Source organism: Oribacterium sp. oral taxon 108 str. F0425 (genome assembly GCF_000214455.1).
Lineage (GTDB): Bacteria > Bacillota > Clostridia > Lachnospirales > Lachnospiraceae > Oribacterium > Oribacterium asaccharolyticum.
In genome coordinates, this window is sequence record NZ_AFIH01000001.1 from 1486666 (window position 1) to 1847500 (window position 360835).

Genomic DNA, 360835 nt, shown 5'->3' on the forward strand with positions numbered 1-360835 from the left:
CGACCGTCTTACTTTGAAATCTCTGCTTCTCGTAGACGGAGATTTGAATGTGACGGACGGAACGATTCTGGAGAACAACATTGTCCTTGATTTGGATCACTGGCATGTCTATGGAGGGGCAATTTACACAGATCGTGATAAAGAGCATAAACGAACCATCAATATGACGGGCGGCATTATCCGAAACAACAGCGCACACCAGGGAGGGGGTATCTATCTTGGTCGTAATACCGTTCTGAACCTGTCCGGCGGTGCAATTGAAGATAACAAGGCTTATATGGATCGCAGTAAAAAAGCCCTTACCAGTGCTGAGGCCGGTGGCGGAATATGCACCTATATGTCTTCTACTATTAACCTAAGCGGAGATGCCGTTATAAGCGGAAACAGTGCAACGGAATGCGGTGGGGGAATCTCTCTGGGTTCCTATGAGCCATATGGCGGATTAAAATGCATTCTGAATATGACCGGCGGAGTTATTAAGGAAAATAAGGCCGGATCCGCCGGTGGAGGCATTTTCGTTCAAACCGATAACCAAAAACGGGATACAGACGGATCCAATGTTGCAAACATCAGTGCAGGGGAAATTCTGGACAATGAAATGACAGGTCGTGGTGCAACAGATAAGATGTTTGGTGGCGGCGGTATCTACGTCAACGGCTTAAGCCAGAGTCTGCAGGCTGTCTTAAATTTAAAAAATGCCTTAATTACGGATAATGAAGCAGCTATTGCCGGCGGCGGTTATGCATCCTGTCCTGTTTCTACAACGAATATCTTTGAAAAAGACGGTATTGCCATTTATGGAAACCGAGCAAAGCTAGGACAGGATATCGATATTGAATCGGGTATCTTCGATTACGGCTTACACGGTGGATTCCCGCCGTATACAATTTCTCCTGTAATGCTCGGAGGAACTCCGTATCGTTGGAAAGATAACAACAACAACGAAGTCCCTCTTACAAGCTTGACCGGGGTTTTGGATGGTTACATATCACAGAAGATGCAATTGCACACCGATGTAACAGAGGACGCACAGGCAGAAAGTCTTGCCACGGTCATCATTAAAGGAAACAAATCTTCTACTCGCGGCGGCGGAATTGGTTCCAATGGCGGACTCGTTGCCGGAAAGAAGGAAGTAACGAATATTAAAGTCACTAAGCTCTGGAAGTATGATGATGCGGCAAATCGTCCGAGAAGCATTACGGTTGAACTCTACCGAAAGGCGGAAGAAGATCCGGATAACCCCACTTTAATCGGTACAGGCATCATGTGGGAGAAGGATGGCGTTTGGGAGCTGAACTTTGAGAATCTCCCCAAGAGGGATGAAAACGCAAAGCTTTACCGCTATACAATTAAAGAGCAAAGCATAGAAGGGTATGCCGTACAGCTTAGCGGAAATCAGAACAGCGGTTATACTCTGACGAATATTCCGGAGACAACGGTACAGGTAGAAAAGAAATGGAATGGAGAGAAAGCCAATCAGGTAGAAATTAAACTCCTTGCAGACGGTGTAGAAAAGGACAAAGCTATTCTTACCGAAGATGAGCAGTGGACTCATACCTTCTCAAACCTTCCGAGATTTGCAGAGAACGACGGACATGAAATTGTATATACGGTTTCCGAGGTCGCTTTAAGCGGTTACACCTCTTCTATCAGCGGAGATGCCGCAAGCGGATTCATTGTTACAAATACGAAGACAACCACACCGCCGGGGCCGAATCCTCCCGATCCGAATCCGTATACACCTCCCTCTCCCGTTACACCGGGTAGACCGGTAAATCCTGTACCGTCTACTCCATCTACACCGACTTCACCGAATCCGAATACGCCGACCGTTGCCGGAGAATCCAGAGAGACACCGGATCCGACTGAAGTCATAGAGAATGACAAGATTCCGACAGTTCTTGGAGAATCCAGAACGCCTGCCGAAGAGAATAAGAGAAATACTCCCACCGGAGACACTTCCCATCTTCTTCTCTGGGCAAGCTTACTGGGACTTTCCATCCTTGCATCCGTTTTTTACGGTGTAGCAAGAACACAGAAAAAGCGTAAATAAATCAAACGGGTTGACGCATGTTTTGCAATGGACACTCGTTAAAAATAGAAAAAAACCGTATCTTCGAGGATACGGTTTTTTCTATTCTTCAAGTTATAGGACCCTATTCTTCTTAACAGGCATTGCTCACAGAGTGCGCAGAGTTCCGTTCTTTCCCGGAAAAATAGGAGAACTCTGGACATCCGGTTCTATCATAATGACGCCCATTGCATAACCAAGCCTCTTTTTATTTTGTATAGCGAGTACTTGTAAACTCGTCCATTTTTCCTTCGGCAGACTTTTCGAGCCGTAGGAAAAGATTCTTTCCATTGCCTGCTTGCGATCGGGACAAGCGGCTATAATCGTAAAGCGCAAAGCAAACTGTCTGATTTTTGACTCTTCTCCTAAAAGCGCCAGCATAGACGGATACAACAGCCAGCTGCTACAAACAAAGGCCCTGAAGTTCGTATGAGGATAATGCTCTTTAAAAAAGTCTGCAGCTTTCCGGAATGAAGCCTCTACGGCAATGCTACTCAGTTCCACTCCATGCCGGATATGGCAACTTAACACATCGCATCCTTCCGGTAAAAGCGCTTTCCCTTTCGCTGAGACTTCCATATAAGGTTCACCCTTCTCTTTACCCGGATACTGCAGCTTCGTGATTTCATATTGCAATACCCCGATTTTAAATATGGAAGTAGAGATGATATGACTGAACCAAAGAACTTCTTCCTTCGAGATTCCCATCTTTCCTGTAGCTTGATATGTCAAGTTACATCGGACGGAGACATCTTGGAACGTGTCCCAGATGATCTCCTTTGACGCGCCAAGCTTTTTGATAGTCAAAAAACTTAGTCTTAAGCAAATAACAAAGCACCAGAAGCCTTGTAAAAGGTCTTCTCTTCAATAAAGGAAAGGCATAGTCTGTCCCGCTATACGCAGTTTCAGCTATCTCTTGAATCCACTTTTCTTTTCGGGAAAATGACTTCAAAATCTCTTGTTCTATATAAGGTATAAAGTGCAGATTTCGTACAACTTCTTCAAAAGAGAGTGTAAGCTCCTCCATAATGCATCAGCCCTGTAATTGTGCCTGCATCAGTTCCTTTGCCTTCTCTAAGGCATGCGGTATAGCGGAAACATCCTTTCCGCCCGCCTGTGCCATCTGGGGCTTTCCACCGCCACCGCCTCCAAGTACTGCAGCAACCTCTTTTATCAGATTTCCGGAATGAGCGCCTTTCTTTACAGCACCGTCACTGGCTGTCGCCATAAGGACAGGCTTTCCGTCCTCCACGGAAATGAGAAGTACAAAAGCGTTCTCATACTTATCCTTCAAACTGTCTCCCAAGGTTCTAAGACCGTTTCTGTCCACTCCCTGGAGTTCTTTAATGATGACAGAGCATCCGTTCACTGTTTCCGCACTCAGCTCACCCATCTCCTCCTTCGCCATCTTAGCCTTTAGCTTATCAAGGTCGGACTTGCTGGATTTCAACTCCTGTTCCAAGCTCTCTACTCTTTGCAGTAAATGCTCGGGGTCAGACTTTAACTTGGCACTCAGCTCTTTTAGCAACTCCTCTTCCTTTTGGAAGTAGTCAAAAAGATTCTGAGAAGTCAGCGCTTCAATTCTTCTGATACCGGCTGCAATTCCCTGTTCGGAAATAATCTTAAAGCCCTGAATGCTGCCGGACTGAGAAACATGGGTTCCACCGCAAAGCTCTACAGAATAGTCGCCAACGGAAACAACTCGTACCTTGTCTCCGTACTTTTCTCCGAAAAGCGCAATTGCACCGGACTTCTTTGCGTCTTCCAGACTCATTTCTTCCGTCTTTACCAAATCTCCCTTTGCAATTTCCTGATTGACCATCTCTTCGACTTTCTTCAGCTCTTCTTTTGTGAGCGCTGCAAAGTGTGTAAAGTCAAAACGAAGACGCTTATCGTCATAGTAAGCACCGGCCTGCTCCACATGCGGTCCTAAAACGGTTTTTAAGGCCTTTTGCAAAAGGTGGGTAGCCGTATGATTTCTGGCTGTTAAATTTCTGGCCTCTTCATCAACGGAAAGATGAACCCTTTCCTTTACACTGATTTCTCCCTGCTCCATTACACCAAGGTGCGCAATCTTTCCTCCTTGTAAATGAATGGTTTCATCTACCACAAATAAAGAATTCTCTCCGGTGATTTCTCCCTGATCGCCCTGCTGTCCGCCCATAGTGGCATAAAATGGGGTTTTATCCGTAATAATCGCAGCCTTCTGTCCCTCTGTGATTTTTTCACAGATCTTGCCCTGTCCTTCTTCGTCGGATAAGAACACCAAAGCTTGTACCGTGGCATCCTCTTCCAGCCTGTCATAGCCTGTGAACTCCGAACTGATACTCGGATCCAGATTCTGGTAAATATCATCACGGCCCATGTAGTTTGTTGTCTTTCTTGCGGCACGGGCAGTATCCTTTTGTACCTTCATAGCCTTGTGGAAGGCTTCTTCATCGAGATCCATTCCGGCATCTTCCAGGATTTCCTTTGTTAAATCCAGGGGGAATCCGTAGGTATCATAGAGGCGGAAGGCTTCCTCGCCGGAAAGCGTCTTCTCTTTCTTTTTCTGTAAATCCTGAATCAGGGACTGCAGAATCGCAAGACCGTTGTCAATAGTCTTATTAAAGCGCTCTTCTTCCTCGGAAATCACACGAAGAATCATATCCTTCTTCTCCTCCAGTTCCGGATAGCCGTCCTTAGAAAGCGCAATGGCCTTCTCGGAAAGCCTGGCCAGAAAAGCACCTTCGATGCCTAAAATTCTTCCGTGCCTTGCCGCTCTTCTTAGCAGTCTTCTGAAAACATAACCCCTTCCTTCATTGGAAGGCATAATCCCGTCTGACGCCATAAAGGTACAGCTCTTCACATGGTCGGCAATAATACGGAAAGAAACATCATCCTCCTTATTTTCCAGATAACGCTTGTGGGAAAGTTCTGCAATCTCTTCCATCATAGCCTTATTGGTATCCACATCAAAAAGAGAAGGAACATCCTGGCAGACTACCGCAAGTCTTTCCAGTCCCATACCGGTATCAATATTTTTCTGAATCAAATCCGTATAATGCCCATGGCCATCGTTGTTAAACTGTGAGAACACAACATTCCAAACCTCAATAAAACGGTCTCCTTCTCCGCCCATAACATCTTCCGGCCCCGTTCCGTATTTCTCTCCTCTGTCGTAGTAAATCTCCGAGCAAGGACCGCAGGGACCGGCACCGTGCTCCCAGAAATTGTCTTCCTTTCCAAAACGGTATACACGGTCTGCAGGAACTCCGAGTTCCTCTGTCCACACACGGAAAGCCTCTTCATCATCCAGGTAAATACTCGGATAGAGACGGTCCTTCGGAATCCCGACCCGCTCCGTTAGAAACTGCCAAGCAAAATGCAGTGCCTCGGACTTAAAATAATCACCAAAAGAGAAGTTCCCGAGCATCTCAAAAAAAGTACCGTGACGCGCTGTCTTTCCGATATTTTCAATATCACCGGTACGAATACACTTCTGGCAGGTAGAAACTCTTCTCTTAGGTGGAATCTCCTGTCCTGTAAAATAGGGCTTTAAGGGAGCCATACCCGAATTGATTAAAAGCAAGCTGTTATCATTGTGGGGAACCAATGAAAAGCTCTTCAAAATAAGATGATCCTGTTCCTTAAAATAGTCCAGAAACATCTTTCTTAATTCATTTACACCGTATTTTTCCATAAATTCTCCTCTAAAATGTATATTCAACAAGATATGGCAAAGCTATATCCGTTTACGAAATGGCGTGTAAGCCATCCCTTTCTTTCTCAATTCAAACTTCAAAATTATACCCTACTTAGAGGGCAAGTTCAAGCTTAGGCGATACGCAAAAACAGCAAGCCGATACGCAAAAACAGCGAGAAAAAGCTTTTTTAATGCTTCTCTCGCCAACACTATGGAATCCTCCATTTTTTCGCCTATTTTCCAAATTAAAATAGTTTCCAACTCAAAACTTCAGTCGTCACTTTCGGCGGATATCTTCTCCAGTATGGTACTACAGCGCATTTTTGTTAAAGCAATATATTTTTTTAAGTAATCTATATTTTCCTCTACACCCGTCTTATCCTGACTCAGCTCTTTCTTACTTTCCCTGGATCTTTCCGCTAAAAAGATACTTTGCTCCGCAAAAAAATTATCTCTTTCCGCTCCTTTAATTTGCTTACCGTAATAGGAAACCAATCTTTGCAATTCTCCATCATACAGAGACGCTATTTTTTCGTATCGTCTCCTTAATGGCAAGTCTCTTTGCCAATTCTTATCTTTCTCCAGTTCCTCCAGCTTCGAAAACTCATTTTGAAAAAAAGATCCGCTATCTTCTTCCGAAAGTTCTATATCCTCTTCCTCTACGGGAAGAATTTCCTGTGCTTCTACCTGTTGCGGATTTCCCTTTGTTTCATACTGCATAAGCCTTCTCTTCCACTGTCTGTGAAGAAGAAGGCTTATACCCAGTCCGAAAATGATGAGCAGGACTACAAGGATTAAAAATTGCAATAGGCTCTTTTTACTCATTTTTACTCCGAAAGGTAGGCAGCCTTGACCTTTGGATCTTCTAAAAGTTGTTTTGCATCACCTTCCAAGGCAATGGAACCTGTTTCCAGTACATAGGCACGATCCGCAATCATGAGCGCTTTATTCGCATTTTGCTCTACTAAAAGTACCGTAACACCGCTATCGTGAATCATTTGAATGAGGGAAAAGATTTCATTAACATAAATGGGAGAAAGCCCCATAGAAGGTTCATCCAGAAGAATCATTTCCGGCTTGGACATAAGAGCTCTTCCCATCGCAAGCATCTGCTGTTCTCCTCCGGAAAGCGTTCCCGCTACCTGATTACGTCTCTCTTTCAGCCTGGGAAAATGATGATAAATCATTTCCAGACTGTCTTCAATTTCTTTCTTATCTTTTCTGGTATAGGCTCCCAGCATGAGGTTCTGATAAACGGAGAGACTGGCAAAGACTCTTCTTCCCTCCGGAACATGGGCTAATCCTCGCTCTACAAGCTTATGTCCCGGAACCTTTTCAATATGTTTTTCATTATAGATAATTTCTCCGGAGGAAGACGGAATCAGCCCGGTAACCGTCTGTAAGGTACTGGTTTTTCCCGCGCCGTTTGCTCCAATCAAGGTGACGATTTCTCCCTTATTCACATGGAAGGAAATGCCCTTGATTGCATGAATCATGCCGTAATGCACATGTAAATTTTTAACTTCCAGTATCTTTCCCATACTACTCTCCTAAATAGGCTTTAATGACTTTTTCATCGTGCAGAACTTCAGCAGTTTCTCCCTCGGCCAGGACTTGTCCGAAATTGAGTACTGTAAGTCTGTCACAAATTCCCGAGACAAGCTTCATATCATGCTCAATGAGTAAAACGGTCATATCAAAGCGGTCTCGTACAAGACGAATCGTTTCCATGAGTTCTTCCGTCTCACTCGGATTCATTCCCGCAGCCGGCTCATCGAGAAGAAGGAGGCACGGATTTGTAGAAAGAGCTCTCGCAATCTCCAGCTTCCGCTGTTTTCCATAGGGAAGATTTCCTGCAGATTCCCCGGCCAGGTCTTCCAAGTGAAAAACGGAAAGTAAGTCCATAGCCAGATCATCCATGGTCTTTTCTTTCTTAAAATAATTGGGAAGACGGAATATTCCATCTAAAAAACTGTACTTTTGAGACGCAAAATAGCCTGCTTTCACATTGTCCAAAACAGAGAGCTTGTTAAATAAACGAATATTCTGAAAGGTTCTTGCCACTCCCTGATGGTTAATCTTAATACAGCTCATTCCCACCAGATTTTTTCCGTTCAAAAGGATTTCTCCCGCATTCGGCTTATATACCCCCGTAAGAAGGTTGAAAATCGTGGTTTTTCCGGCACCGTTCGGTCCGATTAAGCCGTAAAGTTCATTTTTCTTCACGGAAATATGAAAATTATCCACCGCCTTCAGGCCGCCAAAGGAAATCCCGAGGGCATTTACTTCTAATAAATTCATGCTGTAACCTCCTTTTTACGGAACTTCTGCAAAATGTTCTTCCGAAAGGCAATGAAGCTCGGAGCGGAGGTAAAGAGCATCATTAGAATTAAGACTACTGCATAAATCAGCATTCTATAGTCATTTAAAGAACGAAGCATCTCTGGAAGGAGGGTTAAAACTACGGCAGCAAGAATAGAGCCGCGCATATTACCGATTCCGCCCAATACCACGAAAACCAGAATCATAATGGACTGATTATAGCCGAAGTTTTTCGGAAGTGCCTGCAGAGAACTCAAATTATGGGCATAGAGCACACCCGCTATACCGGCAAAGGCTGCAGAAATAGAAAAGCAAAGTAACTTTAATTTGGTTACCGGAAGGCCGATACTCTCCGCCGCAATGCGGTTGTCACGAATCGCCATCACAGCACGTCCTGTTCTGGAGTGAATAAAATGCTGAATAAAAATCATGGAAAGAATAAGTAAAATCATCCCGATTGTAAAATTGCTGTATTTCGGTGTTCCGGTTATTCCCTGAGCACCCTTGATAATCCATGAGCCGCCTTCGCCCAAAGAAATCGCGTTACTGTCCTTTAAAGAAAAATGCCAGCCTGCCTTATCCACGCCAAAATAAAGCGCATTGATGAGGTTTTTGATAATCTCACCGAAGGCCAGGGTCACAATAGCCAGATAGTCCCCCTTCAAACGAAGTACGGGAATCCCGATTAAAATCCCAAGAACACCCGCGGAAAGTGCTCCGACAAAAAGAGCGATACAAAAAAGTAAAATAGGAGGAAGTCCGCTTCCCTTTAAAAGCATGGAACAGGTTGCGGAGGAAAAGGCTCCCACACACATAAAGCCGGCATGTCCAAGGGAAAGTTCCCCGGATATGCCGACAACCAGGTTTAAGCTGATTGCCAGGATAGAATAAATACAGAGAGGAACCAAAAGGCCCTTCATGAGAGAAGAAACGGATCCGGTCTGTAAAAAGAACTGTACCACAAGATAAACGAGAATCAGTATCCCGTAGTTTAGAAAAATCTCTTTCGATTGCTTTAGTCTTGTTTTATTCATTTTACACCTTCTCCATAATCTTCTTTCCTAAAATGCCGGTCGGCTTAATCAGGAGAACTACAATTAAAACGGAAAACACGATAGCGTCAGACAGCTTTGAAGAAATATAAGCCTTGGACAGGTTTTCTAAAATTCCAAGTAAAATGCCGCCGATAAAGGCTCCCGGAATCGATCCGATTCCTCCAAGTACTGCAGCGACAAAGGCTTTAATACCGGGCATTGCCCCCGTAGTCGGCGTTAAACTCGGATAAGCCGAGCACAGCAGAATTCCCGCCACGCTGGCCAGAGCGGAACCGATAGCAAAAGTCATGGCAATAGTCGCATTGACATTGACCCCCATAAGGCTAGCCGCGCCCTTATCCTCGGAAACGGCAAGCATTGCCTGTCCCGCCTTCGTCTTATGGATAAAGAGAAGGAGAAAAACCGCAACCAAAGCCCCCACAATAATAGTTACTACCGTCTCCCCGGAAATCACAAGATTTCCGCCGGAAAGTTTAATCGGAGAAATTTTCACAAAAGAAGTAAAGCTCTTCGGATTTGCACTAAATAATAATAAAGCCAGATTCTGGAGCAAATAAGAAACGCCGATGGCAGTAATCAATACTGCAAGAGCGTTTGCATTTCGAAGCGGCTTATAGGCAATCCTTTCAATTAATACACCAAGTGCCGTGCAGACCGCCATGCTGAGAAGCACGGCAAGCGGAATAGGAAGGCCCATTTGATTAAAGGCAATAAAAGCCGTATAGCTGCCGACCATGAGTACGTCTCCATGTGCAAAATTCAGCATCTTCGCAATTCCATATACCATGGTATAGCCCAGCGCAATAATGGCATAGACAGAGCCTAAGCTTATACCACTTAAAAGATATGAAATAAAACTCATCATAGAAAAATTTCTCCTTCATAGTAAGAAAAAGGCAAAGCGAAAGCATTGCCTTTTTCCTTATAGCTAAAAACGTAAATCTTGGAGCTTTTATCCATTTACATAAAAACACACAAGCCGAAAATCAAATCCCTGACTGAAATTTTTTATATAAAGAACTGCTCTACAAAGGGTTACTCTGCGGAAACATATGCTCCGTCTTTGATAATAACAGCCTTCGGCTCTTTATCTACATCTCCGGAAGCATCCCACTTCATACCGGAACCGGTAAGACCGTCTAAAGAAATCTCCGTCATGGCCTTCTCCATAGCATCTCCCAACTCGGAAACGCTCTGGTCCGGTGTCAGATTTGCTTTCTCAACGGCAGCTTTGATAGCATAAACCGCATCATAAGCATCCGCAGCAAACTGAATCGGTGTATCCTTGTATTTCTCTTTATAGTTCTTTACAAAGTTTACGGTCAAATCATCTTTAGCATCTGCAGCAAACGGGGTAAGAAGCATCAGACCTTCTGCAAGCTTTGTATCAAAATTCTCCACGTTCAGGATTCCGTCCATACCGTCACATCCGAAGAAGGTCGGCTTATATCCCATAGTATTGGCCTGGGTAAGAACCAAAGCCGCCTCTGTATAGTAGAAAGGAAGGAAAACCAAATCTGCGCCGGAATCCTTCATCTTTTGCAACTGTGTGGAGAAATCCTTGTTGGAATCCGCAGTAAACTGCTCATCCGCTACGATTTCTAATCCCTGCTTCGGAGCTTCTTCCTTGAAAGAATCATGTACACCGGTAGAATATACGTCAGAAGAATCATAAATGATACCGATCTTGGTTCCCAGCTTATGAGAACCGATATACTGTGCAGACTTTGCACCCTGTGCAGGATCGGAGAAGCATACACGGAAGACATTCTTCGGTGCAGTTACTTCCAAAGCGGAACCCGACGGAGAAAGAATAAACATATTATCCGGCTCGGACTCTGTTCCTACAGCGATAGCGGGAGCAGAGGTTGTCGGTCCTACAAGGAACTGCATTCCCCAGTCCTTCAAGCTGTTATACGCATTGATGGCCTTTTCCTGATCATGCTCATCATCGGCTTTCTTATATTCAATCTGATAGCCGTTGATTCCGCCGTTTGCATTGATTTCATTCACCGCAATTTCAGCACCGTTCACTACAGCGTTACCATAGACTGCCGCACCCCCTGTTAAAGGTCCCTGTGCACCGATTTTCCATACTTTTCCGCTTGCATCCGCTTTCTCGGAAGCAGTACCGCTTGTTTCATTACTACTCTTTGTATTCCCGCCGCAAGCGACTAAGGACAAAGCCATAAGTGTCGCCAAGGCAAAACTAATTTGTTTTTTCATTGCAATCCTCCCTTAATTCTTAAAATCTTTCCGTATTATAGGGAAGACTGCCCGGCTTGTCAATTCTTTTTATAACAATATTTACGGAATTTTTATCTTGTTATAACCCAAGGGAATACCTATTATGATTGCAATGCTTTGAAGCTTATTCTTTCCAGCCTCCATTTGCTATATATTGATTAAAAGCCGACGGCCGGGCTTTCACTTCGACTATCCCTGAGCATTAAATCGGATACTGCGTCTTTGGCAGGTTTGCCCTCAAAAAGAACCGCATTCACTTCTTTTACAATCGGAAGATCGACATGGTATTTTTCACCAAGCTTTTTGGCTGCTTTTGCGGCATACACGCCTTCTACGACCTGTCCGACTTCCTTCATTGCTTCTTCGTAAGTCTCACCCTTTCCGATTAGGATTCCCGCTCTTCTGTTTCGGGAATGCTTCGATGCACAGGTAACAATCAGGTCTCCGATTCCGGAAAGTCCGGCAAAAGTTTCCAGATGACATCCCATAGCCTGTCCGAGCCTTGCAATTTCCGCAATTCCCCGCGTAATTAAAGCCGCCATAGTATTGTCTCCGTAACCCAGCCCGTCTGCAATGCCTGCGGCAAGCGCAATGACATTCTTTAAAGCCGCACCGATTTCCACTCCAAGCACATCTTTATTGGTATAAACCCGGAAGGTGTCGCTGATAAATACAGACTGAATCTTTCTTGCCGTCTCTTCCTCCTTAGACGCACAAACTATGGTAGTCGGAATAAAGCGGGATACCTCCTCCGCATGGGAAGGCCCGGAAAGCACGGCAATTTTATTTTCCGGAAAGAACTCTTCCAAAATATCCGTCATGGTAAAGAGCGTACTCTCTTCTATTCCCTTGGAAACTGTCACGAGGATTTGCTCCTTCCTGACAAAGGGAAGCGTTCTTTCAGCCATAGATCTTGTGAAGATGGAAGGCACCGCATAAACCAACACTTCCCCCTCTTTTACAGCCTCTTCCAAAGAAGTAAGAATTGCAATTTCTTTCGGAATCACCACATCTGGAAGATTCATGCATTTTCTGTTCTCCTCCAAATACTTTGCTTCCTTCTCGTCATGAGTCCACAAGTAAACGGAATGCCCATTTTTCCATAGTGTCATCGACAAGGCCGTTCCCCAGCTTCCGGCACCAAGCACTGTGATTTTCATAAAAGCTCCTTTTCAAAATTACCGTTCTTTTTCCCTCGGCTCTTTCTTCTTTTTTCCGAAACGATTTTCCGTACCGTTTAAAAGTCTCTTGATATTTCCTCTATGCTGGAAAATGAGCATAGCCATAAGAAGAAAACTTAAAGCACACATGGGAAGATAAACCGCTTTTGAAAAAGGAAAAAGCAGTGATGTCTTCCCAAACAATACGACAGAGAAGAAAAATACCGTAACAGCCAACATGGATCCGAGACTTACATAGCCGGTAATCAGAACAACCAGAATAAAAAAGAGCAAGAGACAGAGCGTGTAGATTGGGGATAAGGCAATCAAAAGAGCACCTGTACAGGCTACTCCTTTTCCTCCCTTAACCTTGGGAATACAGGGAAAATTATGTCCAAGAATTGCTCCGATACCCGTCACCATCAAAATAAGACTCTTTAAATCCTCATTTTCCGGTTTGAAAAACAGCACCATAAAAAAGATGGGGAGCATACACTTTGCAATATCCATAAGAAGCACGGTAATCCCCGCTTTTTTCCCCAGAGTGCGAAGAATATTCGTGCTGCCCGGATTCCCGGATCCTTCCTTATAGATATCAATTCCCTGGGTTTTTGCATACAAATAGCCGTTAGGGATATTCCCGAAAGTATAACCCACAACTAGGCAGAGCAAAATTTCCTGTACCGACATCTACTTCTCTTCTCCTCTTTCTCTAATGATAAAGCGTATAGGGGTTCCTCTAAAACCGAAGTTCTCCCGAATCTGATTCTCAATATAACGAGTATAGGAGAAATGCATTAACTCCCTGTCATTGACAAAAATCACAAAGGTGGGAGGCGAGACGGAGGCTTGTGTAATATAGAACAGCTTGAGTCTTTTTCCCTTATCGGAAGGCGGTTGCTTCATGGCAGTCGCTTTTGCCATAATTTCATTTAAGACCCCGGTCTTTATGCGCAGAACCTGATTTTCATGAATTCTGTCCACCATCTCAAAAATCTTCTGTGTGCGCTGTCCGGTTTCCGCGGAAATAAAGAGAATCTCCGCATAGTCCATATAAGAAAACTTTTCACGAAGCTTCTTCGTAAACTCCTGCATGGTCTTGTCGTCCTTTTCCACAAGATCCCATTTATTGACTGCCAGGATTACTCCCTTTCCGGATTCATGAGCAATGCCGGCAATACGCGTATCTCCGTCCGTAATACCCTCGGTAGCATCCAGTAAAACAATGCAAATATCGGCCCTATCCACCGCTGAAACGGTTCGAATCACGGAATAACGCTCAATCTCCTCCGTAACTCTCCCCTTTCGACGCAGCCCCGCCGTATCGATAAAAACATATGGAACGCCGTTATGAATGATTTCCGTATCAATGGCGTCTCGAGTCGTTCCGGCAATATCCGAGACAATAACACGGTTCTCTCCCAGAAGTTTATTGGTTAGAGAGCTCTTTCCCACATTCGGTTTTCCGATTAGCGCAATCTTCAAGCGATTATCCTCTTCCGAAGCTTCCCCTTCCTTCGGAAAATGCTTCACCACTTCCTCCAGCAAATCTCCGATTCCCATATGATTTGCAGACGAGACGGCAAAGGGTTCTCCCAAAGCCAAAGAATAAAATTCGTAAATATCATTTCCGAACTTCTTCACACTGTCAACCTTATTCACACAGAGTACAACCGGCTTTTTGGATTTTCTGAGCATATTTGCCACTTCATAGTCTGCATCCACCACTCCGCTTCTCACATCGGTAACAAAAATAATCACATCTGCAGTCTCAATCGCAAGCTCAGCCTGAGAGCGCATTTGCTTCAGTAAAATATCATCGGAAACAGGCTCAATTCCGCCGGTATCGACCAAGGTAAAATGATAATTCAACCAGGACGCTTCGGCATAGATACGATCTCTTGTTACCCCCGGCGTGTCCTGTACGATGGAAATCTGTTTTCCGGCTATTGTATTAAATAGAGTGGATTTTCCCACATTAGGACGCCCCACTACGGCGACAATGGCTTTTCTCACGCTATTCCTCCCTTTCAATACTCGAAATCGATTCATTTTACCATTAATTCAGGATAATGTCACATGCTTAAAAAAATAGCTGAAGAAAAAAAGAAGGGAACAAAGTCCCTTCCTTTTTCTTGAATTCATAACGAGTATCGTGAGCAAAGCGTGCGATATCTCGTTTAATGAGTATCCCTAAAAAACTACGTTGGTCTCATAGAAAGCTGTTGATGAATATAAATCCATCTGCATGAAAAAGTAATTCAATTAGTTGTTGTATAAATCAACCAATCTCTTTAACTTCTCGTATCTCTCTCTAGCTTCCTTCTCGTTCATCTCGTCTAAAGCCTTTGCCCTATCCGGATTCTTCAGAGCCAGAGAAAGGTAACGAACCTCACCCTGTAAGAATTCCTGATAAGATTCAAACTTCGGTTCCTTGGAGTCTAAGCTGAACTTCTTGTCTCCGCCAAGCGGATTGAAACGGAAGTTGTTCCAGTAACCGGCCTCAACGGCAAGCTTCTCTTCGGTCTGTGCCTTAGCCATACCCTTCTTGATACCGTGATTGATACAGGGAGAGTAAGCGATGATAAGAGACGGTCCCGGATATGCCTCCGCCTCGGAAATAGCCTTAACGGTCTGTGCCATATCTGCACCCATTGCGATGTGTGCTACATAAACATAGCCGTAGGACATTGCAATTCCGGCAAGATCCTTCTTCTTGGTCTCCTTACCGCCGGCAGCAAACTGTGCCACAGCACCGGTCGGAGTAGACTTGGAAGACTGTCCGCCTGTGTTGGAGTATACCTCGGTATCAAATACCATAACATTGATATCTTTTCCGGAAGCAAGAACATGATCCAATCCGCCGAATCCGATATCATATGCCCAACCGTCACCACCGAAAATCCACTGGCTCTTCTTTCCTAAGAAGTCCTTATGCTTAAGAAGATCCTTAGATACTTCATCAGTCTTGCCAGCTAACGCTGCAACAAGCTTCTCTGTGGCTGTACCGTTTGTAGCACCAACGGCAAAGGTATCCAAATATTCCTTAGCCGCTTCCACAACAGCGCTGTCCTTATTGTCTTCCACAAGCTTTTCAACCTGTTTCTTTAATCTGTCGCGGATAGCATTCTGTGCAAGAAGCATACCGTAACCAAACTCGGCATTATCCTCAAAGAGGGAATTATCCCAAGCCGGACCCTGTCCCTTTGCGTTTACCGTATACGGTGTAGAGGGAGAAGAGTTACCCCAGATAGAAGAACATCCTGTAGCATTACTGATGTACATTCTCTCTCCGAAAAGCTGTGTGATGAGCTTGGCATACGGTGTCTCTCCACATCCCGGACATGCACCGGAGAACTCGAAGAGCGGTTTCTTAAACTGAGATCCCTTAACGGTAGTCTCCTTAAACTTTGCAATAACCTCTTCCTTCTCGGGAAGCTTAACAGCATAGTCGAAGTACTTCTGACGGTCCAGATTGTCCTCAATTGGGGACATAACAAGAGCCTTCTCGCCCTTCATACCCGGACATACATTTGCACAAGATCCACAGCCTACGCAATCCATTACGGAAACCTTGATACCGAACTTGTAGTTGGGCATTCCGTTCATAGCCTTCTGCTGATCCGCTTCCGGAGCCTTTGCAGCCTCATCCTCCGTATAAGCAAAAGCACGAATTGCGGCATGAGGACAAACATAGGAACAGAAATTACACTGAATACAGTTATCCGGATTCCATGCAGGAACGTTAACAGCAATACCACGCTTTTCGTAAGCAGCTGTTCCAATCGGTGTGGAACCATCTACATAGCTTGTGAAGGCGGAAACCGGAAGATTGTTGCCTTCCTGAGCGGATACATAATTCTGCACATTGTTTACAAAGTCAAGAATATCCTTTCTGCCCTCGGTCTTTGTCTTAAACTCAAGACCTTCATCTGCACAGTTAGCCCATTCCTTCTTTACTTCTACTTCTTCGAAAGCATTGGCACCGGCATCAATTGCAGCCCAGTTCTTCTTAACGACATCTTCACCCTTACGACCGTAGGTCTTCTCAGCGGCATCCTTCATGAGCTTGTTAGCCTGCTCCTTCGGAATGATACCGGTTAAGGTAAAGAATGCGGACTGCAGAATCGTGTTGATACGCGTTGGTCCCATGCCGGTTTCGATACCGATTTTAACACCGTTGATTACGTAGAACTTGATGTTATGCTCAGCCATGTACTTCTTTACCTGGCCCGGAATATGCTTTTCCACCTCATCCTTGGACCATGTACAGTTAAGAAGAAAGGTACCGCCGTCAACCAGCTCCTGTACCATATTAAACTTAGTCATATAGGAAGGATTGTGGCAGGCAACGAAGTTAGCTCTCTTAATAAGGTAAGTAGACTTAATCGGCTTATCACCAAATCTTAAGTGAGACATGGTAACACCGCCGGACTTCTTGGAGTCATAATCGAAGTAAGCCTGTGCATACTTATCCGTATTGTCACCGATAATCTTGATGGAGTTCTTGTTTGCTCCAACGGTTCCGTCAGCTCCCAGTCCCCAGAACTTACAGTTTACGGTTCCTGCAGGAGTCGTAACGATAGACGGCCCAACCTCCAGAGAAAGATGGGTTACATCATCATTGATTCCGATAGTGAATCTCTTCTTATCCTTGTTGTTGTATACAGCTACAATCTGTGCGGGAGTAGTGTCCTTGGAACCTAAGCCGTAACGGCCGGAAAGAACAGTCACGTCCTTAAACTCGCTGTCGGAAAGTGCAGCAACAACATCTAAGTATAAAGGCTCACCGATAGATCCCGGCTCCTTGGTACGATCCAATACGGAGATAGTCTTGACCGTCTTCGGAATAGCCTTCAAGAAAGCATCGGTTGCAAACGGTCTATACAGTCTTACCTTGATTAAACCAAGCTTTGCGCCGGTCTTTTCCGCTAAATAATCGATGGTCTCTTCAATGGTCTCATTTACAGAACCCATAGCCACAATAACGTGCTCTGCATCCTGTGCTCCATAGTAGTTGAACAAGGCATAATTTGTTCCGATCTTCTTGTTTACCTTATCCATGTACTCCTGCACAATAGCCGGAAGTGCATCATAATAAGGATTGCAAGCTTCTCTTGCCTGGAAGAAAATGTCCGGATTCTGTGCGGAACCTCTCTCAACCGGGTGATTCGGGTTTAATGCATTCTTACGGAAAGCATCAATATACTCCCAATCTACCATATCCTTCAAATCTTCATAATCCCACTCTTCAATCTTCTGGATCTCGTGAGAAGTACGGAAACCGTCGAAGAAGTTAATGAAAGGAAGTCTTCCCTTTAAGGCAGCAAGGTGCGCAACCGGAGTTAAGTCCATAACTTCCTGTACGGAAGATTCGCAAAGCAGTGCGGCACCGGTCTGACGACAAGCCATAACATCGGAATGATCTCCGAAGATGGAAAGCGCATGTGTTGCAACAGCTCTTGCAGATACATCAAAAACACCGGGAAGCTGCTCTCCGGCAATCTTATAAATATCCGGAATCATAAGGAGTAAACCTTGGGATGCCGTAAAAGTAGTTGTTAAAGCACCGGCAGCGAGTGCTCCGTGTACTGCTCCTGCAGCACCGGCCTCGGACTGCATCTCCGTTACCTGAACGGTTTCCCCGAGAATGTTCTGTCTTCCCTCTGTTGCCCACTCATCCACATGCTCAGGCATAACAGAAGAAGGTGTAATCGGGAAAATTGCAGCCACTTCCGAGAACGCATAGGATGCATGAGCCGCAGCCTGGTTACCGTCCATGGTCTTCATTTTTCTTGCCATAAAATACCCTCCTGAAAAAAATGAAACATTATCCTTAAAGTCCCTTTTAGGACCTTACATACCGAAAATTAGTATAACATTCCCCCTTTGAAAAGCAATGGAATTTGCCTCCGTTCCTTATTTAGTACAATTATCAAAACTTTCACAAAAAAGAGTATTAAACGCAATGCGCTCAATACTCTTTTTAAATACTCTTCTATTAATCGGAACCGGGCCCCGGAGAAATGTAGTCTTCTGCTGTAGTCGTTACCGTATTGCTTCCACTCGGTCCATTGGAAATCACCGGATTTTCAGCGGTTTTAGACTCACTTTGCTTCGTTTCCGAACTCTTTGTTTCCTGTGCAGAGCTTGCCTGCGTACTTCCGGTCTGACTCTCTGCCGCAGAGGAACTTTCCGTACTGCCCTCCGCATATTTTTTCGGAGTATGCCCTTTATAGCTGGCATAATGGTCTTTCACCTTCTCGGTCTTTCCGTCTTTCGTAATGACCTTGAACGCCTGCCATTCGGATCCGGCGGAACCGCTACTCTCCTTGCCCTGTTCAGGGGTAATGATCTGAGGCTGCGGAACAGGTAAATCTTTAACTTTCTCCGATACCAGTTCCCACTTCACTCCCTCCGGAAGAACCGGCAAACCGTATATTTGTACCGTAGCCGTTTGATCCTTGTACCAAGCCAAAATACCGACAGCGTGCTTGGAATTGTTTACAAATTTATAATCCGGTCCCGGCCAGGAAACGGTCGCATCGGTTCCCGGTGTAACATAAGTCGGGGCAAAGGTATGCGCTCTTCTATAGGTAGTCGTAAGTCCTGCACGAAATACCGCGTTATAAAGTGTAGAGGAAATCTGGCAAACGCCTCCTCCAACTTCTTCCACAACTTCTCCCTGGTTGTAAGCAGCTGCAGGTTTATAGCCCTTCTCCGCCGTTCTTTGTCCGACAATAGTATTAAAGGAAAACTCCTCGCCGGGCTCTAACACCGTACCGTTTACCGCCTCTGCGGCAAGCTTGACATTCGTATTCCGCAACTGATTAGAGGTTGTTTTTGTGGTTACGCTGGCAATAATTTTATATTTATCCTTAATAGAGTCGGTTGAAGCCGGAATGGCGGAACCAACAGTCTCTACTTCCCCGGAAAACTCTTTTGCATCGAGCAAATCCATAACCTTCTTGGCTGTATCGCTTACATTAACGGCATAGCCGTCCTTGGTTCCTCCAAATTCAAATTCTCCGGTTGATTTGTTGTATTTTGTAATATCTCCGTTTTGCGGAGCCATCTTCCAAACAATCGCAAGCTGATTCACATAGTCCGTTATCTTATCGCTGAAATTCGGCAGTTGTAACACATAGTCCGCTGTAGGAGCCTGCGTTTCCGTTTCCGTTGTACTTTCTTCTTTTTTCTTCTTTTTCTTTTTTTCTTTCTCGGTAGAGCTTTCCTCCGTACTGCTCACAGCGGTTTCACTTTCCTTGTATGCCGTAAAAATTTGCTCTACAAAATCGTGAATACTGTCTTCCAGCAAATCCGGAACGTTGTATTCCGTTTTTTCCGGTCGTATGCTCACATCGGAAAGAGAATTGGCAATTTTAACAATTTCCTCCGTACCCTGGTCATCTACTCCGTCATCAGAGCTGCTATTCTCTTTATGCTCCGGAAACTCCGGCATGGAAAAATACTGAATATTGGGATTCGCATTTTTAATCACAATATTCCACTGGTAGGATTTGTGCAGAAAATCCTCCACTTCCTCCTTGGTCATGCCCTTCATATTTAAAAGTTCGGCACCCTTCTTGAAAGCAGAGTAATCTAAATATAAATCTTTTTGAATTGCATCGGGATTGATTGCCTGTGTTTCTACCGCACTTTCCGTCTCTTCCGCATGAGAAGAAGGACGGGACAGCGCATAAACTCCCGTACCCAGTACGGCAATAGCCAAAACACCGATTAACACAAAAGGAAATGGAGATTTTTTATTGGGTCTTCTTCCACTTCCGCCGTTTCCGCTACTTCTCCCGGACCTTACTCCTCTATCGTTATAGCTGTAGGATGCGCTACGACTTCTGGAACTTCCCTGCGCTCTACTGACTCCTCTTGATAATCTTCTTTGACTGGCTAGCATATTTCATCCTCTGTCTTCTATACAAACAAGATCACAGTATCCTCCTGTGACTCCACAATAAATTGGATAAGCACTTTCCGTAAAGTTTGAAAACAAAATAAATATTGCACAATTCTCTCATAACAACATGGCAATAAGGATAGCATCTGCCTGTTCTGCTATTCGATATTGATTACGAAAAGGCATCGTTTCCTAATACAGAAAACGACGCCCTTTATCATACCACAGTATTTTTTTTGTGTAGAAAAACTTCCTAAAATCTTTCTGTAGTCAGTCACAAAATTGTAAGAAAAAGAATCAAGCTTTTACTACAAAATTCACAATCTTACCCGGAACATAAACTTCCTTGATAAGATTACCCGAAAGCTTGTCTCCGAGAGCTTTCTTCGCCTCTGTTAAAATACTCTCCTTATCGATATCCTTAGGCACCTCGAGTACAGTCTTTACTTTCCCGTTAATCTGCACCGGCACCTTGATTTCATCCGATTCTCTTTCCTTATCGCTGTACTCCGGCCAGTTTGCGGAAAAGACGGAAGTCTCTCCGCCGCATAAATGATAGCATTCCTCCGCAATATGCGGTGCAAAAGGAGCCAGTAAGATGGAGAAGGTCTTTAAAGTCTCTAAATCCATTCCACCTTCTCTTTTAGCGATATCGAGCATAGCGTTGTTATACTCCATAAAACCGGAAACCACGGTGTTTAAGTTAAAGCTTTCGAAACGCTCCTCAATATCATGAATTAAGTTATGGCGAAGGCGAACCATCTCCTTTGTCTCTGCTACATTTTTCTCTTTGGAATCGAGTACCAGAGAATAGAAACGGTTTAAGAAACGGTAAACGCCGTCTATTCCTCTTGCGTCCCAGGCTGCATCCAGCTCGGGAGGACCGACAAAAAGTTCATAAAGACGCAGGGCATCACAGCCGTAATCTGCCACCAGATCATCCGGAGAAACTACATTTCCCATGGACTTGGACATCTTCTGCCCGTCCGGTCCTAAAATCATGCCTTGATTAAAGAGCTTTTTAAAAGGCTCCTTAAACCCTACCACACCGATGTCATAGAGGAACTTCGTCCAGAACCGGGAATAGAGCAGGTGAAGCACCGCATGCTCCACTCCTCCGATATACATATCCACCGGAAGATACTTATCCGCCTTTTCCCTGCTGATCAGTTCTTTGTCATTGTATTTATCCACATAACGGATAAAGTACCAAGAGGAGCCTGCCCACTGGGGCATCGTGTTCGTCTCTCTCTTTGCCTTTCCGCCGCATTTCGGACAAGTACAGTTTACCCATTCGGGAATGCCGGCAAGAGGGGATTCTCCCGTTCCGCTCGGCTCATAATGCTCTACCTCGGGAAGCTTTAAGGGCAATTCCTCAACCGGAACCGCAACATTTCCACATTTCGGGCAGTGCACGATGGGAATCGGTTCTCCCCAGTAACGCTGTCTGGAGAATACCCAGTCTCTTAATTTATAGCTGACGGTCTTCTTACCGAGACCCTTCTTCTCTATATCTTCCGGAGCGCTTTCTTTCAATACGGAGGATTCCTGTCCGTTCCAAGCGCCGGAATTAATCATTACTCCGCTTGCTTCCGTATAAGCCTCTGTCAGTTCCTCTTCCTTTCCGTCCTTGGAAATAACCTGCACGATCGGAAGATCGAATTTCTTCGCAAAGGCAAAGTCACGGGAATCATGCGCAGGCACGCACATGATAGCGCCGGTTCCGTGATCGGCAAGTACATAGTCGGATATCCAAACCGGGGTCTTCTTGCCGTTCATCGGATTGATAACATAAGCCCCGGTAAAGACACCGGTCTTATCCTTATCCGTAACGGCCATTCTGTCCACATTGGACTTGTTTGCCGCTTTTTGAATATATTCCTCTACCTCGGGAAGCTTCTCCGCTGTTGTAATCTTTTTTACCAAAGGATGTTCCGGAGCAAGAACCAGGAAAGTCGCGCCGTAAAGCGTATCGGGTCTTGTGGTAAAGACTGTAATCTTCTCTTCGGAGTTCTCCAGCTTGAAATCCACCTCTGCACCGTAAGAGCGACCAATCCACTCCGCCTGCATCTTCTTTACCTTTTCCGGCCAGTCCAGCGTGTCCAGGTCATCGAGTAAACGGTCCGCATAAGCGGTAATCTTCAGCATCCACTGGCGAAGATTTTTCTTCGTCACTGCAGTTCCGCATCGCTCGCACTTTCCGTCTACCACCTCTTCGTTCGCAAGTCCGGTCTTACAGCTTGGACACCAGTTGATAGGGAACTCCTTCTCATAGGCAAGACCCTTCTCAAACATTTTCACAAAAATCCACTGTGTCCACTTAAAATAATCCGGATCCGTGGTGTTCAGCTCCATATCCCAGTCATAAATGGCGTTAATCTGCTGCAGCTGCCTCTTTATATTTTCCACATTCTTTTTGGTCGTAATAGACGGATGAATGCCCATCTTGATAGCATAGTTTTCCGCAGGAAGACCGAAGGCATCCCAGCCCATGGGGTGAATCACATATTTCCCCTTAATCAACTGGTAACGAGACCAGGCATCGGAAATCACATATCCTCTCCAGTGTCCCACATGTAAGCCGGAGCCGGAAGGGTATGGAAACATATCCAAACAATAATACTTTTCCTTCTTATCATCTTTCGGATTAATGGGATTCTTCTCCCAGAATTCCTGCCACTTCTTTTCCACTTGTGCATGATTATATCTTGCCATGTTTCACCTCTATCTTCCTACAACAATGCTGTTTATTGTATATCCAAACTTCGAGTCTCGTCAAGGCGTAGACCGCGTGCCAGCTGATTTCTTAAAACTGAGTCAGCTTAAAGCTATCCCTTATTGCTTTATGGCACAGACCGCGCACTTTCAAAGCCTCTATCCTTCGTTATCCCCATTCTGTCCGTCGCCTTAAAGAAGAGCTTCGCATTTTTCCGGGAGATTCCGAACTCTTCCCGAAGCGCATCGATGGTGATTTCTCCCTCTTTTTCCATTTTATCCAGAGAAAAATTCTTTAAGTTTTCGAAGAGTTTTCGGAGCGTATAGTATTCTCCGTCCAGCTTGACGAGTGTTCCCTTATTTTCCAAGCTTGCCACAACATCGCTAAGGCGATTTTTTTCCTCCGAAAGCCAGAAATGATCGGAAAGTTTCATAAAGCTGTACTTTCCTTTTTGCATATCGTTTACAAGAGCATTGGCAATCTTCGTGTACAGGGCATCCTTGACCGGCTTGTAATCCGATAAGGCAATAAATCCCTCGCCGAAGCGAAAATCCCCCTTCTCTTCCCAAGCTTTTAAGAGAGCCTTATACGTATTTTTGTTGTAGGAAGAGAAGAGCTTACTATGAAGCACCACGGACTTTTCCCCCAATTTATACGGATTCTTCTTGTGAAAATCCCGAAGGTAATCCTCTAGTTCTTTTCGCATAAGCATTTCCTCTTCGGAAAGAATAGCAAAAAGTTCCCCATTCAGCTCTATTGTAAAAAGAAAAGTGTTCCCATTCTCTTCCGTAAAGAAGACACTGTTCGTATTGTTGTCCACATCGGAGGAAACTAAGTGGCTTATCTTTTCCTTCTCTACAATTTCCTGAATTTTCGGAAAACCGCTGAAGCGTTTTTTCAATTCCGTAAAAGAGCTGAAGTTTCTCTTCCGCTTTTTTAAGAAAGATGCGAGTAAAGCCTCTTCACCCTCATTTTCCAAAGCTTCCAAAAATGTAAGCGGAAATCTTCCCCTTCTATGACGCCCACTTGGACAAGGATCCAAAACAAACCCTCCTCCGAGCGTCTCGCCCTCCGCATCATTTCTAAGAATAAAACGTTCCCGAAAAACGGACACCGTCTTTTCCTGAAGTTGTAGCTGGACGAAAGAGGACTCTCCTTTTTTTATCCTTTCTCCCTCCAAAAAAATGACCTTACACGGGATGTGCGCAGTCCCTATCATTAATTCCAAGTGCTGATTATGCTTTATTTCGAAAAACGGAGAAATACATTCTATACGGCAGTCTAAGAGGAAGCTTGGCTGTAAGCTTCCCTTTTCCGCTATGATATCTCCTTTTTTACAGGCTGCTTTCTCCATTCCTTGCAGATTCAGCGCGATTCTTTCCCCTGCAAAGGCTGAGTTCACATCTTCCCCATGTACCTGTATATTTCGTACTTTTACTTCTCTTTCTTCGGGATAAAGTAAGTAAACTCCGGCGGCACCCCCGCTTTCTCCGCTATCACCGGCTTCTCGAATTTCCTCGCTTACTCCGCTTTTTCCGCTGTGCTTATCCTTTTGAATCTTACCGGAAAGAGCCGTCCCGGTAACGATGGTTCCGGCACCTGCCACGGAAAACACTCTATCCACCGGCATGCGAAAGACTCCCTTGGAAGACTTTCCCACTATTTTCTCCGCTTCCTCGCTTAAATACGTTTTTAAAGCGGAAATCCCCTCTCCCGTATACGAGGAAATCGAAAATATCTTCGGCTCCGGCTCATGCCGGAAAAATGTTTTATAAAGTTCGCGAACTTCCTCTTCTCTTTTTAATAAAAGAGAAGAATCCACAAGATCCACCATAGTAAGCACTAAAACGACTTTCTTTATCTGAAGCAGACGAAGAATCGCAAGGTGCTCCTCCGTCTGCGGCATGACACCTTCCTTTGCCGAAACAACAAGGAGAACCAAATCCATTCCCATAGCACCGGAGACCATACTGCGAATGAATTTTTCATGTCCCGGCGTATCAATTATGGAAATCTTCTTTCCGGACGGAAGTAAAAGAGAGGCAAAGCCCAATGCAATGCTCATTCCTCTTTCTTTTTCTTCTTTCAGTCTGTCCGTATCACAACCGCACAAGGCTTTCACGAGGGCCGTCTTTCCATGATCGATATGTCCGGCAGTGCCGATTACGTAATGTCTTTCCTCCATACTGTTTCCTTATTTTTTGCTTGAGCTCTTAGTCCTTTTCGTTTCCATAGCAATACTATTTTGTATTTCTAGCGATTTAATTTCCGCATCTTTAATTTCAGAAGAGCCTTTGCTTTTTTCGCATCGGTACGCACAAGATTATTTTCCCCTACCACATTCGTCTCGATGCCTTCCACGCTCTTATTGATATCCACAATACTGTCCATATAACGATTTGTCACCACAAAAGCCCCCTGCACACCCACAAAAGAGACTCCAACCACGGCAATCTCTCGCTTTCCGATCTCCTCTATTGCATGAGCAAAATCCACATTGCTGTTCCCCCAGCTGTCTTCACTGACGATTGCCCCCTTAACGCGCATCGCCTCCGCTAACGCACCGATACGGTCTCCCGTAAAATATTTACTGGCATTGTCCTGCGGAATCCCGGCAAGAATCACTCCGACAAAATCGATATCCGTATCGTCGCAGAGTTCATCCACAAGAGGATCCCGAAAATGATGCAAAGTCGTTTCTTTGGTAGAAGGACCGATTCCCATAAGCTTCTTTCTTCCTTTCTCTTCCGATTCTATCTCTTTTCAAAAAGTAAGGTCAAATTGATGCATCTAATACAGTGCCCGTATCGCACCGTCCCGGTACTCATTCGGAGAAAGAATCACGGGAGAGCCTGTGCTTTCTATAATGGAGCGACTTCCATTATAGCCGGAAGGCTCGGGAGAGAGAAAATGTGTATCGTACATCGCGCCCTGTCCGCTCACCATTTTCACTAAAACCACTTTTTCTTTCCCGGGTCTCTCTATATCCTGATAATCATGTCTTTCCGTGCAATGCCTTCCGTCCAGCTTTTTCAGAACATGCCGTATTTCCTGACAAAAAGAGTCACAAATCCTGTGGCAGGCATCCGGTCCCGAACGGGAATATCCGGCTCTTGCCTCAAGACAAATATCCATAAGGAGAATCAAGTCCTCCTTTCCCGGTGTACCTGCACGGTCAAAGACAATCTGTTCATCCAGAAAACCGTCTGAGTTTCCGAAGGCGGAAATGTAGTTTCCTTCCGTATCCGTTCCGCAAAGAACCAGATAAATTCCGGTCAGCGTATGCGTAATCCCCTCTCCGATTTTCCCGAGTACCTTGGTGGAAATGGGAATAATGTCCATAATGGAATGAATAGGAACGTGTCGTTCTTCTTTGGAAATAAGCTTAAGAGAGGCCGAGTGGATTAAAGGTTCTTTTTCTGCCAGTTTTTCCGGAACGGAAGAATCAAAACAGAGGGTATATTGATTGTTCGCCTCTTTTTCCAAAGCAAAACGATTTTCCTCTCTTGCCGCTTGAACATGAAAAGCTTTGATGCTTAAAGTTCTAAGAATTCTTTCTTCCATGATTTCCCTCTCTATTTCTCGATTTCCCCTGCTGAATAAGCTTAATCGAGAAGCTCTATATTTCGCAAGGGCTACTCCTAAAGAATACAAAAAAAAGACCGTTAAAAATCAAAAATACGCTATGCCGGCAAGTTTCTTTCCGGCGTGCTTTCACTAAGCTCGTCGGAAACCCGCATGGCAAAAAACTACAGTTTTGATTTTTCACAGTCCTTTTCACTGAGTAGGAGATATCGTGTAAAGTACACGGTACCTCCTTCTGAACAAGTATCACTCGCGGTTCACGCGGTATTTCGTTTATACCTTCGCAATATATTCATAGGGAAGGGATACAATCTTTCCTGCAGACTCGATTTTCTCAAGCTGCTCCAAGGTATCCTTTACAATATGATATTGCATTTCTTTATTGTTCGGCTCTCCTGCATTTGCACCCATCGGAACGAGAGGAGCAACTGCTCTTGGACTACCGGTCTGTCTTACGACAGGAGGAAGGGCGGCTATAATGATTGTGGGAATGCCAACCTCCTCTATAGCTCTCTGCACAAGCACGGCAGAACGATGACAGGTCCCTCAGCCTGCGGTAAGGATAACGGCATCTACGCCTTCATCCTTTAAAATCTTCGCAATAGCCGGACCGGTTTCATTTTTAAACTTTTCCTGGTTTCCGCCACCGCCCATGAAGCCGATGTGAACAGGCGCTACCGCCTTAATGACTCCATCCTTTGCAAGTTCATGCAAACGGTCAATGGGGAACATACAGTTTATATCTTTGTTAACATCACTATTGTCATATCCGCCATGAGAAACCATCAGCTCCGAAGAAGGCATCGTATCCTTAATGATTCTGAAACTGAAGTCACCGGCAAGATTAAATCTCTTATCATCCTTATGATGCACCCCTGCCGCCGTGGCAATCGCTACAACCATATCCTTTAGAGGTTTGGTAACCGGTGCCCATACGGGAGGAGGCGTTATCGGAACAAAGATTTCAGACTGCATCCCTTTTACTACTGTAAAATCCATCTTTTTCTCCTTTCTTTCGTATTTTATGTAAATATTCTAAAGCCCTTTATGCTTTTGAATATTACTAACATATTTCTCATTTACTGCAGGACCGAGCTGTTCGATAAAACTCATGTTAAAGCCCACCTCCTGTCCGACCTTGATTTCGTAGTCGGAAATCAGCATGCGCATAGGGATTTTCAAGAACCCGAGTCGTCCCTTTAAATCAATTCCTACCGCTCCATCGTGAACTTCCACGATAATGCCTTCCATGTAAATGAGCCTGTCCGTATATTTCGGCATCAGGACTGCAGGTACTTTTCCTTAAATTTATCACTCATGGGAAGAGAAGTTTCATTCTCCACGAGTTGAACGGGTTTTCCGCTCAGATTGGAAATCAGTTCAACATTCTGCAACTTTACATTCGGATTCCATTTTCTTTCCGCCTTCGTAATTTCCTCTCCGAACATCTCGGCCTTTAACATATAAATAGCACGGATAGCATCCTCATGACAGAGCGTATTGTTTGCCAGAATTTCGTTTTCAATACCGGCCTCGGACTTATTGTTGTCTACCATGGCATTCATATACTTATTTCCGACAACAAGGGCACCTTGATTTGCACAGAAGGACATCCCCACAACCTTAATGCCTCGTTTTCCAATCTGCTCAATATGGCTTGCGAAGTCGATATGGTTATTTCCAAATCCCTCCGTGGTAACAAAAGCGCCGTCCGCGCCTATAGCTTCCAGGGTCATCCCTACACGACGGGAAACATAGAACTTTTCCGAATTAATCTGCGGAGATCCTACAAGAACCACTCCGCAAAGATCCAGTTCCTTATCATGTAAAACCTCCAGAACCAAAGGCTCTCTCCAGTAGTGACGGGACATTTCCTTCGATGCCGGCCCTATACAGGTTAAAGCATGAATGCAACCGTCCAGGACTTCCAAAGGGGAAACCACGACAGGAACATTTCCAAGGTCTACATTCGGCTTTGCTCCGAGCACGCCTACCGGCTCTACCGGAAGAAGCAGGTTATCATGCATAGCACCCTGCCCCATGATTTCCTTTACAATAACCACTTTCTTCTTACCCGGTCTTCTCAGCTGATTAAAGGTCTCCGTATCGACAGCAAGACTTTCCTCCGCCTTCTTTAAGGCCTTACGGATTTCTTCGGTAATGACATCCGTTGCCGCATGCGCTGCCAAGGGTCCCGGACGTTCCATATTGGTCTTTTCTTTAATCGTCACATTAGTCTTGATGAAGATTTCTCCCTTATCCGGGCATCCGGGACGTCCCCACATAATATTCTCATCAAGATAACCTTCAGAGGACCCGAACTCTCCGATTTGTACCCCGTTGGAATCCGTTCCGGAAACCATCATGACCACGCCGTCCAAGACTCTGGTTGTTCCGCATCCAAGCTCTTCATCGCCCTCTTTTGTCGCAATAGGTTGTACATCCATGATGGTGTTGGAAAAGCTGTGGTACTGCTCCGGGGTGATAATATCCAGCTCCAGCTTCTCCACAAGTTCCTGAGAAGCTGCAGCCTCTTCTTCAATTCCCTCTCGTATGAAAAGGATTGTTCCTTCCAGTTTTGTTTCGGAGCCGCGCCTAACCTCCGTAACCTTAAAGTGCTTTCTTACAAGAGAACGAACAAGAATTTCTTCTTCTTTTTTCTCTTTCTCTGTGTTTTTCCCGTTATCGGAAGCGAGCGGATATGCTATTGGAGAGGCAAATGCTCCCTGCACTGCAGAAGTAGCAGAAGAAATTCCGAGCGCGCCTACAGGAATCTGGATATCGATTCCCTTTCCCTCTCCAATATGAATCTTTAAGCAGCCCCCGAAAAAACTGTTCTGCCCTACGGGTAGGAAAGTCTGTCCATTTTTTTCTTCGCTTACAGCATTTCCCGTGTTATCCCCTGCCTCTCTTCTTTCTTCTTTTTCTTCTATTTTTTCTTCTCTTTCTTTCTCGGAAAGCTGCACTAAATCTTTCGTAAGAGGGGTCAGTGAATCACAGGTCTTTACCAGTTTTGCCCCCAAAGCCTCCTCTATCGTAATACATCCATCCAGCTTCAAAAGCCCCTGGTCAACCAAATCATCAAATATCTCCGGATCCTCGAGATTGTGATGGGAAAGGACGATTCCTTCCTCCGCCCTGCAGCACAAGACTGCCGGACTCTTTTTATGTTCTTCTGCATATTCCGCCGAAATTGACATTGCACACTTCCTTTCTTTTATGAAAACTCGATATGAATATCCTGCCCTTCCTCTATACGGATATGGAACAGTCCTTCTTCTATAAACGCCTCGGTACCCAACTTTTGTTCTTCTTTCTTATCGAGAGTACCGGAATCTCTCCTTTCTTCGCCTCCTCCTGAAGAACCTTGCTTTTTTTCTTCCTTCGGAAAGGGAATCTGTCTTCCCTCTTCATTTACGGGAAGCTGTTCTACCGTTTTGGATTTTGTAAGGTAGCGCATAGGCTCCATCCCGACAGTTTTAAGAACATGATCGGTTTGATGATGTACTGTTAAATTCATCTTGGGAGCGGATCCCATAACGGTGTTCGTACAATCACTGCAATTCCCGATAAGAATATCCGTGCACCCCTTATTCTTAAAGTGCAAAATCTTCGCTGCCTGACCGGGGCAGTTTCCCGGATTTTCACATTTCAGTGTTCCCCGTACATCCACCGCCTGTTTACACGCCTGGACTGCAGTAAGTGTAGCATTATACTTTTTACATAGATCTTCCATTCTGTCCATGTTTCCGCCGCAAGCACAGATCAGAACCCCCGTTTGGGCTCCCTTAAGATCCGGAAATGGCTCTGTAACAAGAATCCCGCCGCTTGTCTTTGTAATGGGAGTGGAAAGGGAAACCGCAGTCCCTGTGAACGGTCCTCCGAAAAGAATTTCTCCGTACTCTCCGTCTATCCCTCCTGCCATTGTAATGAGCTCTCCTACCGTAGTGCCCACCGGGACATCCATAAAAACCTGTGCTTCCTTCCCCTTCTTGAGCTTCCCCGCTACGGTAATATTTTTCAGGAAAGAAGGCTTCTTCTCTTCCACGGCTTCCGCAATACGAAGGCAGGTTTCCACATTGATTACCACGGCTCCCGCTTCGGAGGGAAGTGCCGTAGGCGGAAGCAAGATGCCGAGGACTTCCCGAACTACCGCTCTTTCCTCCCCCATCGGATAAAGATCCGGAAGAAGATGCAGGGTAATATTCGGAAAATCGGGAAGCGTACGAAGAAGCAAATTGATTTCTTCCTCATGCTTCTTCTTTATCGCAATAACCGCCTTAGCCGCCTTGCAACTTTGCATAGCATAGTTTATGCCCCTAAGGGTCTTTTCCGGCTGCTCCAAAATCTGCCTCATATTATGCTTAAGGAGCGGTTCGCACTCCGCTGCATTGACCAGAAGATAGCCGCCTTTTAAATCTATATTTAATTTTTTCGCAGTAGGAAAACCTGCTCCTCCCATGCCGACAATGCCGGCCTCTCGGATAAGTGAAAGGATGTCTCCCCCCGATATCGGCTCAAAACCATCGCTCTGCTCTACAGATTCTTCCACAAAGATTCGGTCTTCCTTAATTTCTTTGACCAGTCCGTCCACAGAAGAATGAACATTTGCCCCAAGCCCCTCCGGAACGGCAAGAAGACTTCCTCTCCTCACTCTATCCCCCGGCTTTACGACAGCTTTCGCAGGCGACCCGATATGCTGTTTCAGTAAAATCTCCTTCATTACTAGATTGCTCCTCTATCCATATAACTACTCTTCTTTTCGGCATTATACCATAACTTATATTTATATAGGATAATACCGAAAATCACCAGTAATTTATCTGAAAACAAAATCTTTCTTTCTGCTAAAAGATTCTGTTTAGCTGCAAAAGTCTCTCTACGTTTCTTTCACAAATTCTTCTTTTTCTTCATCCTTTCTCTCCTGAAAGAATCGAAGAACTTCTCTGCTGGACTGTTCATCCATTTCCGGAATTGAACGGATTTCTTCATAGCTTGCCTTACTGATTCCGACTACATCATGAAATTTACGGAGTAGAGCCTTCTTCCTTCTGGGTCCGATTCCTTTAATGTCGTCCAAAAGGGAATGCACCTGCTCTTTCATTCGAAGTGACCTATGATAGCTAATGGCAAAGCGGTGTACCTCATCCTGCACTCTGGTTAAGAATTTAAAGCATTCTCCATGTGTAGAGATGGGAACTTCTTTAAAATCCACCAAAAGTGCTCTGGTTCTATGATGCTCATCCTTCACCATTCCGCATACCGGTATGGATATCCCGAGTTCCTGCAAAACGGATAGACAAATACTGACCTGACCTTTTCCGCCATCCATTAAGATTAAATCCGGAAACTGTGAAAAAGAACCCATTTCATCCTTTTTATCCTGCTTTCGATTTTCCTTTTTTTCTTCCAAACCATGAGAAAAACGACGATAAAGCATTTCGCGCATGGAGGCATAATCATCCTGCCCTATTACCGATTGAATTCGAAACTTTCGATAATCATTTGTTTTTTCTTTCCCATCCTGGTATACCACCATGGACCCGACCGTAAGAGCCCCGGAGGTATTGGAAATATCATAAGACTCAATACGGGAGGGGAGTTTTTCCAAATTGGCCAATTCTTTCAGTTCTTCCAAAGCAATGGCCTGTTTCTTCTTCTCATTTCTATACTTTTCCACATAGCGAAGCATCAAAATTCCCGCATTTTTCCCTGCAAGTTCCACTAATTTTTCCCGATCCCCCTGCTTAGGATTCACAAGATGCACTTTTTTCCCCTTCAGTGCACTTAACCACTCCTCTATCATTTCTTGATCCTGCAGTTGACAAGGCAGATGGATTTCTCTGGGAAGAAAAGGGGTTCCGCTATAAAACTGTCTTAAAAAGAGAGATAAAATCTCCTCATCGCTCTCTTCTTCATCAATTTTTAAGAAGCTATGATCTCTTCCCACTATTTTGCCGTCTCGTACAAAAAATATCTGAATCACACAGTCGCTATGATCTCTTCTGATTCCCAGAATGTCTCTGTCCTCTCCATCCAAAGCCGTAATTTTCTGGCGTTTCTCCAAAGTATGAATTCCGGAAATCAAGTCTCTGTATTCCATTGCTTTTTCAAAATCCAAGCATTCTGATGCTTCCATCATTTTCTCTTGAAGAGAATGAATCAGCTCCTCTGTTTTCCCGGATAAAAAAGCAGAAACTTTCGGAATCAGTGCTCTGTATTCTTCTTTCGATTGCTTTAAGGTGCAAGGTGCATCACATTGGCCCATATCATAATATATACAGGGTCTTGGCAAAGGTTTTTTCTCGGAAAATACCTTGTTACAGTTTCGGATATGTATGGTTTTTCGAAGAAGCTCAATGACCTCTCGCACCTGTTCCACGGAAGTATACGGTCCGTAATATTTAGACAATTTATTTCGTTTTGACCTTGTAAAAAAAAGACGAGGATAGTCCTCTTCTACACTAAAGCGAATGTACGGATAGGATTTATCATCCTTAAGAACCGTATTGTAGCGCGGTTTATTTTCTTTAATCAGATTCGATTCCAAAACAAGAGCTTCCAACTCTGAATCCACAATAATATATTCAAACCTTTGAATCTGCGAAACCATCTGTTGAATTTTAACGGATTTTTTATAGGATTTTTGAAAATATTGCTTTACACGATTCCGAAGATTCTTAGCCTTCCCAACATAAATAATTTCATCCATCGCACCGTGCATTAAATAAACTCCCGGTGCTTTCGGGAGTTTTTTTAATTCTTCTGGAATATTAAATTCTTTTTCCTCTGTAAATTCGGAGCTACTCTCCATTCCTTCTTTCCTCCGATGATTCTTCCGTTTGCGTCATTTGCACGGATTTTCCGACTTCCTTTCTGCTCTTCTCCTCGACTTCCGCCTCTTCTTTAGAAAGGAACGCGGAAAAATCATAATTGTTCGCTGCATTCCAAATTAACCATTCTTCATATCCGCTGTCATAAACAGCCTGAATCTGAGCACGAATTTCCTCTTTTCCATAGGAAATATAATGTTGCAGATAAGAGGCCGTAAATCCCTGCAACCAAGGACGTACCGTTGCCTGATAACTCTGATTCCCGGCCTCCAAGAAGAGAGCCTTATGTGATGCAGCCAAAGCACCTTGAATCGTTTTATAAGGCTCCGTATCCGGATAAGCAATTCCGAAATTACCGTTTCCGTAGTGAGACGGATAAATCATCGGGCACATATAATCTACACATTCCGCCATAACGGCATAGTCCTGTCCGACAGACATACTGTCTACATAAGAGCCAATTATCGTTCCGAAAACATCCGTAGAAAAGAAAACTTTTTTTTGCGCCATTCTGTCCGCCATAAAGCGAACAAATTCGGTGATGATTTTTGTTTTATCCGTTTTCGCCTCTTCCGGATAGACCACTTCCTGCATCCCTTTTTCAGTACAGAAACGAACATAATCAAGCTGTATTTCATCAAAACCGTCGTCAGCACAGCTTTCCGCTATGGAAGCAAGATAGTCCCAGTATTCTTTTTTGTATGGATTTACCCAATTTAATCCATTATTATCTTCAAAAAGACTTCCGTCAGCCTTTTGATTCATCCATTCGGGATGCTTCGAGCCGATATAAGGATCTCTAAAGCAAACCAAACGGGCAATCACATAGATCCCCTCATCATGACAACGCTTTAAAAGTGCCGGTAAATCGGGAATAATCTTTAAATCCGCTCCCAATTCCTTCACCATCGGGTTATTCATTCTGTAGCTGATCCTTCCCTGATCATTTTTGATGTCAATAACCAAGGCATTCAATTCCGTACCCTTCATTCCGGACAGAATTTCCTCCATGCGCCCGGAACCGGCTGTATTATCGGTAATATAAATTCCTTTTACTTTCTTTCTTTCCTTACTAATAGCAGGTTTTTTCCAAATCAAAGCTGCTTTAGCCTTTTCCTCTTCTTCTGCCCTTTCTTTGGCTTCTATACTTTCCTGTGCCAGAGATTCTTGGAACTCCGCCTTCTCTGCAAGTTCGGATTCGTACTGCTTCAGTTCAGGAGTCTTGTTCACTTTATACTTCAGAGGTGCTTTTGTGCCGCAAGCCGAAAGAAAGCAAAAAAGAATGATTAAAATCCAAAGATATGATTTAACTCTCATAATCCTCCTATTTTATGCTTAAATATAGTCTGATTATACCACTTTGACATTCTAATACAAGAAATTTTGGGATAGCGTGAACGCACACGAGATACCGCATGCTCCGCGAGAGATAAGACACCGCATGCTTCGCAAGAGATAAGACGCCGCACGCTCAGTGAGCGGTATTCACTAAGAATAAAACAGCCATAATGCTTAAGCTTCATTCACGCTTAACATTATGGCTGTTTTTATCTCTTTCATTCAATATGAAAAATCGTTCTTCGTTAGATAGTTTTTCAAAAGCTGATTTTATTCATAATCGGCATCGTACAATTTTCGTACAATAACTCATTTAGGATAAAACGTCCTTTGCTATCATATCGGCAAGTCCCTCTAAAGCTTCCCGATTCACTGTGGAGGACTTTACGGTAAGAGGAGATGCAAGATAAGTAATCCCCTTCATACCGTCTAAAATTTCCTTCAACAACTTAGCGCTTTGCGGTACCCAAGTTCCATTCTCAATGATGGATACCGTTCGATTCTGCACACTCAGATTTTTCATATCCGTTAGCAAATTTTCCATTTTCGGGAAAAGGCCGTTGTTATAAGTCGTTGCTCCGAATACCAGGTGGCTTGCGCGAAAAGCTTCTCCGATTAGATAAGACACTTCCGTCTTGGAAACATCATAAATTCGAATGTTCCGTACGCCTCTTGTCCCGAGTTCCAAAGCAAAATGATTGATTATCGATTCAGTATTGCCATAAACTGAATTATAATAAATCACTACAGCCTTATCTTCCGGCTGATATTTTGACCAAAGATCATATTTCTCCAAAATAAAGGAAAGGTCTTCATCCCATATCGGACCGTGCAAGGGGCAAATCATCTTAATAGAACAAGCACCTGTCTTTTTCAAAGCAGCCTGTGTCTGCGGGCCATACTTTCCAACAATATTGGCATAGTAGCGTCTTGCATCATCCACGAAATCTTTGTCTTTGTAATTCTGTTCACTGGCAAAAATATTACCGTTGTTACAACCAAAAACGCCAAATGCGTCGGCTGAGAAAAGAATAGAATCGGTAATATCATAGGAGAACATAACCTCCGGCCAATGCACCATTGGTGCAAATAGAAATTTAAAGCTATGTTTTCCGAAAGAAAATTCTTCTCCGTCCTTCACTACAATTCTGTTTTTTTCCGGAATGGCAAAGCTGAAAAACTGCTCCAGCATCTGAAATGTCTTCATATTGGAAATGATACACAAATCCGGATATCTCCTGTAAATATCCTCAAAAGAGCCGCAATGATCCGGTTCCATATGATGAATAACAAGATAATCCAAAGTTCTACCGCCTAAAGCATGTTCAACATTTTCCAAAAATTGATGCGCTACTGTATGATCGCAGGTATCCAACAAAGCTGTCTTCTCATCTAAAAGCAGATAAGAATTATAGCTTACTCCTCTCTCCAAAGGAAAAAGATTCTCAAAGAGAGGAAGTCTTCTGTCATCTACCCCCACATATACTAAATCATCGGTAATTTTTCTGTATGAATACATCTTTACTACTCCTCTGATTACTCGTCACGATCGATTCTCAGCTTTTCAGATGTTGGGAACTCACCCTTAATCCTCAGAAACTTCGAACTGATCCTTACCTACTCCACAAAGCGGGCAAAGGAAATCTTCGGGAACATCTTCCCAAGCTGTTCCGGGAGCTACACCTGCACCCTCTTCGCCTACTTCCGGATCATAAATATAACCACAAACTGTACATACATATTTCTTCATGATAATTCTCCTTTTCTAATACTAAACTTAAGTGTTTGAGTTATTACTCGCTGGTATATTATCATTAGATTGTGCACAAGTCCAGTAATTTTAGGAATAATTTCTGTTTTTAAATTGAGTACAATTTAAAAACGGAAATGCCGTATAGCCAAGCGCACAACACCCGTTATAAGCGTGATTGCTCCCCCCTACGGCAATACTTGGAAAGAATAAAGGAGTTCCCTTACGGAAACTCCTCTTCTCATTAGTCCTCTACTTTGATAATCTCACGCTTGTTATAAGATCCGCAAGCCTTGCAAACTCTATGAGGCATAACCAAAGCACCACACTTGGAGCACTTAACAAGGTTTGTTGCACCCATCTTCCAATTTGCTCTTCTGCTGTCTCTGCGGGCCTTGGATGATTTATTTTTTGGACAAATAGACATATTTACACCTCCCGTCTTAACCGAACTGGAATCGGTAGATTTGGTCATGCTTTTTAATCGTAGTGTGAGCCCTTCCCCACACTCTAAACGGGAAATTCCATAGTAAGAACATCTCCGTCGAAAACACACTCATGATAAAATACACTATCTTTGTATAAAAAGCAAGCAAAAAATACGAAATTAACAAATATTCCCTATCGGATTACTTTGTTAAACGCTGTGTATCCCTTGCAATTGCCAACTCCTCATTGGTCGGAATCAGGAAGAGCTTTACTTTGGAATCATCTGCAGAAATCAAAGTCTCCTTTCCTCTTACATCGTTTCTTTCCGGATCAATCTTTGCACCGAGGTATCCGAGATACTGCTCTACTACCAGTCTTCTCGTCACTTTATCGTTTTCTCCGACTCCTGCGGTGAAAGCAATGGCATCCACACCGTTCATAGCGGCCGCGTAAGCACCAATATACTTTGCAACTCTGTAACGGAAAGCGTCCAGTGCTACTTCAGCCATGTGGTTGCCCTTTTCGGCTGCCTGTTCAATATCTCTGAAATCGGAAGAGATGCCGGTCATTCCGAGTACGCCGGATTTCTTATTTAAAATATTGAGAACTTCATCTACACTCTTATTCTCGTGATTGGCAATAAACTGAATTACCGCACCGTCAATATCTCCGGAACGAGTTCCCATAATGAGACCCTCAAGCGGGGTAAGTCCCATGGAAGTATCCACTGCCTTTCCACCGATGGAGGCGGAAATGGAAGCACCGTTTCCTAAATGGCAAACAATAACCTTTGCCTTCTCCGGATCCAATCCGCCAAAACGAATCGTTTCTGCTGAAACATAAGCATGGCTGGTTCCATGGAAGCCGTAACGACGAATCGCATACTTGTCATAGTACTCTTTCGGAATCGCATAGAAGTACGCCTTCTCCGGAAGGGTCATGCCGAATGTGGTGTCAAAAACAGCCACATTCTGCTTTCCGGGAACAACTTTCTCACAAGCTTCAATTCCCATCAGGTTTGCAGGATTGTGTAAAGGTCCTAAATCAAAGCACTCACGGATAACCTTCTTTACCTCTTCATTTACAACGATACTCTGGGTAAATTTATTTCCTCCATGGAGAACGCGATGTCCGATTGCATTAATCTCATCAACAGACTTTACGACGCCATGCTCTCCTGTTAAGGCATCAAAAACCAACTTTACCGCTACAGAATGATCCGGCATATCGGTTTCTACAATATAGTCCTCTTGCCCTGGCACTTCATGCTTCATACGAGATCCTTGAATCCCGATTCTTTCGCAAAGTCCCTTAGCCAATACCTTCTCTCCTTCCATATCAATGAGCTGATACTTCAGAGAAGAAGAACCACAGTTAATTACTAAGATTTTCATAGAACCTCCAAAAATGATGTATTTTTCTTCGAATATCGTTTCGATATTCGTTTAAGAACACGACTATGTTTAATCGTAAAGCTGACACTGCACGGCGGTAATGGCAACAACTCCCACAATATCCTCTGCACTGCAGCCTCTGGATAAGTCATTTACGGGTCTTGCTATACCCTGTGTCATGGGTCCGTACGCTTCCGCCTTTGCCAGTCTCTGCACAAGCTTATAACCGATATTTCCCGCATCCAGATTCGGGAAAATAAGAGTATTGGCATGCCCTGCAACCTTGGAATTCGGTGCTTTTAAAGAAGCAACCGATTCTACAAGTGCCGCATCCAGCTGCAACTCGCCATCCAAAAGTAAATCCGGATTGTTTTCCTTTGCAATTCTCGTTGCTTCCTGAACCTTTGTCACATCATCATGCTTAGCTGATCCCATGGTAGAGTAGGAAAGCATGGCCACCTTCGGCTCTTTTCCGACAAGGAAACGGAAAGATTCTGCAGAAGACTCTGCAATGGCGGCAAGCTCTTCCGCTGTCGGATTCTGATTTAGACCGCAGTCGGAAAAAACAAAAGTGCCGTTTTCCCCATAAGGACAATCCGGAACAACCATAACAAAGAATGCGGATACCAGCTTGGTTCCGGGCTTGGTTTTTAAAATTTGTAAAGAGGGGCGAAGGGTATCCGCAGTAGAATGACATGCACCGGAAACGAGACCGTCCGCATCCCCCTTTTTCACCATCATTACGGCAAAGTAGGTATTGCTTTCCGTAAGGAGCTTTCTTGCCTCCTCTTCCGTCATCCCCTTGGATTTTCTCAGTTCCACCAAAGTGGCAACATAATCATCCAGCGAAGGAGAAGTCTTTGGGTCTACAACCTCTATACCGGATACGTCAAAGCCATAATTACGGGCATCCTTTTCCACCGTTTCCTTGTTCCCAAGAAGAATCAAATTCGCAAAGCCTTCTTTTTTAATCTGCTGCGCCGCCTCCAGCGTTCTCTTGTCCTCCGCTTCCGGGAGTACAATGGTCTTCATCCTGGCCTTGGCTTTTGCTTTTACATCTTCAATAAATGACATATTCTTCCTTCTTTCTTTTCTTCCAGAATCCATCTTTTTTCATAAAAAATGGCACAGGTCACCCTGTGAAATCCATAAAACTGACTGTTATTATAGCAAAGCTATTCCTTTGAAAAAAGAGAAATATACAGAATCCTATAAATAACACCATTTTGTACATTCTAGTATTTTTCAAAGCGTTCCAAAGGCACAACCATGATGGTTGCTCCTCCGATTTCCACATTCATCGGCATTGTTGTGTAGTTCATGATGGAACTGCCGGACAAATACGGCATATTTACCGTGATTTCCTGTCTTCTTCCGCACTGTGCCTTGATGACATCGATGCATCGATCTACATCGCTGTCTTCCACGGCAATCATCAGCGTCGTATTTCCCTTTTTCAAAAAACCTCCTGTTGTAGACAGCCTGGTTACCACAAAATGTTCCTGCATCAAAGCCTGAATCACATCATCTTCATTGTCATTTCTGATAATCGCATAAATCAGTTTCATAAGGCAATTCCTCTCTGCTTAATCCTACTCTTCCAAGTCCTAAAGACCTGTTTTCCCTTTAGCCTATAATTGGGGCATTTTTTACTCCATTTATCCTATCATATTTTTAGAAAAAACTCACGATATTCCTCTTCCGTTCCAAGTAAAATTGCCTGATAGATTTTTCTTCCGAACAGGTCTATTTTCATCATATAATTGTCCTTTAAGCCGAGATTTTCCCGAAGACTGTGTCCAAGACGAAAAATAGAATTCTCCGGCAAATAATGAAGCAGTACTTCCGCCCTTTTACTGCAACCGAGAATTCTAAAGTAGGGGCTTTTTTCCGCTTTAGCCTGTTTCATATCCTCTTCTCGAATATGGAGAAGGACATGCAGGAGAGCCCTGCTCACTCGGGAATAAGTGTAGTTTTTTCCTTTCAGACTCTGTATAAAACTTTCCACTGTACCTTCTTTTCCCCGCAAAGCCCCGCCTTCTCTTATCCTCTTAAAAATGCGCTGTTCAAGGTCCGCACTAATATCCAAAAAAGAAGACAGACTCTGCTCTTCCCTCTCCAACTCGAGAATCCGGTATAAGAGGAACTCCTTTAAAGACTCCATGTCTCCATAGGATTCTCTTCCGGCCACAGATTCCTCCTTCTCCAAAATAAGGAAGTTATCACGTTTTTTCCCACTTTGTAATGCAGAAATTTCATTCATCGCTTTTTCCCTTTTTTCGATTCGTATTGCATGGGCGGAGGAAAAGGCAGGGTTTCTTTGTATCACGCCGAATTCTATCTGACTTTTCAAAATATCTGCTGCCATTAAATAAGAAATACCAAGATTATCATTGGGTAGGATTTCTCCGGGATAATATAGACTTAATGCCTTTTCCCTGGCTTTCGGATAGCTGTCTCCGTTTGCGAGATATTTCCGAAGTTTAGCTTGATATTCCGGATGTTCCTCTTCTTTCCGTAAAAATATAGCTGTCTCCCTAAGCCTTTCCAAGTCCCCGCACTCCGATCCGAAAACAATTTGATCCACAAAACCGAGTTCGGAAAGAAGCTTGACACTTCCATAGGCAAAGTCAAGACTCCCCGAAAGCGAAAAAAGAACGGGAAGCTGCACAATAAGGTCCACGCCCCTCTTAAGGGCAAGCTTTACCCTTTCCCATTTCGAGAGGAAAGCCGGTTCTCCTCTTTGCACAAAGTCTCCGGACATCACGGCAACAATATAATCCGCAGCATATTTTTTTCTGATTTCGTGTAAAAAATAGGCGTGTCCGTCATGAAAAGGATTGAACTCGGTGACTACGCCTACTACCTTTTTCCCGTTTATCATTTTTCGAAAAACCCTTTCCTTGATATCGTGCAATATTTTTACTTTATCTACCATTCTACAATTTCAGAAATCTCTCCGTGCTTTGCTACGGTAATCGGTAAGTCTTTTTCCGAAAGCTTCTCCCGAATCGCTTGTAAAGCGAGCTTTGGAGTATTATTTTCTTTACTCAAATGCCCCAAAAAGACCTGTCTCAGGGTACTCCCGGCTACCTTTTCCAGAAGGGTTGCACTGCTTTCATTGGAAAGGTGTCCGAAGTCCGAAAGAATTCTGCGTTTCAGTTCCAGGGGATAGGGTCCCTTTTCCAGCATTTCAATATCGTGGTTCGCCTCCAAAAGGAGGACATCCGTATCTTTCAAATGTTTGATTGTGTACTCATCATAGCTTCCGAGGTCTGTAGCAATGGCGCAATGCTTCTCTCCCGACTCGGCGCGATAAGCAAGCGGTTCTCTGGTGTCATGATGAATACTGAAAGGGAATAAATCGAGGTCTTTTATGCTCAATTTCCGGTCGGTTAAAATCGGGTTCAAAAGTTCCTTCGGAAAATCCTTTAAACTCTTACAAAGCAAGGTTCCCTGTAATGTTCCGAGACTTGCATAAACCGGGATTTCCTGCTTCCTGAGAATACTCCCCAGCGCCTTAATATGATCAAAGTGCTCATGGGTAAGGAAAATGGCATCGATGTCTTGTAAGGATAAATCCAAGGCCTTAAGTCCTGCCTCTATGGTTCGAATCCCCACTCCGCAATCGATTAAAATGTGTGCCTCTTCCGTCCCGATATAGCTTGCGTTTCCATCAGAACCGCTGGATAAACTGGCGAATCGCATCCTCTGTCCTTTCTCTGTTTCCATCATTGAAAAGCACAAAATCCGCTCTTTCCTTATACTTTTCGATGTCTTGTGCCTTAATCATTCTTTCCGCCTCCTCCCTTCTATATCCCCGATTCTTTGTAAGACGGGAAAGCCGTGTTTCAAATGGACAATCCACGTAAAGCACGGCGTCACAAAGAGATAAAAAGGCTTCATTCGGAAGGGCCGTCTCTACGGCAAGCTTCATTCCTTCTTTTCTTGCCTTGAAAATAGCCTGCGCAGCCATGTGAAAGACAAGCGGATGAACTCTTTCCTCCACCGCCTTTCTATAGGATTCTTCCTTTAGAAGAAGAGCACGAAATAGGGGAAAGTTTAATTCCCCCTTCTCGGTAAAAACATCTTTTGGCAGCACAGAAGACAGCTCCTTTAAGAAAACGCTGTCCAGATAGCAGTTCTTTGCCAGCCGGTCCATCTCCAGTCTTTCATACTGCCCTTCCCGCTCTAAAACGGAAAGCACCGTGCTTTTCCCGCTGCCCATTCCACCTATTACAGCCAAAATATTCTTTTCCGATTTCCTGTTCTTCTCCGTAATAACAGTCTTTTCAGCCAAATAAGGAATTTCTACTGAACTATTCTTTTCTGCTAAATCCTTCTTTTGCAATCTGCTATATCACCTTTCCGCCGGCTGTTCCGGCGCAAACTTTTTCAGTCCGACTAATCTTTTAGTACAGCAAAACAAAAAGTATTCCTACTCATTCCCTAAACGGCTCAGATACAGGCGAATCTCCTCCAAGCCTTCTTCGGAAAAAGGAAAGCTTTTCTTTTCCTTTGCTTCCTCCGGCGTATGCGAAAAGGCATAGGGCTCAGGCCAAGTATAGACAAGAAGCGATTTGCTTTCTCCTTCCTCTTGTTTTTCAATGCGATAGCATATCCCTTGAAAGGATCCCGTATAGGGAGATTTTTTTAAAAAGCTTAGAGGAAGAAGATCCTTCTTATCGATTTCCATTAGTGCGCTTCCTCCCAATTTTTCCCGGTCTTCGCTTCCACAAGGAAGGGAACCGGAAGAGTCAAGGCATTTTCCATGGAGGAAACCAGAATTTCTCTTACCCCATCAAGCTCTTCCTCCGGCACCTCCAAAAGAAGCTCATCGTGAACCTGTAAGACAATTCTACTCTGAAGCTCTTTTCTTTTAAGTTCCTCATAAACCGCATTCATGGCTACCTTCATCATATCCGCAGCCGTACCCTGAATCGGAGAGTTCATGGCTACACGTTCGCTGAAGCTTCTTCGCATAAAGTTGGAAGCATGAATCTCAGGTATTGGACGGCGTCTTCCGAAAACCGTCTTCACATATCCGTTTTCTCTTGCAAAGGCTATTTCCGAATCCAAATACTCCTTTACCTTCGGATAGGTCGTAAAATAGCGCTCAATATATTCCTTTGCGTCGGCCCGTCCTATACTTAGGCCCTCGGAAAGTCCGAAAGCGGAAATGCCGTAGACAATGCCGAAGTTAACCGCCTTTGCGTTTCTTCTTAATTCATCCGTTACTTCATCGAGTGGCACATGGAAAACCTGGGACGCGGTAACTTTATGAATATCTCTATCCATACGATAAGCTTCAATCAGTTTTTCGTCCTTGGAAAGCGCAGCCAAGATACGAAGTTCAATCTGGGAGTAATCCGCATCCAAAAATACGCAGCCCTCCTTGGGAATAAATACGGAGCGGAAATGTCTTCCCATTTCGGTTCGGATCGGAATATTCTGTAAGTTTGGGTCCGTAGAAGAAAGTCTTCCTGTTGCCGTAACCGTCTGTTGGAATACACCGTGTATACGGGAGTCTTCCCCGATATAGTTCAGTAAGCCTTCCGCATAGGTGGAATTCAGCTTCGCATAGGTACGGTATTCCATCACCTTCGCCACAATCGGATAGTCCTCCGAAAGCTTTTCCAGTACGTCCACTGCCGTGGAATAGCCCGTCTTCGTCTTCTTTCCGCCTGCTATTCCCATTTTTTCAAACAAAATTACACCGAGCTGCTGGGGAGAGTTGATGTTAAACTCTTCTCCCGCCATGGCATAAATTTCCTTCTGCAACTCGTCAATTTTCTCTTTCAGAACCTTTCCATAGGAGAGAAGTTCTTCCTTATCGACCAAAATGCCGGTCTTTTCCATAGAATAGAGCGTTCTTGCAAGCGGCAGTTCAATCTTCTCATAGAGCTCCCACTGTCCCTCTTCCTTTAATTTAGAGAAAATACTGTCCTTTGCCTTTAGGGCGATGAGTGCCTGATAAATTCCCTCTTCCCGGCTGTCTTTCAGTTCTTTTTTCCCGGGTAAAATGAGAGAAAGATAGTCTCTTGCCAAATCATCATAGAAATAGGACTCTTTCAGAGGGTTCAAAAGATAGGCCGCAATGGCCAAATCATAGACCTCTCCTTCCGTGAATATCTCATGGAGGTGCATCTCTTTCTTACTTTCCAAAGTATAAATCTTACAGGTCTCAAAAAGCTCCGGAAGTTTCTCCTCGGACATACGGAGCGGAACACGGTATAAACGTTCCTCGGAAAGTGCGAGATAGAGCATCTTCTCTTCTTCCTCCGCTAAAATAAGTCCCAGTTCTCCCTGCTTTACAGCGTCCTTTACGACAATCTGAAAAAGATAAGGATCCGTGACATCCTTCCATGGCTTTAATTGAAAAGCAGGACTTTCCTCTGTATTTTCCGAAGAAAAACGGGGAATCAGAGAGCGGAACTCCCATTTCTTCACAAGGGCAAGGCTCTTCGCATTCGCGTAGTTTTCCAGTTTGGCATCTTCAAATCGGAAGGCAATGGGGGCATCAATACAGATGGTCGCAAGTTCCTTCGATAACTTCGCAAGCTCAAAATGTGTCTTTAAATCCTCTGCCGCTTTCGGCTTTCTGGGTACCTTGAATTCCGGATCATCTGTATGAGCAAGGGCATTTTCAATACTGTGATACTTTGCAATAATCCACGTTGCCGTTTTTTCTCCCATACCGGGAACCCCCGGAATATTATCGGAGCTGTCCCCCATAAGAGCTTTTAAGTCAATAAACTCCTTTGGACTGACTCCCCACTCCGCTTCCACATCCTTCGGGTAGTAATTGTAAATATTGGTTTCCCCCTTTGCCGTCTTCGGAAGGGAAATTTTGATATGCTTATCAGAAAGTTGTAAAAGGTCTCTGTCACCGGAAACAATGGTGACTTCCTTTCCCTCTTCCTGCATTCTTTTGGCAACCGTTCCCAGGATATCGTCTGCTTCATAGCCTTCCATGGTTAAAATGGGAACATTCATGGCAGTAAGAAGCTCCTGCAAAATCGGAACCTGCTGCTTCAATTCCTCCGGCATGGATTTCCTCGTCCCCTTGTAGTCGGAGAACATCTTATGTCTAAAGGTCGGCACAGGCATATCAAAGGCGACAGCAACATGCTCCGCCTCTTCCAATTCCAATTCTTTAAAGAAAATGTTTAAAAATCCAAAAACACCGTTTGTGGGTATTCCCTCATGATTACTCAAAATCGGTACGCCGTAAAAGGCCCTGGATAAGATGCTGTGGCCGTCGATTAACAACAATTTATTCTGCTTCAAAGAATCCTCCTACTCTGTACGAAAATGAACTGTCAGAAGTTCTGTTTTATCGAAAAATCAAGGGCAAATAGCCTAGAATAAAATAGAATAAAGAAAAAAACAGTGCCCAAAAAGACAGCAACATGCTCCGTCTCTTCCAATTCCAATTCTTTAAAGAAAATATTTAAAAATCCAAAAACACCGTTTGTGGGAATCCCCTCATGATTACTCAAAATCGGTACGCCATAAAAGGCCCTGGATAAGATACTGTGGCCGTCGATTAACAACAATTTATTCTGCTTCAAAGAATCCTCCTACTCTGTACGAAAATGAAATGTCAGAAATTCTGTTTTATCGAAAAATCAAGGGCAAATAGCCTAGAATAAAATAGAATAAGGAAAAAAACAGTGCCCAAAAAACAAGCGTTTCCGAGCTAATCCTCACTGCAGAAAAGAAATGTCCCAAGCGTAGAAAATGTTCCGCTTCTTCTTCCATTTTTCGGTAGGATCGGTCCACCGGCATATTTTCCTTCCCATCCAGACTTCTTAAGCCATGATAAATCATGTGTGTCACACGCAATTCTTCCTTGCAATCCGGGCAAGTTTTAATATGTTGCAAAAAGTCCTCCAGCCTATCCTCTTCCCAGTTTCCCTGCACGAAATCATAGATATATTTTCTAGCCTCTAAACAGTTCACTATACACTCCTATGGTAAAATAATGGCAAGTCTCTTTCCACAAAATACTTCTCCAAAAACAATACTTGCAAAAAAAAATAAATGTGCTAATCTTTATAGCGCTTGCCGCTGTGGCGGAATGGCAGACGCACTTGACTCAAAATCAAGCGGGAAACCGTGCCGGTTCAAGTCCGGCCAGCGGCATTTTGAAAGAGGAAAGAAGATTCTTTCCTCTTTTTTATTTCGTTCCGAAAATTCTATCTCCCGCATCTCCAAGTCCCGGACAGATGTAGGCATTTTTATTCAATTCTCTGTCTAAATTTCCAACATAAATCTGCACATCGGGATGCTCTTCATGAAGCTTCTTTACCCCTTCCGGTGCCGCAATGATGCATACGAACTTAATCTTCTTTCCGCCATGCTTTTTAATGAGATTAATGGCATCCACACCGGAACCGCCTGTTGCGAGCATCGGATCGCAAACCACGATTATTCTCTCTTCAATCGGGTTCGGAAGCTTACAGAAATATTCTACCGGCTTATGTGTGGTTTCATCTCTGTAAAGACCGATATGTCCAATCTTTGCGGAAGGCACCAAGGCAGTCAGTCCGGAAACCATGCCGAGACCTGCACGAAGGATAGGTACAATAGCAAGCTTTCTTCCTGCAATCACATAGGTATCCGCCGTTTCAATCGGCGTCTCCACCGGAACCTTGGTCATCGGAAGATCCGACAGTGCTACAAAACCCATAAGCATGGCAATTTCTTCCACCAGTTGACGGAATTCATTGGTCCCGGTGTTTTTATCTCTTAATATGGAGATTTTATGGGTAATCAGCGGGTGGTCCAAAATAAATACATTTTCACCAAATTGATTCATTGCTATTCCTCTCCTCTCTTCTTTACAAGCGTATTCTTGTCTTTATAGATTGAGCCACCGGGTATTATACCCCTTACAGCGGACAATGGATAGATATTCGTATGGGAAAAAATAATTGTTCCCGGATTTAAAACACTTTGACACCCCACTTCCACATGATCGGAAAGAATAGCCCCGAACTTTTTAAGACCGGTTTCTATCTCCCCGTCTTCAAAATGCAGTATGAGCAGTGTCTTATCCGATTTCACATTGGAGGTCAGTGCCCCGGCTCCCAGATGAGAATATTCCCCCAGAATGGAGTCTCCGACATAGTTATAATGCGGAGTCTGCACGTGCGGGAAAAGTACCGCGTTTTTAAATTCACAGCTGTTTCCGAGCACGGATCCGGCTCCCGCAAAGACATTTTCCCGTAAAAAAGCCCCCGGCCTAAGCTCACAGTCTTCCATAAGGATAATATTCTCTCCCAGATAGACGTTCGGGTAAAGCTTTACCGTCTTATGGATAAATACCCCCGGTTTTACCTCGTTAAAGTCCTCCGGAAGACTTTTCTGCACTTCTTTAATCCAGGCTTTAATCTTCGGAAGTGCCTCCCAGGGATAGAGCGTATCCTTTAACAAGCTGTCATAGGGTGCTTTCAGCTCGGGAAAAACTTTCTTTGTTGTACAAGCTTCCTTTTTCATATTTTCCTTTCTATCGTATCCTTTCAATCAGAATTAAAAAAAACCTTTTTCAACTTCTTATTACGTTTCGTTTCCTATAGCTTTTCGTTTCCTATAGCTTTTCGTTTCCTATAGCTTTTCGTCAGGCAAACTTTACCTTTTCCGTATTTTTCCGTACAAAATCTTCGAGCTTATCCATATACTCTTTCTCTTCTATCTTTCCCTCTTCCACATAGGAAAGTCCCTTTTCCCAAGAAGCGGTGAGGGTCGGATTTAAAAGAGAGGGAATGGAGTTCCAGAGAATATGCACAATTTTCTCCCCTAAAAGGCTCGGAGAAAGCTGCTGGTTCTTCTTATCCAAATGAATATATTCATTCTTTTCCAGCTTGGTAAGAATCCCTGCACGCGTTGCGGAGGTTCCGATTCCGGAACCCTTGATTTGTTCCCTTAGGGACTCATCCTCTATCAGCTTTCCCGCGTTCTCCATGGCAAGAATCATTGTTCCCGAAGTATAGCGTTTCGGGGGAGAAGTTTCTCCCTCTTTTAAAGCTGTACTCATAAGATAAACCTTAGAACCTTTTTTTAGACCGGAAAGTCCTGAAAGACCGCTTACATGATTCTCCTCATTTTCCGAATCTCCTTCCTTTTCTTCCTTCTCTATGCTTTTTTCATAGAGCTGAAGGTAACCCGGTTTTTCAAGCCGCTTTTCACTCGCTAAAAACTCCTCCTCTAAAACCGTAATAGAGAGATTGTACTTTTTGTACTCTGCGGAAGGATAAAAAATAGAGAAGAATCGACGGACAATAAAATCAAAGACCTTCTTTTGAAGCGTTCCCAGACTATTGTACTGGGCTCTTCCCTGCCCGGTCGGAATAATGGCATAATGGTCGGTGATTTTCTTATCGTCACAGTACTTCGTCTTAGCGATACCGCTATAACTTTTTCGCTCCAAGATATCCTTTGCAAAGGGGAGGTACTGCGGAAAGGCGGAAAGACCGCGGATATTTTTCTCAATTTCCTTGGAAACAGCTGTGGAAAGTACCCTGGCATCCGTTCTCGGATAGGTGCAAAGCTTCTTTTCATAAAGCTCCTGCACAAGCTTTAAGGTATCATCCGGACTGATTTTCAAAATCTTGGCACATTCATTCTGAAGTTCCGCCAGGTTAAAAAGAAGAGGCGGATTTTTAACTTCTTTTTTCTTTTCCAGACTTGTAATGCTTCCTTCCTGTGGATACGGCCTAAAGATTTCCTGAAAGGCCTTCGCTTTTTCTGCCTGTAGAAAGCCCATATTTTTATATAAGTCGGTTTCTCTATAGTACTTACTCTCTTCCTTTCCTCGAAATTCACAGGAAAGGGCTGCACTTTCCCCGTCCAAACTGAAATCTCCGATGACTTTCCAGAAGCTCGTCTTTTGAAAGGCGCGAATCTCCATTTCCCTCTGCACAATCATGGCAAGAACGCAGCTCATCACTCTTCCCACCGCGATAACGGTGGATTTTTCCTTTCCAAGTGCTCTTGCAAGCTCTCTTCCGTAGCGAAGGGTCAGCACACGGGAGAAATTGATTCCCATAAGATAGTCTTCCTTAGCCCTAAGATAAGCGGCCGTTCCCAGCCTGTCATAGGCGGTCTTTGCCTTCGCATCTCGTATGCCTCGAAGAATTTCTTCCTTCGTTTGCGAGTCAATCCATACCCGTTTTTCTTCCGCCGTAATTTCCGGACATTGGGAAGCAACAAGGCGATAAATATATTCTCCTTCTCTTCCCGAGTCGGTGCAGATATAGATGGTTTCCAGGTCCTTCCTCTGTAAAAGGGCGGAAACCACGGAAAATTGCTCCTTCACGGAGGGGATTACCTCGTAGAGATACTCCTTCGGAATAAAGGGAAGTGATTCCATCTTCCACTTCTTAAGCTCCTCATCGTATTTTTCCGGATAACTCATACTGATGAGGTGTCCCACACACCAGGTAAAGATATAGTCCTGATTTTCCAAATAGCCGCGGTTTCCTCCTCCTGTTGCCACTCCCAGTGCTTCCGCAAACTGCTTGGCAACGGAAGGCTTCTCCGCAATGAATAATTTTTTCATTTTAAATTAATCTTCTAAAGAAACGGTAAATTGTTTCAGACTTATACACTACTCCCGCTTTCACAACCGGAGACGGAAAATTCGGCTTATTTATCGCATCAGGATAGAACTGCGTTTCCAGGCAAAAGCCGCTATGCTTTCCATAGTCACAGCCACCCTTTCCAAGATCTTCCGCAGCCATAAAATTTCCGGTGTAAAACTGAATTCCCGGGCAGTCCGTCTCCACTTCCATGGCAATACCGGACTTCTTGCAGAATACTTCGGCAGCACAGCGGAGTGTTCCGTCATAGTCTCTTATACAGAAATTGTGGTCGTATCCCCCAACTGCTTTCAGCTCATTCTTAAGACGTTTCGTATCGAGCATCGCTTTCTCTGTCCTAAAGTCAAAGGCAGTTCCTTCTACTGCGCAAATTTCGCCTGTAGGAATCAGATGAGAATCGGAAGGCGTGTAGCTGTCCGCATGGATGCAAATTTCATGCTCGGAAAGAGAACCGAAATCATGTCCCATCAGGTTAAAATAGGCATGATTGGTAAAGTTCATGATGGTATCTTTATTGGAAAGTCCCTTATAACGGATTTTCACTTCATTATCATCTGTCAAAGTATAGCGTACGGAAAAATCCAAGTCTCCCGGGAAGCCTTGATCCATATCCTGTGAAAATAAAGCCAGCGTCAGAGTATTTTCCCCTTTCTCCTTTACTGTAAAGAGGCGCCTTCCATAATAATCGGGACCGGAATGGCAGTTACTGTACTGTCCGTCGTTCAAGAAAAGACGATACAACTTGTTGTTCAAGTTGAACATTCCCCCGGCAATACGATTGCAGTTTCTTCCCACTACTTCTCCCATATGACCGGGATTTTCCATAATATCTTCCCAGTTTTCAACAGAAAGCAGAAGGTCAAGTTCTTTCCCACTCCGGTTCGGAAAAAGGAGAGAAAGCCAAACTCCGCCAAGGTCGGTAAAACTTGCCTTGACTCCGTTTTTATTTTCCATCGTAAAAAGATGAACCTCTCTTCCGTCCACAAAATGTCCCAATTTTTGAACCTTCATGCGCTCCTCCTTCTGTTTTCCTGAACCGTTTAACGAAATCCTAAAATCGCAGTACGAAAATTCCGAAATGAATGATAAAAAAAGGATGCAAGAAAAGAAAAATTCCATGATTTAGTCTCTTTCTTTCCCTGCATCCTCCTGTCTTTATTTTGTAATATAACCGAGTTCTACCAGCATTTCTGCAGAAAGCACACCACCTCCCGCAGCGCCTCTTAAGGTATTGTGGCTAAGACCGACAAACTTATAGTCAAAAAGCTGGTCTTCTCTTAATCGGCCGATAGACACACCCATTCCTTTTTCATAATTTACATCTTCCAAAACGGAAGGACGATTATCCTCCTCTAAATATTGAATAAAATGCTTCGGTGCAGAGGGTAAATTTCTCTCCTGCGGAAGTCCCTTATAGTTTCTAAGCGCGGAAATCAACTCTTCCTTAGTCGGTTTCTTTCTAAAAGAAACCGAAACGGTAGCCGTGTGGCCGTTTAACACGGGAACACGAATACACTGTGCACTGATAACGAGATCCTCTTTCAAGGCAATCCCCTTCTCAGTAAGGGTACCAAGAACACGCAGGGGCTCTCTCTCGGACTTTTCTTCCTCTCCGCCGATATAAGGAATAATATTTCCTACCATTTCCGGCCAGGTCTCAAAATTCTTTCCCGCTCCGGAAATCGCCTGATAGGTTGAAATCACAGCCTGATACGGCTCAAATTCCTTCCATGCCGCAAAGGCCGGGGTATAAGACTGAATGGAACAGTTCGGCTTTACAGCAATAAATCCCTTCTTGGTTCCTAAACGCTTTCTCTGTCTTTCTATAATTTTGTAATGCTCCGGATTAATCTCCGGCACAACCATCGGAACGTCCTCCGTCCAACGGTGTGCGGAGTTGTTGGAAACCACCGGAAGTTCCGCCTTCGCATAGGCTTCCTCAATGGCCAAGATTTCCTCCTTATTCATATCCACTGCGGAAAATACGAAATCAAGACCTTCCTTAACAGACTCAATATCGGAAACATCCTTCACAACCATCTTCTTGACGGACTCGGGCATCGGAATGTCCAACTTCCACTTATCTCCCACAGCCTCCTCATAGGTCTTTCCCTTGGAACGGGGAGAAGCCGCAAGGCAAGCTAATTCAAACCAGGGGTGATTCTCTAAAAGTGTGGCAAATCTCTGCCCCACCATTCCGGTTGCTCCTAATATTCCTACTTTAAATTTTTCCATCTTATCCCTCTTTCTATACTTCTTACATTTTTACTTTACACGGCTATACTTTGCAAAAGATTGCCCTGCAAGCTTTAAACAATACTGCTTTTACGCTTGAACCTTTTATCATTTTTCGTTAACTTCAGTATGCCAACTTTTTTATTGTATCATGCTCCCTCTAAAGAGAAAATCCCTTTAACTGTGTTTTGCCCCTTTTCCTCCGCGCTTTGCGAGCTTCAGTCTCGACAAGGACAGATTTTTTCCGGAAAGCTTCAACTCAGTCTGCTCGGAAAGAAGGTAAACCGACTTTACGCTGTCTCCCTTCCTAAGGCTCATGGCACAGACGCCCCTTGCGGTCTTTTTCTGCACAGGAAGCTCCTCTACCGGGAAACGCAGGAAGAAGGAATCCTCGGACTCCAAAACGAGCTGTTCCTCCGCCTTTACGGGAAGGACAGCTACTAAACTGTCATCCACCAGCTTCGTTGCCTGCACCAGACGATTTTGCGTATCGAATTCCGCGCCCTCTACCCTTTTTCCATAACCGTTTCTGCTTAAGAAAAGTAAGGTTTCCTGTAAAAGCGCAGTTTTTGCAAATACGGAAAGCACAATCTCCTTATCCGAGGAGAATTTACTGAGGTTATCCAGGGGGATACCCTTATCCTTAAATTTTGCCAAGGGATAGTCCAAAACCTTAACCTGATGGAGATTCCCCTCACTCGTAAAGAAGAGTAGACGATCCGTATTCTTACAGGAAAGAATAAAGGGATAATCCGCCTCTATGCTTTCCTTATTTCTCTGGTAAACCTGCGGCTCCAGAAGCTTTCCATAGCCGAAACGATCCTGCACAAAGAAAAGATCCATTTCTTCAATGGCATTTTCATCATAAACGGCTTCTTCCGCGTTCCGAATCTCCGTCCTTCTCTTTCTTCCGAACTCCTCTCGAATAGAAAGAAGCTCTTCCTCAAGATGCTTATATAGCACTTCCTTGGAGGACACAATCGCCTTATAGTTCTTAATGTTTTTCAAGGTCTCTCTATAGGACTTTTGCAGAGACAAAATCTCCAGCCCGATGAGCTTGGAAAGCCGCATGTCGAGAATGGCCTGCGCCTGTACCTCGCTAAAGGAAAAGCTCTCAATATCCTTTAGGAAAATCAGATCTCTGTCCTTTAATTGCAGAACCGAACTATCCCCCTGCATCAGGGCAATCTTCGCTTCCTTTTGGCTCTTTGCACCGCGAAGAAGAGCAATAATGGCGTCAATCACATCCACCGCCTTAATGAGTCCTTCTTCTATCTCCTTTTTCTTCTCTTCCTTTTCCAGAAGCTTTCCGAACTTGGAATGAATCCGTTCTTCCTGGAAGGAAAGGTACTCTTCCAAGACACGCTTTAAGGAAAGAGTTTCCGGCCTGCCCTTTGCAATAGCCAGCATATTGACCGGGAAGCTGTCCTCTAGTTTGGTTTTCTTGTAGAGAATATTTTCAATCTTCTCTATGTCCGCATTGCTCTTTAATTCAAGAACGATACGAATTCCCTGCTCTCCGGACTGGTTCGATATATCCGTAATATCCGTAATCTTCTTCTCATCGCAAAGACCGGCGACGTCCTGCATAAACTTACTGATTCCGGCACCGACCATAGTATACGGAATTTCCGTAATGACGAGCTTGTCTCTATCGTTTTTTCCCTGTTTTTTCTCAAAAACGAGCTTCCCGCGAAGACGAAGCTTTCCCTGTCCCGTAGCGTAGATTTCCGCTAAATCATCTTTATTGGCAACCATTCCTCCCGTAGGAAAGTCCGGTCCCGGCATGATGCGAAGCATTTCTTCCAAGCTCATCTCCGGATTTTTCATGTAGGCGAGAATCAGGTTAATCAGCTCTGCCAGATTATGAGAGGGAGTAGAGGTGGTCATGCCTACCGCGATTCCTTCGGAACCGTTTAAAAGAAAATACGGAATCTTTGCGGGAAGCACCTCCGGCTCCATAAGCTTACCGTCATAGTTTGGCTGAAAAGGCACGGAAAGGCTTAGATCCTCAAGCATGGCTTTTTCCGTAAAGGCTTCCAGTCTTGCCTCCGTATACCTTGGAGCTGCGGCAGAATCACCTTCAATGGAGCCGAAATTTCCCTGCCCTTCGATAAGCGCCTGCATACGCTTAAAATCCTGCGCCATAACAACTAAGGTTTCATAAATCGAGCTATCCCCGTGCGGGTGATACTTACCCATGGTATCACCGCAGATTCTTGCGGACTTTAAGGTCGGGCGATCATGGAAGACGCGAAGTTCCCCCATATCGAAAAGTACCCTTCTTTGCACCGGCTTTAAGCCGTCCCGAATATCCGGAACGGCTCTACTCGTTATAACACTCATGGAATAGTCTAAGTAAGACTTCTGCATCTCCTCGGAATATTCCGTGCTTAAGATTTGTTCTGCCATATTTTATCCTTTATTCTATGTATCGATTTCCGCTTCTCTTGCGTGCGTAAATATAAATTCTCTTCTTGGTGCAACCTCAGCCCCCATAAGCATGGTAGTAACCCGGGAAGCAAGCTTTGCATCCTCTATTTCCACCCGCTTTAAAACACGATTTTCCGGATTTAAGGTAGTGTCCCAAAGCTCCTTCGGATTCATTTCTCCCAGTCCCTTAAAGCGCTTCAGATCATAGCCTTCCGTGCCATGTTTTTTCTGATACTCCGTTAAAGCTCTTTCGTCATAGAGATACTGCGGCTTCTCCGTCTTTTTTTGCGGAGTCACAAGGTAGAGTGGCGGCATGGAAACATAGATATGCCCTTCCTGAATAAGCTCCGGCATAAAGCGGTAGAAGAAGGTCAGGAGCAGGGTATCAATATGACTGCCGTCGACATCGGCATCCGTCATCAGAATGATTTTATGATATCGAAGCTTTGTAATATCAAAGTCATTACCATACCCTTCAGAAAAACCGCAGCCAAAGGCATTGATCATCGTCTTAATTTCCGCATTGGCAAGAACCTTATCCATGGAAGCCTTCTCCACATTTAAGATCTTGCCACGTAAGGGAAGAATAGCCTGCGTATGGCGGTTTCGGGAAGTCTTTGCCGAACCACCCGCACTGTCTCCCTCCACGATAAAAATCTCACACTCTTCCGCGTTTTTGGAAATGCAGTTCGCAAGCTTTCCGTTCGAGTCAAAGCTGTACTTTGACTTGGAAAGAAGGTTGACCTTGGCTCTTTCCTCCTGCTTTCTGATTTTTGCGGACTTCTCCGCGCAAGTGAGGATTGCCTTTACAATTTCCACATTGCGGTCAAAGAAACGCTCGAGCTCCTCTCCCGTAATCTGGGAAACCTCTTTGGCTGCCTCCAAAGAAGCAAGCTTCGTCTTCGTCTGTCCTTCAAAAACAGGCTCCGGGTATTTCACGGAAAGCACGGCCACCATACCGTTTCTGCTGTCCGCCCCGGTAAAATTCTGGTCCTTCTCCTTTAAAACACCAAGCTGTCTTGCATAGCCGTTGATAAGCTGCAAGAACTTCGTTTTAAAGCCCACAATATGGGTACCGCCCTCTACAGTGTAAATCCCGTTACAAAATCCCAGAATATTTTCCTCAAAGCTGTCCGTAAACTGAAAAGCACATTCAAGCTCGGTTTTCTCACTCTTTCCTTTAAAATAAATTACGGGAGTCACCGCCTTCTCGGAATCCTTTACCAGCTCTTCCACAAAGGAAACAATCCCATTTGGCTCGTAATACTCAATTTCTACCGGCTCATCTCCTCTTTCGTCTCTAAAGAAGAGATGCAGATTCGGGTTTAAGTAAGCCGTCTCATGCAGGCGGGATTTCAGCCAATCCTCCTTAAAGCGCGTCTTCTCAAAAATCATATCGTCCGGGATGAAACAGGTTTCCGTTCCCGTCTCTCTGGTCTTTCCGACTACCGGAAGAAGGCCGTCTACAAGCTCTTTCGTAGGTATGCCCCTGCTGTATTCATCCTCATAGATTTTTCCGTCCTGAAAAACCCGAACACGCATATATTTTGATAAAGCATTGACAACGGAAGAGCCTACACCGTGCAGACCACCGGAAGTTTTATAACTTGAGTTGTCAAACTTTCCGCCGGCATGTAGGGTAGTCATCACAATTCTTTCCGCGGAAATTCCCTTTTGATGGCGGTCTACCGGGATTCCTCTACCCTTATCACGAATCGTACAGGAGCCGTCTTTTCCGAGTGTTACATCGATTTCCGTTCCGTAACCGGCCAGGTGCTCATCCACGGAATTGTCTAAAATTTCGTAAATTAAATGATTTAAGCCCCGACTCCCGATGGAACCGATATACATTCCCGGTCTTCTTCGTACAGCCTCTAAGCCCTCCAAAACCGTAATACTGTCTGCATTGTAATTCTTTGCCATCTTGCTCCTTTAACTATCCAAACCGCTTCTATCGTGATTTAACAAAAATGGTATTGCTCCTTAGGAAAATGTAATGAGAAATGGGATGTAAAAAAATGACGTTTTTAGTGCTATAGAGGTCCGTTGCGAGGTTAGCGAGAGCGTGCCCCGCAACGGACCTCCATAGCATAAAGAAGTTTTTTTACAGATCCATTTATAATTGCATATTTACGAAAGACTTGCAATAAATCTTCTGAATCCTTCCTTTCCCGCCTCATCTTCTTTAAAGATTCCGGCATCACGAAGCACCTCTAAGAATACCTTTCCTACCTCCGCTCTTAGTATTTCCTCTACCGTATCCTTCGTAATATTCTTGTATTTCTTCTTGATTTCCAAAGAAAACGCATGATGCTTTCCAAGAATGGGGTCGGAAGAGATATCTCTATTTTCCAAAATAGCTTCTCCAAGATCGGAAAGCTCTGTCCGAAGTCTTGCCGGTAAAACGGCAAGACCCATAACCTCTATTAAACCGATATTTTCCTTTTTGATATGATGCCACTCCTCATGGGGATGGAAAAGCCCCAAAGGATGCTCCTCCGTAGTCCTGTTGTTTCTGAGCACCAGATCCAGCTCAAAAAGCTCTCCGCGCTTTCTCGCTATCGGGGTAATCGTGTTGTGCGGCGTGTCTCCCGTATGGGAAAGAATGGAAAGGCTTTCATCGCTATAGCTTCGGAATCGATCTAAAATAAAGCTTGCTGCCTCAGCACAGCGTTCCTTGTCTTTTCCGTTTAAACGGATAACGGACATCGGCCAGTTGACAATGCCGAAGTGAATCTCCGGGAATTTGTCCAAAGTAAACTCCTCCCGTAGACCGGCCTTCTCCATAGGGAAAGAATAGTTTCCGCCCTGAAAATGCTCATGGGAAAGAATGGAACCGCCCACAATCGGAAGGTCTGCATTAGAGCCCAGGAAATAGTGCGGAAATTGCTCCACAAAGGAGAAGATCTTTCCAAAAACCGCAGAATCTATCTTCATCGGCTTATGCTCTTCGTGGAAAACAATACAATGCTCGTTATAGTACACATAGGGAGAATACTGAAAATAAAAATTTTCTCCTGAAAGCTTTACAGGGATAATTCTGTGATTTTCTCTTGCCGGAAAATCAAGGCGTCCAAAATATCCCTCACTTTCCTTGCAAAGCATACAGGCCGGGTAAGAATGAGAAACCGTCTTTCCAAGAAGAGCGATCTTCTTCGGATCCTTTTCAGGCTTACTCAAGTTAATCGTGATATCCAGTTCCCCGTAAGAACTCTCTACCTTATAGCGGATATCCTTTTTGATACGATAACGGCGGATATAGTCATTATCCTGACTGAACTGATAAAAATATTCGGTAGCCTCCTTCGGAGAAGATGCATATTTGTCCCAAAAACGCTTTCGAATATTGGAAGGTCTGTCAGTAAGAACCCCCATAACCCGTGTATCAAAAAGATCTTTCGTTATCGTACTGTCATCTTCGATGATGCCCTTTACTAAGGCATAGTCCAGAATCTCTTTTAGAACTTTCTCCAGATATTCTCCGGATTCCAACTCTTCCTTTTTGATTTTTTTAATTTCTTCTTTGATATGTTCTTCGTTACAAGCCTTAGGTTCAAAGGCAAGAAGACCTGCCAAACTGTTGTAGCAGTAGATTGTATCTTCCTTCTCTATTAAACCGGTATATTCTCCGTACGCCAATAAGCGTTCCAAAACCTCTTCCATTCCTGCTCCTTGCTGCTAAACGTATATCGTGCTTTTGCAATTATGCATGAAATACCGCCATGTAAAAAGCGGCACCTCGTATGCCTCACATGCTGTTCTTTTCCTTCTAAGCAAAATTCTTCTGCATAAAAAGATGAGCCTTCACTAAAAACATCCTTGAAGGCCGTCTTTCTTTTTATCCTCTATCAAGAATTATAGCCGTTTGGATTCCTCGACTGCCAGCGCCACGCGTCTTCACACATTTCTTCGATTCCTTTTTCCGCGCGCCAGTTCAGTTCCTTCTCCGCTTTTTCCGGGCTGGAATAACAGGTCGCAATATCTCCTGCTCTTCTTCCGTCAATTACGTAAGGAATTTCTTTTCCTGAGGCTTTTTCAAAGGCATGGATGATCTCTAAAACGGAGTATCCCTTTCCGGTTCCGAGGTTGCAAACAAAGACACCGTCATTCTTTGCCAATCTCTCGATTGCCTTCACATGGCCTTTTGCAAGGTCCACTACATGGATATAATCGCGGACTCCGGTGCCGTCCTTTGTATCGTAGTCGTTTCCGTAAACATGCACCTTTTCCAGAGCGCCGGATGCGACCTTTGCCACATAGGGAAGGAGGTTATTCGGAATTCCCTTGGGGTCTTCCCCTATTTTTCCGGAAATATGGGCGCCAATCGGATTAAAATAGCGAAGCAGGATAACATTCCACTCCGGCTTTGCCTTCTGTAAATCGGTTAAAATCTGTTCCTGTACCCACTTGGTCCAGCCATAAGGATTGGTACAGGTTCCTTTCGGGCAATTTTCCGTAATGGGAATCTCTGCAGGGTCTCCGTAAACGGTTGCGGAGGAAGAGAAAATAATATTCTTGCATCCCGCCTCGTCCATCACTTCTACAAGATTCAAGGTTCCGAGGAAATTGTCATGGTAGTAAAGAATCGGCTTAGCCACAGACTCTCCCACCGCCTTCAATCCGGCAAAATGAATTGTTGCGGAAATATCCGGATGCTCCTTAAAAATCTTTCTCAAGGCTTCCTTATCCAGCATGTCCGCTTCGTAAAAAGCAAAATCCTTCCCTGTAATTTCCTTAACTCTCTCAATCGCCTTAGGGCTGGAATTATAGAAATTGTCAAAGGCCACTACCTCATAGCCGCTTTCCAAAAGTTCAATCAGTGTGTGAGACCCGATATAACCCGCTCCTCCGGATACTAAAATCTTCATTCTCTTCTCCTTTTAAATCCGTTAAAATTCTATTTCTACCCTTTTATCGTCAAACGCAGCACATTTTAAAAGTTTAGTTCTCTCGGTCCGTCTGCTATCTCCGCCTCATAGAAGCTGCAGGGATAGCCGATTTTCGGCTCGTATACCTTCTGAAGCGCTTCTTCAAAGTCCTTAATTTTATCGCGCTTTACCAAGGATACGGTGCAGCCTCCGAATCCTCCACCGGTCATACGGGAGCCCAGAACATAAGGGAGACTCCACGCTGTCTCACAAAGGAGATCCGATTCTTCACAGGAAACCTCATAGTCATCCCGGAGAGAAACATGGGACAGATTCATCAGTCTTCCAAACTCGTTATAATTTCCTTCTTCCAAGGCCTTCTTTGCTGCGATGGTACGATTGTTCTCCAGCACGGCATGCTTGGCTCTTTTCCGTATAATCGGATCCTTGATTTCTTCCTCTAAACGGAAAAATTCCTCATCCGATAAATCCCCTAAAGTTTTAATCTCCGCAAACTTTTGTAAAATTTTCAAAGCCTCCTCGGATTCTCTTCTTCTGTCATTATAAGCAGAACCGATCAGTTTATGCTTCTTATTTGTATTGGTAATGATAAGTGCATAATCGCTTAAAACAAGCGGAGCATAACTAAATTCCAGGCTGGCCGTATCGAGGAAAATGGCATGATCCTTCTTTCCCATTGCAGAGGCAAATTGGTCCATAATACCGCAGTTCATACCGTTGTAATTGTTTTCACTGTATTGTCCGATTAAGGCAATCTCCGGAAAACTTACGCTGAGTCCGTAAAATTCTTTTAAAATCGTCCCCATTAAAACTTCCAGCGACGCGGAGGAAGATAATCCTGAGCCATTTGGGATATTGCCATATAAAACCACGTCAAGTCCTTCCGGAAGGCTGTATCCTCTCTTCCGAAATGCCCAAATCACGCCCTTTAAATAACTCGCCCACTGCTTATCCTCCAGGGGTTGAAAACTATTTTCATCAGCGGTAATCACGCCTGCACTTTCAACATTTAAGGAATAAAACCGAAAGAGTCCGTCCTGTCTTTTCTTTACACATGCATACGTTCCCATAGAAAGGGCACAGGGAAAAACATGTCCTCCATTATAATCCGTATGCTCCCCTATTAAATTCACTCTTCCGGGAGCAAAAAAGAAACGGGCATTTTCACTATTTCCGAAAAGCTCTTGAAACTTCACCTTTAAGCTTTGCATTATTTCCAACTCATCCATTTGCTATTCCCTCTCTTTTTGCCAAAAAATCACTTTCCTAACTATACAAAAAAGAAGGGCAGAGTGCAATCCTTACCCTTCCGCTTTATCTTTTCTGTTTTTTCGTTTTAAAACGTGGCTAACCAGTACATTGGGTTTGCGCTTTCTTCTCCTTCTCTTTTTTTGTGTCCACAGAGCATCTCCCTCCGGATATGTCCGTTCCAAAAGCTGAAAAGACATCTCCCTGTCCAGTTCATCCTCGGATAGTCTCTCTTTTAAATAAGAAAACTGAACTTTTTTGGACTTTTGTCTGTATAGGGGAAAGCCATACTTTTCCAGAATGGAAACAAGTTCTTCTTTCCAAAGCAGACTCCCCTTCTTTGTATAGTCACGATAAGGATTTCGTTCTTCTTTTCTTAATTGATAGAAATCCGCTTTTCCCTCCACCTCCTCTACCGTGATAATTCCCCAAAACGGGGGAACATGATCCTTGGCACTGTGTGCATGCTTTGTTCCTACAACGAGAATATTGTAGTCAAAAAAAGAATTATACTGTTTTACCTGCTCGGAAAGCCTTTGGTAAGTATCATGGTCGGATTTTATTTCCACTCCGATAAAAGCATTTTCCGTAATCAGTACACAGTCTGCCCGTGCCTTTCCAATGACCTTTTCCTCAATAACCCGGCTCTTTCCGTATTGCTCTTCCAGAAAGAAGAACAGCTCCTCTCGAATCTCTTCATCATACATCTTTTATCTCCGATAAATAAACTGTCGTATGCTTCACGGATTGCCTTCATAAGGGTGTAAATCCACAGACTTTTCGAAAGATAATCCTTATGAATGGGCATCCCCTTCATAAATGCCGATCAGTTCTTCCGTACTTCCTTCCATTGTATTTGTTTTCTCTTCCACTTTATTCTCTGCATCGGAATTTCTTTCCTGAGTTTGTCTTTCAGTACTGCTTTCTTCCGGAACGGCTGTCTCGGAAGGTATCTCTTGACTGCTTTCCGCTGTAATTTCAGGTAACGGTAATACTGTCCCGTTTTTTAATCCTTTTTCCAGCGGTATCGGGGACAGGAAGAAAAGACTTCGAAAATTATTTTTTTCTTCTTCCGTCTCAAAGTTCAAGATACATTGCTGTCGCATACTGACATCTCTTGAAAGAATGCCCAAGTAGGATTCTCCCGTTAAAGAATAATTCCCCTCCAAAATACCGTCCACATAGAGATTTCCTTTATTTTCTCCTGCGTGTAATGCGGTTGATAAGGCTAATATCCCATGTCTCCCCTTTAAGGATAGTTTTTCCAATTCATCTTCGGAAAGAAGCAGGGCTGTCGCCCCATAATCCTTCCATAAAGACCTGGGAATCGCTATACACTCCCTACCCTCTTCTAAAATAGGATTAATCGGTGATGCCTCTTCACCCTTCTTTACCATTTCCATAGCGGAAATCATGGCCGATACAAAGTATTTTTCCTGAAAGCGTTGAAATTCTTCCTGATTTTCCATAACGGAATCGGGATGCTCTTCCTGCTCTGCCAAAACCGCTGCAAAATTCAGGGTCTCCAGGCCATAATGGCTACTGATATTCTGCAGAACCATGGCATTATCCTTGCTATAGCCCTCTGGGTTCAGCGCTTTATAGGAAATAATCGGAAGGATGGATGACTCGGAATAGTTCTCCATCACTGTCCTAAGAAGTAATTCATAGTAATAAGGAAAGGTATAGGGCTCATCATAATTGCCAAAAGAAAGAACAATCAAATCCGGATTGGAAGAAAGATTCGCTCCACTCCCCTCACCTTTCAAAATAAGATAGCCTGAAAGAGAAGTTGCATTATCCGGAAGCTCAGCTTCTTCAAAAACGATTTTTCCGCCAAAGTCCTTTTCCAGTTTGGTTTTGAGTGCCGTAAGGCTTGCGGAGTCAGAATGAAGATCTCCATCTCCTAAAAGAAGGATTCGAAGTTCTTCTCCATTTTTCAGTTTTTCAAATAATGCCCCGCTATAGTCTGCATCGGAAGGCGCCTGTGTCGCCTCATGGATCAAAGCCTCGTTATGCGTATCCCGTTCTCTAATTACTTGCTGTCCGTAGCGGTAAAGTAAAAATACGACAAGGGCGCCTAAAATGAGAGGAAGAACCGTTAAAAAAATCCCTAAAAGGCTTTTTCTTTTCTTCCCGTAGGATTTCTTCTCTTCCTCTCTCTGCATTTGCTGTATTTCTTCCACAATCCCCCTCTGCTCTTTCTTTAAAAATGACAAACTACAGGAATCCCTTGATAAACCTTTTGGTACAAATTCTCTGCACTGGAAAAAGGCAGATTAATGCAACCGTGCGAACCGGCATTTTGATAAATCTTTCCACCAAAACGATTTCTCCATAAAGCGTCATGGAATCCGATTCCCCGGTTAAAAGGCATCCAGTAATTTACTTTCGTCTCATAATCCGGTCCCTTTAAGGTCGCATTTTTAGCCTTATAACTTAAAGCATAGATTCCGTCCGGAGTACCGTTTCGTCTTGCCAGGTTTCCGGTAACACAATCGGAACTGAGCTGTAAAACACCGTCCTCATAGTAGAATATCTTTTGTCTTCCGATATCCACTTCAACATAAGTATTCCCGATATCTTCAGCACCGCGGGCAAGCGCAACCATATCATATTCCGCATCCCGAATAATGTTCTCTCTCATAAGAAGACTATCCGTCAGTTTTTTTATTTCCTTCTTTTCCGATAAAGAAAAGCCGTATTTTCCGCCCAATGATAAGATTCTGCCATCCTCCGTCAGAAAGCTTCTCTCTGTTCCGCTGGTGTCAGTATAATTTTTCAAATTTTTCACATACTGTTTCACCCGGCTGATATCCAGTTCCGTTCCGCCGTCTTTAAACCAACTCAGCGTAGTATCGCTATTCAGTTCTATCACTTCACCCGAAAAATTATATCGAATGATTCCGGGAAGGGCGTTGTTCTTCTCCTCTTTAAGATTCTCCAGGTTTTCCGCGTTTTCCGCCTTCGGGTAAACTCCGGCATCTGCCAATTTAATTTGATTTTTTCCTTCTGCAATGGCGGACTTTATAGCATTTTGAAGCGCTTCTTCAGAGATTTTCCCGCCCGACCTCTCTGCACCGAGCAAATATCCCGCTCCCGGTACATATCCGCTTAAAAACATCGCTCTCGGAGCTTCTTCCGTACTATGTGAAGCCGCATAATTCTTCACATACTCCTCTAATGCACTCTCGTCATATTGCAGCTTTCCTTTTAAAGGATAGTCTTTCTTTTTCCCGAGAGAAAACAGAATATAAAACGAATCTAATTTCGGAATCTCTGAAAAATCAGGCTCATAGCTTAAATGAATATCCTTCCCTTCCAATGCTTCCGTATTCCCGTCCTTATCCATGATATAAAGCTTGAACTCGTCCTGCTTCCACTTGGAAAAGTAAGCAGCCGCCTCCTCCCGTTTCATAAGAGAAAGATCGACCTGATTTACCATAGTTCCCGGAAAAAAACGGCCTTCCATAAAGGTCAGAACCAATAAAACCAGAGAGATCATACTAAGTAATGAAACTCCAAGGGATAGTAAAATTTGTTTTTTCAAAAAAATCTCCTTTTATGTCTGTTTCCCTGCTGCAAACAAGATGTCTCAGGCTTCGCCTTAGCCACTTGTTAAGAATTAAAATGTACCAGATAGTCAAACCTGAGGCCGTGCCGTCTTTACAGTCTAATCATATTCCACTTTCATAAGACACAAGCCCTTGGCCGGAGCGGTATACCCCGCTCTTGTTCTGTCTTTTGCCAAAAGAATTTCTTCCACCTCTTCCGCTCTTCTTTTATGGAATCCCACTTCCAAAAGGGTTCCCACCATGATTCTGATTTGATATTGCAGAAATCCACTTCCATGAAAATAAAAGCGTAAAACAGAGCCGTTCTTTTTGATTTCAATATTGAAAATCTTCCTTACCGTAGACTTCTTCATCTTCGGATTTCCGCAAAAAGACTTAAAATCCTTCTCTCCGATAAGAAACTCCGCCGCCTTTTGCATTGCTGCGATATCCGGTTCTTCCTCCAGATGGTAAAGGTACTTTCTTTCGAAAACCTCTTTGTTTTTGCCGGTATGGCAGGAATAACGATAAATTTTTCCTGTTGCTAGATACCTGGCGTGAAAACGTTCACTTGCTTTTTTAAGGGAATTAACCGCAATATCCTCCGGAAGATAATGATTACAATAGTTTTGTATTTCTTCTTCAGAGAAGTTCGTGTCCAAAAAAACATGGCAACACATCCCTCTGGCATGTACACCGGCATCGGTCCGCCCCGCGGAAAAAGTCTCCACCCAATCTGTATCGTTTCTGGGCATTGCCGTGAGCACCGCCTCCAATTTTCCCTGTATGGTCAATTCCTGATCCTTCTGTCTTTCAAAGCCAAAGTATCGTGAACCGTCATAGCTAAGCAGAAGCTTGTAGTTTTGTTTCATTTTTCCTCCGAGTAAGCACAATGCCTTGACAAGCAATTACGAACTACAATATTTTTCTTTTATCCACATGATTTTGAATCATTTGCATAAAAAGCTTTGCTCTTTTACTTAAGGGATAATTGGAATTGCTGACCATGTATATTTTTCTGAAGTAACCGCCTTCCTGCAAAGGAAAGTCCAGTACTTCCTGATTTTTAATCTCCGAACGTGCGGCAAGCTTGGAAACAATAGCAACCCCTACACCCTCTTTCACGGAAAGAAGTACCGCACCGGTATTCGCAAAGCGGGCTACCACCTTCATATTGTCCAAATTCAGGCCGTTTTGCTGTAAAATCTTTAACGCTTCCTGTTTGGTACCGGACCCTTGTTCTCGCATCACAAAATCCGCCTGTGCAAGAAAACTGAGATCCTTACTTTCCTTCTTCTTCTGATAGTACGAAGTATTCGGTGTAATCAAAATGAGTTCATCCTCATAAAAAGGAAGGAACGTACAAGCCATCTTCGGTACAATCGTCCCGCAGAAGCCGATGTCTGCACGATGCTCCGCAACATCACTGACTGCCCCTTTGCTATCTGTCTCATGTACCCGAAATTCCGTACTGGGATAACGCTTACTGAAATTGGCCAGCATTCCCGGAAGTAAATACTGCCCCGGAATGCTGGAGGAAGAAATCACAATTTCATTAATATCATCCTTTTGTTCTTCTTTAAACGCATTTCGAATTTTATTCGAAAGATTCACAATATCTTTGGCGTAGAGATAAATCTGTTCTCCTTCACTTGTGGTATGCACTTCTTTCGTGGTTCTGGTAAAAAGTTGTACCCCAAGGTCTTCCTCTAAGCTGCTGATATAAGAGCTGACCGTCGGTTGTGTCAGATACAATTCTTTTGCAGTTTGAGAAAAGCTCTTGTTCTTCACAATCCGAACAAATGCCTCTAATTGTTTGATGTTCATTCTGCCTCTCCTTCTGTTGCGGGTTATGATTATTTAATAACGGTACAAACATGCCCCATTTTAAATACGCTAAAGTCTTAATCCACAAAAATATTCTTTTCTGAAAACTCCACCACTTCACCTATGCAGGAAAAACGAGTCGGAAGGCCCGCCTTCTCTATCGCCTCCAGTACCGCATCCTTTTCTTCCTTCGGGATACTGTACAGTAAGCCTCCGGAGGATTGCGGATCAAAGAGAATATCCTGAAACGCAGTATCTATCCCCTTAAACTCAACCTTCTCCTCTTGGAATTTTCTGTTTTCATGTGCCCCTGCGGGAACCAGTCCCATTTCCGCATAGTCTAAGCTTTCCTTAATAAACGGAATATCCTTTTTGTGCAAAAGAAAACTGACCTTACTTGCCTCCGCCATTTCAAGGCTGTGCCCCAACAAGCCAAATCCGGTAATATCCGTACAGGCATGTACCGTAAATCGATCCATTACTTCCTTCGGTTTTCTGTTCAGGCTCGCCATAACGGTAGTTGCCTCTTGTATCGCGCGACTGTCCGCCAGTGATACCTTGGCGGCAGTATTAATGATGCCTGTTCCAATTTGCTTTGTTAAAATAAGGACATCTCCCGGCTTTGCACCATAGTTTTTCAAAACTTTGGACGGGTGAATCAGACCTGAAACACAAAGACCGTAGAACGGCTCATCATTTTGGATCGAATGCCCTCCAATCAGGATGGCTCCGGCCTCCATAACCTTGTCGGCTCCTCCCTTCATGATTTCAGATAACACATCCGGAGAAAGGCAGTTCGGAAATCCCACAATATTGAGTGCCAACTTGGGAATCCCTCCCATGGCATAGACATCCGACAAGGCATTTGCAGCGGCAATCTGCCCGAACATATACGGGTCATCCACTATCGGTGTGAAAAAATCCACCGTCTGTATCATAGCAAGATCGTCAGTCAATTCATAAACAGCCGCATCATCCGATGTGTCCAATCCGACTAAAACCTTGGGATCAAAATCAAATTTCGGTAACTTACTCACAACCTGAGCAAGGGTCTTGGGACCTATTTTAGCCGCTCAACCGGATAGCTTCGTCATCGATGTCAGTTTAATCTCGCTCATCTTTCCCCCTTACTAACACTTATGGGAAGGTACGGAAAATACCCTCCCATTTATTTCTTTTCCGAATAATTATTTTACTGCAGTAATAGAGAAAGTCAATAAAAAGGATTATTTCATAACAAATTCTTAAACTAAATAAGTTTGACTTAATCTTTCACGATAATTTTTTTGCAAATCGAAAGCCAGGACAGATGGGAAAAAGATGCCATTTTACTATAGTCATACAAGATTGCCGTCTGTATAACTTCCTTTAATCGCTTTTCAAATAGAGTTTGGTCCTCCTCACGCATCTCGTCCTGATTGAGCATTTCCGGAAGTTCCGCAAAGAAAACCGGAGCATCCGGACAATTTTCCCGGAAAAATTCTTCCAAACCGTCCAGGCCGCTTAATACCGCCTTATTTCCGCAAGCCAAAGCTTCTAAAGCGGTCAGGGGTACAGCATCAAAGAAAGACGGTAAGGTGAAGACATCTGAAAACTGATAATACTTTACCAGCTCTTCCTGTTCTAAGCGCCCCAGAAAATATAGCGGATAACTGCATTTCTTTCCCAAAGCATGGACCGCCTCTTTTTCTTCTGTATTCCCGTTGTCTCCGGCCAGAAATAAGCGAATGTTTCGGTTCTCCTTGTAAAGCATTTCTACCGCTCGAAGTAAGGAAAATACTCCTTTCTTTTCTCCCAGCTTTCCTGCAAAAAGAAGGTCGGTACTATGCTCTTTTTGCAGCTTTTCACCGGATGGCAGAATAAGTTCTTTTCTCCTCTCAATACCGCCTCGAAATACGGTATTCTCACGCGGAAGACAAAATCTCTCCGCATTATAGCCGACAGCAATATTCTGAATTCGTGCGGGCTCTACTTTGTAAATCCGCATCACCTCTTTTTTTGTGCATCCTTCGGAGTATAGATTCGATCCAATCTTTGTATATTTTCCTTGATAAAATCTCGCATCAAATCATGTTTTTCCATCTGCCGAAGATCCGTATTATGACAAAAGCCGTAAACCGGAATGCTCGGAAAGGCTTCTCTTATGATTGCCGTTAAGAGATAAAGATGATGGCACAAAATGATATCCGGTTGAAAATGCTCTACGGCTTCTTTTGCTTTCTTGAGAAAGGCTTCCTTAAACTGCATCAGCATCTCCGGTGTCATATCACGATAGCGTGTACTTTTATAAGGCATTTCATCACTCATCCCAAGAACCGCAAACGGCAAGTCTTCGGATTCATAGTATACAGGATAACTTTCCACATCGGTAAACTCAGGCAATTTATCCTCTTTCGCGATGCCGTAAAGCACGGCCTGCTTTTCTCCCATCTTTTGAAAATTCTTTAGGAGTTCCGTTAAAAAAATGCCGGACCCGGTACTGCTCGGTTTTTGGGCTAAAATACTAAGTATTTTCATGGATTCCTCATTCTTATACTTTTTTCACAATGTAACATTAACAAAGGCAAAATACCGCTTTTCTTGCAATATTGATATGAAACGAAATACCGTATGGATAGCACACGTTATCTCTTAGATAAAGAAAAAGCCGCCCGAAAACGGACAGCTTCTATAACGGTAAACTTACCGGGATATTTGGCGAAGGTGTGTGAGAATCGAACTCACCTAGGACGCTCTACGCGCCCAACACTGGTTTTGAAGACCAGGAGGCTCACCAGGTACCTATCCACCTCCAAAGCGAACGGGTAAAATAGTATCATAGGAAAGTGAAACTGTCAAACCCCGTAGCGACTAAAACATGATTTCATGCATGGAAGCCGGCTCCAACCCCTCTTCTTTTATGACGGAAAGGGTTATTTCTCTATTCTCAGGCTCCGTAGTCCACGCCAGTCCGCATCCGGCGGAAATCACGGACGGAAGAGGAATCAGGCGCCCCGGAAGATTTCTTTTCTGTCCGATCTGTTCCATTTCCAAGGCATCCACGGTATTTTTGAAACTCAGTAAAAATTGTAACTTTTTTTCTCTCATTACGGCTTAATAATCTTTTGGGACTGCATCTGTGTTTCCACAATTTCATACATATTGGAAATGATACCGACTCCCAGCTTCTCCTTTATTTTATAGTAATCCGCACAAAGTCCACAGGTCATAATCTTCACTCCCGCCTTCTCAAGATTCTTTAAATCGGCAAGAACCGGAGAATCCTCGGAAGTAAGGAACGCGCCTCTATTATAGAAAACCATAGCGGTCGGAAGCGGATCCACATTGCTTAATGCAAAAACAAAAGACTTGATTAATGTTTTTCCGAGTTCTTCCTCTCCCTCACCCATCTTATCGGAAGAAAATACTACGGTGCAGGTTCCCTCGTCCTTCCCCTTTAAGGCATGCTCTTTCTTGACTTCCATTTTCACAAGAAAATGATTGTCGGAAAGGCTTTCACTGGCTACCGTAAAATCATATTTTCCGGCCAGACGACGAAGATTTTCCACACAGGTCTGATTATCTACCTCAACTTCCAGGATTCCGTCTTCTTCCATAGCATCAATCGCCTTTTTAGCCTCTACTACTGGCAAAGGACAAGCCATCCCCATGCAATTCAGTTTTTTATTCATGTACCGCTCCTTTCCATCAACAGATGCGTAATATCAAGTCCAAACTCCTTAAACTATAATGAGTTTTAATTCATTTGTCTAATGTGAAAATGCAATAAAACCGGAGATTTATTGGTATTTTCTTTCATCTTTATCCTTCTTCGGAGAGGATTCTTAACGCCTCAATGGTCTGATCCACTTCTTCCTTCGTATTAAAGTGAGAAAAGCTGAAACGCACAGAGCCTTGGTTCACATTCTTTAGTGCTTCATGCATCAACGGAGCGCAGTGTCCGCCTGAACGCGTCGCTATGGAAAATCTTGTAAAAAGCTCATCGCTAACTACTGCAGAATCATAGTCATATAAATTTAAATTGAGAATGGGACAGCGCTTCCCGGTTTTAAAATTGCCATAGATTCGAATCCCGGGAAGATGTACTATTCCGGTGTACATCCTTTCCATAAGATCCAGTTCTATACTACGAATCTTATCTATGCCTGTCTCCAGAATATATTCCACTCCGGCATGAAGCCCGGCAATCCCGTGCCCATTCAAGGTTCCGGCTTCCAAATGATTGGGATTTTCCAAGGGCATATCCGGATTATAGGTTTCCACTCCGGTACCGCCAAAGGAAAGAGGAGCAATGTCCACGCCGGATGCAATAATCATTCCTCCTGTACCCTGCGGCCCCAAAAGAGACTTATGTCCGGTAAAACAAAGAACGGAAATTCCCCACTTTGTACAGTCTATTTCATAAACTCCCGCCGTCTGCGATGCATCTACAATGAAGAGAAGTCCGTGTTTCTTTGCAAACTCTCCCATCCTCTCCAGGTCCACCATATCTCCGGTAAGGTTGGAAGCATGGGTACAGACAAGTGCTTTGGTATTTTTCTGTAGGAGGGAATCCAAACTGTCATAGTCCAAGCCTTGCTCTTCCGTATACTGTAAAAAGGATAATTCCACGCCTCTTTTTTCCATGGCATAAAGCGGACGCAATACCGAATTATGTTCCATGACCGTTGTAATCACATGGTCTCCGGCTTTCAAACTCCCTTGAATGGCAATATTCAAACTTTCCGTAGAATTTTTTGTAAAGATACAGTTGGAAATCTTGTCTCCGTGAAAAAACTTTGTAAGAAGTGCTCTTGTATCAAAAACGGTTTTGGAACTGCCGTGAGAAGCCGCATGCGTGGCACGCCCCGCATTCCCCATATGTCCCATAGCATAAAGCACGGCGTCATAAACCGCCTGCGGTTTTTTCTGACTCGTTGCCGCATTATCCAAGTAAATCATGATTCCTCCAATCTGTGAAAAAACAACTTAACGCGCTCTCCTTCTTCAAAAGGAGCACGAGAAGAAATTTTCACCTTGATTCTTTGTCCTTCCCACTCTACATAATATTGCTTCAGTATTGCAAGGTATTGCACGGTAAGAACGGTAGCTTCCAAGATGATTTTATTTTCTTCCTTCCCCAATTCACCGGAAAGGGAGGGTATGGAAGCCTTTTCATTTTCCATCCCGATTTCCTCCGGACGAAGTACATAGTCTCTCCCTCGATAGGATATACGATTGCTTTCTCCGAAGAAATCTCGCACATACTCGCTGACCGGTCTTCGATAAAGTTCTTCCCCGCTTCCAATCTGCAGTATTTTCCCTTCCTGCATAATACCGATACGATTTGCAAGTCCCATAGCCTCTTCTTGATCATGGGTTACAAAAAGCATGGAAATTCCCAATTTCTTTTGCAATATTTTTAATTCTTCACGAATTTTCTGACGAAGCCCCGCATCCAAGTTACTTAAAGGTTCATCCAGAAGAAGCAATTTCGGCTCAATCGCCAAAGATCTGGCAAGAGCAACCCTTTGCTGCTGTCCTCCGCTTAATTCTGTCACATTTCGACTTTCATAACCCGAAAGGCCAACAAGAGAAAGATATTGCTCTCCTAAATCTTCTCTAGTCTTTTTTCTCATCCCCTTCTGCTTCAATCCGTATACCACATTTTCCATTACGGAAAAATGCGGGAATAGCGCATAAGACTGAAAAACGGTAGCTACAGGACGTTTTTCCGGCGGAATCCTGCTATAATCCACCCCCGCTATAGTCACTTTCCCACGTTCCGGAAAGATAAAACCGCCCAAAATTTGTAAGCAAGTTGTTTTTCCACAGCCTGACTCTCCCAAAAGGCAAAATATCTCCCCTTCTTCAATGGATAAAGAAAAGTTCTCCAATACATAAGGCTCTTTTTTTCCATAGCGGAAGGAAATTCCATCCATGTTTGCCACTATATTTCCGATTGCTTTCGTATATTGAGAAGCCGGTATTTCATTTCTGCTCATAAGACCCCCATTCTTTCTTAATATCTGTTCTTTGCTAAAAATCTACATCCCTCCAAAAGCAAATAAAAAGCCAGAGACAGTAGAATCATTATACCGGATATCAACGACGCCACATTATAACTGCCTCGATTAATGGCGTCAAAAAGCGTATAAACCAGCACCTTATATTTTGCTGAAATCAGAAAGATAACCGCTCCCATTGTAGTCAGGCTTTGTGTAAACTGATTATAGACTGAGGATAGAAAGCTTGGAAGAAGAATCGGAAACAGAATGTCCAAAAACACTCTTATCGGGTTTGCTCCCAAGTCTCTCCCCGCTCTTTCCATATTTTTCGGCAAGGAACTGATTGCTGCTGATGCCATACGACTCCCGAGCGGCATCTGACGAAAAATCAGAGAAAAAAGAATAATCCATACTGTTCCCGTAAGTCGAAAAGGGGCTTTATTAAAGGCGAGAATATAAGCAAGGCCAAAGCAGGTTCCGGGCAAAAGATAAGGCAGGGACAGAACAAAATCAATTGTTTTCTTACCGAACGGAAGCTTTCTCTCCACAATATAGGCCAAAACAAAGGAAAAGAAACTACCGAAAAATCCGGTTATTACGGATAAGGCCAGTGTTAAATACATCGTGGAAAGGTTATATTGAAACAGTTCCCCCATATTTTCCAAAGTAAAATGCACCTCGCCTTGATCGAATCGAAGGAAGCCGTAAAGAAAAATAGAGAGATATTGCAAACATTCAAACAAAAAGAATAAGCATAACAAAATAGAAAGCACTGTTCTGATCAGAAAATTTGCAGGAAAGTCCGGACGGATTCTTCCCTTTTGTTCTCCGTTCCACTTATTGCTCTGCTCCATGGCTCTTCTGTAGAAATAAAAAGAAAAGAGAGCAGGGAAAAGTAAAAGAATGTTCATCATCGCTGTCTTTTGAAAATCGGAATATCCGATTAACTGCAGATAAATCTCCGAAGCCAGGGTACTATATCTTCCACCGATAATAACGGGAGTACCGAAGTCTGCCAAGGCTCTCAGAAAACTAATAAAAAAGCTCGCTAAAAAGGCAGGTTTGAGAAGTGGCAAAACAATATCCTTTACTATAGATAAAGGACCGGCTCCCAAATCTCTTGCACTATAAAATAATTTCCCGTCCATAGCGCGCAAGGCATGGATAAAAAACAAAATATTTAAACAGGTAAAATGCAGGCTTTGCATCCCTATCACACCATATTTATTGTAGGGATCCAGAGATAATTTAAGAAGCCTGTAACTGATAAGTCCTCGTCTTCCGTATAAGCTGATAAAAGACAGAGAGGAAATGAAAGGGGGAGACACCAGGCTGATGGACAGGATGATTAAGCAGATTCTTTGTATATTGGATTTAAGCTGTAAAATCCCGTACGCCAAGAAAAAAGCGAATATCGTGGAGAGAAACGCAGAAAAAAAAGAACTTTCTATACTGTTCCAAAATGCAAGACGATATCTTTGTAAAACATCCGAAAAAACCGCAAAACTGTTTTCTCCTTGAAACGCTTGAATAAACAGGAGCAGGGTCGGATAAACAATAAATAATGCCAAGGGAAAACACAATAAAAAAACAAAAATCCAAAAGAATGGATTTCCGTATTCCTTAGTATGAAAGTCTGAATGCTTATCTTTTGAAAAAAGGGTGGATAAATCCACCCTTTTTCTATGCAAAAATGCCATCTCTTAAGCCTCGTTCTTGGATCCGGCAAGAGTCTCCCACTTCTGTAAGATGCTGTCTCTCTGAGAACCGAAGAGAGATAAATCTTCTTTCATAAGCTTAGCGGTATCAAAGGAAAGCTCAACGTTTGAAAGCTTGGGAAGTACTACTTTGATGGTATTCTTTCCATCAATTTCAGCCAGCTCCTTCAGGTTATCCTCACTGTTATACAACCAGTTTAAGAATTCCTTGGCCTGTTCAACATTACTTGCGCCCTTAAATACGGCTACTCCTTCCGGAACATAGGGAATTCCGTCTTCCGGATAGACTAAAGAACAGTTTTTCTCTGTCGCAAGCTTCTCTGTCTTCTTATCCATCGGGGTGATACCGATGGCTACTTCACCCTGGGCGGTCTTCTCTCTGGGATCACCGCCTCTCTTGGAATAGTACTTTACATTCTCATTTAAAGCAGTGAAATACTTCCAACCTTCCTCTTCGCCCTTCTTCTGTAACATGGCATTTACCACACCATAGTTTGTTCCGGATACAGCAGGGTTGGACATCAAAACCTCATCCTTGTAGGAAGCATTGGTAAGATCGTCCCAAGTCTTCGGGGCTTCTGCATTTTTGGACTTTAAAAGCTCATCATTTACGATAAAGCCGACAACGGTAACGCCCTTTGTATACCAGTAGTGATCCGGATCTACATAACCTGTAGCAAAATCATTTGCACTGTCCAAATCAATTTTCTCTAAAAGGCCGTTGTCCTTTGCGCTCATAAAAGCATCGATTCCGCCGCCAAACCAAACATCCGCAGACGGTGTTCCGCCTTCCGCCTTCAGCTGACTAAGCACGTCTCCGGAAGACTTGGAAAGCAAGTTGGTCTTAATTCCGGTCTCCTCCGTGAACTTATCAAAAAGCTTCTTATAGTCCTCGGAAGTTGCTACAATATTCAGCTCTCCGCCTAAATCGGACTTTGCCTTTTCAGCCTCTGTTGCAGCTGCAGTGGTCTCTCCGGCTTTTTCCGTTGCCGCTGCAGTTGTTTCAGCCTTAGCCGTTGTCTCCTCGGCCTTTTTTCCGCCGCAGGATGCCAGCAATCCCAAAGAAAGAATCGCTGCTGTTGTCAAAACAAGTCTTTTTTTCATAATTCCACTCCTTTTTTATTTGGGAACTTACTACTCCCTAAAAAAGAGGGGGAAATCCCCCCTTTTTTACGAATTCACTAAGACAAAGAGCAAATTCGGCTCGATATCGCCTAGCCCTAAGCCTTACTTCATCTGTGCAGCAACCTCTGCAGCGAAGTCTTCGTTCTTCTTCTCGAGTCCTTCACCGGTCTCAAAACGAACAAAACGAACTAAGGAAAGCTCCGCTCCGGCCTGCTTGGCAATGCTCTCTACATACTGCCCTACAGTCTGTTTTCCGTCCTCTGCACGAACGTAAACCTGATCTACAAGGCAAACTTCCTTTAACTCCTTATTCAGTCTTCCCTCAACCATACCGAGTAAAACCTTCTCCGGAGCATTCGGCTTTTCATTCTTTGCAGCAACAAGAAGGATTTCCTTCTCGTTCTTCAGATAATCCTGATCCACTTCAGCACGAGTGATATACTTCGGATTCAATGCCGCAATCTGCATAGCTACATTCTTAGCCATTTCCTTAATCGCATCATTGACTACAGAAGACTTCACCTGAAGAAGTACACCGATTCTTCCGCCGGAGTGAACATAATCCTGTACAAGACCTTTCTGCTCTTCCAGCTTCTCGAAACGACGAATGTTCATATTCTCTCCGATTACGGAAATGGTAGCGGAAAGCTGCTCGGAAACGGTTTTGGATGGGTCAAGAGCCCACTTCTCAGCAAGGAAAGACTCGATATCCTTTGCATTGCTGGTGAGTGCCTGTGCAGCAACTTCATCCACGAAAGTACGGAATTTCTCATTCTTCGCAACGAAATCCGTCTCGGAATTTACTTCTACAACCACGCCGCTCTTTCCGTCCGCGGAAAGCTTCGTAAAGGAAACGCCCTCAGCAGCAATTCTTCCCGCCTTCTTCTCCGCTCCGGCAAGTCCCTGCTCTCTCAAATAATCTACAGCCTTGTCCATATCTCCATCCGTAGCGGTAAGAGCCTTCTTACAAGCCATCATCCCTGCTCCGGTTATATCTCTTAACTCTTTTACCAATGCAGCTGTAATTTCTGCCATGTTACTTTCCTCCTTTTTTAATGAAACGAGACTTATACATTCTTTATGAATAAACAAACCCTTCTGCATTAAGCCAAAGGCAAAGTGCAGAAGGGAGATTCATTGTCCTTATGCTTCCTCTTCGGAGAAGTTCTCTTCACTGCTTGCTAAAGCAGCCTCTTCTTCCGTCATATCGCCCTGCTTTGCTTCGATAACGGCATCCGCCATCTTGGCAACAATCAGCTTAATAGCACGAATAGCATCATCATTTCCCGGAATGATATAATCCAGCTCTTCAGGATCCGCATTGGTATCCGCAATACCGAAAAGAGTGATTCCTAAAGAATGCGCCTCCTGAATGCAAATCTTCTCTTTCTTCGGATCGATAACAAAAATCGCATCCGGAGTTCTCTTCATGTCCTTAATTCCGCCCAAGTTCGCCTCAAGCTTAGCCCACTCCTTCTTTAAAAGGGTAACTTCCTTCTTCGGAAGAACATCGAATGTTCCGTCCTCAGCCATCTTCTCAATATCCTTTAATCTCTGGATTCTGGAACGGATGGTCTTAAAGTTTGTAAGCATTCCGCCGAGCCAACGCTCATTTACATAGAACTCTCCGCAACGAAGAGCCTCTGCCTTTACAGCATCCTGAGCCTGCTTCTTGGTTCCTACGAAAAGAACGGTTCCGCCGTTTGCAACGATCTGAGAAAGAGCGTTGTAAGCGTCATCCACCAACTTTACAGTCTTCTGTAAATCAATAATGTGGATTCCGTTTCTCTCTGTGTAGATGTAAGGAGCCATCTTGGGGTTCCATCTTCTTGTCTGATGTCCAAAATGTACACCGGCCTCCAGTAACTGCTTCATTCCAATTGCACTCATTTGATACCTCCTTGGTTTCTCTTCCCCTATACACTGTGTGCACACCGAAATCATCTTAAAAGACACCGTCGGTTTTTTATATAGGGTGTTCATTCCTTACAAGTAGAAGCCGATTTGCTTCTATCTTGCCTGCCCAAAATAGGCAGTAAAAAACTCGCCTTAAAAAGACGCAGAGATTACTATAACAAAATAGTCTCGGCTTTGCAAGGGATTTTACGCCATGATTTCTCCTTCTTTTTTCTCACCGCTTACGGCATCCTTCGGTTTTTGCCAGGTCATATACTCACATTCCGGATATCGAGAGCAGGAATAGAAAATCCTTCCCTTTTTGCTTCTCTTCTTTACGCACTCCGCCCCGCAAGTAGGACATAGGAATCCGGCATACTCCACATAGGGTTTTGTATTCTTACATTCCGGAAAACCGGGACAAGCAAGGAATTTTCCGTGGGGACCGTATTTTAAGACCATCTTTCGTCCGCACTTATCACAAATAACATCTGTTTCTTCTTCTTTTATGTCCACCTTACTGACTTCTTCTCTGGCTTTCTCGACAGCAGTGGAAAGATCCGGATAAAAATTCTCTATAATCGTCTTCCACTGTGTATCTCCCACACTCACAGAATCCAGTAAAGACTCCAGATTCGCCGTAAAAGCCTTGTCCACAATCGTCGGGAAATTCTGAGACATCATCTCATTCACTGCATTGCCAAGCTCCGTAACAAAAATATTTTTCTTTTCCTTGGTTACATACCTTCTCAAAAGCAAAGTGGCAATCGTCGGCGCATAGGTAGATGGTCTGCCTATACCTCCCTCTTCCAATGCTTTAACAAGAGATGCCTCCGTAAAGTGTGCAGGCGGTTGTGTAAAATGCTGTTCCTTTATCCATTCCTTTACCGAGAAGGAATCTCCTACTTCCATGGCCGGAAGCATTACATTTTTTTCCGCCTTATCCTCCTCGGACATATATACTGCAAGAAAACCGTCAAAAAGCAGCTTACTTCCGCTCAATGTAAAAATATAGTCTTTTGCGGAAAGCATGATGGTTTCCGTCTGATAAACCGCGCTTTCCATTCTGGATGCTACAAAGCGCTTATAAATCAATTGATATAATTTGTATTCATCCTTTTCCAGACTGTCTTTTGCCTCAAAAGGCGTAATTTCCAGGTAGCTCGGACGAATTGCTTCGTGCGCATCCTGAATCTTTACATCCGTCTTTTCTTCTCTGTTCTTCTTCTGACAATAGTCCTCGCCATACTCTGTACGAATTTTTTCCAGAACTGCTTGCTGCGCCTCATCCGAAATACGGGTGGAATCGGTCCTTAAGTACGTAATAAGACCTACAACACCTCTCCCCTTCACATTTACGCCTTCGTATAGCTTCTGTGCAATACGCATGGTCTTCTGGGTCGGAAAAGACAGGAGCTTAGCCGCTTCCTGCTGCAAAGTGGATGTCGTGAAAGGAAGAGGCGCTTTTTTCCGTCTCTCTCCCTGTTTCTTTTCGACTACAGTAAGCTTACTCTTACCAATTTCCTTTATAATAGCACTTACCGTTTCTTCCTTGTCTAAAGGAATTCGCTTTTCTTTTCCGTAAAAGCTTGCTTCAAGAGTCTTCTTTCCCACGCTGAAGGCTGCTTCCAGTGTCCAATATTCCTCGGGCACGAAGGCTGCAATCTCTGCTTCTCTGTCACAAATCATTTTCAATGCAACGGACTGAACCCTTCCTGCAGAAAGCCCCTTTCGAATCTTTTGCCAAAGCAAAGGACTGATGGTATATCCCACCAAACGATCCATTACTCTTCTGGCCTGCTGTGCGTTAACCAGATTCATATCAATTTCTCTCGGATTTTTTAAGGCGTTTTTCACTGCATTTTTTGTAATTTCATTGAAACTGATACGAGAAATCTTCTTTTTATTCTTCTCATCTTTCAGGAGCTCATTTTGCAAATGCCAACTAATCGCTTCACCCTCACGGTCCGGGTCGGTTGCCAAGTAAATCTTATCGGCTTTCTTTGCTTCTTTTTTTAACTTACTTAAGAGATCCCCTTTTCCTCGAATGGTAATGTACTTTGGTTCATAGTGATTCTCCACATCCACTCCGAGGGAACTCTTGGGCATATCAATCAAGTGCCCCATTGTTGCGTCAATCGTGTATGATTTTCCCAAAAACTTGCTTATTGTTTTAACTTTTGCCGGAGACTCTACAATAATTAAGTTATCTGCCATGAAAAGCCTCTCCTCCTATTCCGTTCCTTTTTCTTATAAAAACGTGGACAATATAAACGATGAAGAAAAAAATTGCAAGGCTAAGATGCTTTTCCTTACAAACTTCTACGGGAATAGGTGTTTCCTTTAGACTCACAATAGCCCGAAAGTTCAAGTCCAATCAATATGGGATACAGTTTTTCTACGGACATCTTTAATTCCTTTGCCAAACAATCAATATGTTTTCCGTCCAAGCGTAAGGCCTGATAAACCCTATTTTCTTCTTCATTCAAATGGATTTCCGCTTGCTTCTTCTCTCCTGCTTCTATAGAAAAACAGTGCAGGATATCCTCTTGGGACAGACAGATTCCCGCTCCCTCCATAAGCAATTTATTACACCCCTTGGAGAGCGCATCGCTAATCCTACCGGGTACCGCAAAAACCTGTTTTCCCTGTTCCAATGCACGATCCACGGTAATAAATGTGCCGGAACGTTCCCTTGCCTCAACCACAATCAGAACGTCGGATAGACCGGCAATCAAACGATTTCTTTCAACAAAATGGTGTGGTAGAGGAGGAGCCCCGGGTGCATACTCACTAATAATCCCTCCCGTCTTTGCAATTTCCTCATAGAGCTTTTGATTGACCGCGGGATAACATACATCCGCACCGGAACCCAAAACCGCGTAGGTTTTCCCGCCTCCCTCCAATGCCCCTCTATGTGCTGCACTGTCAATTCCGTAAGCCATCCCGCTGACTATTCCTATACCGTAAGCAACAAGCTCCCGAGCAAGACTCAAAGCAACTTTTTTCCCGTATTCCGTCCCGTTTCTTGCGCCGATAATACCAACCGTCGGTTCTTTCTTTTCAGGCAGAGAACCTATCAGATAAATGCATTTCGGGCTGTCCGGTATCTCTCTGAGTCTTTCCGGAAAGCCATCTTCCATCGCTAAGATTTCCCGCATATTTTCCCCCTTAATACAAATTTTCCTCTACGATTCGATAACTTACCGCCTCCGCCAAATGCTCTATGGTAATATTCTCTTTTCCCTCGACATCCGCTATGGTTCTTGCCACCTTTAAAACCTTATGATAGGTTCTCATTGACAAGTTTTTTAATGCAAAAACCTTTTTCATAAAGTCTTCTTCCTTCTTGCCGAGAAAGCAATATTTTTCCAGTTCCGTTGGGCCCATCTGACTGTTCCAATCTATATAGTCCTCTGCCTTAAAGCGCTCCTTTTGTCTTCTTCTTGCTTCGATTACCTGTTTACTTAATTCTTCCGAAGAAAATTTCTTCTCCTTTCCCAAGGCATTTTCCAAAGGTACCGGAGGCAATTCCAAAGAAATATCAATTCTCTCCAAAATCGGCTTGGAAATTCCTCTTTGATAGGCACGAATCTGTCCGGGTGTACAGTGACAGCGATTTCTGTCCGGAAAAAAACCGCAGGGGCAGGGATTCATCGCGGCAACCAAAATACAATCCACTTTATAGGAAAATACTTGATGCAAGCGATGCAGTACAACTTCCTTTTCCTCTAAAGGACTACGTAGAGCCTCTATGGTTTCCTTACGAAAGAGGGGCAACTCATCCAAAAACAGAACCCCCTTCGTGGCAAGTGCAAGTTCACCGGGGACCAAGTTTCCCCCTATCATTCCTCCCAAAAGTGTATTTTGGCTGATAGCTGTATGAGGCGCCCGAAACGGTCTTTCTTGAAGGAGTCCCTCTTCTCCGGATAAGTCACCGGCAATGGAATAGATTTTACTTACCTCCAGCTTTTCTTCTTCGGAAAGCTTCGGCAAAATCCCGGGAATCCGTCTTGCCAACATACTTTTTCCACTGCCGGCAGGTCCCGAAAAAAGCATGGCATGCATACCGGAAGCAGCAATGACGCAGGCGCGAATTCCCGCTTCTTGCCCGGCAATGTCACTAAAGTCGGCAATCTCCTTTTGTACTTTATTATCTTTAGCGGAAGGCGGAAAACCCATACAAATCTTCTTCGTTTGATTTTGTGAAATACAGGGCTTCTTGACCTCAATTTTTCGCCTTCCTTTCAGCTTCATTTCCAAGCTGTTTAGAGATGGTTTTTTAATCAAAAAGGGATATAGAATTTTTATCCATTCCCGAACAGACGATAGGGCAATGATTTTCAATTTCTTACAATGCAAAGCCTCTTTTTCATCTTCCTTTCCCACAAATACCCCTTCTATCCCCGCTTCTTCCATGGCAAGAGTCATGGGAAGCACTCCCGGAATATGCTTAATTTCTCCATCCAATCCGAGTTCTCCCAGAAAAGCATAATTATGATACGGATACTCTTTTACGTTCGTTGCAATGAACATGCCTGCAAGAATCGCAAAATCAAAAGAAGTTCCGTTTTTTCTTACATCTGCCGGTTGAATATTGATGGTGATTTTCTTTGGAGGTAATTCAAAGCCATTGTTTTTCAAAGCAATAATGGCCCTTTCCAGTCCCTCTCGAACAGACGGCGATACATTTCCCACAATAATAGAGCGGGGTAAGCCATTGCATTCATCCACTTGAACTGAAAAAAGACAGGCATTCAGTCCAATGAGACCCGCCGAGTATACATTTGCCAACATAGCAGCCTCCTTATTTATGAATTGGAAATTACTGAAATTGAAAATAGAATTGAAAAAACTTTTTAAATCCTTGGAATTGGAAAGCTTTAAAACGAAAAAGAAACAAGTCTATAATAGTTTATGTGCCAAAATACTTTATTCGGAATTTTTTCTAAATGGTCTAATACAAAAAAGTAGATTTTTCTGAATGCTTTGCATAGAAAAAAGCAGATTTTTCTGAATACTTGGATAGAAAGAAATCAATATGGAATATTTCGAAATATGAAACTATTTTGAAACTGTTTTACTTTAGAGATTGTTGAAACACTTCTATCACAAGACTATGCAGCAGATAAAAAGAAGTCAAATAAAAATATTCTATCTATCACAATTAAGAATTTAATACTTTCTTTGTATCTCTCGATTGCGTATCTTTTTTCAAAAAAGTTCTTGCATATAGAGCAACATTATGTTAGTATCACTCTGTTGCGCGGGAGTGCTGGAATGGCAGACAGGCAAGACTAAGGATCTTGTGTCCGGTTGGGCGTGTGGGTTCAAGTCCCATCTCCCGCAGAAGAGAAACCTAAAAATACTTTGTATTTTAGGTTTTTTTGCTATATAAGTGATTGTATCTTAGTTCATGCATGTTTTTTACAAGATTTCCCCGCTTCCTATGCGAAGGCTGTTTCCGTTTTGCTTACATAAATCGGGGATACTTTAGAGGTATACTATGAATGTTGCAGTGATTAACGGCGCGAGTTCCGGTATCGGAAGAGAACTTTGTCTTTTATTACAGGACCGGATTCCGGCAATTCAGGAATTTTGGTTCTTTTCACGGAATAAGTCCGCCTTAGACGAGCTATCTCATCTATTCTTTCGAAAAGTGAAGATTTTTCCTTATGATTTAACAAAAAAGGAAAGCCTTTCTCAATATAAAGAAACTTTGAGAAAAGAAAATCCCAAAATTCTTTTTTTGGTGAATGCCGCCGGTTTCGGAAAACTGGGGGAGGCTTGCAGTCTTTCTTCTGAAGAGCAATTAAATATGATTGACTTAAACATAAAAGCACTGACAGCATTCACCCTCTATTCCCTTCCTTATATGAGAAGAAAATCCAGAATCATTCAATTTGCTTCCGCTGCCGCTTTTTTACCCCAAAGAGAATTTTCCGTTTATGCCGCAACAAAAGCCTATGTCTACTCCTTTTCTCTTTCTTTAAGAGAGGAGCTGAAGCATAAAGAAATCGGCGTTACCACTGTTTGTCCCGGTCCGGTTGATACCGCCTTTTTCTCTGTAGCCGGAAATGAGAGTAAGTTAAAAGCAATCAAATCCTTCTTTATGGCTAATCCCAAGAAAGTAGCCAAGACCGCCCTGGTGGACAGCGTTCTGGATCGACCGCTTTCCATCTACGGTTTTCCTATGAAGGTTTTTTATGTTCTTTCTCAAATAATTCCTGACGAGTTTCTCTTACTGCTTCTTAGAAAGCTATATAGGTGACACATGCGCGAAATTTTGGTTTCGGAAAATGAAAAAGAGCAAAAGCTCTTAAAGCTTCTACAAAAATTTTTTAAAGGGCAGAACGATGCATTTCTCTATAAAATGCTGCGGAAAAAGAATATTCTTTTAAACGGGAAAAAAGCAAACGGAAAGGAACTTTTATCTTCCGGAGATAAAGTTCAACTCTACTTTAGTGAAGAAAGCCTGCAAAAGCTATGTTCGTTGCCGAAAGTGGAAGAAGGCATTTGGAGCGACTTCTACAAGAAGTTTATCGTTTACGAAGATCCAAACCTCATTATTTTCAATAAGCCGGCAGGTCTTTTATCCGAAAATGACGCGAAGTCCACTTTATCTGTAAATTCCCTACTTTCCTCCTATCTTTTGGAAAAAGGAGAGCAAAGCAGCGAAACAAGGGAAACCTTTCGTCCGGGTATAGCCAACAGATTGGATCGTAATACCTCCGGACTGATTCTATTTGGAAAAACTTTAGCAGCCTCACAGAATTTAGGCAAATTGATTCAGGAGCACAAAATCCAAAAACGATATCAGGCGCTTGTCGTCGGTGACTTTCAGGAAGACGGCTTACAAGAAAGCTTTATTCGAAAGAACGCTAAAATCAATAAGGTGATACAGGTACAAGAAGGGGAAGGAGAACATATTCGTGCTATCTTTTCCACCATTCAAAAATACCGGGATCGGGAACAGCTGTTTTCACTTCTCTCCGTTCAGTTGATAACCGGAAAAACACATCAAATTCGTAGTCAGCTTGCCTTTCTTGAGCATCCCATTCTGGGTGATGAGAAATATGGTGAGCAAGAAATAAACAGGGAATATCGAAAAAAAGGCGTCCATCGACAACTCTTACACGCCTATTCCCTCAGTTTTCCAGAAATCCAGGAAAACAATGCTTTATATCCACTATCCGGAAAAAATTTTGAAATTCCTCTGCCCGATGATTTTCAAAACTTAATTCGAAATTTAAAGTTCCAAACGAGATAACACACGCTTTGCGAGCGATACTCGTCATAAGTAGAAAAAGGAAAAGCGAGTATTGCAGGTTTTACACCCGATACTCGCTTCTTCTTTTTCTACTCCTTGCTCTTATCTACAGGTTCAGCACTTGTACTCTCTTGAACGTTCAAACCCTCTTCCTTCTTTTTACTCTTTTGTGTATTGTTTCTTCTCCTGCTTCTTTTTACAGTATTCTCTTGATTTCCTTCCGCCTTCTCCTCTTGTTTTGCCCTGTTTTCAGTCGTTGTCGATGTTTGCTTCTCTTCCGACTCTTGTTTCAAGGATACAGTTTTTGTTACTTTCTTTCTTCCCCTCTTGGTCGATGCAGGCTTCTTTTCTTTCTCCATATCTTTCTTGCTTGTCTGAGACCGCTTTTCTTTTACAGCGTCCTTTTTGCCTTCCGACACCTGCTCTTCTTTTTCTATATTCTTCTTAGCCGCTACAGACTCTTTTACCTCATCCTTTGGGGCGGTCTTAACTTGCTTATCCTTCTTTTCCTCTTCCTTTTCCCCGCTTATAGACAGCTTTTTTTCTGTTTCCTTCTTCCGTCCGCCTCTTCTTCGATTATTTCTCTTCTTATGTTCTTCATGGACATCCTCAGGGTGAGTCCGAGCCGATTCAACATGTTCACCAGAAAGTTCCAAATTGCTTACAGGGGAATGATTCTCTTCTCTTTCTTCCGAAGAAGCCAGGGGTTCCGTCTCTTCCACTTTCATCATAGCCTTCTTCACAGGATCATAAACAAAACGAACTTGATTGTCGTTCTTTTTCATCTCCCTGCGCATAAGCTGAGGATTGTCATTTCGGAAACTTTCATGCTTTATTTCCGGAATGCTTTCCGTTTTATCCTCAATATGCCCCTCTTCCTTCATTTCTTCTTTTATAGCTTCGGAACCATCCGAAACCGCATCCGGAGTGGATTCCAAAATAAGAGAATCCTCCTCTTCTCTATTCCTCTTTAAGGCCAGCTCTTCTTTGATTTCCTCCACCAGATCAACAAGTTCCGTTTCCTCCACGGAATATCCGTTTTCCTGTTCCGGCTTTGCCAAAGGATTCGGCAAAATTTCGACCGGTGCCAAATGTTTACTTAAATCATAGTTAATCTGTTTTTTTCTTCTCCAATAATTGCTTCTGCTTAAAGTTGGCCTGGTAGGAATATTATTCATCGTTTCAAAGGATTCCGTCAGCAGTGCTTTTTGACTCCGGTCCTTTGCTCTTCGGATTCTTTCATCATCATTTGCTACGGAATTCAAGAAACATTCCTCTATGGTTTCTCCCAAAAGAATTTCCGCACCTCTTAAGCTGTGCCAAAAATCTCTCACTGCGGCATAACCTCTGTCCTTTGATACAATACAGATTTTTTCTCCCGTATCCAGAAACATCCCCGTGGTAGAGGCAATATACATATCCAAGGCATTACTGTGTTGTTTTAAAAGCTTAACCATTCTGACATGCACATTTTTTTGTCTTAAATCCTCAACCAGACCCTTGCTTACCGCTGAATTTTCGTCACTGTAATACACAACCAACGTATCTTTCTCATCCAAGTATTCTACACCTTGAAAGCCGCTGGCATGCGTATTTTCAAAATCAATTAAAATAATCACTTGCTCTCCTTCTAAGAAGCTTTTCTATGCTTCTTCATCCGGATTATTCTGTGATAAGAAATTATAGAACCCGCCGTCGTCTATCTTTCGCACGATAAACTTCGTCTTCTCCAAAGGATACGGTACATCCTCTTTTTTACAATACATAATCTCTGAAATCATGACTACCGTTTCCGCATTTTCCTGCTTAGTACTGGGAACCAGAACAAAATCTCCAATGGACAAATTATCCTCTTTACTCCTGTAATAATAAGTCTTCCCATTGGGTTCAAAGATACAGGAAAGATAAATGTATTCCTCTTCCTTCACCCCGTGATGATACAATCCGGAATCAAATAGGATCCCGAAAACGCCATGATATGCCAGCGTTTTCCGAAAATCATCCAAAAAATCATCCCAATCATCCGGTAACCCGTATCGGTCATAAGTTCTTCTCAGGACTCGCTTTGTACCATTCTGAAAATACAGGCTGATTATCACCTTTGACGATGCCTCTCCGGCATCTTCCTGCTCCTTTTCAGAAAAAGTAGAAAAATAACGTTCTATATTTCCCAACAGATAATCCACTATGTTGGGTATATTGTACTCGTGCTTTACCGTGAAAATATTGTTAATGTACTGCTGGTATATCAATTTCTTGTTTGTTCTGGAAATCTGCAAAAACTCTTGATATTCTACCTCTACAGAATTTTCTTCCTTACTGAGCGGATTCCATAAAATCTGTTCGCGACAGTCCCTTACATCCAGACTGAATGCAGAAAGTTCATTAAAACGGAGGCAATCCATGTCTACCGTAAGATCTGCAATTAAGCTCATCAGGCTTTCCCACTCTTTAGGGAAATCGTTTAAGCCCTGAAACTCTCTTGCCTCCTTATCAACCTCCTTATACAGAAGATACCAGCGGGAAGAAAGCGCGGAAATCTCCCTTCGCTTCTCTTTCTTCTCTCCAAAATATTGTTCTTTCCAACGATAAAGATTCAAGTTCTCCAGGTTTTTTAAAAAGTAAGACGCACGCTCTCTGGAAACGTTCAAAATCATTGCAGGACCGTCTTCTTGCTCTACATCATAGGAGTATCTTAATCGACCGTTCTTCATCCAAATGTTCAAAGAACTTTCTCCTACGCCCAGTCCATCCAACTTTAAGTTCAAATATTCCAGCATATGCATCCTCCTTTCCCCCGGTTATTCTTATTATATCGTATTTCGGTATATTGAAAAGAAATATCGAATAGAATCGGAAAAATTGCATAAAAAAAGCTCCAAATCCTTAAAAACATAAGAACCTAGAGCCTTTAGCGACGAGGATGGGACTTGAACCCACAACCCACGTACGTGAGCACCAACTTTCCAGGCTGGCCGACTACCATTATCACACCTCGTCAAAAACAGCTTGCTTAGCTTAACACAAGATTCTCTAAAAAGCAAGCAGTTTATTATAAAATCAAACAATCCTAAATTGAAAAATCAAACAGGTCTGTGTCACAGGCTTCATCTTGAGGTAAAAACAAGTTAATCACTTATAAATGAATCAAACCATGGTTTTAATCAAACTTTCCGCTATACTTGTCAATCTTTCCTTCTGTAGCGTCCTGAAAAATTTCATCCATGGTTCGCCATGCCAAAACCGCACACTTCACACGGGCCGGCATGTGGGAAATATCCTCGAGAATCCCCGCCTCTTCCAGCTCTTCCTTCTCTTCTTCCGTGATCTTTCCTCGAATCATCCGAAGGAAAATCTCGGAAAGACGAAGAGCCTCATCCTTCTTCTTTCCGATAATCAGGTCACACATGATGTCACTGCTCGCTTGGGAAATGGCACAACCGTCTCCGTCAAAACTGGCTTCCACAATTTTTTCATCCTGATCAAGTTTCAAGTAAAGAACAATATCGTCACCACAGCTCGGATTCACTCCTTCCAGCGAAAAATCCGCACCCTCCATCTTATATTTATGGAGGGGCCGAATATTGTGCTCCGTTAAGATCTCGTTGTAATAAGTATTATTCGCCATATCCCATAGCTCCTCTGATTGTCTTTAAAGCGGCTAAAAAGGCATCCACATCCTCTTTGGTATTGTATAAGCCAAGGCTCACCCGACTGGTACTGGGCGTCCCCAAGAACTTCATAAGAGGCTGGGCACAGTGGTGCCCTGCTCGAATGCATACTTTATGGGAATCCATAATCTCCGCGATATCATGAGGATGCACCCCATCAACCGTAAAGGTCATGATTCCGTGGTGATTTTCGCCCTTCTCGGATCCCAAAATGTGCACATGCGGAATTTCCCGCATCCCTTCCATAAGATAGACCGAGAGTTCTTTTTCTCTTTCTTCAATAAAGGAAAATCCCAGCTTTTCCACATAGTGAATCGCCGCGGCGAGGCCTACCGCTCCGCCAACATTTACAGTGCCGGCTTCAAATTTATGGGGAAGTTCCGCCCAAGTGGCGTCTTCCTTCGTAACATATTCAATCATCTCTCCGCCAAAGAGGAAAGGTGGCATCTTTTCCAGCAATTCTTTCTTTCCGTAAACTGCACCGATGCCCATCGGTCCGTAAACCTTATGACCGGAAAAGGCCAAAAAGTCCACATCCATCTCTTGCACATCCACTTTTCTGTGCGGCACGGACTGAGCGCCGTCACAAACAAAAATAGCATTTTTCTCATGCGTAAGCTTTACAAAAGTCTCGATATCCTGACGGTTCCCAAGAACATTGGAAACCTCCGCCATCGCTACAATCTTCACCTTATCGTTCAGTGCCTGTTTAAAGCTTTCCAGTGTAATGAGCCCCTCTTCATTCGGCTCCAGGAAGGTGAGCTTAGCCCTTTTTCTTTTGCAACCTGCTGCCAGGGAATCAGGTTACTGTGGTGCTCCATGATGGTAATCAGGACCTCGTCCCCCTCTTTCAGAAATGCGCGTCCATAACTTTGTGCCACTAAATTCAAGCCTTCTGAAGCATTTCGTACAAAAATAATTTCCTCCGGACTTTTGGCATTTAGAAATTTCTGCACGCTTACTCTTGCCCTCTCATAGGCTTCAGTAGCCTTAAGGGAAAGCTCGTAGAGTCCTCGTAAAGGATTGGCATTTTCCGTCTCGTAATACTGCTTCATTGCCTCCATCACACAGTGCGGTTTCTGCGTAGTGGCAGCATTGTCCAGATAAAAGAATCTTCCACTCTGAAAAATAGGAAAATCCCTCTTTATCTCTTCAATCTTTTTTCTCTATCTTCCATCATTCCTCCTCACTCCTCATTCCCCGAAGTTCTTCTTCTATATACTCTTCTACTCTTTTATCCATAATACTGTGAATCGCATTTTCCATACGGGCTTCCGCAACCAGCTCATAAGCCGCTTCCAAAGAAAGACCGCGGCTTTGCATATAGAAAAGACTCTCTTCATCAAGTCTTCCGATACTTGCCCCGTGATTTCCTTCCACATCATCCTCATCGCAAAGAATAACGGGAATCGTCTGATTCACTACAGAGTCATCCATAAGAAGCACATTTTCCTGCTCTGTACCGGAAGCCCCTTTTGCTCCGTGCTTTAAGTCAATGGTACCCCGGAAGATTTTTACTGCGTCTTCCCGCAATACACCGTCAGCCACGATATTGGAAATCGTCTTTTTCCCCCTGTGATTCACAACGAGATTGAAATCCGCCTTTTCCTTTTGAGAGAGCACATAATCCAGATGCAGTTCCGCCTCGGACTTATCTCCGTTTAAATCAATCTGATAGGAGATATGATGGCTCTTTCCTGAAAGAAGAAGGGAAGTCAGTTTCAGCTTCGCTTTTTCCTCCAAAACAAAGGAGAAGTCCTGTAAATGTGCAAAATCCTTCGCATTCTTTACAGCAACAACAAGGTCCAACTTGGCATTTTTCTTAAGCAAGAACTTTTCCTGTAAAAAAGCCATATTCTTGGACTCTTCCATGGATTCAATCGCCAAAAAGAGTTTCAGTCTTGCCCCTTCTTCTACCGTAAAACAGTAAGCGGAGTGCTCCACCGCATTTTCTCCGTTTTGAAAATGCATGCGAATATAGTCCGAACTTTCCTCTCCTTCTCTCAACACAAAGGACTGTACGGGAAGTCTTTCCTCTCGAAAATAATCATCCAGTGCCGTACTCATGCTGCCGGAAAAGTCACTTTCTTCCTTAAGCTTTTCCGGAAGCTTTCCTTCTACAGACGGCTGATAGGCAGTAAGTTCTCCCGGTATTTCTAGCTTTGCCTCGTTCATTTTCAACCAACGGAAGGTAGGCACAGGCATTTTATTGATTATAAATTGGTTCTCCTTCATCCTATCCTCCTTCCTAGCCGATGGCTCCAACCATTTCCAAACGAATCAAATTGTTCATTTCCACCGCATACTCTAAAGGAAGCTCCTTGGAAACCGAGTCCGCAAAGCCGCTTACAATAAGGGACTTCGCCTCTTCTTCCGAGATGCCTCTGCTCATCAGATAGAAAACGGCATCGTCGGAAATTCTTCCGATCTTCGCCTCGTGTCCTACATCGGCCTTGTTTGTCCGTACATCGATAGCCGGTACGGTATCGGAACGGGACTCGTCATCGAGCATCAAGGACTGACAGGAAACGGCAGACTTCGCATTCTTTGCCTGATTCTGAATCACTACAGCAGAGCGATAAGTGGAAATGCCGCCGCCTTTCGAAATGGAACGAGTATTAATAAAGGAACTGGTGTCCTTTCCGATATGCACCATCTTTGCTCCGGTATCCAGGTTCTGTCCCTTTCCGGCGAAAGTTACTCCCGTAAACTGGGAACGCGCATTGTCCCCCTTTAAAATGGTCATCGGGTACAGATAGGAAACATGGGAACCGAAGGAGCCGGAAACCCATTCCATAATCCCGTTCTCCTCTACCTTTGCTCTCTTTGTATTCAGGTTATACATATTCTTGGACCAGTTCTCGATGGTGGAGTAGCGAAGCTTCGCATTTTTCCCGACAAAGAGCTCCACGCAACCTGCATGAAGATTGGCCACATTATATTTCGGTGCGGAGCAGCCCTCAATAAAATGAAGCTGTGCACCCTCGTCCACGATAATCAGGGTATGTTCAAACTGACCTGCTCCCTTCGCATTTAAGCGGAAGTAGGACTGCAGGGGAATTTCCACATTGACCCCCTTCGGAACATAGACAAAGGATCCGCCCGACCAAACCGCCCCGTGAAGCGCGGCAAACTTATGGTCTGTAGGAGGCACCAGTTTCATGAAGTGCTCTTCAATCATTGTTCCATAGGGACCATGCAATGCAGACTCAATATCGGTATAAATAACGCCCTGTCTTGCCACCTCTTCCTGGAGATTATGATAAACGAGCTCCGAGTCATACTGCGCTCCAACGCCGGCAAGGCTCTTTCTTTCCGCCTCAGGAATCCCGAGCTTCTCGAAGGTATTCTTGATATCTTCCGGCACCTCTTCCCAAGTCTGAGACATTTCCGTATTCGGTTTTACATAGGTTACAATATTGTCTACGTTCAGTCCCGAAATATCCGGTCCCCAGTTCGGCATTTCCGATTTATGATAAATCTCTAAGGACTTCAATCGAAAATCCCGCATCCACTTCGGATCGTTTTTCTTCTCGGAAATCTCAAGAACGATATCCTCGGTCAGTCCCTCTTTTATCTTATAGAACTCTCCTTCTTTTTCCTCATAGCGAAAATCATAGAGGGAGCGATCGATATCTTCTACTATTGCTCTGTCTTTTGCCATACTTTAACCCTCTAAGAAGGACTCAAAGCCCTCATCATTAATCTTATTGACCAGACTGCCGTCCCCGGTAGCCTTCATTTTTCCGTTTATAATAACATGCGTCTTGTCTACGTTAAGCGCCTCCAGGATTCTGGTGGAATGCGTAATGATAAGAAGTGCACCGTCCATATTCTTCTGATAAGCCTTTACTCCTTCGGAAACCGTACGAACCGCATCCACATCAAGACCGGAATCGGTTTCATCAAGAATGGCGAGCTCCGGCTTCAGCATAAGAAGCTGTAAAATCTCAGCTTTCTTCTTCTCTCCGCCCGAAAATCCGACATTTAAGTCTCTTTCCGCATAACTATGGTCCATTCCCAAGATATCCATGGAGGCTTTCAGCTCCTTACGGAAGTCCCAAAGACGGATTCTCTTTCCGAATCTTTGCTCCATAGCGGAACGGATAAAGTTCCCAAGGCTCACACCCGGTACCTCCAAGGGGTTTTGGAAGGAAAGGAAAATCCCTCTCTTCGCCCTCTTATCTACCGGCTCAGCCGTAATATTCTCTCCGTTAAAAAAAAGATTGCCCCCTGTAATGGTATAGCGGGGGTTTCCCATAATGGCATTTCCAAGTGTAGATTTTCCTGCCCCGTTCGGTCCCATTAAAACATGGGTTTCTCCTTTATTTATAGTTAAATTAATCGCATCGAGTATTGCCTTTTCCTCTACGGAAACAGATAAATTTTTGACGTCCAGCAAATCTGCCATAATTCCTCCATCTACTATACCGCCCTCTCTTAAGCGATATGAATATTCCATAATCCACTAAGCAGTAAGTTGAGTATTATTTATTATAATTTCTCTCCCTCTCTTACATTTCACGCATTATAAAGCAGGACTACCGGTGTGACAATAGTATTCCTAGTAATTTTATAGGATTATAAGAAAAAAACATGGAGCCGAAAAAAATACACTTTTCCACACTGTATGGCTCAGAATCGGGGCACGCTCTCGCTAACCTCGCCACGTAGGGGATACTAAACGAAAAACTGCATTTCATTTGTTTTTCGCAAGTACCCACCGGCGGAGAACTACCCCTGTCTTTCAGTCCCTATAAAATTGCCAAGCATAATTCCGCCCTTTTGAAAAGGCACTCCTTTTTTCCTAAGATACCGTTTTAAGTGCAATTAAGTGCACTCCGGTATTTAAAAAGTTTTCTACAAGGATATCTCCTATTCGGATGGGCTTTGGGATGCGGAAGTTTTTACAGAATTCTTCCGCTTCAGCGAATTTTTCCTTAGGAATCATTCCTTCCGTACGGACGGGAAGAAGTTCTTTTTCGCCGATAATCCTGATTTCTCCTAAAAATTTCTTTTCCTTTGCGAGGGCCTCTTCTATGGCTGCTTCCTTTCCTCTGTGACAGGAATTCCCATAAACGGCAAAAACCTCATGGTCGTCATGTTCTACACTGATGAAACAATTTCTCCTGCAAACGGTGCAGGTGGTATTCGTTACTTGCATTTTATCTCGTCTCTCCCTTATCCTAATCTATTTCCATTTATACCGGTTAAGCTGGCCTTTAAAGCATTTTTCCACTCCAAAAGTTTCTTTTCCCTCTCCTCACGAAGGATTTTCGGGAAGAACTCCATCTCCACATGATGCCTTTCCTCAAGACTCTTCATCGATGGATAAAAACCGCAATAAAGACCTGCAAGATACGCCGCCCCCAAGGCTGTGGTTTCAACACAGGACGGACGAATAACCGAGGCCTGCATGATATCCGCCTGGAATTGCATAAGGAAGTTATTTCCGGAAGCACCTCCATCCACCCTAAGGCTTCTCAGTCTTTGTCCGGTATCCTGCTCCATGGCATTTAAGAGGTCTCTGCTCTGAAAGGCAATGGATTCCAAGGCTGCTCGAATAATATGGTTTTTATTCACTCCACGGGTAAGACCGGTAATGGAGCCTCTTGCCTCCGGGTCCCAATACGGTGCTCCCAATCCTGTAAAAGCAGGTACGATATAGCACCCATGTGTATCTTCCACCTTCGTGGCAAAATATTCCGAATCTCGGGAATCATCCAGAAGATGCAATTCATCCCTTAACCACTGAATCACGGCTCCTGCAACGTAGACAGAGCCCTCTAATGCATAGTAAACCTTATCGTTAATGCCCCAGGCAATGGTACTGAGCAGGCCATGATGAGAAGGAACGCAGTCTTCTCCTGTATTCATAAGCATAAAGCAACCTGTGCCATAGGTATTTTTCACATCCCCTTTTTGGAAGCAGCATTGTCCGAAAAGAGCAGCCTGTTGGTCTCCTGCCACTCCGCAAATCGGAATTTTTCTTCCGAAATATTCTTCGTCCGTCTCTCCGAAAAAGGAAGAAGAAGGGCGAACCTCCGGAAGCATGCACTTGGGAATCCGGAAAAGCTTGCAAAGCTCCGCATCCCATTCAAGGCTATGGATATTAAATAAAAGCGTTCTGCTCGCATTACTATAATCGGTAGCAAAACATTTTCCCTTGCTTAAATTAAATATCAGCCAAGTATCCACCGTTCCAAAGCAGAGCTCTCCCTTTTCCGCCCTTTCCCGGGCCCCTTTTACATGATTCAGAATCCAGGAAAGCTTGGTTGCGGAAAAATAAGGGTCAAAAACCAAACCTGTTTTTTCCTTAATAAGTTGTATGACGGAGGGATTTTCCTTTGTCATTTTCTCTATCATTTCCGTTGTTCGTCTACACTGCCAAACAATGGCCGGATAAATAGGCAGACCTGTTTCCCGATCCCAAACCAGAGTCGTTTCTCTCTGATTTGTAATGCCGATAGCCTTGATTTCGGAAGAATCAACCCCGGACTTCTCCACCGCTTCTCTGGCAGCCGCAAGCTGTGCCTGCCAAATTTCATTTCCATGATGCTCTACATAGCCCGCCTTCGGATAGTATTGCGGAAATTCCTTTTGTGCGGCAGCAACGGACTGTCCCTCCTCATTAAAAAGGATTGCTCTTGTACTCGTTGTTCCCGCATCCAATGCCAGTATCATCTTATTTTCCTTTCCACTACAATAGTCCGCGCAACTTTAAATCTTGGAAAGCCTTCACCAAAGTGCTGTTATCCTCATGACTCAATGCTCCGATATGCCCTACACGGAAAAGATAGTCTCTTAACTCTCCTCCATTCGGGCAAACCCAAATTCCATACTCTTCTTTCAAGCGAAGAAAAATTTCATAGGCATTGGCGGAAAGCGGATGCAAAGGAGTTACCGCATTGGCAGGACTTTCTGAGATAAGCATAAAAGGCAGTCCCTTTATTTTCTCCCGAAAATCCTTTGCCTGGAGGGCTACTCTTTCCACTTCTTTATCTACACCGCCCAGTCTCTCAATCTCCTTAAGTCTTGCATTAATCTGCAGTAGAATTCCGACCGCCGGAGTAAAGGATGTCTGCCCTCTCTCCTGATCTTTCAGCATGGACTTTAAATTAAAGTACATACTTTTTGTTTTCAGACAATTCACTCTCTCTACCGCTTTTTCAGAAAAAACGATGATAGAAATCCCCGGAGGACAGGCCAGAACCTTTTGCGAACCGGTAATCATGATATCCGCCTTGACCTTATCCATATCAAAAGAATCCGCTAAAAAAGAGGAAACGCAATCGCAGACAAAAAATAAATGATTCTTCTCGCAAAATTCTCCAAGCATTTCGACATCATATAAAACCCCCGTAGAGGTTTCATCTACATTAACAAGAAGTCCCGTGAAATCCTGTCCGTCATATTCATAAAGCTTTTCTTTTCGCAGCTTTTTTCCATACTCAAGTGCAATCGAAACATAGGGAATTTCATGGATTTCACATAGATCGACAAAACGCTGTCCAAAGCTTCCCCCATTAATAACTAAAAGCTTATCCCTCTTGGTAAAACAGTTCATTATGACGGCTTCCATGGAGCCCGTACTGGAGCAAGTCATAAAGACAGCCCGAGCATTTCTCCCGGCCTTACTGTACTTCAGGATATACTTTTCATTTTCCAGCATGATTTCGGAGAAGTCTGTCGTTCTGAAATAAGGCAGCTGTTCCGCTCCGATAGAGAGAATCTCCTCTGATGTCATCACCGGGCCTACCGTAAAATTAATCATTTAGTTTTGTTCTCCTTAAAAGCTAAATTCTGCACACAAAAATCCGGTATAAAGCTTTCCTTTGCACTTTCTCCCTCTTGAATGAAAGCCTTTTCTATTCCCAAAGAAAGGGCATAATCCACGAGCCTTTGATATTCTTTTCCGAAGACTTTCCTGTTTATTTCCGGGAAACAGTCTAATGCTCCAAAAGGAGTATACTGTGAAAGAAGACTATATAGTATATGATTTCCATATCGGCAAAAACTATATTTTAATATCCGTTTTCCCTGATAAACCTGTCCCGGAAGAAGTAAATGTCGTAATATCACTCCTTTTTTTAATAATCCGTCCCGATAATAGAGCTCCGGACATTGTCGAACGACTTCTTCCAAAGCTTCCTTTGCGATTTCCGGATAATTCTTTGCTTTCGAATAGCGCTCAGCCAGACTCCCCTCCCAGTATTTAAAATCCATGAGGTAAATATCAACCAGTCCTTCCAATGCTTTTAGAGTCCGAGCGCTTTGATAGCCCGAAGAGTTCCAAACAAAGGGTAGTGAGAAGTCTTTCTTACGAGCAAGAAGCATGGCTTCTCGAACCCCCGGACTGTAATGCTCCGGTGTCACAAAATTGATATTATGACATCCTTCTGCTTCCAGTTGATAAAATACTTCCACCAGTTCTTCTACACTGAGTTCTTGCCCCGACTCTTTTCGGGAAAGCCTTTGGTTTTGACAATATACACAGGAGAGCCCGCAGGAGGAAAAAAAATGGTTCCGCTCCCCTTTGTTCCGCTAAGGCAAGGTTCCTCCCAAAAATGTGCTGCAGCTCGCCCGATGTGCATACTTGTTCCGGCCTTACAAAATCCCCTTTGTCCCTCTTCTCTATTTACTTTGCATGCTCTTCCACAGAGTTCGCAAGAGCGGTAAGAAAAGCCACTAGCTTCATCCATTAATTCTCTCTACTCCCCTTATCCATCTAAATCCAAGCTTTCCCATGAGTCTTTCTTGTGTATTAGCTTGAAAGCTGTTACAATCCCCTTGTTATCATTATCGTGTAAATAAAAGGAGAACTAAAATGGCTAATCCTATTGTACGAATTACCATGGATAGTGGCAAGACTATTCGCTTAGAATTATACCCTGAAATTGCTCCCGTTACGGTGGAAAATTTTCTGGATTTGGTAAAAAAGGCTTTTATAACGGCCTGACCTTTCACCGCATTATCCCGGGCTTTATGATTCAGGGCGGTGACCCTTCCGGAAACGGCACAGGCGGTCCCGGATATAAAATCAAAGGAGAATTTCGCTCTAACGGCGTAAAAAATGACCTTAAACATGAACGTGGAGTAATTTCCATGGCAAGAGCCTTTGATCCGAACTCTGCAGGCTCCCAATTCTTCATTATGCATGAGGATGCTCCTCACTTGGATGGGGAATATGCCGCCTTTGGGAAGGTGATTGAAGGGCTCGATACGGTTGACGAAATCGCTTCCGTAGAAACAGGTTTTCAAGATGCTCCGGTCAATAAAGTAATCATGGAAAAAGTCGAGATTGAAGAATAAAAATAAGCCATTCTGCACTTTGCCTATGGCCGTAATAGCTAAGAAAAAAAGCCCCCTCGAAAGAGGGGGCTAAAGTATTGCTATAAGCCGGGTTATGTTTAAAATGGTCATCTATCTAGGACTTATGTCACCATAAGCCTCAAGCGGTCTACCCGAGAGCAGACGAGCAGCCTTATGCCCTCTGTTGACCTTGCTTCGGATGGGGTTTACATAGCATCCTCCGTTACCGGAGAACCGGTGATCTCTTACATCGCCTTTTCACCCTTACCGTTTAAACGGCGGTTCTTTTCTGTTGCACTTTCCTGTGAGTCGCCTCAACCTGACGTTATCAGGCATCCTGCTCTGTGAAGCCCGGACTTTCCTCTCCCGGTTTCCCGGCAGCGACCATTCACAATACTTTAAGGCTCTAGTTTACTCTAGGATGCCCCCTCCGTCAATCCGGAATTCTCGCCATATCCTCCTACAGAATTCTCACCATATCCTCCCGGGGCAAAATCTCCACTTCCTCCCCAAGATAAAAGGAATAGAGCACTCTTCTCTTTACCTTTTTTCCGAGAATGGCTTCCAGGGCATCGCTGTAAAGCATAATTTGCTTTTGGTACCTTTCTCTCAGCTCTTCTCCCTCTCTTACACGATCCGTCTTATAGTCCACGAGGATAATTCCGTCATCCTCCACAATAAAAGCATCGATAATTCCCTGTAAAAGCACCTCATCCTCTTCCACCCTTTCCGGAAATAAAGAATGATAAGGCAGCGCCCTCATAAAATGCTTCTCCCGGAAAAGTCGTTTTTCCTGATACGCTTTTTTAAAACATTCTCCAAGGCTTGAGGAAAGAAAAGTCTGAAACTGCTCTTTGTTTAAAAGACTCAGTTCTTCCTCACCTAAGATAGAGGGAAGTTGTTCCGGGCCCTTAGTGTAGTCAAAAAGAGCCAGTGCATGGTGAAAGCTGTCTCCGATTTTCGCTCCAAGACCCTTCTCTCTTTTTTCCGTATTTCTTTCATACACTTGCCGATTTTTTCCACTTTTTTCCGCCTCGCTAAGCCCTTCGCTTTCTCCTCCCGTTTCACCCTCTTTATCCCCTTGTTCCTTTACTGCCTCAATCGCCTGCTTCTTTAAGAGGGAGACGGCATACTTCGGATAGAGATGCGTACTTTCCTCATGCGGATATCGGTAAGAAAAATCCTTATCCCACTCCTCTTCTTCCACAGTTTTTTCATGATTTTCCGCTAAATAAGAATATAGCGCGTCTTTAAAGGAAAACTTTTCTCCTTCCTCTTCCTCTTTCTTTTCAGAAAGGGCTTCTCTTGTAAATGTACGCAGTTTCACAAGCGGGTTTTCCAAACTCTCCGTAAAGCTTCTTGAAAAGGCCAGCATAATAAAATCCAAATAAGAATTCGCCCCTCTTATCTCTTCCGTCTTAATGTCTTCGTTCAGCGGGTGCTTTTCCAGATAAGAAGCAAGATTTTTTATCACTCCCGTCATGACGAGCTTTTCTTCCGCTCTTGTCATCGCAACGTAGAGCAATCTAAGCTCCTCCGCCTGATTTTCTTCCTCCATTTTTTCCTTTATGGCAGAGAGCTGTAAAGAAGGATATTGGATTCTTGTTTCCTGATCCAGATAGTTAGAGGCCATGCCAAGCTCTTCATCGAGCAGGATGGACTCTCGTAAATCCTGCTTGTTGAAATTTTTTTGTATGGAAGAAAGGAATACAACCTTGAATTGCAGGCCCTTCGACTGATGAATGGACATAATACGAAGAAGGTCATCCTTTTCCGAATAAATATTCGCCTCTCCCTCGTCATACTCCTTCTGCTTTGCCTTTTCGATATAACGAATGAAATAGAACAGCCCGCTGAAGCTCCCCTTTTCAAACTGCAGAGCATCCTCAATCAGTTGGTCAAGGTTTGCCCTTCTCTTCTCTCCCATGGGAAGCGCAGAAACGTAAAGATAGTAAGAAGTTTCCTCATAAAGAAGGGTTAAAAGCTCATGAACGCGAAGATTTCGGGAAAGCCTTCTATAGCGCTCCAGTTTCGTGCAAAAATCCTTCCATTTCTCATAGAGCGCTTGGTCAAGTGGCGCTTGCACCTGCAATGGATTCTCTTTTTCACTGCATATATTTTCACCGGAAATAGTTTCATTGTGTTTATTTCCACTACATACATTTTCACTACCGATATTTCCATCGGCAATAGCCTCCAAAGAAATGCAGAGTGCCTCGGAAAGGCTTCCGTACGCGATTTTTAAGCTGCAAAGCTCCTCATCCGTAAAGTGAAACATAGCTGAATGAAGAACGGCGGCAAGCGGAATATCCTGCTTCGGGTTATCGATAATGGAAAGCATGGCAAGAACCGTCTCCACCTCAACCTGCGAGTAGTAACCGTCCGAACTCACCGCAAAGCTCGGGATTCCCTCCTCGGAAAAGATGTCCACCATCTCCTTTGCCACTTTCTTCGGAGAGCGAAGCAGAATAACCATGTCCTTATACTGTATATTCTTTTTATGCAATTCCTTCACACGGGAAGCAATCATACGGCACTCTAACTGCAGGTCGGTCTCCTTCTCTAAGCCGGCCTCTCCGCCCTTTTCTCCTTGCTTTTCCTCCTTCTTGCCCTTCGCCTTTTCTTCCTCTGTTTGTTCCCCTTTCTTTTTTTCGGGCTTGTTCTCTTCCTTTTCCAAAAGGAGAAACTCTGTCTGAGAGTCCGTATCTTCCTTTTCTTCTCTCCCCTGAAAAAGACTGCTGTCCCTATCATACTCGATTCCGCCGAGTTCCTTTTTCATGATACGGAAAAAACAGGCATTTACCGCATCGATAACGCCTTTTAAGGAACGGAAATTCTTCTGCAAAAAGATTTTGGGATAGCTTTCATCATAATATTTCCGAAGGAAGAGCTCCGGTCTTGCCATACGAAAGCGGTAAATACTCTGTTTTACATCTCCGACCTGAAAGACATTCCCCTCCGAAAAGCGTTCTTTGGATAAGGCAGACACAAGATATTCCTGCACCATATTGGAATCCTGATACTCATCTACGAGAATCTCCGTATACTCCTGTGCCAATTCGTCCGCAAGGGTGCTGAAGTGAAGCACACCGTCTTTTTCCGTATAGAGAAGTTTTAGCGCAAAATGTTCAAGATCCGAAAAATCCAGAATATTTCGTTCCAGCTTTTCTTTTTGATAACGCGCATGGAACAGAAGGGTAAGACGGATTGCCTCCTGCAATAAAGTTTTTCCCTCTGTTTCCGCCTTTTCTTCTATCTCCTCAGGAATCAGAATATAGTTTTTCTGCCATTTCTGTACGAGCGCCTTTACCGCGTTTCTTCTACCTTTAACCTCCTCTTTTCTCTCCGCCCTGGAATTCTTTATGCGGCTAAAGGAAATCGTCTGTATTTCTTCAATTGTACGGCGAAGAATAGCCCCTGCCTCCTCTGATTTCTCTAAAATCTCCTCTGCTTTCTCTAAAAGCTTCGCTGCTTCTCCGCCACTTTCGCTCTCTTTCCTTTCCAAAATCTCTTCCGTATTTTCTTTTTGAGAAGACCGGATTGCCTTTACTCTTAAAAGGCTTTGATAATCTTCCTCCACCGTCACAAGATACTCGGAAGGCCCCCCCTCTTCTGAACAAATCCGGATAGCCTCCCTAAGCGTTTCTATCGCTTCCTCCACTCGCTTCCTGATGCTCGCGAGGAGATAGTTTTTCCAAGCACTGCTGCTGTTCTCGGAAAGCGTCTTCAGATACTTTTCCGGAAAGGGACTGGCAATAGCAAGGTAATACAGCTTTAAAATAATCTCCTGTATTCCCTTATCCTGTTTTCCCGTGGAATAGCGGTCTACAAAAGAAAGAAAGCTTTCCTCCTTCTTCCCGTATTCCTCTTCTAAAAGCTCTTCTACAATATCTTCTTTAAGGAGGGCGAGCTCATTTTTCTCTCCGATACGAAAATTCGGTTCAATACCGAGGCTCGTGTAGTTTTCCTCTATCAGCCTCTTACAAAAGGCATCAATGGTACTGATATTCGCATTCGGCAGTTCCGCTATTTCTCGTTCAATATGCGGATCTCTATTCTCTAAAAAGGCTTCCTTTAAGCGTGCCTTGATCCTTTCCTTCATTTCCGATGCGGCAGCTTCCGTAAAGGTCATAAGCACCACGGAAGAGAGGCTGATTGGATGCTCTTTATCAAGGAGGCGATCAATGACATGCTCTACCAGTACTGCGGTTTTTCCGGATCCTGCTGCCGCGGAAACCAGTAAATTCCCTTTTCTGTGGGAAATGACTTCGCTTTGTTCCTTTGTCCATTTACTCATCGCCATCCTCCTTTCTCGTCTCTATATCTTCCTCTGTTTCCCCTTTTGTCTTCTTTAGAATCTCTTCCCAGAGTTCTTCGTCTGTTCGGGAATCGGGACTTCGGTATCGGAAATTCGGGAGATCCTCATCAAAACCGCAGATACTGTGATAAGGACAGTAGCTGCAAGAAGTAATATCCCCCTCTTTTCTTATCGGGGAAATCCCTTTCTCCCCCTCTTTAATGCGTTTAGCGCCTTCAAGCATTTCCTTCCTGGCAAATGCCAAAAGAGCTTCCAACTTTTCGGAAGAAACAGCCGCTCCTTTTTCCTCAACCTCGCCGTTTTTACACTGCACGGGAAGTAGAAGGCTTTCCCCTTCCCTCTTTTCCAGATGTGAAAGACTCTCCTCGGAGAAATTCACAAGCCCGGACGGTTTAAACGCCTTTAAACGCTCCTTATCGGGATCACTGTCCTTATCATAAGGAATGACGGGGTTCTCCATGGTAAAATAGAAAAGTGCCGAAGGAAGCACTTCCCGATTCGAATTTTTCTCTTTTTCCCTTTGCAGAACATAATCCATATAAAGCGGAAGCTGTAAATCCAGTCCTGCGAAAAGATTTTTCAAAGAAAACGCTTTCTTTCCGCTCTTATAATCGATGACCTTCAAAAAAAGCGTTTTCCGATCCTCCGACAGATATTCGTCCACCCGGTCTATTCTTCCTCGAAGCTGCAGTCCCTCCTCTTCCATCTTGAACTCTTCTTCCACGGCTTTCGGTCTGAAATCTCCGCCCAAAAGCTGCTTTCCGAGCGCCCAAAGGATTCTTCTTCCATTTTTCTGAAGCTTCATTCGTAAATATTCGTTTCTTCCGCCGGAAAGGAAGAGACTGAATTCCGGATCCTGCCAAAGTTCCTCTAAAACCTCGTTTAAAATTTCTTCCAGCTTTTCTCCGAAAGCCTCCTCCATATCCTTCCTTCTCATCAGCTTCCTAAAGAAAAGCTCCAGCATTCTGTGATAGAGATTTCCGATAGTAAAAGCCTGTACTTCACTTGTTTTTCTATCCTTAAGATTCAGGCCACATTGCAGAAAATGGGCATAAGGACAGGAATAAAAGATTTCCATACGACTTACGGAACCTTTTAGGATTTCTCCATAGAGTGCCAGGCTCATCTCCTTCGTAATACGCTCTTCCGTATTTTCAAAGAAAATCCCCTTCAGTATCTTCTTCACTTCCTCGCGATATTCTTCCCTGTTCCATAAATAATGTAAAAGCCGGAAACTCTCCGTTTTAAAACGATGAACAATTTCTTCTTTCTGTAAGTAAAGACTCTTTCCTGTACATTTTTTAGGAAGTTCTTCTACCAACTCTTCCAAAGCTCTCTTTCCATTATAAATCGGGAGTTTTTGCCTTTCGGAATAGATGATTTTCAAGTCCGAAAAAAGTGGAAAGAGCTCTTTCAGATAGGGCGATGCCTTTCCGCTTTTTCCATTTCGAACTGCTCTCGGGTACGACAAATAGAGCCTTTCTTTCGGCGTAAGAAAAGCCTTATACACATAATATTTCTCAATATAACTTTCCTCCCAGGAAAGCGGAGAAAGCCGGTATCCGCTCTCCCGTAAAAATTCTCTTTCTTTTTCCGTGAAAATAATCTTCTTCCCCATTCCTTTCGGAAGAAATTCCGAGCTTAATCCCAAGAATAAAAAGGCCTTCGGATTGTGAAAACGGGAGCGCCGTAAATCTCCGACCACAACTTGATCCAGTGTTGCCGGTATCTGTCTTAATTTTTCCAGAGAAAATGCAAGATCAAAGAGCTTTCCGAAAGATTTTTTCGAAATGGAAATTTCGCCGAGACTTTCCCTCATTTTTTCCATCATTTCCAAAATGATTCCTATGCTCTTTTCAAAGCTCTCCTCCCTATTTTCCATGCCTTCTTCCGAGAGGAAGGAAAGTGATTCTAAAAGCCTGTTTTCCAAATCCGTCTTTTCCAGAAGTTCGGATAGACTGTCTATCCTGTCCTTAAGAACTAAACCTTTCTCCTTGTTCTCCTCTTTTTGCTGTGTCTCCCCCTCCTGCTTCTCCTCGCTTTGCTCCTTTTCCCCCTTCTTCTCCGCACTTTTTCTGTTTCTCTCATAAAAGGCAATAAGGCATGCCAAGTCCCTATGGGCTAGATAGTCTTCTGCGTTCTTTTTAGGCTTTTCGAGAATGTTTCCCTCTTTATTCCGTGCGCCCGGCTGAAGATCACTATTCTTTTCTCCATTCTTTTCTTCCTCTGTCTCATCTTCCTCCGGTTTTAGTAAGGAAGAAAAGGCCGGAAGCCCTTTCAATCCTCTTTCTCTTGCAATATTTTCCCATCGGTCCACCAGCTCTTCTTCCCCGGCTCCCCGATAAGGAAAGGCACGAAGATAGCGAAATACCGTATCAAAAAGGAAGCCCTTTTCGAGGACCAAAAGAGCACTCCGAAGCACCTTCCCGTAAGGAGAATCCATAAGCTTGATATCCTCCTCCAGAAAAAAGGGAATTTCCAAATCCTTCCATTTTCTAAATAAAATGTCCCGATAGCTTTCCGGATCCGGAACAATCACGGCAATATCCCGATAGCGATAGCCCTCATCCTTTACGAGAGCGCGAATCTCTACTGCCGCTTCCTCCACCTCTCTTAGAATATTCGGGCATTCGCGAAGCGTAATCCCGAAAGGTCGAATCTGCTTCTCTTTTTGCTTCTCTTCTTGCTCCGTCTTTTCGAAGGATTTAACGTCCCTTTTCTCCTGCCCTCTGCAGGCTCTCTCTACTTCCGCCTTTCCATACGCATAGTCATCGCAGATTTTCTGAAGCGCCGGTATTTTTTCAAAGCGAGGATAGACCTCACCCTCTTTCCGTCTCTCTCCGCTAATGCTGTCATAAAGATTTACATTAATCGCAGGGAGGACTTTTACGTTCAGTTTTAAGGCAAGCTCCTCTACTTCCTTTACTGCATCCTTTGTCAGGTAAAAAAGAGAAGACATATCTCCCTTCTCATAGAGATTTCCCTCTTCCCGACTGCGAATTTCCAGAGAAATCAGGATGTTATTCTCTCCTTCCATAAGGATTTCAAGACATCTGAGCTCGGAAACGGTAAAACCGGTAAAGCCGTCCAAAAGAAAAGTCGCATTTTTGTAATTCGGATCCTGTAAAACCTGCTCTAAAGCAAGGTCTTGAATCCCTTCCTCGGTATATTTCCCGTGTTCCAAAAGCCAGTTTAAAAAGCCCGCATAAAGAAGCGCCATATCATGGAGCTTTGCTCCTGTCAGCTTTTTAACGGACTTAAGCGCGCAGTTGCTTAGATTCTCCGGGCTTATCCCATATTGCATACATTCCGAAATAAGAGACTTCGCTTCCTCGAGAAACCCCGGTTTATCGATTTCTCCCTGAAAATAAAGCAGATTGCGATTGTATTTTTCCGCCACAAGAGAAAGAACCATGACTTTTCCCATTTCATCGAGAGCCTTCGGCACTGTTTTGTTCCTATGAGAAAAACTGGCATAATAGAGCCTTTGGAAGCTTAAAACATCAAGATTGATGATTCCTTTTCCCTTATTGTTTTCATGCATTACAATCCTTTTTTGCATAGCAAGGGTATCCTGCTCCGGAACCAGGTAGTAGACATTGTGGTTTAAGTCCTTTTCCGCCTCTTCCAGGGCCTTCCTAACACAAAACTCCGTCTTACCCGATCCGCTTGCTCCGAAAACGAATTGTAATGTAGACATACTGTGCTCCTTCTATTTTTACTGATTTTTGCTTTCTTATCATTTCAAATTTCTAATATCAAGTAAAACAGGATTTTCAAAAATATCGAAGTATTAAGCAAAGGCCTCCAGCATCTTCCGCTTTACTTCCTCTTTTTCCTTGATTTCTCCAAAGTAAAGTTCTCTTCCTAAGTCTTTTTCTTCCGGACAGCCTGTTTTCAGACTCTCTTCCAAGTATCCTCTTTTCAGATTTTCTTCCGTAATATATATGTTTTTCTTACTCTTCCGAAAAAGCTCCGGATAAAAATAATAGAGGACGGTCGTCATATCCCAGTTGTAAAATCCTTTGATGCCGTACTCCCTGTCATTATAAGCGAACCAATCACTCTCCTTCTTTAAAATATATTGGCCGAGACTTGAATTTTCAAGTCTCTCTTTGAAATCGGAATAAGAGGTCATAACGGCAAGGCAGGCATTTCCCGTAATGATATGAAGATTCTCTCCGTTTTGGAGAACGAGGGTAGATGCCTTATAGTCTACGGAGAAATTGAGCTCCTTCATTTCCTTTTTTTCGAAAATGAGCGGTGCGGTGATTCCTCCCATAAAGTACATTCCCTTAATGAGACTAAAAAATTCGGGATCCAAAACAAAGGCTCCCGCAATATTTGTTAGAGAGCCAGTCACAATCAAATCAATTTCATGCGGATAGGCTCTGGCAAGCTTTACAAGATTTCGAGAGCTTTCCGAGTCCCAGTCTTCCGGTTTTAATCCTCCAAGCCATAAGGGAATATCCTCTCTATTCCTTTCCCTAAGCATCGTCCTCGTATTTTCATAAACGACCTTGGTTCGGTTGTTTCCAAAGCTTGCACTGACGGCCAAAAGCTCGATGTCCTCTCTTCCAAGAAGATAGAGGAGGCACAGTCCGTCATCCATATCACAGCCCGGAATTCCCATGGTATTGTCACAGTCAAAAATGATTTTTCTCTTATTTTCGTTTTGCCTTGCACTATTTTGCATTTCCGTTTTTTCTGTTTCTATCTTTTCTGTTTCCACCTTTACTCCTCCAAAAGTTCTTCTTTAGAAAATAGAATAACTCCCTTTTCCGCTTGAAGCACCATCCTATACGGCACTTGCTCTATTTCCAGGGGTCTGTCCAGCAAATTATGAAGGACAAGACCACTTTCATTTTTCCAAAAAACTCTCCAGCTGTCTCCGATACACTGGGAGCTTATCGGATAAAAAAGAGAAGCGTTGTCATGAGCCGGAGCTTCCGATGCCCTCTGAAACTTGAGCTGTCTCTCTCTTAGGAAAAGAGAATACTCTCCGTCCGGCTTGTCCTTTGCAACAAGAGACTGCGCTGTGCACGAATGATCGTTGTTAAGAATAGGAAAAAAGGCATCTTAAATTCTCCCCTTTCCACCCTTCCGGGAAGGAAGTTGGCTTCCCCCATAAATTTTGCCGCATAGACGGTTTTCGGGGCATAGAAAAGCTCTTCCCCTCTTCCGCATTGCAGAATTTCTCCCTCTTTCATTAAAGCAATTCGGTCGGAAAGGCGCAGGGCTTCCTCATGGTCATGTGTGACAAGCAAAACGGAAAGGCCTCTCTTCTCCCGCAAATGAAGGAGAAGCTCTCCCATTTCCTTTCGAAGATTCGGGTCCAAAGATGAAAACGGCTCATCGAGGAGGAGCAGTTCCGCATTCTGGGCAAGTGCTCTCGCAATGGCCACCCTCTGCTTCTGCCCTCCGGAAAGACTTTCTATCGTTCTCTTTGAAAAACCTTCCAGGCTCACGAGAGAAAGAAGCTCTTCTACTATTTTCCGTTCTTCCGTCTTGTTCTTTTTTTGAAAATGCAGGGGAAAGGCAATATTTTCCCCGACCGTTAGGTGCGGAAATAAACGGAGGTCCTGAAAGACCACCGTACAATCTCTTTTTTCGGGAGGAAGCTTAGTCAGATCTCTTCCGTTCAGAAAAACGCTCCCCGAAGAACTCGGAATGAGCCCCAGTACAGCTTTAATCAAGGTACTCTTCCCACAGCCGCTGACACCGAGAAGGCTAAAGATTTCTCCTTTTTTTATTTCCAAGGAGCAGTCCTTTACAATAGGACTCCCTTCCAAGTACACATTCAGATTTTCAATTTTTAACATGCTTTTTCTCTCCTTTTTAAGCCTCGCAAAAGCATTTCCATAAGAAGAAAGAGCAGGAAACTGCTCAGTAAAAAGAGCAGTCCGTAAACGCTTGCGAGATTTCTTTCTCCGCTCTGAATAAAGGGCACCATAATAAGACTTAAAGTCTTCAGCTTCCCTCCGCCAAGAAGCACCGTTAAGATGTACTGGCTCATGGAAAGAATAAAGGACATCATAAATGCGGGAATGAGGTAAGGAAAGAGCAAGGGAATTGTCACCTTAAACAGCAAATAGAAGCCGCTCGCTCCGAATACTCTTCCCTGCTCTTCTAAACGCTTGATTTGACTCTGCATTCCCTCCGTAAGATAAGTTGTAGCATATGGCAGGCTGTACAACACATGGGAGAGAAAGACCGAAAAGTAGGCATTTTTAAAGGGAAGGCGCAGGAAAAGAATCTGTGCTCCCATGGCAAAAACCGAAGACGGAATCATAAAAGGAAGGAATATACAAAAAGAAAGCAAGCTACTCTCTTTGTGTTCACTTTGCCATTTTGCGGTGCAATAGGCAGCCATTATAGTGCATAAAGACACCATGACGGAAAAAAAGATACTGAATAGGCAATTAATAAAAAGAGCCTTTCTTTGAAAGAGAATACTCCGAATCGCTCTCAAAGAGTAGTTTCCGGGGAGTATCCCCGGCCATGTGTAGCGCTCGGAAAAGCTCAGTAAAATAAGGACCAGAAAAGGAAAAACAATCGAAAACAGAAACAATATGCGTATCAGCTGATACGCCGGATTTTTCTTAGCAAGCATAGTTATCCTTTCTTCTTCGGTAAAAAGCGGAAATAAAAGAAGGAAAGCAGGAGCGAGAAAAGGAGCATGATTCCGTTATAGCTTAGTGCAGTCGGTCGATTCATAAATCCTCTTTGCAGTTCCTGATAGGCCAGGACGCTAAGGGCCCTCTCCGTTGTATTTCCAAGAAGATAGGGAAGATCAAAGCTTCCGAAGGAAAAGGAGAAAATAATAAAAAAAGCCGCAAGATACTGCCGAATCGATAAAGGCAGCGTAATAAAAAAGAAGCTGTATAAGGGACTCGCTCCCATGGTTCTCGCGGCTTCTCCCAACTTTCCGTCTACCGAATAGGCAAGCGGTAAAGCGAAAAAAAGCATAAAGGGTAATTCCTTCCAGATGTAACCAAGGATCACCCCTACTCCAAAACGGTCATAGACGAACTCCGGAAAAGCACTTTGGTCGGAAATCAGTTTTAACGCATAAAAAATCCTTGCCATAAATCCGTTTTGCGAAAGGAAAAAGAGCAGAAAAAGCGCCACCAAGCTATGCGGCATAATAATCGCAAGCTGTAATATCGACTTTAAGCTGTCCCATTTTTCCGAAAAATGTAAAATCAAAAAAGAACAAAGAAGCGCAAGAAGGAGCGTAAAAAGGGAGGATAAAAAGGAAATCCGCAATGTATAGAAAATAGAGGGGAGCGTATCCCCTCTAGTAAAAATCTCCTTATAATGCGCTATACTAACATGTCCCTCAACAGTAAAGCTGTCCCAAAGCCCCAAAAACAAAGCCAGTAAAAAAAGCCCTGTAAAGAAAAGCTGCGGCAAGAGATAAAGAAAGGAGAAATTCTTTTTCATTTTACTTTCCTGCAACTTCTTCCTGCCAGATTTCCTCAATAATCGGAACCAGCCCTGCCGGCATTTCCGGAAGGCGCTTACTTAAAAGCTCACTCTGCGGAAGAACTCCCTGTCCGAGATCCACCTTGGAAAACTCATCCTGCACCTCTTTAGAAAGCTTGGCATTGTCGAGTACCGGAATAGTCTTCAAAGTCTTATAGCGGTTTAACTGTACTTCCGGAGCCATCATCGCATTGATTGCCACTTCTGCGGCAGCTCTGTGCTTTGCATTCTTGGAAATGGCAATGTAGTTCGTGTTTCCGATTGTTCCCTTGTCGAACAGGAAGGTCTTCGTATCGGGGGAGAAACTGCCGTCCTGAATGCCGTTTGCCACGATATATGCGGAATAGCTCATGCCCATGATAAGTTCTCCGTCGGAATACATATTCATCATCGTCGGTGCGGACTCCGGATAGGTCTTTCCTTCCTTCCAAAGGTAAGGAGCAAGCTCCTTCAAGTACTCCATTGCCGGCTTAACAAGTTCTCTTACTGCTTCCTTGTCTTCCTTAACAGTCTGGAACTGATCAACCCCCACAATATCATAGATTACATTACGGACAAAGGCGGAACCGGTAAAGTCGGGAAGTGCCGGATAGGTAATCTTTCCGGGATGTGCTTTCGCGAATTCCAAAAGCTCCGCGGTATTCTTCGGGAACTCTCCAACCTTGCTGTCTCCGTATAAAACAAGCTGTGCTTTGCCATAGGGCGCTTCATAGCCGTTAATCGGATAAGAGAAGTCTGCCTTGGTTTCCGGATCATCCTGATTGATATACTCCTTAAAGTTCGGCAACTCCGCTGTAAACGGACCATAAAGATAATCGTTTTCCTTAGCTGTCTTAAAATTCTCTCCGTTAATCCAGATCATGTCAATATCGGATTCCGTGCTTCCCGCCTTCTTCTCTGCAGAAAGCTGCGTCAAAATATCTTCAATCCCCATGGGAACACGATTCAGGGTGATGTCATAATTTTTCTTCAAATACTCTGCATAAAAGCCGTCCAACCACTGGTTTAAACGGTCATCTCCGCCCCAACCGTAGAAATTTACAGTCTGCCCCTTGGCTTCCTCTACAAGCTTATCAAAGGCTTCCGAACCGCTTTCTTCCGCCTTCTCCTTTGCCTTCTCTTCCGCCTTCTCTTCCGCCTTACTCTCTCCTACTGCTTTTGTTTCCTCCGCCTTCGCCGTAGTAGTGGAAGTTTCCGCTTTCTTTCCGCCGCAAGCGGATAAAGCGAGCACTCCTGCCATAGCCATTGCTGTAAGGCGAGAAATCATTCGTACATTCTTTTTCATACTCTTTCTACTCCTTATTCTTTATTTATCCTATATTTTGATTCTGTTTTTCCTTACTCTTCTGTCTTTCCGTATAAAGCTGTTTACCAAGGCCGATAAGAAATGCCAAGGCAAAGAGAATCAAAAGTCCTGTTACAAGAAGCTTTGCTCCTCCGGTTAAAAATCCTCCAACATAAGAATAAACCAGGGTTGCCGGAAGCTGTCCAAGACCTGTGGCTACCCAGAATCCCAAGAAGGATACGGAGCTTAAGCCTGCGGCATAGCTTACAATATCAAAGGAAATAAAGGGAAGCAGTCTTGCAATCAGGATACTTTGCTTTCCATGCCTCTTAAAGAAATCATCAATATTTTTCAATGCTCCCTTAGAGGTCAGCTTCTCGACCGCCTCTCTACCCAGACTTCTTGCAATGAAGAAACAAAGCGCAGCACCGACCATGGCGCTACTCCAGGACAGCAAAGCCCCCTTCCAAAATCCGAACAGTGCGGCGTTCGCAAAGGTAATCAAAAAGGCGGGAAGCGGTGCCACAACGGACTGTAAAACCATGAGCAAAAAGGAAATGGCTGCAGCATACGGCCCGTAAGACGCTACAAAATCTTTAAGCTTTTGAAAGTCTCCCGTGGCAAAAACACGGAAGACTTCCTTTAAGAAAGCTCTAAACGGGGCATATAAAAAGTATAGAGCTACGACTGCAATCACTCCAAGGAACAGAAGAATTCTGTCTCTTAGGAAAGATTTTTTACTCATTACTTATCTCCCTTGGAAAAATCATACTCCACTTCCTTCGTACCGTCTAAGCAGTTCCATACATTGGTATAGCCCTTGCTTGCAATATACTCGGCAGCTTTAGCGGAACGGTTTCCGGAATAACAATGGGTAATGATTAAGGTATTTTTGTCATCCGGAAGAATAGCATCGATGGTTGCCGGATCCTCGGAATTGACATTGACAGCAGTAGCAAAATGACCTGCTTCAAAGTCCTTTGCCTCTCTTGCATCCACTACAAGGGCGTCCTTCGCCTTCTCCATAAGCTCCTTTGCACGGATATTGCCGAAGGTCTTTAAATCATAGGAATACTTCTTTACCCCTTCGCCATTAAATACCTTGGTAAAACCGTTGGAAGCCAAAATATCGGCAGCCTCTCCGGACATCTTTCCCGAATTGCAATACAAAATGACATTCTTATCTTTCCAATCTTCAATTTCGGAAAGATGGTCTTTTAAAGTATCCAGTGGCATATTGATTGCAAAATTGATATGTCCCTTAGCGTACTCCTCTGGGCTGCGAACATCGATAATCAGGTAGTTCTCTTTTTCCTTCTTATCTTCCACAATCTTCTTAATGGCATCGCCCTTCATTTCTTTCACTTCCGCTTTGGCGCTGTCCGTCTTCTCCTCTTTTGTCTCTTCCGACTTCTCACTTCCCTCGGAAGCTGCTGAAGTCTCCTGCTTAGTCTCCGTCTTTGTGCTGCCGCCGTTTCCGCAGGCAGTTAGAGAAAGTCCCATAGCAAGGAATGCTACTAATACCAAACTTTTCTTTTTCATAATGTCCTCCTTATTGTGTCTAAATTGCATACAACAGTTCCGTATTTTATCATATATTTTAAAAAATAAGAACAATTATTCCTTTTATTACAGATTATGATTTAAAATAATCGTCTCTATTCATCGAAAAGATTGATAAATAGGAATCCCGATCAATTTTATGTCCGAGACTCCCGAAACAATTCTTCCACAGAAGATAAAAACGGATCCGTAAGATACTCTTTGATTTTACGGAAGGTATCTTCATTTTGAATATCTCGTCCTTTTTGATAGTCGGCGTAGGCATAGGCACACCAGGAAAGCCCTCTTATGCAATTAAAGAGGATAAAGAGCTCGGTCTTCTCTTCTATACCGGAAAAGTTCCTTCTTCCTGCCAAAGCTTCCTTATAAGCATGAAAGAACAGATCTCTATCCTTTTCATAAAGAATACAATCCGTCTTCCAAAAGCTGGTAGTCGGGGCGAGGAAATGTCCGAGATCCTGTGCAAAATGCGCATAGAGCGGTTTTTCCCAGTCGATAAGGTGACTGGGAAAAGCCTTTCCTTCATTCTGAATCAAAAAGTTAGCGGAATTTAATTCGGTATTGATAATGCAAAAATCTTTGGAAGAAAGGGTTTTGGCATATTTTTCTTCGAGATTCACGCCTTTTTCCCAAAGTGCATGACAACGCTCATAAACGGAATCCTCCTTAAATGGGCTTAGCGCATAAGTTCTTAATAAGGAGGCCGATTCCGAAAGCATCGCATACAGTGGATTTTCCGGAGAAAGAAGGCGGAGCTCTCCCCGATCCTTTTCTCTCTCATACGCTGTACAGTGGATATCTGCAAGGATTTGTCCGGCAAGGGTAAGATCCGTTTCATAGCGAAGTGCTCTACCCTCCAAAAAATCCATAAGAAGAATGCCCTTATCTCCCTTTTCCTCTACATAATAGACCTTCGGAACTCTTCCACTTTTTTCGAGGAGAGAAAGAGCATGCGCTTCATAAGAAATCTGTTTTTTGAGATGCATTTGCGAGCCGTGATTGACTCGTAAAACATATCTTTTTCCGCTTTCCGGATGGGTGAAGACAAAGTTTTCGTTGTACTCGCCCCTTGCCAAAAACGCGTACTCCTCTATAACCTCCATAGGAAGATGCAAAGCCTCTCTATAGGCTCTCTCCGAAATTCTCTCCAGTAAATCCGGCTCTTTAGCGAATGTCTCTATATTCTTTTGCAAGTGCATCGATATCCTCTCCCTTTCTGTATCTTGCCCGAAGGCGATTCATTTTCCACATGATGCTCAGCTTATGAAAAAAGCTTCCGCTAAATCGTCTTTCGCTGGTAATCAGTCTCTTCTTGCAAAGCCCCATGGGAATTCCCCGGCTTTTTAAGTTTAGTGAAAACTGATAATCCTCCATTAAGGGAATATCCGGAAAGCCGCCCATTTCAAAAAAAAGCTCTCTTCCTAGGAATATCCCTTGATCTCCAAACATCACCTTCCTGTCATAAACTCTGTGGTTACTGATGAAGCTGCAAATGGTCATAAGGGGAGAAAACGGTTTAAAACGAATACCGAAGCAGGCCACCGGTGTTTTTCGTAGAGCTTCTCGGATTTCTTCCAAAAAGCCCTTCGGTAAAATGGAATCGCAGTGCAGGAAGAATAAAATATCCCCGCTTGCCTCCTTTGCCGCGCTATTCATCTGCTTGGCTCTCCCTTTCGGGCAAGGCACGACCTTGTACTCTCCGGAAAAATGATTTTCCCCGCCGTCAGCAAAGAGAATCTCTGCCTGCTTCTTATATGGACGAAGTTGCTCTTCCATGTTAGAAAGCGTATCTCCCTCCTTATAGCAGGGAATGATAATGGAAATCTTAGACTGCCTCAGGATTTCCTTTCCTATATAAGAGCTTTGTAGAGCTTTGTTATAGGGAATCAGCTGTCTATACGCAATAATATCCTCTTTCTCATCAATGTCTCTTCTTTTCTTTAAGAGGAGAAGCGGAATGCCGGTAGCATAGAGAGCCGTTTTTGTGTATTCAAAAATATCGACTTCCTGCTTTTCCGTTTCCGCAGATTTCGGCTTCCTTGTACTATTCTGCTCCGTATTTTCTTTTCTTCCATTTCTTTTCTTACCGGGGGAAAAGATCTTATCCAGGTCGGATTTCTCTACCTTACTTTGCAAACCGATTCCGTAATATCCTCCGTCAAGGCTCTCTCCCAGCGCATTTTTCCCCTTTCTTCCTTCGGAAAAGACCTTATAAAAGCTATCCGTAGTCAGAAACGGAATATCCGCCCCGACAAGATAGGAAAAGCTGTAGCCCTCTTGAAAAGTATAGAGAAAAGCATTTTCCATTTTCCTAAAAATGTCCTCTCCTTCCTGTGGAACGAACTCGGCATCGGGAAAGAGCTTTCTGAGTATCTTCATTTCTGCAATACCTTCGTTTCTTCCCTCTTGTTCTTTATTACTTTCTTTTTTCCCCGAGTCAAATGCGCCCTCTACTATTTCATTAGCAGTAGCGGAGGAGAAAAAGAGAAAGAGCTTAACCTCTTTCTCCTTTCGATGCAATTTCCAATAGAGCTTCGCAAAATCTTGGAGCAAAGCAAGGTGTATATCCCTTGCTCCTTTCTCCTGAAGATACGGAATCAATCTGGTCTTCGTCTTCCCGGCTTCAGGAAGCCTCGTAAAGAGTATGAGAGCCTGCTTCGATGTTTGGGGCTTAGCAAAAAGCGCTTTTGGAGCGTGCAATATCTTATTCTCAACAGGTGACGCAGTCGGAGCCTTAGACATCTTGTTTACTTTCGTTAGCATTTTCTTTGCTCCTTTCGACTTCTCATCTCCATCTATGTCTCCACTCTTTTTTCTCTTGTCTTTATCCCCTTAATAAAACTTGTGCTTAAGCCGGTTCCAAAAGGAGTGACTGTAATCGGCTTTTTCTCCTGTTTCCAGAATAAGGGGCAGAAAATGCTCGCTCTCTCCGAATCTTGCAAACTGCCCAATACAGGTTGCACAGTAGCTGATGAGCTTCTTCTCCTTCGGCCGACTTTCCGCCATTTCCCTGGAAAGCGCAGGTTCCTGAATGAAGGCACAACCTCCCATACCGCAGCACTGCAAATTTTTCTTTTCGGAAAGCTCTCCTGAAAGAAAGGGGGAAAGCTTCGGAAGCCAACGTTTATCCTCTCTGTCGGGGCAGGGGAAGAAGCACTCGTACTCTTCCGTAGAAAGCTTTTTTCCAATGTTTAATGCAGAAAGCTTCTCATAAATAGTGGTAATTTTAACATTCAGCTTATCCCCAAAGTGATAAAAACAGTTTGGGCAAACAAGGATAATTTCTTCAATTCCGCGTCTTTTAAAATCCTGATTTAGCCGTGTGAAGATTGCTTCCGCTTCCTTCGTAAGACCCAGCTCTTCAATCGGCTTCCCGCAGCAATCATAGTAGGGTTCAATCCCCTCCTTCTGTAGCAGTGCAACCAGCTTATCTAAGGTTTTCGGATAATAGGCCGGAAAATTACAGCCGGGAAAAAGAACGGTTTTACAGCCCTTCGCCTTTCTGTGATTTTGAAAAAGATAGTTCTTTTTTTCCAAAAGGATGCCGCTGTAGCCCCTTTTTTTTAAGCCGTACTTGCCCTCTCTCACCTCTTCCTTTCGGTAGTCGAGAATAACGCCTCTTCCGTCAATCCCCTTCGGGCAAATCCGGGTACATTCTCCGCAAAGATAGCAGTGATAGGCTAGTGCTTTCAGCTTCTCGCTGTCTCCTATACAAATATCGTATTTTGTTAAAAACTTGCACTTCCTCTTACAGGCATTGCAATGGATGCATTCTTCAACTCTTTTATGAATTTCCTTCTTCATTTTTCTTTTACCATGATCCTCATTTTTCCTCTTACCCTCTTTCCACTTTGGTAAGCGGATAGCTTATCTTTTACTTTATTTGCACTATATTTTATGATTAGTACTATTTATTATATCCTATATACTATTTTCTTTTATCTCCTATACACTGCTTTCCTTTTCGATATCTTTTTCTACTGCATTTTTCTTTTTGAAGAGAAAAGAGGCCAGAAGAAGCAATACTAAAATCCCGAGCGAAATCCCAAAGTAAAGCATGGGATTCTTTTTCTCCGTAAGACCGGCAAAGGCTACGGTATACATCGCCGTCCCCGGAATCATAAAAAGGAAGCTCGATATAAAATAAAGAGAAAAGGGGATATCCGTGATACCGTAAGCATAGTTCTGCAGATTAAAGGGAAAAACCGGTATGGTTCTCGTCAAAAAGAGGAGAAGTAAGAGATTCCGCTTCTCTCCCGAAAAGAAATATTTCTTTATGTAAGGATTCTTCTCCAGTTTAGGCTTAATGGCATCATGGAGAAAGTATCTCCCCATAAGAAAAGAGATTCCTGCGGAAATGCTGGCGGAAAGCGCACAGAGTATCGTTCCCCAAAAAGCATGAAAGACTGTCCCCGCGATAAGTGCATAAGTAATTCCGGGCAGAGCTAAAAAAGCTCCCGCAAGAGCACAAAGCACAAGATAAAGAAAAGCGGACAAAATGAAATTTTCCTCCGCTTTGTCCTGCAAGAAACGAAGGACATTTCCCTGAAAAATCTCTTTTACCGGAAGAAAAAATAAGGCGAGTACAAAGAGAAGAAGGAAAAAAGAAAAACCAAAGCTTTTTATTTTTCATGCCGAGTCCCCTTCCTTAAATATGTCGAGAGGAATAGCACGGAAAAGATCTGCATAAGGACATGCACAATAAGGCTTGCCGTATATTCTCTTCCGGGAGATCCCACAAGAGAAAAAAAGTAAAGAAAAGAATACAGGATAAGCACTGCACTGTAAGAAACGGGGAAAAGCGGAAAAGCCTCTTTTTCTCCCCTCTCTCTTAAAATTTTTCCTCTGAAACAGAAGAAAAGTCTCTTTATAATAAGAAAAAGGGCTAAAGTAAGAAGCAGTAAAATCACTAAAGCACTCCACTGTAAGAGGGAAAAGTATCCCAGCTCTTTTCCGCTCCATTTCTCTCGAAAGTAGACCATATAGCGCGCCATGCCCATTTTTCGCATTGTAAAATAGCGAAGAATGTAAAGCGCAAGAAGCATGAGTATTGTTCCCAATAGGAAAATCTTTTGTATGATTAACAGTACTATTTTTCTCATTTTCATCCTTATAAAATAGCACAGAAAGTCTTAAACTGCCTCTACTTTCTGTGCTATCTCGTCTGTTTATTTCTTTGCCGCCTTATCCGTAGGAAGATCCTTAACCTGCACTTCCTTATAATCGGAAGAGCCCGGCTCACCAAGCTGAACCTTGTTCTCCGGATCCATCTGCCACTGGAACCAACCGCCATCATAGAGGTAGGCATTCTTAAAGCCGTTCTCGTGGGCAATCAGGAAGGGAACGGAAGCTCTCCAACCTGTACCGCAGTAGAAAGCGATATCGTTTTTCTCAAGAGAAAGTCCGCTTTCCCCAAGATATTCTTCGAGCTTTGCAAGGTCAACTACCGTACCGTCCGCATTGTTATAGGATCCGTCATCGGTATCGTGTCCCCATACAGCACCTAAAGGCTCACCGGCTCTATCAATATAGGAATAACCGGAAGTCTTTCCTAAAAACTCATCCTTGGAACGAATGCTGACAAGTTTAAACTTTGCATCGTCCTTCATCTTCTCTTTTACTTCATCAATGCTGAGAACATACTCGGGATGTGCCGGAATCTTTACGCCGAAATCTTCATTCGTTGCAACGGGCTCATTGACCTGTTTCTCTGTCTCAAACCCTGCCTTAACCCATGCGTCGATACCGCCGCTTAAATTCTTCACATCTTCTACACCGGCCCAGAGAAGAACAGCTGCCAGTCTGTCATCAGCCGTATTTTCCGGCGTATTTCCATAGGTCACAACAATGGTATCTTTCGTGATGCCATAGCTCTTTAAGAGTTTCTCAATCTCTTCCGGACTACGGAAGTTCCATGTCTTTTCTTCCTCGATATCGTCCGTATTGACGTGAAAAGCTCCGGGAATATGCGCCTTATTGTAATCTTTATCCGCTTCCACAGGACCCCAAGCAGCTTCTAAGACCTTCACATCTTTTCCGGAATCCAGTAAAGCTTTAACATAATCGGCAGAAACATAGACTGTCTCCTCCTTTACGGAAGAAAGATCCGTAGCTTCTTTCTCTCCGGCCTTTTCCGTTTCCTTTGCCTTCTTCGTTTCCGAAGCTTTCTCACTTGTCGCTTCTGTAGTCTTCTCACTACTTACAGCACTTGTCTCCGCTTTTTTTGCATTACTGCAGGCAGAAAGTGCAGTTGCTAACATTGTGGCAGAAAGAAGTATCTTTCCATAGTTCTTCTTCATCTTAAAATCCCTCTCTTCTCCTAACTTCTCTTGTTTTCCTATAACTTATCTTGTCTTCTAAAAAAGAAAACAATACAGTTCAAAACAACCCTGCCATTATAAAAACTTTTAAACAAGAACGCAAGAAATAGAATTATTGTGTTTTTTCATAAAATGTTGCATTTATTTGAATACACTATCTATTCCGGAACTAATCCACTTTATCTAAAGCTATTCTAAGATATCGGATTCTCGGTATGGTATGCCTGTCTTGCAAAATCAAAATAATGCATACTCTCTCTCAATTTTACTAAAAAAAGATACCGAGAACCATGTCCCGGCATCTTATTCTTACTTACAATAAATCTCCTGTTAAGCGAAGAAGAACTCGTTCTTCACTGTCACAGATAGACAGTCATTTTTCTTATAATTTAGCCTTTGCGCTGTCGCACAATGCCTTAAATCCTTCCGGATCGGCAATAGCAACTTCGGAAAGCATCTTTCTGTTCATCTCGATGCCTGAGCTCTTTAATCCAAACATGAGCTTCGAGTAGGAAAGACCGTTTAATCTTGCTGCAGCATTGATTCTGGCAATCCAGAGCTGTCTGAACTGTCTCTTTCTTTCCTTACGTCCCTTGTAAGCCTCTGTAAGAGCACGCATAACACTCTGCTTAGCAATTCTATACTGCTTGGATCTTGCGCCTCTATAGCCCTTAGCTAATTTTAATACACGATTATGCTTTTTCTTTGCGTTTAAGCCACCTTTAATTCTCATTTCATCCTCCTATTCTTACTCACACTTTACAGATAAGGAAGAATCTTCTTCATTACCTTTTCGTTGGTATGGTCAACTACGATGTCTTTTCTCAAGTTTCTCTTTCTCTTCGTAGACTTCTTGGTAAGGATATGAGACTTAAATGCCTTATTTCTTACTAACTTGCCTGTACCGGTTAACTTAAAGCGCTTCTTTGCAGCTCTCTTTGTTTTCAGCTTTAACTTTGCCATATTTGCCTCCTGTGAATTTACTTTTTAGGGCTTAAAACCACTGCCATATTTCTTCCTTCGACCTTAGCAGACTTATCTACAATCGCGATGTCGGAAAGCTTCTCTCCAAAATCATCCAGGATATACTTGGACTGATTCATTCTGGACATCTCTCTTCCACGGAAACGCAGAGCAATCTTTACCTTGTTTCCCTTTTCCAAGAACTTCCGAGCTGCAGCAAGCTTCGTATTCAAATCATTGGTATCAATGTTCGGTGTCATACGAATCTCTTTCAACTCTGTAGTATGCTGGTTCTTTCTGGCCTCTTTTTCCTTGCGCAAAAGTTCATAACGATACTTTCCGTAGTCCGCAATACGCACTACAGGAGGGGTTGCCGTCGCCGCAATCTTAATGAGGTCTAAATCCGCATCGTGTGCCAACTGCTGTGCTTCTCGAACAGGCATAACACCAAGCTGTTCTCCTTCAGCCCCGATAACTCTGACTTCTTTGTCCCTTATCTGCTCGTTAATTTCCAGTTCCGCATTCTTTTTAGCTGCCATAAGCTCCTCTCTGTACTAAAATCTCCGGTTTCCGGTGAACGAAATATCGAACTCCCGTACGATAATCCTGTGAAATCTTTCACTCACCTTAGTGCTCTGCTATAAATAGCATTTCCACAAAAAATATGGTGGATTGAAAGCCAATCCACCATTGAAAATATACAGAGTAAATAATCAATTTAAACCCGGGTCAGCTTTCTGCCGAGGTGAGGTGGATACCTACTTTCCTGTCATAAGACTGTGTAATTCTAGCAAGAAAAGCATCTCTTGTCAATTCTTTTCTTGCTCTTTTTCTACACTTTCTTTCTCACTCTCTTCTGTTTCCAATATCTTTTCTACCAGGTCGAGAAATTCTATTTTTCCCTCTTTTGTTTCCGAAGAAAACGGAATCATCATGCATTCTTTACTTGCTCCAAGCTTTTCCCGAATCTCTTTTAAAGCCTTTGCCCGCTCGGAACGCTTCAGTTTATCCATCTTGGTGATTACTACTATTGGTTCATAACCGGTAGTGGAAAGAATCCAGGAAAACATCTGTAAATCTTTTTCATTCGGAATCCGCCTTGCATCCAGAAGGAGAACGACTTCTTCAATATCTTCTCCGCTTTCCAAGTAACGACGAATCATTCTGTCCCACTTTTCCTGTTCAACAGGACCGGTCTTCGCATATCCATAGCCGGGAAGATCAACCAGATAAAAGCTGTCGTTCACATTATAAAAATTAATGGTTCTGGTTTTTCCGGGAGTAGAAGAGGTTCTGGCAAAGGACTTTCTTTCCACCAGGGCATTGATAAAGGATGACTTTCCCACATTAGAACGCCCTGCAAGAACAAATTCCGGTCTCTCTGTCTTCGGTAAAGTCGACTTCACTCCGCAGACAAAGGGAAGCTCAACAGAACGGATTACCATATTATCCTCTTTTCTTAGACGCCTTTTTCTCTTTTAAGCTTTCCTTATTGCTTGCCTGAAAGAGTTCATAGCGTTCTCTGCGCTTTGTTTCATCCTTTGTAATCAGCGGTTTTGCTCCATCTTCCACAACGTCTTTCGTGATTTCCACATCACAAATTGCTTCATCAGAAGGAATGTCATACATGATTTCCGTCATCATACCTTCCATGATGGAACGAAGTCCTCTTGCTCCGGTTTTCCGCTGTACCGCCTTTTCCGCAATGGCGGAAATAGCATCATCGCTAAAATGAAGATCTACTCCATCCATCTCAAAGAGCTTTTGATACTGCTTCACTAAAGCATTCTTCGGAGTAGTCAGGATACGCTTCAAGCTGTCCACATCATGACTGGAAAGCTCCACGTCCACGGGAACTCGACCGATAAATTCCGGTATCAGACCAAATTTGGTAAGATCTTCCGGCTGAACCTGCTTTAAAATATCGTCATAATTATTTCTATTTTTCTCTACAATCTCCGCGCCAAAGCCAATCGATCCGGACGCAATTCTCTTCTCAATGATGTGCTCCAATCCATCAAAAGCACCGCCGCAAATAAAGAGAATATTCGTAGTATCAATCTGAATAAGCTCCTGCTGAGGATGCTTTCTCCCTCCCTGAGGAGGAACAGAAGCAACGGTTCCTTCCAAAATCTTAAGAAGAGCCTGTTGCACACCCTCACCGGAAACATCTCGGGTAATGGAAACATTTTCCGACTTCTTCGTAATCTTATCAATTTCATCGATGTAAATGATTCCGATTTCCGCACGGGCAACATCATAGTCCGCAGCCTGAATCAGCTTTAAAAGGATATTTTCAACATCCTCTCCCACATAGCCGGCTTCGGTCAAAGCTGTTGCATCGGCAATGGCAAAGGGAACGCCCAAAATCTTGGCCAAAGTCTGTGCAAGATAGGTTTTTCCCGTTCCGGTCGGTCCAATCATCAGAATATTGGACTTTTGTACATCAATATCCCTAACCTTAGACATGATTCGCTTATAGTGATTGTAAACGGCAACGGAAAGAACCTTCTTGGCCTCCTCCTGTCCAATCACATATTCATCCAAAAATTCTTTGATTTCTCTGGGCTTCAGAAGGTGTAAATCCGAAATTTCTCCTCCCGATGCTTCTCCCCCCATTTCTTCATCAAAGATTTCCTGGCAAAGCTCGACACACTCATCGCAAATATAGGTATTATTCAAGCCGGCAATCATTTTCCTGACTTGTTTGGACGATTTCCCGCAAAAGGAACATCTTACTTTATCATCCGGTTTCATAGCCATATCTTATTTTTTCTCCTTGGAATCTTCATTCTTACTGCGCTTCTCAAAAATATGATCCACGAGGCCGTAATCCAAAGCCTGCTCCGCAGTCATCCAGTAATCTCTTTCCGTATCCGCCAGCACCTTTTCAAAAGGCTGCTTACAGTTTTCTGCGAGAATTTTCGCTAAGTTCTTCTTGGTTCTTAAAATCCATTCCGCAGTAATTTGAATCTCAGTAGCCTGTCCTTGGGCGCCTCCGGAGGGCTGATGAATCATAACCTCCGCATTGGGAAGAATCATTCTCTTTCCCTTTGTCCCGCCCGCAAGAAGGAACGCACCCATAGATGCGGCCATACCGACACAGATGGTCGAAACATCACACTTGATGTACTGCATAGTGTCATAGATTCCCATTCCTGCCGTAACGGAACCTCCCGGAGAATTAATATAGAGGGAAATATCCTTATCCGGATCCTCTGACTCCAAGAAAAGAAGCTGAGCAATCACAAGAGATGCAGTATCACTGTTCACCTCATCCCCCAGAAAAACAATACGCTCGTTCAGCAGTCTGGAGAAAATATCATAAGAACGCTCTCCTCTGCTGGTAGACTGAATGACATAGGGTATCGTAGTTATATTTTGTGGAAATGTATACTCTTTCATTTTTACCTCCTTATAGTGTACCTGTCCTATCTTAGCACAGAAAAAATAATCCCCCTATAAACCCATAGTTTAAGAAAAAGACAGTCGAAAAATTCCCGACTGTCTTTTCTCGCCCACCACAAAGTGAATGGACGTATGTTCATAATAAGCATCGTGTACAAAACACACATTACTTCTTTTTTAACGAACTTCAAAAGAAAAGCAAAAATTACGCCTCTTCTTTCTCAGCCTTTTCTTCTTTCTTGGACTTCTTTTCCGGTTTTACAAGCTTTGCCTTGGAAACCAAAGCGTCGATTGTCGCTTGAATATTCAATTCTCTTTTGATGGATTCCTTCTGCGAATCAGTGATTGTCTTAACAAAATCCTCTTTTTTCATACGATACTGATCACTGATTCTCTGCAGTTCTTCCTCAAGCTTCTCCTCCGAAACCTCAATGCCTTCCTTCTTCTGGATTGCATCGAGAACCAAAGAATTCTTGATGTTTGCAATAGCGGATTCTCTCATCTGTTCCTTTAACGCAGCCGGAGTCAATCCTGTAATCTGCATATACTGCTCCATAGGAATTCCCTGCTGTTCCATACGTCTTCCGTAATCATAGAACATCTGATCCAACTGCGTAGCCACCATAGGCTCGGGAAGCTCAACTGTAGCATTCTCCACCACCTTGGCAATCACGTTGTTTTCCACCTCGGATGTAGCTCTCTTTTCTTTTTCTTCTTTAATCTGCTTCTTTAAATCCTTCTTGAACTCGTCTAAGGTTTCAAACTCGGAAACCTCAGCCGCAAACTCGTCATCCGCCTTCGGAACCTGCTTTTCCTTTACCAGCTTAACCGTTACCTTGAAGACAGCTTCTTTTCCTGCAAGCTCCTTTGCACCGTAGTTTTCCGGGAAGGTAACCTTTACATCCACACTCTCTCCGGCCTTCACCCCGATGAGCTGGTCTTCAAATCCGGGAATAAAAGTACCGGAACCGATGGTAAGAGGATAATCCTCGCCTCTTCCTCCTGCAAATTCCTTACCGTTAACGGAACCCACAAAATCGATGGTGGCAATGTCGTTCTTCTTGATCGCACGATCGACATCAATCATTCTTGCGTTCTTTTCCAACTCTTTGTTTAATCTCTCCGTTACTTCCTTTGCGGAAACGGAAACATCAGCCTTCTCCGCCTCTACACCGAAATATTCACCGAGCTTTACCTCCGGGCGGACGGCAACGGTTGCCGTAAATACCAAATCCTTCCCTTCTGCAATTTCGGAAATTTCAATTTCAGGACGGGATACAATGTCTAAGCCGGACTCTTTTGCCGCCTCGGGATAGCGACGGTCTAAAACCTCATTTAAAGCTGTATCATAGAAAACCTGCGCACCATAGGTCTTTTCAATCATCTTCCTTGTAGCTTTTCCCTTACGAAATCCCGGAACATTATAACGAGACTTTGTTCTCTGATAAGCCTTCTCTACTGCCTCTTCAAATTCCTGTGCCGCTACCGTAACGGTAAGCTTAGCCATACTCTTCTCAAGATTTTCTACTTTTACGCTCATTGCGCATACCTCCAAACAAATTTTCTTTTATAACGAGCAGTTCGCTTAATCCGCGTCCAAATTCTCGTTCTGCCGGACTCCGCCACCGGCAGAGCTTTCGAGGGACAAGTATAGCATTTTCACTGCATTCTTGCAAGAAAAAGAGGAAAAATCCTGCATCTCGTCAGGAATTTAATCAAAACTTTTTCCGCTTCTATTGAAAAGCCAAATCCGCATTGCTGTATCCGGCTTCTCCTGTCAGTTCTCGGGAAAACCAAGAGGGAGGATGAAAAGCAAGTGCTTCCTCTCCGGACGGAAATTCTACTTCAGCATACATTAATCCTTTTAAATCAGCTTTGAAAATATCCCATTCTATACAATACTTTCCGTATGGAAGCCGATATCTACGCTTTTCGATGAGTCTTCCTTCTATTTTCTCTCGCAGAACAAGATAGGCTTCTTCGGTAAGCGGAAGATTATACTCTTCTCTTTCCAATAACCCCTTTCCCTTATAGCAAAGGATAAACTCTGTTCGCCCATCCTTGTACTTTGCTTTTCGGATGCGAACAACGGGATTTCTGCACAAGTACCCCTGTTCCATATCCGAATAATCCAATTCATCTTTCCGGATAGTCTGCTCCTTACTTAAGCTTTCTTCTGTAACAAGCCACTTCCTCTCAATTTCCACTCCCATATTTTCCCTCTTTAATAAATCAGCTGAAAGCCACACTATATAAAAAAGGCTGAGCTAAGCCCAGCCTTTCATTCATGATATTGCAAGATAAACGCATCGCTTGTTTAAGAAATCCCGGTGGATTACTCTTCTTCACTGACAGCGGATACATCTACATCAGCTGTATCTTCCTCTTCTTCCGGAAGAAGTGCCTTGATGGAAAGAGAAATCTTGTGGTTATCTACATCGAGATCAACCACTCTTGCCTCAATTTCCTGACCCGGCTCAAGCACATCGGACGGCTTGTTTACATGATCCTTGGAAATCTGGGAAACGTGCAAAAGTGCATCGATGCCCTTGTCCAACTCGATGAATGCACCGAAGTCGGTCATTCTGGCAACCTTTCCTTTTACGATTTCTCCTACAGCATACTTACTTTCCGCATCCTTCCACGGATTCTCGTTCGGGAACTTTCTGGTCAGCGCAATTCTCTCTCCGCTAATCTCCTTAACCAAAACTTCTACTTCCTGTCCCGGCTTAAAGAGCTTCTTCGGATTCTCGATTCTTCCCCAGCTCATCTCGGAGATGTGAAGAAGTCCGTCTGCTCCGCCAAGGTCGATAAAGGCACCGAAGTCGGTAAGATTCTTTACTACACCGGTACGAGTATCTCCTTCTTTTAACTCGGAGAAAAGCTTATCATGCTGTTCCTTCTTCTGCGCGGACATAATCTGCTTTCTATCACCGATAATTCTTCTCTTTGCAGGATTAAACTCCGTGATAACAAATTGAATATCCTGTCCCTGGTATTTATTTAAATCCCTCTCGAAGCTGTCGGATACCAAAGATGCGGGAACGAAAATTCTTGCTCCGTCCACTTCCACATTCAATCCGCCCTTTACTACCTGAACAACCTTTCCTGTAAGGATTGCATTCTCTTCGAAAGCCTTTCTTAACTCCTCGGAAGCTTTGGACTGTAAAGCGTCTCTGTGAGAAAGGATAACCTGTCCTTCTCCGTCATTGACCTTCTTTACCTTACATTCAATCTCATCTCCCACCTTTACAACGGTAGTAAGATCCAACTGATTGTCGGCACTGTAATCACTTCTGGTCATGATTCCATCGGACTTATACCCGATGTTCAGTGCAATCTCATCCGGCTTTACGCTGATGACTGTTCCTGTAACGATTTCTCCTGCATGAACCGATTTTAATGATTCTTCAAGCAATTGTTCAAAACTCATTTCTGACATAAGTTAGAACCTCCTCTATAATTTCTTTTGGGGTGCTTGCCCCTGCTGTGATACCTACGTTGCGAATCGCTTCATCCGAGTTGAATTTGAGATCTTTCACCGTTTGTATCAGCTGGGTATTAGGACAAATCGCCTTGCATATCTCATATAACTTCTTCGTGTTAGATGAACTGCTTCCACCGATAACCACCATGGCATCGGACTTACCAGCTAATTCCTTTGCTTCTGACTGCCGTTCGAAAGTTGCGTTGCAAATCGTATTGATAACAGATGTATGATACCCCTTTTTTTAAAAGTTTCAAGAACTGTTTTGAATTTATCAATATGGAAAGTGGTCTGTGCCACAACAAAAATTTTTTTCCGTTTCCGTCGGGTAAGCGCAAAACCTCTTCTATCCCTTTTAACGCCGTAACATCACCATCTCCCCATCCGAGAATGCCCTGAATTTCCGGATGCTCGGGATCTCCCATAACGATTACCGATTCTCCGGCTTTGCTGTGCTCGAAAACCAATTTCTGAATCTTTCGTACAAAGGGGCAGGAACTGTCCACTATTTTCAGTCCTCTTTTTTCCAAAAGTTCATAAATCTCTTTCCCGACGCCATGCGCCCGAATCACAACAATTCCTTGCTCAAGCGCTTTTAATTCTTCTTTGCTCTTCAGCACATGCACTCCGCGGCTTTCCAGATTCTCCACTATTTTTTCATTATGTACAATAGCCCCGTAAGTATAAATGGGAAGACGTTCCTTCGGATTTTTTTCTCCTCTTCCTCCAAAACACGGTATACCGCATCCACCGCTCTTTCCACACCAAAACAGAATCCTGCACTTTTTGCAAGGACAACCGCCATCTTATGCCTCACTTCCCACGCAATAAGCGAGCATTTTATCCACTACTTCCTCAATGTTCAAGTCGGAGCTGTCAATTAAAACCGCATCCTCCACCTGCTTTAAAGGCGCTACAGCGCGACTCATATCTCTCTCATCCCTTTTCTTTACTTCTTCCAGAACGGATTCGTAGTTTGCAGACTCCCCTTTTTGCTGAAATTCCAGCGTTCTTCGTCTTGCACGCACTTCCGGAGAAGCAGTCAGGAAGAACTTTTTATTGGCATCGGGCAGGACCACGGAGCCGATATCTCTTCCATCCATCACGCAGGAATGCTGCCTGGCCACATTGCGCTGTAAATCCAGGAGTTTTTCTCGAACGGAGGCATATTGTGAAATCACGGAAGCCCCCTCCCCTATTTCCGAAGTACGAATAAAAGCACTACAGTCCACTCCGTTGCACAGCACCTTTTGCACTCCGTTTTCATAAAGAAGCTCTACATGGATTCCCTTGATTTCCTCTTCCACAGCCTTTTCATTCTGAAAGGGAACTCCTTTCTGCAACAGGCCGAAGGCAAGGCCCCTGTATAGGGCCCCCGTGTCCACATAATAGTAGCCCAAGCTTTTCGCAAGCGCTTTGGCAATGGTCGACTTTCCTGCACCTGCAGGTCCGTCAATAGCAATTGAATAGGGCATTTTTTCTCCTTTCACTTCTACTGCAATATAGTAAGAGCCTCTGCCGCAGACTTTCCGGCAAGGTATCCCGTGGAAAAGGCAATCTGCATATTGTAACCGCCTGTATAGGCGTCTGCATCAATAAGCTCTCCGGCAAAATACAATCCCGCTACGCTCTTTGCCTCCATGGTTTTCTTGGAAAGGGCCTTCACATCAATTCCCCCTATGGTAACTATGGCCTCCTTGAAACTACCTGTTGCGGCAATCGTAAAACGAAAATGATGAAAGAGTTTTAAAACCTTTTTCCGTTCATCTTTTTTACTTTCGGAAGCCTTTTTCCCCAATGCAACTCCCTCTTTTTCCAAGCGTTTACAGAAGCTTGAAAATAGCTGTTTCGGAAGCTTTTCTTGAATCAAATCTTTCAAACTCTCCTTTCCTCTTTTTTCGCATTCTGAAAGGAAAGTTTTGTCAAAGTCTTCCATTTCTCCCTTTAAGTCAATGACAAGGACAAAAGTACCCATTGGAGATTCGTGAATCATCGGAGATAGTTCCGCGGAAAGAGAGAGCACGGTCGGTCCGAGTACGGAGTCCTTTTGAAAATAAAGTTCTCCCGTCTTTTTTCCGTAAACCTTTCCTTTTTCATCCTCTATTGTTACCACAATATGCTTTAGCTTGAGTCCGGAAAGAGGGAAAATATCCTCTTCCAAAACCTCCATTTTGACCAGAGAGGGATAGAGCTTGGTGACGGGAATAGAGAACTCTTTCGCAAAACGATAGCCGTCTCCGGTAGAACCGGTAGAGGGATAGGAAAGGCCTCCCGTAGCAAGAATCAGCTTCTTGGTAAAAACTTCCTCTCCTCCAATATTACAAAGAAAGCCACCCTCTTTTCTCTTCACTGTCTTCAAAGTCCGGTTGCATTCCACCTTGACACCATACTTTTTTAAGGCAAATTTCAGGGCATCGGTTAAGGAGTAGGCCTTATCGCTGACGGGGAAAATTCTGCCGCCCCTTTCTTCCTTTAAGGGACAGCCGTTTTTCTCCATAAAATCCATCAAGTCCCGATTGGAAAGGGCACGAAAGGCTGGGTAGATAAAGCGCGGATTTCTGAGAAAATGAGAAAAAAACTGCTCTTCTTCACAGCTGTTGGTCAGATTTCCTCTCCCTTTTCCGGTGATGAAAAGCTTTTTCCCGAGCTTTTCATTTTTCTCAATTAAAAGAACTTCAGCATTCTTCTTATGTTGCTTTGCGGAAATGGCCGCCATCATGCCTGCCGGCCCTCCGCCAACTACGATAATATCCACTTTTCTCCCTTTGCATTCCTTCCTTTTTCGGACTTTTCCTTGACTCCCTTTAAGTTTGTTAACCGCATCTTCATCCCTTACCGGTTTACTTTCTGTCATTCCATATCACTATCTATTTCTTAGTCGGCAGGGCGGAAAGCACAAACATATTATAAATAGCCCGAATCGCCGCTTCGAAATTTTCGTTCTTCACACCGATGATGATATTGTACTCGGATGAACCCTGGTCAATCATCTTAATGTTGATGTATTCATGCGCAAGAGCCGAGAAAATCCTTCCGGCAACACCGCGGGAGGACTTCATTCCTCTTCCCACAACCGCAATCAGAGCAAGATCCGATTCCAATTCAATTAGATCCGGATTCACAGCCCTCTGAATCCCTTGCAATACCTTTTGCTCGTGAGACTCCAGCTCCTCCTGATGAATAAAAAGCGTTAAGGTGTCAATTCCGGATGGCGTATGTTCTACGGAAATGCCATTTTCTTCAATTACGGAAAGCACCTTCCGGATAAAGCCGATTTCCGCATTCATCATGGCTTTCTCAATATTGATAGAACAAAAATTCTTCTTTCCCGCAATTCCGGTAATGATGAAACGGGGCTTTTTCAAGGTATTCGCCACAATCATCGTACCATGATCCTCCGGCGCATTGGTATTCTTGATCTGGATGGGAATCCCCTCTTTTCTTACCGGGAAAATAGCGTCTTCATGCAATACACCGGCACCCATATAGCTTAACTCGCGCAGTTCTCTGTAAGTGATGTAATCAATCACCTCCGGTTTCTCCACAATATGCGGATCGGAGACAAGGAATCCCGAAACATCTGTCCAGTTTTCATATAAATCCGCATAAACCGCCGCGGCAATGAGAGAGCCGGTCACATCGGAACCGCCTCTACTAAAGGTTACCACTTCTCCGTTTTCATTTACCCCATAGAAACCGGGAATAACCGCATATTCCACAGAAGAAAGGACAGACTTTGCCACCTCCTCCGTCTTTTTAAAGTCACAGGAATCTCCGGAAAAGAAGATCAGCCGTTCCGCATCGATAAAAGGAAATCCGAGGTATTCCGCCATGACACGGGCATTTAAATATTCTCCACGAGAAGCGGCATAATCCAAGCTGTCCCCCGCCATAAGTCTTCTCACAATTTCCGAAAAATCGTCCTCCAAAGAAATAGACAAAGATAAGCCTTCTATAATTTCCTGATATCGTCTTTTAATCTTTTCTACAATTTCCTCGATTCCCTTCTTTTTCTGCACGGCTTCATATAAGGAAATAAACAAATCGGTAACCTTGGTATCCTTACCGTCTCTTTTTCCCGGTGCGGAAACCACAATATACTTCCTATCCCGGTCTGCCATCACAATATTCTTTACTTTTTCAAACTGTTCGCTGCTGGCGCAGGAACTGCCTCCGAATTTCGCAATTTTAAGCATAAATTTTCCCTTTCTCCATATACAAAAAGAATGGGAAAATTGTATCATTTTCCCATTCATGAAACAAGACTCGATTTTCTGCAGAACAAGTATCACTCATAAGTGTATACTTTCTTTCTACTACACAATAGAATCCTTCCGGATTAACGGTTTATTCATTTCGAATTGCCGCAAGCGGACTCAGCTTCATGGCACGGACTGAGGGGAAGTAACCGGACAGCATTCCGACAAGCATGGCAAAAATAATGGCAAAACCGGCAAGCCAAAGAGGTATAGTAGAGATATTTCCGCCACCTCCTCCGGTATAGCTGTCCACCATTTCTCCTCCGCCTGAGGAAAGAAAATTAATGATGAAAGACACGCCATAGCTTAACACTATTCCGACTATGCCTCCAAGGATTCCGATTAAGGCCGATTCCGTAAGAAACATATTACGAATATCCCCCATATCACAGCCCAGAACCTTCATAACACCGATTTCCTTGGTTCGTTCGAAAATAGACATCATCATCGTATTCATGATGCCGATTGCCGCAACAAGGAGGGAAACCGCACCGATTCCGCCCAAAACAAGCTGTGTCGTCTTGATTTGTTCCTGCGCCTGCTTTAACCACTCCACCTGAGAATAGCAGGAATAGCCCATATCCGTGATTTGCTTTTGCACAGCGGCAACATTATTCATATCATCCACAAAGACATAGGCCTGGTCATAAGAATAATAACGAAGAGGCTTTCCATTCTTTCCGGTTTTCGGATCAGGCACCAGATTTTTCTTATAAATCTTCTTTAGGAAAGCCTTTAGGCTGTCCAGGTCTGCATAAACATAGCTGGAATCTTCACTATAATCTTCTGCACTGCCTTCCATCACTCCGGAAGTCTTAATGATGTACTTTTTTTGCGGTTTATTCTGTTCGCCTTCCGTTTGGGCCGTGCCGGGTTTACTGTTATTCTGCGCTTCCGGAAAAATATAGAAAAGGGTGTCCTTCATCGGATCTATGGAATATTCTTTGTCCCAGTTGTTTCCCTTATGAAAGGAACCTGCCACCGTATTTCCGTAAATGAGACTCAGCTCGGCGTCACCCTTCTTCGGATAAGTCCCTTCCTTCAGCTTCATTTGCTGAAAATAGGCCTGTGAAACTCCTCTCAAACTGAAATCTCCCTGCAGCGCCCCCACCTTTGCCGTGACATACACTTCCAAGGAAGGTGAGGTCCCAATAACATGAGGGATGGATTCAAAGGACTGAATGCTTTCATCCGTGAGCTCCACCTTATTTTTGGCATTCGTTCCAATACCGCCGTAGTTTGTGATATTAATCTTGGTAAGAGATCCGGAACTTTGAAACGAACGCAAAAGGCTCTCGCTCATACCCAGACCCAGACTCACCATGACCACGATAGATGCCGTTCCAATCACTACACCGAGCACAGTGAGTAAGGTCCTGATTTTTCTTCTTCGCAGATTGGAAAAAGCCAGAAGAAATAAGTCCTGCATCTTCATTATTTATTCTTTCCTTTTTTCTTTATCTTTACAACGATTCCGCAAAGGATAAGGGCAGCTACAACAGCGCCTACCGCTAAGGGAACGGACGAAGTATGATTTTCGGGTATCCGTGAATTGGGTACATTATCCATGGAATCTCCCGGAAGAGTCTCGGCCTGTTCCGTAATCGTCAAGTTGATTTCCGTTTTCTCGGTAAATTTATTACCGTTTACATCTTCGTACTGAATTTCTACCGGAATCGTATCGTCACCACCCGTTGCCTTCACGGCAGAAAGCATCACATCCACATTTCCGGTTTCACCGGGCTTAATGTTTCCTACATACGCTGTTGCCTTTTTAATGTAATCACTCTGGAATATAGCCTGTACATTATAGAGGATAACCTTACCGGTATTATTGATGCCGAACATCGCATTGGATTCGCTTCCTACACTCACGGACTCCGGTGTTACACTAAAGTTGGAGAATCCCATGCGCGCCGTCTGGTTTACAGGAATATCAATATCCACCTTTTCTTCCGCATTCTTAAAGTCCGGAGAATCATATTTCTCATTGATACTCATCACATAGGACTTCGGATCCACACCGGCGTTCGCCTTCACGGTTAAAGTCAGTTCCGTTTCCGCTCCGGCCGCGAGAGAATTGACCACAAAGGAATTGGCTCCGTCAGCGATAGCAAATACAGCGGCATCCTGACTTTTCTCGGAAGTTAAAGTAAAAAGAATATTGCTCGCCGCGATGGAAGTCGAAGCATTTTTCATCGTCAAATAAAGCTTAAAATCCTGTCCGGCATAAACCTTCTCCGGTTCCGTACGATAGGCACTGACTATGAGTCTTGCCTTTGTTCTGTCATTGGCGTTGAAATCACCCAATTTTTCCTTATCCACCTGAATCATCGTGGAATTACGCACGTTAACATAGAAGGAATACGTATCGCTGACAGAAACATTTGCTCCCGGCGCCACCTTGTAGCTTACCGTATAGGAAAGAGGATAATAGCCGCTTGCCGTATTGGATTTGATTGCCATGGAATAGCTGGGACTTACAGTTTCCCCGGGCTTTACCACAGAAAAATCGCGGTCATAATTTGCCTCATTAATGGCAAAGGGAAAATCCTTTTGCGCTTCCGACTTCGGATTTTCCGTAAGCTGTACGGTTTCTTTCTCAGCGAGTGCCGTGTTAAACTTCACTTTAACATCATAGAGAGTATTCTTACTCTGGTTTCTGAAATTTACAGAAAAATTCATCGGGGTCGGATAATTTCCCGTCGGGGTCAACTGATTCTCTCCCACAACAAAAGTTTTCTCCAATATTTTCGTACCGGAATTCTTGACTTCTCCGCTTTCGGTAATAAACACATTGACAAACTCGGTTCTGTTTTGCTCCTGTCCGTTTCCATCGGTATACCAAATGGTAAAAGGAACACCGAAATAGCCGTCGCTGGTATTTCCCGCACCGTCTTTCATCTTCAGGGCATCCGCACGAACATTAACCTTAAAGGTCAGCTCCTGATACTCTCCTTTTTTCAGAGAGGCTAACGTTTTTTCCTGTGTGAAAAGAGAAGCATTCACTTCAAAGGGATAGACGCCGCCGTCCACGGGATAAACATAATTTAATCCGTTTTTATAGGCATTGTTCTTTCCCGCCTTATAGCCCTCATCCCAAGCATCCTTCTGTGCCTCTCCCTGCTCATCGTCATCGCCGGCATTTTTATAAGGATTGTCTTTATTCGTTCTGGTAGGACTGTTCTTTGTTGTCAGGTAGCTTTGGTCATTGGACAGACGAACACGAACATTCTTGATTTCATCGGTATTCGGGTTGGCCAAACCGTTAACTCCGTTATAACCTACTCTTACCTTAATCTCCATCTCCTGTCCGGGGTATCCTGTAGGAATGTCCTGCGGATCATGAAAAAAGGTATTTAAGTTTGTATTGACATAGGATGCATAGGCATGCCTTTCAAAGCAGAAGAGAAAAAGCATAGTAAAAGACAAGAAGAAAACCGCACTGCTTCGTATCGTAGTTCTCAGGAATGCTCTTACTCCTTCCCCTGCTTTTCTTCTTTTTCTATTCTCTTTCATCATTCTTCACCTCATTTTTTAAAGGATGCACCACTGTATAGGGGCGTTTTCCGTTATTCGCTAAAATTTCTTCTTCTATGGCGCTTCCTTCCCGGAGCACCGTTTCTACAATTCTGCCGTCTACGATTCGAAGCTGCCTGTCGGACCAGGATGCAATATGGGGATCATGCGTAACCATAATCAAGGTTTTTTTCTGTTCCTCCACAATCTTTCTCATCAGGCTCAGCACCTCTTCCGTGGTATGGGAATCCAGGTTTCCGGTCGGCTCATCCGCAAAGATGATTTCCGGATTAATAACCAAGGCTCTAGCTATCCCCACTCTTTGTTGCTGTCCTCCGGACATCTGATTCGGCGTATGTTCCGCTTCTTTCGCAATATTCATAAGTTCCAGATAATGCAGGGCCTCTTTATTTCTCTCTTCCTTATCCACACCGCGAAACATAAGCGGCAGAGCGACATTTTCCACAGCATTTAAAAAAGGAATCAGGTTGTAGCTTTGAAAAATAAATCCCACATGATTTCTGCGGAAACTGACAAGTTCCGACTCACTCATCTTCTCTATGGCTTCCCCGACGATGTGAATCTCTCCTTCACTGGGTTTCTCCAATCCTGCCAACATATTTAAACAAGTGGATTTACCCGATCCGGAGGTTCCCACTATGGCAATGAATTCACCCTGATAGATATCAAAGTCCAGACCGTTTAGTGCCGGGACATCATTGTCTCCAATTTTGAAAACTTTCTTCAAATTCCTCACGGAAATGATTGGTTCCATATTTTTCCTTTCTAAGCTAGGCAAGTATGGCACTATTTCTAAAAGTATAGAGGATAGGCGAAAAATTATCAATAAATCTCTTTCTTACTTCCTTATATCTTTTTTAAAAACTGCATTTTATAAGAAAAAAGCCGTTCTCTCTTTATGACAGAAAGAACGGCTTCTCCGTTACAGATTATTTACTTTTCCGCTTTCATTTTATGGAAAATGAGCGAGCAGGTACAAAACTAAGCTTTTCTCTCTTTTTCAACGGAATTATACTTCGGAACTAAAACTTCCTTTCCTCCCATATAAGCTTGCAATGCCTTTGGAATCGTTACCGTTCCATCCTCTTGCAAATGGTTTTCAAGAAAGGCAATCAGCATTCTGGGTGGAGCTACGCAGGTATTGTTTAAGGTAAAGGCCAAATGATTCTTTCCATCCTCTCCCTTCACACGAATCTTCAAGCGTCTCGCCTGTGCATCCCCTAAGTTTGAGCAGGATCCTACCTCAAAATACTTCTTTTGTCTTGGAGACCAAGCCTCCACGTCACAGGACTTTACCTTCAAGTCAGCAAGGTCTCCCGAACAACATTCCAGAGTTCTGACCGGGATATCCAGGCTTCTAAAGAAATCCACCGTGTTCTGCCATAGCTTCTGATACCAGTTCATAGCATCTTCCGGTTCACAAACCACAATCATTTCCTGCTTTTCAAACTGATGAATGCGGTAAACCCCTCTTTCTTCAATTCCATGAGACCCCTTCTCCTTTCGGAAGCAGGGAGAATAGGATGTCAAGGTTAAGGGAAGGGAGGCTGCGGGTAAAATCTGATCGATAAATCTTCCGATCATGGAGTGCTCCGAAGTACCGATTAAATAGAGATCTTCTCCTTCAATCTTATACATCATGGCATCCATTTCGGCAAAGGACATTACACCGTCCACCACCTTGGAACGAATCATATAGGGTGGAATAACATAGGTAAAGCCTCTGTCAATCATGAAATCTCTCGCATAGGAGAGGACTGCAGAATGCAATCTTGCCATATCCCCCACCAAATAATAGAAACCGTTTCCTGCAACACGTCCTGCAGCATCCATATCCAAACCGCCAAAACTCTCCATAATGTCTGCATGGTAGGGAATGGGAAAATCCGGAACAAGCGGCTCTCCAAAGCGTTCATTTTCCACATTACAGCTATCATCCTTTCCAATGGGTACAGACGGATCAATCATATTCGGAATCACCATCATGCGTTTCAGAATCTCTTCCTGCAACATGGGCTCCTTCTCTTCCAATTCGGAAAGTCTTTTGGAGAAAGCGGCAACTTCTTCCTTTACCTTCTCCGCTTCTTCCTTTTCTCCTTTAGCCATAAGGGCGCCAATCTGCTTGGAAACCTGGTTTTTCTTACTTCTTAATTCATCGGCTTCCATCTGTACTTTTCTGGCTTCTACATCCAAATTAATTACTTCATCCACAAGATTCAATTTCTCATCCTGAAATTTCTTCTTGATATTTTCCTTAACCAGATCAGGATTTTCTCTAATAAATTTAATATCCAGCATACTGCCCCCTTCTTTTCCTATCGAGTATTGCATTTTCCCGTATGGAATACGCTTATTCCGGTTTGTCGTTCTTTTAAATATAAACTGATACGATAGCTTTTTCAAGCCACTGCCTTGTATTGCAGAAAAATCAATTTTTCCGAATAAAACGATTGAACTGTCTCACACTCTCTCCGACTTCCTCTTTTTTGGAGAATACGGAAGAGCCGGCAATAATAAAGTTCGCCCCGTTGTCCAGAATATCCCGAATATTTTGCAATCCCACGCCGCCATCTATGCCGATTTCCAAATCAAGTCCTCGTGCCTCCGCCAACTTTCTAAGCCGTTTTACCTTATCCAGGCTATAGGGAATAAACTTTTGTCCCCCAAATCCCGGATTCACACTCATAAGAAGCACATAAGTTGAAATAGGTAAAATTTCATCCAAAGAGGAAAGAGGAGTTGCCGGATTCAGAGCCACCCCCGCCTCCATCCCCAGTTCTCTTATCGCATGCAGGGAGCGGTCAATATGTGGAGTCGCTTCCACATGAAAACTGACTCTGTCCGCTCCGGCTTCCTTACACAGCGGAAAATAAAAGTCCGGATTGTCCACCATAAGATGCACGTCAAAAAATGCCTTGGAATTCTTTCTCAAAGCGGAAACAAGACTTAAGCCGTAGGAAAGATTGGGCACGAAATGCCCATCCATAATATCAAAATGAAAACTCTCGGCTCCCGCCTCTTCCGCTAAATAAAGATCTTCTCTTAACGCTCCGAAATCCGCCGCAAGGACAGATGGAGACAGTCTGTTTTTCATCTTTTGCACCTTCTTTCTGCTTACTGCCTGCCTTCTTCTATTAACTCCTGGTAAAGTTTTTTATAACTCTCATAGCGAACAGCCGAAATCTTTCCTTCCAAAACTGCCCGTTTTACTGCACAATCCGTTTTTCTCTCTCCGATATGAACACAGCTGTTATAATGGCAGTCTTTTCTGTAGGCTTCAAACTCCGGATAAAAATAGCGAAGATTCTCCGGGCTGATTTCCGGAGGAAAAAGGGAAGTAAATCCCGGTGTATCCAAAACATAACTGTCCTCATCCAAAGCGAAAAACTCAGCATGTCTTGTCGTATTTTTTCCTCTTGCTATCTTCTCGGAAAGCCCGCCCGTTTCCATCTTTTCCTCTCCGAGAAGGGAGTTAATCATGGTCGATTTTCCTACACCGGACGGGCCGGAAAACACTGTCGTCTTCCCTTTTAAAAGAGAAAGAATTCTATTCTTATCCTCCGCACTGTTTCCTTGCAGAAAATAAACGGGGAGCTCCGCTTTTTTGTAAATTTCCTTTATTTCTTCTATAAAATCACCATCTTCCCTAGTCAAGAGGTCTTTCTTATTAAAGAACAAGAGACAAGGAATCTCTTTCACCAGAAGATGTAAAAGAAACCGGTCTATGAGGGGAAAAGACGGAGCTGGATTTTTTACGGCAAAGAGAAGCACTGCCTGATCAATATTACTGACCAAAGGTCGAATGAGTTCATTTTTTCTTTCCAGTATACGTAAAATATGGCCCGTGTGTTCCTTTTCACTGTCCGGAACTTCCGAAAACTCGACCCTGTCGCCAACCAAAGGTCTCTCCTTTTTATTGCGAAAAGCACCTTTGGCATGACATTCGTATACCCCGTCCTTCGTGTGCACATAGTAAAATCCGCCTACGCCTTTGATGATTTTTCCTATCATACTAACCCTCCGGGTGGAATTCCAAGTCGAAGGAAGCCAGTACGCGGTCATTTTCCGCATCGACTACCTCTATGGTTCCCTTGGAAAGCCCGGTAGCCCCTACAATCCGGTTGATGCTCAGCTGCATCTCACTGCCCAGGGCATAAGATCTGGCAGACTGTATGGTAGTATAACGACTTTCTCCATCAATTTCCTGAATCAGATAAACAACAACCAAAACGGTCCCTTGAACACCGGGTCCTCCGCTTCCTATGCTCACACTTTGATTAATGCTGGAAACCCATGCCTTTTCCGTAGAGGTGGAAGGCTTGGAACTCTGCCCTCTGATTACGGTAAGGGAAACAGCCTGTCCCTGCTCCACCATAGTACCGCTCAGAATACTCTGGCTAAGCACATAATCCGCATCCACTGACGTACCGGAAACATAAGTGATTGTTCCTACTACCAGCCCCTCAGACTGTATCGCTAAAACCGCCTCATCTTCCGTCATACCGACAAGGTCGGGAACTGCCACCAAATTGCTGGCAGCTCCGGTACTGACCGTGATTTCCAAGGCTCCGGCATCTTTTGTACCAGCTTTGTTGGTTCGAATCACATAGCCTGCAGGAACTGTATCGGAGGCTTCTTCCTTGATGCTGTACTGAATGTTTCTATCCTGTAATTTCCGCTCCAGCTCTGCAATAGACATCTTTTGCAAAGAGGACAAATCTTCCGGATTTTTGGGGTCATAAAATTCCAAATCTTTACTTCCTTTGGAAAGCGTTACATAGATACGACTATGGCTGTTGTATTGTCCGCCGGGGTAGGAGATAATTTGCCCTTCCTCATATTCATCGGAAAACTCCGCCTTATCTTCATAAAGGCGAATATCATAATTCTTCAAAATATCTTCCGCTTCGGGGATTGTCTTTCCGATAATTCCCGGCAGCAAGCTGTCCAATGCGGAAATCGTAATAGCAACCTGCGTACTGTCTTCCGTAGTCTTCTCCGTAAGCTTTGTTTCGTCAGAGGAAATGCTTTGCACGGAACGGAGAAGTCCCACCACCTTATATCCCAAAAAGAGAAATACTCCTACAATCAAAATAACCGATGCAATAGCCAGGCCTTTGTAGAGATTACTGATTCCCTGGTCCAATCCGTTTCTTCCGAAGACTCCTTTTCCTCCATTGTCCTCTCTCTCGGAAAGAAAGCTTCCATCCGGATCCTCCAGTGCAAGACGTAAATCTTCTCCCATATCCGCTATACTTTGATAACGAAGGGAGGCCTTTTTCTGCATTCCTCTCCAAACGATATAATCCAGAGCCTTGGATATTTCTTTTACACTGTCTCGAACTCTGGGAATCGGGTCTTCCAGGTGCGAAAATACAACTGCCATGGAGTTTTCTCCCGCATAGGGCACCTTTCCGGTTAACATCTCATAGAGCGTACAGGAGAAGGAGTAAATATCCGACCTCGCATCGCTTATCCCTAAACGAGCCTGTTCCGGAGAAATGTAGTGCACGGACCCCATTACAGCCGTGTTAACCGTTTCCTGGCTGGCTGCTCTTGCAATACCGAAGTCGGCAATTTTAACAACGCCTTCCGTACTTACAATGATGTTTTGGGGTTTAATGTCGCGATGGACAATCCCCATCTTGTGAGCAAGGTCTATGCCGTCAATCAGCTGCAATGCAATCCCGATTGCTTCTCTCTCCGCAATTTTCCCCTTTCTTTGGATAAAGTTCTTTAAAGTTATCCCCTCGACAAGTTCCATAACGATAAAGTGCAAATCCCCTTCATCAACCGTGTCAAAGGTGGAAACAATATTCAAGTGATTCAATTTGGCTGCCGCTTTTGCTTCATTTTGAAATTTGTTTACAAATTCTGCATCTCCCGCAAACTCATCCTTCAAAACCTTCAGCGCTACAATTCTTCCGAGTTTAATATCCTGTGCCTTATAAACGTAGCTCATCCCGCCTTCGCCGATCAGACCTTCTATCCTGTATCGTTCCTGAAGCAGGGTATCTTTTTCAATCTTCATATTTCCCTACTCCTTTCCAAAGGGATCAACAAGAATCAAGGCTATATTGTCTTTTCCGCCATTGATATTTGCCAAATCAATCAAGGCCTGTCCCTTTTCCTCCAAATCCGCATCATCTTTCAGCACCTGTACCATGCTTTCATGATCCACCATATTGCTTAATCCGTCCGAACAAAGAAAAAACAGGTCTCCTTCTTCCAATTCCTCTTCAAAATAATCCACCGCCAGCTGTTCTTCTACACCTACAGCCCGGGTAATATAATTTTTATAACTCAGATATTCTCTCGAACCGCGAATCATCTTTCCTCTTTCAATCATTTCTTCCACATAACTATGGTCTCTTGTGAGCTGTTTCAAACGGCTTTTTCGAAAAAGATAGGCCCTACTGTCTCCCACATTGGAAACAAACAACACACGGTCTTCTACATAGGCGGTAACAAGAGTACTCCCCATTCCTCGAAGATTTCCATTATTTTGGGAAAGGCAAAAAAGCTCCCGATTCATTCGATTGATTCCCAAATCCAAGCACCGTATGGGGGATTCCTCTTTCATCTCTCCAATATAGGAAACTAAGCTTTCCACCAGATAACGGGAAGCATAATCTCCCGCCTTATGTCCTCCCATGCCGTCGGCCAACAAAAAAAGGTTGGGAAATATTCCCAGTCCCTCCTTCGTTGCAAAAAGGAAGTCCTGATTCATTTTTCTCATTTTCCCTTGATCCGTTTTCGCAAAAAACTGCATCAATCCTCCTTCTCTACCATTTCCGCATCTCTTCTAAGCTGCCCGCATGCACCGGAAATATCCGCGCCCATCTCCCTTCTAATGGTACAAGTTATTCCCTGCTTTTCAAGTCCTTCTTTAAAACGATTGATTTTTTTTCGATCCGGCGCGGTAAAATCTCTTTCCTTAATGGGATTCACGGGAATTAAATTTACATGTGCGGGAAAATGCTCCCCCTTCTTCCTTAAAAGTCCACTCAGCTCCCGTATATCCTCTTCCCCGTCATTTACACCGAAGACCAGAGCATATTCAAAGCTGATTCTTCTTCCCGTCTTTTTGAAATAAAAGCGAACCGCTTCCATCACATCGGACAAAGCATAACGATTGGCAATCGGCATAATTTTCTTTCGTTTTTCATCCGTTGCCGCATGCAGACTGAGCGCCAGCGTGATTCCCAGTTTTTCTTCTGCAAGCTCCAAAATTCTCGGTACAATTCCACAGGTAGAAAGAGTTATATTTCTCTGCGATATATTTCTGCCGATTTTCCCGCTAAGAAGGCGTATAAAGCGAAGTACTTCCGTATAGTTATCCAGGGGTTCTCCCGATCCCATCAGCACAACATTGGAAATCTTTTTTCCTGTAAGATGCTCTATCGCAACAATTTGCCCGAGCATTTCTCCGGAGCTGCAATTTCTTGCGAGGCCCGATAGCGTCGAAGCACAAAACGCGCATCCCATCCTGCAGCCCACCTGCGTGGAAATACACGCGGTGTTCCCGTGGTGATAGGCCATAAATACCGCTTCAATTCGATGTCCGTCTGCGAGTGTAAAAAGAAATTTTTCCGTTTCATCCAGTTTGGAAGTATAACGACGGTAAAGCTCCGGAAGGGCAAGGCTGAATTCTTCACGCAAGGCTTGCCTGAGATCTTTGCGAAGATTTTCCATTTCCGAAAAATCCGTTACATCTTTCTCCTGTACCCAACGAAAAATCTGCTCTGCTCTATACCTTGGAAAATGATGTTCCAACACCCAAGCCTCTACTTCCCTTTCTTCCAAATCTCTTAAACTTTGCATGGCTGTCCCGTTTCCTCCGTTCGAATAAAGCTGGCATAGTAGAAGCCGTCTCCCGGCTCTCCCGGGAGAAATTTCTTTTCCGTTTCCAGGCGGAAAGGAAAGGATTTTAAAATAAAGTCTCGATTTTCTTCATTTTCCTCCCTGCTTAATGTGCAGGTAGAGTAAATCAGTTGTCCTCCCCTCTTCACATAGCTCTGTACCGTACTTAGAATTTCCCTTTGCAAGCTTTGTAAAGATTTTACTCCTTCTTTAGAAAAATGCAGCCTAAGATCCGCCTTTTTCCCGATGACGCCGAGTCCCGAGCAGGGTGCATCACAAAGAACCACATCCAGTTTATCCTCTTCCTTTGCAAATCGGGAATCCGGTTTTCTCGCATCCCAGGCTTCTATCTCCATATTTTCAAGATGCAATCTTTCTCGATTTTCCTCAATATAATGTAGCTTATCCGATTTTTCATCCCTGGCATAGACCATTCCGCTTCCTTTTAAGCGACTCGCCATATGGCAAGCCTTTCCGCCGGGAGCGCTGCAACAATCTAAGACTCTGCTCCCCTCTCGTAAATGAGCAATCCTTCCCACCTCCTGCGATGAAAAATCCTGAATGCTTACCTCTCCGGAGAGAAAACGTTCTTCCTCCATGATATTCCCCAGTACTTTTTCTCCCTCTCCGGTTTCATTTCGAATATAAAAACCGGCATCGGAGGACAAGAAGCTTTTTGCTATTCGAAGAGTTTCCTCCACTCCGTAATCTCTCTTTAAAAATGCAAAAATCTCCTCCGGAAGAGCTGCTCCAATCGCATCTTCCCTATGCTCCTGCTCTAATTTCTGAAGAAGCTGCTCTTTATCCTGCGCTATTTTCCGTAAAATAGCATTGGCAAAGGGTACGAGGCCCTGCAATTTTCTTTTCTTCAGGTAATTCAACCCTTCATTAATGGCGGCATGCGGCGGAATTTTATCCAGAAAAAGAAGCTGGTATGCAGAAAGCCGCAGAACCTGCAAGAGGACAGGTTTCATTTTCCGTAAAGGTGTATTGGAATAAAGTGAAAGGAAGTAGTCAATCTGGATATAACGTTCCAGTGTCCCCCTACTCAAGCGGGTGATGAAGGCTCTCGAACGTGTATCAAAATAAGATTCTTCCGAAAAAAGCTTTCTTAAGGCAAGGTGCAAGAATTCTCCCCCCGTAAAAACAGAACAAAGCAGTTCCAAAACTGCTTCTCTCTCCGTTTTTTTATGGATACAGGGAGTTGCCGTTTTGGACTCTGCCAGCCTCTTTTTCCAGTCTCCCTGCGTTTTTTTACCGCTTAGCCTTTCTCTCTTTTTTCTTTCCACCATAACTCCTTTTGACTTTGTTCCAAAAAACGAGAACTTGTCTCCGATAGGATGCTCATCCCATCAAATTTCGCGAGCTATTCCCCTCTGCAATATATAAAGCTTCAAACCTATTCCGCTTTTCCGCTATAGCCTCTGAGAAAATCCGGAGCCGCCATCCGTTTTTTTCCTTCTACCTGCAGCTCCGTGATTTCCAGAAAAGACTTTCCTGTAGAAAAAAACAGATTTTGCTTATTCTTGGAACAAAAGAGTCCTCCCGCTCCTTCCTTCGGAATATACTCTTCCTTAAAGTTTTCTCCCAGAAAATGCTCTATATCTTCTCTCTGTATGTTCCCCAAACTCAGCATTTCCTCATCCGGCTTATTCACTGCATCCGCCTGCCAGATTTTAAAAGTTTTCCCGTTCGGAAGGATACTCACGGCATTCGGCCAAGGTGTATAAGCTCTTACCATTCTTTCGATATAGGACGCCTCTCTGTTCCAGTTAATAAAGCCGTCCCTCTTTTTTATGATCCCTGTAAGGCTTGCCTTTTCATTCTCCTGCGCTACAGGATGAATTTCTCCTTTGGAAAATCCCTCCAAAGTCTTTACAATGCAGGTTCTCGAAAGTTCGGCAAGCTTTTGGAAGAGACTGTCCGCCGTCTCCTTCCTGTCTAAAGGCAACTTTTCCTGTAAGAGAATGTCTCCCGTATCCAGGCCTTCCGCCATAAGCATCGTTGTGATACCGCTCTCCTCTTCTCCGTCTAAAACAGCCTGCTGAATCGGAGACGCCCCTCTGTACTTCGGAAGGAGAGACGCATGAATATTGATTGCCCCAAATCTTGGAATATCCAATACTTCCTTCGGAAGAATCTGGCCAAAAGCGGCTACCACAATAAAATCAGGTGCAATTTCTCTGATTCTCCGGATGCAGTCTTCATCCGTTCTTAAACGGTGAACCGATTGAACCGGAAGGCCGAGCCTCTCTGCAGCCTGCTTTACCGGAGTTTTCTCAACAATGGCTTTTCTTCCCTTGGCCTTATCTTCCTGACTGATGACCAGGGCAATTTCATGACCTGCTGCATCTAAAGCTTCCAGACTCTCTACTGCAAAATCAGGCGTTCCCATAAAGACTATTTTCAAATCTGCTCCTCCTCGTCGAGCTCTTCATACACAACATCTTCAAGCTCACCCTCTACTTTTTCGGTATAGAGTATTCCTTGTAAGTGATCATTCTCATGCATAAAGGCTCTGGCTAAGAAGCCGCTTGCTTCCAGTTCATACTCCTCCATATTCTGATTGAGCGCCTTCATGAGAATACGCATGGGGCGAGTTACCAGTCCTTCTTTTCCCGGAACGGAAAGACATCCTTCCTCCCCTGTTTGCATTTCTTCTCCCAGGGTCGTAATCTCCGGATTAATCGCCACATACTGCTTTCCGTCTCCGATGTCCACAACAAAAAGCTGTTTTAAAATTCCTACCTGCGGAGCGGCCAGCCCCACTCCGTTTGCCTCATACATCGTTTCAAACATATCGGAAATCAAGTCCTTTATGCGGTCGGTCATTTCCTTTACCGGCTTGGTTTTCTTTTCTAAAATCGGATCTCCTATGGTTCTTATGGAACGAATAGCCATTTTATCCCCTTTCAATGTGTTTATTTACAGATAATACGGACCCTGCTATAGAAGATCAAACTGTAGCAGAATCAAATTTCTCTTATCTTCTTGCTTTAATTCTTGTATAAAGTAGTCCCTTAGCTGCAAAATTATATCATGATTACTATGCTTAATATAGATAATTTTCCTAAACTTATCTTTTATTTTATAGACGGTAGCCGGGAAAGGACCATAGGTTTCTCCCCCTCCGTCTCTTATTCTTTCCTGTACTCTGGGCATAAGCTTTCCGAGAATATAGTCCAGGTAAGCTTCTTCCGTATAAATGCATTGCATAGCCAGCATAACGGAAAAAGGAGGATAAGAGAGTCGTTTTCTATAGTTCTTTTCCTCCTTGTAAAAAGACAGGTAGTCCTGCTTAAGGGCAAGTTCCAGTAGCGGATGATCCGGCTGATAGCTTTGGATAAGCACTTCTCCGGCTCTCTCTCCGCGTCCGGCCCTCCCTGAAACCTGGGTAATCAGCTGATAAGCCCACTCTCCGGCCTGAAAGTCGGAGTCCAAAAGAATCTGATCCACTGCAATGATTCCGACCAAAGTCACCTTCGGAAAATCATGTCCTTTTACAATCATTTGTGTCCCCAGAAGAATATCCGCCTTTTCTTCCGAAAATGCTTGCAGAATCTCTTCATACTTTCCTTTTTTACCGGTACTGTCCCGATCCATCCTGAGAATTCCGGCCTTTGGAAATACACTATGACAGATGCTTTCCAATTTTTCCGTTCCGCTTCCAAAGGCTGCGAGATATTTACTTTTACAATTCGGACAAATCTTCGGAAGATTTGTTTGATAACCACAGTAATGACACTGCAGAATTCCGTTTTTATGCAGATTCAAGCTCACATCACAGTGTGGGCAACGAAGTGCTTCTCCGCATTTTCTGCAACTCACAAAGGGCGCATACCCTCTTCGATTCATAAAGAGCATCACCTGCTCTCCTCTGTCCAGCCTTTCCTGAATTTTCCCTTCCAACACCCGAGAAAAAATAGAGCGATTTCCCTCTTCCAGCTCCTTTCTCATATCCACCACTTGCATCTTCGGTAAAGTACTTCCTTCTACCGCTCGATTATGCAAACAAAAACAGGGCAGGGCTCCCTTCTCCACCTCGGAAAAAAGCTGCACGGAAGGGGTAGCGGAACCAAAGAGAACCGGGCAGGAAGACAATTCTCCTCTCTTTCGTATAACGTCTCGTGTCTCATAACGCGGTGCCTGTTCCGATTTGTATGACCTATCCTGCTCCTCATCCATAATAATCAGTCCTAAATTTGAAAACGGAGCAAAAAGGGCGGAACGCGGTCCCATAAGAATCTTCACTTCACCGGAGCGACACTTTTCCATGCTTTCCGCCCGTTCTCCCTGACTCATTTTAGAATGAAGTACTGAAACGAGTCCCGGAAAGCGTTTTTCTATACGAGAGCGGGTTTGAAAGCTCAGAGAAATCTCCGGAATCAGAAAAATCACTTCTTTTCCTTTCCGGATGATTTCTTCCATCAGTTTGAGATAAACTTCTGTTTTTCCCGAACCGGTCACCCCAAACAATAGGGCAGCCTTCTCGCCCTTGGAGAAGGCAAGTTTGATTCCTTCCAGGACATTTGCCTGCTCTTTTGTAAGAGAAAGAGGAGCCTCCTCCGCTTTCCACAAAAGTTCGGTAGCTTTTCCCCTCTTTTTTACTTTTTCTTTACCGGAATAACCGTCTTTAAGCATTGGTTTAAGCCGGTTCCATATTCCCTGCTCATCCAAACAGCCAAAGAAAGAAGCTCTTCCTCAACGGAAAATTCCTTATCTAAAACGGAATCAATATCCTTGATTTTTTCTTCCGGAAAACAAACCCTTTCATGAATGGACAAGACATAAGCTTTTTTCTTTCCTCTTCCAAAAGGAACTAAAACAGGATCCCCGACATGGAGAACCATGTCCTCGGGAATCCTATAACTAAAACTCTTATCAATTGCCTCATGGCTTATGTCTACAATGACCTCTGCGTACAAATCAACTCCTTATTCCTCTTCCAAAAGCTTGTTAATAACCGTTGATAAGGAAAGAGAATGGGAGGCTTTAAATAAAACAATGTCCCCTTCCCTTACTTCATCCTTTACTGCCTCCGTCAAAGCGGAAAGAGAAGTACAGGCTTCTCCCGGAATTTTCTTTTCGCCCAAACCCTTCCATATTTCTTTCGATTTTTCTCCCAGCGTAAAAAGTGCATCAATAGAAAGCTTTCGAAGTTCTTCTCCTATTTCTCTATGTAAAAGCAATTCATCTCTTCCCAATTCATTCATATCTCCGAGAACCGCTATTTTTCTTCCTCCTTTTTCTGCAGAAAGAACATGGAGACTGGCCTTCATGGAATCGGGAGAAGCATTATAGCTGTCATCCAGAATCGTAATTCCCTTCTTCGTCCGAATTTTCTCTCCCCTCCCGGGTAGTCCCGTAAAAGTGAAAAGCGCTTTTTTTGCCGCTTCTTCCGAAACACCGAGCTCTTTCGAAAGCAGTAAGGCAATTCCCGCATTTTCCTGCATATGTTCTCCCGGAACGGAAAGCGGAATATTGGCCTTTTCATAGAAAGATAATTTGAGATGAATTCTCTCTTCTTCCTCTGAACTTCCTTTTACAGAGCCTTCCCTTTCCTCCCGCTTTCCACCTAAAAATCCCATTTCATAGATTTTTTTCTCATCCAGAACAGAGAGAATCAGATCTTTCTTCGGAAGGTAGAGATGAACCGTTCTATTTTCTCCCATAAGAATATGCATCTTCTCAAAACAGGTGTTCTCTTTTGTCTGCATATTTTCAAGATGGGCAGTGCCAATATTGGTAAAGACGGCCATGTCCACACTGGCCATTCGTGCCAACTTCTCCATCTCTCCGGGAATCGATACGCCCATCTCAATAACGCTGATTTCCCTTTCTTCTTTGGCCATATGAAAAAGTGTAATCGGGACACCAATCTGGGAATTGGCGTTTCCTTTAGTTTGGAATACCGTTTTTTCGGAAGAAAGAGCCGTGGCAATCATTTCTCTTGTGGTCGTTTTTCCGACGGATCCCGTAACGCCGATGAGTTTTCCCCTATACCTCCTTCGGCAATATGCACCGAAATCCTGGAGCGCTGCCAGGGTATTCTCCACCCTGTGAAAATGTACATCCGGATACTGCTTTCCCAAATCGGAAAAGTCCTCCTCCGTGAAGATTTCTTTTGCTCCATGGCTGATTGCCATCGGAATAAAACGATGTCCGTCTACTTTTTCTCCCCGAATGGGCACAAAAAGTGCAGAAGAGCAATCCTCCCGGGAATCCACTACGATTTTTTCTATTGCTAAGAAGAGTTTTTCAAAATCCATTCTATTTTTTCTCCGCCAATTTATCCGCTTCTTCCAGAATCACTTCCCGATCCACAAAGTGTGTCAACTGCCCGTTAACCTCATTGTATTCCTCATGTCCCTTTCCGATTACAGCAATAAGATCTCCACGCTTTGCATGCGCTAAAGCATAGGCAATGGCCTCTCTTCTGTCCGGAATGGCAATGTAAGCAGAACTTTTTTTCGACAAGGTACTTTCAATATCGGCAATAATGTCTTCCGTCTTTTCATAACGGGAATTGTCTGCGGTCAAAATACTGAAATCCGCCATTTCGCCCGCAACTTCTCCCATCCCGTATCTTCTATCTTTAGAACGATTTCCGCCACAGCCAAAAACCACGATTAAGCGGCCCGGATTATAGGAGCGAAGCGTTTGCAAAAGGTTCTTCATTCCCATCGCATTATGTGCATAGTCCACAATCACCGTATGTCCGTCTCTCTGCAGAACAACCTCCATACGTCCATTCACTTTAATCTTGGAAAGAGCATGCTTTATCTTCTCCATCGGAATCTTCAAAAGACACGCTAAAGAAACCGCTGCCAGAGCGTTATATACATTATAGGCTCCGGGAAGATGGTTGAAAATGCGTTCCTTTACTTCTCCATGCAGGAAGGTAAAGCAGGTTCCGATGAAGTCGTCCTGCCTTAAATTCTCAATTTCTTTCGCTTGAAAATCCGCCATGTTCTCCAGGGCAAAGGTGTAACAGGGACAGGGGGCATTTTCCAAAAATTCTTCCGCAAAATTGGCGTCGCGATTGACAAGCCCTATCTTCGACTGCTTGAAAATGCAGGACTTATAATATTTATACTCTGCAAAATCCTTGTGTTCATTTTCACCGATATGGTCTTCTTCAATATTGGTGAAAATGCCGTAGTCAAACAGAATTTCATCTGTTCTATGCATTTTGAAACCCTGGGAAGAGGCTTCCATCACTACTGCAGTGCAACCCTTTTCTCTCATCTTACGAAAAGTTTCCTGAAGCGTATAAGATTCAGGTGTAGTGTTTCTGCTTTCTTCATGAATTCCCGCATAATCAATTCCGGTTGTTCCAATAAGCCCGGTACGATATCCGCCTTCTTCCAAAATGCTCCGCACCATGCTTGCAGTGGTGGTTTTTCCCTTCGTCCCGGTGATCCCGATCATCAGCATCTCTCTTGACGGATAGTGAAAATAAAAAGCTGATAGTTCGGCAAGCGCCTTCCTCCCGTTTTCCACTTTTACCATACAGAGCTTATCCCGCTCTACATCCGACAAGTCCAATTCTTCCAGTTCTTTTTCCACTACAAAAATTCGAACACCGGAAGCAATCAGCTCCGGAATCTTATCATGGGAATCCAGCTTCGTTCCTTTCAGGCAGAGAAATAAATCTCCCACCTTCGCTTTTCTGGAGTCATAAGAAATACTTTGTAATTCTTCCTTTGTCGGGTCTCCCAAAAGAACCCGGCAGGCCGTTAAGGCATCTATCCACTGAGACATTTTATTTCCTTCTTTCCACTATCTTGAAAAGGCATCCTTTTAGGAAAGCCCGATGATTTTTCCGTCAATAAGGTCTATACGTTCTGCGGCAGGTACCTTCGGTAAGCCCGGCATCGTCATAATATCTCCGGTAAGCACAACAACAAAGCCTGCCCCGGCGGAAACATAGAGGTCTTTTACCTGCAGAGTGAATCCCTCCGGTCTTCCCAGTAAAGCCGGGTTATCCGAAAGGCTGTACTGGGTTTTTGCCATACAAACCGGACATTCCGAAAAGCCCAGTAAAGAAAGCTTTTCCAGCTCCTTTTTGGCCTTAGGACTGTAGTTTACATCCTTAGCACCGTAAATTTCCTTTGCCACCTTTCCTATCTTCTCTTCCAAGGAAAGACTCAGTGTCTGCACGGGCCGGAAAGCGGCGGCTTTATCCAGTTGCTTCAGAACTTCCTTACCCAGCGCCTCTCCGCCCGCTCCACCTTTTCCGTGAACCTCCGTAATGGCAAAACCGACCTGCTTTTTCTCACAGAATTGTGCAATAAAATTCAGTTCATTCTCCGAATCCGAAGCAAAGCGGTTTATGGACACAACTACCGGAAGACCATACTTCTGCACATTTTCAATATGTTTTTCCAAATTGACAATTCCCTTTTCCAGGGCTTCGAGATTCTCTTCCAAAAGAGCATTCTTTTCCATTCCGCCATTATACTTTAGAGCACGAACCGTTGCGACAATCACGGCACAATCCGGTTTTAAGTCTCCAAGCTGGCAGGTAATGTCAAAAAACTTTTCAGCACCGAGGTCTGCCCCGAATCCGGCTTCCGTCACCACGATGTCGGAAAGCTTCAAAGCATATTTTGTTGCCATAATAGAATTACAGCCGTGAGCGATATTGGCAAAGGGACCGCCATGCACAAGTGCCATATTCCCTTCCAAAGTCTGCACGATATTCGGTTTCATGGCATCCTTTAGAAGAACCGCCATCGAACCGACAGCATGGAGCTCTTTTGCCCGTACCGGTTCTCCCTTCCTGTTGTAAGCTACAATGATACGGGATAGTCTTTCCTTTAAATCCTCTATATCCTTACTTAAGCAAAGAATAGCCATAATTTCAGATGCCACTGTGATAATGAAATGGTCTTCTCTGACAACACCGTCTCCGGGACCACCTAAGCCAACAGTGACGTTGCGGAGCACCCTGTCATTCATATCCACACATCGTTTCCATTGAATGCGCTTCAAATCGATATCCAAGGCATTTCCCTGTTGGATATGGTTGTCCAGCATGGCGGCAAGAAGGTTATTCGCCGCCGTAATGGCATGAAAATCCCCGGTAAAATGAAGATTCAAATCTTCCATAGGAACGACCTGGGCATAGCCGCCTCCGGCTGCTCCTCCTTTCACTCCAAAGCAGGGACCCAGGCTCGGTTCACGAAGGGCAACAGTTGTTTTCTTTCCCAGACGATTTAAGGCATCGGTAAGACCGACGGAAACCGTTGTTTTTCCCTCCCCTAAGGGCGTGGGATTAATGGCCGTCACCAAAATCAATTTTCCGTCCTTCTCTTTCTTCCTTTTTTCATAAACCGAAGGAGAAAGCTTGGCCTTATATTTTCCATAAAGTTCAATCTCTTCCTCCGGGATGCCGTATTTTGCCGCAACATCCGTAATGTTCAACAACTCTCTCTCCTGCGCAATTTCCAAATCAGATTTCATTTTTATTCCCCCTTATTTACAAAGTTCGCCTCGAACTCTTCCTCGCTCATCAAAATCTGTCTTGCCTTTGTTCCTTCCTCTTCTCCTACAATATGGGCCTCTGCCAGCTGGTCCATAATGCGGGCCGCACGATTAAAGCCGATTCTGAACCTTCTCTGTAAAAATCCGATGCTGGCCTTCTCCGTATCGATTACCGTTCTGGCGGCATCGATAAAGAGTTCATCCCGGTCGGATGAAGACGCCTCCGCCGTATTGCCGCTCTCACCCTGTTCAATGCTGTCTATAATGCGTTCGTTGTATTCTACCGTTCCTTGATTTTTCAGGAAATCCGTTACCTTTCCGACTTCCTCATCGGATACGAAGGCACCCTGCACACGAATAGGCTTCGGCAGATTCTGCGGGAAGAAAAGCATATCTCCCTTGCCCAAGAGTTTCTCGGCACCATTCATATCAATAATGGTTCTGGAATCTACACCGCTGCTCACGGAAAAAGCAATTCGGGAAGGAACATTTGCCTTAATAAGACCGGTAATGACGTTTACCGACGGTCTTTGTGTCGCAATAATCAAATGCATTCCGCAGGCTCTGGCAAGCTGAGTTAAGCGCACAATGGCATCCTCAACCTCCTGTGCGGAAACCATCATCAAATCCGCAAGCTCATCGATAATGATGATAATCTGCGGTAAAACGTCCACTCCCTCCTTTTCTCTCTCCTCTTTAGACATTTTCCGAATTTTTTCATTGTACCCCGCCAAGTCGCGCACCGCAAAATTGGCAAATTTTTTGTAGCGGTTAGTCATTTCCGCAACAGCCCAGTTCAATGCCTGTGCCGCCTTCTTCGGATCGGTTACGACCGGAATCAGGAGATGCGGAATGCCGTTATAGACCTGTAATTCCACAACCTTCGGGTCAACCATAATCATTCTGACCTCTTCCGGACTGTATTTGTATAGGATGGACATAATCAAAGTATTAATGGAAACGGATTTTCCCGCGCCGGTGGCTCCCGCTACCAAAAGATGCGGCATTTTTGCAATGTCTGTCACAACCACCTTCCCCGCGATATCTTTTCCTACGCCGAAGGCAAGACGCATTGTATTCTTTTGAAATTCCTCAGAAGAGAGAATATCTCCTAAGTACACAACCTGACTGTTCTTATTCGGCACTTCTATCCCTACTGCGGATTTTCCCGGTATTGGCGCTTCAATTCGAATATCCGCTGCTGCAAGACGCATCTTGATATCATTGCTTAAGGATACAATTTTTGCCAGCTTCACGCCCTGTTCCGGCTGTAATTCATAACGGGTCACGGAAGGGCCTACGGAAACATTGGTGATACTGACACTGATTCCAAAACTTTTCAAGGTTTCCTGCAAAGTTCTGGCATTCTTTTCTATTTCATTTTTCTCGCCGGCATGCTTGTCTTTAGAGCACTTCAAAAGAGAGAGTGGCGGAAAATGATAGGGAGGCGTTTCCTGCACAGGGTTTATTTCCTGTTCCTCTTTCTTTTCCGCAATTCTCTCCTGCAATTTTTCCATATCGGATGCAATTCTTCCGCCGGATGCCGTCTCCACCACCCTTGTGGAAGAATCCTGTTCCAGAAGTCTTTTTTTCAGATCCGAATCCTCTTCCGTTTTCCGCTTTCGCGACCTTCCTCTTTCCTCTATAGTCATTGGGGATTCGAGTATATCTTCCTTTAGTGTAAAACTGCCATTTTCCACTATGCTATTCTCTTCCGGTCTGCTGCCTTCCCGCTCGCTGAACTCTTCATCCTTCCGATTGTCTGAAGATTCCCCCAAGCCTCTTGTTAAATCCAGCTCTTCAAAGGAGAATCCTCCCTCTTCCCGCATCTCTTTAAACGGGATTCCGGCGTTGTCCTTACTTTCCTCTGCAAAATCTTCCAGATGAAAATCCGTCGCGGAAAAATCCACTCCTCTCGCCTCTCTTTGTTCCCTTTTTTCTCGGCGCTCCCGCAGTGCCTCTTTCGCATTCTCCGAAATCCGTCGGATGTCCTCCTTTGCTTTGCGCCCCGCCTTTTCCGCAGTACGGACAGAATACGCCGTAAACAAACTGACTATCGGTTGTTCCGTAATAAAAACAAGAGAGAGAAGAAGCAAAAAGAAAAGAACAAAAAGCGCTCCCAACTTCCCTAAAATCCGGGACAAAAGAAAGAGGATTCCATTCCCCAGTACTCCACCCCCATCCAATAAAGAGTTGAAGTCAAAGGGAATTTCTTTCCCCAAAAATATCGTTCCGATAAAGCTTTCCAGAAAAAGATAAAAAATGACAATAGATAAGATTCTGCGATAAACCGTTGGATTTTCCCTCTGTGCCATAAAAAAAGCAGTAAAAAAAGAAGAAGAAAAGGAAACAAAAAAGCAAACGTTCCAAAAAAGAAAAACTGTATTTTAACTAAAATTTCTCCCAAAAAGCCGCAAAATCCCAAATTGCTGAAAAAAAGCAGGAAGGAAAACAGGCAGGTGATAATCAGCACTATCTCCTCCCTGATTTTCGAATCCGTCACAATGTTTCGTTCTGCCTGCTTCTTTCTACTCGTTGTTCTCTTTGTCTTTTGTTTTCTTGCCATAAACTCCTACTCGTTCCACTTTCTCACAAAAAGCTTGCCTCAAAATTTTCCTTCACAAAGTGAAAGTGCAAAGCCGGCCTGCCATGGCGCATCTTTTTCTCTATTCCGGAATTTTTTTTCTCTTCGATTACCCCTTCCCGGATAAGACGCAGTTGTAAAAGCTTTGCCAAAATCCGGCTGGCCGAGCGGGAAGTAATCCCTAAAAGCTCAGCTAAACTTTGTGCATTGAAGGCTTTTTCCGGAGCCTGTTCATAAAGTCCAATCAGCTTTAAAATATTACTTTCATGGATTCCCTGGGCTTTTGCAAACTGAAGTGCCTTCTCATTCTTATAGTTATACACCAAACGGAGTTCCTGAGAAAGTGGTCCCGTAATCTTTCCTTCTTCCTCCATAAAGAAAGCATCATTTCTGCTATAGTGATTGCTTTCCATCAATGCCCTCTCGGCATAGTAACGACTTCTTTCCATGGAAGTGCTCAGCCCCATTCCCAAACGGAACGGAAAATTCAGATTTTTTCTGCATTGGTTTAAAATTTCTTCCAAAATGGGAAGAATCTCCGCATCCATCGAAATCTCCGCACTCACGGCGAACTGATTAAAACCTTTTTCAATAGAAAAATGAAGATGTTTCGCCTTTCTGTATGCCGTTAAAAACTGATAGACCTGTGCCTCTCTAAATTCCTTCTCATCTTTATCAACTTCCTCCGAGAAAGGCAGACGCAATAAAACGGACAGAGTTTTCTCTTCCACAATGGTACTTAGACGCAAATCATCCAAGGCATGTTGTATGGAGTTCCGAATCATTTCTTCATTGGGAAATACCGCTACATAGGGTATTTTTAATTCATCCAGACGTTTAAGATTATTGATGCTGCGGGATAAAATCATGTCTATTTTGCCCTTATCCCAGAGCTTCTTGGCATACTCCGTAATATGCTTATAATCATATTGACTGTCTTTGTAAAAATAGGGGCGCTCTTCCTCCTGAATATACTTGCTTACACCCATGTAATGGTTGGTTTCGGTCAAAAAATCACAAAATACACGATTCAGGGGAATATCCTTGTGTTCAATCTGAAATTGCAAAAAAATCGATAAAACATCGATTGGTTCATACGCCGTAAATGCACAGGGAATCCGGATATCCGGAAACTTTTTCAGAATGTAATGATAGCCAAGTTCCCCTGAAAAGAAAATCACATCACACTTCTTCCGACAGTCCTCATAGATCTTGTCAATGTCACTGAGGTGGGTATAAATATAGGGATAAAAATGGCATTCAAAACTCTTGTCCTGAATCACCTTTTCTATTGGTTCCAGAGACTTCTCCGGACTTACAATGGCAACCGAATACATAGACTCTTCTCCTTTAATTCTATGTTAAAACTATAGTAGCATTGTTAACATAAATTAAAGACAAAGTCAATCGAGTCTTTTTTCTCCTGTCTCTATTCTTTCCGCTAAGTCCGAAAGATATTCCCATCTTTCCCATTTTTCACTGAGCAGACGTTCCGCTTCTTCCTTTTCCTTCTGTAATTCCTGCAAACGAACAAAATCTCTTGCATTCTCCACACTCTGTCTATCCAATTCCTCTATTTTTTCCTCGAGCTTTCCGATTTCTTCTTCTATCGTCTCATAGTCCTTCTGTTCACGGTAGCTCATCTTCAGCGCCCGTTCTTTTCTCCGGGATTTCCCGCCGGACTCCGTCTCCGCCTGTTTATCCGCCTCTTCTTCGTTCTTTCCGTTCTTGATTCCGTTCTTTCCGTTCTTATCCTCGTTCTTTCCGTTCTTGTTCCCTTTCGTACTTTCCGAACTTTCCTTTCCTCCTCTTCCTCCTTCCGGAAGACTCTCGGAAAGCAGCGCTACCTGGTAGTCCGTATATCCTCCCTCAAACTGACGAATCCTTCCGTTTTCCTGAAAAGCAAAAAGACGATTTACCGTCCTGTCCAGAAAATAACGGTCATGGCTGATTATAAGGACAATTCCGGAAAAATGATCTAAAAAATCCTCTAAAACCATAAGACTTGCAATATCGAGGTCATTGGTCGGCTCGTCCAAAAAGAGCACATTCGGTGCGGACATCAGAATCCGAAGAAGGTAGAGCCTCCTTTTTTCTCCGCCGGAAAGCTTTCCAATCGGGGCAAACTGCATTTCCGGTGTAAAAAGGAAACGTTCCGCCATCTGTGCCGCGGAAATCAAGCCTTCCGTTGTCGGGAGATAATCGGCAATATCCTTAATGCTGTCGATTACGCGCTCCTCGTTGTTCAACTCTTCATTTTCCTGTCGAAAATAAGCAATCCGTACGGTCTGCCCGATTTCCACCGTACCGGAATCCGGACTGATTTCCCCCAGTATCACCTTCATAAGCGTGGACTTTCCCACTCCGTTTTTCCCGATAATCCCGATTCGATCATTCCGAAGAAAGTTATAGGAAAAATGAGAAAACAGGCACTTCTTCTCATAGCTTTTACTGATATCCTTTAGAAAAATAGTGGATTTCCCAAGTCTGGTATAGATGGAAGATAAATTTAACTCTTCCTCCTCCGTAGGTCCGTGCATCTCGGAAAGCTTCTCGTAGCGATCCAACCTGGCTTTCTGCTTCGTACTTCTCGCCTTGGCCCCTCTTCTAACCCAGGCAAGCTCCTTTCTTAGAAGGTTCTGTCTTGCCCGCTCCTTTGCGACCTCTGCGGAAAGCCGATTTGCCTTTTCTTCGAGGTACGCATCGTATTTACAGTCATAGGAAATAAAAGCTTCTCTCTCCAGCTCCACAATGCGGTTACAAACCGTATCCAAAAAATAGCGGTCGTGGCTGACCAAAAGAATACTTCCCTTAAACTGAGAAAGTTTTCCCTCAAGCCACTCGCTCACCTCTTCATCAATATGGTTGGTCGGCTCGTCCAGAAGCAATAAGTCCGGCTCCACATTTAAAACGGCAAGAAGAGCAAGCTGCTTTTTCTGTCCGCCGGAAAGCGTCTTACAGGGGGCATCATACTCCAAAAGCCCCAATTCCTGCATGACCTTTCTCCCGAAGGCTTCCTTCTCTTCTACCGTGTTCTGTATCGAAAAATGCTTGATAAGAGCTTGTAAAACCGACTCTTCTTCCGGAAATTTTGTTTCTTGAGGAAGGTAGGCAATTTTTAAATTCCGTTTCTTTACAACCGTTCCCCGGTCGAGTTCCTCTTCTCCCGCAATTACACGAAGAAGAGTGGACTTTCCGCCCCCGTTCTTCCCGATCAGGGCTACCTTTTCTCCTTCCTGCATATAGAAGTTTGCGTCCTGAAATAAAACTTTATTTTGAAAGCTTTTTGAAGCATTTTCCACATTTAGAATACTTGCTGCCATATTTTCTCCCGGTCTAAATCACACTCGTTTTACTCTTCAGTTTCTTTAGGCAGCTATAAAACGCCGGCACCAAAAAAATGTCCGCGAAAAGCCATGCCAGCGGAGAAGCATAGCAAGCTGCAATATAGCCGAATATTGGAATAAAAATAAAGGCCACCAGAGAACGCGCTATCATTTCACTCACTCCCGCAAGCATCGCAAAGCCGGAAAAGCCCATTCCCTGAATGGTAAAACGCCAACAGTTTACAAAAACCAGCGGAATAAAAAAGAGGGAATTGGCTATCAGAAATTGTTTTGTCATAGCCAGTACTTCTCGTTCCTTGCCGTCAATAAAGATTTTCGGAATTTCTCCTCCGAACAGGACGAGAAGAATGCAAATCAAAACAGCATAAATACTGCCTATCTTTGTTGCGGCCCAAAGTCCTCTGTCAATCCGCTTATATTCTCTTGCTCCCGAGTTTTGTCCGGCATAAGTTGCCATAGTTGCCCCCAAGGCATCAAAAACACAGCAACAAAATCCGCTGATTCTCTGCCCTGCGGTAATTGCCGCCATCGGAGCCGCACCTAAACCGTTTACCGCCGTCTGCAGAACTACGGAGCCAATCGCCGTAATACTGTATTGCAAGCCCATCGGCACACCGATAAACAAGAGTCTTTTGTAATAATGCTTTTCCAGTCTGAGTTCCCCTTTTTGAAAATGTAAAATAGGAAACTTCTTTCTCATATAGAAGAGACACAAAAGGCCGGAAAGAAGCTGAGAAATCACGGTAGCATAGGCCGGGCCGTCTACCCCAAATCCCCAAAAACGAATGCTGAGATAGTCCAGAATAATATTTAAAATGGCGGCAAAAATCAAGAAATAGAGCGGGGTCTTCGAATCTCCGAGAGCACGGATTGTAGAACTCGTCATATTATATAAAAAGGTGGTCGGTATGCCCAGGAAGATAATAAAAATATAGTCAAAAGCATAAGAGAAGGTTTCTTCCGGCGTATTCATAAAGCGGAGTATCCCATCGGTCGCCAAGGCAATCAAAGCCGTCATGACAATGGAAAATATAATGCTGAGCCAGAGCAGGTTTCCCACATACTTCCGAAGTTTACTTTCCTGTTTGGCGCCGAACTTCTGCGCTACCGGAATAGCAAAACCGGAACAAAGTCCTATAACAAAACCGTTAATCATAAAGCTGATTGCCCCTGTGGAACCGACACCCGCCAAAGCATTTAAGCCGAGAAGCTTTCCTACGATAATCGTATCCACCATACTGTAAAACTGTTGAAACAATGTTCCCAAAAACATAGGCAAAGCAAATCCGATGATGAGGCTCATCGGATTTCCCTTGGTCAAATCCACCATCACTGTCTTTTTTCCCATACTTCCTCTTTTCCACCTTTTATACTTCTCGCAGGCATTCCTTTAAATCTCCGTTTCCGTAAGCCTCCAGTAAATCCCATAAATCTTCCATCTGCCGGCGGAGTTCTGTTCCCTTATCCGTCTCTGCAATGCGTATTCTGCTCTTCATTCTTTCCACAACCCGGATGTCAGGCGTATTTTCTTCTCCCTTTTGAAAATCTTTATGTTCCGCAAGGGAAAGATGTTTTGAATCATAAATCAAGGTGTATCCTGCAATCCCGGTTTTAGAATGATACGCCTTAGAAATTCCTCCGTCAATCATAAAAAGCTTTCCGGAAGCCTTAATCGGACTTTCTCCTTGTTTGCTTTTTACCGGGACATGCCCGTTTATAATATGAGAAAGTTCCGGATTTTCACGAAATTCCTCAATGATTTTATCTACATAGCTTTCCTTTTCAATCCACTTATAGTAGGCATTGTAGTTTTCCTGATAACTTTCCGGAACGGCAATGAAATAATGTTCAAAGGTACACATTTTATCTTTTCCGAAAAGAGGTGACTTCGGTCCACACCAAAGATACCAGAAAAAATCCGTGGCATAAAGCTTTCCGTTCGGATCCAAGTCACGATTCATAAAGTAAGCTTCTATGCACTTTTGTTCACAATAGTCCATGAGACGCCTTCCGAAAACCTCTCCGTCTCTCGTCGAGATAGAGAGAAAATCTCCCTCTTCCGTCATCGGAATGCAGCCGTGATAAAGAATATTGTGATTTATAATTTTATACATGGAACCATGGGTAAAGAAAAAATCCATATGCTTTTTCAGCATCTTGGAATGTGTAAAGCTATAGATGAGCGTGTCCATGAGCTCCTTTTCTTTTTTCGAGAGTGCATAGGGATCTTCCCAATCTATCGTCGGGAAAAAGCAGTCCCTTAAAGGATAGATTTTTCCCTCGACCTCCACCACCTTCTTTTCCAGGTCCATTTTATGAAGAAGCATCCTATGTTCCAAACAATACTCCGGATGTCTCCGAATAAGCTGCCCCTCCTCCTTCCACATTATCACACTGATGGTTTTGCACATTTTTGCAGCGAGCTCCGGCTCCACCGAATCGGCAATATTTTTATCCCAAAGATGCGGATAAAAGCATGTGCAGGGATCCTCTCCGTAGATTTCCTGCGCGAACATCGATAGAGGGCGGAGATTGATTCCATAACCGTCCTCTAAAACATCGAAGCTGTTATAGGAAGTGGCAATGCGAAGCACATTGGCAATGCAGGCGGGATTTCCTGCAAAGGCTCCCATCCAATCCACATCATGGTTTCCCCACTGGATATCCACATCATGGAAGCACATCAGTTCTTCCATAATGCGATCCGGATGTGGTCCTCTGTCAAAAATGTCTCCAATAATATGCAGACTGTCTATACTTAGATTCTGAATCAATTCGCAAAGGGCAATAATAAATTCCCTGCCTCGATTGACATCCAAAATTCCCTGTAAAATCTCCTTATGATAAAGCTTCGTATCTTCCTCTTCATCATGTAAAAGTTCATCAATCGCATAGGCAAATTCCTTCGGAAGTTTCTTCCTTACCTTAGAGCGGGTATACTTGGATGCAATTTTCAGGCAAAGGGCCGTCAAGCGATGAATGGTAATCTTCTGCCATTCCTTGTCTTCAATAAAAGCATTTTTCCGATTCGAAAAAGTTTCTCTCGGATAGTAAATCAAATTAGCCAGACGAAGCTGTTCTTCCTCCGGAAGAAAATGGGAAAATATTTCCGAAATCTTATCGCGAATTACACCGGAAGCTGACCGCATAAGAAAAATAAAGGCTTCACTTTCTCCGTGAAGGTCGGAAAAAAAATACTCCGTTCCCTTGGGAAGGGCGCAAATTGCCTTCAAGTTGATTATCTCCGCCGCTGCCTGATTCGCAGTGGGAAAGGATTTTGCCAGTAAACGAAGATAATCCAAGTCTTTTTTCATAATTTCTCCCCGCTCTTCTATGAAATCTTCTCGAACTATTTTTCTGTATACAAACCATCTTTATTCAATTTGTTCTATTCTTACGCTTCTATAGTATATTTTCACTTTAACATATTTTCGAAAAGATAAAAGGGATTTTTTCTTCTACACAAAATGCCTATAAAGCAAAAAGGACTACAAGGTCAAGCCTGTCTCTTTTTAAATCCTGAAACAGGTACATACCCTTGTAATCCTTTTATTTACGGGAAACGCCGTAACAAAGAATACGGCATTTCTTTTATATCACTACAATGTAGCACTCTTCCGCCGGAAAATCCTGTCTAGTCTTCAACCCTTGCCACCACGGAAGGATCCACCTCCTTGCGGTTCAGAATCTCCATAAATTCTTCTCCGGAAATGGTTTCTCTCTCATAGAGGAACTTTGTAATCTCGTGCAACTTTGTGATATTTTCCTCCAAGAGTTTATAAGCCTTATCGTGTTGCTTCTTGACCAGCTCCACAACCATTTCATCTATCTTGGTCTGCGTTTCGGGAGAAACCGTAAGCGTCGCATCGCCGCCAATATACTGGTTATGCAACTGTTCCATGGCAACCATACCGATACTGTCTGCCATTCCGTAACGGGTAATCATCGCTCTTGCCGACTTTGTCGCACGCTCAATATCATTTGCCGCACCGGTGGTACAGGTATGGAAAATAAGTTCCTCCGCACAACGCCCTCCGGTAAGTGTTGCAATTTCATTTTCCAACTCTTCCCTGGAGTAAAGATAATGATTGCCTTCTTCCTCTACCTGCATGGTATAGCCCAGGGCTCCCGAGGTTCTCGGAATAATGGTAATCTTGTGCACCGGAGCGGAATCCTTCTGCAGAGCCGCTACCAGAGCATGGCCGACTTCATGATAAGAAACAATCAACTTCTCCTTATCCGTCATAACCTTATTTTTCTTCTGATATCCCGCAATAACCACTTCAATGGACTCTTCAAGATCAGACTGAATTACTCTCTCTCGGCCGGCACGAACCGCACGAAGCGCCGCCTCATTGATGATGTTGGCAAGCTCTGCACCGGAGGCACCGGGAGCAGCCTTCGCTATGGCTTCCAGATTCACATTGTCGGACATCTTAATCTTCTTCGCATGTACCTTTAAGATATCCACTCTTCCCTGGAAATCCGGTAACTCCACCGGAACTCTTCTGTCAAAACGGCCGGGGCGCAGCAGTGCCGGATCCAACTGGTCCGGCTGGTTGGTTGCCGCCAAAAGGATGATTGCCTTTGAACTGTCAAACCCGTCCATTTCCGTAAGAAGCTGGTTTAAGGTCTGTTCTCTCTCGTCATTGCCCCCTAAACCGCCTGCACCTCTCTTCTTACCGATGGCATCAATCTCATCGATAAAAATGATACAGGGGGACTTCTTTTTTGCCTGATCGAAGAGATCTCGCACCTTTGCTGCACCCATACCGACAAACATTTCCACAAATTCCGAACCGGAAATGGAGAAGAACGGAACCCCCGCCTCTCCGGCTACCGCTTTCGCAAGCATCGTCTTACCGGTTCCGGGAGGGCCTACCAAGAGGGCTCCTTTTGGAATCTTCGCACCAATCTTCGAATATTTGTCCGGATTGTTGAGATAATCCACCATTTCCGTAAGAAGTTCTTTCGCCTCATCTTCTCCGGCTACATCCCTAAAACGAATGCTGTCGTCTTTCTTCTCATACTCTCTTGCATTGGATTTCCCGAAACCGCCCAGTCCGAAGCCGCCGCCTCCCATGTTGCCCATTGCGGAAGTCATTCGCTTTGACAACCAACTTCCGACAGCCATAAAGAGAAGCAAGGGAATCACCCAGGAAAAAATGAAATTCAGGAGAAAATTATTCTCTACAGGAAGGGTTTCATTATATTTTACGCCCTGCTTGGTAAGTTCACTTAAAATCTGCGCTTCGGTAAATTCGTTCTTTATTCTGGTCGTACTGTAAATGGTCGTTTTTCCATCCTTCTCCACTTCGTACTTAATGCTGTTCTCCCCCAGTTCAACCGCCTTAACTTCCTTGTTTTCTACCGCCTGTTGGAAGTCGGAATAGGTACTGCTTTCAATTCTGGCCTGCTTGATAGCGGGAATCACAAAACTGTTTAAAAGCAAAGTGATGATTAACGCCACAAAAACATAGAATAGAAAAGGCGTCTGTCTATTCCCGTTATTTCCCTGTTTGTTGTGATTTTGCCTATTCGAAAAAAATCGTCAAAGTTCGGAAATGAGTTTTTATTATCCATCTGTATTTCTCCTTACTTTATTGCTTCTGTATATCTGTTTAAAAAAAGAACTCTATACGCGGCAGTATAAAGTCCTTTTGTGTTTAAAGTATGAAAATCTTCAAGAATAATTCTCTTTTTCTTTTCTTTTGGAATCACACCGATTCCTTTAAAAATCAGTTCCTCTTCCGGCGCTTTCTTTCTGCTACATAATCTTTTTGATCAGTTCGCAAAGTTCCTCTACCGCATCTTCCTTTCCGTCCTGAATCTCTTCCACTACACAGCTCGAAATGTGCCTCTGTAAAAGTTCTTTACTGAAGGCCTTTAGGGCTGAGGAAACCGAACTGACCTGCGTGATAATATCCACACAATATCGATCTTCCAGCAGCATGTTCCGAATCCCCTTAATTTGCCCCTCCATTCGATTTAATCGGGATATTAATGCCTTTTTCTCCGCCTCATCCCGAGGCTTCAGCTTTTTTCTCTCGGCGCAGTGACATTTTTCCATGCATTCCCTACCTTATTCAATATTTGTAACACCGTAATCCTGTGCCTCTACTGCCGCTTTCAGAGTAGCATTGTCCACTTCTTCCTTCAGAAAAACGGTGGCCGTTCCGTTTTCATGGCTTACTTCCGCATGATCCACCCCGCTGACTGCTTCTAAAGCCTTCTTTACTCTGGCCTCACAATGCCCGCACATCATTCCCGTAATTTCCATTTTCTTTTCCATTCTTTTTTCCTCCTGATTTTCCGTATTTTCACTTTTATCTTTTATTGCCGTTCCCTTTTGGGAAAATTCCGCCAAAATTGCCTGTCTCTTTTCTTCCCCGATTCCCTTTTTCCTGTCTTTCTTCGTATCTTTTATGGAAAATAAATTCAAACGAAGGGCATTCAGGCAAACCGTCACACTGGATAAACTCATGGCTAAAGCTCCAACCATCGGGTTCATTTCAAAATTCCAGTGAAATACGGCTGAATAAAATCCTGCCGCAAGGGGAATACAGATTACATTGTAAAAAAATGCCCAGAATAAATTCTCATGGATGTTGTGAATCGTGGCGCGGGAGAGTCGAATACTCCTCGGAATATCCGAAACATTTGACTTCATCAGTACAATATCCGCCGCATCGATCGCTACATCCGTTCCCGCTCCGATGGCGATTCCCAAATCCGCTCTGGTTAAGGCAATCGCATCATTAATGCCGTCCCCCACCATCGCTACCTTTCCGAATTCCTGTAGCTTCCTGATGACTTCTTCCTTGCCGTCCGGAAGGACTTCGGCAATCACTAAATCCACCCCTGCTTCCTTTGCAATCGCCTCCGCCGTATTCTTCCGATCTCCCGTCAACATAACCGTAAAGACACCCTGTTTCTTAAGCTCTTCAATCCCTTCCTTTGCGTCCGTCTTCAAACTGTCCGCTACGGAGATGGCCCCCAAAAGTTCTTCTCCTCTTAGGAAGAACAGATTGGTCTTACCCTCTGCGGAAAGGGCATTCAAGTTTTCTAAAAAATCCTCTTTCACCGGGAAATGCTCCCGTAAATACCCTTCCGAGCAGGCAATGATTTTCTCTCCCCCATAACTTGCCGTGATACCGTGCCCGGCCATGGCTTGAAAATCTTCTACCGGATAAGGAGAAATTCCGTTTTGCTCCCCATAGCTCTGTATTGCCTTGGCAAGCGGATGTTCGGAATTCTTTTCTATCGAAACGGCAAGCTTTAAAAGTTCCTCTTTCTTCTCTTCCCGAACCGGAACAATATCGGTGACTACCGGAGTTCCGTTTGTCACGGTTCCGGTCTTGTCCAAGGCAATGATTTCCACTCTTCCCGCTTCTTCCAAAGAAGATGCCGTTTTAAAAAGAATACCGTTTTTTGCCCCAACACCGTTTCCTACCATAATCGCAACGGGCGTCGCAAGCCCCAGTGCACAGGGACAGCTGATGACAAGAACCGCCACTCCTCGGGAAAGTGCCGTGGAAAATTCCGCTCCGCTTCCCAGCACAACGAGAAAAGTAAGGAGTGCAATTCCCATGACAAAAGGAACAAAAACAGCGGAAATTTTGTCCGCAATGCGGGCAATGGGGGCCTTCGTTGCGGCGGCATCGGACACCATTTCGATAATCTGTGAAAGACTTGTATCCTTTCCGATGCGAACTGCTTTCGCCGTGATATATCCCGATCGATTCAGGGTTCCCGCAGAAATCTTGTCTCCCTCTTCTTTATCCGCCGGAATCGATTCTCCCGTAAGTGCCGACTCATCTATCGCCGTACGTCCGGAGAGAATCAGCCCGTCCACGGGAATCTGTTCCCCGGGCTTCACCGCAAAAACATCTCCAACCGCTACATCATCAACAGACACCGTCTCCTCTACGCCGTCTTTTAAAAGCACAGCGGTCTTGGGACTTAGATCCATCAGCCCTTTTAGAGCACTCGTGGTTCTTCCCTTTGAAATCGATTCCAACATCTTTCCCAGAGTAATCAGGGTAGGAATCATCGCTGCCGTCTCAAAGTAAAGATGATGCCCTATTTGATGTGCCATTTCCGCATTTCCCAGTTCCAAATAATAGTTTATCCCATAGAGAACGCCCAAAGAATAAAGGAAGGAAGCCGAGGAGCCTAAGGCTACCAGACTGTCCATATTGGGAGCGAGCCGAAATAAGGCAGAGAAGCCCGAAGTGAAAAATTTCTTGTTAATCAGCATTACGATAATGGCAAGCAACATTTCTGTAAGAGCAAGAATTCCGGGATAGCGTAAAACTGCCGGTAAGGAAAAATGAAAAAGCATCGGCCCCATAGACAGCGTCATAAGAACAAGTAAAAAAACAAGAGACTGCAAAAAACGCTTTTTTAGCTTTGGAGTTTCTCGGTCTTCCAAAGCATCTTCCTTCTGTGCTTCCGACTTCGTATCGGATATAAAGCCATATCCGGCTTTCTCCACCGCTTCCTGCACGGCTGTTTCCGAAACCTCTCCTTCCACTGCCAAACTGTTGGTAAGCAGAGAAACCGAACAAGATTTTACCCCCGGCACTTTCTGCACGGCCTTTTCCACCCTTGTCTGACAGGCTGCACAAGACATCCCGGTCACTGTATATTTTTTCATTTACCCTCCTATCTATAGTATAAAGCAATTTATGAAAGCTGCTTGTTCTTTCGAGAAAGGAACTTCTCGAGCTATCCTTTCAGAAGGTATAATATACCCCCATAGGGTATATGTCAAGAATGAAAATAAATTTACTTTCCTGGAGAAAATGAATTTATTCCTCTATCATCTCCTCATAGCCCTTTAATGCCGCAAAAGAAAAAAATTGTACCGCTCTATGGGATAAATCGGTCCTCTGCCGACAGAGGGGGAAAGGATATGGATGACTTAGAATCGTACTGTATTTTCCGCATTGCTTCATGGGCTCCGTATTTTTTCGCTCTATCATCTTATTTCTTTTCGTTTTCCCGGTAAGCTCCGTTCTCCCTACGGATTCCATTTGCCGGGCAAGCTCCATCCTCCCTATGGTTTCCGTTTCGGCAACTTCTCTTTTCCTATATTCCACTGCTGTGTCCTCCTATCTGTTTATTTCGCTCTCTGCCCCTCGCCCCGTCCAGATATTGATAGGCTTTTAATACCGCATTCTTTCCATACTTCTGCATAAGCTGTAAGGAAGCCTCCCTCACACGCTCTTCCCTATCCGGAAAACTCTCTTGCAAGATTCCTTTACCGCATCCCTCTTCTTTTTTCTCATTCTCTTCTTTCTCCCTGCAATAGGTAAAGAGATCCACTTGACCGAGCTTCTCTTTCTTAACGGGAGAAATATCTTCAAAAGACAAAGAAAGCTTTCGGATAGACAATCGTCTGTCCATGATTTCATCATAGATAGATAAAATCGCCTCCGTAATCTCTTTCTCCCGATTGCTTCGTTCCGTCAGGTGATGCAGTCCATGCACTCCTCTGGGAACAAACTTCCCATAATGATTTTTCCGTTTTTCTCCGGCATAAGACTCTCCTACATTTTCCCCGTCGAAGGAAATCGAAAGCTGTACCAATTCTGTACAAAGCCCTTTCTCTTTCAGCTCATAGGCCAAGGCCTCCGCCATCTCCTCCGCAACAATTCTTCCTTTTTGAAAATCGTAGGGATAGGGCAAGACCTGCCCTGAGCTAAGACTCTTTCGTTTTGCCTGCAAAGCATGAATATCGGCAATTCTGCAAGGTTCATACCCCCAGGCATGATCGATAAGATATTCCGCCTGTATGCCGAAAAGCTTATAAAGCAGTGTCTGATTCTGCTTTTTTTCTTCCCCGGAAAGAGAGGCTAATGCGATATCGCCCATGGTATAGATTCCATAACTTTCCAGCTTTTCTGCCGTTCCTCTTCCGATTCGCCAAAAATCTCGAATCGGACGATACCCCCAAAGTTCTCTTCGGTAGCTGCGTTCTGTGAGCTTTGCCAGACGAAGTCCATCTTCCGTTGTCTTTAAATGCTTCGCCATAATATCCATCGCAACCTTTGCCAAATACAAATTTTCTCCCAATCCCACCGTGGCGACAATTCCCATTTCCCCATATACCGTCCTCGCAATTTCTGCCGCAAGCTCTTCCGCACTCTTCCGATAAACTTTCTCATAGGGACGTAAATCAATAAACACCTCGTCTACGGAATAAACATGAATATCTTCTCTGGACACAAAACGCAGATAAATTTCATAAATTCTTCTGCTGTACTCCATGTACAGAGCCATTCTGGGAGGTGCCGTAATATAAGAAAGAGCCAAAAAAGAATAAGCCTTCAAGTCGGAATCCAGGCAGGAGCTTCCCACCAGCCTTCTCTCTTCCGTCTTACGCTTCCTTTGATAGTTAATTTCCTTAACTCTCTCAATCACCTCAAAAAGTCTCGGTCTTCCGGGAATCCCGAAGTTCTTTAAAGCAGGGCTCACCGCAAGACAGATGGTCTTTTCCGTTCTTCCGCCGTCTGCTACCACAAGATAGGCATCCATCGAATCCAAGCCCCTTTCCACACACTCACAGGAAGCATAAAAAGACTTTAAATCGATAGCCATAATTCCACAGGACTCTTTCTCTTCCATTGCTTCTCTCCTTTGTCCTGTATAATATAACAAAACATTTGTTTTGTAAATGAAGTATTCCATACTTTAACAGAGATTGAGAAAGAAGCCTCTCAAGGCATTTTTTATAAGCAAGGATTCTCCTACTTCTTCTATACTGCTTTCTTCAGGAAGAACAAGATGTCTCAAGCTTTGCCTGCGCCACTTGTTATGAATAAAAAAAACGAAGTGACACAGTATTCCTACTGCATGACTTCGTTTCTATAATTGTATAACTTCCGTTTCTGCAAATCGTTTTAGTTCTATGCCTTCTCTTTTCCGAAGAAAAAGCCGGATACCGTTCCGGGACCGGTATGACAGGCAATCGTTCCGCCGATATCAAAGATTTCAATACTTCCCTCGGGATGAAAGCGTTCTCGGATACTTTCCGCAAGTTTCTCCGCATCCTGAGGACAAGCCGAGTGACTGATAAAACATTTTTCAGTAGAAAGATACCCTTCCTTCTCCATCTTGGAAAGAATATTTTCTATGGCCTGCTTCTTCCCGCGGGCTTTCTCGATGGGCTTCAGCTTTCCCTCTTCCGTAATCTTTAAAACCGGACAAATTTTAAGCAGTCCGCCAATAAAGCCTGCCGCCTTACTGACTCTTCCGCCCTGGATAAAAAAACGAAGATCGGAGGTAAAGAAATAGCCGTGAAGACGATTTCTCCATTTTTCCACCTCCGCTCGAAGCCTCTCCATATCCAAGCCCTGTCTTTTCAGCTCACAGGCCTTATCCACCAACAGACCATAACCAGAAGAAGCCATCAGAGAATCTACGATTTCGATTTTTCGCTCCGGGAATTCTTCCAGTAAAATATCCTTTGCAATGTGACAGGAATTAAAGGTTCCGGATACTCCGCTGGAGAGACAGATATGGAAAATGTCCTGCCCCTGCTCTAAATATTTTCGGAAACTGCCGATATATTCCTCGGTATTCACCTGTGTGGTCTGACTTTTTTCACCGGAAAGCATCCGTTCAAAGAGCTTATCCTGCGAGATGGACTCATAAAAATCATCTCGGAACTCCTCTCCCTCCAAGAAAAACTTCGCATAAATCAGGTTGACGCCCCGTTCCTCCGCCCAGCCCTTTCTTAAATCCATGGTAGAACAACAAGAGAGTATATAATTCTCCATCTTTTATCCTTTCTATCATTTAACGCCTTGTATCAATGGAAGTTTCTATTCTCCGAGTACATTTGGAAGTCTCTATTCTCCGAGTACATTTCGAATCGCTACCGGTGTTCTGTAATTCCAACGATAAATCCGAATACCGGAACGACGGGATGCGGCATTTACGACCTGGCCGTTTCCGATATAGATGCCTACATGGTTTATCACTCCTCTGCGGTTCGCATAGAAAATCAAATCACCGGGTTTAATGTTTTCACTGCTTACTTTTATTCCGGTTTTAGCCTGTTCCCTGGACACTCTCGGAAGAGATACACCGTATTTACTCATAATCGTCTGTGTAAATCCGGAACAATCACAACCGCGCGTAAGAGAGGTTCCTCCCCATACATAGGGATTTCCTACAAACTGGCAGGCAAAATTCACTAAATCACTTCTTCTCTTGGCCGCCTGGTTTGCCCTGTCCTGTGCCGGGCGATAGCTGATTGCCTCATAGAGAGCATAGCTCACGGAAACATTATTGTCTCTTGTTGAGACAAAGGCCCCCTGTTCTCCATCCTCATCATCACCGGAGTCCAAATCAAGCTGCACCCAACCGTCCAACTGATTCACCACGGAATATCTTTGGTCTCTCGTAATTTTTGTCCAGGCTGATGAGTTTAAGTCCGGATTGGAGCGAACATTCAAGGCATCGGTATTCACAATCGCCATTACCGTAGCATGTTCCAATGCGAGGTTTTCCGCTTCCTTCCCTCTTGCTACAAGTTCCGCCTTCACATAGCCCGTAATCCCCCCGGACTCTATTTTTAACCACCCGTTTTCTTCGGAAAGAATATTTGCTCCCGCAAAGCTCGGAAACTTACCGATGATATTCTCTATTCCTTTATCCTCGGGACTCGAACGAATATTAATATAGTCCTGTGCCTTGGAAACGCCCAAATTGTCATACATATTCAGGACTTTCTGGCGGAGATTTAAACTTCTTGCCTCATCTAGCCCATATTCCAGACGGACATTCTCCGACTTGGAGGAAATATAAGCTTCTTCCACTCCTTCAATGGTATCCATAAAAATCTTCAGATAATCTTTTCCGCTTCGACTCAGTACAATGTAACGCTCCCCTTTAGCACAGGAGGAAAGCGTATTTCCCTCTATTTTTTCCGGTGTGGAACGAATACGAAGTTTGTCAGCTAAAATGGTCACCCTCGGTGCCATAAAATCACAGGCTTTTTTCTTCGCCTCTTCCCCTTCCAGAAGATATTGTTTTGCAATATATCCCTCCAGGCCGCCGGAACGCACCTTCGCCCAACCGTCTTTTCCTTCCGGATTGGCATCCAGTACTTCCACACCGGCGCCGTTTCGCAAAAGACCGATGATATTTCGAATGTCATTTTCATTGGTATCCGAACGAAAATTAATGTAAGAATCGCATTGTACCAAACCTAAATTTTGGTATTTGCTAAGTGCTTCTTCCTGCTCTGTCTTAATTTTCTCATCCAGTTTAAGCTTAAGCTCCGAATCACTCGCCTTGTCCGAATCTCCTCCCATTTCGCTCGGAGATAAGACGGACGCACTGGCTTTTTCCTTTTCGGAGGAATGCCTGCAAGAACACAAAAAAAGGCTCGCAAACAAGAGCAGTAAGCCTATTCTTCGAATTCTATTTTTACTCTTTCTCTTCTTCATAGTAAGCTACCTGTTTTTACAAGCCATGAACCGTTTTACACCTCACTTAGTCCGATAAACGCTCCCTGTACCCCTCTTTTTCCCTGACTGTATCGGTGAGAAAAAACAAATCAGGCCTTTCCATTGTGCAGTAACCGCTGACGGAAATATTTTCTGCAGGAATCGAATTTTCGAGCGCAATCCAACGATTTAATTCCCATAAATCAATGTGAAACTTTTCTTCGGAAACCCGTTCAATGGGGGAAGCATTTTTTGTCTCTTCCCTTAGTGCAGGAAAAGCGTCCAAAAATGCTTCTCCCACATCCTCTGACACCTCATAGCAATTCTTACAGATACTCGGCCCGATTGCAATATAGATTTCCTCAGGTTTGGAAGAAAATTCTCTTTGCATGGCCTCTATCACGCGTGCCAAAATCCTTCCGTGCGTTCCTCTCCAGCCGCTATGACAGGAGGCGATGGCTCTATGTCCCTTATCGTAGAAAAGTATCGGCACACAATCCGCAGAAAAAGCGCTCAAAATCACGCCCTCTTCATCGGTCATTAGGGCATCCACATCCGTGTAATCCCTTTCTCTGAAAATGCCCTTTCCTCGGTCTTCCCTTCCTACATGGCGGACATTTACACTGTGTGTTTGCTGTGTAAGCACAAAATCTTCCGGCTTCGCTTCAAAAAGACTTCCTAAAATACGAAAATTTTCTAAAACTTTCTCCCTTTCATCTCCCAAATTGAAGCCTAAATTCAGAGAAGAAAGATGTTCTTTCGAAACACCGCCTTTCCTCGTGGAAAAGCCGTGTCGAAGTCCTCTAACTTCCTGTAAAAGAGGAGATTCAATGAGGGGAACCGTATGATTCCCGCTTTTGTAGTCTTTTATCGGAAAAATTGTCTTCAAACTATACTCCTATATTCAAACCTAAAATCTCCGCTGTTTCTTTTGCCGTTCTGCTTTTCATCACGGCTCCGGAAATACCGACCGCCTTCGCCGCAGAAATATTTTCCTCCAAATCATCAATAAAGAAGCAATCCGAAGGTTTTAAGCTGTATTCCTTTAAAAAGCGCTCATAGATGATGTCCTGCGGCTTTACACACTTATGTGCTGCAGAGTAGAAAATCCCGGAAAAGCATTCCACTGCAGGAATCACTTCCTTATAAATGGAAAGGAGACGCATGGAGGCATTGGAAAGCAAATAGATTTCTTTTCCGTTTTCCTTTAAAGCACGAATCATTTCCGCTGTTCCCGGAATGACCTTCATATTATATAGGTGCCAATTCTGAAAAGAAAGATGGGCGAGTTCTCTTGCCTTATCGGAACTAAGCCTTTCCATCCAGTTTCTCTCAGCCTTTTCTTCCTCTATGAGTCCGGCATCCAGCAGTAACCACTCCTGTGAGTTAAAGACAATGTTCTTTACCTCTCGAATCAATTCCTCATCTTCCGTATAGCGCCGGATAACCCATTCCGGGTTATAGGTTACCAAGACATTTCCCATATCAAACAGAATATTTTTATAAGAAATCATTACAATCCTCCGATTTTTATATAAAAAAAATCCCGAGCACCGCTCGGGATATGACGAATCCGGGAATCGAACCCGGGATTCAGCCGTGAGAGGGCTGCGTCTTAACCTCTTGACCAATTCGCCTTAGTCGATTTGAAACCGACTAGCGAATTCTAGCATACCGCAGGATTTCCGTCAAGCAAATTTTCTAAATCTTTAAAAAATGACGGATAGGAAATGGAAATACACTCCGCATCTTCTATCTCCATAGGACTTTCCTTCGGACAAAGAAGTCCGAGCACGGCAAAGCTCATGGCAATACGATGGTCTTTAAAGCTTGGAATTCGCTTTCCCTTTAAGGGAAAATTACCACCCTGTCCGGAAATCCGCATGCCGTCTTCCGTTTCCACGCAAGGAATTCCGAGACGGTTAAGATTCTCTACCACCGCTCTTATGCGGTTACTTTCCTTCACCTTCAGTTCCTCCGCATTCTTGATTACGGTTTCTCCTTCCGCAATTGTAGCGAGTACGGCAAGAACCGGCAGCTCATCTATGAGTCTTGGGATAAGAGCACCTGCAATTTCCGTACCACGAAGTTTTCCGTAAGTAAAGAGAATATCTCCTCTCTCTTCTCCCCCTATCGTCTTTTTATTTAGAATTTGAAACTTTGCCCCCATATTGGAAAGAACGTCCAAGATTCCGCTCCGGCTTTCATTTAAACCCACATTCTCTAAAAGTATTTCGGAGCCGGGCAGGAAGAAGCAGGCCGCCATAAAGTAGGCTGCGGAGGAAATGTCTCCCGGGACGGAAAAAATACCCGGAATGGGATGCAAGACCTTTCCCGGTCTTAAATGTATCTCGGCTTTTCCGTCTTCCAGGATTTTTGTCTCAATATCCGCACCCATTGCAGAAAGTAGCCTTTCCGTATGGTCTCGCGAAAGAGAAGGCTCCGTATAGACCGTCTCCCCTTTTGCATAGAGTGACGCCAAAAGTACGGCAGACTTTACCTGTGCGGAAGCAATGGGACTTTCATAGCAAATTCCCTTAAGTGCACTGCCCTCTATCTTTAAGGGCGCAGTGGATTTTTCTCCTTCCGCGGAAATCTTGGCTCCCATCTTTGATAAAGGGATCAGCACTCTCCCCATGGGACGCTTTTCCAGACTCTCATCTCCGAAAAGTACGGAAGAAAAGGTCTGTCCGGAAAGGATTCCCGCCATAAGGCGCATCGTTGTTCCGGAATTTCCGCAATAAAGAGGGGAGGCCGGCGCCCCTAAAGCCTCCATACCCTTTCCCTCTATGGTGAGTTTCGTACCTTCTCTTTCTATGGAAACACCGAGTTTCTGAAAGATATCCATGGTAGAGAGACAGTCTTCGGAAGGAAGAAAGCCCTCTACCACCGTTTTTCCCTTCACAAGAGACGAAAACATAATCGCTCTATGAGAAATACTCTTATCTCCCGGAACACAAAGTTTCCCCTTTAATACTCTTCCTACTCCATAGAGCTCCGCAATCACTTAAGATACCCCTTCATTTCCAAATAATTCCGCATGAGTACTTCCATTTCCCGGTAATCAATTCGGGAAGCGTTAATCATCAAGTCATAATTATCCACCTTCATCCAGTCTTCTCCGGTGTAATACTTATGATACTCTCTTCTTTCCCGGTCAATCTTCTTGATGCGCTTCTTTGCCTCTTCTTCGTCGACCTTACAGTAGTCCATGGTTCTTTCGATACGCTTCTCCATATCCGCATAAACAAAGAAATCCACATGTTCTTTCTTTGCTTCTCGTAAAATCACATTGGCACAACGTCCTGCAATGATACAGCTCTCCTGCTCCGCAAGTTCCACCACAACCTGACTTTGGAAACGAAAGAGGTTCTCGGGACTCACGATGTCCTCTTCAAGACTCGGCTTTCCAAGTCTCGGTTTTAAAGAATCCACAATCTTGTACAAGATATTACTTCCCGCCTTCTCGTCTGCCAAACGGAAGTACTGCTCTCCGATTGCCGTCTTTTCGGAAGTAATGCGCAAAATTTCCTCATCATAAAAGGGGATTCCCAAAGATTCTGCCAAATGCTTTCCTACAGTACGACCTCCGGATCCATACTGTCTTCCAATGGTAATGACCAGTTTTTTTGTAAGCATATTCGCCTCCTACATCGCTAGCGGTATTGTTTTTCTTATTATAATACAGAAAAGGCAGTAGCACAGCTAAAAAATTGTCTCTACGTGCTAAACTGCCTCCTTAACTTTTAAACCTGATATTACCGTACTTACTTTGCCTGATTTTTCTCCATTCTCTCCTTTAGGACAGTAAAATGCGGTCGTTATCCAAAGCCTTCCCCGCCTTCTCAGAAAACTTCTTAAGAAGCATATCCACCGTAAGATGCTCCCTTTCTTCTCCGGAAAGGTCCAGGACTATTTTTCCGCTATCCATCATTAAGGTTCTGTTTCCAAGCTCCAGAGCCTGATGCATATTGTGGGTAATCATAAGGCAGGTAATCTCCCGTTCCGCTACAATACTCTTTGTGAGGTTCAACACCTTTTCCGCCGTTCCCGGGTCCAGTGCCGCCGTATGCTCATCCAGAAGCAAAATCTTCGGCGTGACCATGGTAGCCATTAAGAGCGTGAGTGCCTGTCTCTGTCCTCCGGAAAGAAGTCCCACAGGGTGATTCATTCGATCTTCCAAGCCCATATCAAGAAGACTTAGTTGCTCTCTAAAGTAGGCCTTCTCCTTCTTCCCCGCACGGGAAAATAAGGACAGACCGCTCGCCCGAATGTAAGAGACAGAAAGATTTTCCTCAATACTCATGTGAGGAGCCGTACCCATCAAGGGATCCTGAAAAAGCCTTCCGATAAAGGCACTTCTCTTATGCTCCTGTAGGAAAGTAATATCCCTTCCCTCCAAAACAACCGTTCCCTTATCTAAAAGGAAGGAGCCGGAAATGGCATTAAAGAGGGTGGACTTCCCTGCCCCGTTACTGCCGACAATAGTTGCAAAATCTCCCTTATCAAGGTGCAGGGAAAGGTTTTCCAGTGCCCTTTTCTCGTGAATGGTATTCGGGTTGAAGGTTTTGGAAATATTCTTTAAATCAAGCATTTTCTCCCCTTTCCCGCATCGCGTTTCTTCTGAGCTTCGCGTAATGGAAAAGCTCTTTGATTCTTGTGGAGGAAATCGCAAGAGCAACAATCAAAGCACTGACAAGCTTAAAAGCTTCTGTCGGCACACGTAAGCGAAGCGCAAGAGCAATCACCAATCGATAAAGAATTGCCCCTCCGATAACCCCGAGTATTCTTCCGAGAAGCTTTCTCTTTCCGAAAAGCGTCTCTCCAATCACTAGGGAAGCAAGTGCCACCGTAACCATTCCATTCCCCAAGTTGATATCGGAGGCCTTGTTATACTGAGCAATCAAAGATCCGGAAAGACCGGTTAAGGCATTGGAAAGGCAGAGCCCTACTGTAATCGTAAATGCCGGGTTAATGGAAGATGCCCGTACCATGGCCGGACTGTCTCCGGTTGCACGAATGGAAAGTCCGAGTCCCGTTCCGAAGAACCAACGTAAAGCAAAAGCCACCACCAATAAAATAAGAAGAAGGAGAATCAGCGTTCCCCACTCGGAAAGGAAGGGATTTTCCCCTGCAAATAAAGTAAACACTGTATCCGTCCCGAATATGGAAAGATTTGAAGAAAAGCCCATTACCGCAAGGTTTATGGTGTAAAGTCCGGTATTCACAATGATTCCGGCAAGAATACTCTCAATTCCGAGCGTTGTTTGCAAAAAAGCAGTGCAAAAGCCCGAAAGAGAGCCGGAAAGCATTGCCATAAAAATCCCCAGTATGGGATGCCCGGAAATCGTAAACACTGCCGATACCGCAGTACCGAGCGTAAAGGATCCGTCCGTGGAAAGATCCGCGATATTTAAGATACTGTAGGAAATAAAAAGGGCCATAGCAACCAGCGCATAAATAAGCCCGATTTCCAAAGCAGTCTTAATAATTCCTATCGTAAAAAATTCAGCCATACTCATCCTACTTATTCTACTTGAATTTACTTGATGTTACTCGAATTTATTTAATGTTACTCGAATGCCGAAGCCTCGTTATCCACTCCGCTTCGGCATAAAAATTGTTCTCAAATTCATCCTGTACTACTTATCAAGATAGCAGTGCTATCTTCTCCGTACAGAATTTCGTGTAAAAATTTATTTTGCAAATTCCTGATTGGTCTTGATTTCTTCTACCTTTGTGCAGTAGGGCTTAAAGACTTCCTTTAACTCATCCATGGAAAAGCCGAGTTTTTCCGCTGTATCGGTATTCACAGTCGCAATACCGTTGTCAAAGGTCTGTACAGGAAGCGTTGCCGTTTCTTTTCCGCCGTGTAAAACCTCATCCACCATATCCGCTGTTGCCTTTCCGAGCTGTACATAGTCTACCCCGTAGCCGGCAAAAGCACCGTTTAAAGCAAAGGAATCGGCTCCACCGTAGTGAGGAATCTTCGCCTTTTGCAATTTCTCATAGAAGCTGAGCTCCGCTTTCTGGATGGTGTTATCCGTCGGAGTGAAAATCGCATCCACCTTTTCTGCAATGAGAGCATCCACTGCCTGATTTACTTCATCGGTAGTCGTTCCGGTCTTTTCTACCACTTCCACACCCTTATCCGCTAAGAATTTCTTTGCGTCTTCAATAGGAGCCTTGGAAGAGTCCTCACTCTTTGAGTAGAGCAGTCCAATTTTCTTTGCATCCTTATTTGCCGCAAAAATCAAATTCATAATGGCATCCGTATTCAAATAGTCGGAAGTTCCGGTAATCATACCGCCCGGCTCTTCCATGGACTTGACAAGCTTTGCGGAAACCGGATCCGATACTGCGGAGAAAACGACGGGAACATTCTTCCCTTCCGTAGCGGACTGTACTACCTGTACTGCAGGAGTGGCAATCGGAACAATAACATCCACCTTATCTGCAAGAAGCTGTGCCGTCATCTGGTTTAGTACAGAGGCATCGCCCTGCCCGTTTAATTTGTACTCCTTATACTCGTACTTTACGCCGTCCTTGGAAAGACTGTCCAGCTCTGTGCAAAGGCTGTCCTCAATCTGATTGAGTGAAGGATGGTCCATAAACTTTAAAATTCCTACTTTATAGGTTTTTTCCTCCCCGGTTTCTCCCTTTTCCTCCGTCTTTTCTTCTGCCTTGGCTTCCGTTCCTTTTTCTTCCGCGGAAATACTTTCATCTCCCTTACTTTCCGCCTTCTCCGCAGGCTTGGAACAAGCCGCTAAAGCAAGCACGGATGCCAAACCAAGAGTTACCAGTAATTTTTTCTTCATAAATACCCTCCTTTTCCTCTTGCAAGGCTTTACTCTAACACAGAAGAGGAGATGTGTAAACGAAGACAGAGGGAGTTTCTCCTCCCTCTGCCATAGATTGTCGGTATAGCTTGTATAACTTATAGCTTTAAAAAAATTAAACTTACTTTGCGAATAAGTCACTGTGCGACCCTGTTCTGGTCAAAGTAAGCACCAAGATGTCTTTCTCTATTTTATAGATTAAAAGCCAATCAGGCTGAATATGACATTCACGGTAGCCTTTCCAATTTCCATGTAAATCATGATCTCGATTTTCATTTGGAAGGTTTTCTCCCAAGGCAAGAGTCGTAATCACCTTATCTAATAGTTCCAACTTACGTCCTCGCTTCATTGCCAACTTATAATCTTTTTTAAATATTGTCGTCAACTTAACGGTCAGTTTGCTTTCTTTCATCTTTTTAAATCAGCGAATAATTCATCCAAATCCGTATAGCCTTTAACAGCAGAATCTTTTGCAATCCTTTCCGCTTCCGTCATAGCAGTAATTGTCTCTTTATTCAGTACACGAAGATTCACATCAAACGGAATCCCCCCCTCTCGAAGAGATTGTCGAACAAATATATTGAAAGCCGTTGTAAGATTCATTCCCAATTCATTAAAGAGCGATTCCGCCTCTGCCTTTAACTCACTATCCATGCGAATGCTGATATTAGTCGTTGATTTTGCCATATCTTCCTCTTCTTTCCTTATGCATTTATGTAAATAATAAATACATTGCACGAAATATGCAATACATTGCATGATGATTTTAAGATATTTTTCCCAACACATGATAAATTGCAATCTATTACCATTAAATCATAACCACCCGTCAAACGGGGTGGTTATGATTTTCCGTTTTAGTCCCACAGTCCATGTAGTAATTATAGTTATATCTGATATTGATTTCCAAGCCGAATTTTCTTGCAATATAGAATGGAATATCCGATGAATCCGAGACACTATTTGAATACTCTATAAATAATAGAAAAATGATAAATAATCCTTATTTCCTGTACCTCTTTAAACTATCATAAAAATTTTCACGAGTTCCCGCCATAATAACAACAATAATCTGGTCTTCTTCTTGATAAACCGCATAAGCTATCTCATAATTTGTCTTATTATAAAATATATCCAGGCAGAATATCCCCTCCAGGTCCCCTTTCTTTGCTTCTCCTACGAAGGGGTTCTCTAAAATTGTTTGGATAGCCTCGTGAAACTTTTCTTTTAAGCCTTTATCTTTTAACTTTTTAAGATATTTACCCGCTGCGGGAAGAAATCGAAGCTCCGGCATTCCTATTTTTCTCCCCTCTCTCCAAACACCTCTTGCATGGTATAGTAAGGTACTTTATCTTCAGCAACTCTCTTCGCTTCCTTCAGCATTTCTTCCACCGCCGGACGAATTTGCTTCTGCCTACTTCGAAAAGCTCGCAAGAGTTCCTCACCGGAAAATCCCTCTTTAATCAAATCCGAAAGGATTTCTTCCGCAAACTCCCCTCCATTCTCCTGAAGCGGACGTATAATCAACTCTTTTCCACGTATCTCGCACTCTGCGCCACGCGAAAACCCCAGTTGCGTATAAAATTTTTGGGGAATGGTAATTTGCCTTTTAGGGGAAATACTGAGTTTTTTCACTTCGCTTGCTTTCCTCTCCATCATCGTTTTCATATTCTTCCCTCTTAATTCAAATATAATCTTTGTTTCTTTGTTTCTTTGTTTCTTTGTTTCTTTGTTTCTTTGTTTCTTTGTTTCTTTTTTTCTTTGTTTCTTTGTTTCTTTGTTTCTTTGTTTCTACTTTAATCTTTCGTACCAAAATGTCAAGATTAAGAAATGTTTTGTCCATATTGGGAACTAGTATATTTTTATAAAAATGCGCTATACTCTTTACACTGCATTCAGCTTCCTATAATCTTTGATTAAGCAGAAGATATTTTTGCACTCTCGCAATATAATCATTCATAAACGGAGATAGAACCATGCAAAAAGATATTAATGAGATAGCGCAGGCGTCGCAAGCGACCCTCGTTCAGAATAAAAATGTGCCCATCCTGCTCTTAAGCGATTTTCCCTCCTACGGTACGGTGGCACTTAGAATGGCCTCTGCCGTACTGGGTAAGCTCCATTATGATGTCTTTTCCCTTCCGACTGCCCTGGTATCGAATACCTTAAATTACGGAAAGGCGGAAATACTGGATACAACAGAGTACCTCTTTCATAGCCTCTCCGTTTGGAAAGAACTCGGCTTTTCTTTTTCCGCACTTTTTATCGGCTTTGTCCTTGGAGAAACGCAGGCAGAGTATATTTACCAATTTGCAAAAGAGGAAAAAGAAAAAGGAAGCTATATCTTCTTCGATCCCATTATGGCGGATCACGGAAAACTTTATAACGGCCTTCAAAAAAAGGACATTGAAAGCAGAAAACAGCTCATGCAGGTCGCCGATTGTATTTTCCCAAATAAAACAGAGGCCTGCCTCCTGGCAGACCTCAAAACCGTTCCGGATAATTTTAACTTGGATGAAGCAAAAGAGTTGATTTATTATTTAGCTCAAAAAGGTGCAAAAAATATCTGTATCACCAGCATGAAAATCGATGAAATGCCCTGTATTTTCCTTTATGAAGAAAGTACAAAGGAATTTCATACCCTCCCCTATACAGAAAGAAAATTGAATCTTGGGGGTACCGGAGACCTTTTCTCTTCTCTTTTTATCGGAAAATACCTTCAGAAGAAAAATTTTCTTTCCGCCGGGGAATGGGCCCTTCAGAAAACAAACTCTATTTTGGATGCCTTTCAGGAAAGAAATCATGGCGAGAAAACCATTCCCATTGAAGAATATTTGCCGATTTTAGACTAGCACTGTCCTTCTTCAAATACCGTCTTTTTTCGCTTATCCGTTTAAGTCGAATACTTGAAATCACCGGTTCTCGCCATGTTTTAGTCCGTCACCGTATCCACCCCCACCTCCGGAAGCTCTTCCACATCCAGGGCTTCAATATAGTAGATAAGTTGAGAAAGATCGTTTGAAATGGAATACTTCCCTTTTCGAAGAATCCCTTTTACACGAATCCAGGATTCTTCGGATTTCAACTTAGACAAATCCAAGTCCGTTTTAAATTCAAAATTCACATACCCGCCGGTACAATAGGGACAAGACGGTCCCATTCTTCCAACCAGGGTATACCCCCCGAAGTTCATGTAATAGCCGTCAATACTGACCGTCTTCCCCTCATAATCTTGAAAGTTCATATACCAGTCATTGATCTGCGTTGCATAGTGCTTATCTCCCACTACAATATCCGGCTTATCCAAGTTTACCTTTCCCCTGTCTTCCTTCGGATCATAGGGATAGTCCTCATAGGGATAAGATTCTTCTTCCCCTTCCGTCTTCGCTTCGGGAGACTTCTCTCCGGATTTGGCATCGGATGCATTTCCATTTGCTTCCGTCTCGGTCGATGATTCATCCGCGGAACCATACTCCTTATCCAGGGATTCCTGCTCTTTTTGCTCCAGACTTTCCAAATCCTTAGCCATGGACAGAGCCTCTTCTTCCGAAACGGATGATCCGCTTGCCTCCGTGCTCTTATCTTGTAATTTCCTCACATTATTTTCCTTTTTGCAGGATGTCAAAACAAAAGAAAAACACAAAAGAGAAAAGAGAATATACGCCGTTTTCCTTAAGTAAAGCCGAGTCAAACAGAAAAATTCCGTTGCTATCGGATGTCTTTTCCGATTCTTCTGCTCCTTATTCCTCATTTTTCCTCCTAACTCTTTCTGTTCCGCAGCATCTCAAGGCCTAAGAATAGGAAGAACAAAATCATATCTACAATAACAATGGACGCTCCTGTAGGAATACTGTGCAAAAAGGACAGACTGATTCCGACAATAAAACCGAAGATCGAAAGAAGCGCCGCTACAAGAATCGTCGAAAGGAAGTTCTTGCAAACCCGCATCGCCGTAATGGAGGGGAATACGATTAAGCTGGAAATCAGCAAGGTTCCCATCATTCGCATACCGAGCACAATGGTAATGGAGGTAAGAAGCGCCAGAACCATATTGTAAAAGCGTGTATTGGTACCACTGGCCTTCGCAAAACTTTCATCAAAGGTTACCGCAAAAATACGCGGGTAAAATACAATGTATAAGAATAAAACCACTACGGAAAGAACGACGGAAAGCCGAAGATCCGAAGGACTGATGGCCAGGATGGAGCCGAACATGTAGTTGCATACATCCGTATTCATTCCGGAGGTTAAGGATATCGTCATAACACCGACAGCCAAAGCCCCGCTGCAGAGCAGTGCCGTAGCCGCGTCCCCCTTTATTTTGGAGCTCTCTTCCAGCTGCAGGAGGAAAAATGCCGCCACTACACAGACCGGAATGGATACCGACATCGGTGCGAAATTAAGGGCATAAGCTATGGCCAATGACGCAAAGCCCACATGGGAAAGACCGTCTCCAATCATGGAATACCGTTTTAAAACAAGGCTTGTTCCAAGAAGGGCGGAACACAAAGAAACCAGACCTCCAACCACAAGAGCACGAATCATAAAGTCGTACTGGAACATTTTCAGTAAAGAATTAAGCATTTTCTTCCTCCTTTACCAAAAGTTTCCCCCACTTCGAGGAAAGATAGTCCTCTGCACTTCCGAAAAAGCGCTGTGTACGGTCAAGGTGCAGAATGGTTTTTGCACGCTGCACCACTTCCTTCACATCATGAGAGACCATGATAATGGTCATCCCCTTTTCTTTATTTAACTTATCGAGCATTTCATAGAGCTCTTTCTGTGCGAGAGGATCCAGTCCGGCAACCGGCTCATCCACCACGAGGAGTTTTTCGCTGGCACAGAGGGCTCTTGCCAAAAGAACCCTCTGCCGTTGTCCGCCGGACAGGTCTCTGAAGCAAGACTTCTTAAGACCTGTCACCTTTAAGTACTCCATAGCGTCTTCCACGCTCTTCTTATCTTCCTTTCGATAAAAAGGAAAAACGAAAGTTTATTTAATCTACCCGACTCTACTACCTCATAACAGCTGGCGGGAAAATCCTTTTGGCTATCGGTTTGCTGGGGAAGGTAGCCGATTTCATTTGCCTTCAAACCGTCTCCGAAGACAATGCTCCCTTCACTCGCTTTCTTTAAGCCCAAAAGTCCCTTCAAAAGGGTACTTTTTCCTGCGCCGTTTTCCCCAACAATACAAAGGTAGTCGCCTTTTTCTACGGAGAAATGAATATCGGACAATACCGTCTTTCCCTCGTAGGAAAATCCAACATTGTTAAGGGATATATAGGACATCTAGTTTAACGCCTCCTTTAAAGCTTCCACATTCGGCTTCATCAGATCCACATAGGTCTTTCCTGCCTTAAAATCGCTGTCTGTCACATTGTGCACGGAATTAAGCAGCAGCTTCTTTGCCCCGGTATCTTTACTGATGGCATTGACCATATCCTCATTTCCCATTTCGATATGGAAAACAACCGGAATCTTATCTTCCTTGACCTTATCCGTTAAGAAGGCAATGGTTGCTGCAGACGGCTGTGTATCGGTTGAACATCCCGGGAATGCGGCAAAGTAGCTTAATCCGTACTCCTTACAGAAATAAGCAAAGGGGAAACGATCCGCCACAATGATTTCTTTTCTCTTTCCGCTGTCCACTACTTCCTTAAAACTCTTATCCAGCTCCTCAAGTTCCTTAACATAGGAGTCACTGTTTGCCTTGAAGCTGTCTTTATGGCTCTCATCAAGTCCGGAAAGAGTCTCTTCCAGCTTTTCTACAATGGTAATGGCATTTTTCGGGGAAGTCCAAACATGCTCATCCATTTCCGGACCTTCCTCTTCATGCTCTTCAGCCTGATCTGCTTTTTCATGGTCATGGTCTGCTTCCTCGTTCCCATGATCCGCATCCGCATGATCATGCTCATGCTCTTCTTCCTGCATGCCTTCTACCGTCTCTTCTTCAATGAGATTTACGGCATCCATCATCTTAAATACATGGAAATTTTTATTCTGCACGGATTCCAGAATTCCGTCTACCCATTCGTCGCTGTCTCCCCCGGTATAGATAAAGAGATCCGCATTCTGAATGGTGATAATGTCCTGCGGACTCGGTTCAAAACTGTGCGTTTCCGCACCCGGCTTAACCAGCATGGTAACATCCGCATCTTCTTTGGTAATGGCACGGGCAAAATCATAGGAGGGGAAATTTGTGGTCACAATCTGTAACTTTTTTCCTTCTGTGGGCTTATCCGTACTTTTTTCGGTTTCCATACTCTTTTCCGTATCGGTTGTTACAGCAGCGGTCGTCTCCGCTTCTTTACCGCTCTTGTTTCCACAGGCAAACAGTACGGCAGTGGAAAGCAAGATTCCTCCCGCCAAAATGCATTTTTTCAGTCTCATCTTGAGGCTCCTTTCTTGAAAATACTATAGTTTGTTCTGCTCCTCTTTCTTGGCACAGTCTGCGCATAAGCCGTAGAAGACCGTTTTCTTGGAATCCCAGTGAAAACCGTGATGCGTAAGAAGGTGTTGCATCATCCCTTCAAGGTCATGGCAGTGTAAGTGAATGAGCTTCCCGCAGACATTGCACTTACAGTGAAAACAGGAATGGGATTCCTCCGCCTTTTCCCCCTCCCCGACATACTCAAAGCAGGCCGGGCTGTTCTGGTCAATGATGTATTTGTTTACCACTCCCTTTTCGCAAAGTCGTTCCAACTGACGATAAACCGTGGTTGTGCCGATTGGTTTTCCCTCCTCCCGAAAATGAGAAACCAGATCCGATACGGTAAAATGCATACCGGGACACGTGGATAAATAGGATAAAAGTTCCTCTTTATGTTGGGTTTTATAAATGGTTTTTTCAGCCATACTTTCTCCACCTCCGTCCTTCCTTTCCCAATCCTGTACTATAGCAGATATAGGAATTTCTTCTCGATTTCTTATTTATAAAATGAAAACTGTTTTCATATTTTAACACTCTGAGACTCTTTGTCAATAAGCATAGTTCTTATAAAAATCTAAGAAATTCATAAAATGGATTTGAAAAAAAGAGAATCGGCTTTTGCGATTCTCTTTTGCTATGGCGGGCGTTCTCTGACAGGAAAAATCAAACTAGAACGAAAATCCGCCCTTTCCGCTGTTCTTATTCATGCTTGCAAGAGGTAACGCCGAAGCCAGACTACTCAAGTTTCTGGTCTGAATATAGACCTTTCCCTCTCCTACAAAACGGTTCACCAGACCTTCTCCGGTTGTAAAGCCGAAGGTTCCGGAAGCCACGGAAATATGATAGTCCAGATTTCTATCCCAAGCTACCACATGGTCATTATCAATCGTCATCGGGCAGTCCGGATGCACTTCCAGCTCCAAAAGATCTCCAAAGGCATTGACAAAAACATCTCCCTGTCCTTCCGTTTCCATCACGAAAAGTCCGCCTGTTCCGCCGAAGAAGGCTTTTCCGATGTCCTGCATCTTCATGGAATATCCTACGGAATAATCTCCTGCCAAAAATGCCCCGGTATTTAAGCGATACTGCCTCTCTCCAATGGGTAAACGCACAATTTTACCGGGAATAGCGGGAGCAACACCGATTCTTCCACCGTTCATCACACCTCTTGCCTCTGTAATAAACATACTTTCGCCGCTGGCAATACTTCTTCCCACGGCACTAAGTAAACCGCCGAGACCGCCTCCGTTTGAGCCGGAATTCATTTTCCCCTGTAATTCCACACCGCACATGTAGGCCATGGAACCGCGTTCGATTTTTACTGCCTCCCCTGCATTTAAGTAGATTTCCAAAATAGGACAATCGTTGTCTCCTAAAATTTGATGCTGCATAATTCCTCCAATCTATACTCTCTTTGCATTTTCAAAAATGGATAGCCGAAAAGGACTCCCGCAAGAAAGAGTGAAGCCCCAATCCCCATATAAAATACTGCAATACGCCAGACTCAGCAAGCCAAGAGTAGAAATGTTTTTCGTTTTACCAAAGTAAAAGACTCCTTTACTGTGAGTTAGAAATTATCTTTAATATTCTCCCCTCCTTCCAGATTCCCAATCGCTCACAGGGCTTTTCGGCATCTGAAGGCTTCGAAGAAAAAAACAAAAAGGCATAGCCTTCTTTCTTCCATTTTTCTATGTAGGCATAAAGCTCTTCCTCATCTTTTTTTGCTAAATGCACTTCCCATAAGGCAAAGACTCTGGCTCCGGCAATCATTCCTTTCATGATTTCCACTAAAATTCTCTGTTTTTCTTCCAAATTTTCCACCTGCTCTTGATAGGGAATTTCTCTGGAAAGTTCCGGAAACAAGTCTTTATATCCTGTAATCAATTCTTTATTTCGAAGGAGAAAATGAGGATATTCCGGCTGATAGACAAAAAGGTTAGAAAGCACAGTCTGCCCCTCTATTAAAGAGCTACCATCCCCTACCATCCAGACCTTCGGAACAGTTTTTATCATGCTCTCATAGGACTTTACAGAGCCGTAATACAGCTCTTTTTCGTCATTAAAAGCCAAGACCAAGTCTTTGGGAATAGCTTCGTCCAAAGCTAAAAATAGTAGGCTTTCTCCGGAAAAAAGCTGAAAAGATAGATTTTCTACAGAAAATCTGGTTCCCTCGGACAGATACAGCTCTAAAGCAAAGAGAAGTTCTTCTTTTTCCGGCTCTTTAGTACTGATTGTGTTAATAATCAAAGCATTTTCTTCCTCGGACAAAAGATCCAGACTTTCACTGATAAAACTTTCCTCTTCTTGCTTTACGGAAAGCTCCCGGGGAAGTACCATGCACACATCCGTTCCGGCATTTTCTAAGGACTGCAAATATAAACCGTATTCCCGTCCGTAGAGCAAATGGATTCTTTCCTGAATATTCAGAAGAGAAACTCCCATTCCGGCCTTACCCATATCCCTTTTTCCCACTACACCTCCTTGAAATCCTCTACGGATATTCCGAAGATCTTCATTTATCTGTCTTAGCTTCTCCTCCTCTATGCCGATGCCATCATCAGAGACTTGAATATAAACATGCTGATTACTGCGGCTAATGGAAATCCCTACCTTTCCTCCGGTTTCTCTTCCCTCTAAACCATGCACAATACTATTTTCCACGATAGGTTGCAATAAGATTCTTGGTACTTTTAGCGGTAACAAATCCTCTTGCACCTTCACTTCCAGTTCCAGTTTTTTTGAAAAACGAAATCTTTGAATTTGAAAATATACTTCCGTATTGTCCAGCTCTTCTTTTAAAGAAACAAAGTTCTCCTCCTGGGAAATGGTATAGCGATAGAAATCACCCAAAAGCTCTGCCATGTTTGCTACTGACTCCAATCCGTTTAAAAGACTTTCCGAGCGAATATTTTCCAGAATATTATAGAGAAAATGAGGATTCATCTGGTTTTGCAGGTTTTGTATATAGGCCAGTTTTTCCCCTTCTTCTATAATTTTATTGGCACTGAGGATTTCTGAAATATAATGGTATTCTTCATGACTTTCCTCTGTCAGATAAACCGGAAGCTCCTGCAATTCCTGCACTTCGCTATAACCCTCCAGGACTCTTCGCAGTGTGGACTGATAAGTTTTATAAGGTCTGAGAACGTCATAATAAAAATAAGCAAGTGTCAATATACAAAGACATAGAAGCCCCAGAAGAAGCAGTTTCATTCCCGTCTGAAAGAAGCTGCCTCCTGTTGCGAGCAGTAGGTAAATAATAAAAATAGATAACAAAAATAAAGCCAGCGTTAGAGCATACAGTCGAAGAAGGCGAGAGGATAAGGAACTCAGACCATTCTTCTCTGCTCTTACTAAGCCTTGTCCCGATTTCGATTTATGTTCTGTCTTACTCACTCCGATTTTCATGTAAGGAATTCCTATAGTCCTTGGGATTCATTCCCATTTTCTCAAAAAAACATTTGGAAAAATATTTTGTATCATAATAAAACAGTTGGGAGGCAATTTCCGTAATACTCAAATTGGTCTCTGCCAAAAGCAGCTTGGCTCTTTCCATTCGAAGCCCTGAAATATACTTATTGACACCAAGCGACAATTCCTTCTTAAACTGTGTGCTTAAATAAGAGGCGCTGACCTTACAATACTCTGCCACTTCCTCCAAACCGATATTCTCCTCAAAATGTCGGTCAATATACTTTTTAGACAAAGAAACCAAATGAGAGCAAGGCATATCTTTCATCATGGTTTCCAGACTTGGCCCAGTCAATTCTTCCTTAATCTTCCGAACGCTTTCCTGCAGTTCCTTTTTCTTAATCGGTTTTAACAGATAGTCCGACACCCCTGCCTGTATTCCCTCCTTGGCATAGGAAAAGTCTGAATAGGCGGAAATAATAATAACCTTGGTAGGAAGTTTCTTTCTGGCAATTTCTTTGGCTATATCCAGTCCTGAAAAAACGGGCATCTTAATATCCGTAATCAAAAGCTCCGGAAGTTCTTTCTCCACCATTTCCAAAGCCTCTTTTCCCGTCTTTGCAAAGGGGAGACATTCCATGCCTTCCTCCTGAAAATCACCCAAAAACTGAATCAACTCGCAAATTCGTTCTTCATCATCCGCTATCAAGACTCTCATTCCTGTTTCCTTAACTTTCATCTTCTACGTCAAGCCTTTTCATACTATAAGTTTGCTCTTCTATATTACATTTATAGCCTTTTAATGCCTTATTGATGGTTTCTTGAATAAAAGGACTACAGCATTTTCCCAAAGGATTGTTAATTTCGCACTTTCCATTTTTCATTGCCCCTGTAAGTCTAATAATATCTTTAATATTCTTTGCACCATCATCTAAAACAGCGTTTATAATTTGTTGCTCTGTAACTTGGTTGCAATAGCATATATATTTGGGATTTGCATCCTTTTTAAACCATATAGGAACTTTTACATCTTCCTTATAAAAAACTCTTTCATTGTTTAAGTTATAATACACGACATCACAATCTTCATTCATACATAAATAGTAAGTTTCTTCATCTACAACCTTTCCCATAAGGTTTTCTGATACCATATGCTTTACAGTTATATTCTTAACCTTTTCTCCTATTTTGTGACATTTGGGGCAATTTGCTTTTTCTTCCACTGTACCAGTGGTTTTTTGTATTGAACCTCAGCAAGATTGATTTATCTTATTTTCTTGACTCACTTTATTTCCTCCTTTCTAAAAAATATTTTCTTCATTTTATTCCACCTCATTTCTATGAATTTCTATAACATCTTCAATTCTGCAATCCAATGCCAGGCAAATCTTTTCTAATGATTCTAAGTTCACATAAGAGTTTTTGCTCATTCTAGAAACTATGTTACTTGTTATGTTTGCAGCTCTTTTTAAGTCTTCTTTGTTCATTTCTCTTTCTACCAATAAGTGCCATAATGGTTTATAAGAAATTGCCATATTATTACCCCTTATCCGTTTTATTGTTAAGATATATTATATCATAAATAGGCTGATAAGTCACTTTAGCCTATTTTATACTTGTGCTTGCGTTAGTATTTATTGAGATAGTCCTTGTTTTTTCCTTGTCCCACTTGGAACTGCTCCAAATCCTTGGACTTCCATAGCAACAGAAAGAGCCGCATAATCTCCGATATTATCACTAAGTTTTGATTTTTCTATTTTACATAAGTTTACACTTTCTGTAAAACATTCTTCCCGAATTACTGCCTCTACTTTTTCTTTAAATAAAGCTTCGCATCTCTCATAAATACTGCCTATCACGATACATTCCGGATTTAGGATGTCGATTAACAGGGCAAGGCCTCTTCCAAAATAGTAGGCAGAACGATCAAAGACCGACTTGGCAAAAGGAGAACCGTCTTTTACTAAAGAAGCCAGGTTTTTTACGGTGAAATCTATAATGCCTTTGTCCTGTTCTTCCAAGCTTCCCTCATCTTCTCTTTCCTTATACATCCTCCTTGCCATTTCTTTAATGCCATTTCCGGAACAAAAGCCCTCAAAAGATCCCTCTTTCCCGTAACCGAAGGAACCACCCTTGGAAAGACGGATATGCCCTACTTCTCCTGCCATTCCGGAACTTCCCCGATATAAACTTCCATTCAAAATCAGTCCAGCTCCCATCCCTGTTCCAAAGGTCAAAAAAATCATATTTTTTGTCCCCTGACCTGCTCCAAATCTCCACTCACAAAGGGCGCAGGCATTGGCATCATTTTCCAAAAAAGAAGGAACTTGAAATCTATCCTCTAAAATACGCTTTATAGGAATCTCATCATAGCCGGGAAGATTTGGTGGCGATAGAATCAGTCCTTTTTCTTCATCCAATGGCCCACCGCAGCTGACTCCGGTGGATTGAAGTTGGATATTTTTTTCTAAAAGGGAGGATTCTCCTATCTTGCAGAGGCATTCTATCGTTTCCAAAGGACTTCTGTTTCCCTGAAAAGTAGGAATTGCCTCCCTTTTCAAAATTTCTATGGGACCTCCCGCATCTCTTCCCAAAATGACTGCAGATTTTGTTCCTCCTAAATCAAATCCTAAATAATATCTCTCCATACGTCCCTCTTTTTTTCTTCAATTCATGCAAGAAAAGCGGCTTCAGATTATTCTAAAAGCCGCCTTCCTATTTCTTTTGTTAAAGCTTACTTAAGGTTATCCTTATTTAAAACAGATACACCGGTATCCACAGTCTCGCCCTTTAAGTCTTTTCCATTCAAAGATTCTACTAATGCATCCACACCCATCTTACCCATGACATCCGGATTCTGTGCCATTGTGCAAAGAAGATATCCATCCTGAATTAAGCTCTTAATATTATCGGACTTATCAAAACCTACACCGATAATCTTGCTATCGCCGGAAGCCTTAATTGCATTTCCTGTTCCTACAGTAGAGCCTTCGTTTGCACCAAAGATTCCTACTACGCCCTTGGTAATATAGTTTTCTGCAATGGTCTGTGCCTTCGCAGCATCTCCGTCACAGTATTGTGTTTCTTCGATAGTGAACTTGGAGCCTTCAAAAGCCTCTCTGAAGCCACTGTCACGGTCTACTGTGGACTGGGTAGAAGCATTGGTACTGATAATACCGATAGTTCCTTCTGTAACCCCCTGTGCTTCCAAAGCTTTTCTCATTTCTTCTCCTGCAGTTTTTCCACCCTGCTTGTTGTTGGTGGCAAAGCTTGCTTCCGCATCTACATTGGCAGGAGAATCCACATAAACAATCTTGATTCCCTGTGCTTGTGCTTCCTTTAAAGAAGCAGAAATGGCATCCGGTCCGTTTGCTGCAATCATAATTCCGTCCACGCCGCCTGCAACGGCATTGTTTACACACTCAATCTGCTTGGAGTCATCCTTGGTATCCGGAGACATAAACTTTACTTCCACGCCAACGAGCTTTGCTTCCGCCTGAGCCCCTTCATTTAAGGTAACCCAGTGCTGGTCAAGAGAATCCATAGTAATAAGAGCCAGTTTATAAGGCTTATCAGCCTTTACTGTTGTCTCTCCACTGTTCTCCGCCTTTTCCTCCGTAGCCTTTTCCTCTCCTGCCGCTGTAGTTCCTTCCGTCACTGCCGCAGTAGTGTCTTTAGCATCCTGCTTATCCGAAGTACAGCCAAAGAGCATTGCAGCGGATAAAAGTGCAGCAAGCAAAATAAGTTTCTTTTTCATAATGTTTTCCTCTCTTTCTATATTATAGCAATCCTCACTTACTGCTTATTCTTCTTGGAAAACAAATTTCCGTTTCGAACTAAGACATCCATGAGTACTGCCAGTACCACAATTACACCGATTACAATTCGCTGAATACCTACCTGCGCTCCCACCATGTTTAAACCATTTTCCAAAGTCTGCCAAAGCAATGCTCCCTGAAAGGTTCCCAGTAAGAGGCCGGAGCCTCCGAGAGGAGATACTCCTCCGATTACACCGGCGGCAACACCGTACATTTCGTACATATTTCCGGCTTCCATATTTCCCATTCCGGCCTGTGCGCAGAGGATATATCCTACAATCACAGAGCAAAATGCAGAAATCAGGTAAGTTTTCTTGATTACGGAAACAATATCCACACCGGATAATCTGGAAGCTTCTTTATTGGAGCCAACAGCATAGATATGCCTTCCCAGCTTGGTTTTTCCTAAGATAAAACTGAAAATCAGGAAAATCAAAAAGGCAATCCAGAAGGTCGTATAAATTCCCAGAATCTTTCCGTAGTAAAAGGCATCCTGAAAAAATTTACCTTGATCCTTTCCTAAGATGCTGGCAATGTTATCCGTGTTTCGGTTTCCGTTGACCAGATAAGCAATGCCTCTTGCCACAAACATGGTTCCCAGGGTAGCAATAAAAGGAGGCATCTGGAACTTTCCTACCAATTCTCCGTTCACATATCCGATAATAAGACCAATCAGGAGGCTGACCAACAGGGCTACCACAATAGGCACTCCTCTTGTCATCAGGCTTGCGGTCACCATGGCACTCATGCCTACCACGGAACCGATGGATAAGTCAATATTTCCGGTAATCATGACAAAGCTTTGTCCGATTCCGATGAGTAAATACTTTGCCATGGAACGAAGAAGATTTAAGTTGTTTTGTAAAGAAAAGACCTTGTCATTGATACATCCGAAAACAACGTAAATGATTACTAGCCCCACAAAGGCAGTAATTGCTCCTCTCATTCCTCTGATTCTCAGTATTTCTTTTACTTTGTTTTTCATTTTCACTCCCCGCAAAACCGATATTTTTCAAGCCTGATACTCCCGCTTTTCTTAGCTAAGCCCTTTTCTCCGTAACGGATTACCTTGCTTATACCTTTTCTTCATACCTTGTTGCCAACTTCAAAATATTTTCCTGATTTGCCTCTTCCCGACTTAATTCCCCTGTGATTCTCCCATCACAGAATATCAAGATTCGATCGGACATTCCCAGCACTTCTTCCATTTCCGAAGAAATAAAGAGAACACCTACCCCCTTCTTCTTCAGTTCATTCATAATTTGATAAATTTCCACTTTGGCTCCGATATCGATTCCTCTAGTGGGTTCATCAAAAAGGATTACCTTAGGATTTCTTACCAACCATTTGCCTAAAACCACCTTCTGTTGATTTCCTCCGGAAAGATTCTTGGAAATCATTTCCCGGTCCTTAGCTTTAACATTCAAGCTTTTTATGGTATCCTCACTAATTTTCAACTCTAAGTCCTTAGATAGAACTCCTAAAGATTTTTTCATGCTGTCCAGATTAGGGAGGGATATATTCTCTCGTATGCTTAAATCCGTACAAAGTCCGTCTTTTCTTCTGTCTTCCGGAATTAAAGCCATACCGAGCTCTATGCTATCCTTAGGTGTATTTGTCTTGACTTCCTCTCCAAAAAGGTAGATTTTCCCGGAAGTCTTTTCATCCACCCCGAAAAGCGCTCTGGTCATCTCCGTTCTTCCCGCTCCCATCAGCCCCGCAATTCCAAGGATTTCTCCTTCATACAGGCTAAAAGAAATATCTCTTACCTTTGGGCCGGCATTTAAACTCTCTACTCTAAGGATTTCTTTTCCCTTTTCGCAAAGAATTCGAGGAAATTTGTCCTGAATTTCTCTTCCCACCATGTGTCGGATAATGTCATCAATGGAAAAATCCTTTAAGTCTCCGGAGATAACATTTTCTCCGTCTCGTAATATACTGACCTTGTCCGCAATCGCCCGAAGCTCATCCAACCTATGAGAAATATAGATAATTCCTCTACCCTCATCTCTTAGCTTTCGAATTACCCGGAAAAGGTCCTCAATTTCCTTTCTGCTTAAGGCGGATGTCGGCTCATCCATGATGAGAACCTTGGCATCTTGAGAAAGAGCCTTGGCTATCTCCACCATCTGTTGTTCCGATACCTTCAGGTCCCCCGCTAACTCCGTAGACTTCATGCTGATGCCCAAATCATCCAAAATCTTCTGGGCCTCCTCATCCATCTTTTTATGATTCAGTCTTAACCCATCCATCACTTCTCTACCCAAGAAGATATTTTCACTCACGCTTAAATCGTTACACAGGTTCATTTCCTGGTGGATGATGGCAACGCCCTTATTCTGTGCTTCTTTCGGATTTTGAAAATGGCAAAGCTCTCCGTCTAAATAGATTTCTCCGCTGTCTTTACTGTAGATTCCACTGAGAATCTTCATTAAAGTGGATTTTCCTGCACCGTTCTCTCCTAAGAGCGCCAAAATCTCTCCATGGCCTAATTCCAGATTCACGCCCTTCAAAACCTTGGTGCCGGAAAAAGACTTGGCAATATTTTTCATTTGAACCAAACTGTTCCCCATATTCGCCTCTTTTTCACATTCTAAAATATCCCTCTTCTTTCATTCTAAAAGATTTAAAAAGAAAGAAAAGGGAGAATATTTTTCGATTCCGGGGGAAAATTTTTATTTCGTATGAATCTCCGAAGTAAATACATTTATAGAAAGTATTCGCCTTATGTAAGGCGTGATTTCATATTTTTTACAATATCCCATAAGTCCTTATCCAAAACAAAAGGCTCTGAAAATGCATTGATTACAATTCCTGATAAATTTTGTTCATGATTTGCTGCCAGCGTAATCACATCTAAAAAATGCTGCTGTATCTTGGACATCTGATTTCCATACTCTCCCATAGCTTCCGGATTTGAAAAAACAGGAAAAAATAGATCTTCATCGTATTTTAAAATATCCGGTTTGAACTTACACTGATCCTGTGTTTTAAATGTATTTCCAACTATACTTTGAGGCTCTGTCTCAGATTGTTCTATCAAGTCTTTCATACGAGATTCATCTGTATCACTCATAATAAAAACACCCGGAACCCAGACATAGCTATCTCTTAATATCTCTAATATATCCAAAAAATGATCTTGATTCTTTTCACGATTAAAGTTGTAAATCGAAGATTCTAACATCGTTCCATCTTTCAAATCCTCCGCAGTAATCTTTTGACTGGGATTCATGTTTGAACAAAGTGCAATACCTCCATTTTCATCTTTGTGAATAAAGAAAGCTATTTTTTCTCCTACGTGATAAGAAAAATTTTGTTCAGGTTCATTAAGTAATGTACCTATGATTTGATTATTCATAAGCCCCTCTATCCGAACCCAACAAGCTTCCGGCTTATTTCCTTCTTTAAGTAGATAAACCAGCACATCATCAGGATATTCAGGACTTCTATAAATATCTAATACTTCCATTCTTCGCGATTCTTGAATATCCTCTTCTACAGCATAATCATCCAAGATACCTATTTGAGAAGCAAATCTTTTTCTAAGTTCGCCATCCCTATCCTCAAAAAAGTATAAATGACCCGTTTTAACTGCGCCAATACGAATTTTAGAAGATATATCCGTTCTTGGCTCAAAAACATGAACTTCCTCAGCATTTTTAGATGATAGAGCAAGAACTTCTAAGCTTAGACCGGCATCATGATCTATGTATCCATAGCAAAGAACACGATTGGCTAAATCTACTCCCGGATACCCTTCAACTAGTTTTCTCAATTTGTTATTTAGGGACACAAGCCAAAAGTTACCTGTAATTTTTCGAAAACCTATATTCTTGGTACGCATACAGCCCCTCCTCTACACTGATTCCCTATTCTCCAATCCACAACTGGTAACTTTACAAAGGACGCCATTTTATTGTCCGGTTCCTTTTCCAGCTTTAGCTTCATGCCCTCCTTCAAAAACTCCGTACCAAAATTAGGAAAGAGTCCATTAAAATTCTTTACTGAGAAGAAAATCTTTTATATTCAAATGGTTTATACCATTACGGCTCATATCAAATTCATCCAAAGAAAGAACATACTTAGGGTAATGATCCCGGATCGAGTCATAGATGCCAAATTCTCGTTCAATGGTCTCGGCTCCCGCAAGAAGATACGTCACTTGAATATACAGTTTATCTTTATTTTTTGAGGCTATAAAATCAATTTCCTTCTCCCCATTTTTTCCAATTGTGACTGTATAGCCTCGTCTAAGCAATTCCATACAGACAATGTTTTCAAGAACTTGGTCGATATTTCTCGTATTTGATCCTAATATAGATTCCCTTAGTCCATGATCCACCGAATAATACTTCTCATTTATACTAAGGATTTTCTTCCCCTGAAGGTCTTCCCGTCTAAGTTTAATAAAAAGATAGGCATCGCAACATGCCTTTATATAATTCAGAATAGTTTCAGAAGAAACTTTCCGATTTTCCTGCTTTAAATATTTGGATATGCTTCTTGCACTAAAGCTATGTCCCACATTGTCTAAAAGATATAGAATCATCCTCTCCAATAATTCTACATCTCGAATATTGTTACGCTGAACCACATCCTTTAAAAGCACTGAATTATAGACGTCTCTAAGATATTGCATAGAAGCATCTTTATCATAACGAAGATTTACCAGAAAAGGCATCCCTCCCATTTCCAGATAATTCTTGAATTCTTCTGTAACGGAAAACTCTTCCTTTTTCTGTTTTATAGATTCCAGATATTCTTCGAAGGAAAATGGGAAAACCACAAACTCTACATAACGCCCGCCAAGATATGTTGCCAGCTCTCCGGAAAGAAGCTTTGCATTGGAGCCGGTGATATAGATATCGCAATCAAAATCCACACGGACAGAATTAATGCATTTTTCCCATTGTTCCACTTCTTGAATTTCATCAAAAAATAAATATGCCTTTCCTTCGTTTGATGAAATCCTTCTTTTCAATTCTTGGTATAAGGAACTCGCCGTACAGAAATCAGCATTTTCCATGGACTCAAAATTAAAGCTGATAAACTGTGCCTCTGTAACGCCTTGTCTTAGAATTTCCTCTTGAATAAGTCGGAGCATAATAGACTTTCCCGACCGGCGAATTCCGGTAAGAACTTTAATGACATCCTTTCCAATAAATAGTTTAATCTGATTTATATATCTCTCACGTTGAATCATTTTGGAGGCCTCCTCTTGGCTTTATGGGAAACGTGAGACTATTATACTTGATATTTAAAGTAAAAAGAAGATTTTCATTCGATATAACCAACAAAAATCTCCTGGCCTCCCTCTCCATGTCCTAATTCCAGATTAACTTACTTTCAAAACTATAATTTTTTTCATCTTTTGAAAGTGTTTTATCGCTTTTCCATCCTCTCATACACCTCCGCCACGGAATGCTCCTTCAGTTCTTCTTCAAACTTTTTCTGCACTTCCAAAAGGCTCTCATCCAAAACCCTATGAATATTTTTCCCCACAGGGCAGTTTGGGTTTGGCTTTTCATGGAAGTTGAAAAGTTCTCCCTGACCCCCGGTTTCTACCGCCTTATAAATATCCAAAAAAGAAATGTCCTTCAAATCTTTAGTAATCTCTATTCCCCCGGGTCCTCGCTTAATGGTAATGATTCCGGCTTCCCGTAGCTGTGACATAATATTTCGTATAATTACCGGATTACTGCCAATACTGGTAGAGAGAAAATCACTGGTGAGCTTATATTCTTCTTCAAAGTATTTCACGGCAATTAAAATGTGTAAGGCAATGGTAAATTTGGTTGAAACCTGCATATATTCTCCTTCAAAATTATGTTTAATAATGTCCAAGAGTAAAGTCTAGGCTTTGCTATAACAGCGCTTTAAAATGAACTACCGCTATCTCGCCGACAGGACTCGTCTAAACGAGATATCCCACGCTTTGCGCACGATGCTCGTTATGAACAAGATGTCTCATGCTTCGCCTTAGTTACTTATTATGAATAGAAAAAGTCATGATGTAATTTTACATTTTACATCATGACTTTGCAAGCTTATCTATTCTTCCTATCTTTTTACGATTTTTATAATTTTTACACAATGCTTTTTACCAAATGTGTCCTCTTACTTCCTGCTTGACTATATATATATATATATATAATGCTAATGTTAAAAAGTAAGAGCGTTCGTCTCAACTCATCTTGTTCTGTAGCCACATACAGACTAAATAAATAACAAAAAGGAAGGTTTAAGGTATTATGAATTATGAACGCAATTTAAAATATTTCCAAAAAGTGGATTTAAAAGGCGCATTAATAGCAATGACTATAGGAGCGATTTTAACCCTTATCGGTTTCTCCGGGTCAGGAGAGTCATTAATTATTGGACTATTACTTTTAGTTGGAGGTTTCTTTTATTTAAAATCAACGTTAAAAGGTATCGTCTCCGACAAAGAGTATGACCAGTCTGTTCTTTCTGCACTAAAGGATATCAATCAAAAAGCACTTAATAAATTAGGACTTGATGAAAGTGAAGCCAATGAAATCTCTCCTATTTCTTTTGACGGATATGTAATTAAAGGATATGACTATGCTAAAAAAGGCGAGGACGGCAAATGGAGAACAAATAAATATCAATCAACAACTTTATTTTTCTCCGCAAACGAAGTCCACTGTTACACATATTCTTATAGTACAACTGAAGAAAAAAAGACAGAAAGTACAGATGTTTACTTTTATAAAGATATTGTCTCAGTTTCCACCGCATCGGATACTATTAAATATCCTGAAGAAACTAAGGAAACAGAATACGAATACTTTAAGCTGACAACTACCGGAGGAACCGCTTTGTCAGTTACATTAAGAGATAAAGATGGTGCTCAAGAGTCGATTAATAACATGAGAAAGCTATTAAAGCAGAAAAAAACAATATAAGTTTATATGTATTTTAAATGAACTTTGTGGCAGAACAAGATAATTTATTTTTATCACCAAAAGATAAATATACACTGATACTTGAATCACTTCTCTTTCTATGGAAGAAAGGGGTTGTAATAAAATCAGATTTTGGTGCAAGTTTTGGTAGTATAGGTCTAAAAAAAAGGGGGGTAATCTGAACCTCTCAGTACTTACTGAAAGCGAGCAAGGCAATGCTTGAACTTAGTACTCTACCCATTGGACAAGCTTAATGAGAGCGTACCCCTATTTTAAACCTATACTGCCAAAATTTTTTTATCCTTTTCCATTTTATAACAGCACCTTTCTTCCTTTTCCATTCCTCCCCTTAGAGTAAAATTTAGGATATTTTTTCGCAAAGTCGAAAAAATACTTCAATAGAAAAAATATTAAAAATTGTTTTATTCCGGCCTGTTCGCGATAGGCTTTGATTTTAGTAATCAGCGCCATCTCATACCCCCCCTTACTGCCCATGATGTAAAATAATACCGCCCTTAGTATGGTTACCGCGTATATATATTGCCCCTTAGTAGCGTAGCCCTTATATGCGGTTCAATAATTTTTGCTGATCCCAAGCTGAGAAATGATCTCAATCCCGTCAACGGAAAAATGATATTCTACAATTCCGGTACGAACAGACTCGTCTAAGAGTCGCTCCGCTTTTTTAATATCAATTTTTGAACATGATTTACATTAACCGCGAGGAGAAAGACGATAATCCCGAACACCAGATAAATATACCATAGCAATGTTAATTAAAGCTTCCTTCTTTTCATCTCTGAAATCCATATGATATATAAACACAAAGCTATCTCATTATTTGCTTGTTATAGTTCTATAAATCTAGTATTTATACCTAATCTAAATATCCAAAAACTCATAAGGCTTTTCCGAAAGAGAAGATTCGCAGCACTCGGCAAGATACGCATCCTTCTCCTTTAGGCTCTCTATGTCCGGATATACGTTTAACACTCTGTCCCCCAGATTCCAAAAATCATGTGAGAGAGAGAAAAACTCACTTCCGTTTTTATACCTATAAAGCTCTTTTACATCCTCTGGCAGGCTTATCTCCAACTTCTCCTCAAAGGCTGATATCTCTTCCTCTGTTGCTCCAAGGATTTCTTCGTAATCATCGAGATATCCCTCTTCAACAGGGTCATCCATATCCAAATCCTCAAAATTCTCACAAACATACTCTAATATCTGCTTTAGGTTATCGACCATCTGCATACACTTCACCCTTTGTTGTATTTTTCGTACTCACCTTCATTTATTTTTTGCATATATAATGGCATATCATTTATAAATTCAGAGAAATCGCACATATCTCGCATTTCCTCGTGTTCCTCATCATAAAAAGCTACCTTCTTTGTCTTTGGGTTCCACACTATGTAAACATGGTCATAATCTCCCGTAGCCTTTGACAGACGAAGGAACTTCTGCCTTCCTTTTTTCATAGCTACAGTATCAACCAAAGAGAAAAACTCAATCCACTTAAAATCGCAGTCTTTAAGTTCAAAATGCAGTTCTTCACCTTGAAGAAAATCCATTACTGTCTTAGGAAGCTTAAATGGCTTAAGCTCATCTAATTTATTATGTAGGCCATGAAACTCTTCAGGCTCTAACTGCTTAAAATACTCTGCCATTTCCTCATCGCCTTTTTCAACTGCTATGCTGTAAGGACGCATTCCGTCTTTTTCAGTAATTGTCACATCCGCACCATTTTCCACAAGATATTTGCACATTTTAAGATCCACGTATCTGGCTGCTACACAAAGCGGGGTAGGCTTAAAAGGATAGACTGAGTCAGGTGCATTGTAGTTAATATCGACTCCATTTTTAATGAAAAAATCAAGCACCTTATAATTGCTGTCTGAGACTGCACTACGAAATGCCTGTCCGCCGTATTTTTCTACTCTATGGCCTAATTCGTGGATTAGAGCAAGATTATCGTATTTTCCACCATATAATGCCTGACTAAAGGCCTCTGACTTTACATTATTGACCCCGTCTACCTTTGCTCCAAAATCCACAAGATACCTGATAACCTCTTCATCGCAGTACCTCACTGCAAGTAAGAATGAAGGATTACCTTTTACATTCAGATTTGCTCCCTTTTCCACCAGCCACTTAACAGAATCAAAGCTTTCCATAATAAGGGCAAGGTCTAAGGGGGAGATTCTTGTATATTTACCGAGTTTTATATCCTCTTCTATATCGAAGCCCTCAGATAAATGCTTATCTAAAGCCAATGTATCTCCGTTTATAATATCACTTACAATCCCGGGAACAGATTCAAAATCTCCTATGTCTTTTATTGTAATCATCTGCAATCTCCTGTGATTATTATCTGTTATAATTTATTTCGCCTAGCGGAATTGGGTTAGAGTTTAAGATTACCCAACTAACTGCAAGCTCGCATAATCTTGTAATTACACCATCCTCAGCCAAACCTTTTCCATCTATCTTTGAAATAAGCTCCTTACTCTCTTCTATCTCCTTCTCTGACAGCGCATTTCCTTCTGCAAAATGAACCGGCAGCGAATTTAGCATATTTCTATAACTCCTATCCCAGTTTATTCCACCGTTTCTGTTAATTTCATCGTCCACCCTGCCTGTTATGCGGATAACCTCTCCCTGCACCGTTTTTGCGGCTCCTGTTGAAGGAATGAGTAAGTCCCAAAGTTCGTTATACTGCTCCTTCCATGTGCCTTCCTTTACAAGAATAGGAGAAACTCCGTCATGTATTATTCTTTTTGTCACAGGCTTTGCACCAAAGATATTGTAGAGCTTTGACAAGGCTACATCAGCCTCTTCAAGCGACTCTTTACTAAAATTTTCCCTGTGGAATTCAAAATCCTTACCAATTATTTCTACTTTTTCTGCCATCTCAGGCGTAATTTCTACACCTGCCTTTATTAACATTTCTGCTATTTGGGCCAAAGGCACTACCCTGAGTCCTCCACACACTGTAAGAGCGGCTAGTAGAGGAGTTTCTTCCCTATCATTTTTAGCATTGACATCTGCCCCCTTTTCAATCAAAAAGCGTACTGTATTAGGGCGGAAATACTCTGCTGCCACATGAAGCGGCGTATTTCCATATCTATCTGGCTTTTGTACATCTCCTCCCAGCTCATAAAGCAGTTTTACTGTATCCATGCCAAAGGTTGCCTGACTATACAAAGGTGTGCAGCCATAATAGTCAGGTATATTTACATCAAGGCCCTGCTTAACGAGCCAGATAACAAGCTCGTCAGGTACACCCTTGTAATGAAGTGCAGTGTGCAGACCGAATTTTCCATCATAGGCAGTAAGCTCACATTTATCATAGACAGCTTTAAGTGCTTCAATATCTCCCACTTTAAGCAATTCATCAAAGTCTTTTGGCAGGGTAACTCTTTTCTTTGCCATTACTCTTCTCCTTCGTTTTATTTAAATCATTTGTAATACATCCTTTATATCCTTTATCAGGTATAATTTATACTATACATTTCGTTAGCATAAAACATCGATTTCTACTTACAAAATTATTGTTATTTTAGTATTTTAACTCCATTTCAGTTCTTTAACATTTTTCAATATCATTGATTTCCCACTATAATCATTTTTTAATTCAACTTCATTTTCTTTAACTTTCACATTATTATACCAATCGCCAAGGCTTGCGTATTCTCCCGTATGTATGTTGATGAGCCTGCTCGTTATAGGATTCCAAGTACCCTTCTCTGCTACTATAAATTCCATTGCGTCCTCCTTATACTTGGATTAAATAATTTCAATTCCCTCTCCAACTTTATTTTGCCCTTCCATTATATAAAACTCAGTTCCACAGACTAATCCGGAATAATCAACCTCTTCATAAATTTATTATTTCTTTTTAGCCACAAAATAATATCTATGAATTTTCCCCTTAATTACACCTTCTTTATCAAGAATTTCCTGTGCTTTAAAAAGGTTATCCTGATATTTCTCCACTTCAAAACCCGGAAATTCCCAATCAATAATTCTGGCAAACCAAACCAGTGCACCTACATCATAAAACTCTATCGGTCTGTAGACTTCATCTGCTTCCACAATGTCAAAGCCGTTATCAGTAAATTTCTGTCTTGCAATACTTAAATATGCTTCCGGAAAAGGAATTTCAACATCACCTATCAAAAGTTCTACAAGTTCTCTGTCATTTTCTGCACCGACTTGTTGCGTAAGAAATACTCCTCCGCTTTTAAGAGTTCTTTTAATTTCGTTTATGTTATATTGACCATGCCTGTTAGTAATAATGTCAAAGTAGTTATCTTCAAAAGGAAGAATATCTCCTCCGTCACATGCTTTAAAATCTATTCCTAAAGGAAGAAGTCTGTCCTCACATATTTTGATGTTTGGTTCATACCCTTCAATCGCAGCAGTATATTTAGCGTTTGCCATAAAAGACAAAAGAAATTCGCCACCTCCTGTTTCCATGTCCAATAAATAATCTGTACCATTCAAATAGGATTTTATAATGTTTTCAAAATCCCAAGGGAGATCATCCTCTTCTTTATATCTTCCTCTAATATGTGAGAAATCCCAACCTTTAATATGCGCTATTTCCTGCTCAAGTAACCATTGATTTATAAGTGCTTGTTTTTCCATTTTTCTCCTTTCACTACCAAAAATATCAGTATATGTTTTATCCCTCAATATCAGCCAACAATATCCCCTTCTTAGGGCTTCCATTAACTGCTATGCTGTATCCAAAGAAAAGGTCATCATCATCAAGATAAGCTGTAAATGAACCTCCCGATGTCACCCATATTAAGCTTAAGCTAATTCTCTTTGCAAAGCTTTCTTCTATAATTAAAGCAGCTTCTTCATCAGATTCTGCCCATTCACAGGCAAGTTTTGTAAGCTTTTAGGCTGCAAAACTACGCAGGTCTGCATCCCATTTTTCCTGTTCCAAAACCATTGTTTTTATAGCCTTTTTAGCCTTTGTTATACCGCTCTTATTATCCTTGTCTACATATAAAGATATATGTATCCTGCCACCAAGCCAAGACAGGTTTCCCTCAAAGCTTTTAAGCTGCTTATCATAAGTTAGCTCACCCAATACATCATCTTGCAAAATTATCGGCTTTCTATACTCTGTAAGTATTTCTTCAAGTTCCGGACAAGCTACGTTTTTTCAAGAACTTCCACAATCAAAAAATGGTTTTTTATAGGCAAGGCACCGTTTGGAACTTCCTCCGGTACCTTTTCACGTACCTTTAATCTGTAAATGGTTTCATCTTCAAATTGATATGGCAGATTTTCTGTGTCTGTGACAGGAAATGCTATCCGTCCTTCCTCCTTATGCAGTTCACCTGTTTTACAGTCCACATAGGCTAAGAAATACTCCTCCCATTCCCAAAAACCGTTTCTAAGGCTTCCACCACCACCTTCATGTCTTAGAATAATAATCTCTCTTTCTTCTTTCTCAAAAGAGTTTTCCCATTCACTCTGTGTCATTTTATTTCTTAGTCTTATATATTCTATTAATTCCATTATTCTCTCCAATCAATCCCAAACGATTTCCAAACATTTATAATTTTCAGTACATATAATTATTCCTAAATCGAGTAGGAGGCGTGACTAACCGCCGTCCTCGCCAGGTCTTTGGGAACTCCCATGCCCATCAGGTTTCGGTATCTGGTTCGCACACGTTTCCATTGTTTCCATATACACATACGTATTCTGTGATAGAGCCATCCGTTAATGTCGTTCATGTTGCTCTTCATACTTGCTATTCCATAGTAGTTAAGCCACCCTCTTGCATATACCTTGATTCTTTCTAGGCTCGGATTGATTGACTGACAGCGCTTACGGGAAGAAAGCTCTTTCAGCTTCGACTTAAACTTCTCCCAAGACTTTGCATGAACTCGGACATATATGCCACTTCTGTTCCTTCCCAGTGCAAAGCCAAGGAATTTAAAATTTCGGATTGCAAATACACTGACAGTACGGCTTTTCTCTCGATTCACTGTAAGTTTCAGTTCCTCCTCAAGATACCTCGTACTGCTCTCTGCGTCTCTGTTTGGACGGTAACCGTAACTGCCGTCTGTAAAAAGTGGCTCATAGATTGGAACTAACTGCTGTGTTATCGCCTGTTGAAGTGTACGGTCTATCACTGTTGGTATGCCAAGCTTTCGCACACCACCATCTGGTTTGGGAATCTCAACTCGTCTTACTGGAGACGGAGTATACTTTCCATGATAGATACGGTTAGTTAACTCCTGTTGATGTTCCTGAAGATAAGGAAGTGCCTCTTTGATGGTCATTCCATCAACTCCAGGTGCTCCCTTGTTTGCCTTCACTCTCTTATACGCTCTGTTAAAATTATCCTTATACAGTATCGCTTCCAAGAGCTTCGGCTGTACACTATCTCTTTCTTTCCAAATCAGATTGAATGACCTGCGCGCTTTTGCATACCCTTCATGTTCCGCACTATCTCTCTGCAAACAGCCATTGTTTTCAATGTTTTCTGCCATAACCAGTCATTCCTCCTTTCTCAGTCATACTTGAGACTCCTACTGATTCGGTCCTTTGTCTCTCGACTACTATGACTTCTGCTGACTTCTGTGTGTTCAGCATTGCTTTTTGCAATGGTTACCTCTTTCGAGGCATATCACACAGGCCTCCCTAGGTACCACACGTTTCTTCCTCTCCATATATCTGCCTCATCTATCATGCATGATTCCGTGTAGTTATTGGACTTTGGCTTGTATTGCAGTCTTATCCTCATGCATAGCCTCATATGAGATTTCTGTTCGTCAGACCAGAGATTTGCCCATGAGTTAGTATCTTCCTCATATCCAGCTTCCTTCAGATTCGAGGTCACCCTCGACACCCTTGCCTTCGGCTATATCCTTCCCACTACCGGGTGGATTCGGGACTTTAACCCGTTAGAAACGTGCGCCGCTAGGCGCACGATAAGAAAAACCTGCCAGCTGGCAGATTTTTTTGGGGCAGACAGATTATTTACCATTTACTTTAATCCTAAGCTTGCAGAAAAACACATATACGAGATTAATAAACTGGTTGAAAAAAGCCCACAATCTAAAAACCTCACAGGCTAAAAGGTCTGAGTTTGGTGACTGTTCAAAGTATGTAACTTTTATACCTACAGATAAAAAAGGAAATAAAGAAGACGGGAAAATTAAAGTTAAAATAAATGAAGAGGCGGTAGAAAAAGCAAAAAATCTTGCAGGATATAATCTAATTGCAACGTCAGAGCTGTCAATGACTTCAAAAGAAATATATGATACATACCATAATCTTTGGCGAATCGAGGAGTCATTCAGGGCAATGAAATCACAGCTTGACGCCAGACCTGTATACCTCCAAAAATAAGACTCAATTATCGGTCATTTCCTGATATGTTACCTTGCTGTTCTTCTTTCCCGAATGCTGCAAATTTACATCTTAGAAGATAAATATGGAATTGAAGAAGTATTTAACTTTATAAGGGGTTTTAAGGTAGCAAAGATCTCAGATTATAAATACATAAACCTTACATGTAGTTCAGACTTTATAAAGAAACTAGCTATAAATACAAAACTTCCATTGACATTGTATTTTCTTAATAATGAAGATATAAACGAGATATCGCACGCTTTGCGCACGATACTCGTTATGAATAAAATGCTAAGCCATAGGTTCTAATCTTTGGCTTAGCACTATTTTTTAATCTCAACTCCAAAAGACAGGTAATATACATGTCAAATAGAAAAAACAGGAGTAGAATGTAATGGTTTGAGATCAATATTTAGTGATATTATTATTTTAATATAATCAGAGTGGAGGAATTGTATGGATACGGTACTTAGACTGACTAATGTGAATAAAAGCTTTGGAGCGCATCATGTTCTCCATGATGTGAGCTTTGAGGCAGGCAGGGGAGAGCTTATCGGCTACATAGGGCCAAACGGAAGTGGCAAGTCCACAACTGTTAAGCTGATGCTTGGAATCCTTGGTGGATACACAGGTACAATTGAGGTCTTTGGTAAGAATATCGAAGAAGACCTGGTAAGCTACAAGAGGAAGATAGGCTATGTACCTGAGATACTCTCACTCTATGAGAGCCTTACAGGGGAAGAATATATCTCTTTCTTATCCTCTGTCTACGAGCTTAGCAACTGGAGAGGTAGGATGGAGGAGCTTGCGGAGATATTTCAGATAAATGATGCGCTCACCACTCGTATCTCTGGTTATTCAAAGGGTATGAAGCAAAAAATAGCCATCATAGGAAGCCTTATACATAACCCTGACATCCTCTTCCTTGATGAACCGCTTAACGGTATGGATACTAATAGCGTGGCTGTGTTTAAGGAGGTGCTTAAGACACTTACCAAACAGGGGAAGACCATATTTTATTCCTCTCATATTATGGAAGTGGTGGAACAGATGAGCAGTAGGGTTATCCTTCTTAAGGACGGGGCAGTCATAGCAGATTCTACGGTTGAAGAGCTGAAAAACAACAGCAGGGGCAGTAGTATGGAGGAGATTTTCAATGACCTTACAGGCTTTACAAAGGGACACGACCTTGCAGCTAAGTTTGTAGACACACTGACCGGAGGTGAGACTATTGAAGATGAAAAATAGCGAACCCTTTGTGCTTAAGGTAGTTGATAAATGTGTAAAGCCATTTTTAAGTAAAGACTTAAACTATGGTCAGATTAGGGAGATGCTTAGGCTAAAGCTAATTATGGATAGCAGAAGGGTTTCCCCTGCTCTGCAAAATAATGGGAAGAAGATAGGGAAAGAGCCGAAAAGATCTATGATTTTAACCTGTCTGGTTTATATGGGTTTAGGAATTTTTATCGCTTTTATGCAGATTATGCCAAATATGTTTGGAGCTAATACAATCAGCTTTGCAATGCTCATATTCATGTTATTTTCCGTCTATATCAGTGAGTATTCATCTGTACTCTTAGATACTACAGAAAAGTCATTTTACGGAGCACTGCCGATTGGGAAAAACGAGATAAGTACTGCAAAAAATATACATATAGCTTATTATATAGGAACTATAGCAGCCTCTATGATGCTGCCATCTATAGTTGTCGGCTTTATTTCTAAGGGAATCCTATACGGCTTTGCGTTCACTCTGGTATCGATTGTGATTGTTGTCGTTTGCCTCCACCTTGCAGGAGTCATTTACTACCTCCTTCTCAAGGTATTTTCCGGAGAGAAGCTAAAGGACATATTAAGCGGCTTTCAGATATTTATGACAATAGCGATAATACTCTCGTATCAGATTGTGCCAAGAGTCGTAAGCATAGCAGGCTTCTCAAAGGGGGAACTTACATTTTCGCCATTTTATTTTTTTCTGCCATCAGCTTGGTTCTCAGCTATACTGGAGAGCCTATTTGGTGCGGGTGGAGCATGGTATATATATGTACTGGCAGGAATCACAGTGCCTGCTGTCATCTTGCTTGAAGTAATATACAGGAAAAAGGCTATGCCGGAGTTTGAAGGAGAACTTGACAAGCTTACGGAAACAGCCAAGGAAAATAAAACACTTTCAGCATTTTCAAATCTTATGTGTAAGCTCCTCTCAAAGGATGAGCAGGAAAATGCCTTTATGAAGCTTGTGCTGATACAGGTGTCAAGAAACAGGGATATGAAGCTTAAGCTCTATCCACAGCTTGCCAATGTATTTATTCTCCCTATAATAATGGTTCTGCCACAGATTACAGGTGAAAAAGGACTTACAGGCTTTATAGAAAATCTCAGAGAAGGAAGATGGGGGCTGGCTCTGCTTTATTTTACAGGGCTTACTTCCGCAGCCATCTATGGGATAATAACTCAGACTGAGAATAAAGAGAGCATAATGTTCTATCAGATTCTTCCAATTGAGAATCTAAGTAAATGTATAAGGGCAGGAGTTAAGGTAGTATTGTTTCGCTATCTGACGCCTATCTTTGTGGCTCTGTCAGATCTGCTTTTTGCGGTTTATGGAATTGCTATCCTACCCGACATAGTCATTGCCTACTTGTCGTTTATATTTGTAACAAGTCTTATGATAAGAGTAGGTACTTGGGAGCTTCCATTTTCTTCGGAATTCAATCCTGCAAATGTAGGACGGGGATTACTGTTGTTATTTATGAGTTTATTCATACTTGCCTTATTTGGATGGACGCATATATTTTGGCTTAAAACCCTAGAGTTACAGCTAATAGGTATAGTGGTGATGATACTGGCTAACCTTGTATTATGGAAGTTCTTTATGAATAAGAAATACATTATAGCCAGAGGATAAGAAATATTTTTCTTAAAGGTTAAGAAAAATGAAGAGCTAAGTGACTTATGACGTATAAAAGCTTGTAGGAAGAGTATTGATAGAGCATATAAAAGTATATAAAAAGTGGCTGCCACTCTAAGAAGTGTTTATTCTTAGGGTGACAGCCTTTTCTAGTCTCTAAGTTGCGGGAGCTTAATCATATCTGTAATCTGCTAATTTTATACAATTAACAGTAGATTCGTAAATGGTCAATAACCCGTCATCTTTTTTCTTTCCACAAAAATTGAGATAATCGTGAGAAGTGTGAAAAGTTGAACGCACTTTTTCCACTTTACAAACTTTTCCCACTTTGCACACTATCTCAGGGAGGAATTCAAGATGAACACAAAACTCGCTACAAGCAGGATGCGAACAGGGCAATGGGCTGACATTATTAAAGATTGTAGGAGAGCGGTCTAAAAGTAGATGACTATTGTGCACAACATGGTCTCTCCAGAAATGCCTACTTCTACCGGCTTCGAAAGGTAAAGGAAGCCGCCCTTACGCAGAGTGGATTTGTGGAAGTACGGCAACAAGTGGAGGTTTCCTCCTGCTATCCATCTCCAAAGTTAACAGCGTCCGTAAATGAAATCGTCCTAGGGATTGACGAAAACACGCCGATGGATTTACTGACAAATGTTATAAAGGTCTTGAAAAATGCTTAACGATGCTTCCGGATTCAAACACATTTATCTCTGTACCGGATATACAGACCTTAGAAGAGGTATTGATGGCCTAATTGCAGTAGTTAATGCCGGTTTTAAACTTGATCCCAGGGAATCAGGCTCCATCTTTTTGTTTTGTGGTCGCATCGGTGATCGCATAAAAGCTCTCCTGTACTTACTCGGTTTTTTTCAGGTTTTTTGCAAGAAAGAACGTCAAAAAGAATAAAAAATTTCTTTGCAATCTATGTGTATCTCCGAGTGTATTTACGGGATGCTTTAATCCCTCTGGATAATAATGACACAGAAAGAAGTATCAGAAGCTTCTGCGTTGGAAAGCATTCTTGGCACATCATCGATTCCGTGAGAGGAGCCTCTGCCAGTGCCCTTCTATACAGTATTGCGGAAAGTGCAAAGGCAAACCAACTAAAGCCCTACGAATACTTTGCATACCTACTAAAGGAACTCCTAAAATATCCAAGAGAAAATGTTCCTGAGGAAGAACTGAAAAAACTGATGCCTTGGTCGGAGGTATTACCGGATAGCTGTAGAAAGAATAAAACCAATCGAGTAGGAGGCGGTGACTAACCGCCGTCCTCTCACAGCACTGTACGTACGGTTCTCGTATACAGCGCTTTCAATAGTTGACGTGCACAGACTGATAGGCTGTGGCTAAATCATAAAAGCCACTGTTTATCAGTCTTTCTTTTGTCATTGCCATGTTCATGACAACTGTCTGTGTTGTAAACCAATAGCCTCGTCTGCTGTTTGCCACTTTCCATGCCAGGTCTTTGGGAACTCCCATGCTCATCAGGTTTCGGTATCTGGTTCGCACACGTTTCTTCCCCTCCATATATCTGCCTCATCTATCATGCATGATTCCGTGTAGTTATTGGACTTTGGCTTGTCTTGCAGTCTTATCCTCATGCATAACCTCATATGAGATTTCTGTCCGTCAGACCAGAGATTTGCCCATGAGTTAGTATCTTCCTCATATCCAGCTTCCTTCAGATTCGAGGTCACCCTCGACACCCTTGCCTTCGGCTATATCCTTCCCACTACCGGGCGGATTCGGGACTTTAACCCGTTAGAAACGTGCGCCGATAGGCGCACCTTTGAAGAGCCCTCCGATAATTCGGAGGGCTTTATCTATCTCTCAATTAAATCCTCTACCTCACAGCCGAGGGCTTTTATTCCTCAATCTCCACAAACTTCTCTCTGCCTCTCTCGGTCAAATCATAAATATTCTTATCTATATCTATCCTTATAAACCCTTTTTTATAAGTCTTCCTGCTATTTTATCAACCTCGGCCTGCTTCCATTTGAGATGGTTCTTGATTGAGCCTAATCCCAGTTCCTCACTTTCCTCCTTTTTGCCTGAATGATTACCTATATGGTTGAGGAAAAGTCCTAGTTTTAACTCACTTTTTCTCTGTAATCTTATAAATATAGCAGTAATCAGCCCTTCTCTATTAAACAAAAAGGTAAGTAAAAATGTAACTCCTGCGGCTGCAGCTGTCATTCCAGACATAGATACATTCATAAGAAGCGAAAACACATAGCCTATAATAGAATTGATAACTGCATAGCCAACCGAAATGGCTATCATCACCTTAAGATCTTTACTTATAAGATAGGCCGCTGCCCCCGGAGTAATCAAAAACGAAACCACCAAAATAGCCCCCACAGCATCAAAAGCTGTAACTGCTGTAAATGATGAAAGTGTCATCAATACATAAAACAGGGCTACCGAGGAAAATCCTGCAAGCTTTGCGAATCCCCTATCAAAAGTAGTTATCTTAAGTTCCTTAAAAAAGATAATAACAAAGAGCAGGTTTATCAACAATAATATCTCCATTTGAACCAGAGCCTTAGGCAGGCTCATTCCAATAAACTCTACCCTATTTAATGGTGCAATTATGACCTCTCCCATTAGCACTACGTCAGTATCCAGATGTACATTTCTTGCAAATTTAGTGATTAAAACAACTGCAAGAGCAAAAAACATCGGAAAAACTATTCCCACTGCATCATCATTTTTAACAAGTCCTGTCCCTGAAAGAAACTCCACGACAAAGACAGTAATTACCCCAAACAATGCCGCTCCTGCTATTAGAAATGGCGAACCCACATCTTTTACTATGAAAAATGCGATAACTATTCCCAGTAAAACTGAATGTGAAATGGCATCTGAAACCATTGAAAGCTTCCTTAATACCAAAAACGGGCTCAAAATAGCACAAGCCATGGCAGTCGCTACTAGCACAAAAAGAGATTCGTAGGATATGGCAAAATATGACATTAGTGAATCTATCATTTCACCCCTGCCTCCTCATCCTAAGATTCTTTATCATCCCATGTGGTCCTATCACAAGAGAAATGATTGCAAGACTTCCCATTATGAGGATAATAGTTGCTCCTGTGCTCATCCCCTCATAAGCGGTTGATATATAAGTGCCGATAAGTGCAGAAACTCCACCAACCACGCCTGCTATTATAAGTACCCAACCAAATTTATCACTCCATTGAAGAGCAGTAATTGCGGGTATTATAAGTAAAGATGAAATAAGGATAGCTCCTACCAGTTTCAATCCTGTCGCTATTATTCCCATAGTCATTACAAGAATTATTCCATAGAGTAAAACCGTCTTTATGCCAATTGTGCTTGCATATATTTCATCAAATAAGAATACTTTTATTTCTTTGTAAAACAAAATCAGTAAAACTAACATAGGTATGCCAACATATACTATAAGCTTTACATCATCCTTCATAATGTAAGCAGCCTGTCCGAAGATATAGCTTGAAAGCCCTGACTGAGCAGCGTCTTTATAAGTACTGTTGCCCTGAATATGGCTTTTTAGTACCATGCCAACCCCAAAAAATGAAGATAAAACTACTGCAAGTATCGCGTCCAGCTTAAGCTTTGAATTCTCTTTTATAAATTGAATAAGAATGAAGGCAGTAGTACCTGATACTACCGCCCCCAGAGTTAAAAGCACCGGTTCTCTTTGCATAAATAACATAAATGATAGGACTATCCCCGGAAATGCGGCATGACCAATGGCATCCCCTATCAGCGACTGTCCCTTAAGCACTGTAATACAGCCCACAGCCCCTGCTATAGCCGCAAGCAAAAATGTACCGCTTCCAACTATGATAAACGTATAGCTTGTAAGTATATCGATGTTAAACATTTTTCATCATCGCCTTTTCTAAATTTTCGTTTGTGAATGCCTCACTTACCCTGCCTTCAGCCACTACCTTTTTGTTGATTATAACCACATGATCAAAATATTCCCTTATTGTGGCAAGGTCGTGATGGACTATCACAGCAGTTTTCCCCTTTTTTTGCTCTTCTTTTATAAAATCAATTATTACCTTCTCCGTAACCTTATCTATGCCAGCAAGAGGCTCATCCATAAAATAAATCTCTGCCTCCTGTGCTATCAGTCTTGCTATAAATACCCTCTGCCTCTGCCCTCCTGAAAGCTTGGATATCTGCCTATTCTTAAACTCATACATGCCTATCCTTTTAAGAGCAGCCTCTGCTTTTTCCCTATCCTCCCACCCGGGATGCCTAAACCAGCCAAGGTGTACATATCTGCCCATTAGCACAACATCCATAACGGTGGTTGGAAAGTCCCAGTTTACCTCAGAAGTCTGTGGAATATAGGCTATTTTCTTCTGAACCTTTTTAATAGGCTCACCCATAATCAAAATCTCTCCTGCAAGTTTTTTTTGAAGCCCTAATATCCCTTTTATTAAGGTCGATTTCCCTGCTCCATTAGGCCCTATTATGGCTGTAACCGAACCTGCCATTATATCTATGTCGCAATCCCTAAGTACAGGCTTGTCGTGGTAGGCTATGGTCAAATCCTCTACCTTTACAATCACCTCTTCCATGCCTACCCCTCCTTCTTACTTTAAGTTTTCAGTGATTAACTTTATATTGTGTTTATACATATCTATGTAAGTATCACCACTTTGCCCCTCGGGTGCAAGCGAGTCGGAAAACAGCTCATTTCCCTCACCACTTACAACCTTTACATCAAAGCCCTTAGCCCTGCAAGCCTCTTTAAGCTTCTCCATCCTTGCCGGGTCTGTGGTAGATTCTGCAAAAATAGCTTTCACCTTATGCTTCACAATAAAGTCAACAGTCTTATCTATATCTTTATTTGCGACCTCTGAATCTGTGCTAACCCCTTGTGGTGCTACAACTTCAATACCGTATCTTCTTGAAAAATAGTTAAAGGCATCGTGTGGAGTAATCAAATACTTTCCGCCCTCAGGTAGAGTATCAAGCGCTTTTTTGTTTTCTTCATCAAGAGCCGTAAGCTTTTCTACATAAGCTTTGGTATTTTTTCTATTTCATCTTTTTTATCTGGCAAAAGCTCTGAAAGCTTTGCTCCTGCATTTTCAGTAGCTTCCTTGTAAAGATCTATATCAAACCAAAAATGCGGATCTATAATTGCAGCCCCATCTTCCTCCATCTTGCCAATCTTGTCCTCTGAAAATGTGGATGCTACTGCATATCCCTTCTTTTCAAGTACCTCCTGCATCTTCCCCTCAAAGTGAAGTCCGTGAAAAAGCACCAAATCAGCCTCGGCAATCTTCCTTAAATCCTCCGGCTTTGCCACATAAAGATGTGGATCTTCTCCTGCTGGTATAATAAGCTCTTTATCTACCATATCGCCTGCAAGCTGATTTACCATATCATATAAAAATGAAGTAGTAACTGTTACTTTTTCTTTGTCATTTGGGAGTCAGTCTTTCCTGAACCTCCCATCGCACCGGAAATCATGGTACTTTTAGAGCCTTCATCTTTCTTAGAAGTCATTGTTTCTCCCTGACTTCCTGTTTTCCCACAACTTGTTAATAGTATAATTCCGAGTAGTAAAAATATTAATGTCTTTTTCAATTTCTTCTCTTCTCCTTTTTCAGTATAAATTTCAAGCTTGACATTAGTTAGTCTAAACTAACTAATAGATAGTATATAATTAAGAAGAAGATATGTCAAGGAGGTTCTTTAGTAATGAAATTGATAGTCTGTGCGAAAGCCACTTATTTCGTGTAAGTCATCAGTTATCTTTTCTCTTTTGTATAGCGGCATAAAGCCCTGCCCTGCATCGCTGCAATATATGGTTTTAATCGAGTAGGAGGCGGTGACTAACCGCCGTCCTCTCACAGCACTGTACATACGGTTCTCGTATACAGCGCTTTCAATAGTTGACGTGCACAGACTGATATGCTGTGGCTAAATCATAAAAGCCACTGTTTATCAGTCTTTCTTTTGTCATTGCCATGTTCATGACAACTGTATGTGTTGTAAACCAATAGCCTCGTCTGCTGTTTGCCGTTTTCCACCCTAGGTCTTGAGGAACTCCCATGCTCATCAGGTTTCGGTATCTGGTTCGCACACGTTTCCATTGTTTCCATATACACATACGTATTCTGTGATAGAGCCATCCGTTGACATCATTCATGTTGCTCTTCATACTTGCTATTCCATAGTAGTTAAGCCACCCTCTTGCATCCTCATGCATAACCTCATATGAGATTTCTGTTCGTCAGACCGGAGATTTGCCCATGAGTTAGTATCTTCCTCATATCCAGCTTCCTTCAGATTCGAGGTCACCCTCGACACCCTTGCCTTCGGCTATATCCTTCCCACTACCGGGCGGATTCGGGACTTTAACCCGTTAGAAACGTGCGCCGATAGGCACACAAGAAAAAGCCATGATGTAATTTTGCATTTTACATCATGGCTTTGCAAGCTTATCTAGGACAACTGACAAAATCTTTACTCTATTAGGGCAAAATGGGTCTTCTAAAATGGGTCTGTAGAATGCTAAGGCTATTTTTCGCAGCTGTAGCTCTGAAATCCGGCAGGCTCTCTCTATCCTTTTAACAACTCTTCATAAATCTCTCTGTCCTCGTCGGTAAAGACATTGAAAATCACTCTTTCTACAGTGCTTTCAGGATGGGCATCCAGCCATTCTCTTACGGTACTTACCGCAATCTCTGCCGCCTTATCCTTTGGAAACATAAATACGCCGGTGGAAATGCAACAAAAGGCAATGGACTTACATTTTGCTTCCGTAGCCTTCGTAAGGCACGCTCGATAGCAGGACTTCAAGTCTTCCACTTCTTTTTCTGTGAGTTCCCCTTGCACGATTGGTCCAACAGTATGGAGTACATATTATGCCGGAAGATTATAGCCCGGCGTAATCTTACATTGGCCGGTGGCTTCTTCATGGCCCTGCTCCTGCATTTGCCGAAAACAGGCATAGCGCATCTGCACTCCTGCCATGCTGTGCTCCACATTATCAATGCAGTTATGGTTTGGAATAAAACAGCCCAGCAATGCACTGTTACAGGCATTGACAATGGCATCCACCTTTAAGGTGCTGATGTCCCCTTGCCATAATACCAATCGTTTATCCAAGGCTGTGGCTTCCAAACTGTCCCCATCCACTACGCCCTTTTCACGGGTCATTTCCTGCAAAAAGCTGTCCTGCATTTTCAGGAAGTCCTCTGAAGCTTCCTTTGGCTTTCTCACATTAAAGAGTCCACGGAGGAGTCTCCACTGTTCTTCCGAAGTTTTCGGAATCGGATAATGGGCGTACTCCGGCATTTCCTTTTGTAATTCCTGAATTAACCAGACTCTTCTTTCCCCTTGTGTCATCTTTGCCTCCTCGTACTTAAAAAGATCAAAGGTCTTTCCTACCATTGCATCAAGCATTCGGCAAGATATAAGATTAAGTATAAACTAAGCATGAAATTAAGCATAAAACTAAGTATAAAACGAAAGCTTAGTGAAAAGCTTTACACTCGCTTTCATGCACTAGGCTATTTTAGATCCTTTTTCAGTAAATCTCTAAGCACCTTAGCGATATCCGCATTCAAGCAAATGCTTCTCTCTACAATGTTTTCACTGCATCCCGCCTCTCCCAGATTCAGACAAGCGTAGTAAGCATTGGGATTCTCCTCGGTATATCGCCAAAAGGGGAACTTAATAATCACAGGGGTATTCATGCCTACCCCAAGTTCCCAGTACAAAACATGTTTCCGACTATGGCTATGCAGGAAATCCTGATAGCGTTTTGCCGCCATTTTCCAGCCCGCATCCTCCACAAAGGTCTCATCAATCCTAAGATTCATGGTCATGGGAAGTCCGTCATCCGGGCAAATGGGGATAAGCTCTGTGGGAATAGACATTTTCAGCTTCTTATCCTCCGGCAGCTGAAAAATCCCCGCATCATCCCGGACAAAGCCCTGGGCTTCCAACATTTTCTCCACAATTTCCCGATTGTCATAGGTTTTTGCCACTGTGGGGCGGGTGCTTTGGAAAAGACCAAAATCTCCCTGTGTATAAAAGAGTCTTTCCTTTTCGAAGCCTGCTTTTTGAAACTGATGATCCACATTGGTGGTTAAGACAAAATAGTCCTTTCCCTCCACTATTTTTTTCAGGTTTCCATAGACATCCGAATGGATATCAATATAGCGATTAAAGTAAATGTTTCTACTCCACCATGCCCAAAATTCCTCGGGGCTTTCAAAGGGAAAGAAGCCTCCTGAATACATATCTTGTATAGGATATTTTTTCGCAAAGTCGAAAAAATACTTCTGAAAACGCTCTCCACTGTATGTAAAGCCCGCTGCCGTAGATAGTCCGGAGCCGGCACCCAGCACAATAGCCTCCGCATTTTGAATTTTTTCCTTTAAGTTAAGAACCTGCTCTTCGTAGGGGACATTTTCTCCCGGATGTTGTATGGTATTTCTATTAAAGAAAAACATGGACACCGCTCCTTTCTATACAATATAGACTTACATACTTATAGTCTAATAAACTTCTTTCAGAAACAAGGTCTTCCTTGCTTATCCATAGGGATTATGCCTGATTTAGCTGTTAATCCTCTCTATACTCATACGCTATTACGCTCTTACTACGGAAATTCTTTCCTGAATATGCTTTCCGGATTCGATTTCATCCACCATGGCAATGGCATAGTCTGCATAAGAAATCACAGACTCTCCTGCAGGGTTTAAGGTGAACTCTTCTCCGGCAAGGATATACTTTCCACTTCTCTCTCCCTCTGCCTGGAAGTCAGCTGCAGGACTGATGTAGGTCCACTGCACATCCTTTCTCTCTCTAAGCTCGGAAAGTGCTGCTGCCATAGCCTGTGCCAAAGGCTTAAAGGCTTCCGGGAAGTTCTCTCCGTCTGCCACTTGAATCGTATGCTCCGGATTTACATAAAGAGATCCGGCTCCTCCTACCACCAAAAGTCTTACATTGGTGCCGGAGAGAATGTTTGCTAAGTGCTCTGTTGTCTTGCTATGAAGAGGAAGGGTTTCTGCTGTCCATGCGCCAAAGGCATCTACCACTGCATCATATCCCTTTAAGTCCTCTCTCGTAAGATCCAAAATATCTTTTTGGATATAGTTCTTGGCATCCGTATCATTTTCCGCCCTTCTTCCAAATGCTGTTACTTCAAAACCTCTATTTACTGCCTCTGTAATGATTTTCTTTGCTGCTTTTCCGTTTGCTGCTACAACTGCGATCTTTGCCATGATTCTTTCCTTTCCGAGGAAACTTTCCTCTCTACACTAAAGCTTGTTTTTCCTTGATTTCTTAGACTGTGAGTTCCTAAACTTCATTTTTTCAGTCTTGTCAAAGCTTTGTAATAGTTTTGGATAAATCTTAGTTGTAATTTTATTTATTACATATTTGACGCGTTCAATATAATATCTTTAGATTTTATTGTCAACTATTTTATTACATCTTTTTTTGAAATAAATTTATCGCTTTTTCCAAAGGCTATTTTCAAAAAACGAAAATGTCTTTAAACAGTAAAAAAGTGCCGTTGTTCACAAGTTTTTTTGGTATAATTTGAATACGAAAATTGTGCAACAAATCGGGCTTTGACGGGGAGGTCTCATGAGGACAGAATATAAACACAATCCGCCCATTCCATATAGTCTACATGATATGCGGGTCAAAAAGATTATAATGCAAGATCAAACAATAGTACTTGAATTTGAGGACGGATATAAAAAACTTACAGAAACTTTTGAACAGGTCGAGGGAAACATCACAATCGAAGGTGTGGATTTTGATTTTACCAGCGTGATGTTGCAGAGCAAATGGGGAAACTATGGAAAATTTAATGGTGAGAAATTAGAACTGGAACACTTTATAAAGAGATACAAAAACTATAACTTTGAAATTGTAGATGAATTATATGGGTATAATCAAGTATTGTATTCTGGTTATTTATCTATCTTAGAAACAGAAGATTTAGTTCAAATGGACATTTCAATTTACTTTACGGGCAGAATTATTTACGATACAAAAGAGTAACAAATTCAAGTTTGTCGAACTGATAAAATCCCTTTAGGAAACAAAGGGAACACTTCTATACTCTCCTGTCGGAAGTATCGTGCGTCCTGTGGCTTTCAGGCTGGATTTTCTTTACCTTGTTTTTTACATATTCTCGCAGGTGCACGGTAAAACCTATTGCTTCACAGCAATCTCCTCCAGATACATTTCCGCTAAATAAGAGGGACCTGTCCACCAAAGCTTTGTTGTATCATCATACAAAGCTTTTCCCGTCTTTGAAGCAAGGAAGTCCACTAAGACTTCTTTACTATCTTTACCGATGAATGACGATATTTCTTCCACAGCCATAGTGACAAGTAGATCAATTGTATAATTCAGTCTTTCTTTTGAAATACTCAACTCAGCCATATCTTCTCACTTTCTATAAATTTTAGGCAAGACAGTGCCTCTTCTGTCTTAAAGCAATATTGATCTTTTAACTTATTGGGAAGTAACTGTCTGATACAAAATTCATCTGCTTCTTTCTCCCCTACTATACCAAATGCCCCCGCCAAGTAAGCTGTCAAGCTGGCATTAGTGGCATCGTCTGCAATTTTTCCGATGATGATATCAACGTTTCTCAGCTTTCTCTCTTCCTCAAGAAAAAAAGTATTCTTTCTATGAGCAGCTATGCAATGCAACCAATCTACATTGGCTTCCGGAAATACATGTATATTCAGTTGTTTAAGTGGACTAAATTCAAAAATAGAAACATATCCATAATTTTGCTTATCTTCAATGCGCCCAAAAGCTCTAGCTTTATTTATAGATATTTTCAAAAAACTTTCTGCTTGCTCTTTGGAACTTGTAAGGTAAAATCCTTGTCCAAAATCCTTCATTTTAGCACATTTCCTTAAGTTCGGGCTAAGTACCTCACAATAGCTTCCATGATAAAGAATTAAGCTTTCTTTTAACTCAAGCATGTATCTTTAATCCTTTCGCATCAAGATATTCTTCAATATCCTGCAACACTGCCTCGTCTCCCTCGCAATGGAAGATTCCATAAGCCTTTTCTATATAGTCTAAAACCTTCGCCTGTTTAAATAAAGAAAGCACTTTATCCATGGAAAGTTCCCATTCTTCTGCCGCCAATCTGATAAGTCTGGTTTGCATGAATAGTATTTCTTCTTTTTCACTCATCTGAAATCCTCCTTTCCAATATTATGGATTATATCATAAATCCTCTACACCTGCTCTCCTTCCTCCTTTGTCTTTCCCAAAACTTGATGAATGGCCGCATGGCCACCGGTTTTCATTTGGCTTAGCAGAGCCTGTCCACTGCTTTGTATTTGGTTAAGTACTGCCTGTCCGCCGTCTTTCATATGTTGAATAGCCGACTTCTTACTGCTTTCCATTAAATTCGCTAAAGCATCCATGATTTCTTTTTCTTATCTTCCGGAAGTTTCCCCATCTCTTTCCAGATGGTTTCCATGTTTTTCATTAAATTTCCGGAAAACTCTATAAAGGTCTCCGAATTTGTACTTTCAATCAGGGAAAATGCGGTTGTACAAAGGGACTCTCTGCTTTCATCATCCATGCTTTCCAGCCAGCTTCCCAGGGTAGTTTTTGCATACTGACTGAGTTCATCCAGTTCCGAAGGAACAAGCCTATCTTTTTCCGCTTCCCAAGTCATAGCATCATGCTGCAAAATTCCCTTTGCCGTACTGTGAATCACATGTTGCTTTGCGGGATTGGACAGAAGTTGCCCGATAATAGAACTTTGTGGCGCAATAGTAATAATTTTCGGTAAAAGCTCCTGAAATTCCGGAGACTGAATCACTTCCTCTCGAAAGCCGGGGCCGTCATTATTATAAACTTGCACAATACGCTCCTTGTACTCAGCCTCGCAAAAAGCCGCAGCATACATGGCGAAGTTCCCACCCTTCGAATGTCCTCCCAAGATAAGCTCTCCCTCCAAAACAGGAGCGATCTTGTTAAAATACGCTACTGCTTCTTTGGCTCCTGCCGTTTCCGATTGGCAGCTCATTAAAAAGTCCTCTTTCCAGCCGGTAATCGTCTTATCCGTTCCGCGGAAAGAAATATAATTTCTGCCGTCAGGTAAGAGAAAAACAAGAGCCGCAAATTGCTTCACCTTGTCCTTGTCAAAATCTTCCGCATAATAACCGGCCTTGGTAGCAGAAAAGCGTTCTCCTTCCATCATTTCTTTCAGTAAGAGGGGCGCTCGCTCCGTAAACTCTCCTGTGGTCTGGATTTCTTCCAAAGAATGCTTTTCACAAAAATCTTGAAAAAGCTCTTTTAAATCAAAGAAGCCGTTCCAGTCCTCCCTCAAATCTCGAAAATCAATATAAGAAAGATAGGAAAAAATGACATTATCCACCTCGTTAAAGGGGGAAACGGATAAGGGAACATCATTTCTCCATTTTAGATAATCCAGTAATTCCATAGTTTTATTTCCTTTCCACATGAACTATTTCTTATACATTAAAGATACTCTTAAGTCTATGAATCACTTGCTCTGTAGTTACTCTATATGTCTTCAAACTATTATCATCAAATTCATCCTCTTTTAATTTTGAAATAAAAAAGCCTATATCCTCGTAAACTGACAACGGTAACTCCTTAATCGGATTTAAAGCCATTTCTACCGCTAATCTTAACACATCATTTTTATGCTTCTTTATATCGAAGGAGTCAATCCTCTCTCCATGTAATTTTCTAGAACTCAAGTCAAGGTATGCCTTTGCCTTAAATAAAATCAAATACTCCGGTCTCAAGACGGAATAACCACTTTCTTCAACTCTTCCATCCAAACAAGATGTCACAGGCAGCGCCTCCTATAAGAACATAACTGCCTGTATAGCCCTTAAAATAATCTCTAAACTTTAACAGCCCCGTCACCATACATATTCCTCCAGCATTTCTTTAACCGCTTTTCCGATTCTATAATCCTCTTTTTCTTCCGCTGATAAAGAAAGCTGAAGAGACAAAGGATCCATTATATTTCCGGCTTTATAAAAAAGCATATATCCAAGCTCCTGTACCATAGATCCCGGCATATCTATCTTTCCGGAAATAGGTCTATTTTTTATCCCCAGTCTATTCATATCTTTTTTAGCCACAATGTAGCTTGGATAAGCGTTATCTTCTATATTGGAATATTCTGCCAATGCTGACATCCCACCTTTGATTGGAAGTTGCAAATCATCAGCAAAATAAAACGTAGATATCACAGGCGTTCTCATAAAATTCTCAAGATCTTCCCATAGAGCTTTTTTATCCTCAGGTATATTGATAACACGTGACCTGCCCTTTAAGCCCAGAATCGGCATCTCTAAAAATTCGATTTCATCAAAACATCTTGAAGCAGACATCTTCGTGATTTCGAGTTTTTCCGCTGTTTTGCTAACATTTATTTCATTCCAATCCTCATATATTGCCGTAAGAATTAATTTTTGACATAGGTAGGATAAACGCTGAATCGGTTTTATCTCTCTTTCAGAATTTGCTTGCAGCAAAATCCCTAAAAAAGGCAGGTATATCTCCCTATTTTCTATAAAGAAAGGAATCCCTTCCGAAATCATCGTATTTATGGAATATAAATTTCCTACTCTCAGATAGAAAGCACAATGCAGATTCAATATTTTTTCAATTTGTTTATGTTGTTTTCTTAGTTTTGATAAATGAACTTGCTCTTTTGGAATAATAATAATCCACTCTACACCATAGGTTTGGACCAATTTAAATGTATAAAGACTGATGTATAAGAGAGGAAGTCTATCTTCAAAGTTAATATCTTCCAACATAATTTCTATTCCCAGTCTTTTTTCCAAAAAATCTTTCATAAATACTCCTTTTTCATTTTGTAACTTAATTTAGGTTACAAAATAAATATAAAGGACTTTATCTGGAAAATCAAATGGAAATTATAGGTATATCAGATTTAAAGTACTTAAAAAAAAGAGAGAGTTGCATGCATTAGCTTTTAAATGCCTACACTCCCTATTTTTCTATTTTCTCCTACCCTTTAAGCTTTCTTATCTCCACTCCGTTTTCCATAAGAGCCGCTCGTAATTTCTTTACAAAGAGAACTGCCTTCTCTCCGTCTCCGTGAACGCAGACGGAATCCGCCTGTATAGGGATTTCCTTTCCGCTGATTGCCTTAACCTTTCCCTTTAAAATCATGGAAAGCACACGATTGATTGCGAGGTCCTCATCCGTAATCATGGCTCCCTCTTTGGTACGAGCTACAAGACTGCCGTCTTCTTCGTAGGCTCTATCCATAAAGACCTCCGCACGAACAGGAAGACCGAGCTTCACAGCCTCTTTATAAAGGGTGCCGGAGCTTTGCGCAAGAATAATGAGACTCTTATCGTATTCCAGAACCGCTTCGCAAATGGCTTTTGCAAGGCTTTCCTCCTTTGCCGCCATATTGTAGAGGGCGCCGTGCGGTTTTACATGCTGAAGCTTTCCCCCGTTTTTATGCAAAAAAGCATCTACTGCCCCGATCTGGTAGAGCATCATCGCCTTCACTTCTTTTACGCTTAAATTCATATTTCTTCTGCCGAAGCCCTGCAAATCCGGAAAGCCCGGGTGTGCACCGATTGCGGTTCCCGCTTTTTCACAGATTCCGACTGTCTTTTCCAGCACAACGGGATCTCCCGCATGAAAGCCGCAGGCAATATTTGCCGAAGAAATGAGCGGAATCAGCTCTTCATCGAGTCCCAAGGTATATCTTCCGTAGGACTCTCCTACATCTGCATTTAAATCAACCTTCATCTTCTCCTACTTTCCCGAAAGCATAAAACGCTCTACGAAACCGGTATCGACCTTTCCCTCTCGGAAAGCCTCGGACTGCATAATCTTATATTGAAAATCGAGATTTGTCTCCACACCGAGGACCAGCATTTCCTCGAGGGCGACCTTCATTTTCCGAATCGCCTCATTCCGGTCTCGTCCCAGCACCAGTACCTTGGCAATCATGGAGTCGTACTCCATCGGAATGTTGTAGCCGGTGTACAGCGCGGTATCGACACGCACCCCGTTTCCGCCCGGAAGGTGTAACGCCGTGATTTTACCGGGACTGGGCATAAAGTTTTTCTCCGGAATTTCCGCATTGATTCTGCACTCTATGCTGTGTCCAAGGAAGGGAATCTCTTCCTGTTTAAGGCTCAAGGGCTCTCCTGCCGCAACTCTAATCTGCTCCATGACAAGGTCTGTGTTCGTGAGCAGCTCCGTAACGCCGTGCTCCACCTGGATACGGGTATTCATTTCCATAAAATAGAACTCCCCGCTCTTATCCATGATAAATTCAATGGTGCCTGCTCCGGTGTACTGCACGGACTTTGCCGCCTTGACGGCTGCCTCCATCATCTTCTTTCTCGTTTCCGGACTGACAATCGGCGAGGGGGATTCCTCGACAAGCTTCTGATGATTTCTCTGTATGGAGCAGTCTCTTTCCCCGAGAGCAACAACATTTCCGAAATTGTCCCCCATAATCTGCACCTCGACATGACGAGGCTCTAAAATCAACTTTTCCAGATACATCGCATCATCCGAAAAGGCATTCGCGGACTCTCTTTGTGCAGTAAGGAAGTCCTTTTCAAAGTCCTCCTCTCCGAAGCACTCTCGCATTCCCTTTCCGCCGCCGCCCGAGCTTGCCTTAATCATGACCGGAAAGCCCATTTTCTTGGCTTCCTCTAAGGCCTCCTTCACATCATAAAGAACGGATAAGGAACCGGGAACCACCGGCACACCGGCTGCCCGCATCTTCGCTCTCGCCTGCGATTTATTTCCCATGGAGTCAATCACTTCCGCAGTCGGCCCGATAAAGACTATGCCGTTTTCTTCACATTTTTTAGCAAAACTCGCATTTTCCGAAAGAAAACCGTAGCCGGGATGAATGGCATCACAGCCCATATTCTTCGCCACGGTTAAAATTGTATCCATATTCAAATAGGAGTTTCTTGCCGAGCCCTCTCCGATACACACTCTTTCGTCCGCAAGACGACTGTGAAGCGCGTCCTGGTCCTCCTTGGAGTAAACCGCAACGGAGGACACGGAAAGAGCACGAAGCGCACGGATGACCCGAACTGCAATCTCTCCTCGATTTGCCACTAAAACTCGTTTAAACACCTTTTCCTCCTTTACAGCTGTAGTACAGTCTAAAGCTGTTCCTTTCAGCGCTCTTACAGCTTTCTCACACGGAATAAAGGCTGTCCGTATTCCACCTTCTGCTCATTGGAAACCAGTACCGCTTCGATTTCACAGTCGAAATCCGCCGTAATTTCATTCATCATCTTCATGGCTTCCAAGATACAGACGGTATCTCCCGCCTTTACGGTGTCTCCTACCTTAACAAAGGCCGGAATGGTCGGACCCTTAGCAGAGTAAAAGGTTCCCACGATTGGACTTGTGATATGTACTTCCTTTTCCTCCTCGGTATTCTCCGTAGAAGAATTGCTTACACCGCTATCGCTGCTGACCGCACTGATACTGCTCACCACTCCGCTTCCCGCAACAATGGGGGGATTATCCAGTTTACTCATCATAATCTTAAAATCGCCGTCTTTAATGGACATGGTGTTTAAGGTGGAGCCCTCCATAATCTTAACCAGTCCTTCTAACTTTTCTAAATCCAACATTCTACTCTCCTTATCGTAAAGCTATCCTATCCGAACAGCATGGATAATCTCTTTGCAGCCAATCTGCATTCGAGCACTTCCTTACAGGGCTTATGGATTGCCTTTCGCATCTCCTGCAGCTCCCGTTCCTCCTGTAGCATAAGCTTCTGTGCTTCCTGCACACTCACGGCCTCAAAACGAATCTTATCGTCCATTCTTCTCTGCACAAGCTTCGGTAAATCCACGGAAATGACTGTCGCTATCTTTCCGTAGCCTCCGGTTGTCTGCCGATCCGCAAGAAGGATAATCGGTTTTCCGTGGGAAGGCACCTGTATGGAGCCCAGGGCGATACCGTCGGAGATAATGTCCGAACCGTGCTTGGTTTCAATAAAGCTTCCCTCCAGACGCATCCCCATGCGGTCAAATTCCGCACCGACCGTGAACTCCGTCTCGAGGAAGCTCCGGATTCCCTTTTTGGAAAATACCTCTTCCTCCGGTCCCATGACCACGCGAATCTTCACCTTATCTTCCTCATATTCTTTGAGAGGAAGCGTTCTCGAGAGAAAGCTCGAAAGGTAAATTCTTCTGTTGATACGGGTTTCAATAAAATCGCCGTCCTCCAGCTTTCTTCCCTTAAAGCCGCCTATTTGACATTTTAAGTTGGTGGAACGGGAACCCATCACCACGGGCACCTTCAAATAATTGGAAAAGGCAATATAACAGGTTCTTCCTGTCCTTGCCGAGCCGATTTTTAAGACATCTCCTTCCGCAACGTAAATCGCGGTATACATGGGAATCTTCTCATCATTTAACTCCGGGCGGAAGTCCCCTCCCGTTATGGAAATAATCATGGGCGCCGTAAACTCCAGTGTCGGCCCGATTAAAGTGCACTCTAAAACTGCCTCATTTTCCGGATTGTCCAGGAGGAGGTTTGCAATACGGAAGGCTCTTCTATCCATGACGCCGTTTACATTAAAGCCCTGCGCCTGAAAGCCCGAGCGCCCGAAATCCTGCACCGTGGTAAGAAGTCCTCCTTTAATTACTCGAAATCCCATTTTACTCCCCCTTATACCACTTTACTTCGTACTCATCCTTCGCTACCGCCTCTTCAATCTCCCAATATTCCTTAAGGGAAATGGGGCAGAAACGAATGTATTCTCCCGCTCTTGTGAGGATCGGATCCTGTTTTGCCGGATCATACATCTTTACCGGGGTCTTTCCAATCAAACGCCATCCACCGGGAGAATCCACGGGGTAAACTCCGGTCTGAGAGCCTCCAATCCCGACAGAACCCGCCGGAATACAGAGTCTCGGGTTATCGAGTCGTTTGGTATGGAGCTTTTCCTCCAAGCCTCCAAGATAGGTGAAGCCCGGAAGAAAACCGAGCATATAAATCAGATAAGCATCCCGAGAATGTCTCTTAATCACTTCTTCCACGGAATAGCCGGAATTTTCCGCAACAAAGCTAAGATCCGGTCCGAATTCCCCGCCATAACAGACAGGAATCTCCCAAATCTTTTTTTCGAGACTCTCGACCTGTGTATCCATTTTTACAATGGAATGCAGTCTCTTATATAGCTCCTCATAGCGAATTACCAAGGGATTGTACTCCACAAGAAGGGACGCATAAGCCGGAATCATATCCACAATGCCTTCAATCTGTTGCATCTTTATCAGCTGCACCGTAGCACTGATAGCCCGATTCACTTCTTCACTTATCTCCTGTTTAAAAAGAATCAGAATTGCGGAATCCCCTGCCGCTACCACTCTTACCTTTTCCATAAATTTTCCTTCTTAATTTCCCCTACAAACGAGCTGCCGTACGCTTTCGTACGGCACTCATTATAAACCAAATTAGTCTGCAAAATACAGTTCAATCTTTTGTATTATTTAATCTTTTAGATTATTTTCAATGCTTTTAGAATAATTTCAATGCCGAAAGAGAACGAATACCTACATAGGCTGCAAGTACAACAACCACAATACCTAAGATAAAAAGCAGTTTCGGATGCTTATAGTTCTCTCCCACAATCTTCTTATTCTGTGAAGCCACAAGACATACACCAAGGGTTACCGGTAAGATCAGTCCGTTTAAAGCACCCGCCAAAACAAGGAGGGTTGCCGGCTTTCCGAGGAAGGCCATAACCAAAGTGGAAATCACGATAAAGGCGATAGTCCAAAGATTGTCCTTCTCCGCTATCTTCGAAGAGAAGGTCTTTAAGAAACTGACAGAAGTATAGGCCGCACCGATGATGGACGTAATAGCCGCACAGGTAAGCACCAGTCCGGAGAAGCGTCTTCCGATTTCTCCTGCCCCCTGGAAGAAAGCATCCGCTGCAGGATTTCCCGCGTCTAAAGTCACCCCTTTTACCACTACACCAAGCACCGCAAGGAATAAAAGAATACGAACAATCGCTGCCACAATCATTCCCATAACTGCGGAATACTGAATGTCCTTAAGCTTCTCCTCTCCGGTAACCCCAGCATCAATCAGTCTGTGTGCACCGGCAAAAGTGATATATCCGCCAACCGTACCGCCAAGGAGTGTCAAGATAGCCGGAACCAAAGTGCCGAGACCCGCATCCGGAACAAAGCTGTTCTTTACCGCTGTCGCAACAGGAGGCTTTACAATGAAAATGACTACAAGAATAACCACAATCATGATACCGCCCAGAATCTTTACGAGCTTATCCATGATCCCCTTAGCATCTTTGGAAAGGAAAACGAGTACAGCCAGTCCTCCTGCAATAAAGTAGGAAATCTGCACCGGAATTCCCAAGGTAGTTTGAATACCGAGAGCTCCTCCGCCTACATTTCCGATATTAAAGACCAGACCGCCAAGAACAATCAGAAAGGAGATGAAGTATCCCAGTCCCGGAAGTAAACGGTTTCCGACATCCTGTCCTCTCATCCCGCTTACGCAAAGCACTCGCCAGATATTTAACTGTGCAATGGCGGAAAGAATAACGGAAATCAGGATAACAAATCCGAAGCTTGCCTGAAAGTCTCCTGTAAACTTTGCCGTCTGTGTCAAAAAGCCCGGCCCGATAGCCGATGTTGCCATAAGGAATGCCGCCCCGAGTAGCGCTCCGCTCTTTGCTTTTGCCTTCATATTTCCCCCTCCTTATATTAGGACTTATTTATCCATGTCCTATATTCAAGTCTTGTATGGTAGTATAATCTATTTTTCTCATTCGTCAAGCAAAACTTTTTCTCTTTGTAGAAATAATTATTTTTGACTTTAATAAGAAATTCTTACTTTGCCGATATACTTTATAAAATGGATGTTTATAAAGGAGATCAAGATGGGCATTCAAGGCGTAAACAGAGGGCAAGGTTCTCTCTACAAGCAGATTGACAAGAAGGTTGTCGGATACGGCCAAAATGGAGAGTATAAAACGGCAGAATTCCACATCCTGCAAAAGAAAGATACTTTCACACTAAGTGAAGGGTATAAAAGCCATGTAGAGAAAGCAAAAACACCAGAGATTACGGGTGAGGGAGAATCCGTATCGGTGAACAGCTCTTTCTCAGCAGTGCTGAAAGAGGATAAAAATCAAAGAAATTGGAAAATCACATTTGAAAGTCCCGACGATTTAACGAGTATCGCCGAAGACGGTTATGTTGAGGTAAATGGCAAAAAGATTATTCTCACAGAACAGGAAAAAAAGGATTTTAAAAAAGTAGCCGAAGATGTTAAAAAATTTAATGAGTTAAAGTCCAAGTTCAGTGATGCTTTAAAGCAAGCTTCAGAAGGAAAGGAACAGGCTGAAGCGGCAAATGAAGCATTTAAGGTACAAATGAACGTCCTAAAAATCACTCTTCTCTATGGTAGTGGAAAGGCCGTCAGCCCAAAGGACCTGAACTACTTAAGGGAAAAGGACCCCAAGATGTACTCTTTAGCCGTAAACATGCGCGCTATGCAAATGAAGATTGAGGAGGACAAGAAAAAGAAGTCCGTCATCGAAGAGGAAAACGATAGTTCCGACGAGCATATTGACGCAATAGAATATGATGAAGATAAAATTGAACTCAATATAGACACGAACGAGAATAAAGTCAGCGTAAAAACCGTAAGCGAAAAGGTCATGTCTTAAACGAGATACCACACACTCCGCGAGTGATATTCGTTATGAACAAGATACCGACTGCTTCGCTAGCGATACTCGTTATGAGCAAGATGTCACAAGCTTCGCCTGCGCCACTTGTTATGAATCATAACCACCCGTCAAACGGGTGGTTTGCTCGGGGGCTATAAGCCCCTGTTACTGGGCCAGCGTCTAAAGGCGCTGGCTTTCATTTTTGGCTATGGTAAGTTTGCTTTCGCCTACTTCCCACAGCCCCATTCAAGCCTTATTGCTTTTGACTCGTCGCTACCCCATAAAGGGGTATGGTTACTACTTCACTTTAACCCTTAAAAGGGTCTTCATATTCTTTAACACTAAGTTTATCCATGGCTATATCATGTTTTTCTTGATCTTGTATATACTTTTTTATTGTGGCTTCATTTAGTCCAACTGTACTGACATAATAGCCTTCGGCCCAGAAATGCCTGTTCCCAAACTTATATTTAAGGTTTGCGTGTTTATCAAATATCATTAACGCACTCTTTCCCTTTAAATAGCCCATAAATGATGAGATACTAATCTTAGGTGGAATACTAACCAAAATATGTATATGATCAGGCATTAAATGTCCCTCTATTATCTCTACACCTTTATATCTACACAACTGCGCTATTATATCCCGTATATCCGCCTTGTATTGATAATATATTATTTTTCGCCTATACTTCGGTGTGAAGACAATATGATATTTACACATCCATTTGGTATGTGCCAATGCATATTCTTTCTTCGCCATAAATCACCTTCCTTTTCTGCAATATAGCTTGAACAACTTTATTGTATTAGGAAAGGTGATTTTTGTATAACAAGTGTTTCCCACCCGCATAGCGGGTGGTTTTTTGTATCAGAGCTAACATTTTTCAAATGTCAGCTCTGATACTGGCTAAAGTCCATTAAATCTAAAACCGTGCAGAACCTTGCTCAATCAGCAAAGCCTGCACGGTTTTTTACCCCTTTTTTTAATCTATGCTATTCTAATTCAGCCATCTCTGTTGCCATTCCATGGCAAGTTCATAAGCCTCTTCTTTTCCGGACAAATTCTCTAGCCAGTCCTTCGGAATAGCCGTAAAACCATAATGCGCTGCAGCAAGGGTGGATACCAGAATCGGCAAATTTTTCCCGCCGGAAAGCTCCACAGCCTTCTCTACAGCCTTCTGATAAGATGCCGTATGTAGCAACACCCAAAGTGCCGCATATAAACTATGCTCCGCACTGCCGTCTAAAACCAATTCCTCTTCCTTCTTGGCTTTTATTTCTTCTACATTCATAAAAGGAAGAAGACGGTCGTATTCAGCAATAAGCAAATCGTAGTCCTTGACATCCTCTCTATGCTGTTCTTTTGCCTCTTCATTCATTCTTGCTTCTTCTTCGTCTTCCGCTTCCGCCTCTTCATAGAAAAGTCCCACATAAGACGCCGCTGCAGAAAGCTCTTCTTCCAAACTTTCACCGCCGATATGAAGCACCAGATTTCGTAAAATGTAGGAGTAAAGCTCTGCCATGAGAAGTGCCACAGGGTTATTATGTGTCAGTTTTGCATTATCATGAAGCATAGCCCTGTCTAAATCGCTAAACTGATGAAGTCTCCTGCAAAGGAGGAGAGAAAACGGCAAGATACGACAAAGCACGGAATCATCGGCAAGATTTGATCCCAATTCTCCCGGTTTCTTTCCGGTTGCATAGCGCATGATAGCCGCTTCAATCGCCTCTACACTATCTTCTACCCGTCCGTCCAAAAGATAGCTTCCTTTGGACTTCCAATCATACATCTTTTCCATGATATCCTGCAGAGAAAGACGCTTCTCCGTATTCAAACTGTGGAATTCCGAAAGAACAATACTGTTTATAGTCGGTCTGAAAGAAAAAGCTTCTTTTCCAAAAGGCGGTTTCTCTATCAATGCTCTTTCTTTTGCCAGTCCGAGACTTCCTCCGATTAAAGAAGAGAAAATCATATTTTGAGAAAGATCTTTGGTCAAGCTCTTCTTTTCTTCATTTTCCTTACTCAGCTTGTCTCTTCTTTCCCTTGCATCCACAAGCCACTTAATGAGATTCAGACTCAAAAAGAAGGATTGAGACCAGGGATTAATAATCATTCCGTCCATCTTTCCCAGTTCGGAAATATGGACAGCCGCTTTCAAGACTTCTATAACGGGCATTGCAATAGCCGCTGTTGCTTCCTTATTTTTTCGTACCTCTTCCCCAGAGGTAAAGACTGCAATAGCGTCTCTTCCATCGCTTGTACTCAGGTGATTAAAAAGCACCTGCCCATCCATAACTTCCCCTTCTTTTTTCTCCGGTGGAACAATGGCAACCAAGAGCTGTGCATTTTTCTCCATTCCCTGTAAGAACGCTTGAAGAACCTTTTCAATCCCGGCTCTCCTCATCTCCTCCGGCATTTCAGATTCCGTATATTTCTGTTGTTCTTCGTAATATTGGGAAATCGCCTGACTGATTCCGATGCTGTCTTTCAGTTTTTCCTCAACACTGTCGGTACGAATCTTGTTGTATAAAGCTTGAATCGCTTCCTTCTGCATAATAAAACTGTTGCTGAACGGGTTGATAACCAAACCATCCGCTGTCGGATGATTTGCTACAATATTCAAGAGTTCTCCTGCAGGGAGAAGCAATGCATTGGCATTCTCCGCATCATCCCCTCTCTTCTCCTCCTCATCCGTAAATACCGCAGCAAAACTCTTTCCGTCTTCCGATTTCAGAAACTTAAGCGTAATCTGCTGCTGTCCCTCTTTCTCTCCGGCAGGATCCGCTGCAAGGAGTAAACCGCCTGCTTTTAAAACCAGCTCCTCCATCGCTTGAAACACCAGATTCAAATGTTCCTGATCTCTGTGATCGGAAAATGCCAGGATACTATTTCGAAGCCCCTCAGCCATCTTCAAACGGGCCTTAATTCCCTTTTCGTCCATCTCTACCTCCTAATTCATAAGAAAACCCTCTCGGATTCTCTGTATAAAGGACAGTATAACAGAGAAAAGGAGAAGGGAAAACATTTTATTCCGTTTCAGGGGAAACTGTTTTCAGCTTTGTGTTCGGCATAGCAATATTTTCCCGATAAAAGGCAATCATTACCCGCTTATTCAAAGTATTATAGACATCCCAATATCGCTTGTTATCCACCCATACACGAATTGCAAAGTTCAAGGAATCACTCTTCACTTCGGCAATTCCGAAGAAAGGCTCCGGTTTATGCAAAATACGAGCATCGCCTTCAATCGCAGACTTGAGAACTTTCTCAACACGTTCAACATCCTCTTCTCTTGCCACCGAAAAAATAAGATCCACCCTGCGCTGGGCTTCGGAACTATAGTTAATGATGTTGCTGTTCATCAAATTTCCGTTTGGAATCGATATTTTTTTATTATCCGGTGAAAGAATGATAGTGTAGAAAACACTGACTTCCTGAACAGTCCCTTCATCCGTACCGCTTTTAATATAATCATTTACCTGAAAAGGTCGGAATAAAAGTAACATGATTCCCCCTGCAAGATTGGATAGGGAACCCTGCATGGCCAAGCCGACTGCAACTCCGGCGGAAGCCAGTAAAGTAATCACGGAAGCCATTGGAATACCCAAGATTCCTATGCAACTGATGCCCAAGAAAAAGTACAGGATAAAACGAATCGATTTCAGAAAAAAAGGCCTGATTGTTGGATTGACTCTTTCCAAAAATCTTAGCTTGGGAAGGAATTTCATGACTTTTCTGATACAATATCTTCCAATCATAAAAATCAGGAGTGCGAATAAAAGCTTCCCCATAAAACGACCTAAACCTAAGGCAATGCCATTCCCGAAATTCTGAAAACTCCATACACGAAGTTCATTTTCAATTTGACTTACCGTTTCCGAAACCATACTTCCTCCAGCTCATGTCCGCATTTCCGGACTTTCATAAAAAAAACACCGGGCTTTTTGTATCTTATCGCCCTCTCCCATCGGATTCAAGGACAAAACAGCCTCAGTGTCTTTTTTAAAACTATTTTCGAATAAATACATGCCCTCTTAAAAAGCGACATGCAACAGATTTAGAGAAAAAGCTCTAAAAGCTTAGCCTACTACTTCTCCCTCTTCGGTTAAAGTATCATTTCTATGAACGAAAACATAGATAATACGAACCGGCGGAAGAATTGCGGAAACAACAGCCATGACCGTAGGATCACCGGAGTTGTTCAATTTCTTATACAGACCGAGCAAAGTAAAATAAGCGACCGCAATACCGCAAAGCCCCACAATGTAGAACAAAAAGCCATTTACTCTGGAAGTGAGAATCGGGAAAATAATCATCAAAATACCCAAGATAATTCCCTGTACCGTCGTTCCGAAGATATTCTGATCTCCTGCCAAAAATCCGTAAAATCCCTGGTTTATAAAGGGAATCCAAGCAAGAACCGCCTTATCCTGCTGTCCGTTATTCTTTGCAATAGTGTATAAAGCCATAGACTCCAATACATAAAAAGCAATCAAGATTGCAAAGACGAGTATAAGAATGATTACCCCACCTGCCAAAATCATCGAAAAAGCATTTTCCATATTTCAATCCTCCAAAATGATAAAATAGCGGAATATCTCCATTCCCTTCTGAAGATAAATCCAATGTCCTAAACGAGATCCCGCACACTTTACGAACGATACTCGTTATGAATTAAAGCTGTCCTCGCACAATCCGTTATGCTCCAACAAACCCCCATGAATTATACATAAACTGCCTTAAATTAACAATAGTTTCTTTACTTATTATTAAAATTACTTAGAAATTTGGGAGAATTACAGAATAATCATTTTCTCTGCACTCGATGGTACTAGAAATTTACCGGCTCCGAAATCTCCCCTGTTCGAACGATATCCACCAGTTTCAATACAGGTCCGACACCATGGTATTCTTCCCTTTCTTCCAAAGCGACCTTCACGGTCACTTTTACCCAATCTCTTGTAGAAAAGGCGGAAAGCATGTCCTTATTTCCCTTACAAATGAATCCCAGGAAACTCATATCCTGTGCACAGCAGGTCATGGCCATTCTTCCGGGTATGAACTCATCCGCAGGCATGTTTTTTCGCTTTAAAACCATAGCGGTAAAGGAAAGCTCTTTTCCGAGATAACGCTCGGGATTGTCCATACAATCCAAAAACCAGGTTCCGTAATCGGTGTCCGCGATAGCTATCTTTTCCTGATTCAGATCATAGGGTAGCTCTTCCGGCAGAGCGGACTGCGGAATTTCACCATCTTTATCCTCCAGCATGATCATGGCATTTTGTCCCATGGCACGGAGTTTTCTTCTATAGTCAATCATTTCCTCATTCGATAAATTGTCACAACGATTCACAATGCAAAGCTCCGCATTGCGAAGCATCTGTCCCAGGAAAGAACGCATATTGGAAAGATACATTTTTAAAGTACTGCCGTCCACAATGGTAATAACCTGATAAAGAAACCATTCCTTAGGCATCGAGACGGTATATTTCGGCTCTCTGTTTTGCTGTTCCGAAAGCACGGCCTCACTCATCGGTCCGCCATACAGATCGTCCTGATTCCACATACCGTTCCACTCAATCAGAATTCGCTCGGGCTTATAGGTATCGGCAAGCTTTCTCAGCTTCTCCTCTTGAAAGTCCGTGATATCACTCATATAAATCGGAGTGGTATGAAGTTTCGCGAGTTCTATCGGGTCATACTCCTTTTCCCCCTCTTCACAGAGCAGAAGCAGAGTATTTCCGTTGGTTTGAAAATACTCCTGATTCATCGTGTATTGAATAAAGCTGGTTTTTCCGCTCTCCAGAAATCCGTTAATCAGAAATACCGGAATTCCGTCTCCTTGATAATTTTCCCCCATATTACTCCTTTTATGCTGTAAACAGTGCCTTAATCTTTTCCTTTTCCAGCTCCGTTCCGATAACTACAAACTTTCCGATATTCTCCGGCTCTCCGTCACGAATTTCGACCTGTTCCGGTACCATATCGAAGTTCACCCACTTCCCGTCTTCCAGCTGCAACATCCCTTTTGCACGAACAATGCCGCCGTAAGATGAACCTTCCGCCATCTCTTCCAAAATCTCCGCAAGCCTTGCACGAGAAACTTTCTTAAATACTTCTACCCCGATGCTGTCAAAGATTTCATCGGCATCATGGTCATGCCCGCAAGAACAGTGCTCTCCGTGATGATGATGTTCATGGTCATGATGGTCATGATGTTCATGACCGCAAGAACAATGATCGTCATGATGCTCATGCTCATGATCGTGACTGCAAGCGCAGTGCTCGTCATGATGCTCATGTTCTAAGGACTCTTCCTCATCCTCGTCATCATAAGCTCCACCGCAACAGCAGCAATGCTCCTCTTCATTCCCAAAGTGGTGTTCATGATGATGTTCCTGTTCTTCCTCTTCATGGTGGCAATGACAATGCTCATCATGATGATGTTCATGCCCATGGTGATGGTGCTCATGATGATGTGCTTTTTCCTTCACTTCCTGAAGAAGAGCTTCTTCCAGGTTTTCTTCCTGCCCAATGATTTCGAGGAGTTTCTCTCCGGAAAGCTCTTTAATGGCGGTCGTAATCAGATTGGCCTTCGGATTCAAAGCGCGAACAATCCGAATGGCTTCTTCCACTTTTTCCTCCGTCGCAATATCCGTTCTGGACAAAACAATGCTGGTTGCATAGCGAATCTGATCATCAAAGAACTCTCCAAAGTTCTTGTTATAGAGTTTTGCCTTGGTAGAATCCACAACGGTTACCGCCCCATCCAAGTGCACGGGAAGATTTGCCGATACGGTCTTTACTGCAGAAAGAATATCGGAGAGCTTCCCCACTCCGGACGGCTCAATAAGGATTCTGTCCGGCTTATAGGTCTCAATTACCTCCTTTAAGGAAGTCTCAAAATCACCCACTAAAGAACAACAGATGCATCCCTGATTCATCTCCCGAATTTCGATTCCGGAATTCTTTAAAAAGCCGCTGTCAATTCCAATCTCTCCGAACTCATTTTCAATCAGAACAACATTCTCTCCCTTTAAGGATTCCTGTAAAAGCTTCTGTATAAATGTAGTTTTTCCTGCTCCCAAAAAGCCGGAAATAATATCTATCTGTGTCATAACTCCTCCTTTTCCATCACCCAAAAAACAACATTGCATAAAGCAAACTTTCGGTATTATAGCACGATAAGTAAGCAATCGCTAACCCCATGTCCTAAACTTCATTTTTCTTTCACAATTTTCCCGAGACTTATCCCGGTTCAAATTCCTCCTCCAATACACGAAGCAAGGCAAAACCATCCTCTACCAAATACTCCGCTCCGTGTTCTACTAATTCTTTCTTGTCACGGAAACCGTAGAGACAACCGATTCTGCTCATTTCCGCATTCTTTGCCGCATCGAGGTCCGTTTTTGTATCTCCCACCATGACTGCTTCATCCTTCGTGATTCCAAGTTCCTCACAAGCTTTCAGGAGTGGAGCTTTATCCGGTTTTAAAGGCATTTTTCCGTCATCCCCTATGATGAGAGAAAAGAAATTTTTTGGGAAGACGGCGGAAAGTACCTGCTCCGCTACTTCCCTGGATTTATTGGTAATACAGGCAATCTGAATCCCCTTCTCTTTTAAAGCCGCTATGCATTCTTTCACTCCGGGATAGGCTTCTGCCCGGTAGGTGGAATTTTCCGGGAAAATGGAGGCATAGTATTCACATACCTCATCGTAGAGTCCCATAATCTCATCCCCTTCCATATCGAGATCCATGGCCTTCTCTTCGTCCTTCTCTTCCCACTTTTCCGCTTCTCGGTATTTTTTATCGGCATTCTTAGCCAATGCTTTTTCCACAAACTTTCTATAACCTGTTCCGACAAAAAAGCGGGTTTCCTGAAGGCTCACCCCTTCCAATTCAAAATGTTCCATGCTTAAATCCATCGTTTTCTTTAAACTGGCTAAGGTATTCACCAATGTCCCGTCCAGATCAAAAAAAACGGCTTTTATCTTTTTCTTCATCTCAGGCCTCCGCTCTTTTTCCCTTTTATAACAGCTTATAGTATAATGCAGTATGACATCTTCCACAACCGAAGCTACAAAGCGGTAGCTTGCAAGGCTAAAGGATTTCAGCATGTCCAGTAAGGAGGCATTTTTTGGGAGCTTATTATGCAGTTAAAATCGGAAAAAATCCGGGAATCTATCTAAATTGGGAGGACTGCAAAAACCAGGTACACGGTTTTCCCGGTGCAATATACAAAAAGTGGAAAACAAGGGAAGAGGCGGAACAATATCTGCGCGGAGGATCCGAAATCCCACTTTCTCCTTCCGTGTCTTTTCCGACTTTTAAAACCTCCTCCTGCTCGGATAAAAATGCCGAGCTTCTTTCCATCCTTTCGGGAGAAAAGCAAGTTCCGGAGGAAGAGCAAGCGGAATGTTTACTCCGGAAATTCAATACGGATGCACTGGCCTTTGTAGACGGGAGCTTCCAAAAAGAAACCGGAGTTTATGGCTATGGTGTAGTTTTGATAGAAAAAAACGGTATTCTTTCTAAACATAAGGGAAGCGGAAATGATGACGCCTTTCTGGAAATGCGCAATGTTTCCGGAGAAATCCTCGGAGCAATGCGCGCTGTAGAACTCACTTTGGAAAAGGGACTTTCCTCCCTGACCATTTTTCATGACTACCGAGGGATTTCCGCTTGGGCAAAAGAAGAATGGAAATGCAATAAAGAAAAAACAAGAGAGTATCGTGACTATATGAAAACTGCAGAAAAAAAAATAAGGCTGGAATTTTTTAAGGTTCCTGCCCATAGCGGAATATATTTTAATGAAATGGCCGATGGCCTGGCAAAAGAAGCGGTAGGCATCAAAAATTGATTACGACAGCACACAGCCTGTTCTGTCTCGTGTCTAAACGAGACAGAACAGGCTGTAATTCTTAACAAGTGGCGCAGGTTAAGCCTGAAACATCTTGTGCATAACGAGTATCGTGCGCAAAGCGTGCGGTATCTCGTTTTTATAACAGAATCATATTGTGCCTTTCGCACTCTTCCCGCATCTCTTCCGGCCAAATAGAAGCTTGCACCTCTCCAATATGTGCACGTTCGAGAAGTAACATACAAAGTCTGCTCTGCCCGATACCTCCTCCAATAGTAAGGGGAAGTTTTCCTTCTAAAAGCATCCTGTGATAGGGAAGCGCCGCCCTTTCCTCTTTGTGGGAGAGTGCAAGCTGTCTCCGTAGAGACTCTTCATCCACACGAATTCCCATGGAAGAAATCTCCAAAGCACAATTTAGCGGCTCAAACCAGAATAGAATATCTCCGTTTAAGTTCCAGTCATCATAGTCCGGTGCTCTTCCGTCATGCGGCTCTCCGTTACTTAACTTATCTCCGATTTTCTGAATAAAGACACAGCCATGCTCTTTTGTGATGGCATTCTCTCTTTCCTTTGCACTCAAAGTCGGATATTTCTGTAAAAGTTCTTCAGAGTCTATAAAATAGATATCTTCCGGCAGTTTTTTCACTGCCTGCGGATATTTATACCAGACTTCATGCTCCATATGCTTTATAATCCGGAAAATATTGCGAACCGTTTCCCGCAGCATTTCTTCATTCCTCTCTTCTTTGGAAATCACTCTTTCCCAATCCCACTGATCCACATAAACGCTATGAAGATTATCCAAGTCCTCATCTCTACGAATAGCATTCATATTGGTATAGAGCCCTTCCCCCGCTTCAAAATGATAGCGCTTTAAGGCAAGCCTTTTCCACTTTGCAAGAGAATGAACGACCTCTATAGTCTCTCCCGGTTTCCAAGGTACGTCAAACGACACCGGTCTTTCCACTCCGTTTAAGTTGTCATTTAAACCGGAACTCTTCTCCACAAATAAAGGTGCGGAAATACGAGACAAATTCATCTCTTTCCCGAATTCCTTTTGGAAAGTATCACGAATATACTTTATTGCTTCCTGCGTCTCTCTCACAGAGAGACGAGGATCATAATGCTCAGGAATAATTAATGCCATCCTTCTCCTCCTCTGTTCATGTACTCTTGCCGTTTCCAAGTAAAAAGCCTTCCGGAAATGGGAGATAGTAAGCTCGGCAAACGGCAAATTCTTAAGCGGATATCACTTGCTTTACCTATGATACTCATTATGAATTAATAAAGGCAGATTTTACTCCACTTTTACATCGGCGTAAAGCAATATTTCCTTAATCCAAGCAATTCTTTAATCCAAATATTTTTCCGCTTCCGCCTTTTCTCCCAAATCATAAAAATAGCCGTATAAAAAGTCCCTTTGTTTATCACTCAAAGGGCAAAGATGAGTAATCATCAGTTTTTTTCTGCTGGGATTATGTAAGAGTAAGTATCCTCTTCCACTCAAATAATCCCCCGCATTCAGAACCGTTTGTTTTGAAAAAGAGGCATACAAACCGATTTTTTGCAAGATACACTCCGCTTCCTCACCGTGCTTTCCCCAGTCCGTTTCATAAAAATCCCCGAGAGGGGAAAGCCATCCCAATCTTTCTCCCATATTGTTCTCCCGTTTTTTCGCCCTGCATCGTGAACAGTTTTATTCTAAACCGGTATCACTCGCGGAGCATTAGGTATCTCGTTTAAGATTTTACTTACAGCGTTCGTCTTACGAAAAATGCCCGGCAAAATCACTTCTGCAGGGCACTGATAGACTCTATTCTTTTTTATGTCCGCATTCGGAACAGAACTTTCCGAGATTTCCGGTATGTCCGCACTCAGGGCAAATCCACTCCTCTTCCTTTGCGGTACCGCACTCGGAGCAGAACTTTCCAAGGTTGTGTTCATGCCCGCACTTTGTACAAGTCCATCCAACAGCAGCCGGAGATGCCTCTGCCTGTGCAGAAGGATTTCCTGCCGATGCAGCGCCGTTCCCCGCAGAACTTCCCTGCGCTCCGTTTTGATTGGCTCCCATGGCATAGAGGTTTCCTGCATTAAAGCCGCCGGCTTGATTCGCAATATTCATCCCTGCAAAGGCCATCATAGGACCTGCATTTTCATTACTTGCCGCTGCACGCATAGCATCCGCCTGTGCGGAAGTAAGGTTTGCAGCCGCCATGGTCGGATTCCGGAATACAGCATTTTTCTGCAGTTCCTTAATCTTCTCCACATCTTCTTCCGGAGCGGTAACGGAACTCATACCGAATGCAGTGATTTCCAAGCCGTAATGTTTTCCCCAGCTCTTGGAAAGCATTTCATTTAAAATCTGTCCAAGCTCATCTGTATGCGCGGTAATCTGATAATACCGCACACCGCTCTCGGCAATGCGGGCAAAAGCGGGCTGCAATTTGGTCAGGAGCTCTGAACGAAGCTGAGACTCTATCTCCGATTTCTTATAAGAGTTTTCCACATTTCCCGCAATATTTTTATAGAAAAGAATGGGATCCATCATACGGAAGCTAAACTCTCCATGTGCACGAAGGGCTATTTCCATATCGAGATCAATATTCTTATCGTATACACGGAACGGAATAGGATTCGCTGTACCGTACTTATTTCCCAATATTTCTTTAGTATTAAAATAGTAGATTCTCTGATCCTTTGCCGTATCTCCGCCAAAAGCAAAACGCTTCACAAAGGTCTTAAAGCTGTTTACAAGGTTTTCACCTAAATTGCCGTAGAAAATACTGGGCTCCGTTGAGCTGTCAAATACAAATTCACCGGGTTCTGCACAAACTTCTACGATAGCCCCCTGCTCCACGATAATCATACACTGACCGTCATTTACCGCAATAAGGGCTCCATTGGAAATAATGTTCTCCGCCCCCTTTGTATTGGAACTCTTTTCGCCGACTCTCTTCTCTCCCTTTACAATCAAAGTATCATTATCTAACGAATTACAATAAAAGTACTCTCTCCACTGATCTCCCAACAGGGTCTTGAAGGATGTCTCCGCAGCTCTTAATAATCCCATAGAATCTCTCCTTTACTTGTTTCATCCGGTTTGTATCATGCCTTGCATGATTACCGATTTAGAGTATCATATTTTCAGCAAGATGAAAAGAATTGCGCATAATTCTTCCCTGATTTTTCATGAAATTAATTCTACTGCACAGGACTTCCCATTTACCCGGGAAAAGACTATAATTCTCAATATTATACCTATAAACAGTTCTATCCCATTTCCAAAATAAACCGGAATGTTTTTTAAAATATGATAAAAATCGAAATGAGTTAAAAGAACGGAGTCATAAAGGGATGAGATTTTTTCGATTAAATTATTTTCAAAAAATTATATTGGGCTTTGCCGCTTTAATTCTCTTCGGCGCCTTCTTATTGATGTTGCCGATTTCAAGCAATGAGAGAGTTTATACCCCTTTTTTAAATGCACTCTTTACCTCTACCTCCGCCTCCTGTGTCACCGGTTTAATTGTATACGATACCGCCGTGCACTGGTCTTTCTTCGGGCAGGTTGTCATTCTTATCCTCATTCAAATTGGCGGACTCGGCGTAGCGGTAGCTGTAAGCTCCCTCATCCTTTTATCCGGAAAAAGAATCGGATATTCTCAAAGAAATACGCTGGCCAATTCCATTTCCATAAGTTCCCAGGGCGGAATTATGAAAATGTTGATTTTTCTCCTGAAATGGACCGGAGTGATAGAGTTCTTCTTCGCTATCCTTCTTGCAACGCAATTCATTCCCGAATTCGGATGGAGAAGAGGTCTTTGGTATAGTATTTTCCATTCCGTATCCGCTTTTTGTAATGCGGGTTTCGATTTAATGGGCATCAAAGCCCCCTATTCCTCCCTCACCGACTATGCGGAAAACCCTATTGTGAACCTCAGCATTATGGCCTTAATTCTCCTTGGAGGCTTAGGCTTTATGACCTGGCAGGATATTGCCAAAAATAAAGGGAACCTTCATCGCTATCGCCTGCAAAGTAAAATCATACTTTCTACTACATTCTTTCTTGTCCTTCTCCCTGCACTGTTCTACTTCTTTGTCGAGTTCCGGGAACTGCCCATGGAAAGTCGAATTCTCGCCTCTTTCTTTACTGCCGTAACCCCCAGAACCGCAGGTTTTAACACGGTGGACTTCAGTAAATTCTCCGACAGCGGTATATTTTTACAAACTCTGCTGATGCTTGTGGGGGCAGCACCGGGAAGCACCGGAGGCGGCATGAAAATTACCACAATGACTGTTCTATTTTTAACTTCGGTAGCTATCTTTAGAAACAATTCCCGCACAGAAGCCTTTGGAAGGACTATTCCCGGAGAGGTCATCCGAAATGCCACAACGATTGCCTTTATGTACATTTGTTTATGCGTTCTTTCGGGAATGTTTATCAGCCTTCATGAAAACTTACCTTTGCTCACCACCAGCTTTGAAACCGCCAGTGCTATTGCCACCGTTGGACTCACTCTGGGAATTACGCCCAAGCTTAGTCCCGTTTCCCATGTGGTGCTCATTTCCCTGATGTATATAGGGCGAGTCGGCGGGCTCTGCCTGATTTATGCCGTCTTCCCCAATGCCAATCCAAACAAGGGAAGGCTTGTGGAAGAAAATGTAATTGTCGGATAAGAAAGTCTTTTGAAGAAAATGGAATTATCGGATTAATCAAATAAAATAGCATTGTCGTTAAAGGAGAAAGTATGAAACAAATTTTGATTATCGGCTTAGGGCGTTTCGGTTTACACGTAGCAAAAAAGTTGAATGAAATGCATATTCAGGTTCTCGGAGTGGACAGCAGTGAGGAACGGGTAAAAGCCGCCCTCCCCCATGTTACCAATGCGGAAATCGGAGATGCAAGTAATCAGGAATTCTTAAAGTCTCTGGGTGTTTCCAATTTCGATGTCTGCATTGTAGCGATTGGAAATGACTTTTTAGCATCTTTGGAAGTCACCTCTCATTTAAAGGAACTGGGTGCAAACAAAGTCGTTTCCAGGGCAGCCAGAGATTTACAGGAGAAATTTCTTTTAAGAAACGGTGCCGATGTTGTGGTCTATCCGGAAAAACTCGTCGGAAACCTCACCGCTGTACAATGCAGTTCGGAAAACGTCCTGGATTACATTCAGGTCAGCAAAGACTTTGCCGTTTTTGAAATTGCTTTACCAAAGGATTGGATGGGAAAGTCCATCGGAGAAATTGATGTTCGAAAAAAATTCAAAGTCAATATCATTGCTGTGAAAAGCAATGATGAAGTCAATGTCACTCTGGGTCCGGACTATCGTTTCCGAGAAGGAGAGAGTCTTTTCATTATAGGAAAAGATAAAGACATCCAGCAGTGCTTCCATATATTGGTATAGAAGAGAAAAAACGATTTATATATTTCTAAAATATGTCGAAAGTTTATTGACAAGAAACTTTGTTTTAGCTACTATACCATCACAATTTAATACCTTATTCAGAGACGGTGGAGCTACATAGGAGCGATGAAACCGCAGCAACCCCTTGTAAAGGAAGGTGCTAACCTGAGCGAAGCAGTTGTTTCGATCAATAAGATTTGATATGAACCATTGGCGTCGCCCAATGGCTTTTTTATTGCCAGGATTCCTGTGCAAAAAGTGTTCATTATGTTGTTGCTTAAGGCAAGAAAGGAAAAATATGTTATTTTCATCAGAACAAGTATCTAACGGACATCCCGATAAAATCTGTGACCAGATTAGTGATGCCATTGTGACCGATATTCTTTCCCACGATAAGAAGGCAAGAATTGCCGCAGAAGTATGTATTAAGGATTACGACATCATTATCCTTGGAGAAATCACATCCACCTATATTCCGGATTATCAAAAACTGGTAATGGATGTTCTTCGTAAAATCGGACTGAAAGAATTGGAGAATTACAAGGTACAGGAGCTGATTTCCGCACAGTCTCCCGATATCGCAATGGGTGTAGACCACGACGGCGCCGGCGATCAGGGGATGATGTTCGGATATGCTACAAAGGAAAGCGAAGAAATGCTTCCGCTTCCCTATGTGCTTTCCACAAGAGCTCTGCAGAAGCTCCGCGCATTTAATTTGGAAAATGATTTTGCCGTCCTAAAGCCGGATGCCAAGGCTCAGGTCAGCTTTGACTACAAGGAGCATAGAATCGATACCTTCCTCATTTCCAGCCAGCACAGTGAGTCGGCTAGTTTAAATGAAGTGCGTGCGATTATTGAAAAAATCATGCAGGAAACCGCTGAAGAAATGAATCTGAACACCGATTTCCACATCCTGGTAAATCCTACCGGCCGTTTTGTTTTAGGATCTTCCTTTGCCGATTCCGGCTTGACCGGCAGAAAAATCATTGCCGACACCTACGGCGGAGCGGCACACCACGGTGGCGGCGCTTTCTCCGGAAAGGATCCCTCCAAAGTAGACCGTTCCGCAGCGTATATGGCAAGAAAGGTTGCCAGAGACATTGTCTCTTCCGGCAGAGCGGATCGCTGTGAAGTACAGCTTGCCTACGCCATCGGAGTAGCCGAGCCGGTATCTCTTTATCTGGACTGCTTCGGCACGGAAAAAGAGCCCGCAGGAAATATCTGGCGTTCCGTTTTAGACAGCTATGACCTGACACCGAAGGGAATTATTTCTCGTTTAGACCTGTTAAATGTTGACTATAATTTGGTTTCCTCCTACGGCCATTTCGGAAAGCCCGAACTTCCTTGGGAAAAATAAATTCAATAATTGTCAAGACTAAAAAGGGACACTTCATCTGAGGTGTCCCTTTTCTTCTTTATTCTTAACAAGTGGCGTAGACGAAATCTGAGATACCTTTTTCATAACGAGTATCGCTCGCAAAGCGTGTGATATCTCGTTTAAGCAACGATTCCTCTTTCAGTTCGTACATCCATACAATAACTCCAATTCCCCATTCGTTTTTTCGGCGTTTGGAGTTCTTCATAGGAAAGCAGAGAAAATCCTGCTTTTTCATAAAAGCGGGCATTGCTTTCCGTATTGGTCAGCAGAGTAAACTGCTCTCCTCCTTCCCCGGCCACATAAGGGATAACTCCTTCTTTTAAGAATCTTCCTCCGATGCCTTCTCCTCTTCGGTTATTTTTCACCGCCAATGAACCTAAATACCAATACGGCTTCCGTTGGCTATGAATCACTTTCTCCGCTTTTTCCGTCATGGAAATCCAGGCTAAGGTTTTGAAAATGCCGCCAATCAGAAAGGTTTGCAACGCTTTCTTGGAAACATAGTCTTTCCATTCCACTCCCTTATCTCGAGGACTTTGAATGGCTGCAACGGCAAGGATTTCCCCGTTCTCCTCCGCAAGCATCATCCTTTGCTTTCCATAGTAAATTCCAACAGCAATGCTTTGAATAGAGCGCACGAAGTCTCTTCGTTTTTCATTTTCTTCAATGAAATTGGAAAAATACGGATAATCAAAAAAAGAATCCGTGAGCAATTCTACACAATCCTGTAAATCTTTTTTCTCCGCAAATCGATAATGCATCATGGAATCCCTCCCGTAAATAAAGCTCTATTTATCCGGAAACATCCTGTCTCCTTTTCGGAATATTTTCGACTCTTTATCGAATAAATATAATTCTGAATGCAAATTTCGTTACTGAATGTTTTCCGATGTAGGAAAAGAAGAACAGCTGTCCTCTTCTCCAATCTCTCTAAAAGTTAGAAAAAGACTGTAAAATAGATAAATCTATTAAATTATAAGACTATTTATTTTTGTCGATATAAATTCGTCAAAATGGCAAGAAAAATGGAATTTTCTACAGAAGGAGTGAAGGAACAATGAAAAAACACGATGCACAAACAACAGGGCTTAGGCAAGAAAAGAGAAGGAAACGAAGTCATTCCTTAAGCGGAAGAATCTCTTTAAGCTTAGGTATTATCATGCTTTTCTTATTTGCGATGATGACCGCTTTTATTTTGTCGGTAGCCAGTGCAGCATTTAATAAGAAAAATGAGCAAAATATGAATGCTCTTTCTAACCTGAATGCCGGCAGAGTAAATAAAATCACGGTAAACACCAGCACCACCATGCAATCTTTGGCGGATAGCTTTGTCAACTTTCAAAAAGAAGACGGCGGAGATTCATCCCTTAGCGGAAAAAGTGCAGTGGACGGGGTCAGTGCCCCTCTCACGATTCCCGAAGCAGAAGAAGAGTATTATTTAATGAATACCATGCGGGGATTCTCGAAAAATAACTTGGGAATTGTCAGTCAGGCTTTACTGTTGGAGCCGGGAGTATTTTCCAAGGAAAATGTTAATTACTCTCTTCGCTATGATACGGATGGAGATAAATTCTCTATGGTTCCCTATGAGGTTTACGGTACACAAGATTTTTATAAGGAGACACAGAATAGCAAAGCGGCTTCCGCAACGCTTCCCATAGAAAATCCGGATACCGGAAAAAGCAGCTTCTATATGACCATTCCAATTCTGGACGGAGATCGATTCTTAGGAATCGTAACCACGGAAATTTCCACTGAAGTTTTTAACGAGTTGGATATGAGTACTCTTGGCTATGAAAATGTGTTCTTTGATGTTTTAGACAATCACAACAACTTTGTCTACAGCAATAACCCTGATGCCAAGGGAAAGAACTTAGGAGACCTTATTGGACAGAAATATAGTGATATGCTGGTGGAGAAGATGCAGAATAAGGAAGCATTTTTCCAAAGAGACAGCCAGGTTCGCTACTATGTGCCGTTGGAAATCGAAGGGGTTGATTGGTGGGTGCAGACCGCTATGACTATCCCCCATTTTGACCAGGAGAAAAATCAACTATTATTCGCACTGATTTTATCGGAAGTCATAATTTTTATGCTGGTTCAGATGATTAACTTTGTCCGGATTTCCAAAGCCTTAAAGCCATTACGAAAGATCAGTGACGCGGGGAAAGAAGTGGCTAATGGAAATTTTGATGTGGAAATTCATTATCCTAATCAGGATGAAATCGGAGAACTTTCTTACAGCATTTCTGAGGTTATCGGAAGAAGCAAAAAGATTGTATTTGATCTGAGAGACCGCTTAGAAGCCATGGCAGGCGGAAACTTTACTGAAAATCTGGAAAACGAAGACTATATCGGAGATTATGCACCGCTCTTGGAAAGTTTGAAAAATATCCAAAGCGATATGAATAAAACCTTGCAGGAAGTACATTCCTCTTCCGTGCAGGTATTAAGAAGTGCGGAGCAGGTAAACACCGGAGCGCAAAGCTTATCACAAGGCGCAACGGAACAGGCTTCTTCTATCGAAGAGTTATCCGCCAATATGCAGGATATTTCTCACTCTATCCAGGCCTCTACAAAAACCGCAGGAGAGGCATTTAAATTGCAGGGAGAGGCCGGTACGGCTGTACTGCAGTCCAATGAGAAGATGGAAGAAATGCGGAAGGCCATGAATGATATTACCGCAAAGTCCAATGAAATCAGTAAAATTATCAAGACCATCGATGATATTGCCTTCCAAACGAATATCCTGTCCTTGAATGCCGCTATTGAGGCGGCAAGAGCAGGCGCTGCCGGAAAGGGCTTTGCCGTAGTTGCGGATGAGGTAGGAAATCTTGCTCAGAAATCTGCAAAGGCTGCTCAAAATACAGGCTTGCTGATTGAAGAAACCATTGAAGCGGTGGAAAAGGGAGCAAGAATTACCGAAGAAACAGCGGAATCCTTACATTCCGTTTCGAAGAGTACGGAAGAAGTCAATACCTTAATTGAACAGATTTCTTCCGCTTCCGATAAAGATTTGAAAGGAATTACTTCTTTGAATCAAGGCTTACAGCAGATTTCTTCTGTGGTACAGGCAAATTCCGCCACAGCGGAGCAGAGTGCAGCAGCCTCTGAAGAACTGACCGGCCAGGCCAATAAGATGAATGTGTTGGTAGAACGTTTCCGGCTGAAAGAAGAATAGAAAGAACAGAAAATAATTTGTTACATGATATATCGCTGTAAACTAGACTTATGCGAGAAAGGAAAAGGGACTGTGGAATGCCACAGTCCCTTTTCCTTTCTTCTTTTCGAACGTGTATTGCTTACTATACGTTGTGCTTCCTACGCGTTATAATGCACAATCTTCGCAAACTCTTCCTTTAGGGAAGCGCCGCCTATTAAACCGCCGTCTATATTCGGCTTGGAAAGAAGTTCCTTACAGTTTCCGCTGTTCATGGATCCGCCGTACTGAATCCGAATCTTCTCTGCAGTTTCTTTGTTGTAAACCTCTTCTATTACCTTACGGATATAACCGCAAACCTCTTCCGCCTGCTCTGCCGTTGCCGTCTTTCCTGTTCCGATAGCCCAGATCGGCTCGTAAGCAATCACACACTTAGCAGCATCCGCTGCGGAAATTCCCTGAAATGCCGCCTTAATCTGCATTGCAATCCACTCGAAATAGATTCCCATTTCTCTCTGCTCAAGACTCTCTCCGCAACAAATAATCGGAGTAAGTCCTTTTTCCAGAGCTTTCTTCGCCTTCTTATTGATATCGGCATCGGTCTCATGGAAATAGCCTCTTCTCTCTGAGTGTCCCATAATAACATATTTTACACCGGCATCTACCAGCATATCAGCGGAGATTTCTCCGGTATAGGCTCCCTTATCCTCAAAGTAGAGGTTCTCCGCTCCAACAGAGATAGCTGTGCCCTTTACCTTCTCCACTACTGTAGAAATATCAATGGACGGAACGCAGAAGACCACGTCCACCTCATCTGTATTGGAAATCGGAATCAAGGTATCACAGAGCGCTTTCGCCTCCGTAATGGTCATATTCATCTTCCAGTTTCCGGCAATAATTTTTTTCTCATTTTTTTCTCCAAACTATACTTAAATTACTTGGACTCCGTTTTCAGACTGCTCACGATAATTTATACGCTGTCTCTTATCAGCTAACACCTACTTATTGTTTGCAGCTGCTACCCCCGGAAGCTCCTTACCTTCCAAGAATTCCAGAGAAGCACCACCGCCGGTGGAAATGTGTGTCATCTTATCTCCGAATCCCAAAGTATTCACAGCAGCAGCACTGTCGCCGCCGCCAATGATAGTTGTCGCATCAGTCTCCGCAAGAGCCTTTGCAACCGCGATGGTTCCCTGTGCAAGAATCGGGTTCTCAAATACACCCATAGGTCCGTTCCAAACCACAGTCTTTGCAGTCTTTACAGCATTCGCAAAAAGCTCCTGTGTCTTCGGTCCGATATCGAGTCCCAACATATCAGAGGGAATGGCATCGATATCCACGGTCTTAACCGGAAGATTCTTGTCATCAATCGGATCCGGGAAAGAAGCAGCGCAAACCGCGTCTACAGGAAGTAAAATCTCGCAGCCCTTTTCCTTTGCTTTTGCAAGCATATCCTTACAGTACTGAAGTTTCTCGTCGTCCACTAAAGACTTTCCGATTTCATAGCCCTGCGCCTTTACAAAGGTGAATGCCATACCGCCGCCGATAATCAAGGTATCGCACTTCTCTAAGAGATTGTCGATTACCGCAAGCTTATCGGAAACCTTTGCACCGCCAAGGATAGCCACGAAGGGACGAACCGGGTTCTCTACCGCCTGGCCGAGGAAACGAATCTCCTTCTCCATCAGGTAGCCAACCACAGCGGGTCCGTCAATAAACTCGGTTACACCCACATTGGAGCAGTGTGCTCTATGCGCGGTACCGAAAGCATCATTTACAAAAACATCGGCAAGAGAAGCCAGTTCTTTGGAGAATGCTTCTCCATTCTTGGTCTCCTCCGCTCTGTAACGAGTATTCTCTAAAAGAATAACATCTCCATCCTTCATTTCGGAAACGGCTTTCTTCGCATTCTCTCCTACTACATTGTCATCCTTTGCAAAAAGAACGGGCTGCCCCAAAAGCTCAGAAAGACGCTTTGCTACAGGAGCCAGAGATAATTCCGGCTTCGGCTCACCCTTCGGCTTTCCTAAGTGAGAACAAAGAATGACCTTGCCACCATCGGAAATAAGCTTCTTAATTGTAGGAAGCGCTGCTACAAGTCTATTTTCATCGGTAATCTTCCCATCCTTTAAAGGAACATTGAAGTCACAACGACAAAGCACTCTTTTTCCTTTTACAGAAATATCATCTACCGACTTTTTGTTTAATTCTGCCATATCATTCCCCTTTCCTATTGGCGGGAGCCTGTAATCTCTCGTAGCTCCCGTAATAAAGGGAAAACCGCCGGAGCACACACTCCGGCGGCTTCCCCGCATAGCTTTACAGTATAAATTTCAATTTATAAACGAGATATCGCACGCTTTTCGCACGATACTTGTTATGAATCAATTACTTTACAAACTTCTCGAAGTACTTAATAGTACGAACCATCTGAGAAGTATAGGAGTTCTCGTTGTCATACCATGAAACTACCTGAACCTCGTAGAGATCGTCTCCAACCTTGGAAACCATGGTTTGGGTCGCATCAAAGAGAGAACCGTAGGTCATTCCAACGATATCGCTGGAAACAACTTCATCCTCTGTGTATCCGTAGGTCTCGGGATCGGAAGCAGCCTTCATAGCAGCGTTGATGCTCTCCTTCGTTACTTCCTTGGAGGACTTAACCACTGCGAAAAGCAGAGTGGTGGAACCTGTTGGAACCGGAACTCTCTGTGCGGATCCGATCAGCTTTCCGTTTAACTCCGGAATAACAAGGCCGATAGCCTTAGCTGCACCGGTGGAGTTCGGAACAATATTTACAGCGCCGGCTCTTGCTCTTCTTAAATCACCCTTTCTGTGCGGGCCGTCAAGAATCATCTGGTCACCTGTATAAGCGTGAATCGTTGCCATGATTCCGGACTGAATCGGAGCGAAATCATTTAATGCCTTAGCCATAGGAGCTAAGCAGTTGGTTGTGCAGGATGCAGCAGAGATAATGTTGTCCTCTGCCTTTAAGATTTCATGGTTAACATTGTAAACGATAGTCGGAAGATCATTTCCTGCCGGAGCGGAAATAACAACCTTCTTAGCACCTGCCTTAATGTGTGCCTCGGACTTCTCTTTGGAAGTATAGAAACCGGTACACTCTAAAACTACGTCTACGGAAAGCTGTCCCCAAGGTAACTTGGAAGCATCAGCCTCCTTGTAAATCTTAATTTTCTTTCCCTTAACCTCGATGTAGTCCTCGCCGGCCACAACACTATCGCAATACTTATATCTTCCCTGAGAAGAATCATATTTCAAAAGGTGAGCAAGCATCTTAGGATCGGTTAAATCATTGATAGCAACAATCTCTGTCCCCTCATGATCAAACATCTGACGGAATGCCAAACGTCCAATACGACCAAATCCATTAATCGCTACTTTAACTGCCATATTCCTTTTCCTCCTAATTATTTGTGAACTTTCCTCTTATAACGAGAAAATTCGTTCTTCGAATCCTCTCTCACATAACAGCGTCTATTCTATTGCACGAAGCTTATTTTTTCAAGGGAAATTATTGCATTTGTTAAAAATTTCACCTTTTTTTCATAAAAAGAAATGCAGAATCTCCTATAGAAAGATTCTGCACATAAAAATACTTCTTTTTTAAAAATATTTAATCACAAAGCGGGAAACACTTTAAATCATCGCCTTTACATAGCCGGCAATATTGTCCGCATGGTCGGAAATACGCTCCAGATCGGAGATGACATCCAGGAACACAACTCCTGCCTGTGGGGCACAGGCTCCTGAATTCAGACGTTCGATATGCGTTTCCCTCATATCCTCTTCCATCTCATCCACCTGATCTTCCAAGTGCGCTGTCTTCACAACCATATCCAAATCATTTTTCTCAAAGGCCTCTATACTGGCATGGAAAGATTCTACAACAGTCTTCGAAATCTTACGAATATCGTCCTGTCCGATTTCCGAGAAGGAAATGGCATGCTCCTCCGCGAACTTTGCCTGCTCCGCAATGTTTTCAGCATGGTCTCCCGCACGTTCTATATCCGTAATGGTATTGAACATATTGTTCACTTCCAATTTTTGCATTTCATTTAAGGATAAATTTCCGATATGAATCAAATACTCGGTCAGGAGCTTTTGCATATTGTCAATTACCTTTTCCTGTTTAAAAATCTCCGGGATTTCTTCTGTTTTCTCTTCTAAAAGAATATCTGTGGCATGATGAATATTTTCTTCCGTAATCCGTGCCATATTGACCACTTCCGACTTTGCGGCCGCAATGGCAATTGCCGGAGATTCCAAAATACGTAGGTCAAGATGCTGAATAAGGCTTTTCTCCACTTCCGTATAATGATTCGGATTTTCAGCCTCTTCCTTATCCTTCTTTGTCTCCAAAACAAGCTTGCCGGAAAGAGCCACCAAAAGATCGGCAAAAGGATAGAGCACGATTGTGCAGCTGATATTAAAAATGGTGTGAAACATGGAAATCTCAACCGGACTTAAGCGCCCCTGAAAAAAGCTTGCAAAAGGCAAACTCATTAAAAAGATGATGATTCCAAAGAGTACTGCACCGGTCACGTTGAAAAGTAAGTGAATCATAGCCGCCCTCTTCGCGGTCCTGGAGGCTCCGGCAGAAGAAATCATTGCGGTAACACAGGTACCTATATTCTGTCCCAGAGTAATATAAAAGCCTGCAGCTCTCGGTACCGCCCCGGAAAGAGCCAAAGTCTGTAAAATGGATACGGAAGCCGCGGAGGACTGGATCAGCCCCGTGACAACCGCTCCGGTAAGAATGCCCAGAATCGGATTCCCCCCCATGATCTGGAATGCCTTGGAAAAAATGGGGGAATTGGCATAAGGCGATACGGCGGAACTCATAAATTCAAGTCCGATGAAAATAAGCCCCACACCGACACAGAAGTCCGCAAGAAGATCATCGTTTCCTTTTTTTCCGAAAAGCAGACGAAAAGAGCCGAAGCCAACGAGTAGCGGAGCAAAAAACTCCGGCTTGAAAATACTCAAGGCGGAACCGGACACCTGCGTCAAGGATACCATCCACGCAGTAATGGTCGTTCCGATATTAGCGCCCATAATGATTCCAACGGATTGAGAAAGATTGAGAATACCGGCATTAACAAAGCCGACTACCATAACGGTAGTTGCAGAAGAAGACTGCACCAGGGCTGTAATGCCCGCTCCTAAAATAACCGCCATGACGCGATTTTCCGTTACAATATTTAAGAATTTGGACATTTTGGAACTGGCCGCCTTCTGCATACCGTCGCTCATCACGGTCATGCCGTACAAAAACATACCCAAGCCCCCAAAGAGGCTGAATAAACTAGAAAGATAGCTCATAAACCTTCCTCACCCTTCTCCACAGGATAGACTCTTTTCTCCCAAAAAAATAAGCCCTGCTGTCTAATGACACCTTGGCTTAGTATACAAACGCTTTTTTGAAAATACAAGAACTAGTTCCGAAAAAGAAAAAAGCGAATCCTCTAAAAGAAAAAAAGCTGTCCTTTATGGCATAGGGCATACCTATTCCTATGGCACTACCCTATATCCATCCTTGGATAATGGTCCCGTCATGGTCCCTCCACAAAAGACAGCTTTTTACAATAAGGGAAGGAGAAATAACACTTTGAGCGCGGCTTTCCATCCTTTCGAAATACCGAAGCGTCTTGCTATCCTCCTTTTAGAAAAAACAAATGAAAGCAAAATCTTGCAAGATTTTGGGACGATATTCTCTAAACAAAAATCGATTAGCTTTTTCCGTTCTTTTGTCTTTCGACACAGTTCTGAAAAAATATAAGAAAAAGAGCCTCAAAGAAGTTTTCTTCAAGGCTCTTAAGAATTTCCTTTTAAAAAAGCTTAAGATGTAAAGCCGTAATACTTATTGACTCCGTCCACCAAAGCATCTCCAAGAAGATTCAGCTGCTTCTCGCTGTGATCCGAAATCTTATCTCCGAGCTCAATATCCACGGAAGGAACCGTCGAATAGGAGGTCTGCGTTAAATCCATATCCATACTGCCGCTTGAGAAAATCTTTACCCCTTTTCCCTTTAAGCCGGCAATTAAACTTTCTCCCAGCTTTTCATGACTTTCCCAGTGAGAAGCAACCGGCTCCATCTTCTTTAAGGAGTCGGGAACAGACATAAAAAATGCGCCCTTATCTTTTTCCGTGGAATCCCAGTGTAAGGCAATATGTGCATCCGCCTTATTGTTAGCCAAAACGGTTCTGGCAACATTATCCAGCTGTACATCATCACCGTCACGAATGAGTAAAACATCATATCCGGCATTCAAGAGTTTTTTCGCAAAAATATGCCCCATCTGACCGGTGACCGTAGCTTCTTTGGTACCGTCCTTAAAGGTCATCCCGGAAGATACCGCCAAAGCCGTAGTAGAACCTGCAGCATTGGTTCCGCCCGTAACCTTTCTTGTTCCGTCGGGGTGGCAAAGGGTTCTTACCTTCTCTCCTCCCTTTGTTCCGTGTCCGGCATTTACAGCAATCGTAATCTTCTTCGGATTCTTACTGTCCGATGTATAAAGAATTGCCTTTCCTGTATTGATTTTCGCATTCTTTGCATATTTCCAATTTAAATTCAAGCCTATCTCCGTCGCTGCAAAACTTTGCATTGAAAGCATCGCAGAAAGCATAAGACCGACTACTATCGCTCTTCCCTTCATTTTATCCCTCTTTCCTATGGTTATGTTTTCCTTATTCTTCTTTATAAAGATACCGATTCCCCAAAAGAGATACAAGCCCCTTTCCATTACAGTGCTATTACGGTTTTCTTACAGGAGAAAACGGGAAACCAAAAACCACATCAGCATAATGCCGCCAAAGATAATCCGATAGTAGCCGAAAATTTTAAAGTCATGACTTCGAATATAACGAAGCAGGAAACGAATGCAGTACAGGCTGACAAGATATGCCAAAACCATAGAAAGCAGGAGTGTAAACCACTCCATTCCCGAAAAATGACCGCCGTGCTTTATGAGCTTTAAGAGGCTTGCTCCTGCCATAACGGGAACACTTAAGAAAAAGGAAAACTCCGTTGCCGCAACTCTCCCTACCGATAACAGCATGGCTCCGATAATGGTTGCCCCTGAACGGGAAGTACCGGGAATTAAGGCCAGACACTGAAAAAGACCGATTTCGAGACAAAGTGTCCAGGGTAAATCTTCAACCCTGTTGAACGCAAATTTGCGGCTTGCATTTCTCTGCTCCAAAGTAATAAAAAATACGCCGTAGAGAATCAGCATCAGAGATACGACAAAACCGTTGTAGAGATATTGATCCAGAAAATCATCCAAGAGCAGACCGAAAACAGCCGCCGGAAGGCAAGCCAAAAGAACTTTTCCAATTAGAATCACCTTTTCTTCCTTCAGGTAGATTCCTCCACTCTTTTTTCTCTTTCCGAAGGGCCAGAGACGGAAGAAGAATTCCTGTACAACAGCCATAACAGCGCCTAGCTGTATTAAAACTTCAAAGGTGGAAAAAAACTCCTTTGTCCCTGCCAGGGGAATGATATTCTGTAAAAGAATCAAGTGCCCCGTAGAAGAAATCGGAAGCCACTCGGTAAAGCCCTCTACCAAGGAAAATACAATAACTTTTAAAAATTCAACAATATTCATAAAACTCCTTAAAACAAAATCTTCCGTATCAAACCGTAAAACACGGACTACCGTATAATCCTACAAAATTGAAAATGCTTTCCTCGGCACTACTCATCCGATAAACGCCAATCTATCGGACTAAGCCCCTCCTGTTCCAGATAGGCATTGCATTTTGAAAAAGGCCTGGATCCGAAGAATCCGCGATATGCGCTCAATGGGCTGGGATGCGGTGCCGTTAAAATCAGCCTTTTCTTCTGGTGAATCATAGCTCTCTTCTTTTGCGCGGGGCTTCCCCAAAGAATATAGACCACCGGCTCTTCTTTTTCTTCTATTGCTCTTATCGTGGCATCGGTAAACTCCTCCCAGCCTATTCCTCTATGGGAAAAAGCCTGATGGGCACGTACCGTGAGAACAGTATTTAACAGCAGAACGCCCTGCTCAGCCCAGTGACTCAAGTCTCCGCTCTTTGGAATCGGATAAGAAAGGTCATCCTGCAGCTCTTTGAAAATATTTTGTAAGGAAGGGGGAAGAGCAATCCCTTTCTGTACGGAAAAGGACAAACCCTGCGCCTGTCCTACATTGTGATAAGGATCCTGCCCAAGAATAACAACCTTCAGCTTGTGAAAGGGGCAAAGATCATAGGCTTTGAAAATATCTCCGCTTTTCGGAAAAACCTGTTGTTCCTTATATTCCTTTACGACCGTATTGTATAGCTTTCGGTAATAAGGCTTTTTATACTCTCCCTGCAGCTTTTCCGCCCAATCATTTTCAATCATAGCTTACTTTACTCCTTCTTTCCCTTCATTTGCTTGTATAAATCATAGAGAAGGGAACCTGTCTTTCCCTCCCTCGGATACTCATGCTCTTCGATATCCAATACAAACTTATCATAAGCATTGATGATCCTCGTCCCGCTACTGTGCTGAAGCTCCCGCTTAAAAGCACTGCCGTAATTCCCGTGAACATGCCCGTGAATCATATATTTGGGTTTGTACTTCTGCAATAATTCTTCAAAAGCACAAAACCCCCTATGAGCAGGATCTTCCATATCTCCGTAACCTCGTACCGGCGAATGGGTAAGCAGAATATCAAAGCCGTTTTTTAACAAAATGTCCTTTTTCACTTTGTTAATCCGCCTTTTCATATCATCTTCCGAATACATAAAGCTTCCCGGTTTATACCATGGAGCGCCTCCCAGCCCCAAAATGCGCAAGCCTTTAAAATCATATACTCGGTCCTCTACCGACTCGCAACCCAGGGGAGGCTTAAACGAATAGGACTCATCATGATTTCCGTGTACATAGAGAAGCGGGGCTCGCCCCATGGTAACCAAAAACTGCAGATAGTCCGAACTCAAATCTCCTGCAGAGAGAATCAGGTCAATTCCCTCCAGTTTTTCTTTCTGAAAATGGTCCCAAAGGCCTCTGTTCTCTTCATCCGCTATGCAAAGAATTTTCATAATAGGAATCCTCCTGAAAGTATAGCTTCCTGTGATTCCTTCGTAAAAGCTTCCAAAGGAGGAATTTCTCCCAAAACATTGTCATTTAACCAACGCATATCCACAATTTCTTCCATTTCCAGACTTTCTGTCCCCTCGCTATGGATTTTTTCCCGCTGACTGTGAATTTCTCCGGAAAACGGCAAGAGGCTTCCTTCCTTAATTTCTTTTTCCAAAATAGACACCAGTTTCTTCGAAGAGTAGCTCAGGTTTCGAGAAAGAATCACATCGATTACCCCCTCTTTCAAACCGTAATAATAGTTTAGCGCACTATAGCTTTTTGCCAGATTGTTACTATGGTAGGAGCCCTCCAGGAAGGAATGTAAAATCAATTCATAATACCTTCCCCAGTTGTAGATAGAAACCGCAATATTGGATTGTACTTCTCCGTCTAAATTTAAATACAAGCCGAACTCTCTACTACGCTCGGATGGCTTTGCAAACTCCGGCCCCGAAATCACGTGAATGCCCTTAGACTGAAATACAGCCTTCCAATCCGCATTCTGTAAACCGCTCCAGGACAGGTGAACCCTGCTCCAGGGATTGATAAACTGCGCGCCGATGGCAAAGGCGTTGATATTTGCCAGTGTGCCGTAAAGAGGGAACTGTTCCACATAGCCTAAATCATTTCCATCGGAAACAGAGGCGGCAAGCGCCCCCATAAGGAACTTGGCCTCATACATTCGGCCATAATAGGTTCGGATCGAATTATATGAAGTATTAACCGAACAATTTAGGATAGAAACATCCGGATACTTAAGGGCCAGTTTAATACTCTCCTGCGCCATAAAAGGAGCGGTCGTAAAAATGAGTCTGGCTCCCCAAGCGACAGCCTCTTCAATTGCCGCACGGACCTCTTCATCCGTACTGCAGTTTTCCATGGCTCTACTCTCTACCTGTTCTTTAAATCGATCCTGGATATAGTTTCTTCCGAGTTCATGTGCATAAGCCCAGGTAGAGCTTTCTACACTTCTTTCGTATAAAAAGGCTATTTTTAACTCTTTTTTCACACCGGATAAACTTCCTCCCGAAAAAACGGTGAAGAAATTGCTTTCCTTCTTCATTTCCTCCGGATTTTGTATCAAAACTACTTCTCCGGCCGATTTCTTAAATTCATTCCAGAGCTTTTCCAGATTTTCTCGAATTTTATCCGTAGCATTTTCCAAAATGGATTGAATCCCATATACCGAAATATAAAGAAAAAAGGCATCCCCCACCGTGTTTTCAAGCCTTCTTCCCCCCATTGCAAAGTATAAATCCGAAAAACGGGAGAATGCCGCACGCACATCCTTGCAGAGTTCGGAAGACCAAATTTCTCCATTTTTCATTCCCAAAAACTGAGAAAAACGCTCATAAGCTCCCGGCTCCGAAAAGTAAATGCCGTAGAGTCCGGAAGATTTATAAAAATCTACAAACTCATAATACAGCTTATTCTCCTTCTCTTCCGTTCGCTTCGGCAAGATTCGAATGACCTTTGCAGGAATGGAAACCGCCTTATTGTAACGGCTTACGGAAACACGCTTATTCCCTTCCTGTACATAAAACCGATACATATACTCATAGACCAGAATAGGTTCCCGAACCCCTTCCTCCGTAATGGAATCGAAAAGATTGGCCCACTTCGAAGCAAATTCCGTTTTAGGACTGAGTATCGGCATAAAATTTCTGGCAAAGGACTGCTGTCTGGCCTTGGTTTTCGTGCCGGCTATATCTTGCAAGGGAATTTCCAACAGTCCCAAGACATTTTCGCCCTGTATATCCTCTTTTCCCAGTCTCTCGTCCAAGGCCTCCAGATACGGCGCCTGTCCGAAAAGAAGAGCATTTCTGTAAGCTCGATCTCCCAATTTTTTTGCTTCCATATAATCGTCCAGCATATGCAATTCCTCCCAGCTTCTCTGTACCCTTTATGTGAAGAAATTTTATTACATAGAAAAAAAGAGGGCAAGCCTCTTTTTTCTCTAAAGCATATCTATTGCGGTCCGGTAGTACTTCCCGGCTGTATTGTTCCGCCGGAAGAAGCGTTGGGACTCGTTCCGGACGGTCCCTGCGCACTCGGTCCATCAGAACTGCTCTGGTTTGCGTTTGGGTTCGGACTCGTATTTGATTCGGTACTGCTGTTTCCTCCGGGACCGGTCACGCCGGGTCCTGCCGCTCCTGGCCCCTGACTGTTGTTGCTATTGTTGTTGTTATTGTTGTTATTCTGGGTATTTGCCTCTGTAAAGTTCAGATTGGAAGTATCCGAAGTACATACACCGTATTCATTAAAGCTGAAACTGCGTCCATCCAAGGTTACCGTGGTATTTACAAGCATCTTGCCGTCTTCCAGATAGTAATAATGACTCTTCTCTTTCAGCCAACCTTTTACCATCTTTCCGTTATTTAAGAAATAATACCAAGCATTCTCAATCTGCTTCCAGCCAGTAGACATCTTTCCGTTTCCTAAATCCATGTAGTACTTGTTTCCGTCGGTATCGGTCTTCCAACCGGTTTCCATATTGCCATTCGTCGAGGAAAGATAGTAGTACTCTCCATTCAGATTCAACCAACCGCTCTGCATTGCACCGTCAGAACCGAAGTAATACCACTTATCGGAAATCTTAAGCCATTTCTGCATCACTAAAGAACCGTCTTCCGGATTAAAGTAATACCATTTGTCGGAAATCTTTCTCCAGCCCGTTGCCATCGCTCCGGAAGCCTTCAGATAATACCAGACATCCTTCCCGTCCTTCTGTAATTTTAACCAACCGGTCTGCATGGTTCCATCGGACTTCAGATAATACCACAGCTTGTCCACCTCTCTCCAGCCGGTCACCATCAGTCCCGACGGGCGAAAATAATGCCAAGAATTATTGATCTTCTTCCAGCCGGTCACCATATAGGTATCTGCACCGATATAATAGTACCCGGAGGAAGTGTGGATCCACTTTCCGCTAACCTTTTCATTATTCTTCGGATCAATAAAATAATATTTTCCTTTTTCCTGTCCCCAACCTGCGGCTAAAGCCGTCATCGAAAGACTGGCGATGCAAAGTCCTAACGCCAATGCTTTCAAACCGAATCTTTTTCCTAAATTCATATTTTCCTCCCTTTAAAGCGGATTCATTACAAGGCTATGAAAAAAGCAGCTCTCTTTTTCCTTAGAAAACTGCCCATTTTCGTCTTTTCTAAACTATAGCATAGCTTGCTTTCAAATTTCTATACTAAGCTCTTACTTTTCCTTAACAATTATACGAATTTTTTCTCCTTTTAATGCTTTTTTCTATTTTCAAATTCTTTCCTTCCAAAAATGTTTCAAGAAAAAATGCTCAGACGTAAATAGTCCGAGCACTTTCAGGTGTATTATATTTATAAAAAATACCGCGAATTATTTTTCCTTTCAGCACAATAGGAATCTTAGCCCTTTAAGCCCAACTCTTTATTAAGCCACTGCAATCCTGCCATGGTCACATAGTTATACGGCTGATTAAAGTGCGGCATAAAGAACAGATCTACCAAGGGAAGCTCCGCCATGGTCAATCCCTTCTGAATAGCCAGAGAGAAGAAATGAATAATGGCCGTTGCATCGTAGCTGGATCCTAACTGGCAGCCCACAATCTTCTTATCATCTTTCTTGTAAACAATTCGAATCTTGACCTTCGGATTCTCCACTTCCATGAATGCAGGGAACTGAGTGTCCTCATAATCCTCATAGGATACAGACATGCCTTCTCTCTCCGCCGCCGCTAAGGAAAGTCCGGTGCAGGAGAGCTTATAGCCGTAGATTCCTAAAGCACTGGAGCCCTGAACACCTAAGCTTTCTACAGGAGTTCCGCAAATGTTATGGCCTGCTACAACGCCGGAACGTACCGCATTGGTAGCTAAGGCGATATAGTTTTCTCTACCTCTTGCATTATCATAAAGGCTTGCACAGTCTCCGATGGCATAAACGGAAGGATCGCTGGTCTGCTGCTTTCTGTTTACCAGATAAGCGCCGTTTGCATACAGCTTTAAGTGGTCTGCTCCTAAGCTCGCATTCGGTTTGAAGCCCACTGCACAGATGACCATATCCGCATCATATACACCCTTATCGGTCTTAACGCCGGATACCTTGCCTTCTCCTAAGAACTCTTCTACCTTCTCACCCAAAGCCAGCTTAATGCCGTGCTCTTCCATTCTGTTCTTTAACTCATCGGAGAAAGGAGCATCAAAATAGCCTGCAAGAATACGATCCACCATATCAATTAAGGTTACTTCCAAGCCAAGACGCTGGAAGGCTTCTGCAAGCTCCACACCGATATAGCCTCCTCCAAGAACACATACTTTCTTGAACTCGCCCTTGTTCTTCAGCTTTTCAATGACTTCTTGTGCATTTTGGTAAAGCTTTACCATCTGCACATTCTCCAAATCAAAGCCCTTTACCGGAATTCTGTTGGGGATAGATCCTGTCGCAAAAACCAAATTGTCGTAGTGATCTTCAATCACCTGTCCGTCTTTAAGCTGTACCTTAACGGTCTTCTTGTCGTAATCCACGGAAAGGACCTGCGATTCCATGTTTACCTTTGCTCCCTTTGCCAGGAAATTCTCGGGCTTTGCATAAAACAAACCGTCTCCCGAATGAATCTGCTCTCCAATCCAGAGAGCCATTCCACATCCTAAAAAGGAAATGTTGCTGTTCTGGTCATAAATGGTAAGCTCCTGATTGGGATAAGACAGAATGGTGTTTGCGCAGGCCGTTCCTGCGTGATTTGCTCCTACTAAAATTGTTTTTGCCATGGGAATCCTCCTTGATTTTTAATCGCTCTTAAGCATTTCTGCTTTTATAATCTATTTTACTTCTTTTTCAAAGAAAAACAAGATAAATAATTGTTCTTAATTTTGCTTTTAGTAAATAGAATTCTTTTTTTCATCGACCTTTTTCAGCCTTACTATAAGCTTCTAAAGTTCACAAAACGAGATATCGTGCGCCTATACACGATATCCCGTTTTACATAAAAAGTCTTTTACAGCCCCAAAGTTTTCTTTGCCTCCTTAAAGTAACGAAGCATTTTCAAGCTGTATTCTCCGAATTCCTGCCCCTTTCGCATCTTATAGGCGCACCACAGGCTCCAAAGGAGACCGGAAAGCCCCATGTAGGCAATCAAAAGTTTTTCCAATTGTTCTTTCGTTCTACCGTGAAGAAGCAGAGGTTCTGCCACTTTCTCCCCTTCTGCCGCTAAGAGATAGTCCTCCAGCAAGCCCTTCGCTTCTTGAAAGTCCATATAGGAATAAATTGCTCCCATCGCAATATCCAGTAAAGGATCCGCCATACCTGCATATTCCCAGTCAATCATTTTCACGCCCTCTTTTGTAAAAATGAAGTTGTCCTGTACTGCGTCAATATGACAAAGACAAAGAGGAGGATTGGATTTCTCCGTAAACGAAAGCATTTTTTCTCTATCCGGCTTTATTTTTTCGTAATCCTGATAGGGAATTTCTCCCCCTCCTTCCAGACAAATCGCTTCATAATACGCTAATCCTTCCCTTAAAGAGAAGGGATGACCCACTGTTTTCTTTCCCTCATGAAGTTTCAGTAACTGCTTCATGCAGGCTCTTCTCTCTTCCTGCTTTGAAAAGTCCGCATTTCTTGCCTCTTCATAGTAGCGTGAAATTTTATAACCGTTTTCCGGATTAAAGTAGAGGAGCTCCTCGGTAATATGCAAATCCTTTACAATACGGTAAATTTCTTCCTCTTCTTTTCGATTAATGAGCTTCCCCGTTCCCACCCCCGGGATGCGGCAGATAAAGTCCTTTCCGGCATAGTCCTTATTCCTACTCTCTTTATGGATCCGAAAAAGGAAGGATTGATTGGTCATACCGGCCTTCAGACAGCGAAGCTTCACGATTTCGCACTCAGGGATATGGAAAACGGCAGAAATCAGTTCCATGGCTTCCGAACCGGAGCTGTGATTGTATTTCTCGTCGAAGGCACGTAACTCTTCCAGATTTTCAAATTCGTAAATCTGTCCATCCTTCTGCTCATTCCGATAAATCGGAGGTAAATGCTTTAAGGTCAGACGAAGGACATCTTCCCAGTAAAAGTCCTCCGTTCCCGGTTTATGGTAGTATTCCACCAGGTAGGGCAGAAAAGCGGAAAAAAATTCCTTCTTCAGAAATACCGGGCCGTACATGCAATAGGCATTTTCACCTCCAACCTCTACGCTTTTTATTTGTCCGTCCTTCGCGCAATGTAAAACCCACTCCTTGGTCTCTCCCTCCATAAAGCTCGCCGCGTACCAGGAAAGGGGTTCCACGCTATGGTACATATTTTCCCGCATCCAGTTATCGGAAGAAAGGATATAAAAGTTCTTCCCCTCCATGGCTTTTCTTGCATGATAAAGTGTCCCGAGCGTATTCTTCACAGAATACTCGGGATTATACAAAAGCTTCACTCCGTAGGCGTCAATTAAGTAGTCGAATTTTTCCTTCAGATAGCCCACAACAATCGTAATGTCGTAAATTCCTACCTCATGAAGCTGCTTAATCTGCCGCTCTACCATTCTTTCGCCGAAGACCTCCAGGAGCCCCTTCGGGCATTCATAAGTTAAGGGCACAAAGCGGGAACCAAAGCCTGCCGCCAGGATAAGAGCCGCATCTACCTTATTCGCCTCTAAAAAAGCCTTTCCTTTTTCTGTAAGAATTCGTGACTGCCCCTTTTTAATTCGCTTTTCTGCATGGCTCTGTTTTTCGGTGGCATTATGCATTACGGAACGGCCTTCTACTTTGGATTCATTTGTTTTTTTTAAATAGCCTTGTTCTTCCCAATCTTTCAGACAACGATTCACTTTCCCGAGAGACATTCCTGTTCTCTCTGCCAACTGTCTTTGGCTAAAATCAGGATTTTCCATAATATTTCGCAATAAAATAGCACAGGAATTCATCTCTTCTCCTTTTCTATGTCCTAAACCATTCTGTTCATTTTCAAACAACAATAATATTTCATGAACAATATGATAACAAAAAAGAAGGCTTTTGTCCTGTACTACTTTCATTTTTCTGCGTTTACGCATAGCAAAACAGCATGCAAAAACACAAGATAGCTCATTTTTTCAAAATCCCGTTTTCAGGCTATGGCTTCTAAATTTCAGACACCTCATACAAGAGGTCTCCATAGCTCGGGAAGGGCCAAAGGCTCTTATCCATAATGGTTTCCAGAATATCACAAGGCTTTCTGAGTGCCTGCATAGCCGGAACAATCGTCTCATAGGCATAAAAAGCCTTTTCTTTCTCTGAAGCACCTTCTCCGGAGTTTTCCAATTTGCTTAAAAGTTCTTCCCGCCGTCTATCTATCTCCTCCAAAAGAGAGGAAGTCTCATTCAACAATCGCTCTTCCGCATAAGTCGATGCAGTCTTCGAAACCTCTCTCACAAGCTTAAGGGCAGAGGCCAACTTCTCCACATATTGAACCGCTGCAGGAATAATCTGTTTTCCGCTGATGTTCACCATGGCTCTCGCCTCAATATGAATCACCTTCGTATAATGTTCATACTCAACCCGTTCCCTACTCAGAAGTTCAGACTCGGTATAGATGGAAAACTTGGAAAAAAGCGCAATAGCCTCTTTCTTACTGAGAGCGGAAAAAGCCTGTACCGTAGAGGAAAGGTTCGGAAGGCCTCTTCTTTCGGCCTCTTCTATCCACTCCTTCGCGTAGCCGTTTCCATTGAAAATAATTCTTTCATGCTTGGTGAGAAGCTCCTTAATATAATCATGCACCGCAAGCTGAAAATTTTCCTGCTTCTCCAGAAAGTCTGCCGCCTTTTGGAACTGCTCTGCCGTAATCGTGTTTAAGATAATATTGGCACTTGCAATGGAATCGGAGGAGCCCAGCATACGGAATTCAAACTTGTTTCCGGTAAAAGCAAAGGGAGAGGTTCTGTTTCGGTCCGTATCATCAGCGAGAACATTCGGAAGCGCCCGCACTCCCATCGTTAAACTTCTCCCCTTTTGAGACGCCGTCGCATAACCTGTTCCAATGAGTTGCTCCACCACACCCTGCAACTGGCTTCCGATAAAGCAGGAAATAATCGCCGGCGGTGCTTCATCAGCTCCCAGTCGATGATCGTTTCCGACATTGGCAGCAGACATACGAAGAAGCTCACTGTGTGTATCCACTGCCGCAAGTACACAAGCGAGTACCAGAAGGAACTGTATATTTTCGTGGGGACTTTCTCCCGGATTCATCAGGTTGATGCCGTCATCCGTGGTAAGAGACCAATTGTTATGTTTTCCGGATCCATTCACACCGGAAAACGGTTTTTCGTGCAGAAGACACTCCAGACCATGTCGGGAAGCTACCTTTTTCAGGCTTTCCATAACCAGTTGATTGTGATCGAGAGAAATATTGGCCTCTTCATAAACCACAGCCAGCTCATGCTGGGAAGGTGCAACCTCATTATGTTCCGTCTTTACCGGTACTCCGAGGCTCCAAAGTTCCTCATCCAAGTCCCGCATAAATTCAGCTACTCTCTTTCGGATAATGCCGTAGTAATGATCATCGAGCTCCTGGCCCTTTGCCGGCATACTGCCGAAAAGTGTTCTTCCAGTATAAACCAGATCCTTCCTTTTCAAGTATTTTTCCCGATCTATGAGAAAATACTCCTGTTCTGCCCCTACGGAGGGCTTTACATAGCGACTTCCGGTATTACCGAACAGGCGTAAAATACGTAGTGCCTCCCGATTAATGGCTTCCATAGAGCGAAGTAAAGGCGTTTTTTTATCCAATGCTTCTCCGGTATAAGAGCAGAAAGCAGTGGGAATACAAAGTGTAACCGTCTCTCCCTCTCTTCTTAAAAAGGCCGGACTCGTACAATCCCAAACCGTATAGCCTCTTGCTTCAAAAGTGGCCCGAAGACCTCCTGATGGAAAAGAAGAGGCGTCGGCTTCTGAACGAACCAGCTCCTTACCGGAGAATTCGAGCATCACCTTTCCCTCCCCCACAGGGCTTAAGAAGGCTTCATGTTTTTCCGCCGTGATACCCGTCAAAGGCTGAAACCAATGTGTATAATGCGTAGCTCCCTGCTCAATCGCCCACTCCTTCATTCCCTGCGCTACGGCATCCGCAAGCTCAAGACTTAAGGAATTTCCCTCTTGAATGGCCTTTTTCAATTTCACATAGACATTTTTCGGAAGTCTCTCCCGCATCATTCCGTCATGAAAAACATTTTTTGAAAAATTATCCATGCCTTTTCCTTCCTTTTCCTGTCAGTGCCCTTATAAAGGAGATGCCGTACGCTTCGCGCACGGCATGCAATAAGAATGAATATTTCGCAGCATGAAAACAGAATCTTTCAACACCGCAAAAAAATCAAAGATAAAATAATGATTTCTAAAAAAACAACGCTTACGCCTTATTTGCACATCCGAAAAGGGCAATCTTTGCCTTACACTCTTCGATAATTGCATCAAATCCGGGCTTTAAAAGCTTTCTGGGATCGTATCCCTTACCCTTCTTGTCGGAACCTGCTTCAATATATTCTCTTGTTGCCTTGGCAAAGACAAGCTGCAACTCTGTATTGACATTGATTTTTGACACACCTAAAGAAATAGCTTTCTTGATCTGGTCGTCCGGAATACCGGAACCGCCATGCAGAACCAAGGGTAAGTTCTCTCCGATAGCCGCTTTAATGGCTGCCAAAGTTTCAAAGGAAAGCCCCTGCCAGTTCTCCGGATAAATCCCGTGAATATTTCCGATTCCTGCAGCCAGGAAGTCTACTCCCAAATCTGCAATCTTCTTACATTCCTGCGGATCAGCACATTCTCCCATGCCGACAACGCCGTCTTCCTCTCCGCCGATAGCACCGACTTCGGCCTCAATGGACATTCCCGCCTTATGTGCTGTAGCCACCAGTTCCTTTGTCTTTTCAACATTTTCTTCGATTCCGAAATGAGATCCGTCAAACATGATGGAAGTAAATCCCGCCTTAATACAAGCCAAACATCCGTCATAGCTGCCGTGATCCAGATGCAAAGCTACCGGAACGGTAATTCCCAAACTCTTATCCATCGCTTTTACCATGGCGGTTACCGTTTCAAAACCGCACATATACTTTCCGGCGCCTTCCGATACGCCGAGAATAACGGGAGACTTCACTTCCTCACAAGCCAGAAGAACCGCCTTTGTCCACTCCAAGTTATTAATATTGAAATGAGGTACTGCATAATGTCCCTCTAACGCCTTATCCAACATCTCTTTTGCATTTACCAGCATTTTTTCCCTCCTTAAACGGAAAACTAATCCGCTCTCTCCATTATCTTTCCAATACGGAGTGAGTGTAGCACAATTTTGATTCTTAGGAAAGTAAGAAATGTGAAATCGTCAGCTTCATATCCTTCACCATACAAACCGTATTGTGTCTGACTTCCCCTTCCATAACTTCTAACACTGCATCCGGAATCTTCTCGCCCGAAAGTTCAGAAACGGCACGAATAGCGGAGAATACATCTTCCGGAACCGGCTCCTTCAAAGCCTTCAGCACGGTCTGGGAGAATTTATAGGGACTTGCCGTAGAAACAATAAGCGTTTTCCCCTGTTTTCCTCTTTTATAGCTATAATTGTCCGCCACAAACTTTGCAACTGCAGTATGCGGATCCAAGATATAAGCGCAATCTTTAAAACACTGAAAAATAGTTACACTGGCTTCGCCATCCCTTGCCGAACCGCTGTAAAACTCTCCATCCAGCTTCTGTTCAATATTTTCGGAAACCTGATATCTGCCTCTTTCCCGTAAGTCCTCCATGTAGGAAGCAACATCCTTTTCATCCGCATGAACCGTATAAAGCAGTCTCTCCAAATTGGAAGAAATCAAAATATCCATAGAAGGAGAACTTGTCACATGGAACGGGCGATTCTTATCATATACTCCGGTATGGAAAAAGTCTGTCAGAACCCGATTTTCATTGGACGCACAAATCAATGTTCCAAGCGGAAGCCCCATCTTCTTTGCAAAATAAGCCGCTAAAATATTCCCGAAATTCCCCGTCGGAACGGAAACGGCGAGTTCCTCTCCGGAAGAAAGTTCTCCACGCTTTAAGAGTTGTCCGTAAGCATAGACATAGTACACAATCTGCGGGACCAAACGTCCAATATTAATCGAGTTTGCAGAAGACAAACGATAGCCCTGTTTTAAAAGCTCCGCCCTATACTCTTCATCTGCAAAAATCTGCTTAACACCGCTTTGCGCATCATCAAAATTCCCTAAAATGGCAGCTACATGCGTATTTTTCCCTCTTTGCACCTTCATTTGCTGCTCCTGGAAACTGGAAACACCGTCTTTCGGGTAAAATACGATAATTTCCGTATTTTCCACATCGGAGAAGCCCTCCAGCGCCGCCTTACCGGTATCTCCGGAGGTTGCTGTTAAAATCACGATTTTTTCCCGAATATCATTTTTTTGTGTACTGACCTTCAGAAGATAAGGCAGGATAGAAAGCGCCATATCTTTAAATGCCAGCGTTCTTCCATGGAAAAGTTCCAGATAATAGTACTCCCCCTTCTTTACCACCGGAGCAATCTCTTCCGTATCAAATTTTGTATCATAGGCACTATTGATACAGTATCGAAGCTCCTCCTCGGTAAAATCGGTAAAATACAACTTCATAATCTCATAGGCCAGGTCCTGATAACTCAACTCCGAAAGTTCTCTAACAGACAAGGGAAGAGAGGGGATCTCACTTGGAACAAACAGTCCCCCGTCTTTCGCAAGTCCCTTTACAATAGCCAAGGAGGGACTCACTCCTCTTTCTCCGCCTCTGGTAGATTGATAATTCATTCTTCTCTCCTTTACTCTAAACTTCCCTTATATGGCAGGGTTTCTGTCTTCCCCTTCTTTTCATTTTGAAAAAAGAATAGCCTAATTCATTCCCTTTGTAAACTATAGATTTCTTCCGTTATAGCGCTTGTCCAAAGTTTTTCTCCCTATGGTGAGGCAGAGCAAACTCAACAAGCCCAAAAGAATGAAAGAAAGGATGGTCGCATAAATGAAATAACTGTTCTTTTGCAGACTGAAAAGCCCGTAAAAAAGCAGTCCATACAGCAAAAAACTGATTCCATAAGCAAAAATCGTTGCATATACGCTGTTTTTTGCCAGGCCGCTGCAGGCAATGCCCAACGAACTTAAAAAGACACAGGATATCCCGTATCCGAGAAAATACAGGCATAAATAATAATTCGACACACCTCCGTAAATAAATACGGTTGCCAGAAACGGTAAGGTGGACAAAAGCAGCGTTCCCAAAGTACTTAACTCGGAAAAGAGCTTCCCGAAAATGATGCTTCTACTGTCCAAATCCGTTTCCAAAAGAAGTTCCAGCATATGTTCTTCCTCTTCCGTGCTCAGGCTGGATACGGTAATCGCCGGGGCTAAGAGCAAAAGAAAAAGAAAAAGACCTGCTGCCACAAAATAATAAATCTGCAGGAAACCGGCATACCGAATCTCACCGGTTTGCAATCCGTTTAAAGAGATATAGTAGAGATTTGCAATAAACAAAATCAGTAAAACAAGATTTGTAAAAGAAATCAGCATCGGCATAAACAGACTTCGATCGGAAAGCATATTATCTTTCGTCCAAATCGGATTTTCATTCATATGAAAACAGGCTCCTTTCTCCCTTATCTTCCTTTCCGAGAATATTTTCCATATTGCCCGCCTCCCTGTAGAAGGAATGCAATAAAATGCCGGTATCCACTATCTTTTTCAGGAGCTCCGCCTCTTCCCTGGCATCCCCTTTAAATTGAATATGAATCTCATTTTCCTTAAGGCTAATCGACTTCACCCGATAATCTTCCTTTAAGAGACTCAGTAAAGCTGTACGCTTTCCCTCTACCTGAATCACAATCGGATTTTGAGCACTGATTTCCTGAAATATTCTGGATACCGCCCCTTTTCTGATTACCCTGCCTTGATGCAAAAAGCTAAGATGTGTACAGAGGTCCGAAAAGTCTCCCAGTGCCGAACCGGTCAAAAATACCGTCCTTCCGTCCTCGGCATAGTCCAAAAGAATTTCCTTGATTTCCGCTACGGTCCGTAGATCCAAAGACATCATCGGATCGTCCAAAACCAGAATCTTCGGCTCGTGTAACATGGCACGCACAATGGATAGTTTCTGCATCACGGCACGCGGAAGGACCTCCATAGGACTATTCTCCCAGGAACGAATTCCCGCAAGTTCCAAGAGCATATGAATCCTTCCCCTTATTTTACTTTCCTCCAGATGATAGCAGGATGCAAAAAAATGTAAAAATTCAAAAACAGTCATTTTAGGATAAGAGCCCATGACCTGCGGAACATATCCCAAGCGTCTTTTTAATCGTCTGACGCCGGTACCCGCTTTCATATCATCCACCAGGATCTCTCCGGAATCCAAAGCCAAAAGCCCCGTAAGAAGCTTACATACCGTAGTTTTCCCTGAGTCGGAGAGTCCCAAAAGTCCAAAGACCTGTCCCGTTTCCACTTCCAGTGAGAAATCTTCCAAAACAAGGTAGTTTCCGAAGCTCTTCTTTACATTTGTAAATTGAATCATTCGCTTCCCTCCCTTGCGCTGACGGTTATCATGGGAAGCAATTGTCTGATTTCAGGAGATGCCGTTGACTCTTTGGCAACAAAGCGAAGTTTTAATTCATTTTTTTCTGTCAAATATTTCTTTAGTCGATCTCCGCTTAAAACTCCCTCCTTTCTTCCTATACTGTCGTAGCCTCCCGTGCTGTTGTTATAAATCGCCATATCTCCCTGAAAATTCGCTAACAGGCTGTTCCCGGAAATGTCCATGATTTCAAAGGAAATTCCGCTGATTTCCTCCTCTTCTCCCAAATTATAACGGATTTCCAAAGGGATCATGGGATTCATGGTATTGGTTGCCATATCAAACTCTCCACTATCAACAGAAGGATCTCTCGAAAGTGCACTATACTCTATAATACCGTCTTTCTCCCTACTAAGCTCAAGGGACGCATTCACAATGCTGAATCCGTATTTTTCGAAATTCTTCCTGTCTATTTTTTTGTCCCCTTCTCCGTTTTCTGTAAAGCTGACTCCGTCTTCTCTTGCTAAAGCATAAAAACGTGCATCCGGAAAATAAGAATGAATCTGCTCCGACAGAATAAAACGAATAAAGTTTTTGCTGTTTCCGGTAAAAAGGGCATTACTCAGATAATCAAAATCTCCCACCGGCATAGGCATGGATTCGGCAATGCTGACATCAATGGACTGCCCCTTTTCCAGTTTCCCCAGCTTGATTACCCTTCCATACAAGAGAATAAAAGCATCGGAAAGAACATAGTTCGTATTATTTATAATTTCACCGGACAACTCTCCCGAAAAATAACTTACTTTCCCTTCGATTTGTCCGATATCATTCGGTATCTTTTTGTTCAAAAGGAAATAGTGCGGACTGAACGCGCTACCTTTATGAATGACAATAGCAGACTTGTCTCTCTCCTGTAAAACTTCCGTACGGGTCACTCCCGAATCCTTCACCAAGCCGCTTAAGTCCCCTGTATAATCCACGCCTTTCAAGATAGGATTTACGGTATACTCAGGCTGAATCTCCATGGAGAAGTTACGCTCTTTCGGGGAGCGGAAGTTGATATAATTTTCCTCATCCACACTGTCTTTCGTCAGTTGCAGTAACTTTACATAAGAAATAAAGCTGTCGTTAATCCGGGTTCCCATTCCAAGCACCCAAATAAACAGCACCATAAAAAGAGAAATTAGGGCAATGCTCGGTCTATAGACACGAAGTGAATTTTGAGAACGCAGGAAAAAATACAGTCCGGGCCCCACTACGATGAGGTAGAGTAGCAGAATACAAAAATACAGCGGAATGGAGGGAAGCTTGGATAAATCCGAAAGGTTCATTAATTCTTCCAAGTCCCAGTACTGTTTCAGACTCCTTTCCGATGCGGAAATAGAAAGAGTATTTAAACGATTCTGGCCATAGATTTCCAGAAAAAGCTTCCCTACATAATCACTATCTTCCGTAGCGTAACGCTCCAATTTTAATACATCATAGCCAAGCACGGCCAAAAGTCCGTTCCCCATCGGATAAACCGAAAGATAGGCTTTCCCCTCCGAAAAAGCCCCTTCCCTCCCTCCTTTCAAATAAACCGGAGAAGCCAGCAAGGATTCTCCCTCTTCCTCTCCGCCTTCGTTTTCCTTGGCAAGAAAAAGGGTCCGCTCTTGAAAATCCAGAGGTGTTTCCAGATAGGATGAAAAATCTTCGGAAAGCGTCTGCATGCCGTTTTCCGACAGAGAAAACAAAAGCACTCCGCCATGCTCAACATAATGCTTTAAACTGTCTCGTTGCTGTTTATCCAAATTAAAAAGATCAAAATCACGAATCAGAAGTAAGTCCAGGAGATAAAGGTCCGTTTCCTCCTTGGGAAAACTGTCTCCGGTAAAGCTGATTACTCTGGTTTTTAGAAGTCCTTCGTTAACTCTGGCATTCTGTAAAAAGCTGATGGTATCTCCGTTTTGCGACAGGGAGCCAATCAGAAGCTCCGCATCCGACCCGGAAATATCCAGTCCCACACGTCTATAGGCAATTTGTTCGGAAGAAAGGTTCTCTACCGTCAGGAGCAGCTGATTTACTCCCGTAGGTAACATAAAACTTTTCTCAATTTCTTTTACGCTTTTTCCCTCTACCACAAGCGGAAAAGAAAACTCCACAATATGCTTTCCCGATTCAGCGAGAATAATCTTTAAATTTCCGGAAAAAGTGCTTCCCTCCGCATTTTCAACCGTAATCTGCAAGGGCAGGCTCCGTCCCGCTTTTGCGGTATTTTGAATCCCGTATTGCAGACTTAAATTCAGATTTTCACTATAGCCTTTTATCGAAAAAAGAAAAAACAAACAAAAAAAGATAAATAGAAAACTACGATTTTTCAAAAGCATCTTCCTCTCTTCCGCCTCTTTTTTTCTTCCGCTTTCGCTTGTCCTGTAATACTTTGGAATAACCCTTTTCCATTCCTCCCTGTCCTTCAGACGCCTTTTTCTTCTCTTTGTCTTCCGGATTCTTTCCACCCTCAAAGGGGGCCTTTTCATCCCGATACTCGAGTGGCAGAGTAACAATAAACCGCGTACCGGAAAGGTCTGACTTCGCTTCCACATAACCGTGATGCATTTCCGCAATATTCTTTACAATTGCCAGTCCGAGTCCCGTTCCGCCGGTACTAAGGGAACGAGAGGACTCCACACGGTAAAATTTATCAAAAAGTAAGGGCAGTTCTTTTTCCGGAATGATGTAGCCGAAATTTAAGACCGTAACCCGTACAAATTGCTTTTCTTTTCTAAGTCGAAGCTTGATCATCTTTCCTTCGGCACCGTACTTGATGGCATTACTGATTAAATTGTCAAACAAACGGAAAAGAAGATCTCCGTCTCCGTCAATATACAACGACTTTACATTGGAACTGAAATCACAACTTAAATCATTTTTTTCAAAATTCGGATAGTTTTCCTCCAGGAGCTGAGAAAGAAGCTGTACCAAGTCCAAGGTGATAAGCTTCATATTCATTTTTCCATAGGATAGTTTGGTAAAGCCAAAAAGCTCTTCGATTAACTTTTGCAAGCGAAGAGCTTTATTATAAACAATTTCCAGGTAATGCGCTTTCATCTCGTCATTCGCGGATTGATTGTTTTTGATTAAATCAAGATAGCCCAAAATAGAAGTTAGCGGGGTTCGCAAATCATGCGCAATATTGGTAATTAAATCCGTCTTCGACTGCTCATTACTCTTTTCCATTTCAATATGACGCGAAAGTTCTTCTTCCATCATACGAATGCTCTCCGCAATATGGGCTATTTCTCCCTCTCCGGAAATGGAAATGTCCGTATTGAAATCTCCCGCGGAAATCTGCTTTACCGCCTGCGCCAAAGTTTCAATATCTCTTGCCGTCTTCCTTTGCAGAAAAAGAAAGCAGAGCGTAAAAAGAACGATGCCCAAAAGTACAAAAAGCAGGATGCTTACCACGCTGGCAAAAGCAAAGCTCTGTACCATGGGATGATCATTTCCCATTTGATAAAGATAGCTGGTATAGGAACTGATGTTAAAAACCAGAAAACATTCCACTACACCCGCAAAAATAGCAGACATTCCCACATGGAGAAGAACCTGCATCATATACCCTCTACCGAAATGGTGAGGTGCTCTTTCCTGATTCACCTCACACACTCCTATTTCTCAATCTTATAGCCTACGCCCCAAACCGTAGTAATAATCTTATCTTCCCTCTGGTCTTCCTTCATCTTCCCGCGAAGCCTCCGAATATGCACCATAACAGTATTGTTGGCTTCATAGACCTTCTCATTCCATACCTTTTCAAAGATTTCATCCGTAGAGAAAACCTTACCGGGGTGAGAAGCCAAGAGGAAAAGAATATCAAATTCAATCGGTGTCAATTTAATTTCTTCCTCATCAATAATCACCTTATGGTTATCCTTATTGATATGCATATTCCGAATATTGATTTCATTATTGATATAGTTCGTGCCGGCATTCGGATTCAGTTGTGTATAGCGACGAAGCTGAGACTTGACTCTTGCCGTAAGCTCCAGGGGATTAAACGGCTTTGTAACATAGTCATCCGCACCGCCGGTAAGGCCGACAATCTTATCCAAGTCTTCAGACTTCGCAGAGAGCATAATCACCGGAATGTTGGAACTTTCCCGAATCTTTCTGCACATCTCGAGGCCGCTCATCCCCGGCATCATAACATCCAGAAGAACCAGATGAATCTCTTCCTCCGAAAGAATTTTCAACCCCTCTTCCGCATTATAAGCTTTAAAAACCTTATAGCCGTCAGAAACCAGATAGATTTCTACCAGCTCGGCAATTTCTTTTTCATCATCAACAACCAATATATTAATCTGTGGCATAAGAGTCCTCCTCGTCTGTCTGACTATCTATGGATCGCTTCAGTTTACCTAATTTTTAACTGAAATGGCAAGTCTTTCCCGTTTAATTCACGAATTCTTTACTTTACAGGGTAAATAATTTCCCAGTATCCTGAATTGTACTCCCTCTTCTTTCAAAGCACTTAAGGCATTTTCCATCTCCGGCTCGGAAAGATTTCCGCTTACATCCACAAAGAAAAGGTAGGAAAAGGCTTTGTCTCCCACAGGTCTGCTTTGAATCATACTGAGAGACAGACCGTTCCAGGTAAAATCCCCCAGCACATGATAAAGACTTCCCGCCTGATTCGCCGCCCAGAGAATCATCGTCAATTTATCGGCATCCTTCGTGTAAATCTTCTCTTTTCCTATCAGGAAAAATCGGGTGGTATTTTCTTTACTGCTCACTCCGTCTTGCAGGATTCGAAGACCATAATACTCTGCTGCCGGTCTGCTGCACAGGACAGCGGCGTACTCCTCTTTTGTCTCTGCAAGTTTCTTTGCGGCAATTGCGGTATTCAAGTCCGCTATTTTTTCCATAAAAGGATATTCTTTGAAAAATTCCCTGCACTGGGCAAGGGCCTGAGGGTGAGAGTAGACCTTCCTGATTTCTTCCGTCCTGTAGTCTCCGGCGCTGCAAAGACAATGAGAAACGGGGTAATTAATTTCCTTTAATACGGAAATCTCTTCAAAGCGACTTAAAAGGTCATAGTTATCCTGCACCATGCCGTAGGTGGAATTGTCCATAGGGAGAATTCCGTAATCCGCCCTTCCTGATTGGACAGCCTCCAACACATCTTGAAAATGCTCCACAAATTCTATGGAATCCTCTTGGAAAAATACCCTTCCGGCAAGATAAGAATACGACCACTTCACGCCCTGTGCGACTAATTTTTTCCCCGAAAAAGAAAGTTCCCCGACTTCCCGAAAGGAAAAATCCGACTTGCGTCCAATTTCGGAAAGGTATTGAAGCTGTCTTCTTCTGGAAAGAGTCATTAAGCCCCGGAACAGTTCTCTGGCCGGCGTTTTTAATAGCGGATCTCCTACCATATCCGAAATACTGTTTAATTTTTCTTCCTCTCTTTTTCCGTCGAAGACTGCCTTTCCCGTCTTTGCCTTATCTTTAGCAACTTCTATGGAAAGATCCATTCTTTTCTGAAAAAGTTGAACGATTTCCCGGTCGATCGTATCCAGTTCCTTCCGAATCTCTTCCAGTCCCATTGATTCCTCCGTGTCTCCTTATTGAGCTTTACTTTCCGACTCTTTAGCTTCCAGTTCTTTCCGTTCTATCTCTTTCAAATCCCGAATCATGGAAAGAACTTTTCCTTCCGCGTAATTGTCGATGTGCGTTTTCTCTTCCTCGGATAGCGCCGAAAGAAGAATAGGCTCCCCAAAGCGCACATAAACCTTCGTGCTTTTCAGAATCGGAAATTGCTCTTCGAAAATCTTTCTGGTATTAATCATGGCTACGGGAATAATTTTACAGCCGGTTTTCTCGGCAAGCTTAAAGGATCCCTTCTTAAAGGGAAGCATATCCTCTTCACTCTCTCCCTTTGTCCTTGTCCCCTCAGGATAAATCCAAAAGGAGATTCCGCGTTTTATTTCCTGAATCGCTTCAATAATCACCTTCAAATTCTGCTTCAGATTATCCCTGTCCAGGAAAAGACAGTGAAGCTCTTCCATCCAAAGTTTCAAGTTCGGGATCCTCGTTAAGTCATCCTTGGAAATAAAACCGGTCACATTGTTTAAAAGGCTGTAGCCGACGACAATATCAAAGTAGGAACGGTGATTTCCCACAAAAAGCACGGCCTCATCCTTCGGAATATTTTCCAAGCCTTCGGCTTGGACTTCCACCTTGCATATCTTTAAAATGGCTTTCAGTTTTCCCTGCACGATAGAAAGGCACTCCAGGTCTCTTTCTCTCGTCCTCTCTCTTTTTCGAATAAAAAGTAAACGCAGACTTCCCAGTCCTAAAAATCCAAAGAGTAAAAGTCCCACTCGAATAAGCGCTATCATGATTTCCTCCTATAAAACATCTGAAAAGTGAGGGCGCAGCTTTCGGAAGAACCGCAATCCCACGAATAAAAGAAAGAGCGTTACCAACCAAAAATAAAGAGTCAATCCCGGCCTTTCAAAGAAATAATTTCCCGTAATCATCGAATCACGATACCCCGCCACAATATAGTAAAAAGGATTGATTTTAAAGAATATCTTTAGCCAGGGCGCCTTATTGGTAAACAGAAGCTCATCGTACATAATCGGCACCATCCAGATACCGAACTGCAATACAATTGCCACAATCTGCTGCATATCCTTAAAAAACACGGAAATCGCGGAAGTAAAGTAACTGAGTCCCAGTCCGAACATTGCTGCAGCAAAAGAATAATAGAGAACCTGTAGCCAAGTCAGCTGCGGCATTTTTCCGCTGAAGAGATAAAATAAAAACATCACCAGAAGGAAGAAGCAATGCACCAGAGTACAGCTTAAAAGCTTAATCACGGGTAAAAGCTCTATCGGAAAAACCACCTTTTTTACCAGATAATGGTACTCCTGCAGAATTCCCGTGTTCATATTCATCACTTCGGAGAAAAAAAACCAGGGAACGATACCCGGAATCAGCCAAAGAGTATAGCTTACATTCGGAACCGGCGGGCTGGACTTAAAGCCGTAGGGGCCAAAGATAAAGGCGTATATCGCAATAGTCACGAGTGGCTGAATCAGCATCCACACCACGCCAAAGTAGGAGCCCACAAAGCGCTTTTTAAAGTCAGCTCTTGCCAGGTCTAAAATCATCTTCCGCTTTCGTTTTATTTCTTTTAAGAGACTAATCAAATCTTATCCTTTCCGGTTCACGGATAGAGTGCCTATCTTCTTCGCCCTCTATCGTTCTCTATCGCCTTTTATCGCCTTCCATTCCCTTTTATCGTATTACCTTTTATTGTATTACCTTTTATCGTATCATCTTTTATCGTAGTCTGCCGTCCTCTATTGTCTTCGCTTTCAGCACTCCCCTTAACTTACGACTTCTCTCCTTTTTTATCAAAATACTGGGGATTTAAAGTAACGGCATTTCTGAAAATTTGCGGCAGTACCGGATATTTCTTTCCTGCCTTATAGCCGAGAAAACGTGCTCCCGTCCTGAAAAAGAGAGGAACAAGAAGAAGGGCCTTCCCCTCGGAAACAAGCGTTTTTGCATTTTGCCTAAACATCTTCATCCCTTCCTTCTCAGGCGGCACAAGAGAAAAAATCTCCGGAAAATCCCTATGAGACACCCCCAGGTCAAAGTTTCTTCTAAACTGCTGTCCTGCCGAGTAATGATGAGAATGGTAAACCCTTGCCAAAGGATTGTAAGCGACCTTATACCCTGCCTTTTCCGCCCTAGCCGCAAAAATCATATCCTCATTAAAGATGGTCGGCGACAGGAAGCCTTGAAGCTCCCGGAAAACCGCTTTTTTATACATACAGCAGACATTGGAGGCAAAAAAGCACTTAATACCGAGTCTTTTCACATCCTCTATTCCCTTTATTTCCACTTTATCCCCATAGTTAAAGCTTCTGGAGAGCACTTCATCAAAGGAACTGTCCTTCGTACAAAGCTGTCTTGCGTATACCTCGGCGATACGATTGTCCCAAGAAAAAGCCGTAAGCAGTTCTTTTGTGAGCTTTTTATCCGCCGGCACCGCATCATCGGTCATCGATAAAAAATACTCCGCATCGGAAAAGGAGGCCGCGAGATTTCTCGCATAGGCATGATCAAAGTCCTCTCTTTTTATGTGATGGAGCGAGACTTCCACTTTCCTTCCTTCTAAAAGCTCTTTGGGGAAATATCGTTCCTCGGTATTCACAATAATGATCTTTGCCGGAGGGAACTCCTGCTCTTCCAACGCCGAAAGCAGGGCACGAAATTTCTCTCCCGGCTTATAGGTCGGAATCAAGACATCAAAAGAGGGGAGCGTTTCTCTCCCTCCCTGCCGCCTTTCGTTCTCCTTCTCTCTTCTATTTTCTTCTCTAAGGACAGCCTCTTCCGGACTGTCCTGCCTAAAACAATCTGTCATCCGCCTACACTATTCCAATTCCCTATTGCATAACAATGCAAAATCTATATTCAAAATGCAAGTTCAGTGTCCTTTCTGAGTAGGACACTCTCTCAACTATTAAGGCCCTATCTGACTTGATAAAAAATCAATGAGCCTATTTTACCATGCCTAAGCCGGAATGAAAAGAAAGACTCCACTTTCTACCCCTACAGACTCCACTTTCTAGCCCTTTCCTGTTTTTTCAGAGAGGAAGAAAAAAAGGAAGAGAAAGAGCATCATCCCCGCAAATTGCAATGAGCCGAAGAAAAATCCTCCGCGTTTTAGCATAGAATCCGCTGTGAGAAAAGAGAGAACGGAAGCGATAAGATAGCCTGCAAAAATCTTCTTCTGCCTTCTCTTTGTCACAAGAAGATAGTACTCAAGATTCGCAAGGGCATAGAAACAGCCTCCCAAAATGAGGAGGCAGAAAGAAAAGCGCTCCGCCGTCATTTTCCCGTAAAAAGTCTCTCCGAGAAGTCTCTCCAGAATCCAAAGTGCAAGAGGAGAGAGAAGTACCGCTAAGATAAGAAGAACAAAGGAAAGCAGGAGTACCTTCTTCATAAGGCTGCCTTCTTCTTTCCTGAAATCCACGGTCTTTCCTTCCTGCCAAAGCGCGGCGAGTCTCGGAAGAGCCGGCCGAATGATGAAATTTGCCAGCAGATAGATGAAATTACTCGGCATAAAGAGGAGGTTGTAAATCCCGGAAAACGAGGAACCCATTACCGCATCTACGGCATACTTGGAGGACGAAAACACATAGAAGTCCAAAAAAACCGAAATAAAGAGAAAAAAGCTCTCCATAATGAGTCTCTTTCCCGCTTCAAAGCTAAAACGCCTCTCCTCTCCTATCGCAACAGTTTTCTTTAGCGGAGAAAGACAGAAGAAATAAAAGCAAAAAAGCTGGCAAAGATTCATAAGAATCACGCCGAGAAACAGATTTTTTGTGAGTAGCAGTGTAATGAGTAGAAGAACTACGGCAAAGAGAGTTCTGAAGAAGAGAGACTGTCCTGTCTTGTAAAGCTTTCCTCTTCTTTGCAACTCCGACTCATAGACATCGACGTAGCCGTCTAAAATTTTGTACAGACAAAGAAAAAACAGGATAGCACTCTTCTCTGCCGTGTAATTCCCCTTTAGAAACTGATAAAGAAGAAAGAGTAAAGCAAAGAAAACGGAAAGTGCTGTGCTTAGGTTCCGAAATCCCAGATATTCCCGAAAGGAAAATTCTCCCCGCATATCCGTAATATGAAAAGGACGAATGCCGAAATAAGCCAGAATAAAAAACTGCTGCCCCAGGGTGGAATAGCCGAATCCGAAGATGCCTCCCTCCTTTTCCCCGAGAAGACGCAGAACAAAAAAAGCCAAAATCATGGAAGCAAGCGCATACATCATGCTCCCGAGCGCATTCCAAAGTACATCATTTTCCATAAAGGAAATCCGCTTTTTTTCCATGAATTTCTATTGTTCCTTTCCTCACCGTAAAGATTGTTCAATTTTATAGTAAGCACAGAAAAATGTAAATGCCGGAAAAATTGGAAGCATCTTACAAATAGGTAAAAAGGAGATGTAAAAAGGATGGGAAAAAGTGGAGAAGCATTGACCGGAGTAATCCGAAATGTCGACTGGCACTTTTCCCCGATTTGTGATAAGGTTTTTTACGTTTAATGCGCTTTTGATTTCTTAAGATAAAATAGCAATCTATCGAGGTATTTGAAGATATGAAAACAGTAGTGATTATCCCCAATTACAACGGAAAGCATTTTCTGGAAAAGTGTATGCAGGCTTTGGACAAACAAAGCACGAAGGACTTTTCTGTTTTTTTTGTGGACAACGCATCTTCGGACGGAAGCATCCCTGCCATAAAGGAATACATTGAGAAGGAGTCCGAACGCATCTTTCTTTTGGAAAACAAAGAAAACTACGGCTTTGCCAAGGCTGTAAACCAAGGTATTCTATATGCGAAGGAGCATGGAGCGGACTATGCCCTTCTTTTAAACAACGACACCGAGGTGGACCCCCGTTTCGTGGAAAATCTTGTCCGTTTTATGGAGGAAAAAGAGGCGAAGGGGGAGCGAATCTTTGCCCTTTCTTCCAAGATGGTGAAAATGCATGACGAGAAGCTCATGGACGATGCCGGGGACGAGCTTTGTCTCCTCGGCTTTCCCTTTCAAAGAGGCTTGGAAGACCGCGTAGAAAACTGGAACAAGACGGAAAAGGTTTTCTCCGCCTGTGCGGGAGCTGCACTCTACTCTATCTCCGCACTCAGTAAGACCGGGCTTTTTGATGAAAAGCACTTCGCCTATCTGGAAGATGTCGATATCTCCTTTCGCGCGCAGCTTTACGGCTACAGCATTTACTACTGCCCGAGTGCAATCTGTAAGCATGTAGGCTCCGGTACCAGCGGCGGAAAATATAGTGACTTTAAAGTAGAGCTTTCCGCAAGAAATTCTATCTTCCTCTTATATAAGAACTTTCCGTTTCTCCTAAAAATCGTAAACTTTCTCCCCTTCCTTCTTGGCTTTTTGATTAAGGCTCTCTACTTCCAAAAAAAGGGCTACGGAAAAGCCTATAGAAGGGGGATTATGCGCGGTCTTAAGGAACGAAAGGGCATGAAAAAAGCAGATTTCCGAGGAATTCCTCTCTCGCGCTATATCGCCTTAGAGTGGAGACTCCTGAAAAACTGCTTTGTATACCTTTCTGAACGAAACAGACGGAAACAAGTAAGAGTTTAAGAAAATCATATAAGCAAAACATCTGTAAGGCTTTAAACAGGTAGCAATGGGATTCAAAACGCATCGCTCAGTCAGGCGAAGCTAGCGAGAACGTGCCACCGTTTGAAGCCTTACAAATGTTTGATAGATATTTTACTGTATCTCACAAAAGTTCTTTTAATAGTACAGTCTGTTTATCGCACTGAACAGAGCGCGGACGGAGGAACGGGTAATGTTAGAGGAAATCCCCACGCCGTAGGTCATCTTTCCGGACGCTTTATCCTGTAAATGGATGTAAGAAACCGCCTTGGCGGAGGATGCGGAGCTCAAAGCATGCTCACTGTAGTCAATAACCTCAAACTCCTTTTTCAGTTCTTTCTGTAAGGCGTTCGCCACCGCATCAATCGGTCCTGATCCGCTTGCGGAGATTTCTTTCAATATCCCCCTATTTTCAAAGCTTAACTGCACAAAGCTGACATAGTGCTCTTTCTCATTTTCCATATCCATGGAACGAAGGTTTTTAAAAAGAAGCGGTGACTTTGCCTCTACATATTCCGCTAAGAAAACCTCTAAAATCCGTTCGGGGCTAACTTCCCCTTCTTTCTCGGAAATGCTCTGAATATAGTCCGCAAACTCTCTCTGCATCCCCTTCGGAAGCTTATAACCGTACTGGAAATCCAAAATAAAGGCTACGCCGCCTTTTCCGGACTGGGAGTTGATACGGACAACCGGCTCATATTCTCTTCCGATATCCGCCGGATCAATCGGAAGATAAGGTACCTCCCAGATTAGAGACTTTCTCTCCTTCATGGCCTGAAGCCCCTTATTAATCGCATCCTGGTGAGAACCGGAGAATGCGGTAAAAACCAATTTCCCCGCATAAGGATGTCTCTCCGGGATATGCATCTTCGTGCAACGCTCATAAACCTCCTGAATTTCCCGAACATTTTCCAGATTCAACTTGGGGTCGATGCCGTGGGAGAAAAGGTTATAAGCCAGGGTTAAAATGTCAACATTTCCGGTTCTTTCTCCATTTCCGAAAAGGGTTCCTTCGACTCTTTGTGCTCCGGCAAGAAGGGCCAGCTCTGCGGAGGCAATGCCCTCTCCTCTATCATTATGGGGATGCACGGAAAGAATTACATGCTCTCTTTCCTTCATGTTTTTGGACATAAACTCAATCTGATCCGCATAGACATTGGGGCTATGCATCTCTACGGTATTAGGCAGGTTAATGATAATCTCCCGTCCCGCCTTGGTTCCCCAGGCGGAAATCACCGCATTACAGATTTCCAAAGCATAATCCATCTCCGTTCCGGTAAAGCTTTCCGGAGAATACTCCAGACGAAGCTCTCCGGAAAAATCCTTTTCATGCCGCTTCACCATTTCCACAGCGGTAAGGGCAATGGCGGTAATCTCCTCTCTGGACTTTCCGAAAACCACATCTCTTTGCAATACAGAGGTAGAATTATAAATATGGACAATGGCCTTCTTTACTCCTTGAAGAGCCTGGAAGCTTCTTTCCAAAAGCTCTTCTCTACACTGTACCAAAACCTGAACCGTAACATCCTCCGGAATCAGATTCTTCTCCACCAAAGTCCGTAAATAATCAAATTCAATCTGAGAAGCCGCAGGAAAACCGACTTCAATCTCCTTAAAACCAAGCTTACATAGGAGTTGGAAAAATTCCACCTTTTCTTCTACGGTCATGGGATCCACAAGGGCCTGGTTTCCATCCCTTAAATCCACAGAACACCAAATCGGTGCTTTAGTGATTTCCTGATCCATCCAAGTTCTTTCCGGATAACGGAAAATCGGAAATTTTCTGTAACGTTTTACCTGATCCATTCTTACCTCCTATTGTATTTTTCCACTACTACTCTTACTTACTTCTTATTTTGAGTCTACCCTGTACTGCCAAACAAGCTTTTCCAAGCTCTGCAGGGCTTCCCTTTACTCTATCAATAATCCTAGGAAAGGACTAGTCCTTCCTTTTTCATAACAGCTATAACTTCCTCTACATATTTCTCACAAAGCTCTTCCTTGGAAGCCTCCACCATAACACGAATCAAAGGCTCTGTTCCGGAAGCACGAAGGAGAATTCTTCCATCCTCTCCCAAGCTTTCCTCCACCTTCTTCACCGCCGCCTGTACGGTTTCATTCTGCTCCACCAAAAGCTTATCTTTCACCCGAACATTCTTTAGTACCTGTGGAAAACGCTGATACTCCGCCAGAGCTTCCTTAAGACTCTTCTTTTCCTCTAAAAGTACTTCCATCAGCTTAATACTGGTGAGAATTCCGTCCCCGGTAGTGGCATGCCGCATAAAGATGATATGTCCGGACTGCTCACCTCCCAGAGAATAACCGTTTTCCGCCATATTCTCATAAACATAACGGTCCCCTACTTTGGTCTTTTCATAGGAAAGGCCTGCCCCATCCAAGGCCTTGTATAAGCCAAAGTTGGACATAATGGTAGTTACAATTTTATTGTCCTTTAACTGCCCCTTATCCCGCATATTTTTTCCGCAAAGATAAAGAATCTGATCTCCATCCACCAGTTCTCCGTCACTGTCTACACAGAGGCAACGATCCGCATCTCCGTCATAGGCAAAGCCGATTTCGCAATCCCCGTTCTTCACATACTCCTGCAAGGCTTCCATGTGGGTAGAACCGCAGTTGGCATTAATGTTGTAGCCGTTAGGATCATTGGAAAGTACATGGGTATCCGCTCCCAGGGCATCAAATACCGCCTTGGCACAGGAAGATGCGGAACCGTTGGCACAGTCCAAAGCAATCTTCTTGCCCTTAAAGGAACGGGTAGCCAAAGAAATCAGATAGCCGATATAACGGTTTCTTCCTGCAGCAAAATCTACAGTTCTTCCGATTTTATCTCCGGTGGCTAAAGGAACTTCCTCGGTTTCTCCATCCAGATAGGCCTCAATCTCCGCAATAAAATCATCGGAAACCTTTTCTCCATTTTCATTGATGACCTTAAGACCGTTGTCATAGAAAGGATTATGGGAGGCGGAAATCATCACACCGCAGGAAAAGTCTTCGGAACGAACAATATAGCTTACGGAAGGCGTGGTGGTGACATGCATCAGATACGCGTCAGCCCCTGCAGCGGTAATTCCTGCAGAAAGTGCATACTCAAACATATAGCTGGAGCGTCTGGTATCCTTACCGATGACAATACGGCACTCCTTTGTGCCTTTGTTCGAAAAATAATAGGCCAAGAACTTTCCCACCTTAAAGGCGTCATCCGCCGTCAAATCCACGTTAGCCTCTCCACGATAACCGTCTGTTCCAAAATATTTTCCCATCTTTTCCCTCCTGCCTCTGTTTTCACACAGAACTTTTATCCACATCATTCCAGTAGCGAGCCGCCAAGCATTTTGAACAGACTCGATTCTTTCTAAAAATAAAAAGCCGTCTCTTTTTTATAACTCCATTTTGTGTCGCTTTTATGTCTTTCTTTCCGATAAACTTTCTCCCATAAAAAAATTCGGGATTTCTCCCGAATCTCTTTATTACGCAATTTTTCTCCCGGGATAGCTGTTTCTTCAAAGTCTTAGCTTAGCAAAACACCGCTATGCCATCTCTAGCATCCTTCTTCCATAGCTAAGGCCTTTAAATAACGAGATAAAGCATCCTTCCAATCGGGAAGCGGTGTAAAGCCCTGCTCCTTAAGCTTTGTCTTATCCAGTCGAGAGTTCTTCGGACGTCTTGCCTTACTCAGTCCGTATTCCTCGGTGCTGACTGGAAGGACCTTCGTGCTTAAGCCTGCCTGTCTATAGATTTCCTTTGTAAAATCATACCAGGAAATATACTCTCCTTCATTGGTTGCGTGATAGTTGCCGTACTTTTCCGTGCAAATCATGTCCACCAAAAGCTCCGCTAAATCCAGAGTATAAGTCGGATTCCCGATCTGGTCGTTCACTACGCGGACTTCCTCATGGCTTTTTCCGACATTCAACATTGTCTTAATAAAATTCTTTCCGTTCAAGCCGAAAACCCAGGCAATCCGAATAATGAAGTATTTTTCTAAAACTTCCCGAATCCTTTCCTCGCCCATAAGCTTCGTCTTTCCGTAGACATTGATAGGATTAAAATCTTTCTCATCCGGCTTCCAGGGCTCTGTTCCTTCTCCTGAAAAAACATAATCCGTGGAAAGGTAGAGCATTTTTCCATCTCGTTCCTTCATGATCTTGGCGAGGAATCCCGGAACTTCACCGTTTATTTTCTCCACAATAGCCCGATTTTCAAGATCTTCCGCAGCATCCACTGCCGTCCAAGCCGCACAGTGAATCATCGCGTCGATTTCCAGCTCGGAAATCACCTTTCTCGTCTTTTCCTCATCACAGAGGTCCAGACCGATATAAGGCATGGTGCAGGCGGGACTGCCGTCCTCCACCCCACAGTAGTTCTCCTTGATATCCGATCCAATTGCGGATATTCCTCTTCGATATAGCGTGTTCATCACATCATGGCCGAGCTGTCCGTTTACACCGGTGACAAAAATCTTCATTTTATCCCTCTTCTCCGTACTGCTTCTTATAATACTCCTGATACTCTCCGGAAATGATATGTTCCCACCAGTCCTTATTCTTCAGGTACCAGTCAATCGTTACGGGAATTCCTGTATCAAAGGTATACTCCGGTTTCCAACCTAGTTCCGTCTCAAGCTTCGTCGGATCAATGGCGTAACGCATATCGTGTCCCGGTCTGTCCGTCACATACGTAATCAAAGATTCAGGCTTATTTAGTGCCTTTAGAATGGTCTTTACCACTTCGAGATTCGTCCTCTCGTTGTGTCCGCCCACATTGTAAACCTCTCCAACCTTTCCCTTTCTTACGATAAGGTCGATTGCCTTACAATGATCCGTCACATAGAGCCAATCACGAACATTTTCTCCCTTACCGTAAACCGGAATTCTTTCGTCATTTAAGGCTCTGGAAATCACAAGCGGAATCAGCTTCTCCGGGAAATGATAGGGACCGTAGTTGTTCGAGCAACGGGAAATGGTAACCGGAAGCCCGAAGGTTCTGTGATACGCCAATACAAAGAGATCCGCACTTCCCTTGGAAGAAGAATAAGGAGAAGAAGTCTTAATCGGATAGTTCTCATTGAAGAAGAGGTCTGTTCTATCAAGCGGTAAATCTCCGTAAACCTCATCCGTAGAAACCTGGTGATAACGCTCGATGCCGAACTCTCTACAGGCGTCCATAAGACAAACGGTGCCTAATACATTCGTGCGAAGGAAGAGCTCCGGATCCTTTAAGGAACGGTCCACATGAGATTCCGCAGCAAAGTTAATCACTCTGTCCGGCTTTTCCGTACGAAATAAGTCAAAGATAAATTCTCTATCCGCAATGTCCCCCTTTACAAACTTGTAGTTCTTCTTTCCTTCCAGGGGCTTAAGCGTTTCCAGATTTCCCGCATAAGTCAGCTTATCTAGGCAGATCCACTCTTCCTCCGGATAGGCATTGACAACAAAATGCATAAAGTTTCCGCCAATAAATCCGGCTCCGCCGGTCACGATTGTTTTCATCTTTCCTCCTTAGATTTACGCTATCGTTCTTCCGTAAATCAATTCCTTTATTCTATGTACTTTCCGTCTAAAACATCCTTAAGATACTTGCCATACTCATTTTTCTTATAAAGCTCGTAAGCCTCCCATACCTTTTCTCTGCTGATCCAGCCGTTCTTATAGGCTATTTCTTCGAGACAGGCAATCTTTCTGTGCTCATGGGTCTCTACGGTATAAACGAAATTGGTGGCATCCACGAGTGACTCCTGTGTTCCGGTATCTAACCAGGTGAAACCCTTCCCGAGAAGAGCCACATCAAGTTCTCCATTTTCCAGATAAATGCGGTTTAAGTCGGTAATTTCCAGTTCTCCTCTCTTAGAGGGCTTTAAATTCTTCGCATATTCCACTACACGGTTATCATAGAAATACAGGCCTGTCACGCAATAGTTCGACTTCGGCTTCTCCGGCTTTTCCTCAATAGAGATAGCCTTTCCGCTCCCGTCAAACTCCACGATACCGAAACGCTCCGGATCGTCCACATAGTAACCGAAAACGGTCGCACCGCTTTCCTTCGCCACCGCCTTCTTCAGAATTTCCTTAAAGCCGTATCCGGAGAAGATATTGTCTCCCAAAATCATGGCTACCTTATCATTTCCGATGAATTCCTCTCCAATAATAAAAGCCTGCGCCAATCCGTCCGGACTTTCCTGTACGGCATAATCCAAGTTCATACCAAGGGAAGAACCGTCCCCGAGAAGCTCCTTAAAACGCGGCGTATCCACCGGTGTGGAAATAATCAAAACATCCCGAATTCCGGCATCCATCAGCACGGAAAGCGGATAATAAATCATGGGTTTATCATAAATCGGTAGAAGTTGCTTGGAAGTCACTCTGGTTAATGGATAGAGTCTGGTTCCCGAACCTCCTGCAAGAATAATTCCTTTCATCATTTCCCCCTTTTTAAGAGATTTTATTGCACACTGCCTTGAATTTTAACATAGTGAGAAGGGATATACAAAGTTTTTCTGTGAAAAGATTCGATTTTCAAAATCTTGTAAAGATCTTTTATAAAAGCTAGAATAAGGGGAAACAACGGAAGATAAAGGAAAGAATTATGAAAAAGGCATTAATCGCCATGAGCGGTGGGGTAGACAGCTCGGTTGCCGCCCTGCTTATGAAAGAAAAAGGCTATGACTGTATCGGCATAACCATGAAATTATATGACAGTGAAACGGGACAGGCTTGTCGAAGCCGGACCTGCTGCACCTTAGAAGATGTGGAAGATGCCAGGCAGGTGGCTTCCACTCTTTCCATCCCTTACTATGTCCTGAATTTCAAAGATGACTTTCAGAAGAAGGTCATTCTCCCCTTTGTGGAGACTTATGAAAATGGAGGCACTCCCAACCCCTGTATTCGCTGCAATCGTTTTATGAAGCATGAAAAATTGTACAAAAAGGGGGAAGAACTGGGTTGTGATGTTATCGTGACCGGACATTACGCCAGAATTCGCTATGACGAAGAAAAAAAGCGCTACCTTCTTTTAAAAGCAAAGGATGAAAAAAAGATCAAAGCTACGTGCTTTACTTCTTAAATCAGGAGCAGCTTAAGCACAGTATGTTTCCGCTGGGAGAATTTGAAACGAAAGAAGAAGTTCGCGCCATTGCGGAAAAAAACGGTTTCTACAATGCCGATAAGCCGGATTCTCAAGACATCTGTTTTGTAACAAGCGGCGATTACGGAGATTTCCTCGAAAAATTCCGTGGAAAACCCTATCCGAAAGGACACTTCGTAGATGAAGAAGGAAATAAACTCGGAAAGCACAGAGGCATCGTCCGTTATACTATAGGACAGAGAAAGGGCCTCGGTCTGGCCCTAAAACAACCCATGTATGTTGCCGGAAAAGATTTGAAAAAAATCAAGTCATCCTGACTACCGGAGAAGGTCTCTATTCCGAGGCCTTAGAAGCGAATGACTTTAACTGGATCTGTATGGATGCGCCGAAGGAAGAATATGCCGTTACCGTAAAAACCCGTTATAACGCAAAGCCTGTGCCGGCTTTCGTTTCCGTGAAAGAAGACGGAACCGTTCTCGTTCGCTTTGCAGCCCCGGAACGTGCCGTGGCCACAGGGCAGGCTGTCGTACTCTACGACGGAGAGCTCGTAGTCGGAGGCGGTACAATCACAAAAGCAATCAAAAGAATGAGGAGCGATTAGACGTACATTCGCTCCCCTTCCAATTTCGCCTTATGAATCAACTTGATTCCGCCTCTTTCTTTCGATTTAACTTGATAAAGAGCGGTGTCAGCTGAGAAAGTATAGTCCCAAACCCTGTTCTTCTTGGACGGAATCGAGTTTCGAATTCCCTGGGAAATCGTCACTACGCCTCCCTCTTTTTCAGAGTGTTGCAGATTTAATGCTTTAACTCCATCTCCCAGCTCCTTAGCATAACGGAGAACTTCTTCATCCCGCATGTTTTCGTAGATAAGGACAAATTCATCTCCTCCGTAACGGGCGGCATAAATGCCGGGATGCTTTTGACAAAGCTTCTTAATCTCTCCCGCTACGAGCTTCAGGCACTCATCTCCCTTTTGGTGTCCGTAAAAATCATTATATTGTTTAAAGTAATCCACATCCACCATCTCAAGTGCAAAGGGCGTCCTCGCATTATAGGCTCTTTCGAAGGCTGCATCGGAAAAATCGCTTAAATGGTAGCGGTTAGGCAGACCTGTAAGTTCATCATATTCCGCCTTCTTTGTAAGGCGAACATTTTCTTCCTCCATAAAGGCATTCTGCTCTTTTAAATCCTCCAGGTCTTGTCTGATTCCCAGTGCAAAAAGAAAGGCGGATATCTCTTCCATCTCTTGCTGTTTCATCAGCGAATAGAAACGGTAAGAGGTTTCGTTTCTTTTTTCCAAATCTCCGCATTTTTCAAAATATCGAATTTTAGATTCTATGAAACGTTTCTCAATCTCCGGAAGATTAATTTCGGAGAGTTTTCTTTCCAAAAGCTCCAATACCTTCCTGCATTCTTCCACCTTATCAATTTCCAGAAAAAAATCCGCCAAGTCGCATACATCTTCCATCATATTGGTACGAAGTGCGGAAAGTAACTCTTTGTCGGAGAAACGATGAATCAGCATATCTCTTTCCGTGATTTTATTTCCATAATGAGCAAGGCGAATGGAAAACGTCAGAATATCCACACTGCTTAACAGTTCCCGCTCATATCCGAAATTTCTGGCGATTTCCAAGAGAGATTCCATACAAGCCTGGGCGGCATGCACATCTCTGTTTCTGCTCAGATAAATATTGCCTAGGAAGGTATAGATGCTGATCATATTCGAAACATAACTGCTGTCTACGGTATTTCCGCTGATTTCATACAGCGCTTCTTCCGCATAAAATCTTCCGTGATCATAATCTTTCAGCATGAAATACAGTCGGGCGATGTTGGAATTGATGATGCCGAGGAGACCGCTGTCTTTGGTAGTCAAAGACTTACAATAGTCCAGGGCAGACATATAGTAATCAAAAGCCAGACCGAAGTTTCCCCGTAAAAATTCCGTGATACCGAGGAGATTGTAGGACTTGGCCAGAAGGGTAAAATCTTGTGTTTCCTGCTGTACCTTGATTCCCAAGGACAGGTACTTCTGCATTCCTTCCACATCAAAATGAAAACTATAATAAGCATCGGCAAGTTGATAATAAACATAGCCTGCCAATGCATCGTCTTCGAGCTCTTCCGCAATCCCTAAAAGCAAGCCCAAGTTGTGAAAAATTTCTTCATCAAATAAGGTATATTGCTTTTCTACAAGCTCGATTATTTCCTGTATTTTTTTGTCATACCCTTTAAAATCCATGGTGTTCACTTTCTGCAGTTGTCTTTTTTATTCATAACGAGTATCGTGCGCAGAGCGTGCGATATCTCGTTTTTTTCCGGAAATTTACAAAACGCATTTGCACAGAAAAGCAGGTACATTCCCGCTTTTACTGCGGATCCTCCGCGTCAATTGCGCCGGCTATATTGCCTGCACTTTCCTTTGTAGACTTCTCTACCGTTTTGCTTTCCACCGTTATACCGGGACTCTCTACAATATTTCCGCTTTCCTTCGTGGCTTCCGTATTGCTCTTACTTTCCGTGCTTTTACTTGCAGTCTTTGCGCTCTTTGTTTCTTTTTTCGTTTCGCTCGACTTACTGCTCTCTTTTACACTATGCGAACTGCTCTGCACACTTGTTTCCTTGACCGTTTCCGCTACGGTACTTGCCGTGCTGCTCTCCGCCGCCGCTGTTTCAACAGGCGGAAAGTTTTTATACTGTACTCCGTTTCCGCCTTGCACATTCTGTCCGCGGAAATGAATCATCTCCGAAACCGTAACGAGCTGATACCCTCTGGCATGCAACTCCGGAATAACCGTTTTGCAAGCCTGTGCCGTGGAAAGGTATAAGGCGTGCATCAGCACGATATCCCCATCCTTGACCTGTGAAAGAATACTGTTTTGTGTCTTCTCCGCATCCCGAGAGCGCCAGTCTTCCGTATCGATAGACCAGAAAATAAGGGGTTTCTTGACAACTGCCTTGACATCATTACTGATATTTCCTCCCGGAAGTCGAACCAAAGCAGGGCGCACACCGGCAGCCTTCTCTACTGCATCATCCGTTTTATCGAACTCATTTCGGATATAATCCTGACCCTTACTGCTCAAATGAATATCATGGTCATAGGAATGATTTCCGATTTCATGCCCGCGCTCTACCGTGTTTTTTATATCTTCCGGAAATTTCTCAACCCTCTGCCCCACTACAAAGAAGGTAGATCTTCCATTCACCTTTTCCAACTCATCCATGAGAACCCCGTCTACTTGCACATCGGGACCGTCATCAAAGGTCAGTGCAACCATCGGCTTACTCGGATCAATATAACGTCCCCCGGAGAAAACCATTCCCTCTGCATTTGTCTCGCCTTCACTTGGGCTTTCCTCTTCCGTACTCTCCTCTGTAGACTCTGCCGGGCTGCTTTCCACACTGCTCTCTACAACGGTTACCGATTCTTCTTTCTGGGCTTTCCGACTTTTTTCAATAAAACGAAAAGCCATGGCAAAAACCTGGAAAACAACAAAAAGGCAAAACACAAGAACAAGAGCAAAGATGATTCTCGCCTTTTTTTGCTCCGCCTGCCTTTTCCTCCTTGCTCTCCTCCGCATCAGAATCCGCTTTTCTTCTTCTGTCAGAACTCTTTTTCTCTTTATATTGGAATGTACATTTCTACTGGATTTATAATTTTGACTTCTATCTCGAAACTTTTTCTCTCCGCTACCCAACTTACGTTTATCCGCCATGCTTAAAGTCCTTCTATTTCTCGCAATGATACTTTCCTACTATAGCACATTTTTTCCGACTTTTCAGAACGAGTTTTAAAATATATACAAATTATTTTCTTGTAGCTCTCTTTCGTTTTTATTACAATACTATCCATGCAAGGAAAAAACAGACTGATAAGTAGGAAGAAAAGAGATAGGAAGGAACATCATGGACAAAAAAGGGATCAATGAAATCAAAAAATGTTTTAAAAAGGAAGACTGCCGGATTGACCGAATAAGAACTTGTTTTATCAATGAAGAGGGCGAAGTCCTCTCCCGTTTTTCCGATTCCTTTTATGCTCTGGAAGATAATGAAGTATTTAAGTACTGCGAGCTCTTTAAGCGTTCGCTCTCCGGAAAATTCGGTCGCGAGCTTTATACCCTGGAATTTCCTCTAAAGGAAGAGGAGGAAGGCGGAAAGCAGGATGCACTCTTTCGTTTAAATGAATCGGAGCTCAAAGAAGAAGCGCTTTCTGAAAGTTTCTTTCAAAAAATAAATGAAATCTACTCTGTTCCGGGTAAAAAACTCCTGATTCTTGCGCATGGAATTTATGACGTCCCTAAAAAAACCTCGGACGGCTTAAGTTTGGAAGATGCTTCCGATACCGTATATCGTTTTACTCTTTTTCTCCTCTGCCCGGTCAGTCTATTAAAAGAAGGGCTGTGCTTTGATAAGGAGAAAGACAGTTTTATTGCCCGGTCGGAAGATTTCGTGGTGCAAAAACCGGAGATTTCCTTCCTCTATCCTGCTTTCCATGAGAGAGGAGCCGACATTCACTCTCTCCTATACCGAACAAAGAAACGGGAAGAGGGGCTGGACTCTATTACAGAGGAACTCTTCGGTATCGGACTTCCATACGGTGAAAAAGAGCAGAAGATTCAATTCTCCACACTGGTACAGGAGGTTTTGAAAAAGGATTGTAATTTTGAAAATATTCGCCTTTTGCAGGAAGAATTACAGGAGATAAAGGAGCAAAGCAAAGAAGAGGAAAAGGAACAAAGCCTTTCCAAATCCCGGATAAGGCAACTTTTGGAAAACGCCGGTGCAAGCGAAGAAGGACTGGCCAATTTTTCCGCACTCTATGACAACTGTCTCGGAGAAAACGATTCCGCCTTTTACGCTGAAAATTTAGTCGATAAGAATTTAGAGTTAAAATCGGAAAATCTACAATTTAAAATCAAAAATGAAATCTCCGCTATTTTGGAAAGCCGGATGATTGACGGGAAAGAATACCTGCTTCTGCCCATCTCCGACAATCTGGAAGTGAACGGAATCCCCATTCGTAGAAAGCTTGAGGAGGGTGAAGTATGCGACTAGACAAATATTTATCCGATATGGGGCTTGCAAGTCGCTCGGATATCAAAAAAGAGATTCGCAAAGGGCTTGTCCTTGTAAACGGTGAAATCATCCGAGACTCCAGTTTCTCCGTACCATTACATGCCTCTGTTTCCTATCGTGGAGAAGAAGTTTGTTATGAAGAGTTTTCCTATTATATGATGAATAAACCGATTGGCGTCCTGTCTTCCACCGAAGATCGAAAGCAGAAAACCGTACTGGATCTGATTACGGAAAAACACAGAAAAGATCTTTTTCCTGTGGGAAGACTGGATAAAGACAGTGAAGGGCTGATTCTCATCATGAACGACGGACAGCTGGCCCACACGCTGCTTTCTCCTAAAAACCACATAGAAAAAAGGTACTATATCGAAATTCCCGTTCTTCTGGAAGATTCAGATATAGCACCTCTACGTTTCGGCATACAATATGACAAGGATTTGATTGCGGAGCCGGCTAAGGTAAGAATCCTTAGCGCGGAGAAAGAAAAAACCGCCATAGAAATCATTATCACCGAAGGAAAGTTCCATCAAATCAAAAAAATGTTCCTTGCTCTTTCCGAAAACTATGTCGTGACGAAGTTAAAGCGTCTCTCTATGGGCAAGGTAGTGCTGGATGAAAACCTTGCTCCGGGCGATTACAGAAGGCTCAGCACCGAGGAAATTGAAGCCTTGCAAAGAGCCTTGGAGTAAAACAGCTTTATCCTTTTTTTCACTGCTTTATCCTTTTTTCAGCCTGTACATAACCAGTACATCACCGACTTGAATCAAGGTATCCCCGCGGGGGATGAGGACTTCCTCTCCCCTTTCTATCAGCATCACGCGTTCAGAGTCATCTCTTGGAATCTCCGCAATTCTCTTTTCGGCATAGATACTGCCGTAATCCACCTCAAGCTCTATAATCTCCAGGTCGGAACTGAGTGCCGGTTTTGCCGAAGCTATTACCACTCTATCTCCTACCAGGATTTCGGTATCTCCATTCGGAATGTCCTTTTTTCCGTCTCTCTCCAAAAGAATCACCATTGTTTCAGGCGGCATACGAATATCCTTTATTTTCTCCCCTGCCCAGGAATGCCCTTTCGGAACCTGAAATTCAATAAACTGTACTTCTTTTTCCTCCGTATAATCGGTGAAGGTCTTCATGACATCCCCTTCCGCATCAATCATATCCAACTTCTCGGAAACCTTGGGAAGAAAGGAACCCTGCAGTAAGATAGACAGTAAAACGATGAGGAAAATCAAGTGATAGATATAATCTCCTCTTCCTACCGTATCAACCGCCAGTATAGCGAAAACGATGGAGGCAGCTCCTCTTAATCCCGCAAAAGAAAGGAGAAGCTTCTTATTCCTCGAGGCAGGAAAGAAATGCATCAGGGTAAAGACAACCATCGGCCTTCCGACAAAGGTTAGGAAAAGAAAAATCCCTATCGCATTGAAGGCCACGCCGGGAAGACGAGAAGGGGTGGAAAGCAAGCCCAAAAGGAAAAAGAGCAGCATTTGCATAATTCCCGTTAAAGCATCAAAAAATTGTACCATCTCTTTCTTCTGCTTGATTTTCTGATTTCCCAAAATAATGCCGGTAAGATAGACGGCAAGGTATCCGTTTCCTCCAAGCGAAGTGGAAAGCGCGTAAGAAAGAAGTACTGCGCCCAGTACGAAAATCAGTTCAAATCCATCCGTTAAAACCGCAATCTTCTTCATCATATATAGAGCGAAGAAAGCGATAACTCCTCCAATCAAAAGCCCAAGGACAATTTGCAAGAAAAGCATACTGAGCATCTCGGAGATTTTCACGGTTCCCTGTACAAGTTCCAGGGAAAGAAGCGTCATCATATAAGCCATCGGGTCATTGCTCCCTGATTCAAATTCGAGCAGGGATGCCGTCCTGTCCTTTAAGCTCAGTCTTCTGGAACGAAGGATAGAGAAGACGGATGCCGCATCGGTTGAGGCGATGAGCGAGCCGAGAAGCAGTCCCCAGGAGAACTCCATATGAAGAAGCAGAGTACAAAAAGCGGCTACCGATAAGGCGGTAAATACTACGCCAAGACTCGATAAAAGAACAGCCTCTCCAGCCACAAACTTTGCTTCCTTCCAGTTTGTGCCGAAGCCTCCCGAAAACATGATAAAGATCAGTCCGAAGCTACAGACAGAACCCGAAAGTTCAAAATTTTCAAAATGAATCTTAAAAACGCCATCTATCCCAAACACAATTCCCAGTAAAAGAAAGGCGAGCAAAACCGGTACACCCATCTTCATGGAAAGCTTATGTAAAAATACGCTGAGAATAATGACAACTCCCGAAAGCAAAAGTATCTGGTTCACTATTTCTCCTCTCCCACTCTATCAACACTTTGCAGCAATCTATCCCTTCCTTCTCTTTCCTCCCTTCTCTTTCCTCCCCTCTCTTCGGACTGCTCATTCTACATTTCCATCTATTCCGTAAGACTTTCCAATCCGAGTTCTTCCGGAAGATAACGGGGATTCACATTCTCGGAAGTGCCAACGACGGAAGCTGCAAGCTTGGTTCCGATTTCACAGGCCTCCATTAAGTTCTTCCCATAAGTCAATCCCATGGCCACTCCGGCAAAAAAGGCATCTCCCGCACCCGCAGTATCGATTACATGCACCTTCTTGGCCTTACAGTGCCCGGCATTCCCGTTTTGTTCCGCATAGATTGCCCCCTCGGAACCCAAAGTCATAATCATCTGCGGGAATTGTGCCTTCACCACCAGCGAAGAAAGGGTAGAGAGTTTCGCTTCAAGGTCCATGTTCTCAAATTCCTCCGAAAAGAGCATTCCCGCTTCCTGTTGATTGCAAACAATACAAGCCGTTGTTTTCAACAAGTCTCTTCTTTCCAGCGCGATAGACATATTGGATACAGCCGCATAAACCTTTTTATGATACTTTTCAGCCAGGTTGAAAATCAATTTCAGAAGCTTGGAATCCATATCAATTTCTATTATGACACTGTCACAGCGGGAAAATAAATAATCTCCTTCTTCTCGGATTACCTCTTCGAGACTGGATAGATCGGGGCGTTGCGAAATGGAGCCCATCAGTTCTCCTTCCGTATCAAAAATAGCAAGCCAAGTCCCAAGCCCTCCACTAATCCGCTTGATGAAGCGGGTATTTACCTTATGGCGAGTCAGTTTTTGTACAACTTCTTCCCCTATCCCGTCCTCATCTACCACAGAGATAAAGGTAGGCCTCAATTCCACATTGGCAATGTCCTCTACAATATTTCGGCTGACTCCGCCGTGAACTTTAACGACTTTGCCCGCATTTCTTCCATCCGCTCTGTATAAAGAAAAGGGATAGCCCTTAATATCCACAAAAACTGCTCCAAATACCAAGATTCCGATACGTTCTTCCATGATTTTCCCTTTCATAATCCTGCTTTTGCGTTTTTTCTTTTCATTCTACTGAAGAATGGAATTTCTGACAAGAAAGAAGAGGCCGGGACAATCTTCGTCCCGCCTCTTCTCTCTTGTATCCCAAAAAATCCTTCGAAAAGTACGTTGTCCCGTTATCCATTGGATAAGAGCTGTCCCATTTGCGGGCCAAAGCTTGCTTCAAAAGAATAGTTTTTTCCGCGAATCTCCTGATTCTTCGTAAGCATGACGCCGATGTCCGCCCCTTCCTCTTCGGAGAAATAATACCGATTCCCCGCTTCTTCAAACCAGCCGGTCTGCATCATCCCGTTTTCATCAAAATGATACCATGCATAAGGCAGACCGTTCGTTTTTTCCGTTACACTGTGCCGGAAAACCAAAACCCAAGCATTTTTATAAAATTCTCCTTCTTGGTTTACAAGCATATAACGATGGTTACGGAAGTTCATAACCCAAATCGGATCCACAACTTGGGAAGGAACTCTTTTTCCATAGAGCAGTTTTACTTCTCCCTGATAGTTCTTCGGTAAGGCATCTATGGACGATACTTCGGAAAGGTCTTTTGCAGCTCCCAATACCTGCGGAACCTTCCCGTTTCCTCCGCTGCTTCCGGATGCGTTAGATGATCTACCCGCACTGCCGGATCCTCGAGAGGGTCTTCCGGCAGCACCGGACGGCTTATCTTCAGAATCCTTCTTCTCTTCTTTCTGTGAGTCTTCTTTCTTGCCTTCCGAATCTTCTTTTTTCTCCAGACTTAAGAGAGTGCCGTCGGAACGCAGTACATCATACGTCTTTGTTGCCGTAATGCCCTCCGCATCCGTTTTCAAGATTGGCAGTCCGCCCCAATTTCCGAGAAAGGCCGTCTCATCCACTGTTTTGATCCTTTTTCCCAGCTCAACTTCCTTTATGGCATTGTTGGCAAAGACAGCTTCTTCGAGATGGCTCACCCCTTCCATATCTTCTTTCGCATTTTGCGGCTCCAAGAATTGTACGGAAGTAAGTTCATTGTTCATAAAGGCTTCTTTTCCCAGCTCCTCTATATTGCCCGGAATGGAAATCGTCTTGATTTTATTGTTCTTAAAAGCGGCTTCCCCAACATGCCCCAGATATTTACTGAGCGCAAGCTTTTCCAATGCATTGTTCTCAAAGGCCTTTTTCTGAATGACGTGCGTCAGTTCCGGAAGAGCCTCAATAGACTGCAGTTTGTTGTTTTTAAAAGCATATTCCTTAATGATGCGAAGCGAGGCCAAATTAACATTTTCCGCCGCAAAGCTAAAGCTGTGCAAACCGCTATTCATAAAAGCGCCTGCTCCGATAGTATTTACCTTCACCGGAATTTCCACCGTATCCAGGCTCTTCTCATAAAAGGCAAAGTCGCCAATCTCCGTTATATCTCCCGCAGTACTGAAGGAGGTCGGAATCTGCAATGCCTTCTCTTCTCCGAGATAACGAAGCAGCTTTCCTTTTTCTACGACGTACTTTTTGTTCGGGGTCTTCTCTACTACATATTCGGATGGCTTTTTACCGTTTACGGACAGAATGATTTTGTCTCCTTCCGATAAGGCAGGGAGCGGCAGGGCAAAGAATCCATCCTCATTTGCCTTAACCTCATCCTGTGTAACGGTACCGCCCTCATTCTTCTCTTGAATCAACTTTACTTTTCCGGAGGGTAGGGTAAAGCCGGGAAGATTCCGATCCGAATCCAGAATCGGAAGGCGAAGCTGCATAGACAAAAGGTAGTATTGGAAGCTAAGACTGTTTTGCTTGCCTAGCGTCATTTCTTTCGCTTCTTCCACACTGGTATAGTCTTGTCCTCCCTTTTTAAAATCTTCCGCTTCTATCCTGACTGTTTCTCCCATCCGATAAAATGCCTTTACCTCTTGATTTCGTCCGTAGCCTGTACTATTTCCCGGACCGTACACTACGCTTCTCCTTAATACTTTTTCCGAATCCTTGGCGTCTATCGCAGTGAGATTCACAAAGGTAGGATTAATCAGATATTCTCCATCTTTGGACTGTAAAGCGCTGTCTTCTTTGGTAAAAACTTTTGCATAAGAGAAAATCGCCCTTTTATCCACGCCAAAGGCACCTTCCTCTATTTCTTGCAGCTTGTCTGCATGAATCTCCACCTCTTTATTGTAAGAAAAAGCATCTTTTTCAATTTTTTCCAGCCCTTCCGCTGAGGTCACTAAAAGAGGACTTCCCGCTGAAGAAAAGGTGTTTTTGTGAATGGCTTTCACACCCTTTGGAATATTGATTGAAAAGTCTGTTTTATCCGTTCCGCTGTCCTTATATTGGAATTGAAAAGCACCCTCTCCGATTTCTCTTAAGCTTTCCGGAAGTCTGACCTTTTCCAGACGATTATTTTTAAAAGCATCCTTTCCGATTGTCTCAACACCCTCCGGAACAATCAGCGATTTGATCTTCGTCTCATATTCCTGATTGATTTTGTTAAAGGCTCCCTCTCCGATGTGTTTTACCGCAACACCCCGAATGATTTTCGGAATGAGCACCTCCGGATTCTTTCCGTTATATTTTATAATGGTCTGTGTCGCATCATCAAAGTCAAAATCTTCTTCTACGATGGGATGAATGTCTCCTCCGATATTGTTTGAGCTGTCATCCACCTCCGTTTCGGGATTTTTCTCTGCACCGTCCGGATATGCCCAAGTTGCTTTTATGGCAAATGCACCGACTCCCTGCAGCGCGGAAGTCTCGGTAAAAGCACCGTCATAAACATAGCTTCTCTTCTTTGCCTCTTCTTTGGCATTTACATCATAATACAGTCCCAAACTGTCCGACAAAGCGGTTTTATAGCTTGTTGCAATGTAAAGAGGCTCATTCCGCTTAATCTGATATTCACTGAGATCAATTTCGTTCCAGGCATTCTTGCTATAATTCCCATAGTCTCTAAAGGGGGCAAGCTCCCGTAAACGTTTTTCCGAATCATATCCTAAAACGCCGATTTCGATATGGTTTCCGTTGTAATAGCTGTTATTGACCAGGAAAAGCTTTGCAGACTTTAAGACAGCACCCTTAAAGGGGGCCTGAAAACGTACGGCACTGCCCTTCATTCCGTTTAGAAAATGAATTGTATCATATGCTCCGTTCTTTTCTTCCACTTGAAAACCGTAATCCGTTTCCGCTTCTTTCCCATCTTTCGCTTCTTCATCGAGAACAATACCGGGGAGTTCCAAAGCCTCCTCTCCAAGCTGAACGCTTATTTCTTTCGGAAGGTACCCTTTCTTATAAGCCTTCAGAGTATAGGCTCCGGTATAGGCATGCTGAATGAGGAATGTCCCTTCTTCATTCGTTTCCGTACGCGGAAGACGGGAATCCTCCAATAACTGTAGGCTAACTCCTTTCAAGGAATGTCCGTCCTTATCCAGTACCTTTCCGCGAATTTCGGACCTTTTCTTTTCTTTTAAAAGGAAGTTGTACTCCTGCACCGGATTCTTGCTTAAATCTATTTTTTTCACTTCCGTCTCATAGCCATAGGCGGAAACCTCCACAGTAAAGGGCTCTTCCGGATTGTTCACCGCATGCTCCAGCGAATAGCTTCCGTCCAGAACACTGGCCATAGTATATTTACCGCTTTCCAGGACCGCAATTTTTGCCTCCAGCGGAATTCCCTGCAGCTCTTTTTCGTTATGCTCCGCCTCTACTTTATCGATGGAGTTTTCTTCCTCATCGTAAGCAAAAAGACCTTCGTTTTCAGCGGAAAAACCGGCCGAATCCGTATCTGAGGCAGCATTCATTTCGTCTTTTTCCGACTCTGTTATTGTAGTGTTTGTTGCAATATTACTATTCTCTGTGGAGTTCTTTTTTTCTCCCACATAGACATTGTCAATATACCAACCAACGTTATACTCATCTCGGAGCCCTCCGTCAGCCTGCACTCTGAAACGAACCTGCACCGTTTCCCCCACGTAGGAATCAAGACTTTGGGATAAGGTATGCCACTGCTGCGGTGCAGAAAAGCCCTGTATCTTTTCTTTACTGAACAGTGTGGCAAAGCTGTCCTCTCCCTCCTTTTGTATTTCCACCGTGAAACTGATGTTCTGGTCGATATTGCTACGAACGGAGAAACTGTCAAAGTAAAAATAATCCCCTTTTTCCACTGTAAAGGAAGGCATCAAAAGAACCGCATCCTGCTTCACTGTAAAACCGTGACTCATCGGACCATTTAGGGCCGTTCCCCATACGCTGGTCTGATTGACCATAAGACCTTCGTAAACATTCCGATATAATAGGGTCTTCTCCATCCAATCGGCAGGAAGCGCTATCTTGCCATGCTCCCAATCATTGATATTGTACTGAAGAATCTCTGGCTGAAAACCTCCGTCCTCATCATCAAAATTATAGGAAACATTGCTTCTTAAGCTTCCATATTTTACCTTAAGCGTCTTGGAGCTTTCACTTTCATTTCCCGATAAATCTCTTGCAATAATCCGATAGGTATAGCTTTCTCCTTCCAAAACATCTTCATCCAAGTAAGACATTTCATAGTGTGTTTTTACGCCCTTCTCATCTATAAATTTCTTCTTAAAGCCCTGCGGAAGAATTGCAATTTCCCGAAATTCCTCCTCTCCCGAAGCCTTTTTCTCTATGGCGTATTCTTTCATATCCGTCTCTTCGTTCATGGTGAAACTGAGACGAATCCCCCTTTCCTCCATTTCAGCCTTCAACCCTTCCACCTTTTTCGGAGGAAGGGTATCACCCAGCCCGATATGCAGATTATCCAAATACCATCCTGCGCCTTCTCCTCTTCCCAGGAAATAAAAGCGCAGCAATACGGGTTCTCCCGCTCCGGCATATTCCGCCAAAGAATAGCTGTTTCTTTCCCAGGATCTTTCCGTAATATCCGGTCTTAAAACCGTTTGGTAAACCGTCTTCCATTCCTTTTCGGAAGCCAATCTTGCCTGAATTTCCGCACGACAAATTCCTTGGAAAGAATTGTACACATCCGCCGTAAGACAGAAGTTATCTCCTTTGGAAAATGCACTGAAATCCATTGGCGGTAATTCCAGGGAGCTTTCTACGCTTGCTGTAAAGATGGGAGAGCCTCCGTCGATTCCGATATATTGGGTACTGCCATCCGGAAGTGTCGGTTCTTTCGAGGATTCTCTCTTGGAAAGCGCCCAATTTCCCTTCAGAAGGAAGCCGGACAAATCCTTTTCAAAATCAAAGTCCCACGGAAGACTTGCCCCCGGATGCACGGAAACCGCCTGTCTGATTTCCGTAACATTACCGGCGAAGTCCGTGGCTGCAATGCGAAGATGTAGGACTCCCTCTTTAAGAAGTTCCGCTTGAATTTCTCCCGTATAGATTCCGTCATTTTGAACGCCGCTCTGTAAGTTTAACGCAATGCTTTGTTCTTCCGTCTCATCATTAAAGCTAAAATAAGCTTTAGCTTCACGAATCGAAACATCATCCTTGAGCAACGCACTCACCCGATAATCTCTCCCCAGATAAGCCTCTTTCTCCGACTCCGCTTCACCTGTTGCGGCAGTATGGTCCTGTCCCTCTTTTAAAACCTTTCCATAGATTTTTCCGATGGCTTTTCCTTTGATCTTAGAGATGGCATCATAGGCATTGACCAGGCCGTAGCCGTAAGCCATATTAGGACTGCCCTTATATTGCGCATCCGAAAGCGGTTCTGCCGTAGACTCCAACAGAGAAATAATCTCCTCCACGGAAAGATTCGGGTCTGCTTCCCTAAGTAAGGCAATGACACCGACTACATGGGGTGTTGCCATACTGGTGCCATTCCAGGAAACATAATTTCCGGTGGCATCCAAAGAACGCACCTGTACTCCCGGTGCAACCAGCTCCGGTTTAATGATTTTCTTCGTATCATCAAAGGCTGAGGGGCCTTTCTTCGAGAAAGTCCCCAATTTCTTATTTATATCTACTGCACCTACCGTAAGGACATTTAACATATTGCCCGGATTTGCCACTGTGCCAAGTCCGGGAACACCTTCCCTTCCGCTTTGATTTCCGGCAGCAAAAACGCCTACAATTCCGGCTTCCTTCCAGGCTTCGGCAATATCATAGAACCAGCGATTGTCGTCGCTGTCCCCTCCCCAGGAATTGTTAATCACATCCGGCTTTTGCTCCAGCATCCATTCCGCCGCAGCAAGGAGATTACTGGTTTCTCCGCCCTGATCATTAATCGCTCTTGCACTGATGAATTTTGCCCCCGGCGCCACACCTATGCGGTTCAGATTTTCTCCTTCCGCACCGATAATGGTTCCGGCTACATGCGTACCGTGATCGTTGACGTGATCCGCCATAGGCTCCGGCAGACCATCCACAAAATCTTTATAGTAGGATTTGTCAAACTTTCCGCTTGTCTCATCGTAACCCTTGTAATTATTCTTGATTGCCGGAAGCTTATAGTTCACACCCGTATCAATGATTCCTACGGTAACGCCCTTCCCGGTAATCTGATATTCTTCCCAGACTTTATCTCCATGCACCATGGAAACGCCCCACTCGATTCTTCTTTCATCCGGCTCAAAGATTTCCCTTTTCTTCCTGGATTTTTTTCCTCTTCCACAGGTCGAATGAGTTTTATTCTTTGATTGGGCGTAACGGCAATGACATTTTCCTGCTTTGCAATTTCATATAAGACCTCCGCCTTTTCCACAACGGCATGTACGCCGTTCGCAATATAAAAGGCCTCATATTTTTCAACGTTGCCGTTCTCTTTTTCTTCCGATAAATAAGCTAAAAGCTCTTTCTGTGCTCTTTCCGCCTTTTCTTTTCTGCTTAAAGCATCTTTGTCCGCGCCAAAATAATCGAGACGAATCATGACATCATAGGGGCCTTTTTGTTCTCCTATAATCTTTGCAATTTCACTTTCTTCTATCGCTGCATAGGAAGAGAATGCCCCCGTATAAGCCACATTCCCCAATATAAGCAGCATTACCAGAATGCCGCTTATCCATTTTCTGAAAATATTTCTCATAGCTTCCCCTTTTCAACAATTAAAAAGCGCTATTTCTTTTCATAACTAATGGTGAAGGGCTCAATCTTGTAGCCGCCTCCCTCTCCATAGATCCTGATCTGATTGTCTTGCAGCTTTTCTTGCACTGTCGAAAACGGCAAGACGAGAATCGCCTCGTACCCGTCCTCGGGCACATCCTCGTTGGCATAGCCCTTGAACAACTTAAGCCCTGTCAATTCTTCCTTGCTACCATCTACATAGAATCGAACCTGCCCGATTTTCCCAAAATCCAATGATTCGTAATTCCCATGATAGAAGGGGAATCGCAGATCTTCTCTTCTTTGCGTAAAGGAAGTCACACCTCCGCCCGGATGTGCCTCTATCAAATTCTCTTTCTTAGAATCCTCTTTCTCATCCTTTTTCTCCGCATTTCGATATGTAAAATGTAAGCTGTAAGAACTTAAGCCGCTTTGTCCCTTCTTTTTTCTGCGGATATCCAAATAGACTTTTTTCGATCCGGAAAGCTTTCCGTCCTTATACACGGAGGAATATAGTTTTTTCAGTAAGGCATCGGAATGCAGAATAACGCTGTTATTCTCATAATCCGTCTCATACTCCATGCCCTCCGTAAGCTCCTTGTAGTAATAGTCCTCCTCCGACTTACCCGCTTCAAGATGGATCGTATCTCCCTCTTCCAATTGATCCTCATGGAACTGCAAGACTACATCCTCTGAAACATCATATTCCTCTTTCTCTAAAGTAAAACTGCTCTTTTTTCGTACAAGCAATCGTAGCAATACTTCCGGTTTTTCTCCTTCTACTCCTTCCGGAAGGTTGTAGTTCACTTTTAAAAGATATTCTCCGGGCTGCCAGGTTTTTACATTTTGCTTATCGATGGAAAGAATGGAAGCTTCTACCTTTTTGCCATTGCTGAGATTTAATTCCAGCTTTGTCGGTAACTCATTGTCATAATAGCTTCTTCCCTGTTCAATAGAGACAGCGGCAAGTTCCTTAACAGAAGTCACTGTAAGCTTGGAAACCTCGCTCTCTTTTCCGCCTTCATTTTCCTTCGGGGTCTCTTTCTTCTCCTCCGGCTTTTTCTCTTCCTTCGGTGGCTCTGCAGGATTTTCTTTCTTATTGGACTCTTCCTGAGCATTCCCCATCTCTTTTTTCTCTTCTTTTGGTACAGCAGGACTTACCGCGGAGGCTCCTCCCAGACCGCCCCCTCCGGAACCGGAGCCTCCCCGTCTTCCTTGCGAGCCGCTCCCTCCGGGAACAGCTCTGGAAGCTCCCGCAACCACCGGATTTTTATTTTCCTCTTCCACTACCTTAGTAGAGTATCCCTTTCCTTCTACATGGATTGCTTGTCCGTCTTCCGAAACCCACTGGCCTAATTCATTTACCTGATAACCATCCGGAGTAATCGCAGACAGGAGGAGCTCCCCATCCTCTTTTAGAAAATAGCAGTAGCCGTCAACCCACTGCCAGCCGCTAAGCATTTTTCCGCGGCTCCCGTCGGACTGCGGATTTAAGAAGTACCATTTCCCCTGATAAAAAAGCCATTTATCCTTCATTACACCGGTATTTTCATCCAAAAAGTACCAAGTTCCGCTATCCAAAAGCCAGCCTTTTTGTGCGTCTCCGCTCTCTGCCAAATATTGCCAATTCTTCCCGGTATTTTTCCATGTTCCGGCATAGCCCATGGTACTCAAAGCACAGGACAAGAAGAGAAAAGCTCCCAAACAACTTTTCCCCTTCACTCTTTTTCTTTTCATGATTTCCTCCTCATACAAAATAATTTTCAAGAATAATACGTAGTTAGTATATACTAACCATAAATTAGATTCAATAAACTATTTATATATGAAGGTCATTATAACGAATTATAATCCCGGCGGATTCCGGAAACTATTGATTTATTCAGCTGTAGAGCGGTGTCCATCAACACATTTTGTCCTATAATCCCGGTTTTCATCAACACGTTTTGTCCTATAAACCGCATTTCCGACATAATACCGCTAGCTCCGCAAGCGGCCCTCATTAAGAACACAAAAAAGACGTCAAATCCAAATCATATTGGATCTGACGTCTTCTCCTTTTTCCAATTTCCTTACAGGAAGACCCGCAAGTCTCTCTTTTTCATTCTATCTTACTTTTATGCTTTCTTTTTCTTATCGTTATAAAGATAGCCTACCAATCCGCAAGCCGATACGGCAAAGAGTAAGAGATACTGTAAAGCTCTACTCTGATCGGAGGTCTTTGTATCTCTCTCCACTTCCGGTTCTTTACTCTCCGGATTTCTTCCCTCACCTTTTACCTGACCTTTTACCTGGGCTTTGGCATCCGGAGTCGTCGTGGAAGCATTACGAGAGTCTCCTAATACGGAAGACGGATTCTTACTGCCCGGTTTAACCGAAGGACTTGTACCTCCATTGTTTCCACCGTTGTTTCCGCCGCCGTTATTTCCACCGCCATTTCCTCCGTTTCCGGAATTTCCCGGGTCGTTTGGCTTAAGCTTTGTATTGGTGAATACAAAACCGTATCCGGAATTGGCATCACCGGAAATGCTGCTACTAAATCCCGGAACAGCATCCTCCGTTACAGTGTATTGAATCGGCTGTCCGTCCTTGCTTCTCTCCAGATTCACAAAAGTGTATTGCCAATTGTTGGCATCGGAAAGAAGTTGAGATGCTATTTCCTTTCCATTTGCAAGCAAACGCACCTTGACGGAAGCGGGATGGTCTCCCTTTCCGTTCCAAACCTTGGTAACAGGAATGGAAATCTTCGTATTGATGGTATTCGTCACGGTAAAGCCGAGTCCCTGTGTTCCGGAAACAGCCGGGCTGTAGCCCTCTACCGCCTTTTCGCGAATACTATAGTTGAATAACTTACTATTGTCATCGTACTTGGGCAAATCCGTAAAAGCAGCCTTCCAAGCATTATCCTGGCTTAAATCAAGTGTATCTCCGGTAGCCTCTCCGTTACGAAGCAATTCTACGGTTACTTTATTGGGTCTTAACTGTGCTTTGTTGCCGGCATCAACCCACTTTTTCGTGACTTCCACACTTCTCTTTTGTCCGGATTTTACATTGGTAACCTTAAGAAGTGCTGTATTGGATGCATCAAAGCTATCCGCCGACACGGTATATTTTTCATTGGAAAGAATATATCCCTGCGGAGCAGCAATCTCCTGCACCGTATAATTATCCTTTAAAAGATCTCCAACACTGGCTTCTCCGTTCTCATTGGTCGTCACCTGTGCAACCAAAAGGTTCTCACTGTTGGCAATGGCAAATTTTGCACCCTTCAGGGCTTCTCCGTCCTCATTTACCTTCTTGATATTGAGAACATAATTCTCACCGCTGCCGGAACCGCCGGAGTTCTTTACATACAAATCATACTTAGCTCTCTTCGGCCCGCCGGAAGTTCCGTCGGAATTCACTTCAATATTATTCTTATAATCAAAATTCGTCTTGGGAATGCCGTCAAACTTCGCATAGTAGAAAATCTCATAGCCTTCTTCGGCCTTCACATTGCCAAGATGAAGCTGAAAACTCTTCTTTCCGGGAGCGGACTGCTTAAATTCCTTCTCAATTGCCGTAATATGAGGCGCCCCGTCTGTCTTTGTATCATTCCTTAAATCCCAATGCTTTCCGTTAATGGGATCGGGGTTCCACTTTGTTCCCGAAAAACTTCCTCTTTCCCATACACCTTTCCGAACCGATACAGGATGAGAATCGTCTACATAATAAGAAAATGCACCGTCTCCCAAAGCATCCGTTAAGGTCAGATTGGTTCTTGCTTCTCCAAGATTTATTAAAATACGGTACCGAACCAGCTTGATCTTATTGCCTGTCTGTGGATCCGTAGCCTCATCCAAAGTCTGATTGGCATCCTTTACCAACTCAAAATCGCTATCTTTCTCAATCCCGGTGTAATGGACTTTTCCGGAAATTGCAAAAGTATTGCTTCCATTTATGGTAAGATTTCCCGTGATATCCTTCGGATTGGGCTCCACGGCAGAGTTAACCTGCACGGAAAGACGGAAATTCACCTTGATATTGCTCTTTCTCTCTACAAATGAACTGTAGGTTAAAACCATGGTATTGCTCTGTGCATCATAATGAGCCGTCGCAACCAACTCTCCTCCGTCCGTGATGGGGAAGTCTTCCGACTGTAATCCCGTAAAGGAATCCGGGAACTTAATACTTGTTTTATCCCCGGCCTTGGGACTCTCACCATCCGGAATCGAATAAGCTACCTTGATTCCGAGAAAACTATGGTTGTGTACTCCTGAACCGTTGTAAGGATTTCCGTCCTTATCGGTATAAGATGCATCAGTAATATTGACTGCAATCGATTTACTGTTTTCCGTTGCAGTTGCACCTTGTGCGTTTAGCGCCATAGTCTGAGCTTCTCCGGCTTCCTGTACCTTGGCTTCCTCGCTTTTTGCCTGAGCAGCCCTTATATCTTCCTCAGAAGGAACACCGCTGCTCTCAGAGGTTGAGGGAAGGGTACTCTCCGATGCGACGCCGGAACTTCCCAGCTCCTCCGCCTGTGCAAGGGATAAACCCTGCCAAGCCATAGCTACGGCCATCAAGATGGCTAGCAATTTTCTTTTTCGCTTCATCTTTCTACTCCTTCTTGCTTTCATTAAAAAGCAATTAAAATCCAACAGTATGTTCTTCTTCTCCAATTCAATTCTTAATCATTAAGAATTCGCTTATCCAGTCTAGCACAATTTAAGAATATTTCAATTAAATGCTACTTTATTCTCTTAATAAAATCAAAGTGCATAATAATATTCTTTTATTTTCTATTTTTTTTGTGCAATATATAGTATTAAGTCGATAAAGCGATATTCCATTTTTAATATTTTAAGATATCTCTGTCGCAAGTACCGGACCGCCAAAAAGATAGCCCTGTATTCTGTCACATCCGTACTCTACCAACTTTTCGTACTGCCACTCTTCCTCTACTCCCTCTACAATAACAACCATTCCCAGATCATGGACAATGCTGATTAAATTTCGAACCACATCCCCATTGGAGGAAAGAAAGTTATCCACAATAGACTTATCCATTTTTACTGTATTTAAAGGAATATAGGGAAGATAGGCAAAGCTGCTATAGCCCGTTCCGAAGTCATCCAGATGTAACTCTATTCCCTCTTCTACCAGTCTTTTAAAAACCGCTTTGGTCTGTTTGGATTCTTCGAAGAGAATGCTCTCCGTAATCTCCAAAACCACATATTCATGAGGAATCCCGTGTCTCTCCATTTGATAGAGAAGGAAGTCCACAAAATCATCATCATAAATCTGATAGCTGCTGAAATTAATCGAAATGGGGCAAAGTGTCCTGCCTTCATCCTTCCATCTGGCCAATTGTCTTACAACCTGTTCCACTGCAATCTTTCCAAGTTTGGTAATATAACCGTATTGCTCTGCAACCGGAATAAACTGGTCCGGAGAGCACGCCTCATTCCGAATGCGAAGAAGTGACTCAAATCCCACAATTTTTCTTCCCTTACACTCTACCTGCGGTTGATAAACCATATAAAAGGCATTTTGTTGAATCGCTCTTTCAACCATTTTTAAAATTTGATTGATCTTTTCTTTTCTGTATCGTAACTCGTCCGTATAGAAGACAAAATGATTCTTACCCTTTGTCTTGGCCGCACTAAGTGCAATCCCCGCGGACATAACGACCTCCTTCGGATTGGCATTGCCCTCCGAGCAGGCAACTCCGCCGGACGCTTTCATATAGACTGTTTCCCCGGACACGGTTATCGAACGATAAAACGCCGCCTGTATCTCTTTAATTTCCAAGGAATCTTCTTGCAGAATTGCCCGGGGAAAAACAATCAAAAATTCATCTCCGCCGTAGCGTGAGGCCACCGCACCGTAGTCTCTTTCCATCTTCTTTAATCGATTGGCGACTGCAGAAAGATATAAGTCTCCCGTCTCATAGCCTCTTAATTCATTTAATTCTTTCAGATTATCAATATCTACCAGGACACAACTGAATTCCTTGCTGTTTTTCAACAACTCCTCCATATTGGAAAGAGCAGCCTGTCGGTTCAACAATTCCGTGAGATAATCATAGCGCAACTTATGAGCAAGCTGGTCTTGCTCGTAAAGCAGACGGTCATTTTCTTCTTCCAAAACTTTGAATAAACTCCTGCTGCGCATTCTGCTTAAAACAAAATAGAGCGAGAAAAGGAAAAGGGAAAGGAACGGAAGCGATGCAATGATAACGATATCCCTGTATTTCCTCCAGATGTCTTGAATTCCACCCTTAATCTCGCATCCCCTAGGCAATTTTTTCCCGGATAAGCGGTAAGCGGTAAGCACCCTGTCACTTACGTACAGAGTCCCCGGACTGTCTTCCGTAACAGGTTGTTCTTCAATCTTCACTCTATTGGAAAGAATCTCTGTCAGTAAAAGCGTGGCGTCTTCCGCCATCAGACGATAATCCACGATTCTCCCCCCTAAAAATCCGGGAATCTCCTCATCCATGGCATGTCCGTAGAGAGGTGTACTGACCTTCGATAAAAGAAGCTTCGTGATCTGACTTCTTGGATAACGGTTTCCATCCTCATCTTCGCCTGCATAAAGGTACAGGAGAATACTCTCTTCGTCTAAATTCTCTATTGACTGAATGAACTCTTCTCTGCTTAATTGGGAAAAATTAATTCCCTCGAAGCGATAATCCGGAAATTGATCCTGAAGAGATAAAAACTCTTTGCCCTCTTCCATTCCCAAGTAACTGTTATCGTATATTGCCAGAATGGATTTAGCCCTCACCTGCAAGGCTGTAGCCAAATCCAAGGTTTCCTTCATATAAGAAAACATATAATACCCGGTCATCTTGCTGTTCTTACTGACGCTCTTAGCCAGCTCCTGATCTCGGATGGAGAAGAAAATCACTGGAATGTCCGGGAAAAGGCTGTCCTTGTATTGCTTCAGCAAGCTTAAGCTTCTATCATCTCCTACAAGAACTCCATCATATATAATTCCCTTTTTTTGCAGATAGGCATTCATATCGGCATAAAAATCCGTAGCATCTCTCTCGTCATCCGATGAATAAGGTCGCACATGAAAGCTGTCTAAATGAGCCTCCGTTCCGTCCAGAACAGCTCTCACGCCCTCGATTTGTCTCTGAATAATCTCTTCCGAAGCGGCATCGGAGCTTATAAGGAGGATATTTTTGGAAGAAATCCGCCCCCCTTGCCCTTCCTCTTCCGTCTCCTGCCTATCTTTCTGTACCGCCCAATCTTTAGGCTTGGTATGAAAATAAAATTTCCAAGATTTTAAAACGAAAACAACAAAAATAAGCAGAAATACCATTCCTGCCGAAAGTAGACCTAGCCTAAAAAGACGATTTCCGTCCCTACTTTTCATAATCTGTCCTCGTGTTTACCCTTCTCTCCTTAAAGTAGTATGAATACAAGGCAAATTTTATTCAAGTCCGTCTCCTGCTGCATTTTTTCTGTCTTTTCCGGAAACAAACTCCGTGAATCCTTTCCGTTTGCCCCGTTATACTCGCTTTTCCGTGGATGTGTTCTCCTCCTACAACACGAAAAAAGAGGTATACTCTCTTGTATATACCTCTTTTAGTGTACACGATTTGGCTAAATATGCAAGATTTAATTCCAGCCCTTCGGGAGCTCCAAAATAGCCCCTCTGTTTCCACTAGTAACCAGTGCCTGATAGCGAAGAAGATAGCCCTCCGTCACCTTCGGTTTTCTGGGTTTCCAAAGTTTTCTTCTTCTTTCCAACTCTTCCTCCGAAACCTTCATATCGAGCTTATTTTTTGGAATATCAATGGAAATAATATCGCCTTCTTCTACCAAAGCAATTGGTCCGCCGACAGCCGCTTCCGGAGAAACATGACCGATAGAAGCTCCCCGCGATGCACCGGAGAATCGACCGTCGGTAATGAGTGCAACAGTACTACCGAGTCCCATTCCCATGATGGCGGAGGTGGGGTTTAACATCTCGCGCATTCCCGGGCCGCCCTTCGGTCCTTCATAACGAATCACGACCACATCCCCGGGATGAATTTTTCCGCCTTTAATGGCAACAATCGCATCGTCCTCACAGTCAAACACTCTCGCCGGACCTTCGTGAACCATCATTTCGGGAGCTACAGCGGAACGCTTTACCACACCGGTATCCGGGGCGAGGTTTCCCTTTAAAACAGCAATGCCTCCGTTTGGCATAAAGGGATTTTCGATAGGGCGAATAATCTCTTCATCCAGATTCCTTGCCTTTTCGATATTTTCTCCCGTTGTTGCCCCCGTAACCGTAATACCGTCCAAATGCAGAAGATTTTTCTTCGACAGCTCCTTCATAACTGCAGAAATACCGCCGGCTTCATTTAAGTCCTCCATATAGGCGGGACCGGCAGGTGCTAAATGGCAGAGATTCGGTGTCGTATCGGAAATTTGGTTGGCATATTCCATATCCAGGTTAATGCCGCATTCATGGGCTATTGCCGGAAGATGCAGCATCGTATTCGTAGAGCAACCGAGAGCCATATCCACACGCAGAGCATTTTCAAAACTGTTTTTCGTCATGATGTCTCGCGGACGGATATTTTCCTTCAACAAATGCATAATCGCATATCCGGCCTGCTTTGCGAGCCGAATACGAGCCGAATACACCGCCGGAATCGTTCCGTTTCCGGGAAGTGCCATACCGATGACTTCACTTAAGCAGTTCATGGAGTTTGCAGTGTACATCCCCGAGCAGGAACCACAGGTAGGACAGACATTTTCCTCGTAGAGCTTGAGCTCTTCCATACCAATTTTTCCGGCCTCATATTCTCCCACCGCTTCAAACATGGCGGATAAAGAACGCTTCTTTCCATGTACCTTTCCGGCAAGCATGGGTCCGCCTGAAACAAAGACGGTCGGTACATTAACACGGGCTGCCGCCATAAGGAGTCCCGGCACATTTTTGTCACAGTTCGGAATCATGACCAATGCATCAAACTGATGAGCCTTTGCCATACACTCCGTGGAATCCGCAATCAGATCTCTTGTCACAAGAGAATACTTCATGCCCACATGGCCCATGGCAATCCCGTCGCAGACCGCAATCGCCGGAAATTCCACCGGAAGGCCGCCCGCTTCGGCAATGCCCATTTTCACCGCCTCACAAATCTTATCCAGATTGATATGTCCCGGAACAATTTCATTGTAGGAACATACCACGCCGATCATCGGCTTCTTCATTTCTTCCTTGGTATAACCCAAGGCGTTAAATAAACTTCTATGTGGCGCCTGTTGCACGCCTTCCCTTACATGATCACTATTCATTCAATCCTCCTGAAATACGCTAAGAATAACGCAACTCTTCCATAATACTACAACAAAAACTCAATTTAGGAATATTCCAAAATGAAACTGTACTTTAAAGAAAACACGTGAGCATGCTCTTCTGCTCAAATCTTTCCGCCGTGCTTGGAGCTATAGTTAAAAATATTGGCAAGAATTGCTCCCGAAATATTATGCCATACGGAGAAGACCGCTCCCGGAACTGTTGCGAGAGGGTACTGGGCAAAGTGAGTTGCCGCAAGGCTCGTCGCTAGCCCGGAGTTCTGCATACCCACTTCAATGGAAATAGCACGGCACTTCGTGGTATCCAGCTTCAGCACTCTTGCTGCAAGGTAACCGGTGAGGTAACCCAGTACATTATGGCAGATCACTACACAAACTATCAAAAGACCGTTCTGCATGATTCGGGCAGAATTCACGGAAACTACCGCTGCAATAATGAGAACAATCGCGGTTGTGGAAATTAAGGGAAGCGCTTTTACCGCTTTCTCCGTTACTTTGCTAAAGAAACGGTTTACCACAATTCCGAGAATAATCGGCACAAGAACCACTTTGATAACGGAAATAAACATCCCGACCACCTGTACATCTACCGTCTTTCCGGCATAGAGCAGCGTAAGAAGCGGTGTCATAAAAGGTGCCAGAATAGTGGACACGGAAGTCATGCAAACCGAAAGGGCAACATCTCCCTTGGAAAGATAGGTCATAACATTTGATGACGTTCCCCCCGGACAGGTTCCCACGAGAATAACGCCAATCGCAAGTTCCGGTGAAAGACGAAATACCTTGGTAAGAAGAAAAGCCAATAATGGCATCAGGGTAAACTGTGCCACTGCCCCGATAATGACATCTCTCGGTCTCTTAAAGACATCCGTAAAATCCGACGGTTTCAGAGTAAGCCCCATTCCAAACATGACGATGCCGAGTAAGGTATTAATCCATGCTGTCTTAATAAAAGATACGCTAGACGGAAAAAAGAGAGAAATGGCAGCCACGAGAATCACAATCAGTGCCATCCACTTACTCACAAAATCACTCAACTTTTCTAATACTCTCATACAATCCTCCTCTCGGACAAGCCCCCTCTTTTGCATTGTCCTATTCCAAATAGCTCTTCCCCTATTCCCGATATGTACGGGATATAAAGAAAATAAAAAAGACTTCTCTTTATACATGCGTAAAAGCATAAAGAAAAATCTCTTTTATAATGTTTGCTATTTTATCGCGGCTTTCTCACTTTCGCAAGAAAATGCCGCAATTTTACTATACAGATTCGGAATAGGAGCTATATAGAAGATCTCTTCTCTTCGCTAAAACAATCTTTTAGGAAAAATCGTCTGTAAGCTCCAAGGTATGTTCTTTCTGCATCTTCGCGCAGACCTTTAAGAATACATCCAAGGGAACATTGTTAACCTGCTTATTGGAGCCTCTCATATTGATGGAAACGGTATTTTCCGCCATTTCCTTATCTCCCAGAACAAGGATATACGGATCCTTATAGTTCTTGTAGGTCTTGATTTTCTCCTTCATATTCTTGTCCGTGTAGTCCACCTCGGTACGAATTCCCATCTCCGAAAGAGCGTCGTAAACTTTCTTTGCATACGTGTTGTGCTCTTCCCGGATTGGTACGATTCCCACCTGCTCCGGAGAAAGCCAGAAGGGGAAACTTCCCTTAAAGTTCTCTATAATAATCCCGATGAATCTTTCCAAGGAGCCATAAATCGCACGGTGCAGCACAACCGGCATCTCCTGTTCTCCCTCCGCATTCTGGAAGGAACAACCGAAGTTGTGCGGAAGCTGGAAGTCAAGCTGTACCGTTCCGCACTGCCACTCTCTTCCGAGAGCATCCTTTATCTGGAGGTCAATCTTCGGACCATAGAAGGCACCGTCTCCCTCATTAATCTCAAAACCGCCTTCCCCGTATTTATCGGTCAGAATCTTCTTTAAAGCAGCCTCTGCCCTGTCCCAAACCTCGATATCTCCCATAAAGTCTTCCGGTCTTGTGGAAAGCTCTGCACGGTAGCTTACGCCGAAGGTATTGTATATTTCATCCGCAATGGAGATAATATCGGCAATCTCCGCCTCAATCTGGGACTCCATAACGAAAGTATGGTCGTCATCCTGCCGAAACTCCTGCACGCGGAAAAGACCGTTCATCTGACCGGATTTCTCCTTTCTGTGCAGAACATCGTACTCAGAATAACGAATCGGTAGCTCCTTATAAGAACGATTTCTTCTCTTGTAGGTCAGCATGGCATTCGGACAATTCATCGGCTTTGCTGCCATGGTATCGAGATTTTCACGATTGTAAATTACGGAACCGGCCTGAATCTTCACCGTCTTTTCCGGAAGACTCGTGTCATTCGGGTTCTCCATCACGCCGGAAAGGTCTGCATCGGCCTTCAACCAACCGGAAACTCCGGGCACCATAAACATGTTGTTGATGTAATGAGCCCAGTGGCCGGAAATCAACCAAAGCTTCTTATTGTTAATAAGCGGTGCGGAAATCTCCGTATAACCGTGTCTTCTCTGTACCTCTCTGGAATACTGAAGTAGCGCCTGATACATCTTCCAGCCTCTCGGAAGCCAATAAGGCATACCCGGTGCAGTCTCGTCGAACATAAAGAGGTCCAGTTCTTTTCCGAGCTTCTTGTGATCTCTTTCCTGTGCTTCCTGTAACCACTTCAAATGTTCCTTCAAAGCATTCTTATCCGGATAAACAAAGAGGTAAACTCTCTGCAACTGATCTCTATGCTCATCCCCTCTCCAGTAAGCTCCGGAAACGGACTTTACCTGGAAAGCCACATTCATCAGTTCCTGAGAATTCTCTACATGGGGTCCCCGGCAAAGATCCACAAAGTCATCTCCGGTATGATACACGGAAATCACCTCTCCATCCGGAAGGTCCTCTATTAATTCCTTCTTGAACTTCTGCTTTGCAAAAAGCTTCAAAGCATCTTCTCTGGAGAGTTCTTCCCTTGTCCAAGGTTCTCTTCTCTTAATGATTTCCCGCATCTTATTTTCAATTGTCGGAAAATCTTCCTCTGTTAAACTCTTGGGAATCCAAAAATCATAGTATGCACCGTCCTCAATCTGCGGTCCGATGGCATACTGCACTTCCTCACCGTAAAGCTCAATCATTGCCTTTGCTAAAACATGGGCAATGGAATGTCTGTATCTCTCTAAAAATTCTTCTCTTTCCATAATTTAACCTCATTTACTTACTTTAAGCGTTCGCCTCAGTTCTTACACCTTACGCAATCCCTTTTGCTTTTCTTTCTTTATGCGTTTGCTTCCAATCTGGCTACGGCCTTTTTCAGTCTGCCAAGAGACTCCTCTTTTCCGAGTACGGAGAGAATCTCCGTCGCTCCTGCCGGCGTCATCATTTTTCCGGAAAGGGCAATGCGAATCGGCCACATGGTGAATCCCGTCTTATAGCCTTTTTCCGTACTGAACTCCTGTAAAACACTGTAAAGCCGGTCATTACTGTAATCCGTTTCCTGCTCCAAAAGAGGAAGGACCTCTTTTAAAAGCTGTAAAGAATTCTCCTCGGTTGTCTTCGCCTTCTTATTCTGATAGAGAGAAAGGGCGTAGTCCGGCACTGCCTTAAAGAAGGCTACATGCTCCGGAATATCCGGGAAAATCTCAATACGGCTCTTCACCATCTCGGCGATTTTCTTTAAATCCACCTTCTCCCCGGCAGCCTCCTTCAGATAGGGGTAGGCTCTCTCATAGAACTTATCGAAGTCCATCTTCTTAATATACTCTCCGTTCATCCAACGAAGCTTTCCCATATCAAAGACGGCAGGGCTCTTCGAAATTCTGTGATAATCAAACTCCCGGACGAGATCCTGCAACGAAAGAATCTCTTCATTTCCTTCCGGACTCCATCCAAGAAGCGCAACAAAGTTCACAACCGCTTCCGGCACAAAGCCCTGGTCAATCAAATCCTCAAAGGAGGAGTGCCCCGACCGCTTCGAGAGCTTCTTGTGATTCTCATCCGTGATTAACGGACAATGCACGAGTTTCGGGGATTCCCAGCCGAAGGCATCATAGAGTCTCTGATACTTCGGGCTGGAGGAAAGATACTCATTTCCACGAACCACATGAGTAATCCCCATTAAGTGGTCGTCTACGACATTTGCAAAGTTATAGGTCGGGAAGCCGTCGGACTTAATCAGCACCATATCGTCCAGTTCCGTATTTTCCACAGTAACATCCCCGTAAAGCTCGTCATGGAAGGTCGTTGTTCCCTCTGTCGGGTTATTCTGCCGGATTACATAGGGAAGACCCGCTGCAAGCTTCTCCTCTACCTCTTCTTTCGAAAGAGCAAGACAATGCTTGTCATAGTGCATCAGAATTTCTCCGTTTACCTCCGTCTTTAAAGACTCAAGCCGTTCCTTATCGCAGAAGCAGTAATAAGCTTCTCCCTTTTCCACAAGCTCCTTGGCATACTGCATATAAATGCCGGTCTTCACACGCTCGGACTGCACATAGGGGCCGCAGGAGCCGGGATTGTCCGGACCTTCATCCCAAAAAAGCCCCGTCTCTTCCAGGGTTCTGCGGATAATCTCCACAGCCCCCTCCACTTCTCTTTCCTGGTCTGTATCTTCTATGCGAAGAAGGAAATCTCCTCCCTCATGCTTGGCAATCAAATAGGCGTACATCCCTGTACGAAGATTCCCTACATGCATCCTTCCGGTGGGGGAAGGCGCATATCTGGTCCTGATTTTCATAAAAGCCCCCTAACTTAAATTATTCTGCTAAATCCTGCGGTCTCATGGAAAGGTTGATTCTTCCCATCTTATCCACCTCAATAACCTTTACGCGTACCTTGTCGCCGATATGCACAACATCCTCCACCTCATTCACTCTCTTATCGGAAAGTTTGGAAATGTGCACCATGCCGTCCTTTGTCGGGCTGAGCTGCACGAATGCGCCGAAATTCATCATTCTGACTACCGTGCCTTCCAGAATCTGACCCGGTTCAATATCATTTACGATGGAAAGGATAATCTCCTTTGCTCTCTCTAATGCCGCGAGGTCGATTCCGGAGATGGATACCATGCCGTTGTCATCAATATCAATCTTTGCACCGGTCTCCTCGATAATGGCGGTAATCGTCTTACCCTGCTTACCGATAACATCTCCAATCTTGTCGGTCTCAATCTGTAAGGTAATAATTTTCGGTGCATAGGGAGAAAGCTCTTTTCTCGGCTCGGCAATCGCATCCTTCATAACACCGTCCATAATAAAGAGTCTGGCCTCTCTGGCTCTCTTAATCGCCTCTTCCACGATAGGACGGGTTAAACCGTGAATCTTGATATCCATCTGGATTGCCGTAATACCGTCTCTTGTTCCCGTAACCTTAAAGTCCATATCGCCGAAGAAATCCTCAAGGCCCTGAATATCGGTGAGTACCAGATAATCCTCGTCACTCTCTCCGGTAACCAGACCGCAGGAGATTCCCGCAACCGGCTTTCTGATCGGAACACCGGCAGCCATCAAGGACATGCAGGATGCACAGGTGGATGCCATGGAGGTGGAACCGTTGGACTCCATCGTCTCGGAAACAGAACGAATCGCATAGGGGAACTCTTCTACAGGAGGAAGCACCGGAATCAAAGCCTTCTCTGCGAGAGCACCGTGTCCGATTTCTCTTCTTCCCGGACCTCTGGAAGCCTTTGCCTCTCCTACGGAATATCCCGGGAAGTTGTACTGGTGTAAATAACGCTTCTCCGTCTCAAATTCATTCATCCCCTCTACCTTCTGTACCTCGGAAAGCGGAGCAAGGGTGGTCACATTTAAAATCTGCGTTTGTCCTCTCTTAAACATGGCGGAACCATGAACTCTGGGAAGCAAATCCACCTCCGCCTCCAACGGACGAATCTGGTCAATTGCTCTTCCGTCCGGTCTCTTATGATCTTTCAAAATCATTTTCCGAACCGTCTTCTTCTCGTACTGGTAAATAGCATCCGGAAGAATCGCAAGCGCTTCCTCGTCATCCTGAAAAGCCTCTACCAAGCGCTCACTGAGAGCGGAGATGTTGGCATCTCTTTCCTGCTTCTCATCGGTAAATACCGCCTTTTCCATCTCTTCCGGCGTTACCACGGTTTTCATTTTCTCGAAAACAGCCTCGGGAATGGCGGAAGACTCATAGCTGTGCTTCTCTTTTCCGCACTCTGCGATGATGCTCTCGAAGAAGCCGATAATCTGCTGGTTTGTCTCATGCGCAAGATAAATTGCCTCAATCATCTTTTCTTCCGGAAGCTCATTCGCTCCGGCTTCAATCATGATGACCTTCTCTTTTGTCGAAGCAACCGTGAGGAGCAGGTCGGAAACCGCCTTCTCTCCATTTCCCGGGTTCAGAATAAACTCCCCGGCAATCATGCCCACCTGCGTCGTTGCACAGGGGCCGTCAAAGGGTACATCGGAGATTGCTGTTGCAAGAGAAGAGCCAAGCATCGCAAGAAGTTCCGGAGAAGCATCCTGGTCCACGGATAAAACAGTGTTGTTTAAAAGAACATCATTTCTATAGTCTTTCGGGAACAGCGGACGCATCGGGCGGTCTATGACTCTTGCCGTGAGAATCGCATTGTCACTGGCTCTTCCTTCTCTCTTCTTAAAGCCGCCGGGGAACTTTCCGACAGCATACATCTTCTCTTCATACTCTACGGAAAGAGGAAAGAAATCGATGCCGTCTCTGGGTTTCTCCGATGCGGTACAGGTAGAAAGCACGGTGGTGTCTCCATAGTGCATCATAACCGCTCCATTACTTTGTGCACAGACTCTGTCCACATCTACCGTGAGCATTCTGCCTGCCAGTTCCATTGAATAACTTTTGTACATAAAGCCTCCTTTTTTCTTCTTTCCTTCGGAAGCTCCAAAAGCACTGAAAAAGCTACGAAATTCGTCTATTTTTCAGTGATCTCGGTTGCCTTCCAAAGGAAAATTTTGATGAAATAACTGATAAATCATTATACTAAAGGGAAGAAGTCGCCGCAAGGGTAGGATTTAATATAGCAAAGTATTCCAAATGATTCCGCGTCCTTTCCGATGCGTTTTTCCTCTCCTTCCTTAGGAAAAAGCAAAACAGGGCAGAAGGGATAATCCCCTCTGCCCTGAAAGTTTCTTACTTTCTGATACCCAGCTTCTCGATCAAAGCTCTGTATCCGTTTAAGTCTGTCTTCTTTAAGTAGTCAAGAAGTCCTCTTCTGTGACCAACCATCATCAAAAGTCCGCGTCTGCTGTGATGATCCTTCGGATTGCTCTTTAAGTGCTCGGTAAGCTCTACAATTCTCTCTGTAAGAAGTGCCACCTGAACTTCCGGTGAACCGGTATCTCCGGGCTTTCTTCCGTACTTAGCAACCAACTCTGCTTTCTTCTCTTTTGTAATCATTTTTTCTCCTTCTTTGCGCTCTACGCAACTCTCACGAAAAACGGAACAAGCGTCGGAGTGCGCTTTGCTACGTCTTCGCGTCATAAAAGTTTCCGGGATTTCCCTTTTTGGAAAATCTCTCTGTGAAAAAGCACGAGAAGCCTTTTCACGAGAAAGTATGATACTGTATATCCCTCCCGCTGTCAAGGTTTTCCGGGAGTCACAAGTTCAAGTCCTGGAGTCACAAGTTCAAGTCCTATCTTTTCGGAATTGCTCTACTGTAAGCAAATCCTCCTTTAGCTGTGCTTTCAAAGCATCCAGATTCGGAAAACGCTTTTGCTCCCGAATCCTCTCTAAAAAGCTGATTCGAATCTTTTCACCGTAAATCTCTTTATCAAAGTTAAGAAGGTGGCTTTCGATAGTCAGAGGATTCTCTTCGGAAATACTGGGGTTTTTTCCGATGTTCGTCATCGCATCATATTCTTCTCCCCGGGCCATAACTCTCGTATAATACACGCCTTCCTTCGGGATGAGCTTCCCTTCTTTCGGGAAAATGTTCGCTGTCGGAAAGGACAGGCTTCTTCCGATAGCCTTCCCGTGCACTACGGTTCCATTGATGCTGTAGGGTCGTCCGAGAAGAGCTGCCGCTTCTTCCACCCTTCCCTCTTCCAGGGCCTTTCGGATATAAGAGCTCGAAATTTCCACCTCCTCTCCGGCAGGGCTCTTTGTCAGCACTTTATCCACCACCGTCAGCCTAAAGCCGTATTTTCCCTGCAGATTTTTCAGAAACTCTACATTCCCCGCTCCCTGATAGCCGAAGCTGCAGTCCGTTCCCACCACAAGATGCTTCACCTTTAAGGCGTCGATAAGAATGATTCTCACAAAGTCCTCCGGACTCATGCGCGCCGCTTCCATCGTTAAGGGATAGAGATAAACCTCCTGAAAACCGGCATTTTTCAAGCGGGTAAAATGCTCATCCTCCGTGGAAAGCATTTCCTTTCTTCCCTGCAAAAAGAAACTTCCTTTTTCCATCGTAAAGGAAAGAACCGCAGGCTTTAAGCCTTCTTCCTCTCCAATGCGGAAAACGGAAGAAAAGATTTTTTGGTGTCCCAGATGCACACCGTCAAATTTTCCGAAGGTCAGCACTGTCGGAACCTTACTGTATAAAGCCGGCTTCAGAAAGGAAGAAAGCGCTCCTTCCTTCGTATATCGTTCGATTTCGGAGAGTGTCTTACTCTCTTTCAAGTGAAATTCTCCGACCTCTTCCCGGGTAAGCGCCGACATACAAGCCTTCGTTCCGAGCTTTTCTCCTATTTCCGTACAAAGTGTACGAATATAAGTGCCCTTAGAGCATTTTACACGAAAAGAGATTCTTTGGTGCTTTCCCCGGCAGGAAAGTCCTTCGAAAGGTTCCGGTTCTGTAAGGGAAAGGAGCTCTATGGAGAAAATTTCAATCGGAGAAGGCTTTCTCTCTATCACGATTCCTTCTCTTGCCATACTGTAAAGCCGCTTCCCCTCTACCTTCTTGGCGCTGTACATGGGGGGAATCTGCTCTCTTTTTCCAAGAAGAGAATGGAAGGCGGATAGAACTTCTTCTTTGGTAACACAGTTCTCCTCTTCCGATAAGCGCTTTCCCGTACTGTCCTCCGTATCCGTCTCTACGCCGAGGAGGAGCTCCGCCCGATAAACCTTCACTTCACTCATAAGGCTGTCTACCAGCTTGGTTGCTTTTCCCACACAAACAAGAAGCACCCCTTCAGCCATAGGATCCAAGGTGCCGGCATGTCCCATTTTCTTTTCACGGAGAATTTTTTTTAAAGCTCGGAGCACGTCAAAGCTCGTCATCCCCGCTTCTTTATTGACATTGATGATTCCATCCATAATCTGTACTTACTATACCCTTATCTTCTCCTTGTGAAAAATAGCCTATGGATTCTTACTTATAAATCAGGATTCCTTATTTATTACTGCTTATTGCTCGGAAAGTCCGGCGCATCCATCTGCTTTCTGAGTTCCGCTATAATCTTTTCCAAAATCGACGCTACATCACCTTTCAAGCTGCAACCTGCCGCCATCTCATGCCCGCCTCCGGAAAAATAGGCTGCCACAGCGGAAACATCCAGCGACGTATTGTTCGAGCGAAGGCTCACCTTATAGGTATTATTCCCAACCTCATAGAGGAAAATCACGCCATCCACCTCTTTTGTTTCCCGAAGGACGCTGACAATGCCATCCACATCTTTCTGATCCACGGAAAAACTTTCCATGTCTTTCATGCTGAGAGAAGAGGCGAAAATCCGATCCTCCATATAGAGTCTTCCGTCTAAAAGCACTTTTCCCGTAACACGCTGCTGGTTGACCGTCTTCATAAAGAAACCGTCATCAATAATCGAGGAAAAGGCGATCCCCTTATCCATGCATTTTCCTGCAATCTCCATCGTATGGGAACTTGTAGATGTATACTTAAAGACACCGGTGTCATGAATAATTCCGGTATAGATACAGGTCGCCACTTCTTTTGTGAAATACCGTTCATCCATCAAATCAAAGCTGATTTCACAAGTGCTGGAGGCGTCAGGCAGGATGGTATGATGCGGAAACTCTTCCCCACTACTCGTAATATGATGATCCACAACATAACGCTCCTTGGCATTTTTAGCAAGACGCCCATACTCTCCCAGTCTGTCATATCCTCCGCAATCACAGATTAAAGCCAAATCAAACTCTTCCTTCGGGACGTCGTGCCGAATCTCCGAAAAGCCCGGAAGATAAGAAAACTTTGAGTTGGCTTCCATCAAAAAAACCGTCACTGCTTTTTCCGGAAAACGAGTCTTAAGATAATTCTTCCACCCCAAGGTAGACCCCAGGCAATCTCCATCCGGGCGAGTATGCCCTAAAATACAGATTGTTTTTGCCTTTTCAAAAAGGCTATCTAAAGCTTCTCTCATTTTTCCCCTCTCTATTCATCCTCTTCTTTATAACGATTCTCTTGATTAACAGCCTCCCCGACAGGACGTGCCTCATCTTCCAGTTTCACCTTATTTATCAAGGCATCCATACGGGAACCGTACTCTACAGAATGATCCGGAACAAATTGTAATTCAGGAGTATGACGAAGATTTAAGCTTTGTGCCAATTCTCTTCTTAAAAATCCGGCAGCAGCCTTCAAGCCTTCAATGGTCTTCCCCAGACTCTCTTCACTTCCAAGGCAGGAAACATAGACCTTGCAATACTGTAAATCAGGTGTTAAATCCACCCCCGTCACATCACAAAAAGGAGATACACGACTGTCCTTTACTTCGTTCCGAATCAGAACGGACAGATTTCTCCGCACATCTTCATTTCTTCTTTGATTCTTAAAACTTTGCCTTTTCAAGCTTCACCTCTTCCTTATTCACATCAGAACGAACGAGATAACGCGCTTCGCAAGTGATTTCGTTCTGGACAAGATGCCTCAGTATTCTCCTCAGCCACTTGTTGAGAACGAAAAAGCTGTGAAAGAGTAAAGATATCCTTCTTTCACAGCCTTCTTTTATCTCTTTACTTCTTCCATGATATAAACTTCTAACTGATCTCCCTCTTGGATGTCGGTATAGCCTTCCAGAACAATACCGCATTCCTGCTTGGTTCCTACTTCCTTTACATCATCCTTAAAGTGTCTTACGGAAGCAATATTTCCGTCAAAGAGCTGCTCGCCGTCTCTTGTAAGACGCGCCTTTGCTCCTCTTTGTACCTTACCGTCCGTAACAAAGGATCCGGCAATCACCCCTACTCCGGAGGACTTAAAGATCATCCGTACTTCAGCGTGACCGATGACCTTCTCCTCAAAGACAGGAGCAAGCATACCCTTCATCGCCAGTTCAATATCTTCAATTGCCTTATAAATAATGTTGTAGAGACGCACGTCTACATTTTCTCTTTCGGCAATATCCTTCGCTGTAGCATCGGGCTTCACATCAAATCCGATAACAATCGCATTGGATGCAATGGCAAGATTAATATCGGACTCATTGATGGCACCTACGCCGGAATGAATCACCTTAACCTGTACTTCCTCATTCTGAATCTTCTGCAAGGAATCGCGAACCGCCTCAACGGAACCTTGTACATCAGCCTTAAGCACTATCGGAAGATCCTTCAGCTCGCCTGCCTTAATCTGGTCAAAGAGTGCATCCAGGCTGACTTTCTTTCTGGACTCTTCCACCATTCTCTGCTTACCTTCGGAAACAAAGGTATCCGCATAGGCTTTCGCCTCTTTTTCATTATCCTTCACTTGGAAGATTTCTCCGGCATTCGGCACGGAATTCAGTCCCAAAATCTCAACCGGCATGGATGGCGTTGCCTTCTTGATTCGTCTTCCCTTGTCGTCAATCATGGCACGAACCTTACCGAAGGCGGATCCTACAGCCACAACATCCCCGACATGAAGTGTACCCTTCTGTACCAAAAGACGGGCAACGGAACCTCTACCCTTGTCGAGCTCCGCCTCAATCACTACGCCATAGGCTTTACGGTTCGGATTGGCCTTGAGCTCCAAAACATCCGCCTGCAAGGCGATATTTTCCAAAAGATTTTCCAAACCTTCCCCGGTTTTCGCGGAAACGGGGCAACAGATGGTACTTCCGCCATAATCTTCCGCAACCAAATCATAAGCCATGAGCTCCTGCTTTACCTTCTCTACATTTGCCGTAGGTTTATCAATCTTATTGATGGCCACAATAATCTCGGTGTTGGCAGCCTTGGCATGATTAATTGCCTCTATCGTCTGCGGCTTAATTCCGTCATCGGCAGCCACAACCAGTACGGCAATATCCGTCGACTGTGCTCCACGCATACGCATAGCGGTAAATGCCTCATGTCCGGGGGTATCCAAGAACGTAACGACTCTCGACTCACCGTTCACCTTGACGGAAACCTGATAAGCACCGATAGACTGTGTAATGCCGCCATGCTCCCTGCTGGTCACATTGGTGTTTCGAATCGCGTCCAGAATGGACGTCTTACCGTGATCGACGTGTCCCATAACAACAACGACAGGGGGACGGGGCTCCAAATCCTTCTCCTCATCGACCTCGGAATCCTGCACCAGCTCCGCAATCACATCAACCTTTTCTTCCATTTCGCAAAGGATGTCGTATTCTACTGCAATATTCTCCGCTTCTTCATAGGAAAGTTCGGTGTTCAATGTGACAATCTGTCCTTTTAAGAAGAGCTTCTTGATGATATCGGCAGACTTCTGCTTCATCTTTTCCGCCAATTCTTTAATGGTAATCACTTCAGGAAGAGTGATAGACTTGATGGTTTCTTCTACCGTTTTTACGACTTCCGGCTTAATAAAGGCACCTTTTCCGGTCTTCTTTACCTTAACCTGGTCATCTCTTTCATAAGACTGCGTTGCTCCGTACTTATTCTGCTTTCTTTGTGCTCTGTTCTTCTGGGAAATCGTTGCCTTCTCATTTTCAAAGCTCTTGTTCCCGTAGGTCTTCTTTGCAGGCTTGACCGCATCGTGCTTCACACGGCTCTGCTTCTCCACAATTTCCGGTGCAAAGGACTGTGCTGCGGGCTTCTTCGCCGCCTGAGCCTTGCCTCTTCCTCCGTCAAAAGACCTTCTGTCTCCGTCCTTGGAAAAATCCTTGTCCTTCGAGAAATCTTTTGCAAAGCCGGGCTTTCTGTCTGTCTTTGGAAAAGCGGAGCTTCTGCGCTCTACTCTTTCCTTGTCAAAGCTCTTTTCTCCGCTATCCTTGGAAACGGCATGGGCAACAATGCCGGAGAGTTTATTGACCTTGGGTTTCATCGGCTTTTCTACAGTCTCCGCCTTTTCTTCTACGGCCTTCTTTGCCGCTTCTTCCGCTTCTCTCTTTGCCGCTTCTTCTCTTTCCTTTTGCTCCTGAAGGAGTCTCTCCTCTTCGAGCTTCTTCTCCTCTTCCGCCTTCTTTTTCTGGATTGCATTTAAGGTCTTGAGCGGAGTAACCCTTGCCGTTCCCGGAGGAAGCGGTCTTCCGTTGGGAGACTTCTTCTCATCCTCTTTCTTTTCCTGTTCCTTGGCTTTCTTTGCCTTATCAGAAAATTTCCCGCTCAGAGGGTGATTTTTATGATTGACAGAATTTTGAGAATGAAAAACTACAGCCAACTTTTTCTTCTTGACTGTCCCTTCCTCTTTATTCTCCGTACTTCCCTTTGCTTTATTCTCCTCTAACATCCGCATTCCCTCCATTCATAAAACCGATTATTCTCTCTCCGAAGCCTTCATCCTCTATTGATAGAGAAGAACGCATTTCCTTACCGATGATTTTTCCCAGCTCTTCCTTGGTTCCAACCCGAAAAAATGGAATCTTGTAATGAAAACAACTGTTTTCAAACTTTTTTATCGTATTCTCCGAAGCGTCCCCGGCAACCAGTACAACACGGGCTTTCCCTTGCTTAATGGATTTTTCCACAGAAAACTCTCCTGCCTTAATCTTACCCGCCTTCATGGCCAGACCGATTAATCCGTACATTCTATTTTGCAATTTCTTCAATTTCCTCTCTCAGCTTCTTTAAACTGTCTTCCGGAATATTCTCCTTAAAAGCTCTGAAAAAAGCCTTTCGTTTTTCCGCTTTTTCCAAGCAGGAAAGCATGGGACAAAGATAAGCTCCCCGGCCGTTCTTTCTACCGCTGACATCTACGGAATATGTTCCGCCTTCTTCCCGCACGATACGGAGAAGTTCTTTTTTGGATTTTTTTTCATTGCAGCCGATGCAAGAACGTAAAGGTTCTACTTTCATTTTTCCTCCCGGTCATCGTCTTACGGAATTTACTCTAACTCTCCATCCTCATAGGATCCTTGCTCATCGTACTCTGTATCGGAATCGCTTTCTCCGTGATAATCGATTCCCATTTCATCAAAGATTCCCTGCTCCTGAGCCTGAGACTCGGACTTGATATCAATCTTATAGTTGGTAAGCTTTGCGGCAAGACGGGCATTTTGTCCTTCCTTACCGATAGCCAAAGACAATTGATTATCCGGAACAATTACCAAAGCATCCTTATTATCCTGATCCGCAATAACGGCAATCACCTTTGCAGGAGACAATGCATTCTCAATGAGGTAAGCAGGGTTCTCATCATAATTGATGATATCTATCTTCTCTCCTCTTAACTCCTCTACAATGGTGTTCACTCTGGTTCCGTTTAATCCTACACATGCACCTACCGCATCCACATCATCATCATGCGATAAGACTGCCATCTTCGTACGGGATCCCGCTTCTCTGGAAATGGCTTTAATTTCCACGATTCCTTCTCTAAGTTCGGAAACCTCGTCAAAGAAAAGCTTTCTAACCAGCTCCGGATGTGTTCTGGATAACATCACCTTCGGTCCCTTCGGATTATCCTTGACCTCTACCACATAAACTTTGATTCTCTGATTCGGAAGGATCTTCTCTCCCTTAATCTGCTCTCCTTCTCCAAGGTAGCCGTCTACCTTCCCGAGATTTACAATCAAGGCTCTTCCCGTATCCTTCTCCACAACACCCGATACCACCTGTTTTGCCATGGAATAGTACTCTTCATACAGAATCTTTCTTTCTTCCTCACGAATCTTCTGTACTATAACTCCTTTTGCATTCTGTGCAGCAATACGGCTGAAGGATTTGGAGTCAATCGGAACCTGTACCGTGTCTCCCGGCTCATACCCCGCATCAATCGCTCTGGCATCCTCTAAACTGATCTGGGTGTTGGGATCCCCTACAACTTCGACAACCGTCTTATCCGCAAGCAGAGAAAATTGTGCAGTTTCCGGATTCATGCTGACTCTGACATTGTCAGCAGAGCCGAAGTGATTTTTACACGCAGTCTGTAAAGACAGCTCAATTGCTTCAATAATCGCCTGCTTTGAAATTCCCTTTTCCTTTTCCAACATATCCAGTGCCAAGCGCAGTTCATCATTATTCATTGCTTTACTCCCCCTTCTTTTCCGTCCCGAAAAGAATTCTATCTACTATGCTATGTTTAAATGTTCTATTCCTCTTCATCCGTTTCATCGACGATTTCTTCATCCGTTTCTTCGCCGATTTCTTCGCTGTACAGTTCATCACCTTCCGAAGGGTTATCCTTAAATCCCAAGGAGCAAACCTCCAGAATATACTCTTCAGCAATAAAATCCTCTTTATCCAGCCACTTGGACAGCCTTCTGGAAACCATTGCACAGTCGTTCACTGTCATATCTTCCTCATCCTGTCTGTAAATAAAGGCACGAAGATAATGGGTTCCGGCCTCCTCAGTGAAGGTTACACTATCCAAGATATAGCCCATTCCCGGAAGAATCTCTTCTAAATACGATTTGGTTCTCTCTACTTCCATGCAATACCCCGTTTCATCCATGCTGATTAGGAGCGAATCCGCCCCTTATCATGAAAAGGAGCAAGCCTAAGCTTGCCCCCTCCAAGTCACAACAGAAATACTTTAAGCATTTTAGCATAGGCAAAACAAAAATGCAAGTATTTTTACTCCTGTATTCTATAGCCTAAAAAACGAAATAACGCACGCTTCGCGAGCAATACTCGTTATGAACAAGATGTCTCAGGCTCCGCCTTAGCCACTTGTTAAGAATAAAAAAGACCCTTCGATAAGGAAGAGTCTTTATGCGTGCGACAGGATTCGAACCCACGACCTTCTGGTCCGTAGCCAGACGCTCTATCCAGCTGAGCTACGCACGCTTGCTGAACAGAGGAAATTGTATCAAAACGACAGGTCGGTGTCAAGTATTAAATTCTTTCCATACATCAATTAAATTCATGCTTTCCATTTCCGGAATTCTTATTCTTCAAACTGATTGTTCCGCTCCAAAATTCCCGGAATCTCGGCAAGAGATACAATTCTGTAACGGAATTCCGCTCTGGAACCGGCAAGTTCCTTTACTCTTCTGGAAATTCTCTGGTAAATAATCGCGCAGTCCTCTCTCTTTGTTCCGATCAGTAAAATCAAGTACTGAGAAGAAGAATACTTGGTGTAAACATCTCCTTTTCTTAAGCCCTCGGAAAGAGATTGCTCGAGAATCTCCGCTCTCGCATTCAGCTTTTCCTGGTTCTGAATCGGCTTTCCCTCATAGTCCACCAGTGTGCAAAGCATCATGAAGATGGAAGAGCCTCTTCTCTCCAGATTTCTCCTTAAAACGTGATAGATGTCAATAAAACTGGTAAACGGACAAAGGTAAGCCCCCATTTTTCTGGCACCCATCTCACTCTTCAGTTTCTCATCCTTACGGACAATATTGGCCTGAATCTGGCGAATATCGTCGGTTACCACACGGACATTGTCGGAAAGTCTTTCATAGCAGGAGCGAAGCGCTTCCGGAATGGGTACTTCCAATTCATCCTGATAGTAATGCGCACACTTCGTGTAAAGCTCGTATGCCGTCTTGTAATCCTTCTTTAAAATCAAGGCATCAATCATCTCAATCTGCCATCCGTTATCCGGATAAATCTTGTTGGCCTTGTCATAGATTTCAAAAAGGGATTCATAGTCTTCCTGCTCTTTAAAATACTCTCCCAGAAAGTCTACCACATCATCATACAATCTCTTTAAGCGAACGCTCTCCAAGATAACCCAGTAATCCGTAGCAAACTCAGGAAGGAGCTCTCCCTTATAAAGCGCAAAAGCCTGCTGATAATAGGAAAACTTCTTCTCCGGCTTTTTTTCATTTTTCGCTTTTAAGCAAATATCCTCGAACTCATGCACATCCAAAACATAATCATAGTTCGGATCATATTCCGGTGCATACACGCCCCTCTTCCCGTCGATGATTTTTTTCCCGGGCATACCCGCTTTCTTGAGCTGTGTTCTGGCCTGATGAAGAAGATTGTTCAAGCTGTTATTTTCATCCAGAAGAGCCTTATGCCCAAAAACACCGTCAATCAAATCTCTCTTGGACACACCGCCCAAGCCTCTTAAAAAAACAATTTCAGACAACTTCAAAAAGTTAGCCTTATTGTTTGTCCCCAAATCCAGCTTTTTCTCTCCGATGCTTAAGGAAAATCCACCTAACATTTGTACATAAATCTTCGTCTTCATCTTCTCTTCCTTATTGTCCTTTATAAAATTTACGATAATTATATACTTATTTTAAGAGTGTTTTTTAAGATTGTAAAGTCGAAAAATTAAAAAGTCTTATTTTATAGGTCAATTATACAAAAGCTGTATATCTTCTTGCACTGTGATTTTTTGATTCTTCTCTTCGCCCGGAACAAGTTTTACCTTCTCCTCGGAAAAAAGCTCGATAACCATGGCATCATCGGTGATTTTCTTTTTATAGAGATCCCGCTCAGCCAGAAATTTCTGATAGGCGGAAAGAAGTAACGGAAAAGTAAAAGCCTGAGGCGTTTGAACGGAATAGAGTAAATTTCGTTCGAGGCTTTCCCGAACAACCCCATCCTCTACCAGCTTAATCGTGTCCTTCACGGGAAGACCGGGAATGACAGCTTTTGCAATTCGGCTTTCCCGGTATAGTCTTTCCAACAAATCCTCCGTAAAAAAGGGGCGAGCCGCATCGTGAATAAAAACCGTCTCTTCCGTCTGAGCAGGAACTGTATTCTCCTTTCGCTTCTCTCCTTCCATGTAGGAGATTGCCCGATAGACCGAATCGAAACGCTCTTCTCCGCCCTTTACCGCGCGAACATTCTTCTTTTTACGCCAGCCCTCTGTTTCAATTATTTTCTCTACTCGTTCCTGATCTTCCGCGCCGACAATCAAAAGAAGTTCTTTGCATCTTTCCCAAGCGAGGAATCGCTCTACCGAAGCATAAAAGAGAGGTTTCCCGTGAAAGGGCAGAAACTGCTTTTTTTCTTCCGTATGCATTCGCTTTCCGGACCCCGCCATAAGGATTACGGCCGTTACGGCTTTCTTTTTTCTTCCATTCTTTCTTCTCCCCGGCCTATTCACAAATACTTGCTTTCCATTTTATTGAATGGCTCTTCTTGGTCTTTTTGGACAGTCTATCCTTCTCCCTTTATAGAGCAGAATCTCTTCTCCCTTTACAAGACAGTATAGGAATCTCTTTTTACAAGACAGTACAGGCATCTCTTTTTACGGAACAGCTTCCCTGCCCTGCCCTGCACCCTCTGCCGGCTTAGCCCTCCGTGAGGGACAGGGAGGGATAGGCATTTACCGAATAGTCGGCAAAGTTTCCGTTCTTCCACTCGTAATAGCCTGCTGCCGCAATCATGGCCGCATTGTCGGTGCAGAGAATGATCTTCGGAGAGTAAAAAGAAATTCCTTCCTTCTCCGCCTTTTCCTGCATTTTCTCCCGAAGCTTTCCGTTTGCGGAAACACCGCCGGCAATGGTCAAGCGGGATACGCCGAGATTCCTGCAAAGACGGACGGCCTTTTCCGAAAGCACCTCTGTCACATTTTCCTGAAAAGAAGCACAGAGGTCCGCCACATGCACTTCCTCGGAAAGCATCTTCTTCCTGTTCATCTCGTTTAAAACCGCGGATTTTACACCGGAAAAGCTGAAGTCATAGGGAGAGTCTTCCATTTTCGCCGTCGGAAAATGAAAGGCTTCGGGATTCCCCTCCTTCGCTATCTTTTCCAGCTTCGGTCCGCCGGGATACCCCAGTCCCACCGCACGAGCCACCTTGTCAAAGGCCTCTCCCGCAGCGTCATCTCTCGTTCTTCCATAGATTTTAATTTTTCCGTAATCCTCCACAAGGAGCAAATGGCTGTGCCCGCCACTTGCCACAAGGCATACAAAGGGCGGCTTACAATCCGCATGAGAAATATAGTTTGCCGCAATATGCCCCTCAATATGATGCACGGGAATGAGCGGTTTTTTAAGAGCGTAAGAGAGAGCCTTTGCCTCGGAAACACCGACAAGCAGGGCTCCGACAAGCCCCGGCCCCACCGTGACGGAAATTCCCGACAAGTCGGAAAACCGGATTCCCGCCTCTTTCACGGCAAGCCGAATGACCTCGTCTATTTTCTCCAAGTGATTTCTTGACGCAATCTCCGGCACCACCCCGCCGAATTCCGCATGAAGCGCCACCTGCGAAGAGATTACATTGGAAAGCACCTCTCTTCCGTTTTTTACTACGGCTGCCGCGGTCTCGTCACAACTCGTTTCTATTCCTAAAAGCAGTATGTCCTGCATTTTTTCCTCCAAAAACTAATCCTCAAAAAGAATTTCCCGGCTCCAACCGTCCTTTGCAAACTTGACCGGAAAAATATCCTTGAACTTGTCCTTATATTGCTCGGGATAAAGCTCGGACGGAGAATAGTGGGTAAGCCACATCTCTTTCGGCTCCGCCTCTCTTCCGAGCCTCGCCGCCTCTTCCATGGTCATATGCTTATGTTTTTTGGCATTGCCGGCCTTATCCTCTTTGCCGTACATCCCTTCGCAAATAAATAAGTCCGCACCCTTAGCCATCTCGGAAATTCTCGAGACCGGTCTTGTGTCCGTACAGTATACTACGGAAATGCCCTTTCGTGCCTCTCCCATCACCATATCGGGAGTGAAAATCCTGCCTTCCCATTCCACCGTTTCTCCATGCTGCAGCCTGTTCCAGCACCGAAGCGGAACCCCCTGTTCCTCCGCTCTTTCCACGGAAAATTTCCCTTTTCTCGGAATCGAAAGACGGTAGCCGTAGCAGGGAATACTGTGTTGCACCTTGAAGGCTTCTATCACAAAGCTCTCCGATTGAAAAGTTTCGACTTCTCCCGCAATTTCCACGTACTCTAAGGAAAAAGGAAGTTCCGGGGCAATCATTCTAAGACCGTCCACCACTCTCTTTAGCCCCTTGGGACCAATCAGACGAACCGGCTTCGTTCTCTCCGCATTTCCCATGCTGAGAAGCATTCCCGGCAGTCCCGAGATATGATCCGCATGATAATGCGTGAAGCAAATCGTATCAATCGGATAGGGACTCCAGCCTTTTTCGCGCATGGCTATCTGTGTTCCCTCACCGCAATCTATCAAAAGACTGGAGCCGTTGCAGCGCGCCATAAGGCTCGTGAGCCATCTCTTCGGAAGCGGCATCATGCCTCCGGTTCCCAGTAAACTTAATTCCAACATTTACTCTATAATCCTTTCCATAAGAAGAGCATCCTCTACAGGATCCCGGTAGTAGTCCTTTCTTCTTCCGAAGGTCTGAAATCCCAGCGCTTCATATAGGCCTCTTCCCGGGAGATTCCCCTCTCTCACCTCTAAAAATACCTTTCCTACGCCTTCCTTTTTTCCAATACGGAGAAATTCTTCCAGAAGCAGACGTCCATAGCCTTTTCCTCTATGCGCTTCTCTCACTGCAATGCTCTCCAGCTCCGCTTCCGTACCGAGCAGACGAAAAATGCCGTAGGCTATAATTTCTTCTTCCTCAACAAGAACGAGCGCCTTATCGAATTTTCCGGAAAGCGCATAGAGAAAATCCCGCTCGCTGTATGCCATGGAGCGAAAAATCTCCCGGTCCAAAGCAAGGATTTCTTCCAAATCCGCCTCTTGCATTTCCCGAAATAGCATTTTCCCTCCTCTATAAAACCACTAAACCGGATAGTTTTTCGCGCTCAAGCGATCTTCCGTCTTGCCAACCTTCTCCGCACACTCTTCCTCAATAATCTGAAAATCCTTCAACTCTCCCGCCTCTTTCTGGCGTTCCGCCTGCGGCTTTCGTAAATATTCCAGATGGAATTCTTCTCTCTCACCCGCATTCCACTTTCTTTCCGCTAAAAGCGTGAGGGAAGAGGCCCTTTGTAAAAGGGAAGAGCCCTCCGGAAAAATCAGTCTTTCTTCCCCCAAAACAGCACAAATCTCTTCTTTATAGCGAAGCACGCCGTCACCGAGAAAAATCTGTTTTCCCTCTAAAGACTCTGCGAACTCCAGTACCTCGGAGAGAGGACAAGCCTGTTCCTCCCGAAGAAGCTTTTCTCCCAGATAGCTTCCCGTATAGACCTGTCCCCTTCTTGCATCCAGTATCACATGGATAGGAAGCGAGATATAGCTTAAGTTTTCTTTCAGCATCTCCAAGGTGCTGATACCGAGAATCGGAATCCTTCTCTCTAAGGCAAGTCCCTTTGCCGTAGCTGCGGCAATACGTAAACCCGTAAAAGATCCCGGCCCCTTCGTGCAGGCAATCAAATCAATTTCCTCGATGGAAACCTTCGCCTGCTCTAAGAGGGAAATACAGGCAGGAAGGAGGGTTTCCGAGTGGGTAAGTCCGAGGCAAAGCGTAATCTCTCCAAGGAGCTCACCATCCCGAACCAGTGCTACGCCGGCCACTTTTCCGGAAGCATCTATTCCTAAACTGATCATTTTCTTTCTCCCATACAAATCCTTCTGTAGTCGAAGCCTTTTTCCAAGTCCTTTTCTATAGTAATCCACTTGGCATTTTCCGGAATTTCTTCCTCAATCTGACTCGCCCACTCGATAAGGCAAATCGCATCCCCGCTAATCATTTCCGAAAAGCCGATTTCCTGCAGTTCCTCAACATCCTCAATTCGATACACATCGAAGTGGTAAAGCTTTTCTCTTCCCTGATACTCTTTTACAATGGTAAAGGTCGGAGAATCCACAATTTCCTCTATCCCAAGTCCCTTCGCAAAGCCCTTCGCAAAAACAGTCTTGCCCGTTCCGAGCTCCCCCTCGAGACAATAGATCTCTCCCTTTTTTGCTTTTTCTCCAAGCTTCTTTGCAAGCTGAAAGCTCTCCTCTTCCCTTCCGCTTTCCCAAATATCCATTATTTCTTCCTCTTGGCTTATTTTGTCCGGCAAATTCCTTTAGGAACTATAGCCCGGAGCAAAACTTCCGTTCTCTTATTTCTTCTTTCTCTCTATATTCTTTATGAAAAATGGGGCTGTAAAAAATCAAAATAATAAATAGATTTTCGGCAATATAGGTCTGAATGAGGGGTAGTCTGAGCCCGTCGGTACTTGCGAAAAACAAGAGAATCGAAGTTTTTCGCTTAGTATCCGCTACGTGGCGAAGCTAGCGAGAGCGTGCCCCAAATTCAGACCTATATTGCTTAGAAAACTATTTTGATTTTTTACAGCCCCTATCTCTTTATTCCTCCGTCATCCCCTTCATGCGAATGAAATGGAAGACTCTTCTTCCCGTCTCTTCCTCAAAGCCTCTCAGCCTTGCTAAGAAATCTTCTTCAAATAAAATGTCGGATACGATAGCAAACTCATCCTGTCTGCCCTTCAACACGATTGGCTTAAGCGCTTCTCCCCCATCCAGGAAGTAAGACTTAAGTTCCTTCTGAATCCCCTCGGCTGTTCCCTCAATACGAAGAAAATACCGGAAAGCGTTGGAGCCCATCGGCTCAATTTCAATCATCTTCTCCGACCAGCCGATTCCCTGAAAATGATTCTTATGCCTTGCCGCCGCAATAATATCGGAAACCACTGCACTAGCTGTTGGAAGCTTCCCTGCGCCTTTTCCGTAAAGCATGGTATTGCCCAGACAATTTCCCACAATACGAATGCCGTTATATACTCCATTTACAAAGTAAAGCGGATCATCCTTTCCCACCATAATGGGCGCAACATAGGCAAAGTATTTGTCCTCCACTGTCTCTACGGAGCCCAAAAGGCGAATATGGTAATCCATTTGCTTTGCATAGGCCATATCCATATCCGAAATTTCCCGGATACCTTCCGTATGAATATCTTCGTGACGGCAACGCATGCCGGAAGACATGGAAAGAAGAATCGCGGTTTTTCTGGAGGTATCAAAGCCGTCCACATCGGCGGACGGATCCTTTTCCGCATAGCCGAGCCGCTGTGCTTCCTTTAAGGTATCGGCAAAGGTGGAGCCCTCATCCTTCATTTTACTTAAGATGAAATTACTGGTTCCGTTTAAAATACCGGTAATCTCCGTCACATTTTCCCCTGCGTAATTATGATAAAGGGTACGAATAACCGGAATCCCACCGCCTACAGAGGCTTCAAAGTAGAAATTACAGTTATGCTCCTTTGCCGTACGCATAAGCTTCGACCCGCAGGCGTCCACCACCGCCTTATTGGAGCTTACCACATGCTTCCCTTTTTCCAGACAACTCATGATATATTCATAAGCAGGATGGATGCCGCCTATTGCCTCCACCACAAGCTCTACTTCCGGATCCTTTTCAATCACGGAAAAGTCCGTGGTAACAAGCTCATCGGGAACGCCGGGGATATGCTCTCTTCGTGCCAAAATATACTTGATTTCAATCTTATCTCCGCCCTTTTTCTCTACTTGCTCGCGGTTTAATTCCAATACTTCTTTTACTCCGGATCCGACTGTCCCGAACCCCATAATGGCAATCTTCATGCCTCTACCCCTTTTCTCTAATCATTGCCGGAAACTTTTCTGTCCGGACATCCAAGCTGCATCCATTTTAAATAGGCCGTAATAAATCGGTCGATATCTCCGTCCAATACCGCATCGGTATTCCCCGTCTCTTCTCCGGTACGGAGATCCTTCACCATTCTGTAGGGCTGCAAAACATAAGAACGGATCTGAGAGCCCCAGCCGTTATCCTTCACTTCTCCCCGAATGCCGGCAAGCTTTGCTTCCTGCTCTTCTTTCTCCTTTAAATAAAGCTTTGTTTTCAGCATCTGCATCGCCTTATTTTTGTTTTGAATCTGAGAACGTTCTTCCTGACAGGCTACCACAAAACCGGTTGGAATATGTATCAAACGCACTGCGGAAGAAGTCTTGTTAATATGCTGTCCGCCGGCGCCGGAGGCACGAAAAACCTCCATCTTGATGTCTTCTTCTCTCACTTCAATATCAATATCCGTCTCAATATCCGGCATCACGTCACAGGAAACAAAGGAGGTTTGCCTCTTTCCCTGCGCATTGAAGGGAGAAATGCGTACCAGTCGATGAATCCCCGACTCCGAGCGAAGATAACCGTAGGCATACTGTCCCACCACTTCCATGGTGACAGACTTAATCCCCGCCTCATCTCCATCCAGATAGTCCAGAATCTTTACGGAAAATCCGTGGCGCTCCGCCCAACGGGTATACATCCTGTAAAGAATTCCCGCCCAGTCGTTCGCCTCAGTCCCACCTGCTCCGGCATTTAAGCGGAGAATGACATTCATACTGTCATACTCTCCCGAAAGAAGAAGCGTCGTGTTCATGTTTTCCAGTTCTTCCGAAAAACGGGCAAGCATCTCTTTGATTTCCGGAATCACGGAGGCATCCTCTTCTTCTTTTCCCATCTGAATCAAGGCGTCGATATCCTCGTAGTCTTCCTTCAGCTTTAAAAAGCCTTCCACCTCATCCTTTAAATGGCTTGCCTCTGTGGATAGCTTATTTCCCTTTTCCGCATCCGCCCAGAAATCCGGCTCTTCCATCATTCTGTCCAGCTCTGCAATTCTTTTTTTCTTGTTGTCCAGGTCCAGAGCCTGCTCTAATTGTTTAAGCGGCTCTTCCTTCGTATTTAATTCCGATTTGAATTGCTCAAATTCAATCACAGAGGCTCCTTTCCTTCTTGTTCCCGATTATTCTCTTACTACTAAACCGTTATTACTTCTCTTTTTGATAAATACTCTGTCCATGACAGTTCTTATACTTCTTTCCGGATCCGCAGGGACAGGGATCATTCGGATAAATTTTTCTGCCTTCTCTCATCTTCGGTGCTCTCACCGCGGACTCATCCCTATTGGTAGCCAAAGGCTTTGCAACCTGCTCTCTTTCCACTTTCTGTTCCAGCTTAATCTGATAGAGTACACGCACTGTCTCTTCCTGTATACTTCTCATCATCTCCTGGAACATCTCATAGCCGGCAATCTTGTACTCTACAAGCGGATCCTTCTGACCGTAAGCCTGCAGACCGATTCCGTCACGGAGAATGTCCATATCGTCGATGTGGCTCATCCACTTCTGGTCCATAACCTTTAAGAGGATAACGCGTTCCGCCTCTCGCATCTGCTCCGGATTCGGGAACTCCGCTTCTTTTTCCTCGTAGAGACGAATCGCCCTTTCCTTCAACTTCTGTGCAAGCTCATCTCTGGTCATATGCTCGAATTCTTCCTCAGAAAAATTCAGCTTCCCTAACGGAATAATCTGCATCAACGTATCATTTAATCCCTGGAAGTCCCACTCCTTCGGGCTGTCGCTGTCCACAATATTTTCATTGACATAGAAATCCACGATATCGGTAATAAAGCGGGTAATGAGAGGACGCATATTGTCTCCCTCGAGTACCTTCTCTCTTTCCGCATAAACCACGTCTCTCTGGTCATTGTTTACTTCATCATATTTCAGGAGATTCTCACGGATACCGTAGTTATTTAACTCAATCTTCTGCTGGGCCTTCTCAATCGCATTGGAAAGCATCTTGTGATGAATCTGCTCTCCATCGGGAACGCCCAGAGCTTCGAACATCCCCATCAGGCGCTCGGAACCGAAAAGACGCATCAAATCATCTTCCAAGGAAAGGAAGAACTGCGACTGTCCGGGGTCTCCCTGTCTTCCCGCACGACCGCGGAGCTGATTGTCAATACGTCTGGACTCATGTCTTTCCGTACCCACGATATGAAGACCGCCTGCAGCTCTCGATTCCTCATCCAACTTAATATCCGTACCACGACCGGCCATGTTGGTCGCAATGGTTACTGCACCGTGTACACCTGCCTCCGCAATGATTGCCGCTTCCTGCTCATGGAACTTCGCATTTAAGACATTGTGCTTGATGCCGCGTCTTTTAAGCATACCGGAAAGAAGTTCGGAGGTCTCAATGGCAATCGTACCGACCAGTACGGGTGCGCCGGTCTCATGAATCGCCTCAATCTCATCCACAACCGCCTGGAACTTCTCCTTCTTGGACTTATATACCGCATCGTCGAGATCCACTCTCTGTACCGGTCTGTTTGTCGGAATCTGAATAACGTCCATGGAGTAAATATTTCTAAACTCCTTCTCCTCGGTCTGTGCCGTACCGGTCATTCCGGCCTTCTTCTTGAACTTGTTAAAGAAGTTCTGGAAGGTGATGGTTGCCAGTGTTCTGGACTCTCTCTTTACCTTCACATGTTCCTTCGCTTCAATCGCCTGGTGCAGTCCGTCGGAATACCGTCTTCCGTTCATAATACGACCGGTAAATTCATCAACAATCAAAACCTCGTCATCCTTTACCACATAATCCTTGTCTTTAAACATCAAGTAGTTGGCACGAAGCGCAAGGATAATATTATGCTGAATCTCCAGATTCTCCGCATCCGCAAGGTTATTGATATGGAAATATTTCTCCACCTTTTCCACACCCTGCTGAGTCAGATTTACGGTCTTTTCCTTTTCATTAACGATAAAGTCTCCGCTTTCCTCGATTTCCTCTCCTAAAATCGCATTAATCTTGGAAAACTCGGCGGATTCCTCTCCTCTTTCAAGTTGTCTGGCCAAAATGTCACAAAGTTCATAGAGCTTTGTAGACTTTCCGGACTGTCCCGAAATAATGAGCGGTGTTCTCGCCTCATCGATTAAAACAGAGTCCACCTCGTCGATAATACAATAATTTAAGCCTCGTAAAACCTGTTGATTCTTGTAAATCGCCATGTTGTCACGAAGATAGTCAAATCCGAGTTCATTATTTGTTACATAAGTAATGTCGCAAGCATAGGCCGCCTGACGATCCTCTGTAGACATTTCATTTAAAACCGTTCCTACAGTGAGTCCAAGGAAACGATGCACCTGTCCCATCCATTCCGAGTCACGCTTGGCAAGGTAATCGTTTACCGTTACGATGTGTACGCCTTCGCCTTTTAAAGCATTAAGATAGGCCGGACAGGTAGAAACCAAGGTCTTTCCTTCACCGGTTCTCATCTCCGCGATACGTCCCTGATGGAGTACCACGCCACCAATGAGCTGTACCGGAAAGTGCTCCATATCGAGTACTCTCTTAGCAGCTTCCCTTACCGTTGCAAAAGCTTCGGGCAGGAGATCGTCCAAGCTTTCTCCTTGAGACAATCTCTCCTTGAATTTTCCCGTCTGTGCCTTTAAATCCTCGTCAGACATTGCCGCCATAGTTTCCTGTAAAGAAAGGATTTTATCTACCTTCGGTTGTATCAGCTTCAACTCTCTACTAGAATGCGTTCCAAATACTCTTTCAAAAAGATTCATTCTTCTATACTCCTTCTCCATACAGCAGTAGTATGGCATTGTATAAATCTATAACTCATAGAGTTTACCATTAGTCCCGTTCTTTAGCAAGGAAGAAGCAGTGAAAATGCTGTGAAAATCGAAGCTTTTCAATCGTGAATTCTTTGTGAAATTCCTCTTCAAACTTTGGATTTTGTTTCCATTTTTTATAGAAAATGCTATACTGTCTATAAGAAGAATCTTCTTCTTAAAAGAAAAGGAAAGGAAGGATTCGTTTATGAAATTTAGCATTACAGGAAGAACCATTAGTCTCACAGAAGGGTTAAAGAATATGGTGGAGAAGAAGCTCGGAAAACTCGATAAGTTTTTCCAGGCGGATACCCCTTGCAACGTAACCCTTTCCACGCAGAAGGATTTGCAGAAAATTGAGGTTACCATTCCTGTGAAGGGCAGCGTAATCCGTGCCGAAGAATCTACCGAGGATATGTACCAGTCCATCGACCTTGTCGTAGATGTTCTGGAAAGACAGATTCGAAAGTACAAGGATAAGCTGGTAGCCAGACATCAGTCCTCCTCTTTCACTCCGGAATTCCTGGAAGAACAGGAAAGCTATGATGAGGAAGAAATCAAAATCGTTCGTACAAAGCAGATTGATTTAAAACCCATGACACCGGAAGAAGCATGTTTACAGATGGAGCTCTTAGGACACAACTTCTTTGTTTTCTTAAACGGAGATACCGGAAAAGTCAATGTTGTTTATAAGCGTAAGGCAAAGAGTTACGGTCTGATTGAGCCGGAAGAATAAAAGGCAAACGGTTTTCGTTAGCATCATCTTCCAAAAAAATTCAGCTTAGAAATCATAAAAAGATAGAGAAGAAGCGGGACTGTTCCGATAAACCATCGGAACAGTCCCGCTTCTTTCGCCTGAAAAGAGGCTGCTTCCCTCTTTCTATATAAAGAATCAAAAAATCACTCTATTCCTAGGAGGCAGTATCATCCGAGCACTCCTGCGCCCGACACTTTGTGCCGAGCCCTAAGAAAAACAGGATAAAAATAATCGGTAAAACAATAGGTACCGCAATATTGATGACTGCCTGTCCCAGATAGCAGAGAAGGGCTATTCCTGTCGCAAAAGGAAAGACGGTTCCGGAAAAACTCTCCTCCCCTTCCCGATCCTTCTCCCAAAGCGTCTTTAAGGAGAAGAATATAAAAAGAAAATAAGCAATCAATCCGGCCATTCCTATGGTCAGCAGAATATTGAGATACTCATTATGGATATTATCAATCGCACCAAAAGCACTTTGACTGATTTCAAACTTATAGTGGTCGTTTGTCAGCATATAATAGCTGTCCGGTCCGTATCCGAAGATTCTCTGCCACAAAGGCATTTTGTTCATAAAAAAGTCCATCCCCATCTTCCAGATGAAGCCTCTTCCCGAACCCCAGGCATCATCAAAAAGAAAATAGTTTTTATACTTTGTAAGGAAAGCAATCTTATGCGAAACATTGGCATCATAAAACACAAAAATAACTCCGCACAGGATGAGACAAAATACGGCGTAATACAGCGGCCGTAAAAGCTTCTGCACCGCTTCCTCCCGAAGCTTCATCACAAGAAGCCGAAGCAGTCCCAGAACAGGGATTGCCAAAAATGGAAGTGCAGAATAGCCGAGCAATAAGAAAAATCCTTTGTCTCCCACATTATATGAGCTACCTTCCGCGGGAATCAGATATACAGCGAGCTTCATTGTCAGGAAAAATGCAAGATAGAGGTCTATGCATTGAAGCAGAACCTCCTTTTTTTGAAAACAGAAAAAAGGAAGGGCAAGAAAAAGTACAAACAGGGCGAATACCGCATTATCACTCATCCCGTACATGGCGGCAAGCAAGGTAAACATATACATCAGAAGAAAAAGCAGGCTCCACTTCCCTTTTTTCTCCTTAAGATAAAGACCGGCATAAAGCCCTGAATAGCTGACCATCAGGGAAGTATAGCCGTTAATATTTCCCACTCCGCCCGCAAAGGTAGACCACAGACCTTTATTATCCACGCCATCAAAAAAATGGAAAAGATTCATCCAAAAGAAATCGCTGATTCCCCAGCAGGCCTGTAAGAAAATGGAAAGGGAAAGAATCACAAGGTGTCCCTTCTTAAAGTGATAAAAGCGCGTTAAGAAAAAATAATCCAAAAACAATAAGAGCCAGGTAAAGGTTCCCATAAACCTCCCCGTGCTTCCCCACCAGGTCTCATAAATATAGCCCGAAAGAAACATGGAAATGCAATAAATTGCAATTAAGATCAGAAAAAAACATCCGTAGACAGGAAGGGCTTCTTTCTGCCATCCTCCACTCTAAAAAACAATTTCGTATAAATCCGGTTTCTTTCTTCTTTCTTCAGCGTAAAAGCGTACAAAAGAAGAAAAAGCGTCATAATCGCAGAGTAAGCTAAGGAAGAAATCCAGAAAAAACTGAACTTAGCCTGCAAAATATCAAAATATCCGTTTCTAAAATAAAAGGGATAAATCAAAAGGATAATTCCAAGATAAAGGAGACTGATTCTTTCCGCTATCTTGTAAAAATCCCTCTCTTCCTTTGTTTGCACTTTCACTGCTACTGCGTCCATGATTCTTCTCCGCTTTTCCTGTTTTCTCTGTTTTTCTTCATTTTGCAAGAAGCAAGTGTCAGCTATTTTCCTGCGACACTTGCTTACTCTTCTTTTTATTCCCAGCAAGCACCATGCAAAAAGCATCTTCTCTTGCTATTCTACAATATTTCCGGGACCGTTATCGTCACTGCCGGTGGCCTCATCCGGCCCCTTTCCGATACTGGGCTCCTGAGAAGCTGTTTCGGATTTTTTGCTTTCTTCGCTATTCTTCTTCGTTTCCTCACTAGTCGTCTTCGTTTCTGAAGTCGGCCCTTGCGATTTACTTTCCTCCGTACTCTTTCCGGACTTGCTTTCCTCTGTTTCCTTCTTACTGCCGGAAGATTTTGTAGTCTCTATGAGATTTCCGTCCGCGTCGGTTTCCGCCTTCTTTTTCTTGCTCTCAGACTCGGACTCGGATTCGGATTCTCCCTTCTTTTTCTTTGTTTCGCTCTTCTTTGTCTCCTCGTCCTCATCATCACTGTGCTTGGACTTCTTCTTCGAGCTTTCTTCACCGCCTCCGTTCTTATAACTTTGTGCATCGGACGCAATCTTATCGCTAAAGGTCCAAACTGCCGAACTCGGCTTATAATTCTCATCACCGAAGAGATACTCATGGAGCTTTGTCACATTGGAAGCTAAAGAAAGCGGAATAACGCAGTCTCCCTTCTTCCCCATCATCTGCGTACGCAAGTCATAGGGGAATCCTTCCGAACCGACAATATTGTACTTGTTGACCCCTTTAGCCAGTTCCAAAATATCCCCAACATCCACATTAAAGGCAATTTGCGGAAGAACGGTGTCAATAACATTGGTCAGTGTTGCCAGATCCGCCTTCTTCGCCTTATCCAGCACCTGAGAAATCACTTCTCTCTGCCTCTTTGTTCTTGTAAAGTCATCATCCATATAACGGAGTCTTGCATAGGCCACAGCCTGTACACCGTCCAGATGCTGCATCCCCGGTTTTTTAATATATTCCGCGGCAGGGTTCTTGACATTGACCTTTGATTCAATACTGGTCTCATGAATATAAGCATTCATATATTTGAATTCTTTTTCCGTGATATCGATATCCACGCCGCCAAGCATCGTAATCACATCGGCAACCGCACGCCAGTTAAAGGTTGCATAATGCTCAATATCCAAATCCAAATTTTTATTTAATGCGGCAACCGCCTGCTCGGGACCGCCGTCTGCATAGGCTTCGTTAATCTTTGCAAAGCGGGATCCTGCTGCAAGGTTTAAATAAGTATCTCTAAAGACGGATGCCAGTTTCACCGCACCGGTCGCTCTGTCAATACATACAATAAGCTGCACATCGGCATTTGCTCCTCTTCCGACACCGCCGTCACGACTGTCTACACCAAAAACGGCAATGGTCCAATAGCCCTGCATTTGCTCCTGCTTGGTCACGTCAATGTTTTGATTCTTGACATTTTTGATGTTGAATTGCACTTCCGGCTTGATATTCATGTAACGAACCACATAACCCGCACAAACAATCATCACCAAGGTCAGAATTTCAATCACGGAGAGAAGAAGAATCTTCTTCCAAAGAGACTTCTTTCTTTTCTCTTTCTTACTGTAGACCTCATCCAGCTCGCCTTCTATATCTCTTGCCGTATTCATCTGCAGAACATCCAGATTGTCAATCTTCCTTTTAGTTTCCTTCTTTTCTTCCCTTTTTTCTTCCGGAAGAGTCACAATATAAGATGCTCGCTTCCCTGCTTCTATCTCTTTTGCTTTTTCCGTCTTTTCCTTAAGTAGCTCGCCATGGGGCTTTCTACTCCCCCTATTCTGCTCTAATGCCAAAGTCTACCTCCCAAGAGTTCTCTTTTTCGGATATCCGAAAGCCTGTCTGCCTCATCATCCTTTTAAAAGAGCTTTCCTAATCCTTATCCCTGCTACCGCAAAATGAACGATAAGGTATCATACCACAAAATGCGACAGAATTAATAGGCATTTTTGTTAACAAATCCTTTCCATAGCGTTAAAAAAAGGATTTTAATGTCCAGACTTAAGCTCCAGTTCTCGATATACCATAAATCACATTGAATTCTGCCGGTAATGGATGTATCGCCCCGAAAGCCGTTCACCTGTGCCCACCCCGTCATACCGGGACGAACCTGATGCTTAATCATATAACGGGGAATCTGCTCTTTAAACATTTCCACAAACTGCGTTCTTTCCGGTCTCGGACCGATCAGAGACATATCTCCTTTTAAAACATTAAAGAACTGCGGCAATTCATCAATGGAAGTTTTTCGGATAATTTTCCCAATCCAAGTAACTCTGGGATCTCCCTTCACCGTCCATGCCTTCTTCTCCTCTTCCGCCTTCTGCACTCCCATAGAGCGGAATTTATACATCATAAAAGGTCTGTTGTGTAAGCCTACCCTCTCCTGTTTAAAAATAATGGGTCCCGGAGAGCTCAACTTAATGAGAGCAGCTACAACAAGCATCAATGGGCCGAAAAGAACAATTCCCACCAGAGAACCGAAAATATCGATCCAACGCTTCAAGATGGCATTCATCGGATCGGTCAGGGGTACATTTCGAATATTAATAATCGGTAAGCCGTCCATATCCTCTGCAATCGGCTTGGAATGAATAAATTGCTGATAATCGGGTATAAACTTCGTGTGTACTCCCGACTTTTCACAAGTCGAAACAATACCGGGAAGCTTCTCGTAAGCCGCCAGCGGTAAGGTGATGGCAATTTCATCAATCGTATTCGTAGAAAGCAAATCTCCGAGCATCTTAATTCCGCCTATTACGGAAATTCCCCTGTAAGACGCCCCCGGTTCTGCCAGGTCATCTACAACACCGTAAATATGGTAGCCCCAATCCGGATTTTTCTTGCAAAGATCAATGAAGCGATCCGAAACCGGAGAAAATCCCACCAAAATAATATGTTTCTGATTAAAACCGTTCTTCCGCAGTGCGGAGAGAACTTTCCGTAAAAAGTATCTTTCCGCCGTGGTGAAGAAAATCGAGAAAACATAAAAAAAACCCAGCATCCTTGTGGAGTAATGTTCAAAATAGCCGCTTTTACGAAAAGCGAAAAGAATGGATGCGGAAAGAAGCAGTCCCACGGAATTACTCTGCAGGATTCGGAAAAAGGCAGTCTTCATCCGAATCGTCCGCATCGGTTTATACAGTCCCAAAATCCAATACAGGAATAAATAGGCCGGAATAAGCGGAATCATGACAGAAAAATAAAACCTGGGTGAAAGCACTCCGTGCCCCTCAGGAAAAATCGGATTTTTTATGGCAAAGTACCACGCAAAAGCATAAGAAAATGCCAAGACCGCAGCATCTAACAGCACCTGTAAATGATTTAATTGTTTTTGAATGTCTTTAATCATAGGGAAGATTATACAATAGGAATGCCGGCTTGAAAAGCATTCCCGTTTCAGGAAAGAAGAAAACGCGCAAAATGAATTTGTTTCTCCAAAGATTTTTCAGCTTCTTCGGAACCCGCCCGGAGTTCATAATCATGCGGAATTTCTCCGTCCGGAAAATAAGTATATACCGGAATTCCCAAAGCACGGCATTTTCCCTTGAAATCTTCCGCCTGACTCCGAAACGAACCTATATTCCCGTCCGTCAGAAAAGTAGGCGGAAAAGACTTTGTCAGGTAATCCTCCAGTTTGGTTTCTTCGGCTTTTTTTCCACTGTAAAATTTTTTATCCCGAAAATAAGCCTGTCCCCAGGAAAGAAAAGCGACGTCGTTTTCCTGAAGTCCCGTCTTATGATAACGCGTACCGTCCAGTAAACCGGACAAAGAGATAAATGCACAAATCTTAGCGCCTTTTTTAGCCATAAACGGAGAAATCCCGAGCATCTTCCCATAGCCTTTATTCACTTGCGTTAAAATAAACTGACCGGCAAGACTTGCTCCGGCACTGTCTCCCATAAAAATGAGTTTTCTCTCGTCTATTCCCAAACTGTCCTTCAGCCTTAAGAGTTCTTCCACACAATAAGAAATTTGATGTAGCGCCGTCGGATAGGGATAATCCGGTGCCAATGCATAATCTATGGAAATCACCTGAAAGCCTGCCCTGAGCCAGGCAAGAAAATAGGGATTTTCTCCGGCAATGTCTTTTGTTCCGGAAACGAAACCTCCCCCATGGATATAGATAATCGTTCCCAGAACCTCCCCCCTCCTATTGGAAGGATAAACATAGGCATCATAGAAATGATTCGGATAAACGGAAGGATAGGAAACGTTCCTGTAAGAGAGAAATTCATGAAAGCTCTCTTTCTTTCCGGCCACTTTCCCGGAAGCGGAAGAAACCGCCGTCTTATCCCGTTTTTTGGCACCGGCCAGGGAATCTCCCATCCCGATAAAAAAACCTATGGATAAAATGAGCAAAGAAAAAAAGCCCATGAAAAGGAACCGTCGTATCTTTTCTGTTCCTTTCCAATGAGCTTCTTCCATCTTTCTAAACCTTCTTTTTGCTTTTACATACAGCCGTTTTTCCTAGCGATAATTTGTAATACTAGCAAATTATGAAGACTCTTGCAATCCAATTACAGCTTTTTTCACACGCACATTTTTTCACACACACATTTTTTCACACACTGTTAAATTCCACTATTCGGAAATCGAGGAATATTGCTTAACCCTTCATCGGATTTTGACTATTCTTCCCCAGGGTTACCGTAACGGTCTTCTCCTGATACTCTCCCTTTCCGGAAAGTCTCTGTACCGTTACCTCTACCTTTTCTCCTGCCTTATAGCGGGAAAGAAGGCCGGAAAGTTCTTCCAGACTGTCTACAGACTGTCCGTCAAACTTTGTAATGATGTCCTTCTCCTGCAGAGCGGAATTATCCGTTCCCTCTCCTGTTAAGAGTTTATAGATGTAAATTCCTTTCGGCATGTTGTAGGCTTCCGCAATACTGCTGTCCACCGTTTTTCCTTGGATACCGATATAGCCTTTTTCATCCTGACTAACCTTCGATCTGGTCGTTTTTTGAGAAAGACCTTCCACAATTTCCTTTACCTTCTTCGATGGAATAGAGTATCCCATCCCCTCTACCGTAGTATCGGAATACTTTGCCACATTGATTCCAATTAACTCCCCGTTCATATTGAGAAGTGCTCCGCCGGAATTACCGGGATTGATAGCCGCATCCGTCTGTAAAAGACCGGATTCCGTCCCGCCCTCTGTGGAAATGTCTCTGTTTTTGGCCGATATAATTCCGGTCGTTACAGATTGGCCGTAGCCTAATGCATTTCCGATGGCAACCACCTGATCTCCGACATTGACACTGTCCGAATCGCCATACTTTGCGAAGCTGATACTGTTTAAAGTTTCCTTGGAAAGGGAGGAAAGCGGAATAGCAATCACGGCAAGATCGACATCTCTGTCCGTTCCCTTAATCTCCGCATCATAAGATTTTCCATCTACAAACTGTACGGAAAGTGCGGTAGAATCTTCCACTACGTGATTGTTCGTCACAATCAGAAGCTCCGTATCATTTTTTCCGATAATGACACCGGAACCGCTTGCAGCAGCCTCCTGTTCCCCACTCTGCCCGAAAATGGTATAGCCGTATTGCTGATAACGAATGGTATTGGTAATGGAAACCACCTCGGGCATGGCATTTTTGGCAATTTCCGAAACACTCCCGCTTGTCTCCGCAGTCTTATTTGCGGAAGATGCATTTAACTGCTGTGCACTGCTCCCCTGCGAATCGTTCTTCGATGCATTCTCCCCAAAAACTGTGGCTCCCGCATCATTGGACGCCTGTGCAAGAACCCCCGAACGATACTGGTCGGATAGAGCATTTACCCCTACCATCGTGCCTCCTGCTACCGTTCCGAAGAGCATAGCCGATAAAACAAGCCCTGCAAACTTTCTTCCTCTATTCATATTGATACCTCCTCTTTATCCACTTATTTTTTGAAGCCTCTCCTTTTAAGAAGCTCCCTCTTTTTCTCTCTTAACGAGTGCTATACTAGGAGGAAAATATGTTTTAAAAATGGTAAAAGCGTGAAGATACTGTGTCTTCACGCTTTTTGGGGAATTATTTTGGAAATTATAACAATAAAGCTAAATGGCTCTTAATTGCTGTGCAGGTCCTACCGGGGCACGCTCCCGCTAACCTCGCCCAGTAGGGGATACTAAGCGAAAAACTGCAGTTCCTTTGTTTTTCGCAAGTACCCACGGGTTCAGATTACCCCGGAACGAACCTGCACAGTCATAAAACAACAGCTTCCCTTTTTGTAATCGATAACAATCTATACTTCCAAAATAGTCGCTTCATAACCGGAAAGAACAATCTTCCGCCCTGTGATTCGCGGTTCCGTATTGGAAAGGACAAGCTTCTTCACCGGAGCGGGAAGCTCGAGTTCCCGTTCTTCTTTCCGGTAGTTTCCGAGAATGAGGAGGGTTTTCTCCCCTTTTCTATAGAACGCCATCAGGCGATCTTCATCCGCCATAAAGGGAACAAAGTCTCCATAAACCATTGTCTCTTTATACTCCGGGTTCTTCCTTAATGCAGTCAGTTTCTTATAGTAGCTTAAAACGGATTCGGGGTCTTTCTCCTGCTGTGCTACATTGATCTTTTTGTAATTCGGGTTTAGCGGAAGCCAGGGCGTTCCTGTCGTAAATCCTGCATTCTTACTGCTGTCCCATTGCACCGGTGTACGTGCATTGTCTCTGGAATAGCGGTTCACAATCCGGAGCGCTTCCTCTTCCGAGAACCCTTCCCGAAGACAGACTTCGTATTCATCTAGGGTGCTGATGTCATCCACCTCCCGAATGGACGTAAGAACCACATTTTCCATGCCGATTTCCTGCCCCTGATAGATAAAGGGAAGGCCTCTTTGCAGCATCTGCATCGTAGCAAGGAACTTCTTTGCCTTCTCGGATAAATCTTCCTTCGGAATATAGAAGCTCACGCCTCTGGGTTCATCATGATTCTCAATAATCGTAGAGATAAATCCTACGGGGTTTACAAGTTTCTGCGTCAGAAAGCAGGCATCCCGATACATATTCGGGGTCACGATACCGGCATCATACCAGCCAAGTTCCGACCGGGCACTGGAATGCGCACGAAAATCAAACATCGAGGAAAAATAGCCGTTTTCTCCGATAAACTCCGGAATCTGCGCTTCCGTCTCATTAAAAACTTCTCCAACGGAAAAAGCATGGTGCGGCTTAAAGCAACGATCTCGCATTTCTCCGAGAAAATCACCGATTCCCTCCGCTTCCGTGATCATTCTTGTACAATTGCTCAGTCCGTCATCCCGATCCACCGGAAAATCATGCCCGCGAAGCGGGAAAACTTTCTTAATGTTCAGAATAGCATCGATACGGAAACCGGCTATGCCCTTGTCCAGCCACCAGTTAATCATCTTATAGATTTCTTCTCTGAGTTCCGGATTCTCCCAATTTAAGTCCGGCTGCTTCTTGTGGAAAAGATGCAGATAGTAGGTGTTCTCCGTTCCTTCCACCTTTTCCCAAACCGATCCGCCGAAATAGGAACGCCAGTTGTTCGGCTCGTGCCCGTCTACTCCCTCTTCAAAGTAAAAATACTTGGCGAAAGATCCCTTCGGATCCGCTACCGCCTTCCGAAACCACTCATGCTCATCACTGCAATGGTTTACCACAAGGTCCAGGAGAATATACATATCCCTCTTCTTCGCCTCGGAAATCAGCTCCTCCATGTCTTCATTGGAGCCGAATCGCGGATCAATCTTGTAGTAATCGGCAATATCATAGCCCTGGTCGGCAAGAGGGGAAAGAAAGCAGGGAGAAATCCAGATGATATCGATTCCGAGTTCCTTCAAATAATCGAGTTTTTCAATAATTCCCTTGATGTCTCCAATTCCATTCCCCTTTGTATCCTTAAAACTCTTCGGATAAATCTGATAAGCGACCTTCTCCTGCCACCACTCTTTTTTCATTCCTTCACTCTTTCTACTATACAGAAACCGTTGATTCCCTTCTCACATCGGTTCATCCTATACAAAGTTCCTTATTCTACTGCTAAAACATAAGCCTCATACGGTGCAAGCTTCCCGGCACGCACATCTCTATCCGGCATATTCTGAATCAACACTTGTCCGTTCTGAAACTCTGCGGGAGGCGTATACTCTCTTTCTTTTTCCGAAACATTACATACACAGAGGAGCACTTTTCCGTCCAGATGTCTTTCATAAATAAAGAGATCCGGATCCTCCTCCTCCAAAAGGCGGAAGTCGCCATAAACAATCAAATCAGAGTGATGACGAAGAGAAATCAATTTCTGATAATAATGGAAAACGGAATCCGCTCTCGCAAGTTCTTCCTTCGCATTCACTTTCTTATAGTTGGGATTCACTTTGATCCAAGGGGTCGCGCTTGTAAATCCGGCATTCTCGGAATCATCCCACTGCATCGGTGTACGTGCATTGTCCCTGCTCTTAAAAGCTATCATCGGGAAAAGTTCAGCAGGATCCAAATGGGCTTTCTCAGTCAGTTCGTGGAAAGCATTGATACTCTCGAGATCCCGGAACTCCGACAAGTCCTGAAACGGATAATTGCTCATTCCGAGTTCTTCTCCCTGATATACGTAAGGCGTTCCCTGCATCATGTGAAGGAAGGTGGCAATACACTTTGCCGAACGCTCCCTGTATAAATCACTGTCATTTCCGAGACGGGAAACAATACGCGGCTGGTCATGGTTACAGAAGAAAATACTGTTCCAGCCTACCTCATATAAACCGTTCTGCCACTTCATAAGATTCTTCTTCAAAGAAACCAGAGACATCTTCTCCGTATTCCACTTAAAGCCATATTTCGGATTGTCATCCAAGCTGACGTGTTCAAACTGGAAAACCATGTTGAGCTCCGTTCCATCGGAATTGGCATATTTCTTTGCTTCTTCCAGGGTGACGCCTGCGGTTTCTCCTACCGTAATTAAATCATAACGGGAAAGCACCTTCCGGTTCATCTCTTTCAGATACGCATGGACGTGCGGCCCGTTTGCGCAAACCTGTCCGGCATCTCCATAGATGGCACCGGTCGGAATCGGCTGATTCGGGAGTCCTTCCGGCTTCGAAATCAGGGAAATCACATCCATACGGAAACCGTCGATTCCCTTCTCACACCAACGGTTCATCATATCGAAAACTTCTTTCCGCACTCTCTCATTTTCCCAGTTGAGATCCGGCTGCTTCTTCGAAAAAAGATGCAAATAAAACTCCCCTGTCTCTTCCGAGAATCCCCAGGCAGGGCCGGAGAAGAAGGAACCCCAGTTGTTCGGCGGAAGGAACTTCTCTCCCTTATACTCCACTACATCGGAAGCAAAGTGCTTCTGCTCTTCGGGGGAAACTTCACTAAGCTTTCTTCCCTTCTTCCAGATATAGTAATCCCGCTTCTCATTTTCCGCATTTTTCCGGGACTCGAGGAACCACGCGTGCTCATCACTCGTGTGATTCACCACAAGATCCATCACAATCTTCAGTCCCTTCTCATGCGCGCTCTTCAGTAAACGGTCGAAGTCCGCCATACTTCCGAAGTCTTCCATGATATCCTCATAATCGGAGATATCATAGCCGTTGTCATCGTTGGGAGAGCGATAGACGGGAGACAACCAAATGACATCGATTCCAAGCTCCTTCAGATAATCAAGCTTCGAAGTAATTCCGTTCAAATCCCCGATGCCGTCCCCGTTGCTATCACAGAAACTTCTCGGATAAATCTGGTATACGACCGCTTCTTTCCACCATGTTTTTTTCATCATCCCGCTCCTCTACATTGATAAAACGCGCGCCCAAACGCACATCCCCTAGATTCTCGCCACCGTCTCTCCTATAAATAGACTTGCCGGAAGGCGGATGTTCTTATAAGCGCCTTCCCCTTCTTCAAACAAGGAAAGCAACTCTCTTACCGCTCTTCTGCCTTTCTCGGCGCTATCCTGTTCCATCGTGGTGAGCATCGGATGCATACAACGCCCTGCTTTGATTCCGTCAAATCCTACGACGGACAGCTTCTCCGGAATGGAAATTCCTCTATCCATACAAAAACGCATCATCTCTAGTGCCATAATGTCCGCCGTAAAAAACAGCGCCGTCGCATGAAAAAAGTTTTCTTCATAAAAAGAAAAATATTGTTTTTTTCTGATTTCCTCTACAAAAGACAGATTATGCCAGCCTCCCGCAACAAGGCCTTCCTTATCCATCGCCTCTTTAAATCCTCTATATCTTTCGCTATCAATATAGTGCTTCTCGAGAAGTTCTCCGCCTTCTGTCAGAGAGAAAAAGGCAATCTTTCTGTGTCCCATGGAAAGCAGATACTTGGTCATCTCTTTTGCAGCCTCATAATCCTCTAAGCCGATATTGGTATATTCCATATCTGTAGCAGAAAATGGCGTATCAATGGAAACGACCGGTACGGAAAGACTTTCTTTCATCTTGTAATACCCTTCTCGCTTTGCGCCAAGAAGAATAATCCCATCCACGTTCCATTCGCGGGATATCTTTACACAGTCTTCCATGTCCGGATTGCTGTAGAGTAGAAGAAAATACCCTTTTTCCTGTAAAGCAAGTTGCACAGCACCGATTACGGAAGACACAAACGGGTCTTCCACTATACTCTCTTTCTCGATTCGTTTATACGCCAGAATAAGCGCAACGAGCCTAGAGCCCTTGGCAGATAGCATGCGGGCTCCCATGTGAGTTACATACTGTTCTTCTTCCAGTATTTTCTCTACCCGATTATAGATTTCAGGACTGACTTTCTCTTTTCTTTTATGAATGACATTGGACACGGTAGAGGGACTTACATTTGCCAATTTCGCAATATCTTTAATTCTTACCATAAGCTCCCTCTTCTTCCTTTAGCCCTTTACAGCCCCCTCAACCATTCCGCTCATAATCTGCTTTTGTCCAATCAGGAAAACAATAATCATGGGTAAAATGGCAAGCAGTGCAGCCGAAAGGATGAGATCCCACTGTTTTACATAAGAACCCACAAAGGCCTGCACGGCAACAGGGAGCGTCTTTACCTTTCCGTTTTGTCCAAGCATCAGAGAGGGAAGAAGATAGTCGTTCCAAATCCACATTCCGTTTAAAATCGTCACCGTCGTAATAATCGGTCTTAAAAGCGGGAAAATAATCTTAAAGAAGGTTCCTTCCGGAGAGCATCCGTCAATCGCAGCTGCCTCCTCCAATTCATAGGGAATCCCCTTGATAAATCCGGTCAAGATAAATACCGTCATTGCACCGCCAAAACCAAGATAAGCAAATACAATTCCCTGTACAGACTGTAACATACTGATTCCGATGAACTTACCGACATCACGGAAAGTGGATACAAGCGGAAGCATAACCACCTGGAACGGAATAATCATCGAAGCAATAAATACCATGTAAATGGCGGTTGCCCAGGTCTTCTTATGGTTTCTGCTGATAACCCATGCTGCCATACTGCCAAACAAAACAAGAAGAACCAAAGATACGATGGTAATCACAGTGGAGGTCCCGAAGGCATACCAGAAGTTAAAGTTGGAGTTGTGTATGACGGAGTTCAGATTCTTAAGTAACTGGGCGAAACTCACTCCGCGAAAACGAACGGGATCCGCTACAATATCCGTCTGCTTCTTAAAAGCATTCATGACAACCAGATAGAAGGGGAACAAAACGTAGAGTGCAATAAAACTTCCCACGATTCCCAGAACTAAACTTTTCCCTTTTCTTGTACTATTCATTACATTTCCACCTCTCTACTGTTACTGATTCGCACCTGAATCAAAGAAATCACAGCCAGAATAATAAAGAACAGAACCGCCTTGGCCTGCGCAACGGCAAAATTATTTTTTGCAATCGCAGTATTGTAAATGTTCAAAGCCAGCATCTGTGTACCGTTGGATAAGTAGGCCCCCATAAAGTCCGGTACGGATCCGGCACCATTGGTCAAGGCCATATTGACATCAAACTGCTTAAAAGCGGAAGTTAAAGTCAGGAAAGTGCAGATGGTAACCGTTGACGCAATCATGGGGATCTTCACCTTAAAGAGCGTCTGCAAAGCACTTGCCCCATCAATAGAGGCCGCTTCCAAGACATCTCCCGGTATCTGCGTAAGACCGGTCACATAGATTAACATAATATATCCTCCATACTGCCAGATATAGACGATGATAATCGCAAGCATCGCCGTCTTCGTACTCGACAGCATGGAAAATTTAATATAACTCATCAGAACATTGTTGAATACAAACTGCCAGATATAGCCGAGAACAATTCCTCCAATCAGATTCGGGAGGAAATATGCCGCACGGAAAAAAGCAACTCCTCTAAGCTTTGAAGTGCAAAGTAAAGCCAGACAAAAACCAACAATATTAATGAGAATAACATTCAACAATACAAAAACAAAAGTGATAAGAACCGACCAAATAAATGCCGGATCATGGAACATTTTCAAATAGTTTTGAACCCCTACCACCTTCGTAAAACGAATTCCAGTCCAATCTGTAAAAGAATATCCAATTCCCAAAACGAGAGGAATGATAACGGTAATAAAAAAAGCAAAAAGCAGGGGGAATAGAAAAAGAAAATACACAATCTTTCGATGATGTGCAGTACTCGGTATTTTATAAAGACCGAAAAAAACAAAATAGCTCCGCAAACCAACAGCGTTCCTCTTAAATTTGCAATGGTTTTCATTACACCACTATAATTTGCCTTTATAGTGAATGCAAAGAAAAGAGCGGCAAACATGAGTACAGCCCCCAGTAATAGTAAAAAATTGGACTCTAATCTTGTATCTCGTCCTTTCATGGTTCCCCCTTCTAAAAAATGGGGCAGCATAATGCTGCCCCGCTTCCTCACCTTATAGTGCTGTTCTGCACAGCCTTGTGTGATTGCACTACAGCAAACCCTGTAGCCACATTCTACTGGAAACTCCTCTTAGAATGCAAGTGAAATCTAAAGTAAGATTATCCGGCATAGTACTGTGCAACAACCTTCTCTACAGTATCTACAAACTTAGCTTTATCCAGATTTCCGGAAGCAAAATCCTGGTAAACTACACCAAGTGCATTCTGCGCAAGACCTTCCTTGTTTCCAAGCCAGTGCCAAGCAGAAGTCTTTCCGGCCTTTGTGTAGTCGGTAATCGTCTGTGCAAACGGATCATCTGCCACATAGCTGATGGACTTGAACGGACTAACAAAACCGGCCTTCTCAACCAAAATCTTCTGTCCTTCATCCTCGGAAACCCACTGCAAGAACTTTAAAGCATCTTCCTTGTTATCGTTATCAAATACAGCCCACCAAGACGGAGAGTTTGTCTGAATGGTATCGATTCCCTCTTCAAATGCATAAGGAATCATTCCAACTTTAAACTTTCCTGCAGCCTCATACTGTTCCTTATCATCATTGGTCATCGTTGCACCAATCCAGGAACCCTGTGTTACGAAAGCATACTTTCCGGCAGAGAAATTCTGAATCTGCTGATCATACGTTCCGGAAACAAGAAGAGAAGGATCTGCATACTTATTGAAGAGTTCAACCATATCCGCATACTTGGAGAAACGATCCTTGTCAATCTTACCCTGTTCGAGCAGATCAAAATACTTCGTATCGTCTCTCTTTAATCCGCCATCCTCATAGACACCGAAGAGGTGATTACCGGTGGACCAATAAAGGTTTGTAGCCTCGGCAACATATCCGACAACTGCAGTAAGCCCAAGTTCATCCTTCTTACTGTCCAGTGTTTCGAAAGCCTTCTTCATAGAATCCGGACCGGTAATGGATTTCGGATCAATTCCGGCCTTCTCTAAAACATCTGCATTGTAAGCAAGGCCGATCGCCTCCGTTGTATACGGGAAACCTACTACCTTACCATCTTTATCCTTGTAAGCGGCTTCCGTATCGGAAACCCACTTTTCGTTAGACATATCAACGAGATGGCCTTCCCAGTTCTTAAAATCCGTGTCTCCACCGTTTACAAAGATATCCGGCATATTATCAGCCTGGAAATATCCTTTTAATGTACCCTGAATGTCAATACCGCCACCCATGGACTCGATGTTCACCTTAACACCGGTCTCTTTCTCATAAGCGGCTGCAAGTTCCTTCAGCTGTGCATCAACCTCGATTTTACCGTTGACAAGACGAAGTTCTTTCCCTGCGGAAGACTTCTTTTCCTCGGACTTTCCTTCATCCGCTTTGGTCGTCTCAGCCTTATCTGTTTCTCCGGAAACCTTCGTTTCAGAAGAAGATCCGCCGCCACAGGCAGTAAGAGCCAGAACCAAGGCAGCTGTCATCAGCGCTAAATTTCTTTTTTTCATTTACATTCCTCCTTATTTGATCCCTTAACGGGGAGTCATTGTATGAACTGTAAGAATATGAACTATTACTTGATGAATCATACCAGCTTTATCGTATAAATTCAAGAACAATTCTATAAATTGCACATAAATTTATGATTATAAGCTTAAAAATTTGCTAGTATTTCATTACAACAAGTATACTTTATATATTTATATTAATATGCATATATATTATTTTTATGTTAAATATTATATATTAATAACTAGTCCAAAAAATGATAGGAAAAACTCGTACGATGCATGTTAAAAATAAAAAAGCCATTTCGATTGAAATCGAAACAACTTCTTTGAATGAACGACCCGGAACGGATTCGAACCGTCGACCTCCGCCGTGACAGGGCGGCGCTCTAACCAACTGAGCCACCGGGCCATCTCGTACCTGCTTCTTTAGTAGAAGCATATAGTTAACTGCGTACTCAGTAATCCCTAGAGTCTAATTCCCTAGCAACTACCTTTCTTCAGAAAAACAACATATCAAAGAAATAACTCTAGCAGTAAAACATATCAATCAGACGCATTGGATAAGCCCTCAACCTATTAGTAGCTGTCAGCTGAATGCTTTGCAGCACTTACACCTCAGCCCTATCTACCTCGTTCTCTTCAAGGGGTCTTACTCTTACGATGGGATATCTCATCTTGAGGTTGGCTTCACGCTTAGATGCCTTCAGCGTTTATCCATTCCCAACTTGCCTACCCTGCGATGGGATTGATTCCCAACAGGTTCAGCAGAGGTCAGTCCATCCCGGTCCTCTCGTACTAAGGACAGATCCTCTCAAATATCCTACGCCCGCGCCGGATAGGGACCGAACTGTCTCACGACGTTCTGAACCCAGCTCGCGTACCGCTTTAATGGGCGAACAGCCCAACCCTTGGGACCGACTTCAGCCCCAGGATGCGATGAGCCGACATCGAGGTGCCAAACCTCCCCGTCGATGTGAACTCTTGGGGGAGATCAGCCTGTTATCCCCAGGGTAGCTTTTATCCGTTGAGCGATGGCAATCCCACTTTCATACCACCGGATCACTAAGTCCGTATTTCTACTCTGCTTGGCCCGTCAGCCTCGCAGTCAGGCTCCCTTATGCCTTTACACTCTTTGGATGGTTTCCAACCATCCTGAGGGAACCTTTGAGCGCCTCCGATACTCTTTCGGAGGCGACCGCCCCAGTCAAACTCCCCACCTGACATTGTCCCTTGACCGGCTTACGGCCTAAGGTTAGAAATCCAATAACATAAGGGTGGTATCCCAACAGCGACTCTGATAATACCGAAGTACTATCTTCTCAGTCTCCCACCTATCCTGTGCATACATTACCGAATCCCAGTATCAAGCTGGAGTAAAGCTCCATGGGGTCTTTCCGTCCTGGCGCGGGTAACCAGCATCTTCACTGGCACTTCAATTTCACCGGGTGCATTGTTGAGACAGCGCTCAAATCATTACGCCTTTCGTGCGGGTCGGAACTTACCCGACAAGGAATTTCGCTACCTTAGGACCGTTATAGTTACGGCCGCCGTTTACTGGGGCTTCAATTCAAAGCTTCGATTGCTCTAACCTCTCCTCTTAACCTTCCAGCACCGGGCAGGCGTCAGCCCATATACTTTACCTTACGGTTTCGCATAGACCTGTGTTTTTGCTAAACAGTTGCTTGAGCCTTTTCTCTGCGGCCCAGTTGCCTGGGCACCCCTTCTCCCGAAGTTACGGGGTCATTTTGCCGAGTTCCTTAACAATGCTTCTCCCGCCGGCCTTAGGATTCTCTCCTCATCTACCTGTGTCGGTTTGCGGTACGGGCTTACTAAACACTATAGCGGCTTTTCTCGCCACAGAGTCGAAGAGCTTCTCTACTTTATTTCGATCCGCATCAGGTCTTCAGATTGTGCAGCGGCTTTTCCTACTGCACTCCTACCTCCCTTGCACCGGTCTTCTCATTCCCGGCTCTCTCTTTCTCCATGTGTCCCCACATTTCTGATTTAGTAAGGTACTGGAATCTACACCAGTTGTCCATCGACTACGCGTCTCCGCCTCGCCTTAGGCCCCGACTTACCCAGGGCAGATCAGCTTTACCCTGGAAACCTTAGATATTCGGCCTGGAGGATTCTCACCTCCATCTCGCTACTCATTCCGGCATTCTCTCTTCAAAACAATCCACGGCTCCTTTCGGTACCGCTTCATCTCGTTTTCAATGCTCCTCTACCGATGGTTTACACCATCCCTAAGCTTCGGTGTCATGTTTTAGCCCCGTTAATTTTCGGCGCAGGACCTCTCGACTAGTGAGCTATTACGCACTCTTTGAATGTGTGGCTGCTTCTAAGCCAACATCCTAGTTGTCTATGAAATCCCACATCCTTTACCACTTAACATGTACTTTGGGACCTTAGCTGTAGATCTGGGCTGTTTCCCTTTTGACTACGGAATTTATATCCCGCAGTCTGACTCCCGCTTATATCTTACCGCCATTCGGAGTTTGATATCTCTTGGTAGACTTTGACGCCCCCTCAAGAATTCAGTGCTCTACCTGCGAAAGACTAATTGCGAGGCTAGCCCTAAAGCTATTTCGAGGAGAACCAGCTATCTCCGGGTTCGATTGGAATTTCTCCGCTATCCACACCTCATCGCCACCCTTTTCAACGGATGTGCGTTCGGACCTCCACCAAATTTTACTTTAGCTTCATCCTGGACATGGATAGGTCACCCGGTTTCGGGTCTATATCTACTGACTTAACGCCCTATTTAGACTTGCTCTCGCTTCGGCTCCGGACCTAAAGTCCTTAACCTTGCCAGTAACTATAACTCGCCGGACCGTTCTACAAAAAGTACGCGGT

284 protein-coding genes, 7 tRNA genes, 1 rRNA gene, 1 other RNA gene, 16 pseudogenes and 1 riboswitch (2 of these 310 running past the window's edge) are annotated in these 360835 nt (G+C 43.6%); of the genes and pseudogenes, 26 read left to right on the forward strand and 283 right to left on the reverse strand.

The window, feature by feature from the left end; translation table 11 throughout:
* Nucleotides 1–2053, forward strand: the 3' portion of a protein-coding gene (locus HMPREF9124_RS07045) for a Cna B-type domain-containing protein (RefSeq protein ID WP_009427880.1). 422 nt of this gene lie to the left of the window's left edge; only the last 2053 of its 2475 coding nucleotides appear in the window; its start codon lies off the left edge, out of view; its stop codon occupies nt 2051–2053.
* Nucleotides 2054–2179: 126 nt separating this feature from the next.
* On the opposite strand, the gene HMPREF9124_RS07050 is transcribed toward HMPREF9124_RS07045, so the two are convergent.
* The 36 genes and pseudogenes from HMPREF9124_RS07050 to HMPREF9124_RS07235 form a co-directional block, all read right to left on the reverse strand.
* Nucleotides 2180–2779 (reverse strand): hypothetical protein, encoded by a 600-nt coding sequence (locus HMPREF9124_RS07050; protein ID WP_009428401.1) that lies wholly within the window; start codon nt 2777–2779, stop codon nt 2180–2182.
* A gap of 325 nt (nt 2780–3104) precedes the next feature.
* Entirely contained in the window at nt 3105–5753 is a 2649-nt protein-coding gene (alaS, locus tag HMPREF9124_RS07060; protein WP_009429775.1) for an alanine--tRNA ligase, read from the reverse strand.
* Nucleotides 5754–6026: 273 nt separating this feature from the next.
* On the reverse strand, nt 6027–6581 hold the full coding sequence (locus HMPREF9124_RS07065; RefSeq protein WP_009428778.1) for a hypothetical protein: 555 nt from the start codon (nt 6579–6581) through the stop codon (nt 6027–6029).
* Nucleotides 6582–6583: 2 nt separating this feature from the next.
* Nucleotides 6584–7297, reverse strand: a complete 714-nt coding sequence (locus tag HMPREF9124_RS07070) for an ABC transporter ATP-binding protein (RefSeq protein WP_009428203.1) — start codon at nt 7295–7297, stop codon at nt 6584–6586.
* A 1-nt stretch (nt 7298) separates the two neighbouring features.
* Nucleotides 7299–8057 (reverse strand): ABC transporter ATP-binding protein, encoded by a 759-nt coding sequence (locus HMPREF9124_RS07075; protein ID WP_009427748.1) that lies wholly within the window; start codon nt 8055–8057, stop codon nt 7299–7301.
* Entirely contained in the window at nt 8054–9112 is a 1059-nt protein-coding gene (locus tag HMPREF9124_RS07080; protein ID WP_009429603.1) for a branched-chain amino acid ABC transporter permease, read from the reverse strand. Before HMPREF9124_RS07080 ends, HMPREF9124_RS07075 begins: the two co-directional genes overlap by 4 nt.
* Before the next feature lies 1 nt (nt 9113).
* Complete coding sequence (locus HMPREF9124_RS07085; RefSeq protein WP_036594690.1) at nt 9114–9995, reverse strand: branched-chain amino acid ABC transporter permease; 882 nt, start codon at nt 9993–9995, stop codon at nt 9114–9116.
* A gap of 173 nt (nt 9996–10168) precedes the next feature.
* Nucleotides 10169–11359: an ABC transporter substrate-binding protein gene (locus tag HMPREF9124_RS07090; protein ID WP_009429260.1), complete on the reverse strand. Its 1191-nt coding sequence runs from the start codon at nt 11357–11359 to the stop codon at nt 10169–10171.
* Nucleotides 11360–11538: 179 nt separating this feature from the next.
* Nucleotides 11539–12540: an NAD(P)H-dependent glycerol-3-phosphate dehydrogenase gene (locus tag HMPREF9124_RS07095; protein WP_009427736.1), complete on the reverse strand. Its 1002-nt coding sequence runs from the start codon at nt 12538–12540 to the stop codon at nt 11539–11541.
* An 18-nt stretch (nt 12541–12558) separates the two neighbouring features.
* Nucleotides 12559–13230 carry a glycerol-3-phosphate 1-O-acyltransferase PlsY gene (plsY, locus tag HMPREF9124_RS07100; RefSeq protein WP_009428087.1) on the reverse strand — a complete coding sequence of 224 codons (672 nt, stop codon included), beginning with the start codon at nt 13228–13230 and terminating at the stop codon, nt 12559–12561.
* Complete coding sequence (der, locus tag HMPREF9124_RS07105) at nt 13231–14556, reverse strand: ribosome biogenesis GTPase Der (protein ID WP_009428524.1); 1326 nt, start codon at nt 14554–14556, stop codon at nt 13231–13233.
* Between the two features lie 249 nt (nt 14557–14805).
* Nucleotides 14806–18342 (reverse strand): pyruvate:ferredoxin (flavodoxin) oxidoreductase, encoded by a 3537-nt coding sequence (nifJ, locus tag HMPREF9124_RS07110; RefSeq protein ID WP_009427709.1) that lies wholly within the window; start codon nt 18340–18342, stop codon nt 14806–14808.
* Between the two features lie 199 nt (nt 18343–18541).
* Entirely contained in the window at nt 18542–20455 is a 1914-nt protein-coding gene (locus HMPREF9124_RS07115; RefSeq protein ID WP_009429839.1) for a VanW family protein, read from the reverse strand.
* A 297-nt stretch (nt 20456–20752) separates the two neighbouring features.
* Nucleotides 20753–23170, reverse strand: coding sequence for a leucine--tRNA ligase (gene leuS / locus HMPREF9124_RS07120; protein WP_009429198.1), 2418 nt, complete (start codon nt 23168–23170; stop codon nt 20753–20755).
* A gap of 128 nt (nt 23171–23298) precedes the next feature.
* Nucleotides 23299–25356, reverse strand: coding sequence for a selenocysteine-specific translation elongation factor (gene selB / locus HMPREF9124_RS07125; protein ID WP_009429334.1), 2058 nt, complete (start codon nt 25354–25356; stop codon nt 23299–23301).
* Nucleotides 25357–25424: 68 nt separating this feature from the next.
* The gene (locus HMPREF9124_RS07130; protein WP_009428674.1) at nt 25425–25895 is read right to left on the reverse strand and encodes a glycine/sarcosine/betaine reductase component B subunit; all 471 of its coding nucleotides are present in this window, start codon (nt 25893–25895) and stop codon (nt 25425–25427) included.
* Nucleotides 25896–25961: 66 nt separating this feature from the next.
* On the reverse strand, nt 25962–26735 hold the full coding sequence (gene prdD, locus HMPREF9124_RS07135; RefSeq protein ID WP_036597721.1) for a proline reductase cluster protein PrdD: 774 nt from the start codon (nt 26733–26735) through the stop codon (nt 25962–25964).
* Between the two features lie 294 nt (nt 26736–27029).
* Nucleotides 27030–27755 (reverse strand): D-proline reductase (dithiol) protein PrdB, encoded by a 726-nt coding sequence (prdB, locus tag HMPREF9124_RS11705; protein ID WP_083816309.1) that lies wholly within the window; start codon nt 27753–27755, stop codon nt 27030–27032.
* A gap of 36 nt (nt 27756–27791) precedes the next feature.
* Nucleotides 27792–28037, reverse strand: a complete 246-nt coding sequence (locus HMPREF9124_RS07150) for a CBO2463/CBO2479 domain-containing protein (RefSeq protein ID WP_009429008.1) — start codon at nt 28035–28037, stop codon at nt 27792–27794.
* Nucleotides 28037–29956 carry a D-proline reductase (dithiol) proprotein PrdA gene (prdA, locus tag HMPREF9124_RS07155; protein ID WP_009428767.1) on the reverse strand — a complete coding sequence of 640 codons (1920 nt, stop codon included), beginning with the start codon at nt 29954–29956 and terminating at the stop codon, nt 28037–28039. Before prdA ends, HMPREF9124_RS07150 begins: the two co-directional genes overlap by 1 nt.
* A 17-nt stretch (nt 29957–29973) precedes the next feature.
* Entirely contained in the window at nt 29974–31479 is a 1506-nt protein-coding gene (gene prdC, locus HMPREF9124_RS07160; protein ID WP_009427785.1) for a proline reductase-associated electron transfer protein PrdC, read from the reverse strand.
* A gap of 156 nt (nt 31480–31635) precedes the next feature.
* A complete protein-coding gene (gene uvrC, locus HMPREF9124_RS07165; protein WP_009429833.1) occupies nt 31636–33570 on the reverse strand; it encodes an excinuclease ABC subunit UvrC in 1935 nt (644 codons plus the stop codon).
* The gene (locus HMPREF9124_RS07170) at nt 33560–34906 is read right to left on the reverse strand and encodes a putative glycoside hydrolase (RefSeq protein WP_009429324.1); all 1347 of its coding nucleotides are present in this window, start codon (nt 34904–34906) and stop codon (nt 33560–33562) included. The genes uvrC and HMPREF9124_RS07170 overlap by 11 nt, the downstream gene beginning before the upstream one ends.
* Nucleotides 34907–35240: 334 nt before the next feature.
* Nucleotides 35241–36446, reverse strand: a complete 1206-nt coding sequence (locus tag HMPREF9124_RS07175; RefSeq protein ID WP_009429119.1) for an FprA family A-type flavoprotein — start codon at nt 36444–36446, stop codon at nt 35241–35243.
* 66 nt (nt 36447–36512) lie between these two features.
* Nucleotides 36513–36677 (reverse strand): rubredoxin, encoded by a 165-nt coding sequence (gene rd, locus HMPREF9124_RS07180; RefSeq protein WP_009427993.1) that lies wholly within the window; start codon nt 36675–36677, stop codon nt 36513–36515.
* 244 nt (nt 36678–36921) lie between these two features.
* A complete protein-coding gene (gene rpmF / locus HMPREF9124_RS07185; protein ID WP_009534235.1) occupies nt 36922–37104 on the reverse strand; it encodes a 50S ribosomal protein L32 in 183 nt (60 codons plus the stop codon).
* A gap of 202 nt (nt 37105–37306) precedes the next feature.
* Nucleotides 37307–38500, reverse strand: coding sequence for an acetate kinase (locus HMPREF9124_RS07190; protein ID WP_009429378.1), 1194 nt, complete (start codon nt 38498–38500; stop codon nt 37307–37309).
* A 69-nt stretch (nt 38501–38569) separates the two neighbouring features.
* A complete protein-coding gene (pta, locus tag HMPREF9124_RS07195; RefSeq protein WP_009429968.1) occupies nt 38570–39607 on the reverse strand; it encodes a phosphate acetyltransferase in 1038 nt (345 codons plus the stop codon).
* A gap of 128 nt (nt 39608–39735) precedes the next feature.
* Entirely contained in the window at nt 39736–40068 is a 333-nt protein-coding gene (locus tag HMPREF9124_RS07200; protein ID WP_009428892.1) for a cyclic-di-AMP receptor, read from the reverse strand.
* 98 nt (nt 40069–40166) lie between these two features.
* Complete coding sequence (locus HMPREF9124_RS07205) at nt 40167–41384, reverse strand: tRNA(Met) cytidine acetate ligase (protein ID WP_036598036.1); 1218 nt, start codon at nt 41382–41384, stop codon at nt 40167–40169.
* Nucleotides 41385–41431: 47 nt separating this feature from the next.
* Nucleotides 41432–42208: an MBL fold metallo-hydrolase gene (locus HMPREF9124_RS07210; protein WP_009428244.1), complete on the reverse strand. Its 777-nt coding sequence runs from the start codon at nt 42206–42208 to the stop codon at nt 41432–41434.
* Complete coding sequence (coaE, locus tag HMPREF9124_RS07215) at nt 42177–42851, reverse strand: dephospho-CoA kinase (protein WP_009427872.1); 675 nt, start codon at nt 42849–42851, stop codon at nt 42177–42179. Before coaE ends, HMPREF9124_RS07210 begins: the two co-directional genes overlap by 32 nt.
* An 87-nt stretch (nt 42852–42938) precedes the next feature.
* Entirely contained in the window at nt 42939–43196 is a 258-nt protein-coding gene (locus HMPREF9124_RS07220; protein ID WP_009429642.1) for a hypothetical protein, read from the reverse strand.
* A complete protein-coding gene (polA, locus tag HMPREF9124_RS07225) occupies nt 43196–45790 on the reverse strand; it encodes a DNA polymerase I (protein WP_009428660.1) in 2595 nt (864 codons plus the stop codon). The genes HMPREF9124_RS07220 and polA overlap by 1 nt, the downstream gene beginning before the upstream one ends.
* A 113-nt stretch (nt 45791–45903) precedes the next feature.
* Nucleotides 45904–46074, reverse strand: a pseudogene (locus tag HMPREF9124_RS07230) (hypothetical protein); the annotation flags it as partial.
* Nucleotides 46075–46120: 46 nt separating this feature from the next.
* A complete protein-coding gene (locus tag HMPREF9124_RS07235; protein ID WP_009427997.1) occupies nt 46121–46465 on the reverse strand; it encodes an anti-sigma factor family protein in 345 nt (114 codons plus the stop codon).
* 104 nt (nt 46466–46569) lie between these two features.
* On the opposite strand from HMPREF9124_RS07235, the gene HMPREF9124_RS07240 reads away from it, so the two are divergent.
* Nucleotides 46570–46648, forward strand: a tRNA-Leu gene (locus tag HMPREF9124_RS07240).
* 34 nt (nt 46649–46682) lie between these two features.
* On the opposite strand, the gene upp is transcribed toward HMPREF9124_RS07240, so the two are convergent.
* From upp to HMPREF9124_RS07385, 30 genes are all read right to left on the reverse strand, one after another.
* Entirely contained in the window at nt 46683–47324 is a 642-nt protein-coding gene (gene upp / locus HMPREF9124_RS07245; protein ID WP_009429921.1) for a uracil phosphoribosyltransferase, read from the reverse strand.
* 2 nt (nt 47325–47326) lie between these two features.
* Complete coding sequence (locus HMPREF9124_RS07250; protein WP_009428181.1) at nt 47327–48004, reverse strand: UDP-N-acetylglucosamine pyrophosphorylase; 678 nt, start codon at nt 48002–48004, stop codon at nt 47327–47329.
* A 121-nt stretch (nt 48005–48125) separates the two neighbouring features.
* Entirely contained in the window at nt 48126–50066 is a 1941-nt protein-coding gene (locus HMPREF9124_RS07255) for a DNA topoisomerase (RefSeq protein ID WP_009428925.1), read from the reverse strand.
* A 1-nt stretch (nt 50067) separates the two neighbouring features.
* The gene (locus tag HMPREF9124_RS07260) at nt 50068–51117 is read right to left on the reverse strand and encodes an aldose epimerase family protein (RefSeq protein WP_009428516.1); all 1050 of its coding nucleotides are present in this window, start codon (nt 51115–51117) and stop codon (nt 50068–50070) included.
* A gap of 144 nt (nt 51118–51261) precedes the next feature.
* The gene (gene asd / locus HMPREF9124_RS07265; protein ID WP_009429254.1) at nt 51262–52341 is read right to left on the reverse strand and encodes an aspartate-semialdehyde dehydrogenase; all 1080 of its coding nucleotides are present in this window, start codon (nt 52339–52341) and stop codon (nt 51262–51264) included.
* A gap of 177 nt (nt 52342–52518) precedes the next feature.
* Entirely contained in the window at nt 52519–54753 is a 2235-nt protein-coding gene (locus HMPREF9124_RS07270) for a DNA gyrase/topoisomerase IV subunit A (protein WP_009429250.1), read from the reverse strand.
* A gap of 15 nt (nt 54754–54768) precedes the next feature.
* Complete coding sequence (locus tag HMPREF9124_RS07275) at nt 54769–56697, reverse strand: DNA gyrase/topoisomerase IV subunit B (protein ID WP_009428682.1); 1929 nt, start codon at nt 56695–56697, stop codon at nt 54769–54771.
* Nucleotides 56698–56904: 207 nt separating this feature from the next.
* A complete protein-coding gene (locus HMPREF9124_RS07280) occupies nt 56905–58437 on the reverse strand; it encodes a UDP-glucose--hexose-1-phosphate uridylyltransferase (protein ID WP_009428168.1) in 1533 nt (510 codons plus the stop codon).
* Nucleotides 58438–58622: 185 nt separating this feature from the next.
* A complete protein-coding gene (gene galE / locus HMPREF9124_RS07285) occupies nt 58623–59642 on the reverse strand; it encodes a UDP-glucose 4-epimerase GalE (RefSeq protein WP_009429595.1) in 1020 nt (339 codons plus the stop codon).
* 65 nt (nt 59643–59707) lie between these two features.
* Nucleotides 59708–60892 carry a galactokinase gene (locus tag HMPREF9124_RS07290; protein ID WP_009427999.1) on the reverse strand — a complete coding sequence of 395 codons (1185 nt, stop codon included), beginning with the start codon at nt 60890–60892 and terminating at the stop codon, nt 59708–59710.
* Nucleotides 60893–60964: 72 nt separating this feature from the next.
* A complete protein-coding gene (locus tag HMPREF9124_RS07295; protein ID WP_009429717.1) occupies nt 60965–61618 on the reverse strand; it encodes a sce7726 family protein in 654 nt (217 codons plus the stop codon).
* An 87-nt stretch (nt 61619–61705) separates the two neighbouring features.
* Nucleotides 61706–63097, reverse strand: a complete 1392-nt coding sequence (locus tag HMPREF9124_RS07300; protein ID WP_036598037.1) for a hypothetical protein — start codon at nt 63095–63097, stop codon at nt 61706–61708.
* 20 nt (nt 63098–63117) lie between these two features.
* On the reverse strand, nt 63118–64461 hold the full coding sequence (locus tag HMPREF9124_RS07305; protein WP_009427945.1) for a L,D-transpeptidase family protein: 1344 nt from the start codon (nt 64459–64461) through the stop codon (nt 63118–63120).
* Nucleotides 64462–64584: 123 nt separating this feature from the next.
* Nucleotides 64585–65337 carry a tRNA pseudouridine(38-40) synthase TruA gene (gene truA / locus HMPREF9124_RS07310; RefSeq protein ID WP_009428303.1) on the reverse strand — a complete coding sequence of 251 codons (753 nt, stop codon included), beginning with the start codon at nt 65335–65337 and terminating at the stop codon, nt 64585–64587.
* Between the two features lie 43 nt (nt 65338–65380).
* On the reverse strand, nt 65381–66292 hold the full coding sequence (locus HMPREF9124_RS07315; RefSeq protein WP_009429313.1) for a selenium metabolism-associated LysR family transcriptional regulator: 912 nt from the start codon (nt 66290–66292) through the stop codon (nt 65381–65383).
* Between the two features lie 77 nt (nt 66293–66369).
* Nucleotides 66370–67410 (reverse strand): selenide, water dikinase SelD, encoded by a 1041-nt coding sequence (gene selD, locus HMPREF9124_RS07320; RefSeq protein ID WP_083816310.1) that lies wholly within the window; start codon nt 67408–67410, stop codon nt 66370–66372.
* 146 nt (nt 67411–67556) lie between these two features.
* Nucleotides 67557–68279, reverse strand: coding sequence for a glycosyltransferase family 4 protein (locus tag HMPREF9124_RS12350; protein WP_009427695.1), 723 nt, complete (start codon nt 68277–68279; stop codon nt 67557–67559).
* Nucleotides 68279–68809, reverse strand: a complete 531-nt coding sequence (locus HMPREF9124_RS12355) for a glycosyltransferase (RefSeq protein ID WP_009427983.1) — start codon at nt 68807–68809, stop codon at nt 68279–68281. The genes HMPREF9124_RS12350 and HMPREF9124_RS12355 overlap by 1 nt, the downstream gene beginning before the upstream one ends.
* Before the next feature lie 178 nt (nt 68810–68987).
* Nucleotides 68988–69085 (reverse strand) — tRNA-Sec (locus HMPREF9124_RS07330).
* 57 nt (nt 69086–69142) lie between these two features.
* Entirely contained in the window at nt 69143–69379 is a 237-nt protein-coding gene (locus HMPREF9124_RS07335) for a DUF3343 domain-containing protein (RefSeq protein WP_009428635.1), read from the reverse strand.
* The gene (gene yedF / locus HMPREF9124_RS07340) at nt 69379–69963 is read right to left on the reverse strand and encodes a sulfurtransferase-like selenium metabolism protein YedF (RefSeq protein ID WP_009429416.1); all 585 of its coding nucleotides are present in this window, start codon (nt 69961–69963) and stop codon (nt 69379–69381) included. The genes HMPREF9124_RS07335 and yedF overlap by 1 nt, the downstream gene beginning before the upstream one ends.
* A 130-nt stretch (nt 69964–70093) precedes the next feature.
* Nucleotides 70094–71233: an aminotransferase class V-fold PLP-dependent enzyme gene (locus HMPREF9124_RS07345; RefSeq protein WP_009428388.1), complete on the reverse strand. Its 1140-nt coding sequence runs from the start codon at nt 71231–71233 to the stop codon at nt 70094–70096.
* Nucleotides 71230–72276: an ABC transporter ATP-binding protein gene (locus tag HMPREF9124_RS07350; RefSeq protein WP_009428213.1), complete on the reverse strand. Its 1047-nt coding sequence runs from the start codon at nt 72274–72276 to the stop codon at nt 71230–71232. The genes HMPREF9124_RS07345 and HMPREF9124_RS07350 overlap by 4 nt, the downstream gene beginning before the upstream one ends.
* Nucleotides 72277–72293: 17 nt before the next feature.
* Entirely contained in the window at nt 72294–73979 is a 1686-nt protein-coding gene (locus HMPREF9124_RS07355) for an ABC transporter permease (RefSeq protein ID WP_009429979.1), read from the reverse strand.
* 3 nt (nt 73980–73982) lie between these two features.
* Entirely contained in the window at nt 73983–75101 is a 1119-nt protein-coding gene (locus HMPREF9124_RS07360; RefSeq protein WP_009429230.1) for an ABC transporter substrate-binding protein, read from the reverse strand.
* Between the two features lie 123 nt (nt 75102–75224).
* Entirely contained in the window at nt 75225–76157 is a 933-nt protein-coding gene (gene tsf / locus HMPREF9124_RS07365; protein WP_009428700.1) for a translation elongation factor Ts, read from the reverse strand.
* A gap of 108 nt (nt 76158–76265) precedes the next feature.
* Nucleotides 76266–77012, reverse strand: a complete 747-nt coding sequence (rpsB, locus tag HMPREF9124_RS07370) for a 30S ribosomal protein S2 (protein ID WP_009429121.1) — start codon at nt 77010–77012, stop codon at nt 76266–76268.
* Between the two features lie 213 nt (nt 77013–77225).
* Nucleotides 77226–79235 carry a type I DNA topoisomerase gene (gene topA / locus HMPREF9124_RS07375; RefSeq protein WP_009429851.1) on the reverse strand — a complete coding sequence of 670 codons (2010 nt, stop codon included), beginning with the start codon at nt 79233–79235 and terminating at the stop codon, nt 77226–77228.
* Nucleotides 79236–79330: 95 nt separating this feature from the next.
* Complete coding sequence (gene dprA / locus HMPREF9124_RS07380) at nt 79331–80179, reverse strand: DNA-processing protein DprA (RefSeq protein ID WP_009427806.1); 849 nt, start codon at nt 80177–80179, stop codon at nt 79331–79333.
* A 10-nt stretch (nt 80180–80189) separates the two neighbouring features.
* Entirely contained in the window at nt 80190–81815 is a 1626-nt protein-coding gene (locus HMPREF9124_RS07385; RefSeq protein WP_009428592.1) for a YifB family Mg chelatase-like AAA ATPase, read from the reverse strand.
* A gap of 469 nt (nt 81816–82284) precedes the next feature.
* Between HMPREF9124_RS07385 and HMPREF9124_RS07390 the strand changes: the two genes are divergently transcribed.
* From HMPREF9124_RS07390 to HMPREF9124_RS07400, 3 genes are all read left to right on the forward strand, one after another.
* Nucleotides 82285–82367: transfer RNA gene (locus HMPREF9124_RS07390), tRNA-Leu, on the forward strand.
* A gap of 157 nt (nt 82368–82524) precedes the next feature.
* The gene (locus HMPREF9124_RS07395) at nt 82525–83289 is read left to right on the forward strand and encodes an SDR family NAD(P)-dependent oxidoreductase (RefSeq protein WP_009428645.1); all 765 of its coding nucleotides are present in this window, start codon (nt 82525–82527) and stop codon (nt 83287–83289) included.
* 3 nt (nt 83290–83292) lie between these two features.
* A complete protein-coding gene (locus HMPREF9124_RS07400; RefSeq protein WP_009429326.1) occupies nt 83293–84288 on the forward strand; it encodes an RluA family pseudouridine synthase in 996 nt (331 codons plus the stop codon).
* Between the two features lie 89 nt (nt 84289–84377).
* On the opposite strand, the gene HMPREF9124_RS07405 is transcribed toward HMPREF9124_RS07400, so the two are convergent.
* The 12 genes and pseudogenes from HMPREF9124_RS07405 to HMPREF9124_RS07455 form a co-directional block, all read right to left on the reverse strand.
* The gene (locus tag HMPREF9124_RS07405; protein ID WP_009429906.1) at nt 84378–85907 is read right to left on the reverse strand and encodes a PIN domain-containing protein; all 1530 of its coding nucleotides are present in this window, start codon (nt 85905–85907) and stop codon (nt 84378–84380) included.
* 24 nt (nt 85908–85931) lie between these two features.
* A complete protein-coding gene (locus HMPREF9124_RS07410; protein WP_009427796.1) occupies nt 85932–87068 on the reverse strand; it encodes a hypothetical protein in 1137 nt (378 codons plus the stop codon).
* Nucleotides 87069–87203: 135 nt separating this feature from the next.
* Nucleotides 87204–87288 (reverse strand) — tRNA-Ser (locus HMPREF9124_RS11990).
* Between the two features lie 160 nt (nt 87289–87448).
* Nucleotides 87449–87916 carry a Fe-S cluster assembly sulfur transfer protein SufU gene (sufU, locus tag HMPREF9124_RS07415; RefSeq protein ID WP_009428515.1) on the reverse strand — a complete coding sequence of 156 codons (468 nt, stop codon included), beginning with the start codon at nt 87914–87916 and terminating at the stop codon, nt 87449–87451.
* Nucleotides 87906–89023: pseudogene (locus tag HMPREF9124_RS07420) on the reverse strand (aminotransferase class V-fold PLP-dependent enzyme). Before HMPREF9124_RS07420 ends, sufU begins: the two are co-directional and overlap by 11 nt.
* 112 nt (nt 89024–89135) lie before the next feature.
* On the reverse strand, nt 89136–90194 hold the full coding sequence (locus tag HMPREF9124_RS07425; protein WP_009427851.1) for a SufB/SufD family protein: 1059 nt from the start codon (nt 90192–90194) through the stop codon (nt 89136–89138).
* Nucleotides 90195–90207: 13 nt separating this feature from the next.
* Nucleotides 90208–91623 carry a Fe-S cluster assembly protein SufB gene (sufB, locus tag HMPREF9124_RS07430; protein WP_009428221.1) on the reverse strand — a complete coding sequence of 472 codons (1416 nt, stop codon included), beginning with the start codon at nt 91621–91623 and terminating at the stop codon, nt 90208–90210.
* A 3-nt stretch (nt 91624–91626) separates the two neighbouring features.
* Entirely contained in the window at nt 91627–92370 is a 744-nt protein-coding gene (gene sufC, locus HMPREF9124_RS07435; RefSeq protein ID WP_009428812.1) for a Fe-S cluster assembly ATPase SufC, read from the reverse strand.
* 396 nt (nt 92371–92766) lie between these two features.
* A complete protein-coding gene (locus HMPREF9124_RS07440) occupies nt 92767–93123 on the reverse strand; it encodes a DUF1667 domain-containing protein (RefSeq protein WP_009428146.1) in 357 nt (118 codons plus the stop codon).
* A gap of 17 nt (nt 93124–93140) precedes the next feature.
* Nucleotides 93141–94643, reverse strand: coding sequence for a glycerol kinase GlpK (gene glpK, locus HMPREF9124_RS07445; RefSeq protein ID WP_009429847.1), 1503 nt, complete (start codon nt 94641–94643; stop codon nt 93141–93143).
* Between the two features lie 16 nt (nt 94644–94659).
* Nucleotides 94660–95733: a pyridoxal-phosphate-dependent aminotransferase family protein gene (locus HMPREF9124_RS07450; protein WP_009429702.1), complete on the reverse strand. Its 1074-nt coding sequence runs from the start codon at nt 95731–95733 to the stop codon at nt 94660–94662.
* A pseudogene (locus tag HMPREF9124_RS07455) lies at nt 95730–96661 on the reverse strand (radical SAM protein). The gene HMPREF9124_RS07450 and the pseudogene HMPREF9124_RS07455 overlap by 4 nt, the downstream one beginning before the upstream one ends.
* Nucleotides 96662–96813: 152 nt before the next feature.
* Here HMPREF9124_RS07455 and HMPREF9124_RS07460 point away from each other — a divergent pair.
* Nucleotides 96814–97271, forward strand: a pseudogene (locus HMPREF9124_RS07460) (peptidylprolyl isomerase).
* Between the two features lie 67 nt (nt 97272–97338).
* On the opposite strand, the gene rnpB reads toward HMPREF9124_RS07460, so the two are convergent.
* From rnpB to HMPREF9124_RS07805, 70 genes and pseudogenes are all read right to left on the reverse strand, one after another.
* Nucleotides 97339–97671, reverse strand: an RNA gene (gene rnpB / locus HMPREF9124_RS11535) — RNase P RNA component class A.
* 60 nt (nt 97672–97731) lie between these two features.
* Nucleotides 97732–101568: a UvrD-helicase domain-containing protein gene (locus HMPREF9124_RS07465; protein ID WP_009429210.1), complete on the reverse strand. Its 3837-nt coding sequence runs from the start codon at nt 101566–101568 to the stop codon at nt 97732–97734.
* Complete coding sequence (locus tag HMPREF9124_RS07470) at nt 101561–105289, reverse strand: PD-(D/E)XK nuclease family protein (RefSeq protein ID WP_009427906.1); 3729 nt, start codon at nt 105287–105289, stop codon at nt 101561–101563. Before HMPREF9124_RS07470 ends, HMPREF9124_RS07465 begins: the two co-directional genes overlap by 8 nt.
* A gap of 93 nt (nt 105290–105382) precedes the next feature.
* On the reverse strand, nt 105383–106321 hold the full coding sequence (locus HMPREF9124_RS07475) for a nucleoside hydrolase (RefSeq protein WP_009428912.1): 939 nt from the start codon (nt 106319–106321) through the stop codon (nt 105383–105385).
* Nucleotides 106322–106571: 250 nt separating this feature from the next.
* Nucleotides 106572–107411 (reverse strand): ABC transporter ATP-binding protein, encoded by an 840-nt coding sequence (locus HMPREF9124_RS07480; RefSeq protein ID WP_009428425.1) that lies wholly within the window; start codon nt 107409–107411, stop codon nt 106572–106574.
* Nucleotides 107405–108202 carry an ABC transporter permease gene (locus tag HMPREF9124_RS07485; RefSeq protein WP_009427881.1) on the reverse strand — a complete coding sequence of 266 codons (798 nt, stop codon included), beginning with the start codon at nt 108200–108202 and terminating at the stop codon, nt 107405–107407. The genes HMPREF9124_RS07480 and HMPREF9124_RS07485 overlap by 7 nt, the downstream gene beginning before the upstream one ends.
* Before the next feature lie 2 nt (nt 108203–108204).
* Complete coding sequence (locus HMPREF9124_RS07490; protein WP_009428462.1) at nt 108205–109035, reverse strand: ABC transporter permease subunit; 831 nt, start codon at nt 109033–109035, stop codon at nt 108205–108207.
* 1 nt (nt 109036) lies between these two features.
* Complete coding sequence (locus HMPREF9124_RS07495; protein ID WP_009427823.1) at nt 109037–110362, reverse strand: ABC transporter substrate-binding protein; 1326 nt, start codon at nt 110360–110362, stop codon at nt 109037–109039.
* A 25-nt stretch (nt 110363–110387) separates the two neighbouring features.
* Entirely contained in the window at nt 110388–111107 is a 720-nt protein-coding gene (locus HMPREF9124_RS07500; RefSeq protein ID WP_009429933.1) for a TVP38/TMEM64 family protein, read from the reverse strand.
* Nucleotides 111107–111904 carry a rhodanese-like domain-containing protein gene (locus HMPREF9124_RS07505; RefSeq protein WP_009429167.1) on the reverse strand — a complete coding sequence of 266 codons (798 nt, stop codon included), beginning with the start codon at nt 111902–111904 and terminating at the stop codon, nt 111107–111109. Before HMPREF9124_RS07505 ends, HMPREF9124_RS07500 begins: the two co-directional genes overlap by 1 nt.
* A gap of 158 nt (nt 111905–112062) precedes the next feature.
* Nucleotides 112063–113124: an aminoglycoside phosphotransferase family protein gene (locus tag HMPREF9124_RS07510; protein ID WP_036597727.1), complete on the reverse strand. Its 1062-nt coding sequence runs from the start codon at nt 113122–113124 to the stop codon at nt 112063–112065.
* Nucleotides 113090–114688: a TIGR04283 family arsenosugar biosynthesis glycosyltransferase gene (locus HMPREF9124_RS07515; RefSeq protein ID WP_036597729.1), complete on the reverse strand. Its 1599-nt coding sequence runs from the start codon at nt 114686–114688 to the stop codon at nt 113090–113092. Before HMPREF9124_RS07515 ends, HMPREF9124_RS07510 begins: the two co-directional genes overlap by 35 nt.
* 69 nt (nt 114689–114757) lie before the next feature.
* A complete protein-coding gene (locus HMPREF9124_RS07520) occupies nt 114758–115729 on the reverse strand; it encodes a (Fe-S)-binding protein (RefSeq protein WP_009429714.1) in 972 nt (323 codons plus the stop codon).
* Nucleotides 115730–115870: 141 nt separating this feature from the next.
* Nucleotides 115871–116422, reverse strand: a complete 552-nt coding sequence (locus HMPREF9124_RS07525) for a TVP38/TMEM64 family protein (protein ID WP_242821574.1) — start codon at nt 116420–116422, stop codon at nt 115871–115873.
* A 125-nt stretch (nt 116423–116547) separates the two neighbouring features.
* Nucleotides 116548–117027, reverse strand: coding sequence for a hypothetical protein (locus HMPREF9124_RS07530; RefSeq protein ID WP_009428122.1), 480 nt, complete (start codon nt 117025–117027; stop codon nt 116548–116550).
* 66 nt (nt 117028–117093) lie between these two features.
* Entirely contained in the window at nt 117094–118224 is a 1131-nt protein-coding gene (locus HMPREF9124_RS07535; RefSeq protein WP_009427886.1) for a rhodanese-like domain-containing protein, read from the reverse strand.
* Nucleotides 118225–118627: 403 nt separating this feature from the next.
* A complete protein-coding gene (gene rplT / locus HMPREF9124_RS07540) occupies nt 118628–118978 on the reverse strand; it encodes a 50S ribosomal protein L20 (RefSeq protein ID WP_009428643.1) in 351 nt (116 codons plus the stop codon).
* Nucleotides 118979–119004: 26 nt separating this feature from the next.
* Nucleotides 119005–119208: a 50S ribosomal protein L35 gene (rpmI, locus tag HMPREF9124_RS07545; protein WP_009428972.1), complete on the reverse strand. Its 204-nt coding sequence runs from the start codon at nt 119206–119208 to the stop codon at nt 119005–119007.
* A 17-nt stretch (nt 119209–119225) separates the two neighbouring features.
* Nucleotides 119226–119747, reverse strand: a complete 522-nt coding sequence (infC, locus tag HMPREF9124_RS07550) for a translation initiation factor IF-3 (RefSeq protein WP_009429444.1) — start codon at nt 119745–119747, stop codon at nt 119226–119228.
* Nucleotides 119748–120017: 270 nt separating this feature from the next.
* Complete coding sequence (yihA, locus tag HMPREF9124_RS07555) at nt 120018–120653, reverse strand: ribosome biogenesis GTP-binding protein YihA/YsxC (RefSeq protein WP_009428134.1); 636 nt, start codon at nt 120651–120653, stop codon at nt 120018–120020.
* Between the two features lies 1 nt (nt 120654).
* Nucleotides 120655–121971 (reverse strand): ATP-dependent Clp protease ATP-binding subunit ClpX, encoded by a 1317-nt coding sequence (clpX, locus tag HMPREF9124_RS07560; RefSeq protein WP_009428977.1) that lies wholly within the window; start codon nt 121969–121971, stop codon nt 120655–120657.
* 3 nt (nt 121972–121974) lie between these two features.
* Entirely contained in the window at nt 121975–122613 is a 639-nt protein-coding gene (clpP, locus tag HMPREF9124_RS07565) for an ATP-dependent Clp endopeptidase proteolytic subunit ClpP (protein ID WP_009429212.1), read from the reverse strand.
* Between the two features lie 208 nt (nt 122614–122821).
* Nucleotides 122822–124156 (reverse strand): trigger factor, encoded by a 1335-nt coding sequence (gene tig, locus HMPREF9124_RS07570; RefSeq protein ID WP_009428012.1) that lies wholly within the window; start codon nt 124154–124156, stop codon nt 122822–122824.
* A gap of 193 nt (nt 124157–124349) precedes the next feature.
* On the reverse strand, nt 124350–124829 hold the full coding sequence (locus HMPREF9124_RS07575; protein WP_009429393.1) for a CYTH domain-containing protein: 480 nt from the start codon (nt 124827–124829) through the stop codon (nt 124350–124352).
* 122 nt (nt 124830–124951) lie between these two features.
* Nucleotides 124952–126058, reverse strand: coding sequence for a 30S ribosomal protein S1 (gene rpsA, locus HMPREF9124_RS07580; RefSeq protein WP_009429344.1), 1107 nt, complete (start codon nt 126056–126058; stop codon nt 124952–124954).
* Nucleotides 126039–126908 (reverse strand): annotated as a pseudogene (ispH, locus tag HMPREF9124_RS12865) (4-hydroxy-3-methylbut-2-enyl diphosphate reductase). Before ispH ends, rpsA begins: the two are co-directional and overlap by 20 nt.
* Before the next feature lies 1 nt (nt 126909).
* Nucleotides 126910–127578: a (d)CMP kinase gene (gene cmk, locus HMPREF9124_RS07590; RefSeq protein WP_009428450.1), complete on the reverse strand. Its 669-nt coding sequence runs from the start codon at nt 127576–127578 to the stop codon at nt 126910–126912.
* A 17-nt stretch (nt 127579–127595) separates the two neighbouring features.
* A complete protein-coding gene (locus HMPREF9124_RS07595; RefSeq protein ID WP_036598043.1) occupies nt 127596–128858 on the reverse strand; it encodes an NAD(P)/FAD-dependent oxidoreductase in 1263 nt (420 codons plus the stop codon).
* A gap of 112 nt (nt 128859–128970) precedes the next feature.
* The gene (locus HMPREF9124_RS07600; protein WP_036597732.1) at nt 128971–130299 is read right to left on the reverse strand and encodes an aspartate kinase; all 1329 of its coding nucleotides are present in this window, start codon (nt 130297–130299) and stop codon (nt 128971–128973) included.
* A 151-nt stretch (nt 130300–130450) separates the two neighbouring features.
* Complete coding sequence (locus HMPREF9124_RS07605; protein WP_009429429.1) at nt 130451–131797, reverse strand: ABC transporter permease; 1347 nt, start codon at nt 131795–131797, stop codon at nt 130451–130453.
* A complete protein-coding gene (locus tag HMPREF9124_RS07610) occupies nt 131797–133881 on the reverse strand; it encodes a COG1361 S-layer family protein (protein WP_009429322.1) in 2085 nt (694 codons plus the stop codon). Before HMPREF9124_RS07610 ends, HMPREF9124_RS07605 begins: the two co-directional genes overlap by 1 nt.
* Nucleotides 133868–134656, reverse strand: coding sequence for an ABC transporter ATP-binding protein (locus HMPREF9124_RS07615; protein WP_009428625.1), 789 nt, complete (start codon nt 134654–134656; stop codon nt 133868–133870). The genes HMPREF9124_RS07610 and HMPREF9124_RS07615 overlap by 14 nt, the downstream gene beginning before the upstream one ends.
* Before the next feature lie 227 nt (nt 134657–134883).
* Nucleotides 134884–136200: a serine--tRNA ligase gene (gene serS, locus HMPREF9124_RS07620; protein ID WP_009536108.1), complete on the reverse strand. Its 1317-nt coding sequence runs from the start codon at nt 136198–136200 to the stop codon at nt 134884–134886.
* A 130-nt stretch (nt 136201–136330) separates the two neighbouring features.
* Nucleotides 136331–136996 carry a ribulose-phosphate 3-epimerase gene (rpe, locus tag HMPREF9124_RS07625; protein ID WP_036597738.1) on the reverse strand — a complete coding sequence of 222 codons (666 nt, stop codon included), beginning with the start codon at nt 136994–136996 and terminating at the stop codon, nt 136331–136333.
* 20 nt (nt 136997–137016) lie between these two features.
* Nucleotides 137017–137913, reverse strand: coding sequence for a ribosome small subunit-dependent GTPase A (gene rsgA / locus HMPREF9124_RS07630; protein ID WP_009428514.1), 897 nt, complete (start codon nt 137911–137913; stop codon nt 137017–137019).
* Nucleotide 137914: 1 nt separating this feature from the next.
* Nucleotides 137915–139933, reverse strand: coding sequence for a protein kinase domain-containing protein (locus tag HMPREF9124_RS07635; RefSeq protein WP_009427844.1), 2019 nt, complete (start codon nt 139931–139933; stop codon nt 137915–137917).
* 6 nt (nt 139934–139939) lie between these two features.
* Complete coding sequence (locus tag HMPREF9124_RS07640) at nt 139940–140674, reverse strand: Stp1/IreP family PP2C-type Ser/Thr phosphatase (protein ID WP_009429559.1); 735 nt, start codon at nt 140672–140674, stop codon at nt 139940–139942.
* Complete coding sequence (gene rlmN, locus HMPREF9124_RS07645) at nt 140674–141726, reverse strand: 23S rRNA (adenine(2503)-C(2))-methyltransferase RlmN (RefSeq protein ID WP_009428258.1); 1053 nt, start codon at nt 141724–141726, stop codon at nt 140674–140676. Before rlmN ends, HMPREF9124_RS07640 begins: the two co-directional genes overlap by 1 nt.
* Nucleotides 141714–143057, reverse strand: coding sequence for a transcription antitermination factor NusB (locus HMPREF9124_RS07650; RefSeq protein WP_242821576.1), 1344 nt, complete (start codon nt 143055–143057; stop codon nt 141714–141716). Before HMPREF9124_RS07650 ends, rlmN begins: the two co-directional genes overlap by 13 nt.
* Nucleotides 143058–143164: 107 nt before the next feature.
* Nucleotides 143165–144175, reverse strand: a complete 1011-nt coding sequence (gene fmt, locus HMPREF9124_RS07655; RefSeq protein ID WP_009428109.1) for a methionyl-tRNA formyltransferase — start codon at nt 144173–144175, stop codon at nt 143165–143167.
* Nucleotides 144172–144666, reverse strand: coding sequence for a peptide deformylase (def, locus tag HMPREF9124_RS07660; RefSeq protein WP_009429960.1), 495 nt, complete (start codon nt 144664–144666; stop codon nt 144172–144174). The genes fmt and def overlap by 4 nt, the downstream gene beginning before the upstream one ends.
* Before the next feature lie 45 nt (nt 144667–144711).
* Nucleotides 144712–146343, reverse strand: a complete 1632-nt coding sequence (priA, locus tag HMPREF9124_RS07665) for a replication restart helicase PriA (RefSeq protein ID WP_242821577.1) — start codon at nt 146341–146343, stop codon at nt 144712–144714.
* Nucleotides 146344–146369: 26 nt separating this feature from the next.
* Complete coding sequence (locus HMPREF9124_RS12360) at nt 146370–146690, reverse strand: hypothetical protein (protein WP_009428623.1); 321 nt, start codon at nt 146688–146690, stop codon at nt 146370–146372.
* Between the two features lie 9 nt (nt 146691–146699).
* The gene (locus HMPREF9124_RS07675; protein WP_009429480.1) at nt 146700–148034 is read right to left on the reverse strand and encodes a UDP-N-acetylmuramoyl-tripeptide--D-alanyl-D-alanine ligase; all 1335 of its coding nucleotides are present in this window, start codon (nt 148032–148034) and stop codon (nt 146700–146702) included.
* 1 nt (nt 148035) lies between these two features.
* On the reverse strand, nt 148036–149529 hold the full coding sequence (locus tag HMPREF9124_RS07680) for a UDP-N-acetylmuramoyl-L-alanyl-D-glutamate--2,6-diaminopimelate ligase (protein WP_009429010.1): 1494 nt from the start codon (nt 149527–149529) through the stop codon (nt 148036–148038).
* A gap of 39 nt (nt 149530–149568) precedes the next feature.
* Nucleotides 149569–151233, reverse strand: a complete 1665-nt coding sequence (locus tag HMPREF9124_RS07685) for a formate--tetrahydrofolate ligase (protein WP_009429320.1) — start codon at nt 151231–151233, stop codon at nt 149569–149571.
* 2 nt (nt 151234–151235) lie between these two features.
* Nucleotides 151236–153569, reverse strand: coding sequence for a DNA translocase FtsK (locus HMPREF9124_RS07690; RefSeq protein ID WP_009427682.1), 2334 nt, complete (start codon nt 153567–153569; stop codon nt 151236–151238).
* A gap of 274 nt (nt 153570–153843) precedes the next feature.
* Entirely contained in the window at nt 153844–155175 is a 1332-nt protein-coding gene (locus HMPREF9124_RS07695; protein ID WP_009429340.1) for a hypothetical protein, read from the reverse strand.
* A 66-nt stretch (nt 155176–155241) separates the two neighbouring features.
* Nucleotides 155242–157161: an ABC-F family ATP-binding cassette domain-containing protein gene (locus tag HMPREF9124_RS07700; RefSeq protein ID WP_009428677.1), complete on the reverse strand. Its 1920-nt coding sequence runs from the start codon at nt 157159–157161 to the stop codon at nt 155242–155244.
* A 13-nt stretch (nt 157162–157174) separates the two neighbouring features.
* Nucleotides 157175–158533 carry an MATE family efflux transporter gene (locus HMPREF9124_RS07705; RefSeq protein WP_009429314.1) on the reverse strand — a complete coding sequence of 453 codons (1359 nt, stop codon included), beginning with the start codon at nt 158531–158533 and terminating at the stop codon, nt 157175–157177.
* A gap of 19 nt (nt 158534–158552) precedes the next feature.
* Nucleotides 158553–160499 (reverse strand): fructose-bisphosphatase class III, encoded by a 1947-nt coding sequence (locus tag HMPREF9124_RS07710; RefSeq protein ID WP_009429107.1) that lies wholly within the window; start codon nt 160497–160499, stop codon nt 158553–158555.
* Between the two features lie 320 nt (nt 160500–160819).
* Entirely contained in the window at nt 160820–162646 is a 1827-nt protein-coding gene (ftsH, locus tag HMPREF9124_RS07715) for an ATP-dependent zinc metalloprotease FtsH (protein ID WP_442852482.1), read from the reverse strand.
* 306 nt (nt 162647–162952) lie between these two features.
* Nucleotides 162953–163255 carry a metal-sensing transcriptional repressor gene (locus HMPREF9124_RS07720; protein WP_009429301.1) on the reverse strand — a complete coding sequence of 101 codons (303 nt, stop codon included), beginning with the start codon at nt 163253–163255 and terminating at the stop codon, nt 162953–162955.
* 12 nt (nt 163256–163267) lie between these two features.
* Entirely contained in the window at nt 163268–165844 is a 2577-nt protein-coding gene (locus tag HMPREF9124_RS07725) for a heavy metal translocating P-type ATPase (protein ID WP_009428788.1), read from the reverse strand.
* Nucleotides 165845–165998: 154 nt separating this feature from the next.
* On the reverse strand, nt 165999–166289 hold the full coding sequence (locus tag HMPREF9124_RS07730; RefSeq protein WP_009427955.1) for a hypothetical protein: 291 nt from the start codon (nt 166287–166289) through the stop codon (nt 165999–166001).
* Entirely contained in the window at nt 166279–167817 is a 1539-nt protein-coding gene (locus HMPREF9124_RS07735) for a Y-family DNA polymerase (RefSeq protein WP_009429861.1), read from the reverse strand. Before HMPREF9124_RS07735 ends, HMPREF9124_RS07730 begins: the two co-directional genes overlap by 11 nt.
* 281 nt (nt 167818–168098) lie before the next feature.
* Nucleotides 168099–168971 (reverse strand): DegV family protein, encoded by an 873-nt coding sequence (locus tag HMPREF9124_RS07740; protein ID WP_009429185.1) that lies wholly within the window; start codon nt 168969–168971, stop codon nt 168099–168101.
* A gap of 72 nt (nt 168972–169043) precedes the next feature.
* A complete protein-coding gene (locus tag HMPREF9124_RS07745) occupies nt 169044–170648 on the reverse strand; it encodes a C40 family peptidase (RefSeq protein ID WP_009429623.1) in 1605 nt (534 codons plus the stop codon).
* 46 nt (nt 170649–170694) lie between these two features.
* The gene (gene pgeF, locus HMPREF9124_RS07750) at nt 170695–171537 is read right to left on the reverse strand and encodes a peptidoglycan editing factor PgeF (RefSeq protein ID WP_009428060.1); all 843 of its coding nucleotides are present in this window, start codon (nt 171535–171537) and stop codon (nt 170695–170697) included.
* A 1-nt stretch (nt 171538) separates the two neighbouring features.
* A complete protein-coding gene (locus tag HMPREF9124_RS07755) occupies nt 171539–172162 on the reverse strand; it encodes an HAD family hydrolase (protein ID WP_009428784.1) in 624 nt (207 codons plus the stop codon).
* A 51-nt stretch (nt 172163–172213) separates the two neighbouring features.
* Nucleotides 172214–172285 (reverse strand) — tRNA-Glu (locus tag HMPREF9124_RS07760).
* Nucleotides 172286–172314: 29 nt separating this feature from the next.
* The gene (aroA, locus tag HMPREF9124_RS07765) at nt 172315–173655 is read right to left on the reverse strand and encodes a 3-phosphoshikimate 1-carboxyvinyltransferase (protein WP_009429352.1); all 1341 of its coding nucleotides are present in this window, start codon (nt 173653–173655) and stop codon (nt 172315–172317) included.
* Nucleotides 173652–174287: a cytidylate kinase-like family protein gene (locus HMPREF9124_RS07770; protein ID WP_009428975.1), complete on the reverse strand. Its 636-nt coding sequence runs from the start codon at nt 174285–174287 to the stop codon at nt 173652–173654. The genes aroA and HMPREF9124_RS07770 overlap by 4 nt, the downstream gene beginning before the upstream one ends.
* A gap of 160 nt (nt 174288–174447) precedes the next feature.
* The gene (locus HMPREF9124_RS07775) at nt 174448–175242 is read right to left on the reverse strand and encodes an ABC transporter ATP-binding protein (RefSeq protein WP_009429501.1); all 795 of its coding nucleotides are present in this window, start codon (nt 175240–175242) and stop codon (nt 174448–174450) included.
* Nucleotides 175235–176164 (reverse strand): ABC transporter permease, encoded by a 930-nt coding sequence (locus HMPREF9124_RS07780; RefSeq protein ID WP_009427910.1) that lies wholly within the window; start codon nt 176162–176164, stop codon nt 175235–175237. The genes HMPREF9124_RS07775 and HMPREF9124_RS07780 overlap by 8 nt, the downstream gene beginning before the upstream one ends.
* Nucleotides 176165–176344: 180 nt before the next feature.
* Entirely contained in the window at nt 176345–177466 is a 1122-nt protein-coding gene (locus tag HMPREF9124_RS07785; protein ID WP_009428650.1) for an ABC transporter substrate-binding protein, read from the reverse strand.
* 142 nt (nt 177467–177608) lie between these two features.
* On the reverse strand, nt 177609–177899 hold the full coding sequence (locus HMPREF9124_RS07790) for a type II toxin-antitoxin system YafQ family toxin (RefSeq protein WP_009428471.1): 291 nt from the start codon (nt 177897–177899) through the stop codon (nt 177609–177611).
* Complete coding sequence (locus HMPREF9124_RS07795; RefSeq protein ID WP_009428821.1) at nt 177896–178174, reverse strand: type II toxin-antitoxin system RelB/DinJ family antitoxin; 279 nt, start codon at nt 178172–178174, stop codon at nt 177896–177898. Before HMPREF9124_RS07795 ends, HMPREF9124_RS07790 begins: the two co-directional genes overlap by 4 nt.
* Before the next feature lie 316 nt (nt 178175–178490).
* Nucleotides 178491–178781 carry a type II toxin-antitoxin system RelE/ParE family toxin gene (locus HMPREF9124_RS07800; RefSeq protein WP_009427969.1) on the reverse strand — a complete coding sequence of 97 codons (291 nt, stop codon included), beginning with the start codon at nt 178779–178781 and terminating at the stop codon, nt 178491–178493.
* 2 nt (nt 178782–178783) lie between these two features.
* On the reverse strand, nt 178784–179155 hold the full coding sequence (locus HMPREF9124_RS07805) for an AbrB family transcriptional regulator (protein WP_009429031.1): 372 nt from the start codon (nt 179153–179155) through the stop codon (nt 178784–178786).
* Nucleotides 179156–179463: 308 nt separating this feature from the next.
* Between HMPREF9124_RS07805 and HMPREF9124_RS07810 the strand changes: the two genes are divergently transcribed.
* Nucleotides 179464–180339, forward strand: coding sequence for a bifunctional hydroxymethylpyrimidine kinase/phosphomethylpyrimidine kinase (locus tag HMPREF9124_RS07810; protein ID WP_009427721.1), 876 nt, complete (start codon nt 179464–179466; stop codon nt 180337–180339).
* A gap of 80 nt (nt 180340–180419) precedes the next feature.
* Here the strand turns inward: HMPREF9124_RS07810 and HMPREF9124_RS07815 are convergent, their stop codons facing one another.
* The 17 genes and pseudogenes from HMPREF9124_RS07815 to HMPREF9124_RS07895 all read right to left on the reverse strand — a co-directional run bounded on the left by HMPREF9124_RS07815 (nt 180420) and on the right by HMPREF9124_RS07895 (nt 196954).
* Nucleotides 180420–181085: a TIGR03943 family putative permease subunit gene (locus HMPREF9124_RS07815; RefSeq protein WP_242821579.1), complete on the reverse strand. Its 666-nt coding sequence runs from the start codon at nt 181083–181085 to the stop codon at nt 180420–180422.
* Between the two features lie 161 nt (nt 181086–181246).
* Nucleotides 181247–182071, reverse strand: a complete 825-nt coding sequence (locus HMPREF9124_RS07820; protein ID WP_009429317.1) for a metal ABC transporter permease — start codon at nt 182069–182071, stop codon at nt 181247–181249.
* Nucleotides 182064–182773: pseudogene (locus HMPREF9124_RS12870) on the reverse strand (metal ABC transporter ATP-binding protein). Before HMPREF9124_RS12870 ends, HMPREF9124_RS07820 begins: the two are co-directional and overlap by 8 nt.
* Nucleotides 182774–183874 (reverse strand): metal ABC transporter substrate-binding protein, encoded by a 1101-nt coding sequence (locus tag HMPREF9124_RS07830; protein ID WP_009428995.1) that lies wholly within the window; start codon nt 183872–183874, stop codon nt 182774–182776.
* Nucleotides 183875–183898: 24 nt separating this feature from the next.
* Nucleotides 183899–184339, reverse strand: a complete 441-nt coding sequence (locus HMPREF9124_RS07835; protein ID WP_009429217.1) for a Fur family transcriptional regulator — start codon at nt 184337–184339, stop codon at nt 183899–183901.
* A 243-nt stretch (nt 184340–184582) separates the two neighbouring features.
* The gene (locus HMPREF9124_RS07840) at nt 184583–185305 is read right to left on the reverse strand and encodes a TIGR00266 family protein (RefSeq protein ID WP_009429244.1); all 723 of its coding nucleotides are present in this window, start codon (nt 185303–185305) and stop codon (nt 184583–184585) included.
* Nucleotides 185306–185471: 166 nt separating this feature from the next.
* Nucleotides 185472–187322, reverse strand: a complete 1851-nt coding sequence (locus HMPREF9124_RS07845; RefSeq protein WP_009427674.1) for a histidine kinase — start codon at nt 187320–187322, stop codon at nt 185472–185474.
* Nucleotides 187303–188043, reverse strand: coding sequence for a response regulator transcription factor (locus tag HMPREF9124_RS07850; protein WP_009428175.1), 741 nt, complete (start codon nt 188041–188043; stop codon nt 187303–187305). Before HMPREF9124_RS07850 ends, HMPREF9124_RS07845 begins: the two co-directional genes overlap by 20 nt.
* A 10-nt stretch (nt 188044–188053) precedes the next feature.
* A complete protein-coding gene (locus tag HMPREF9124_RS07855; RefSeq protein WP_408637217.1) occupies nt 188054–188593 on the reverse strand; it encodes a Csac_0668 family 2Fe-2S cluster-binding (seleno)protein in 540 nt (179 codons plus the stop codon).
* A 54-nt stretch (nt 188594–188647) separates the two neighbouring features.
* Entirely contained in the window at nt 188648–188860 is a 213-nt protein-coding gene (locus HMPREF9124_RS07860) for a helix-turn-helix domain-containing protein (protein ID WP_008902116.1), read from the reverse strand.
* 99 nt (nt 188861–188959) lie between these two features.
* Nucleotides 188960–189973, reverse strand: coding sequence for an ROK family protein (locus HMPREF9124_RS07865; RefSeq protein WP_009428059.1), 1014 nt, complete (start codon nt 189971–189973; stop codon nt 188960–188962).
* 86 nt (nt 189974–190059) lie between these two features.
* Entirely contained in the window at nt 190060–191082 is a 1023-nt protein-coding gene (locus tag HMPREF9124_RS07870; RefSeq protein WP_009428707.1) for a substrate-binding domain-containing protein, read from the reverse strand.
* Nucleotides 191083–191120: 38 nt separating this feature from the next.
* Nucleotides 191121–192128 (reverse strand): ABC transporter permease, encoded by a 1008-nt coding sequence (locus HMPREF9124_RS07875; protein WP_009429066.1) that lies wholly within the window; start codon nt 192126–192128, stop codon nt 191121–191123.
* 88 nt (nt 192129–192216) lie between these two features.
* Entirely contained in the window at nt 192217–193716 is a 1500-nt protein-coding gene (locus tag HMPREF9124_RS07880; RefSeq protein ID WP_009429753.1) for a sugar ABC transporter ATP-binding protein, read from the reverse strand.
* A 152-nt stretch (nt 193717–193868) separates the two neighbouring features.
* Nucleotides 193869–194990, reverse strand: a complete 1122-nt coding sequence (locus HMPREF9124_RS07885) for an SseB family protein (RefSeq protein ID WP_009428942.1) — start codon at nt 194988–194990, stop codon at nt 193869–193871.
* Between the two features lie 147 nt (nt 194991–195137).
* The gene (locus HMPREF9124_RS07890; RefSeq protein WP_009429499.1) at nt 195138–196349 is read right to left on the reverse strand and encodes an ATP-binding protein; all 1212 of its coding nucleotides are present in this window, start codon (nt 196347–196349) and stop codon (nt 195138–195140) included.
* 179 nt (nt 196350–196528) lie between these two features.
* The gene (locus tag HMPREF9124_RS07895) at nt 196529–196954 is read right to left on the reverse strand and encodes an Rrf2 family transcriptional regulator (RefSeq protein WP_009427778.1); all 426 of its coding nucleotides are present in this window, start codon (nt 196952–196954) and stop codon (nt 196529–196531) included.
* 443 nt (nt 196955–197397) lie between these two features.
* Here HMPREF9124_RS07895 and HMPREF9124_RS07900 point away from each other — a divergent pair, with 443 nt between their 5' ends.
* Nucleotides 197398–198072 (forward strand): hypothetical protein, encoded by a 675-nt coding sequence (locus HMPREF9124_RS07900; RefSeq protein ID WP_009428734.1) that lies wholly within the window; start codon nt 197398–197400, stop codon nt 198070–198072.
* An 882-nt stretch (nt 198073–198954) separates the two neighbouring features.
* On the opposite strand, the gene HMPREF9124_RS12365 is transcribed toward HMPREF9124_RS07900, so the two are convergent.
* The 8 genes and pseudogenes from HMPREF9124_RS12365 to HMPREF9124_RS11710 all read right to left on the reverse strand — a co-directional run.
* Nucleotides 198955–199323: an EXLDI protein gene (locus HMPREF9124_RS12365; RefSeq protein WP_009429176.1), complete on the reverse strand. Its 369-nt coding sequence runs from the start codon at nt 199321–199323 to the stop codon at nt 198955–198957.
* 5 nt (nt 199324–199328) lie between these two features.
* Nucleotides 199329–200420, reverse strand: coding sequence for an ankyrin repeat domain-containing protein (locus tag HMPREF9124_RS07910; protein WP_009427915.1), 1092 nt, complete (start codon nt 200418–200420; stop codon nt 199329–199331).
* A gap of 19 nt (nt 200421–200439) precedes the next feature.
* Entirely contained in the window at nt 200440–201504 is a 1065-nt protein-coding gene (locus tag HMPREF9124_RS07915; RefSeq protein ID WP_009428404.1) for an ankyrin repeat domain-containing protein, read from the reverse strand.
* Nucleotides 201505–201639: 135 nt separating this feature from the next.
* On the reverse strand, nt 201640–201837 hold the full coding sequence (locus HMPREF9124_RS07920) for a hypothetical protein (protein ID WP_009428920.1): 198 nt from the start codon (nt 201835–201837) through the stop codon (nt 201640–201642).
* A 123-nt stretch (nt 201838–201960) separates the two neighbouring features.
* On the reverse strand, nt 201961–202722 hold the full coding sequence (locus HMPREF9124_RS07925) for a class I SAM-dependent methyltransferase (RefSeq protein ID WP_009429443.1): 762 nt from the start codon (nt 202720–202722) through the stop codon (nt 201961–201963).
* A 37-nt stretch (nt 202723–202759) separates the two neighbouring features.
* Nucleotides 202760–203191, reverse strand: a pseudogene (locus HMPREF9124_RS12370) (DUF2262 domain-containing protein).
* A 50-nt stretch (nt 203192–203241) separates the two neighbouring features.
* On the reverse strand, nt 203242–203610 hold the full coding sequence (locus tag HMPREF9124_RS12375; protein ID WP_009429707.1) for a DUF7021 domain-containing protein: 369 nt from the start codon (nt 203608–203610) through the stop codon (nt 203242–203244).
* A 95-nt stretch (nt 203611–203705) separates the two neighbouring features.
* Nucleotides 203706–204593 (reverse strand): annotated as a pseudogene (locus HMPREF9124_RS11710) (group II intron maturase-specific domain-containing protein); the annotation flags it as partial.
* A 495-nt stretch (nt 204594–205088) separates the two neighbouring features.
* Here HMPREF9124_RS11710 and HMPREF9124_RS12955 point away from each other — a divergent pair.
* From HMPREF9124_RS12955 to HMPREF9124_RS07960, 6 genes and pseudogenes are all read left to right on the forward strand, one after another.
* Nucleotides 205089–205767 (forward strand): annotated as a pseudogene (locus tag HMPREF9124_RS12955) (IS1634 family transposase); the annotation flags it as partial.
* Between the two features lie 147 nt (nt 205768–205914).
* Nucleotides 205915–206706: an ABC transporter ATP-binding protein gene (locus HMPREF9124_RS07945; RefSeq protein ID WP_009428633.1), complete on the forward strand. Its 792-nt coding sequence runs from the start codon at nt 205915–205917 to the stop codon at nt 206704–206706.
* Nucleotides 206696–208366, forward strand: coding sequence for a hypothetical protein (locus HMPREF9124_RS07950; RefSeq protein WP_242821612.1), 1671 nt, complete (start codon nt 206696–206698; stop codon nt 208364–208366). The genes HMPREF9124_RS07945 and HMPREF9124_RS07950 overlap by 11 nt, the downstream gene beginning before the upstream one ends.
* 488 nt (nt 208367–208854) lie before the next feature.
* Nucleotides 208855–209052, forward strand: a pseudogene (locus HMPREF9124_RS12960) (hypothetical protein); the annotation flags it as partial.
* Nucleotides 209045–209278 (forward strand): IS66 family insertion sequence element accessory protein TnpB, encoded by a 234-nt coding sequence (tnpB, locus tag HMPREF9124_RS12965; protein WP_083816311.1) that lies wholly within the window; start codon nt 209045–209047, stop codon nt 209276–209278. The pseudogene HMPREF9124_RS12960 and the gene tnpB, both read left to right, overlap by 8 nt.
* Entirely contained in the window at nt 209251–209637 is a 387-nt protein-coding gene (locus tag HMPREF9124_RS07960; protein ID WP_009428306.1) for a transposase domain-containing protein, read from the forward strand. The genes tnpB and HMPREF9124_RS07960 overlap by 28 nt, the downstream gene beginning before the upstream one ends.
* Nucleotides 209638–209686: 49 nt before the next feature.
* On the opposite strand, the gene HMPREF9124_RS07965 is transcribed toward HMPREF9124_RS07960, so the two are convergent.
* The 9 genes and pseudogenes from HMPREF9124_RS07965 to HMPREF9124_RS08005 all read right to left on the reverse strand — a co-directional run bounded on the left by HMPREF9124_RS07965 (nt 209687) and on the right by HMPREF9124_RS08005 (nt 217623).
* Nucleotides 209687–209902, reverse strand: coding sequence for a hypothetical protein (locus tag HMPREF9124_RS07965; RefSeq protein ID WP_009427703.1), 216 nt, complete (start codon nt 209900–209902; stop codon nt 209687–209689).
* A gap of 411 nt (nt 209903–210313) precedes the next feature.
* The gene (locus tag HMPREF9124_RS07970) at nt 210314–211366 is read right to left on the reverse strand and encodes a metal ABC transporter permease (protein ID WP_009428386.1); all 1053 of its coding nucleotides are present in this window, start codon (nt 211364–211366) and stop codon (nt 210314–210316) included.
* 1 nt (nt 211367) lies between these two features.
* Nucleotides 211368–212246: a metal ABC transporter permease gene (locus tag HMPREF9124_RS07975; RefSeq protein ID WP_009427897.1), complete on the reverse strand. Its 879-nt coding sequence runs from the start codon at nt 212244–212246 to the stop codon at nt 211368–211370.
* Nucleotides 212239–212955: a metal ABC transporter ATP-binding protein gene (locus HMPREF9124_RS07980; RefSeq protein ID WP_009429598.1), complete on the reverse strand. Its 717-nt coding sequence runs from the start codon at nt 212953–212955 to the stop codon at nt 212239–212241. The genes HMPREF9124_RS07975 and HMPREF9124_RS07980 overlap by 8 nt, the downstream gene beginning before the upstream one ends.
* A 15-nt stretch (nt 212956–212970) precedes the next feature.
* A pseudogene (locus HMPREF9124_RS12970) lies at nt 212971–213853 on the reverse strand (metal ABC transporter solute-binding protein, Zn/Mn family).
* A gap of 418 nt (nt 213854–214271) precedes the next feature.
* Nucleotides 214272–214577 (reverse strand): annotated as a pseudogene (locus tag HMPREF9124_RS12875) (group II intron maturase-specific domain-containing protein); the annotation flags it as partial.
* Nucleotides 214578–214948: 371 nt separating this feature from the next.
* Nucleotides 214949–215737 (reverse strand): annotated as a pseudogene (locus HMPREF9124_RS07995) (protein-ADP-ribose hydrolase).
* Nucleotides 215738–215901: 164 nt separating this feature from the next.
* Nucleotides 215902–216849: an SIR2 family NAD-dependent protein deacylase gene (locus HMPREF9124_RS08000; protein WP_009428544.1), complete on the reverse strand. Its 948-nt coding sequence runs from the start codon at nt 216847–216849 to the stop codon at nt 215902–215904.
* Between the two features lie 138 nt (nt 216850–216987).
* On the reverse strand, nt 216988–217623 hold the full coding sequence (locus tag HMPREF9124_RS08005; protein WP_009428456.1) for an NAD(P)-dependent oxidoreductase: 636 nt from the start codon (nt 217621–217623) through the stop codon (nt 216988–216990).
* Between the two features lie 367 nt (nt 217624–217990).
* Between HMPREF9124_RS08005 and HMPREF9124_RS08010 the strand changes: the two genes are divergently transcribed.
* Nucleotides 217991–218413, forward strand: coding sequence for a hypothetical protein (locus tag HMPREF9124_RS08010; RefSeq protein ID WP_036597750.1), 423 nt, complete (start codon nt 217991–217993; stop codon nt 218411–218413).
* Nucleotides 218414–218566: 153 nt separating this feature from the next.
* On the opposite strand, the gene HMPREF9124_RS08015 is transcribed toward HMPREF9124_RS08010, so the two are convergent.
* The 12 genes and pseudogenes from HMPREF9124_RS08015 to HMPREF9124_RS08070 all read right to left on the reverse strand — a co-directional run bounded on the left by HMPREF9124_RS08015 (nt 218567) and on the right by HMPREF9124_RS08070 (nt 228124).
* Nucleotides 218567–218800 carry a hypothetical protein gene (locus HMPREF9124_RS08015; protein ID WP_009427957.1) on the reverse strand — a complete coding sequence of 78 codons (234 nt, stop codon included), beginning with the start codon at nt 218798–218800 and terminating at the stop codon, nt 218567–218569.
* Complete coding sequence (locus HMPREF9124_RS08020) at nt 218788–219354, reverse strand: DUF3990 domain-containing protein (protein WP_009429487.1); 567 nt, start codon at nt 219352–219354, stop codon at nt 218788–218790. Before HMPREF9124_RS08020 ends, HMPREF9124_RS08015 begins: the two co-directional genes overlap by 13 nt.
* Nucleotides 219347–219571 carry a DUF3791 domain-containing protein gene (locus HMPREF9124_RS08025; protein ID WP_009429018.1) on the reverse strand — a complete coding sequence of 75 codons (225 nt, stop codon included), beginning with the start codon at nt 219569–219571 and terminating at the stop codon, nt 219347–219349. Before HMPREF9124_RS08025 ends, HMPREF9124_RS08020 begins: the two co-directional genes overlap by 8 nt.
* Nucleotides 219572–219615: 44 nt before the next feature.
* Nucleotides 219616–220835, reverse strand: a pseudogene (locus HMPREF9124_RS08030) (Mbeg1-like protein).
* Nucleotides 220836–220866: 31 nt separating this feature from the next.
* On the reverse strand, nt 220867–221214 hold the full coding sequence (locus HMPREF9124_RS08035) for a hypothetical protein (protein WP_009427857.1): 348 nt from the start codon (nt 221212–221214) through the stop codon (nt 220867–220869).
* A gap of 72 nt (nt 221215–221286) precedes the next feature.
* Nucleotides 221287–222234, reverse strand: a complete 948-nt coding sequence (locus tag HMPREF9124_RS08040; protein ID WP_009429579.1) for a hypothetical protein — start codon at nt 222232–222234, stop codon at nt 221287–221289.
* Between the two features lie 175 nt (nt 222235–222409).
* The gene (locus HMPREF9124_RS08045) at nt 222410–223168 is read right to left on the reverse strand and encodes a LamB/YcsF family protein (RefSeq protein WP_009429270.1); all 759 of its coding nucleotides are present in this window, start codon (nt 223166–223168) and stop codon (nt 222410–222412) included.
* A 6-nt stretch (nt 223169–223174) separates the two neighbouring features.
* Nucleotides 223175–224524, reverse strand: coding sequence for an acetyl-CoA carboxylase biotin carboxylase subunit (gene accC, locus HMPREF9124_RS08050; protein ID WP_009428406.1), 1350 nt, complete (start codon nt 224522–224524; stop codon nt 223175–223177).
* Between the two features lie 53 nt (nt 224525–224577).
* Entirely contained in the window at nt 224578–225033 is a 456-nt protein-coding gene (gene accB / locus HMPREF9124_RS08055; RefSeq protein WP_009429051.1) for an acetyl-CoA carboxylase biotin carboxyl carrier protein, read from the reverse strand.
* Nucleotides 225034–225059: 26 nt separating this feature from the next.
* Entirely contained in the window at nt 225060–226067 is a 1008-nt protein-coding gene (locus HMPREF9124_RS08060) for a biotin-dependent carboxyltransferase family protein (RefSeq protein WP_009429287.1), read from the reverse strand.
* Nucleotide 226068: 1 nt separating this feature from the next.
* Nucleotides 226069–226794, reverse strand: a complete 726-nt coding sequence (gene pxpB, locus HMPREF9124_RS08065; RefSeq protein WP_009429158.1) for a 5-oxoprolinase subunit PxpB — start codon at nt 226792–226794, stop codon at nt 226069–226071.
* Between the two features lie 136 nt (nt 226795–226930).
* On the reverse strand, nt 226931–228124 hold the full coding sequence (locus tag HMPREF9124_RS08070) for an NRAMP family divalent metal transporter (RefSeq protein ID WP_009429832.1): 1194 nt from the start codon (nt 228122–228124) through the stop codon (nt 226931–226933).
* A gap of 193 nt (nt 228125–228317) precedes the next feature.
* On the opposite strand from HMPREF9124_RS08070, the gene HMPREF9124_RS08075 reads away from it, so the two are divergent.
* Entirely contained in the window at nt 228318–229109 is a 792-nt protein-coding gene (locus HMPREF9124_RS08075; RefSeq protein WP_009428113.1) for a hypothetical protein, read from the forward strand.
* 310 nt (nt 229110–229419) lie between these two features.
* Here the strand turns inward: HMPREF9124_RS08075 and tnpA are convergent, their stop codons facing one another.
* The 7 genes from tnpA to HMPREF9124_RS08110 all read right to left on the reverse strand — a co-directional run bounded on the left by tnpA (nt 229420) and on the right by HMPREF9124_RS08110 (nt 237120).
* Nucleotides 229420–229875, reverse strand: coding sequence for an IS200/IS605 family transposase (gene tnpA, locus HMPREF9124_RS08080; protein ID WP_009537449.1), 456 nt, complete (start codon nt 229873–229875; stop codon nt 229420–229422).
* A gap of 238 nt (nt 229876–230113) precedes the next feature.
* Nucleotides 230114–232057 (reverse strand): SseB family protein, encoded by a 1944-nt coding sequence (locus HMPREF9124_RS08085; protein ID WP_009428684.1) that lies wholly within the window; start codon nt 232055–232057, stop codon nt 230114–230116.
* A gap of 85 nt (nt 232058–232142) precedes the next feature.
* Nucleotides 232143–233003 carry a mechanosensitive ion channel family protein gene (locus HMPREF9124_RS08090; RefSeq protein ID WP_009428790.1) on the reverse strand — a complete coding sequence of 287 codons (861 nt, stop codon included), beginning with the start codon at nt 233001–233003 and terminating at the stop codon, nt 232143–232145.
* 192 nt (nt 233004–233195) lie between these two features.
* Complete coding sequence (locus HMPREF9124_RS08095) at nt 233196–233678, reverse strand: hypothetical protein (protein WP_009429629.1); 483 nt, start codon at nt 233676–233678, stop codon at nt 233196–233198.
* Nucleotides 233679–233947: 269 nt separating this feature from the next.
* A complete protein-coding gene (locus HMPREF9124_RS08100; protein WP_009427756.1) occupies nt 233948–234976 on the reverse strand; it encodes a TIGR03943 family putative permease subunit in 1029 nt (342 codons plus the stop codon).
* A 10-nt stretch (nt 234977–234986) separates the two neighbouring features.
* The gene (locus HMPREF9124_RS08105; protein ID WP_009429194.1) at nt 234987–236234 is read right to left on the reverse strand and encodes a CobW family GTP-binding protein; all 1248 of its coding nucleotides are present in this window, start codon (nt 236232–236234) and stop codon (nt 234987–234989) included.
* A gap of 130 nt (nt 236235–236364) precedes the next feature.
* On the reverse strand, nt 236365–237120 hold the full coding sequence (locus tag HMPREF9124_RS08110; RefSeq protein WP_036597754.1) for an HAD family hydrolase: 756 nt from the start codon (nt 237118–237120) through the stop codon (nt 236365–236367).
* A 134-nt stretch (nt 237121–237254) separates the two neighbouring features.
* Here HMPREF9124_RS08110 and HMPREF9124_RS08115 point away from each other — a divergent pair, with 134 nt between their 5' ends.
* Complete coding sequence (locus HMPREF9124_RS08115) at nt 237255–237977, forward strand: ribonuclease H1 domain-containing protein (protein WP_009428055.1); 723 nt, start codon at nt 237255–237257, stop codon at nt 237975–237977.
* A 139-nt stretch (nt 237978–238116) separates the two neighbouring features.
* Here the strand turns inward: HMPREF9124_RS08115 and asnA are convergent, their stop codons facing one another.
* The 3 genes from asnA to HMPREF9124_RS08130 all read right to left on the reverse strand — a co-directional run bounded on the left by asnA (nt 238117) and on the right by HMPREF9124_RS08130 (nt 241047).
* On the reverse strand, nt 238117–239124 hold the full coding sequence (gene asnA / locus HMPREF9124_RS08120) for an aspartate--ammonia ligase (protein ID WP_009429633.1): 1008 nt from the start codon (nt 239122–239124) through the stop codon (nt 238117–238119).
* A 204-nt stretch (nt 239125–239328) separates the two neighbouring features.
* Nucleotides 239329–239634, reverse strand: a complete 306-nt coding sequence (locus HMPREF9124_RS08125; protein ID WP_009428432.1) for a hypothetical protein — start codon at nt 239632–239634, stop codon at nt 239329–239331.
* A gap of 156 nt (nt 239635–239790) precedes the next feature.
* Entirely contained in the window at nt 239791–241047 is a 1257-nt protein-coding gene (locus HMPREF9124_RS08130; RefSeq protein WP_009429855.1) for an SPFH domain-containing protein, read from the reverse strand.
* Nucleotides 241048–241331: 284 nt separating this feature from the next.
* Here HMPREF9124_RS08130 and HMPREF9124_RS08135 point away from each other — a divergent pair, with 284 nt between their 5' ends.
* The 3 genes from HMPREF9124_RS08135 to metK all read left to right on the forward strand — a co-directional run bounded on the left by HMPREF9124_RS08135 (nt 241332) and on the right by metK (nt 244736).
* Nucleotides 241332–242654 carry a TrkH family potassium uptake protein gene (locus HMPREF9124_RS08135; protein ID WP_009429388.1) on the forward strand — a complete coding sequence of 441 codons (1323 nt, stop codon included), beginning with the start codon at nt 241332–241334 and terminating at the stop codon, nt 242652–242654.
* A 71-nt stretch (nt 242655–242725) separates the two neighbouring features.
* The gene (locus HMPREF9124_RS08140) at nt 242726–243379 is read left to right on the forward strand and encodes a potassium channel family protein (RefSeq protein ID WP_009428160.1); all 654 of its coding nucleotides are present in this window, start codon (nt 242726–242728) and stop codon (nt 243377–243379) included.
* Nucleotides 243380–243470: 91 nt separating this feature from the next.
* A riboswitch (SAM riboswitch) is annotated at nt 243471–243576 on the forward strand.
* Between the two features lie 101 nt (nt 243577–243677).
* Nucleotides 243678–244736, forward strand: a complete 1059-nt coding sequence (gene metK / locus HMPREF9124_RS08145; protein ID WP_009429746.1) for a methionine adenosyltransferase — start codon at nt 243678–243680, stop codon at nt 244734–244736.
* A 140-nt stretch (nt 244737–244876) separates the two neighbouring features.
* On the opposite strand, the gene HMPREF9124_RS08150 is transcribed toward metK, so the two are convergent.
* Nucleotides 244877–245521, reverse strand: a complete 645-nt coding sequence (locus tag HMPREF9124_RS08150) for a GNAT family N-acetyltransferase (RefSeq protein ID WP_009428690.1) — start codon at nt 245519–245521, stop codon at nt 244877–244879.
* Nucleotides 245522–245814: 293 nt separating this feature from the next.
* On the opposite strand from HMPREF9124_RS08150, the gene HMPREF9124_RS08155 reads away from it, so the two are divergent.
* Entirely contained in the window at nt 245815–247938 is a 2124-nt protein-coding gene (locus HMPREF9124_RS08155; protein ID WP_009429134.1) for a methyl-accepting chemotaxis protein, read from the forward strand.
* A 140-nt stretch (nt 247939–248078) separates the two neighbouring features.
* Here the strand turns inward: HMPREF9124_RS08155 and tpiA are convergent, their stop codons facing one another.
* From tpiA to HMPREF9124_RS08280, 25 genes are all read right to left on the reverse strand, one after another.
* Nucleotides 248079–248816: a triose-phosphate isomerase gene (gene tpiA, locus HMPREF9124_RS08160; protein WP_036597757.1), complete on the reverse strand. Its 738-nt coding sequence runs from the start codon at nt 248814–248816 to the stop codon at nt 248079–248081.
* A 99-nt stretch (nt 248817–248915) separates the two neighbouring features.
* Complete coding sequence (locus HMPREF9124_RS08165; protein WP_009429734.1) at nt 248916–250133, reverse strand: phosphoglycerate kinase; 1218 nt, start codon at nt 250131–250133, stop codon at nt 248916–248918.
* 172 nt (nt 250134–250305) lie between these two features.
* Nucleotides 250306–251331 (reverse strand): type I glyceraldehyde-3-phosphate dehydrogenase, encoded by a 1026-nt coding sequence (gene gap, locus HMPREF9124_RS08170; RefSeq protein WP_009429216.1) that lies wholly within the window; start codon nt 251329–251331, stop codon nt 250306–250308.
* 246 nt (nt 251332–251577) lie between these two features.
* Entirely contained in the window at nt 251578–253263 is a 1686-nt protein-coding gene (locus HMPREF9124_RS08175; protein WP_009429403.1) for a Na/Pi cotransporter family protein, read from the reverse strand.
* Between the two features lie 516 nt (nt 253264–253779).
* Nucleotides 253780–254598: an N-acetylmuramoyl-L-alanine amidase gene (locus HMPREF9124_RS08180; protein WP_036598057.1), complete on the reverse strand. Its 819-nt coding sequence runs from the start codon at nt 254596–254598 to the stop codon at nt 253780–253782.
* 108 nt (nt 254599–254706) lie between these two features.
* The gene (locus HMPREF9124_RS08185) at nt 254707–255549 is read right to left on the reverse strand and encodes an undecaprenyl-diphosphate phosphatase (protein ID WP_009427802.1); all 843 of its coding nucleotides are present in this window, start codon (nt 255547–255549) and stop codon (nt 254707–254709) included.
* Nucleotides 255550–255638: 89 nt separating this feature from the next.
* Complete coding sequence (locus HMPREF9124_RS08190) at nt 255639–256307, reverse strand: uracil-DNA glycosylase (RefSeq protein WP_009429660.1); 669 nt, start codon at nt 256305–256307, stop codon at nt 255639–255641.
* 8 nt (nt 256308–256315) lie between these two features.
* Nucleotides 256316–256990, reverse strand: coding sequence for a metallophosphoesterase family protein (locus HMPREF9124_RS08195; protein WP_009429789.1), 675 nt, complete (start codon nt 256988–256990; stop codon nt 256316–256318).
* Entirely contained in the window at nt 256987–258903 is a 1917-nt protein-coding gene (locus HMPREF9124_RS08200) for a BMP family ABC transporter substrate-binding protein (protein WP_009429289.1), read from the reverse strand. The genes HMPREF9124_RS08195 and HMPREF9124_RS08200 overlap by 4 nt, the downstream gene beginning before the upstream one ends.
* Before the next feature lie 95 nt (nt 258904–258998).
* Nucleotides 258999–260105: a cell wall-binding protein gene (locus HMPREF9124_RS08205; RefSeq protein WP_009429761.1), complete on the reverse strand. Its 1107-nt coding sequence runs from the start codon at nt 260103–260105 to the stop codon at nt 258999–259001.
* 317 nt (nt 260106–260422) lie between these two features.
* Nucleotides 260423–261781, reverse strand: coding sequence for a H2O-forming NADH oxidase (gene nox, locus HMPREF9124_RS08210; protein ID WP_009429247.1), 1359 nt, complete (start codon nt 261779–261781; stop codon nt 260423–260425).
* 227 nt (nt 261782–262008) lie between these two features.
* Nucleotides 262009–263925 carry a sugar phosphate nucleotidyltransferase gene (locus tag HMPREF9124_RS08215; RefSeq protein WP_036597760.1) on the reverse strand — a complete coding sequence of 639 codons (1917 nt, stop codon included), beginning with the start codon at nt 263923–263925 and terminating at the stop codon, nt 262009–262011.
* 196 nt (nt 263926–264121) lie between these two features.
* Nucleotides 264122–266224 (reverse strand): glutamine synthetase III family protein, encoded by a 2103-nt coding sequence (locus HMPREF9124_RS08220; protein WP_009428184.1) that lies wholly within the window; start codon nt 266222–266224, stop codon nt 264122–264124.
* A 160-nt stretch (nt 266225–266384) separates the two neighbouring features.
* The gene (gene fba, locus HMPREF9124_RS08225) at nt 266385–267251 is read right to left on the reverse strand and encodes a class II fructose-1,6-bisphosphate aldolase (protein ID WP_009429654.1); all 867 of its coding nucleotides are present in this window, start codon (nt 267249–267251) and stop codon (nt 266385–266387) included.
* 82 nt (nt 267252–267333) lie between these two features.
* Nucleotides 267334–268812, reverse strand: a complete 1479-nt coding sequence (gene thrC / locus HMPREF9124_RS08230; RefSeq protein ID WP_009429843.1) for a threonine synthase — start codon at nt 268810–268812, stop codon at nt 267334–267336.
* A 102-nt stretch (nt 268813–268914) separates the two neighbouring features.
* The gene (locus HMPREF9124_RS08235) at nt 268915–269628 is read right to left on the reverse strand and encodes an ABC transporter permease (RefSeq protein WP_009429092.1); all 714 of its coding nucleotides are present in this window, start codon (nt 269626–269628) and stop codon (nt 268915–268917) included.
* The gene (locus HMPREF9124_RS08240) at nt 269621–270562 is read right to left on the reverse strand and encodes an ABC transporter ATP-binding protein (protein ID WP_009429534.1); all 942 of its coding nucleotides are present in this window, start codon (nt 270560–270562) and stop codon (nt 269621–269623) included. The genes HMPREF9124_RS08235 and HMPREF9124_RS08240 overlap by 8 nt, the downstream gene beginning before the upstream one ends.
* Nucleotides 270559–272931, reverse strand: a complete 2373-nt coding sequence (locus tag HMPREF9124_RS08245; protein ID WP_036597763.1) for a hypothetical protein — start codon at nt 272929–272931, stop codon at nt 270559–270561. Before HMPREF9124_RS08245 ends, HMPREF9124_RS08240 begins: the two co-directional genes overlap by 4 nt.
* On the reverse strand, nt 272912–274159 hold the full coding sequence (locus tag HMPREF9124_RS08250) for a sensor histidine kinase (RefSeq protein ID WP_009429530.1): 1248 nt from the start codon (nt 274157–274159) through the stop codon (nt 272912–272914). Before HMPREF9124_RS08250 ends, HMPREF9124_RS08245 begins: the two co-directional genes overlap by 20 nt.
* Nucleotides 274160–274212: 53 nt before the next feature.
* Complete coding sequence (locus HMPREF9124_RS08255) at nt 274213–274914, reverse strand: response regulator transcription factor (RefSeq protein ID WP_009428225.1); 702 nt, start codon at nt 274912–274914, stop codon at nt 274213–274215.
* 87 nt (nt 274915–275001) lie between these two features.
* Nucleotides 275002–276150, reverse strand: a complete 1149-nt coding sequence (locus tag HMPREF9124_RS08260; protein WP_009428577.1) for a bifunctional chorismate mutase/prephenate dehydratase — start codon at nt 276148–276150, stop codon at nt 275002–275004.
* A gap of 18 nt (nt 276151–276168) precedes the next feature.
* Complete coding sequence (locus HMPREF9124_RS08265) at nt 276169–276945, reverse strand: lysophospholipid acyltransferase family protein (RefSeq protein ID WP_009429283.1); 777 nt, start codon at nt 276943–276945, stop codon at nt 276169–276171.
* A gap of 9 nt (nt 276946–276954) precedes the next feature.
* Nucleotides 276955–277722 (reverse strand): ABC transporter permease, encoded by a 768-nt coding sequence (locus HMPREF9124_RS08270; RefSeq protein ID WP_050791209.1) that lies wholly within the window; start codon nt 277720–277722, stop codon nt 276955–276957.
* A gap of 224 nt (nt 277723–277946) precedes the next feature.
* Nucleotides 277947–278984 (reverse strand): glycosyltransferase family 2 protein, encoded by a 1038-nt coding sequence (locus HMPREF9124_RS08275; RefSeq protein ID WP_009429698.1) that lies wholly within the window; start codon nt 278982–278984, stop codon nt 277947–277949.
* Between the two features lie 204 nt (nt 278985–279188).
* Complete coding sequence (locus HMPREF9124_RS08280) at nt 279189–280454, reverse strand: lipopolysaccharide biosynthesis protein (RefSeq protein ID WP_009427939.1); 1266 nt, start codon at nt 280452–280454, stop codon at nt 279189–279191.
* 266 nt (nt 280455–280720) lie between these two features.
* Between HMPREF9124_RS08280 and HMPREF9124_RS08285 the strand changes: the two genes are divergently transcribed.
* Entirely contained in the window at nt 280721–281734 is a 1014-nt protein-coding gene (locus HMPREF9124_RS08285; protein ID WP_009428588.1) for a glycosyltransferase family 2 protein, read from the forward strand.
* A gap of 156 nt (nt 281735–281890) precedes the next feature.
* Here HMPREF9124_RS08285 and leuA read toward each other — a convergent pair whose 3' ends face one another.
* The 5 genes from leuA to rfbA form a co-directional block, all read right to left on the reverse strand.
* Nucleotides 281891–283558 (reverse strand): 2-isopropylmalate synthase, encoded by a 1668-nt coding sequence (leuA, locus tag HMPREF9124_RS08290; protein WP_009428026.1) that lies wholly within the window; start codon nt 283556–283558, stop codon nt 281891–281893.
* Between the two features lie 122 nt (nt 283559–283680).
* Nucleotides 283681–285033: a phosphoglucosamine mutase gene (glmM, locus tag HMPREF9124_RS08295; RefSeq protein ID WP_009429822.1), complete on the reverse strand. Its 1353-nt coding sequence runs from the start codon at nt 285031–285033 to the stop codon at nt 283681–283683.
* Between the two features lie 278 nt (nt 285034–285311).
* A complete protein-coding gene (gene rfbD, locus HMPREF9124_RS08300; RefSeq protein WP_009429911.1) occupies nt 285312–286238 on the reverse strand; it encodes a dTDP-4-dehydrorhamnose reductase in 927 nt (308 codons plus the stop codon).
* 1 nt (nt 286239) lies between these two features.
* Nucleotides 286240–287262, reverse strand: coding sequence for a dTDP-glucose 4,6-dehydratase (rfbB, locus tag HMPREF9124_RS08305; protein WP_009429417.1), 1023 nt, complete (start codon nt 287260–287262; stop codon nt 286240–286242).
* A 47-nt stretch (nt 287263–287309) separates the two neighbouring features.
* Nucleotides 287310–288188, reverse strand: coding sequence for a glucose-1-phosphate thymidylyltransferase RfbA (rfbA, locus tag HMPREF9124_RS08310; RefSeq protein ID WP_009428238.1), 879 nt, complete (start codon nt 288186–288188; stop codon nt 287310–287312).
* Nucleotides 288189–288355: 167 nt separating this feature from the next.
* On the opposite strand from rfbA, the pseudogene mnmA reads away from it, so the two are divergent.
* A pseudogene (mnmA, locus tag HMPREF9124_RS12880) lies at nt 288356–289454 on the forward strand (tRNA 2-thiouridine(34) synthase MnmA).
* Here the strand turns inward: mnmA and HMPREF9124_RS08320 are convergent.
* Together HMPREF9124_RS08320 and HMPREF9124_RS08325 are read right to left on the reverse strand one after the other, a co-directional pair.
* On the reverse strand, nt 289451–291100 hold the full coding sequence (locus HMPREF9124_RS08320; protein WP_009429762.1) for a tetratricopeptide repeat-containing diguanylate cyclase: 1650 nt from the start codon (nt 291098–291100) through the stop codon (nt 289451–289453). The pseudogene mnmA and the gene HMPREF9124_RS08320 sit on opposite strands and share 4 nt — an antisense overlap.
* A gap of 127 nt (nt 291101–291227) precedes the next feature.
* Nucleotides 291228–292577: a polysaccharide deacetylase family protein gene (locus HMPREF9124_RS08325; protein WP_036597766.1), complete on the reverse strand. Its 1350-nt coding sequence runs from the start codon at nt 292575–292577 to the stop codon at nt 291228–291230.
* 190 nt (nt 292578–292767) lie between these two features.
* Here HMPREF9124_RS08325 and HMPREF9124_RS08330 point away from each other — a divergent pair, with 190 nt between their 5' ends.
* A complete protein-coding gene (locus HMPREF9124_RS08330) occupies nt 292768–293916 on the forward strand; it encodes a DUF4317 domain-containing protein (RefSeq protein WP_009429122.1) in 1149 nt (382 codons plus the stop codon).
* Nucleotides 293907–294626 (forward strand): pseudouridine synthase, encoded by a 720-nt coding sequence (locus tag HMPREF9124_RS08335; protein ID WP_009429987.1) that lies wholly within the window; start codon nt 293907–293909, stop codon nt 294624–294626. Before HMPREF9124_RS08330 ends, HMPREF9124_RS08335 begins: the two co-directional genes overlap by 10 nt.
* A gap of 27 nt (nt 294627–294653) precedes the next feature.
* Here HMPREF9124_RS08335 and HMPREF9124_RS08340 read toward each other — a convergent pair whose 3' ends face one another.
* The 32 genes from HMPREF9124_RS08340 to secA form a co-directional block, all read right to left on the reverse strand.
* A complete protein-coding gene (locus HMPREF9124_RS08340; RefSeq protein WP_009427769.1) occupies nt 294654–296255 on the reverse strand; it encodes a potassium/proton antiporter in 1602 nt (533 codons plus the stop codon).
* A gap of 110 nt (nt 296256–296365) precedes the next feature.
* On the reverse strand, nt 296366–297322 hold the full coding sequence (locus HMPREF9124_RS08345) for a carbohydrate kinase family protein (protein WP_009429382.1): 957 nt from the start codon (nt 297320–297322) through the stop codon (nt 296366–296368).
* Nucleotides 297323–297459: 137 nt separating this feature from the next.
* On the reverse strand, nt 297460–303810 hold the full coding sequence (locus HMPREF9124_RS08350; protein ID WP_009429641.1) for a S8 family serine peptidase: 6351 nt from the start codon (nt 303808–303810) through the stop codon (nt 297460–297462).
* The gene (locus HMPREF9124_RS08355) at nt 303750–304298 is read right to left on the reverse strand and encodes a hypothetical protein (RefSeq protein WP_009428233.1); all 549 of its coding nucleotides are present in this window, start codon (nt 304296–304298) and stop codon (nt 303750–303752) included. The genes HMPREF9124_RS08350 and HMPREF9124_RS08355 overlap by 61 nt, the downstream gene beginning before the upstream one ends.
* A 29-nt stretch (nt 304299–304327) precedes the next feature.
* The gene (locus tag HMPREF9124_RS08360; protein ID WP_009429922.1) at nt 304328–306052 is read right to left on the reverse strand and encodes an N-acetylmuramoyl-L-alanine amidase family protein; all 1725 of its coding nucleotides are present in this window, start codon (nt 306050–306052) and stop codon (nt 304328–304330) included.
* A 380-nt stretch (nt 306053–306432) separates the two neighbouring features.
* Complete coding sequence (locus tag HMPREF9124_RS08365) at nt 306433–308907, reverse strand: Cna B-type domain-containing protein (protein ID WP_009429390.1); 2475 nt, start codon at nt 308905–308907, stop codon at nt 306433–306435.
* Between the two features lie 247 nt (nt 308908–309154).
* Nucleotides 309155–311680: a bifunctional diguanylate cyclase/phosphodiesterase gene (locus HMPREF9124_RS08370; protein ID WP_009428247.1), complete on the reverse strand. Its 2526-nt coding sequence runs from the start codon at nt 311678–311680 to the stop codon at nt 309155–309157.
* Between the two features lie 245 nt (nt 311681–311925).
* Nucleotides 311926–313602, reverse strand: coding sequence for a dihydroxy-acid dehydratase (ilvD, locus tag HMPREF9124_RS08375; RefSeq protein ID WP_009427716.1), 1677 nt, complete (start codon nt 313600–313602; stop codon nt 311926–311928).
* Nucleotides 313603–313727: 125 nt separating this feature from the next.
* Nucleotides 313728–314678 carry a bile acid:sodium symporter family protein gene (locus HMPREF9124_RS08380; protein ID WP_036598061.1) on the reverse strand — a complete coding sequence of 317 codons (951 nt, stop codon included), beginning with the start codon at nt 314676–314678 and terminating at the stop codon, nt 313728–313730.
* 265 nt (nt 314679–314943) lie between these two features.
* Nucleotides 314944–316824, reverse strand: coding sequence for a threonine--tRNA ligase (locus HMPREF9124_RS08385; protein WP_009429058.1), 1881 nt, complete (start codon nt 316822–316824; stop codon nt 314944–314946).
* Between the two features lie 77 nt (nt 316825–316901).
* Nucleotides 316902–318356 carry a glutamate--tRNA ligase gene (gene gltX, locus HMPREF9124_RS08390; RefSeq protein ID WP_009427952.1) on the reverse strand — a complete coding sequence of 485 codons (1455 nt, stop codon included), beginning with the start codon at nt 318354–318356 and terminating at the stop codon, nt 316902–316904.
* A 19-nt stretch (nt 318357–318375) separates the two neighbouring features.
* A complete protein-coding gene (locus HMPREF9124_RS08395) occupies nt 318376–320469 on the reverse strand; it encodes a polyribonucleotide nucleotidyltransferase (RefSeq protein ID WP_009429941.1) in 2094 nt (697 codons plus the stop codon).
* 283 nt (nt 320470–320752) lie between these two features.
* On the reverse strand, nt 320753–321019 hold the full coding sequence (rpsO, locus tag HMPREF9124_RS08400; protein WP_009428902.1) for a 30S ribosomal protein S15: 267 nt from the start codon (nt 321017–321019) through the stop codon (nt 320753–320755).
* A gap of 228 nt (nt 321020–321247) precedes the next feature.
* Nucleotides 321248–322879: a bifunctional riboflavin kinase/FAD synthetase gene (locus HMPREF9124_RS08405; RefSeq protein WP_009428293.1), complete on the reverse strand. Its 1632-nt coding sequence runs from the start codon at nt 322877–322879 to the stop codon at nt 321248–321250.
* 83 nt (nt 322880–322962) lie between these two features.
* Nucleotides 322963–323946 (reverse strand): DHH family phosphoesterase, encoded by a 984-nt coding sequence (locus HMPREF9124_RS08410; RefSeq protein WP_009428169.1) that lies wholly within the window; start codon nt 323944–323946, stop codon nt 322963–322965.
* Nucleotides 323947–323957: 11 nt separating this feature from the next.
* Nucleotides 323958–324374: a 30S ribosome-binding factor RbfA gene (gene rbfA / locus HMPREF9124_RS08415; RefSeq protein WP_009428156.1), complete on the reverse strand. Its 417-nt coding sequence runs from the start codon at nt 324372–324374 to the stop codon at nt 323958–323960.
* Nucleotides 324375–324530: 156 nt separating this feature from the next.
* Nucleotides 324531–327197, reverse strand: coding sequence for a translation initiation factor IF-2 (gene infB / locus HMPREF9124_RS08420; RefSeq protein ID WP_009428854.1), 2667 nt, complete (start codon nt 327195–327197; stop codon nt 324531–324533).
* On the reverse strand, nt 327181–327507 hold the full coding sequence (locus HMPREF9124_RS08425) for a L7Ae/L30e/S12e/Gadd45 family ribosomal protein (RefSeq protein WP_009535975.1): 327 nt from the start codon (nt 327505–327507) through the stop codon (nt 327181–327183). Before HMPREF9124_RS08425 ends, infB begins: the two co-directional genes overlap by 17 nt.
* A complete protein-coding gene (gene rnpM, locus HMPREF9124_RS08430; RefSeq protein WP_009427925.1) occupies nt 327497–327763 on the reverse strand; it encodes an RNase P modulator RnpM in 267 nt (88 codons plus the stop codon). Before rnpM ends, HMPREF9124_RS08425 begins: the two co-directional genes overlap by 11 nt.
* 29 nt (nt 327764–327792) lie before the next feature.
* Complete coding sequence (nusA, locus tag HMPREF9124_RS08435; protein ID WP_009427884.1) at nt 327793–328932, reverse strand: transcription termination factor NusA; 1140 nt, start codon at nt 328930–328932, stop codon at nt 327793–327795.
* 65 nt (nt 328933–328997) lie between these two features.
* Entirely contained in the window at nt 328998–329339 is a 342-nt protein-coding gene (rimP, locus tag HMPREF9124_RS08440; protein ID WP_036598063.1) for a ribosome maturation factor RimP, read from the reverse strand.
* Between the two features lie 282 nt (nt 329340–329621).
* A tRNA-Arg gene (locus tag HMPREF9124_RS08445) sits at nt 329622–329695 on the reverse strand.
* A 100-nt stretch (nt 329696–329795) separates the two neighbouring features.
* Complete coding sequence (locus HMPREF9124_RS08450; protein WP_009429274.1) at nt 329796–331049, reverse strand: bacterial transcriptional activator domain-containing protein; 1254 nt, start codon at nt 331047–331049, stop codon at nt 329796–329798.
* A 108-nt stretch (nt 331050–331157) separates the two neighbouring features.
* The gene (gene ispD, locus HMPREF9124_RS08455; RefSeq protein WP_009429094.1) at nt 331158–331916 is read right to left on the reverse strand and encodes a 2-C-methyl-D-erythritol 4-phosphate cytidylyltransferase; all 759 of its coding nucleotides are present in this window, start codon (nt 331914–331916) and stop codon (nt 331158–331160) included.
* A 187-nt stretch (nt 331917–332103) separates the two neighbouring features.
* Nucleotides 332104–333123: a tRNA (adenosine(37)-N6)-threonylcarbamoyltransferase complex transferase subunit TsaD gene (tsaD, locus tag HMPREF9124_RS08460; protein ID WP_009428322.1), complete on the reverse strand. Its 1020-nt coding sequence runs from the start codon at nt 333121–333123 to the stop codon at nt 332104–332106.
* Between the two features lie 15 nt (nt 333124–333138).
* Nucleotides 333139–334044: a ribonuclease Z gene (locus tag HMPREF9124_RS08465; protein WP_009428073.1), complete on the reverse strand. Its 906-nt coding sequence runs from the start codon at nt 334042–334044 to the stop codon at nt 333139–333141.
* Nucleotides 334045–334485, reverse strand: coding sequence for a ribosomal protein S18-alanine N-acetyltransferase (gene rimI, locus HMPREF9124_RS08470; RefSeq protein WP_009428595.1), 441 nt, complete (start codon nt 334483–334485; stop codon nt 334045–334047).
* 21 nt (nt 334486–334506) lie between these two features.
* Nucleotides 334507–335274: a tRNA (adenosine(37)-N6)-threonylcarbamoyltransferase complex dimerization subunit type 1 TsaB gene (tsaB, locus tag HMPREF9124_RS08475; RefSeq protein WP_009428704.1), complete on the reverse strand. Its 768-nt coding sequence runs from the start codon at nt 335272–335274 to the stop codon at nt 334507–334509.
* Nucleotides 335271–335699 (reverse strand): tRNA (adenosine(37)-N6)-threonylcarbamoyltransferase complex ATPase subunit type 1 TsaE, encoded by a 429-nt coding sequence (tsaE, locus tag HMPREF9124_RS08480; RefSeq protein ID WP_009429226.1) that lies wholly within the window; start codon nt 335697–335699, stop codon nt 335271–335273. Before tsaE ends, tsaB begins: the two co-directional genes overlap by 4 nt.
* A 322-nt stretch (nt 335700–336021) precedes the next feature.
* Complete coding sequence (locus tag HMPREF9124_RS08485) at nt 336022–337275, reverse strand: homoserine dehydrogenase (RefSeq protein WP_009427690.1); 1254 nt, start codon at nt 337273–337275, stop codon at nt 336022–336024.
* Between the two features lie 17 nt (nt 337276–337292).
* Nucleotides 337293–338429, reverse strand: coding sequence for a peptide chain release factor 2 (gene prfB / locus HMPREF9124_RS08490; protein ID WP_009427853.1), 1137 nt, complete (start codon nt 338427–338429; stop codon nt 337293–337295).
* Nucleotides 338430–338481: 52 nt separating this feature from the next.
* The gene (gene secA, locus HMPREF9124_RS08495; protein WP_009429011.1) at nt 338482–341070 is read right to left on the reverse strand and encodes a preprotein translocase subunit SecA; all 2589 of its coding nucleotides are present in this window, start codon (nt 341068–341070) and stop codon (nt 338482–338484) included.
* A 256-nt stretch (nt 341071–341326) separates the two neighbouring features.
* Between secA and hpf the strand changes: the two genes are divergently transcribed.
* Nucleotides 341327–341854 carry a ribosome hibernation-promoting factor, HPF/YfiA family gene (gene hpf, locus HMPREF9124_RS08500; protein WP_009428002.1) on the forward strand — a complete coding sequence of 176 codons (528 nt, stop codon included), beginning with the start codon at nt 341327–341329 and terminating at the stop codon, nt 341852–341854.
* A gap of 175 nt (nt 341855–342029) precedes the next feature.
* Here the strand turns inward: hpf and HMPREF9124_RS08505 are convergent, their stop codons facing one another.
* The 14 genes and pseudogenes from HMPREF9124_RS08505 to HMPREF9124_RS08565 form a co-directional block, all read right to left on the reverse strand.
* Nucleotides 342030–343268 carry an O-antigen ligase family protein gene (locus HMPREF9124_RS08505; protein WP_242821580.1) on the reverse strand — a complete coding sequence of 413 codons (1239 nt, stop codon included), beginning with the start codon at nt 343266–343268 and terminating at the stop codon, nt 342030–342032.
* Between the two features lie 80 nt (nt 343269–343348).
* Nucleotides 343349–343672 (reverse strand): hypothetical protein, encoded by a 324-nt coding sequence (locus HMPREF9124_RS12380; RefSeq protein ID WP_242821581.1) that lies wholly within the window; start codon nt 343670–343672, stop codon nt 343349–343351.
* Nucleotides 343673–343807: 135 nt separating this feature from the next.
* Entirely contained in the window at nt 343808–345502 is a 1695-nt protein-coding gene (locus HMPREF9124_RS08510) for an LCP family protein (protein WP_009428768.1), read from the reverse strand.
* Between the two features lie 140 nt (nt 345503–345642).
* Nucleotides 345643–347058 (reverse strand): undecaprenyl-phosphate glucose phosphotransferase, encoded by a 1416-nt coding sequence (locus tag HMPREF9124_RS08515; RefSeq protein WP_009428250.1) that lies wholly within the window; start codon nt 347056–347058, stop codon nt 345643–345645.
* A 47-nt stretch (nt 347059–347105) separates the two neighbouring features.
* Nucleotides 347106–348134, reverse strand: a complete 1029-nt coding sequence (locus tag HMPREF9124_RS08520; RefSeq protein WP_009427903.1) for an alpha/beta hydrolase — start codon at nt 348132–348134, stop codon at nt 347106–347108.
* 181 nt (nt 348135–348315) lie between these two features.
* Nucleotides 348316–349572, reverse strand: coding sequence for a S1C family serine protease (locus HMPREF9124_RS08525; RefSeq protein WP_009429293.1), 1257 nt, complete (start codon nt 349570–349572; stop codon nt 348316–348318).
* A 368-nt stretch (nt 349573–349940) separates the two neighbouring features.
* The gene (locus HMPREF9124_RS08530; RefSeq protein WP_009429023.1) at nt 349941–351611 is read right to left on the reverse strand and encodes an alpha-glucosidase; all 1671 of its coding nucleotides are present in this window, start codon (nt 351609–351611) and stop codon (nt 349941–349943) included.
* 71 nt (nt 351612–351682) lie between these two features.
* Nucleotides 351683–353428, reverse strand: a complete 1746-nt coding sequence (locus HMPREF9124_RS08535; RefSeq protein ID WP_009429026.1) for a glycoside hydrolase family 13 protein — start codon at nt 353426–353428, stop codon at nt 351683–351685.
* 48 nt (nt 353429–353476) lie between these two features.
* Nucleotides 353477–354508, reverse strand: a complete 1032-nt coding sequence (locus tag HMPREF9124_RS08540; RefSeq protein WP_009428928.1) for a LacI family DNA-binding transcriptional regulator — start codon at nt 354506–354508, stop codon at nt 353477–353479.
* Between the two features lie 18 nt (nt 354509–354526).
* Nucleotides 354527–355396, reverse strand: a complete 870-nt coding sequence (locus tag HMPREF9124_RS08545) for a carbohydrate ABC transporter permease (protein WP_009429442.1) — start codon at nt 355394–355396, stop codon at nt 354527–354529.
* Nucleotides 355396–356465, reverse strand: a pseudogene (locus tag HMPREF9124_RS08550) (carbohydrate ABC transporter permease). Before HMPREF9124_RS08550 ends, HMPREF9124_RS08545 begins: the two are co-directional and overlap by 1 nt.
* A gap of 158 nt (nt 356466–356623) precedes the next feature.
* Entirely contained in the window at nt 356624–357976 is a 1353-nt protein-coding gene (locus tag HMPREF9124_RS08555; protein ID WP_009428436.1) for an ABC transporter substrate-binding protein, read from the reverse strand.
* 338 nt (nt 357977–358314) lie between these two features.
* Nucleotides 358315–358388: transfer RNA gene (locus tag HMPREF9124_RS08560), tRNA-Asp, on the reverse strand.
* A gap of 146 nt (nt 358389–358534) precedes the next feature.
* A 23S ribosomal RNA gene (locus HMPREF9124_RS08565) occupies nt 358535–360835 on the reverse strand (it continues 578 nt past the right edge of the window).

Excerpts from the sequence above, each read along its gene's own strand:
- HMPREF9124_RS07050 (WP_009428401.1), bottom strand. The coding sequence starts at position 2,779 with ATGGGAATCTCGAAGGAAGAAGTTCTTTGGTTCAGTCATATCATCTCT.
- alaS (WP_009429775.1), bottom strand. The coding sequence starts at position 5,753 with ATGGAAAAATACGGTGTAAATGAATTAAGAAAGATGTTTCTGGACTAT.
- HMPREF9124_RS07065 (WP_009428778.1), bottom strand. The coding sequence starts at position 6,581 with ATGAGTAAAAAGAGCCTATTGCAATTTTTAATCCTTGTAGTCCTGCTC.
- HMPREF9124_RS07070 (WP_009428203.1), bottom strand. The coding sequence starts at position 7,297 with ATGGGAAAGATACTGGAAGTTAAAAATTTACATGTGCATTACGGCATG.
- HMPREF9124_RS07075 (WP_009427748.1), bottom strand. The coding sequence starts at position 8,057 with ATGAATTTATTAGAAGTAAATGCCCTCGGGATTTCCTTTGGCGGCCTG.
- HMPREF9124_RS07080 (WP_009429603.1), bottom strand. The coding sequence starts at position 9,112 with ATGAATAAAACAAGACTAAAGCAATCGAAAGAGATTTTTCTAAACTAC.
- HMPREF9124_RS07085 (WP_036594690.1), bottom strand. The coding sequence starts at position 9,995 with ATGAGTTTTATTTCATATCTTTTAAGTGGTATAAGCTTAGGCTCTGTC.
- HMPREF9124_RS07090 (WP_009429260.1), bottom strand. The coding sequence starts at position 11,359 with ATGAAAAAACAAATTAGTTTTGCCTTGGCGACACTTATGGCTTTGTCC.
- HMPREF9124_RS07095 (WP_009427736.1), bottom strand. The coding sequence starts at position 12,540 with ATGAAAATCACAGTGCTTGGTGCCGGAAGCTGGGGAACGGCCTTGTCG.
- plsY (WP_009428087.1), bottom strand. The coding sequence starts at position 13,230 with ATGTCGGTACAGGAAATTTTGCTCTGCCTAGTTGTGGGTTATACTTTC.
- nifJ (WP_009427709.1), bottom strand. The coding sequence starts at position 18,342 with ATGGCAAGAAAAATGAAGACCATGGACGGTAACCAGGCTGCGGCTCAT.
- HMPREF9124_RS07115 (WP_009429839.1), bottom strand. The coding sequence starts at position 20,455 with ATGCTAGCCAGTCAAAGAAGATTATCAAGAGGAGTCAGTAGAGCGCAG.
- leuS (WP_009429198.1), bottom strand. The coding sequence starts at position 23,170 with ATGGCAAGATATAATCATGCACAAGTGGAAAAGAAGTGGCAGGAATTC.
- selB (WP_009429334.1), bottom strand. The coding sequence starts at position 25,356 with ATGGAGGAAAGACATTACGTAATCGGCACTGCCGGACATATCGATCAT.
- HMPREF9124_RS07130 (WP_009428674.1), bottom strand. The coding sequence starts at position 25,895 with ATGGGAATCGGTCCTTCTACCAAAGAAACGACTTTGCATCATTTTCGG.
- prdD (WP_036597721.1), bottom strand. The coding sequence starts at position 26,735 with ATGGAAGAAAGAATTCTTAGAACTTTAAGCATCAAAGCTTTTCATGTT.
- HMPREF9124_RS07150 (WP_009429008.1), bottom strand. The coding sequence starts at position 28,037 with ATGCCGAAATATACGGACAGGCTCATTTACATGGAAGGCATTATCGTG.
- prdA (WP_009428767.1), bottom strand. The coding sequence starts at position 29,956 with ATGTCAATTTCGGCGGAATATGCAGAAGAACATAAAAAGAGTCCGGCA.
- prdC (WP_009427785.1), bottom strand. The coding sequence starts at position 31,479 with ATGAAGGAGATTTTACTGAAACAGCATATCGGGTCGCCTGCGAAAGCT.
- uvrC (WP_009429833.1), bottom strand. The coding sequence starts at position 33,570 with ATGGAGAGTAGCTCCGAATTTACAGAGGAAAAAGAATTTAATATTCCA.
- HMPREF9124_RS07170 (WP_009429324.1), bottom strand. The coding sequence starts at position 34,906 with ATGAGAGTTAAATCATATCTTTGGATTTTAATCATTCTTTTTTGCTTT.
- HMPREF9124_RS07175 (WP_009429119.1), bottom strand. The coding sequence starts at position 36,446 with ATGTATTCATACAGAAAAATTACCGATGATTTAGTATATGTGGGGGTA.
- rd (WP_009427993.1), bottom strand. The coding sequence starts at position 36,677 with ATGAAGAAATATGTATGTACAGTTTGTGGTTATATTTATGATCCGGAA.
- rpmF (WP_009534235.1), bottom strand. The coding sequence starts at position 37,104 with ATGTCTATTTGTCCAAAAAATAAATCATCCAAGGCCCGCAGAGACAGC.
- HMPREF9124_RS07190 (WP_009429378.1), bottom strand. The coding sequence starts at position 38,500 with ATGAAAATCTTAGTAATTAACTGTGGTTCTTCTTCTCTGAAGTATCAG.
- pta (WP_009429968.1), bottom strand. The coding sequence starts at position 39,607 with ATGGATTCTGGAAGAAAAGAAAGAAGGAAGAATATGTCATTTATTGAA.
- HMPREF9124_RS07200 (WP_009428892.1), bottom strand. The coding sequence starts at position 40,068 with ATGAAACTGATTTATGCGATTATCAGAAATGACAATGAAGATGATGTG.
- HMPREF9124_RS07205 (WP_036598036.1), bottom strand. The coding sequence starts at position 41,384 with ATGATAAACGGGAAAAAGGTAGTAGGCGTAGTCACCGAGTTCAATCCT.
- HMPREF9124_RS07210 (WP_009428244.1), bottom strand. The coding sequence starts at position 42,208 with ATGCGATTCGCCAGTTTATCCAGCGGTTCTGATGGAAACGCAAGCTAT.
- HMPREF9124_RS07220 (WP_009429642.1), bottom strand. The coding sequence starts at position 43,196 with ATGGAAATCGATAAGAAGGATCTTCTTCCTCTAAGCTTTTTAAAAAAA.
- upp (WP_009429921.1), bottom strand. The coding sequence starts at position 47,324 with ATGAATCAATTTGGTGAAAATGTATTTATTTTGGACCACCCGCTGATT.
- HMPREF9124_RS07250 (WP_009428181.1), bottom strand. The coding sequence starts at position 48,004 with ATGAAAAAGGAAGCTTGTACAACAAAGAAAGTTTTTCCCGAGCTGAAA.
- HMPREF9124_RS07255 (WP_009428925.1), bottom strand. The coding sequence starts at position 50,066 with ATGAAAAAATTATTCATTGCGGAGAAGCCTTCCGTTGCCAAGCAGTTT.
- HMPREF9124_RS07260 (WP_009428516.1), bottom strand. The coding sequence starts at position 51,117 with ATGAAGGTTCAAAAATTGGGACATTTTGTGGACGGAAGAGAGGTTCAT.
- asd (WP_009429254.1), bottom strand. The coding sequence starts at position 52,341 with ATGGAAAAATTTAAAGTAGGAATATTAGGAGCAACCGGAATGGTGGGG.
- HMPREF9124_RS07270 (WP_009429250.1), bottom strand. The coding sequence starts at position 54,753 with ATGGCAGAACAAATCTTAAGCACGGAATATTCCGAGGAGATGCAGAAG.
- HMPREF9124_RS07275 (WP_009428682.1), bottom strand. The coding sequence starts at position 56,697 with ATGGCAAAGAATTACAATGCAGACAGTATTACGGTTTTGGAGGGCTTA.
- HMPREF9124_RS07280 (WP_009428168.1), bottom strand. The coding sequence starts at position 58,437 with ATGGAAGAGGTTTTGGAACGCTTATTGGCGTACGGAGAATATACCGGT.
- galE (WP_009429595.1), bottom strand. The coding sequence starts at position 59,642 with ATGAAGATTTTAGTATCCGGAGGAGCGGGTTATATCGGGTCTCACACA.
- HMPREF9124_RS07290 (WP_009427999.1), bottom strand. The coding sequence starts at position 60,892 with ATGGATGAGTTGGAAATAATGCAAAGCTTAAAGGTGAAGTTTCAAGAG.
- HMPREF9124_RS07295 (WP_009429717.1), bottom strand. The coding sequence starts at position 61,618 with ATGTATGATGAAGAGATTCGAGAGGAGCTGTTCTTCTTTCTGGAAGAG.
- truA (WP_009428303.1), bottom strand. The coding sequence starts at position 65,337 with ATGAAACAAAACTACAAGCTTCTGCTTAGCTATGACGGTTCACGATAC.
- HMPREF9124_RS07315 (WP_009429313.1), bottom strand. The coding sequence starts at position 66,292 with ATGAACATCAAACAATTAGAGGCATTTGTTCGGATTGTGAAGAACAAG.
- HMPREF9124_RS12350 (WP_009427695.1), bottom strand. The coding sequence starts at position 68,279 with ATGCGGATTTACAAAGTAGAGCCCGCACGAATTCAGAATATTGCTGTC.
- HMPREF9124_RS12355 (WP_009427983.1), bottom strand. The coding sequence starts at position 68,809 with ATGAAAATACTTAGTATTTTAGCCCAAAAACCGAGCAGTACCGGGTCC.
- HMPREF9124_RS07335 (WP_009428635.1), bottom strand. The coding sequence starts at position 69,379 with ATGAGAGAAAAAAAGTTACAATTTTTACTGAGTTTCAAAAATACCGTG.
- yedF (WP_009429416.1), bottom strand. The coding sequence starts at position 69,963 with ATGAATAAAAAACTGAATTGCATGGGGATGGCTTGTCCTTTGCCAGTA.
- HMPREF9124_RS07345 (WP_009428388.1), bottom strand. The coding sequence starts at position 71,233 with ATGATTTACTTGGATAATGCGGCAACGAGTCAGAAAAAACCGCAGGCG.
- HMPREF9124_RS07350 (WP_009428213.1), bottom strand. The coding sequence starts at position 72,276 with ATGAGCAGAAATGAAATACCGGCTTCTCAATATACGAAAGCAATCGGA.
- HMPREF9124_RS07355 (WP_009429979.1), bottom strand. The coding sequence starts at position 73,979 with ATGGCATTTTTGCATAGAAAAAGGGTGGATTTATCCACCCTTTTTTCA.
- HMPREF9124_RS07360 (WP_009429230.1), bottom strand. The coding sequence starts at position 75,101 with ATGAAAAAAAGACTTGTTTTGACAACAGCAGCGATTCTTTCTTTGGGA.
- tsf (WP_009428700.1), bottom strand. The coding sequence starts at position 76,157 with ATGGCAGAAATTACAGCTGCATTGGTAAAAGAGTTAAGAGATATAACC.
- rpsB (WP_009429121.1), bottom strand. The coding sequence starts at position 77,012 with ATGAGTGCAATTGGAATGAAGCAGTTACTGGAGGCCGGTGTACATTTT.
- topA (WP_009429851.1), bottom strand. The coding sequence starts at position 79,235 with ATGGCAGATAACTTAATTATTGTAGAGTCTCCGGCAAAAGTTAAAACA.
- dprA (WP_009427806.1), bottom strand. The coding sequence starts at position 80,179 with ATGCGGGAAATCTTAGCGATGGAAGATGGCTTTCCGGAAAGACTCAGA.
- HMPREF9124_RS07385 (WP_009428592.1), bottom strand. The coding sequence starts at position 81,815 with ATGTTGGCAAATGTATACTCGGCGGGTCTCATTGGACTGAATGCCTGT.
- HMPREF9124_RS07395 (WP_009428645.1), top strand. The coding sequence starts at position 82,525 with ATGAATGTTGCAGTGATTAACGGCGCGAGTTCCGGTATCGGAAGAGAA.
- HMPREF9124_RS07400 (WP_009429326.1), top strand. The coding sequence starts at position 83,293 with ATGCGCGAAATTTTGGTTTCGGAAAATGAAAAAGAGCAAAAGCTCTTA.
- HMPREF9124_RS07410 (WP_009427796.1), bottom strand. The coding sequence starts at position 87,068 with ATGCTGGAATATTTGAACTTAAAGTTGGATGGACTGGGCGTAGGAGAA.
- sufU (WP_009428515.1), bottom strand. The coding sequence starts at position 87,916 with ATGGCGAATAATACTTATTACAACGAGATCTTAACGGAGCACAATATT.
- HMPREF9124_RS07425 (WP_009427851.1), bottom strand. The coding sequence starts at position 90,194 with ATGAAGGAGAACCAATTTATAATCAATAAAATGCCTGTGCCTACCTTC.
- sufB (WP_009428221.1), bottom strand. The coding sequence starts at position 91,623 with ATGGCAAAAGACAGAGCAATAGTAGAAGATATCGATCGCTCCCTCTAT.
- sufC (WP_009428812.1), bottom strand. The coding sequence starts at position 92,370 with ATGGCAGATTTGCTGGACGTCAAAAATTTATCTGTTTCCGTAGAGGAA.
- HMPREF9124_RS07440 (WP_009428146.1), bottom strand. The coding sequence starts at position 93,123 with ATGCAAGTAACGAATACCACCTGCACCGTTTGCAGGAGAAATTGTTTC.
- glpK (WP_009429847.1), bottom strand. The coding sequence starts at position 94,643 with ATGATACTGGCATTGGATGCGGGAACAACGAGTACAAGAGCAATCCTT.
- HMPREF9124_RS07450 (WP_009429702.1), bottom strand. The coding sequence starts at position 95,733 with ATGATTAATTTTACGGTAGGCCCGGTGATGACATCAGAGGAGATTCTC.
- HMPREF9124_RS07465 (WP_009429210.1), bottom strand. The coding sequence starts at position 101,568 with ATGAGTAAATGGACAAAGGAACAAAGCGAAGTCATTTCCCACAGAAAA.
- HMPREF9124_RS07470 (WP_009427906.1), bottom strand. The coding sequence starts at position 105,289 with ATGTCTACATTACAATTCGTTTTCGGAGCAAGCGGATCGGGTAAGACG.
- HMPREF9124_RS07480 (WP_009428425.1), bottom strand. The coding sequence starts at position 107,411 with ATGTTAAAAATTGAAAATCTGAATGTGTACTTGGAAGGGAGTCCTATT.
- HMPREF9124_RS07485 (WP_009427881.1), bottom strand. The coding sequence starts at position 108,202 with ATGCTTGCTAAGAAAAATCCGGCGTATCAGCTGATACGCATATTGTTT.
- HMPREF9124_RS07490 (WP_009428462.1), bottom strand. The coding sequence starts at position 109,035 with ATGAAAAAGAATTTCTCCTTTCTTTATCTCTTGCCGCAGCTTTTCTTT.
- HMPREF9124_RS07495 (WP_009427823.1), bottom strand. The coding sequence starts at position 110,362 with ATGAAAAAGAATGTACGAATGATTTCTCGCCTTACAGCAATGGCTATG.
- HMPREF9124_RS07500 (WP_009429933.1), bottom strand. The coding sequence starts at position 111,107 with ATGAGTAAAAAATCTTTCCTAAGAGACAGAATTCTTCTGTTCCTTGGA.
- HMPREF9124_RS07505 (WP_009429167.1), bottom strand. The coding sequence starts at position 111,904 with ATGAAAAAGAAAAGTTTGGTATTAGTAGCATTCCTTGCTATGGGACTT.
- HMPREF9124_RS07510 (WP_036597727.1), bottom strand. The coding sequence starts at position 113,124 with ATGCACTTGCAAAAGAATATAGAGACATTCGCTAAAGAGCCGGATTTA.
- HMPREF9124_RS07515 (WP_036597729.1), bottom strand. The coding sequence starts at position 114,688 with ATGCTAACGAAAGTAAACAAGATGTCTAAGGCTCCGACTGCGTCACCT.
- HMPREF9124_RS07520 (WP_009429714.1), bottom strand. The coding sequence starts at position 115,729 with ATGAAGAAGGAAATTCATAAAAGAGTTGAAGAATGCATCCATTGCAAT.
- HMPREF9124_RS07530 (WP_009428122.1), bottom strand. The coding sequence starts at position 117,027 with ATGAGAAAAATAGTACTGTTAATCATACAAAAGATTTTCCTATTGGGA.
- HMPREF9124_RS07535 (WP_009427886.1), bottom strand. The coding sequence starts at position 118,224 with ATGAAGAAGAACTATGGAAAGATACTTCTTTCTGCCACAATGTTAGCA.
- rplT (WP_009428643.1), bottom strand. The coding sequence starts at position 118,978 with ATGAGAATTAAAGGTGGCTTAAACGCAAAGAAAAAGCATAATCGTGTA.
- rpmI (WP_009428972.1), bottom strand. The coding sequence starts at position 119,208 with ATGGCAAAGTTAAAGCTGAAAACAAAGAGAGCTGCAAAGAAGCGCTTT.
- infC (WP_009429444.1), bottom strand. The coding sequence starts at position 119,747 with ATGGCAGCTAAAAAGAATGCGGAACTGGAAATTAACGAGCAGATAAGG.
- yihA (WP_009428134.1), bottom strand. The coding sequence starts at position 120,653 with ATGGTAATCCGTTCTGTTGAGCTTCCCTTTGTCTGCGGAGTGAAGTCG.
- clpX (WP_009428977.1), bottom strand. The coding sequence starts at position 121,971 with ATGGCTATGAAACCGGATGATAAAGTAAGATGTTCCTTTTGCGGGAAA.
- clpP (WP_009429212.1), bottom strand. The coding sequence starts at position 122,613 with ATGAAAGAGTATACATTTCCACAAAATATAACTACGATACCCTATGTC.
- tig (WP_009428012.1), bottom strand. The coding sequence starts at position 124,156 with ATGAGCGTAAAAGTAGAAAATCTTGAGAAGAGTATGGCTAAGCTTACC.
- HMPREF9124_RS07575 (WP_009429393.1), bottom strand. The coding sequence starts at position 124,829 with ATGGGAGTGGAAATTGAGAGGAAGTGGCTTGTTACAGAAGAAAGCTTA.
- rpsA (WP_009429344.1), bottom strand. The coding sequence starts at position 126,058 with ATGTCAGAAATGAGTTTTGAACAATTGCTTGAAGAATCATTAAAATCG.
- cmk (WP_009428450.1), bottom strand. The coding sequence starts at position 127,578 with ATGCCCTATTCAATTGCTATTGACGGACCTGCAGGTGCAGGAAAGTCG.
- HMPREF9124_RS07600 (WP_036597732.1), bottom strand. The coding sequence starts at position 130,299 with ATGCTTAAAATTGCGAAATTCGGAGGCAGTTCCTGCGCCAGCAGCGAA.
- HMPREF9124_RS07605 (WP_009429429.1), bottom strand. The coding sequence starts at position 131,797 with ATGAAGATGCAGGACTTATTTCTTCTGGCTTTTTCCAATCTGCGAAGA.
- HMPREF9124_RS07610 (WP_009429322.1), bottom strand. The coding sequence starts at position 133,881 with ATGAAAGAGAATAGAAAAAGAAGAAAAGCAGGGGAAGGAGTAAGAGCA.
- HMPREF9124_RS07615 (WP_009428625.1), bottom strand. The coding sequence starts at position 134,656 with ATGGAACCAATCATTTCCGTGAGGAATTTGAAGAAAGTTTTCAAAATT.
- serS (WP_009536108.1), bottom strand. The coding sequence starts at position 136,200 with ATGCTGGATATTAAATTTATTAGAGAAAATCCTGATCTGGTTAAGGAA.
- rpe (WP_036597738.1), bottom strand. The coding sequence starts at position 136,996 with ATGAAAAACAGACTGTCTCCATCTGTCCTTGCGGCGGATTTCGGAGCG.
- rsgA (WP_009428514.1), bottom strand. The coding sequence starts at position 137,913 with ATGATAGGAAAAATCATCAAAGGCGTAGGCGGATTTTACTATGTGCAC.
- HMPREF9124_RS07635 (WP_009427844.1), bottom strand. The coding sequence starts at position 139,933 with ATGAAGATTGAAAAAGATACCCTGCTTCAGGAACGATACAGGATAGAA.
- HMPREF9124_RS07640 (WP_009429559.1), bottom strand. The coding sequence starts at position 140,674 with ATGCAGTTTTTTGCGAAAACGGATCAAGGGAAAATGAGAAAAATGAAT.
- rlmN (WP_009428258.1), bottom strand. The coding sequence starts at position 141,726 with ATGCAAAGTTTAAGAGATTTGGAAGAAAGGGAAGTAGAGGCTTGGGTG.
- HMPREF9124_RS07650 (WP_242821576.1), bottom strand. The coding sequence starts at position 143,057 with ATGGTGGAAAGAAAAAAGAGAGAAAGGCTAAGCGGTAAAAAAACGCAG.
- def (WP_009429960.1), bottom strand. The coding sequence starts at position 144,666 with ATGGCTATTCGTTCCATAAGAACCATAGGAGATCCGATTTTAGAAAAG.
- HMPREF9124_RS07675 (WP_009429480.1), bottom strand. The coding sequence starts at position 148,034 with ATGGATTTTGAAAAACTCTTCTTAGCAATAGAAAAAATCGTAGTGGAT.
- HMPREF9124_RS07680 (WP_009429010.1), bottom strand. The coding sequence starts at position 149,529 with ATGTCTCAGTGGATAGATGCCTTAACGGCCTGCCGGGTTCTTTTGGGA.
- HMPREF9124_RS07685 (WP_009429320.1), bottom strand. The coding sequence starts at position 151,233 with ATGAAATCTGATTTGGAAATTGCGCAGGAGAGAGAGTTGTTGAACATT.
- HMPREF9124_RS07690 (WP_009427682.1), bottom strand. The coding sequence starts at position 153,569 with ATGGCACAGAGGGAAAATCCAACGGTTTATCGCAGAATCTTATCTATT.
- HMPREF9124_RS07695 (WP_009429340.1), bottom strand. The coding sequence starts at position 155,175 with ATGTATTCGGTTGCCATTGTAAGTCCGGAGAAGTCTCTGGAACCAATA.
- HMPREF9124_RS07700 (WP_009428677.1), bottom strand. The coding sequence starts at position 157,161 with ATGGCAGCAAGTATTCTAAATGTGGAAAATGCTTCAAAAAGCTTTCAA.
- HMPREF9124_RS07705 (WP_009429314.1), bottom strand. The coding sequence starts at position 158,533 with ATGGGAAAAAAGACAGTGATGGTGGATTTGACCAAGGGAAATCCGATG.
- HMPREF9124_RS07710 (WP_009429107.1), bottom strand. The coding sequence starts at position 160,499 with ATGAAAAAAGACTTGGATTATCTTCGTTTACTGGCAAAATCCTTTCCC.
- HMPREF9124_RS07720 (WP_009429301.1), bottom strand. The coding sequence starts at position 163,255 with ATGGAAAAATGTCACTGCGCCGAGAGAAAAAAGCTGAAGCCTCGGGAT.
- HMPREF9124_RS07725 (WP_009428788.1), bottom strand. The coding sequence starts at position 165,844 with ATGAAAAAATATACAGTGACCGGGATGTCTTGTGCAGCCTGTCAGACA.
- HMPREF9124_RS07735 (WP_009429861.1), bottom strand. The coding sequence starts at position 167,817 with ATGGAAGAGAAAGAGTCCTGTGGAATTATGGCTATCGATTTAAAGTCT.
- HMPREF9124_RS07740 (WP_009429185.1), bottom strand. The coding sequence starts at position 168,971 with ATGGAGAATTATATACTCTCTTGTTGTTCTACCATGGATTTAAGAAAG.
- HMPREF9124_RS07745 (WP_009429623.1), bottom strand. The coding sequence starts at position 170,648 with ATGAAGAAGAGAAAGAGTAAAAATAGAATTCGAAGAATAGGCTTACTG.
- HMPREF9124_RS07755 (WP_009428784.1), bottom strand. The coding sequence starts at position 172,162 with ATGATTTCTTATAAAAATATTCTGTTTGATATGGGAAATGTCTTGGTA.
- HMPREF9124_RS07770 (WP_009428975.1), bottom strand. The coding sequence starts at position 174,287 with ATGCTTACAAAAAAACTGGTCATTACCATTGGAAGACAGTATGGATCC.
- HMPREF9124_RS07775 (WP_009429501.1), bottom strand. The coding sequence starts at position 175,242 with ATGCTTGATTTAAAGAATATTTCCAAAACCTTCAACCCGAATACCATT.
- HMPREF9124_RS07780 (WP_009427910.1), bottom strand. The coding sequence starts at position 176,164 with ATGGCTGAATTTTTTACGATAGGAATTATTAAGACTGCTTTGGAAATC.
- HMPREF9124_RS07785 (WP_009428650.1), bottom strand. The coding sequence starts at position 177,466 with ATGAAGAAAAAATTACTGGTAACTCTTGGTTTGGCATCCGTGCTTGCT.
- HMPREF9124_RS07790 (WP_009428471.1), bottom strand. The coding sequence starts at position 177,899 with ATGAAAGAAAGCAAACTGACCGTTAAGTTGACGACAATATTTAAAAAA.
- HMPREF9124_RS07795 (WP_009428821.1), bottom strand. The coding sequence starts at position 178,174 with ATGGCAAAATCAACGACTAATATCAGCATTCGCATGGATAGTGAGTTA.
- HMPREF9124_RS07800 (WP_009427969.1), bottom strand. The coding sequence starts at position 178,781 with ATGCCGGAGCTTCGATTTCTTCCCGCAGCGGGTAAATATCTTAAAAAG.
- HMPREF9124_RS07805 (WP_009429031.1), bottom strand. The coding sequence starts at position 179,155 with ATGAAAACGATGATGGAGAGGAAAGCAAGCGAAGTGAAAAAACTCAGT.
- HMPREF9124_RS07810 (WP_009427721.1), top strand. The coding sequence starts at position 179,464 with ATGCAAAAAGATATTAATGAGATAGCGCAGGCGTCGCAAGCGACCCTC.
- HMPREF9124_RS07820 (WP_009429317.1), bottom strand. The coding sequence starts at position 182,071 with ATGCTTAATTCTTTACTGAAAATGTTCCAGTACGACTTTATGATTCGT.
- HMPREF9124_RS07830 (WP_009428995.1), bottom strand. The coding sequence starts at position 183,874 with ATGAGACTGAAAAAATGCATTTTGGCGGGAGGAATCTTGCTTTCCACT.
- HMPREF9124_RS07835 (WP_009429217.1), bottom strand. The coding sequence starts at position 184,339 with ATGGCTGAAAAAACCATTTATAAAACCCAACATAAAGAGGAACTTTTA.
- HMPREF9124_RS07840 (WP_009429244.1), bottom strand. The coding sequence starts at position 185,305 with ATGCAGCATCAAATTTTAGGAGACAACGATTGTCCTATTTTGGAAATC.
- HMPREF9124_RS07845 (WP_009427674.1), bottom strand. The coding sequence starts at position 187,322 with ATGAAAATCGGAGTGAGTAAGACAGAACATAAATCGAAATCGGGACAA.
- HMPREF9124_RS07850 (WP_009428175.1), bottom strand. The coding sequence starts at position 188,043 with ATGAGAGTCTTGATAGCGGATGATGAAGAACGAATTTGCGAGTTGATT.
- HMPREF9124_RS07860 (WP_008902116.1), bottom strand. The coding sequence starts at position 188,860 with ATGGCAATTTCTTATAAACCATTATGGCACTTATTGGTAGAAAGAGAA.
- HMPREF9124_RS07865 (WP_009428059.1), bottom strand. The coding sequence starts at position 189,973 with ATGGAGAGATATTATTTAGGATTTGATTTAGGAGGAACAAAATCTGCA.
- HMPREF9124_RS07870 (WP_009428707.1), bottom strand. The coding sequence starts at position 191,082 with ATGAAAAAGAAACTTATTTTGCTTGCTGCACTTTTATCCGCTGCAATG.
- HMPREF9124_RS07875 (WP_009429066.1), bottom strand. The coding sequence starts at position 192,128 with ATGAAAAACAAAGTAAAAGAAATACTGAGAATCAGAGGAATGAGAGGA.
- HMPREF9124_RS07880 (WP_009429753.1), bottom strand. The coding sequence starts at position 193,716 with ATGGGGAACAGTTTGGTTCAAATGAAAAATATTGCCAAGTCTTTTTCC.
- HMPREF9124_RS07885 (WP_009428942.1), bottom strand. The coding sequence starts at position 194,990 with ATGCGTACCAAGAATATAGGTTTTCGAAAAATTACAGGTAACTTTTGG.
- HMPREF9124_RS07890 (WP_009429499.1), bottom strand. The coding sequence starts at position 196,349 with ATGATTCAACGTGAGAGATATATAAATCAGATTAAACTATTTATTGGA.
- HMPREF9124_RS07895 (WP_009427778.1), bottom strand. The coding sequence starts at position 196,954 with ATGCAGGTTTCAACCAAATTTACCATTGCCTTACACATTTTAATTGCC.
- HMPREF9124_RS07900 (WP_009428734.1), top strand. The coding sequence starts at position 197,398 with ATGAATTATGAACGCAATTTAAAATATTTCCAAAAAGTGGATTTAAAA.
- HMPREF9124_RS12365 (WP_009429176.1), bottom strand. The coding sequence starts at position 199,323 with ATGCAGATGGTCGATAACCTAAAGCAGATATTAGAGTATGTTTGTGAG.
- HMPREF9124_RS07910 (WP_009427915.1), bottom strand. The coding sequence starts at position 200,420 with ATGATTACAATAAAAGACATAGGAGATTTTGAATCTGTTCCCGGGATT.
- HMPREF9124_RS07915 (WP_009428404.1), bottom strand. The coding sequence starts at position 201,504 with ATGGCAAAGAAAAGAGTTACCCTGCCAAAAGACTTTGATGAATTGCTT.
- HMPREF9124_RS07920 (WP_009428920.1), bottom strand. The coding sequence starts at position 201,837 with ATGGAATTTATAGTAGCAGAGAAGGGTACTTGGAATCCTATAACGAGC.
- HMPREF9124_RS07925 (WP_009429443.1), bottom strand. The coding sequence starts at position 202,722 with ATGGAAAAACAAGCACTTATAAATCAATGGTTACTTGAGCAGGAAATA.
- HMPREF9124_RS12375 (WP_009429707.1), bottom strand. The coding sequence starts at position 203,610 with ATGGAATTAATAGAATATATAAGACTAAGAAATAAAATGACACAGAGT.
- HMPREF9124_RS07945 (WP_009428633.1), top strand. The coding sequence starts at position 205,915 with ATGGATACGGTACTTAGACTGACTAATGTGAATAAAAGCTTTGGAGCG.
- HMPREF9124_RS07950 (WP_242821612.1), top strand. The coding sequence starts at position 206,696 with ATGAAAAATAGCGAACCCTTTGTGCTTAAGGTAGTTGATAAATGTGTA.
- tnpB (WP_083816311.1), top strand. The coding sequence starts at position 209,045 with ATGCTTAACGATGCTTCCGGATTCAAACACATTTATCTCTGTACCGGA.
- HMPREF9124_RS07965 (WP_009427703.1), bottom strand. The coding sequence starts at position 209,902 with ATGGAGGGGAAGAAACGTGTGCGAACCAGATACCGAAACCTGATGAGC.
- HMPREF9124_RS07970 (WP_009428386.1), bottom strand. The coding sequence starts at position 211,366 with ATGATAGATTCACTAATGTCATATTTTGCCATATCCTACGAATCTCTT.
- HMPREF9124_RS07975 (WP_009427897.1), bottom strand. The coding sequence starts at position 212,246 with ATGTTTAACATCGATATACTTACAAGCTATACGTTTATCATAGTTGGA.
- HMPREF9124_RS07980 (WP_009429598.1), bottom strand. The coding sequence starts at position 212,955 with ATGGAAGAGGTGATTGTAAAGGTAGAGGATTTGACCATAGCCTACCAC.
- HMPREF9124_RS08000 (WP_009428544.1), bottom strand. The coding sequence starts at position 216,849 with ATGTTTTTCTTTAATAGAAATACCATACAACATCCGGGAGAAAATGTC.
- HMPREF9124_RS08005 (WP_009428456.1), bottom strand. The coding sequence starts at position 217,623 with ATGGCAAAGATCGCAGTTGTAGCAGCAAACGGAAAAGCAGCAAAGAAA.
- HMPREF9124_RS08010 (WP_036597750.1), top strand. The coding sequence starts at position 217,991 with ATGAGGACAGAATATAAACACAATCCGCCCATTCCATATAGTCTACAT.
- HMPREF9124_RS08015 (WP_009427957.1), bottom strand. The coding sequence starts at position 218,800 with ATGGCTGAGTTGAGTATTTCAAAAGAAAGACTGAATTATACAATTGAT.
- HMPREF9124_RS08020 (WP_009429487.1), bottom strand. The coding sequence starts at position 219,354 with ATGCTTGAGTTAAAAGAAAGCTTAATTCTTTATCATGGAAGCTATTGT.
- HMPREF9124_RS08025 (WP_009429018.1), bottom strand. The coding sequence starts at position 219,571 with ATGAGTGAAAAAGAAGAAATACTATTCATGCAAACCAGACTTATCAGA.
- HMPREF9124_RS08040 (WP_009429579.1), bottom strand. The coding sequence starts at position 222,234 with ATGAAAGATTTTTTGGAAAAAAGACTGGGAATAGAAATTATGTTGGAA.
- HMPREF9124_RS08045 (WP_009429270.1), bottom strand. The coding sequence starts at position 223,168 with ATGAAGGTTGATTTAAATGCAGATGTAGGAGAGTCCTACGGAAGATAT.
- accB (WP_009429051.1), bottom strand. The coding sequence starts at position 225,033 with ATGTTGGATTTAGAAAAGTTAGAAGGACTGGTTAAGATTATGGAGGGC.
- HMPREF9124_RS08060 (WP_009429287.1), bottom strand. The coding sequence starts at position 226,067 with ATGGGATTTCGAGTAATTAAAGGAGGACTTCTTACCACGGTGCAGGAT.
- pxpB (WP_009429158.1), bottom strand. The coding sequence starts at position 226,794 with ATGGAAAAGGTAAGAGTGGTAGCGGCAGGGGATTCCGCAATTCTGATT.
- HMPREF9124_RS08070 (WP_009429832.1), bottom strand. The coding sequence starts at position 228,124 with ATGAAGGCAAAAGCAAAGAGCGGAGCGCTACTCGGGGCGGCATTCCTT.
- HMPREF9124_RS08075 (WP_009428113.1), top strand. The coding sequence starts at position 228,318 with ATGGGCATTCAAGGCGTAAACAGAGGGCAAGGTTCTCTCTACAAGCAG.
- tnpA (WP_009537449.1), bottom strand. The coding sequence starts at position 229,875 with ATGGCGAAGAAAGAATATGCATTGGCACATACCAAATGGATGTGTAAA.
- HMPREF9124_RS08085 (WP_009428684.1), bottom strand. The coding sequence starts at position 232,057 with ATGGACGAAAAGGGAATTAAGGCCCGTTTGAAGATGGCTGAGGGGCTT.
- HMPREF9124_RS08090 (WP_009428790.1), bottom strand. The coding sequence starts at position 233,003 with ATGGTTTCGGAAACGGTAAGTCAAATTGAAAATGAACTTCGTGTATGG.
- HMPREF9124_RS08095 (WP_009429629.1), bottom strand. The coding sequence starts at position 233,678 with ATGGAAAATGCTTTTTCGATGATTTTGGCAGGTGGGGTAATCATTCTT.
- HMPREF9124_RS08100 (WP_009427756.1), bottom strand. The coding sequence starts at position 234,976 with ATGGGGGAAAATTATCAAGGAGACGGAATTCCGGTATTTCTGATTAAC.
- HMPREF9124_RS08105 (WP_009429194.1), bottom strand. The coding sequence starts at position 236,234 with ATGACACAGATAGATATTATTTCCGGCTTTTTGGGAGCAGGAAAAACT.
- HMPREF9124_RS08110 (WP_036597754.1), bottom strand. The coding sequence starts at position 237,120 with ATGAAGAAAAAGATAAAAGCCGTTTTTTTTGATCTGGACGGGACATTG.
- asnA (WP_009429633.1), bottom strand. The coding sequence starts at position 239,124 with ATGGCATTAATTATTCCTGAGCATTATGATCCTCGTCTCTCTGTGAGA.
- HMPREF9124_RS08125 (WP_009428432.1), bottom strand. The coding sequence starts at position 239,634 with ATGGGAGAAAGATTGGGATGGCTTTCCCCTCTCGGGGATTTTTATGAA.
- HMPREF9124_RS08130 (WP_009429855.1), bottom strand. The coding sequence starts at position 241,047 with ATGGGATTATTAAGAGCTGCGGAGACATCCTTCAAGACCCTGTTGGGA.
- HMPREF9124_RS08135 (WP_009429388.1), top strand. The coding sequence starts at position 241,332 with ATGAGATTTTTTCGATTAAATTATTTTCAAAAAATTATATTGGGCTTT.
- HMPREF9124_RS08140 (WP_009428160.1), top strand. The coding sequence starts at position 242,726 with ATGAAACAAATTTTGATTATCGGCTTAGGGCGTTTCGGTTTACACGTA.
- metK (WP_009429746.1), top strand. The coding sequence starts at position 243,678 with ATGTTATTTTCATCAGAACAAGTATCTAACGGACATCCCGATAAAATC.
- HMPREF9124_RS08150 (WP_009428690.1), bottom strand. The coding sequence starts at position 245,521 with ATGATGCATTATCGATTTGCGGAGAAAAAAGATTTACAGGATTGTGTA.
- HMPREF9124_RS08155 (WP_009429134.1), top strand. The coding sequence starts at position 245,815 with ATGAAAAAACACGATGCACAAACAACAGGGCTTAGGCAAGAAAAGAGA.
- HMPREF9124_RS08165 (WP_009429734.1), bottom strand. The coding sequence starts at position 250,133 with ATGGCAGAATTAAACAAAAAGTCGGTAGATGATATTTCTGTAAAAGGA.
- gap (WP_009429216.1), bottom strand. The coding sequence starts at position 251,331 with ATGGCAGTTAAAGTAGCGATTAATGGATTTGGTCGTATTGGACGTTTG.
- HMPREF9124_RS08175 (WP_009429403.1), bottom strand. The coding sequence starts at position 253,263 with ATGAGCTATCTTTCTAGTTTATTCAGCCTCTTTGGGGGCTTGGGTATG.
- HMPREF9124_RS08180 (WP_036598057.1), bottom strand. The coding sequence starts at position 254,598 with ATGAAGGGAAGAGCGATAGTAGTCGGTCTTATGCTTTCTGCGATGCTT.
- HMPREF9124_RS08185 (WP_009427802.1), bottom strand. The coding sequence starts at position 255,549 with ATGAATATTGTTGAATTTTTAAAAGTTATTGTATTTTCCTTGGTAGAG.
- HMPREF9124_RS08190 (WP_009429660.1), bottom strand. The coding sequence starts at position 256,307 with ATGATTGAAAATGATTGGGCGGAAAAGCTGCAGGGAGAGTATAAAAAG.
- HMPREF9124_RS08195 (WP_009429789.1), bottom strand. The coding sequence starts at position 256,990 with ATGAAAATTCTTTGCATAGCGGATGAAGAGAACAGAGGCCTTTGGGAC.
- HMPREF9124_RS08200 (WP_009429289.1), bottom strand. The coding sequence starts at position 258,903 with ATGCTGGACGATTATATGGAAGCAAAAAAATTGGGAGATCGAGCTTAC.
- HMPREF9124_RS08205 (WP_009429761.1), bottom strand. The coding sequence starts at position 260,105 with ATGAATTTAGGAAAAAGATTCGGTTTGAAAGCATTGGCGTTAGGACTT.
- nox (WP_009429247.1), bottom strand. The coding sequence starts at position 261,781 with ATGGCAAAAACAATTTTAGTAGGAGCAAATCACGCAGGAACGGCCTGC.
- HMPREF9124_RS08215 (WP_036597760.1), bottom strand. The coding sequence starts at position 263,925 with ATGAATTCCTGTGCTATTTTATTGCGAAATATTATGGAAAATCCTGAT.
- HMPREF9124_RS08220 (WP_009428184.1), bottom strand. The coding sequence starts at position 266,224 with ATGGATAATTTTTCAAAAAATGTTTTTCATGACGGAATGATGCGGGAG.
- fba (WP_009429654.1), bottom strand. The coding sequence starts at position 267,251 with ATGCTGGTAAATGCAAAAGAGATGTTGGATAAGGCGTTAGAGGGACAT.
- thrC (WP_009429843.1), bottom strand. The coding sequence starts at position 268,812 with ATGAATTATCAATCTACCAGAGGCGGAGAAAGAGGAGTGAGTCCCTCC.
- HMPREF9124_RS08235 (WP_009429092.1), bottom strand. The coding sequence starts at position 269,628 with ATGAATGAAAATCCGATTTGGACGAAAGATAATATGCTTTCCGATCGA.
- HMPREF9124_RS08240 (WP_009429534.1), bottom strand. The coding sequence starts at position 270,562 with ATGATTCAATTTACAAATGTAAAGAAGAGCTTCGGAAACTACCTTGTT.
- HMPREF9124_RS08245 (WP_036597763.1), bottom strand. The coding sequence starts at position 272,931 with ATGCTTTTGAAAAATCGTAGTTTTCTATTTATCTTTTTTTGTTTGTTT.
- HMPREF9124_RS08250 (WP_009429530.1), bottom strand. The coding sequence starts at position 274,159 with ATGATGCAGGTTCTTCTCCATGTGGGAATGTCTGCTATTTTTGCGGGT.
- HMPREF9124_RS08255 (WP_009428225.1), bottom strand. The coding sequence starts at position 274,914 with ATGCCACAGATTAATATATTGGTTGTTGATGATGAAAAAGAAATTGCC.
- HMPREF9124_RS08260 (WP_009428577.1), bottom strand. The coding sequence starts at position 276,150 with ATGGGACTGGAAGAGATTCGGAAGGAACTGGATACGATCGACCGGGAA.
- HMPREF9124_RS08265 (WP_009429283.1), bottom strand. The coding sequence starts at position 276,945 with ATGATAGCGCTTATTCGAGTGGGACTTTTACTCTTTGGATTTTTAGGA.
- HMPREF9124_RS08270 (WP_050791209.1), bottom strand. The coding sequence starts at position 277,722 with ATGATTTTAGACCTGGCAAGAGCTGACTTTAAAAAGCGCTTTGTGGGC.
- HMPREF9124_RS08275 (WP_009429698.1), bottom strand. The coding sequence starts at position 278,984 with ATGACAGATTGTTTTAGGCAGGACAGTCCGGAAGAGGCTGTCCTTAGA.
- HMPREF9124_RS08280 (WP_009427939.1), bottom strand. The coding sequence starts at position 280,454 with ATGGAAAAAAAGCGGATTTCCTTTATGGAAAATGATGTACTTTGGAAT.
- HMPREF9124_RS08285 (WP_009428588.1), top strand. The coding sequence starts at position 280,721 with ATGAAAACAGTAGTGATTATCCCCAATTACAACGGAAAGCATTTTCTG.
- leuA (WP_009428026.1), bottom strand. The coding sequence starts at position 283,558 with ATGGATCAGGTAAAACGTTACAGAAAATTTCCGATTTTCCGTTATCCG.
- glmM (WP_009429822.1), bottom strand. The coding sequence starts at position 285,033 with ATGGGAAAATATTTTGGAACAGACGGTTATCGTGGAGAGGCTAACGTG.
- rfbD (WP_009429911.1), bottom strand. The coding sequence starts at position 286,238 with ATGAAGATTTTTGTCACCGGTGTAAACGGACAGCTCGGCCATGATGTG.
- rfbB (WP_009429417.1), bottom strand. The coding sequence starts at position 287,262 with ATGAAAACAATCGTGACCGGCGGAGCCGGATTTATTGGCGGAAACTTT.
- rfbA (WP_009428238.1), bottom strand. The coding sequence starts at position 288,188 with ATGAAAGGAATTATTCTTGCAGGAGGTTCGGGAACCAGACTCTATCCA.
- HMPREF9124_RS08320 (WP_009429762.1), bottom strand. The coding sequence starts at position 291,100 with ATGGATTTTAAAGGGTATGACAAAAAAATACAGGAAATAATCGAGCTT.
- HMPREF9124_RS08325 (WP_036597766.1), bottom strand. The coding sequence starts at position 292,577 with ATGGCGGATAAACGTAAGTTGGGTAGCGGAGAGAAAAAGTTTCGAGAT.
- HMPREF9124_RS08330 (WP_009429122.1), top strand. The coding sequence starts at position 292,768 with ATGGACAAAAAAGGGATCAATGAAATCAAAAAATGTTTTAAAAAGGAA.
- HMPREF9124_RS08335 (WP_009429987.1), top strand. The coding sequence starts at position 293,907 with ATGCGACTAGACAAATATTTATCCGATATGGGGCTTGCAAGTCGCTCG.
- HMPREF9124_RS08345 (WP_009429382.1), bottom strand. The coding sequence starts at position 297,322 with ATGAAAGGGAAAATCATGGAAGAACGTATCGGAATCTTGGTATTTGGA.
- HMPREF9124_RS08350 (WP_009429641.1), bottom strand. The coding sequence starts at position 303,810 with ATGGTGCATGGAGATAAAGTCTGGGAAGAATATCAGATTACCGGGAAG.
- HMPREF9124_RS08355 (WP_009428233.1), bottom strand. The coding sequence starts at position 304,298 with ATGAGAAATATTTTCAGAAAATGGATAAGCGGCATTCTGGTAATGCTG.
- HMPREF9124_RS08360 (WP_009429922.1), bottom strand. The coding sequence starts at position 306,052 with ATGAAAAGAAAAAGAGTGAAGGGGAAAAGTTGTTTGGGAGCTTTTCTC.
- HMPREF9124_RS08365 (WP_009429390.1), bottom strand. The coding sequence starts at position 308,907 with ATGAAGCGAAAAAGAAAATTGCTAGCCATCTTGATGGCCGTAGCTATG.
- HMPREF9124_RS08370 (WP_009428247.1), bottom strand. The coding sequence starts at position 311,680 with ATGAAAAGTAGGGACGGAAATCGTCTTTTTAGGCTAGGTCTACTTTCG.
- ilvD (WP_009427716.1), bottom strand. The coding sequence starts at position 313,602 with ATGAATAGTGATCATGTAAGGGAAGGCGTGCAACAGGCGCCACATAGA.
- HMPREF9124_RS08380 (WP_036598061.1), bottom strand. The coding sequence starts at position 314,678 with ATGAGAGTATTAGAAAAGTTGAGTGATTTTGTGAGTAAGTGGATGGCA.
- HMPREF9124_RS08385 (WP_009429058.1), bottom strand. The coding sequence starts at position 316,824 with ATGGAAAGAGAAGAATTTTTAGAGAGATACAGACATTCCATTGCCCAT.
- gltX (WP_009427952.1), bottom strand. The coding sequence starts at position 318,356 with ATGAAAATCAGGACCAGATATGCGCCTTCCCCCACCGGAAGGATGCAT.
- HMPREF9124_RS08395 (WP_009429941.1), bottom strand. The coding sequence starts at position 320,469 with ATGTACAAAAGTTATTCAATGGAACTGGCAGGCAGAATGCTCACGGTA.
- rpsO (WP_009428902.1), bottom strand. The coding sequence starts at position 321,019 with ATGATTACAAAAGAGAAGAAAGCAGAGTTGGTTGCTAAGTACGGAAGA.
- HMPREF9124_RS08405 (WP_009428293.1), bottom strand. The coding sequence starts at position 322,879 with ATGGATGGAATCATCAATGTCAATAAAGAAGCGGGGATGACGAGCTTT.
- HMPREF9124_RS08410 (WP_009428169.1), bottom strand. The coding sequence starts at position 323,946 with ATGAGAGAAGCTTTAGATAGCCTTTTTGAAAAGGCAAAAACAATCTGT.
- infB (WP_009428854.1), bottom strand. The coding sequence starts at position 327,197 with ATGTTAGAGGAGAATAAAGCAAAGGGAAGTACGGAGAATAAAGAGGAA.
- rnpM (WP_009427925.1), bottom strand. The coding sequence starts at position 327,763 with ATGAAAGTAGAACCTTTACGTTCTTGCATCGGCTGCAATGAAAAAAAA.
- nusA (WP_009427884.1), bottom strand. The coding sequence starts at position 328,932 with ATGAATAATGATGAACTGCGCTTGGCACTGGATATGTTGGAAAAGGAA.
- rimP (WP_036598063.1), bottom strand. The coding sequence starts at position 329,339 with ATGGAAGTAGAGAGAACCAAATCGTATTTAGAAGAGATTCTTCCGGGA.
- HMPREF9124_RS08450 (WP_009429274.1), bottom strand. The coding sequence starts at position 331,049 with ATGAAGACGAAGATTTATGTACAAATGTTAGGTGGATTTTCCTTAAGC.
- tsaD (WP_009428322.1), bottom strand. The coding sequence starts at position 333,123 with ATGCAGGACATACTGCTTTTAGGAATAGAAACGAGTTGTGACGAGACC.
- HMPREF9124_RS08465 (WP_009428073.1), bottom strand. The coding sequence starts at position 334,044 with ATGTTGGAATTAAGTTTACTGGGAACCGGAGGCATGATGCCGCTTCCG.
- rimI (WP_009428595.1), bottom strand. The coding sequence starts at position 334,485 with ATGCTATTTCGGGAAATGCAAGAGGCGGATTTGGAAGAAATCCTTGCT.
- tsaB (WP_009428704.1), bottom strand. The coding sequence starts at position 335,274 with ATGATCAGTTTAGGAATAGATGCTTCCGGAAAAGTGGCCGGCGTAGCA.
- tsaE (WP_009429226.1), bottom strand. The coding sequence starts at position 335,699 with ATGGATATTTGGGAAAGCGGAAGGGAAGAGGAGAGCTTTCAGCTTGCA.
- HMPREF9124_RS08485 (WP_009427690.1), bottom strand. The coding sequence starts at position 337,275 with ATGAAGATTGCCATTATGGGGTTCGGGACAGTCGGATCCGGAGTAAAA.
- secA (WP_009429011.1), bottom strand. The coding sequence starts at position 341,070 with ATGAATCTTTTTGAAAGAGTATTTGGAACGCATTCTAGTAGAGAGTTG.
- hpf (WP_009428002.1), top strand. The coding sequence starts at position 341,327 with ATGAAATTTAGCATTACAGGAAGAACCATTAGTCTCACAGAAGGGTTA.
- HMPREF9124_RS08505 (WP_242821580.1), bottom strand. The coding sequence starts at position 343,268 with ATGGGAACCTTTACCTGGCTCTTATTGTTTTTGGATTATTTTTTCTTA.
- HMPREF9124_RS12380 (WP_242821581.1), bottom strand. The coding sequence starts at position 343,672 with ATGGACGCAGTAGCAGTGAAAGTGCAAACAAAGGAAGAGAGGGATTTT.
- HMPREF9124_RS08515 (WP_009428250.1), bottom strand. The coding sequence starts at position 347,058 with ATGATTAAAGACATTCAAAAACAATTAAATCATTTACAGGTGCTGTTA.
- HMPREF9124_RS08520 (WP_009427903.1), bottom strand. The coding sequence starts at position 348,134 with ATGGAAGAAGCTCATTGGAAAGGAACAGAAAAGATACGACGGTTCCTT.
- HMPREF9124_RS08525 (WP_009429293.1), bottom strand. The coding sequence starts at position 349,572 with ATGAATAGAGGAAGAAAGTTTGCAGGGCTTGTTTTATCGGCTATGCTC.
- HMPREF9124_RS08530 (WP_009429023.1), bottom strand. The coding sequence starts at position 351,611 with ATGAAAAAAGAGTGGTGGCAGGAGAAGGTCGCTTATCAGATTTATCCG.
- HMPREF9124_RS08535 (WP_009429026.1), bottom strand. The coding sequence starts at position 353,428 with ATGAAAAAAACATGGTGGAAAGAAGCGGTCGTATACCAGATTTATCCG.
- HMPREF9124_RS08540 (WP_009428928.1), bottom strand. The coding sequence starts at position 354,508 with ATGGTAAGAATTAAAGATATTGCGAAATTGGCAAATGTAAGTCCCTCT.
- HMPREF9124_RS08545 (WP_009429442.1), bottom strand. The coding sequence starts at position 355,396 with ATGAATAGTACAAGAAAAGGGAAAAGTTTAGTTCTGGGAATCGTGGGA.
- HMPREF9124_RS08555 (WP_009428436.1), bottom strand. The coding sequence starts at position 357,976 with ATGAAAAAAAGAAATTTAGCGCTGATGACAGCTGCCTTGGTTCTGGCT.